At 42.7% G+C, this 461,373-nt stretch carries 373 protein-coding genes and 4 tRNA genes (2 of these 377 only partly in view); 150 read left to right on the top strand and 227 right to left on the bottom strand.

All coding sequences use genetic code 11. The features are described 5' to 3' along the window. A protein-coding gene (locus tag J4N22_RS05705; protein ID WP_207492731.1) for a TraB/GumN family protein crosses the window boundary here: on the bottom strand, positions 1-324 show its start. It extends 3,393 nt beyond the left edge of the window; the window shows 324 of its 3,717 coding nt (coding positions 1-324); the start codon lies at positions 322-324; its stop codon lies beyond the left edge, outside the window. Between the two features lie 398 nt (positions 325-722). On the opposite strand from J4N22_RS05705, the gene queA reads away from it, so the two are divergent. Further along, complete coding sequence (gene queA / locus J4N22_RS05700; protein WP_207492730.1) at positions 723-1,772, top strand: tRNA preQ1(34) S-adenosylmethionine ribosyltransferase-isomerase QueA; 1,050 nt, start codon at positions 723-725, stop codon at positions 1,770-1,772. A 71-nt stretch (positions 1,773-1,843) separates the two neighbouring features. On the opposite strand, the gene J4N22_RS05695 is transcribed toward queA, so the two are convergent. Both J4N22_RS05695 and J4N22_RS05690 read right to left on the bottom strand, forming a co-directional pair. Continuing rightward, complete coding sequence (locus tag J4N22_RS05695) at positions 1,844-3,160, bottom strand: amidohydrolase (protein ID WP_207492729.1); 1,317 nt, start codon at positions 3,158-3,160, stop codon at positions 1,844-1,846. Positions 3,161-3,292: 132 nt separating this feature from the next. Further along, complete coding sequence (locus J4N22_RS05690) at positions 3,293-5,683, bottom strand: alpha-ketoacid dehydrogenase subunit alpha/beta (RefSeq protein ID WP_207492728.1); 2,391 nt, start codon at positions 5,681-5,683, stop codon at positions 3,293-3,295. 219 nt (positions 5,684-5,902) lie between these two features. Here J4N22_RS05690 and J4N22_RS05685 point away from each other — a divergent pair, with 219 nt between their 5' ends. The 7 genes from J4N22_RS05685 (at position 5,903) to sucC (ending at position 13,387) form a co-directional block, all read left to right on the top strand. After that, positions 5,903-6,361, top strand: coding sequence for a DUF1573 domain-containing protein (locus J4N22_RS05685; RefSeq protein ID WP_207492727.1), 459 nt, complete (start codon positions 5,903-5,905; stop codon positions 6,359-6,361). A gap of 62 nt (positions 6,362-6,423) precedes the next feature. Beyond that, positions 6,424-6,846 carry a DUF1573 domain-containing protein gene (locus J4N22_RS05680; protein WP_207492726.1) on the top strand — a complete coding sequence of 141 codons (423 nt, stop codon included), beginning with the start codon at positions 6,424-6,426 and terminating at the stop codon, positions 6,844-6,846. Between the two features lie 164 nt (positions 6,847-7,010). After that, the gene (locus tag J4N22_RS05675) at positions 7,011-8,204 is read left to right on the top strand and encodes a pyridoxal phosphate-dependent aminotransferase (protein WP_207492725.1); all 1,194 of its coding nucleotides are present in this window, start codon (positions 7,011-7,013) and stop codon (positions 8,202-8,204) included. Between the two features lie 88 nt (positions 8,205-8,292). Next, the gene (locus tag J4N22_RS05670; RefSeq protein ID WP_207492724.1) at positions 8,293-9,393 is read left to right on the top strand and encodes a Nif3-like dinuclear metal center hexameric protein; all 1,101 of its coding nucleotides are present in this window, start codon (positions 8,293-8,295) and stop codon (positions 9,391-9,393) included. A 174-nt stretch (positions 9,394-9,567) separates the two neighbouring features. Then, positions 9,568-10,323 (top strand): zinc ribbon domain-containing protein, encoded by a 756-nt coding sequence (locus J4N22_RS05665; RefSeq protein ID WP_207492723.1) that lies wholly within the window; start codon positions 9,568-9,570, stop codon positions 10,321-10,323. Between the two features lie 173 nt (positions 10,324-10,496). Further along, positions 10,497-11,984: a tetratricopeptide repeat protein gene (locus J4N22_RS05660; protein WP_207492722.1), complete on the top strand. Its 1,488-nt coding sequence runs from the start codon at positions 10,497-10,499 to the stop codon at positions 11,982-11,984. 191 nt (positions 11,985-12,175) lie between these two features. After that, positions 12,176-13,387: an ADP-forming succinate--CoA ligase subunit beta gene (sucC, locus tag J4N22_RS05655; RefSeq protein ID WP_207492721.1), complete on the top strand. Its 1,212-nt coding sequence runs from the start codon at positions 12,176-12,178 to the stop codon at positions 13,385-13,387. Positions 13,388-13,538: 151 nt separating this feature from the next. Here the strand turns inward: sucC and J4N22_RS05650 are convergent, their stop codons facing one another. Genes J4N22_RS05650 through J4N22_RS05640 form a run of 3 tightly spaced genes read right to left on the bottom strand, consistent with a single transcriptional unit; the run spans position 13,539 to position 16,657 of the window. Then, positions 13,539-14,066 (bottom strand): hypothetical protein, encoded by a 528-nt coding sequence (locus J4N22_RS05650; protein WP_207492720.1) that lies wholly within the window; start codon positions 14,064-14,066, stop codon positions 13,539-13,541. Positions 14,067-14,119: 53 nt separating this feature from the next. Then, complete coding sequence (locus J4N22_RS05645) at positions 14,120-14,803, bottom strand: potassium channel family protein (RefSeq protein WP_207492719.1); 684 nt, start codon at positions 14,801-14,803, stop codon at positions 14,120-14,122. A 12-nt stretch (positions 14,804-14,815) separates the two neighbouring features. Then, positions 14,816-16,657, bottom strand: a complete 1,842-nt coding sequence (locus J4N22_RS05640) for a TrkH family potassium uptake protein (RefSeq protein WP_207492718.1) — start codon at positions 16,655-16,657, stop codon at positions 14,816-14,818. Between the two features lie 109 nt (positions 16,658-16,766). Between J4N22_RS05640 and J4N22_RS05635 the strand changes: the two genes are divergently transcribed. Beyond that, the gene (locus J4N22_RS05635; RefSeq protein WP_242692067.1) at positions 16,767-17,267 is read left to right on the top strand and encodes a GNAT family N-acetyltransferase; all 501 of its coding nucleotides are present in this window, start codon (positions 16,767-16,769) and stop codon (positions 17,265-17,267) included. A gap of 23 nt (positions 17,268-17,290) precedes the next feature. Here the strand turns inward: J4N22_RS05635 and J4N22_RS05630 are convergent, their stop codons facing one another. The 5 genes from J4N22_RS05630 to J4N22_RS05610 are packed head-to-tail and all read right to left on the bottom strand — an operon-like array spanning position 17,291 to position 19,323. Beyond that, complete coding sequence (locus J4N22_RS05630; protein ID WP_207492717.1) at positions 17,291-17,914, bottom strand: SprT-like domain-containing protein; 624 nt, start codon at positions 17,912-17,914, stop codon at positions 17,291-17,293. Next, positions 17,901-18,299, bottom strand: a complete 399-nt coding sequence (locus J4N22_RS05625) for a hypothetical protein (RefSeq protein WP_207492716.1) — start codon at positions 18,297-18,299, stop codon at positions 17,901-17,903. Before J4N22_RS05625 ends, J4N22_RS05630 begins: the two co-directional genes overlap by 14 nt. Continuing rightward, the gene (locus J4N22_RS05620) at positions 18,299-18,478 is read right to left on the bottom strand and encodes an AtpZ/AtpI family protein (protein ID WP_207492715.1); all 180 of its coding nucleotides are present in this window, start codon (positions 18,476-18,478) and stop codon (positions 18,299-18,301) included. The genes J4N22_RS05625 and J4N22_RS05620 overlap by 1 nt, the downstream gene beginning before the upstream one ends. Positions 18,479-18,491: 13 nt before the next feature. Then, positions 18,492-18,911 carry a bactofilin family protein gene (locus tag J4N22_RS05615; protein ID WP_207492714.1) on the bottom strand — a complete coding sequence of 140 codons (420 nt, stop codon included), beginning with the start codon at positions 18,909-18,911 and terminating at the stop codon, positions 18,492-18,494. A gap of 16 nt (positions 18,912-18,927) precedes the next feature. Then, a complete protein-coding gene (locus tag J4N22_RS05610) occupies positions 18,928-19,323 on the bottom strand; it encodes a hypothetical protein (protein WP_207492713.1) in 396 nt (131 codons plus the stop codon). Between the two features lie 86 nt (positions 19,324-19,409). Here J4N22_RS05610 and porW point away from each other — a divergent pair, with 86 nt between their 5' ends. The 3 genes from porW (at position 19,410) to J4N22_RS05595 (ending at position 26,236) form a co-directional block, all read left to right on the top strand. Next, on the top strand, positions 19,410-22,787 hold the full coding sequence (gene porW, locus J4N22_RS05605) for a type IX secretion system periplasmic lipoprotein PorW/SprE (RefSeq protein ID WP_207492712.1): 3,378 nt from the start codon (positions 19,410-19,412) through the stop codon (positions 22,785-22,787). Positions 22,788-22,890: 103 nt separating this feature from the next. Continuing rightward, entirely contained in the window at positions 22,891-25,398 is a 2,508-nt protein-coding gene (locus J4N22_RS05600) for a transglycosylase domain-containing protein (RefSeq protein ID WP_207492711.1), read from the top strand. Positions 25,399-25,477: 79 nt separating this feature from the next. Next, positions 25,478-26,236, top strand: coding sequence for a DUF72 domain-containing protein (locus J4N22_RS05595; RefSeq protein ID WP_207492710.1), 759 nt, complete (start codon positions 25,478-25,480; stop codon positions 26,234-26,236). A gap of 25 nt (positions 26,237-26,261) precedes the next feature. Here the strand turns inward: J4N22_RS05595 and J4N22_RS20145 are convergent, their stop codons facing one another. Beyond that, on the bottom strand, positions 26,262-27,608 hold the full coding sequence (locus J4N22_RS20145) for an OmpA family protein (RefSeq protein ID WP_207492709.1): 1,347 nt from the start codon (positions 27,606-27,608) through the stop codon (positions 26,262-26,264). 66 nt (positions 27,609-27,674) lie between these two features. Beyond that, positions 27,675-28,058, bottom strand: coding sequence for a septal ring lytic transglycosylase RlpA family protein (locus J4N22_RS05585; protein WP_207492708.1), 384 nt, complete (start codon positions 28,056-28,058; stop codon positions 27,675-27,677). A gap of 178 nt (positions 28,059-28,236) precedes the next feature. Between J4N22_RS05585 and J4N22_RS05580 the strand changes: the two genes are divergently transcribed. Together J4N22_RS05580 and J4N22_RS05575 are read left to right on the top strand one after the other, a co-directional pair. Beyond that, on the top strand, positions 28,237-28,839 hold the full coding sequence (locus tag J4N22_RS05580; RefSeq protein WP_207492707.1) for a M15 family metallopeptidase: 603 nt from the start codon (positions 28,237-28,239) through the stop codon (positions 28,837-28,839). Between the two features lie 6 nt (positions 28,840-28,845). Further along, positions 28,846-29,583 (top strand): EcsC family protein, encoded by a 738-nt coding sequence (locus J4N22_RS05575; protein ID WP_207492706.1) that lies wholly within the window; start codon positions 28,846-28,848, stop codon positions 29,581-29,583. 45 nt (positions 29,584-29,628) lie between these two features. Here the strand turns inward: J4N22_RS05575 and J4N22_RS05570 are convergent, their stop codons facing one another. The 8 genes from J4N22_RS05570 to J4N22_RS05535 form a co-directional block, all read right to left on the bottom strand. Next, entirely contained in the window at positions 29,629-31,488 is a 1,860-nt protein-coding gene (locus J4N22_RS05570) for a M1 family metallopeptidase (protein ID WP_242692066.1), read from the bottom strand. 133 nt (positions 31,489-31,621) lie between these two features. Beyond that, positions 31,622-32,047 carry a PepSY-like domain-containing protein gene (locus tag J4N22_RS05565; RefSeq protein ID WP_207492705.1) on the bottom strand — a complete coding sequence of 142 codons (426 nt, stop codon included), beginning with the start codon at positions 32,045-32,047 and terminating at the stop codon, positions 31,622-31,624. A 48-nt stretch (positions 32,048-32,095) separates the two neighbouring features. Beyond that, the gene (rsmI, locus tag J4N22_RS05560; RefSeq protein WP_207492704.1) at positions 32,096-32,812 is read right to left on the bottom strand and encodes a 16S rRNA (cytidine(1402)-2'-O)-methyltransferase; all 717 of its coding nucleotides are present in this window, start codon (positions 32,810-32,812) and stop codon (positions 32,096-32,098) included. A 94-nt stretch (positions 32,813-32,906) separates the two neighbouring features. Next, positions 32,907-33,155, bottom strand: coding sequence for a phosphoribosylformylglycinamidine synthase subunit PurS (gene purS / locus J4N22_RS05555; protein ID WP_207492703.1), 249 nt, complete (start codon positions 33,153-33,155; stop codon positions 32,907-32,909). A 102-nt stretch (positions 33,156-33,257) separates the two neighbouring features. After that, positions 33,258-34,052, bottom strand: coding sequence for a CDP-diacylglycerol--serine O-phosphatidyltransferase (gene pssA / locus J4N22_RS05550; protein WP_207492702.1), 795 nt, complete (start codon positions 34,050-34,052; stop codon positions 33,258-33,260). Between the two features lie 63 nt (positions 34,053-34,115). Further along, positions 34,116-35,405, bottom strand: coding sequence for an aminopeptidase P N-terminal domain-containing protein (locus J4N22_RS05545; protein ID WP_207492701.1), 1,290 nt, complete (start codon positions 35,403-35,405; stop codon positions 34,116-34,118). A gap of 95 nt (positions 35,406-35,500) precedes the next feature. Beyond that, positions 35,501-36,124, bottom strand: coding sequence for an outer membrane lipoprotein periplasmic chaperone LolA1 (lolA1, locus tag J4N22_RS05540; protein WP_207492700.1), 624 nt, complete (start codon positions 36,122-36,124; stop codon positions 35,501-35,503). 255 nt (positions 36,125-36,379) lie between these two features. Further along, positions 36,380-39,109, bottom strand: a complete 2,730-nt coding sequence (locus tag J4N22_RS05535; protein ID WP_207492699.1) for a DNA translocase FtsK — start codon at positions 39,107-39,109, stop codon at positions 36,380-36,382. 327 nt (positions 39,110-39,436) lie between these two features. Here J4N22_RS05535 and J4N22_RS05530 point away from each other — a divergent pair, with 327 nt between their 5' ends. From J4N22_RS05530 to J4N22_RS05520, 3 genes are all read left to right on the top strand, one after another. Beyond that, positions 39,437-40,525 carry a tetratricopeptide repeat protein gene (locus tag J4N22_RS05530; protein ID WP_207492698.1) on the top strand — a complete coding sequence of 363 codons (1,089 nt, stop codon included), beginning with the start codon at positions 39,437-39,439 and terminating at the stop codon, positions 40,523-40,525. Between the two features lie 111 nt (positions 40,526-40,636). Continuing rightward, entirely contained in the window at positions 40,637-41,026 is a 390-nt protein-coding gene (locus J4N22_RS05525) for a BlaI/MecI/CopY family transcriptional regulator (RefSeq protein WP_207492697.1), read from the top strand. A gap of 2 nt (positions 41,027-41,028) precedes the next feature. Beyond that, positions 41,029-42,462 carry a M56 family metallopeptidase gene (locus J4N22_RS05520; protein WP_207492696.1) on the top strand — a complete coding sequence of 478 codons (1,434 nt, stop codon included), beginning with the start codon at positions 41,029-41,031 and terminating at the stop codon, positions 42,460-42,462. A gap of 50 nt (positions 42,463-42,512) precedes the next feature. Here the strand turns inward: J4N22_RS05520 and J4N22_RS05515 are convergent, their stop codons facing one another. From J4N22_RS05515 to J4N22_RS05485, 7 genes are all read right to left on the bottom strand, one after another. Further along, positions 42,513-42,707, bottom strand: a complete 195-nt coding sequence (locus J4N22_RS05515) for a hypothetical protein (protein ID WP_207492695.1) — start codon at positions 42,705-42,707, stop codon at positions 42,513-42,515. Positions 42,708-42,902: 195 nt separating this feature from the next. Next, on the bottom strand, positions 42,903-43,784 hold the full coding sequence (locus J4N22_RS05510; RefSeq protein ID WP_207492694.1) for an NAD(P)-dependent oxidoreductase: 882 nt from the start codon (positions 43,782-43,784) through the stop codon (positions 42,903-42,905). A 317-nt stretch (positions 43,785-44,101) separates the two neighbouring features. Next, positions 44,102-44,509 (bottom strand): L,D-transpeptidase, encoded by a 408-nt coding sequence (locus J4N22_RS05505; protein ID WP_207492693.1) that lies wholly within the window; start codon positions 44,507-44,509, stop codon positions 44,102-44,104. Between the two features lie 92 nt (positions 44,510-44,601). Continuing rightward, positions 44,602-44,988 (bottom strand): DUF423 domain-containing protein, encoded by a 387-nt coding sequence (locus tag J4N22_RS05500; RefSeq protein WP_207492692.1) that lies wholly within the window; start codon positions 44,986-44,988, stop codon positions 44,602-44,604. Further along, the gene (locus J4N22_RS05495; RefSeq protein WP_207492691.1) at positions 44,981-45,487 is read right to left on the bottom strand and encodes a shikimate kinase; all 507 of its coding nucleotides are present in this window, start codon (positions 45,485-45,487) and stop codon (positions 44,981-44,983) included. The genes J4N22_RS05500 and J4N22_RS05495 overlap by 8 nt, the downstream gene beginning before the upstream one ends. Before the next feature lie 57 nt (positions 45,488-45,544). Continuing rightward, positions 45,545-45,958: a GxxExxY protein gene (locus J4N22_RS05490; RefSeq protein ID WP_207492690.1), complete on the bottom strand. Its 414-nt coding sequence runs from the start codon at positions 45,956-45,958 to the stop codon at positions 45,545-45,547. Between the two features lie 701 nt (positions 45,959-46,659). After that, the gene (locus J4N22_RS05485) at positions 46,660-47,844 is read right to left on the bottom strand and encodes an acyl-CoA dehydrogenase family protein (protein WP_207492689.1); all 1,185 of its coding nucleotides are present in this window, start codon (positions 47,842-47,844) and stop codon (positions 46,660-46,662) included. A gap of 269 nt (positions 47,845-48,113) precedes the next feature. Between J4N22_RS05485 and J4N22_RS05480 the strand changes: the two genes are divergently transcribed. Continuing rightward, entirely contained in the window at positions 48,114-48,536 is a 423-nt protein-coding gene (locus tag J4N22_RS05480; RefSeq protein ID WP_207492688.1) for a YciI family protein, read from the top strand. 144 nt (positions 48,537-48,680) lie between these two features. On the opposite strand, the gene J4N22_RS05475 is transcribed toward J4N22_RS05480, so the two are convergent. The 7 genes from J4N22_RS05475 to J4N22_RS05445 all read right to left on the bottom strand — a co-directional run bounded on the left by J4N22_RS05475 (position 48,681) and on the right by J4N22_RS05445 (position 55,994). After that, positions 48,681-49,307, bottom strand: a complete 627-nt coding sequence (locus J4N22_RS05475) for an SGNH/GDSL hydrolase family protein (RefSeq protein WP_207492687.1) — start codon at positions 49,305-49,307, stop codon at positions 48,681-48,683. Between the two features lie 152 nt (positions 49,308-49,459). Beyond that, positions 49,460-50,323, bottom strand: coding sequence for an orotidine-5'-phosphate decarboxylase (pyrF, locus tag J4N22_RS05470; protein WP_207492686.1), 864 nt, complete (start codon positions 50,321-50,323; stop codon positions 49,460-49,462). Positions 50,324-50,375: 52 nt separating this feature from the next. After that, the gene (locus J4N22_RS05465; protein WP_207492685.1) at positions 50,376-51,719 is read right to left on the bottom strand and encodes an FAD-dependent oxidoreductase; all 1,344 of its coding nucleotides are present in this window, start codon (positions 51,717-51,719) and stop codon (positions 50,376-50,378) included. 55 nt (positions 51,720-51,774) lie between these two features. Continuing rightward, on the bottom strand, positions 51,775-53,043 hold the full coding sequence (gene kynU, locus J4N22_RS05460; RefSeq protein ID WP_207492684.1) for a kynureninase: 1,269 nt from the start codon (positions 53,041-53,043) through the stop codon (positions 51,775-51,777). A 46-nt stretch (positions 53,044-53,089) separates the two neighbouring features. Further along, positions 53,090-53,503: a RidA family protein gene (locus tag J4N22_RS05455; protein WP_207492683.1), complete on the bottom strand. Its 414-nt coding sequence runs from the start codon at positions 53,501-53,503 to the stop codon at positions 53,090-53,092. A gap of 103 nt (positions 53,504-53,606) precedes the next feature. After that, a complete protein-coding gene (locus J4N22_RS05450; protein WP_207492682.1) occupies positions 53,607-55,064 on the bottom strand; it encodes an aldehyde dehydrogenase in 1,458 nt (485 codons plus the stop codon). Between the two features lie 144 nt (positions 55,065-55,208). Next, positions 55,209-55,994, bottom strand: a complete 786-nt coding sequence (locus J4N22_RS05445; RefSeq protein ID WP_207492681.1) for an SDR family oxidoreductase — start codon at positions 55,992-55,994, stop codon at positions 55,209-55,211. 78 nt (positions 55,995-56,072) lie between these two features. Between J4N22_RS05445 and J4N22_RS05440 the strand changes: the two genes are divergently transcribed. The 4 genes from J4N22_RS05440 to J4N22_RS05425 all read left to right on the top strand — a co-directional run bounded on the left by J4N22_RS05440 (position 56,073) and on the right by J4N22_RS05425 (position 58,967). Then, entirely contained in the window at positions 56,073-56,603 is a 531-nt protein-coding gene (locus J4N22_RS05440) for a 3-hydroxyanthranilate 3,4-dioxygenase (protein WP_207492680.1), read from the top strand. A gap of 176 nt (positions 56,604-56,779) precedes the next feature. After that, the gene (locus J4N22_RS05435; protein ID WP_207492679.1) at positions 56,780-57,190 is read left to right on the top strand and encodes a GxxExxY protein; all 411 of its coding nucleotides are present in this window, start codon (positions 56,780-56,782) and stop codon (positions 57,188-57,190) included. Between the two features lie 172 nt (positions 57,191-57,362). Continuing rightward, entirely contained in the window at positions 57,363-58,352 is a 990-nt protein-coding gene (locus J4N22_RS05430; protein ID WP_207492678.1) for an amidohydrolase family protein, read from the top strand. A gap of 39 nt (positions 58,353-58,391) precedes the next feature. Beyond that, positions 58,392-58,967, top strand: a complete 576-nt coding sequence (locus tag J4N22_RS05425; RefSeq protein ID WP_207492677.1) for a hypothetical protein — start codon at positions 58,392-58,394, stop codon at positions 58,965-58,967. A gap of 12 nt (positions 58,968-58,979) precedes the next feature. Here J4N22_RS05425 and pepT read toward each other — a convergent pair whose 3' ends face one another. After that, the gene (pepT, locus tag J4N22_RS05420) at positions 58,980-60,227 is read right to left on the bottom strand and encodes a peptidase T (protein WP_207492676.1); all 1,248 of its coding nucleotides are present in this window, start codon (positions 60,225-60,227) and stop codon (positions 58,980-58,982) included. Between the two features lie 56 nt (positions 60,228-60,283). On the opposite strand from pepT, the gene J4N22_RS05415 reads away from it, so the two are divergent. Together J4N22_RS05415 and J4N22_RS05410 are read left to right on the top strand one after the other, a co-directional pair. Then, complete coding sequence (locus J4N22_RS05415) at positions 60,284-61,129, top strand: CPBP family intramembrane glutamic endopeptidase (protein ID WP_207492675.1); 846 nt, start codon at positions 60,284-60,286, stop codon at positions 61,127-61,129. Between the two features lie 64 nt (positions 61,130-61,193). Further along, complete coding sequence (locus J4N22_RS05410) at positions 61,194-61,757, top strand: hypothetical protein (RefSeq protein WP_207492674.1); 564 nt, start codon at positions 61,194-61,196, stop codon at positions 61,755-61,757. A 71-nt stretch (positions 61,758-61,828) separates the two neighbouring features. Here J4N22_RS05410 and J4N22_RS05405 read toward each other — a convergent pair whose 3' ends face one another. Then, positions 61,829-62,284 (bottom strand): FKBP-type peptidyl-prolyl cis-trans isomerase, encoded by a 456-nt coding sequence (locus J4N22_RS05405; RefSeq protein ID WP_207492673.1) that lies wholly within the window; start codon positions 62,282-62,284, stop codon positions 61,829-61,831. Between the two features lie 419 nt (positions 62,285-62,703). Here J4N22_RS05405 and J4N22_RS05400 point away from each other — a divergent pair, with 419 nt between their 5' ends. Both J4N22_RS05400 and fmt read left to right on the top strand, forming a co-directional pair. Beyond that, the gene (locus J4N22_RS05400) at positions 62,704-64,035 is read left to right on the top strand and encodes an exo-beta-N-acetylmuramidase NamZ family protein (RefSeq protein WP_242692065.1); all 1,332 of its coding nucleotides are present in this window, start codon (positions 62,704-62,706) and stop codon (positions 64,033-64,035) included. Positions 64,036-64,195: 160 nt separating this feature from the next. Then, on the top strand, positions 64,196-65,131 hold the full coding sequence (gene fmt, locus J4N22_RS05395; protein ID WP_242692064.1) for a methionyl-tRNA formyltransferase: 936 nt from the start codon (positions 64,196-64,198) through the stop codon (positions 65,129-65,131). A 67-nt stretch (positions 65,132-65,198) separates the two neighbouring features. On the opposite strand, the gene J4N22_RS05390 is transcribed toward fmt, so the two are convergent. The 5 genes from J4N22_RS05390 to J4N22_RS05370 all read right to left on the bottom strand — a co-directional run bounded on the left by J4N22_RS05390 (position 65,199) and on the right by J4N22_RS05370 (position 70,252). Continuing rightward, positions 65,199-66,428: a LysM peptidoglycan-binding domain-containing protein gene (locus J4N22_RS05390; protein WP_207492672.1), complete on the bottom strand. Its 1,230-nt coding sequence runs from the start codon at positions 66,426-66,428 to the stop codon at positions 65,199-65,201. Positions 66,429-66,472: 44 nt separating this feature from the next. Further along, the gene (locus J4N22_RS05385) at positions 66,473-67,834 is read right to left on the bottom strand and encodes a methyltransferase RsmF C-terminal domain-like protein (protein ID WP_207492671.1); all 1,362 of its coding nucleotides are present in this window, start codon (positions 67,832-67,834) and stop codon (positions 66,473-66,475) included. A 218-nt stretch (positions 67,835-68,052) separates the two neighbouring features. Continuing rightward, positions 68,053-68,520, bottom strand: coding sequence for a 30S ribosomal protein S7 (rpsG, locus tag J4N22_RS05380; protein WP_207492670.1), 468 nt, complete (start codon positions 68,518-68,520; stop codon positions 68,053-68,055). A 117-nt stretch (positions 68,521-68,637) separates the two neighbouring features. Continuing rightward, the gene (gene rpsL, locus J4N22_RS05375) at positions 68,638-69,018 is read right to left on the bottom strand and encodes a 30S ribosomal protein S12 (RefSeq protein WP_207492669.1); all 381 of its coding nucleotides are present in this window, start codon (positions 69,016-69,018) and stop codon (positions 68,638-68,640) included. A gap of 166 nt (positions 69,019-69,184) precedes the next feature. Next, on the bottom strand, positions 69,185-70,252 hold the full coding sequence (locus J4N22_RS05370; RefSeq protein WP_207492668.1) for a branched-chain amino acid aminotransferase: 1,068 nt from the start codon (positions 70,250-70,252) through the stop codon (positions 69,185-69,187). Between the two features lie 66 nt (positions 70,253-70,318). Here J4N22_RS05370 and J4N22_RS05365 point away from each other — a divergent pair, with 66 nt between their 5' ends. From J4N22_RS05365 to J4N22_RS05350, 4 genes are all read left to right on the top strand, one after another. Beyond that, positions 70,319-70,879 (top strand): hypothetical protein, encoded by a 561-nt coding sequence (locus J4N22_RS05365; protein ID WP_207492667.1) that lies wholly within the window; start codon positions 70,319-70,321, stop codon positions 70,877-70,879. 37 nt (positions 70,880-70,916) lie between these two features. Further along, positions 70,917-71,501 (top strand): RdgB/HAM1 family non-canonical purine NTP pyrophosphatase, encoded by a 585-nt coding sequence (gene rdgB, locus J4N22_RS05360; protein WP_207492666.1) that lies wholly within the window; start codon positions 70,917-70,919, stop codon positions 71,499-71,501. A 155-nt stretch (positions 71,502-71,656) separates the two neighbouring features. Beyond that, positions 71,657-71,980: a hypothetical protein gene (locus J4N22_RS05355; protein ID WP_207492665.1), complete on the top strand. Its 324-nt coding sequence runs from the start codon at positions 71,657-71,659 to the stop codon at positions 71,978-71,980. Positions 71,981-71,986: 6 nt separating this feature from the next. Continuing rightward, complete coding sequence (locus tag J4N22_RS05350) at positions 71,987-72,418, top strand: acyl-CoA thioesterase (protein ID WP_207492664.1); 432 nt, start codon at positions 71,987-71,989, stop codon at positions 72,416-72,418. Positions 72,419-72,467: 49 nt separating this feature from the next. Here the strand turns inward: J4N22_RS05350 and aroE are convergent, their stop codons facing one another. After that, the gene (gene aroE, locus J4N22_RS05345; RefSeq protein ID WP_207492663.1) at positions 72,468-73,214 is read right to left on the bottom strand and encodes a shikimate dehydrogenase; all 747 of its coding nucleotides are present in this window, start codon (positions 73,212-73,214) and stop codon (positions 72,468-72,470) included. Then, positions 73,214-73,984, bottom strand: coding sequence for a phosphosulfolactate synthase (locus J4N22_RS05340; RefSeq protein ID WP_207492662.1), 771 nt, complete (start codon positions 73,982-73,984; stop codon positions 73,214-73,216). The genes aroE and J4N22_RS05340 overlap by 1 nt, the downstream gene beginning before the upstream one ends. Positions 73,985-74,123: 139 nt before the next feature. Between J4N22_RS05340 and J4N22_RS05335 the strand changes: the two genes are divergently transcribed. From J4N22_RS05335 to hisS, 5 genes are all read left to right on the top strand, one after another. Continuing rightward, the gene (locus J4N22_RS05335; RefSeq protein WP_207492661.1) at positions 74,124-74,648 is read left to right on the top strand and encodes a peroxiredoxin family protein; all 525 of its coding nucleotides are present in this window, start codon (positions 74,124-74,126) and stop codon (positions 74,646-74,648) included. Between the two features lie 176 nt (positions 74,649-74,824). After that, positions 74,825-75,754 (top strand): malate dehydrogenase, encoded by a 930-nt coding sequence (gene mdh / locus J4N22_RS05330; protein WP_207492660.1) that lies wholly within the window; start codon positions 74,825-74,827, stop codon positions 75,752-75,754. A gap of 117 nt (positions 75,755-75,871) precedes the next feature. Next, positions 75,872-76,297, top strand: coding sequence for an SRPBCC family protein (locus J4N22_RS05325; RefSeq protein WP_207492659.1), 426 nt, complete (start codon positions 75,872-75,874; stop codon positions 76,295-76,297). A 103-nt stretch (positions 76,298-76,400) separates the two neighbouring features. Next, positions 76,401-76,934 (top strand): low molecular weight protein-tyrosine-phosphatase, encoded by a 534-nt coding sequence (locus J4N22_RS05320; RefSeq protein WP_242692063.1) that lies wholly within the window; start codon positions 76,401-76,403, stop codon positions 76,932-76,934. Positions 76,935-76,942: 8 nt separating this feature from the next. Continuing rightward, a complete protein-coding gene (gene hisS, locus J4N22_RS05315) occupies positions 76,943-78,304 on the top strand; it encodes a histidine--tRNA ligase (protein ID WP_242692062.1) in 1,362 nt (453 codons plus the stop codon). A gap of 11 nt (positions 78,305-78,315) precedes the next feature. On the opposite strand, the gene J4N22_RS05310 is transcribed toward hisS, so the two are convergent. From J4N22_RS05310 to accB, 3 genes are all read right to left on the bottom strand, one after another. Further along, positions 78,316-79,725 (bottom strand): DUF418 domain-containing protein, encoded by a 1,410-nt coding sequence (locus J4N22_RS05310; protein ID WP_207492657.1) that lies wholly within the window; start codon positions 79,723-79,725, stop codon positions 78,316-78,318. 192 nt (positions 79,726-79,917) lie between these two features. Next, positions 79,918-81,255 carry an acetyl-CoA carboxylase biotin carboxylase subunit gene (gene accC / locus J4N22_RS05305; RefSeq protein ID WP_207492656.1) on the bottom strand — a complete coding sequence of 446 codons (1,338 nt, stop codon included), beginning with the start codon at positions 81,253-81,255 and terminating at the stop codon, positions 79,918-79,920. Positions 81,256-81,396: 141 nt separating this feature from the next. Further along, complete coding sequence (gene accB, locus J4N22_RS05300; RefSeq protein WP_207492655.1) at positions 81,397-81,882, bottom strand: acetyl-CoA carboxylase biotin carboxyl carrier protein; 486 nt, start codon at positions 81,880-81,882, stop codon at positions 81,397-81,399. A 670-nt stretch (positions 81,883-82,552) separates the two neighbouring features. Between accB and J4N22_RS20070 the strand changes: the two genes are divergently transcribed. After that, positions 82,553-82,684, top strand: coding sequence for a hypothetical protein (locus J4N22_RS20070; RefSeq protein ID WP_255551660.1), 132 nt, complete (start codon positions 82,553-82,555; stop codon positions 82,682-82,684). Between the two features lie 194 nt (positions 82,685-82,878). Here the strand turns inward: J4N22_RS20070 and efp are convergent, their stop codons facing one another. After that, positions 82,879-83,445 carry an elongation factor P gene (gene efp, locus J4N22_RS05295; protein ID WP_207492654.1) on the bottom strand — a complete coding sequence of 189 codons (567 nt, stop codon included), beginning with the start codon at positions 83,443-83,445 and terminating at the stop codon, positions 82,879-82,881. A 101-nt stretch (positions 83,446-83,546) separates the two neighbouring features. Beyond that, the gene (locus J4N22_RS05290; RefSeq protein WP_207492653.1) at positions 83,547-84,968 is read right to left on the bottom strand and encodes a tetratricopeptide repeat protein; all 1,422 of its coding nucleotides are present in this window, start codon (positions 84,966-84,968) and stop codon (positions 83,547-83,549) included. A 138-nt stretch (positions 84,969-85,106) separates the two neighbouring features. Here J4N22_RS05290 and J4N22_RS05285 point away from each other — a divergent pair, with 138 nt between their 5' ends. Next, entirely contained in the window at positions 85,107-85,460 is a 354-nt protein-coding gene (locus tag J4N22_RS05285) for a hypothetical protein (RefSeq protein ID WP_207492652.1), read from the top strand. Positions 85,461-85,611: 151 nt separating this feature from the next. Here J4N22_RS05285 and J4N22_RS05280 read toward each other — a convergent pair whose 3' ends face one another. Together J4N22_RS05280 and yidC are read right to left on the bottom strand one after the other, a co-directional pair. Continuing rightward, entirely contained in the window at positions 85,612-86,262 is a 651-nt protein-coding gene (locus J4N22_RS05280) for a hypothetical protein (protein ID WP_207492651.1), read from the bottom strand. A 77-nt stretch (positions 86,263-86,339) separates the two neighbouring features. Further along, positions 86,340-88,199 carry a membrane protein insertase YidC gene (gene yidC / locus J4N22_RS05275; RefSeq protein WP_207492650.1) on the bottom strand — a complete coding sequence of 620 codons (1,860 nt, stop codon included), beginning with the start codon at positions 88,197-88,199 and terminating at the stop codon, positions 86,340-86,342. Positions 88,200-88,410: 211 nt separating this feature from the next. On the opposite strand from yidC, the gene J4N22_RS05270 reads away from it, so the two are divergent. Then, entirely contained in the window at positions 88,411-89,607 is a 1,197-nt protein-coding gene (locus tag J4N22_RS05270; RefSeq protein WP_207492649.1) for a DUF4407 domain-containing protein, read from the top strand. Positions 89,608-89,684: 77 nt separating this feature from the next. Here J4N22_RS05270 and J4N22_RS05265 read toward each other — a convergent pair whose 3' ends face one another. Next, entirely contained in the window at positions 89,685-91,334 is a 1,650-nt protein-coding gene (locus J4N22_RS05265; RefSeq protein ID WP_207492648.1) for a CTP synthase, read from the bottom strand. 299 nt (positions 91,335-91,633) lie between these two features. Between J4N22_RS05265 and J4N22_RS05260 the strand changes: the two genes are divergently transcribed. Further along, positions 91,634-92,512, top strand: a complete 879-nt coding sequence (locus tag J4N22_RS05260; protein ID WP_207492647.1) for a dienelactone hydrolase family protein — start codon at positions 91,634-91,636, stop codon at positions 92,510-92,512. Positions 92,513-92,651: 139 nt separating this feature from the next. Here the strand turns inward: J4N22_RS05260 and J4N22_RS05255 are convergent, their stop codons facing one another. Continuing rightward, on the bottom strand, positions 92,652-93,389 hold the full coding sequence (locus tag J4N22_RS05255; RefSeq protein WP_207492646.1) for a PAS domain-containing protein: 738 nt from the start codon (positions 93,387-93,389) through the stop codon (positions 92,652-92,654). Between the two features lie 101 nt (positions 93,390-93,490). On the opposite strand from J4N22_RS05255, the gene J4N22_RS05250 reads away from it, so the two are divergent. After that, positions 93,491-94,210: a hypothetical protein gene (locus J4N22_RS05250; RefSeq protein WP_207492645.1), complete on the top strand. Its 720-nt coding sequence runs from the start codon at positions 93,491-93,493 to the stop codon at positions 94,208-94,210. 19 nt (positions 94,211-94,229) lie between these two features. Beyond that, positions 94,230-94,997 carry a DUF481 domain-containing protein gene (locus tag J4N22_RS05245; protein ID WP_207492644.1) on the top strand — a complete coding sequence of 256 codons (768 nt, stop codon included), beginning with the start codon at positions 94,230-94,232 and terminating at the stop codon, positions 94,995-94,997. A gap of 89 nt (positions 94,998-95,086) precedes the next feature. Here J4N22_RS05245 and J4N22_RS05240 read toward each other — a convergent pair whose 3' ends face one another. The 5 genes from J4N22_RS05240 to J4N22_RS05220 form a co-directional block, all read right to left on the bottom strand. After that, the gene (locus J4N22_RS05240) at positions 95,087-96,577 is read right to left on the bottom strand and encodes a baeRF7 domain-containing protein (protein WP_207492643.1); all 1,491 of its coding nucleotides are present in this window, start codon (positions 96,575-96,577) and stop codon (positions 95,087-95,089) included. 288 nt (positions 96,578-96,865) lie between these two features. Further along, positions 96,866-97,780, bottom strand: coding sequence for a bestrophin family protein (locus J4N22_RS05235; RefSeq protein WP_207492642.1), 915 nt, complete (start codon positions 97,778-97,780; stop codon positions 96,866-96,868). 14 nt (positions 97,781-97,794) lie between these two features. Beyond that, a complete protein-coding gene (locus J4N22_RS05230) occupies positions 97,795-98,319 on the bottom strand; it encodes a hypothetical protein (protein ID WP_207492641.1) in 525 nt (174 codons plus the stop codon). Between the two features lie 103 nt (positions 98,320-98,422). Beyond that, positions 98,423-99,790, bottom strand: coding sequence for a sensor histidine kinase (locus J4N22_RS05225; RefSeq protein ID WP_207492640.1), 1,368 nt, complete (start codon positions 99,788-99,790; stop codon positions 98,423-98,425). Further along, positions 99,774-100,493, bottom strand: coding sequence for a response regulator transcription factor (locus J4N22_RS05220; RefSeq protein ID WP_242692061.1), 720 nt, complete (start codon positions 100,491-100,493; stop codon positions 99,774-99,776). Before J4N22_RS05220 ends, J4N22_RS05225 begins: the two co-directional genes overlap by 17 nt. Before the next feature lie 159 nt (positions 100,494-100,652). Between J4N22_RS05220 and J4N22_RS05215 the strand changes: the two genes are divergently transcribed. Further along, positions 100,653-101,114, top strand: coding sequence for a nuclear transport factor 2 family protein (locus J4N22_RS05215; RefSeq protein WP_207492639.1), 462 nt, complete (start codon positions 100,653-100,655; stop codon positions 101,112-101,114). Positions 101,115-101,130: 16 nt separating this feature from the next. Here the strand turns inward: J4N22_RS05215 and J4N22_RS05210 are convergent, their stop codons facing one another. Continuing rightward, positions 101,131-101,895, bottom strand: a complete 765-nt coding sequence (locus J4N22_RS05210; protein ID WP_207492638.1) for a hypothetical protein — start codon at positions 101,893-101,895, stop codon at positions 101,131-101,133. A gap of 197 nt (positions 101,896-102,092) precedes the next feature. On the opposite strand from J4N22_RS05210, the gene J4N22_RS05205 reads away from it, so the two are divergent. After that, a complete protein-coding gene (locus tag J4N22_RS05205; RefSeq protein ID WP_207492637.1) occupies positions 102,093-108,794 on the top strand; it encodes a PKD domain-containing protein in 6,702 nt (2,233 codons plus the stop codon). 156 nt (positions 108,795-108,950) lie between these two features. On the opposite strand, the gene J4N22_RS05200 is transcribed toward J4N22_RS05205, so the two are convergent. After that, the gene (locus J4N22_RS05200) at positions 108,951-110,063 is read right to left on the bottom strand and encodes a sensor histidine kinase (protein WP_207492636.1); all 1,113 of its coding nucleotides are present in this window, start codon (positions 110,061-110,063) and stop codon (positions 108,951-108,953) included. A gap of 374 nt (positions 110,064-110,437) precedes the next feature. Continuing rightward, the gene (locus tag J4N22_RS05195) at positions 110,438-112,036 is read right to left on the bottom strand and encodes a SulP family inorganic anion transporter (protein WP_207492635.1); all 1,599 of its coding nucleotides are present in this window, start codon (positions 112,034-112,036) and stop codon (positions 110,438-110,440) included. Positions 112,037-112,577: 541 nt separating this feature from the next. Between J4N22_RS05195 and J4N22_RS05190 the strand changes: the two genes are divergently transcribed. Continuing rightward, positions 112,578-113,804, top strand: coding sequence for a geranylgeranyl reductase family protein (locus tag J4N22_RS05190; protein WP_207492634.1), 1,227 nt, complete (start codon positions 112,578-112,580; stop codon positions 113,802-113,804). Here the strand turns inward: J4N22_RS05190 and J4N22_RS05185 are convergent. From J4N22_RS05185 to uvsE, 13 genes are all read right to left on the bottom strand, one after another. Beyond that, positions 113,797-115,311 carry an alpha-amylase gene (locus J4N22_RS05185; protein ID WP_255551659.1) on the bottom strand — a complete coding sequence of 505 codons (1,515 nt, stop codon included), beginning with the start codon at positions 115,309-115,311 and terminating at the stop codon, positions 113,797-113,799. The two genes, J4N22_RS05190 and J4N22_RS05185, sit on opposite strands and share 8 nt — an antisense overlap. Positions 115,312-115,559: 248 nt before the next feature. Continuing rightward, entirely contained in the window at positions 115,560-116,453 is an 894-nt protein-coding gene (gene ygiD, locus J4N22_RS05180; RefSeq protein WP_342450921.1) for a 4,5-DOPA-extradiol-dioxygenase, read from the bottom strand. Positions 116,454-116,472: 19 nt separating this feature from the next. Continuing rightward, positions 116,473-117,000 carry a YceI family protein gene (locus J4N22_RS05175; RefSeq protein ID WP_207492632.1) on the bottom strand — a complete coding sequence of 176 codons (528 nt, stop codon included), beginning with the start codon at positions 116,998-117,000 and terminating at the stop codon, positions 116,473-116,475. Positions 117,001-117,053: 53 nt separating this feature from the next. Continuing rightward, positions 117,054-117,626, bottom strand: coding sequence for a YceI family protein (locus tag J4N22_RS05170; RefSeq protein ID WP_207492631.1), 573 nt, complete (start codon positions 117,624-117,626; stop codon positions 117,054-117,056). 50 nt (positions 117,627-117,676) lie between these two features. Further along, on the bottom strand, positions 117,677-118,195 hold the full coding sequence (locus tag J4N22_RS05165) for an NAD(P)-binding domain-containing protein (protein WP_207492630.1): 519 nt from the start codon (positions 118,193-118,195) through the stop codon (positions 117,677-117,679). A gap of 111 nt (positions 118,196-118,306) precedes the next feature. Beyond that, positions 118,307-118,885 (bottom strand): Crp/Fnr family transcriptional regulator, encoded by a 579-nt coding sequence (locus J4N22_RS05160; RefSeq protein ID WP_207492629.1) that lies wholly within the window; start codon positions 118,883-118,885, stop codon positions 118,307-118,309. A 51-nt stretch (positions 118,886-118,936) separates the two neighbouring features. Beyond that, on the bottom strand, positions 118,937-119,518 hold the full coding sequence (locus tag J4N22_RS05155) for a chemotaxis protein CheB (protein WP_207492628.1): 582 nt from the start codon (positions 119,516-119,518) through the stop codon (positions 118,937-118,939). Next, positions 119,500-120,309, bottom strand: coding sequence for a CheR family methyltransferase (locus J4N22_RS05150; protein WP_207492627.1), 810 nt, complete (start codon positions 120,307-120,309; stop codon positions 119,500-119,502). Before J4N22_RS05150 ends, J4N22_RS05155 begins: the two co-directional genes overlap by 19 nt. 13 nt (positions 120,310-120,322) lie before the next feature. Beyond that, a complete protein-coding gene (locus J4N22_RS05145; protein ID WP_207492626.1) occupies positions 120,323-120,682 on the bottom strand; it encodes a response regulator in 360 nt (119 codons plus the stop codon). Position 120,683: 1 nt separating this feature from the next. Beyond that, complete coding sequence (locus tag J4N22_RS05140; RefSeq protein WP_207492625.1) at positions 120,684-124,697, bottom strand: response regulator; 4,014 nt, start codon at positions 124,695-124,697, stop codon at positions 120,684-120,686. Between the two features lie 13 nt (positions 124,698-124,710). Then, a complete protein-coding gene (locus J4N22_RS05135) occupies positions 124,711-126,282 on the bottom strand; it encodes a sensor histidine kinase (protein ID WP_207492624.1) in 1,572 nt (523 codons plus the stop codon). Positions 126,283-126,528: 246 nt separating this feature from the next. Beyond that, a complete protein-coding gene (gene polA / locus J4N22_RS05130; RefSeq protein ID WP_207492623.1) occupies positions 126,529-129,138 on the bottom strand; it encodes a DNA polymerase I in 2,610 nt (869 codons plus the stop codon). Continuing rightward, positions 129,128-130,045 (bottom strand): UV DNA damage repair endonuclease UvsE, encoded by a 918-nt coding sequence (gene uvsE / locus J4N22_RS05125; protein WP_207492622.1) that lies wholly within the window; start codon positions 130,043-130,045, stop codon positions 129,128-129,130. Before uvsE ends, polA begins: the two co-directional genes overlap by 11 nt. 92 nt (positions 130,046-130,137) lie before the next feature. On the opposite strand from uvsE, the gene J4N22_RS05120 reads away from it, so the two are divergent. Then, on the top strand, positions 130,138-130,905 hold the full coding sequence (locus J4N22_RS05120) for a hypothetical protein (protein ID WP_207492621.1): 768 nt from the start codon (positions 130,138-130,140) through the stop codon (positions 130,903-130,905). Positions 130,906-130,919: 14 nt separating this feature from the next. On the opposite strand, the gene J4N22_RS05115 is transcribed toward J4N22_RS05120, so the two are convergent. After that, a complete protein-coding gene (locus J4N22_RS05115) occupies positions 130,920-131,801 on the bottom strand; it encodes an MOSC domain-containing protein (RefSeq protein WP_242692060.1) in 882 nt (293 codons plus the stop codon). A 30-nt stretch (positions 131,802-131,831) separates the two neighbouring features. Here J4N22_RS05115 and J4N22_RS05110 point away from each other — a divergent pair, with 30 nt between their 5' ends. Both J4N22_RS05110 and J4N22_RS05105 read left to right on the top strand, forming a co-directional pair. Next, a complete protein-coding gene (locus tag J4N22_RS05110; RefSeq protein ID WP_207492620.1) occupies positions 131,832-132,269 on the top strand; it encodes a cupin domain-containing protein in 438 nt (145 codons plus the stop codon). Between the two features lie 162 nt (positions 132,270-132,431). Beyond that, complete coding sequence (locus J4N22_RS05105; RefSeq protein ID WP_242692059.1) at positions 132,432-133,106, top strand: hypothetical protein; 675 nt, start codon at positions 132,432-132,434, stop codon at positions 133,104-133,106. Between the two features lie 161 nt (positions 133,107-133,267). On the opposite strand, the gene J4N22_RS05100 is transcribed toward J4N22_RS05105, so the two are convergent. From J4N22_RS05100 to J4N22_RS05080, 5 genes are all read right to left on the bottom strand, one after another. Next, positions 133,268-134,800 (bottom strand): GH3 family acyl-acid amido synthetase, encoded by a 1,533-nt coding sequence (locus tag J4N22_RS05100; RefSeq protein ID WP_207492619.1) that lies wholly within the window; start codon positions 134,798-134,800, stop codon positions 133,268-133,270. A 678-nt stretch (positions 134,801-135,478) separates the two neighbouring features. Continuing rightward, a complete protein-coding gene (locus J4N22_RS05095; RefSeq protein WP_207492618.1) occupies positions 135,479-137,383 on the bottom strand; it encodes an AAA domain-containing protein in 1,905 nt (634 codons plus the stop codon). A gap of 82 nt (positions 137,384-137,465) precedes the next feature. Further along, entirely contained in the window at positions 137,466-137,849 is a 384-nt protein-coding gene (locus J4N22_RS05090; protein WP_207492617.1) for a hypothetical protein, read from the bottom strand. A gap of 209 nt (positions 137,850-138,058) precedes the next feature. After that, a complete protein-coding gene (locus J4N22_RS05085) occupies positions 138,059-138,412 on the bottom strand; it encodes a cupin domain-containing protein (RefSeq protein ID WP_207492616.1) in 354 nt (117 codons plus the stop codon). A 170-nt stretch (positions 138,413-138,582) separates the two neighbouring features. Further along, positions 138,583-138,666, bottom strand: a tRNA-Leu gene (locus tag J4N22_RS05080). A 344-nt stretch (positions 138,667-139,010) separates the two neighbouring features. On the opposite strand from J4N22_RS05080, the gene J4N22_RS05075 reads away from it, so the two are divergent. Both J4N22_RS05075 and J4N22_RS05070 read left to right on the top strand, forming a co-directional pair. Further along, positions 139,011-139,568, top strand: coding sequence for an RNA polymerase sigma factor (locus J4N22_RS05075; RefSeq protein WP_207492615.1), 558 nt, complete (start codon positions 139,011-139,013; stop codon positions 139,566-139,568). A 6-nt stretch (positions 139,569-139,574) separates the two neighbouring features. After that, a complete protein-coding gene (locus tag J4N22_RS05070; RefSeq protein WP_207492614.1) occupies positions 139,575-140,291 on the top strand; it encodes a hypothetical protein in 717 nt (238 codons plus the stop codon). Here J4N22_RS05070 and J4N22_RS05065 read toward each other — a convergent pair. Next, on the bottom strand, positions 140,281-142,668 hold the full coding sequence (locus J4N22_RS05065; RefSeq protein ID WP_207492613.1) for a CHAT domain-containing protein: 2,388 nt from the start codon (positions 142,666-142,668) through the stop codon (positions 140,281-140,283). The two genes, J4N22_RS05070 and J4N22_RS05065, sit on opposite strands and share 11 nt — an antisense overlap. Positions 142,669-142,788: 120 nt before the next feature. Continuing rightward, positions 142,789-143,940, bottom strand: coding sequence for a sensor histidine kinase (locus tag J4N22_RS05060; protein WP_207492612.1), 1,152 nt, complete (start codon positions 143,938-143,940; stop codon positions 142,789-142,791). Positions 143,941-143,989: 49 nt separating this feature from the next. On the opposite strand from J4N22_RS05060, the gene J4N22_RS05055 reads away from it, so the two are divergent. From J4N22_RS05055 to J4N22_RS05040, 4 genes are all read left to right on the top strand, one after another. Continuing rightward, entirely contained in the window at positions 143,990-145,015 is a 1,026-nt protein-coding gene (locus J4N22_RS05055) for a glycosyltransferase (protein ID WP_207492611.1), read from the top strand. Between the two features lie 46 nt (positions 145,016-145,061). Further along, positions 145,062-145,265, top strand: coding sequence for a hypothetical protein (locus J4N22_RS05050; RefSeq protein ID WP_207492610.1), 204 nt, complete (start codon positions 145,062-145,064; stop codon positions 145,263-145,265). A gap of 83 nt (positions 145,266-145,348) precedes the next feature. Beyond that, positions 145,349-145,421 (top strand) — tRNA-Gly (locus J4N22_RS05045). A 39-nt stretch (positions 145,422-145,460) separates the two neighbouring features. Beyond that, positions 145,461-145,546 (top strand) — tRNA-Leu (locus tag J4N22_RS05040). Between the two features lie 130 nt (positions 145,547-145,676). Here the strand turns inward: J4N22_RS05040 and J4N22_RS05035 are convergent. From J4N22_RS05035 to J4N22_RS05025, 3 genes are all read right to left on the bottom strand, one after another. Further along, the gene (locus tag J4N22_RS05035; RefSeq protein WP_207492609.1) at positions 145,677-146,579 is read right to left on the bottom strand and encodes a carbohydrate kinase family protein; all 903 of its coding nucleotides are present in this window, start codon (positions 146,577-146,579) and stop codon (positions 145,677-145,679) included. Positions 146,580-146,671: 92 nt separating this feature from the next. Further along, positions 146,672-147,136, bottom strand: a complete 465-nt coding sequence (yiaA, locus tag J4N22_RS05030) for an inner membrane protein YiaA (RefSeq protein WP_207492608.1) — start codon at positions 147,134-147,136, stop codon at positions 146,672-146,674. 83 nt (positions 147,137-147,219) lie between these two features. Beyond that, positions 147,220-147,720 carry a Crp/Fnr family transcriptional regulator gene (locus tag J4N22_RS05025; RefSeq protein WP_207492607.1) on the bottom strand — a complete coding sequence of 167 codons (501 nt, stop codon included), beginning with the start codon at positions 147,718-147,720 and terminating at the stop codon, positions 147,220-147,222. 215 nt (positions 147,721-147,935) lie between these two features. On the opposite strand from J4N22_RS05025, the gene J4N22_RS05020 reads away from it, so the two are divergent. The 5 genes from J4N22_RS05020 (at position 147,936) to J4N22_RS05000 (ending at position 153,284) form a co-directional block, all read left to right on the top strand. After that, positions 147,936-148,970, top strand: a complete 1,035-nt coding sequence (locus tag J4N22_RS05020; protein WP_207492606.1) for a synaptic vesicle VAT-1 family membrane protein — start codon at positions 147,936-147,938, stop codon at positions 148,968-148,970. Positions 148,971-149,153: 183 nt separating this feature from the next. Next, entirely contained in the window at positions 149,154-150,032 is an 879-nt protein-coding gene (locus tag J4N22_RS05015) for an SRPBCC family protein (protein WP_207492605.1), read from the top strand. A gap of 17 nt (positions 150,033-150,049) precedes the next feature. Further along, positions 150,050-150,490, top strand: coding sequence for a VOC family protein (locus J4N22_RS05010; protein WP_207492604.1), 441 nt, complete (start codon positions 150,050-150,052; stop codon positions 150,488-150,490). A 201-nt stretch (positions 150,491-150,691) separates the two neighbouring features. Further along, positions 150,692-152,710, top strand: a complete 2,019-nt coding sequence (locus tag J4N22_RS05005) for a PAS domain-containing sensor histidine kinase (RefSeq protein ID WP_207492603.1) — start codon at positions 150,692-150,694, stop codon at positions 152,708-152,710. 70 nt (positions 152,711-152,780) lie between these two features. Continuing rightward, positions 152,781-153,284, top strand: coding sequence for a DUF1572 family protein (locus tag J4N22_RS05000; RefSeq protein WP_207492602.1), 504 nt, complete (start codon positions 152,781-152,783; stop codon positions 153,282-153,284). 230 nt (positions 153,285-153,514) lie between these two features. Here the strand turns inward: J4N22_RS05000 and J4N22_RS04995 are convergent, their stop codons facing one another. From J4N22_RS04995 to J4N22_RS04975, 5 genes are all read right to left on the bottom strand, one after another. After that, positions 153,515-154,861 (bottom strand): GH1 family beta-glucosidase, encoded by a 1,347-nt coding sequence (locus tag J4N22_RS04995; protein ID WP_207492601.1) that lies wholly within the window; start codon positions 154,859-154,861, stop codon positions 153,515-153,517. After that, the gene (locus J4N22_RS04990; RefSeq protein WP_207492600.1) at positions 154,862-155,953 is read right to left on the bottom strand and encodes a glycosyltransferase family protein; all 1,092 of its coding nucleotides are present in this window, start codon (positions 155,951-155,953) and stop codon (positions 154,862-154,864) included. Continuing rightward, complete coding sequence (locus J4N22_RS04985) at positions 155,950-156,804, bottom strand: UDP-2,3-diacylglucosamine diphosphatase (RefSeq protein ID WP_207492599.1); 855 nt, start codon at positions 156,802-156,804, stop codon at positions 155,950-155,952. Before J4N22_RS04985 ends, J4N22_RS04990 begins: the two co-directional genes overlap by 4 nt. Next, a complete protein-coding gene (locus tag J4N22_RS04980; RefSeq protein ID WP_207492598.1) occupies positions 156,791-156,979 on the bottom strand; it encodes a hypothetical protein in 189 nt (62 codons plus the stop codon). Before J4N22_RS04980 ends, J4N22_RS04985 begins: the two co-directional genes overlap by 14 nt. Positions 156,980-157,175: 196 nt before the next feature. After that, positions 157,176-158,228 carry an isoaspartyl peptidase/L-asparaginase family protein gene (locus J4N22_RS04975; protein ID WP_207492597.1) on the bottom strand — a complete coding sequence of 351 codons (1,053 nt, stop codon included), beginning with the start codon at positions 158,226-158,228 and terminating at the stop codon, positions 157,176-157,178. Between the two features lie 44 nt (positions 158,229-158,272). Between J4N22_RS04975 and J4N22_RS04970 the strand changes: the two genes are divergently transcribed. Continuing rightward, the gene (locus J4N22_RS04970; RefSeq protein ID WP_207492596.1) at positions 158,273-163,129 is read left to right on the top strand and encodes a translocation/assembly module TamB domain-containing protein; all 4,857 of its coding nucleotides are present in this window, start codon (positions 158,273-158,275) and stop codon (positions 163,127-163,129) included. A 168-nt stretch (positions 163,130-163,297) separates the two neighbouring features. Here J4N22_RS04970 and J4N22_RS04965 read toward each other — a convergent pair whose 3' ends face one another. Next, a complete protein-coding gene (locus J4N22_RS04965; protein ID WP_207492595.1) occupies positions 163,298-164,506 on the bottom strand; it encodes a bifunctional 3,4-dihydroxy-2-butanone-4-phosphate synthase/GTP cyclohydrolase II in 1,209 nt (402 codons plus the stop codon). A gap of 204 nt (positions 164,507-164,710) precedes the next feature. Here J4N22_RS04965 and J4N22_RS04960 point away from each other — a divergent pair, with 204 nt between their 5' ends. Next, complete coding sequence (locus J4N22_RS04960; protein ID WP_207492594.1) at positions 164,711-168,103, top strand: TonB-dependent receptor; 3,393 nt, start codon at positions 164,711-164,713, stop codon at positions 168,101-168,103. 202 nt (positions 168,104-168,305) lie between these two features. On the opposite strand, the gene J4N22_RS04955 is transcribed toward J4N22_RS04960, so the two are convergent. Then, positions 168,306-169,133: an alpha/beta hydrolase gene (locus J4N22_RS04955; RefSeq protein ID WP_207492593.1), complete on the bottom strand. Its 828-nt coding sequence runs from the start codon at positions 169,131-169,133 to the stop codon at positions 168,306-168,308. A gap of 186 nt (positions 169,134-169,319) precedes the next feature. Between J4N22_RS04955 and J4N22_RS04950 the strand changes: the two genes are divergently transcribed. The 8 genes from J4N22_RS04950 (at position 169,320) to J4N22_RS04915 (ending at position 177,800) form a co-directional block, all read left to right on the top strand. Then, on the top strand, positions 169,320-170,273 hold the full coding sequence (locus tag J4N22_RS04950) for an ATP-grasp domain-containing protein (RefSeq protein ID WP_207492592.1): 954 nt from the start codon (positions 169,320-169,322) through the stop codon (positions 170,271-170,273). A 112-nt stretch (positions 170,274-170,385) separates the two neighbouring features. Then, the gene (locus J4N22_RS04945; protein ID WP_207492591.1) at positions 170,386-171,501 is read left to right on the top strand and encodes a carboxylate-amine ligase; all 1,116 of its coding nucleotides are present in this window, start codon (positions 170,386-170,388) and stop codon (positions 171,499-171,501) included. Between the two features lie 200 nt (positions 171,502-171,701). Beyond that, on the top strand, positions 171,702-172,238 hold the full coding sequence (locus J4N22_RS04940; RefSeq protein WP_207492590.1) for an RNA polymerase sigma factor: 537 nt from the start codon (positions 171,702-171,704) through the stop codon (positions 172,236-172,238). Between the two features lie 2 nt (positions 172,239-172,240). Next, entirely contained in the window at positions 172,241-173,782 is a 1,542-nt protein-coding gene (locus tag J4N22_RS04935) for a hypothetical protein (RefSeq protein ID WP_207492589.1), read from the top strand. Between the two features lie 22 nt (positions 173,783-173,804). Continuing rightward, on the top strand, positions 173,805-174,797 hold the full coding sequence (locus J4N22_RS04930) for a hypothetical protein (protein WP_207492588.1): 993 nt from the start codon (positions 173,805-173,807) through the stop codon (positions 174,795-174,797). 43 nt (positions 174,798-174,840) lie between these two features. After that, on the top strand, positions 174,841-175,560 hold the full coding sequence (locus J4N22_RS04925) for an FkbM family methyltransferase (protein ID WP_207492587.1): 720 nt from the start codon (positions 174,841-174,843) through the stop codon (positions 175,558-175,560). 125 nt (positions 175,561-175,685) lie between these two features. Further along, a complete protein-coding gene (locus tag J4N22_RS04920) occupies positions 175,686-176,519 on the top strand; it encodes a type 1 glutamine amidotransferase (RefSeq protein WP_207492586.1) in 834 nt (277 codons plus the stop codon). Positions 176,520-176,603: 84 nt separating this feature from the next. Then, entirely contained in the window at positions 176,604-177,800 is a 1,197-nt protein-coding gene (locus J4N22_RS04915) for an ATP-grasp domain-containing protein (RefSeq protein ID WP_207492585.1), read from the top strand. 37 nt (positions 177,801-177,837) lie between these two features. Here the strand turns inward: J4N22_RS04915 and J4N22_RS04910 are convergent, their stop codons facing one another. From J4N22_RS04910 to J4N22_RS04890, 5 genes are all read right to left on the bottom strand, one after another. Continuing rightward, positions 177,838-178,317: a TlpA family protein disulfide reductase gene (locus tag J4N22_RS04910; protein ID WP_207492584.1), complete on the bottom strand. Its 480-nt coding sequence runs from the start codon at positions 178,315-178,317 to the stop codon at positions 177,838-177,840. 115 nt (positions 178,318-178,432) lie between these two features. Next, the gene (locus tag J4N22_RS04905) at positions 178,433-178,789 is read right to left on the bottom strand and encodes a heavy-metal-associated domain-containing protein (RefSeq protein ID WP_207492583.1); all 357 of its coding nucleotides are present in this window, start codon (positions 178,787-178,789) and stop codon (positions 178,433-178,435) included. A gap of 154 nt (positions 178,790-178,943) precedes the next feature. Next, positions 178,944-181,049, bottom strand: a complete 2,106-nt coding sequence (locus tag J4N22_RS04900) for a putative porin (protein ID WP_207492582.1) — start codon at positions 181,047-181,049, stop codon at positions 178,944-178,946. An 82-nt stretch (positions 181,050-181,131) separates the two neighbouring features. Next, positions 181,132-181,950 carry a purine-nucleoside phosphorylase gene (locus tag J4N22_RS04895; protein ID WP_207492581.1) on the bottom strand — a complete coding sequence of 273 codons (819 nt, stop codon included), beginning with the start codon at positions 181,948-181,950 and terminating at the stop codon, positions 181,132-181,134. Positions 181,951-182,117: 167 nt separating this feature from the next. Further along, positions 182,118-182,801 carry a porin family protein gene (locus J4N22_RS04890; protein ID WP_207492580.1) on the bottom strand — a complete coding sequence of 228 codons (684 nt, stop codon included), beginning with the start codon at positions 182,799-182,801 and terminating at the stop codon, positions 182,118-182,120. Positions 182,802-182,974: 173 nt separating this feature from the next. Between J4N22_RS04890 and J4N22_RS04885 the strand changes: the two genes are divergently transcribed. Both J4N22_RS04885 and J4N22_RS04880 read left to right on the top strand, forming a co-directional pair. After that, positions 182,975-183,460, top strand: a complete 486-nt coding sequence (locus J4N22_RS04885) for a lysozyme inhibitor LprI family protein (RefSeq protein ID WP_207492579.1) — start codon at positions 182,975-182,977, stop codon at positions 183,458-183,460. A gap of 60 nt (positions 183,461-183,520) precedes the next feature. Further along, positions 183,521-183,730, top strand: a complete 210-nt coding sequence (locus tag J4N22_RS04880) for a VF530 family protein (RefSeq protein ID WP_207492578.1) — start codon at positions 183,521-183,523, stop codon at positions 183,728-183,730. A 79-nt stretch (positions 183,731-183,809) separates the two neighbouring features. Here J4N22_RS04880 and J4N22_RS04875 read toward each other — a convergent pair whose 3' ends face one another. Then, positions 183,810-185,141, bottom strand: coding sequence for a DEAD/DEAH box helicase (locus J4N22_RS04875; protein WP_207492577.1), 1,332 nt, complete (start codon positions 185,139-185,141; stop codon positions 183,810-183,812). Between the two features lie 232 nt (positions 185,142-185,373). Here J4N22_RS04875 and J4N22_RS04870 point away from each other — a divergent pair, with 232 nt between their 5' ends. Continuing rightward, positions 185,374-185,814 carry a hypothetical protein gene (locus J4N22_RS04870; RefSeq protein ID WP_207492576.1) on the top strand — a complete coding sequence of 147 codons (441 nt, stop codon included), beginning with the start codon at positions 185,374-185,376 and terminating at the stop codon, positions 185,812-185,814. Between the two features lie 250 nt (positions 185,815-186,064). After that, positions 186,065-189,535 (top strand): S8 family peptidase, encoded by a 3,471-nt coding sequence (locus tag J4N22_RS04865; protein WP_207492575.1) that lies wholly within the window; start codon positions 186,065-186,067, stop codon positions 189,533-189,535. A 95-nt stretch (positions 189,536-189,630) separates the two neighbouring features. Here J4N22_RS04865 and J4N22_RS04860 read toward each other — a convergent pair whose 3' ends face one another. Further along, complete coding sequence (locus J4N22_RS04860; RefSeq protein WP_207492574.1) at positions 189,631-190,209, bottom strand: YceI family protein; 579 nt, start codon at positions 190,207-190,209, stop codon at positions 189,631-189,633. A 305-nt stretch (positions 190,210-190,514) separates the two neighbouring features. On the opposite strand from J4N22_RS04860, the gene recN reads away from it, so the two are divergent. The 4 genes from recN (at position 190,515) to J4N22_RS04840 (ending at position 193,807) form a co-directional block, all read left to right on the top strand. Beyond that, positions 190,515-192,170 carry a DNA repair protein RecN gene (recN, locus tag J4N22_RS04855; protein WP_207492573.1) on the top strand — a complete coding sequence of 552 codons (1,656 nt, stop codon included), beginning with the start codon at positions 190,515-190,517 and terminating at the stop codon, positions 192,168-192,170. 82 nt (positions 192,171-192,252) lie between these two features. Then, the gene (locus J4N22_RS04850) at positions 192,253-192,468 is read left to right on the top strand and encodes a hypothetical protein (RefSeq protein ID WP_207492572.1); all 216 of its coding nucleotides are present in this window, start codon (positions 192,253-192,255) and stop codon (positions 192,466-192,468) included. Between the two features lie 54 nt (positions 192,469-192,522). Further along, positions 192,523-193,338 carry an enoyl-ACP reductase FabI gene (locus J4N22_RS04845; protein ID WP_207492571.1) on the top strand — a complete coding sequence of 272 codons (816 nt, stop codon included), beginning with the start codon at positions 192,523-192,525 and terminating at the stop codon, positions 193,336-193,338. A 211-nt stretch (positions 193,339-193,549) separates the two neighbouring features. After that, entirely contained in the window at positions 193,550-193,807 is a 258-nt protein-coding gene (locus J4N22_RS04840) for a SemiSWEET family sugar transporter (RefSeq protein WP_207492570.1), read from the top strand. A gap of 73 nt (positions 193,808-193,880) precedes the next feature. Here J4N22_RS04840 and J4N22_RS04835 read toward each other — a convergent pair whose 3' ends face one another. Continuing rightward, the gene (locus tag J4N22_RS04835) at positions 193,881-194,102 is read right to left on the bottom strand and encodes a DUF2795 domain-containing protein (protein ID WP_018611350.1); all 222 of its coding nucleotides are present in this window, start codon (positions 194,100-194,102) and stop codon (positions 193,881-193,883) included. 163 nt (positions 194,103-194,265) lie between these two features. Between J4N22_RS04835 and J4N22_RS04830 the strand changes: the two genes are divergently transcribed. Then, positions 194,266-194,922, top strand: coding sequence for an ABC transporter ATP-binding protein (locus tag J4N22_RS04830; RefSeq protein ID WP_207492569.1), 657 nt, complete (start codon positions 194,266-194,268; stop codon positions 194,920-194,922). 134 nt (positions 194,923-195,056) lie between these two features. Here J4N22_RS04830 and J4N22_RS04825 read toward each other — a convergent pair whose 3' ends face one another. Genes J4N22_RS04825 through J4N22_RS04810 form a run of 4 tightly spaced genes read right to left on the bottom strand, consistent with a single transcriptional unit; the run spans position 195,057 to position 197,962 of the window. After that, entirely contained in the window at positions 195,057-195,620 is a 564-nt protein-coding gene (locus tag J4N22_RS04825) for a cob(I)yrinic acid a,c-diamide adenosyltransferase (RefSeq protein WP_207492568.1), read from the bottom strand. Between the two features lie 52 nt (positions 195,621-195,672). Beyond that, positions 195,673-196,392: an ABC transporter ATP-binding protein gene (locus J4N22_RS04820; protein WP_207492567.1), complete on the bottom strand. Its 720-nt coding sequence runs from the start codon at positions 196,390-196,392 to the stop codon at positions 195,673-195,675. 32 nt (positions 196,393-196,424) lie between these two features. Beyond that, on the bottom strand, positions 196,425-196,715 hold the full coding sequence (gene gatC, locus J4N22_RS04815) for an Asp-tRNA(Asn)/Glu-tRNA(Gln) amidotransferase subunit GatC (protein ID WP_207492566.1): 291 nt from the start codon (positions 196,713-196,715) through the stop codon (positions 196,425-196,427). A 50-nt stretch (positions 196,716-196,765) separates the two neighbouring features. After that, positions 196,766-197,962, bottom strand: a complete 1,197-nt coding sequence (locus J4N22_RS04810) for a glycosyltransferase family 2 protein (RefSeq protein WP_207492565.1) — start codon at positions 197,960-197,962, stop codon at positions 196,766-196,768. Between the two features lie 193 nt (positions 197,963-198,155). Between J4N22_RS04810 and J4N22_RS04805 the strand changes: the two genes are divergently transcribed. The 5 genes from J4N22_RS04805 to J4N22_RS04785 all read left to right on the top strand — a co-directional run bounded on the left by J4N22_RS04805 (position 198,156) and on the right by J4N22_RS04785 (position 201,984). Next, the gene (locus J4N22_RS04805; protein ID WP_207492564.1) at positions 198,156-199,550 is read left to right on the top strand and encodes a sigma-54-dependent transcriptional regulator; all 1,395 of its coding nucleotides are present in this window, start codon (positions 198,156-198,158) and stop codon (positions 199,548-199,550) included. 15 nt (positions 199,551-199,565) lie between these two features. Further along, entirely contained in the window at positions 199,566-199,988 is a 423-nt protein-coding gene (locus J4N22_RS04800; protein ID WP_207492563.1) for an Hpt domain-containing protein, read from the top strand. Between the two features lie 102 nt (positions 199,989-200,090). Then, a complete protein-coding gene (locus J4N22_RS04795; protein ID WP_207492562.1) occupies positions 200,091-200,312 on the top strand; it encodes a hypothetical protein in 222 nt (73 codons plus the stop codon). A gap of 86 nt (positions 200,313-200,398) precedes the next feature. Further along, positions 200,399-201,259, top strand: coding sequence for an SDR family oxidoreductase (locus J4N22_RS04790; RefSeq protein WP_207492561.1), 861 nt, complete (start codon positions 200,399-200,401; stop codon positions 201,257-201,259). A gap of 20 nt (positions 201,260-201,279) precedes the next feature. Beyond that, positions 201,280-201,984: an SRPBCC family protein gene (locus J4N22_RS04785; protein WP_207492560.1), complete on the top strand. Its 705-nt coding sequence runs from the start codon at positions 201,280-201,282 to the stop codon at positions 201,982-201,984. Between the two features lie 117 nt (positions 201,985-202,101). Here J4N22_RS04785 and J4N22_RS04780 read toward each other — a convergent pair whose 3' ends face one another. The 4 genes from J4N22_RS04780 to treA form a co-directional block, all read right to left on the bottom strand. Continuing rightward, a complete protein-coding gene (locus J4N22_RS04780; protein ID WP_207492559.1) occupies positions 202,102-202,710 on the bottom strand; it encodes a hypothetical protein in 609 nt (202 codons plus the stop codon). Further along, the gene (locus J4N22_RS04775) at positions 202,688-203,887 is read right to left on the bottom strand and encodes a DNA adenine methylase (protein ID WP_207492558.1); all 1,200 of its coding nucleotides are present in this window, start codon (positions 203,885-203,887) and stop codon (positions 202,688-202,690) included. Before J4N22_RS04775 ends, J4N22_RS04780 begins: the two co-directional genes overlap by 23 nt. 66 nt (positions 203,888-203,953) lie before the next feature. Then, positions 203,954-204,787, bottom strand: a complete 834-nt coding sequence (locus J4N22_RS04770; protein WP_207492557.1) for a CvfB family protein — start codon at positions 204,785-204,787, stop codon at positions 203,954-203,956. A 120-nt stretch (positions 204,788-204,907) separates the two neighbouring features. After that, a complete protein-coding gene (gene treA / locus J4N22_RS04765; RefSeq protein WP_207492556.1) occupies positions 204,908-206,467 on the bottom strand; it encodes an alpha,alpha-trehalase TreA in 1,560 nt (519 codons plus the stop codon). 235 nt (positions 206,468-206,702) lie between these two features. Between treA and J4N22_RS04760 the strand changes: the two genes are divergently transcribed. Both J4N22_RS04760 and rsmG read left to right on the top strand, forming a co-directional pair. Next, complete coding sequence (locus J4N22_RS04760) at positions 206,703-207,827, top strand: glycosyltransferase (RefSeq protein WP_207492555.1); 1,125 nt, start codon at positions 206,703-206,705, stop codon at positions 207,825-207,827. Between the two features lie 73 nt (positions 207,828-207,900). Beyond that, the gene (rsmG, locus tag J4N22_RS04755; protein WP_207492554.1) at positions 207,901-208,524 is read left to right on the top strand and encodes a 16S rRNA (guanine(527)-N(7))-methyltransferase RsmG; all 624 of its coding nucleotides are present in this window, start codon (positions 207,901-207,903) and stop codon (positions 208,522-208,524) included. A 39-nt stretch (positions 208,525-208,563) separates the two neighbouring features. Here rsmG and J4N22_RS04750 read toward each other — a convergent pair whose 3' ends face one another. Then, positions 208,564-209,067, bottom strand: coding sequence for a YdeI/OmpD-associated family protein (locus J4N22_RS04750; protein ID WP_207492553.1), 504 nt, complete (start codon positions 209,065-209,067; stop codon positions 208,564-208,566). 121 nt (positions 209,068-209,188) lie between these two features. Between J4N22_RS04750 and J4N22_RS04745 the strand changes: the two genes are divergently transcribed. The 9 genes from J4N22_RS04745 to J4N22_RS04705 all read left to right on the top strand — a co-directional run bounded on the left by J4N22_RS04745 (position 209,189) and on the right by J4N22_RS04705 (position 215,961). Continuing rightward, on the top strand, positions 209,189-209,389 hold the full coding sequence (locus tag J4N22_RS04745) for a hypothetical protein (RefSeq protein ID WP_207492552.1): 201 nt from the start codon (positions 209,189-209,191) through the stop codon (positions 209,387-209,389). A gap of 27 nt (positions 209,390-209,416) precedes the next feature. After that, on the top strand, positions 209,417-209,611 hold the full coding sequence (locus J4N22_RS04740; protein WP_207492551.1) for a hypothetical protein: 195 nt from the start codon (positions 209,417-209,419) through the stop codon (positions 209,609-209,611). Positions 209,612-209,766: 155 nt separating this feature from the next. After that, positions 209,767-211,395 carry an acyl-CoA carboxylase subunit beta gene (locus tag J4N22_RS04735; RefSeq protein ID WP_207492550.1) on the top strand — a complete coding sequence of 543 codons (1,629 nt, stop codon included), beginning with the start codon at positions 209,767-209,769 and terminating at the stop codon, positions 211,393-211,395. A gap of 203 nt (positions 211,396-211,598) precedes the next feature. Beyond that, a complete protein-coding gene (locus J4N22_RS04730) occupies positions 211,599-212,333 on the top strand; it encodes a choice-of-anchor J domain-containing protein (RefSeq protein ID WP_207492549.1) in 735 nt (244 codons plus the stop codon). Between the two features lie 11 nt (positions 212,334-212,344). Continuing rightward, positions 212,345-213,166 (top strand): choice-of-anchor J domain-containing protein, encoded by an 822-nt coding sequence (locus tag J4N22_RS04725; protein ID WP_207492548.1) that lies wholly within the window; start codon positions 212,345-212,347, stop codon positions 213,164-213,166. Between the two features lie 74 nt (positions 213,167-213,240). After that, positions 213,241-213,966: a YiiX/YebB-like N1pC/P60 family cysteine hydrolase gene (locus J4N22_RS04720; RefSeq protein ID WP_207492547.1), complete on the top strand. Its 726-nt coding sequence runs from the start codon at positions 213,241-213,243 to the stop codon at positions 213,964-213,966. Between the two features lie 70 nt (positions 213,967-214,036). After that, on the top strand, positions 214,037-214,816 hold the full coding sequence (locus J4N22_RS04715; protein WP_207492546.1) for a PhzF family phenazine biosynthesis protein: 780 nt from the start codon (positions 214,037-214,039) through the stop codon (positions 214,814-214,816). A 1-nt stretch (position 214,817) separates the two neighbouring features. After that, the gene (gene rnhA, locus J4N22_RS04710) at positions 214,818-215,303 is read left to right on the top strand and encodes a ribonuclease HI (protein ID WP_207492545.1); all 486 of its coding nucleotides are present in this window, start codon (positions 214,818-214,820) and stop codon (positions 215,301-215,303) included. A gap of 10 nt (positions 215,304-215,313) precedes the next feature. Beyond that, positions 215,314-215,961 (top strand): Dph6-related ATP pyrophosphatase, encoded by a 648-nt coding sequence (locus J4N22_RS04705; protein ID WP_207492544.1) that lies wholly within the window; start codon positions 215,314-215,316, stop codon positions 215,959-215,961. A gap of 47 nt (positions 215,962-216,008) precedes the next feature. Here J4N22_RS04705 and J4N22_RS04700 read toward each other — a convergent pair whose 3' ends face one another. Continuing rightward, on the bottom strand, positions 216,009-216,587 hold the full coding sequence (locus J4N22_RS04700) for a DUF6580 family putative transport protein (RefSeq protein WP_207492543.1): 579 nt from the start codon (positions 216,585-216,587) through the stop codon (positions 216,009-216,011). Positions 216,588-216,659: 72 nt separating this feature from the next. Next, positions 216,660-217,853 (bottom strand): mannose-6-phosphate isomerase, class I, encoded by a 1,194-nt coding sequence (gene manA / locus J4N22_RS04695; RefSeq protein WP_207492542.1) that lies wholly within the window; start codon positions 217,851-217,853, stop codon positions 216,660-216,662. Positions 217,854-217,935: 82 nt separating this feature from the next. Between manA and J4N22_RS04690 the strand changes: the two genes are divergently transcribed. Beyond that, positions 217,936-218,289, top strand: coding sequence for a YraN family protein (locus J4N22_RS04690; RefSeq protein ID WP_207492541.1), 354 nt, complete (start codon positions 217,936-217,938; stop codon positions 218,287-218,289). On the opposite strand, the gene J4N22_RS04685 is transcribed toward J4N22_RS04690, so the two are convergent. Then, complete coding sequence (locus tag J4N22_RS04685; RefSeq protein ID WP_207492540.1) at positions 218,290-218,793, bottom strand: YkgJ family cysteine cluster protein; 504 nt, start codon at positions 218,791-218,793, stop codon at positions 218,290-218,292. It lies immediately after the preceding gene. An 84-nt stretch (positions 218,794-218,877) separates the two neighbouring features. Here J4N22_RS04685 and xerD point away from each other — a divergent pair, with 84 nt between their 5' ends. Further along, positions 218,878-219,777, top strand: a complete 900-nt coding sequence (xerD, locus tag J4N22_RS04680) for a site-specific tyrosine recombinase XerD (protein ID WP_207492539.1) — start codon at positions 218,878-218,880, stop codon at positions 219,775-219,777. 94 nt (positions 219,778-219,871) lie between these two features. After that, positions 219,872-220,552 (top strand): tRNA pseudouridine(55) synthase TruB, encoded by a 681-nt coding sequence (gene truB, locus J4N22_RS04675; protein WP_207492538.1) that lies wholly within the window; start codon positions 219,872-219,874, stop codon positions 220,550-220,552. 7 nt (positions 220,553-220,559) lie between these two features. Here the strand turns inward: truB and J4N22_RS04670 are convergent, their stop codons facing one another. Further along, positions 220,560-222,941: a BamA/TamA family outer membrane protein gene (locus tag J4N22_RS04670; RefSeq protein WP_207492537.1), complete on the bottom strand. Its 2,382-nt coding sequence runs from the start codon at positions 222,939-222,941 to the stop codon at positions 220,560-220,562. 8 nt (positions 222,942-222,949) lie between these two features. Between J4N22_RS04670 and J4N22_RS04665 the strand changes: the two genes are divergently transcribed. Further along, positions 222,950-223,681 (top strand): TrmH family RNA methyltransferase, encoded by a 732-nt coding sequence (locus J4N22_RS04665; protein WP_207492536.1) that lies wholly within the window; start codon positions 222,950-222,952, stop codon positions 223,679-223,681. A gap of 159 nt (positions 223,682-223,840) precedes the next feature. Here J4N22_RS04665 and J4N22_RS04660 read toward each other — a convergent pair whose 3' ends face one another. Further along, positions 223,841-229,447, bottom strand: coding sequence for an SdrD B-like domain-containing protein (locus J4N22_RS04660; RefSeq protein ID WP_207492535.1), 5,607 nt, complete (start codon positions 229,445-229,447; stop codon positions 223,841-223,843). Between the two features lie 915 nt (positions 229,448-230,362). Between J4N22_RS04660 and J4N22_RS04655 the strand changes: the two genes are divergently transcribed. Next, a complete protein-coding gene (locus tag J4N22_RS04655; protein WP_207492534.1) occupies positions 230,363-230,887 on the top strand; it encodes a hypothetical protein in 525 nt (174 codons plus the stop codon). A 375-nt stretch (positions 230,888-231,262) separates the two neighbouring features. Here J4N22_RS04655 and J4N22_RS04650 read toward each other — a convergent pair whose 3' ends face one another. From J4N22_RS04650 to J4N22_RS04590, 13 genes are all read right to left on the bottom strand, one after another. After that, positions 231,263-232,195, bottom strand: coding sequence for a phosphatase PAP2 family protein (locus J4N22_RS04650; protein WP_207492533.1), 933 nt, complete (start codon positions 232,193-232,195; stop codon positions 231,263-231,265). A 106-nt stretch (positions 232,196-232,301) separates the two neighbouring features. Beyond that, entirely contained in the window at positions 232,302-254,048 is a 21,747-nt protein-coding gene (locus J4N22_RS04645; RefSeq protein ID WP_207492532.1) for an Ig-like domain-containing protein, read from the bottom strand. Beyond that, positions 254,045-254,254 (bottom strand): hypothetical protein, encoded by a 210-nt coding sequence (locus tag J4N22_RS04640; protein ID WP_207492531.1) that lies wholly within the window; start codon positions 254,252-254,254, stop codon positions 254,045-254,047. Before J4N22_RS04640 ends, J4N22_RS04645 begins: the two co-directional genes overlap by 4 nt. A gap of 242 nt (positions 254,255-254,496) precedes the next feature. Next, on the bottom strand, positions 254,497-254,685 hold the full coding sequence (locus J4N22_RS04635) for a hypothetical protein (RefSeq protein WP_207492530.1): 189 nt from the start codon (positions 254,683-254,685) through the stop codon (positions 254,497-254,499). 17 nt (positions 254,686-254,702) lie between these two features. Continuing rightward, a complete protein-coding gene (locus tag J4N22_RS04630) occupies positions 254,703-257,948 on the bottom strand; it encodes a S41 family peptidase (RefSeq protein WP_207492529.1) in 3,246 nt (1,081 codons plus the stop codon). A 105-nt stretch (positions 257,949-258,053) separates the two neighbouring features. Next, positions 258,054-258,599 carry a dihydrofolate reductase family protein gene (locus J4N22_RS04625; protein ID WP_207492528.1) on the bottom strand — a complete coding sequence of 182 codons (546 nt, stop codon included), beginning with the start codon at positions 258,597-258,599 and terminating at the stop codon, positions 258,054-258,056. 83 nt (positions 258,600-258,682) lie between these two features. Continuing rightward, positions 258,683-259,180 (bottom strand): hypothetical protein, encoded by a 498-nt coding sequence (locus J4N22_RS04620; protein ID WP_207492527.1) that lies wholly within the window; start codon positions 259,178-259,180, stop codon positions 258,683-258,685. Positions 259,181-259,317: 137 nt separating this feature from the next. Then, the gene (locus tag J4N22_RS04615; protein WP_207492526.1) at positions 259,318-260,088 is read right to left on the bottom strand and encodes an ABC transporter permease; all 771 of its coding nucleotides are present in this window, start codon (positions 260,086-260,088) and stop codon (positions 259,318-259,320) included. Beyond that, positions 260,085-260,999: an ABC transporter ATP-binding protein gene (locus J4N22_RS04610; RefSeq protein ID WP_207492525.1), complete on the bottom strand. Its 915-nt coding sequence runs from the start codon at positions 260,997-260,999 to the stop codon at positions 260,085-260,087. The genes J4N22_RS04615 and J4N22_RS04610 overlap by 4 nt, the downstream gene beginning before the upstream one ends. A gap of 171 nt (positions 261,000-261,170) precedes the next feature. Continuing rightward, a complete protein-coding gene (locus tag J4N22_RS04605) occupies positions 261,171-262,526 on the bottom strand; it encodes an amidohydrolase family protein (RefSeq protein ID WP_207492524.1) in 1,356 nt (451 codons plus the stop codon). Between the two features lie 124 nt (positions 262,527-262,650). Further along, complete coding sequence (locus J4N22_RS04600) at positions 262,651-263,400, bottom strand: CPBP family intramembrane glutamic endopeptidase (RefSeq protein ID WP_207492523.1); 750 nt, start codon at positions 263,398-263,400, stop codon at positions 262,651-262,653. Positions 263,401-263,618: 218 nt separating this feature from the next. Further along, positions 263,619-264,092, bottom strand: coding sequence for a cupin domain-containing protein (locus tag J4N22_RS04595; RefSeq protein ID WP_207492522.1), 474 nt, complete (start codon positions 264,090-264,092; stop codon positions 263,619-263,621). 159 nt (positions 264,093-264,251) lie between these two features. Further along, positions 264,252-264,740 carry a hypothetical protein gene (locus J4N22_RS04590; RefSeq protein ID WP_207492521.1) on the bottom strand — a complete coding sequence of 163 codons (489 nt, stop codon included), beginning with the start codon at positions 264,738-264,740 and terminating at the stop codon, positions 264,252-264,254. A gap of 416 nt (positions 264,741-265,156) precedes the next feature. Here J4N22_RS04590 and J4N22_RS04585 point away from each other — a divergent pair, with 416 nt between their 5' ends. Then, a complete protein-coding gene (locus J4N22_RS04585) occupies positions 265,157-265,630 on the top strand; it encodes an outer membrane beta-barrel protein (RefSeq protein WP_207492520.1) in 474 nt (157 codons plus the stop codon). 10 nt (positions 265,631-265,640) lie between these two features. On the opposite strand, the gene J4N22_RS04580 is transcribed toward J4N22_RS04585, so the two are convergent. From J4N22_RS04580 to J4N22_RS04555, 6 genes are all read right to left on the bottom strand, one after another. Continuing rightward, entirely contained in the window at positions 265,641-265,793 is a 153-nt protein-coding gene (locus tag J4N22_RS04580; protein WP_207492519.1) for a hypothetical protein, read from the bottom strand. Positions 265,794-265,831: 38 nt separating this feature from the next. After that, positions 265,832-266,611 (bottom strand): NADase-type glycan-binding domain-containing protein, encoded by a 780-nt coding sequence (locus J4N22_RS04575; protein WP_207492518.1) that lies wholly within the window; start codon positions 266,609-266,611, stop codon positions 265,832-265,834. Then, positions 266,589-267,314 (bottom strand): superoxide dismutase, encoded by a 726-nt coding sequence (locus tag J4N22_RS04570; protein WP_207492517.1) that lies wholly within the window; start codon positions 267,312-267,314, stop codon positions 266,589-266,591. The genes J4N22_RS04575 and J4N22_RS04570 overlap by 23 nt, the downstream gene beginning before the upstream one ends. Before the next feature lie 157 nt (positions 267,315-267,471). Further along, positions 267,472-267,924, bottom strand: a complete 453-nt coding sequence (locus J4N22_RS04565; RefSeq protein WP_207492516.1) for a hypothetical protein — start codon at positions 267,922-267,924, stop codon at positions 267,472-267,474. A gap of 97 nt (positions 267,925-268,021) precedes the next feature. Then, a complete protein-coding gene (locus J4N22_RS04560) occupies positions 268,022-268,372 on the bottom strand; it encodes a PH domain-containing protein (protein WP_207492515.1) in 351 nt (116 codons plus the stop codon). Between the two features lie 238 nt (positions 268,373-268,610). Then, positions 268,611-268,772 carry a hypothetical protein gene (locus tag J4N22_RS04555; protein WP_207492514.1) on the bottom strand — a complete coding sequence of 54 codons (162 nt, stop codon included), beginning with the start codon at positions 268,770-268,772 and terminating at the stop codon, positions 268,611-268,613. Positions 268,773-269,129: 357 nt separating this feature from the next. Here J4N22_RS04555 and J4N22_RS04550 point away from each other — a divergent pair, with 357 nt between their 5' ends. Beyond that, positions 269,130-270,371, top strand: a complete 1,242-nt coding sequence (locus J4N22_RS04550; protein ID WP_207492513.1) for a serine hydrolase domain-containing protein — start codon at positions 269,130-269,132, stop codon at positions 270,369-270,371. A gap of 216 nt (positions 270,372-270,587) precedes the next feature. Here J4N22_RS04550 and tyrS read toward each other — a convergent pair whose 3' ends face one another. The 12 genes from tyrS to J4N22_RS04490 form a co-directional block, all read right to left on the bottom strand. Next, a complete protein-coding gene (gene tyrS / locus J4N22_RS04545) occupies positions 270,588-271,793 on the bottom strand; it encodes a tyrosine--tRNA ligase (RefSeq protein WP_207492512.1) in 1,206 nt (401 codons plus the stop codon). A 73-nt stretch (positions 271,794-271,866) separates the two neighbouring features. Beyond that, positions 271,867-272,016: a hypothetical protein gene (locus J4N22_RS04540; RefSeq protein ID WP_207492511.1), complete on the bottom strand. Its 150-nt coding sequence runs from the start codon at positions 272,014-272,016 to the stop codon at positions 271,867-271,869. Positions 272,017-272,067: 51 nt separating this feature from the next. Beyond that, entirely contained in the window at positions 272,068-272,550 is a 483-nt protein-coding gene (locus J4N22_RS04535) for a hypothetical protein (protein WP_207492510.1), read from the bottom strand. Positions 272,551-273,571: 1,021 nt separating this feature from the next. Further along, positions 273,572-274,006, bottom strand: coding sequence for a 4-fold beta flower protein (locus J4N22_RS04530; protein ID WP_207492509.1), 435 nt, complete (start codon positions 274,004-274,006; stop codon positions 273,572-273,574). A 292-nt stretch (positions 274,007-274,298) separates the two neighbouring features. Continuing rightward, a complete protein-coding gene (locus J4N22_RS04525) occupies positions 274,299-274,817 on the bottom strand; it encodes a hypothetical protein (protein ID WP_207492508.1) in 519 nt (172 codons plus the stop codon). 757 nt (positions 274,818-275,574) lie between these two features. Next, complete coding sequence (locus J4N22_RS04520) at positions 275,575-276,261, bottom strand: hypothetical protein (RefSeq protein WP_207492507.1); 687 nt, start codon at positions 276,259-276,261, stop codon at positions 275,575-275,577. A 174-nt stretch (positions 276,262-276,435) separates the two neighbouring features. Beyond that, on the bottom strand, positions 276,436-276,912 hold the full coding sequence (locus J4N22_RS04515) for a hypothetical protein (protein ID WP_207492506.1): 477 nt from the start codon (positions 276,910-276,912) through the stop codon (positions 276,436-276,438). A gap of 264 nt (positions 276,913-277,176) precedes the next feature. After that, positions 277,177-277,773: a hypothetical protein gene (locus J4N22_RS04510; RefSeq protein WP_207492505.1), complete on the bottom strand. Its 597-nt coding sequence runs from the start codon at positions 277,771-277,773 to the stop codon at positions 277,177-277,179. 300 nt (positions 277,774-278,073) lie between these two features. Further along, positions 278,074-278,508, bottom strand: coding sequence for a hypothetical protein (locus J4N22_RS04505; RefSeq protein ID WP_207492504.1), 435 nt, complete (start codon positions 278,506-278,508; stop codon positions 278,074-278,076). A 242-nt stretch (positions 278,509-278,750) separates the two neighbouring features. Then, on the bottom strand, positions 278,751-280,139 hold the full coding sequence (locus J4N22_RS04500; RefSeq protein ID WP_207492503.1) for an SNIPE associated domain-containing protein: 1,389 nt from the start codon (positions 280,137-280,139) through the stop codon (positions 278,751-278,753). A 124-nt stretch (positions 280,140-280,263) separates the two neighbouring features. Then, positions 280,264-280,764, bottom strand: coding sequence for a hypothetical protein (locus J4N22_RS04495; protein WP_207492502.1), 501 nt, complete (start codon positions 280,762-280,764; stop codon positions 280,264-280,266). Between the two features lie 330 nt (positions 280,765-281,094). Next, positions 281,095-281,661 (bottom strand): hypothetical protein, encoded by a 567-nt coding sequence (locus J4N22_RS04490; protein ID WP_207492501.1) that lies wholly within the window; start codon positions 281,659-281,661, stop codon positions 281,095-281,097. 1,262 nt (positions 281,662-282,923) lie between these two features. Between J4N22_RS04490 and J4N22_RS04485 the strand changes: the two genes are divergently transcribed. Next, positions 282,924-291,644, top strand: coding sequence for a T9SS type B sorting domain-containing protein (locus J4N22_RS04485; RefSeq protein WP_207492500.1), 8,721 nt, complete (start codon positions 282,924-282,926; stop codon positions 291,642-291,644). A 376-nt stretch (positions 291,645-292,020) separates the two neighbouring features. Here J4N22_RS04485 and J4N22_RS04480 read toward each other — a convergent pair whose 3' ends face one another. Then, on the bottom strand, positions 292,021-292,461 hold the full coding sequence (locus J4N22_RS04480) for a DUF1801 domain-containing protein (RefSeq protein WP_207492499.1): 441 nt from the start codon (positions 292,459-292,461) through the stop codon (positions 292,021-292,023). A gap of 369 nt (positions 292,462-292,830) precedes the next feature. On the opposite strand from J4N22_RS04480, the gene J4N22_RS04475 reads away from it, so the two are divergent. Continuing rightward, the gene (locus tag J4N22_RS04475) at positions 292,831-293,391 is read left to right on the top strand and encodes a helix-turn-helix domain-containing protein (protein WP_242692058.1); all 561 of its coding nucleotides are present in this window, start codon (positions 292,831-292,833) and stop codon (positions 293,389-293,391) included. Positions 293,392-293,489: 98 nt separating this feature from the next. Further along, on the top strand, positions 293,490-295,385 hold the full coding sequence (locus J4N22_RS04470; RefSeq protein ID WP_207492498.1) for an ice-binding family protein: 1,896 nt from the start codon (positions 293,490-293,492) through the stop codon (positions 295,383-295,385). Between the two features lie 86 nt (positions 295,386-295,471). On the opposite strand, the gene J4N22_RS04465 is transcribed toward J4N22_RS04470, so the two are convergent. Further along, positions 295,472-297,898 (bottom strand): DUF4982 domain-containing protein, encoded by a 2,427-nt coding sequence (locus J4N22_RS04465; RefSeq protein ID WP_207492497.1) that lies wholly within the window; start codon positions 297,896-297,898, stop codon positions 295,472-295,474. A gap of 153 nt (positions 297,899-298,051) precedes the next feature. Next, complete coding sequence (locus J4N22_RS04460; protein ID WP_207492496.1) at positions 298,052-298,867, bottom strand: sterol desaturase family protein; 816 nt, start codon at positions 298,865-298,867, stop codon at positions 298,052-298,054. Positions 298,868-299,289: 422 nt separating this feature from the next. On the opposite strand from J4N22_RS04460, the gene J4N22_RS04455 reads away from it, so the two are divergent. Continuing rightward, entirely contained in the window at positions 299,290-300,795 is a 1,506-nt protein-coding gene (locus J4N22_RS04455; protein ID WP_207492495.1) for a S8 family peptidase, read from the top strand. Between the two features lie 131 nt (positions 300,796-300,926). Here J4N22_RS04455 and J4N22_RS04450 read toward each other — a convergent pair whose 3' ends face one another. The 3 genes from J4N22_RS04450 to J4N22_RS04440 are packed head-to-tail and all read right to left on the bottom strand — an operon-like array spanning position 300,927 to position 305,210. After that, the gene (locus J4N22_RS04450) at positions 300,927-302,087 is read right to left on the bottom strand and encodes a glycoside hydrolase family 26 protein (RefSeq protein WP_207492494.1); all 1,161 of its coding nucleotides are present in this window, start codon (positions 302,085-302,087) and stop codon (positions 300,927-300,929) included. After that, positions 302,084-303,727 carry a glycosyltransferase family 2 protein gene (locus J4N22_RS04445; RefSeq protein ID WP_207492493.1) on the bottom strand — a complete coding sequence of 548 codons (1,644 nt, stop codon included), beginning with the start codon at positions 303,725-303,727 and terminating at the stop codon, positions 302,084-302,086. The genes J4N22_RS04450 and J4N22_RS04445 overlap by 4 nt, the downstream gene beginning before the upstream one ends. After that, positions 303,711-305,210 (bottom strand): tetratricopeptide repeat protein, encoded by a 1,500-nt coding sequence (locus tag J4N22_RS04440; protein ID WP_207492492.1) that lies wholly within the window; start codon positions 305,208-305,210, stop codon positions 303,711-303,713. The genes J4N22_RS04445 and J4N22_RS04440 overlap by 17 nt, the downstream gene beginning before the upstream one ends. Before the next feature lie 383 nt (positions 305,211-305,593). Here J4N22_RS04440 and J4N22_RS04435 point away from each other — a divergent pair, with 383 nt between their 5' ends. Then, positions 305,594-306,601 (top strand): bile acid:sodium symporter family protein, encoded by a 1,008-nt coding sequence (locus tag J4N22_RS04435; protein ID WP_207492491.1) that lies wholly within the window; start codon positions 305,594-305,596, stop codon positions 306,599-306,601. A 169-nt stretch (positions 306,602-306,770) separates the two neighbouring features. On the opposite strand, the gene J4N22_RS04430 is transcribed toward J4N22_RS04435, so the two are convergent. The 15 genes from J4N22_RS04430 to J4N22_RS04360 all read right to left on the bottom strand — a co-directional run bounded on the left by J4N22_RS04430 (position 306,771) and on the right by J4N22_RS04360 (position 345,915). After that, positions 306,771-309,878: an efflux RND transporter permease subunit gene (locus J4N22_RS04430; protein WP_207492490.1), complete on the bottom strand. Its 3,108-nt coding sequence runs from the start codon at positions 309,876-309,878 to the stop codon at positions 306,771-306,773. Between the two features lie 4 nt (positions 309,879-309,882). Beyond that, positions 309,883-310,980 (bottom strand): efflux RND transporter periplasmic adaptor subunit, encoded by a 1,098-nt coding sequence (locus J4N22_RS04425; RefSeq protein WP_207492489.1) that lies wholly within the window; start codon positions 310,978-310,980, stop codon positions 309,883-309,885. Positions 310,981-310,987: 7 nt separating this feature from the next. After that, positions 310,988-312,295 carry a TolC family protein gene (locus tag J4N22_RS04420; RefSeq protein WP_207492488.1) on the bottom strand — a complete coding sequence of 436 codons (1,308 nt, stop codon included), beginning with the start codon at positions 312,293-312,295 and terminating at the stop codon, positions 310,988-310,990. Positions 312,296-312,365: 70 nt separating this feature from the next. Further along, positions 312,366-313,733 (bottom strand): sensor histidine kinase, encoded by a 1,368-nt coding sequence (locus tag J4N22_RS04415; protein ID WP_207492487.1) that lies wholly within the window; start codon positions 313,731-313,733, stop codon positions 312,366-312,368. Next, positions 313,730-314,416 (bottom strand): response regulator transcription factor, encoded by a 687-nt coding sequence (locus J4N22_RS04410; protein ID WP_207492486.1) that lies wholly within the window; start codon positions 314,414-314,416, stop codon positions 313,730-313,732. Before J4N22_RS04410 ends, J4N22_RS04415 begins: the two co-directional genes overlap by 4 nt. Before the next feature lie 235 nt (positions 314,417-314,651). Next, positions 314,652-323,360, bottom strand: a complete 8,709-nt coding sequence (locus tag J4N22_RS04405) for an Ig-like domain-containing protein (protein ID WP_207492485.1) — start codon at positions 323,358-323,360, stop codon at positions 314,652-314,654. A gap of 39 nt (positions 323,361-323,399) precedes the next feature. Then, positions 323,400-325,964, bottom strand: a complete 2,565-nt coding sequence (locus J4N22_RS04400) for a SprB repeat-containing protein (protein ID WP_207492484.1) — start codon at positions 325,962-325,964, stop codon at positions 323,400-323,402. A 446-nt stretch (positions 325,965-326,410) separates the two neighbouring features. Next, positions 326,411-332,902 (bottom strand): Ig-like domain-containing protein, encoded by a 6,492-nt coding sequence (locus tag J4N22_RS04395; RefSeq protein ID WP_207492483.1) that lies wholly within the window; start codon positions 332,900-332,902, stop codon positions 326,411-326,413. A 549-nt stretch (positions 332,903-333,451) separates the two neighbouring features. After that, entirely contained in the window at positions 333,452-335,371 is a 1,920-nt protein-coding gene (locus J4N22_RS04390; protein ID WP_207492482.1) for a T9SS type B sorting domain-containing protein, read from the bottom strand. A 102-nt stretch (positions 335,372-335,473) separates the two neighbouring features. Next, positions 335,474-337,633 carry a glycoside hydrolase family 3 C-terminal domain-containing protein gene (locus J4N22_RS04385; protein ID WP_207492481.1) on the bottom strand — a complete coding sequence of 720 codons (2,160 nt, stop codon included), beginning with the start codon at positions 337,631-337,633 and terminating at the stop codon, positions 335,474-335,476. Between the two features lie 17 nt (positions 337,634-337,650). After that, the gene (locus J4N22_RS04380; RefSeq protein WP_207492480.1) at positions 337,651-339,402 is read right to left on the bottom strand and encodes a cellulase family glycosylhydrolase; all 1,752 of its coding nucleotides are present in this window, start codon (positions 339,400-339,402) and stop codon (positions 337,651-337,653) included. A gap of 97 nt (positions 339,403-339,499) precedes the next feature. Continuing rightward, positions 339,500-340,345: a glycoside hydrolase family 16 protein gene (locus J4N22_RS04375; protein ID WP_207492479.1), complete on the bottom strand. Its 846-nt coding sequence runs from the start codon at positions 340,343-340,345 to the stop codon at positions 339,500-339,502. A gap of 24 nt (positions 340,346-340,369) precedes the next feature. Further along, entirely contained in the window at positions 340,370-341,248 is an 879-nt protein-coding gene (locus tag J4N22_RS04370) for a hypothetical protein (RefSeq protein WP_207492478.1), read from the bottom strand. Between the two features lie 23 nt (positions 341,249-341,271). Beyond that, positions 341,272-342,783: a RagB/SusD family nutrient uptake outer membrane protein gene (locus tag J4N22_RS04365; protein WP_207492477.1), complete on the bottom strand. Its 1,512-nt coding sequence runs from the start codon at positions 342,781-342,783 to the stop codon at positions 341,272-341,274. Positions 342,784-342,810: 27 nt separating this feature from the next. Further along, positions 342,811-345,915 carry a SusC/RagA family TonB-linked outer membrane protein gene (locus J4N22_RS04360; protein ID WP_207492476.1) on the bottom strand — a complete coding sequence of 1,035 codons (3,105 nt, stop codon included), beginning with the start codon at positions 345,913-345,915 and terminating at the stop codon, positions 342,811-342,813. 200 nt (positions 345,916-346,115) lie between these two features. Between J4N22_RS04360 and J4N22_RS04355 the strand changes: the two genes are divergently transcribed. Further along, on the top strand, positions 346,116-349,016 hold the full coding sequence (locus J4N22_RS04355; protein ID WP_207492475.1) for a triple tyrosine motif-containing protein: 2,901 nt from the start codon (positions 346,116-346,118) through the stop codon (positions 349,014-349,016). A gap of 35 nt (positions 349,017-349,051) precedes the next feature. Further along, the gene (locus tag J4N22_RS04350; RefSeq protein ID WP_207492474.1) at positions 349,052-349,522 is read left to right on the top strand and encodes an NUDIX hydrolase; all 471 of its coding nucleotides are present in this window, start codon (positions 349,052-349,054) and stop codon (positions 349,520-349,522) included. Here J4N22_RS04350 and J4N22_RS04345 read toward each other — a convergent pair. Continuing rightward, positions 349,494-349,985 carry a DinB family protein gene (locus J4N22_RS04345; RefSeq protein WP_207492473.1) on the bottom strand — a complete coding sequence of 164 codons (492 nt, stop codon included), beginning with the start codon at positions 349,983-349,985 and terminating at the stop codon, positions 349,494-349,496. The genes J4N22_RS04350 and J4N22_RS04345 overlap by 29 nt on opposite strands. Positions 349,986-350,059: 74 nt before the next feature. Between J4N22_RS04345 and J4N22_RS04340 the strand changes: the two genes are divergently transcribed. Then, positions 350,060-351,289 (top strand): trans-sulfuration enzyme family protein, encoded by a 1,230-nt coding sequence (locus J4N22_RS04340; protein WP_207492472.1) that lies wholly within the window; start codon positions 350,060-350,062, stop codon positions 351,287-351,289. A 158-nt stretch (positions 351,290-351,447) separates the two neighbouring features. Continuing rightward, complete coding sequence (locus J4N22_RS04335; protein WP_207492471.1) at positions 351,448-351,912, top strand: GNAT family N-acetyltransferase; 465 nt, start codon at positions 351,448-351,450, stop codon at positions 351,910-351,912. A gap of 202 nt (positions 351,913-352,114) precedes the next feature. Here the strand turns inward: J4N22_RS04335 and fabD are convergent, their stop codons facing one another. The 4 genes from fabD to J4N22_RS04315 form a co-directional block, all read right to left on the bottom strand. Beyond that, entirely contained in the window at positions 352,115-353,005 is an 891-nt protein-coding gene (fabD, locus tag J4N22_RS04330; RefSeq protein WP_207492470.1) for an ACP S-malonyltransferase, read from the bottom strand. Positions 353,006-353,274: 269 nt separating this feature from the next. Further along, entirely contained in the window at positions 353,275-353,871 is a 597-nt protein-coding gene (gene folE, locus J4N22_RS04325; RefSeq protein ID WP_207492469.1) for a GTP cyclohydrolase I FolE, read from the bottom strand. Between the two features lie 17 nt (positions 353,872-353,888). Further along, positions 353,889-354,305: a 6-pyruvoyl trahydropterin synthase family protein gene (locus tag J4N22_RS04320; protein WP_207492468.1), complete on the bottom strand. Its 417-nt coding sequence runs from the start codon at positions 354,303-354,305 to the stop codon at positions 353,889-353,891. A 49-nt stretch (positions 354,306-354,354) separates the two neighbouring features. Further along, the gene (locus J4N22_RS04315; protein WP_207492467.1) at positions 354,355-354,765 is read right to left on the bottom strand and encodes a 6-pyruvoyl trahydropterin synthase family protein; all 411 of its coding nucleotides are present in this window, start codon (positions 354,763-354,765) and stop codon (positions 354,355-354,357) included. 80 nt (positions 354,766-354,845) lie between these two features. Between J4N22_RS04315 and mqnB the strand changes: the two genes are divergently transcribed. Next, the gene (gene mqnB, locus J4N22_RS04310) at positions 354,846-355,508 is read left to right on the top strand and encodes a futalosine hydrolase (RefSeq protein WP_207492466.1); all 663 of its coding nucleotides are present in this window, start codon (positions 354,846-354,848) and stop codon (positions 355,506-355,508) included. A 16-nt stretch (positions 355,509-355,524) separates the two neighbouring features. After that, the gene (locus tag J4N22_RS04305) at positions 355,525-356,364 is read left to right on the top strand and encodes a 1,4-dihydroxy-6-naphtoate synthase (protein ID WP_207492465.1); all 840 of its coding nucleotides are present in this window, start codon (positions 355,525-355,527) and stop codon (positions 356,362-356,364) included. Here the strand turns inward: J4N22_RS04305 and J4N22_RS04300 are convergent. The 4 genes from J4N22_RS04300 to J4N22_RS04285 all read right to left on the bottom strand — a co-directional run bounded on the left by J4N22_RS04300 (position 356,359) and on the right by J4N22_RS04285 (position 360,492). After that, positions 356,359-357,669, bottom strand: coding sequence for a cryptochrome/photolyase family protein (locus tag J4N22_RS04300; RefSeq protein WP_207492464.1), 1,311 nt, complete (start codon positions 357,667-357,669; stop codon positions 356,359-356,361). The genes J4N22_RS04305 and J4N22_RS04300 overlap by 6 nt on opposite strands. Positions 357,670-357,700: 31 nt before the next feature. Next, complete coding sequence (gene pabC, locus J4N22_RS04295) at positions 357,701-358,546, bottom strand: aminodeoxychorismate lyase (RefSeq protein WP_207492463.1); 846 nt, start codon at positions 358,544-358,546, stop codon at positions 357,701-357,703. Positions 358,547-358,759: 213 nt separating this feature from the next. Further along, positions 358,760-359,428: a response regulator transcription factor gene (locus J4N22_RS04290; protein WP_207492462.1), complete on the bottom strand. Its 669-nt coding sequence runs from the start codon at positions 359,426-359,428 to the stop codon at positions 358,760-358,762. Between the two features lie 404 nt (positions 359,429-359,832). Further along, a complete protein-coding gene (locus J4N22_RS04285) occupies positions 359,833-360,492 on the bottom strand; it encodes a response regulator transcription factor (protein ID WP_207492461.1) in 660 nt (219 codons plus the stop codon). Positions 360,493-360,827: 335 nt separating this feature from the next. Here J4N22_RS04285 and J4N22_RS04280 point away from each other — a divergent pair, with 335 nt between their 5' ends. From J4N22_RS04280 to J4N22_RS04250, 7 genes are all read left to right on the top strand, one after another. Next, entirely contained in the window at positions 360,828-361,256 is a 429-nt protein-coding gene (locus J4N22_RS04280; RefSeq protein WP_207492460.1) for a hypothetical protein, read from the top strand. 163 nt (positions 361,257-361,419) lie between these two features. Continuing rightward, positions 361,420-361,965: a hypothetical protein gene (locus J4N22_RS04275; RefSeq protein ID WP_207492459.1), complete on the top strand. Its 546-nt coding sequence runs from the start codon at positions 361,420-361,422 to the stop codon at positions 361,963-361,965. Positions 361,966-361,984: 19 nt separating this feature from the next. Next, positions 361,985-362,803: a sensor histidine kinase gene (locus J4N22_RS04270; protein ID WP_207492458.1), complete on the top strand. Its 819-nt coding sequence runs from the start codon at positions 361,985-361,987 to the stop codon at positions 362,801-362,803. 53 nt (positions 362,804-362,856) lie between these two features. Next, positions 362,857-363,507 carry a response regulator transcription factor gene (locus J4N22_RS04265; protein WP_207492457.1) on the top strand — a complete coding sequence of 217 codons (651 nt, stop codon included), beginning with the start codon at positions 362,857-362,859 and terminating at the stop codon, positions 363,505-363,507. A 248-nt stretch (positions 363,508-363,755) separates the two neighbouring features. After that, positions 363,756-364,760: a hypothetical protein gene (locus tag J4N22_RS04260; protein ID WP_207492456.1), complete on the top strand. Its 1,005-nt coding sequence runs from the start codon at positions 363,756-363,758 to the stop codon at positions 364,758-364,760. Positions 364,761-364,936: 176 nt separating this feature from the next. Next, complete coding sequence (locus tag J4N22_RS04255) at positions 364,937-367,129, top strand: glutamine synthetase III family protein (protein ID WP_207492455.1); 2,193 nt, start codon at positions 364,937-364,939, stop codon at positions 367,127-367,129. A 206-nt stretch (positions 367,130-367,335) separates the two neighbouring features. Further along, a complete protein-coding gene (locus J4N22_RS04250) occupies positions 367,336-367,749 on the top strand; it encodes a hypothetical protein (RefSeq protein WP_207492454.1) in 414 nt (137 codons plus the stop codon). A 59-nt stretch (positions 367,750-367,808) separates the two neighbouring features. Here the strand turns inward: J4N22_RS04250 and J4N22_RS04245 are convergent, their stop codons facing one another. Both J4N22_RS04245 and J4N22_RS04240 read right to left on the bottom strand, forming a co-directional pair. Continuing rightward, positions 367,809-368,213 carry a hypothetical protein gene (locus tag J4N22_RS04245; protein WP_207492453.1) on the bottom strand — a complete coding sequence of 135 codons (405 nt, stop codon included), beginning with the start codon at positions 368,211-368,213 and terminating at the stop codon, positions 367,809-367,811. A gap of 10 nt (positions 368,214-368,223) precedes the next feature. Continuing rightward, entirely contained in the window at positions 368,224-369,507 is a 1,284-nt protein-coding gene (locus J4N22_RS04240) for a type IX secretion system plug protein (RefSeq protein ID WP_207492452.1), read from the bottom strand. Positions 369,508-369,653: 146 nt separating this feature from the next. Between J4N22_RS04240 and J4N22_RS04235 the strand changes: the two genes are divergently transcribed. Continuing rightward, positions 369,654-370,892, top strand: a complete 1,239-nt coding sequence (locus tag J4N22_RS04235; RefSeq protein ID WP_207492451.1) for an ABC transporter permease — start codon at positions 369,654-369,656, stop codon at positions 370,890-370,892. 14 nt (positions 370,893-370,906) lie between these two features. Here J4N22_RS04235 and hxpB read toward each other — a convergent pair whose 3' ends face one another. Both hxpB and J4N22_RS04225 read right to left on the bottom strand, forming a co-directional pair. Beyond that, entirely contained in the window at positions 370,907-371,563 is a 657-nt protein-coding gene (hxpB, locus tag J4N22_RS04230) for a hexitol phosphatase HxpB (RefSeq protein WP_207492450.1), read from the bottom strand. 123 nt (positions 371,564-371,686) lie between these two features. After that, complete coding sequence (locus J4N22_RS04225; RefSeq protein ID WP_207492449.1) at positions 371,687-372,415, bottom strand: SIMPL domain-containing protein; 729 nt, start codon at positions 372,413-372,415, stop codon at positions 371,687-371,689. Positions 372,416-372,544: 129 nt separating this feature from the next. Between J4N22_RS04225 and J4N22_RS04220 the strand changes: the two genes are divergently transcribed. Then, entirely contained in the window at positions 372,545-373,315 is a 771-nt protein-coding gene (locus J4N22_RS04220) for a lysophospholipid acyltransferase family protein (RefSeq protein ID WP_207492448.1), read from the top strand. A gap of 186 nt (positions 373,316-373,501) precedes the next feature. On the opposite strand, the gene J4N22_RS04215 is transcribed toward J4N22_RS04220, so the two are convergent. Next, positions 373,502-374,053 (bottom strand): acyl-CoA thioesterase, encoded by a 552-nt coding sequence (locus J4N22_RS04215; protein WP_242692057.1) that lies wholly within the window; start codon positions 374,051-374,053, stop codon positions 373,502-373,504. A gap of 133 nt (positions 374,054-374,186) precedes the next feature. Here J4N22_RS04215 and J4N22_RS04210 point away from each other — a divergent pair, with 133 nt between their 5' ends. From J4N22_RS04210 to J4N22_RS04180, 7 genes are all read left to right on the top strand, one after another. Next, the gene (locus J4N22_RS04210) at positions 374,187-375,371 is read left to right on the top strand and encodes a proline dehydrogenase family protein (RefSeq protein ID WP_207492447.1); all 1,185 of its coding nucleotides are present in this window, start codon (positions 374,187-374,189) and stop codon (positions 375,369-375,371) included. 136 nt (positions 375,372-375,507) lie between these two features. Then, a complete protein-coding gene (locus J4N22_RS04205) occupies positions 375,508-376,302 on the top strand; it encodes a thymidylate synthase (RefSeq protein WP_207492446.1) in 795 nt (264 codons plus the stop codon). Between the two features lie 187 nt (positions 376,303-376,489). Further along, positions 376,490-377,002, top strand: coding sequence for a dihydrofolate reductase (locus tag J4N22_RS04200; RefSeq protein ID WP_207492445.1), 513 nt, complete (start codon positions 376,490-376,492; stop codon positions 377,000-377,002). 12 nt (positions 377,003-377,014) lie between these two features. Continuing rightward, complete coding sequence (locus J4N22_RS04195) at positions 377,015-377,812, top strand: O-methyltransferase (RefSeq protein ID WP_207492444.1); 798 nt, start codon at positions 377,015-377,017, stop codon at positions 377,810-377,812. 163 nt (positions 377,813-377,975) lie between these two features. Further along, positions 377,976-379,097 (top strand): Re/Si-specific NAD(P)(+) transhydrogenase subunit alpha, encoded by a 1,122-nt coding sequence (locus J4N22_RS04190; protein WP_207492443.1) that lies wholly within the window; start codon positions 377,976-377,978, stop codon positions 379,095-379,097. A 9-nt stretch (positions 379,098-379,106) separates the two neighbouring features. Continuing rightward, positions 379,107-379,427, top strand: a complete 321-nt coding sequence (locus J4N22_RS04185) for an NAD(P) transhydrogenase subunit alpha part 2 (protein WP_207492442.1) — start codon at positions 379,107-379,109, stop codon at positions 379,425-379,427. Between the two features lie 21 nt (positions 379,428-379,448). Beyond that, complete coding sequence (locus tag J4N22_RS04180; RefSeq protein WP_207492441.1) at positions 379,449-380,918, top strand: NAD(P)(+) transhydrogenase (Re/Si-specific) subunit beta; 1,470 nt, start codon at positions 379,449-379,451, stop codon at positions 380,916-380,918. A 58-nt stretch (positions 380,919-380,976) separates the two neighbouring features. Here J4N22_RS04180 and J4N22_RS04175 read toward each other — a convergent pair whose 3' ends face one another. The 23 genes from J4N22_RS04175 to J4N22_RS04065 all read right to left on the bottom strand — a co-directional run bounded on the left by J4N22_RS04175 (position 380,977) and on the right by J4N22_RS04065 (position 403,048). Continuing rightward, entirely contained in the window at positions 380,977-381,924 is a 948-nt protein-coding gene (locus tag J4N22_RS04175) for a M48 family metalloprotease (RefSeq protein WP_207492440.1), read from the bottom strand. Between the two features lie 127 nt (positions 381,925-382,051). Beyond that, entirely contained in the window at positions 382,052-383,326 is a 1,275-nt protein-coding gene (locus J4N22_RS04170) for an ABC transporter permease (RefSeq protein WP_207492439.1), read from the bottom strand. A 158-nt stretch (positions 383,327-383,484) separates the two neighbouring features. Next, positions 383,485-384,852 (bottom strand): NADH-quinone oxidoreductase subunit N, encoded by a 1,368-nt coding sequence (locus J4N22_RS04165; protein ID WP_207492438.1) that lies wholly within the window; start codon positions 384,850-384,852, stop codon positions 383,485-383,487. Positions 384,853-384,870: 18 nt separating this feature from the next. Next, positions 384,871-386,307, bottom strand: a complete 1,437-nt coding sequence (locus J4N22_RS04160) for a complex I subunit 4 family protein (protein ID WP_207492437.1) — start codon at positions 386,305-386,307, stop codon at positions 384,871-384,873. A gap of 38 nt (positions 386,308-386,345) precedes the next feature. Further along, positions 386,346-388,286: an NADH-quinone oxidoreductase subunit L gene (nuoL, locus tag J4N22_RS04155; RefSeq protein ID WP_207492436.1), complete on the bottom strand. Its 1,941-nt coding sequence runs from the start codon at positions 388,284-388,286 to the stop codon at positions 386,346-386,348. A 70-nt stretch (positions 388,287-388,356) separates the two neighbouring features. Further along, positions 388,357-388,692, bottom strand: a complete 336-nt coding sequence (nuoK, locus tag J4N22_RS04150; RefSeq protein WP_207492435.1) for an NADH-quinone oxidoreductase subunit NuoK — start codon at positions 388,690-388,692, stop codon at positions 388,357-388,359. Positions 388,693-388,890: 198 nt separating this feature from the next. Continuing rightward, entirely contained in the window at positions 388,891-389,415 is a 525-nt protein-coding gene (locus tag J4N22_RS04145; RefSeq protein ID WP_207492434.1) for an NADH-quinone oxidoreductase subunit J family protein, read from the bottom strand. Positions 389,416-389,493: 78 nt separating this feature from the next. Further along, a complete protein-coding gene (locus J4N22_RS04140; protein WP_242692056.1) occupies positions 389,494-390,039 on the bottom strand; it encodes a NuoI/complex I 23 kDa subunit family protein in 546 nt (181 codons plus the stop codon). A gap of 303 nt (positions 390,040-390,342) precedes the next feature. Then, positions 390,343-391,395 (bottom strand): NADH-quinone oxidoreductase subunit NuoH, encoded by a 1,053-nt coding sequence (gene nuoH / locus J4N22_RS04135; protein WP_207492433.1) that lies wholly within the window; start codon positions 391,393-391,395, stop codon positions 390,343-390,345. Between the two features lie 122 nt (positions 391,396-391,517). Next, positions 391,518-392,621, bottom strand: coding sequence for an NADH-quinone oxidoreductase subunit G (locus J4N22_RS04130; protein WP_207492432.1), 1,104 nt, complete (start codon positions 392,619-392,621; stop codon positions 391,518-391,520). Positions 392,622-392,655: 34 nt separating this feature from the next. Then, positions 392,656-393,024, bottom strand: a complete 369-nt coding sequence (locus J4N22_RS04125) for a four helix bundle protein (protein WP_207492431.1) — start codon at positions 393,022-393,024, stop codon at positions 392,656-392,658. Positions 393,025-393,053: 29 nt separating this feature from the next. Continuing rightward, positions 393,054-394,400, bottom strand: a complete 1,347-nt coding sequence (gene nuoF, locus J4N22_RS04120) for an NADH-quinone oxidoreductase subunit NuoF (protein ID WP_207492430.1) — start codon at positions 394,398-394,400, stop codon at positions 393,054-393,056. Positions 394,401-394,488: 88 nt separating this feature from the next. Then, a complete protein-coding gene (locus J4N22_RS04115) occupies positions 394,489-394,899 on the bottom strand; it encodes a VOC family protein (protein ID WP_207492429.1) in 411 nt (136 codons plus the stop codon). 16 nt (positions 394,900-394,915) lie between these two features. After that, complete coding sequence (locus tag J4N22_RS04110; protein ID WP_207492428.1) at positions 394,916-395,353, bottom strand: nuclear transport factor 2 family protein; 438 nt, start codon at positions 395,351-395,353, stop codon at positions 394,916-394,918. 6 nt (positions 395,354-395,359) lie between these two features. After that, complete coding sequence (locus tag J4N22_RS04105; RefSeq protein WP_207492427.1) at positions 395,360-395,860, bottom strand: NADH-quinone oxidoreductase subunit NuoE family protein; 501 nt, start codon at positions 395,858-395,860, stop codon at positions 395,360-395,362. An 80-nt stretch (positions 395,861-395,940) separates the two neighbouring features. After that, on the bottom strand, positions 395,941-397,179 hold the full coding sequence (locus J4N22_RS04100; protein ID WP_207492426.1) for an NADH-quinone oxidoreductase subunit D: 1,239 nt from the start codon (positions 397,177-397,179) through the stop codon (positions 395,941-395,943). An 89-nt stretch (positions 397,180-397,268) separates the two neighbouring features. Next, entirely contained in the window at positions 397,269-397,859 is a 591-nt protein-coding gene (locus J4N22_RS04095) for an NADH-quinone oxidoreductase subunit C (protein WP_207492425.1), read from the bottom strand. A gap of 75 nt (positions 397,860-397,934) precedes the next feature. Continuing rightward, complete coding sequence (locus tag J4N22_RS04090; protein ID WP_207492424.1) at positions 397,935-398,498, bottom strand: NADH-quinone oxidoreductase subunit B; 564 nt, start codon at positions 398,496-398,498, stop codon at positions 397,935-397,937. 254 nt (positions 398,499-398,752) lie between these two features. Then, entirely contained in the window at positions 398,753-399,154 is a 402-nt protein-coding gene (locus tag J4N22_RS04085) for an NADH-quinone oxidoreductase subunit A (protein ID WP_207492423.1), read from the bottom strand. A gap of 98 nt (positions 399,155-399,252) precedes the next feature. Next, positions 399,253-400,923 carry a tetratricopeptide repeat protein gene (locus tag J4N22_RS04080; protein WP_207492422.1) on the bottom strand — a complete coding sequence of 557 codons (1,671 nt, stop codon included), beginning with the start codon at positions 400,921-400,923 and terminating at the stop codon, positions 399,253-399,255. Between the two features lie 49 nt (positions 400,924-400,972). Then, a complete protein-coding gene (locus tag J4N22_RS04075; protein WP_207492421.1) occupies positions 400,973-401,893 on the bottom strand; it encodes a PstS family phosphate ABC transporter substrate-binding protein in 921 nt (306 codons plus the stop codon). Positions 401,894-401,895: 2 nt separating this feature from the next. Further along, positions 401,896-402,126 carry a hypothetical protein gene (locus J4N22_RS04070; protein ID WP_207492420.1) on the bottom strand — a complete coding sequence of 77 codons (231 nt, stop codon included), beginning with the start codon at positions 402,124-402,126 and terminating at the stop codon, positions 401,896-401,898. Positions 402,127-402,226: 100 nt separating this feature from the next. After that, entirely contained in the window at positions 402,227-403,048 is an 822-nt protein-coding gene (locus J4N22_RS04065) for an energy transducer TonB (protein ID WP_207492419.1), read from the bottom strand. 189 nt (positions 403,049-403,237) lie between these two features. Between J4N22_RS04065 and J4N22_RS04060 the strand changes: the two genes are divergently transcribed. After that, on the top strand, positions 403,238-403,735 hold the full coding sequence (locus tag J4N22_RS04060; RefSeq protein ID WP_207492418.1) for a hypothetical protein: 498 nt from the start codon (positions 403,238-403,240) through the stop codon (positions 403,733-403,735). 77 nt (positions 403,736-403,812) lie between these two features. Here J4N22_RS04060 and J4N22_RS04055 read toward each other — a convergent pair whose 3' ends face one another. Genes J4N22_RS04055 through J4N22_RS04040 form a run of 4 tightly spaced genes read right to left on the bottom strand, consistent with a single transcriptional unit; the run spans position 403,813 to position 408,224 of the window. Continuing rightward, on the bottom strand, positions 403,813-404,844 hold the full coding sequence (locus tag J4N22_RS04055) for a glycosyltransferase family 9 protein (RefSeq protein ID WP_242692055.1): 1,032 nt from the start codon (positions 404,842-404,844) through the stop codon (positions 403,813-403,815). Between the two features lie 24 nt (positions 404,845-404,868). Further along, the gene (locus tag J4N22_RS04050; protein WP_207492417.1) at positions 404,869-406,089 is read right to left on the bottom strand and encodes an MFS transporter; all 1,221 of its coding nucleotides are present in this window, start codon (positions 406,087-406,089) and stop codon (positions 404,869-404,871) included. Positions 406,090-406,098: 9 nt separating this feature from the next. Beyond that, a complete protein-coding gene (locus J4N22_RS04045) occupies positions 406,099-406,788 on the bottom strand; it encodes a DedA family protein (RefSeq protein WP_207492416.1) in 690 nt (229 codons plus the stop codon). A gap of 17 nt (positions 406,789-406,805) precedes the next feature. Beyond that, positions 406,806-408,224 (bottom strand): dicarboxylate/amino acid:cation symporter, encoded by a 1,419-nt coding sequence (locus J4N22_RS04040; protein WP_207492415.1) that lies wholly within the window; start codon positions 408,222-408,224, stop codon positions 406,806-406,808. A 144-nt stretch (positions 408,225-408,368) separates the two neighbouring features. Here J4N22_RS04040 and J4N22_RS04035 point away from each other — a divergent pair, with 144 nt between their 5' ends. From J4N22_RS04035 to J4N22_RS04025, 3 genes are all read left to right on the top strand, one after another. Further along, a complete protein-coding gene (locus J4N22_RS04035) occupies positions 408,369-409,904 on the top strand; it encodes an amino acid permease (RefSeq protein ID WP_242692054.1) in 1,536 nt (511 codons plus the stop codon). 209 nt (positions 409,905-410,113) lie between these two features. After that, positions 410,114-410,824 carry a YebC/PmpR family DNA-binding transcriptional regulator gene (locus J4N22_RS04030; protein ID WP_207492414.1) on the top strand — a complete coding sequence of 237 codons (711 nt, stop codon included), beginning with the start codon at positions 410,114-410,116 and terminating at the stop codon, positions 410,822-410,824. Between the two features lie 63 nt (positions 410,825-410,887). Further along, entirely contained in the window at positions 410,888-411,520 is a 633-nt protein-coding gene (locus J4N22_RS04025; protein WP_242692053.1) for a class I SAM-dependent methyltransferase, read from the top strand. A gap of 126 nt (positions 411,521-411,646) precedes the next feature. On the opposite strand, the gene J4N22_RS04020 is transcribed toward J4N22_RS04025, so the two are convergent. The 6 genes from J4N22_RS04020 to J4N22_RS03995 form a co-directional block, all read right to left on the bottom strand. Continuing rightward, positions 411,647-411,988: a T9SS type A sorting domain-containing protein gene (locus J4N22_RS04020; RefSeq protein WP_207492413.1), complete on the bottom strand. Its 342-nt coding sequence runs from the start codon at positions 411,986-411,988 to the stop codon at positions 411,647-411,649. Between the two features lie 106 nt (positions 411,989-412,094). Further along, positions 412,095-412,559, bottom strand: coding sequence for a redoxin domain-containing protein (locus tag J4N22_RS04015; protein ID WP_207492412.1), 465 nt, complete (start codon positions 412,557-412,559; stop codon positions 412,095-412,097). A gap of 112 nt (positions 412,560-412,671) precedes the next feature. Beyond that, positions 412,672-413,706 (bottom strand): PorP/SprF family type IX secretion system membrane protein, encoded by a 1,035-nt coding sequence (locus J4N22_RS04010; protein ID WP_242692052.1) that lies wholly within the window; start codon positions 413,704-413,706, stop codon positions 412,672-412,674. 272 nt (positions 413,707-413,978) lie between these two features. Beyond that, positions 413,979-418,796, bottom strand: a complete 4,818-nt coding sequence (locus tag J4N22_RS04005) for a PKD domain-containing protein (RefSeq protein ID WP_207492411.1) — start codon at positions 418,794-418,796, stop codon at positions 413,979-413,981. A gap of 160 nt (positions 418,797-418,956) precedes the next feature. Further along, positions 418,957-419,379, bottom strand: a complete 423-nt coding sequence (locus tag J4N22_RS04000; RefSeq protein ID WP_207492410.1) for a hypothetical protein — start codon at positions 419,377-419,379, stop codon at positions 418,957-418,959. A 9-nt stretch (positions 419,380-419,388) separates the two neighbouring features. Beyond that, positions 419,389-420,885: a carboxypeptidase M32 gene (locus J4N22_RS03995; protein ID WP_207492409.1), complete on the bottom strand. Its 1,497-nt coding sequence runs from the start codon at positions 420,883-420,885 to the stop codon at positions 419,389-419,391. A gap of 178 nt (positions 420,886-421,063) precedes the next feature. Between J4N22_RS03995 and J4N22_RS03990 the strand changes: the two genes are divergently transcribed. Then, the gene (locus J4N22_RS03990) at positions 421,064-422,377 is read left to right on the top strand and encodes a PAS domain-containing sensor histidine kinase (protein ID WP_207492408.1); all 1,314 of its coding nucleotides are present in this window, start codon (positions 421,064-421,066) and stop codon (positions 422,375-422,377) included. Continuing rightward, entirely contained in the window at positions 422,355-423,410 is a 1,056-nt protein-coding gene (locus J4N22_RS03985; RefSeq protein WP_207492407.1) for a response regulator, read from the top strand. Before J4N22_RS03990 ends, J4N22_RS03985 begins: the two co-directional genes overlap by 23 nt. A gap of 45 nt (positions 423,411-423,455) precedes the next feature. On the opposite strand, the gene J4N22_RS03980 is transcribed toward J4N22_RS03985, so the two are convergent. Then, positions 423,456-423,839, bottom strand: a complete 384-nt coding sequence (locus J4N22_RS03980; RefSeq protein ID WP_207492406.1) for a hypothetical protein — start codon at positions 423,837-423,839, stop codon at positions 423,456-423,458. Positions 423,840-424,014: 175 nt separating this feature from the next. On the opposite strand from J4N22_RS03980, the gene J4N22_RS03975 reads away from it, so the two are divergent. After that, positions 424,015-424,311, top strand: a complete 297-nt coding sequence (locus tag J4N22_RS03975) for a metal-sulfur cluster assembly factor (RefSeq protein WP_207492405.1) — start codon at positions 424,015-424,017, stop codon at positions 424,309-424,311. Here J4N22_RS03975 and J4N22_RS03970 read toward each other — a convergent pair. The 5 genes from J4N22_RS03970 to J4N22_RS03950 form a co-directional block, all read right to left on the bottom strand. After that, positions 424,308-425,363 carry a hypothetical protein gene (locus tag J4N22_RS03970; protein WP_207492404.1) on the bottom strand — a complete coding sequence of 352 codons (1,056 nt, stop codon included), beginning with the start codon at positions 425,361-425,363 and terminating at the stop codon, positions 424,308-424,310. The genes J4N22_RS03975 and J4N22_RS03970 overlap by 4 nt on opposite strands. A gap of 1 nt (position 425,364) precedes the next feature. Beyond that, positions 425,365-425,850, bottom strand: a complete 486-nt coding sequence (locus J4N22_RS03965) for a hemerythrin domain-containing protein (RefSeq protein WP_207492403.1) — start codon at positions 425,848-425,850, stop codon at positions 425,365-425,367. After that, positions 425,850-426,857, bottom strand: coding sequence for an iron-sulfur cluster repair di-iron protein (gene ric, locus J4N22_RS03960; RefSeq protein ID WP_207492402.1), 1,008 nt, complete (start codon positions 426,855-426,857; stop codon positions 425,850-425,852). Before ric ends, J4N22_RS03965 begins: the two co-directional genes overlap by 1 nt. 10 nt (positions 426,858-426,867) lie before the next feature. Next, the gene (locus J4N22_RS03955) at positions 426,868-428,085 is read right to left on the bottom strand and encodes a hypothetical protein (RefSeq protein ID WP_207492401.1); all 1,218 of its coding nucleotides are present in this window, start codon (positions 428,083-428,085) and stop codon (positions 426,868-426,870) included. 61 nt (positions 428,086-428,146) lie between these two features. Beyond that, complete coding sequence (locus J4N22_RS03950) at positions 428,147-428,758, bottom strand: Crp/Fnr family transcriptional regulator (RefSeq protein WP_207492400.1); 612 nt, start codon at positions 428,756-428,758, stop codon at positions 428,147-428,149. A 165-nt stretch (positions 428,759-428,923) separates the two neighbouring features. Here J4N22_RS03950 and J4N22_RS03945 point away from each other — a divergent pair, with 165 nt between their 5' ends. From J4N22_RS03945 to J4N22_RS03915, 7 genes are read left to right on the top strand one after another with little or no spacing between them, the layout of a single operon-like run. Continuing rightward, positions 428,924-429,403, top strand: coding sequence for a c-type cytochrome (locus tag J4N22_RS03945; protein ID WP_207492399.1), 480 nt, complete (start codon positions 428,924-428,926; stop codon positions 429,401-429,403). Positions 429,404-429,426: 23 nt separating this feature from the next. Then, positions 429,427-431,445, top strand: coding sequence for a Sec-dependent nitrous-oxide reductase (gene nosZ, locus J4N22_RS03940; protein ID WP_207492398.1), 2,019 nt, complete (start codon positions 429,427-429,429; stop codon positions 431,443-431,445). A gap of 60 nt (positions 431,446-431,505) precedes the next feature. Further along, positions 431,506-432,504 carry a nitrous oxide reductase accessory protein NosL gene (locus J4N22_RS03935; RefSeq protein WP_207492397.1) on the top strand — a complete coding sequence of 333 codons (999 nt, stop codon included), beginning with the start codon at positions 431,506-431,508 and terminating at the stop codon, positions 432,502-432,504. Between the two features lie 2 nt (positions 432,505-432,506). Beyond that, positions 432,507-433,736 (top strand): nitrous oxide reductase family maturation protein NosD, encoded by a 1,230-nt coding sequence (locus J4N22_RS03930; protein WP_207492396.1) that lies wholly within the window; start codon positions 432,507-432,509, stop codon positions 433,734-433,736. Positions 433,737-433,785: 49 nt separating this feature from the next. After that, positions 433,786-434,490: an ABC transporter ATP-binding protein gene (locus tag J4N22_RS03925; RefSeq protein ID WP_207492395.1), complete on the top strand. Its 705-nt coding sequence runs from the start codon at positions 433,786-433,788 to the stop codon at positions 434,488-434,490. A gap of 1 nt (position 434,491) precedes the next feature. Continuing rightward, positions 434,492-435,259, top strand: a complete 768-nt coding sequence (locus tag J4N22_RS03920; RefSeq protein WP_207492394.1) for an ABC transporter permease — start codon at positions 434,492-434,494, stop codon at positions 435,257-435,259. Between the two features lies 1 nt (position 435,260). Then, the gene (locus J4N22_RS03915) at positions 435,261-435,659 is read left to right on the top strand and encodes a group III truncated hemoglobin (RefSeq protein WP_207492393.1); all 399 of its coding nucleotides are present in this window, start codon (positions 435,261-435,263) and stop codon (positions 435,657-435,659) included. Between the two features lie 68 nt (positions 435,660-435,727). Here the strand turns inward: J4N22_RS03915 and J4N22_RS03910 are convergent, their stop codons facing one another. Next, positions 435,728-436,282 (bottom strand): fasciclin domain-containing protein, encoded by a 555-nt coding sequence (locus J4N22_RS03910; RefSeq protein ID WP_207492392.1) that lies wholly within the window; start codon positions 436,280-436,282, stop codon positions 435,728-435,730. 217 nt (positions 436,283-436,499) lie between these two features. Between J4N22_RS03910 and J4N22_RS03905 the strand changes: the two genes are divergently transcribed. Next, the gene (locus tag J4N22_RS03905; RefSeq protein ID WP_207492391.1) at positions 436,500-437,708 is read left to right on the top strand and encodes an acetyl-CoA hydrolase/transferase family protein; all 1,209 of its coding nucleotides are present in this window, start codon (positions 436,500-436,502) and stop codon (positions 437,706-437,708) included. 104 nt (positions 437,709-437,812) lie between these two features. On the opposite strand, the gene J4N22_RS03900 is transcribed toward J4N22_RS03905, so the two are convergent. Next, positions 437,813-438,148, bottom strand: a complete 336-nt coding sequence (locus J4N22_RS03900) for a hypothetical protein (protein ID WP_207492390.1) — start codon at positions 438,146-438,148, stop codon at positions 437,813-437,815. A 134-nt stretch (positions 438,149-438,282) separates the two neighbouring features. On the opposite strand from J4N22_RS03900, the gene J4N22_RS03895 reads away from it, so the two are divergent. Next, positions 438,283-440,934 carry an ATP-binding protein gene (locus tag J4N22_RS03895; protein WP_207492389.1) on the top strand — a complete coding sequence of 884 codons (2,652 nt, stop codon included), beginning with the start codon at positions 438,283-438,285 and terminating at the stop codon, positions 440,932-440,934. On the opposite strand, the gene J4N22_RS03890 is transcribed toward J4N22_RS03895, so the two are convergent. The 4 genes from J4N22_RS03890 to J4N22_RS03875 form a co-directional block, all read right to left on the bottom strand. Then, positions 440,935-444,465 (bottom strand): two-component regulator propeller domain-containing protein, encoded by a 3,531-nt coding sequence (locus J4N22_RS03890; protein ID WP_207492388.1) that lies wholly within the window; start codon positions 444,463-444,465, stop codon positions 440,935-440,937. A gap of 271 nt (positions 444,466-444,736) precedes the next feature. Further along, positions 444,737-444,810, bottom strand: a tRNA-Met gene (locus J4N22_RS03885). Between the two features lie 119 nt (positions 444,811-444,929). After that, positions 444,930-447,329, bottom strand: a complete 2,400-nt coding sequence (locus J4N22_RS03880; protein WP_207492387.1) for a PAS domain S-box protein — start codon at positions 447,327-447,329, stop codon at positions 444,930-444,932. A 338-nt stretch (positions 447,330-447,667) separates the two neighbouring features. After that, positions 447,668-448,063 (bottom strand): response regulator, encoded by a 396-nt coding sequence (locus J4N22_RS03875; protein WP_207492386.1) that lies wholly within the window; start codon positions 448,061-448,063, stop codon positions 447,668-447,670. A gap of 72 nt (positions 448,064-448,135) precedes the next feature. Between J4N22_RS03875 and J4N22_RS03870 the strand changes: the two genes are divergently transcribed. Continuing rightward, positions 448,136-451,843, top strand: a complete 3,708-nt coding sequence (locus J4N22_RS03870) for a chemotaxis protein CheB (RefSeq protein ID WP_207492385.1) — start codon at positions 448,136-448,138, stop codon at positions 451,841-451,843. A gap of 133 nt (positions 451,844-451,976) precedes the next feature. Here J4N22_RS03870 and namA read toward each other — a convergent pair whose 3' ends face one another. After that, on the bottom strand, positions 451,977-453,047 hold the full coding sequence (namA, locus tag J4N22_RS03865) for an NADPH dehydrogenase NamA (RefSeq protein WP_207492384.1): 1,071 nt from the start codon (positions 453,045-453,047) through the stop codon (positions 451,977-451,979). 153 nt (positions 453,048-453,200) lie between these two features. Here namA and J4N22_RS03860 point away from each other — a divergent pair, with 153 nt between their 5' ends. From J4N22_RS03860 to J4N22_RS03835, 6 genes are all read left to right on the top strand, one after another. Continuing rightward, the gene (locus J4N22_RS03860) at positions 453,201-453,797 is read left to right on the top strand and encodes a TetR/AcrR family transcriptional regulator (RefSeq protein ID WP_207492383.1); all 597 of its coding nucleotides are present in this window, start codon (positions 453,201-453,203) and stop codon (positions 453,795-453,797) included. Positions 453,798-453,967: 170 nt separating this feature from the next. Then, positions 453,968-454,567: a TetR/AcrR family transcriptional regulator gene (locus tag J4N22_RS03855; RefSeq protein WP_207492382.1), complete on the top strand. Its 600-nt coding sequence runs from the start codon at positions 453,968-453,970 to the stop codon at positions 454,565-454,567. 2 nt (positions 454,568-454,569) lie between these two features. After that, positions 454,570-455,190, top strand: a complete 621-nt coding sequence (locus J4N22_RS03850) for a TetR/AcrR family transcriptional regulator (protein WP_207492381.1) — start codon at positions 454,570-454,572, stop codon at positions 455,188-455,190. Then, on the top strand, positions 455,168-456,574 hold the full coding sequence (locus tag J4N22_RS03845; RefSeq protein WP_207492380.1) for a TolC family protein: 1,407 nt from the start codon (positions 455,168-455,170) through the stop codon (positions 456,572-456,574). Before J4N22_RS03850 ends, J4N22_RS03845 begins: the two co-directional genes overlap by 23 nt. 19 nt (positions 456,575-456,593) lie before the next feature. Then, positions 456,594-457,667: an efflux RND transporter periplasmic adaptor subunit gene (locus J4N22_RS03840; RefSeq protein ID WP_207492379.1), complete on the top strand. Its 1,074-nt coding sequence runs from the start codon at positions 456,594-456,596 to the stop codon at positions 457,665-457,667. A gap of 177 nt (positions 457,668-457,844) precedes the next feature. Further along, complete coding sequence (locus J4N22_RS03835; protein WP_207492378.1) at positions 457,845-461,030, top strand: efflux RND transporter permease subunit; 3,186 nt, start codon at positions 457,845-457,847, stop codon at positions 461,028-461,030. A gap of 150 nt (positions 461,031-461,180) precedes the next feature. On the opposite strand, the gene J4N22_RS03830 is transcribed toward J4N22_RS03835, so the two are convergent. Further along, a protein-coding gene (locus tag J4N22_RS03830; protein ID WP_207492377.1) for a class I SAM-dependent methyltransferase crosses the window boundary here: on the bottom strand, positions 461,181-461,373 show its end. It continues 449 nt past the right edge of the window; only the last 193 of its 642 coding nucleotides appear in the window; its start codon lies off the right edge, out of view; it ends in the stop codon at positions 461,181-461,183.

Here is a 461,373-nt window from a genome sequence, read left to right as displayed (position 1 = left end):
AAAATCGTTGGTGGCAGGGCGGCTAAAGCGGGTTAGATTAAGCTGAGACTTTTGAAGACGGAACATTTGTTCCTGCCATTGCTCAGGATTTAGTTCAAGCGCAACTGCGTCAGTACTTTTAATGGCGTGATAAAATGAGTCACTGAGGTTAAAAACCATTTTGCTGCTTACGTGCATGGTCCCAAACAGGTAAGATGGTTTTTTGAGTCCATTACCCGTTATTTCCCAAAACAGACTTGGGTATTTTTTAGTGCTGTTTTGACCTTGTGAAAAAAGAATGAGAGGTGCTCCTGCTACCACCATTATCAGAATTAAACGCCTCAAACTCATAGGTTAATTTATTAAAAATGATTTCCGGTAAGATATACGACTTCTGCATAGGAAAATTTTTTTGCCTAATTACCAATGAGTTGGGAAACGAGGTATGAAAATTTAAACCCTATCACCAAATAATGTATAAAAAACAATACCCGCCTAAAAAAGTGTGAGTCCTGTAAAAAAATGTGGAGAACGCAAAGCTTTTTCTAAAGAAACATCTACAATAAAATGATAAATGTGCCTCACGAACCAGCCACAGGTAAGGTTTTTTTACGAGGATGCAGCAGTGGTAACAGTAATTATACTAATTTTGCCGCCTTAAAATCATGCCGTAACATGACACAAACTCCGGTGAAAAGGAGTAACCTGCGTGTGACGATTCATTAAATTCTACCAAATCACACATGAAATTATCTCAATTCAAGTTTGATCTTCCGCTTAACCTGATTGCTCAGAACCCTGCAAAAAAACGTGAAGACAGCCGGATGATGGTTGTTCATCGCAAGACAGGCCAGATCGAAAACAGGAACTTCCGCGACATCCTGGAATATTTTGATGACAAAGACGTATTTGTAGTGAACAACACCAAAGTTTTTCCTGCACGTATGTATGGTCGCAAAGAAAAAACAGGTGCTAAGATTGAAGTTTTCCTGCTGCGCGAACTGAACAAACCAAACCGCCTTTGGGACGTAATTGTTGATCCCGCAAGAAAGATAAGGGTTGGTAACAAATTGTACTTTGGCGAATCAGATGAACTGGTAGCTGAAGTAATTGACAACACCACCAGCCGTGGTCGTACCATTCGTTTTTTATGGGAAGGTTCAGAAGAAGAGTTCAAAGCGCAACTGGAAGCATTGGGTGAAACACCATTGCCTAAGTACATCAAGCGCAAGCCAGATGATGAGGACCGCGAAAGATATCAAACAGTTTATGCTAAGCACGAAGGTGCTGTAGCTGCCCCTACTGCAGGTCTGCACTTCAGTAAAGAGCTCATCAAGCGTTGCGAGATCAAAGGGATCCGTTTTGCAGAGGTTACACTTCATACAGGCCTTGGTACATTCCGCCCAATTGAAGTAGAAGACCTGAGCAAACATAAAATGGATGCTGAATATTACAAGATAGACGAGTTCGCTTGCCGCATTGTTAACAAGGCAAAGGAAACCGGCCACCGCATTTGCTCTATTGGTACTACTACCATGCGTGCAATGGAAACCAGCTTCACTGCACAAAAATTGTTGAAGCCAAATGAAGGCTGGACGAACACTTTCATCCACCCGCCATACGATTTCAATGTTGCTGACTCTTTAGTTACAAACTTCCACCTGCCTAAGACCAGCCTGTTGATCATGACATGTGCATTTGCCGGTTACGATCTTACCATGGAAGCTTACAAAAAAGCTATTAAAGACAAGTATCGCTTCTTCAGTTATGGCGATGCGTTATTGATCTTATAAGAAGATAATAGGCCAAAAGAAAAACGGTAGTCATATCCAGGCTACCGTTTATTTTTTATACAAAACTGCAATTACTTCCTGCCTTTTGGCACGCCTTCCATATAGTCTACTGTTAGATTAAGTAATGCTTTTACACCCAGTGTAAAACCACTTTCATCTATATAAAAATCAGGTGTGTGATGCGCTGGTGTTTTAAAAGGATCTCCACCCTTAGCCATTCCACCAAGGAAGAAGAAAAGCCCGGGCACTTTCTCCTGGAAAAATGAAAAATCTTCAGCGCCTGTAACAGCTGTCTTCAGAAGCACATTATCTGCGCCAGCTGTTTTTTGCAATGTTGGCAACATACGAAGTGTAAGTGCGGAATCATTATAAGTAACAGGATAACGAACACTAAATGGAATTTTTACTTCTGCAGTTGCGCCTGCGGCTTCTGCTGTCTTTGTAGCTATAGTGCGTATTCTTTCTATCAGCAATCTTTCATCATCGTTGCTTAAAGCTCTTATGGTTCCAAGCATTTCCACCTGTTCAGGAATAATGTTCGACCTGTTGCCGCCATGAATAGAACCTACCGTTACCACACCGGCATTTTGCGTTACATCTAGGTTGCGGCTTACAATTGTCTGCAGGTTGTTGATGATTTGTGCAGCCACTACTATTGGATCTACTGAATACCAAGGGTAAGCACCATGCGACTGCCGGCCTTTCACGATGATCTTCATATCATTTACACCAGCCATGGTACCACCAGGTTTATACGTCAGCTTACCTACCTCAGTTTGTGCGTTGATGTGCAGTCCAAAGATCACATCCACCTTGGGATTTTCTAAAACACCTTCTTTTATCATCAGTTCGGCTCCACCTTCTTCACCGGCAGGAGGTCCTTCTTCTGCAGGCTGAAAAATGAATTTCACTGTTCCTTTCAGATCTTTTTTATTAGCTGCCAAAACCTCGGCAACACCCATTAATATAGCCATGTGCGTGTCGTGGCCGCATGCATGCATCACTCCCACTTCCTGTCCATTATAAACGGAACGTGCTTTAGAAGCAAATGGCAGATCTACACGCTCCGTTACCGGCAGTCCATCCATATCGGCGCGTAGTGCTACCACAGGACCAGTTTTTCCACCGCGAAGCACACCTACTACTCCGGTCTTGGCAACACCGGTTTTTACTTCTATACCTAACGACTGTAAATGAGCTGCAATGATACCAGCAGTGCGCACTTCATTATTACCTAACTCCGGGTGTTGATGAAAGTCGCGTCTCCATTCTACCACCTTCTTTTGTAGCTGGTCTGCCTGTTGCGAAAGCTTTGCTTTATAAGCATCTTGTTGTGAAAAAGCTGCTACCTGTACCAGGAGCGCCGCAAATAAAAATCTTCTTCTCATGTATATGTATTCGTAAAATGGAAAATAGAACATCTACCTGAAACAGCTGCAGAAAGGCAATATCATCTTACACTTTTGGACAAAAAAAATGCGGTCGAATATGACCGCACTAAAAGTTTTATTCTACAATTTTTATTCAGCCATCATTTCCTGTATCACCTCGATTATCTCTTCCACGTTTGGCTTACTGAAGTAGTCGCCATCGCTGCCATAAGAAGGGCGGTGTGCTTTAGCAGTGATCGTTCTTGCTGCCACATCCAGCCAGCGATAACCTCCCTGCTCTTCCATCACCTTATTGAACATATAAGCAGTGGCACCTCCCGGAACATCTTCATCTACAAAAACGATACGGCTTGTCTTTTTCAAAGACTCCAGGATCATATGATTAATGTCGAATGGAAGAAGCGTTCGTACATCTATCACTTCGCAGCTTATTCCTGTAGCATCTAAAGTAGCTGCGGCTTCCTGCACTACGCGCAAAGTAGAGCCATACGATACAATGGTAATATCATCACCTTGTTTCACTACTTCAGGTATACCAAGTGGAACTGAATACTCCAGCAGGTTGGTCGGAACTTTTTCTTTTAGTCGGTAACTATTCAGGCATTCTACTACTATAGCAGGATCGTTTGCACGCATTAACGTATTGTACATACCTACTGCCTGCACCATATTTCGCGGCACACAAACATGCATTCCACGCAGCGCATTGATGATCATACCCATTGGTGATCCGCTATGCCAGATGCCTTCTAGCCTGTGGCCGCGTGTCCTAATTATAAGCGGGCAGCTTTGCTGGCCTTTGGTCCTGAAATGTGTAGTAGCTACATCGTCGCTCAGTGGCTGCAGGCCGTACAGCAGGTAATCTAGGTACTGGATTTCAGTGATAGGTCTCAAACCTCTTAGTGCCATACCTATACCCTGTCCTACTATTGTCAACTCGCGGATACCTGTATCAAAAATCCTGTTATCGCCATGTTTCTCTTGCAGCCCACTGAAGCCCTGGTTCACATCACCTATATAGCCCACATCCTCACCAAAAGCAAACACTTTAGGATTGGAAGCAAATAGCTGATCAAAGAATTTATTCAGGATCTCGTAGCCATTCAGGGTAGCAGCGCTTTGATCGAATTTAGCAGGAACAGCATCTACAGTAAGTGCAGATCCTGCACCGTTGTTATACAGGAAGGTATTATATAAGTCTTTGTTGTCGCCCTTCAGTTTTAGGTAAAACTCTTTTACCTCTTTCACTGCATCACCCTTCACTATTCTTGTGGCTGTACCTAAAGCCTTCATGATATCGCGTCGCATAGGTTCGCGATTACCTTGCAATCCAACAGATAGTTGCTTCAGCTTGTTGTAAGTGTCTACATCGTTTACATTAACTGCATCTAATAAAGAAACAGCCTGTGCTACCTGCTCTTTGATAGGATTTATGTATTTGCTCCACGCACTATTTTTTGCTTCCCTTACATGCTCCCTTGCCTCATTCTCTATGTCTACCAATTCTTCATCAGAACCCAGGCCATTGCCTATGATCCACTCCCTGAATTTCTTATTACAATCCCATTCACGCTCCCACTCCAGCCTATCCAAAGTTTTATAGCGCTCGTGGCTACCACTGGTGCTATGCCCTTGTGGCTGCGTTATTTCTTCTACATGAAATAAAGCCGGAACATGTGTTTCACGCATTTCTTCCAGTGCCAGTTCAAATACCTCGCACATACCTGCGTAATCCCAACCTTTTACTTTGTAAATGTTTATCCCGTTACTGTCATGGGTTTTCTGCATGCCTGATAGGGATTCGGAGACAGATCCTTTTGTTGTTTGAAAACGCTTAGGAACTGATATGCCATAGCCATCATCCCATACAAATAAAGCAAGCGGCACCTGAAGTACACCAGCTGCGTTCATGGTTTCCCAAAAGTGTCCTTCGCTGGTGCTGGCGTCACCAATGGTACAAAAACAAATCTCGTTACCATTGTTGCTTAAATGTTGCAGCTCTTCAACCTGCGGAAGGCTTCTGAAAGCTTTGGATGCGAAAGCAAGTCCTAATGCACGTGGCATTTGCCCCGCTGTAGGCGAAATATCACTTGATACATTTTTCCTGTTTGCCAGGTCCAGCCAGTTACCTTCACCATCTACAAAAGGCGTAGAAAAGTGAGCATTCATCTGGCGGCCTGCACTAAAAGGATCATTATTTACATCTGGATCAGCATATAACTGAGCGAAGAATTGCTCTACGGTAGCAAGGCCAGCAGAGAACATGAAAGTCTGATCGCGGTAGTAGCCAGCTCTGAAATCGCCCGGCTTGAAAAACTTTGCCATCGCTATTTGCGCCAGCTCTTTTCCATCACCAAATATTCCAAACTTAGCTTTCCCGGTCAGCACTTCCCGCCTGCCAAGCAAGCTTGCTTCTCTACTAAGTACCGCCGTTCTATAATCCTGGAGTATCTCCTGCCTAAAGCGATCGTACGACATTACTTCTTCATTCACTTCCGTTTGCAGTTGGGGGTTACTCATATGAATCATGTTTAAAAAAACTGCCGTACAATTTGTTCAAATCATCTGGCAAGCAAAAATTAATCGTCTTAAAAAAAATTTCTCATCCCATTTTTCGTTCTTTACCTGCCCTCTCTTCAGAAGGTATTAAATATTATATAAAATGGAACGCTGCGAAAATAGGGACTATATTTTCTTAGCAAAACCAATAACTTTACAAATCTTAAAACAAAGCCGAAAATGAAAAGATTTACCTTGTTCATGAGCAGTTTGCTTATTGCAGCAACTATGTATGCTCAAGCACCTGCTACCCAAGATCAAAACGACATTTCTAAAGTGTTGGACATCAAAACAACCAACCACGATTTTGGTAAGATTGCTTATGGTAAGCCTGTGGAATTCGATGTTGAGATCAAAAACATCGGAAAAGATTCTGTAAAGATAGAGAACGTAAAAGTTGGCTGCGGATGTACAACTCCAAAGTACCAGGCTGGCAAATCATTCGGTCCCGGCGAAACAGTAAAAGTAACTTTAGGTTTCAATGGTTTTGCTGAAGGTCATTTTGAAAAGACTGCTGATATTTTCTTCAGCAATGGTCTAAGCAAGCAGATCCGTTTCCATGGCGAAGGGTATAAAGTACCTGAAGCTCCGGCTCCTGCTAATGGCGCAGTACAAAAGATCAAAGGCGGAACTAAATAATACGTTTCTTACATTTTTTCACGGGTTGTTGTAGCAATACAACAACCTTTTATTTACCTACTATGAAAAAAATCCTTTCTCTTCTTATTGCCCTTGTGGCTGTCTCCACTGTTTTTGCTCAAGGTCCATTGGAATTCAAAGTAGCAAAACACAACTTCGGAAAAATCAAACAAGGAGTACCTGTTACTTACAACTTCCAGTTCACCAACAATTCAAATGGTGTGGTAGTAATAGAAAATGCAACTGCTGAGTGTGGCTGTACTACACCTGAGTATCCTAAAAGCCCGATTGCAAAAGGTGCGACAAAAACCATCAAGGTTACTTACAACGCAGAGGCTATAGGTTCATTCACAAAAAAGGTTACTGTAAAAGTTGCCAATGTTGCTGAGCCTATATATTTACATATAGAAGGAGAAGTAGTAGATGCTAAAGCTTCGGCTGCTAAGCCTGCGGCTAAAGGAAAACCTGCAAGCAAAAAGAGCTAGTTTCTCATTTATAATATTTGTTGAAAGCCACCTACAAGGTGGCTTTTCTTTTTTACCTGTATGAAAACTAGCTAATCATGTCAGCTCCATTAAAATTTGGCGAGTTTCATGTTTATCTATAGCACCTGGATTCACCTATACCTTCACCCGCTATCTTTGCACCCATGTTAACGATCAGCAATCGCGGCAAAATGATGCCGCCCTCTCCTATCCGCAAGCTTGTACCTTATGCAGAAGCTGCAAAAAAGAAAGGCACTACAGTTTACCATCTTAATATTGGACAACCAGACATAGAAACGCCTAAAATGGTGTTGGATGCTGTGCGCAACAGCGACTTTACAGTACTGGAATACAGCCATAGCGCAGGCAACGAAAGCTATCGGAAGAAGCTGGTGAAGTACTATGCATCGGTAGGCATATTTGTAGATCATACGCAGATCATCATTACAACAGGCGGAAGCGAGGCTATCTTGTTTGGCTTCATGACCTGCCTGGATGCCGGCGACGAAGTGATCATTCCTGAACCTTTCTATGCAAACTATAATGGATTTGCAGTAGCAGCAGATGTAAAGGTTGTTCCTATTACTTCAAGAATAGAAACCGGTTTTGCACTGCCTCCCATTGAAGATTTTGAGAAGGTGATCACTCCACGCACAAAGGCTATTGTGATGTGCAATCCTAATAATCCTACCGGCTACTCGTACAGCGAAGCAGAAATGCAGCAACTAAAGGACCTGCTGGTAAAGCACAATCTTTACCTGTTTGCTGACGAAGCTTACCGTGAATTTACTTATGAGGGTAACCAGTTCAGCGCCATGCACCTAAAAGGAGTTGATGATCATGTGATCCTGATGGACACCATCAGCAAGCGCTACAGCGCATGTGGTGGAAGAATAGGTGCGTTGGTAACCAAGAATAAGCAAGTTCTGGATGCTGCTATGAAATTTGCACAGGCACGACTAAGTCCGCCAAGTTTTGCGCAAATAGCTGGTGAAGCAGCAATAGACTTGCCTGCTGATTATTTTGATACTACCAAAGCTGAATACAAAAGTCGTCGCGACCTGATTGTAAAGCGGCTCAATGCGATGAATGGCGTTTTCTGCCCAAATCCTGGTGGAGCATTCTATGCAATGGCCAAACTTCCAATTGATGACAGCGACACCTTCTGCCAGTGGCTGCTTGAGAGCTTTGAATACAAAGGAGCTACTGTGATGCTGGCCCCAGCAACAGGTTTCTACGGCACGCCTGGTTTAGGTAAGCAGGAAGTTCGCCTGGCTTATGTACTAAACCTTGCAGCCATTGATGCTGCTATGGATTGCCTTGAAGAAGCGCTTAAGGTGTACCCGGGGAGGAAGTAAGTTGATAGGTTGATTAGTTGAAAAGTATTTAGTTAATCACTCGCCTTTGGATTTTTGAATTTTGACTTTTGAATTTTGACTTTACAAAATGCCTACTATAGCCGCCGCAATAAAAGTACTTGAAGAGCTTGCTCCACCTAGCTACCAGGAAAGCTACGACAACTGCGGCCTGCTGGTAGGATACGCAGCAGCAGAATGCAAGGGCATCCTCTGCACACTGGATGCAACGGAAGATGTAATAGCTGAAGCCATTGAAAAAGGCTGCAACCTGGTGGTGGCCCACCACCCCATTATTTTTGGAGGGCTGAAAAAAATTACCGGAAGGAACTACGTTGAGCGTACGGTGATTGCAGCCATAAAAAATGATATAGCTATTTATGCCATTCATACTAACCTGGACAACCTGTTGACAGGTGTGAACGGGAAAATGGCTGATAAGCTGGGCCTAGAGAACAGGAAGGTTTTGCTGCACCGCCAAAACAACCTGCTGAAGCTGGCGGTTTTCGTTCCGGAAGCAGATGCAGACAAGGTCCGTGAAGCCATCTTCAAAGCCGGGGGTGGAAACATAGGCAAGTACAGCGAATGCAGCTTCAATATAAAAGGTACCGGCACATTTAAAGCCGGCGAAGGCACTAACCCTCACATTGGTGAAATAGGAAAACGTGAAGAAGCCAATGAAGAAAAAATCGAGGTGATACTGCCGGTTTACAAAAGAGATGTGGTGGTGGAAGCCATGTTGGAAGCGCATCCTTATGAAGAGGTGGCGTACGATGTGGTAGCGCTTACCAACTATTTCCAGGAAGTGGGAAGCGGGTTGTATGGCGAGTTGCCTGAACCAATGGTTGAAAAGGATTTTCTCAACATGGTAAAGGAGCAATTTGGCCTGCAGGCCCTGAAGCATACGCCGCTAATGGGCAAACCAGTGAAAACAGTTGCACTATGTGGAGGCGCTGGCAGCTTCTTAATCAAAAATGCATTGGGAGCAAAAGCTGATATATATATTACCAGCGACATTAAGTACCACGAGTTCTTTGATGCAGAAGGCAGAATGGTGATAGCTGATATTGGCCACTACGAAAGCGAACAATTTACCGTAGACCTTCTACATGATGTTTTAGAAGCTAATTTCCCTAACTTTGCCGTCCTTAAAAGTGGAGTAAGAACCAACCCGGTACAGTACTTCATGTAATTGGTTGATATACAATAGCTGCTGCAGCTCGTACAAGAACATTAGGCAGGTGAAAAAGGTGATGCAGTACAAGAGTGCGACGCAACGATGACCAACCGGAGATACAAAAGCCGGTAACATAACAGTAGCTATAGAGGTTCAACCTGTTAAAAACTTCAAATCTTAAAAGTAAATATGGCAAGCGTTAAAGAATTTTCTGTTCAGGAAAAATTAACCAACCTGGTAAGGCTTCAAAAAATTGATTCTAAACTGGATGAGATCGGTATCCTGAAAGGGGAACTGCCAATAGAGGTTAGCGACCTGGAAGATGAGATCCAGGGTCTGCATGCTCGTCAAACCCGCATAGAAGAAGAGATCAACGGTATTTCGGATTTTATAGAAAAGAAGAAAGAAATAATAAAAGAGAGCGAGGCGCTGCTGGCAAAATACGAGAAGCAAAGCGAGAACGTAAAGAATAACCGTGAGTTCGAGGCGATTAACAAGGAGATGGAAATGCAGCAGCTGGAAATAAAGCTGGCTGAAAAGCATATTAAAGATGCTAACGAAGAGATAGCTGATAAGATAAAATTGCTGGAAGCTGCTAAAAAGCAGATTGCTGCTAAAGAAGGTGTGCTGAATGGTAAGAAAGGCGAACTTGAAAAGATTATTGCTGATACAGAGAAAGAAGAGAATGAATTTAGAGCTATAAGCGAGAATGCTCGTGGTGCGCTGGATGAAAGACTGTTGTTTTCTTACGATCGTATCCGCAAGAACTACCGCAATGGCCTGAGCGTAGTACCTGTATTGAGAGATAGCTGTGGCGGATGTTTTAATGCTATTCCTCCTCAAAAGCAAAGCGAGATCAAGCAACACAAGAAGATCCTTGTTTGCGAGAACTGTGGTCGTATCCTGGTAGACCAGGATCTGCATGAGAATGTAGAAACCAAGTAATCTTGAAGAAGTTATATAGTAGAATATTGAAAGGCACCCAACGGTGCCTTTTTTATTTGATGGCAATTAATATCAGCAATTGACCATTAAATGAAAATCACAATATCCTAAATCTCTCCTCCACCCCCGTTCGCTTAGTTATCGCTACTGCTTATCCTTTATCTTGCAAGCCAATGAAGTACGGACTGATCACCATTTTATTTTGCCTGTTTTCTGTAATGGGCATGGCAGAGAAGGTTTATGATTTTTCGCCTGTTTGCCAGCAGGCGTATGCAGAAATAATGAAACTGCGACTAGAGCCTGGCAAGCAACTGTTGCAGCAGGCGCGCCAGCAAAATCCAGATAACTTGATACCTGAGTTGCTGGAAGGCTATATCGACTTCTTTGAGCTGTTCTTTAATGAAGATCCAAAGCAGTACCAGGCGCGTAAACAGGCTTTTGAAAAACGTATAAACGCTTTTGACGAAGGTCCAACCAATTCACCTTTTTATCGCTACTGCAAAGGATTGGCTTATATGCAACGCGCAGCGGTACGGATAAAATTCAGCGAACGCTATGGTGCCGGGTGGGATTTTAAAAAAGCCAATTCTCTTATCAAAGACAACCGCAGCAAGTATCCATCGTTTCAGCCAAACAATATGATCTACGGCCCGCTGATGGTAATTATTGGCACCGTACCTAGCGGCTATAAGTGGATCACCAGCCTGTTTGGTATGCGTGGTTCTGTATCGGGGGGAATGAAAATGATGCGCAACTTCATTAACAGCAACGACCCTTATGCAAAGCTGTTTGGTAATGAAGCGATCTTCTACTACTGTTACCTGATGTACTATGTGGAGAATAAGCCGGATGAGGTTTTTAAATTCATCCAGGCGCGCAAGCTTGATGTAGTGAACAACCACCTGTACACATTTATGGCGGCTAATCTTTACATAAACAATAAGCAAACAAATAATGCAGAGGCAATTCTGAAGAACATGAACACCAGCCCCGGCTACCTGCAGACGCCGGTGTGGGACCTGGAACTTGGACTGATAAATCTTCACCAACTACAACTGGATGCAGCGCTACAACACCTGACTGCTTTTGTAGATGATTTTAAAGGGAACTTCTACGTAAAGGACGCGTTGCTAAAAATTGGTTGGGCTCATTACCTGAAAGGAAATATGGCTGAGGCCGAACGTTACAGGCTGTTGTGTATCAAAAGAGGTAATGTAGATTCTGATGCTGATAAAAAAGCTTATAAAGATGCCAAAGCTGGAAACTGGCCAAACCCATTGTTGCTAAAGGCGCGCCTGCTAAACGATGGCGGCTACAACAAAGAGGCGTTGGCACAACTACATGGCAAAAGCGAACAGGATTTTGATAAACCAGCTGAAGCATTAGAATTCAGCTACCGCGTAGCGCGCATTTATGATGATCTTGGACGTGACGATGAAGCCATAAAATATTACCAACGAGCAATTGCATTAGGCAAAAGCCGCACTGAATACTATGCAGCCAGAGCCGCTCTGCAAATGGGTTATATCTACGAAAAACGTGGGCAGAAGTCGCAGGCCATTGCCGCTTTCGAAGAATGCATCAGCATGGATGATCATGATTATAAAGACTCTTTAGATCAAAGAGCCAAGGCTGGTATAGCCCGTGTAAAAGGAGATTAAATGTGCATCTTGTGGTGTATGTTTTTCCCACTTGATAGCAAGGAAAATATCAGCAAATACATCATTATAAACTCGTGATTATTCTTCCTCTACAAGCTCCTTATCACACCTTCTTTGAACATAAATTTTCATCAAGCATAAGTCATAGCTCATAACTCTCTAAAGCTTATCTTCGCCAAAATTTTTTACCAATGAATTTGCACGAATACCAGGCTAAAGAGCTTTTAAAAAGATACAATGTTCCTGTGCAGGAAGGCATTGCTGTTGACAACGTAATGGCTGCTGAAGAAGCATACAGGCAAATAAAGAACGATACCGGCAACAACTTCGCCGTAATAAAAGCACAGATACATGCTGGTGGTCGTGGTAAAGGAAAAATTGAAGGAAAAGACCAGAAAGGTGTGGCCGTTGCTAAAAGCCTTGAAGATGTGACCAACATCGCTAAAAACCTTCTTGGAGGAACACTGGTTACTATTCAAACCGGGCCTGCAGGAAAAAAAGTAAACAAGATCCTGGTTGCGCAGGATGTTTATTATCCTGGACCTAATGATGTAAAAGAATTTTACCTGTCTATCTTATTAGACCGTACCAGTGGTCAGAACGTGATCATGTACAGCACCGAAGGTGGTATGGACATAGAAGAGGTAGCACACAATACACCTGACAAAATTTTTAAAGAATACGTTCACCCGGGTGGTGGATTGCAAGGTTTCCAGGCACGTAAAATTGCCTTCAACCTTGGCCTTAGCGGCGACGCGTTTAAGAGCTGCGTAAAGTTTGTAACTAACCTGTATAATGCTTACGTTGGCCTTGATTGCAGCATGCTTGAGATCAACCCGCTGTTCAAAACTTCTGATGAGAAGATCATAGCTGTAGACTGTAAAATGGGATTGGACGAGAACTCGTTGATGCGTCATCCTGACCTTGCTGCTATGCGCGATGTAACTGAAGAAGATCCAACAGAAGTAGAGGCTGGCCAGTACAACCTGAACTTTGTAAAGCTGGATGGCAACGTAGGTTGTATGGTGAATGGTGCCGGTCTTGCAATGGCAACCATGGATATGATCAAACTTAGCGGTGGTGAGCCTGCCAACTTCCTTGATGTAGGTGGTACTGCAAATGCACAAACAGTAGAGGCTGGTTTCAAGATCATCATGAAAGACCCGAACGTGAAGGCTATCCTGATCAACATCTTCGGTGGTATCGTTCGTTGCGATCGTGTTGCTGCTGGTGTTATCGAAGCTTACAACAAAATGGGCAACATCAATATTCCTATCATCGTTCGTCTGCAAGGAACAAACGCTGTAGAAGCAAAGAAACTTATTGACGAAAGCGGTTTAAAAGTACAGTCAGCTATACAATTAAGTGAAGCTGCTGAACTGGTTAAGCAAGCTGTAGCATAATTAGTAAGTATGTTGTGACCAGCAGTGTGTCGTTCTTCAACTTTGGTTGCGTCGCACACTTGTACTGCATAACAATATTCTACTTTACAAATAACAAAACCCGCCAACTAAACACTGGCGGGTTTCTTTTATATAGTACTCTCTACTCGTATTACCTCCTCCTAAACAACCTTTCTCCTTTTGCAAGGAACACCTGTACGCCCAGGCTTAGTGCCAGGTTGTTACCGTTAACCATTTCGTCTGTTGCTATGCCATTGAATTGTAAGCCCAGTTCCAGAGCCAGGTTCTGATTGATGAAGCGGTTGTACCCAACGCCACCATTGTACGAGAAATAGAAATCAGCGTCGCCATGAATAATAGAAGTTACACCGGCGCCAGCCTGCACAAAAAACCGATCTGCAGCTGTAGACTTGTTATACAGGCGAGCCATTGGCTGAACTCCAGCCACCAATGCAGGACCATCAACGAAAACAACACCCAAAGTAGCACCGCCACCAATAGCCAGCCTGTCGGTCACAAACTTTGCAGCAAAGGGATTGAGCGTGGCAGAAAAAACATCTGTTTCAAAATTGTAGCTCAGGTTTCCTAAAGAGGTTCCGATAATAGTAGAACCTTTTTGCACCTGTGCTGATACACTTACAGACACAGCGAGCAGGCCGATCAAAAGCAGTTTCTTCATGTAGTTGGTTTTGGTAAATATACTTGTGGCGATTTGCAGTGTTGAAACAACTTCTAGCCTTCAATGAAATTTTCCAGATCGCGAGGTGCTCCAAACAACAGCAGCACGTCACCTGCTTCAAGTTTGGTGGTGGGCGGCACTATCCCTACTACTTTCAGGTTGCTGGTGTCGTGGCCAAAAATGCTTTTGTTCACCACTCTTTTCAGGATGGTTACCAGCACCAGGCTATACCGCTTCTCCAGTTCCAGTTCGGCAATAGTACGACCGACATAACGGCCCGGCACACCTACTTCCAGCAGGCGGTAGTTTACATTTATCTGGAAAGAATCAATTACACCCGGCAGGTCAAGTTTAAGCGCCAGCCGCTCCGCCGATGAAGCCTCCGGGTATACAAACTCCTGTATATCCATCGCCTCCAGCACTATCTTTTGCAGCGGCGAGGTCACCCTGCAGATGATCCGCTTTACACCCATTTGCTTTAGCAGCGCAGTGGTCATTATGGTAGCACCCTCATTCTCGCCTATACCTACTATAGCTGCATCCAAGTCACGGATGGGTAGTTGCTCCACGGCTTCTTTATTAGTGGCATCCAGCGCTATGGCATGCGTTATCCTATGCTTGTATTTATCCACCATCTCCAGGTTCTCATCTACACCAATTACCTCGTGACCCAGCTGTACCAGCTGTTCGCATAAATACGAACCAAAATTGCCCAGCCCAAAAACAATAAACTTCATACAGTTAATTTTTTAGAAAGCCATATCCTCCCTTGGATAACGATAATACAATTGTTTGCTCTGCCGCACCAGTATCACCAGCAAAGTGATAGCTCCCACCCTGCCTATGAACATTGATATGATCAATACCAACTTGCTGAATGCAGAAAGTTGTGGTGTAATGCCTAACGATAATCCCACCGTACTAAAAGCAGAAAATGCTTCAAAAGCAATTTTGATCAATCCCTTATCGCTGTCATAAAAGGATAAAGCAAACACCGTTATGCCAATGAGCAGCAGCGACAATACGATGATGGCAAATGCCCGCCGCACCGATTGATGAGATATCTCTGAACGGAAAAACTCCGAACGATCTTTTCCCCTGAGAACCGCAGCCATGTTTAATATAGCAACACCAGCTGTAGTCGTTTTGATACCACCACCCATTGACCCTGGTGATGCGCCGATCCACATGAGTAGCAGGTAGATCATGATCATTGGCAAGGTCATAGCCGTAAGGTCAACGCTATTAAAACCAGCTGTACGCGGGGTAACACTGCCAAAGAAGGCTGTTACCAATTTCCCCGTAATAGTAGGATGCTGCGCCAGCGTAGCTGACTGTTCGAACACGATATACGACACAAAACCAACAACCAGCAAGCAGCCGCTTACAACCAGCGCCAGCCGGGAGTTCAGCATGATAACATTTGGAAAGTATTCGCGCTTTGCACTTCCCCTAAGGAAGAAAAGAAAATTCCTCACCCGGATCCTTACCAGCCTGTACAGGTTGAACACGATTGGGAAGCCCATCCCGCCCAGGATTACTAAAAATGCAATGAACATTTGCAACGAGTAATTGTGGCGGATAACAGGCTCATACAAACCGCCACTGTAGGTAGAAAAACCAGCATTACAAAAAGCAGAAATAGAGTGAAAGATTGAGAAGAACAACTTATCCAGCTTGCGTTCAAACAAGGCATCATCCAGCGAGATGTAAATGAAAAACGCTCCTACACTTTCAAACAAGATGGTAATGAAGACCACCTGGTATACAAACTTCATAATGTTTCCAACCTTACGGCTGCTCATAATATTGCTATAAGCAATCTGTGTTTTTAGTGAGGTATTACCTGCCACAGCATATGCCAGTAATCCTGCAAAGGTCATGAAGCCCAGGCCACCTACCTGTATCAACATCATGATGATTGCCTGTCCAAACGGCGTAAAATGAGTGGCAGTGTCAACTACTATCAAACCCGTTACACATACAGCACTTGCTGATGTAAACACTGCATCAATTGTGGAAGTATAACCGTAAGCTGCATTTGGCAACTTTAGTAAAATAGCACCAATGAGAATTAGGAAACCAAAACTGCCTACGAATACCAAACCGGGATTAACTGTTCGGGAATAGATAAACTGTAAGTAAAATGATATCTCTGTTATGAATATCATTACCACGCCGGCATAAATCAATAGTTTATAAAACAAGTACCTATTGGTAGTGGCATTGAGCATGGCTGCTTTTGTGGGTAGTACATATAGTGTAAGCACAAGAATGAATAACCACACAACCACTGTAAAGAAGCGCGCCCATTTTTTCTTTGGTACCAGCAACTCCAACAACAGCCTTGCACCAACTAGTGCACAGATAATAAACAACAATACCTGCAGCCAGGAATTGATAGTGTCGTCATTGCTCCAGAAAGTTCTAAAGCCAAATTCATACACTACAATGGCTACACAAACAAAGAGTAATGCAGGCACGGCAGCACCTATCCACCGCAACAATCTTTCGTTCCAGCTTTCTTTTATGAAACGTGTATGTTTTGTTCTTCTAAGTCCCCACCTTGCCAGCAGTCGTATCTTGTTCATTACGGCTTTTAATGATCGTGCAAACTTAGGCTTATAAAAAATGCACCTCCAGATAAGTTGTTGGCTGGCGGGGGCAATTTTTTATAGATGTTTGCAAACAACTATTCTTATGGCAGATCAAATGGAGAATATCAATATCAGGAAAATACAACCCGCAGATAATAAAGATCTGGCTGTTATTATCCGTAAAGCGCTGGCAGAGTTTGGCGCTAACAAACCAGGAACAGTTTACTATGATGATACAACAGATCACCTGTACGAGCTGTTCCAGGAGCCGGGCAGCATTTACTATGTAGCAGAAAAAGATGGAGTAATAGTAGGTGGCGCAGGCATCTTTCCTTCTAATGGTTTACCCCAAGGAACATGCGAGCTGGTAAAAATGTATCTACAAAAAGAAGTTCGTGGAATGGGATTAGGCAAACTGCTGATTGATAAAGCGCTGGAATTTGCACAAGGCTTTGGCTATACAAATGTTTATATAGAAACAATGCCCGAGCTACGCAAAGCTGTTACAGTGTATGAGAAATTTGGATTTGAATACCTGGATGGGCCACTCGGCAATACAGGCCATTTTGGATGTGATGTATGGATGCTGAAGAGACTTGTTTGATCAACCACAGTTGTAGAAAAATTCTATTCCGTTACCAGCTCCACTTCAAAAACAGGGCTGAACAAATAAACTTTTCTTGTTCCTACTTCTTCGCACCTGAAGCGCTTTCGAAGCTTTTCACCTTTTTTAAAAACTCTTCCGTCCTTCATCCTGAACATAGCGTTCAGCGGTATCTCTTCTACCAGCATATGACCTTCCGTTTTTGGGTCATAGCGGCGAAGCACACGCATCAATCCATCTTCTGCACAACTACTGGCAGCAGGGTTATGAAGCGATGCCATCAGCTCTTTTTCTATATCGGCAGGGAAAACTCTGTTCTGTAAAAATTGTGCGAGCAATTGTCCAAATTCATGTTTCCATTCTTTACCATGCGACTGTACGCGGTTACCATATTTATCGAACGTAAGAAGGTGCGCCAGCTCATGTAGCAACGTGATGAGAAATGAATAAGGGTTCAGGTTACCATTAACACTTATCCGGTGCGCCCGATCCCTGAACGCATGCCTGTAATCACCCAATATACTTTTGCGTTCGCGGGTAATGGTAAGGTGCACCTTGTATTGCTGAAGAAAAGCTGCAACAGGCTCAAATGTGTGTGGAGGTAAAAAACCTGCAAGCGCCTGGAGCGGATGCTCAGTTTTTGACATTCCTCCTAGCTTTGCTTTGTTTTAATACTACTGTTAGTTCTATGGCAGTATAAACCATGTATAAACCCATGCAGGCAAATAAAGAGCGCTTGTTCAGATTATCGCCGGCTGCAAGTATATAAACAAAAGCAGCGATGGCGCAACCAAATAATTTAATCATGATCCCGCCATACGCGTTTCTAAGAAACAATGCAGTATTCTCTGCAGACAATCCCCGGTTTAGCAAGTTCATTGAGAACACGGTAACCAGGTATAAAAAGAGATTGCCGCCGCTTAATACCTGCCAGTCAAATCCGGCGTTCTCAAGTTGAGATCTGAAAAATAAAATAAGGCCACCAATGACCAGGAAAGCCAGCACCAGTGGCAAAATAGTTTTATTGAACATCATTTTTGTTTTGAAGTATCCTTGATCACCTGCCACATCATTACTACAACAATAAGCAGTGGCAGCAACCATACGAGCAATGGAGTAGAAAATTCAAACCATTCATCAAGCTTTATTCCTGCAAATACAGCAAGTGCTAAAGCCACCATTATCTGCATGGTCAGCCCGGCATACTTCAAAAGCAACCGGTTGTTATTTTGCTTTGGCTGAGATGATTGGTTTTTCATTCGTTTCTTTCACCATTTCTACCACGTTACTGCTCATAAAGCAGCGCCCATTGAAATTCACGGTAGGTTCTACCTGCAGTTTGGCGGCAAAAATATCACCTGTTATCATAGCATCGCCACGAAGACTAAGTATTTCTTTTGTTTTGATATTGCCTTTTATTTTACCCATTACATCAGCCTGGTTGCATTGAAGGTCTCCTTCTATTACTCCACCTGCACCTACTAATATTCTTGCAGAACTTACAATATTACCTTTCAATGTACCGTCTATTCTAATGTCGGCAGTACTGTTGATGTCTCCTGTAAGGGTAACACCTGTACCAATAATAGTTGTGCTGCCGTTAACTGGGCTGGCATTTTCCCTTGCTTTCTTCGAAAATAGCATATTGATTGTTTTAGGTTTAGTCAGCGATAAGCTCAGGTTTAGGAACGTCTAAAACTGTAGTATCGTATTGAATAGCCACATTTCCACTCAAAACTTTTTTCAGGTTATCAAGGTATACATCTTTATATCGTATTGCCTGCTCCAGCGAATCGGTCCGCATTTTCAGTAGTTGCAACTCTTTTCGGGCACTCTGGTTACCATAGCCAGGCACGTACTGTTTTAGCGGTGTAAATACGATTAAAGCAACCGTTAAGCCAACTAAAATAACGAAAATGCTACTTAGCATAATATATACACTCAAACGAGACAGCTTGAATGTAACAACTTCCTCATATGTATCATCATTCATTACCAGTAACCGGTACCGGTTTCGAAGGCGCTTGATAGTAGTAGTGGCCTCTAGTTTAGCCATAGTGATTTCTAAAAGGTTAAAGGTATGGCCTTGCCTGCATTCCACAGGTTGAAAATGAAAAATAACCTTACTTTTAAAAATCTTTTATGTGGAACCCTTTATTCAGTAGCAGCATAGTATCTATGAAGCAGATGGCACGCACCTTTTTCACCCTATTTACCTGTATAATATTTACTTCTGCAATGGCACAACCAGGTGCCGAAATTGAGCTTAAAAAGCCAGACAAATTTGAGAACCGTAAGCTCGGTGCAGAAAAAACGGGTGAAAAAAAATTTACGCTGCCACGAAGGATCCTATCCAATACTACTACACATTATAACTATTACTTCAATGCTAATACAAGGCTGAATGATGTAATAGAAAAAGCGAAGTCTACACATAAAGATGATTACAGCCAGCTCCTCCCCTTTTATAACTATTCATTAGACGTAACCGCGCAGGATAAATCAGAACTCGACTCTGTTATATATAAATCAACCGCAGGTATTTTGTTGCACGATCTGCGGAATGACTGGGTTGACAATATGTACCTGTTGCTTGCCAAGGCATATTTCTTTCGGAACGACCTCGACTCTGCCGGAATGACCTTGCAGTATATCAACTATGCCTTCGCACCAAAGGAAGAAGGTGGTTATGATATTCCTATAGGTAGTAATGCGAGCAATGACAAAGGCGAGTTCAGTATTGCCAGTAAAGAAAACAAAGGGCTGAAAAAGATCATTACGCACCAGCCTAGCCGCAACGAAAGTTTTTTATGGCAAGTGCGCACTTTCATTGAAAAAGAAGAATACCCAGAAGCCGCAGGTATCATAGAAATTTTACGTAACGATCCTAATTTCCCAAAGCGCCTTCAAACCAGCCTCAACGAATCGTTTGCTTATTGGTTCTACAAACAAAAGCTATACGACAGTGCAGCGCTCTATTTGAGTAAAGCATTGAGCGAAGCTGAGAACGGACAGGAAAAAGCAAGATGGGAATACCTGATTGCGCAGATGTATCATATTTCAGGTGATTATGAAAATGCTGTAAAGTTTTATGAGCGCAGCATCAAGCATACAAACGATCCTGTGATGGATGTGTATGCACGTTTAAATTCCATCAAGATAGACAGGGGTGACAATAAAGATCACCTGCAACAAAATATTGATGCGCTGGTAAAGATGGCGCGCAGAGATAAATATGAGAACTATAGGGATATCATTTATTTCGCTGCTGCTTCAATAGAATTAGAACGTAATAATTATGATAACGCACAAAACCTGTTGCTAAAAAGTGTAGCTAGGTCTACCAATAATCCTTTGCAGCGCAACCAGTCGTTCCTAATGTTAGGCGACATGAATTACAACCGTAAGAAGTATGGTAATTCGCACAGGTTTTACGATAGTGTGGATGTAAATATTTTAGTGGCTCCCGAAGAAAAGCAAAGGGTTTCAACGCGTAAACCTCCATTACAGATCCTGGCTGAAAATGATGCTATCATCTACAAAAATGACAGTCTTCAGCATCTTGCCTCTATGCCTGCAGATCAGCGTGATGCCATCTTACGCAAACAGCTAAGGCAGATCCGTAAAGAGCAGGGGCTGAAGGAAGAAGATGTACAGGTTTCCAATCCTGCCATTCGTGCACAGGCACCTGATATGTTTGGCACAGACAGCAAAAGCAATGATTTCTATTTTTATAATGCTTCGCAAAAAGCAGCAGGCTTCAATGAATTTAAGACCAAGTGGGGCGAAAGGCCAAACATAGATAACTGGCGCCGCCAGGCTGCGGTTAATCGTAAAGTCATTGCTCAGAACGCCGAAGCACAGGCATCCAAAGACCTGGTAGAATCAAAACAGCCAGCACTTTCTTTAGAAGGTCTTTTAGCTGCGCTTCCACTTACCGAAGAAGCCAAGCAGGAAAGCAACAATGCCATCATAGATGCACTTATGGGAAATGCCAAGGTTCTGGTGAATAAACTGGAAGATTATCCATCCGCTATAGAAGTGCTGGAAGAATTGCTTAGCCGTTTTCCCGGTAATGTACATGAAGCAGAAGCTATGTTCAACCTGGTATATGCTTATGATAAAACCGGCGACAAGGCAAAAGCAGCTGCCTATAGAAGCAAACTTTCGCAATTGGGCAGCGACAACAAATTTGCTGCTTTACTAAATCAGCCTAAGGTTGAAAAAGACAGTCCGCAACATTTAGCAGCTACCAAAAAGTACGAAGGCATCTATAACATGTTTATAGAAGGTCGTTTTGACGAAGCTAAAAATGAGAAGCGTATTGCAGACAGCACTTACGGCAAAACATACTGGACACCGCAGCTCTTATTCATCGAATCTATCTACTATGTAAAACAGCGAGAAGACAGTGCAGCCATTGCAGCACTTACAAACCTGCACACCCTGCATAGCGAAAGTCCTTTGGCAGAAAAGGCAAAGACAATGATTGATGTTTTGAAACGCCGCAGCCAAATTGAGGATTATTTGACAAATCTACAGGTAGAACCAGCGGACAGAGATCTTGCTGCAGGCACTTCTCTTCCATCCACCACACCTGTAGTTACACCAGCCACTCCGCCGGTTATTAAAAAAGAAGAACCTGTTGTAAAACCTGAGCCACCAATTACTAAGAAAGAAGAACCTGTTGTAAAGCCAGAGATTCCTGCGGTAAAGAAAGATACTGCAGTGGCTAAGAAAGAGGAACCAGTAGTAAAGCAGGAAACACCTCCAGCTAAGAAGGATACTGCTGTAGCTAAGAAAGAAGAGCCTGTGGTAAAACAGGAAACTCCTCCTGTTAAGAAAGATACTGCTGTGACTAAAAAAGAGGAACCTGTAGTAAAGCAGGAAACACCTCCAGCTAAGAAAGATACAGCTGTGGCTAAAAAAGAAGAGCCCGTTGTAAAACAGGAAACTCCTCCGGTGAAGAAAGATACTGCTGTGGCTAAAAAAGAGGAACCTGTAGTGAAGCAGGAAACTCCACCTGTAAAAAAAGATACTGCTGTAGCTAAAAAAGAAGAGCCGGTGGTAAAGCAGGAAACTCCACCTGTTAAAAAGGATACTGTAGCCGCACCTCGTGTACTTGCACGATCTAAGGATTTTGCCATTGTAGAATCCGACAGGCACTTTGTGGTGGTACTGCTGGATAAAGTAGACGAAGTATACGCCAGTGAAGCGCGGAACGCGTTCAACAGGTATAACAAAGAAGCCTTCTACAGCCAGCGAATAGATATATCGCCGCTAAAGCTCGACGAGCGGTATAGCATGGTATTGCAAGGTCCATTTGACAATGCAGGTGCTGCACTAAGCTATATAGACAAAGTAAAACCAGTTTCTAAAGGCAGGATCATTCCATGGCTTGCAGTAGATAAGTACAGCTTTATCGTTATCAGCCAGTCAAACCTTGATGTTCTAAAAAACAATAAAGACATGAATGCTTATCAACAATTACTGAAGCAAGCATTTCCTGACAAATTTTAACTGACATACAATCACCATTGATAGCTACTTACCTAGTTTTGTAGCTAAACAAAATCAGGCAGGAAAATTGCCTTTAAATCTCCTGCTTTGCAACTATCAACACATGCGTAGATCTGTAAAAATATTCTGGCGACTGGTGCTTATCGGTTTTGCCTCCTTTGTTCTTATCCTGCTTTTAGCCAATTGGGGTGTTTTTGGAAAAATGCCTTCTATTGAAGACCTGGAAAACCCAAGCGCTTCCATTGCCAGTGAAGTAATTGCCGACGATGGAACGGTAATGGGTAAATATTACCTGGAAGACAGGACCAATGTTGAATTCCACAACATCAGCAAGCATATTGTTTCGGCGCTTATAGCTACGGAAGACGAAAGGTTTTACTCGCACAGCGGTATTGACGGACGTTCTCTTGCACGTGCCGTTGTCAATCTTGGTAAAGAAGGTGGTGCTAGTACAATTTCTCAACAGTTAGCGCTCAATCTTTTTACCGGCAACAGGGCACGTAACCCGGTTTCTCGTGGTATGCAGAAACTAAAAGAGTGGATCATTGCCATAAAACTTGAAAGAAACTTTACAAAAGACGAGATACTTGCGCTATACCTCAACACGGTTCCTTTTGGTGATAATGTTTACGGTATCCGCAATGCCAGCCGTACCTTTTTCCAGAAAGACCCGGATGTAATCAATATAGAAGAAGCGGCTGTATTAGTGGGAATGCTGAAAGGTTCTACCCTTTATAATCCTCGTGTTAATCCTAAACTGGCACTTGACCGCCGTAACACAGTACTGGAGCAAATGGTAAGGAATAAATTTCTTACAGACCAGGAGGCTCAAAAACTGAAACTGAAGCCAATAGCACTCAATTATAAAAAGATGGATGAGAATGCTGGTCTTGCTCCCTATTTCAGGATGGTACTTGGCCAGGAAATGAAAAAGTGGTGTAAAGAGCATAAAAAGCCAAACGGCGATAATTACGATCTGTATCGCGATGGTTTGAAGATATACACTACGCTTAACCCGCGTATGCAGTTGTATGCTGAAGAAGCTGTAAGCAAGCACATCAGCTATATGCAAAAGATCCTGAACTCGCAGAGCAACATAAAGAATGGTAGTGTTTGGAAAGGCCGCGAGGATGTATTGAATAAAGCCATGAAAGACTCCGACAGGTGGAAAAACCTGAAGAAAGATGGTCTTTCAGATGAAGAGATAAAGAAGACATTCTCGAAGAAAGTTCCTATGAAGATTTTCGCCTGGAACAACAAAAGAGAAACGGATACTACCATGACGCCAATGGATTCTATCAAATACCACCGCCAGATGCTGCAGGCTGGTTTCATGGTAATGGATCCAATAAGTGGAGAAATCAAAGCATGGGTAGGTGGAATAGATTTCAAGAATTTCAAGTTCGACCACGTAAACCCAAATACGCGCAGGCAAGTAGGTAGTACTATAAAACCGCTTCTTTATGGTTTAGCTGTAGAAGAGGCAGGTTTTACACCCAATACTACCGTGGTAGACGTACAACAATCTTTTGGAAGCTATGGGCAAGTACCGGCTACCGGCGCCAGCTGTACCGGCAGATCAATGCCTATGTCTTCAGCATTGGCGCAATCACGCAACTGTGCATCTGCATACATCATGAAGCAGTTAGGCAATAATAGCAATGATGGACCGCGTCGATTTGTAGAGTTTTTGCAAAAAACGAATATGCAGGCTAAAGTTGATGCTTACCCGTCAATAGCACTTGGTTCATGCGAGATCAGCCTTTACGAAATGATGCAGGCCTACAGCATGTTCCCTGGTCGTGGTTTCAACAGCAAGCCATTGATGATTGCGCGTATTGAAGATAAAAATGGCAATGTGCTGGAGAACTTTTTACCTGCACAGCGCAAAGAGATCATCAGTGAAGTAACAGCTTACACCATTGCCTTAATGATGCAAGGCGTTATAAAAAATGGAACAGGACGCCGTATGGCCAGTTATGGTATCAATGGTGAAGTTGCCGGTAAAACAGGTACCACAAACGATAACAGCGATGCCTGGTTCATGGGCTACACACCACAGTTACTGGCAGGTGCATGGGTAGGTTGTGATGACCGTTTTATCCGTTTTAACTCTACTAATGTGGGGCAGGGTTCATCTGCAGCGCTTCCTATTTGGGCGTACTTCTTCAGCAAAGCGTATGATGACAAGACTTTAGGTATAGACAGGGAAGCTAAATTCTCTAAGCCTGAAGTAATGAGCAACGATATCATTTTCGACTACCTGAACAATATCCGCGGCTACCAGCCTGGTGCTGAGGGAGAAGATATGGGTAATGGCAGCTCAGAGGATTACCTCATTCCGCAGGAAGGGGCAATGGAAATCGGTGCAGAAAGCGAAATACCTGTAGAAAAAGCCAAACCTGGTGGTAAACCAGCCGATAATCCACTTGTTCCTAAAGTAGATGCTCAAAAACCACCTTCCGCCACCCAGGCACCTGCTGAGGAAGAAGATAACCTGAGCCGGCGGGAAAAGCGCAGGCTACGCAGGGAGCAGGAAAGGAAAGAAAAGGAGAATAACAACCAGCAGAACCAGCAACCACCCAAAGCGGTGATGCCGAGAAGAGACTAATATTGAAGCGCCCACTTTATGTGGGCGTTTTCTTTTGCTGCTGGTGTGCAAATTGTACCTGTGTGGCAAATAAAGATGTATGGCCAATTGGCATATTGGTTGCTCAGGATTTCACTACAAGAACTGGAAAGGTCCTTTTTACCCGGCTGACCTGCCACAAAAACGGTGGTTTGAATTCTATAGCGAAAGATTCAAGACTTTAGAACTAAACGTAACCTTTTACAAGTTTCCCCAATTACCAATGGTGCAGGCATGGTATGAAAAGAGCCCTGCTGATTTCAATTTTTCTGTAAAAGCTCCAAAAGGAATTACGCATTACAAGCAGTTCATCAACTGCGGGCAATTACTGAGCGACTTCTACGGCGTTATCCAGGAAGGGCTAAAAGAGAAATTGGGATGTGTGCTTTTCCAGATGCCGCCAAGGATGGCTTATAAAGAAGAGAAACTAGATCGCATCATTGAAGCACTGGATCTGTCGCAAAAGAATGTGTTAGAGTTCAGGCACGAAACGTGGTGGAACGCGGAGGTCTTTGCTAAGCTTTCCATGCACAACATCACGTTTTGCGGCCAAAGCCATCCCTTACTGCCCGATGATGTTATTCAAAATAACCAGGTGCTTTACTACCGCTTTCATGGTGTACCAGATCTTTATAGGTCTCCATACAGCACTCAATCTTTACAAGCTTTCGCAGATACTGTAGACGCAGACAAAAGAATTAAAGAGGCCTTTGTTTACTTCAACAACGATATAGAAGTATGGGCTGTCCACAATGCGCTGGAACTTGGATTATTAGCAGCAGGCACAAAAAAAGCGCCTTCTAAAAAGAAGACGCTTTGAAAGATGTATAATTATAGTTTGGCACTTATTCAAGTGTCATTACTACTCTTCTATTTTTAGCACGACCCGCAGCTGTAGTGTTTGGTGCTACTGGTTTGTCAAAACCGTAACCTACTGAAGTTATCCTGCTTTCGCTGATACCTTTATCTACAAGATATTTCTTAACTGACGCTGCACGATCTTCAGACAGCTTTTGGTTCAACTGAGCAGAACCTGTATTGTCTGTATGACCTTCAATGGTGATAGTAGCATCATTGTTATCAGTCATTATCTTCACTACGCGCTGCAATGCAGGTGTAGATGCTGCTTTCAATTTTGCACTTCCTGTTTCGAAGTAAACAAACTTAGCTGCTTCCTGCACTTTAGTTACTTCTTCTTTTGTAGGAGCTTTTCTTTCAGGGCAACCATTGTTGCTAGCAGGACCGGCTTCGTTCGGACAACGATCAAGATCATCCATTACACCATCACCGTCTGTATCCTTTTCAGGACATCCTTGCAAACGAGCCACACCAGCTACATCAGGGCAACGATCTTCTTCATCATTGATCTTGTCACCATCACGATCAGGAATAGGACAACCATCGTATTTAGCTAAACCTGGAACTGTAGGACATTTGTCTTTATCATCGGCAATGCCATCATTATCGCTATCAGGAACCGGGCAACCATTGTATTGAGCTACACCTTTTACATCAGGACACTGATCTTTAGAATCAGGTATACCATCACCATCTCTATCAGCATCTACTGGTGCCGGAGGTGTAGGCTTAAGCACTGGAGCTGCAGGAGTCCACATCTGGCCAAAACCTAAAGTGAAATTCAAACGATTAGCAGTATTCTCGGTAATACCAAAACGATACTGCGCCTGTAGTCTTACGATCTCTTCACCACCCAATCTAAACTGGAAACCAGCACCTACAGGTACATATGCTCCAAAGTACACATCATAGTAAGATCCGCCTACACCTGCAGTCAGGTAAGGGTTTATAGCAAAACGATCTTGCAACAAACGAAGGTTCACGTTTGCATCACCTTCTATGTGCAGGCGCTCATCACGTGAAGCCGCCCTGTCCTTAAATGGATAATTAGAAAAAGAAAAACCTAGTGACGAGGTGAAATCAACATTAGAGGCCATTGTTTCAAGGTAAGTGAAACTAAAACCGGCATCCATGTCCTTCAGCTTAGGAAGCTGCTTGTTGTTGATTACAGAACCAATTGAACTTGACTGAAGCAGTGACGGGGTTCTGAAGTCGTTGAACATAATGCCAAACATCAAACCGCGCTTTTTGGTAAATGGAACAGCCGCAGGTTGTTGGGCAAAAAGAATTGATGAAGCCATTGAAAGGCACACCAATAGTGAAATTTTCCTCATGAAGGTTAGTTTATAAGCAGTAAATATAGGATGCTGTTTTAGAACAGGAAAAAAACTTAGCAGCAATTAATCAACACTGCCAAAGTAAGGCTCTACTTTCACTTTAAGCAAGCCATTGATGCCTACACCAAGAACTTTAGCGGCAGCACTGGTAAGGTCTACCACACGACCTTTCTTAGCCATTCTTTCATGCATACGGTCGTTGATCCTAACAATAACAGATTTGTTATTTAGTAGGTTGGTAACTCTGACAAGTGTGTTGATCTTGAAATTATTGCTTGCAGCGGTAAGATTAGAGTGCTTGAAAATTTCACCAGTAGCGGTACGCAGGCCATTGAAGTGAGGAGCATAAAAACTTGCTACGCCTTGTATCGGATCTTTCTTTTCTTTAGGAGCCTGGGCTAAAGTGATAAACGGCAGCACCAGGAACATAAATAGGAGTTTCTTCAAAACTGGTAGATTTGAGGGTTAATAATTAATACCTTTTCAACCAATGAGGTGCAAAAGTAAGCCTTATATGTGGTTTTTCCTCATTATAATAGCCTTAAGTTCCCCAGTTGTGGGGAAAAGTCAACAAATTGTGGTTCCTGCTAATGCGTATGGGCTGCAGGTAGTTAGCGTGCCAAAAATGTATAAAAAGCTCGTAAAGGCTGATACATCAATAAGAATGGTAGCATTAAAAAATTTTATACATCCGCTATATACCAGCCTTGTTTATGCTACGCCAGCCAATTTCACAAAAACGGTTTTATACCATGATCCGGAGGTTTTTGTACGCGTAGAAGTGGCACGTGCGCTGGCAAAAGTGCAGGAAGAACTAAAAAAGAAGGATCTATCGCTCCTGTTTTTTGACGCCTACCGCCCCTATTCTACTACTGTAAAGATGTGGCAGGTGGTTCCTGATGAACGTTATGCTGCTAACCCCAGGAAAGGGAGTGGCCACAACAGGGGAGCAGCGGTAGATGTCACATTAGCCGATCTCTCCAATGGTAAAGCAGTACCCATGCCTACAGCGTTTGATGATTTTTCGGAGAAGGCGCACCACAACTATATGAAGCTGGGCAAAAAAGTACTTGAGAACAGGAAGCTACTGAGGACAATAATGGAGAAACATGGCTTTCGTGCTCTTGAGACGGAATGGTGGCATTATTCCTTTCCTAATGCAGCCAGTAAATATCACTTGATGGATCTCTCCTTCCAACAGCTGGAAGAGTTGACACGCTGTAATTAAATAACTATGACTTCGTACGAATACCAGGCATTGGATGAACTAAAAAAATGGCAGCAGGAAATGCTGAAAGGTCCTTCGTTCACCAATAAACTGGCAAAACGGGTGCAGGATAAGATCAATGGCTACATACCTGAAAAGGTTCACAATGCCATCACTGCAGCTATTAAACAGCTGTTTAAGGGAGTGCTCTTTGGTGCTGAACTCTTAAACCAACGAACAAGGCACGAAGGAACATTAGAACAACGTGAAGGAGCAGTGCAGGCTAAAATTGACTTCTACAGGAAAACCGCTGCTGCAGAAGGTGGTATAACCGGTGCCGGAGGTATCCTGCTGGGTTTGGTAGATTTTCCTGTACTAATGGGGCTGAAAGTGAAGCTGCTGTTTGAACTAGCTGCAGTGTATGGCTACGAGGTGAAGGATTATAAAGAAAGGTTGTACATTCTTCACATTTTCCAACTTGCTTTCTGCAGCCAGGAAACGCGGAAACAAGTTTACCTGCAAATGGAAAATTGGGACGAAAAAGCTGCTTTGCTACCCGATGATATAAATGAACTTGATTGGCGGAAGTTCCAGCAGGAGTACCGTGACTATCTTGACCTGGCTAAGATGGCGCAGCTGATACCGGTAATTGGAGCACCCATTGGCGCAGTGGTTAATTACCGATTGATCATTAAGCTGGGTAAAACGGCCATGAATGCTTACCGCATGCGCCTGCTACCAAAGCGATTGAATACAAATACCTGACATAAAAAAAGCACTGAGGTCATCAGTGCTTTTTCAGTGCTATAACTACCATTGAATTTTTAGAACATTATTCTTTCGGTCCACATCCGCCAGCCGCTGCGAAGGATCTATGTGAAGCTCTGATAGATCGAAAAGCTTACGGTTGGTTTCAAAAACATAGGTTGGATGCGTCCACTTCCATGGTGTATGAACTTTTGTTGGAATAGATTTATCTTCTACAGGCTTTGCACCATACATCAGGTTGAGCGGAATGTTGTGCATCTCTTTGCTGCCATCTTTAAAAGTTAGCTGTACATCAATCGGCATTGGCATCTCCTTTACCCGGCGTATCCTGATCTTTGTTTTGCCTTCTTCTTCCCACAAACTATCCAGGGCATAGTCAATTGTTTTTGTGCTGTTGATCCAGTATTCTTTGTACCAGTCCAGTTCAATCCCACTTGCTTTTTCAGCCACCCGGATAAAATCATTCGGATTTGGATGCTTGAAACGCCACTGCCAGTAGTAATCGAGTAAAATTTTATCACGAACACTATCTCCTACTATATATCCAAGTTGGGTGATAAATACCGCTCCTTTAGAATAGCTGGCATTTGAATAAGCGTAATTGGTGTTGAAATGATCTGCATGTGTGCTGGCTGGTTCTTCCAGTCCGCTGCGTACCAAACGGAAGTAGCCATTGTAGCTACCTTCCTGCACAAAGCCGGTTTTGCCTCTTAATTCACCCAATACTCTTTCAGACGCATAAGTTGTAAATCCTTCATCCATCCAGTGGTGCAGGCTTTCGTTAGTGCCCAGCATCATCTGGAACCAGCTATGCATCCATTCGTGAATGGCTGTTCCAATACCAGGTCCTTTTACAAAAGTGGCTAACGGATATTCCATTCCACCATCACCTGCCTGTATGAAAGCGTATGTCTTGTATGGGTAAGGACCAAACGTTTTCATCATCACCGGAAAGGCTAATTCAACAGTATCAGCAAGCAATTTCCAGCGATGATCCTGTGCTTGATCTTTTTTATGTACGATGTAAAGCATAGGGCCATTTTTTACCTGGCGCTTTATCATAGTATATGTAGGATCGGCAGCCCAGGCAAAATCATGAACATTCTGTGCTACAAAATTCCAAGTGAGTGTTTTCGCATTAGAAGCAGGCCTAACAGCGGCATCAGTGTATCCAAATCCTATTTGATCGGCATTGGCCAAAGTACCGGTAGCTGCTACCATATAAGATTTATCCAATGTCAGTTTCACATTGTAGTCGCCCCACACGCCATAAAATTCGCGGGCTATGTAAGGGTTCGCATGCCATCCCTGGTAATCATACTCCACCATTTTTGGATACCACTGCGACATGCTGTAGCGAACACCTTCTTCGTTGTCGCGGCCTGCACGACGTATCTGAAGCGGCACCTGTGCAACAAAACTCACTTCAAAGCTGGTTTTAGACTTCGGCAGAATTGGCCTATCTAATACTACTTCCAATATTGTTTCGTGCTCTTTCAGTTGCTGGTTCTTACCATTTACTTTTACAAACACTGCTTTTTGAAAACCCACCTCATCAGGCTTCAGGTTATAGATCCTGTCGCGCACCCTACGATCCCAATCCCGTACGTCCTTACCTTCCCTATCCTTTCCAAGCACGATGTTCCCGTATTCGCGGCTGCGCACGTCCATGCTGCTGTTTGGCTGAAACGCATTCCAATACATGTGAAAGAACACACGATTGAGTGTGTCTGGTGAATTATTATAATAATCGATCTTTTCAGTGCCTGTTAATTGGTTGGTTTGTACATCCAATGAGGCTTCAATGTTGTAGGAAATCCGTTGCTGCCACCTGTCTGGCTGCGCTTGTGCATTAGTAAAAAATAAGACTGCAAAAAGCGCTACTGTTAATCTTTGGATCATTATAAGATATCGTCTTTTTATTTTGATGAACATACCTGCGGGAAGAGCAGGTATGCTTTTATGTTAGGTGCTAATGTAGGGCAAATAATGAGCATCAACTGTTATAGCAATACTATATCTGCAAGAGAAAAAGCTACAGTGTGAGTGAGTCATCAAGTAGTTGGCCGGCTACAGAAAATCGGAGGTATCGTTTAGAAAAATCACCTTTTCGAACAGTGATCCTGTACTCCTGGCCATCTTTTTTATCGTGCGTTTCAACTACTTCTTTTATCAGCCATTCAGCATATTTACTTTTCTTGAAACCATCTTTTACGGCTGCCGGCAGCAGTTCATAATTGTATCTTTTTTCAGTCTTAAGCCATTCACCATTAGAAGCGAAGTTTGCTTTAACCGGCTGACCTTGTTCTTTGAATTCAGCTTGAAAAGAATTTAACCTGTCTCTCCATGAAACCTGGGTAGCAGTTGGAAATTTTACTTTGAATGAATCTGTCACCTCTGCCGGAAGCTTCCTGAACTGCGCACTTGCCATGTATACGGAAGCCAACATCAGCAATGTCATTAACCATCTTTTGTTCATAATCATATTGAATTACATTTTCACCCGTATTCAATCTTCTGCTTCATCATTCTCCTCCCCACGCTTAGCTTTTCCTTTAAGCACAGCAGCCCCTTCTACCACTAACACAATTTCACCTTTAACCGCTTTTTGTTCGAAGTAGTCTCTTACCTGGCGCAGCGTTCCGCGCTTATTCTCTTCAAACATCTTGGTCAGTTCCCTGCTCACACAGCACTGTCTTTCTTCACCAAAGTACTCCATCATTTCGGTTAACGTCTTTACCAGGCGCATGGGACTTTCATAAAAAACCATTGTTCTTTCTTCGGTAGACAGGCGGGTAAGAAAGGTATGTCTTCCCTTTTTTAGTGGCAAGAAACCTTCGAAAGTAAACCGGTTCATTGGCAGCCCACTATTTACCAGTGCAGGCACAAAGGCTGTAGCACCGGGCAAACACTCTACCCTGATATCACGCTGAACACATTCCCTTACCAGCAGGAAAGCAGGATCAGAAACGCCGGGTGTACCTGCATCGGTAAGTAAGGCAAAGGTTTTTCCTGCCGCCAGTTGATCTGCAATATGCGCAGCAACTTTATGCTCGTTATGCTGGTGGTAAGGCGAAATGGGTTTGGAAATATTATAATGCTGCAAAAGCTTAGAAGAAGTCCTTGTATCCTCCGCCAATATTACATCCACCGACTTCAACACCTCCACTGCGCGGAAAGTGAAATCAGCAAGATTGCCTATAGGTGTGGGAACGAGGTAGAGCATTCGAGGAATTTTAGATTTAAGATTTTTAGATTTAAGATTTAGAAATTTTCTTTCTACTCTCCGAAATCTTCAATCTGAAATATCTAATCTGAAATCAATTGATCATTTCAATTTCATAAAACTCCATCACAGGATTGGCGAGTAGTTTTTTGCTGGCTTCGTCAGCTATCTGCTTTGCGGCTTCTTCTGTTTCAGCATCTATACGTAGGGTAATATGTTTACCTACACGTACATCTTCTACACCAGATAAACCGAGATTTTGTAAGCCAGACATTACAGCTTTTCCCTGCGGGTCAAGCAGGTCTTTTAGAGGCATTACCTTTATTTGAACATTATAAGTCATAGTAAGTTGTTTTAGCGCGGCAAAGGTAGGTGGTTGGTTATAATTGTCAGTTGGAAGTTGTTTTCTAACATCACCCAACAACATCATCATTTGCTGTTGAATTTACTTTGTTACATCATGCGGCACTACCACATCACGTGGTGGCGCTTTGGTAGCAAGTGAAAGAATAACATAGATGGCAAATACTAGCGGTACCGCCATCCATTGCAGGAAAATTGCACATGCAATGGCTGCAAGTATCAACAGGTACTTCGACATGTTGTTTATAAATGAGTAGTCTTTGAACTTCAGCGCCATCATTGGCAGCGTAGATACCATCAGCCACGATACAATAGCTATGTAAGCAAACCAGAACCATTGGTTGAGCAGAACAGTGATGGCTGTTTCGCTTCCTGAATACCAATAGATCAAAGGGAAGGATGCAGTTAATAAACCTACCGCCGGGATGGGTACACCTTTAAATCTTTCAGACTGTTCAGTATCAATATTGAAACGCGCCAACCTGTAAGCACCCGCACAAGGAATGATGAATGCAGGTAGTAACCATGCAGCCGATATTTCCAGTCCATCAGGCTGCTGCGCAAACGACAGGCGCAGGAACTGGTAGACGATCATTGCAGGCGCTACACCAAAGCTTACCACGTCTGCGAGGCTATCCAGCTGTTTTCCCATTTCGCTGCTGGCTTTTAAAAGCCTTGCAACAAAGCCATCCAGGAAATCTATAACAGCTGCTATACCAATGAAGGCAGAAGCCCAGTAGATCCTTTCAGGTAACATAAGTATCAAATCACCGCCTTCGTTACTTGTAGCTACCATCCCATTTTGCAGAATGAATACAATAGCAAGGCAGCCAAAAAACAAATTAAGCAGCGTGAATATGTTGGGTATTTGCTTCATAAATTAAGGACGACTGACCACTGACCTCAGACAACAGTAGCCATTTTTTTAGTTAGTGTTTTTTCACCTCTTCATCAGTTGCTCTATATCATCCGCTTCAATAGGAATATTCTTCATCAGGTCAATATTTCCATTGTCCGTGATCCAGAAGTTATTTTCTATCCTGATCCCCATCTCCTCTTCTTCTATATAGATACCTGGCTCCACTGTAAATAACATTCCGGCCTGGATGGGTTCTGTCCTCGTTCCAAGATCGTGTACATCTATACCAAGATGATGAGAAATTCCATGATATAAATACTTGCGATAAGCCCTGTTCTCTGCATCTTCATTCTTAACATCGGCCTCAGAAAGAAGACCAATCTTTACAAATTGCTTAGTAGCCTCATCGCCTACTCTTTCTGTATAATCTATGATGCTGATGCCCGGCTTAAGAATACTTGCCGCATACTTGTGCAGGTGAAGACAAGCATTATAAACTTCTTTCTGACGCTTTGTGAACTTTCCATTCACAGGTACTGTACGCGTAAGATCAGCAGCATAAGAAGCATAGTTAGCACCAAAATCCATCAGTACAAGTTCACCATCTTTACATTCCTGATTGTTACTCACGTAGTGCAATGTTCTTGCCCTGTCGCCACTGGCAATGATGCTGCCATATGCTTCGCCTTTGCTACGGTTGCGTAAAAATTCATGAACTATTTCTGCCTCTATTTCATACTCCATTACACCAGGCTGTATGAAGCCGAGAACACGCCTGAAAGCTTTTTCAGTAATATCAATGGCGGTCTTCATTACCTCCACCTCTTCTGCTGTTTTAATGGCACGCAGCTTCTTGGTTATTCTCGCAGAGCGTTCGTAGTTGTGCAGCGGGTACCGCTCTCTCATTTGCTTTGCAAAACGATAATCACGCGTTTCCAGCAAAACAGATTTCCGATCATTCTCATTTGTATTTAAGTAAATCGTATCTGCAAGGTGGATCCATGGCTGAAGCAAGGCTTCAAGACTATCCAGCCATACAATTTTCTCAATACCTGATATTGCTGTTGCTTCATTTGCACGAAGTCTTTTTCCATCCCACTTTTCTTTCATTTCGTTAGGTCTTACCAGTACCAGCACCTCCCTGTATTTAGGATCAGGATTATTTGGAAAAAGTATCAGCATTGTGTCTTCCTGTTCTATGCCAGTAAGCCAGTACAGGTCGCTGTTTTGTACAAAACGATAAATAGCATCACCATTAGAAGAAACTTCATCATTGCTATTAAAGATGGCTATACTGTTGGGCTTCAGTTCCTTTATGAATCGTTGGCGGTTGTTGATGAACAACTGTGGGTTAAGAGGCAGGTGCTTCATAATTACGCATTGATAGTGCGCAAGATACAGGAATGATGTAAACAAAAGCGCCACCCTTCTATGGGTGGCGCTTTGTAGAGGAGATGATTTTTCACCTATTCAATTACTTCAATATTCTTTTTGTATTTGTTCTTGTCGAACACGAATGTGTTATCAGTTATAGATGCATTTGTGTTGATGTTGTTAAGACTAAACTCGATCGTGTTGTTACTCTTATCAAGGATAGTAGCACGTGTGATCATCAGCTTACTTTTATCTACAAACACATTAACACGCTGAAAGTTCTTACGCTTATCTACCGGCACCATTTCTATCTGGTGTGCATTGCCTGCAGATGAAACCAACTTGTATGTAAAGTCTTTATCGTAAAAGTTAGTAAGTAGCTTTTGTGGAGTAAGTGTCTGACCATCTGCATCAACGGTGTTAACAGTTACTTCGTTAGAACCATTGTAGTTCCAGATCTTGTTACCATCGCTGAATATTTCGGTTGGACCTTGCTTGATGTAATACTTATTGCCTTTGATAGCCACTTTACCGGCTACATTATTGTTCACTTTACCTGAACGGCTCTTAGATGAATAATTAAAATTAGCTGTGATGCCTTTGAAAGTTTTCAGTTTAGCACTCACCTGATCAAGAACTTTTTTTGCATTTGCATCTTGTGCAGATGCTGATGCGGAGATAAGAAATGCTGCAAATAGGTATAATAATCTTTTCATTCTATGATTTTTACGGGTGCGAAATTAATGGTTTAAGACCAGCAGGTAGGGTAATTGTTTAAACAATGAATGTTAAAGAAGTGGGAAGAAGGCAGGTACGAGGTAAGAAATACGAGGTACGAGAACAAGTTCGAAAGACGAAGTACGAAGCAGGAATTTTAACCACTAAAATCCAACTTCTAACCTCCAACTCAAACTTCCAACCTCCAACATCAAACCTTAAACCTTAAACTTCAGACCTTAAACTCCAAACCTCTAAAACTGCCCCAATATCTCCTCCAGTTCCATTTCGCTTTTTACCTGCACTTCACGTGCTTTGCTACCCATATTCGGACCTACTATTCCTGCGGCTTCTAATTGATCCATTAAACGGCCGGCACGATTGTACCCGAGCTTCATTCGTCGCTGTATGAGTGATGTACTTCCAATCTGGCTGCTCACCACCAATCGTGCTGCATCTTCAAACAATGGATCGCGGCTACTGCTGTCGAAGTCTTTTGTCTCCAGTTCCTTCTCATCTACATATTCAGGCAGCAGGAATGCCTGCGGGTACCCCCGTTGATCTCCGATGAAATCAGTGATAGCATCTACTTCAGGTGTATCTACAAAAGCACATTGTAAACGGGTAAGCTCTCCATTGTAGTTGATCAACATATCCCCTTTACCGATCAACTGCTCTGCGCCACCAGCATCCAAAATGGTACGGCTATCAATTTTACTCGAAACTTTAAAAGCAATACGAGCAGGGAAGTTTGCCTTAATGGTACCAGTAATAATATTAACCGAAGGACGCTGCGTAGCAATGATGAGATGTATACCAATAGCTCGAGCCAACTGCGCCAAACGGGCAATGGGCATCTCTACTTCTTTACCTGCGGTCATGATAAGATCAGCAAACTCATCCACTACCAATACAATGAAAGGCAGGAACTGGTGGCCCTTCTCTGGATTCAACCTGCGGGCAATGAACTTCTCGTTGTATTCTTTTATGTTCCTGCAACCGGCTTCCTTCAACAGGTCGTAGCGGTTGTCCATTTCAATACAAAGCGCATTCAGCGTATGAACCACCTTCTTTGTATCGGTGATGATACTTTCTTCTTCACCAGGTAGTTTAGCAAGAAAATGTTTTTCGATGCTGCGGTAAATGCTCAGCTCCACCTTCTTTGGATCCACCAATACAAACTTCAATTGCGATGGGTGCTTCTTGTACAGCAGTGAAACGAGGATGGCATTCAAACCTACTGATTTACCCTGCCCGGTAGCTCCTGCCATTAGCAGGTGCGGCATAGTTGCAAGATCTACAATGAATAGTTCATTGTCTATTCGTTTACCAATGGCTATGGGCAGTGAGTGCACGCTGTTCTGGAACTTTTCGCTGGCCAGCAAAGTCTTCATACTTACCACCGTCTTACGCACGTTTGGCACCTCTATACCAATGGTACCTTTACCTGGTATAGGCGCAATGATACGTATACCAAGAGCAGCAAGGTTGAGCGCTATATCATCTTCCAGGTTTTTAATACGACTGATACGTACACCCGGCGCAGGTACTATTTCATAAAGCGTAACGGTAGGTCCTACGGTTGCGGCAATACGCTGTATAGTGATGTCGTAATTCTTGAGCGTGTTGATGATCTGGTTTTTGTTATTCTCCAGCTCTACTGGGTCGTGCACGATCTTCTCACTACCGTGTGTTTCTAATAGTTCAAGTGACGGATATTTATAATCGCGCAGGTCAAGCTTTGGCTCGTAAGGATCCATCTTGGTTGGCTTCGCCAGCACTATTTCCTCTTCCTCCTCTTCTATGGCTACCTCGGTCGTGTCTTTTATTTCCAGTTCCATTTCCTCTACCACCGGGTCAGGATGTTTTACATGCACGCGTTTCGATACTGGCGGTGGCGGAGCATCAGCTGTTACCATTTCAACCAGCTCTACAATATTAGCTGGCTCAACCTCCAGCTGAATCTGGTTAGTAGGCATTTCTTCCTCTTCGGCTACCACTTCCTCTCCTAATTCAATCTCCTCCTCTTCTTCAACAAACGGTTCTTCCTCCGGTTCATCCTTTTCAATTATCTCCAGCTGCACATTCTGAACAGGTGAAGGTTCATCAGGCATCATTACTACCACACCCTTGCCATTGTTCTTAAGCTTGTTGTTGCTATGGGCTACATCTTTTTCTATATAAAGTTTAGCCGATTCATCTGCTTCCTCTTTCTCCTCCAGGTAAAGTTCGTGTACCGTTTTTACTCCTGCTTCATGCAGCGGCGTCTCAGTTATTTCACCATTCCCATCTACATGCATTTCACCTACTGAAGCGGCAGTGCTGGTAGCAGCAGGTTTTATAGTGGGTTTATTGAAGAGGTAATCAGGCCATGTAAACTTCGGGTTGAAGCGCCATACGAAATAACTGAAGCCGGTAACCAGCAAGAGTAAACCTGTTCCAACATTGCCTATCCATTTTACCAGCCATTCGCTTACCAGTTGGCCAACAGCTCCACCAAAACTGAACGCACTACTGCGAAAAATGAAGGCCATCAGAACGCTAATTACCAGCAGCCCGCTCAGCACATATTTTACATTTCGCTGCAGGCTAAAAACCTTGCGTCCAAAAAGAAGATTAACGCCTAGTACAAAGAAGAATGTACAGAAGAGAAAAGAGGCAATGCCAAATGCTTTGTAAATAAAGAAATGTGCAACATAAGCACCTAGCACGCCCAGTAGGTTATTCACCCTTACATCGTCTACGCTAAATATTTCTACACCAAACTGGTGCACCTTATCCTGGTCATCCTGCCAGGTAAAAGCATATGATGCAAGCGCCACAAATAAAAACAGTGATACCAACAGGCTCACCGTTCCGGCAATCTTGTAAGTACGTTCATCCTTCACAATCTCCTTTACCGTTACCTCTTCCTCTTTATCTGCAACCAGTTTCTCAGGATCTGGAGGTGGCGGAGTTTTCTTCTTTCTTAAAGTATTTGCCATAGCTACACAAACTGTAAAACAAATATACCCTAAAGCCCCAGCCTATGCCTGTGGATAACTGCAGCTACACAACACGATTTAATAACATCTTTAATATGGCTGTAGACAATATGTATAACATTACGAAAAGCAGGCTGTCAGCGGGATGCTTCAAAAAAATTGCTTCAGTAAAAGAAAGCCTGTTCTAAGAATGAAGAAGGATTTACTTGATCTCATCTACTACTGTTTCTTTTTCTGCAAGGGCAGCATATCCCTTCTTCGCGTACAAGTATAAGCCTACGCACATAAGATTATTTTATACATTAGGTACTTTAAAACCAAAACAACATGACCCTCCTGCAAAAATTACTGTTTAGCATCACCTTTTATTGCTTGTTCCTTTCGTGTAATGTTATAGATCCCCCGGTAACTGATGAGGAAGCAAAAGCATTTGCCAAAGAAATAGAAACAAGCTTCGCTAAAAAGAACCCATCTGTTTTCAATGATCTTATAGATCCTTCCACTTTTAGAGAAAGAGTGAAAGACGCAGGAAAAGGCAAAGTAGAAAATTCTGTATTGAACGAGATAACGAAGGGCCTGGAGAAAAGAAAATTGGGAAACGAGATATTGCAACTACTTGGTGAGGAAGGAACGTACGAACTGGTGAAACACTATAAAGAAGACAATGAGCAACACCTGTTGTTCAGGATGTATGGCAGTTCAGGCCTTAACTACCATGATATGGAACTGGTGAGGAGGGGCGACAAGTTGAAAGTTGCAGACTTGTATGTTTATATCACAGGTGAGAACATGAGCAAGACACTAGCGGATGTAAGTATTGGAATGCAGTCGTACTACAAGGACAACATGAGAACTGCGGATGCAAATAATAAGGAGATACTGGAATTGCGTAAAATGATAACTACCAAAAGATTTGAAGAAGCTAAAGAAAAATTTGATGGCCTTCCTAATGAATTGAAGAAGCAGAAGAACTTCCAGTTGATGAATATTATGATACTTTCGGAAGTAGACCATGATGCATATAAAGAAGCCATCAACACTTTCGCCAAACGCTTCCCTAACGAGCCCAACCTTTACCTGGTGATGATCGATCATCACTTTCTACAGGAAGATTACAAAGCTGCGTTAAACGATGTAGATCAATTAGACGCTCTGATCAATAAAGACCCTTTCCTTGACTTGTACCGTGGTAACATTTATAATGCTATGGATGACTCAGAAATGGCAATCAAACATTTTGAACGACTGGAAAAGAATATGCCTGCTTTCGGTGATGGCATCATTGAACTAGCTGCATTATACCTGAAGACAGACCAGCAGGCAAAAGCTAAAGATCTTATGGCTAAACACAAACAACACCTGCCCGAGGCAAAGTTGAACATCATCAGCATCCTTTATCCTGATTTCAAAATGTAATATCCTGCTCGACATTTATAGAAAATATTTAATAACTAATAAAATAGTTTACAAACTAATTTTTTAGTTACATTTGTTTTGTCATTCCGGGATGACATTAAGAGGTACCAAATGAAAAAGAGTAACAAGAAGAACCCAGTGATTGAGCGGGGACTTACAAAGGCAGAAGAGCAGGTAATGCAAGCTGTATGGCAACGCGATCATTCTTACCTGAAAGATGTGGTAGAAGCCATGCCTGCACCTCAACCGCATAGTAATACCGTGGCAACCATCCTGAAAATCTTGATCGATAAAGGGTTTGTACAAGCAGAAGCTGTTGGACGCAACAACCTGTACAGTGCACTGGTAAGCAAGGAAGAATATAGCCGCGCAACAATGGGCAATCTTGTTTCTAATTATTTCAACGGGTCGTTTAGTAACGCCGTTTCATTTTTAGTAGACCAAAAACAACTGAGCGTCGCTGATCTTGAAATGCTATTGCAAGAACTAAAAAAGAAGTAGCTATGGAAGCATACCTCATCAAAATGATCTGCTGTTCGGGCTTGTTATTTGGCTACTACAGGTTAGCCCTGTACAACGAACGCTTCCACCAGTGGAACCGCTTTTACCTGCTGGCTGCTATTGCCATCTCTATTGCTGCACCATTGGTAAACATACCTGTAGTAGCAAATGAGGGAAACGCGAACCTTGCTTATTACATGGATAATATGCCATGGAACTATTCAGCTCCTGTAGCAGAAGAAACTATATCTTTTTGGCAAATAGCAGCTATGATAGGATCAGCAATTTCATTGTTCTTTATTGCAAGGCTACTATTTGGTATAGGCAAAATCATTGGTATCTACAGAAAGCATGCTGCTACGCCTTTGGTTAATAATGTTCAGTTGATCGTTACTAAATTATCTGAAGCACCTTTCTCTTTTTTCAACTGGCTATTCTGGCGGCACGATGTAGATCCTGCTTCTGAAAATGGCCAACGCATGCTGAACCACGAGTTGACTCACATCCGCGAACAACATAGCATCGACAAGATGTTCTCATCTATTGTGCTATGCCTGTTTTGGATGAACCCATTCTTTTGGCTGATGCGGCGTGAGTTGAATACCATCCATGAATTTCTTGCCGATCGAAAAGCCATTCGCTCACAAGACGGAGCTGCATTTGCACAAATGATCTTGCAGGCGGTACCAACAAAAAGCAACGGTTTCGATGGCTTGATAAATCCATTTTTTTCATCACAAATCAAAAGACGTTTATTTATGATCACCACTTCAAATAACGCGAAATACAGTTACCTGCGCCGCATCAGCGGGCTGGCTATTATGATCTGCATGGGCATATCATTAACCCTTTCTGTTCAGCATGCTGAAGCACAAAAAACCGAGACTAAAATCATTATCAAAGAAAAAATGGCCACTACAGACGAAGGTAAATCGAGTAATAAATCTGAAAGTAGTTCAGCCACTTCTCCTAAGCCAGCAGATGCTAGGAATAAGGCAGAAAAGAAGAGCCCTCTTGGAGAAAGGAAAGAGCAAATAGTTACAAAGAACCCACCACTGTATATTGTTGATGGCAAAGAAACACACGCTTCTGTGATGCGGGATATGGCACCTGAAAGTATCAATAGTATAGATGTACTAAAAGGTGAACATGCTACAGAAAAGTATGGTGAGAAAGGTAAGAATGGTGTTATCATCATCAGCACGAAATCTGGAGGTAACCAAAATTTTGATGGCTTGGCAACGGTGATCAGTTCAGCAGGTGATCAACCTCTATACTTCATCAATGGTAAAGCTGCTACTAAAGAAGCTATAGACAAACTTGATAAAGATGCGATCAAGACAGTGAATGTTCTGAAGGGTGAAAGTGCGACTAAAAAACATGGAGATAAAGCAAAAGGTGGTGTAGTAGAAATCACATTGAAAGAGGCCCTGTAAATACTTTTAAAATAAAACAAAAGCCGGGTGATTACCCGGCTTTTGTTGTTTTAGATGCTATTTGGTTGTTTCTTTTCTACGTATTCTTTAGCCCCATGTGATTCATCTTTAGTCCTTTTACCTGTATCTTTTTTGCTTACACCCATTGCACCTTTTTGTGGATTCTGCTGGCTCTCGCCTTTGTTATTTGTTACTGTTCCGTCTAGTCCTACATTTCCTGAATGTTTCTCATTCTTATTGCTCATGATCTTCTTTTTTGGTGAAAAATAAGTTCCTCCATGTAAGTTTTACAAGTATTGGGCCGCAACATCCAGCTGTACTTCTTCCGCGCAACCTGGTCCTCTTGTTCATTGATTTACTACAGTTTGTGATAAACAGCCAGGCGAGGATGATCACGAACAGCCTGTTGAACCAGATGGAAACTTCTTCCCCATCCAGGTTTACAAACTACTACTCTCCTCTTCTATCACCTTTGCGATAGAGGTCCAGTCGTAGCCATTTCTCCCACGGTTGTGGTTAATGATAAAATGATTTTTCACAACATCAGCAATGGGTACAGTAGCACCAACTTCTTCCGCTAAGGCCAGCGCCAGCTTTGTATCTTTTAACCCTAACTGCGAAGTGAAACCAGGTGTATCGTATGTTTTGTCAACAATTATCTTTCCATAGATCTTATAGATAGGCGCGCTGAACAAAGTTTCTGTTATCATCTGGAAAAAAGCTGCTGTATCGGCTCCTGATTTAGCCACCAGGTTAAAGGCTTCGCCCATTGCTTCCAATGCAGCCAATATTAAAAAGTTGTTGCAGAGTTTTATTACTGCAGCACTTCTTACATCTTCACCAAAATCGTAAAAGTTCTTTCCACCAAGATCTTTTAAGACTTCTACTACCGCTTCTTTATGCTGTGTGATGCCAGACATACAAACAGTTGTATTACGTGCTTTTGCTACTTCAGGTCTGCCTATAACGGTAGCAGAAAAATATTCTAGACCCTTCTGCTGATGCGCCTCATGAAGGCTTGCCGATGTAGCCGGAGCTATAGTACTCAAGCAAACATGCACAGCTCCTTTTTTCATGTTATTCACCAGTCCATCATCACCCAGTGATATTGCCTCTACAGCTTTATCATCCGATACGATGCTGATAATTATATCGCACGCTTCAGCAAGCGATGCAATGGATTCATGAATGGTGGCTTTGCCTTCATATGCTTTCAATTTCTGCTTACTCCTGTTGTAAAGATGCAAATGCCTTCCCCGCTCCAGCAGATTGTCAACCATCACTGTTCCAAGGTTTCCTAATCCTATAAATCCTATTTCCATAGTGGTAATTTTTTATTGATACTAAAGTATAAAAGTCGCACGCAGGTTAACGCAGAAAGAGATAAAACAACCAGCATTTAGTAAATAAAAACGGCTGCCTTGCAAGGACAGCCGCTCAATATTGATGCTTTTTTATTTTCTATTTATCAACGGGATAGAGTCCCTGAGCTTGATGGTTTCCATTTTTGTTGAATCACGCAGTACTCTGTCATACCATTCAGCAGGTCTACTCTCTCCTGTTTCATCCATTATCAATCTTCCCAATTCAATGATATCATTATTAGCCATCCGTACCGAACCATGTGATTCTGCTTCGTCTAATGAATTGATGTCTTTAGTACCATGCAAGGAATAAGGCGACTGGTAAATGATGCGCACACGTCCCTTGGATTATCCTTGTGACCCGGCGGTGTATAATCTTCATCCTTGCTCCAGTCACTATCTGGTGGTGTCCAGTCAGGGTTCCAGTCAATCTGGTGGATCTTAAATTCTCCTGTTGGTGTAGGATGTGTTGATTTACCAACTGCTATAGGATAACTACGAAGCGTATCTGAACCGCGTAATACATGCACTTTTCTCTCGCTGATGAACAACTCAAGCCTTATATCCGGTACTTTCCTGGCTGCTGTATCTGGTGCACCTTCTGCTGTAGTTGTCTCACTAGTGGTTTGTTGTTGGCAGGCAATGGCAAATACCAAAGCTCCTAATGTGATCAATCTTTTCATTCAACTATTTTGCTGGCAGTAGTTATAATACTATGCCAACACATGTTGTTAATGTTTCAAATTAACCAGGAAGAAACTACTTAAACAGGCAATTATTTTGTTCCCACACCAATCAACAAACATATCCATCCAGCTATAAAAGCCACTCCACCTAATGGTGTTATAGCTCCTATCCAATTAAGCGAGGGCTTGTCGATTATCTTGATATACGTGAGCAAGTACAGGCTTCCGCTAAACAACAACATGCCTATCACGAATAGCCATCCTGAATACATCATCCACTTGTTGCCAAACTCTCTAAACAAAATACCGGCAGCCAGCAACGCGATCACATGATAGAACTGGTAACGTACACCTGTTTCAAAAATGTCCAATGCATATTCAGATGCACGCTGTTTTAAAGCATGGGCACCAAAAGCACCTAAGGCAACAGCAAGTGCACCTAGTATAGCTGCCAGTTTAATGAACGTGCTATGCATATTCAGCTACTAATTTTTTATAACCAGATCCTTCCAATTCTTTAGATGATACTTTTTGCGAAGCTTGCTCGTAGTACGGCTTTCTATCTTCCAGTGTTTGCTCAAGATAGTTACGTAGTTCAGTTTCATTCTTGCCCTTCAGCAACGGGCGCTGATCCAACTCTTTTGAAAGTCTTTCTGCCAAAACCTCTACTGGTTCATCTATCCAAACGGTCTGGCCTTCTTTGTTCATCCAGTCTATGTTGCTATGAAAACAAGGAGTTCCTCCACCAGTGCTTAGAATGAATTTCTTCTTCTCTTTGAATAAGCGCAACATTTTAGCTTCCACTTTTCTGAAGGCCTCTTCTCCACCTTCTTCAAATATTTCAGTGATGGTTTTTTCTTCCATCATCTCCACCAGGCTATCCAGGTCGTAAGCAGGTATCTTCAGTTTTTTCTTCAATATTTCAGCAGCGTAAGTCTTGCCAGAACCAGGCATGCCTATTAAAAAAAGCTTCATGTTGTTTTGATTTTAGCCACATAGATACACAGATATTTTCAAGAAAACATAGGATAATTATTTATCAGGTAAAGCAGCATAATAATCATTTACAAATGTTTTTTGGCCATGATTAAAAATGTTTGTTGAGCAGAAATTCAGCAGGATTCCTTTCGGCTTTTTCAGCAACTTCATATAAGTCAAAACCTGTGCTTCGTGAATGTTCAGTAGGTTTTCTACAGCCTTTATTTCCACCACAAGCAGATCCTCCACAAGCAGATCAAGGCGTAGCTGAGCATCGAGATCAATGCCCTTGTACTTTATAGGCACCCACACTTCGGAACGGAAGTGTAGTCCTTTCAAAGTAAGTTCATGTCTTAGGCAAGTAGTGTAAACGGATTCTAACAATCCTGCACCAAGTGATTTCTGTACCTCAATAGCACAACCAATCACCTTGTAGCTTAAGTCATCAATGATCTTCTGTGTAAGCAAGAGAAATATTTATGAATCAAGATAAAAATCAAACTTCTGATTTCATAATGATGCAGCTTCTTTGTTGAACAACTTTGTGAACACATAGAGACATAGAGACAATAGAACATATAGAAATCATGGTAGAAACACTTTCCAAATCCACCATAAATAATCAATTGAAACAGGTCATTGAAGACCTACTGTTCCCTATCCTCCTATGTCTCTATGTATTGAACAAGAATTGGAACACATAGGATCATAGAAACAGTAGAACGCATACAGATTGATTTGCCTATTGTTCCCTAACCTCCTATGTCACTATGTATTGAACGAAAAGTTGAACACATAGGATAATAGAAACAGTAGAACACATACAAATTGTTTTGCCTATTGTTCCCTATCCTCCTATGTCTCTATGTGTTGAACAAGAATTGGAACACATAGGATCATAGAAACAGTAGAACGCATACAGATTGATTTGCCTATTGTTCCCTAACCTCCTATGTCACTATGTATTGAACGAAAAGTTGAACACATAGGATAATAGAAACAGTAGAACACATACAAATTGTTTTGCCTATTGTTCCCTATCCTCCTATGTCTCTATGTGTTGAACAAGAATTGGAACACATAGGATTATAGAAACAGTAGAACGCATAGCAAATGATTTCCCTACTGTTCCCTAACCTCCTATGTCACTATGTGTTGAAAAATAAACCTTATTTGAACGCATTTAATCCTGTTACATCCATGCCTGTAATAAGCAGGTGTACATCGTGCGTTCCTTCATAAGTTATCACGCTTTCCAGGTTCATCATATGGCGCATGATGCTGTACTCGCCTGTGATGCCCATGCCGCCCAGCATCTGCCTTGCATCGCGGGCTATGTTAGTAGCTATTTCGCAGCTGTTGCGCTTCGCCATCGAGATCTGCTGCGGTGTAGCTCTTCCTTCGTTCATCAATGTACCAAGTCTCCATACCATCAGCTGCGCTTTGGTTATCTCAGTTATCATTTCTGCCAGCTTCTTTTGCTGCAATTGAAACCCGCCTATCGGTCGATCAAACTGCACACGCTCTTTACTATAACGTAGCGCAGTATCATAGCAGTCCATTGCTGCACCCAATGCGCCCCACGATATACCATAGCGTGCTTTACTCAGGCAACCAAGCGGCCCTTTCAGTCCCTTTACATTTGGGAACACATTCTCCTTAGGCACCTTCACATTATCAAACACCAACTCGCCTGTAGCGCTGGCACGAAGGCTCCATTTACCATGCGTAGTGGGTGTGCTGAAACCTTCCCATCCACGCTCCAGTATCATTCCACGAATATCACCCGCTTCATCCTTTGCCCACACTACAGCCACCTGCGCATAAGGCGCATTGCTGATCCACATCTTAGCTCCGTTCAATATATAATGATCACCTGCATCTTTAATGTTGCTCAACATGCCGGCAGGATTACTCCCATGATCAGGCTCGGTCAGTCCGAAGCATCCCAACCATTCGCCACTTCCCAGTTTTGGCAGGTACTTCATCTTTTGCTCTTCGCTGCCATACGCATATATCGGGTACATCACCAGCGATCCCTGTACAGATGCAGTGCTACGTACACCACTATCACCACGCTCCAGCTCCTGCATCATCAGGCCATAGCTAATGTAATCCATACCACCGCCGCCATACTCCACAGGTATGGTCGGTCCAAACACACCAATCTCTCCCATCTGCTTTACTATCTGCTCAGGGAACTCCGCCCTTTGCGCATAGTCTTCAATGATTGGTGAGATCTCCTTCTTCACGTAGTTGCGCACACTTTCACGCACCATGCGTTGCTCTTCAGTAAGCAGTTCATCTAGTAGATAATAATCAGGAGATTGAAATTGATCAGTTCTGGCAGCCATATCGTTTGTTTTATTTTTAGAAGAGTTACTTGACAAGGTAGAAATATGGTAGTCGACAGCAGTGCTTGCTTCAGCATCGTTGCGTCGCACACTTGTACTTGTACCACTTCATTCAGCTATTTCCACCCACAATTGTTTTTGAACGTAATAACACCTCCGGTTTACTTTTCTACCCTGTGTCAATGACATTCAAAAGATCCGGGCAAAAATAACCCAGCACTACATCACACCAACTAAATGTTGTACTTTTCTTACACAACCTTCTAACAATGAAAAAACTTGTAATCCTGTTTCTACTTCTTGCTCCTGCATTTGTTTTTTCTCAAGCTAAACAAGATACAGCCAAGGCAAAACCAGTTAAAGAATTTAAAGCAGGTGAGTACACCATGAAGCAATACTATTTTGTAATGCTAGTGAAAGGTGCACGCCGCAGCGAGATAACAGATACAGCAGTTATCAATCAACTGCAACGCGGCCATATGGCTAATATGGACAGCATGGCCAAAGCAGGAAAACTATTGGTGGCAGGACCATTCGGAGACGATGGTAACTGGCGCGGTATCTTCATCATAGATGCAGATACAAAAGAGGAAGTAGAACAACTTTTGAAGAAAGATCCTGCTATCGCCGCAGGTAGGTTAGACTACGAAATACATCCATGGTGGACCGCCAAGAACAGCGTGTTCAAGTAGGATGAGGTTTAAGGTTTGATGTTTAAAGGTTAAGGTTATGGAACAGCTGGATGCTGATGAATAACTTGACATCATTCTTATCAACTAATCAACCATTCAACGTATCAACCTTTCAACTTATCAACCATTCACCCATTCAACCTATCAACTAATCAACTTATAAACCAACCTTCCCTCCACCACCTCTGCCACCTGCGCTGCCCACCGTTCATATTCTTTTGCAGAAGGATGTAGTTTATCAGCAGCTACCAATGATGCATCATTTGCTGCTTCGCGTGTACCTGGAGTAATGTTGATATATTGGCAGCTATACAACTTTGATATGCGCTCATTGATGCTGTTGAATGCATCAATCTCAGAAGCTATTTTTTCTTTATCTCGACCTTCTGCAAAAGGAGTTGCTCCCCAATCAGGAATAGATAACACAATTACATGATCTGCTTTATCACCAGCTAAGTGTACAGCCTTTTTTAGCAGGAACTCAAAATCTGCTTCATAATCTTTCGCTGATAAGCCCCTGTACTGGTTGTTGACTCCAATTAACAGCGTTACAAAATCGTATTGCTGGTTTAGCTGCGTGTGTATCAGGTGCTCTGCCAACTCAAAAGTTGTCCATCCGGTTTTTGCAACAATTTCCGCAGCATGAAAAAGCATGTTTTTCTTTCGAAGCATCTGCACCACCTGGTACGGGAACGACTCGAAAATAGGAAGGCTTTCACCTATTGTATAAGAGTCTCCTAAAGCCAGGTAAGAGTGGATGTGATTTGACATAAGCGGGAAAAATAGTTTATGGTTTATTGTTTTTAGTTTCTGATTGCTGCTAGCAAACAATGATTATTTGCGGCTTAGTTATTTAGGTAATAGAACCGAAATTTCTGAACCAGGAACCACAAACCAGAAACACATCGTTATAAGCCCTTAACTCACAACCTCACTTCTAGTTGCTGTTTCATCTCCACTGAATATTCCTTTGCTACCCGCTGTGCTGCTTCTGCAAAATCTTCTCCCCCTGAAGCATATATAACAGCGCGGCTTGCATTTACCAGTAGGCCTGCATCTTTATTCAAACCAACCTTAGATACTTCCTCCAGGCTTCCACCCTGTGCACCCACGCCAGGCACCAGGAAGAAATGCTCGGGCAGCATATTGCGTATGTGCTCCAGCTGATCAACTTTGGTAGCGCCCACTACAAACATCAAATTATCTACTGAACCCCATGATGCTACTGTTTTCAAAACCCTTTCATACAAGAATTCATGTGCCGGTCCCTGCACAAGATGTGAGGCATCGAACAATGGATCATGCTCCTTATGAATAAGCAGTTGCTCAAAATCTTCACTGCCTTTGTTAGAAGTAAGACCTAGCACAATCGTCACCTTGTCTTCATACTCCAGGAAAGGACGGATACTATCTTCACCCATATAAGGCGCAACGGTCACTGCGTCGAAGCCATACACCTCGAAGAAGGTTTTTGCATATTGTGCAGATGTATTACCTATATCACCGCGCTTGGCATCGGCAATGGTGAAATGTGTAGCAGGAATATATTCAACCGTACGCTGCAGCACCTCCCAGCCTTTCACTCCCATTGCTTCAAAAAATGCAGTATTGATCTTATAACTTACGCAATGATCTTTGGTAGCATCAATGATCTGTTTGTTGAATTCAAATACTCCATGAGGATGCGACTGCAGATGTAAAGGAAGTTTGGTAACATCTGTATCCAGCCCTACGCAGAGGTAGGAACCTTTAGAATAAATTTCTTGAATGAGTTGTTGGCGGTTCATAAGCGCGAAGATAAACGGTTGATGAAATGATTAAAAAGCTTAGTTCTTATCCTTAAAGCTTCTCCAAAATCATCCACTCAACTTCATCGCTGTCCCATTTTTCAGCAAGGTTATCCAGTTGCATTACCTCTTGCATAATAGCCTCTTGTTTCATTCCTCTTGAAAGTGCTTCTGAATAACGAATGTGCGGTGAGAACGTGACCTGTGAATAAGCTGGTATCCATTTATCAGGATGCCTGTCGTGTAAGCGTGCTTCTATTTTCTTTTGCAACAGGAACTTTGGATCAGCGGTCTTCTCCCGCATTTCAATAAAATTATTTACAGCCATATCGGCTATTGCATCAGCATCAGGCTTACGTTGTGTTTGAAATTCTTGCAGTAATGAAACCCAGTCATCACCGTGCTTGTCCATCAGTTGATTCAGTACAACACAATCTTCGAAACCAGCATTCATGCCTTGTCCAAAGAATGGAACAATAGCATGTGCCGCATCTCCTATTAAAGCAAACTTATCGTCGCGCACCCAAGGGAAACATTTTACTGTAACCAATGAAGATGTTGGGTTTTTGAAGAACTGTTCTGCCAGGTCTGGTATCAGTTCCACCACATCCGGAAAATCCTGTTTAAAAAATTCATTCACCTTTTCCTCTGTGTCAAGCTTTTCAAAAGATGTGTCTCCTTTAAATGGAAAGAACAGCGTGCCTGTAAAACTGCCATCAAGGTTTGGCAAGGCTATCAACATATAATCTTTCCGTGGCCAAATATGCAACGCCTCTTTATCTAACAGGTATTCACCGTTAAGACCAGCAGGAATAGCCAGTTCTTTATAACCACAATCAATGTAATACTGGTGATACTCAAACATAGGATGCGACAACATATGCTGCAACCTTGCCGCTGAATAAGCACCATCCGCACCTATGATAAGATTTGGATATTCAAAATCCTGATTGAGCGTGGTTGTGTCATCAAATACTACCTCATTCTTCTCCCAGTTGATAGTTGAACATTTCTTTCGGAAGATGATCTCAACATTATTCTGCTCTGCTATGTCCATCAGCTTTTTATTCAGCTCGCTGCGCGACACCGAATTGATAGCTTGTCCTTCTTTACCATAAGGCTGAAAGACTTTATTTCCATCAGCATGATGAATCATTCTTCCGCGCATAGGTATTGCTATCTGCATAACCTCTTCTGCTATGCCTACTGCTTCCAATGCTTTTATCCCCCTGTCGCTTAGCGCAAGATTGATGGATCGTCCTGCCTCTACAACTTGTGATCGCATGTCTTCCCTGCGCTCATAGATCTTTACCTCGTGGCCGCGTTTAGCTAAAAAAATGCTGAGTAATGAGCCCACAAGTCCGGCTCCAACAATAACTACTTTTTTGTCTGACATGCAATACGCTTATTAAGTTTTTTACTTCAGTGAAAGAATGAAAAGCTAGTCCCTCCTAACTCAATATCTTTTTAATGATATCTCCAAATTGCCATACATCTTCAAATGAATTGTACAAAGGAACCGGCGCTATCCTGATGACATTTGGCTCTCGCCAGTCAGCTATCACTCCTTGATTTATCAGTTCATCGAATATCTCTCTTCCTCTTTCCAGCATCAACATACTAACCTGGCAACCTTTCTCCGCCTCTCCTCGTGGTGTGATCACCTGTGTCACCTGTTGTGTTTGCGTTGCATTTATTTCATCTAAAACAAACAACAGGTAGCTGCTCAGTTGCCTGCTCTTTGTAACTAGATTTTCAAAGCCTGCTTCTTCAAAAACATCCAACGATGCTTTGTGCGCAGCCATGGTAAGAACAGGCACATTGCTCAATTGCCATCCTTCTGCAGTAGGTATCGGTTCAAATGATGAGCCCATTTTAAAACGGCTTTCTTTATTGTGCCCCCACCAACCAGCAAAGCGTGGCAGTGACTTGTCTTTGTGATGCTTGTTATGTATAAAAACACCTGCCACGCCACCAGGGCTACTGTTCAGGTATTTGTAGGAACACCAGCAAGCAAAATCCACCTCCCAATCGTGCAGTTGCATGGGAATGTTACCTGCTGCATGTGCTAGATCAAAACCGGCAACTGCACCAGCATCGTGTGCCGCAGCTGTTATTGCCTTCATGTCAAACGCTTGACCAGTGTAATAATTTACGCCACCAAATAACACCAATGCCAGCTCATTCTTATGCTGCTCAATGGCAGACAAAATATCTTCATGACGTATGGTGTATTCACCTTCACGAGGAGACACTTCCACTATGGCGTCTGCAGGCTCGTAACCATGAAATGCTACCTGTGACTGCAAGGCATATTGATCAGAAGGAAATGCCTTTGCTTCGCAAATGATCTTGTAACGATGTTTTGTCGGTCTGTAAAAACTCACCATCAGCAGGTGAAGATTTACACTAAGCTGGTTCATAGCCACCACTTCTGTTGGTAAACAACCAACGATCTTGCTTAGTTGCTGCGGGAACAATTCGTGGTAAGATACCCATGGGTTCTTTCCATGCACATGTCCCTCTACACCAAGCTGTGCCCAATCATCCAGTTCTTGTTGTATATAACCTTTTGTCGCTTTCGGTTGAAGTCCAAGAGAATTACCAGTTAGGTAAACAGCATCCTGTCCGTTACGTTGTGGAATATGGAACCTATTCCTGTATTCTTTCAAAGGATCTTGTTGGTCGAGCTGCTGAGCGTATTGTAATGTATTTTCCATTTTTGTATTGCCGCTAAGGCGCTAAGGCACGAAGATGCGCCAAGTGTTAATCAATAGTAGCAATTACTTTCAATTCTATTGCTATAGGTGTTGGAAGGCTAATTACTTCTACCGTTGTCCTGCATGCCTGCACATTGCTGAAGTACTCACCATAGATCTTGTTATAGATCGGGAAGTCTTTTTTCATGTTGGTAAGAAAAACCGTTACATCCACCATCTTATCCCAACTACTTCCACTTGCTTCCAGCACTGCTTTTACATTAGCAAATACCGAATGACATTCTGCTGCTATATCGTATGCTATAATGTTTCCTTCTGCATCTTGCTCTAAGCCAGGAATAGAATTATCTACTGCAGAACGAGGTCCTATTCCTGATAGAAACAACAGGTTGCCCACTCTCCGCGCATGTGGATAAGCACCGAGGGGTTTAGCTGCATTCTCAGTGTTGATCATCTCCATTTTGAACGCTGATTTTTATGATAATTAAGATCGGTTGGATCTAAATAAACTAAACTGATGTACTTAGCGCAGATCAGCAAAATCTTAATGATCTGCGTTCTATTTATATTTCCACGCACACATTTTTTGCCTCTGTAAAAAATCGTAAAGCTTCCCATCCGCCTTCTCGTCCTACGCCACTATTTTTCATTCCGCCGAATGGGGTGCGAAGGTCGCGTACCAGCCAGCAGTTTACCCAAATGATGCCTGCTTCTACTTTGGCGGCTACACGATTGGCTTTGGATATATCCTGTGTCCAGATAGTGGCTGCAAGGCCGTAGTTACATTCATTGGCTAACTGCAGCGCTTCTTCTTCATTCCTGAACGATTGAAGCGTAACAACAGGTCCGAAGATCTCTTCCACATTAGTATTGCATGCAGGACCTAATCCTTCTATGATTGTTGGTTCAATAAAATATCCATTTGCACAGCGTCCCTCTGGCCGTACGGCATTACCGCCACACAATATCGTACCGCCCTCTTCCTTAGCGGTCTCTATACATTTCATCACTTTTTCAAAATGAACCTTGCTCACAATAGCGCCTTGTTTAGAGGACGGATCCATTGGATCACCTACTGTAAGTTGTTGCGTCCGTTCTACAAACTCAGCTTTGAATTTTTCATAGATAAACTCTTCCACTAGTATGCGGCTGCCGCACAAGCAGATCTGTCCCTGGTTTGCAAATGATGAACGCAGTGTGGTGTCCATCATCTTTTTCCAGTCACAATCAGCAAAAATGATGTTGGGGTTTTTGCCGCCGAGCTCTAGCGAAAGCTTCTTAAATTTCGGTGCAGCAAGTGATGCTATTCTTTCACCAGCGCGTGTACTACCTGTAAATGAAATGGCCTTGATTGCTGGATGTTTTACTATTGCTTCGCCGGCACCTGGACCAGTACCATGCACAATATTCAACACTCCGGCAGGAAGTCCTGCTTCTATGCAAATTTTACTGAGCAAATATGCTGTAACAGGTGTAACCTCTGAAGGCTTTGCTATCACACAATTACCTGCTGCAATTGCAGGTGCTATTTTCCATGTAAATAAATAAAGCGGCAGGTTCCATGGGCTTATGCATCCAACTATACCAACAGGCTGCCGCAGGGTATAGTTGATCACCTTGTCCTCCATATTATGGCTTTCGGTGCTAAAGTGCAAAATGCCTGTTGCAAAGAAGCGGAAATTTGAAGATGCTCTTGGAATATCCACACGCTTACTCAACCAAAGCGGTTTACCATTGTCTGTTGTTTCTGCTAGTGCCAGTGTCTCAAGATTAGCATCTATCAATTCTGCTATTTTATTAAGCACTTTAAATCGCTCTTCTACTGGCGTAACAGACCAAGATGCAAATGCTTTCTTTGCTGCACTCACGGCCAGTTCTATATCTGTATCATCACTATCAGGTGTATGAGAAAAAACTTCAGCTGTAGCTGGATTAATGTTCTCAATGAACTTACCATTAGACGGTGGAGCTAAAGCTCCGTCGATGTAATTCTCAAGATGATATGGTATGGCAAGATCCATTTTTGATTTATGATTTTTGATTGCGGAATTTAGATTGAGGTGATCAAACTTTGATAAATGATTCTGTTGAAAAATCCTGATACAGGTTGCGTAGAGGTAATCCAGCATCTAGTATTCTTTTTCCAGCATCAAGCATCCTGCTCCTCAAATTGCTCCTGTCCTACCGCCATCTACAGGTATGCTGGTTCCGTTGACATAAGCAGCAGCAGGCGTTGCTAAAAATGCAGCCACGGCAGCTATCTCTCCGGGTTCTCCAAAACGTTTAGCCGGAATTTCTTTTTGCATTTCCAGCTCTACCTGTTCTATCTCCTTTTGCTGCTTGTTTGCGTTATTGTTGATGATACTACTCAGCCTTTGCGTCTTAGTAGCACCAGGAAGAACATTGTTCACAGTGATACCAAATTCTGCAAGTTCATTACTCATTGTCTTGGCCCATGAAGCCACAGCGCCTCGGATGGTATTTGAAACACCAAGATTTTTCAAAGGAACTTTTACGGATGTTGATATGATGTTAATGATACGTCCATAACCAGCAGCTTTCATAGATGATACAACAGCTTGCGTGAGGATATGATTGCAAATAAGATGTTGATTAAAAGCGGCAAGAAATTGTTCTTCACCTGCATCAACTATGGGACCTGCTGCCGGCCCCCCCGTATTATTGATGAGAATATGAACAGGCTTATCTTTTACATACTGCTCAATTACCTGCTTCACTTCATCTGGTTTTGAAAAATCAGCAACCAATGTATCATGCTCCTGTTGAAGCGTATTATCAAGATGTAGTACAGCTTCTTGCAGGCTTGTAGTATTGCGGGCAAATAAAGTACAGTTAGCACCCATCAATGCTAACTCCGTTGCTATCGCTAATCCAATGCCCTGGCTGCTGCCACAGATAAGCGCGTTCTTTCCTTCAAGAGATAGATTCATATGCTGTCAAACTTAGTCAGTTTTACTGTATTTTGTTTCTGTTTTTGTAACCACATCACTTCACAAAAATTATTGCTTATGCCAGTTGCATCTCCTTTCAATCTTAAAAAATGGATCGATGAACATCGTGACCTTCTGAAGCCCCCGGTAGGTAATCAATGCATATATAAAGAAGCAGAGAACTTCATTGTTATGGTAGTTGGCGGCCCCAATGCAAGAAAGGATTACCACTATAATAAAAGCGAGGAGCTGTACTACCAGGTGGAAGGAAACATAGAACTGAAAATCATAGATGATGGTAAGCCACGTACCATCCCCATCAATGAAGGTGATATGTTCCTGCTTCCACCTAAGACGCCGCATTCACCACAGCGCCCGGCTAATACGGTTGGATTGGTGATAGAAAAGATCCGCGAAGACCAAGAAAATGAGAAAGATGCTTTTATGTGGTTCTGCGAAAACTGCGGCAACAAACTATACGAAGAGCATGTGTTTGTAAGTGATATTGTAAAACAGCTTCCACCTATCATGGAGCGTTTTTATTCATCAGAAGAAAACAGGACATGCAATAACTGCGGAAGTGTGATGGAGCCCCCGGTGAAGAAGTAGTTTTTTGGGGGAACGCAGATTATTATGATGATTAAGGTTAAGTATGATTTTGGGTATGGTGGGAGAAGGTACTTGAAGGCAGATTGTTATGATGTTTGGGTTTATATATGATTAGGTACAATAGCAGAAGTAAAAGTCTTCCTGAACGCTGATCTATTAAGATGATTAAGATGCTTATGAACGATAACTACTTACATAGTGAAATCACGAGCAACATCATTGCGGCATTCTATGCTGTTTATAACAAACTCGGGTACGGCTTCCTTGAGAAGGTGTACGAGAGGTGCCTCTTGATAGAATTAGGAAAGCTAGGGCATCATCCAATTGCTCAACATCCTATCAATGTGCACTATGAGAATCATGTTGTAGGACATTATATTGCAGATATATTAGTTGATGACAAGGTCATTGTAGAGGTTAAGGCCGCTGATGCACTTTCTAAAGAACATGAAGCACAATTGACCAACTATCTTAAAGCAACAGATATTGAAGTTGGTCTCCTGGTAAACTTTGGTAAGAAAGCAGAATTCAAAAGAAAGGTTTTTTCTGCCCAGTATAAGTATCACAACTTACCACCAAGAACATAGAAGAGTATTGTGTCTGTGCAAACAACAGGAACATCAGCGAAACATCTAATTAAAAACACAACGCCATTGAAAAACCATGATTAATCATCACCACCATAACAATCTGCGTTCACTCACTCTTCTGTAACATAACTCATCATCACCATAATAAAAATCAGCGTTCCCATTCCCTATGAAAATCGACATTCACACCCACATTATGCCGGAGCATATGCCTAACTGGACAAAGAAGTTTGGCTATGGCGAGTTTATTCACCTGGAGCACCGCAACTGCGAGGCATGTATGATGAAGGGAGAAAAACAGTTTCGTGTTGTAGAACAGAATTGTTTCAAAGTAGAAGAAAGAGTAAAGGATATGGATGCCACGGGTGTGTCCATGCAAGTACTTTCTACTATTCCTGTTCTGTTTAACTACTGGGCTAGTGCAAAAGATGGACATGAAACATCGAGGTTTCTCAATGATCATATTGCAGAAGAAGTAGACCGGCAGCCGGATCGTTTTATAGGCATCGGCACTGTGCCTTTGCAGGATATTGATCTTGCCATCAAAGAAATGGAGCGGTGTGTGAAGGAGCTACGGATGCCGGGTCTTGAGATCGGTTCCAACATAAACGGCAAGAACCTGAGTGATCCATCATTCTTTCCTTTCTATGAAGCTGCAGAAAAACTAGGCTGTGCGCTGTTTGTTCACCCATGGGAAATGATAGGCGAAGAGCAGATGCAAAAGTACTGGCTGCCATGGCTGGTTGGTATGCCAGCCGAAACTACAAGAGCTATATGTTCTATGATCTTTGGTGGTGTGTTTGAGAAGTTTCCAAAACTGCGCGTTGCCTTTGCACATGGCGGCGGTTCATTCCCCTATACGCTAGGCAGAATAGAACATGGCTTCGATGTAAGACCAGATCTTGTTGCTGTTGACAACCCTGTTTCTCCACGCAACTATCTTGATCACTTTTGGGTTGATAGCCTGGTGCACGATCCTAAAACAATGCATTACCTGCTGGATGTAATGGGCAATAACAAAATATGCCTTGGCAGCGACTATCCTTTTCCTCTTGGTGAACATCACCCTGGAAAGTTGATAGAAGAAATGACTTTGGAACCGGGGGTAAAAGAGATGCTGCTCTTTAAGAATGCGAAGGATTGGCTGGCCATTCAATAAGAGGATAGCAGCTTTACCAATGCTTATAAACAACAACCAATGCACATCAAACTGCTTAAGCTTCTCCTGTTGATCGTTATTACTTGTATAGCGCTTACAAGTTTTGGTAATGACACTGCAGTACAAAAACTAGATGTTTACGACACTACTCAACTTGCATTGGATGCAGGTGGCTATAAGCCAGATGACGAATTCAATATCTTCCTGCTATTGTTCGGGACTGCAGCTATTTGTTTTATGGCTGGTTTCTTTCTGTTAGGACTGCTCGTTTTTATTGTACTCGTTGCTTTGATAATTGGCTTTGTAAGTATTGGTGTGATCTCTACTTCTGCCTTGGTTGGTTTGTACAACAAGTCGTTTACCAGTGGCTTCAAAACCTTGTTCCTTACGGGCGGAACTATATTCGGTTCTATAGCAGGCATCTTCCTGTTTGGCCTCTTTACATTAATGCTCGATCTGCAAGTATCAAGTTCAACCATCACTGTAGCAGGCGGTATTATAGGAGCAGTTACTGGTTGCCTGGTCGGCTATACAAGTTTTATGTTGGTACGCAGAACTCTAAAGTACATACACAGCAAGTACCTTCAGTCACCTCCTGATCAAAACAACCAGTAACTACATTTTACTTTAAGACCTTTCCTCCCATACCTGCACCAGGTTTACCAGTACCTCTACTGCCTTCTGCATATCCTTTACACCTATCCATTCTTTCTTGCTGTGAATGCCTTGCATACCTGTAAACAAGTTCGGACAAGGAAGCCCCATAAAGCTCAACTTACTACCATCGGTGCCACCGCGTATACTTTGCTTGCGCACCGTTAGCCCTGTTCTTCTATATGCTTCTTCTGCATGTGCCACCACTTGTGGATGTTGGTCAAGTACCTCTTTCATATTTCGGTACTGCTCTGTTACTTTAAACTCCATCCTTGCTTTTGGATGACGCTGCAACACCTGCTCAGCAATTGTTTGCAATCGCTCTGCATTTGCCTTCAACCCTTCTCTTGTAAAATCTCTTACTATAAATTCTATGGTTGCCTTTTCTGCAAGACCTTCCATGCGAACAGGGTGCACAAAACCTTCACGACCTTCTGTTGTTTCAGGGCTGAATTCTTTTGCAGGTAAGGATGCTAAAATTTCTCCTGCTATCTTCAAAGCATTAACCAGGTAACCTTTTGCATAACCCGGGTGTGCACTTACACCATGTACAGTGATGACAGCACCATCAGCACTAAAAGTTTCATCTTCCAGTGTACCCTCTTCTCCACCATCTAGAGTATATCCGAAATCTGCACCCAGCTTTTGCATATCCAGCTTTACTGTTCCACGTCCTACTTCTTCATCAGGTGTAAATAATATCTTGATGGTGCCATGCTTTACTTCAGGATGTGTAACCAGATAATTGGCCATGTCCATGATCTCGGCAACTCCTGCTTTATCATCAGCACCCAATAAAGTATCGCCACTTGCAGTTATAATATCATGTCCTATATGCCCCTTCAGGTAAGTAAATTCATTGGCAGACAAAACCTGTGTTGTATCAGCAGGCAGTACTATATCTTCTCCATTATAATTATTATGAAGAATAGGTTTGACACCTGTTCCGCTACAATCGGGTGCTGTATCTACATGGCTACAAAAACAAATCACAGGAACATCTTTATCAGTGTTAGAAGGAATGGTAGCATATACATAACCATATTCATCAGTATGCGCATCGGCTATACCCATGGCCTGCAATTCTTCGGCTAACAGTTTCGAAAGATCCTTTTGCTTTTCAGAAGAAGGAGTATCCATGTTCTGCGGATCGCTTTGCGTATCTACCTGTACATAGCGCATGAACCTTTCGGAACATGTAAAATTGTACGACTGTAACATATCATTTATTTTGGGGCAAATTAATCTATAACACCTACACTTATTCATCTACCATTATGCAGGCTCCACTTATAAAACAAGGATGGTTACGCGTTATAATCTACTTCATCTTGTTGATGCTGGTAGCTTTTTCCGTAAGCTTTCTTGCATCTGAATATATAAGCACGCTAATAGAAGATAACGATACCAAGTTCTTTATCTCCTATATTTTAGTTGCCGCTTCTTTCATAGGTCTTACCGTTTTGGCTAAAAAACATATAGACCGTCAGCCTCTATCTACTTTGGGATTAGAATGGAAAAAACATAAAGAAGATGGTGCAATGGGATTATTCACATCCACCACGCTATTGGCCATAGGCACCATCGTTTTACTTGTAACACATCAATTGGTTTATACCGGTGTGGGTACAGACTTCACTGGTTTATTCATCCAGTTGGGACTAATGTTGATGGTTTCCTTTAGCGAAGAAATTGTGTTCAGGGGTTATATTCTTTACAACCTGATGGAAAGTGCAAATAAATACACTGCACTGATTATATCTGCTGTGTTATTTGCAGTTGTGCATGCTTCCAATCCCAATGCAGGTATATTACCTATTGTAAATGTTTTTCTCGCAGGTGTACTACTTGGTATCAACTTCATTTTTACGCGAAACTTAGCCTTTGCTATCATGTTGCACCTCGGGTGGAATTTTATGCAAGGCGCTATACTTGGATACGAAGTAAGTGGCATTGATACGCCTAATCTTTTGCAGCAATACATTTCAGGGAATGACTTATGGACAGGAGGTGAATTTGGCTTTGAAGGATCTTTACTGTGTACTGTTCTGCTGGTAATGGCAGTAGCTATATGGTGGTACTTATTCTCATTGAAGTATAAAACAGTGAAAAAGGCTGCATAGATTTTCACACCTGTTGTATGGAGTTTTGTTAGTGGTTATATTTCCTATACTAAAACCCCATTAAATGAAAAGATTACTCATTGGCGCTCTTGTTGGCGCTATCCTCATCTTTGGCTGGCAAGGTGCTGCCCGTATGGTTTTTAAATACCATTACGAGGGACTAAAACCGGCACCTAATAGTGATGCCATTCTTGCTACGCTTTCCAGCAATTTACCAGCAGACGGACAGTACTACCTGCCAGACCTGAACCCCGATGCTACACCTGAAGACATGGAAAATTTTGAAAAGCAACATCATGGCAAGCCATGGGCGATCATCAACTTCCACCGCTCGTACGACAGCCGCCAGATGGGCATGCTGATGACAAGACAATTCACTACCATGTTTCTTTCTGTGCTTTTGTTTATTTGGATCGTAGGCAAAAACCCGGGAAGCTTCTCCAGCGTATTCTTCAAAAGTATAGCTGCAGGCATATTTGTTTTTGTTACCGCATGGTACCCGCAAAATATTTGGTGGGAACTGCCGTGGCCTGTACTCCGTGGCGAATTGATTGACCTGCTGGTGGGATGGGCTCTTGCAGGATTGTGGCTTGGCTGGTGGCTCAACAGGAGAACGAGTAGAAGATAGTATATATATCAAAAGTCAAAAGGGAAACCAGAGCTTCCCTTTTGACTTTTGATTTTTGACTTTTGAATTATCTACGGAGTAATGATCAAAGGCTTTTTACCTACGATCTCAACCAGTTCAAGGTCGAATACCAGGTCTTCGCCGGCAAGTGGATGATTTGCATCAAGCAAAACTGTTGCTTCCTGTACTTCGCGAATAACAACTGGAAAATTTTGTCCTGCGCCATTGCTCATGTTCAGTTGCATACCTACTTCCGGTACCATATCAGCCGGGAAACGATCTCTTGGAAACTCCATTACCAGTTCGTCCTGCTTAGGTCCATAAGCCTCATCCACCGGGATGTTGATGGTCTTTTTTTCGCCAACACTCATACCAGTAACGCCACTGTCGAAACCTGGTATAACCTGCCCGCTTCCCACTTCAAACTCCAGCGGCTCGCGGCCTTCACTGCTATCGAATGTAGAACCGTCAGTTAATTTGCCGTGATAATGCACTTTTACTTTATCACCACTTTGTACTTGTTGCATGTGTTTAGTTGTTTGTTCAATTTAGAAAATACTTCATGTTTTTCTATGCTGGTTATTGCAGCCTGTATAGAACAGCGGCACAACAATCTTGCCATTAGAAATTCATAAAGGCGGCAGATGCCTGTATTGTTGTATCTAAGATTATTTGAAAAATCTACAGGTTTTCATAGTTGCAAAGGCATGTCACTCCTGGATCATTGAATGAAAATGCGCTTCATAAACAAGTGTTTGCACAACCTCCTATTTTACCTAAGAGTGGCGATACAGCTTGCATTTTAAAATAAAGATCGGCCGCCAATATTATCTACACGAACAAAGAAGACGGAACAATACTGAATGTTAAACCGGCAAATTAAAACTATTATTCCCCAACTACGGTATGTTTTTTACTTTACTTGCACTACAATAAATGTTGTAGAATGAAACAGATGTTACTATATGCCAGCATGTTATTATTTGTGGCAGCAAATGGCCAGGCGAATAAAAAGCAAAAATCCGCACCTGCGACCAAGGCTAAAACAAGTAGCACCGTTCGACTGGCAGCTGTTACTTCTCAAAAAGCTATTTTACCCGGTGCTACCAATACTGCAGAATATTTTCCTTTATTAAAAGGCAAACGAGTAGGTGTATTTGCCAACCACACTTCCACCATTGGCAATGTTCACCTGGTAGATTCCTTGAAGCGTGCTGGCATCAGCATCACAATGATATTTGGCCCTGAACATGGCTTTAGAGGCACTGCCGATGCCGGTGAAAAAGTAGCCAATTACACTGATAAGCAAACAGGCATCCAGGTGGTTTCATTATATGGAAAAAAGAGGAAGCCAACGGCAGAAGATCTCGCTAATGTTGACATCCTGCTGTTTGACATACAGGATGTAGGTGTGCGGTTTTATACTTACATCTCTTCGCTGCAAGACTTTATGGAAGCTGCCATTGAACATAAGAAACCTTTGATCATTTTGGACCGTCCAAATCCTAATGGACATTATGTAGATGGGCCCGTACTAGATACCACCTTCAGAAGTTTTGTAGGTATGCAAGCTGTTCCTGTAGTGTATGGAATGACCATTGGCGAGTATGCTAACTTCCTGGTGGGCGAAGGATTGTTTGATAAGAATATCATGGCAAAAATGATGATGGACATGGTGAATAACGCATTGAACAAAGACATTGAAGATGGTGCTCCGCCAAAAATCACCGTTATCAAAAACAGGAACTATACCCATAGCAGCAGGTACGAACTGCCGGTGAAGCCTTCACCTAATTTACCTGATGCTGGCAGCGTGGCATGGTATCCATCCACTTGCTTTTTTGAAGGAACAGTATTGAGTGAAGGTCGCGGTACAGACCACCCTTTCCAGGTTTTCGGTCATCCATCCTTACCAAAAAATTTGTATGCTTTTACGCCTACCAGTCGTGAGGGTGCAAAAAATCCAAAGCTTGAAAATAAGCTATGTTATGGATGGAATGTGACCAATGAACCATTACCTGCTAAAAAACTACAACTGAAATATTTGCTGGAGGCTTATAAGCTTTACCCAAACAAGGAAGAGTTTTTCCTTTCGCCAAAGAAAAATAATTTGCAGCCCAATGACTTTTTCTTCAACAAACTAGCAGGAAATGCTGAGCTGATGCAGCAAATAAAAGATGGTAAAAGCGAGGAAGAAATAAGAGCAAGCTGGCAACCACAACTGGAAGCTTTCAAGAAGAAAAGAAAGAAGTATTTGATGTATCCTGATTTTGAATGAGGTTAATAAGTTGACTAGTTGATAAGTTGATATGTATAGCCAGGTGAACGCACTAATGGCTTTCCTTATCAACCTATCAACTTATCAACTCATGAACTTCTCAATTTATTAACCATCAACAACCTATCAACCTATCAACCTACGTGTCAACCACCAACACATGAACCACACCTCTCTCCGCATAATTTTCATGGGCACACCTGAATTTGCTGTTGCATCACTAGATGCTTTGGTGAATGCAGGATGCAATATTGTAGCTGTAGTAACCGCACCTGATAAACCTGCTGGTCGCGGCATGAAGCTTACCCAAAGTGCAGTAAAAACATATGCAGTAGAAAAAGGTCTTAACGTACTGCAGCCGGAGAAGCTGAAAAATCCTGCTTTCATTGAAGAGCTTCAAGCGCTGAAGGCCGACCTGCAGGTGGTGGTTGCTTTTCGCATGCTACCCGAAGTTGTTTGGAACATGCCGCCATTGGGCACTATCAATGTGCATGGATCGCTACTGCCACAGTACCGCGGTGCTGCTCCTATTAATTGGGCAATAATCAATGGAGAGAAAGAAACAGGCGTAACAACTTTTAAACTAAAGCATGAAATAGATACAGGCGATATCCTGCTGCAGGAGAAGATAGCTATAGGAGAAGATGAAACAGCTGGTGAAATACATGACCGGATGAAAGAAGTAGGCGCTCAACTTTTAGTTACTACAGTTAAAGGACTTGCAGAAGGAAGCCTACAGGAAGTGCCACAAGTTTCATTTGCAACGGCTGAACTAAAGCATGCACCTAAGATATTCACCGAAACCTGCACCATCAACTGGAATAGCAGCTGCAATCACATCCACAACCTAATTCGCGGCCTATCCCCTTTTCCCGGGGCACTTTCCCGACTGCAGGAAAAGGTGCTAAAGATCTACAAAAGCAAAAAAGAAATTACCAATCCTTCCATTGCTCCTGGAGAATGGACCACCGACAGCAAAACCTACCTAAAGTTTGCTTGTACAGACGGTTATGTTCATGTAACGGAGCTACAGCTTGAGGGAAAGAAACGGATGTTGGTTGAAGATTTCCTGAGAGGATTTAGAAGCGGTGCATGATGTTATACAGAATATAAAAAAAGCGGCTCTTGTTCTGCAAGAGCCGCTTGTCTTTTAGCTACACCAACTACTGGTAATACGTTACCTGCACCGGGAATTTTGGATCAATAATACCCAGGTAATTGGCAGCTGCATTGTTCATACGCAGCAGCATGTTGTTACTTTCTTTTGTTTCAGGTAAAGCACCCAGCACTTTAGCATAAATCACCTTATCCTGCGTTGAACTGATCTTCACAATAGTACCAGCAGGTATATCATTCATCAGTACATAGTACTTCTTATCCTGCCAGCCACTTGTTGACTTAAATGTGCCTGCATCACCTGCTTTATTCACCAAAGATTTATCAGCCGCATCTGCATTGTAAAAGGGGCTAAATGCGCCTTCATCGCTAGCCACGCCACCTGCTGTAGCCATAGAAGATGTACTTACTGATGTAGAAGGAGCTTGTACAGGCGCATCTTTAGGTTGAACCTTTTCCACTACAGGCTCTTCTTGTTTCTTTTCTGTTACAACCGCTACAGGTTCTGTTTTTTCTGCAACAGCTGGTTTTTCTGTAACAGCTGCTTTTTCTGCAATAATCTCCACCTGCTTTATTGTATCATTAGCCGCAGTATTAGCTACAGTTTCACTTGCTGGAGGGACTACTACGTCTGCTGCCTTTGCTACCGGCTGTTCTGAAACTGGTTTCACTGTTTCCTTTTGCTCCTGTGCTTCATCTGCAGGTTTGGCCGCTACAGTTTCCTGTGTTACTACACCCGCAACAGGAGCTGTGGTAGCTGCTGTAGTAGCGACTATATCAAACTTTACATCAGAAGCTGGTATAGCGCGGAAAGCTGTTTCGTGCTCCTTCTTTACCCGAAGATTACCTACCACCAGTGGCGCCCCTACTTCAATTACATCAGAAGAAAGCTTATTCCACTGCCTTAGGTTTTCAAGAGGCGTAGCATGGTTGTTACCTATCCTGAAAAGCGTTTCATTCTTAGTTACCACATGGTACACAGGCACCAGGGTTTCATCGGGAGTTGGTGCACCTGTTACATCAAAATTGGCTGGTGTAAGCGGTATTTTCAATGTCTGCCCAATAGCCAGTCCTTTTTCTAATGTAGTGTGATTGAAAGAAGCAATAGCTTTTGGATGTTGATTATAGATCCTCCCAATGCTGTAGAAGTTTTCTTTAGGTGACACAATGTGCGTCAGGTAAAGGTTTGGCGTGATGCCTTCTACCAGCACATTTGCTTTTTGTGCAAAAAGGGATGTTGTATAAAAAAACAGAAGGGTGAATAACAACTTTTTCATGGCTGCAAATAGGTTACATGTAAGTTTTAAAAAACGGGGCGAAGTTAAGGTATTAAAATCCTCCAGTTGGTGGGGTAATAGTTATTAACCCGTGTGGGTAAAACCTTTGCCCAGCCTAGGTTTATTCCCTGGTGACGCATTAACGACCAACCTTTTTGGGCAGTAGATAAAACAAGGTCCTGGCGCTTTAGATAACGTAAGGCTTCTTCCTTGTCCAGGTCTGCAACAACAATGTGTTGGTGAAGCAAAGACGACAAGGCAAATTCATGATGAGGAATAAGATCTTTTCCTTTGAAGTTGCCGATGGCCACACCAGATTTTCGTACAGATAAATTTTTCTGAACGATTGCAAACGACTCAGCCCACCTAGCAGGAATGGCTACTATATTTTCTTTTTGTACAAAAAGGGTTGATGCTTCCGGCTCCTGCAGCCAGGAATTTACCTGCTCCTGTTCATTTCTGGTTAGTAGTTGCAATTTATTTGCAGGTGCATAGTATTCTTCTACAGGATTCTCTTGCCTGAAACAAGCGATAAAAAGACCTTCTCCTTTTACTTTATCAGGGTAAAAACGATAGCCGCTGGCACCATGAACTGGTGAAATAGTTTCTGTGACACCCCATCCTGGTTCTGTAGCTACGGCTACAGGTGTTAGTCTGAACGTGTCAACGATCCAGTCGCAGATGTCTTCGTTTTCTTGTTTGCTATAACTGCACGTGCTGTAAATCAGGTAACCATCACGACGTAGCGAAGGAATGGCATCGGTAAGTATGCGTTGTTGGCGCAGGCTGCACATTTGTACATTGTTCTCGCTCCATTCTTCTATAGCTGCAGGATCTTTTCTAAAAAGCCCGCTGCCACTGCAGGGCGCATCCACTACCATCAGGTCAAAGAAAGCAGGGAGACGAGTAAAATCTTTGGGATCGTTGTTCGTAACAACTACATGTTCGCTGCCCCACTTGCTGATGTTTTCTGCCAGCACGCTTACACGCGTCTTTATTACCTCGTTGGAAACAATGAAGCTATTGGGTAAAGCTGCGGCTACAAGTGTACTCTTACCACCTGGTGCCCCGCAAAGATCCAATACATGCCTCGGCTGCTCATCTGTATAAACCTGCCTGATAACATGATGCAGAAACATGGAGCTTGCTTCCTGCACATAATAAGCTCCTCCATGAAAAACAGGATCGAGCGTGAAGGATGGACGTGCAGGTAAATACCTGCCATATTCGCACCATGGCACTTGCTCTGAACCAGCGAAATGATCAGCTGTAATGGGCTTGGCCGGGTTTAGCCGCACCGATGTTACCTGTTCCTTGCTAGTATGCACATCAATGAATGACTGTTCATCAAAACCGGGTAAGCCTTCTAGGTCGTGCAATAGCTGCTGTGGTAGGTGATGTTGCAAAGGGTAATTGATTAGTGGCGCAAAAGTATCTTATTCTGCAGAGTAAACAGGTGATGCGGATTGGCTGAATAGCGAACAAACCGTACAAGTGTGCGACGCAAGAAAAGCTGAAAAATGTGCCAATGCTGGCTACATCATCTTACTTAACTTCTTGCTTAGATGAAAAACAAAAACCCCGGCAAAAGCCAGGGTTGGGTGGTATACAAATGCTATTGTAATTAAACTTTGAAGTGAGAGAACGCTTTGTTCGCTTCAGCCATACGGTGTGTATCTTCTTTCTTTTTGAAAGCGCCACCTTCACCTTTGCTAGCTGCAACGATCTCGTTAGCAAGTTTCTCAGCCATGCTGCGACCATTTCTTTCGCGGCTAAAGCGGATCAACCATTTGATGCTTAGAGAAACCTTACGATCAGGACGAACCTCAGAAGGAATTTGGAAAGTAGCACCACCGATACGACGGCTACGTACTTCTACTCCAGGTGTTACATTCTGCAATGCTCTTTTCCAGATCTCGTATCCATCTTCACCTGTTTGCTTTGCTACTTTATCAAGTGCATCGTAGAAAATAGTAAGTGCGATGCTCTTCTTTCCTTCCCACATCAGGTTGTTTACAAAACGGGTAACCAGTTTGTCGTTAAACTTTGGATCTGGCGCCAGGGGGATCTTTTTCGGTTGCGTTTTACGCATGGTTTCTTATTTATTGCAGCTTCTGCTGCTTAAGTGTTATAAAAATCTGAGTATAGAGTAAGCGATAGTGTTTCTAACCTTTTTTACCAGGTCGGTAACTTAGATCTTACTACTGTACTACTTCTTTGCTTTTTCTTTCTTAGTTCCGTATTTAGAACGAGACTGCTTACGGTCTTTTACACCGGCAGTATCAAGGCTACCACGAACGATGTGGTAACGAACACCTGGTAAATCTTTCACACGACCACCACGGATCAATACGATAGAGTGCTCTTGCAGGTTGTGACCTTCACCTGGGATGTAGGCAATAACCTCTACTTTATTTGTCAAACGAACTTTAGCTACTTTACGAAGAGCTGAGTTTGGCTTCTTTGGAGTTGTTGTATATACCCTAGTACACACACCACGACGTTGAGGACAAGCATCAAGAGCTCTTGATTTGCTCTTTGCTTTGATGATTTCTCTACCTTTTCTAACTAATTGCTGTATTGTAGGCATTTGTAACCTTTTATATTTTTTCGGACGGCAAAGGTAAGGGTGAAGTTGGTAATAACAAAAATGTTTTCAATCAATTTTTCACACCCTAACAAAAATTTACCGCGTATGGTAAAAAAACAACTGGCTTCACTGGTAAAGTGAAGCCAGTACTATTATTCTATTATTTCTAGATCTTGTACATCCAGCCGTGATTATCGGCAGTTTTTCCGTAGCGGATGTCGTTCAATCGCTTTTTCAATTCTGGTGCTATCCTCCATTTATTTGTATCAAACTCCATTACATAATCCTTGTAACGCAATTCTTGTATAAGTGTAATGGTGGCGGCAGTACCTGTACCAAATACTTCAAACAGTGCACCTGCTTTGTGAGCCTCAATCAGGTTGTCGATGTGAACACGTTCTGTATCGATAACCTCGAAGCCCATTTCGCGCAGGATGGTGATAGAACTATCGCGGGTTACACCTCCTAGTATGGTTCCCAAAGTAAGCTCAGGCGTGTATGCTTTATCTCCAATGATGAAGAATACATTCATGGTTCCAATCTCCTGGACATATTTATGCTCGAAAGCATCCGTCCAAAGCACCTGGTCGTAACCTTTGTTTTTTGCTTCGGTTGTTGCCAGCATACTTGCGCCGTAGTTACCTGCGGCTTTAGCATAACCTATACCGCCAGGAGCAGCACGTGTATATTTTTCTTCTACATAAATCCGCATTGGCTTATTGTAGTAAGGACCAGTTGGACTTAGGATGATCATGAATTTGTATTTCTCTGAAGGCTTCACTCCTATCACCGGGTCGGTGCTGAACATGAACGGGCGGATATATAAAGAGTGGTCTTCCTGTGAAGGGATCCAGTTCTTATCAATATCTACCAGCATACGCATGCCTTCCATAAAAATGTCTTCAGGCACTGCAGGCATTTGCATTCTCTCTGCTGAAAGATTGAAACGCTTGTAATTGTCGTGTGGTCTGAAGATAAAAGCATTACCTGCGGGATCTTTGTACGCTTTTATACCTTCAAAAATAGCCTGGCCATAATGTATAGCGGCAGTAGAGGGTTCCAACAATAGTGGTTGGTAAGGTTTGATCTCAATGTTCTTCCATTCTCCATCCTCATAATCAGCTTCTAACATATGGTCGGTGTAGTACTTTCCGAAAGGAAGATTCTCCAACGACATAGTGTTTAGCTTACTTGTACTCACCTTCTGAACATTAATATCCATGGCTGCAATCATAATAACTAAATTTGCTGCAAAGTAAATCAAAATTGCCCGGTCAGGTCAACTAAAAGTCATCCCCCAATGAGTTTTGAGAATATTCAATTGCCAGAATTCTTACTTGCAGATTTATACAAAGATTGTTTGGTAGAGTTAGAAAATATCGAAGTTTCACCGGCTACTACAGTAACGGCGGCTCCCGTAGAAGTGGCTAAACAAGAAGCAGTTGCAGAAAAAACCGCATTGAAGTACCTGGGAGAAAACAAACGTAATGTGGCTATCCTCGTTAAATCTTCTGACGCTGCATTTGTAACGGAAAGTGACCTTCAATTTTTAACGAATGTTTTGAAGGCATGCCAGCTTAACCTTGCGGATATAGCCATTGTAAATACAGACCAACAGCCGGTGCAATACAATGCTCTCCTATCAGAATTGAAGCCAAAGCATGTAATACTTTTTGATGTAGAACCGGCTGCCATCAAACTTCCTTTTGCCTTCCCGGATTTCCAACCGCAATCGCATGGCGACATTCAATTCTTGAAGGCTCCAGCTCTTAATAATATTAACCTACCTAGTCAAGATGCAAAGGTGCTGAAGACAAAATTGTGGATCAGCCTGCAAAAAATATTCGGTCTAACCAGCTAATGGAATAATTGTTGTTCTCGGGAACCAAACCTTGCACATGAGGACAATCATCTTTGCGACCAATAACAGTAATAAGATATACGAGGTAGAGAACCTGGTGGGCGACCTATATAATGTGCTATCGCTAAAAGCAGCAGGTATTGATATAGATATTCCAGAACCACATGCTACTCTTGAAGCAAATGCCCGTGAAAAGTCGGAGACGATCTACCGCCTTACAGGAAAAGATTGTTTTAGTGAAGACACAGGACTAGAGGTAGCAGCATTAAGAGGAGAACCTGGCGTACGTAGTGCACGGTATGCAGGCGAGAACAAATCATCAGCAGATAATATTGAAAAGGTTCTCCGTTTACTTAATGGCCAGGCAAATCGTAAAGCACGTTTTCGTACCATTGTTTCGCTCATCATGGATGGAAAGGAACACCAGTTTGAAGGCATCTGCGAAGGCAAGATCATAGAGCAGCCACGTGGCGATGCCGGATTTGGATACGATCCCATTTTTGTACCTGATGGTGCTGAAATGACATTTGCGGAAATGTCGCTACAAGAAAAGAATACATACAGCCACAGGAAGAAGGCGATCGCACAATTACTGGCATATCTTTCCCTGCATGGGAATTAACTATCCCTTTTATAGAACCTTGGCAACAAAACTGCAACCTTATTAAAAACACTGGCGTCTGTACAATAAATGCGGTTAATTCTGCATTATTAATTAACCTTCTGAAGAAAGACATTTACAGGGGTGTGAACCTTTCTTCAATAAAGGCTTTGACCATGAAAAGGAAAAATACCACCAACACTGTTAAGCCTGTAGTAACCGGCGAGCAGGTTTTTCATCCCTCCAATTTGAAAGACAACGATTCTAAAAACCATTTTTTAAAGTCTTCCATTCCTAATCCGACCATGACTGAACAATTTGCTGTACCTCCTCCGCATATCTGGAGAAATATTGAAAAGATATTGGATGAACAGGATCAGGCTAAGGCAGCGAATGTTGCCGTTGGTTATGCTCCTGCCAAGCCTGCAAAAAAGCAAGGGCTGTTTATTACTACTTTTGGCCTCTCTGTTGTTTTGTGCTTATTCTTCTATTTTTCTTAATGCAGGATGGAAAGAGTAAAGGTTCAACTGCCGGGAGAATTTCCATTCAGCACTAACATACGTATACGAATAACTGACCTCAATTATGGTGGTCATGTAGGCAACGACTCATTTTTGTCGCTGGTACATGAAGCAAGGCAGCAATTCCTGCATCACTTTGGCTATAGCGAAATGAATGTTGGCGGAGTAAGCCTGATAATGGCTGACGTAGCCATTGAATACAAGGCCGAATTGAATTACGGGAACGAAGTAAAAATATCTGTAGCAGCCGGCGGCTTCGACAGGTTAGGATTTGATATCTACTACCTCCTGGAGATAATTACACCTGATAAAATGATAACAGCAGGCAAAGTAAAAACAGGTATGCTGTGCTTCGATTACCAGCAGAAGAAAAAAGTAGCTGTTCCTGCTGAAGCTATTGAAAGAATGACCAAATAAAAAAGCATGTAGTTATTCACTACATGCTTTATATATCTTCTTTAGTTACTTATTTCGTTTCATCATTCCATATTTTCCAACTTTCCTCTGCCTGTAAGTGCAGCATCTCTTCTCCATTTTTTACAATAGCTCCTTGTTGCCTTGCCTGCTTTAGAAACAAAGTTTCTGCAGGATTATACAACAGATCGTAAAAGTAATGTTGGTTGGTGATGTACTTATAAGGCAAAGGCGGACACTCACCAATATTGGGAAACTGTCCCGCTGGTGTAGTATTGATGACCAGTTTGTAAATGCTCATCCAACTTTCATTTACATCAGAATAGTTTATGCAGTTTGCCTTGCCCACTTTGTTGCGGCTTACAAATACATAGCTGATGTTTAGTTGCTTTAGTACATACTCCACAGCCTGCGCCGCTCCACCTGTACCTAGTATCAATGCTTTATTGTGGTGAGGCTGCAGATGCGGGATCAAACTTTTCTGAAACCCGATGATGTCTGTATTGTAGCCAAACAACTTACCATCTTTTATCTTGATGCAATTACATGCTACCGTTTGCTTTACTGCATCATTACCTTCCGTTAAAAAACGAATGACCTTTTTCTTGTATGGTATGGTAACATTTAAACCAACAATGCCGGGATTATCTGCCAGAAGTTGTTTTAGATCTTCAATATTGGCTAGTGGAAATGCTTCGTACACGGCATCAGTAATTCCTTCACGCTGAAATTTATCTGCAAAAAAAGCAGGTGAAAAACTATGTGATAATGGAAATCCTATGAGGCCGAATCTTCGCACTATGCATTTTCTTTTGTAAGGTATAAATGGAAGGTGTCGCCACGTAAGCCAATACGCATTGCCTCTAAAGGAATAACTTCTGAAGGTGCAATATTTCCAAGATTTACGTTGCAGCCAATCAATTCAAGGAAGTATAGCTGCTGTGCTTTTTGTGGCGCTTCCCAAATGATCTTTTCTTCCGGTATCTGTGTCAGTATTTCCTGTACCAGTCCCTCACGCACCTCACCCGATCCGCGATATATACCCACATTACCTGCTTCACGTGCTTCAGCAATCACATACGATGATCCTGCCTCCAGTTCAGCACGCATAAGTTCTATCCACTTATACGGAGGAATGATATGAGCAGCATCTTTACTACCAACTTCACTTAGTACAGTTCCGTGTTTGGTAAGTTTTTCAATATAGCCACACTTTTCTGCATGCGGTATAGTGATAGAACCATCACTTACTTCCATATGGTGAATGTTGTAATCCTTCACCATTGCTATGTATTCTTCAAACTGGTTGCGAATAAGAAAAGCTTCAAATAAAGTTCCGCCAAAATAAACCGGAAGCCCTGCCTGCTGGTATACTTCAATCTTCTCTCTTAAATTAGGTGTAACGAAAGCAGTACCAAATCCAAGTTTTACAATATCGATATGTGGTCCACCAACGCTTATCAGGTTCTTAGCTTCGTTTATGCTCAACCCTTTATCCATCACCATGGTTAATCCACGATCTCTTGGCTTAGCTTCTCTTTGCGGTATTTGGGTTAGATTGAAATTCATCAAAATAATAGTTTTAGTATAAGTGGCGCAAAAGTAGTGATACGCCGCGAAACTACTTTTTTCTTATCGGCAAACACTGATAACAATCAGGCCGGCTTACTTTTACATGCATATGCATCACATCATAAAATGTAGCCGAATGAGGATAACGATGATTTTACTTTTACTTGCTTGCAGTTTCATAGGATATGGACAATCTGATTCTTTGCATAATCATCGTGCAAAAGCCAATACTGATACTATTCCTCCTTACCTCCGCATACCTTACCTGCCTACTTTCAGCATTCAAACACCCGACAGCAGTTGGTTTAGCAAAAGCCAGTTGCAAGAAAACAAACCTGTATTGCTGTTATACTTCAGCCCCGACTGCGGCCATTGCATGATAGAGACAGAAGAGATGATCGGAAAAATGAACAGCCTGAAAAACCTGCAGATCGTAATGGCTACCAGCAGGGAGTTTGATGAAATGAAAAAGTTTGCTGACCATTATAAACTGGAACGTTTTAGAAATGTAAGGATCGGCCGCGATGCACAACGCACCATAACACGTTTCTATAGGGTAAAGTTCACACCCTTTTCTGCGCTGTACGATAAGAAAGGAAACTTTTTGAAAGCTTACGAAAAAGGTATTGATTGGGAGGAGTTGCTTCGATTGGTAAAGTGAGCAAGGAGTTGATAAGTTGAAAGGTTGATAGGTTAATAGGTATTACTTATCAACTTATCACTTATCAACTTGTCGACTAATCAACTAAACCCTGCTCAACTTCCCATCCTATTTAAAAATGCCTTCCCCTACATTTGCACAAATTTATTTTCTTCAATTATAAACCTTTCATTACAATGAAAATTACAGTAGTAGGTGCTGGCGCAGTAGGCGCAACCTGTGCGGATAACATTGCGCGCAAAGAACTGGCTGAAGAATTAGTGATACTTGACATCAAAGAAGGTCTGGCAGAAGGTAAAGCGCTTGATCTTACTCAAACCGCTGCGCTGCTTGGTTTTGACACCCGCATCACCGGTAGTACCAACGACTATTCTAAAACTGCAGGAAGTGATGTAGTAGTTATCACTTCGGGTATTCCTCGTAAACCAGGTATGACCCGCGAAGAGCTGATTGGTACCAATGCTTCTATTGTGAAAGGTGTGACTGAAAATATTTTGAAGCATTCCCCGGAGGCTATCATCATTGTTATTTCTAACCCAATGGATACTATGACCATGCTTGCATTGCAAAGCAGTGGTTTGCCTAAGCACCGCATCATCGGTATGGGTGGTATTCTTGATAGTGCTCGTTTTAAATGCTACCTGAGCCAGGCGCTTAACTGCAGCCCTAACGATCTGAATGCTGTGGTTATTGGCGGACATGGTGATACAACTATGATCCCTCTTATCCGCTATGCTACATGGAACAGCGTTCCGGTAAGCCAGTTCCTGAGCGAGGAGCAACAACAAAAAGTAGTAAGCGATACTATGGTTGGTGGCGCTACTCTTACTAAACTTATTGGAACAAGTGCATGGTATGCACCAGGTGCTGCCGGAGCTGCATTGGTAGAAAGCATTGTTCGCGATGAGAAACGTTTGTTTGCCTGCTGCGTAAGCCTGGAAGGTGAATATGGTCAGAATGATATTTGCCTGGGCGTGCCGGTTGTAATTGGCCGCAACGGATGGGAAAAGATCGTGGATTACAAACTGAATGAACAAGAGCAGGAAGCATTCAATAAAAGTGCAGATGCAGTAAGAAGCATGAACGATGTGTTGAAGACACTTTAATTCATTTCGTATAGTTAACAAGCCCCAATTGATTTTCATTTGGGGCTTTTTTAATGCAATGAGATTTATATCTTTTAACAGCGTATCATATCAATTGATCCTTCAAACAAAAACTACATGCTTCCACCATTCGTAATAGAACAAGTTGTTGATGCACCTGCTTCCCGTATATGGCAAGCCCTTACTGATAAAGCACAAATGAAGCAGTGGTATTTTGAAGTAGATGAATTTAAACCGGAAGCAGGTTTTCATTTCACCTTTACCGGTGGAGACGAACAACAAACATTTCTTCATTTATGCACCATAATTGAAGTGGTGGATAAGCAGAAGCTGCGTCATAGCTGGCAGTACGAAGGACAAGAGGAGCAGACATATGTAACATGGGAACTTTATGAAGAAGGTGATAAAACACGTGTGAAGCTAACACATGAAGGACTGGAGCTGATTGCTCATCATGGGCCAGCGTTTGCCACCAATAACTTCCACGAAGGCTGGAAATATATATTGGGTACAGCATTAAAAAACCATGTAGAGAATAAGTAAACGCTGCTACATCCTCAACCGGGTTAATATAGCATCTACAGCACAAGTGTGCGACGCAACTAATGCTGATCATAGATCAAATGCTGGTTACCTAAAACTTCTAATGCACATCAGCAGGCTCGCCATCACCAGCGGCTACTCTATCCTCCTTATCTTTGCGCCCATGAAAATTTTGATGGTTTGCCTTGGCAATATTTGCCGCAGTCCTTTGGCAGAGGGTGTTTTGAGGCACAAGGTTTTGCAGGCAGGTTTGCAATGGACGATCGATAGCGCAGGCACTTCAGGACATCAGCCCGGCTGCCCTCCACACAAGCTTTCGCAGAAGATAGCGAAGATCAACGGTTTTGATATCTGCGACCAGGTATGCAGGCAACTGGAGCCAAATGACATTGACCGCTTCGAAAAAATATACGTGATGGACCGCGAAAATCTTCGTGAGGCTAAACGCATCTTTGGCAGCAAATGGGATCCATCAAAAGTGGATATGCTGATGAATGAAGTTTACCAGGGAAAGAACATGGAAGTTCCCGACCCGTGGTATGGCGGCGAAGAAGGCTACCACGAGGTTTACGCCATGATCAACAAAGCATGCGATGCCATCATTTCCAAGTACACAATCTTATCTCACATCTCATAACTCATAATTTGAAACCGGGATTACCACAAGGAACGAGGGATTTTTCTGCTGACGTAGTACGCAAGCGTAAATATATTTTCGACACCATCAGGAATGTGTTTGAGCTCTATGGCTTCCAACCTCTTGAAACACCAGCGATGGAAAACCTGGACACGCTGATGGGAAAGTATGGCGAAGAGGGCGACAAGCTGATCTTTAAAATACTGAACAACGGCTTGGACAATGCAGCCAAACACGAACAGGTGAAGGCTGATTTTGAAAAAGTGTTGCAGGGCAAAAGCATCAAAGGCATTACAGAAAGAGCGCTGCGTTATGATCTTACTATTCCTTTTGCACGTTATGTAGCGATGAACCACGGGCAGCTTACACTGCCGTTTAAGCGATACCAGATACAACCGGTATGGCGCGCTGATAGGCCTCAAAAAGGGCGCTACCGCGAATTTTACCAATGCGATGCAGATGTGGTAGGCAGTAATAGCCTGGTGAACGAGGTGGAACTTACCAGTATTTACAGCCAGGTGTTTTCCCAGCTGGGTATTGATGTGGAAATACGCATCAACAACCGGAAGATACTGGCAGCACTTGCCGAGGTATGTGGTGGTGCTGAAAAGATGATGGACATTACCATAGCCATTGACAAGCTTGATAAAATAGGTATTGAAAAAGTAAAGGAAGAACTAGTTCAGCGGGGTCTGAATGAAGAACAGGTGAAGGTGATAGAACAATACCTGCTGATAGAAGGAAACGACAATGCAGAGCGCCTGGCGAAACTGCAAGCACTCATTGGTGGAACACAGCTTGGGCAGAAAGGAATAGAAGAATTACAGTTCCTGCTGGGTTGGCTGCCAAACAATACACAGCTGGTTACCGACTTTACGTTGGCTCGTGGGCTGAATTACTATACTGGTACAATCTTCGAAATACAGGCCAAAGGCGTGCAGATGGGTAGCATTGGTGGCGGCGGCCGATATGATGATCTTACAGGCTTGTTTGGTGTACCTAATGTACCCGGTGTAGGAATCAGCTTTGGCGTAGACAGGATCTATGATGTGATGGAGGAGCTGCAGCTGTTCCCGGCAGCTGTTCAGTCAGGCACGCAGGTGTTGTTTTTTAACCTGGGTCGAAACGAAAGCAGGAAAGCCTTTGAACTGATGCAGCAACTTCGCGGCAAAGGCATACGTTGCGAGCTCTACCACGAGCAGTCGAAGTTTGATAAGCAATTTAAATATGCCGATAAAAAAGGCATAACCTACGCTGTAATGATTGGCAGCAAGGAATTAGAAGACGGAACGGCTGTTGTGAAAAACCTGGCAAAAGGAGAACAGCAAACCGTACCGCTTAATGAATTAGTAGAAATGAGCTGGCAATAAGAAAGAGCACCCTACACCGGGTGCTCTTCTGTTTTAGCTTTGTTTACAATGATTGATGGAGCTTCTGTGATAGCCGGCAGATCTTTTCGCATAGGCTGCCTTCTCCAGTAGGTCAGGCTCCTCCAGGCCCACTCAAAAGGGCCGAACCTAAAGTAGTTCAACCAAATATTGCTGAAAGCTATTTGGAAAACCCACACACCTGCTACAACCAGGTAAAGTTGATAACGCTCAAACTCGCCAAACCAGCGTAAGCCATGACCGTAGAAAATGAATGTGCAAATGAGGCTTTGCATCAGGTAATTTGAAAAAGCCATTTGTCCCACTTTTGAAAGTACCCTTAGCAACCAGCTTGCTACCTGCTTCTTATACAACAGCATCACCGTTCCAATGTGACCAAAGCAGAGAAATATCCTTTTGAACTGGTAAAGATCAACTGGAAGTTTCTCGAATATCAGCACCTGGTTGAAACGCAGGTCTACTGCTGTACGGTTGAGATAATATGCCAGTGATAGACCGCAGCCATATCCGATCAACAGCATCAAAGCGTAAGCACGTGTAGAACGCTTACCAGTTAATACGCCCATTTTATATAAAGCCATTCCCAGGAACAAGAATATCATGATGTCGTAGAAGATCATGTTATAAAACTTACTGCTCTCAAACTTCATATTCAGTGGCTTGAGGTGCGACATGATGCTGAAGTAGCCTTTTTGCATTTCCGCCTTTTCCTTTTCCACTTCCTTCCGTAGGTTATCAATGTTCATCTTTTCCTGCCTTTGCTCCCATTCTCCTTTGGCCGCGGCCAGCTCTTCACTTACCTTTTTGTTTTGTTTTTCAAATTGAATTGCTTGTTCAGCCTGCTGCTTCGTCTCTAGTAGCGCTACCCTCTCAAGCGTTCTCCTGGTGGTAGCTATGGTTAAGAAAAGCAAACTATATAACAGGAGATGTTTAGCACGCAGGTTTCTGAAGGGAAACAGGAACAAGCCGCAGAGCGCATAGCCATAGAGAATATCGCCGGGCCACAAGAAAATAAATGCATTGACTACGCCAAAAAGCATCAGCCATATCAGCCTCCTGTAGTAAAAATCAGCGGGATTAAGTCCATCCTTCTTTTGCTCAAGCCGTGAAATCATTAATATAGCACCGGCTCCAAACAAGATAGAGAACAAACCACGCATGGTACCTTCAAAACCAGTGGTAACGATCCACCATGTATGGTAATTAGGACCTGAATATTCGCCACGTATATCCAGGTTTTCCGCCAGCTGGTGGGGCATACCAAAATATGGGATATTCATTAGCAGGATGCCTAATAAAGCGATACCTCTTAATGTATCTATAATAGTGATACGTGATTTTTGTTCTATAGGAGCAGCCAAATCTGCAACCCCTGGTGCATCGGCAGCGAAGTCTTTGGTCATAACCGGACGTTTTGGTGAAGAAGAAACAAAGGCAACAACTAAAGATAAAATACATATTAAAAAAAGAAGAATATCTACTCTCAAACTTTTGCTTTCATCTAAAAAGATCATGAATGTTTCTTCAAATGCTTCCAGGACAAATATAAAACCCACGCCTTTTGGGCATGGGTTACTTCTATTATAAAAGCTTTGTTACTGAAGCTTAAAGGTGTCAAGGAACTTGGTAGTGAAATTACCTTTCCTGAAATCTTCGTTTTGCATAAGCTGAAGATGGAATGGTATAGTGGTTTTGATACCTTCTATAACATACTCGCTAAGTGCACGGTACATGGTATTGATAGCTTCTTCACGAGTTTGTGCAACCGCAATCAATTTACCAATCATACTATCGTAAAAAGGAGGAATAACATAGCCTGCGTAAACATGGCTATCAACACGCACTCCGTGTCCGCCTGGTTGGTTCAATACAGTAATTCTGCCAGGACTAGGACGAAAGTCATTGTATGGATCTTCGGCATTTATTCTACATTCGATAGCATGCATTTGCGGTTCATAATTTCTACCTGTCAAACGCTCACCACCCGCTATTTTGATTTGTTCCTTGATTAGGTCATAGTTGATCACCTCTTCGGTTACGCAATGCTCCACCTGTATACGTGTGTTCATTTCCATGAAGTAGAAATTGCGGTGCTTGTCCACCAGGAACTCAATTGTACCAACACTCTCGTAGTTGATAGCTGAAGCAGCTTTGATGGCAGCTTCACCCATTGCATGACGCAGTTCTGGTGTCATAAAAGGTGAAGGACTTTCTTCAACCAGTTTCTGATGACGACGCTGAATGGAACAATCACGTTCGCTAAGGTGACACACGTTTCCATACTGGTCGCCTGCTACCTGTATCTCTATATGCCTTGGCTCTTCCACGAATTTCTCCATGTAGATGCCATCATTCTTAAATGATGCACCAGCTTCGGTACGGGCAGTAGTGTAAGCTTTCTCTAATTCACTCTCTTCATTTACCACACGCATACCTTTACCACCACCACCGGCAGTAGCTTTCAGTATCACCGGGTATCCTATTTCTTTGGCTAATGCCTTAGCCTCTTCTACTGTCTCAAGCAAACCTTCTCCACCAGGTACCACAGGTACTCCGGCTTTTATCATGGTTTCTTTGGCAGTTATCTTGTCTCCCATCTTGCTGATCATATCAGGAGTAGGTCCTATAAACTTGATCCCGTGGTCGGCACATATCTGAGAGAACTTTGCATTTTCTGCAAGGAAACCATAACCTGGGTGAATGGCATCTGCGTTAGTAATCTCCGCCGCAGCCATTATATGAGGAATGTTTAAATAAGACTCGCTGCTTTGAGGTTTGCCAATGCAAACAGCTTCATCGGCAAATTTTACATGAAGACTATCCTTATCTGCTGTTGAATAAACAGCAACTGTTTTTATACCCATTTCGCGACAGGTGCGAATAACACGCAGTGCTATTTCACCCCTGTTTGCTATCAATATTTTTTTGAACATATGACAATTATTGGCTGATGGTTTAAGGGATAAAAGAACCACCAGTACTTATTCATGAAATTATTCTTGCCCGCTATTGTTACTACACATTGATAATTGTTGTAGGCAAAAGCTCCACTGGAACTTTTGAACTACCACTTCTTATGCAGGTTCAACCAGGAACAAAGGCTGGTCGTACTCTACAGGGCTTGCATCATCTACAAGCACCTTTACAATAGTTCCTTTCACTTCACTTTCGATTTCATTGAAAAGTTTCATTGCTTCAATGATGCATACAGTTTTACCTGGAGCTACTTCGTCACCTACGTTTACAAACGAAGGTTTATCTGGTGATGCACTACGGTAAAAAGTCCCGATCATCGGGCTGCGGATGGCAATTAAATTGTCAGAAGATTTTGAAGCAGCAGGTTGTTCTTGTGCAGTATTAGAAACCTGTGCTGGTGCAGCTGCCTGTTGTGCAACTGGATACTGAGCCATTGCTGGTGCGGGAACAGAAGCACTATACACTGGCACTGCATCTTCTTTTTGCCTGATAGTGATTTTGAAATCTTTTTCTTCTATTGTTAACTCGCCAATGTTGCTCTTGTTAATGATCTTGATTAACTCCTGGATTTGTTTGAAGTCCATACAATCGGATTTTGGTTTGATTGATTGTAAATGAGGTTTTTATAAAGAAACGGGCGGCAAAATAGCCAAAAATCCCATAAAAGATAGGAAATCTGAAAAACTTGTGCCAGTTGAACGTACAGGAAGGACTTATAAATCAACATATGAGGCATGAATGACCTGGCAGCTATGTAAAGAGGAGTATCTAAGAGAAAGGAAGACGCAGAAAATCTATGGATGAACTAGCTTTTCAGCATCCCTAAAATGATTACGAACAGGAAAATGATTACAAGCTTCAAGAAATCGGTTATAGCACTTTTTAGTTTACCATAACGGTTTGTTTTCCTGTAGGAGTAGCCTTGGGTGGAGATGTAGTTCATGATGGGATGTTTATAAATAGGTAAATAATTGAAACAACCTTAACTAGTACTTTTTTATAATAAGTAAGGATAACGGCGCAGGTTCGGCATTATTGTATAGTTGAAAATTTATTTTACTTCAATAACTGTCTCTACTACTTCCAGTTCTTTATCATCGCCTATATCTACAGCCGCCACTACTTGGTATACTCCTTTGGGTAAACTTGCCATTGAGGTTGTATGGAACTATCCGTTTAGCCCCTGGGAAGATTGGTAATTGCACATCACCAGGCTTGTAAACTAACCCTGGTTGTACATTGGTGAAGCTGACCATGGCTTTGCACGTCAGCATTGCTTCACCAGAATTTCCAACCACAAATTGGTACGACCCGGCCTTATTAGGTATGGGCGAAAATGATATAGCCTTTGCAGAAGCCTTCGTAGCGGATGAAGGATTGAAGTAGATATGTTGCTACTCTTGAAAATGTTTCTTCTTGCTTTGTGCCTGCTTGGTGTTATGGAATTCCATTTCATTTACAGGTTCAAGAAATAGCATCGTCCATCGTGGTTTATCCCCAAGAGAAGATGAAGTTTTTATGTATGGGCACAAATAAAGGCAGCCGGAAGACTACCTCATATATAAATCTATTTAAAAAGATTATTCTTTCACACGCTCTACGTATTCACCAGATTTAGTGTTGATCCTGATCAGTTCACCTTCATTTACAAACAAAGGCACCATTACAGTAGCACCACTTTCTACAGTAGCTGGTTTTAAAGTCCTTGTAGCTGTATCACCTTTCACGCCTGGCTCGCTGTAAGTAACCTGCATAACGATCTTATCAGGTAGTTCTACGCTCATAGGCTGCTCAGATTCTGTATTAATTGCTACTGAAACCTCCTGGCCATCTTTCAAAAACTGCGGAGCATCGATCATACTTTCAGGAAGAGAAAGTTGCTCAAAAGTTTCATTATCCATGAAGTTGTAGCCACTTTCATCTTTGTATAAAAACTGGAAAGGTTTCTTTTCAACACGAACAGGATAAATATTATCTCCACTGTTCCAGGTGTGTTCAATTGTGCGGTTATTATCTACACCTTTAAGTTTAGCCCAAACTTTAGCAGCAGCACGTGCTGTTTTATTTTGTCCAAATTCTATTACTGAATACAAGCTGTTATCCAGCTTTAAGATCATACCACGGCTGATATCTGCAGTTGTTGCCATAAAAGATTATATTTTAAAATCAAATTTTGAGAGGCGCAAAAGTAGTTATTGCAGTTTAATATACCATACGAAGTTGTAATAGCTGGTATTTGGCACTAAAACTAGATCTTCTTACCCTTTTTATAACGCGCAATTACATCTACCACCTGCGGGTTCTGAAGTATTGCCGGCTGAAGATCTATAAACCTTTTCAGTTGCCTTGGAGAAACCTGCATCGCCTTTTCAAGTTGTAATAATCCTTCCTTTGATCTGCGAAGTGCAAACAAGCACCCACTGAGATAGTATATGAATAAGGTCTTTCCTTCTGTTACTTTCAAGGCAGCTTCGCTTTGTTCTAAAGCTTCTTCATAAAATTCTGCTTTAAACAAACAACGAATCAATGCCTCCCAACCGGCCACACTTTTAGGCCTTGACCTTACCACATTCCCGAAATATTGAATAGCATCTTTGTACTGCTCCAACTGCATCTGGCACTCGCCCATTGCAAGATTATATTCAGGTAGCATTCTGTGGATGCGCATTGCACTTTCCAACTGTTTGATGGCGCTCTCCCACTGCTCTTCATTTATGTAAGTAAGAGCCATTTTATAGTAAAGCTTGCTATCATCGGGATTAAGATGCGAAGCTTTCCTATAATTGAACCTGGCTTGGGCAAAGTTTCCAATTTTATGATAGCAATGTCCAATGGCTTCATAGATCACATCCTCAGGTCTGCTTAGCTCAAGCACTTTCTCCAGTGCTTCTATGGCGTCTTTGAACTTGCGCAGACGCAGGTAAGCATCGCCCATGTTACGATAGGCGTAATCAAACTTTTCATCAATGGTTACAGCGTACAGGTATGCATCAATGGCTTTTTCATAAAGCTTCAGCCCTTGGTAAGCTGCTCCGAGATTAAACCACGCCAACTCGTTGTATGGAAAATCCTGGATGATATTCAGGTGGAGCCGGATGCTTTCTTCATTTCTTCCGGTGAAATCAGTCCAAAAGCAGATTTTATATAAAGCCTCTTCATTGGTGGGTTCTTCTTCTAAAATCAGTTTAAGACAATCAAAAACTTTATCAAATTCCTCGTAATCATCGTAAACGTCAGCCAGTTCAAAAAGCAGCTCGATTCTTTCGTCTCCTTCAAACTGCAGAAGTGCTGCTTCCAATAGTTCTACCGCATTTTGCTGCTGATCAAGAGCGAGGTAAGCATCTGTTTTTAAGATAAAAAGATTGATGTCGCTGCTGTCGAATAGTTCGGCGCGTTCCAGTATTTCTAAAGCATCCCAGTATTTGCGCCCTGCTAGCAAGAGGTCAGCTTTTTTGATCATTAAAACAGATGAGTATGGAAACTGCTCTATCCCAAGATCTGCGGCTTCCATAGCTTTGGCGAGTTCGTCTTTGTCATCATAGTAATCTATTATTCGTTCAAAAGCATCTTCTTCTAAAAATGAATGCTGGCGACCAGTCTTCAAATTCTCAAACTGCATCAGCAGTTCACGCAACTCTTCCCTGTCTTCTCTGTATGAATTTTCGCTCATGTTACATCTGTATTAATGAAAGTTAAGCTTGTACCAAAATAAAACCAACTTCTGATGTAACTTTTTAATTAAATCTGCGTTATGTACTTAGTAAAAAAAGTTGTTAAATATAATTTTATCACTTAATTTTGTATTGAGATGAATAAGAGAACTACTTTAAAAGCAATAACATTCACCGTAGCACTGGCACTTGTAAGTGTTACTCACATTGCTTTGGGTTCTTTTACCGGTTCTTCTGAAGGCAGGGCTAAACAATTTTCTTTAAAAGACTTCAATAAGAGCTTTTACAAAACAAATGCTGTTCAGTTTTCTCTTCGCAGCTTCGAGTTCAAAGGTTCCCAGGTTCTTAACAAGAAGAAAGAAAATGATGGTTCCACTACCGTTTCTTCTATTATGAGGTTTGAAAAAGGTAACACTACTTATATCTACCCTTATAAGCACAAGATTTCGGTACCTAAGTTTGCTACACCAACTCCTCCTACTATCAGGTAATAATATCTTGATCAAAATATAAATCATCTTCCAATCGGAAGATTTTTTTTTGCCTATACCTTTCCATCACTAGCTAGCTTTCCACGTATTCTGTACTAAAAAAGGCAACCTGAATTTCAGATTGCCTTCAACATCTATTGTTTATTGATGATTATAGTATTCTATACCCGCTCCTCGGAATATCAAAAAGTGCAACCGGAACAGGTGTTAATGTTATTCTTGTAGCAGTATACTTCACCCTTGTCTTTCCATCTTCAGATTGAGCCTCATATTCTAAAGCAAAACCTGGGAGGTCCTGGAACTGGTACTCGAAAGAACGATTAGATGGAATGATAGATGGTGCATAGAACACATTGTACTGTGATCCATCTTTCAACCGTGCCACAATTTTCTTGCACTCATACCCAAGGATAGTTTTTGTTTCCTCTGTATTAATAAAGGTGATCCCTTCATATTTCCTATTTTGCTCAGTCCGCTTACGCGCATCGATATAGGTAAGGTATTTTGTATTCCCTAATTCCCTTAATACCACTGTTGTATCAGATTTGCTATCATGCAGGAATACTTGTTTGAAAGAAGGTGTAACAAGATCTGTTCTAACTTTTGAACCTTTAATAAAGAGGTTTTTGACTGCCCCATTCATTGCCTTCACAGTATTCGCGTCAGCATTGGCATCTTCTATAGAAAGTTCGTAAACTACAGAAACCTCAGAGATAACTTTTGGTGATTGAGCCTGAGCGAAAACAGAGAATCCAGGCACTAAAAGCGTCACAAATAAGTTTTTCAAAATTGCCTTATACATCAGGAATAATTTGGTTCAATAATAACGAAAAAGCCTGTGCTATTGACACAGGCTTCGTTAAAGTAATTGATCTACAACTATTTTTTATCTGAAGATCGTTGTTTCAGTTCCTGGAGTTTCTTTTGCGACTCTACCATCCCCTCGTACTTCTGCTGCCATTTAGACTTCACCTTCGGCTTTTTACGTGTCTCTTCGATCTTAGCCAATATCTTATCATGATTGATGATATAGTTCTGGATAATGAACTGAAGGATCAAGGTAATAACGTTTGATACGGTATAGTACCAGGTAAGTGCCGATGGCAGCCTGTTGAATACAAACAACAGGATGAAAGGGAAAATATATGGCATGTACTTCATCACCGGGTTGTTTTGGTCCGGTGTCATGCTCATATTGTAAAACGAGATAAGGAAACTGGTAATAACAGCCGTAAGCGTAAATAAGCTTACGTGATCGCCGTAACCCCAGATATAAATAGGCAACTTTAGTATTACATCATAAGATGAAAGATCATCTGCCCACAAGAAGTTTGCACCTCTCAATGATATTTCGGCATTGAAGAAGCTATACAAGGCAAAGAAGATAGGTATCTGGAGCAAAGCAGGTATACAACCACCAAGCGGGTTAACACCGGCTTCTCTAAACAACTTCATTTGCTCCATTGCAAAGCCTTGCTGATCTTCACCAAACTTCTTCTTCAGAACATCCAGCTCCGGACGTAGCACCTTCATTTTAGCACCACTTAGGTAACTGCTATAGGTTAATGGAGATGTAACCAAGCGAATAAAAATGGTCAACAGGGCAATCACCCAACCATAGTTGGTAATGAAGCTTGCAAAGAAGTTGAACACCGGCATAATGATGTACCTGTTGATGTATTTCACAAAAGAGAAAACACCAGAGCCAAGGTCCACAATACTTTCCATTTCCATTCCATATTGCTTAAGAACCTGGTAATCATTAGGACCATAATATATCTGAAAAGGGATATTGGCAGAGGCTGAAGCAGGAAGTTGGATGCGCATATTCGCAATGGCCTTACCTACAACATCTGTTGAGTCTTCATCTCCAGGAACAGTAATGCTTACTTCACCTGAATTGAAATTTCCTTTTGCTACAAGAGTAGTATTGAAGAACTGCTGCTTTATAGACAGCCATTTCACCGGTTTATTAAAAGTTTCACTGGCACCAGTAGCTGCATTTGTAAAATCATAATCATCATCGGTAAAGTAGCAAAGGCGGGATTGCGTTCTCTCGTAACGAACATCGCGCTGGTGCTGCGCAGTAAGCACTTGCCAATTCAGGTTAAGTGTGTTTTGCGTTAGTAACCTGTCAGATCCCTGCAACTGTACGTTCCAGTCAATCATGTAGTTATTAGGACGAACTACATACTGATGTGCAATAGACTGGCCTTCAGCCGAAGGCAGCAGGAATGTTACAACCGTACTTCCATCAGGTGATTTAGATATAGTACCCGGGTTGAAGAAAAGATTGGTTGTAGAAGAAGATTGGTTAGCAGTAGTATTTATATTATAAGAGATATGGTCGAAATCTGTTCCTGCCAGTATAACATTGGTACTATCAGCTGATTGAAATTTCTTTAGCTCTACACTTTTAGGTTGTCCGCCCTTATTGGTAAAAACTATCTTGATCAGTTCATTTTCTACAGTCAACAGTTGCTCTGTTCCATTTGCTGCAGAATGAAAAGAACCAGCGGCAGCCACATTCTGCATTGAATCTCTTCTAGTAGAATCCACACGTGCGGTAGCCGGGTCAACAACAGGAAGCTGCTTAGCTTTTACCTGTGCAATTGAGTCTTCAACACGTCTTTGTTCCTTTAAAAGCTCTTGTTGCTGTTGGCTGGAAAACCAGAAGTACCCGAAAAAGAGAATTCCTAATAACACGAATCCAATGACCGTATTCTTATCAGTCTGCATATCAGTTTCAAAAATTAGTCGGCAAAGGTAGGGATTTGAGGGTTAGCATACCCGCATCAAGGTTTTCTTAACGCCAGCAGCGGCAGGTGCAGCCGTTAAATAAGTGGTAAAGGCAAATCAGCAGTGTCTTTCACCTGATAATGTTGTTACTTTAGTTACTGTACAGTAGATCTCCCCGCTTCAACCACCATTTTCAATTCAATCTTTTTGTATGCGTGAAAGTATCACTTCACTTTCGCAGAGGGAGCATTATGCTCCATCGGCGTGGGATAAATTCCTGTGGTGGCTAAGTACAGCCGAGAAAGAACTGTTGACAGATTGCGTGGTAGACAGGAACCGTTACCGGATAATAGGTACCACAGTATTGGCTACATGGGCTTTTGCTACCCTTGCATGGACCTACTTCTGGTCCACGATCACAACTAATCTTGTTGCAGTTATTGCTTTAGGCCTGTTCATGGGGTTTATTATTTTAACCATTGACAGGGCGCTGATCAAAGGCATCAACAAGTTCAACAAAACAAAAGCGGCTCCACTTATTCTTCGATCCATTCTTGCCATTACACTTGGAACATTCATGGCGCAACCTGCTGTTTTGTACATGTTTGATAAAGAGATACAACTGCAGGCTTCATTGGACAATGAAAAACGAAAACGTACTAAACAATCAGAACTCGATTCTCTTTACAAACCACAACAAGCTGTTTTGCAGGCCAACAAAGATGTTTACACGCAACAACTTGATAAGAAGTATAATGAAGTGACCACGGCACGCCAGGCATTTGTACAAGAAATTGATGGAACCGGCGGCAGTGGAAAAGTAGGCATTCACAACATAGCCAGGGCTAAAAAAATGGAGTATGAGAAGCTGGATGAGGAATACAGGAAGCTGGTAACTGAAACTCAACCAAAGATCAATGAACTTGATAGTTCACTTGCTTCTATTGATGCCATTGTAAAAAAGGAAAATGACACATTTACAAGCTTGCTAAATAATGGTTTTCTTACCCGAATAGAAGCTTTGAACAATCTTGTAAAAAGTAATACTGCCTTACAGTGGCGCTACATCCTGATTGTGGTTATACTGATGCTGATAGAACTGATGCCAGTACTGGCAAAGACGCTTCTTCCTTCAGGTACATATGATGAGAAGGTGCGACTACGCGAAGAGATGGAAAAAGAGATTGCCACTACCAACCAACTGAAAGAAAAAGACCTGAAAGAACTGTATAACCAACTGGCAAAAGAAAATGATGAGAACTTCCTTCGTCACTTTTTTGAAACATCAAGGCCTGAAAGGGAAGAACAGTTGAAAGAAAGACTGAAGAATTGGACGTCAACTACACAAAGTTTTGATGGTTTTTGGGAAAGCATGAAGAAAGACATCATGACAAAGCAGGAATCATAGAAATAGATTCATCCTATAAAACAACAGCGGCTGTTTCTAAATTGAAACAGCCGCTGCTTTATTAGGTAACAATACAACTAGATCATCTCGCTATGCAAAAGCGGGTTCCTGATTGAAGTACGTTTTTCATTATACCTTTTGGTTGCGGCTACAAAATGCACAAACAAAGGAGCCGGGCTTTCTACAGAACTTTTTAGTTCAGGATGGTATTGCGCGCCAATGAAAAATGGATGCGATGGAATCTCCATGATCTCCACCAAACCTGTATCTGGATTGGTTCCACTGGCTATCATCCCCTCCTGCTGGTATTGCTGCAGGTAATCATTATTAAACTCAAAACGATGACGATGTCTTTCGCTGATCTCGGTGGTTCCATAGATCTTATGAGCAAGTGAACCTTCTTTTAACACACAAGGATATGCACCTAAACGCATAGTGCCGCCTTTCAACGTAATCTTCTTTTGCTCCTCCATCATGTTGATTACAGGATGCGGTGTATGCTCATCCATTTCTGTGCTATGGGCATTTTCAAGCCCCAGTACATTTCGTCCGAATTCTATTACAGCCATTTGCATTCCCAAACATATACCGAAGAAAGGCAAGCCGTTTTCACGCGCATATTTCACAGCTGTTATCTTTCCTTCTATACCACGATGTCCAAAGCCTGGTGCCACTAAAAGACCATCTAAACCATCCAGTTTTTCTGAAACATTTTCATCAGTAATGAACTCACTGTGCACGTTTACCACCTGCACCTTGCATTCATTAATTGCCCCTGCATGAATGAAACTTTCAAGTATTGACTTGTATGCATCCTGCAGCTCAATGTATTTACCAATAAGACCAATAGTAACCTTGCTCTTAGGGTACTTCAGCTTATCCAGGAAGCCTTTCCATTTCTCCAGGTCTGGCTCGTTGAAGTTGGTAATATTTAAACGCTTCAAGCAAATAAGATCCAGCTTTTCGCGCATCATCATTAAAGGCACTTCGTATATGGTAGAAGCATCGGCAGCTTCAATAACAGCTTCTTGTTTTACATTACAAAACAGTGCGAGTTTCCGCTTGATATCATTGGTAAGTGGCTCTTCAGCACGACACACCAATATATCAGGATGAACACCATTTTCACTCATCAGCTTTACGCTGTGCTGTGTTGGTTTTGTCTTCAGTTCTTTTGCTGCTTTCAAATAAGGTATCAGCGTAAGATGTACTACCAGGCAATCTTCTTCGGGCAGTTCCCACTGTAGCTGGCGTACTGCCTCTATGAATGGAAGACTTTCAATATCTCCCACTGTACCACCAATTTCAGTAAGCACTACATCGTATTTATCATCCTTACCCAACAGTAGCATCCTTCTTTTTATTTCATCGGTAATGTGCGGTATCACCTGCACTGTCTTACCGAGATATGCTCCTTCACGTTCTTTATTAATAACTGTTTGGTATATGCGACCGGTAGTTACGTTATTTGCCTGTGTGGTGTGAATATTCAGGAACCTTTCATAATGCCCCAGGTCAAGATCTGTTTCAGCTCCATCTTCCGTTACATAACACTCGCCATGTTCATATGGATTTAGCGTACCCGGATCTACATTTATATAAGGATCAAACTTTTGAATAGTTGCCCGTAAACCACGCGCCTGCAGGAGTTTTGCCAGAGACGCTGCTATGATACCTTTTCCTAAACTACTTGTAACACCACCTGTAACAAAAATGAACTTTGCCATTGTTTCAATATAAGAATTTATCAATAAGTGTAAAAGCCAACAATGGAACTGCTCCACCAGTTGGTAGCTATGCCATCCATGGCATAGAAATTCTCCAATGCAAGAAGCAGCAGAGTTCGAAAATCCAGTAAAATAATAGATGAGTTTCCGCTCATCACCCTAAACTGAATGACCTGCGGAGAAGAAAAAAATCTCAGAGGTCGTACAAACCTACAGCAATTTTAGGTGGCAAAAAAAATTGGATTTAAATATTAACCATGTGGACATGGTATGTGTTAATTTCAAACAAACTATACATAATGAGAAATTTTTTAATCCTTGTATTTTCTTCATTTGTTATGGCAGCCATCATGAGTGCTGCTTTCACAAAACAATCTGCCGAGCCACTCACACCCGAATGTTATACCAGTTGTTTCATTAGCGATGTAAGAGAGTATTCAAAAATGGAAGCACGCACTATGGATTTTGCTATGCTGCATGACGAGCCTTTGCCATTTGAGTTGGAAGACAAGAAAGGCAAGATGATAGATTTTAAAACCCCTGATGGCAACAAGGCAATGGCTTACGAGATAAAAGGGAAAAAGAAAAGCAAGAACTACCTATTAGTAATACAGGAATGGTGGGGATTGAATGATTATATAAAGCAGGAAAGTGATAAGCTGGCAGGTGACCTGGATGATGTGACCATACTGGCTTTGGACATGTACGATGGCAAGGTAGCTACAACCAGGGACAGTGCTATGAAGTACATGTCGGGCGTGAACAACGAGCGATTAGAAAATATAATAAAGGGAGCCATAGCCTATGCAGGAAAAGATGCAAAGATATTCACCATAGGCTGGTGCTTTGGTGGCATGTGGAGTTTACAAGCTGGCATAATTGCTGGCAACCAGGGTGCAGGAACTATTATGTACTATGGCCGTCCAGAAACCAATCTTGAGAAACTACAAAAACTACAAACTGATGTGATCGGTTTCTTTGGCAACAAAGACAGGAGCCCATCACCTGAAATGGTGGATGCATTTATAGAAAATATGAAGAAGGTGGATAAGAAGCTGACGGTTCATCGCTATGATGCGGGCCATGGTTTTGCTAATCCATCTAATCCAAATTTTGATAAAGAAGCCACGAAAGATTCTTATGAGAAAACACTGGCTTTCATAAAAGCAAGACTTTGATCTGAAACATTGTTACAAAAAGGAGTGGCATCTTACCACTCCTTTTTTATTTATATTCTTAAACCATCCTTGGTATCAAGCAGGTTATTGAGATAATATTTCAGTTCACAAGCTTCCCTGTTTTATCAGCTATAGATGATCAGGTTAATTCTTTTACAACCAATAACAATCTCGTAGATGGATCGTCTTCGCCTTGCATGATCTTGGTAACAATTCGCAGACGGATGAACTCATCCTTGCCTTTGGCCATGATGTATTCTTTTTTCAGTCGCTTCTGCTCTATCAGTACATTTCGCAGGTCTTTTTTTATCTCCTCTTTTTGCCAAAACGGGTGAGCGATCTCTTGAACCTTACTACCTTCCGGCAAGTTTTCCTGTAGTCCAAAGATCCTGCGGAAAGCACCATTGCACTTAATGATACGAACACGAGAATCCAATATGAGAAGTCCACTCTGGACCGATTCAAATAAAGTATCCAGCACATCACTGCTAGCAAGCAGGTAACGCTCCAGTTGCTTTTGCGCATGATTATTCTGAATGATCTTTACAATACAACTCCCCTCTTCTGTTTCAACCAATACTGCTTCACCAGTAACCCAAATAGGAGTTCCATCTTTATGAACAAGATAGTTTTCATCGCTGTGTGAACCAGACCTGTTAGTGATGTTTACTTCTATCTCCGGCCGCAGAAGTTTCTGGTCTTTCTCTATATACAAAATGCGAAAATGTTTTGATTGAAGATCTTCTGTTGTATAACCGTAGGCTTTGGTAAATGCCTCATTCACCTGCTCAATTATTCCATCTTTGGTCATCACCATCATACCGTTTTGTGCTGCGTTTTTAAAGATGCTGTCAAAAAAGCTGTTGGTATTGAACATGTTTTTCCTACATAGTTTACAATTTTCATTCCTGTCTAACAAGCTTAGTTCCAATTGAAGGCATACCGTTTGAATAGACTTACGTTTGCAAAAAACCATGCATGCATTCAAAGAATATCACCATTTCCACCATTAGCTGGGCACGAAACGAAGCCGAAGAAGAATTATTGACAAAAGCTTTGTATCAACTTTCTACTTTGGATATTCCTTTCGTTGTTACCGATGGTGGTTCTCCAAGATCTTTTGTGGATGATATAAGTCAATTGCCCAATGCTACAGTTCTAAGTGCTAAAGAAAAAGGGCTTTGGGCACAAGTGACAGAAAGCCTGCAACAGGCAGCGCAAAAACAACCGGATTTTGTATTGTATACAGAACCAGACAAACTTGACTTCTTTAAGCAACTTCCTCATATACTTCCAACATTAACCACTACAGAAAATACTGGTGTAGTAGTATTTGCAAGAACAGCTAAAGGCTTCTCTACTTTTCCTGCATTTCAACAAATGACGGAAACAACGATCAACAATTGTTGCGCTGAAGTAACCGGTAGAATTTGCGATCACACCTATGGACCTTTCCTTGTTCATCGAAGTGTACTGCCGCACTTGCTACAATCAAAAGAGGACCTTGGCTGGGGCTGGCGACCTTATTGTTTTGGTATAGCTGCAAGAATGGGTTTGGATATCCAGGTGCATGAAAATGATTTTGCCTGCCCGGAAGATCAAAGAGAAGATGACGCAACAGAAAGAATCTACCGCATGAAACAACTGGAACAGAATATACGTGGCATTGTACACTCTACAGTAGCTAAGCTTGATTGACATCAATTGCAAAAAGATCATGAAGCTGTTTTTTACCCTTTGCTTTAGCATGTTTCTTCTGCAGCAATCACATGCGCAGTTCTCTGACTCCGTCCACTACTTTACCAGCTTCGCATCTACAGGTATCAATAATAGAACAAATGATGGAACTTCATACGTGCTCACAAATGCAGCTAGCTTCAAGATCAATAAACAGAACTTTATTTTTAATAGCAATGCTAATTGGATATATGGCCTACAACAGCAAACGCTTACCAATAACGATGTAACGGCCGCTGTAGATTTCAATTGGTACAAGGGAGGGAACAAAAGATTTTATTACTGGGGTCTTGCAAATTATGACGCGAGTTATTCGCTCAATATCAACCACAGATCGCAAACGGGAGCAGGTGTAGCGTATAGTGTATTAGATGAAGACAATGCTTACCTGAACCTGAGTAACGGGATCTTGTTTGAATATGTAGACCTGGTGCTTCCGGATAGTATACGAGATGTATACAGCACATTCAGAAACTCGTTCAGGCTGCAGTTCAGGTTTAAGATAGGTGAACTGGTAACCTTCGATGGCGGCTCATTCTTGCAGAATTCATTGCAGTATAAAAATGATTTCATTGTCAGGTCAAATACCAACTTATCCTTTAAGCTAAAGAAGTGGCTCAGTCTTACAGCTGCCACCACCTATAATCATATCAGCCGCACCAGGCGAGAAAACCTGCTTTTTACTTTTGGCTTCAGGATCGAAAACTATTTTAGAAGCGTTAGATCTTTGGTGGATTTAGGTGATTAATAAGAACATGCAGCTACTCAACAAATCATAAATTAAAAGAGCGTAGTATCATAATAACACTACGCTCTTGTTTCATATGAACAAATAAACTAGTAACGTAATAAAGCGGCAACCATGCTATCCGCAGGCATATGCTCCTTATCCAGTACGTATACTTCACCACCTGTGGCCAGCGTTTTCATTACTGCATGATCCAGCAATTCTTCGCTATCTGCCTGCTGCGTTTCGTGCAGGGTGAGTTTATTATCCATTTCATCAAATGAACCCCAAACCTGGCAGCCTTTGCATACAAACAAGTGAGACACACGGCCATAATAAGTTGCAGGTATCACATCATCAATGATAGATGAAGTAAGCTCTGTAGCTGATTTATTTCCAAACATCTCCAGTGCCTTGTTTTGCTTCTGCATGAAGTAAGGCTCCATCAGTTCTTTTGCTTCCTGGTAAAGGGTTGCAGTGTCTTGCCTTTCCCTGTTTCCTGTAAGCCACTTATCCCAAACGTTGTGGTAATCGCACACGCTCTTGTATATAGGCAGCAGGTATTCTACACCAGCCAACACAAGTGGCGCATTTTCCTTATTGAATACTGATTTGAATAAGATATCATCTACATACTCAAAGTAAGTAGCAAGTATCTCTTTCTCATCAGGATTGCCACCACCATGACCATGGTACGATGCAGTTTCGGCTACTGGTGTAGCACGTTTACCAGCACTTCCCGTACGGTAAGTAGTAGCATCCAGGTCAGAAAGCCTTTTTACTTCACCTGCTTCACCTGGCACATCTACCGGCACAGGCTGTATACCAAATGCATCCGCCTTGAACAATTTCAACTGCGACTTAGTAACTACCAGTACGTAGAAGTACTCACTACGAGTAAGCACAGGCACTAACGGCGTTACGTAAAATGTTGGCTCAATCACAACTTGCTGTTCTGCAGCCACTGGCATCTTGATGTACTTAAAGAAACAATCTGCAATGAATAAAGCGAGGCCTGCAGTAAGGTTTCTCAGGAAGTTCTGGTCGTTGATTAGCTCGTAACCAGGCTTCAGTAAATTTTCAATTTTAGCACTGGTATGACCACGCTCCTTTAGCTGCTGCTCTACCGTATTTAGCAGGCTTTTAAAGTCTATCTTACTCATTTGTTCATTTCCTTCCACACCTGTACCATTGGTAGGTATGTAAATGGAAATGGTACAATCTGCTTTATAATTTGCAAGCTCAGCGAAGCGCTCCTTAGTCAATACTCCCGGAAGTTGCTCAATTACAACATCACTTCCCTCATCGGTAGCAGCGTTACCATTGTTGTTGGCATTGCCTCCGTTCCTTTCTCTTCCATTGTCGTCCGCTTTAGATGGATGCCTGTTAGGATGCCTCAGCGGCACATTACTAGCCAGAACATCTTCACCCTCAGTATACTTATCGGTCATGGCCAGGTATTCTTCCAATTTTTCAGGATCTGTAGGATGTAAACCTAATCCCTCTTCCTTATTTGCTCCTGATGGTTTACCCTTACCTGGATGAAATGTACCGTTGGTATCTTTTCCTTTTAAAGTTCTATCAGTTCTATCTTTCCCCATAACGATTGTTTTTGGAATGTGGGCAATACATATGCCACCCCCAAGTTGTGGCGCAGGTAAATAAGGCTGGCTTATTCTGTTGATGTTTCTCACAGATTCATCTGCCAATTGCTATCTACAGCAATAACTTCTTCATCTTGAAGCCAACGCGTTATTTCTTATAAAATAAAATCATTTACAACCAAAACAGGTTGCCCTAAATAGGCGGAGGCCACCCAAATAGGTAGCCTCCTGTGTGGATAGAAGAAAGGATTTATAGTCAGTGGTGTTCCAAAAAAATTAGTGTAATTAAAGCAGGTAAAATTGTTTTTCTGCCTTGGCTGCTTCTGCTGCATAGCTTTCATTTACCATTTGTACAAGATCACGCTCAATGGTGCTACAGATAGCGGTCATTGGCGTATCGGTTGGTTTATTTTCAAATGGATCCTGCAGGTGAATAGCCATTTTTTCGATGAGGAAGAATATAGCAGCTATAGCTACCAATGCTGGTATTATGAAATAAACACCAAACACTTCTATCAATGAAAAAGGTAACAGCATAAAAAACACAATGAGCGAGAAGTGAATGTACAAGCCGTAAGTAGCAGGAAATACGGTATTTTTTATACGTTCACATTTACCCATAGAATCGCATAGGCGTGTCAGTGTTTTATCTATCTCAATTTGCTGGTACGAGTTGATCCAACCGTTCTCCAATGCCTGCTGAATATCGTGTCCATGAAGCTCTAACAATGCATTAGGTATGTGTGTATAATTATCCATGTGCTGCATATCGCGTTTTACCAAAAACTTGTGCATACCTATTAGTGGATCTTGCGTACGCAATGTTCTGCTAAGCGTATAGCACCATGCAATTTGCCGCTTAATAAACCGCTGTTTGAAGAAGAAAAATTCTTCACCCTGGTAGGCTTCTTTACTCAAAGTTTTTATTTGCCTTGCAAGTGTGCGGCTATCATTTACTATAGCTCCCCAAACAGTACGGGCTTCCCACCATCGGTCATATGCCTGGTTCGATCTAAAGGCAAGTAGCAAGGATATTACTGTACCCATTACCATTGGTACACCTATCGGCAATGAAAAGCTAGACAGATCTACTACATGGTATAGAATAGCAACGCCTGCAGCGTATAATGTCACTATCAGCAACTCAAACTTGATCTTACCTAAAATATATTTAAGTGGAATATTTTTTCTTAAAAGCATAATTGTTTTTCCTTTTACGGATAGGTAACACTAGCCTGTGCGGGTTGCTGCACGGCTGGTTCTTTTTCCTCGTTGTTATTCAGAAGTGCAGAAAGAATTTGATAGTCAGAGAATGCTTCTCTATGAAGTGGAAGTTGCACTACAGGAACATTCACTTTAGTAAACAATTCTATTGAATTAGCAGACTGCTTGAGCGGCTGATTGTACTGATAATTCTGCAGCAAATACACCTTTTCTATATTGGCTCCCTGCAGGAAAAGATTGAGGTAACGACGTGTAGTACAATAGATAAACTTGAACTTGATAGTTTCAACCTCAGCTGCATATTTTTTACGCAACATTTGCAATGCTTCAGTAAAATGAGCAGGCACTGCATCATACGGCTCTTCCAGGTAAAGCAGGTCGCTGATAGAGGTAGGCAAATGAATGGTGTGAACTACAATTATAGTTGGTTTTTCATCTTTCGAATCTTTTACAATATTGTGGATTGGCCACAACGACTGAACCGACAAATCTGTAGGCAATAGCACTTTCTTCATAGTTGGTGATTTTGATGTAAAACTGTATCACCAACGTTAAGATGAGGTAAGCAGCAGGTAAGACCTGTATAAAAATGTGGTAAGAAAACGGTAAGAAAATATTCTAATTCTTTTTGCTAAGTGGGATCTTTACTACCACTTCAGTCCCCTCCAGCTCTTTAGATGCAATATGAATAGTGCCATTGTGCAGGTTGATTATGTTTCGTGCAAGTGGCAAGCCTATACCATAACCTTTGGAAGTACTTACATTAGAAGCTCTGAAAAAAGGATCGAATATATGCGGCATATCCTGCGTCGGTATACCTATCCCTTTATCCTTAATAATGAATACAAGATGCTCATCTGTAGAAGCTATAGCCACTGTAACCGTTTTACCATTAGAATATTTACATGCATTCAGCAGTATGTTTGAAAGGCATAATTCCAGCAAGCGAAAGTTGCCCCGCACCATTAGTGAATGCAGGTTGGCAGGATGAAGACTATTATCTATTTCAAGATTACAGGTAGGATAAATACCCAGCGCCACATGCTGTACATTCTCCATTAATTCTGCCACTTCCACATCTTCAGATGATAGATTGCCGGTGAAGCCGGACTGTGCAAGTTCCAATAAGCTTTTTGTGATGTTGCGCAGCTTTTCTGCTTGCTTCAAAATCACATCCATTGCCTGTCGATATTCCTGTGTATCACGAGGCTTAGCCAGGGCTAGTTCAGCTTCACCAATAATAGCTGTTAGCGGCGTATTCAGCTCGTGCGATGCATTGCTTACAAAATTATTTTGTGTTTCAAACGAGGTTTCTAACCTGCTGAGCAAGCTATTAAAAGTATTGGCCAATTCAGTGATCTCATCTTTGCCTTCTTTTATTTCAAGGCGCTTATGTAACGACGTAGCATTGATGTTGTTTACATCTTCCATTATTCGCCTTATGGGTTCTAAAATTTTACGACCAAATATGTAGCCTACCGTAAAAATTACCAGCGTAGAAATGAGATTAACTGTGATGAGTATATTCCGGAGATTGAGCAAGAAATTTCTTGCATAAGTATGTTCTGCAGAAATAATTACTGCATAAATCCTGTTGGCGTAGTTATAACGCACCCCCCTAAAGAAATGGTAGCGATCCCTATGAGAAGCTGACCCTTTATCGATGAGGTCGTGGTAAAAAGAAGTCGGCACGGTCAAGGCAAATGTATCTGATACCTGTAACAACGAGTCCATTGGCACAATGTATTCCAACTCTTCTGGAAGCCTTTCAAGGTGCTCGTTCCTTACCTGCTCGTAAGCCTGTGTAGTAGCCTGGCTACCTTCAAAATTTGCTTTGGCTGCAATGGTAGCACGCAGTTCAAGCCTTGTATAAAAATCCTGGAAAGCTCTTTCGTTAGCAAAAAAGTAAATGGCACAACTTAAACCAATGATAATACCAGTACATAAAAGTGTAAATAACAAAGCAATTTTAAACTGGATCTTCATGCGCCACTTCTTTTAAAACATATCCCATTCCCACTACAGTGTGAATGATCTTTGAATGATGATTATTCTCTAATTTTTTTCTCAGGTAATTGATATAAACATCCACCACTTTTGTATTCATGTTGAAGTCATAACCCCAAACATGTTCCAGCAGTTGCATCCTGTTAAGCACTCTCCTCGGGTTTCTCATCATATACTCGAGCAGCCTGAATTCAGTAGCTGTAAGGTCTATCGGCTCATTGTTCCGCACCACTGTTTTTTCATCAGTGTTCAGTTCTATATCGGCAAACTTAACCACATTAGCAGGAACAGGGCTGCCGGCTGTGGTACTTGCCGGAGATAAACTTCTTCTTAATAATGATCGTATACGCGCTTGCAGTTCTGCCAACTTAAAAGGCTTTGTCAGGTAGTCATCAGCACCGCTATCCAAACCCATCACTATGTTGTCAGTTGTGCCCAATGCGGTAAGCATCAGGATAGGCGTATTCAAACCACTGTTCCTGCAATGTTTACAGAGTTCGGTGCCGCTAAGCCCGGGCAGCATCATATCAAATATGAACAGGTCGTACGAGAACTTATCGATGTAATCCACAGCTATGCTGCCGCTCATAACCACTGTCACTTCATAATCCTCTTCTTCCAGTGCACGCTTTGTAAATGATGCAACATCAGGTTCATCTTCCACCAATAGAAATTTCATCATTCTCAAAAAATAATCGGGTAAAAATAAAGTAATAGAATTTGTTGTCTAAAATGATCAACCCGCAGCAGTAGCCTTACTATAAAATATTATTCTTCCACTTATCAGAAAGTGCTCTATCCTGCAGTTGTTTCTATCTTAGTTTCAGCCAAAATCTACAACATGTTTAAAATATTTGTCACACTGTTTGTCATCATTGCTTTTCATACAAATGCGCAGGAAAAAAAGGTTGCACCTACATCTCCTGAGCTTTATAATAAAATAGCTGAAATGGACAGTGTGTTGTTCGATGCCTTTAACAAACAAAACATGCCAAAGTTCAAATCGATGTTCACCACTGATCTTGAATGGTTCCAGGATAATGGCGGACTACTATCTTACAAGACCGTCTTCGACAACTTTGAAAACATGTTTAAAAGGGAAAGCAAGTTGACACGTGAGCTGGTACCCGGAACGCTGGAAGTACACCCAATAAAAGATTATGGTGCTATACAAATTGGCAAGCACCTGTTCAGGCATATGGAAAATGGCAAAGAAGAAACAGGAACATTTAAGTTTCTAATGATCTGGCAAAAGAAGGATGAACAGTGGAGAATATCCAGGGTTATCAGCTACGATCATTAACAGCAGAACTTATTTGTTACTTATTGATATAGTACCAGGGAATGTGAAACAACCCTTCCTGCCGGTCTATCTCCACAAGTTCACCCGGCTGCAAAGCATTGTACTGGCTGTAGGAAACGCTGATCTTTTCAATATCATGATGATGCCCCCAGGGCGCGACCTTTACATAGTAACTGGTACTTCGTCTACCTCGTGATATATGTTTGTCCAGCACTTCAGTGTAATATACTTCTGGCTCCGAGTCATCAAAAACACAGTTGACACCATAGGTAGCAGCAAAGCTAAACAAGCATACATTAAAGAAAAAGGAACAGTATATCCACAACTTATCCGCGGCAGATTGGATCTGTATTTTATGCGTAATAAGTACCAGTACCAGCATCATCAGGGATGCCAGTACACCAGGAATGATCAAACTGTAAAAGCTTTCAAATTCATAATTCCTTAGCACATGAATGAACAGTACAATGGCAGGAAAATCTATAAAATCAGCTACATCATATTTATTCGATCCGTCCTTGTCTTTTGTTATTTCTACCAAACTTGCAATACTTGGTCTACCGGCAAGGCCATTAAGAAACAACCCGAATATGGGCAGGCCTAACATTATTACGAACAACGGCTTATAAGGGTAAGGAAATACAAAGAACCATATAGACACGCCTATAGCTATCCATTCCAGCCAATCCAGTTTATGAAATGTTAGCTTACGACCACCCTTTCCATTGGTATGCGAGGTTGACCGGGTTCTTGGTTTCCGGATTCTTTTCTTCGATTTCAAGCAGTTGTAAGATTGGTACCAAAAATACCTGTTGAAATGATATAAAAGCTCTTGCTGTTTCAAACGCCTGCAACTACCGATTTGCATCGTTAGGAGGTAAAAAATCGTCCATTGTTGAAAGATTTAAATATACCTATACCAAGGTATTGTTTAAATTGGCTTAATAAATCAATTTACGCCCAAACCTCTAACTGCTAATGGGAAGTCTGACAGGTAGTATAAAAAGCTATCGAAAGGGAGCGTGCACCTCATTGTACCAACCTGCCATATATTTTTTTCTAGTTCTTATTTTACAAGCATCTTTTCAAGCAAATGCACAGGTAGCTCCTGGCATCCGCGCCAATGGCAGGGTAATGAACAATGGCGATACGCTCAACATTTGTATCGGCAGCACAGTCAACTACCAGAGCACCGCAGTAAATCCAATTACAGAATGGAAATTGAAATTGGGTACACCGGCCACCTATGCCGGAGCAAACCCGGGTATTGTCACTTACAATACTGCGGGCATTGACAGTACCATTCAAAAGGTGATCAATGGGTTGGACACTGCTACTATGTTTTTCTTCATTAAGGTAAATGACCAGAAGCCTGTTCCTGATTTTACTTTTGCACCCAATAATGAATGTGGTAATATACCTGTGATGTTCAATAGTTCAGGTACGGTAAGTAACGGCGATCCGCTCAAATACCTCTGGACGTTCGAACCAACTAAAACAAGCACTGCTGCCAACCCTACCTACCAATTCTTAAATGCAATAGGCGCTTCGGGAACTTCTACATACAATGTAAAACTGGAAGTAACCAATAGGTTCAACTGTACACAGTCTGTTACCAAACCAGTAGTCATCAAAAATGTACCTGATGCATCGCTGGGCAATCCTGACAACCAGGTAACATTTGGAAACTTCAATGGCGTCCCAACTTTCAGGCGCTGCGCAAATATGGGATCGTACGTGTTTCAATTCATGAATGCCTCTACTACAAGAACCATCAACACAAAATATACAATCAACTGGGGCGATGGCTCTCCTGATTCAGTGTTCAACACATGGGACCCAATCAATATAATAACCCATCCTTATACGCTTGGACAACATACGCTCACATTAACGGTAGAAGGTAGTACGGGTTGTATAGGCATCAAGAAGTATATCATCTTTTTAGGAACAACACCAGCTGGTGGTTTCAATAGTCCAGGTAATGCGAGTATCTGCGCACCCAGTGCCCTCACATTCGGCATCTCTGGCTACGCCAACAATACACCAGGAACAACCTACTCAATAGCCATCAACGATGGAAGCCAGGGCATTGTTTACCAGCATCCGCCACCCGATAGCGTAACGCATGTTTTTGGCAACGGCTCGTGCGGTTTCTCCAGCGGTGTTTACGGAAATGCATTCAGTGCTACGCTCAACATAGAAAATCCTTGTGGCCTCACCAGTGTGAACGTTATTCCTATTTATGTTTCTACACGGCCACGTCCAAATTTTGCCATATCGCCTTCGCAAAATGTATGTACCAATACAACGGTCACCTTCACCAATACCAGCACATCTGGAAGTACGATAACACAAACCGGCGGAGGAAATTCAAATTGTAATTATGTAAATAAGCAGGTATGGTCCATTTCTCCGGCAACAGGTTTCACCATTGCATCCGGTTCCATGGGAAGTATCAATGGCTCTCCCACAAACAATCTTTTATGGACATTAGGCACCTCGCAATTGGGTATCCGTTTTACTGCTGCAGGAGTTTATACCATCAAGATGTATGTGGGTAATGATCTATGCGGGCAGGATAGTATTGTAAAAACGATCTGCGTAAGAAACCCTCCGGTTGCAGCTTTTACCTTACCAAAGAAAAGCAGTTGTACCAGTGATACGATCAACATCACCAATACATCACCTACCGGTGGCTGCCTCGGCGACTCTTATTTTTGGGATGTTGCTTACTCCGATGCTTCTGGATGTAATACGCTTACAGGCCCTTCGCATGTGTTTGTAAATAACACAAGCAGCTCCACTAAAAATCCTTCCATTCGTTTCATTAAACCAGGGCGCTACATTATATCCCTTACAGTATCTGCAATAGGCACAGGCTTTACCTGTACACCGGCTACCATACGAGATACGTTTTATTTAAAAGCCAAACCAAAGGTGAAGATCAATCCTATAAATGCAGTATGTATAGGGAACGATATTTTGCCGACGGCGGTTGTTACAAATTGTTATGCAGACTCTGCTGCTGCATATACGTGGACGTTTAGCAATGGTACTCCTTCCACATCAAACCTGGCTGTTCCCGGCGCTGTTAGTTACAGCCAGGTCGGCTCCTATCCTATTATACTTGATGTAAGCAATGAATGTGGACTAACGTCTGATACAGTAACTGCACTTATCACTTCTACTCCTGCAGCAAATGCTGGACCCGACACAAGTATTTGTAGTGGTGTACCAGTAAAATTTGGAACAACCGGTACCGCCGGCTTAACCTATTCATGGTTACCTGCTACGGGATTGAGCAGTGCCACTGTTGCATCGCCAACAGCTACACTTTCTTACACAGGACCAAGTGCTGATACTACTTTTACCTATATACTTACGGTAGCTGCAGGTGCTAATTGCAGCAGCAAAGACACAGTAGAAATATTGGTGAAGAAAAGGCCTATAGTTGCTACCTCTCCTAGCGCAGCAACCATTTGCGCTGGCGATAGTACTACTATTGCTTCTAGTGGTGCCAGCAGCTATTCATGGGCACCAATTACTGGTATACAGGTAATAACCACAGACACTATAAAAGCTTCACCTGCTACCACCACCACATATACAGTTACCGGTACTGCCGCCAATGGTTGTACAAATACAGCTACAGCTACAATTACGGTTGTTCCTTATCTCAATGTTAACGCAGGAGCAGATACTACCGTTTGTAACATCAGTACCGCAATACAACTAACAGGCTCGCCGGCAGGTGGTACATGGAGTGGACATAGTTCCATTTCAGCTACAGGTATTTTCAATGCCGCTACAGCAGGAAATGGAAGCTATACGTTATACTATACAGCAGGAAATAACAACTGTAACAAAACCGATAGCATGGTAGTTACAGTTATTGATCCGCCTGTAGCTAATGCAGGTGTTGATACCACTGTTTGTCAAGCTACCACAGCTATTCAGTTGACCGGTGTACCTGCCGGCGGAAGATGGAGTGGCAGCCCATTGGTTACAACTACCGGATCATTCACGCCTTCTACTCCCGGCATATACACGCTTATTTACACGATAGGTGGAGGCTCTTGTATAGGAAGAGATACAGTGCTGGTAACAGTAATAGGTGGCATCATCAATAACAACATCAATGCTGACCAACAGATCTGTACTGGTGCACAACCTGCAACCATTGTAGGTTCGACAGCTAGCGGTGGAAATGGTGCACCTGCATACCAATGGCAAAGCAGCACCGACAACATTAACTGGACTAACATAGCAGGTGCAACAAATACAAACTATACACCTGGCACTCTTACCACTACCACATGGTATAGAAGAATAAGTACCACCCAACTTTGTGCAGGACCGCAAGCCAATACCAGTAACGTGGTGAAAATAACAGTGAACCCTGATGCCAGGGCTGAATTCAATCCTACTGCTACAGTTGGTTGTGCACCCTTTTTCATCAACAGCACTGTGATAGGATTAGTTCCTTACAACGATAGGGTGATCACCTACAACTGGTATGTGAATGGCAACTATATTGGCAATGGCCAAACCTTCCCTGGCTACACCATGAATACCCCTGGTGACAGTGTAACAATCAAGTTGGTAGCCATCAGCTTGCATGGCTGTAAGAACGATAGCATGCAACATGGTTTTGTTACAGTAGAAACACCAGCACCAACTTTTACTCAGAGCAACAACATCGGATGTGGACCGCTTACAATTGACTTTACAAATACAACTGCAAATGGACCACGTTATACCTACATCTGGAACTTTGGACAAGGCCAAACAAGCACTTTACTTCAACCATCTTCTATTGTATTCCCTACTAATCCGCTTAATGGCGATACAACCTACACCGTAACATTAAAAGCTATATCAGCTTGTGATACCATTACAACTACTAGTTCTGTAACAGTAAGAGCAAAACCACGTGTTCTGTTTACACCAGATAAAACTGTTGGTTGCAGCCCTATGCGTGTTACGTTTAGCAATACCAGCAGGGGCAGCAATGTTACCTATACCTGGCATTTTGATGATGGCACTGCTCCCCTTACCACTAACAACCCTAGTGTACAACATACATTTACCACAGGGGTAAGAGATACTTTTTATGTAAAGCTGGTAGGCACTAATGATTGCGGTTCCGACTCGTTAGTATATGCCATCATTGCTAATCCTAATTCTATACAACTGGATTTTGCTGTAAATGGAAACCAGCGGTATGGCTGTGCACCTCATACAGTTGAATTTGTAAACAACACCACCGGCGCCAACAGCTTTGTCTGGAATTTTGGTGACGGCGGCACTACCACAACCAGCAATGGAATTGATACCATCCGCTACACTTATACTACTGCCGGAAACTTCAATGTATCGTTGTATGCTTCTAACAGTTGTAATGATACTACTGATTTTGAACCCATCACTGTAGAGCTGAAACCAAACGTTAATTTCATTGCAAATCCATTGGTAGCATGCGTTAGTGATACCATCCGTTTTACCAATACCAGCGACAACAACATTGGTTATGCATGGAAGTTTGGTGATGGTAAAACATCTGTAGCGCGCAATCCTACTACTACATACGATGCAGCAGGCACTTATAGGGTTTGGCTGGTTGGAAGCAAGATTTTCCCGCAAGGGTTCGGCTGCTCCGACAGTGCGTTTGCTGATATCCTTATTCGTGATACGCTGGCAGGATCATTTACAGCAAGCGATGTTGCAGGCGGTTGTATTCCTTTCACTGTAACTTTTAAAAACGATAACAGGCCCTCTACCTTCACCACATGGAATTTTGGCGATGGCAACACAGCTACCGGCGACAATGTTACGCATACCTTCACTACGCAAGGTTCTTATACAGTAACCATGATAAGCAAAGGACCCGGCGGTTGTATTAACAAAGCTGCCAAGCTTGTTACTGTTACGTCGCCTGCAGGCACCATGAACTACAGGAGCGGCTATGTATGTCCTGGCAATGCTGTCCGCTTCGAAGTTACTGCTACCAATACTGCACAGATCAGGTATGTGTTTGGAGATGGTACTATTGTGACAACGCCAAACAATGTTGTTTTCCATCAATACACACAGCCGGGCGTATATGTACCGCATGCATATTTAATAGCCGGCAATTGTGAGAAACGAATAGCAACAGGTGACACGATTCGTGTGGATGCCATCAAAGCAGGGTTCACCGCACAGATGCAGCAATCATGCGGCAGGACAACGGTTCAATTCAACGATACCTCACGTGCCTATTTTGGTATAACAAACTACCAATGGCTATTTGGCGATGGCAATAGCTCAACTCTTCAAAATCCTACGCATACCTACACGCAGAATGGCATCTATCACATCAGGCTGGCCATTACCGGGCGAAGCGGTTGTGTAGATACAGTTACTGTTCCTCTATCTGTCATCGTTCATAATTACCCGGCAGCAGTAATTGGAGGTGATACGATGGCTTGTACTGGCCAGCAAGTGAATTTTGTTGCACTGGTTCAATCGCAGGATTCGGTCATCAATTACAACTGGAGCTTTGGCAACAATGTAAATGGCGCAGGTAAAAATGTAACTACCTTATACAATGCGCCAGGCACTTATACAGTTCGTCTTATCACCACCACTATCAATGGATGTGCAGACACATCACTGGTACAGGTAAGGGCGAATGTTTCGCCAGTGGTAGCCGCTGGTGCGGATGTTCGCATCTGCCGTGGGCAAACAGCACAGCTGAATGCTATAGGTGCATCTACATGGTTGTGGAACCCGCTGCAGGACCTTAGCTGTTCTACGTGTCCAAACCCGGTTGCCAATCCGCAATTCACTACGCAATACGTTGTTACCGGAACAAACATCTTCCAATGTAGTGCAACAGATACTGTATTGGTAGAAGTTGTACAACCTTTTGTACTAACACTTTCACCTAACGATACTATTTGCACAGGACAGCAAACGCAGCTGTTTGCAAGTGGCGCTTCACGGTACCAGTGGAACCCGATTGCCGGCCTTAGCAGTGGCATAGTAGCCAATCCTATTGCCAATCCTATGGTCACAACTGAGTATACAGTTACAGCACGTGATCCATTCAATTGCTTCCAATCTACAGCTAGTGTGATTGTAGCTGTGGGTGAATATCCTACCGTGAATATTGGAACAGGAACTACTGTAGTAGCAGGTACGCAATTACAATTTGATCCTGTTATCACTAATGGTCCTATCCGCCGCTATACGTGGACACCTACCACAGATCTAAGCTGCACCAATTGTCCAAAACCAATAGCCACAATCAACAACAACATTACCTACAAGTTGGAAGTTGAAAACATCTATGGCTGCAAAGGCAGTGACACGATTGAGTACAAGATCCGCTGTGAAGAAGAGGCGCAGGTATATATACCAAACGCATTTAGCCCCGATGGTGATGGCGTAAATGACATTTTTATGGTAAGAGGCAAAGGCCTTGCACTGGTGAAATACTTCAGGGTATTCAATCGCTGGGGGCAACTGGTATTTGAGCGCAGCAACTTCAAAGCAAATGATCCATTAAGTGGTTGGGATGGCAGGGTGAATGGAATTGCAGCAAATGCAGATGTTTATGTGTACACTGCTGAAATGGCTTGTACCGGTGGTGATGTATATGTGAAGAAAGGAAATGTAACGCTGGTGAGGTGAGAGAAGTAAAAAGTCAAAATGCAAAATGCAAAACTTGATCAGTCACTCAACTTGAGTCTGCACAGGAATACTCTAGAGCAAACACTAACCAAAAACCAGGAACTAGAAACCAGAAACCACATTCCGGAACCAGGAACCAGGAACCACAAAGTCTCTCTACACACTCCTGCTTTCCACCACTATCTCTTTTATTACCTCGTCCAGCTGTTCGGTTACTTTGCGAAGCGAAGCAATGTATTCTTCTCTAAATACATGGTTCTCTTCCTGTATAAGATTGGTAATACCAAGTATAGATGAAACAGGTTGACGTAGTTTATGAGATTGCCATTGAGCAATCTTTGATAGGCTATTGTACTGCTCCTGTATCTTTTCTTCCTGCAATTTTTGAGTATTGATATCACTGCCAACCAAAGCAAGACCTATAAGTTGATTTGCCTTATCAAATGCAGGTGAAATGCCCACCTTTAACCAAAGCTCTTCGCCAGTACCATTCATCAACAATCTTTCTACACTCACAGCCTCACCTTTTAAAATGGAAGGCGCTACACGCTGCAAGTCTATTACGGATTGTTCAGAAAGACAATCAATGAAAGACTCTCCTTGTACCGGCTCCTTCTTTCTATATTGCTTAAACAGTTCTTTGGCAGCCTTATTAATAGCAACTACTTTCAAATCTTCATCCAGTAACACCTGGTATTCATCAGCTGAATCAAAAAATGCCCTCAACATATTGTCTGAACGGTCTAAATCCTCTTTCTGCTTTTGAAGCTTCTCCAGGTTGTTTTCCAGTTGCTGCATCGATGCGCCCAGTTCAAGTCGCTGAATAGCCTGGCGTGCTAATATCTCTAAGCATTTTTCCTGGAAGGATGTTAGAGAACGTGGCTGGTTATCTATTACACAAAGGCTGCCTACGTTTGATCCTAGCGGCGACTGCAGCGGGAAGCCAGCATAAAATTGAATATTAGGATAGCCTGTTACAAGCGGATTTTTTGAAAACCGATCATCAGTGGTAGCATCATTTACTGTAAATAATTCGTTGCCTTCCACTGTATGGTTACAGAAGGCAACATGCCTTTCCGTTTCAGTTATATCAATACCTTTTCTTACTTTAAAATATTGCTTATCCTTATCGAGAAGAGTGATCAGGGCAACGGGCGTACCACAAATTTCTGATGCAAGAAGCAATATATCCTGCAGATCCTGGTCATGTGATTCCTTAAGTTCTAAGTACCTCTTGCTAATCTTTTCCCTATATTCTTCTTTTTCCAATATCCGCAGTTTTCAGCCGGCAAGTTAGCCAAATACCCCTGCAGGGCAGGTAGTTTCCAATTAATAAAACTTTTAAAAACAGCAGGATTTTAAATAAAAAATAATAACCAATTTGAATTGGGTAATATACTTATTGACAAATCATCTAAATCGGGAGAAATGGTATGTAATACACCTTTGGAGCAAGCAATCAATTAGCAGGTAATACGATTGTGGTTTTGCTCCATTTGCTTCTTCACTTTTAGTTGATACTTTCCTCCATAATTCTGCACCAGTTTTCAAAAACTCAATTGTATAAAGCTTGGCGCCTTACATGACACAGCCAGGCAGTTGATGATTGCCTGGCTGTTTTATTCTTTTACAAAATGAGGCTCTTATACTGCTAATTTCATTTTCCGCTTTTGTAAATGTTTATCCAGGTCTATAGTGGTGATCGTAATGTTTTTGTACTGTGCTGTACTTCTAAACTCTTGTATTATCTCCAGCACGTCATCATCAATATTTACACAACGACTGGCGTCAATGATAACTTCAGAGTTAGGTGACACGTGATCGAGTGTAAGCATGATACTTGCCTTGTTCAGGAAGGTCACTTCTTCAGACAATACAAGATTGATCTTCTCCCCTTCGTGATGATCTTTCCTGTCGAGGAAAAATGGTGTCTTATAATTGTCACGCAGTATCAGGAAGATAGCCACTGCACCACCTATCATGATACCTGTTATCAGGTTGGTAAGCATAACTGCAATGATAGTAGCAACAAATGGTATAAAATGACGCTTGCCAAGCCTGTACATCTCTTTAAAAAGCTTTACCGATGTCAGGCGATAACCAACTACAAAAAGTACCGCTGAGAGTGCAGGAAGCGGTATCATATTCAGCACACGTGGAATGCTGATAACACAAACCAACATGATAAGGCCATGCATAATGGTTGATAATTTAGTACGACCGCCTGCAGTTACATTGGCTGATGTTCTTACTATAACAGCTGTTACAGGAAGTCCACCAATCATTGATGAAATGATATTACCAATTCCCTGCGCTTTTAGTTCGCGGTTGGTTGATGTTTTACGCTTGTATGGATCAAGCTTGTCGCCTGCCTCTGTACTTAGCAGCGACTCAAGGCTGGCAATGAAAGTAATACTAAGTGCTACCTGGTAAACTTGCAGGTTAGACAACACACTAAAGTCTGGAAAGGTGAAGAAGGAAAAGAATTCATCAACACTGCCAGCCACTGGTAACTGCACTAAACTATTACCAGCAAGTGCTAATTCAGGATAAGATGATTTGAAGAATTGGTTGATGAATATGCTTACTGTAACAGCAACAAGCGCCGCCGGTACCAGTTTAAAAAATGCATGTTTTTTTAGTGATGGCTGATCCCAGATAAAAATGATGATCAGTGAGATAACCGTGATGATGGTAGCGCCAATGCTGATGTAGTTGGTGATGTTGGACACAGCACTTACAATATTCTCATATAAGCCACCTTCCATGCTACCAAACAAACGTTCGCCGGTATAGCCGAATGCATGCGGCAATTGATTGATGATAAGGATAAGACCAATAGAAGCAAGGATGCCTTTGATCATGCTGGACGGAAAGAAATAGGCAATGGTTCCTGCACGTAAATAACCAAGGATGATCTGGAAGATGCCTGCAATAACAGCTGCCGTAAGCACTGCTTCATATGAGCCCAACGTGGTAATAGCTGTTAAGAATACAAGAGCCACGCTGGCCGCAGGTCCACTCACATTAATATTGGCACCACTGAGCGAGCCAACTACTATACCACCTATGATACCAGCAATGATACCGGCAAACAACGGTGCTCCCGAAGCAAGTGAAATTCCGAGGCATAATGGAAGTGCTATGAGGAATACAACTACGCCGGCAGAGATATCAGACTTGGCGTGTGAGAAAAAACCTTTCTTATACGAATGAGGCGACATAGAATCATTTGTATTCATAACTACAATTTTTGAAAAAACAATGAATGGAATTATTTAGAACACGCTATTGAGCACTTGAATAAGTCAAGCAAAGAGAAGTTGTTGATCAGTCCATCAAGGTGGAGTAACTGCGGAATTTGTTCTAATTCTCATGGTGCGCAAAAGTAGCCCCACCTGCTGAAGTTTCCAAATCAGCAGGAAAGGCTGCGCAAATGTGGTTCATTGATCAGTGTGGTAAAGAAGCTACTGGTGGGCTTTCGATCATAAAGTTCCTTGGTGAAGTGGGTTATATAGCTATTAAAGAGTGGAGATGCTGACTTGCATAGTACAGCTGAGAAGCCGCTGCTATGGAATACTGCCGATGAACCGAGCGTGGCAACGATGTATCATATAAGAACTGCAGCTGGTAGCATAACTATTCATTGCGTAATGAACAAGCACATGATAGTACACCATCTCATTTTCTTCTTTGTACCAGTTGTGTGGCAAATGCTGTAGCAAAGGAGGTTGTACTTATCTTGCTGACTGATCAACAGCATTCACTTTTTAAAACCACTGCATGTCTCACAAAGTTTTTGATGTAATTATAGTAGGCGGCGGACCTTCAGGAGCTTCTTGCGCCATCAAACTGGCCGACGCGAACCTGAAAGTGGCCTTGTTAGAAAAAGCTCTTTTCCCTAGAGATAAAACTTGTGGAGATGCCTTGAGTGTTGATGTGGTGAACCAGGTAAAGATTCTATCGCCTGTGCTGGAGCAGCAGTTTGCAGAGATGAGCAACAAGATCGCGTCGTATGGCGTGAAGATCGTGGCGCCTAATCAAAAACATGTAGATATCCCTTTCATTCATAAAGGCAATAAAAGCTTTGGCTACATATCGCCAAGGCTCGATTTCGACAACCTGCTTTTTCAACACGCCAAGGCTTTACCTACCATTGATACTTTTGAAAATTGTACAGTAACTAAGGTTGCAACAAACTCAAGCGGCGTTACGGTTGACACCAATCTCGGCAGCTTTTCAGCAAAGCTTGTAATTGGTGCTGATGGCGCACATTCGGTTGTTCAAAAACACCTGGGAGATATACAGGTAGAAAAGGATCATTACTGTGCGGGGCTGCGGGTGTATTATGAAAATGTTGCGTCGTTTCATGAAGAGAATTTTATTGAGCTGCATTACTTTAATGAGATATTGCCTGGCTACCTGTGGGTGTTTCCATTAGCAGGCAATAAAGCCAATGTTGGTATTGGTGTGCTATCGTCGGTGGTATCAAAACACAAGCTGAACCTGAAAGATGTTTTGCAAAAGCTCATCAACAATCATCCGCATTTGAAAGAACGTTTCAAAGATGCGCGACCATTGGAAACAGTAAAAGGTTATGGACTGCCATTGGGTTCTAAAAAAAGAAATATTTCTGGCGAACGTTTTTTGCTTACTGGTGATGCTGCTGCATTAATTGATCCTTTTACAGGTGAAGGGATAGCCAATGCTATAAGAAGCGGAAGAGTGGCAGCTGATCATGCCATCAGATGTTTTGAGCAACAGCAATTTTCTGCTGCATTTAATAAAGCATACGATAAAGAGATCTACCGCCGCATGTGGGGCGAGCTTAAGATCAGTCGACTGCTGCAACAACTGGTGAGGTATCCTTGGGCTTTCAACTTCGCAGTGAAGAGAGCGCAGGAAAGCAAGTACATCCAGCAGTTTTTGATAGATGCGCTTTCCAATATTGAAAAGAAAAAGAAGATACTCTTTAAGCCAGGCTTTTACCTGAGCATGCTGTTCAGGTAACGATCTCGAGCATTGGCAACAATTCTTTTTGTACCCATACAGATACAGAACCACCTGCACAAGTAAATGTAGCTTCTCCTGATTCGTCTACAGTTATAGCTTCATGTACCTGTTCAAGCGCATCCACAAATTGCTTACCTGTATGGCGATGGCCAATGAACATTTTCTTACTGCCAGCCTCACCATTAGATAGTACTACAGCACAACCACTGTGTGCTACATCGTCCTCGCCTTCGCGTGTCCAGCCTATACAATTTGGATGATCGAAGTAACTGTGTTCGTTGCCATACGAAGCCTCTTTGCGCAGCTTACACAGCAGTGGCAGCGCATTGATCTTTGGCATTACAATGTGGTGTTCATTTCCATCCTGCCCTTTATCAGTATACTCAGCGCCATACAGGTCAGGGAAGAAAACACATGGATAACCTTTTTCGCGAAGCAGGATAAGTGCATAGGCTATAGGTGCAAACCATGGATCAACCGGTGCCTCCAATGCCTGCAGTGGTTGCGTATCGTGGTTGGCAACTAATGTAACAGCAAGGTGCGGGTGTGTAGCTACGAGTGTGTCATCAAAGATGGTTGAAAGATCATAATCGCTTCCGCTGCGCGATGCAGTGTGCAGCCTATGATGCAGCGCCGAGTCAAACAACGAGATCTTTCCTTCTGTAGCTTCTATATATGTTTCTAAAAGTTCGCGGTTTCCGGGTGCCCAATACTCTCCTACTGTGAACTTTTCTTTACCGGTTAACTCACGCATATACGCCAGCCATTCATTGTAAAACTTAGGCGAAATATGCTTTACCGCATCCAGCCGCATACCATCAAACTTTGTTGTTTCATAATACCACTTACCCCAGTGCTTCAGCTCTTCCATTACTGCAGGATTGCGAAATTCTATGTCGCAAAACATGAGGTAGTCAAAGTTTCCTTTCTCGTCTGTTATCAGTTCATCCCAATCGTGGCCATGGTCATTTAAGATGTTGTATATGCCTGTTTCACCAGTGCGATGATCATAATCTACACCTGAGAAACAGGTATGATCCCATTTGAAACTAGAGTACTTGTCTTTGCGCGATGGATAGGTAAACTTTGTAAAGGCTTCTATATCATAAGGCTCACTGATGGCTACCGTCCTGTTTTCAGGGTCTACCTTAAGCACTTTTATTACTTCTGTTTCATCGCCACCACCTAAGTGATTTAAAACGACATCAACATACACCTGTATATGATGCTCATGTAATGTTTCTATGGCAGCAAGGTATTCTTCGCGTGTGCCATATTTTGTTCTTACTGATTCTTTGCTGTCGAACTCACCCAGGTCGTACAAATCGTATACATCATATCCTATGGAATATTCACCTTCTGTACCCTTATAGGCTGGTGGCAGCCAAACGGAATTGATACCTATTGATGCCAGGTATGGAGCATCCTGTTTTACTTTCTTCCATAAACTTCCATCCTTTGGGTAATACCAATGGAAGTACTGCATCATCGTGCCGTTTTGCATAGTGTTGATTGTAAGCAGCTATATATAAAAATCATGCAAGGGGGAAGAAGGTGTCAGGCTTGAGGTATTAGGTATGAGAACAGGTGCGAGGTACGAGGTGGGAAGTACGGGAGGTCCGTGGTTAGAGGTCAGTGGTCAGTGATCAGTGGTTAGAGATTAGAAAATCAGACATCATCACATCAGACATCCGACATCACATCAGGCATCTCAAAATCCCCAAATCCAGAAATCCAGAAATCCCCAATCCCCTATCCCTCCACCATCTTCACCGAGGTCATAGTAATTGATCCGGCAACAGCTTTATCATTGAAAAAGGAAGGTTGATCTTTTTTATCCTGCAGTCCCAGAGTGTATAGCAATGGATAATAATGATCGGGAGTGGGTATGGCAAGTTCAGCTGCTTTGTGCAGGCTCTTATAATTTACCAGCGCCTGGTGATCACCTGCCATGATCTTTTGTTTGAAGATATCATTCATCTCAAGCGCCCAATCGAAGCCGAATTCTTTGTTGATATCATCAAAGCTTTTGATGCGCATGATACGCAGGTTGTGCACCATGTTGCCACTCGCAAGTATTAGCACACCTTTTTTGCGTAGTGCACGTAGTTCTTTAGCCAGCTCATAATGATACGATGCAGGCTTATGATAATCGATGCTGAACTGCAACGTAGGTATATTGGCTCCCGGATACATTTGGTGCACAATACTCCATGCGCCATGGTCCAGCCCCCAATCATGATCCATTCCTACATTGGTAGAAGTAACCAATGAAGCAATATCTTTTGCCAGCGCAGGATCGCCTGGAGCAGGATACTGCACTTCGAATAATTCTTTGCTAAAGCCCCCAAAGTCATGTATGGTCTTTGGCTGTGGCATAGCAGTTACATGTGTGCCTTTAGTAAGCCAGTGTGCAGAAATGATCAACACCGCCTGGGGTTGCGGTATCTCTTTAGCTATTGCCTTCCACCGCTGTGTAAACTCATTATCTTCTATTGCATTGGTAGGTGAGCCATGCCCAACGAAAAGGATGGGCATCGGCTTTTCCTGCAATTGCAATTCATCCGTAAATCGTTTTAAACTGCTTAGTGTAGACATCCCTGCAACTCCTGTTATGATAGTTTGAATAAACTGCTTACGTTTCACAAGCCACCTTTATCGAAAGTTATTTCACTACAGGCACAGACACATTCACTTTTACATCTTCGCCAACCATACCACCAGGTTTGCCGATCTTAAAATCAATGCGATTGATGGTAAACTCACCTTCAAATACACCACCAGTTGCTGTAGGTGAATATTTAAATGGCAGCGTAACCTCTTTGGTAATGCCATGAACATTCAGGTCGCCAATAGCCTGGAATGATGCGCCATTTTTTACTACCCTTTTTGATACAAAGCGCATGTAAGGAAACTTATCTGCTTCAAACCAATCTTCACCTTTTGCATGTTTATCCTGCAGTTCAAAGCTGGTCTTAATGCTGTTCACATCTATAGCTACATCAAATCTAGAAGCTTCCAGGTCCTGTGCATCAAAAGCAATATTTGCTTTAGATATTTTGAAGATACCGCTAACACCAAAGGTTGAGAACTTAATGCTGTGCTTGGTAGACACGCGCAAAGCCGGTGCAGTAAATGCAAAAGCAGTAGCAATCACCAGCAATACAGTTACATTTTTTATCATCTTTTTCATCATGGTATATTTTAAAAGAGAAAGGCTGGCTAAGCACCAGCCTTTCTACAAGATTATTTTACAAATTCACCATCTGCTTTAATGGTTACTTCGTCACTAAGAACAGCTGTAGGGAAACCAGTAGCAAGGTTGAAATCAGAACGCTTGATTTTACCTGTAACCTGGAAACCACTTGTAGCAGCCTGGCTCATTGGGTTGGTAGTTGTACCGCGATATAGAAGATCCAATGTTACCGGCTTAGTTACACCATGCAGTGTAAGATTACCTGTAACCTTGTACTTGTTCTTACCTGCAGGCTTGATACCGTTGCTTACAAAATTGAAAGTTGGATATTTAGCGGCATCAAAAAAGTCTTCTCCTTGCAGGTGCTTATCCCTCATTTCAATATCAGTATTGATAGAGGCAACATCACCAGTTAACTCAACCTGCGCATCGCTGAAGTCAGGCTTTGATGACTTGATAGTAGCATCAAAATTTTTGAAACTACCATTGATGTCGGAGATACCAAGGTGAGTGATAGAGAAACCAAGACGAGCGTGTCCTTTGTCTACTTTCCAGTTCTCTATTGCTTTAAAAGAAGAGAAAGTAACTACTGCTGCTGCTAAAAAAATGCTGATCTTTTTCATGTTGATCTTGTACGTGTTTATTGTTTGTATTAAAAGAAATAAGAGAAATATTATGAAGCGATATGTGCTGTTATCTTACATCCAACTTCGGTAAAAAGCGATGCTACCATTTCCACGGCTTCATCATCAGCGCCATCAATAGTGAGCGAAACACTTTGGTTGGAGGAAGCTCCAAAGTCAGTTGCAGGATATAGCTGTACAATCTTGCTAAAAGGGAATAAAGCATGAAGTTTACCTGCTACTTTACTATTATCCAATCCTTCTATGGATGTGCTAACAACTATCTTTTGGTTAGCATAAGCTTTTATATAATTAGCTACGGTTTCCAGTTCTTCAGAAGCAACAGCAGGTATGATGACATCAGCCTCCCAGCAAGCATTGGCAGAACAAGTGATAGCTTCTACTTCATAAGCTGGATGTTCCTGCAATAATTGCACAGCCAGTGCTTCTGAAGCAGCGATATCCTTATCAGACAACAGCACCCGGTGCCTGCCTGAAGCAAATAATTTTGCCAGTGCACTGCCGGTATTACCCAGGCCTACTATGGCTATTGTTTGCTGTGTTTGCATGTGCTGTTACTGCTTGTTTACAATGCAAACTTACCAGCACCTGCCGCCACCACCATTGATAATCGATAAGAAAAAGCATTGACAAATGTCAATGCAAGCATGAGGAAAAAATTACTTGCGTGTCATCTGCTTACGAGCCCTGCTAAGGGTTTCAGGGGTAAGACCGAGGTAGGATGCGATCATGTGCTGCGGAACACGTTGTACTATATCGGGGTAAGTAGATACCAGCTTTGTATACTTTTCTTCCGTAGTTAAACTGGCCATATAATTTATTCGCCGCTGTGCAGCTATGTATGCATTTTGCAGCAGCAGCCTGTTGTAACGTTCGTATTTAGGAATGCGCTCCATCAGTTCTTCCTGTGCATTGCGGCTAATGATGACCAATTCAGAATCTTCAATAGCATCTATATTTTGATTGGATGGTTCGCCGGTAAGCATGCTATACATATCGCTTATCCACCAGCCTTCTAAAGCAAATTGAATGATGTGTTCTGTGCCTTTATTGTCTATAGTATAAGAGCGGAGTGCACCTTTTTCTACAAATGCTACCGATTTACAAACGTCACCTTCCTGCAGCAGGTATTGCTTTCGGCGCAACTTCTTAGGAGTAAGATAAGTTATGAATAAAGCCTTCTCCTCTTCCGTCAGTTCTATCTTTTCCGCTATCCTGCTAAAAAACAATTCATACATACGCAGCAAAAATAACAAGATGTGGTGAGGATGGTGGAGGAATAGAACATCTTATTGTCCTATCCTATTGATGATATCTATGATCATAGTGGTAGTGGCTATATAATCTACCGTTACCTGCTGTATGGCCTGCTCGGGCATATAAGGCACCGCAGCCTCTGATGGATCTTGCACAATGGTAAGACCACCTGCTTTTTTTACCAGGCCAAGACCACTGGCACCATCGGCATTAGCGCCTGATAACAGCACACCTATCACTGCACCTCCATAGGCCTCTGAAGCAGTTTCAAAAGTGGCATCAATGGCAGGCCTGCTGAAATGGATCTTTTCAGAAAAATCAAGTGAGAACGTTCTATCCTTTTCCAACAGCAAGTGATAATCAGCAGGAGCTATATAAATATGACCTTGTTGTATTGCTTCTTTTTCCTCGGCTTCTTTTACAGGCCAGCTGGTTTTTGATGCAATGATATCTGTAAGAAAAGATTCACCCGGCTTCCTGTGCATGACAACTACTATTGCCAAAGCAAGATCGTTACGCAGGTGTGGCAGCACATTTATCAGCACCTCTAAGCTACCGGCTGATCCACCGATCACCAGCAATTGGTAGTTGTTTCTTATGCTGCTTTGCGCCATATTTTTTCTTTGTACAACTGGGTGTAACGCTTGGCTATAGTTGCGAAACGTAAAGTCTCTTTTGATCCTAAAGCAAGGAAACCCAACGGCTCCAGGCTTTGATCAAAAAGATGCAGTACCCTTTCCTGTAGCTCTTTATCAAAATAGATCATCACGTTGCGGCACATGATCAGTTGGAACTCATTGAATGAACGATCGGAAACGAGGTTGTGCGTAGAGAAGATCATTCTTTCAGAAAGCTCTTTAGAGAATTTTGCTCTTTCATATCGCGAAGAATAGTACGAGGAGAATTCTTTAGTGCCTCCTGCTGCTATATAATTTTCTGAATACTGCTTCATTTGGCTTAGCGGAAAGATGCCTTGTTTTGCCCTCTCCAGCACATCAGGATTTAGATCGGTAGCATATAACAATGAGCGCTGCAGCAGGTTTGCCTCCTGCAGCAGGATGGCCATAGAATACACTTCTTCGCCGGTGGAGCAGCCTGCATGCCATATACGAATGAATGGATAAGTAGCAAGGACAGGTAATACTTCTGTACGGAGAATACGATAGAAGGAAGGATCGCGAAACATTTCTGTTACATTCACCGTTACCTCCTCTACAAAACGGCGCAGGTATGCCTCATCTTTCAGTACACGATAGCGCAACTCAGCAAAACTTGGAAAGCCATCCAATGCAAACAAACGGTTGATCCGTCGCTTCAGCGAGGCCTGCGAATACTCGGTAAAATCGTAGCCATATTTATTAAGCAAGTCATTTAATAAAATTCCTACCTCCTCATCCTTGATCATCGTTTTACTTTTTCTATTGCACCAGGTTCAACAATACATCTACATCTATCGGTTTGGAAACATAACCATCGGCTCCTGCTGCCAAACATTTTTCGCGGTCACCCACCATGGCCTGCGCTGTTACAGCTATAATCTTGATAACACTTGAATGCTCCAGCTTTTTTATTTCACCAATGGCTTCGTAACCATCCATCTCAGGCATCATCATGTCTAACAGAACAACTTTGAACCCGGATTGTTCCTGTAAAATTTTAATGCCTTCCATTGCTGATGATGCTGACACCACAGGAAAACCTCGTGCCTTCAGTACCGCCTGCAGCGCAAAAATGTTCCGAGGATCATCATCTATGATGAGTAGTTTATCACCTTCCATGTCAAATACTTTTATCGTATAACCATACACGTAACAACGATGTCAGCTGGTCAATATCTACGGGTTTAGAAATGTAATCGGAAGCGCCGGCCTGTATGCATTTTTCCCTGTCGCCGGTCATTGCTTTAGCAGTTACAGCTATTATGGGTAAATGTTGAAATGCTTTCTGGGCACGTATCTTCCTCATGGCCTCGTAGCCATCCATTTCAGGCATCATTATATCCATCAGCACTACATTCATATCAGGATGTTCTTCCAGTCGTTTCAGCGCCTCGCGACCATCTACCGCAGTATACACTTCCATGTTGTGGATCTCCAATGCTTTTGTAAGGGAGAAGATATTCCTCACATCGTCATCTGTCACAAGTATCTTTTTACCTGCCAGCACCTCGTTCAATGCACCTAAGCGTTTGTATTTACCTGCGCCGCTATCATTCTTTGACTCTTCTACCAGGTGCAGGAACAGCGACACTTCATCAATGATACGCTGGTACGACTGCGCCGTCTTAAGCACTATAGAATCTGCATATTGCTTGATGCGCATTTCCTCTGGCTTTGATACGTTCCTGCCTGTGAAAATGATGATAGGCAAATTCTCAAGTCCAGGCGTCTTCTTCACCTGCTCCAGTGTTTGGTACGAAGCATGATCAGGCACACCCATATCAAGAATTACGCAATCCACTCCTTCGCGCTGCAGTACATCTACACCTTCATCTATACTGGCCGATATTTCAGTATTCACATTAAATGTTTCAAGGAAATATGCCAGTGCTTTTGCATGCTTTTTATTCTCCTCCAGTATCAGCACTTTCTTAGGATCCTTGGTCAGCACATGCTCAATTTTCTTGAACACATCCTGCATCTGCTCAAACGCAACAGGCTTGTTGATGAAATCAACTGCACCTTTCACCAGGCTCTCTTTTTTAGCCTCGAGCGAAGACATCATGTGCACCGGGATATGACGCGTGATTGGATTTGATTTCAATTCTTCCATCACTTCCCAACCATCTTTCACAGGCAATTGTATATCGAGCAAGATGCCCATTGGCTTGTACTTTTGCGCCAGCTCTATTCCTTCATCGCCCCTTACAGCTACCAGGGCTTTATAACCTTTCTGCCGCGTATATTCTACCAGCGCTTTCGCAAAAGCTGTATCATCTTCTATTATCAACAGCGTCTTCTCGCTTGGTGAAACATGCGCACGATCATCGGGTAAAGCCTCTGGAATTCTTTCCACCCTGAAGCCTTTCCTGAACACAGGTGCCTGTACTGAAGCTTGCTTCTCATCATCCTCAGACTCTGTTTCACCGAGTGCTGCCGCTGCCACTTTTTCTATTGGAATATAAATGGTGAATTCAGTTCCCTTACCCGGCTCACTTGCCAACTTAATTTCTCCGCCTAAGAGCCTTGTTAGTTCGCGGCTAATGGAAAGTCCAAGGCCGGTACCACCAAATTTTCTGCGTGTAGATCCATCGGCTTGCTGAAACGCTTCAAAGATGAGCGCATGCTTTTCTTTAGGAATACCAATCCCTGTGTCTTTTACCGAAAAGCAGATAAATGCATGGTTGTCTTTGAGGGTAGAAACAGAAAAGCTAACAGAGCCTTGGGTGGTAAACTTAAGCGCGTTTGATAACAGGTTTTTCAGCACCTGCTCCAGGCGCTGCTTGTCTGTTTCTATGGTAGAAGGTAGTTGTGGCTCTACATGGACATTGAAATCAAGCCCTTTTTCTTTGGCTAGCGGTGCAAACAAAGAACGTATATCCTGCACGATTTCCTGCACCAATACCGGCTGGTATTCCAGCTCCATTTTGCCGGCTTCTATTTTAGATAGATCAAGTATCTCATCTATCAGCGACAGCAATCCATTTCCGCTAGACTGTATCACCCTTGCATACTCTACCTGTTCTGCAGAAAGATTATGATCATTGTTCTCAGCCAGCAGGCGCGATAACAACAGCACCGAGTTTAGTGGCGTACGAAGCTCATGCGACATATTTGCCAGGAACTCCGATTTGTATTTTGAACTCAGCTCCAGCTCTTCTGCCTTCTGCTGTATCTCAATGTTTTTCTCAACGATTAATTGATTGCGTTCTTCCAATAGCCTTGATCTTTCCTCCAGCTCCTGGTTGGCCTGCAACAATTCCTCCTGCTGTACTTTTAGTTCCTCTTCCGATGCCTGCAGGCGCTCTGTATGCGTTTCCAATTCAGCATTGATGTTCTCCAGGTCCCTGTGCTGAGCCTGCAGCTCTTCAGCCTGCGACTGTACCTGCTCGAACAATTCCTGCAACCTGGCGCGGCTCTTTGCACCTTGTATGGCTAATGCTATGGCTGGTATTACTTGCTCTAGGAAAGCAATGGTTTTATCAGCTGTTTCTTGCAGGCAACCTATCTCAACAACAGCTTCCAATACATCGTTGTGCACCAGTGGTACCAGCAAAATATTGGTAGGCATAGCTTCACCTGTACCCGTTCTTATTTTGATAAAGTCAGTTGGAATATTCTTCAACTGCATCAGCTGCTTGTTTTGCGCAACCTGGCCAATGAGTGTTTCTCCATAACCAATTTGCGACGGGATAAAAGTGGTATCGGACACTGCATAAGCTGCTGCAAACTGCAGGTGCTTTTCATAGGCAGTATACATTAGCCCTACTTCTGCGCCTATAAAAGAAACCAGCGCATTCAGCACATCTGCAGAGAGTACCTGCACAGTCTTCTGCCCACGTATGGCATCATTGACCGCAGCAATACCTTCATGTACCCAAAGCTTTTGTTCATTCTCTTTGTGATACATCTGCAGGTCGTTCTTCATGTGCAATACAGCATTGCCGAGAATATCTTCGCTGCTGCGGGCAACCACCTCTACATCAAAATTGCCACTGCCTATAGCGTCGGCTGCCACTGCAAGCTTTTGATTATTCTTATCTATGTATACAATTGAATCAGCAAGGCTGGCAATAACATCACGCGACGCAACATCCAGTTGAATACCTGTAGCCCCGGTTGCTATTTTCTTTGCAGCGACATTCAGTTCATTCAATGTTTTAGTGATGGTAGTGATTGTATAAGACACAATACCTAAAACAGCAGCTATACTTAAAATAAGGAACAGGACGCTCCTGTCACGATTTGTCTTTTCAGTTTCATAAATATGCAGGATGCCATTGCTTACATTGTTCAACAGCTCACGTTGTAAATGTTTTAATTGGTCTACTGCCTTTGCTGATGTTGTCCACCATTTTTCTGCATCCCACGTCGTATCGAGCCGCTGGTTCTGGATACCGTTTTCTATATAAGCACTAATAGCAGCAGGCTCTCCTGTAGATAACAATTTTGTTAGTGCAGCATTGGCTGCCGGTGATCCTTTATCCTGTATCTCGCGGATGTAACTATTATAGATCAGGTAAATAGATCTCACCTGGTCAATAATAGCAGGATCCTGGTATTTTGTATACAATGAATAATAAATAGAAGCCCGAACGATACCCAGGTAAGTGATCATTTCCATCATCAACTTCTGGCTCATCAGGTCTGCATTCACCGGATTTAGATAGGTGATGTTTCCGCCGGTAATTATGTTGAGTGTGTTGACCCTGAAAATGGTGTTGGTATAGTAGGTCATAACACCATTGGGGGTAATGGAGGTGTCATCTATAGCTGCGCGTATTTGCTGAAGGCTATCAAGAAAAGTATACTTAGGTGATGACGACACCCATTCGAACTGTACCATTTTCTGAATAGCCTCATCCGTTTTCTTGCGTTCCATCAACATTTCCGTACGCCATGAACGAGAGATGGAATAGCCAAAGCTAAGGCGACGTTCAACCTGCAGTACATCTACCACATTACTTATGGCTGCTGATTGTTCTATACGTTCAATATAGTTGTTGAGGATCTCGAGCCGCTCCGATTTTTCCTTGTAGATCTGGATGGCGAAAAATACCAATAGCAGTATCGGGAATATAGCTATCAGCATCAATTTTCCTGTCAGGGAAATTCGTTTGAACATCTTATTCATCTGGATATGGGGGTTACAGTGAAGCAGCAGTATACTGCCTTTCTTCAAGTGTTTTATGAAGCTGGTCTTGTTTTACAGGAACGATAATATAGAAGGTAGAACCTTCACCAGGTTGACTGGTGGCTGCTATAAATCCATTGTGCCTGTCTACAATTTTTTTAGCTATTGCCAAGCCTATGCCTGTGCCTTCGTAATCGGTACGGGTGTGAAGGCGCTGGAAAATATGGAAGATCTTGGCGACATATTTTTCCTGGAAGCCAATGCCATTGTCGGAGATAGAGAGCCTGCAATAATTTCCATTGGCTACTGCCGGGCTGTCTATTGACGGATGATTTACCAACTCTGCGCGTATATCAACCTGCGGCGGCACATCGGCACGAGAGAACTTAAGCGCATTGCTGATAATGTTCTGGAACAACTGGCGCATCAGTGCAGGAACGACCTCTAATATTGGCAACTTACTTACGTGTATGGTTGCCTGCTTTTCCTCTATCACCAGTTCCAGGTCATCAAGTATTCCATCGATTATTTCATTGAGATCGGCATCGCGAAAAATATCAGGTGCTGATAGCCGTGCGAAAGAAAGAAGATCAGTGATCACTGTGTTCATACGCTCCGACGACAGCAATACTTTTTCAAGATAATTAGCTATTGCACCTTCAGGCTTGCCTTTGTCTTTTATAAAATTAGCGAACACCTGTATCTTCCTCAGTGGCTCTTTAAGATCGTGTGATGCTACAGAAGCAAACTGTTGCAGGTCGTGGTTGCTGATCTCCAATTCGCGGTTGATCTCCAGTAGTTCTTTGGTACGTTCGGCTACTTTCTTTTCGAGTGTTTCGTTCAGCATTTTCTGGTCATGAATGCTGCTGATGGTTCCTACCCAACGCGCAATGACACCATCAATGACCACGGGTGTTGCTTTCAGCAAATGATGATAAAATTTTTCATCATCCAGCCTCCGGATGCATACCTCAGTTTCTACCGGCTCACCATTTTCAATTGCTTGCAGCCATTGCTCTTGTAAAGGAGCAGACTGCGGATGACCTTCAGGAAAAGCATTTGTTGCATTTGAGTATTGCAGCCACTGTTTATTTACAGATGTTATCTTACCTGACCTGTCTGCTGTAAAAGCCATATTGGGCAAAGCTTCCAGCGTTTGGTGCAACTCTTTTACATTGGCGGTAAGGGCTTTTTCTGCTTCTTTCAGTGCATTCGTCTTCTCGTACAGGCGGTAGAAATTACGCACCTTCAAAATGAGGATCTCAGGATCAACAGGCTTTGTCAGGTATTCCAGTGCTCCTGATTCAAAACCTTTGGTGATGAATTTTTTATCCTTATTTACTGCGGATAAAAAGATGATCGGGATGTCTTTCGTCTTATTGAAACCAGTGATCGCTTCAGCCACTTCATATCCATCCATCACAGGCATTTGCACGTCAAGAATGATGAGTGCGTACTCGTTCTTCAGTACCTTCTTCAGCGCATCTTCACCTGACAACGCGGTATCGGTACTGAACCCATGTTGCTCAAGCACCGTTCGCAGCGAAAACACATTCTCTTGCTTGTCGTCTACAATTAAGATCATTCTTGAGATATATTTTTCAGAAGGTTTAGATACAGGTTTAAGGGCTGATTAAAAATCGAAAATAAGGATTAAAAAGTTTTAAGCATAGCAGAGGCTAATGGGGCGCAGTTAAGGAAGGTTGAAACTAATGCTGGCTGTAAGCGAATTGAAAACTGTGGAGGTGACATAGAAAATTTTACCATGTAAAACAACATGGCTAGCCTTTTGTTGAGGCAAAAGAAACAGAAGCCTGCTAAAATATTCAAGCTATATCTTATAGGATACCTGGTCCAACCAGTTCTTGCCTACCGTTACATTTACTTTTAGTGGTACAGCAAAAGGAGCTTTGGTTTCCATCAGTCGTACTACTTCTGGCACCAGTTCAGCCAGTTCATCATCAGCAGCATCAAAAACCAACTCGTCGTGTACTTGCAAAATGAGTTTCGTCTTAAACTTTTTCTTACAGATGTATCGCTCTACGTTTACCATTGCCTCTTTGATAATATCAGCGGCAAGACCTTGTAGCGGGGCATTGACCGCCATACGCTCAGCCATACGGCGGGTAGTACCGTTGCGGCTATCAATACCTTCTATATACCGTATGCGGCCGTATTTTGTTTTCGTAAAACCACGCTCCCTGCTTTCTTCTATAGATCGCTCCAGGTATTCTTTTACCGAGCTGAATTCTTCAAAATATGCATCAATGATCTCCTTTGCTTCTTTTTGAGAGAACTTCAAACGGGTAGCCAAACCCCATGGTGTTATACCATAAGCAATCCCGAAATTTACGCCTTTGGCTTTTGCACGCATCTCTTTGGTAATAGCATTTTCTTCTACATTGAAAACCTTACACGCGGTGGTTGCATGTATATCTTTTCCTTGTTTAAATGTGTCCACCATCACTTTATCGCCGCTTAATGCAGCCAGCAGCCGAAGCTCTACCTGGTTGTAATCAATGCTTAGTATGCTAAAGCCTTCTTGTGATGGAATGATTGCCTTACGCACCTCGCGGCCAGCCTCGCTGCGTATTGGAAGATTTTGCAGGTTAGGTTCTGTGCAGCTAAGCCTGCCGGTACCAGCTACCACCTGTTGAAAAGTAGGATGAATTTTATTGGTCTCCGGGTTTACATATTTAGGCAATGAGTACACATACGTACTAATGATCTTGTTGAGCTTGCGGTAATTGAGCAGGTCGGCAACAAAAGGATATTTAGGAGCTATGTCAATAAGAAAAGGTTCTGCTGTAGATATCTGACCTGTCTTGGTTTTCTTCAGTTCCGATGGCTCGCATACCTGCTGCAGTATGTCAGCTGTTTGCGATGGTGAGCCTATATTGAATTTTCGGCCTGCTGCTTCGTACAGCTTTTTTTCAAGTTCATCTAATTGTTTAGATAAAACATTATCGATCTCATCTAAAGCATCCAAGTCAATGCGTAAGCCATGCAGTTCCATTTTTGCAAGAACCGTTTGTAACGGAAGCTCAATTTTATAGAACAGGTCAGCCAGCTCCATTTCTTCTATCTTCTGCATGATCTTTTCGTGTGCAACAGGCAACGAAGGCAAAAAGTTTATTCCTTCATAAGCTCTTTCAATAGTGTACGACTCCAACTGGTATTTGTCTTTTATATACTGCCATTCAATCTTAGCATCTGATTCCAGCAAATAAGCAGCTAGAGATATATCTTCCCAACTAGATTTCACCTGGCATCCTGAACGAATGATCTTTTTAAGCAAAGGCTTCAATTGCCAACCTGCTTTCACTACTTCTTTTTTATCTATGGCACTAAGTAGCTTTTTGAAATCTATTTCATTAGAAATATCTATTGCATAAATGCCTTTCTCATCATTTGATTGAATAAATAATTGATCCGGTAATTCTTCATTATAAGCAATAGAAATTTTCTTACCGTTCACTTTTTCGATAGCTTCTGCAGCTGAAACATTTTGAATAGAAATTTTCGTTCTTTCAGCAGACTCTTCAATATTCTTCTGAGGTTTTATGAAACGAAGTTTTGTAAGCCTTTCTTTAATTTTTACAAATTGGAGTTCATCTAACAAAGGAATTAGTTTTTCTATATCCGGCTTCTTTACCTTTATTTCATCCCATTTGAAATCGACATCTATTTCACCCGTTAATAAAGCCAACTGTTTATTTTCAACTAATTGTTCTTTATAAGCAGCAATTGATTCCCGCACTTTAGGTTGTTTAATTGTCTCCACTTCTTCCAGCAGTTCTTCCACTGAATTGTATTGTGCTAATAATTGAGCTGCTGTCTTATCTCCTATTCCACGTACACCAATTATATTGTCTACACTATCGCCACGTAGTGCTAAATAATCCGCTATCTGCGATGGCAACACACCATATTTATTTTTTACTCCTTCTATATCCAAAGTCTCCATTACAGCACCTTTATAAGCAGGGCGGAAAAGGAATATTTTTTCTGAAACCAATTGTGCAAAATCCTTATCAGGACTAACAATAAAAACAGAATAACCTTTCTTGGCTCCTCTTACAGCCATGGTAGCAATCACATCATCCGCTTCATATCCTTCTTCTTTTAGTACAGGTATTTGCAACGCCTCCAGCAATTGCATAGCATAGGGAAATGCTTCTGAAATTTCAGAAGGCATTTTTTCTCGATTGGATTTATAGGTACTTGAAACAGCAACTCTTCCTTTGGGAACAGAGTCAAGTGCAGCAGCAATAGCATCTGGTTTCTCTTCTGTTATTACCTGGAATATATAATTGAAGAACACCAACGTAGTGCGTGTATCTATTCCTGTTGTCGTGCCAAAACGTTTTCCCATAGTTGCAAAATGTGCCCTGTACAACAGCGGCATCACATCCAGCAGGAAAAGCTTCTTATTCTTCATGAGTTATATATTTTAGGTATTGCCTGTATTCCATTACTGCTGCCTCCTTGGCTTTTGCTTCAAACATGATATCTACATCCTTGCCATAAGTTTCCACTTCATCGTATAGATAATCTGCATGCGCAGTAGGTGGTGCCGTGGGGTCTTCATGTAGTTTTTTAGAACTGGAGAAATGAACAACAGGCGTGATATCGGAAGGCCATGTATCATAAGCAGCCAGGAAAGCTTCCTCTTCACTTAAGCCACCCGTACAAAACTTGTGATGAAAGTAATCAAACACAACAGGTGTTTTGACCTGCTCGTGCAGCCACAATAGATCCGTAATAGAAAACATATTTGCTTTATCATCATTCTCTACAGTAAGCCTTCGTTGCACATTTGCAGGCAGTTGAACATAACTTTCAGCAAACCTTGCAAGCGCAGAAATTTTATCTCCAAACGCGCCTCCCACATGTATATTAATTTTTGCAAACGGTGACAATGGAAGATGTAACAGGTCCATTATTTCTGCATGTTGCCGCAGTTCTTTAATTGTTTTTGTAAGAACTGATTGAGTGTTTGTTGCCAAAACATTGAACGGACCAGGATGAAATGAAAGCCTGAAACCGGACGAAGCTACTCTTTCGCCACAGCGTGCCAGTACCTCGCGTATCTTTTCATAATCCGGCAGATCATGTATTTCATATTCGCTCATCCAGGGCACCATATCGGAGCTCATCCGGTAAAACATGATGTTATGTTCTATATTCCACTCGATCACTTTTTCCAGGTCGATAAAATTAGCAAGAGCCAGTGCTGACGCATATTCTACTCCCTTCTCCATAAACGTGCTTTTGATCATGGAGCGGTTCACCTGGATCTTTTGAGCGCCCAGTGTAAGATTGATGGATGCATAGCCAAAACGCATATTGGGATGCTGATAAAAATTGTACCGCCACGCATATCTAAAGCTTATATTTAATGTATCAGCAACTGAACCTCAAAACCAAAAACTACAACATGCTTAGATGCCTATCCTATCCAGTAGTGATTGTGAGTTATTTTCTTCTTGTAACTGCCTGTTCATCAACACAACCTACCACTGTACCGCAAAGCAGGCAGGAAAGAAATCTATTTCATGCTTTCACCACGGCAAGTCCTACTATGCTACAAAACAAGAACGACCTGCACATTCAAACATCTGCTGTTGTATGGCAGTATGCATGGCCTGAAGTACAAGTAGCCTATGCGCCTCTAAAAAATATTGGTGTGTCTACTGTTATTGCAGGCAGTTTGACTAAAGATGATTTTATGTTCAATGCCTATAACTTTTCTGCAGGTTATTTTAATAAAGTAGCGCCTAATGTGCATTTGGAAAGCTATGTAGGAACAGAAAGAGGAACTATCAATAATACACATGCAACTGGCTCATCCAAACTGAAACTGACGAAATATTTCATTCAACCTGCCATTGCTTTCAGTAATGAAAATAACTCTTTGCATTTCATCCTAATGACCCGCTTCTCTACCAACAACAGGCAGGTAGTTCATGCTACATATCATCAGACCAATGAGCCGTTTACGCATGAGCAATTTGTTCTCCTAAACCGTAAGCCGAACTTCTTAATGTTAGAACCAGGTTTTCAATTCAGGTACGGAAGGAAGCGCATGATGTTCACAACAGGTTATACCGGATCGCTCAATTTCAGTAATTCCTTTCACCGATCTATCGGCAATTTCAATATTGGTTTTTTAGTGCGATTAGGATTGGCAAGGAATGAAAATTAGCATTAGCAAGTGAATTATTTAGGAAGTGTAAACCTGGCTTTTTTTCGCTCTTGTAATTGGACCTGGTCACCAACCTGAACCAAACCTTCACCATCATGAACAAGATTTTGTCCAAAATATATCTTCTTCTGAAACTGGCGGTAAGAAGCAAGTGTTGTCAAAGGCTCCTTGCCCTGGATGGCCTCCTGCTGGTTGATAGTAGTAACAACGCACCGGGCACATAGTTTCACCCCAAAAAAGCTGATGTTGTTAATTGTGAAATGTTTCCATTCATCTTCTTCAAAAGGAGCTCCACCAGTGATAACAAGATTGGGACGAAAACGATCAATGGAAACAGGTTCTTTTAACCTGCTGTTCAAGTGATCTAATGATGATTGTCCAACTACGTTGAACGGGTAAGCATCGGAAAAACTTGTGATCTCTTTATTGGTGGCGTAGCGGCTGTCAACTCTTCTTCGTGAGGCATCGGGCATATAAACAAGCCGGCATTTCCTGGACAACATTATTGAAAACCATTCGCTTACTTCAGTGCTTACTTCCATGGCCTTACACTTATCACTCCACACCTCCACCCTAAGTTGTGAACCTGTAGGTTCATAAGGAATGAATATAGATTCTTCAGTTTTCTTATGAAAGACCTGCAGGCCATCATCTTTTAGTTGCACTTGTAAAAGCGCCATTGTGGAGAAAGATCGCTGCGACATAAATACATTCTCTTCATCTACAAGCATCCACCGCCTGTCGTGCATAAAGCCACGATCCGTTACTTGCGCAGAAGTGACAGAAACGCCACCTAAAGATTTGATAGGGTAAATGAAAATTTCCGAAACAGTAAGCATCTGGTAAAGGTAAAGACGATGCAAATAAAGCAGCCAGATGTAGTGAAGTAAAAACATCCGCTTAGTTTTATTGCCTAAATTTTATTGATGACAGCTGCGCAATACATACAACATCTTGAAATGCATCCTCATCCTGAAGGCGGATATTATAAAGAAACGTATAGGAGCGACTTGCAAGTAATGATCGATGGTTTTGATGGTGAACGATCCATCTGCACCAGCATCTACTTCCTATTGCAGGAAGGACAAAAATCGGCCATGCACCGCATCAAAAGCGACGAGATATGGTATCATCATGATGGTAATGCATTGGAGATAGTTGAGATAGATGAAACAGGAAAAGAGATTGTAACGTTGCTTGGTAAACAACTTGACCAGGGGCAGGTATTACAGCATGTAGTAAAAGCACATCGCTGGTTTGGTGCAAGGCTGGTAGAAGGCGGCAAATTTTGCCTGGTAGGATGCCAGGTTAGCCCCGGCTTTGACTTCCGTGATTTTGAACTGAGGCAACAGGAACCTGCTTAACAACGTTGATCACTGATGTCACCAGCTTTTACTGTCTGGCGTTTTATTTGCAACGCTCATTCACTAAGGGCAGCAAATTGAGTTTTATTAGAAAATGTGCTTGTTTGTCTGCATCGAAATTTGCACAATAACACCAGGAATAAATTAGAACGAACCACCTAAATGAAGTTGCTCATAGCACTTATGATATCATTACAAACAATGGATACCAATGGACAAGTTGCAGGCTATCTCAAGCAATTTGCTACCAATAAAACAATACCCCCCGCGGTAGAAAAAAATGTGCTTACAGCATTATCATTCTTTCCAGAGTTGAAGCAAACCAACATCAGCTTTATTATGAAGCCGAAGCTTACTTCTTCTGTTATGCAGGCGCAGCCAGTGTTCAGGACGCTTTTGCAACGAAGAAAGAACCGCCGCTACCGTATTAATATCAGCACAGAGTTCAGGTTGATCTCTTCCATTTTACCGATACTGGAAATACCGGACAATGTAATGATAGGCTGGATTGGTCATGAACTAGGTCACATACTTGATTATGAAGGAATGAGCAATGTGAAAATGATCACCTTTGGCTACAGGTATTATACTTCATCTAAGTTTGTGAAGCATGCAGAAATGATGGCCGACTCATTAGCTGTAGAAAGAGGAATGGGAAATTATATCGTTACCACCAAACGTTTCATACTCGATCATGCTGACCTGCCAAAAGCTTATAAAGACAAGATATCACGCCTTTACCTTTCACCTGACGTGATAGTAGAACAAGTAAAACTTTGGGAAGAAAAAATGCTTGAGCAAAAAAATGAGGAGATGAAGAAAGAGGAGGAGCTGTAATTATGAATGATGAACTATAAATGATGAACTATGAATTGTAATAAAGTATACCATGACTTCAGAATTATTTATAACAAAACTTCCTGCCGGTTTCCACTTTTTTATTTTTGCTTTTTAAGTTTTGCTTTCTTCTTTTTGCCTTTTGACTTACCACTTCTACCCTATTGCCCAACCGGCTGTTTTTCCAGTACATAGTTCCTGAAGTCCCAAAACTCTTCCTCCTTCATTACACGAGGGATTTTTGCTTGTCCTCCTAACTTTTTAAACTCTTCGCTCCAACTGTAAAAACGCTCTACTGGTACAGCTTCTACTTCTAATTTTTTAAGTGCTTTGGTCCGTGCTACCTGGTAGTTCTTATTGTTGTTGCACAATTCAGTATCAACTACTTCAGCTGCCCTTGCAGTATCTATTTCCTTATCAGTACCAACAATGAATTTCATTACAAACTGTTCATCCTTAAAAACTGTTGAAGCTGTAAATTCATTAATCTCCAGGTCAAATGCCTCTTCCAGTTTTTCAATGGCCATATTCATTTTTTGAACAGATAATTGTTCGCCTACTACATTTAGGTAATGCTTGGTGCGACCGCTGATGCGTATTTCAGATCTTTCTTTATCAGTAATGATCACTGTATCGCCTATCATATATCGCCATGCGCCCGAAACTGTAGAGATCAACAGTACATATTCTTTATTCTCTTCCGCCTGCTCTAGCGTAAGCACTTTTACGCCTTGCTTTACTCTTCCGTCATCATCTATATTTTCTTCTTCAAAAGGTACAAATTCGAAAAAGATACCATTGTTTACAATGAGCGCCATTGAGTTGGTATCTGGCCGTTTTTGCGTAGCCAGGTAACCTTCCGAAGCCAGGTAGGTATCGATGTAGATCAATGGCCTGGCCAGCAACTTCTCCATACTTTTTCTATATGGCTCAAAGGCTACACCGCCAGATGTATATACGTGCAGGTTGGGCCAGATGTCATGGATCGTCTCCAGGTTGTTATGAGCAATTATCTCTTTCAGCATCAGCTCTACCCAGGAAGGGATACCGGAGATACTGCCTACATCCCACTTTGGTGCTTCCTCCGCGATCCGCCGCACCTTTTCATCCCAGTTTTCTATGGATGCTATCTCTATGCCTGGTTTATAAAATTTATGAAACCATCCGGGAATATTTGCAGCACTTATCCCACTTATTTCTCCTTCATAATGATCTTCCAATTCTATCAGGTGTGTGCTGCTGCCCAACATCAAAATATCCTTGTCGAAAAAATCATTTGAAAGATCGAAGTTCTTCAGGCTTAGCACTTGCTGCATCCCCGCTTTTTTGATAGAAGCGATCATGTCTTTGGTAACAGGGATATATTTTTTATTGCTGGTAGTACCACTGCTAAGGGCGAAATAATCCTGCCCACCAGGCCATGTAATATTCTGATGTCCCTTTAGCAGATAATGCCACCATTGTTCATACAAAGTATCGTAATCAAACACCGGCACATTCTGCTGGAATGCAGCCACCGGGTTATCGCTTTTAAGAATACTTCCAAACTTGTGATGCATGCCGAAAGCAGTCAGCCGCGCCTTTTTCAACAATTGCATTAGTACCTTCTTCTGCGCCTTATATGGATTAGGTTCACTTGATATGAACCCATTAAAATCGATAGCCTTCTTAATTACTCCACCCAGCAGTGACATATGAGAGATGTTTTTCAACCAGAAGCAATATTTATACCCTAGTGGGTGCAGTAGATCCCTCCTTCGTCGGGATGACATTCTATGCCTGTCATGCCGAGGCACGAGGCATCTAATAAATATTGAGGTTGTAGCATGTAGTATGACAGGGAACCCTCCTACGTCGGGATGACACATCATAGGCTTGTCATGCCGAGGCACGAGGCATCTCATAAAATCTTCAGATGCTAGTAAAGATGTTAAAGACTGAGGATCCCTCCTTCGTCGGGATGACATTCTAAGCCTGTCATGCCGAGGCACGAGGCATCTCATCACATTTCAGTTGCTACATTAAACATTATGCGGCTGGGGATCCCTCCTTCGTCGGGATGACATTCTAAGCCTGTCATGCCGAGGGACGAGGCATCTCATCAACATTATAGTTGCTACATGAAACATCATGTGGCGGGGGATCCCTCCTTCGTCGGGATGACACATCATTGGCTTGTCATGCAGAGACACGAGGAATCTCATAAAATCTTCAGATGCTAGTAAAAATGTTAAAGACTGGGGATCCCTCCTTCGTCGGGATGACACTTGTAGCCTGTCATGCCGAGGCACGAGGCATCTCATAAAACCTTCAGATGCTAGCACAGATGTTTCAAGGCTGGAGACCCCTCCTGCGTCGGGGTGACAGAAGACTTACTCCATAAACTCCCAGGCACTGACATATCCACCAGCCTCTTCGGCATAGGCAATAAAATCAGCATAAAAAGGGAACTGGGATATGGTGGCGCTGTCACCAATTATTACCAGCTTATTACGTGCCCTGGTCATCGCCACATTCATTCGTCTTATCTCAGACAAAAAGCCAATGCTGGACTCGCTGTTGCTGCGGGCAAGGCTTATATAGATCACATCCCGCTCCTGCCCCTGGAAACTGTCTATTGTATTCACTGTAATGGCAGCTGCATGAGCCTTCAAAACAGGATGAGCCGCCACCAATTCTTTCAGCACTTCCACCTGGTGGCGATATGGAGAAATAACACCAACACTTATCGTCTCATTAACTGGAGCAGTTGGTGGTAATTCAGAAATATACTGAGCCAGGTGCCTTGTAAGCAGCGCCGCCTCCTCAGGATTTGATATCCCGCTTCCTTCTATTTTTTCTTCATAACCTGTACCCGCTGTATCTACAAAAACCAAAGGCTGATCATCCTGCAACAGCCGCTTTTCTGCCACTGTGTGATGTGCCTGTAGCTGGTCATTATAAAATTCACGGCTGCTAAACTGCATAATGGTTTTGTGCATCCGGTATTGCTCCTGCAAAAGCGTCACGCATCCAGGATGCAGCTGGACCAGCTTTTCCATCAGCGTTATGGCAAGTCCACCTTTGGCTGCTTCATTACTCTTTATAGTGGGTGGCAACTGGCAATGATCACCCGCCATCACAAGTTTATCAGACTTTAATATCGGTATCCAACAAGCAGGCTCTAATGCCTGGCCAGCTTCATCAATTACCACCGTTTTGTAATGGCGCTGCCGCACAGTATAATGATTAGCACCTACAAGTGTAGCTGTTATTACCTGCGCACGATCCAGTACATCTTTACCTATATATTGTTCTGTACGCTCTACTTCTATACTCAGGTTACGCGCCTCATTGAACAATGCCTTTCGCTGCTCTCTTTCAGCGGGACCAAAACTGCGCTTGTATTTATGCGCCATATCCCTGTACTCCCGTGCCTGCTTTTTTAGCCGCTTTATTTCCTTGTGTTGCGGGTGAGCAGCCATCTTGCTATCAAGCGTAAGAGACAACTGCTTTTCATTTACCCTTGCAGGGTTTCCAACACGCACTACGTTAAGACCTGTATCATTAAGTTTTTCCGTTAGCAGGTCAACAGCAGCGTTGCTGGGTGCCACCACCAATATTTGCTGTTTATCTTTTTCTACCAGCGCTTTGATCGCTTGTACAAGTGTGGTTGTTTTACCCGTTCCCGGAGGTCCATGCACAATGGCAAGTTCATTAGCAGATAATATTTTTTGCACCGCTAAATTTTGAACTGCATTTAAGCTTCTATTGTCGTAAGTAAATGCTTCATCATTGTAAGAAGGTTGCCGCTCACCTACCAATATCTCTACCAGTTTATTAGCATCTTTCTGTTGTGCTTTTACAGGCGCATATATAAGAGCCTGTTCCATCTCTTCGTAGCTGTTGTCGTCAAACAGGGCATCAATCCCCAACTTACCATTGCGGCTCCAATCCGGTAATTCATCAGTGCGCAGGCTTAGCTTCAGCCGGTTGCCGCTGATATGGGTAATGGTTCCTTCTAGCCTGTCGCGCTTAGGATCGTGATTACTAAACATTGCGGCGCTCATTCCAAAGCGCAATTGATGAATGATGTCAGTGTGTGTAGTTCGCTCTACTTCTACAGTAAGATAATCTCCTCTTCCTACCTCAGTATCGCGTATGGCAATAGGATACCAGGCAAGACCATTCTCCCTTCGTGCCTGTATTGGAAGCGACTCGGTTTGTTGCTGAAAAGCTTTCCTGTCTTCGGCCTTCTCTATTTGAAGTAGTTCCTGTAACCTCTTGAAATAATCCATGGCGGCAAAGGTAACTGGTACGAGTAGAACACATACCGCAAGAGGAAGCAATAACAGCGAAAATCAATAGATGCTTTAAAGATTATCTACTGAAATACCTGAAGAAAAGATAGGGTGCAATGGCAACCCAAAGCGGGATCAAAATCCATAGCCTTCCGGCCAACAAGTTGTACTCCATCAGTAAACTATCCCATGAATTTCCGCGCCAGCGACCAAAGCCAAACTCGAAGATGAGGGTTAGTAGTAACCATAGCAGCCCCACCATGATTGCCTGCAACTGCGAAGCAGGTGGATTTTGCTTGATCACGAAAGAGATATAAAAAGCAAACAGAATTATGAGAGTGAGAGTGGAAAGCTGGTGAGCATGAATTGGTTCCGTAAAGCGGCAGATAAAACCTTCACGCAAAATACCATTGGCAATAGCGATGATAAGCATAGGAAACCACAGCAACAGATACTTTATCATAAAACATCTTTTATCTGCAGAATGGAAACGAGCCATTCTACATGTAAAAATGCTGAGGCAAATACTAATATAAAATGATTGAGATCAACCCATCACTTGACATAAAACAGCTGGAAAAACCTACGACCAACATGTCTTTTGCAGGACAAAGTTCAGCTGCATAGCAGTTTATGTAGACTGCATCTAATACGACTTGTTGTGTAGCTGATCTAAGAAGCAAGGAAATCTTCCCTGTGCGGGCTGAAAACATCTACCAGCATACCAGGTTCTAAGCATACACATCCATGCACTGCATGTGGCGGCACATAAAAACCATCTCCAGCTTTTAGTATCTTGTTCTCATCACCAATAGTTACTTCAAATACCCCCGCTTCTACATACGTCACTTGTGAATGATGATGCTCGTGAAGCGACCCCACTGCGTCTTTATCAAATTTCACTTTCACCAACATGATCTTATCATCATATCCAAAGATTTGCCTGCTAATGCCCGGCGACAGGTTTTCCCAGGCCGTTTCATTGCCCACTTGGAAAATGCTGCTTTGCAATGTTGTTGTACTCATGGATGATATTTTAGAATATGATAATAAATAGAATTACCTGAATGTGTGGTTGTAGCAATATTTAGATCGCTTCAAATTTCATTTTGATAGAAATAAATCCATTGCTAATAAAAAAAACGATTTGAAAAATATGCCATAAAAAAACCTTCTCATATAAAGAGAAGGCTAAGTGCGGAAGAGGAGATTCGAACTCCCACGCCAGTTACGGCGCTACCACCTCAAGGTAGTGCGTCTACCAATTTCGCCACCTCCGCAAGTGGGTGCAAATGTAGAAAAATGATTCACCTGGCAAATATTTTTTTGGAGTGTGAGAGCTTGCATAGAACAGGGCTTCAGCGAGATTATGAGAGCTTTAAAGAACTTCACCTACATCCAAAAACAAGAAAGGGCAGAGCGTTAAGCCCCAACCCTTTTATTGATATTCCCCCAAATATCAAAATTGCATATGTTTATTTCTTTATCTATACCTGTTATTCATCACCTGCTTCAATGCTATTGTTGAGCACCATTTTCCACTATTGCCCTACTTCTATTAGTATCGTCTTTTACAGAAGGTAAACAGCTGTTTACTTTTTTATTTTTATGGCACTAATTACATATGTACGAAGAGGTTATTCAACAGATTAAGAAAGGCGACCTGGAACCATTAGATAAAATTTACCTGGAACACAAGAGTGATTTTATTGGTTTTGCTCATGCGCAGTTTCCACAAATAGGAACTGAGAGTATTGAAGATGCTTACCAGGACACGATCATTGATGTGTACAAAAACATAGCTGCGGACAGGCTCACATCTATCGAGTACAGTTTCAGGACCTATATTTTTCACATTGGTAAGACCAAGCTCATCAAGCTTGCAGACAGGCAGAAAAAGTTTGAACATACTGAACTTACGGTGGTAGAAGAGCACGTTGCTTATGAAGCCACTTCCGATCACAATTGGCAGGAAGTACAGAAGGCACTATCGTTTGTAATGGCAAATGCAAGCGATTCATGTAAGCAAATTTTAAAGCTGTTTTACTTCCAAAAGAAATCGATGAGCGAGATCGCACTCGCTTTGGGTTATAGCAACGCAGATACGGTAAAAGCAAAGAAGAACCGCTGCATCAACCAACTTTCTGACAAGGCTGCAGGTATGTTCAACAACCAATTCTAAATAAACATGTACATAGAGAACGAACTAGATCTATTTGACAACTACCTCAGTGGCTCTTTAGAAGCCTCCGATAAGCTTCTGTTTGAACACCAGCTTTCCGAAAATCGTGCGCTTAAAAACAGGTTCCAAGTATTTAAAGGACTTGTAGAACAGGTGCAAAACGAAGCAGCTATTGAGCATTCTCTCAAAGCACGTTTCAGGCAATTAGACAAAAAGAAGAGCCGCAAAAAATGGTTCTTCTATTCAGGTATTGCAGCTTCTGCATTGATGGTGCTTGCATCAGTCTCAATATTTTCTACCAGGCAGCAGAAGGTTGATATCAGCCGTTACCAGGTAAATGAACCTGGCCTTCCCATTACCATGTCTGTAGATAATGAAGCAAACTGGCAGGACATCATGCAGTTGTTTAAAGCTGAACAATATGATAAAGCCTATGCTCTTGTAGCGGCAAAACAGCAGACTGATACGGCATTATATTTTTCAGGCCTTTTTCTTGAACTGCAGGGCAACCGCGCTGGCGCAATGAAAAAATATAAGGAGCTCCAGCAGTTTCAGCATTCATCCATTTTTATACAAAAAGGTACATACCGGCAGGCATTGCTGCTATGGCAGGCGGAACAACAGGAAGCAGCAATGGAACTTTTAAAGAATATAGCTGCTGATAAAGGCCATTTTTATCAACAACAGGCTTCTGATGCGGTTGAAGCTTTGTCTACAAAATAACAGGCTCCCTATTTCCCGTGAGTACATAAGCCGACCAATAATAAGGGTTTACCCAATCAGGGTATTTAGGCTGATTCAGGAACTGCTTTTTAACTTTCGCAAGTGCTTCATCTTTGGACAAACCAACCGCAAGATGTTGATAATACAATGCAAAAAAAGTGGCACTGGCCGCTTCATCCACCACCCACAAAGAACTGATGACCGCTCCTGTTCCGTTTGCTATAAAAACCTTTGGCAGGTTGTAAAAACCTTCACCTTGTACCAGGCGTCCTTTATGTGTTTCACAAGCATTCAGAACTACCAGGTCTGCCTTTAGATTGCCCAGGCTACCGTAGGCATCAATCTCATCTTTTTGATCCAGTTGCAGTTTGACATCTTTTCCTTTGGTACTGGTATGCGTAGCAAAGTGTACGATGGCTGCGTTTGTGGTCGCTACCTTAGTCTTGCTCACCTCACCTTCATTAATTGAGGCAGCATACATCGCCTTTAATTGCTTCATTAGCTTCTGGGTTTCCGGCAGGCGTTGGCGCCCATCAAACTGCGGTAAAAAACCAACGATACCTTTACGTCGTTCAGCTTCTTGTTGTGTTACCTGTGAAAGTGAAATGCACTGCGATAGTTGCGATTCTTTACTTATGTATTTTACTCCCGCCCAATTGCTACCTGACACAGGCTTCGTAACAAAAGCATCCCAAGGAAGCAACGACAGGTTTTGATGCGGCACTACCAGTATATTATTACCGGTAACACCAGCTTCGTCTAACAACATCTTAAAGCAGTGATTGCTTAGATATTGAAAAGAATCAACCTCATTTTTGAGCATCATTGTGTACAGCCTGCCAGGTAGTTCTTCATTTAAAATGTTATCATCCACGATTCGCACAACAAGCGCAGCACCTGCAGGTGAAAAACGGTGAATGAACATTTTGTCTGCTACGATGAGGTAATCGACCACTGTTGTGTTGTTCTTCCTGCAATACGCTAACAATGCTGATGTATCAACCGCCTGGTATTCGAATACAGGCGTAGCCATTCTTGTAACCGCTTGGTCAACAAAATTCAATACCCTTTGCTTTAGCAACGTATCCTCGACTTGCGCAGCCACAATGTAAAGCTCATTGAGCATTCTTAGCACCTGGTCCTTCTCACCATCACTGTTATTGTTCTGTTGGCGCTGCAGGTAGCTTTTTATGGTGCCTGCATACTTGCTTTCATTCGACAACTCGATTAGTGCAGGGTTCAGAGGGTAGCTGCCATCGCTATAACTTTCACCCACCAGCGAAGCCACTCTTTCAAACGATCTTTGGTTGAAATACTTCAGCAGGTTTTCGCGGCCGGCATTTGTGGAATAAGTTACCAGTTCATGTCTCAGAAACTGGTTGTTATATTGAAAGAACTTGCCAGCCTCTTCCAGGTCACTATCATTGCCTGCTACCTGGTAGCGCTTCAGGTAAGTCTCCGCAAGTTGGGTAATTGCTAAAGAAGTATAAACAGGCTGAACCGGGTGCTTATCCACTACCAGGTGCTGGAACGCCTTTAAGTACATGCTTTCTGCTTTATCTAACTCAATGTTGGAACGCTCCGTGAGCCCCAGGTTTATGTAAGAGATTGCAAGTCGCGGGTGCACTTTTGGAAGTATTTCCTGGTTTATCTCAATTGCTTTATTGTAGTAAAAACGTGCACTGTCGTAAGCTATTTGCCGCGGAAAAATATGTGTGTGTTTATCTCTCAGTATATCATTAAATGAGTTAGCCAATTTGTGATACGTGCTTGCCAACCATGTACTATCATCTCGTGTAAGTCGTGCATTACCTGCAGCTGCCTGGTGGTAATGGTTGATAGCATCGTTATACATTTTCCTATTGTGAAAATGATAGCCGAGGTTGATCTTGTATTGCAACTGTACCGGGTAAGATGAAAATTTGTCGAGTTCAGTATCTATAGTTTCCAGTAAATCCACAGACCGCGCCGTATCCATTGAATTAAGATAACACTGCCATTCAGCGAGCAACACGGCTGCATTGTCTTCCGGAAGCACTACCATCTCTTTCGCCTTTAATGCATATTCATAGGCCTGGTCGTACCAGCCACTTTGCCACGCAATGTTGCTCATAAAAAGCATGTCATGCACAGTAGCCTGTTCATTATCAACAGCGGCTTTTGCCAGGTGAAAACTCGCATTGTTATATAGAAAATCGTTGTAAGAGGCGGAACTGTACTCACCACTTTGATGTACATCCCTTGCAAACTGCAAAACAGAATCCTTTAGTGCCACCAAGTTGCTGGCTGTAGCTGCGTCACTGTTAGATCGTGTGCATGATGGCAGCACGCAGCAGAACAACAACAAATTATACAGGAGGAGATCCAGGGATTTCAACAACACAGGGTTTAGTGTTGGCAAAATAACAGAAAGGACAGAGACAGTTATATTAAAACATCTTAATTAGACTGAACAAACAGTGTAGAAACTGCAGAAGAAATGTTAAGCCATCCAGTATTATTTTTTTAGCACAATTCGAAAGGTGGTGCCTTTACCCGGCTCTGTATGCTTTACAAAAATCTGCCCCCTGTGATACTGCTCTACAATTCGCTTGGTAAGTGTAAGCCCTAGCCCCCACCCTCTTTTCTTAGTGGTAAAGCCGGGTTTGAAAACATTATCGATATTCTTTTTACTTATTCCCTTTCCTGTATCCTTTACATCAATCAAAACCTGGGATGCTTCATCTGCAATGGTTACATGTATCTCACCTTTTCCATCCATTGCGTCCAATGCATTCTTCAGCAAGTTCTCTATAACCCAATCAAACAGTGGCGGCGAGATCATGCCCGGCACATTGCTTTCATTTTTTGTATCTACATGAAAATGCACTTTACCACTTGCACGTTTCTTTATGTAATCCACCATCTGTTGCACCTGTTCTACCAGGTTTCGTTCTTCCAGTTTGGGTATACTACCGATTTTACCAAACCTGTCCGAAATAAGTTTCAGCCTGTTAACATCCTTTTCTATTTCTACTACAATGGTTTCATTACCTGGAACATCACGTAATACTTCCAGCCAACCTTCGAGGCTGGTAACCGGTGTGCCTAGTTGATGTGCAGTCTCTTTAGCCAATCCTGCCCACACCTGGTTCTGTGTGTTTTGGTTTCTGCTTTGTATGGCTATAAATGTGATGATGATGAATAAGCCAACGATCACCAACTGGATTATAGGATAGTATCGAACTTCTTTTTGCAAGTCACTTTCACCATAGTAGTAGCGGTTTGCCTGGTAAGGCTTTTCATTCAGTACAAGTACTATGGGTGGATGCAATTGTTGAAACTCCTGTAATTTTTCTTTCAGGTAGTTTTTGTTTGTCTTCAGGTGATTTGAGTCAAGATTCAAATAGGTAGTTATGCTGTCTCGTTCGTTGGTTTCTATGATAGGAATGTCATCGTTTTCTATTACTATCCGTGTGGCAAGGTTGAGATTAGCATTCTCACCTGCACTCATAATGCTACGTTGTGCCTCCACCCAGGTCTCTACCTTCTGCCTTTCCTCTTCAGCTATTTTCTTTGCTAAATAATTTGAATAGAAGATTGTTCCCGTCACAATAACAATAGCAACCAAAGCCAATGCTGTTCGCCAGTTCACCCAGTGTTGAATCATTTAACTAAAATAGAAAAGCTTTCTGTTATTTTGGCTTTTACAACACCCAGTGCAATACCCAACCGTAGCAATTGTCATCCTGAATTATAATGGTCTTCATTATTTGCAACAGTTTTTAGGACTGGTTGTCAACTCCTCCTATCCTAATAAACGTGTTATTGTAGCAGACAATGCTTCTACCGACAATTCCGTACAATGGCTGCAGCAAAATCATCCGCATGTTGAAAGGATCATTCTCCCCACCAACTATGGTTTTGCCCGTGGATACAACGAAGCGCTGAAGCAGGTAAATGCAGACTATTATATTTTATTGAATAGTGATGTAGAAGTCCCTGCAGGATGGATTGAACCGGTGATAGAATTGATGCAGGCTGATGAGAACATCGCAGCTTGCCAGCCTAAGATATTATCGTATCACCACAAACATTTATTTGAATATGCAGGCGCTGCCGGTGGCTGGATAGACTCACTAGGCTATCCTTTTAGCCGCGGTCGTGTGTTTGATGATTGCGAAGAAGATAAAGGTCAATATGATTCCATCGCTCCCATATTCTGGGCATCTGGAGCAGCTTTCTTTGTACGCTCAGAAGTGTACAATACATTAAAAGGTTTTGATGCTTTTTTCTTTGCGCACCAGGAAGAAATTGATCTATGCTGGCGAATGCAATTGGCGGGTTACAAGATCATGGCCTGCCCACAATCTGTAGTTTACCATGTAGGCGGCGGCACATTACCAAAGGGTGAACGAAAGGCTTTTCTGAACTTCCGCAACAACCTGGTGATGGTGTATAAGAATTGGACGTTGGCTGAAAAGATATGGAAACTGCCACTGCGCATGTTACTCGATATAGTTTCGGCTTTGCAAGCTGCAATGAAAGGTGATATGCCTTTTTGTAAAGGTGTTTGCAAAGCAGAAATCACATTTATGCGTTGGCTTGTATTACATAAAAAAGACAGGCAGACATCGGCAACTAAAAGCCATCAACTTACCGGGGTATACCATGGAAGTGTGGTATGGGAATACTTTATTAAGAAGAAAAAAACTTTTACTGAAATTGTTTTGAGAAGCAGGTGAAAGTTTTGATGCTACTCCCTTATTTTTGCAACGCAATTTTTAACGTATGGAAAACGAAATACAAGAGCACAAAGAGAAAGATTTTAACTACAACTGGGTTAAGTCTTCAAGGTTCCTATTTTATATACAAGTATTTTGTCTTGTAGCTTTCATTCTTGGTGGATGCTACAAACTGTACAACAAGCGTTATACTGGTAAGCCAGATGTAGCGATTCCAGAAAGCACTATGTACACTCCGAAGTACAAATAAAAAAAGTTGAAAAGAAATTTGGTAGTTAGCATTCAGATACTATTTTTGCACTCCCAACAACGAAACAAGTTCTTACAAATAATGCGGAAGTAGCTCATTTGGTAGAGCACGACCTTGCCAAGGTCGGGGTGGCCGGTTCGAGCCCGGTCTTCCGCTCTAAAAAAGCCCGCTCGATGCGGGTTTTTTTTTGGGTACACCCGGGTGGTGGAACTGGTAGACACGCAGGACTTAAAATCCTGTTCCGCTTAAACGGAGTGACGGTTCGATTCCGTTCCCGGGTACAAGAAAAAAAGCAACGTAAGTTGCTTTTTTTATTTCTGCACGTTGGTAACCTTACATATATCCTCTCCCCTATTTTTAGAGAAGAAATATTTATACCAGTTGCTATTCAAGAATGTTTTTCTGGCAACACTAATTCTTATATGACTGGAGAAGCTGGTATACCTGCGACACCGCGTAACCTGGACAGGCACCTTTTTGCGTAGCTATAAATGCTCCTATGCCACATGCAAATGCTAATGCATTTTCTACAGTAGCGCCTTTATCCATCTCCGAAAGAAAACCGGCCAGAAAAGCATCGCCACTTCCTATTGTATCTGTTACTTCTACTTTGTAACCGCTATGCCTGTATGTAGCACCATTATTAGTTACAAATGCACCATCGCCACCAAGTGTTACAATAAGCGTTTCTATTGTAAACTTTTCTTGCAAGACTGCCGCCTGGTCTTCAATTGTATTGTAACTACCAAACCAACCGGACACGAATTCAAGCTCTGCCAGGTTCATCTTAAGTATATCTGCTTTTTCAAGTAAGCCCTCTAGTGTAGGTTGATTGTAGTGTGGCGGTCGCAGGTTGACGTCAAGCACTTTCACATTAGCTACTTCCAGCAATTGATGCAATGTATTTGCTGATACACTACTCCGCGAGGAAAGGCTGCCATAAATAAAATACTTCGCTTGTTTTACCAATTCAACCAACGCTTCATGCAAATCAATAAAGTCCCAGGCAGAAGGCATAACAATATTGTAAGCCACCTCGTGCTTATCGTTTACATCAGCATATACTAGTCCTGTATGATAGGTAGGATCTTGCTGTAGGTAATCCAGTACAAGGCCACTGCCTGATAGTACTTCCTTTAGTTGATCACCATATTCATCCACGCCTACTTTGGTTACAAGTGCCGGCTCATGTCCTAATTTCCGAAGATGATAAGCTACATTCATTGGTGCGCCACCAGGTTGTGGCCCTGAAGGAAGTACATCCCATAGTACTTCTCCAAAACAGGCAAACCTGGAAGATGTTGGTGATAGCATAGTACGTGTTTGTGAAAAAGTAACACTTTAATGATTAGCTGACACATGCATGACCAACATATTATTGCTTTATATAAATGGCAAAGCATATTCTACTCATGCCTGGAACCATCGTGGTGATGATGCACGAAAGGCTGGCTTTTGAAACTATCATCAAGTTCAGCTATGCGCATGTCGCGGGTATTTTTCTGCACAGCAATAGATGCAAATAAACTCAGCACAAAAGACATAGCATAGAACCCTTTCTCGCTGCGCAACAGGTCAGCGTTCCATAATCCTACAGTAAGTAAAACAACGGATAAGATGGTGGTAAACCATGAAATGCCATAGTACAGGTTGGTTACGGGTATACCTTCCATTTGGTCGCGGATAGATTTCTGAACGGATATGGCTGAGAACAATCCGAACATTAAAACAGTGAAGTAGTAACCTTTCTCATTTAATTCCATTTCGGCGTTCCATAACCCTATGAGATAAGCTGTAACGCCAATAAGTAATGCTGCCCATGAGGCGCCAATAAATGCTGCAGAAGGTTTGAAGTTGTGCTTTTGTTCCATAGTAGTTTTTGTTTTGTAGAACAAACCTATGGCTCGCCTTGCCTGCAATTTTTGACAAATATCAAAAACAAGATTTCCAATTGTTAAAGCCTGCTGCGTATACGGCTAAGCGTTTCCTGGCTGATACCTAGATAGGAAGCTATGTGCCCAAGCGGTACACGCTCCACTATATGAGGAGTGGCTAAAAGCATCTCCTGGTATCTTTCAGTTGCTGTTTTGAATTGTGCATTTACAAATCGCTCTTCCAGCCGCAGGTAATACTTTTCATAAACGATCCTCACCAATCTTTCTATCTCATGGTATTGCTCAAGGAGCTTTGTAAGGTTGTCTTTTGATATTGCCCAAAGCACACTTCCTTCCAGCAGCTGGATATTTTCTATTGCAGGCTGCTGCGTAGTAAAGCTGTGAAATGAAGTAGCAAAATCATTTTCAAATGCAAACCAATAAGTAGTGTCTTTACCATCAATGTTGTAGTAGCCCCGCAATGCTCCATGCTGTAGAAAATAAAGATGCCTGCACGTCTTCCCTTCCTTTACAAGGTGTTCATGTTTAGATAAAACAACTTGTTCAAGATTATGGTACAATGCCTGTTCAGCAGCTTCGCTGAGCTGGTAGTAGGTCTTAATGTGCTTTGATAACTGGTCGATGATGATAGTATTGTTGATGAAAGTTAACAGCTAATCTGGTAATGCGCATTACAAAATAAAACCTGCCAAAAGTAGAAGAGCTGCATTAAATACAAGTTGTAAAACATCTTTTACCTTGCTGCTTATTAGGTACAGGATAACTTCAACCAACTATGCAACAACGAAAGGTGTACAGGATGCCCAAGGCAGGATCAATTAAAAACCTGCAACTGGTAACAGAGGCATTGGAGCAACCAAAAGCAGGTGAAGTATGCGTGCAGGTAAAAGCCATCGGGTTGAACTTTGCTGACATCTTTGCCATGCAAGGTTTGTATAGTGCCACACCTCCAGGTTCTTTTATACCCGGGTTAGAATTTGCTGGTGAAATCATTTCCATAGGCAATGGCGTGCACAATTTGAAAGTAGGTGACCGTGTGATGGGTGCTACCAAGTTTGGAGGCTATGTTTCTCACATCAATATCAATCAACGATATGTGATACCCTTACCGGGAGATTGGAGCTTTGAAGAAGGTGCAGGATTTCTTGTGCAAGGACTAACTGCATATTATGCTCTCACCAAACTCGGCAACCTGCAGCCGGGCATGAACGTGCTTATTCATAGCGCTGCCGGCGGTGTAGGCATCATGGCCAATCGCATTTGTAAAAAAATAGGTGCGTACACTATAGGCACTGTCGGTTCAGCACGTAAAGTTGATTTTTTACTGAATGAAGAAGGCTATGATGATGTGATCGTGCGGGATAAAAATTTCGCAGCCAAATTACAGGATGCACTCAACAACCGGCCGCTTCAGCTGGTTATGGAATGTATAGGTGGCGACATACTACGCGCAAGCTGGGATGCTATGGCTCCTATGGGCAGAATGGTAGCATACGGCAGTGCAAGTTTTACCAGCCATACGGCTTCTCCTAACTACCCAAAGCTTATCTGGAAGTTTTTGCGACGGCCTAAAATTGATCCCCTGCGTTTGCCTTCGCAGAATAAATCGCTCATGGGTTTCAACCTGATCTTCCTGTACGAGCAAACAGACCTGATGCTGGATATGCTGGCTGAACTACAGGCGCTTCAACTAAGGCCACAGCATGTGGGTCATATTTTCTCTTTCAATGAAATGCATGATGCGATCAGGCTTTTCCAAAAAGGTGAAACAATGGGTAAGGTGGTGGTGAAAGTGGATGAGCATATATAATCTTATCGTGTAAAGCAAAAGATTTTACCATTGTACCTTCTACTACTTGCTCTTATAAAGATGATTGTGGCAGTGTAATGAAACTTTTCAAACTTGTCGCAAATGGCCTCAAAAACTGTCGCTTTTGCACATTGATATTCTGTATCAACTGCTCTAAGTTTGTAGGAGAAAAAACTACAAACTATGATTGCTACAGAAAACGCTACAATTACCGTAGAGGTTAGTGTCAATGCTCCAATAGAAAAAGCCTGGCTATACTTTACAGATGCCAAACACATAGTCAATTGGTATTTTGCCACAGACGAATGGCATAGTCCGCGAGCCGAAAACGACCTGCAGCCCGGAGGTAAATTCACTACCCGCATGGAGGCTAAAGATGGAAGTTTTGGTTTTGACTTTGCCGGATCATACACCAAAGTAGAAGAACATTCTACTATAGAAATGCGATTAGATGATGGCAGGATGGTGAACATAACTTTCACCCAGGAAGGCGACACCACTCATGTAGTAGAAACTTTTGAGCCAGAACCCACTCACCCTATAGATATTCAAAGTGCAGGTTGGCAAGCTATACTCAACAATTTTAAGAAGTATATAGAGGCGCCACCTAAGGGTGAAAAACTAACTTTTGAAGCCACCATTGATGCACCTGTAGAGAAAGTTTATGCTACCATGCTCGATGAACAACACTACCAGACGTGGACAGCTGCATTCAATCCTTCTTCATGCTTTCAAGGGTCGTGGGAGAAAGGTTCTAAGATCCTCTTTATAGGAACAGACGAGCAAGGAAATAAGGGCGGCATGGTTAGTCGCATAAAAGAAAATATACCTAATTCATTTGTATCAATAGAACACCTGGGAATACTGCAGGGCGAACAGGAAATAATCAGTGGACCAGAAGTAGAGTCATGGGCAGGCGCATTAGAGAATTATTCCTTTACCGAGCAGGACGGCAAAACTTTACTCTCTATAGAAATGGATTCTAATGAAGAATTCAAGCAGTATTTTCAAGATACCTGGCCAAAGGCATTAAACATTTTGAAAACCATTTGTGAAGGATAAAACCTAAAACAATTGCTATGGCAAGCGTTAGTACCTATCTCAATTTTGCAAACAAAACAGAGGAAGCTTTCACTTTCTACAAGTCGGTTTTTGGTGGCGAATATTCCGGCACCGGCATTTACCGCTTTCGTGATATTCCTCCATCAGACGAATTACCTCCACTACCGGAGGCTGAACTGGACCTGGTAATGCATGTAGAGCTGCCGATACTTGACGGACATAAATTGATGGGAACCGATGCACCTGCATCTATGGGGTTTACACTGGCGGCAGGAAATAATGTTCACATAAATCTTCAACCAGATACGAGGGAAGAAACCAAACGTTTGTTTGATAAGCTTTCCGAAGGAGGAAAAGTGACGCAGGAATTGCAGGATATGTTCTGGGGAGATTACTATGGAAGTTGTACCGATAAGTTTGGCATTAACTGGATGTTCAATTGCAGTGAAAAGCCGTAAGTTCTACATCACAAAATTTTAATAAGCAGCCTGTAGCAAGGCTGCTTTTTTTATATCGGATGGATCTATAGCTATCCTGGGCCAATCTATCTATCCCTGCGAAAAAGATAAATTACAAAGCATACAATTGCTATAGCTGAAGAAGTGCAATTGCAGGAAGTTGTTGAATAAAAAAACATACTATCTTCATCATCCATCTTTATGAACGATATGTATTCTGCAACTGCAGGTAACGAATTAGTGTATGCGAGGTTGTTCAATGCAATGCCGGGCAGTAGCATCTTAATAAAAACCTCGGCGTTTCAATTTACCATTATTGCCTCCAGCGATGAATATTCTCAACAAACAGGCATCTCAAAAGAAGCATTGGTAGGCAATTCTCTTTTTGAAGTATTCCCTTCTAATCCAGTAAATGGTGAGGATAAACTACAGGCCTCTTTCAAACAAGTAATGGCTACCGGCTCTGCTCACGATATACCTGTACAGCGTTATGATATACCCGGTCTTAATGGAACTAAAGAACAGTATTGGAAGATCAGGAACTCTCCTGTGACTGGCGATACTGGAGAGGTTGAATATATCATACATACCACAGTAGACATAACGGAACAAATAGTAGCAGAGCAAAAAGTAGAAGCCGGCAAAGGCATAGAAAAAGCCTATCATTTCTTCATGACGGCGCCTGTGATCATTGGCTATGTAAGTGGCCACGACTATATCATTGAATTAGCAAATGATAGTCTACTGGAGGTTTGGGGAAAAACATCTGATGTAATAGGCAAACCTTTGACAACCGCTCTTCCTGAACTTGCTGAACAAGGTTTTACGCAATTGCTGGATGAAGTAGTTGTTACTGGTAATCCTTTCTATGCACATGAATATCCTATAAAGCTTATCAGGAATGGCGTAGAAGAGGTTTTGTATTTTGATTTCGTTTACAAACCGTATTATGAAAACGGTGGAACAGGAAGGGCTAGCGGAGTTATAAGTGTTGGTCACGATGTAACGCAGCAGGTAAAAGCCCGGCAGACTGTGGCTGAAACCAGTGAAGAATTACAATTAGCCATTGACATCGCGGATCTCGGAACTTTTCGCCTGGACCTGGTGAATAATCTAGCTACCAGTTCGCAAAAAGTAAATGAATGGTTTGGGCACGATAAACAAGGCTACAGCAGAGAAGAAGGCTTTAATGCTATTCACCCTGAAGATCGGCCAAGAGTGGACAAGGTCATTGCTTCCACTTTACAATCAGAAGCTGCCAGCCGGCACGATGTAACGTACAGGATTGTACATCCTACCACTGGCATTATTCGCCACATGCGTTCTTTTGGAAAAACCATGTTCAACGAAGAAGGGAAACCCTACCTGATACTTGGGATTATTCAAGATGTAACTGCACAGATGCTTCACCAGAAACAACTGGAAGAAAACGAAGCAAGGCTGCAGGAAAAAGTGCTGGAAAGAACACTGGAACTGGAACACCTGAATAATGAACTAAAGCGATCAAATGCTGACCTGGAAGAGTTTGCATATGCAGCAAGCCACGACATGAAAGAGCCTATCCGAAAGATCCGCTTTTTTACAGACCGGCTAGAGAACCAGTTAAAAGAGACACTAACAAAAGATCAATCTCATTTACTCGAACGTATACAACAGGCTGCACGGCGCATGAATACATTGATTGAGGACCTGCTTACCTACTCGCACATCAGTCGAGGTGTTTCAGCAGTTGAACTGGTAGATCTGAACGAGAATGTACAGAACGTACTGGAGGACCTTGAGCTCGAGATAGAAGAAAAAGGCGCTATCATCAAAATAGATCAGCTGCCTTCTATAAAAGGACACAAAAGGCAGATACAGCAACTGTTTGAAAACCTGCTGGGCAATGCGCTTAAATATTCTAAACCTGCTACCAAACCTGAACTTCATATTTCAGCAATGCCTGCGCAGGTAATGAATTTACCCATCATCAGGAAAGAGGACAGCAGCAAGCAGTTCTACCAGGTTATTGTGAAGGATAATGGTATTGGCTTTGAGCAGGAGAATGCTGAAAAGATCTTCAACGTTTTTACACGCCTTCATGGCAATGCTGAATACAAAGGCACTGGTGTAGGATTATCTATAGCTAAAAAAGTAGCAGAGAATCATGGCGGCTATATATGGGCAGAAAGTGCGCCTGGCGAAGGTGCTACTTTCAAAATTTTATTACCAGCTGAATAATCACCAAACTGCAGGCAAGGGTCCTTTATTTTCAATGAAGATCATGTAAGTATTACCTTAAAATCCAAACATGGAAGCAATTCAACTACTGCCTACACTTACCAAATATTTTGAAACATATAAGACACTTGCAGAAAAAGCTTTTCAGCAATTGGATGAAGAACATTTCTTTTTCAGGCCAGTTGGTCAGAGCAATAGCATTGCCATCATCATTCAGCATATGTATGGCAATGCCATGAGCCGGTTTACCAATATTCTTACCGGAGATGGCGAAAAGGAATGGCGCAAACGTGATGCAGAATTTGAAGCAATGGATGTATCCAAACAAGACTTAATGGACTTTTGGAAAACAGGCTGGCAGACCGTCTTCAATGCACTTGGCGCATTAACAGAAGATGATCTTGGTAAAACTGTTTATATACGTTCAGAACCACATACTGTGTTGGAAGCGTTGCATCGCCAGCTTACGCATTACAGCTATCATGTTGGGCAGATTGTTCTGCTTGCAAAAATGCAGAAGGAAGATTTTACCAGCTTGAGTATTCCTAAAGCTAAGGCACCGGGTAACGGTTAAATTTTATTTATACGCTCAACTAGCTTCAATAAAAAACCCCTCGTAGAAACAAGGGGCGCACATGAGAATCTATAAACGTTATACCTTAACAATGCGAAGATGCCGCTGCAACATGAACTTAATGTAACGGGATTAACATCATTGGGTTAAGACTTATTATCAATCCTTTTGTTACAGATAAATAAATGCAGTACACTAAACAATTTATTAGTTATAACACCTGCAGTTTATTATGCTGTTCTACTTAACTGAAGCGCGCTTTCACCATGGCTCTGCAGAAAGTTGGCGTACCAATGTCCTGAATATTTTATCACGCGCTTTTGTGTTTTAAAATCAACATGCACAAGCCCGAAACGCGGACGATATCCTTCGGCCCATTCAAAATTGTCTAGCAGTGTCCAAACAAAGTAGCCACGCACATCTACCCCTTCCTGTTTTGCTTTTAGCACTTGCTCTATATGCATTTGCAAATATTGCTGCCGCTGGTGATCGTGAACGGCATTATTCAAAATGATGTCATTGAAGGCAGCACCATTCTCAGTTACTATTAAAGGCTTTCCATAACTACTGAATTGATGCAGCATTGAATGTATGGCGGGTGGATAGACTTCCCAATCCATCAGTGTATGATCTACGCTTCTTTTGCTCGCTTTCACCACCTTGGCCCACAGCAATGGTACCATGTAAGAATGAGTGACTTTTTCGCGTGTGTAATTCTGTATTCCTATGAAATCTACATTGGCCGCAAGCTTTGCTTCATCTCCATCTTTTACAAAATTCTCCAGCCTGTTTAGCAGCTTGAAATCCTTTACCGGGTAGCTTTTACCTACCAGCGGCTCTACAAACATGCGATTGGCTAAAGCATCTAGTTTGGTAGCTGCATATTGATCATTATCAGAAGACGTATAGGGTTCTATCAAAGAACAGGAGAAAGTAGTGCCGATGGTAGCATCACTGCGTATAGCTCTTGCAGCACGTGTTCCTTCTGCCTGGCACAAGGCTGCATGGTGCGCTGCAGCCAAAAAAGAAGTGAGGCCTTTACGCCCCGGTGCATGAATGCCCATGAAATAACCTGCGCCGGTAAAAACCATTGGTTCATTCAAGATCATCCAGTGCTTTACTCTGTCACCAAATAGTTTTAGGCATAGCTGTACATAAACCGTAAACCAGTTAATGATCTCACGATTTGTCCAGCCGCCTTTTAATTCTAAAGAATAAGGCAGATCCCAATGGTAAAGCGTTACCCACGGCTCAATGCCAAGGTCAAGGCAGAAGTCGATGACCTTATTGTAAAAATCTATACCATCCGGATTCACTGCGCCGGTACCACCAGGAATGATCCTGCTCCAGGAAAGCGAAAACCTGAAGTTGGAAATATTCATCTGCGCCATCAGTGCTATGTCCTGCGCATAATGATGATAGAAATCGCAGGAAACATTTGCATGTTGATTGCCATGCGTTTTACCAGGTGTATTGGCAAATACATCCCATATAGAAGCACCTTTGCCATGGATGTTATGTGCACCTTCTATTTGATAGGCTGCTGTAGACACTCCCCACGAAAATTTATCTTCCATCTATCGCATTTGAAGTTGTTTCATTAACCGCTTTACTGCAAGCTTCCTAAAGTCGCGGAAGTATGCTAGCCTGCTGTCTTTACCAAGCTTTTTTGCTACCGCATCATTAGCATGTTTCTGCAGGATTATGTTGAGAATTTCTTTGGTATTATCAGCATAGTTCACCAGCACTACGCTACCGTTTTCTATCCAATCCATGATTGCCGGCAGGTGTTTGTCTTTCAGGCTTTTTATTACAGGCACACCCATTTTCTCGAGTGCTGCTGCATTACATTGTTGCTCGTACTGGTTCTTCATAGGTATCACCATCAGCTTTTTTTGCAGGTACAAGGCTTCGGCTGGTGTTTCGAAACCAGCTCCGCAAAGCACACCTTCACTGCTGGCCATACTTTGTAAAAAAGATCCGTTCTCTATAGGCTTGATGATTACATTTCCATCTTCTACTGGTTTCTTATTGTGCTTGCTGAATACCTGCCATTGCACATGCTTTACCTTCTTTAAAACTTTAAGTATTCGCTTATCATCGTAAGCAGGGAGGTAAACGGTATAATGCCCCTGATTTTCTACAGGCAACTGCCGTACATCATTGCGTACTACGGGTGTAAAAATGTGACGATCATACGGGGTGAAATGAAAACCATATTGAGCCGTAGAAGGCGCATAACTTTTTAAGATCGCCTTACCTACAGGGTCAAAAGCCTTTGGTTGCGGTGCCGCAGGATGCAATACTGCAGCCTGGTGACTAAGTGCTATGCAAGGCTTCCGCTTGATGTAAGCTGCCCATGCAGATACAGGTTCAAAATCATTTAGTATAAGATCATATTCTTCTACAGGCAGTTCATTGATCTCTTTAAAAAGCTTTCGCAGCCTGCTTTTCTTGTAAGTATCCAGCAGGTCAACACCGCCTTTTTTACCAAAGATGAAGCTAAGTCCATTGAAGCTATACTTCACATCATGCCCCAGGTGCACATCGGCCTGCGTACCACTTACCAGCACGTCTACATCGTGGTTGAGTTGTAACAGCGGTATGATCTCTTTGGCCCTGCATATATGTCCATTTCCGGTGCCTTGTATAGCGTACAATATCTTCATCGCATCAGGTTGAATTCTTTCATCATCTTATGAAATAGCTGGTTGTAATTGGGCTCCTCATCTTCCTTTTCCTGCTGCATGATCATATCAATATGCTGAGCCTCATCAAAGCGATAGATATCCCACTGACCATTGGTGTATTCAAGTGCAGATAAGTTCTCGATCCAATCACCGGAGTTGAGGTAGGTAATGCTACCGTTGGCATTGCTAATGGTGCGCATCTCTGCGTGGTGAATATGACCGCATACTACATAGTCGTAGCCATTGCTGATGCCGATGTCTGCAGCAGTTTGTTCAAAATCGTTGATGAATTTTACAGCAGACTTTACGCTGTTCTTAATTTTCTTGGAGAGAGACAGTTTGCCTTTTCTGAAAACTTTTTCAGAAATGAAATTGGCTATACTGTTGATGATGATTAGCGTGTCGTAGCCTACTGCGCCAAGTTTCGCAAGCCACTTGCTATGCTGCATGGTTACATCAAATACATCGCCGTGAAAGATCCATGCGTGCTTATCACCGGGCAGTGGCAGCACCACCTTATTAACTATCCTGAAGGACCCGAATTTCATTCCGACAAAGCGGCGTAACATCTCATCGTGATTGCCAGTAACATAGTAGGTCTTCACCCCTTTACTTACCCACCCCATGATGTGCTTCACCACTTTCATGTGGCTCTTTGGCCAATAGCTTTTGCTGAACTGCCAAATGTCGATGATGTCCCCATTGAGCACTACCGTCTTCGGCTTAATGCTTTTCAGGTAATGCAACAATTCTTTGGCGCGACAGCCATAGGTACCAAGATGTACATCAGAGATCACCAATACATCCACATGCCGCTTATGCTTTGTCATGTGGTGCAGTTTTTAGGATGGAAGAGAACGAAGAACTAACAGAAATCACAACAATAGATACCGCATTGCTCACAAACAATTGCAGGCGTTTCTGCAATTGGGCAAAGGGCTTAAAAGGTGGCTGTTGAACAGGGAAAGAAAGTGTTGGTTCAGCACGATTAATTTGGATCAGCATATACTTTCGTTTATGCAAATTATCCATATAAAATAACCACAATGTTATGCCAAGGTTATCCCTGCGTTAACAGATACAGTGGTATCCGCAAATGGTGAACACCATCAATAGAAAGATCAGCTAGAAGGACGCTAAACCTTAAACATCAAACCTTAAACTTTAAACCTTAAACCACTTCAAACCTTAAACTTCAAACCTACTTGTAGATCTCCACCACCATCTTACCATTCTTGTCTACATAGCCGCGGTACATTCCCGCTGTATTAAAAGGCATGGCAATATTGCCATCTTTATCTACTGCTACCAATCCACCATCGCCACCTAGTTCTGGTAATTTTTTCATCACCATTTCATTGCTGGCTTGCTTGAGTGTTTGTTTACCGAAAGCCATTCTATCGCTTATAGATTTAGCCATCACCAGGCGGATAAAATATTCACCCCAACCTGTACAGCTGATAGCGCAGGTAGCATTATCAGCGTAAGTACCTGCACCAATGATTGGAGCATCACCTATGCGACCGAACTTCTTATTGGTCATTCCACCGGTACTGGTGGCCGCAGCAAGGTTGCCTTTGCTGTCCAGTGCTACGGCACCAACGGTACCATACTTATAGTCATTGTTGCTGGCTTGCTTAAGGGAAGCCTCTTGTTTAGGTACTAATTCATTTATTGATTTAAGAGAATCATTGCGTCGTGCATTTTGTAGTCCTCTAAATCTTGCTTCGGTAAAGAAGTATGACGGATCTACAGACTCACATCCTGCGCTTTTTGCAAAATCATCAGCGCCTTTACCCATTAGCATCACATGTTCCGTTTTTTCCATTACCGCCCTGGCAGCAGTAATAGGATTTTTGATAGTGGTGATACCGGCAACAGAACCGGCTTTCAGGTCTGCTCCATTCATAATGGCTGCATCCAATTCGTTTGTTCCAGCAGCTGTAAACACGGCGCCTTTACCGGCATTGAACAGAGGATTATCTTCCAGTACTTTCACCGTTGCTTCCACCGCATCTAAAGAGGTTCCGCCATTCTTTAAGATGTTATAGCCTACACCCAGGGCTTCCATCATTCCTGCCTTGTAAGCTGCTTCACGCTCTGGTGTCATCTGTGATTTCAGGATAGTACCAGCACCACCATGTATTACAAGCACAGGCTTTTTGTTTGTTGGAACTTGTTTTGCTGTAACTGCCGGTTGTGCACATAAACCAAGTGAAAGAGATATAGAAATGATGAAGCAAATAAATTTCATATGTTATGATTTTGTAGAATTTACCAGGGTGATAGAACAGTTATTTGTCCTCCGTTTGTGTTTCGCTATTTTTACCAAAAGTAAATGAAAGGTATCTGAAGAAGATTCTTAAAATAACAGCACGGGTAGTAGTAAGATTATTAGTGATTGTAGTAGCCTTAGCGCTGCTTATATGGCTACTTATACAAACAGAACCTGTTCAAAACTTCATCGTAAAAAAAGTTACCACACGTCTTTCTAAAGATCTGAATACCGAAGTAGGAATAAAGCACGTAAGCTTTGCGCTTTTCAACCGGATGAATTTGGAAGGCACACTTGTCCGTGATCAGAATAAAGACACACTCTTATATGCCGACCAGCTAAAAGTTAGAATCACCGATTGGTTTTTCCTGCGCGATGAGTTGGTGCTGAAATATGTAGGACTGGATGATGCTTACATAAACCTGTACAGGAAAGATTCAGTTTGGAATTACCAGTTCCTTGTTGACTACTTTACTCCCACATCGCCTCAGCCAAAGAAGAAAAGCAACCTAAAGCTCGACCTGAAAAAACTCGACTTTAAGAATGTGCGCTTTGTTCAGAACGACCTTTGGGTAGGAAGCCGCATGGAATTTAAAGTAGGCGCGCTACAAATGGATGCTGAAAGATTTGATCTTGCTAACAATGCTATCGCCATAAGCCAGCTAGACCTGGACCGCCCTTATGTAGCTATGTACGATTTTGATGGCATCCGCCCACCACGCATAAAAAAGAAGCGGGTGCATAACGACACCAGCATGTATTTCAACCAGGGCGACATGCGCTTTACGGTAAACAACATCAACATCAAGAACGGCACTTTCATTTCTGTAAATTCGGACAATCCACCGCTTGCTCATTTTGATGGATCGCATATAGATTTTCAAAAGATTACCGGCAGCCTGCAAAACTTCAGTTTTGTAAAAGACACCATCAGGGCAAACATAGAACTGGCCACCAAAGAAAGAAGTGGCTTCGAGATAAGGCGACTTAAGTCTGACTTCAGGCTTACACCAGAGATCATGGAGTTTAAAAACCTTGACCTGGTAACACCGCTTAGCCGGCTGCAGAATTACTATGCTATGAAGTTCACTGACTTCAATGAAGACTTTAAGCATTACATAGCAGAGGTGACCATGGAAGCCAAATTTGTAAATGCCAACCTGCACAGCGATGACATTGCTTTTTTTGCTCCTGAGATCCGCAACTGGAACAGGCGCATTACCATGTGGGGCGATGCAAAAGGAACGGTAGAAAACCTTTCTGCTAAAAATATGTTTCTGCGCACCGAGTCAGGCACATCGGTAAGTGGCGATCTTTCTATTGTAGGTCTGCCGGATATAGATAGAACTGTATTTACACTTAATTCAGGCGACCTTCGTACAAACTACCGGGACGCGGTTTCTTTTGTACCGGCTATCCGCACAGTTGATGTACCGTCTTTATCCAGTTTGGGTAATCTGCAGTTTCGTGGCAACTTCCATGGTACTTTACGTGATTTCAAAACAGCCGGAAATTTCAGCACCGGGCTCGGGGCTTTTTCAGCTGATATCGCTATGCGCATTCCTACTTATGGTCCACCTGTTTACTCTGGTAAAGTGCTTACCCGCCAGTTCGATGTAGGAAGATTCCTGGTGGTAAGAGACATGGGCAATGTTGCTTTCAATGGAAATATCAATGGTGTAGGTTTGGATTTGGAAAACCTAAGGACCAGCGTTAATGGAAATATCCAGCACTTGTCTTACGCGGGTTACCAGTACAAAAACATTGGAGTAGAAGGAACTTTCCAGCGGAAGCAATTTGAAGGAACAGTGAAAGTGGATGATCCTAACCTGAACCTTTTCACTACGTTAAAAATGGATTTCAGGCAAAACCAGCCACGCTTCAATGTGCTGGGCGATCTTGCCAACAGCGACTTTCAAAGTATTGGTCTTAGCAACAAACAGCTTGAGATCAGTGGCCTGTTTGACTTAAACTTTAGTGGTAAGAATATTGACCAGTTCCTGGGGTCAATCAAAATATTCAATGCAAACCTGCTGCACGATAGCACACGCTTAAACTTCGACTCACTAAGTTTGCAATCAAGATTTGAAGATGGCAGAAGATTACTCAATCTTGCCAGCAACGAGTTTGATGCGCAGATAGAAGGCGTATACAACATCTTTGATCTTCCGGGCAACTTCCAGGTTTTCCTGCACAAATATTATCCTTCTTATATAGCCGAACCGCGCAAAACGCCCCGCGACCAGCAGTTTACTTTTGAGCTGAACACCAAAAACATTGACGGCTACACGCAGCTCTTCGATAAGAACCTGACCGGCTTCAGCAATAGCCGAATTGCTGGTCTTATAAATACGCCTGATACGCTATTTGAAGTAGATGCAGACATTCCTTCTTTTGGGTACAAGCAATATAGGTTCAACAGCATCGCATTGAAAGGCAGGGGCAACCTCGATGAGCTACAGATAGACGGTGATGTTGGGAACATCAACATCAGCGATAGTACCAACTTCCCTACTACCAAGATCCAGATCGTTTCACAGAAAGATGTGTCGCAAGTGCAAATTCAAACGAAAGCATCTACTACGCTTAATGAGCTGAACCTGGATGCAGCGGTGTATACTTTTTCTGATGGTGTGCGCATACACTTCAATCCTTCTGATTTCGTGATCAATGATAAGCGCTGGGCACTGGAAAAAGAAGGAGAACTGGTAATCAGGCGCAACTTCGTATCTGCCGAAAATATCAGGTTTACGCAGGGCGACCAGGTGATAGAAGCTGAAACAGTATTCGATACAGAATTTGACCAGAGCAACCTGGCGGTGCGACTGAAAAACCTGAACATCGGTGATTTTGCTCCATTGGTAGTTACCGATCCACGTTTAGAAGGTTCACTTTCCGGCGACCTTGAGCTAAAAGACTTCTTTGGAAATTTTAGAGTGGAAGCTAGTTTGAGCGCAGAACAATTCAGGCTGGATAATGATTCTATTGGTATTGTAAACATCAATGGCCTGTACAATAGCCGCACTGGGATGATTAGGTATAATGTAGAGTCACCTAATGAACTTTATAACTTCCTGGCTAGCGGCACCTACAATCTGTCAGATTCTATTGGTCAACCTCTGGCTATAGATATGAACCTGCGTAACACCAGGATCACGTTTTTAAATAAGTTCCTTAATACGGTATTTACAGATGTCGATGGACTGGCTACCGGTAATCTTCGGCTGAGTGGTAATCCAACAAAACCTGACCTGCTTGGGAGGGTTAAACTGAGAAATGGTTCGCTGCTGGTAAACTTTACGCAGGTGCGATATACTATTGACAGTGCCACATTTGTGTTTACCGAAAACATGATAAACTTTGGCAGGTTTACCATCAAAGACAAATTTGGAAACGCTGGCACTGTAGAAGGCAGAATGTATCAACGCGGTTTTGAGAACATCCGCTACGACTTCGATATTTCCTCGCAACGTTTATTACTTATTGATACCAGAGCCAGCGACAACAGTAATTTTTACGGAAATGCCATTGGCCGTGCCAACCTAAGTCTTACCGGTCCTGAGGAAAACCTGCGTATGTACATATCTGCTGAACCTGTTGACAGTTCACACATTTACATACCTACCACCAACACACGCGAAAGTGCTGATGCAGATTTCATTGTTTTTAAACAATATGGTGTGGAGATGGAGGATATGAATGCGCGTGGTGAAACCAATATTGTGGTTGATCTTGACCTGACAGCTAATCCGCTGGCTAAAATAGATGTGATACTGGATGAGATGACTGGTGACATCATCAGGGCCAATGGTAATGGCAGGTTGAGGATACATGCCGGAACCAGTGAAGCACTCACCATAAATGGTCGTTACGATATTCAGCGCGGTAGCTATGATTTCAATTTCCAGTCGCTTATTCCAAAACCATTTGAACTTCGTGAGGGCGCGGGTAGTTTTATTGAATGGAATGGAGATCCTTTCAACGCAAGGCTGCGTGTAGAAGCAACCTATACGGCTGACAATGTTCGGCTAGGAGACCTGATAGCAAACCAAAACCTGGGTGGCTCTGCCAGGAGTTATAACGATAAGGTTTATGTGGTGGCGCTTATTACAGGTTACCTGGAGCAACCAACCATAAAGTTCAGGTTTGAGTTTCCGCAGGCAGGGCAGCAGATTGTGAATGATCCAACTTTCGCGCAATTCCTGGCTAAGCTGGAGCAAGACGAGAACGAGATGCTGAAGCAGGTGACCTACCTGTTGGTGTTTAACTCGTTTGCACCTTATGGTGAAGGGAGAAACTTGCTGACCAATTTTACCACGCTTGGCTACAATACAATTTCTGAAATGGTGTCGAAGCAGGTGAATAAACTGGTTTCCAACCTGCTATTTGACATTTTTAAAGACAGGAGCTTGCAATTTGAAGTAAGCACCTCTTTCTATAATAGTAGCTCCCTCTTTAGCGGAAATGTAACGGCTACTAATAATATTGACCGCCAGCAGGTGAATTTTAAGTTCAGCAAAAACCTGTTCAATAATAATATTATAGTATCTGTGGGTGGCGATCTTGATTTTCGTTTTGGTAGTACCACTGCTTCCAGTCAACAGCTGGGTGCACTGCAGTGGCTGCCTGATATAGCTATAGAATTTATCCTGAGCCAGGATCGCAGGGTGAGAGCCATCATCTTCAGCCGGAATAATATTGACATATCAACCGAACAGGCTGTAGGCCGCCGCAGTCGCCAGGGCGTATCACTCTCCTACCGCCGCGATTTTGAACACGTACTAAAGTCAAAACAAAAACAGCAAAAGGAAAGGGAACAAAGAGAAGCAGCCAACCTTCCTGCAGAGCCAGCAGATACTTTCAGGAGAAGAGACGATTAAGTTGGTAGATGGTAGTTGTTGGAGGTTGGATGTTAGAAGTTGGATGTTAGATGTTGGATGATTTTGGGAAAAGCGTAGGCGTTAATTATTAGGTTGTCAATAACACCGTCACAACCTCAAACTTCAAACTTTAAACCTTAAACATTCAACCTTAAACCTTGACCTCTCCTACAGCGGATCATTAAAAATCTCGTGTCCCAGCTTATCCCGCTTTGTCTGTAAATATTTCTCGTTGTGCTGGTTTGGCTTTATCTGGATTGGTATAATATCAACGATCTCTAATCCATAACCTTTCAGGCCTGCACGTTTTTTCGGATTGTTGCTCATCAGCTTTAGGTGAGTAATTCCCAGGTGGCGCAGTATCTGTGCCCCGATGCCATAGTCTCTTTCATCCATTCCAAAACCCAGGTGCAGGTTAGCCTCTACGGTGTCCATGCCTTCTTCCTGCAGTTTGTAAGCCTTCAGCTTGTTTATCAGTCCTATGCCGCGGCCTTCCTGGTTCATATATAATATTACACCTTTGCCTTCTTCCTCTACCATGGTCATAGCCTTGTGCAATTGTTCGCCGCAGTCGCATCTAAAGCTTCCAAGAATATCGCCGGTAAAACAGCTGCTATGTACACGGGTAAGTACAGGTTCATCTTTTTCCCACTCTCCCTTCATTAGCGCCAGGTGTTCGCGGCCGGTAAGCTTTTCTTTAAAAGCCACCAGCTTAAAGTTGCCCCATTTAGTTGGCATTTCCACCCGCACCAACTCTTCTATCAGCGAGTCCATCTTCAGACGGTACTCTATCAGGTCTTTTATGGATATTATTTTCAGGTCAAACTTTTTGGCGATTTCCATTAGCTGGGGAAGCCGCGCCATGGTGCCGTCCTCGTTCATGATCTCCACCAGCACCCCTGCAGGTTCAAATCCGGCAAGGCGGGCAAGGTCAATAGTCGCCTCGGTATGGCCGGTACGACGAAGAACTCCACCCTTTTTTGCTCGTAAAGGAAAAATATGTCCCGGCTTTCCCAGGTCCGAAGGTTTTGTAGCCGGATCTATCAATGCCTGAACTGTTTTTGCACGATCATGAGCAGAAATGCCTGTTGTACAGCCATGACCCAGAAGATCAACAGAAACAGTGAAAGGAGTAGCATGTAAAGAGGTATTGCTGTTCACCATGAGCTCAAGCCCTAGTTCGTCGCAGCGGTCCTCAACCAGCGAGGCGCAAATAAGGCCACGCCCTTCTTTACTCATAAAATTGATCACTTCGGGGGTAACGTTGCGTGCTGCTGTTATAAAGTCACCTTCATTCTCACGGTCTTCATCATCCACCACTATCACCATCTTTCCTTGCCTAACTGCTTCAATGGCACTCTCTATAGTATCGAGCATATTCTATAATTAAGGTATCAAAATTACAAGCATTGAAAGTAAAAGGTTGTAAAACTATTGCTGCTAACACTGCTTTTGTGAAAAAACCAGCAGATGCAGCATTATCCGCCGGACGATTGCCTTACCGCTGATAATATTTTGTTAACATCTCTAGATACATCTTCATCCTTTTATCACTTTCTTTGCACCTGAAATTTTACACCTATGCAATTGAAAAAACTATTCAAGCTGTTTATTGTGCTGCTTTTGCCGTTCGGTTTGGCTGCCCAGGTAACTACCAGTAATATTACTGGAACTGTGGTTAACGCTGCCGGCGACGGATTAGAAGGAGCTACTGTAACTGCTACACACCAGCCTTCTGGAACTGTGTACAACACTGTAACCAAGAAAGGCGGTACTTTCTCGCTACTAAACCTACGGGTAGGTGGTCCATACCAACTGACCATTAACTATGTAGGTATGCGTACTGAAACCATTTCAGATTTTAGCCTGTCGCTGGGCGAACCGTTCATTGTAAAATCTACACTTACTCCTGAATCTCAAGTCCTTACAGGCGTATCGGTAACTACTACACGCAGAACTGTAGTAGACCGAAGTGCAGCTTCTACCAACGTTTCTAACAGGCAGATCACTGCACTTCCTACCATATCTAGAAGTTTAACTGACTTTACCCGTTTAACCCCACAGGCTAACGGTAATAATATAGGTGGTAGAGATGCACGTTATAACAACGTAACTGTAGACGGAGCGAACCTGAACAACAACTTTGGACTGAGCACTGATCCACTTCCTGGTGGTGGTAACCAACCAATTTCTCTGGACGCTATCGACCAGGTAACTGTAAGTATTGCTCCTTACGATGTAAGACAAGCAAACTTCACAGGTGCTAACATTGCTGCTGTTACTAAAAGCGGTACTAACACTTTCAGAGGTTCGGCTTACACCTACTACCGCGACCAAAGCTTCATCGGAAGAAACGTTGCTGGTTTCCAATTACCAGAACAAGCTACTTCTACAGCTAAGATCTTTGGTGGTACTCTAGGGGGGCCAATCATCAAGAACAAATTGTTCTTCTTCGTAAACGGAGAATACGAGAACAGGATTTCTCCTCCGGGAACCAGCTGGACTCCAAGAGGTGGTTCTGGAAGAGGTAATATTTCTAACACTCCTGTAGACTCTTTAATAAAGTTTTCAAGGCATTTGAGAGAGACTTATGGTTATGAAACAGGTGCGTATGACAATTTTCCAAATTTCACCAGCTTCAACCACAAGTTCCTTGGTAAGATCGACTGGAACATTGTAAGGGGTCATAAACTTACTGCAAAGTATAACGAACTGGTAAGTGAGAATGATGTTCAACTGAATGCTACCAGTGTACCAAATGGTGCTACTGGCGGTACAAACGTTTGGACATCTACTGCACGTAATGGCCAAAATGCAATGTCTTTTGCTAATTCTAACTACCGTTTCAAAGATGCTGTTAGATCAGGCGCTTTAGAATTGAACAGTACGTTTGGTGGCAGGTTCTCAAACCAGTTGCTGGCTACTTTTACTAAAATCAGAACTACACGTGTACCTAACAGTACCTTGTTCCCATTCATCGACATCATTGGTGATGGAACCAGAACTGGTGCAGCTGCTACTTATGCAGGTGGTGCTCGTAACAACTATATGAGTGCAGGTATGGAGCCTTACTCAAACAACAACGATGTTAAGAACGACATCTTCAACATTACTGACAACTTTACTTACCAGTTAAACAGGCACTCAATAACTGTTGGTGGTACTTATGAGCAGCAGTATGTAGGAAATATGTTCATGGCAGCTTCTCAGAGCTATTATACCTATGGATCACTGCAGGAGTTCATTAGCGGAGCAAATCCAATTGCTTATGCACTTACTTACAGCAGGGTTCCTGGAAAAGAGGCTGTTTATTCAGCTGAAATGAAAATTGGTCAGCTTGGATTGTATGCACAGGACGAGTTCACCATCAACTCCCGTTTGAAAGTGAACTATGGTGTGCGTATAGACAGGCCAACTTACCTTGATCAACCTTTGGAAAATCCTTCTATCACTGCACTTGCTTTCCCTAATAAAGATGGTAACGGCACAAGGAACTACTCTACAGGAATGTGGCCTAAGTCAAGCTGGTACTGGTCTCCAAGAGCTAGCTTCCGTTGGGATGTATCTCCAGAAGTAGAAAGAGTAACTGTAAGAGGTGGTACAGGTATCTTCACCGGAAGAATTCCATTTGTATACCTGACCAATATGCCAACTAACAGTGGTATGTACCAGGTACAAGCGTTGGCTAACGCATCTCAACTTTCACAGATCACTTTCGATCCAAACCCAACAAGATGGCAGAGCCTGTTTACAGCACCAGCTCCAACACCTAACTCTGCTGGTTTTGTATTGATCGATCCTGAATATAAATTCCCTCAGGTTTGGAGATCAAACCTTGGTTTTGACAAGAAGTTAGGTCAAACATGGACATTGTCTGTAGACGCGTTGTACACCAAAGACCTGAACGCAACGGTAATGCGTAATGCTAACCAAAGAACACCAACTGGTGTGGTTAACTTAGGTGGTGGAAATACAAGACCAAGTTTCACCAACACTTCTACTGCAACACGTCGTGTACACAATAGTTATGCTAATGCAATTGTATTAGAAAACGCTAAAGGCGGTGGAGCATTCCAGTTTACTACTCAGATCAACAAAAGTTTCGCAAGAGGATTTTTTGGTTCACTTGCTTATACTTTCACAGATGCATCTGACCTGACAGCTAATCCAGGTTCTCAGGCAAGTTCTACCTGGCAGAATAACCCAACCAGTGGTACACAAAACGATCTGCAACTGGCGCCTTCTGCTTTTGCCGTTCCACATCGTATAGTAGGTTCACTATCTTATAGAAAAGAATACTTTAAGAAGTTGGGAACTACTGTATCATTATTTTATGATGGTGCTGCGCAAGGAAGATTTAGCTATGTATATGGTGCTGCAGCAGGTACTGCTCCTGCAGGCTTTAGCAATACAGCCGACATCAACTACGATGGTAATAGCCAAGACCTGATCTACGTTCCTCGCAACGCGTCTGAGATCACTTTCATTCCTCAAACTATCACTATCACTCCTGCATCTGGTGGTAACCCTGCAGTAACAAGAACATATACTGCACAGGAGCAGAGCGATGCATTCTTTGCTTTTGTAGAGCAAGACAAATACCTGAGAAACAGGAAAGGACAAGTAGCTGAAAGAAATGGAGTGGTTCAGCCGTTCTACCACAGGGTTGACTTCAAATTCCTGCAAGACATCTTCACTGATATTGGTACAAGAAGACACACGCTACAGTTCAGTGTTGACTGTACTAACTTCCTGAACCTGTTGAACCCTAATTGGGGTGTAAGAAACTTCTTTGTAGTGAACAACCCATTGAGAGCTACTAAGAACCCAACTACAGGAGAAGTTAGATATCAAATGGCTACTTATACGCCAAGTGGTAGCACAACTCCACAATTAGTTGACAGAACTTATATCAACAACAACAACACAGCGAGCACCTGGGCGCTGATGGTTGGTCTGCGTTATATATTCTAGTAGATCAATGATCTAAAAAAAGAAGCCGCTCTTGAAAAAGAGCGGCTTTTCTTTCTATTAATTCCGGGAAAAAGGTTGAACATTAACTAGAACCAACAATACAAAAACAAATCAATCAAACAACAAAACCAAAACAACTAACAAAATCTAAATCAACTTATCACTCATCTACAAAGTAATCCAAAAATCACAGCTCAACTACTTACTTACCCCAACCCCACTTCAGAAACTTTGGCAGAGCCTTAGCCCATGTTTCTACATCATGACGGCCATCCGGCAGTTCAAGATAATTGATATGATCATCGGTATACCCTTTCGACTTTAGCGACAATATCATATCTAACGCATCATCTACCGAATCTATTATGCCATTATTATTTCTATCTGCAGTTTCATCTAATAATCCGGTTTGAAAAAAGAATTGTAACCACGGATGAAACCTGCCTTTCTGTACCTGCAGGTGCATAATGCGATCCTTTTCATCGTTATAGCCGTCATCGTAGCCTTTTCTCCGCCACCAAAGCGAGCCACTGAAAACACCTACTTTGCTAAACTCGCTGGCATTGTTCCATACCAGGTCAAGTGCACTTAATCCTCCTAAAGAAAAACCCGCAAAAGCTTTTTCTTTGAAGGAAGCTATATGGTACTTCTTGCGGATAAATGGCAACAATTCATCGAAAACGAACTTAGAGTATAAACCAGCCTTAGCTCCACGTCCTTCGTAGTCGGCAGTACACACGGTACCATATTCCATTTTTCTTTCTGGCCCACAATGAATGCCCAGGCACATGATCTTCTGTATCTTACCTGTAGACATCAGTTCATCAATCATCTCATCAAAGGGCATCTTTACAAGGTCTTGCCCATCGTTAATGATCAGCAAGCTTACATCTTCAGGAATGACAATATCGGTAGGTAAATAAGCATCTACTTCTACATCTCTTTCTAAAAACTCAGAGTAAATCGTGAGCGTCTCTACAAGAACTGATGATAAGGATTTTGGAGAGGGTGCGGTTTTTTCTTCAGCCATACTGTTCAAAAATAGGTGTTTAAAAAACAATGTTTTGATGACAAAGTTTTTCTATGTAATACATGCTGGGTTTAAAATAGTAAGTATATTGGTGAACGTTCTAATCCCTTAAAAATTTTAGTATTGTTCACTTTTTAAGAATTCAATTACTATACCTATTCCAATACTATCATCTAAAAACAGATTATGAAAAAGATCGGCATTTTGTTCGGTAAGGAAAGAAGCTTCCCGGAAGCCTTCATTGAAAAGATCAACAGCCAAAAGCTAGACGGAATTATAGCGGAACCGGTTCGTATTGATAAAGTAGTACAGGGTGAACCATCAGGTTATGCTGTTATTATTGATAGGATTAGCCAGGATGTTCCTTTCTATCGCGCTTATCTGAAGAATGCTGCGCTTACCGGCACTGCTGTTATCAACAATCCCTTTTGGTGGAGCGCCGACGAGAAGTTCTTCAATAATTGCCTTGCAACCAAGATCAATGTTCCGGTGCCTAAAACGGTTATTCTTCCATCAAGGGAACTACCGAGCGATACATCAGATGAGTCTTTCAGCAACCTTGCATACCCGCTCGATTGGGAAGGAATTTTTTCTTATACCGGCTTCCCAACTTATATGAAGCCTTTTGCCGGTGGCGGTTGGAAGAATGTTTACCGCCTGGATAGCATTGATGATTTCTTCAACGCGCATGCAGAAACAGGCCAACTGGTGATGCTACTGCAGGAAGAGATAAAATTCGAAGAATACTATCGCTGCTATTGTATAGGTGGTAAATATGTACGCATAATGCCATACGAACCACGCAATCCATTTCACCTGCGTTATGTAGCTGACTTTGCTCCTACAGCAGAAAAGCTGGCGGAGATGGAAGACATTGTCCTTCGATTAAATAAATACCTGGGTTATGATTTCAATACAGTGGAACTAGCCGTAAGAGATGGAATTCCTTATGCTATTGATTTTTGTAACCCCGCTCCTGATGCTGAAGTAACCAGCGTAGGCCAGGAGAACTTTGAATGGGTGGTAGAAACCGCCGCTAAATTTGCCATAGAAAAAGCCCAGAGTTTTGAACCAGGAAAAGATAACCTGACATGGGGAGAATATGTTGTACGCAGCAGCGGCAAACAAGCTTTGTATTAATTCATGTAAGCAACAACTCTTCAAAAGTTGTTGCTTCTTTTTCTAAAAGTAGTTCTGTAGATAGTGTAACAGTAATCACCTACGAACAAAAGCAAGAACCAAAAACGACACAATGGCAAGCATCAGCTACAAACACTTTACACTTGGAGTAGAAGAAGAATACATGGTAATAGATCCTCAGACCAGGGAGTTGAAAAGCCATGAACAAAAGATAGTTTCAGAAGGACAAAAGGTGATCAAGGATAAGGTAAAAGCTGAGATGCACCAGGCAGTGGTAGAAGTAGGAACTGATATATGCGAAAATATTGATGAAGCCTATAGAGATGTTGCTGCTTTAAGAACAACCATTTCACAGATTGCCGGCGACCTTGGATTGTGGGTAGGCGCTGCAGGCACGCATCCATTTAGTCATTGGGAGCGGCAGTTGATTACAGATCACATCCGCTATAGCGAAATAGTAAATGAACTGCAGGAAGCAGCCAGGAGTAACCTGATCTTTGGCCTGCACGTGCACGTTGGAATGGAGACACGCGAAATGGCCATACATATAGCCAATTCTGCACGTTATTTTTTACCACACGTCTATGCCCTTAGCACCAACTCCCCTTTCTGGGAAGGAAGGCTTACAGGATACAAATCATTCCGCACCAAAGTTTTCGACAAGTTCCCACGTACCGGCATACCAGATTTTTTTGAAAGCATAGAGTCATACGATAACTACATCAAGCTGCTGGTAAAAACCAACTGTATAGATAACGCCAAGAAGATTTGGTGGGACCTGCGGGTTCATCCATTTTTCAATACGGTAGAGTTCCGCATTTGCGATGTGCCCATGAATATAGATGAGACCATTGCAATTGCAGCTCTTTTCCAGGCTATATGTGCTAAGCTTTACAAGCTAAGAAGCCAGAACCTGAATTTCATTATGTATCACCGTACGCTTATAAATGAAAACAAATGGCGTGCAGGCAGGTATGGTATCGACGGAACTATGATTGATTTTGGAAAGGAAGCAGAAGTGAATACCCGTGTACTTATTTACGAGCTACTTGATTTTGTAGATGATGTGGTAGACCACTTAGGCAGCCGCAATGCCATCAATTATGTGCATCGTATGCTCGACCGCGGAACCGGAGCCGACCGCCAGTTAAAAGTATTTAATGAAACAAAAGATATGAGTGCGGTAGTAGATTATATCCACGACCAGTTTCTAAAAGTGGACCAGTAAGATCTCGCCGAACAAACTCTTCTAAGCAACAACTCGCCGCAGTTGTTGCTTTTTTATTCCCGCTTATATAGGTTTAAGCTCGTATAACTTGTATAGCTATCATGCTGTGCAAGAAAATTTTAGGTTTGTTAGATCTCCGGGCAGCGGTATGCTTTATAAACATATCTAGCCACCGGTCACCGGCCATATATTCAATAACATTGACTGAACACGATCTCATTAGAGGCTGTATTAGGGAGGACATTACCTGCCAGCGTAAGCTATTTGAGCAATACGCTGGCAAGATGATGACCGTATGCCTGCGTTATGCCATTGATACCATGGAAGCAGAAGATATACTGCAGGATTCCATGGTGCGTGTGTTCCGGTATATTCACCAATTCAAATTCGAGGGTTCTTTTGAGGGATGGATCAGGCGTATAGTAGTAAATACTGCCCTGAAGTATGTTCAAAAGCGAAAATTAGCTTTCTCTGAGATCAATGATCATTCTGAACATTCTCCGCGCATTGATGCTTATGCATATTCTAGCCTGGGAGAAGAGGAGATAATGAAACTGATACAACAACTTCCTGAAGGCTACCGGCTGGTCTTCAACCTGAGTATCATAGAAGGATTTAGCCACGAAGAAATTGCTAAGATGCTGGATATACAGCCAGGCACCAGCCGCAGTCAATTAGTAAAAGCACGGAAAATGTTGCAAAACCAAATCGTTAACCTGCAAAAAATCGCCATCTAAAAATGAGTGATCAGCATTTTGATAATTTCATCAGGAACAAGCTACAAGATCATGCATCACCCGTACCGGGCGATATGTGGCAGCGTATACTTGCTGAAAAAGAAAAGGATCGGAAGCCCGCTTTGTGGTGGAATAACTATAAAAACTGGATGCTGATTCTAACTGCACTGTTGGTAACCAGTTCATTTATTTACTTCTATTCAAAGCAAGATGATAAAGGCATAACTCACAGTTCATCTTCAATAGCTCCTGCTAACATACCTGCCCAACAAACAGCTGAACCAACAATAAATTCTATTCCGGGTGGAAATAGTAGTAACGAACCGCTGGATCTTGCTGCCACTTCAACAGCACCTTCAACCGAAACAGGAATAGCAAACAGTACAACAAGTGACGAGGCTAAAACAGCCACTAGCACTGCCGCAAAAGTGGCAACAACCAATTCTTCAATACTTACTACAGACAAAGAAGTAGAACAAGTAGCTACAACACGTGATAGATCTGCTACATCATCAGGCAATGAAAAAAGATCTGCACGAGCATTTGCTAAGTTCAAAAAAGAGGTAACTGCACCGGCCTTTGGTCAACAAGTAAATGAAAAGAAACCATTACCTGCAGGTCTGCCAGCCATTGATGTTTCATTTAATAAAAAAGCGGCAGCGGAGGAAGGTGTTACTGTTTATAACAGAACAGATGCAATACCAATGCTTGCGAAAAGAAGCGGATCTGCATTCTCCAGCTCTCATAACGGCACATTAAACAAACTAAATTTTTTACCTGTAGTAGAATGCCCTCCAGCAGATGGCGAACGCAGGAGCAACTGGTTCTTAGAAGTGTTCGCTTCGCCTGATTACGCAATTAAAAACACAACCAGTTCTAATGATGAATACCTGCGTCGTAAAGACAGCACCGAGAATTTCAGAAGTGCATTCACAGCCGGTTTTCGCATCAGCAAAACCATCGGCCAGAATATGATGCTAAAGTCTGGGCTACAGTTTTCGCAGATCAACGAGAAGTTCAACTTCAGAAGTGAAAACGAACGTAAAACGGTAACGGTGGTAACCATACGTACCATTGTTCGTTCACCCGGCGATACCATAAGAGTAACCGACACCAGCACCATGGAACAGATTGGCTATAGGGTGAAGACCACGTTCAACCGCTACCGCAGCATAGATGTGCCGGTAATATTGGGCTATGAATGGGGTAATGAAAACTTCAGAACAAGCATCAACGGCGGGTTGATCTTTAACCTGCAGTCGTGGCAGCAAGGCGATATGCTGGATACTTCGTACAACCCGGTAATGTTCACCAAAGGCAATTCCATGTTTAAAAGAAATATTGGATTGGGTGTATTTGCCAGTGTGGCTTTTTATAAATCAATTGGAGCCAGCAGCGAAATATTTGCTGAACCTTATTTCCGTTACCACATTAGCAATATGACCAATAGCTCCTTGCCTTTCCAACAGAAGTTTCATGCAGCTGGTCTGAACATCGGACTTAGGTTTAAATTAAATGGCAGGCAGCAATCGTACAGCCGATAATATCTACAAGCAAATGGCACTAATGAAGAACTTGTTTTACCTACTCATATTTACTTTGGTATTTTCTTCGTGTTCAAAAGAAAATTCCGATAGCTTTTTCCCCTATCCTAACAACCCGGTAAATGATACTGCATGGGTACAACATGTACCTGCAAACAACCAGGCCGCACAACTGATGGAAAGCTTGAGAACCGCTCCTGCTACCTCATCTTTCACTGGTAATAATGGTGCGGTGCTTTCTTTTGCTGACCTGCAAGTAAGAATTGCACCAAATTCTTTACGAACTTCTGCAGGTGCTGCGCCTACCGGACCTATCAATATTGAGCTTATTGACCTGAGGAAGAAAGGAGACATGATCCGCTGGTCGAGGCCTACTACCAGCTATGGTAAATTATTGGAAACAGGAGGCGCTTTTCATATTCGCGCTACAAGTAATGGCCAAGAACTAAGGCTTGCACAAAACACATTTTTCCGGATTAAGTACAATACGACTTCACCTAATCAAAGGATGAGCATTTTTTATGGCATTGAAAATCCTACAGGTAATCTTCCTGCAGGTACCAATCCTACTTTTACATGGACACCGGCAACAGACTCTTCTTTTGTAAGTGTTTTTCAACAGCAGGACTCTACAGGCGGCATAGTTCGGGGATACGAGCTTTGGTCGCAGCGGCTCAATTGGGTAAATGCTGATTATTTCATCGACACTACCCAAACCCGCACACAGCTAAACGTACTCTTCCCTATCAATTACACCAACACAAATACCAATGTGTTTGCTGTTTTTAAGAATGAGAACATAGTGGTTCAGCTGAATGCTGATTATGCCACACGCTCTTTCTTCACGGTAAATATGCCTGTTGGCAGGCAGGTTACCATTGTTTCGCTTTCTAAGTTTGGAAACACAATTTTTTTAGGCACAAAAGAAATAACTACCGCAGCTAATATGCCTGTTTCTATGCAGCCTGTGGAGCGCACCATGCAACAGGTAGAGCAATACCTTCAAAATCTGTAGCACAAGCTTATCTTAGCAAGCAGGACACTGTCCTGCTTTTTTTATGTCGGTAAGAAATTTTCTTAAAAAGATTGCGGCACTTCTCCCATTTCCTCTTACAAAAAATGAGTACTACGACAGGTTGACTGAAAGAGTGATCCGGCGTGTATGCAAAGCTGATTCTACATGTGTTGATGTGGGCGCAAACGAAGGAAAGATACTGGCGCTATTCATTCGCCATTGCCCGGCCAGTATGCATTATGCATTTGAACCTATTCCTTTTTTATACCACAAACTAAAACGGAGGTATAGCAGTGCGGCGCATATTCATCCATTAGCAATCAGCAACAAAAGCGGAACTAGCAGTTTCAATTATGTGATAACCGACCCTGCTTATAGCGGGCTTCTAAAGCGTCCTTACGATAAGCCTGAAAAAGATGAGATCATAGAAGTTGCAACCGCTACTTTGGATGAAGTAATACCTGCATCGGAAAAGATAGACCTGGTAAAACTGGATATAGAAGGAGGAGAATACCATGCACTGCAAGGAGCTTCAAACCTGCTGCAGGCACATCATCCACACATTTTATTCGAATTTGGAAAAGGCGGATCTGATGCCTACGGAATAACTCCGGCCATGATGTATGCCTTTTTAAAAAGCAAAAATTACCGGCTAAACACATTGCCACGATTCCTGTCGAACAAGCCACCACTCACCCATCCACAGTTCGAGCAGCACTTCCACAAACGGTCTACATTTTTTTTCATTGCTTTTCACGGGTAAAACACCTGCTAAAAGATAAAAAACAGGAATTACATCTTCTTCATTTACAAGCTGGTACACCTGCATCTGCGGCTATAACAGCGTTTAAACAGTGATGGCGGCAGAAAATTAGTAGTTTTGCCGGCATGAATTGGAATGAAAACCGACAGGTACGCATAGCTCTCCTTGACCTGTACGAGGGCAAGGAGAACCAGGGTATGCGCTGTATCCGGGAGATTGTTCATCAATGGGGCCAGGCAAACCAACTGGAATATGTGCTGGATGAATTTGATGTAAGGCAGAATTTAGCCGTGCCGGGACTTAATTATGACATTTATATATCCAGCGGTGGCCCGGGTTCACCATTGGAAAGCATAGGAAGCGATTGGGAGAATAAATACTACGAGTGGTTGCAAAATGTAGAAGCATGGAACAATGATGTTTCTAAAGAAAACAAGAAGTATGTCTTCTTTATCTGCCACAGTTTCCAGATGGCTTGCAGGTATTACAATGCAGGCAATGTGTGCAAACGAAAATCAACGGCTTTTGGCATTTTCCCTATTCACATGATGCAGGGTGCTAAAGGTGAACCTGTTTTTGAAGGACTGAAAGATCCTTTTTATGCAGTGGATAGCCGCGACTTCCAGGTGATAGAACCAAACCATGCACAGCTGAAAAAACTGGGAGCTAAAATCCTGGCTATAGAAAAAGAACGTCCACATGTGCCTTACGAACGTGCTGTAATGGCCATTCGTTTCAGCGACTATTTTATCGGCACTCAGTTCCATCCTGAGGCCGACCCAACAGGTATGAGTATGTACCTGAACAGGGAAGACAAAATGCAGACGGTGATAGAAAACTATGGTCGTGAGAAATGGCAGAACATGATCGATAACCTGAACGACCCGCGCAAGATCACCCTTACTTACCAAAATATTTTACCCAACTTCCTTAACCAGGCAGTGGCAGTGCTAGCATAGTGGTTATAGCATGGTAGCAGAATAATCCTTGCCGTTTATTGGCAGGGATTATTTATTTTACGAAGTATCAATAAATTATCTGCAATGGTAAAGGCTATAAGGAAAGAGTTCAACGAAGGATTTACAGAAGAAAAATACCAAAGCTACCTGGACGAGCTGCATGGGCTTCACCCGGGCCAGCTGGATTTCCGTGTAGCTGAGACAGGAATCTTCTGCGACAAAGACTTCACCAACAAAATGCTTTCTGCCTGCGAGGCTATTGTAGATGTTATTTTGGAGCCTTCATTCAAGGAACAATCTACACGCGCCATACCTGCCAATGTTCATGTTCCCGGACAAGAAGGTATTCCAAATTTCATAGCTTTCGATTTTGGGATTTGTGAAAATGAACAAGGTGGACTAGAGCCACAGCTGATAGAAATGCAAGGCTTCCCTACACTTTTTGCATACCAGGCATGGCATAGCAAGACCATGAAGAAACACTTTCCATTGCCGCCAAATTATGACAGCTACCTGAACGGGTTCAACGAAGAGAGCTACTATAAACTCTTAAAGGAGATCATAATTGGAGATCATGCACCGGAGCAGGTTATCCTGCTGGAAATATTCCCACGCAACCAAAAAACAAGGATAGACTTTTTTGTAACAGAAGACGCCTTAGGAATCAAGATGGTCTGCCTTACGGAGCTGATAAGGAAAGGCAACAAATTGTTTTACCTGCTGGATGGAAAAGAGACGGAGATAAAGCGCATTTACAACCGGGTGATTTTTGATGACCTGCAGCAACAAACAGCCGAAGTACAGGAAAAAGGGAAACTTCTACTGGATGAACTGGATGTTGAATGGGTGCCGCATCCTAATTGGTTTTATCGCATTAGTAAATACACGCTGCCTTTTATAGAACATCCTTATGTTCCGCCAACCAGGTTTCTGAATGATGTAAAGGAACTGCCTGAAGACCTGGATCAATATGTATTGAAGCCGCTATTTTCCTTTGCAGGGCAGGGAGTTGTGATTGATGTTACTAAAGAAGATATTGAAAACGTAAAAGACCCGGAAAATTGGATACTGCAGAAAAAAGTAAAATATGCTGATATTATAGAAACACCAGGTGAACCAGCTAAAGCTGAGATACGCATTTTTTATTTCTGGAAAGATGGAGAACCACGCCCCGTGGCAACACACAATCTTGCACGATTAAGTAAAGGAAAGATGATTGGTGTACGATACAACAAAGACAAGACCTGGGTGGGCGGATCTATCGCATTTTTTGAGCAATAGCAATAAGTGATTGAAGTTAATTGGCTGTTGTAAACTACTACAGTAGTTTCTTCAGCCAACCTTCCAGTTCTTCTCTGCCAGGATTTACCGCCACTACTACACCATGCTTATCAAGCAAAAAAGTAGAAGGAATAAACTGCACATTGTAAACCTGCATTAGCCTACTACCCCTGCTCGCTTCTGGATCAAGCACCTGCAGCCATTTTATTTTATCTTGTTTTACAGCGTTGATCCATGCACCCTTGCGCTCATCCACTGATACGCCCAAAACCTCGAAGCCTCGTGAACGAAATTTTTCATAAACAGGTAACAGCTCTTTATTGCTTTGCCTGCACGGACGACACCATGAAGCCCAAAAGTCAACCATCACCACCTTGCCTTTTAGCGAGGCAAGGCTTATGTTTTTCCCATTAGCATCAGCTAGTGTAAACTCTGGTGCCTTGGCTCCTACAGGAGGTTGTGCAATAACTGTAAAATGAATTGTTGCAGTAAGTAGAAGCAGGATCAGCTTTCTCATGTAAGGGGTTTGAAGAAACAATAATAAAGAAACAACGGCAGCAGCAGGTGCAGCGGGTAGAATTTAACAACTACCAACTGGCCGTTAGGAAAAGCTATTTCCAGGTAAAACTTTATTATTCTTTACTGCCTGCCGCTTTTCTATCGTATTTGCAGCAGCCATGTAGTTTCTTGTATGCTTCTTCCGGTGCAGTAAAATTCTTGGTATCGTGACCAACAGCAGCTACAGCCTTTTCTATTTGCTCCATAGAAGTCTTTTCATCAGCAATAGTCACTGCTAACACTTTCGTATCATAATTATAAGTGGCAGTAGAAGCGCCAGCAGCAACAGCAGCTTTTTCTATACGGCTTTTACACATGCCACAGTTGCCATACACTTTTACGGTTTCTTTTTTACCAGCGTTTGTTTGTGCATTCGCTGAAAAAGCAACTACAGAAAATATAAAGGCAATAAATACTTGAAGAGTTTTCATACCAAAAATTAAATTGATGTAAACAGGATGACAAATGTAAGGCAGCAGGAGAAACTATAGCGTGACTGGTAACAGGTAGGTATGTTAAAGATGTTTATAAGTCAAAAGGCAAAAGTCAAAATTCAAAATTCAAAAACTATAAAAACAAGTCTTCCTAGTTAATAAACCTCCAGAAGATCCCGATCCTTACCCACAGCGACGGGTAGTAATAGTGCGGCACAAACTGGCTTTCTTTACTGTAGTTGCCTCCGCCACCAGGAATGAGTGACTGCAGGTTCTCCAGGCGTGTAAATGCATTAAAGGTCTTGATCCGGAAATTGAAGAACACATTTACCTCTGGCCTGTTGCGAAGCATCATGGTGTCCTGGTAAAAGAACTGCCCGACAAAAGGAGAATATCCATCGCCTCTGAAAGGTGTATGATACCGCAGCTCAACACCTGTTGCCAGCAGCATATTTTTGGCATAAATTCCCTGGTAGAAGAAACGATGGTTGGTAAAGATCAACGGCAGGTTGACTGGCGGGTTGCCTGCGGTCTGTTGCAAATGAATGGCAGAAACCAGGTTCAAACCTTTACCCCAGCGAAATCTTTTCTCAGCAGTCAGGTGAAGTACATTGAACAGGGGCGAGTATTGCTGCGCAGATAAAAATCCATTAAAGTAGCTATAGTTACTTACCAGGTAAAGATTTCCTGAAAGGTTAAAGCCATAGCGGTCGTTGTTCAGTTGCGCGCTGATGCGGGTGATGTTTTCCTTATCAAAATTCTGTGTAGTGGTAACCGGGAAACTGCTCGCCTCGTTAAAAACAAATGAAGGTGTCCGGTTCACATTCATGAAACCGAGTTGAATAAAACCTAGCCGTGCATTTAGTACACGCTTAAGCCGCACTTCAGCCAGGTAGTCGCCTGCATTCAACCCATTGATGTAGAAATTACCCTTTGCTTCCAGGTCCCATTTCTGGTTGCGAGTGCGGTTGCGGTATTCTCCATGAACAAATAAGTTGTGAAACCTGTCACCCGTACTATCAAAAGTAGCACGCAGGTTCTGCAGGGTAATACCAGCTTTCAAAAACTGGTTTAGGTTATTCTTCTCAGGAAAAGAAACCAAGCTGAAATCATTTCTTATTTCGCGCCACCTGTCGTTGAACTTCAAAGAATCATTCATCCCTACCGTTAAACCGAATATGTTCTGGTAGTCTACATCACGTGTTGGATTTGGCTGGTTGGGAACATCTTTAAAAAGATAATCGAAGCTGCCATAGCGAAGGGTATGTTCTAACCTTAGCCTCGGGTAAAATAACTTGATGGTGGTGCTATCATTTACAACCAGCGAGTCTCTCTGCCCAAGATCGTACTGGTGGCGGTACAGGAAAACATCTTCTTTATAAATATTTCCCAGGCTGATATTGGTGCTTAAGAAATCGCGCCTGAACTGCACATCACCACCTAAACGGGTTGGTAGCAGGAACCTGTCGTCGTAGCGGCTATCACCTAACAGGCTGTCGTATTTCACGCCACCATTTTCCGAAGCTTTAAAACGGTTGCTGATGAATATTCCATAAGCAGTATATCGCTTGTTGTTACTCTGGTAGTGCCCGTTTATTCTAAAACTATTGTGGCTGGTGTTCTGGCTTTTGAAAAAACCCGGTGAATTAATGAACCGGTACTGGAAAGCCATGTTGAACGTAGGCTTGATGTTTTGCGTATGAAGGATATTGATCATCTGCTCGGTCTTACTTCCAAGCAGGTAGCCCATTTCGGTAAAAGGCCTGGTGGTTTGGTAAAAACGTGTATCCTCTACTTTCAGCCTGTAAATATCATAAGCATGAAAACCAGCATCCCAACCGGGGCGTGTGTTGGGATTGAAAAGTAAAGAACGGGCAGCAGTACCATGATTTCCAAGATGGACATAATGCGGTGGCACTGGCACCCGGTTATAAAAATTATTTACTGTGGAGTCAAGAAAATGGATGCGAGTAGAATCAAAGATGCGGAAGTAGATGGTGATTGAATCTACATTGCTGTCGCGCCTTTGCAAAGTATCTGTACGTGCATTGGTAGCGGTAGGAATAGGTCTTCCGGTAGCATCAAATCGGCGCACGGGTGTGGTCGTTTGTTCGTTTATTACTTCTCTTCCTCGCTGCGCCTCAGCACCGGTAGCAATAAATAATAAGAGAATAATTAAGATGCTATAGTGAATACTTCCTTTCTTCATGTATAGAAACAACAAATGCTGCACAAAGTAAAGGTAAAGGTGCAGCATCTGTTTCTTTCAACTGATTTTAACAATAGCAGGAGCAATAAGTAGTACTCCATTTATAGAACAATATGGAGAACATTCTTCTTTAAATAGCTCCTACCAGTTCAGTAAATATTGCCGTAAGTTTTGGCTCAGCACTACGTGCTGCTTCCAATACTTCATCGTGGGTGATGGTGTTCTCTTCTTCGCGAATGCCAATGTCGGTAATCACGCTCATGGCAAAAACTTTCATTCCCATATGTGCTGCAACAATTACTTCCTGCACAGTGCTCATGCCCACAGCATCGCCACCTAATGTTTTAATGAGCAGGTACTCGCTACGCGTTTCAAAGGTGGGACCGGTAACACCAAGGTAAACTCCAGTATGAACAGGTATTTCCAACCGTTCAGCAATTGTTTTTGCTTTAGCAATTAGTTCCTTGCTATAAGGCTCGCTCATATCAGGAAAACGTGGCCCCAGTTCAGCTTCATTTTTTCCAATTAATGGGTTGATGGCAAAAAAGCTGATGTGATCGCGAATGATCATAAGGTCACCAACTTTAAAATTATCACCAGTTCCGCCAGCTGCATTCGATACCAAAACAGTTTCTACACCCAGCATTTTCATTACACGTATTGGGTAAATTACCTGCTGCGGTGTATATCCTTCATAAAAGTGAAAACGACCAGCCATTGCAACAACTGTCTTGCCATTCATCTGGCCAAAGATCAATTTACCGCTGTGGCCTTCTACCGTACTATGCGGAAAATGTGGAATGTCTTCATAAGGTATCTCCTGCTCCACCGTCATACCACTGGTGAAGTTACCTAGGCCACTTCCCAGTACAATGCCTACAGTAGGCGTGGCTGTATAAAGAGAATGTATATAATCAACCGTTTCTTTTAGTTGCGCTAAAACTGCCATAAATAAAATTTGAAGTCGGCAAAGATAGCCGTAAAATGAGTAGTGACAGGAGTAAACTATCAGCTGCAACTCTAGAATAACTTGACGCTCATCATAAAGTATTACCTACAAAAAAGGACTGCCGCATGGGCAATCCTTTTGATTGATTGATTGTTAACGATGAGAGATTACTTCTTATTGTTCAGCAGGAAACCTACAGTAAGTTGTGCTCCAATGTTCCTGTACTTGCTGTCTTCTGAGCCAATGTTTGAAAGACCAAACAAACCTCCGGCATTTACAAAGAAGCCACTGTTGAATTGCATACCAGCAATAACATTTGCACTGAAGTCAAAGCGCTTAAATCCAGCACCCTCATCTTCTTCTTTTTTGAAAGTCTTTGCATCTTCTGAATGATGTTGCGCTGGCATGCCTGGTATAGATGGGAATGAAACTGTCATATCAACTTTAGTTTTTCCACCGATACCATAACCCAAAGAAGGACCAGCACCGAAGAATACTTTACCATTTGCAGTGTTGATGTTGTAAGCAAGCACTACAGGAAGTTCCAGGTAGTTCATGTTTACCTTCATTTCACCACTGTAGGTACCAACATCAGTGTTTCCGCTGCCTTTCATCTTTACACCTTTCTGCAAATAATTAAGAGACGGGCGAAGTGTAAGTGCATCAGTAAGTCCGATTTCTGCTACCACGCCTATTCCAAAACCTGGTTTCATAGACTTTTTCATACCTTCCATTTCCTCACCCACTGATGCTGAACTTACAACACCTAACGCCTGGCCACCGAAACGAACCTGGCTAAAACCTGCTGTAGCAAGTAAAGACGCTGCTGCTAATAAAAATACCTTTTTCATAATTGTAGTTTTTGTTTTGATGTGTTTTGATTTCGGTTGCAAAAATGCTGTGCAGTTGGTAGCAGGCCAATAGCATACTTATGTGGTTGGGATGAACGGTCGGTAAAGAAGATGAACTGCAGGTAGATAAATTCTAATGTTATTGCTGAATAATAAGTAATAAAAAATCTAGTATGCTAATAATACAGAAGCGAATACCTAACAGTAGATTTTACATTCAAATTATTAGGAGGAAAGCATATGTTTTATTTTATCTGCAGGTACTATTTTATTTCCCAGCACAGGCACAAAATAAAAATGACCTACAGCATCTTGAAAACCTTTACCAGTCTTGTCTTGATAAAGGAGAAGACATGAATGGATGTGCACGCACTTATTACTTGCAGATGGATAGCATGCTAAACGTTACCTATAAAAAACTACGCTCTACTTTAAATGCTGAAGAGCAAAAACAGCTGAAAACAGAACAACTGCAATGGCTGCAAAAAAGAGATAAATATTTTGCAGAAAATAAAAAGAAAATAAACTATTCTACAGGTAGTAATTCTCCTATTCCCTCTGATGAACTAATGCTGATGTATGATCAGCATGCATTATTTGTACAACAAAGGATTTATTATATGGTAAATAAATTGCAGAAAAAAGAAAATGCACAGTAAATAAAAAAACAGAATAAATAGGAGAATTATTTCTTTCCAAACTTTTTAAAAAAATAATATATGACAAATAATGATCCGCTACATGGCAAAACGCTGGAAATGATCCTCACATACCTGGTTGATCGTTTTGGCTGGGAAAAGCTTTCAACCTACATCAACATCAATTGCTTCAAAAACAATCCAAGCATAAAATCAAGCCTAACTTTTTTACGCAAAACTCCGTGGGCACGCAAGAAAATTGAAGACCTCTACATCAGCACCCTGAAGTAGTTTACGTAATTAACCAACCAACTTCTCAACCTATTAACTTATTAATTTATCAACTTCCCAACCTATCTATCAACAACCACTACCGCCTCTTCCCTCTCTTGGTTATTGGTTTACCATACTTCTTTTTCATTTGGTCGCGGCGGGTAACTTTTTTATTGGTCTTGCTGTTCTTAGCCGACTTTTCATGAAACGATGCACCGCGCTCCTCCCGCTTTGGCAGTTTCACCTGTATCTCCTTCATGTGCACCTTAGGTATCTCATCTTCGGTAAGCACTGAAGAAATCTCAAGGTGCGGCGGCAACGGTAATACAGGAATTTCTACACCCATCAATTCTTCTATTGCCTTACGGGCTTCCTGTTCTTTTTCAGCTATAAAACTAATAGCTATACCCTGCTTATCAGCACGACCTGTACGGCCAATGCGATGTATGTAATTTTCAGGCACAGGTGGTACATCAAAATTGATTACGTGCGTTACTTCGGCTACATCTATACCACGCGCTACAATATCAGTAGCTATAATAAAACGATACGATCCATCCTTGAACTGCCTCACCGTGTTGAAACGATGGTTCTGTTCCTTATTAGAATGTATAACACCAGCCTGTTCAGGAAATGTACTTTCCAACTGCTCAAACAGGTCATCGGCCTGCTTGCGCGATGCAGCAAATACCAGCACCTTTGTCATCGTCTCATCTTCCTGCAACAATAACTTCAGCAGGTTTACTTTGGTATTGAAGTTAGGCACCTCGTATGCCTGCTGAACTATGTTCTCTACAGGCGTACCTGCGGGTGCAGCTTCTATGCGTGTAGGTGTATCAAAATATTCATTCATCAATTCCTCCACTTCTTCTATAAGTGTGGCAGAAAATAAAAGGTTCTGCCTGTTATCCGGAAGCAGTTCCAGGATGTTTTTCAGCTGTGAGCGAAAGCCAAGGTTCAGCATCTCGTCCACTTCGTCTATAACCAGTTTTTTGATGCTCTTCACTTTGAATGCACCGGCCATTGCCAGGTCAAACAACCTACCGGGTGTTGCCACCAGCACATCCACGCCATTTTGCAGCTCCAGCTTTTGAGTATTTATATTGGTGCCACCGTATACACCTATTGCCTCTACTGACATATAGGTTGCCAGCTTTTTCACCGTTTCTACCACTTGTGCTACCAGTTCTCTGGTAGGCACCAGTACCAGCACCTGCGGGTTCTTTTCTTTAGAAAATTTCCACTGGTTTAGCAGCGGAAGCAAATAAGCCAATGTTTTACCTGTACCCGTTTGCGCAATACCACAAACGTCTGCGCCACTCATCACCACCGAAAAAACCTTTTGCTGAATAGTGGTAGGTGTTGTGTATCCAAGGTCGTCAAGGGCGTTTACCAGTTGCTTATTTATCTTAAAATCTTTGAAGGTCATATCTGTAAATGATTGGCAAAGGTAGCACCGTTCTACTTGAGTGAAATCAAAATAACAGGAGGTAATTGAGCTACAGGCTCAACTGAATCCAATTCATGATTTTCCTATCCTACTGAGGCTTAACAACATCGGGCTTTCTATTATATAAACCAGCTGCACTAAAGTCTCCTTCTTTCCTTCTCCACATATTTTTCCCTAATTTCATGATCTTCTTTCACATCAATCCATTGATATGCAAACGACGATGCTACCGGCTCTGTGGAAATGGAAAAAAGCCCCTGCCTTTGCTATATTCAAACGATCATTGGTTATTGTAGCAGCATTATTTTTTATACAACTGCGAGCTACGGCCCAGGACATACAAATGGAAAAACTAGCACCTTATTTTAGGACTTTAATTACTGAACAGCAGCCAAAAGACGAAAAAAAGAAGTGCGGCAAAAGGCGGGCAAAGAAGCAAAAGAAAATGGCAAGCACCAGTAAAGAAGAAACGAAATATGATGTGATCGTTTATACCAAAAATCCTGCTGCCATACGTGCAAAAGGAATTACAGTGAATTCTGTACTTCCAACCTTTGTAACCGCAGTAGCAACTCTTGACCAGGTAAAGCTGATGGCTGCCATGCCTGATGTAACTTATGTAGATGCACCGGGAACTGATCAATTACACTAGAAAAATTTATTCACTAACCAACCAACATGGCATGAATTAAAAACTTTACACTACTTCACTTTATCATCCAATTGACTTCCGATCTTCCATTCCTCTTGATCAACCTCAGGCCCTTTCTTAAGAAACATATTTGTAACACTCAAAAGAAACGCTCATGAGAAAATTTACACTTTGGCCCACAATGTCTTTAAGAGGTTTATTAGAAAATCAACACAAGACGCGTCTGCGAGTTTTTAAAAGCAGGTGCTTGATGCTGTTGATTACGTTATTCATCTTCTCCGGCAGCTATGCGCAGAACCTGCTTCCCGGGCAGAAGATCGATCCTATTTTGAAGCAGCGTTTCAGCGAGGTAAAAGCAGATCCTTCAAAAGCAGAACAGAAATTCTCCGGCATCTATGTTTTGGAACCAACAGAAGGATTTACAGAAACAGGCCGGCTGGAGAAAAGGTACGAGGTTATTGTTTATACCAAGGATGCAGCTGCTTTGAGAGAAACTGGTATTGTCATTAATTCGGTACTACCAAAATTTGTTACTGCATGGGCTACTATAGACCAGGTAGAACAGCTGGCACAAATGAAAGAAGTTGATTTTGTAGCAGCGCCACAAGTTGAATTCCTGGCCAATGATGTTTCTGTAGGACAGGCAGGAGCATCTTTGCTGCACAATGGCAGGCTAAACAACACCACGTACAAAGGCCGCAATGTGCTGGTGGCCATTTACGATACTGGCGTAGATTGGAAGCACCTTGACTTCAGGCATGCTGATGATACCACCAAGAGCAGGATCTTGCGCATCTGGGATCAAACGCTCACTGCACAAACTGGTGAGGCGCCACCTACAGGATTTAGCTATGGCGTAGAGTACACTCAAACGCAGATAAATGATGAAATAGATGGGACGCCTACTGGCGTTGTTCGCCAGAAAGATACTAACGGCCACGGCACTCACGTAGCAGGTACAGCTGCTGGCAATGGCGCTGCACTGCCATCAAGAAAATATGCTGGTATGGCACCAGAGTCTGACATCATTGTTATAAAGGGTGGTGAGAGTTCTTTTAACGAAAGCAGGATGATAGACGGGCTGACCTATGCGCAAAATCTATCCAATACTTTAGGAAGACCTATTGTGGTAAACTGGAGTATAGGTGGACAAACAGGTGCTCATGATGGTACCCGCGCATATGAAGTTGCTGTAGATAATTTTACCACAGCAGCACCTGGTCGTGTTGTAGTTATTTCTGCAGGAAATGATAATGGAAGTAATATCCACCGCCGGCTAAACCTGGAGCCAGGCGCTTCGGGCACCATTGTGATAAATGTACCAAGTGGCACAGCCGGAACAGATGTTTTCCAGTTCTCTCTCTTTTCTAATACTACAGGTGATCTTGTTGCTACAGGCACTGCACCATCTGGTGAAACGACGGTTGCAAATCCCGGAGATGCCAAAGTAGAACCTGTATTAGGTGGTTCTTTTAATATGCGTGTTACCAACCAGATATACAGTCTCAATGGACTTCGCTATGTCAATTTCTACATCACACGTACTGGTTCAAACACTACCAATCCACAAGGCACGTGGACATTAGAAGTAACCAATACCTCTGCCACTGCAGTAGTGCTGGATGGCTGGTTAAATTACAGAAGTTCATCCTTTAGCGGCACTACCCTTCAGAACGGTGACAACGAATTGCTGGTAGGTTCTCCCGGTAATGCAGCAACCGCTATAACAGTTGCTTCTTATATCGGCAGAAACTCATGGTACTCACAACCGAACAACAGCGGCCAATTTCTATCAACAGTAAGAATGGACAGTATATCACCATTTAGTGCACGTGGCCCCAGGAGAGATGGAGTACTAAAACCTGAAATTGCAGCTGTAGGACAAATGGTGGTTTCAGCACTATCATCTGATATGTCAGCAAGTGCATCCAGCACCGCTGTTACCGGATTGTACCGTAGTATAAATGGTACGAGTATGGCGGCACCGGGTGTAGCTGGTTCGGCCGCTCTTCTGCTTCAAGCAAATCCTAATGCAACAGCTGCGCAGATCAAAACACTGCTCACTTCTACGGCAACAAAAGATGCAATGACAGAATTGGTAGGTCCAACACCAAATCCTACATGGGGTCATGGGAAACTGGATGTTTATAAGGCAGCATCTGCTATGTTCAATTGTTTACCTGCACAACGAAAGATGTTGCAATACGATGCATCTACACGCAATAGCGAAGAATCAGGCATGACCCTTAGCAATCACCGTGTAGCTGTTCGTTTTACACCTGATATGACAGGCAAACTGGGCGGTGTGCTGTTCCATACCTCTCTTACCTCCACCAGTTTATTATTAGAAATAAGAGACAACAATGCTGGTGTACCAGGCGCCGTATTAGGTTCTATGATCATAGACTCTGTTTTGGCAGCACGCTATACGTATAACTATATTGATGTTAGCCATCTTGATGTTTCTGTAACCAATGGTGTTGATTACTTCGTGGTGCTGTCGCGCAGCCCAAGCAGTACTGCAGCGTGGAGTTTGCGCAGAGAAAGCATTGCGTTGGACAACAGGAGCCTTACCTCTACCGACAACACTACATGGACCAATCCAGGTGTAGATTACAAGATCCGGTCAGTGGTCTATCACAATGTACAGGTGTCAGGACCTATTGCACAAAACAATTCAACAGACATCAGGAATATCAATACCAGCAACCTGTTCCTGAATAATGTTTGTGAAGCTATTGTGCAAATTGAACCAAACGGGTTGAACCCTGTAAGCGGCGTGGTAACCAGTAAAGTATGGAAACAACCAACTGTACAACTGTACAACAATGAACCATATGTGCAGCGCCATTACGAGATCACTCCTGTAACGAATACATCTACAGCTACCGGAAGAGTGACTTTGTTTTTTACCCAGGCAGAGTTTGATGCTTTCAACAATCACCCGGGCAGCGACCTGAACCTGCCTACTGGTCCGACAGACGATGCAGGAAAAGCGAACCTGCGTGTAATGCAGTTCCCGGGCACCAGCAACGACGGAAGCGGCACACCTCACTCCTACACCGGCACACCAACAATGATAGATCCTGCAGATGGCAACATCATCTGGAATACACAGGCAAATCGTTGGGAAGTGACTTTTGATGTAGTTGGCTTCAGTGGCTTTATAGTAATGACTGATGAGACCACGCTTCCAATAGTTATAGAGCATTTCAGGGGCATAAGCAATGGCAGTGTGAACGAATTGAACTGGAAGGTTAATTGTGCCAACACTGCTGCCACTTTCGAAGTTGAAAGAAGTGGTAACGGAACGGTTTTCCATTCTATTGGAACAATCCGTGCATCGCAGGCTCGTTGCTCACAGCCTTTCGATCACATAGACGCTACTCCACTTGCTGGTAAGAATTTCTATCGTATAAAAATGACAGATGCAACAGGTAAGATCCATTACACACATGTCATTTTACTGCAAATAGGAAAAGCTATCACCAGCACCCTGTACCCTACCATTATTCATCCGGGACAGAATGTACAGGTAAACTTTGCTGGTGCAACAGGAACTCTTTATATAACTGATGCAGCAGGAAGACGTTTGCACCAGGCTATACTGACTACTGGTGCGCAAAGTATACAACTACCTATCAATACTCCAGGTATGTACTTCTACAATATTGTAGATGAGCAAAACCAGGTAACCACAGGGAAGATCGTAATCAGGTAACAAAACACCTACAAAAGCAAAAGCCACTTCTTTTCAGGAGTGGCTTTTGCTTTTGTAGGAAAAGATGAAGAAGTGTTAGAAACTTCTATAGAGATTTATTTAGCTGCTTCAGCTGGCACTGCAAAAAGATAAACACCAATGTTTACATCTTTGCTGGCGCGGTTGGTGTCGTACATTACATTCCACAAAGTGCGATCGAATGTAAAGTGTGCAAAACCGAAGAAACGCTTTTCATCTGCATTGTTGATAGTAGCAGGAAATGACAGAGGTAGAGAAACGTTCTTCATGGTGAAAGTTCCGTTCAGCACCACGTTTTTCTCGTCTTTGTAATCAACTTTAGTTATCTCGAAAGTTGCCTCAGGGTATGTTTCTGTTTCAAGAAAATCTTTGCTCTTCAGGTGCTTTACAAAGTTGTTCTCAACAGGGTTTTCAAAATCAGTAGCATTAATAGAAGTAACATCAATAACGAATTTACCTCCTACCAGTTTACCACCTTCTACCTGTACATTACCACTTTTTACTTTCATAATTCCCTGGTGGTAACCGGTCTTTTTAGTGGCTGCCCATTCTACTTTACTTGCATTTGTTTCTACATTCATTTGCACAGCTGTAGATGAATACTTGAATGCCAACCCGGCAAAAGATACTGCGACTAGCGCTAAAGCTATTTTCATGTGTTTTAGGTTTGGGCAGCAATATACTGGTTATTAATGTTTGAACAGCAGGCGCACAACCAGCTAGTGCAGCTTCTGAAAAGAAACCTTCTTTTAAGCATGATAACCGGGTGTAACTCATGCAGCTACCGGTGAAATATTAATTCCTTAAAATCTGTTCTTCTTTTATAGATAGGTTGTTCTGCAGAAGCAGGAATATGAAAATCAACATGCATTGCTTCCCGCTATCTTTCCAAAGCAGCACGTGAAAGAGCCTGTGCATATAATTCTACTTACAGTTTCTTCGCCACAATTATCTTTACGCCATGCTACGCAAGCTGGATATACACAACTACGCAATAATCGATTCGCTGGAGATCTTCTTTCCCGGCAGCCTGAGCATTATAACCGGTGAAACAGGCGCTGGAAAGAGTATTTTGATGGGCGCACTGAGCCTTATACTGGGTGAAAGAGCTGACAGTTCTGTGCTGCAGAACCGGGAAAAGAAATGCGTGGTCGAAGGATTTTTTACTGTAGACGGCAAGTCGGCAGTGAAGCAATTCATAGAGGAGAACGAGCTGGATAATGAAGCTGAACTGGTGATCAGGAGAGAGATAGCAGTGAATGGAAAATCGAGAGCATTTATAAACGATACACCTGCCACTTTGCAGCAACTAAAAGAGCTGGCATCGCTGCTGGTAGACCTGCACCAGCAGTTCGACACGTTAGAAATAGGCGACAGTGATTTTCAACGCGAGGTGTTAGATGCTCTTGCCGCTAATAACGACCTGCTAGGTGAGTACCAGCATGCATATCGCAAGTGGCAGCAACAACTAGCCGAGCTGAGGAAATTGCAGGCAGAAAAGGATAGCTTTCAAAAGGAAGCAGATTATCACCAATTCATCTTCAATGAGCTGGACCAACTACAGCTGGCAGACAATGAGCTGGAAGACCTGGAAAACGAATTGAAGCTGCTGGAAAATGCAGAAGGCATCAAGACTTCGCTCACCAAGGTTTTCTTCGAGCTAAAGGAAAGCGAACAACCTATTATACCACAACTAAAACAACTGGCAAACCAGCTGGTTGGTTATGCTGACTATCATCCTGCTTTACCTGCTATTGTAGAAAGATTGTACAGCGCCCAGCTAGAACTGCAGGATATAGCCGATGAATTAGATGGTGTAAATGACCACATCAACTTTGACCAGGAGCGGGTAGACCAGGTGAATGATCGTTTGTCTGCAGGTTATAAACTGCTGAAGAAGCATGGTGTACAAACCACAAAGCAACTCATTGAGATAAGAGACGAGATAAGCAGCAAACTCCAGGCTGTCCTTAATATTGATGACACCATACTGGAAAAACAACAACAGGTAGAGACACTGCACCAGTCATGTACAACGCTGGCAGAAAACCTTTCGCAGCGCAGGCAGGAGCAAACTCCGTCTTTTGAAGAAAATGTTAATCGCTTACTGGCGCAGGTAGGTATGCCCAATGCTAGACTAAAGGTGCAAATAGCACCTTCAGCACTGCATGCCTTTGGTGCCGATGCTATAGAATTCCTGTTTGATGCCAACAAGAGCAATCGTTTTGAACCGATACGCAAAGTGGCCAGCGGTGGAGAACTTAGCCGCCTGATGCTATGCATCAAATCACTGGTTGCAGAGTCAATGGATCTTCCTACGCTCATTTTCGATGAAATAGACACAGGTATATCCGGGGAAGCAGCAAAACAGGTAGGAGTAATTATGAAAGAACTTGCCACTGCCCGCCAGGTAATTTGCATCACACACCAGCCGCAGATAGCCGGCAAGGCCAATGCGCACTTCTTTGTTTACAAGCAAATAAAGAACGACAGCATCACTACCAACATAAAACAGCTAACGCAGGATGAGCGCATCACAGCTATAGCCCAAATGCTAAGCGGTGAAAAACCAACCGCAGCAGCATTGGAAAATGCACGCGAAATGGTGATGAATTAACTTGGACGCTGCAGGTTATAAATTTCACTAAGATGATAACAGGCTACGCTTCTACCTTCTGCCAACTCTCAAGTTGCTACCAATGAAAAACGTTCCGCATTGGCAATGGCTGGTATTGATTTATTTGATACTGGTGGCAGTACCGGTGTATTTTGTTCACAACAAACTAAAGGCAAGAGCATATGCCAACAGGACATTTGGCAACCTGCTGTTGTACTTCTTTGGCGTGATAGCTACGGCTTACCTCATGCATGCATTATCCATGTGGCTGTACTTCAGTTTCTTTTTTCGGGGTTAGCTTCCTAATTTCTATTTTTACCGCCATTCTTACCAAAAAACAAAACCAATTGTTATGGCTTACAATCTATTGAAGGGAAAGAAAGGGATCATATTTGGTGCATTGAACGATCAGTCTATTGCCTGGAAAACCGCTCAACAATGTTATGCTGAAGGAGCACAGATAGTACTTACAAACGCACCCATCGCATTGCGCATGGGCGAAATAAATAAACTGGCTGAAGAATGTGGTAACGCTCCTGTTATTGGCGCCGATGTTACCAACATGGACGACCTGAAGAACCTGTTTGAAAAATCAATGGAGCACTTTAGTGGAAAGGTTGATTTTATTCTTCACAGCGTGGGCATGAGCCTCAACATTCGCAAAGGATTTCATTATACCAAGCTCAACCACGACTTCCAGCACAAGACGCTTGATATTTCTGCATTGAGCCTGCACCGTGTGTTGCAGACAGCTTACGAACTGGATGCTATCAGCGAATGGGGAAGTGTAGTTGCGCTTACTTATATAGCTGCACAGCGTGTGTTTCCTGATTACAACGAAATGGCCGATGCCAAAGCTTTGCTTGAAAGCATCACCCGCAGTTTTGGGTACCACTATGGTGTAAAAAACAAAGTGCGCATCAATACTGTTAGCCAGTCGCCAACCCGCACTACTGCCGGCAGCGGCGTTAAAGGCTTCGATGGCTTTATATCGTTCGCAGAAAAGATGAGCCCGCTGGGCAATGCCGATGCATTGGATTGCGCCAACTATTGTGTGGCATTATTCAGCGATCTTACACGTTTTGTCACCATGCAGAACCTCTTCCACGATGGCGGCTTTAGCTTCACAGGTGTAACCGCTGAAGTGATAGAGCAGATGGAGAAATAGTTCTAATGCAAAATGAAAAATGTAAAATGTTCAATTGAGCAGGTTTACATTTTTCATTTTTTTATAGTTCTGGAAGTGGTTATGCTACCAGCAGGTTGAATAAAGATTTAGCTCCTGTTGCGTCGCACACTTGTGCTGTATCACATCAAGCAGCAACACTGGCGGCTTTCGTTTTACATTTTACATTTTACATTTTTCATTCGGCTTACCTATGATTTGGTACGACTACTTTGGATACATCGGCTCCTTTCTCACATCCATCACCTTTATTCCGCAGGTATACAAAGCATGGAAGACCAAAAGCGTTGGCGACCTTAGCATGTGGATGATGCTCATCGTCATTACCAGTGCTACACTCTGGCTTATCTATGGCATTGGTATCAACAGCGGACCGGTAATGGTGGCCAATAGTATGGTGTTGCTCATGGCGTTGATACTGGTTTATTTCAAATTCAGCTTCAAGCAATAGCCTCAACTTTGCTCATAAACAAAACAGCCATCTTGCTTACACAAGATGGCTGTTCATTTATAGCTTATTACTTTTAGTACTCGTCCTCGTTGAACATAAAGTCGTCCTGGCTAGGATAGTCAGGCCAGATGTCTTCTATGCTTTCATACACTTCACCTTCGTCATCAAGTTCCTGCAGGTTTTCAACCACTTCAATTGGCGCCCCTGATCTGATAGAGTAATCGATCAGCTCGTCTTTTGTTGCTGGCCAAGGGGCCTCTTCTAGATAACTGGCTAATTCAAGTGTCCAAAACATCTTCGCTGTTTTTTAATTTTTGCAAATGTAGGGGTATAAACGATATAACCAAATCATCGTTTTTGGAACGGCTAGTTATATAATTTTTTATAAAAATCGCAGGCTTACATAGCAGTGATGTAGGTTTGCAACTCATTATTGTACAATCATTAATTGCAACTGAATGCTTACCTGCCGCAATATTCATAAAAGTTATGGAGACCTACAGGTATTGAAAGGTGTAGACCTGGAAATAACCAAAGGCGAGATCGTAAGTATAGCCGGTTCTTCAGGTGCAGGTAAGAGTACGCTACTTCATATTTTGGGTACATTGGATACCGCCGATGGCGGAGAGATCTCACTTAACAACAAAAGAATTGATACACTACGAGGCAGGCAACTTGCCAAGTTTCGCAACACGCATATTGGTTTCGTCTTCCAGTTTCACCACCTACTTCCCGAGTTTAATGCACTGGAAAATGTTTGCATCCCTGGCTGGATAGCAGGCCGCAAAAAGAAAGAAGTTTCGGATCGCGCCGTGCAACTGCTCAAAACGCTTAATCTTGGCCACAGGCTGGATAACAAGCCACAACAACTAAGTGGAGGAGAACAACAACGGGTAGCGGTAGCCCGTGCACTCATCAATAATCCTGAAATTGTTTTTGCAGATGAACCAACCGGTAACCTCGACAGTACCAATGCCCGCGAACTACACGAACTGTTCCTTCACCTGCGCACCCAGTTCAACCAAACTTTTCTGATAGTTACACACAACGAAGAGCTCGCTCAAATCAGCGATCGTGTGATACATATGAAGGATGGGAAGATTGTGGGGGAATGAGGTAATTTGAAAATGAGGCAATTTGAAGATTTGAAAATGGGGAGAAGCGCACCAGTTATTTTCGATTCGTCCAGTGATCAATCAAATAGCCAAAAAAGGAAATTTGCACACTTTCAAATTCCCAAATTTTCAAATTAAGCTGTTCTTGGTTTCCACGCCACTTCCTCCACTCCTAGCTTGTGGCCGATGTAACGCGCCAGCACAAACAGGTGGTCGCTCAGGCGGTTCAGGTATTTAATTACAAGCGGCTCTACAAATATTTCATGTTCTTGCATACTCACGCATATTCTTTCAGCGCGCCTGCATACACAGCGGCATATATGCGCAGTGGATACAGCAGCATGACCACCAGGAAGTATAAAATTCTTCATCACCGGCAGCTCTTCATTCATAGCATCAATAGCTGCTTCCAGCACCTTTATATCTTCTTCCTTCAGGTCTGGTATTTTCATCAGCGGCTCTTTATCAGGATCGCAAGCCAGTGACGAACCAATGGTAAACAACCTGTCCTGCACCTCTTTCAGGAAAACTTTTATCTCCTCATCCTGCAGTTGATCGCGCAGCAAACCAATGAACGAATTCAGTTCATCAATTGTGCCGTAGCTTTCTATGCGTATATGACTCTTTGCTACTTTCGTTCCTCCTATCAGTGAGGTCTTTCCTTTATCGCCTGTCTTTGTATATATCTTGAATGCCATTGTAAGAAGGTGTTGATGTTTTTTCTTCGCTGCTGGCGCAGATTATGAAGGTTTAGCTGAATTCAGCTACTCTTCCCGCTGTTATTGTATCACTTTCTATTATACCATCGCGAAGCCTTACTACTCGCTTAGCATAAGCTGCTATGTCTTCTTCGTGTGTTACCAGCACTACCGTATTTCCTGCTGCCTGTATTTTTCCAAATATGTCCATCACCTCTGCAGATGTTTTGGAATCAAGGTTACCTGTAGGTTCATCAGCCAGTATAATAGAAGGATTATTTACCAATGCACGGGCAATGGCTACACGTTGTATTTGTCCGCCACTTAGTTCATTCGGCTTATGATGACTTCTTTCTGCCAGTCCAACCTTAGCCAGTACCTCTCTTGCTCTTTCCAATCTTTCTTTTTTACCTACACCAGCATAAACCAGTGGAAGCGCTACATTCTCTGCTGCAGTTAGCCGCGGCAGCAGGTTGAATTGCTGGAAAATAAATCCGATCTCTTTGTTCCTGATAGCAGCAAGATCATTATCAGCCATCTTGCTTACATCTTTGCTGTTGAGTATATAGCTGCCACTGGTAGGGCTATCAAGGCATCCCAGTATATTCATCAGCGTACTCTTACCCGAACCAGAAGGCCCCATCAAAGCCACGTATTCATTGCGAAAAATATCAAGGTCTATACCCTTAAGAACAGGTATAGCCTGGTTGCCCATGAAGTAACTTTTTTGAATTTTTTCCAGGTGAATAACAGAATTGGCAGGAATGGTCATAGCTAGGGTAGGTTTTGGAGGATTTTTGTCGTCTACTTCTTTATCACTTTAGGAACCTTGAAGAAAACGCCATCAGTAGTAGGCGCATTAAGCATGGCAACTTCCCTGGGTACGGAACCTTTCACCTCATCATCGCGCAGCACATTTACCTCATCGCTCATAAACATCAGCGGTTCTACACCAGTGGTATCCACCTCCTGCAGCTTTTCTATGAACGAGATCATTTTTTCAAGGTCTGTTCTCACAGCTTCCTTTTCATGTGGTTGAATGGTAAGCCTGGAAAGATGTGCCAGGTGATCTACCAGTTCGTTTGTTACTTCCATACTTTTTTACTTAAAACAAAAATAACGGATGAAGGTTACTAACAGTTGATTTATTGCTGACCGGCATGTAGGGGTATAACCTTCCGTTTACTTTTCTCCCACAGCACGGTCTGTTTACCCGCTACATATTTCCAAAATCCTTCTACCAGTAAACTATTCATAAAGAGAAAATAAAATGGGATGTAAAAAGCATTAAGCGTTACGCCTGTTCTATAAGAAAAACTTCCAATGATAGCTACCAGGTAAAACAGGTTTTGCAAGGCAAAGAATACGGTAAAGAAACTAGCAGAGTCGGCGTTGGAAAAAATGATGCCGTTGGAAACATACAACAGAAGCAAACACACCGGGCATGCCACCCAGCGCAGTATCCTCCGGGAAAAATATTGGAAGTAAAGTACCGGTTTATTGATAAGAAGAAAATGCTTCCACAGCAGCGGTATGGTTTGGAATGCACCGGCAGCTATGCGCACACGTCGCTTCTTCTCCTCGCCTATGGTTACAGAAGGCGCTTCTATAGCAAAAGCCTTCGGCTCGTACACCACTTTGTATCCATCCACGCACAGCTTCATCGAAAGCATAAAGTCGTCCAGGATGATATTTTCAGGCTGCGGCGTAAAAAGGCTGGTACGCATGCTAAACAATTCACCGGCAGCGCCTACTACTGTATTGAAATCAGAATCCAATTGCTTGAGCATAGACTCATACTTCCAGTACAGGCCTTCGCTGTAGCCTATCCTCGACTTCAGGTTTTCTGTATAGATCTTCTTTTCCCCTGCCACCCCTCCTACTGCTTCATGGGTGTAGTGCTTAACTATGTGAAGCAGGCATTCTCTATTGAGCAAGGTATTGGCATCCGAGAAAACCACGATAGGGTTTGAAACATACTGCATGCTGCGGTTGATGGCAGCCATTTTACCCTTGCGCACCGATTGATACAGCAGGTCAATATCTTCATAACCTGCTACTATTTTATTGGTCTCATCTGTAGAACCATCTGTTATGAATATGAGCTGTAACAGATGCCGTGGATACTGCAGTTCCAGGCAGTTGCGGATCTTCTGGTGCATCCACTCAGCCTCATTGTAAGCAGGAATGATTAGCGTAACCGGCGGAAGCTCCGCATTATCTTTTTGTTCTTTTTTTCTTGTTTTCAGCTTGTTGATAAGCAGCAGGAAAAGGCCATAACCTATGTACGTATAAAACAGCAAAAACAAGCTGATCCAGAACAATACGTACGCGAATGACATCTTACAAAGAAAAGGAAAAGAAAGAGCAGCTTTTGCTATTTTGCAGGAAATACGGATTATTAATAACAAGTTAAGTGGTAATTGTACTAAGTATAGTCGCTTTACCCTTTCTTTGTTCTCATATTTGGAAGATATTTTCCCAATATGACAACCCGAAACAATACTGAGACTTGTTTTTCGTTTTACCAATAATATGAAAGACCAAAAGACCTTCAGGGTTTTTATAGTAGAGGATGACCTGTGGTATAGCTCTATGCTGGAGTATTACCTATCACTTAATCCCGACTACGTAATCCAAAAGTTTGACACTGCTAAGTCATTCCTGGCTCGTATACACGAAAAGCCGGAGGTGATAACGCTTGACTATTCGTTGCCCGACATGAATGGCGACCAATTGCTCATGCAGATAAAGGAGATCAGCCCGGATAGCAAAGTCATCATAATCAGTGGACAGGAAGATGTAAAGATTGCGCTCGACCTTTTGAAGAAAGGCGCTTACGATTATATAGTAAAAGACGAAGATGCTAAAGATCGTCTGTGGAATACCATCCAAAACCTTCGCGAGAACGTTCAGCTAAAACAAGAGATTGAAACACTGAAAGAAGAAGTACACCGCAAGTACGACTTCAGCAAAGCTATCATTGGCAATAGCCCGGTGATACAGCGCGTGTTTAGCATGATGGAAAAAGCAGCCCGCACCAACATCACTGTATCCATTGCTGGCGAAACAGGTACTGGTAAAGAACTGGTAGCAAAATCTATCCACTATAACTCTCCGCGTAAAAATCAACCTTTTGTTGCCGTAAACCTTGCAGCCATTCCAAAAGACCTTTTGGAAAGCGAAATGTTTGGCCATGAAAAAGGTGCTTTTACAGGTGCTATAGCCCGCCGTATAGGTAAATTTGAAGAAGCTTCAAAAGGGACACTTTTCCTGGATGAGATTGGTGAAATGGACATAAACATGCAGGCAAAACTGCTGCGTGCACTACAGGAAAAAGAGATCATGCGCGTAGGTAGCAACGACCTGGTGAAGATAGATGTGCGCATCATAGTAGCTACGCACCGCAACCTGCTCGACATGGTGAAAGAAGGAACCTTTAGAGAAGACTTGTATTACCGCTTGCTGGGTTTGCCTATAAACCTGCCGCCACTGCGCGAAAGAGAGAATGATGTTCTGATCATTGCAAAACACTTCATGGAAGTATTTTGTAAAGAGAACAACTTGCAGGTAAAGAATTTTTCTACTGAGGCAAAGAAGAAACTGCTGGGTCATGCATTTCCTGGTAATGTGCGCGAATTGAAATCGGTAGTGGAACTGGCATGTGTGATGGCCGAAGGAAATGATATTGAACCAGATCACCTGAACGTAACTTCTCAAAACATCATCAGCGACTTTATGATGAAGGAAGTAACGCTGAAAGAATTTACGACGAAGTTTATTCAGTACTATCTTGATAAGTACAACTACGATGTGCTAAAAGTAGCACGCAAGCTGGATGTAGGTAAGTCAACCATTTACCGCATGATCCAGAACAAAGAGGTTTTTGTACACAAGAAATATGCGTATGAGAACAGCTTTATGAATTAGTAAATCCAAACCTATATGATATCCTCTTTACCCCTACCTAATACTGACCAAAAACGCCCTATAGCCGGCACAGCCGTTAAGAAAGCTGGTGAAACTATCGATCTGTACGACCTCGGGGCACTTCATGACATGTCGGGAGGCAACAAAGAATTCATTCTTTCACTAGTAAAAATTTACCTGGATACCATACCTGCAAACAGCGCTGAAATGGTACATGCATGCATGGGCGGAAACTGGGATATGGTAAGTAAACTGGCGCATAAGCTGAAGTCTACTATTGACATGATGCGTATGACCACCATTACACAGGATATACGTACCATAGAACTGGATGCGAAAAACCAGGTAAACAAAGAAATACTACCAAACCTTGTAAATAAAGTAGACGAGGTTCTTAATGCAGTAGCAGCAGATCTGAAGCAGGTTTTCAGTCTGTAATACAGTACTTTCCAACATCATTTAATGAGGCATAGAAATATGCCTCTTTTTTTATGCCCTCTTCTATGGAATGGTTTTTTTCTTCATGCAAAAAACAATCATATGAAGATTCTAAAAACCTTACTTGGCATTGCTTCATTCAGTTTGGCTGTAGCGTGCAATGGACCAGATGGCTCTAATAATACAAGTACACCGGAAAATAGTGGCGGCGAAGGTGCTACCGATATAACCCGTGTACCGGGAATGGACAGCAGTGTATTTAGAAATGACAGTGCAGGCGCTGGCTTAGATACCAACAACAAGCAGACTCCAATGCAGAAATAGATGTTCAAATTCATCTACAACTGGTAGGGTATCGACATACTTTCAGTGACCAACCAGTTTTACAGTTACACCTAAAACAGGACAACATGTCAAACAAAGAAGATCAGAATTACCACGATAAAATAGACGAGGCAGCCAATAGTGAAAAGGATATGACTCCCCGCCCTGTATATGAGCGGGAGTACGACCTGCAGCCAAAGAAACTGCAAGATAAAGTGGCAATCATTACAGGTGGCGACAGTGGTATTGGAAGAGCTGTTGCCATTCATTTTGCCCGTGAAGGCGCAGATGTCGTAATTGTTTATTACAAGGAAAAACAAGACGCTGACGAGACACAAAAGCTTGTAGAGGAAAAAGGCAGAAAAGCATTAGTGATACAGGCTGATGTAAGTGTAGAAGAAAACTGTAGGAATATAGTGCAGCAGACCATTGACACCTTTGGCAAGCTGGATATACTGGTGAACAATGCTGCTATCCAATTTCCAAAAGAAGACCTGCAAGAGATAACAGAGCAGCAGTGGGATGAAACTTTTCGCACCAATATCTACTCTTACTTTTTCATGAGTAAGGCTGCGCTTCCACATTTAAAAGCTGGTGCTGCTATTGTAAACAATGCATCGGTAAATGCTTATCGTGGCAACAAAGAGCTGGTCGATTATTCTTCAACCAAAGGAGCCATTGTTGCATTTACGCGTTCGCTTTCTACGCAACTAGCAGAAAAGAATATCAGGGTGAATGGTGTGGCACCCGGCCCTATATGGACACCACTCATACCTTCTACATTTCCAGGACAGGAACTGGAAGATTTTGGAAGTGATACGCCAATGAAACGTGCAGGACAACCTGCAGAAGTAGCCAGTTGTTTTGTCTTCCTGGCATCGGACGATGCTAGCTATATAACCGGGCAGTTCCTGCACCCTAATGGTGGCACGGTATTAAATACATAACTGTTCTAAATGAGAATTATATGAACACGAATTCATCAACCGGGGCCAAGCTTTCTACCAATGTTGGCAAACTGGAAAGAATAGCCTCTATACTTGCAGGAACGGCTTTGGTATACCAGGGCCTGCGCAATAACAAGAAAGAGCAAGGAAAGAAATTTAAAATACCTATTGCTGTAGCAGGTGGATACTTGTTGTACAGGGGCACTACCGGACACTGCGATATATACAGCGCTGCCGGCAAAGGCAAACTTCCTGACACGGTTAAGAACATTAATATTCTTACGGTAATTCATGTAAACCAGCCACGGATGGAAGTGTACAACTACTGGCGTACACTAAGTAACCTGCCAAAGTTCATGAGCCATCTGGAAACAGTAGATGTACTGGATGATAAGACATCGCATTGGAAGGCAAAAGCAATGGGCGTATTAGGCAGTATAGAATGGGATGCTGAAATAGTAAAAGAAATAGAAGGCGAACTGCTGGGATGGAACTCATTACCTGGCGCTACCATTCACAATGCTGGTAAGGTGGAATTTAAAGATTCTCCTTCCGGTGGTACTGAGCTAAAAGTCCTGATAACTTACCGTCCACCATTTGGTGACATAGGCGAAGGCATTGCTTCTATGTTCAACCCGATGTTTGAAAAAATGATCGTGGAAGATGTAAAGAACTTTAAGCGTCACATGGAAACAGGTGACAACCCGTTGAATGACGATAAATAGGCACTGCCTGTAAAAATCAATAATCATAAAAAAGTTCGCCGTTTCTGTAGTTAATATTCCAAGAAGAATTTAACTGCCGGAACGTGCGAACTTTCTTTTTTTAATGATCTTACTTAGCTAGAAGTTCCAGCCTTTTAATTCCTTTAAGCTAAAGTGGTAGTTTACGGTAACACCTTTGTGAACACCTTCCACTACATCACCTTCACCTGATTTTCTCCTGAACCGGCGCGTATCGCCGTATTTTTTATAGATCTCCTCCAGGCGTCTTACATCCTGGAAGTATAAGCGGAAATAATGCTCCGGCACTATGCATAGTCTATTTAGCAATACCCATACTACCACAACAGGAATGTGCACAGAATGATATATATCAAAATACCTGACAAGGTCGCTTTCGTTTAGTGCGACCGTCTCAGAAGGACAGAGATCACTGGCCGGCAGGTATTTCTTTACCTGCATAAATGTTCGCTTTTGCACCTTTACTTCCAGGTAACGCTGCACCTGGCCATCTATGCTCGAAATCTCTACATCAGGATAACCCGGCGCTAAAGATTTTGCAGCATGATACTTCCCGGATCTATTGATCCTTTCAATGATCATTTGCTCAAAGCCTTCAGAAAATGAAACGTCGTGTTGAAAGTTGTAGACGCCTTTGCTTATACCATCGCAGCGTGTGTGGCACTGTTGGCAGTCGTATACAAAATCACTTAGGCAGATGTAATGCATGTTCACCTATATCATAGTTAATGATGATCAGGTGTTTTGTATCACGGTTATTTCTTCCACGAACATTGTAAGTATAGGTTTTGTCAAACTCTATCAACCTGCAATGACCGCTGTATAAGTTACGGATAAATGGCGTTTCTTTTATTACCATCATCATTTTTGCCGGCATTTTTACCAGCACATCGCGCAGTCGTTCCTGGTCTTCTTTGGTAAATGCGTTCTGGTCGTATTCCGAAAATTCGCTGTCGTACGGCGGATCTACAAAAATGAAATCGCCTTTGTGAGGTTTTGTTTTTCGCAAGAATTCTTCAAAATCATGATTATAAAAAGAGGCGTTCTTAAATAGCTCTTTTATAGTAGGTGAAAAGATATTATTCACCTTTTGGCGAAAGTCTTTTTTATTATAGGCAATGCCACCATAGGGTATATTGAATTCGCCTTTAGCATTGAAGCGAAACATAGAAGCATAACAAAACTCCCTGACGAAATACCAATTGGCTACAGCCTTTTCTTTAGGTAAAGAAAGAGCTCCTGTAGCATGTTGATTCGTGATCTTGCGCAGGTATAAATACAGGCCACTCTTGATACCTGTTTCTATGTGTTCAGAAAGTTCAGATTTGGTAAAGTGGCGTTGTTCTTTTATGCTGATAGCAGCTATACGTTTTATCTTATCAGCTATAGAATGAGCAAGTTTTGTTTTGAAAGCATTGCTGTCAATTATAAAACTCTCATCCAACAAGCTATAGTGCTTGTTGCTGATTTCATCTTCCACTATAAACTTTACTTGCGACTGCAGTTGTTCCAGCTGGTAAGCCCCTTTAATGAACTTCACAAAAATCGGGAGCAGTTTACTAGTACATGCCATTGTCAGCACTTTCGCTTCATCCCATGCATCAGCATATTTCAGTAAATGCTTTTTTAAAAGCGAAGAATGGATAAGCGAGTAGAAAGCAAACAGGTCCTTGCTTTTATCGTTTAAAAATGCTTTCCCTTGTGGCCTTGCAGCAAAGAAAACACCCCCACCACCAAAGAAGGGTTCATAGTAATTTTTGAACGATGGAATAAAGCGGGAGAACTCTGCATATTCATCATACTTGCCACCTGTCCACTTAATAATGGGCCTTGTTTTTTTAAGAGCCACTACAGTTGCAGGCAGCTGTTCTGAGGAATAGATCATAGCATGAATAATGGTGCAATATATACAGACTAAGGAAACGGGAGGAGCGCAATCAACAGCCAGCCTTTATTCCTCTAATAATTTGATACCAGTTTTGGTGAACTCGATCTTCTTCTGCTTGTATAAACTCCCTGTTGCCATTTTAAAAGACTTCTTACTCATGCCAAAGAAATCGTAAATTTCTTCCGGTGCAGATTTATCGTGGTAAGGCAGGTAGCCATCGTTCTCCTTCAACAAGCGAAGAATTTTTTCTGCTTCACCTTCTACCCTTCCATACCCTGCTTTACCCACCACTACGTCTATCTTATTTTCTTCACGAATTGTTTTTATAAATCCCTTCATCCTGTCGCCCACAGTAATGTTCCTGTAAATTTCATTTTCGTGCAGTACGCCTGTATGCTTGTTATTGATGATAACCACGTAACCAATATCTGTACGACGGTATACTACCAGGTCCACTTCATCCATCTCCTTTACGGTAAGCTCATCATTACTCAATTCGTAGTCAAATTTTTCAGTAGCAGCTACGCGTCCTGTTTGTTCATCCAGGTAAATCTTTACCAGGTATTCAGCTCCTTCACGCATGTAGTTTTGCTGCTTACTCTTGGGTACAAAAATATCCTTCATCAAGCCCCAGTCAAGGAAAGCTCCTTCTTTTGTAACAGTCACTGCCCGAAGTTTTACAATATCACCTACCACACCTTTAGGTTCTTCTGTTGTGGCAATCAACCTGCTTTCGCTGTCGTGGTAAATGAAAACACGCAGTTCATCATCCACTTGCAATCCATCAGGTACAAAACGTTTAGGTAAAAGAATACCTTCAGCACCATCATCCAGGTAAACTCCAAAATCAACCGTGCGTAGCACCTTAAGCGTATTGTATTGCCCTACATTAACCATTTTCAATTATTTGTGTGTTTGCAAAAGTACTGGTAGTTGATGATTAGCCTTTACATAATAACCATTAGCAGCTATCAGGCTATTCCTATTCCAGCTATTATATATCAGATCCTCCATTTCTTACTTGAACATCCGCCTGAACTCCAGGTATACACCATTGGTCCATCCAAAGCCATCTTGCGTAGGATATTCACCTCCGCCTCCTTCTAATCCTATCACCTCTACATCATATTTCTCCATCATTTTGCCGGTACGCTGGTATACATCTTCATTTATCTTCATCCACCTGCGGGCAATGGTATCCGCCAGGCTATTGTGCTTGTAATTCGTCAAGCCTTTCACAGTAACGTACTGCAACGGCGGCCAGCCATTAGGTGCATCCCATTGCTCGCCGGTTTTATAAGTAGTTGTTACAACGCCTCCGGGCTTCAAAAACCTGCTGCGCACATGATCAGTAACTGCGGCTGCTTGCTGTTGAGTGGCTGCCTGTACAAAAAGAGGCATCACCCCTGCCAGGGACCAACGATCAGTATGGGTGCCGCTGCCGGTGTGGTAGTCAAAGTAGTACTGCTTTTCCTCGCTCCAGAACAGCCGGTTGATGGCTTCTTTCCTTTTCTGCGCCCGCTGGCTGTACTGCCTGCTTTTGCTGTTTTGCCTTTGCGAAGCATAAGCGGTAGCGAGAATTTGCTCATATGTATATAGCAGGCAGTTGAGGTCAACAGGAAGAATATTGGTGGTTTCAATGGAAGTAAGATTGAACGTATCTGCAAACCAACGGCTGCTAAAATCCCAGCCGCTTTCGGCAGCTGCCCGCAGGTGCCGGTATACAGCGCCATCTTTATGTTTGTATGCCAGTCCTGTCTGCACATCCTCGTAATAAGATTCCTGGCGAGGAATGGTACTGTCGTCGAAGTAGCGGTTGAGAACCGTCCCGTCCTGCATCTTCATGATCCTTTTATATAGCTCTCCCGGCTTTATAATATCTTCTCCTTCCATCCAATAGTCATACTCTTTTTGTAGTGCAGGCAAATAACGTCTGTAGATGCTGCTGCCTTTCTTCTGAGCCAGCAGTTGCACCATCAGCGCAAAGTATGGTGGCTGCGACCGGCTGAGATAGTAGTTGCGATTGCCATTGGGAATGTGGCCATAGGTCTTCACCAAGTAGGAGAAATTGTTAAGCATGTGCTCCACCAGGTCGTAACGGTTTGAAGCGGCCAGCCCCAACATAGTGAAGTAGCTGTCCCAGTAGTATATTTCTCTGAAACGACCACCCGGCACCACGTAGGGGTAAGGCAGCGGAAGCAGCGAATTGTAGTGCTGCTTTTTGTCTGCCTGGCGTACCAGGTTGTTCCAATGTTTTTGTAAATGATCTTTCAGATCTGTAGCCTGTTTGGGTGTAGCCACTTCAGCATGTTCAGGTAAAATGAAATACGCATGCACAAAATCTGACAAGCTACTACTGTCCTTCACTGGCAGGCGGTTATACAGGTTCAGTATACTATCCGGAGAAAGTTTAGGTACTGCATCAACAAATGTTTTGTTGTCGTGCAGTACGCGTTTCAATTGAACATCAGTGAAAAGTTTACCCCACAGTTGGTCAGGTGTGGGCGATTGTGTCAGCTGTGCATTTACCTGCACGGTTAGCAACAGCCAAAGCGGAAGGAAGATTTTTTTCATCATACAAGCGTTAGAAGGACAACAAAATCACGCCATTGAAAAGGAAATAGTCATTAAACTTTAGGCTTCAGTTATTTGAAATCAAGAATAACTTCCTGCATCAAAACATTCACCATCTACCAATTTACAACTACAGCCTATCAGCTAAAGCCTAACCACCTACAATAAACCTCCTCCTACTTTTCCACAAACACACATCTACTATTCCTTTCATCCAACCAACACCTATTTTTGTCGGATGGACTTATTGAACTATTGGGAGGAAGCGGTCTTTATCCTCTTTTGTATTACCACCCTCATCCAGATCTGTTACTTTACCGGCATCTTTAGCCGTCTTGCTTTCTATACATCAAAACCTAAACTTCAAAACCAGCAACAACCTGTTTCGGTTGTTATTTGTGCCCGTGATGAAGCAGGAAATATTATTAAAAACCTGCCGGGGGTGCTGGTACAGCAATACCGTACTACACACGAGGTGATACTGGTAAACCACAACTCGCAGGATGATACCAAATACCTGATAGACGAACTGAAGAAGACCTTTAAACATCTGAACCCTGTAGAACTGACCCAGGAAGCTAAAATGATAGCAGGAAAAAAGTTCCCGCTGAGCATGGGCATTAAAAGCGCGAAGTATGAGACTTTGTTGCTTACCGATGCTGACTGTGTTCCTGCAAGTGAATATTGGATCGAAAAAATGCAGGATGGATATGATGAAGGCATAGAGATCGTTTTAGGTTATGGGGCATACCACAAGGCGAAAGGTCTGCTTAACAAGATCATCCGGTTTGAAACATTTCATTCTGCGCTTCAATATTTCAGCTATGCCCTTGCCGGCATGCCCTATATGGGTGTTGGTCGCAACCTGAGCTACAAGCGCGATGTTTTCCTTCGCAACAAAGGCTTTAGCAGCATCAACAAAATTCCAGGTGGAGATGATGATTTGTTCATCAACCAGGTGGCAAATAAAAATAATACTGCTATTGTTTTAGACCCGGAAGCACACACATTAAGCCAACCAAAAAAAACATGGGGCGACTGGCTGAACCAGAAGTACAGGCATTATACTACAGCAAAGTATTACCGCGGTAAGCACAAATTCTTGCTTTTGATCTATAGCGCCACACAGTTCCTGGTACTGCCGCTGGCTATTGTGGCAGCTATATTCTTCAACTGGTGGATTGTGTTGTCGATCGTTGTTGTAAAATGGATCGTGCAAGCCTTCGTGTATTACAAAAGCATGAAAAAACTGAACGAAGCTGACCTGTTCCCTTTGTTCCTGTTCTTCGATTTCTGGATGTGCCTCCACTACCTGCTGTTCCTGCCGGCATTATTCAAAAAACCGAAGAAGAGTTGGAATTAGTTTTTTACTCACTCTTTTTCATTAGCAGAATAAATTAGGTGTCGGTAATTTTAGTCAACTGGTAATTTTATAAATGGAAGTTTTACTTAAATATTTCTCAGATTTTACTGAAAAGCAGTTGCAACAATTTGCAGCGCTGGAAGAATTGTACAAAGACTGGAATGAGAAGATCAACGTGATCTCGCGGAAAGACATTGACAGTTTGTACCTGAAGCACGTATTACATTCACTTACTATAGCGACTGTTGTAAGTTTTAATCCCGGCACCCAGGTTATTGATATTGGTACTGGTGGTGGGTTTCCAGGTGTGCCTTTAGCCATTTTCTTTCCTGAAGTAGAGTTTCATTTGGTAGATAGCGTTGGGAAAAAACTTAAGGTTATTGAAGGCGTAAAAGAAGCCATTGATCTACCAAACATTACTACCCAACATACCCGCGCTGAAGAGATTAAGAACCGCCAGTTCCAGTTTGTTGTTTCCCGTGCAGTAGCACCTCTAAAAGATCTTTGGTATTGGGGCAAGCCTCTTATAAAAAAAGGCTTTGATCATGAGCTGGCCAATGGACTGATCTGCTTAAAAGGTGGAGAGCTTGGGCAGGAGATTTCAGAAAGCGGGCTGCGTCCAAACATGGTTTCTATCCAGGAAGTTTTCCAGGAAGAATATTTCGCTGAAAAATATTTATTGCATGTAACTAAGTAGCAGATGAGAACGCTTTGCGCCGTTTACTTTTCATACCGCTTACTTGGAACCAGCCTCTTTCAACATCTCTCCATAGCCAATGCTTTTTGCCAGTGCATTTACTGCTTGCGCAATACGTTTGGCTTTTGTAGGTTCAGTTCTGGCGCTTTCAATCCATTTGCTATAATACTTGCGGTGCGATGGCGGCAGCTTATTGAAGTTTTCCAAGGCCGCTGGTTCATCCTGCAGGCACAACAGCAGGTCCGGGCACAATTGGTATTCCTTCTCGTCCAACTGCAGTTGCAGTTGTAAAATGGCTCCTTTCGTTTTACCTATTGCCTTGCGCATTTCGCCATTCAACGGAATAATGAAATCTCCTCCACCCATTGGCAGCAGCGCCACCCCTTCTATAGGATGGTGGTCTAGTTTTCCTTTTACGCGAAATGATTTTTTATTTCCTGGCTTTAGCTGTTCAGCTAGCTCTGCCGGCACATCTACATATGTCCATCCTGTCTTCTCGCCTTGCTTGTCAAACTTCTTTATTTCAGTACTGTATTTGATCATAAGCATTTGTTGCTTCAAATGTAGAAGATACACCGATAGTTTCTGCTTTACCAGCAGCTTAATATGCTGGGTTACTTATACGCTGGCACAAGATTTTACCCTTCTATAGAAATAAATAAGCATGAGTACGGATAGCAATAAACAGGATTCTCAAAACATCTCCGATACAGACAGCAAAGGAGATCTTGCCAATGAAGTGATTGAGCAAGAAGCTGGAGAATTCACACATAGTGATGCTTCAAAGTTAAGTGGCGCAAGCCCGGGCGATATGGAGGAGAATACAACTCCCGGCACACCAAAAAGCATCTCCAACGACCGGTAATTGATAATAAACTTTAAAACGAAAAACATGCAAGACAATACACCCAAAGAAGAGCAACAACAGCAGAACCAGGAACCTACAAATAAAGACGTGATAGAGCAGGCACATGAACAGGCAGATAAAGACATGGAAGAAGATGCAGAATTCACAGCATCTAGTCCCAACGATGATCTGGATGAAGAAGAAAGTGCAAGACTAGGCGAAGACACGGCTTTGATATAATCAGCAACTTTTTGCAACACCTTACTTAGGCAACAGTTCTACCTGTTGCTTTTTTGTTTCTTCTCCCGAACCACGCGTGCCTCCAGCACACCTTCTACATTATTGATTGAGCACACTTGCACTCCCCTATCTTTGTTTCCTAACGAAACAGCACTATGAATTTGGAATTCAATAAGAACGAAGACGCCATGAAAATGAGCGTGAGCCAACTCCGCCAGCAGTTTGAAAAAATAAAACTGGGTGGCGGCAAAAAAGCCATAGAGAAGCAAAAAGAAAAGAACAAACTAACAGCCCGCCAACGCATAGAATACCTACTCGACAAAGGGACCACGTTCACTGAAATAGGTGGTTTTGCAGGGCACGAAATGTATGAAGAACAAGGAGGCTGTCCTGCCGGCGGAACAGTGGCAGGTATAGGCTATATCAGCAACCGCCAATGCGTGGTGGTGGCGAACGATCAAACGGTAAAGGCAGGCGCCTGGTTTCCAATTACCGGCAAAAAGAACCTGCGCATGCAGGAGATCGCAATGGAGAACAACCTGCCTATCATTTACCTGGTAGACAGTGCCGGCGTTTTTCTTCCCATGCAGGATGAGATATTTCCCGACAAAGAACATTTTGGTAGAATTTTTCGCAACAATGCACGCATCAGCGCAATGGGCATTACACAAATAGCTGCTGTAATGGGCGCATGTGTAGCCGGTGGTGCCTACCTGCCCATCATGAGCGATGAAACGCTGATGGTAGAAGGCAATGGCAGCATTTTTCTTGCCGGACCTTACCTGGTAAAAGCAGCTGTAGGCGAAGACATAGATGTAGAGACATTAGGAGGTGCTGCCACACATACAGAGATAAGCGGTATAGCTGACTATAAATTTCAAACAGAGGAAGAATGCCTTGACCAGGTAAAGAGGATCGTAAGCAAAATCGGACATAATCCTACTGCAGGTTTTGATCGTGCTACACCTGCTCCACCTAAGAAAAACCCGGAAGAGATCTATGGCATTTTACCGGTAGGTAATCTAAAGCCCTACGACATGCTGGAGGTGATAGAGCGGATAGTAGACAACAGCGAGTTTGACCAGTTTAAAGAAGATTATGGAAAGACCATACTGTGTGGTTATGCACGCATCGATGGATGGGCAGTAGGCATAGTAGCCAATCAAAGGCTGGTAACAAAAAATAAAAAAGGCGAACTGCAAATGGGTGGCGTTATCTACAACGATAGTGCAGACAAAGCAGCCCGTTTCATTATGAATTGCAACCAGAAAAAGATACCGCTGGTGTTCCTGCAGGATGTGACTGGTTTCATGGTAGGTAGCCGCAGCGAACATGCAGGTATAATAAAAGACGGAGCTAAACTGGTGAATGCAGTTGCGAATTCTGTCGTTCCAAAGATCACCATCATTGTAGGTAATAGCTATGGCGCCGGCAACTATGCTATGTGTGGCAAAGCCTACGATCCTAGATTTATCTATGCATGGCCTTCGGCTAAAATAGCGGTGATGGGTGGTGAGCAAGCAGCTAAAACTATGTTGCAAATACAGGTTGCAGGTATGAAAGCAAAGGGCGAAGTAGTTTCTCCGGAGGATGAACAAAAATTACTTAATGAACTAAAAAGCCGCTACGAAAAACAAACCAATGCATTGTATGCTGCAGCACGTTTGTGGGTAGATGCTATTATTGATCCTGCAGAAACAAGAAAAGTGATTTCTGTGGGCATTGAAGCCGCTAATCATAATCCTGTTATTCCTGAGCTGAAAGTGGGTGTTTTCCAGGTATAGTAAGAAATTATTCAAGTATACGAAAGAGGTTATTCTGTTTGAATAACCTCTTTTTTCTTTTATAGGAAAGGAGCAAAAACAAAAAATCAACAGGGCAATGAAGCTGTTATGCAGGCACGTTTTAGGAAATTTTTGTATTTGGCAAAAAGAAGTAATTTCACCCCGGTTTCATCACCTGCAAAGCCTAACTAGAATATAACTGTATGAGAAAAAGACTTTTACCTAACATCTTATTGTTGGTTGGTATTCCTTCACTATTATTTACCAGTTGCGTAGACGACCGGTATCTAACCGTCCCGCCTCCCGTTGCTGATCAATCGCATATCGAAGAATTTGATACAGTTGCCGCTTCACTTTCACGCGGGTGGATGATTACCAATGCCAGCACCCCTAAAGGATCTAACATCTGGCAGCAAGGTGGTGAAGTGATGCCTTGGTTTTCTCCTTTTTCTTCTAACGGCACTTACGCAGGTTTTATAGGCGCAGATTATACTTCTACATCGGCTGCTGCAGGTATCATCAGCAATTGGTTGATATCTCCTCCAGTTACTTTTCAAAACGGCGATAAGATCATTTTTTACACCCGTGCCCTTCAATACGATGATGGTGCCGGCGACTCTACAGATTATGGCAACAGGCTGCAGGTAAGGCTCAACCTTCACAACGAAGGATTGAATGTAGGTAGTGGTTCGGATGCAGGTGATTTTGATACTCCCTTGCTTGACATCAACCCGACATACGAGTTCAGTAGTATAGTTACTCCATCCACCAAGGCTTATCCAGCTAATTGGACACGCTTTGAAGCCACTGTGTATGGTTTGAGTAAGCCTGTTCGCGGTCGCTATGCCTTCAGGTACTTTATTGAAGGTGGTGGCTGGAACGGATTAGGTTCAGGTGTAGGCATTGATTATGTAACTTATCAAAGTGTAGGACGCTAAAAAACGAAAGAATGAAAACTTCAAAACCACTTATATACGCTATTGCTTCTTTGGTGTCCATAACCATGGTAGTTGCTTCTTGCAAAAAAGAAACAGCACCCACCACGCGCAATCTTACGCCCGTATTTCCACCTGCTACTTCTGCATCTTTTGTAGAGGAATTTGATACAGTGGGAAATCTTGCTGCCAAAGGATGGATTTTTAGAAACAACAGCAGCCCTATTGGACAGACAGGTTGGAGACAAGGACGCTACGAAGCTGCTACAGGTGTTCAATTCAAGTTCCTTGCACCCGTACCTTATATTGGTTTTCCAGCTTATTCAGCAAGCAAAACGCCTAACGACTTTGTAAGTTGCGATGCTTCTGCTGCAAACGATATTTCAGGTAATGCCAACATCAGTGCGTGGTTGATCTCACCAGTACTTCCTATGAAGAATGGCGACCAAATCATTTTTTATACCCGTGCAGTAAACGACCAGGACTATAGCGTATACACAAGAGACCGCATGCAGGTACGTGCCAACTTCACTGACGGATCAGCAAATGTGGGCAATACCCACACCTCTACCGGCAGCTTTAGCGTAAACCTGCTCGACATCAACAGCAACTATTTAAACAATGATGCAACAGGCAATACACCTGCTGTGCCTGGTTACCCGCAGCAGTGGACCAAGTATACCATCACTTTAGCTGGTGTGCCTGGTGGAGCTGTTACCAACGGCCGTTTTGCTTTCCGCTACATGAGTACAGATGCAGGTTTGTTTGGTGGAACCAGTGGCGACAACTATCCTAGTGTGGTTGGTGTAGATAGCCTGGCTTTCGTTCGTCAATAAGTAAAATAAAATAGTTTAGAGAGGCTGCCGTAACTACCGGCAGCCTTTTTATTTTTACCCGCCACACATAGAGTATGAAGATAACAGCAATAGTAGCCGCGGTATGGATGATAGGGTTCACTGCCTGCCAGTCAGCAAGCACTACGCAGCCTGCATTGGAGCAAAGTGCAGAGCAGCGGGTACAGCAAAACATTCAACAACTGAAGGCAGCTGCGCAACCTGGCGACCTGTTGGTGAGGCTAAATGACGACCTGATAAGTGACAGGGTACGGTACATCAACGAAAAAGATCACTCTTACTCGCATACAGGCATTGTGGTAACGAAGGAGAACAAAATCTATGTAGCCCATATAGCTCCTGAACAAAAGGGCGCAGATACCATTCAATACATTCCGATTGATTCATTCATCAACGCGGCAAAGCATATAAAATGTGCTTTATACCGGTACAATTTATCAGCGGCAGAAAAAGCAGCATTGGCTACTACGATTGATAAATATAAGAATGCTGATGTTCGTTTTGATGCCGTTTACGATATCACTGATGATGATAAGATGTATTGCTCTGAAATGATATCTAAAGCTTTGGAAACAGCTACCGGCAAAAGGCTGCAGTTCAGGCAGGCAAACATCCCGAAGCAAATGCAAAAGATGGTGGTTCATTTTTTTGCCAAAGTGAATGCTACGGATAAACAAATTGCTGAAAGAAAGATCATGACGATAGACAACCTGTACCTTCACCCCGACTGCAACCTGGTGATGGAGTTCCCTCTAAAATACTTTCCTGACCAGGTACACTAAGAAGCCCCGGCTTTAACGTTGGATCACATTTAATTTTGACTTTTGATTTTTGACTTTAGAATTAATAAATATGCCAAACGAGATTTACCAGGTAGATGCTTTTACATCATCCATCTTTGGTGGCAACCCTGCTGCGGTTTGCCCACTGGAGAACTGGCTACCTGACCATGTAATGCAGCGTCTTGCTGCTGAGAACAACCTGAGTGAAACAGCATTTTTTTTAAAGACTGGTCACGAATATCATATCAGGTGGTTTACGCCTGAGATGGAAATAGACCTCTGTGGACATGCTACGCTAGCCACTGCACATGTCATTTTTCATCATACACCACATACATCAGATGTTATTCGCTTCAGCAGCCAGAGCGGCATTTTAGAAGTCCATAAAATGGACGATGTTATACAATTAAACTTTCCATCAAGAATGCCTAAACCTGCAGAAGCACCTTCAGCGTTGTTAGATGGTTTTGATATTGCCCCAACGAAAGTGCTGAAGTCACGCGATTACTTTTTGGTGTACGATGATGAAAAATATGTGCGTAACCTGGTTCCAAATTTTTCGCACCTGAATAAGTTGGATGTGGTAGGCATTATTGTAACAGCACCGGGACGCGAAGCTGATTTTGTTTCGCGGTTCTTTGTTCCAAATTCTGTTATTGGTGAAGATCCTGTTACAGGCTCTGCTCATTGCTCCCTCATCCCTTATTGGGCGCAGGAGTTTGGTAAAGACAAGATGATGGCAAGGCAACTTTCCGCAAGGGAAGGTCAGCTGTTTTGTGAAGACAGGGGCGACAGGGTGATCATTGGTGGACACACCGTTTTGTACATGAAGGGAGAATATTATTTATAACATGAGTAACGGACATCAACTGATCATATATACAGATGGATCGAGCCGCGGCAACCCCGGGCCTGGTGGCTATGGCGCCATCTTAATGTGGGGAGATAAGAGAAAAGAATTATCTGCAGGTTACCGCCTTACCACCAACAATCGCATGGAGCTAATGGCGGTGATCGTAGCACTTGAATCACTGAATAAAAAGAACATCCCGCTAACGATTTTCACCGACAGCCAGTACGTGGTAAAGGCAGTATCAGAAGGCTGGCTGAACAACTGGATTCGTACAGATTTCAAAGGTGGCAAGAAGAACAAAGACCTTTGGACACGGTTCTACAAACTGTCTAAAGATTACAATATCCAATTCAAGTGGGTAAAGGGTCACGCAAATAATCCATATAACAACCGCTGTGATGAGTTGGCTACACAAGCCGCGGATGGAGGTAACCATCTTATAGATACAGGCTACGAACAGGAATTAAAATCTCAAAGAAGCTAGGATCATTTACATGCACAATCGCTTTGTAGTTAGTTGGAGTGGTGGTAAAGACAGTTGCTTTGCCACCATTCTTGCTATTGAACAAGGACTGCAGCCCGCGGTGCTTGTAAATGTGCTGAACGAGGAAGGGCAAATTTCCCGCAGCCATGGCATACCTATAGCCATTCTAAAAAAACAGGCTGAAGCCATTGGCCTGCCGCTTCACCTGGTAAGCAGTAGCTGGAGCGACTACCAGCCCAACTTCATCAATGCACTTACTTACCTGAAGAACGAGTACAAATTGGATCATGCTGTATTTGGAGATATTGACCTGCAAGCGCACCGCGATTGGGAGGAAATGGTATGCCAGCAAGCTGGATTATCTGCACGGTTACCACTTTGGAAAATGGAGCGAAAGGCGTTGGTTTTGCAGATGCTAGAAGGCGGCTTAGAAACCATGATCGTTAGCTGTAACAAGACTATGGGCGAAGCATATTTAGGTAAAATCCTTACACCTCAACTGGTGCAGGAACTGGAAGAAAAAGGAATAGATCCATGCGGTGAAAATGGCGAGTTTCACACGCTGGTCACCAATTGTAGTTTATTCAAATCTCCCATACAAGTAATAGTAACAGGTACGCAGCAGCACAATGATTACTGGTTCGCTTCTCTCCAATAAAAAACCTGTGCTTTCACACAGGTTCTAAAATTTTATATAGAAATAGCTTAAGCTACGGCAGTTGCCGATTTCCTTGATCTCTGAACCAGGAAGTAGGCGCCAAATAATAATGCACTAAAGAACATATTGCCATAGATGCCATTCAGCAAAAAGTTTCCAAAGAATTCGTTCTTGTAAAAAGGTAGTGCAGCAGCAAAACAAGCAGCTAAACCAGACATTGTTTTAGGATAAATGATACCATCGCTCATGATCCACACACCCACGTTGGAGATAATGAAGAATATAAGTCCTGACCAAACTGCAGCTAAAGTGATGTTTGCAAAACCAGGCTTGCGGATGAAAGTAGCAAGCGCAGTGATAAGTACAAATGCAGCATACACAAACAACTGCCCGCTATAGAAGCCTTGTGTAATACCAAACAACTGCAGGCAAACATCAGACAAGAACAATGCACCAAGAGGAAGTAAAAAAGCTAGTTTTTTATCTTTTATAACAGCTCCTCCAAAGATAGCCATAGCACCAATAGCTGTAAAGTTTGGATAGTGTGGAAACAACCTGGTAGCGGCTGCAAATAGTATTAGAACCGCTATAGAAAGTATGGAAGTCTTGCTCTGATTGTTCATCATTTATTTAGTTGAGCGGCAAAAATAGCTGAAAAATTATTATAGATAATGCTTCTGCACCTTTTACTTAACCTGCTAAGCCAGTTTTGGCACAAACGCCTTATAAGCTTCTGTGTCCTCGTTTGCTACTATGGTATACTCCGTTTCAGCTGCAACAAGAAAGGCCTCTCCTGCAGAAAATTGCTGCTCACCTACGCTCACACTTCCTTGAGTTATCAAAAATATCTCAGCTGAAAATGCAGTAGCAGTATATGCTTTACCATTTTCTAAAGAAAACATGCTGATGCCAAAATCTTCCACCGGACAATCAAATATTCTTTCTCCACCTTCTTTTACTACGCCTCCCTGCACATAAGGATGTATGGGTTCAAAAGTGGTTTGCTTTAGCAACTCGGGCACATCCACATGTTTAGGTGTCAGTCCTCCGCGTAGCACGTTGTCGCTATTGGCCATCAGCTCCACGTTCTGCCCCTCCAGGTAGGCATGTGGCACACCTGCCTGCTGAAAAATTGCCTGCCCTTTATGCAGCTGTACAATATTGAAAAAGTAGATGGAAAATATGCCTCTGTCGAAACCGTCAACTGGTGCATTTCCATTGTACAATTTAGCTACCCAATAAGCAGGATCATTTTTAGGCGGTGTGCCGGCTAAGGCTTCTTTTACTACAGGACCAAGCATAGCATCTGCGGCATCTTGCGGCATTTCCATTACATGCTTGTACAGTCCGAAATAGCCTTCCTTCTCAAACACTGCCACAAGCTCTTTGAATGAAGGCACTTGTTGTAAGGTAGCCACCAGTTCATCAGCAGGTTTGAAGCCGTGTAACAACCAAAAATCACTTAGCGCAATCATCACCTCCGGCTTGTGATTTCTATCCTTATAATTACGATGTGGCGCATCAATAGGTATTCCTGCAGCTTCTTCTTTTTCAAAACCTTTAATTGCTTCCTCTCTTGTAGGATGCACCTGTATGGAAAGCATTTCGCGCACATCCAGCACCTTTAGCAGGTAAGGCAGTTCACCAAAGCGTTCGTACACTTTCTCACCTATATATTTGAAAGGAAGTTGTTTGATAGCAGCATTCAAGAAAATGCTGGTTCCATCTGGCAATTCTACATCTGAAGGCGCAGAAGGATGAGCGCCCAGCCAGTATTCTGCATATGGTTTTTGTTCTTTCCTTGCCATGCGTAGCAACGACGGAATAAAGTCAAATCCTCCCCACGCATAGTGCTGAACAGCACCATTGATCTTAAAAATTTGGTCTTTCAAAAGCAGTTTGTTTTTTAATATTCAAACATACAAAGAGGCAGCCATAAAAAGCCGCCGTAGCTGCATGTAAAAGTTGAACAACATGGCCGATCATAACGATACTGGTATAGAAGGTGAAAAACTGGCTGCAGAATGGCTGACTGCAAAAGGTTTCCTGATCCGCGAAACAAACTGGCGTTTCCGTCACTGGGAGGTTGACCTGATAGCGGAGAAAGGAGATACACTTCATTTCATTGAAGTAAAAACCCGCCGCAGCACCCGTTATGGCAATCCTGAGGATAGCATCACCAGGCAAAAATTTAAAAACCTGAAAGACGCAGCCGAACAATACCAATTTTTAAACCCCGGGTGGAAATGGATACAATTTGATGTGCTGGCCATCCTTGTAAAGGGTGAACAAATTGATTATTGGTTCAACCAGGATGTTTACCTGTAATTACAGCGCCACCCTTACCATCAGCTTTTCTACCATCATATAAGTGGCAGGGCAATAGGTAATATTTTGCTGGTGAACATGGATGTATTCCACCATTTTCTTTTTGGTGAGGTGCGGAAAACCTGCACAATCAGCAGGACGCACTTCATAGATGCTGCACAAATTCGTACGCACATCCAGGAACTGGCAAGGCTGATTGCGGTTCAACCAATCCTTATCATCCGGTGGCACCCACAGCCATTTAGCTTTAAATTCCTTTGGCGTCATACCTACATAAGCCGCTATCCTTTTTATATCCTTCGCTGTGAATGTCGGGCTCATCCTTTTGCAGCAGTTAGCACAGGTAAGGCAGTCGGTAGCTTTCCATACAGCAGGAGCTATTTCCTCAGCTAGTTTATCAAGGTTTTTTGGCGGCTGCTGTTCCAGCTTCTGCAGGAAGTTGATCATAGCTTGTTTGTGGTGGCGAACTTTGGTGCGAAAGGAACGGAGGTTGACAGGCAGCATGTAGAAGATTGTATAGCCGAATGTAGCAAATACGTGCTATGTTGCACGTAGCAGCCAAAGAAAATTTAGAAGGAGCAGAAGCCCATGTGGACGTCATACAAAAATGGATATAAAGCCTACCTGCAACTGGAAAAATCGCTGAGCGATCATTCAGTTGAGGCATACCTGCGCGATGTGGATAAGTTAACTTCTTTCTTGCTACTTACAGGTGACAAAGCTTCTCCTGCGGATATTGATCTTAAGACGCTACAACAATTTGTAAAATGGGTAGCCGAACTTGGTATGACACCAGCATCGCAGGCACGTATCATCTCTGGCATCAAAGGGTTTTTTAAATATTGCCTAACAGAAAATATCGTCACCAATGACCCAACAACACTGTTGGAAGGACCAAAGCTGCAGCGCAAGCTTCCTGACACACTTTCTTTCGAAGAGATAGAAAGCATCATAGGCCAGTTGGATCTTAGTAAACCTGAAGGCACACGCAATAAAGCCATTTTAGAAACTTTGTATAGCTGTGGCCTGCGGGTAACTGAGTTGGTAAACCTGCAGTTGAGCTGCCTGTATCTTGATGTTGGTTTTATAAGAGTAATTGGCAAAGGCAATAAAGAACGTTTGGTTCCTATAGGCAGTGAAGCCATTAAGTGTATAAAGCTTTACAAGGATACGGTGCGGGTGCATCAACCCAGAGCTAAGGGTTGCGATGATGTTCTCTTCCTGAACAAACGCGGTGGAAAGATCTCTCGTGTCATGATCTTTTACATCATTAAAGAGCTGGCGCAAAAGGCCAAGATCAACAAGACCATTTCGCCCCACACGTTTCGCCATTCCTTTGCTACACATTTAGTAGAAGGTGGCGCCGACCTGCGTGCGGTGCAGGAAATGCTGGGCCACGAAAGCATTACCACCACTGAAATCTACACGCACCTCGACAGGGATTTTCTACGAAGTACCCTCCAGCAGTTTCATCCTGCTTTCCAGTAGTACGCCATCAGCAATACACTCCTGTAATGCAAATGTCTACCTGCAGTCACCACTGCTAATCGACAATCAAAAGCCAATCCCCTACTTTTGCCCGATGGAAAAGGTGCTGAACAAGTATGAGCTAGGGCAGGTAATGCTGGTAGATAAACCCCTGGAATGGACATCATTTGATGTGGTGCGGAAGATCAGGAATACCATCAGGATTAAAAAAGTAGGGCATGCAGGTACACTTGATCCACTTGCTACCGGCCTGCTAATTGTTTGCACCGGCAAATACACCAAGAAGATAAACGAGTACATGGGTATGGAAAAGGAATATACCGGCACCTTTACCCTTGGCGCCTCCACTCCTACTTACGACCTGGAAAGTGACCCTATAGAACATCGTAGCCTTGATGGCATCACCAATGATGTTATTCATACTGCCACAGAAAATTTTATGGGGCAGATACAGCAGGTACCGCCCATTCATTCTGCAATAAAAAAAGAAGGAAAGCCTGTATACCTGCTGGCGCGAAAAGGTATTGAAGTAGAATTGGATCCACGTACAATCACCATACATCATTTCAGTATCGACATGATCGAGCTTCCCATCGTGCACTTTAAAGTGGTTTGCAGTACCGGCACTTATATCCGCAGTTTAGCACATGATTTTGGTAAACAATTGGGATGTGGTGCTTACTTAAGCAGCCTACGCCGCACACGCATTGGAGAATTCCATGTAAACGATGCACCTCAAATGGAAAAGCTGGTAGAGGAGCTGAAAGCTGAATAGTAATTCCTTAGAATGGAAGGCCAATACCTAACTGGAAAGCATAATTGTTTCGCCTGATCCTTCTGCCATTCGCATCTACAATGTTGTATTCATCATTCGTCCAGGAGAAATCTTTGATGCTCATCCATCCATTGTTTTTTTCGCGTGCCGGATCTTTCACTTTATAAGCAAAATCAAGCCTGATCATTATTGAGCTGATATCGAATCGTAATCCTGTTCCTACACCAATAGCAAGGTCTCTGAAAAAGCGATCGAAGCGTAAAACGCTGGCTGAGTCTGGATTGTTCCGAGGGTTCTTCAGGTTCCAAAGATTACCTATATCTGCAAAAACAGCACTGTTGACATTTATAGATCCGATGGTAAAAAATGGGTAACGATATTCTATATTCGTCTCCAGCTGCACATCTCCAAACCTGTCCCTGAAAACAGAAGAAGTATCACTCAACAAAGAAGAGCCCAGTCCCAGTTGCCTGATATTCCATGCCCGCATGCTGTTTGGCCCGCCAGCTATATATTGTTTAAAAAACGGCAGCGATCGTCCCAGCACCGGGTCGTTGCTATAGTTGTAGCCAACACCACCAAAAAACCTGAATGCAAGGCCAGTTCTGCGGTAGCTGATCAACTTCCTGAATTCCGCCTCGCCTTTAATGTATTGATAGATCTTGTCGCGCAAACCCGGAAACCTGCCAGAAATAGCACCGGCCTCCTCGCCTGAAATACGAAGGAAGTTGGTAACACCCGCCCTGTTTCCCGGGTAGGTATAGCTGTACGATAACGTTTGGCTGATAACATAACCGGTGTTGAATGCATTACGCAAAAACGGGTTGTTGACAAATGCCGAACGCAATCCAGCCAATGTATCCAGGCTATACAATTCCACATTTAATGGCCGGTAGATCCATGCATGATTTTTTCTTTTCCATTCATAACCAAAAGAAAGTACAGCAGAACTTAGTTTGAAGAAATTACGCCTGTCGGTATAAGAGGCATTTAAACTTAATAGCGTTCTATAGTCATCTAGTGACTTTTCACCGCGAATTCTAAATGGAGTAATGAAGCGTGGAAAACTGAAGGTTTGTGTAATGCTTGACTGGAAAGTTTGTAAAACCGAAACAGAGTCATTCAAGCCAAGTTCTATACCATTTCGAAGCGTGGTGCTGGCTTGTATTGCCTGCTTTGCTACATTCCTTCGCCTGAAGGTGATGACATTGGCAACACCCAGCAAGTTCCCTGTAATAATACTATTGGTGTTCCGACTTACTTCCAGGTCGGTACCAAAAGAGTATTTAGGCGCAGGTGTCAGAAAAAAATGAAAATCCACTATTGGCACTGTATCCACACGTATCACCGGCCGCACATCTACCTGGTTCCATGGCCCCAGGCTCGAATATGCATTGATGGTTTTAAAGTACATGCTCTGGTCATACAGCGTTCCTTCGCGCAGGTAGGTATGCTCACGCAATGGCCTTAGCTTTACCAGCCCTACATGTTGCTTTAGGGTATACTGTCTTGCATTTATTTCCTGGGGAAAGGTTTTTCCAATAAGAGAATCTACGATCTCAGTTTTTTCTGTTTCAGGATACAGGTAGATGCGACCAACATAGAACTGCGTAAAAGCATTGGTATCGTTGGAAGGACGAGATCGTATAGCTACATCAATGGTAGGATCGGCCAAACGTCTCTGTGTTGCCTCGGCTATTCTTCTTGCTTGTTCAAATGGATCCAGGGTGATGTCGAGTAAACCAACCTCAGTTGTATCCACTTCAGCATATAGATTTTCCCTGTTCATACGCAGGTAACCATTGTTCCTGTACAAGTTCACAAGCCTGTCCAGTTCGCCGGATATCAGTTGTTTATTGAACGGCTTTCTCTCTCTCAGCAGGGTTTTAGAAGAATCTTGTTTCGCCAGCACCCGCAGGTCATCATGCTGAATACTATCGAAAGTAAAGGACGAAATACGAAGGTTTTTTTCGAGGTTAACAGCCATACGCACTGTTGCACGCAATTGGTCGCCTACAGTATCTATTTCGTGTGGCAGTATAGGTTCTACTATCGAATTATAAAATCCCTGCGACTGCAGGTAAGAACGCATAAAGGTGATGCTCGGGTTGATATAGGAAGTATCAAACCGCGGTGGGTTGCGAACAATGGTACGAACTCCGAACTGCCCAACGCGGCGTGGCTTCAGGCTATCATCCCAATAGTTATACAACTCAGCCTGTATCCTTCTCATTTCATCTTTGGATACATCACCTTCAAGCTTAATTTCGTTGTCGAAAACAAAAGGAGTATTAGGCGGATAATTTTTTACAACTGTACAGGAGGCAAAGGCTAATACCACAGATAAAAAGAAAATATAAAGGTTTGCCTTCCGGTACGTCTGAAACATGATCTACAATGCTGAGTAAAAATGAGCTCAAATATATTCAATCTTTAGGCCACAAAAAACAGCGTGACGAGGCGCAAGCCTTTATAGCAGAAGGCCCGAAGCTAGCCGAGGAGATACTGAACAGTGACTTTGAGGTGTTAAAGATCTTCGCTACCAATAAGTACCTGCAAAAGCATGAATCATTTTCTTTTCCTGTAACCGAGGTATCTGAAGATGAATTGCAGAAGCTATCTAACCTGAGCAAGGCAAACCAGGTATTGTTGCTGGTAAAACAGAAAGCAGCGGATCAATCTCCGAATGCTGATGGGAAGATGTCCATCGTGCTAGATGCCATCCAGGATCCGGGAAATATGGGCACTATCATCAGGATCGCTGATTGGTTTGGTATTAACCAAATTGTCTGCACCATAGATTGTGTAGAACTGTATAATCCAAAAGTAGTACAGGCAACCATGGGTAGCCTTTGCAGGGTAAATGTTTGGTACGGAAACACGAGCCAGTGGCTTTCGGAAGCTACTGTCCCTGTGTATGGAGCACTACTTGAAGGAGAAAATATTTATAGCTCCAGAAAAGTAGAAGAAGGAATCCTGGTAATAGGAAATGAAGGCAAAGGCATCAGCGAAGAGTTGAAGTCATTCATTACACACCCTGTAACTATACCAAGAATAGGTGGCGCCGAATCATTGAATGCTGCTGTAGCCACAGCTATTATTGTGGGTTGTATGAAAAACAATAGTTGATGGCGTAAGGGAAAACTTTATTCCACCAGGAAAGAAACCAGATGATATTTTAGAACTAATACTGGAGTTCGTTCTACCAATTGGCCAACTTACTTCTCCTAAATAAAAAACAGCTCCCCAACAATGGGGAGCTGTCAGTTTATACACTTAAGTAAAGTGTTATTTAATGATTACCTTCTCTTTGAACTTTCCGGTAGAAGAAACAACATCTACGAAATAGATTCCTCTTGGTAATCCTACCAGATTGAATGGAACAGTTTGCATGTCGCCGGTAATGTTTACCTGCTGGTTTGCTACTTCTTTACCATTTGCATCCAGTATTCTTATTTCTGCTTTACCGGTAGCCAGGCCATTCAACACAAGATTGAAGATGCCTTTGGTAGGATTAGGAGAAACCTTGATACCTTCTACAGTAATGGTTGGTGTAACAACCGGCTTAGCTGCCAACACCTCATTCACCACTTTTACTGCTACGTTAGCTGTTGCTGTACATCCTGCGCCGTCTTTAACTGTTACAGTATAATCTGTAGTAGCTGTAGGATTAACAGTTGCTTTGTTTTTACCAACAGTTTTCAACGTTTCGCTGGTGCTCCAGGTGTAGGTATAATCTCCTGTTCCACCGTTAGCTTCTGCTTTCAGAATATTAGAAGTGATACCAGAACCTGCTACCAGCGTGTTCCTGTCAGCATTCACCTGCAGTTGCAGTTGGTTATTTTTCACCTGGATGGTTTTAGATACTTCACATCCTACTGCATCTTTCACAGTTACAGTATAATTGCCCGCTGCTACTTTATCAAGATTCTGAGAAGTAGCACCGTTGCTCCAGGTATAAGTATAAGGAGCTGCACCGCCAGTTACACGCAAAGCAACTGAACCTGATGGATTGTTACAATCAACTGCTTTTACAGTTGGCTCTACCAATAAGCCATTCTTAGGCTCTTTTAGTACAATGGAAGCTTGTGCAGGACACTGTGATTCATCTTTTACAACCACTGTGTATTTACCAGCCACCACGTTGGTTAAATTGGCTGTAGTAGCACCGTTGTTCCAGGTGTAGCTATAAGCGCCTTTTCCACCAGTTACTTTAAGCTCTATACTACCGTTGTTACCATTGGTGCAAAGAACATTGTATCCATTTACTTCAGGGCTGGAAAGTGTTACCACCATTTTACTTGCATCAGTAAGTTCCACTGCATCAGAAGTAACCTCGCAGCCGGTTTCCTTATCCTTAACCTTCACATAATAGCTACCTGCTCCCACATTCACCAGGTTAGCACCTGTAGAGCCATTGCTCCAGGTATAGGTAAGAGCACCAGTGTTGCCAGTAACGGTTGTTTTGATTTTACCAGTTACATGACCCTTACATAGTGGATCGGTTGGTGCTAGTGTAACTTTTAAATTACAGTTCTCAGTAAGTTCTTCACCAAAACCAGTATTGGCAGGTGTAGTAGGATTGGCTGTACGACTAACCGTATTATCCGGGCCTATGCAAATACCATCTAATCCCAGGAAGTGGCTTGGTCCAGTGTGTGCATCTAGGTCTCTGATTTCGAAGGTTACATTACCGGTTTTTGTAGCAGTATAGGTACCACATACCTGTGACCAATTGTATACTGCCACGCCGTTTTCTATTGATGTACCGTCAACAATCAGGTCTATTCTGAACCCTTGTGTAGGTTCTGCTTTAGCATTAGCAATCCATGCACAGAAAGAATACTTTTGACCTTCTACCACATATACATCTTTATACCAGATCTTATTATTGCTTGAAGTCCTGGTATGGCTTAGCATGAAATACGATCCTGACTGTGGGCCCAGGCTCCGGTAACCGCCTCCGCCGGCATCACTTGCTTTCTTCACAATCTCGTAAGCACCATTTCTTGGCATACCTCTAGAATATTGTGTCTGCGCTTTACCCGCTCCGAAACTATTGTAGCCAAGTTCAAAGCCACCATAATTACCTTCGGCATTTGTTGTTTCAGGACATGGGTTGGATGGAGGTGGCGGTGGTGTGCCATTTGAATAACCGGCATCCACATCATGATCACTCTTATCTACAAGTACAACTGTTACTTCACCAGTTGCTTGTGAAGGATCACTGTCTACTTTATCATCACTGCCAGAATTTGGCGTAGTAAGATTCATCCCGTTTACAGAAGTTGGGAATATAATTACGAACGTTCCTGGGCCAAGATTTTTAAAATCATAATAACCGTCATTATCCACAGAAGGATTACGCGGATCATGGTATGTATGAGTTGTCGTCTTACCCGTTGTTCCATCTGAGAAGCGTATTTCAACTGTTACACCATTGATCCCCTTTTCACCTGGTTCTTGTATACCATTGCCATTTAAGTCATTCCATACAAAGTTGCCTATCCAGTACAACCCACACACAGCCATATCTAGAGTATTATTCACATAACCACCCCCTTCTGGTTCCTGACCTGGTTCCAATGTGATAGCATTACTAAATAACTCACCTCCTTCAGCATTATCACCAATGACATTTACTGCATTATTATCATTGTCTAAATTATTATTAGGATCAAAGCTGGTTGAACGAGTTCCACTTTTTATATACCCTTTTAATATTGGAATATTAACTATGTAATCACCAGCACTCAGATAATTGAACTGGTAGAAACCTTGTGCATCTGTAATGGTTTCAGCAACTGGTTCTCCATCTGGCAGGTTATCTCCATTCGTGTCCCTGTACAAACGAACAGGATAATTTGGAATACCATATTCATTGTCGTCTTTTTGACCATCACCATCGTAATCGTTCCACACAAGATTTCCTAATGTGAATGTTTGCGCTGGTTGGGTGGTAGATATAAATCCAGCATCTATGGTGAAATCACTCTGGTCAGCAACAACAGTCACCTGTACAGACCCATTAATTGGATCACTGTCTTTTGCATCATTACCCCCTTGATTAGCAGGGCTAGGCGTGTAGCCGGCAGGTGTTTCAAATGTTATTGTATAGGTACCTGGTCCAAGGCTAGGGAAATCATAGTATCCATTATATTGGGGAGCGTTTTGATTGTTAGTCTGATGGTACCTGTGGGTGTATCTTTCATCAATGGTCCCATCCTGAAAGGTTAAAATTACCTTCACCCCATTTATTCCTGGCTCTCCTGGATCCTGTATACCATTTCCATTTTGATCATTCCAAACAAAATCTCCTAAATATGCATTACCACACTGTGCCAAATCCAGTGTAAGATTACCATTGGCATCATCACCATCATTGGTTGGTTCGCCACCTTGACTTAGGGTAATTGCTTTGGTGTATAAAACACCTCCCGGCCCGTTTGATCCAACCAGCCTTACCAGGTTATTATCATTGTCCTCATCAGCATCAGGATCTAAACTGCAGCAGCCAGGTTTTGGAGTATCTACAGTACCACCAGTGGTATTGTTGGGACTCCGGGAATACCCAGGAAGGATAGGCATTGAAGCTATATACCTACCTGGGTGTAAACCTGTAAATACATAATTACCATTTTCATCTGTTGTGGTAGTTCTGATAGCTGCCCCGTCAGGTAAGTCGTCACCATCGTTATCAGTATAAAGGCTAATAGTAGCTCCGGCTATTCCTGGCTCATTAGAATCTCTTTTACCATCGCCATCACGGTCGTTCCATACCAGATTACCTAATGTTAGATTACCTGCAGGTGTAGATGGCGAGAAGCATATATCATCAATCGCCACAAAGAACAAACCCTTCTTTGGATCGCGAATAGAAAGTTCAAGTGATGTTTGACCAGGACCAGTTTTATAAGTACCGCATATCTGTGTCCAGTCGAACGTTACCCTGCCCTGTCCTATTGATTGACCATTTACATAAAGACCCAGTTGGTAGTTTGCTCCACCTCCCAAGTTTTTAAGCAAAGTAGCTGCAAAGCAGAAGGTATATTCTGTATTCGGTGCAACATTCACTGTTTGATACCACACCTTGTCATTCACATCATTGCTGGTATGTGCAGCAAGGAAAAAATTACCGTTTCTTGGTGTAATATTTAGGTAACCACCGCCACCAAGTTGGTTGACGTTTTGTACCACCTGGTAAGAGCCATTCCTTGGAAGCCCATGATGAAGATCTGATGCACCACCAGAAAATGATCCGTTTTCAAATCCTTCTCCAACTACTGAATTTGGAGGACAAACACCATTAGAAGTAGATGTAGTATAAAATCCAGCATCGATTGAATTATCTATTTGACCATTGGCCAGGTTAACTGTAACTGAACCATTGGTTGGGTCGCTATCCACTTCATCATTACTACCTGCATTAGACACAGTAGGCGTAAAACCATTAGGGGTAGTGAAAGTAATTGTATAATTGCCGCTGTTTAAGCCAACAAACTGGTAGTATCCATTTGCATTTGTAGTGGTAGTCGTAGGCGCTCCACTTGCTGAAGTAAGTGTAACTGTAACGTTCGAAATACCTTGTTCTCCAGCATCCTGGATACCGTTCTTATTTAAATCATTCCATACAAAGTTTCCAATCTTACCTGAGCCTGGTGTGCTTGCATCATAGAAGCCAGCATCAATATTATTATTGGTTTGACCAGCAGCAAGGTTTATAATTACACTTCCACCAGAAGGGTCGCTATCCTTAGCATCATTTCCTCCTTGTTTAGCAGGAGAAGGAGTTAAGCCGGAAGGAGTAGTAAATGTAATAGTATACTGCCCGGCAGGAAGGTTATTGAATTGATATTTACCGTTACCATCAGTAGTGGTGGTAAGCGTAAGGCCATTTCCTGTTAAGGTAACAGTTACCCCGCTTATTCCAGGCTCACCATTGTCCTGGATACCATCTTTATCCAGGTCATTCCAAACAAAATCACCAATCTTGCCTGTGCCTGTTGGCGTGCTTTGATAAAAACCAGCGTCTATAGTATTGTTAACTTGGTTGTTACTATTTAGTGTTACAGATACACTGCCATTTACCGGATCGCTATCTTTTGTATCATCGCCTACGTTAGAAGGTGAAGGTGTGAAACCAGCAGGAGTGCTAAAGGTAACGCGGTATGTTCCGGAACTTAGTCCAGTAAACTGATAGAAGCCATCATTGTTGGTTGTCGTATTCCTTGTTAATCCGCCGGGAAGTGTAAGCGTTACCGTAGCATTAGCTATGCCAGGCTCACCTGCATCCTGTTTCCCGTTTTTATTTAGATCGTTCCAAACAAAGTCGCCAATGCTTGAGTTATTAACAGGAGGCGGAGTTGAACAAATAGGACCGCATATATCGACGTATTCTACGTTTTGTCCTGCTTTAACTGCGAATTTTATAGTACCAACACTATAATATCCTTTAAGTTTGAAAGTAACAGTTTTGCTGCTTCCTCCATTAATACCATTATCGAATTTTATTCCACAAAGCTTGGTATGGGGATCAGTTCCATATGATGGAGTTCCACCTGTTGTTCCGGCAAAATCGGAAGCATCATCAAAACAGTTAGTACAACCTTCTGTACCAAATTTGAAATGACTAATGCTAGGTGAATAACCTGAAGTTATTGTATAAGAGAATTGTGAAGTGGTATTTGAACCACTGCCGGCATAAGTAACGCCGTTAAACACAACCTTATGTCCACCAGTAGTAGTACCTGAAGTAGGACAATTATAGGTTTGCGCCTGCACTCCCAAAGACATCAACTGAAACAGGGCGAACAGCAACAGGCCCCAACCTCCCGTTTTTCGCCAGGAAGCAACTGATGATAGTCGCAATAAATTTTTACATGTAGAATTACTCATAAGATCAAATTGAAATGTAATTATAACAAGCCCTTGTGGCCAATGTCCAGAAAATTTGGAGGGTGGTTCTTCTAGTGGCTCCTAAAAAGCACCAGATATACTCCTGCTTTTCAAGGGTTGAGGTTGGTTAACATGTAGAGATGTGGCAAATTTCGATTTAGTTGCAACAAAGTTAAAATCAGCTACTTGTTGAGGGCTAAGATAAGCTCCTATCGGACTAAATAAAAGGAGAATTGGAAATTATATAATAAAAAAGCCTCCTGGAAAAACAGGAGGCTCGTCTTATTCAACATTCGATCAGGGTCTATTTCGTTGGTTCTTCATAGATATACCTGGATCAAATAATTGAATGGTCTTGCAAATATTGGATTGAAGTAAGGTTTAAAAACCTCCCCACTAAAACGAAGCATTGAAAAAAATATTGTGTAACCCTCTAAATAATATGTCGTGCTGTATAAATAAAATACTCCCGGGTGATCCGGGAGCATTAATCATTTCCTGATCATGTTCATTCGGGGTTCATAAATGATCCTAATCAAGCAATGAATCCATTGCAGGGGTTTCAATGGAATTTGCAACAAAAACTGCTTGTATAACGGATATGGTTTCAACTTATTGCTATTGATGGTATGATCTTTTAAACAAAAAAGCACGTGGTGTTGAAATATTTCAACATTATCACGGGTAACTGGTTTGGCTTCAATCATTTAGAGCCAGGAAGAGATTTATCAAATATTACAGGCACATCAAGATTTTTACCTTAGAATACCTGCTACCGCACTATCAGAGGGGAAATCATGTAGATAAACATACCGCTCCAGAAAAAAAATAGTCTATTCCCAAATCTATATCCATCTCCTATGGAATGATGTTTTTATACATGAACATGAAGTTCTATCATCAAAAGAAAGCGTTATGTTTCAAAAAATCAAACTATCAACCGTACTGCTATTTTCACTGCTATGCGCCGTAGGCTTTGCCATCCCTATGACCTACTTCATATACAGCGCAAATTACCAGGATACATGGTGGCTATTCGTGGGCAATTTCCTGTTCATGATAGGTATTATCATATACATGTTGTTATTCACCAGTCGTAAGAATGAAAATCCCAATACTAACTTGCTGCTTACTGCAGGACACATAGTTACTGTAGGTGGTGTTATACTTTCCTGCATTATTGCATTTATTGTATTGATGATGTTTCCTACAGGTATTGTAAGTGCTGGCCCCGCAGAACAAGTAATGGAGAATACGCCAGCTCATGCCGACGATGGAAAAACCGATGGATTGGTACTGTTTGTATACCTGACAGCCATTATTGGTAATGTAAGCGCAGGATCGGCAGTAGCAATATTCATGGCATATACTACCAAGAAAAATCAAACGAAAGAGAAAGTGATATCGCAGGTAAAAGTGGATACCAACTTAAGGAGCTAAGAAGTTTCTTCTCAATATAAATAAAGAGCTATAGCCAATGCTGTAGCTCTTTTTTATTGTAACACTCTTTTTTCCTATCCTTCTCTTGTTTAGAATATTGAAGCCTCACCAACTATAAAAACTGCAGGCAGTTTAGATAGCATGGTCAAATTGCAAGCCTCACTTTCTATAGCAACCTGCTTATTCGGCAACTTGCCTTCTTGCCTCCTATCCAACTAGGAAAGTAAGATTACATATGTTGAGAAAAATTGTTCTACTTGGACGGTCATACAGGCGAACCTTTATCCCTAACATAATCCTGCTGCAAGTTTATATGATCGCATAAAAAAAGCCGGGCATTGTGGCCCGGCGGTACTTATCATTTGAACCGTATCCTTACAACTTATACCTTACCAGCAGCCCGTTGTACCTCCCTCCTGCTTGCGGTGTCACTGACAAGTTCTTCACTTTTACTTTATGGAAATGCGGAACAAGAATACCTGTGGCAGCGCCAACTGCATAACCTATAATATTATCACTTAAGAAATGCATGCCTGCTTTGTGCCTCATATAACCAACAAAAGCAGGTACAGCAGCAGCCCCTATCCAAACATACACACGAGCCTTTGAATTTGGATTCAGATCGCTGAAGGTTTTTGCAGTGAAGAACGTTGCAGCAGCAGTTGCAGCAGTATGTCCTGCATAAAATGAGCGCTGGTTATTTCCACTTCTTCTATAAGCTTCGTCTACCTCGGGAGCTGCATTACCATTTTTATCGGTATATACAAATGGCCTGGCACGTCCTGCTATGGAAGCTGTATTGGTAAACAATGCGCCGGTAATGGCCATCGTTTCCAGGTACATTACCATCAACTTGCCATAGTCCTGCCTCATGTTTTTATTTAATACCCCTACTAAAAGCGGCATCGCAAATGAAGCCTGGAACGGCGGATAGCTGATATCATCAGCACGCTTATCAAACCACCCGGCACTATGCCGATCGAACCAGGGAACATTATCGGCGGTTTTCTGGGCAAGTTCTGCAGGTGTCAGGTCTCTTCGGTCCGCTATTCTTTTTACACCCAAAGCAGTCAAGCCTATACCACCTGCTATTATGGGTACATCAGCTTTCCAATTTAGCTTGTAAGGTGATGATGTAGTTTCTTTAAATTTTAGATTTTTTACCCTTACCACCTGGGTAGGCAACATAGTATCTACGACTACATTGGAATTTACCGTAGTACCTGTAAGGCTACTATCTGGTTGTTGAGCATTGGCCTGTATACAAAATACAGTAGCCACAATAAGTGTTTTAATTGAATTTTTCATTGGAAATATATTGTTCATGTTGTACTAAAGTTGTGCCGCAGCAGCATCCGGTAAAGAAAAAAGCCGGGGACGAACCCCAGCCTTTTTATAGGAAATCAAACAAATCCTACTGCTTTACTACCTTGATGTTCGAACTGATCTCTGCTGTTCGTACCTGCACCAGGTAAACGCCTTTCGAAAGTCTTTCCACCCCTTCCATCAATATCCTATTTTCGCCTTTTTCCAGTTCCACCTTTTTCATCATTACTGTTTTACCTGAAGCATCTGCTATCACTATAGTGCCTTGCTGAGGTGACAATGATGGAATAGTAACTGTTAGCTTATCTATTACCGGGTTTGGATATACTGTAGCAACCAAAGCAATGTCTTTGCTAAAGCTGAACATGATTGTTTTCGTATGGAAATACTGGCCATCCTTATTAACCTGGCGAATGCGGTAGTACACTACGTTGTGTACGTATAGTGACAGGTCATCGGCAAAGGTGTAGGTAGCTGTATTGCTATTGTTGGACAAGCGAATACCTTCTGCACCAAAGTTCACTCCATCGCTGCTACGCTCCACTATATACTTATCTACTTCCTGCTCGTTTTCTACTTTCCAAACCAGGTTAGCCACATTACTTACCAGCTTACCATTGAAACTAATGATGTTTAACGGTAACGTAGTAGAGTTCCTCCAATCACGGTCCGCTGCAGTACTTACTGATTTTACCAGCTGAATGGTAGAACCGCCAGGCGAAGGTCCATCGTAGTTACCTGTAGGACCCATATTACTCATACCCACATTCATAAATGTAGTGCCGCACCTGGCTGCTCGCAGGTCGTGGATATCGAAACAATCCATCAGTCCATCACCATCCAGGTCAGTGTCTGAGTTAATGGTGGTTTGAGCAAATGTCAAGAAACGCATGTCGCCTTCATTCCTATCAGGTGCTCCATCATTATCCGTATCTGTATCACGGTAATCAGGCACACCATCAGCATCATGATCATACGGTGTCAATCCGTTTCCACCAATGCCGTTGAAGAAGTCGTATACATTCACCAGCCCATCACCATCCGTGTCCACATCTGTAGGAACTATATAACTGCTGGTTGGTTGTGCTTCCACATTATCGGTTATACCGTCATTGTCTGAGTCTATATCATACACATCTGGTCTGCCATGTGTGTCGGTGTTCCTGAGCAATAAAAAATTTAATGCACGTACTGAAGAACACCATCCATTCGCCAGCGTACAGCCGGTAACCATTCCACGGTTGTAGCTGGTTGCGGTAATGCCACTTTCTGTTGCATCTGTTATGCCATCTCCATCACTATCCAAGTCTATGAAGTTTGGATATCCATGATTATCTGCATTTCCTCTAAGTGTATAACAGGTAGCTCTTCCATTCAGCGGTAGCATGCAGTCTCCTCCATAGTCTTGCGGTGCTGTAAGAATAAGTACACCTTGCAGGTTTTCTACAATAAAGTCTCCGTTGGCATCGCCGTCATACTGGTTACTCCAACCGTCTCCATCATTATCTACAAAATTGTCTACCCTGCCATCATTGTTGGCATCAATAGCGTAAGCTTCTACAATGTCTGGAATACCATCATTATCACTATCCAAATCTTTAGAGTTAGGTATACCATCGTTATCAAAATCAGGTGCTCCTAATCCCTGGCCACTGTTGGCTGCGCCAGAAAGATTGGCATCTACATTATCTGATAAACCATCGCCATCCCTATCGCAGAAGTTGTCAATGATACCATCACCATTTGCATCTACACCCAACGCCTCTATAACATCTGGTATACCATCATTGTCACTATCCTTATCCAGGTAATCTGGTACACCATCTCCATCAGTATCCAGGAAGGCACATGTGCCTGCTGAATTCAGTACACACCACTTGGCGTCTTTGTAATTGATGACACCATCTCCATCATCATCCGCAGAAGGATCTGAGCCATTTGGCGTACACGAGAAGCCGGTAGCACCTGCCCCGCAAACCTCTACATAATCCGGTATACCGTCATTGTCATCATCTATATCTATCTCGTCAGGCACGCCATCGCTATCAGAGTCTGCACCTACCCATATATATACTATCGCGGTGTCACAGGTATTCTTGTTATCGCATATCAGGTAAATGAGTGAATCCAACCCAGAGAAACCGTTTTGAGGTGTATAACGTATTGTATTTCCAGCCTGGGTAGATGATCCGTTGTTGAGCACTTCACTTGCACCCCTTGATGGTGACATTGCTATTGCAATCCTTCCTGTTCTTGGACCGTGTGCGCCAAAAATATCATTGTCCAATACATTGATAATAACTGGTACTCCCCTGCCAGTAGCCACTCGTTCCCAGGTAGCAATCGGTGCATCCTGTACAATGATGATAGCCCATTCAGTAGCACTTAATGATGCTGGTGGCGGACAGCCATTCAGCGTTATGATACTGTCTGTGATCCGGTACTGGAAACTATCGATACCGTAGTAAGTAGGGTTTGGTGTGTACAACATCAAACCATTTTCCATTGGCACTACTGTACCATGTACCGGCTGTGTTACCACATCTACCGGCAGTTTAAATTCATGGCCATCAGGATCTGAGTCATTTGTCAGTACATCCGCGTACAGCAGCGCACCCATATCCGTTCTGAACGTATCTCTTACCGTAACCGGTGCATTGTTCACGGTTGGCATAGGTCGAATGGTAAGAGAGACTGTGACCGTGTTACCACAAAGCGATGGATTTTGATTATCACAAGCTCTATAGGTAAATGAGGTAACTGCGTTATTAACTCCTGCCGGTGGTATATAAAGTATCTGCGAATTATTGTTCGTCAATTCCGCCACACCTGTTGATGGTTGTGTAACAATCTCTATACGCAGCACACCAAATTCAGGATCCATATCATTTAGCAGCGGGCTGATCTCTGTAGCCTCACATGCATTAATGGTATAGCTATCTGCTGTAGAAACCGGTGGCCTGTTGTTCACAATCATGATCACCATTGCAGTATCCTTCAGCAACGAACAACTGGTAGCTGTGTTCTCTGTAATCGAATACCACACTGTGTCGCGGCCAATGAAGTTCACGTTTGGTGTATAAGACAAAGTACCGGTTGCCGAAATGGTAGCTACACCATTCTTCGGTGTCTTCACAATCACAGGTAGTGATAGTGTAGAAGCTTCCGGATCGCTATCATTTACACGTATGTTTCCACCAGAGAAAGATGAAGGTGTAGAAACGGTGTTTGACAGGATTGCAAAACTATCTGCTACCGCACGTGGCTTCGCATTCAGCACATTGATGAATACTCTTGATGTATCCCACAGGTTACCACTGCTTACCCTGTAGCAGAAAGTATCTACTCCGTTGAAAGCAGGATTGGTTGCCGGCGGCGTATAGATTACCGAGTTGCCCGACTTTGTTAAGGTACCACCATGGCTAGTTGTGGTTGTCATTAGTTCTACCGAAAGACCTGTATTGTTATAGTCATAGTCATTCTGAGTAACACGTATGGTAACTGGTGTAACAGAATTGGTGGTGGTTGTATCAGGCATAGCCAGCGGTGCATAAGCAGGTATAGCTGTACATGCCAGCGGCACCCTGTAACTGATCAGTAGCATCGGCCTGTTAGAACCTGCCTCTCTTGAGTTAAAGATGAATTCTTTAGTACCCGAACCTTCAGGGTTCCTTGTAAGCATTACACCATAATTAGCGAAGTTACCAGTAACCCAATCCTGCACCACCGACCTGATGTTGAAATTCTTGTAAGCAGGGTTATTACCATACAAGTAGTTCGATGCCACAATGGTACTGTTGAAGTCACCACCCGCAGTAGTCCAGTTGGTGGTTGCTGTAGCAGCACTCCACGTGGCCGATGTTTCATTCCACTGTCTGGTAACGCGGTGTATTTTTACCGCCTCACTGGTTGGTCCTGCTGTTTGGTAGAGCCTGAGCACCGCCTGGTCAACAATTGCATTGGCTGGTATGCCCGCCATATTGAACTGCAACAAGCCCCTGTGGATTGATCCGTTTCTTCCTTTAACTATGATAGAGTTAGAGGTTCCCCTGTTACCATCATTGTTCAGGTAAGTATCCATTACGGGGTTTAGCGCAATGGTATAAGTAGAATACGTAACAGGTTTGTATGCACCAGGTCCGCAACCATCGGCAGCTATTCTCACTACCACGGTAGCATTAGCACATAGTCCTGCACTATTACAAATCCGGTATGTAAATGAGTCAACACCGCTACCAATCTGGTCTTTCAGGTTCAGGTAGGTTATGGTATTATCAAGGTTAATGGAAACCTTGCCTACAAGTGGTTGTTCAACTATACTGGTAACATAAAGCTCCTTACCCTGCGGGTCATAATCGTTCGCATCCACCTCTATAGTTACAGGTACATCTTCCAATGTAGCTACTTCATCGTGATCCGCTACAGGGTTTGCACTCACACAACTACGTAGATTGTATTGCATCGCATCTATCTGAACCGTTGTGGCAGGAATTGTTACTTTGACCCACCTTACACCCGCAGTTACTATATAAGCCTTCGCTCTTGCTTCAAGAAAATCATCAGCAGCATTAACCGTATAAGTCACAGGGTTTGTCCAGTTAATACTGTCTGTACTACGACTTACAGTAAACTGTCCACCTGTAGTTCCATCTACATAAAACCATAAGGTATCTGTAGCAGGAATAACCTGCGACAATGTATAATTGACCACATTGTTTCTATTGCCAAAGGTTGTATAGGTTGTTCCATCACCTGGTATACCATCCGGGTCGCCGAGCGATGCCGGCATGTTAACTGCCAGGTTGTTTCCTACTGGTGTTGCACGCATGGCGTTAATGGTTCCTACTACTGTATAGAACTCATGCGGGCGACATCCATAAGCATCTATATTATTCATTGTAACGGTGATGGTGCTGGTACAGCTCAAACCGTTAGGATTTGTTACTCTATAAGATATCTGGTCAGAACCAGTGAAAGCTCCATGTGGTGTATACGTTACCGTACCATCACCATTGTTCACAAAGGTTCCCTGGCTGCCATTTCCTATCAACATCACCGACAGTGCACCACCATCAGGATCAGAATCATTTGCCAGTACATTCAGCGTGGTGCTTCCGTCGCAATTCGGAAGAACTGCTACATCCGGCGCACACACTGGTGGACGTGGATTTGGATACAAAGTGATACCTCTTGTATCAAATGCTTTCCTGCCACAGTTATCAGTAATGATACAAGTGATCAGGCACCTTGTTTCTGTTGTTACACTTGGTGCATTGAAGGTTGTAGTAGACCCGGTTGGATCAGAGAAACTACCTCCGCACGATGATACCCATTGGTAGGTAAAGGTTGGATTGATATCCTGCGATGAGGCGAATGCTGTTAACGACATTACCTGCCCTGAGAACACACTTGACTGTATACCACCTGCCATTACCGAAGGTTTCTTTTCGCGTAAGCTAAAGAAGCTAAAGTTCAGGAACGACCTTGTTGCCGCTACTTCCTCTGGTGTGGTACCATTGGCTATATGGTGACCTGAAGTATACATTACCCAACCACGCTGGTCATCGCCAAATGCACGACCAAAGGCAATTGCTGCAGCTTCACCATTACTTATCTGTGGTATGTTCTTCTGCGTAGGGTCGTATACACCTATAAATGTAGATGGTCTCCACCCGCCCTGCTTGTGAGGCAGGTAGATGGTCTGCGGACCATTCATATGCGCATTATCTGTTTTACCCATGAACTGCATGATAGGGAAACCAGAATAGTTGTACTGGAATGGCGGAGACGCATTCTGATGTCTGGTAAATGGTACAGCTACTTGTCCAAGCGCCGGGCCATCCTTCATCAGGAAGTTCATCTTGATGGTCTTGGTAGGATCGTTCCTGTCAGGTCCGTACAAGTTCTCCAGCCCTGAAGCTGCATAACAACCTACCCAGATGTTTCCTTTGTAGGTCTCGTTCCAGTAATACATGTTCTGGTGTCTCTCCCACGATGCATCAGCATGTGGCAGCACAAAAATGTCATGACAGTTATTAAGATTAGCCGGAGCTATTCCTGTCCAGGCTGAGTTTGGAATGCCCGAGAATTCGAAATATTTTCTGCCAATGATAGTTTGAGATTCATCTATCATCCATGTTGGCGCTGTCTTCAGTGTGTGAATTACTTCTACATTGAAATCGCTTACCGCAGTATTGATGATAACACCCTGGCTCGCCCAGTTGTTGATGATGGCCATGATATTTGGCGCCAGGAATTCTTCATTGATGATGAAAACACCTGCCCTGTACACCACGTTATTGTGCACCAGGTCAACCCCATCTTTGATCTTCGACTGGTTGTATACCCACTCTACCGGGATGTTATTTCGCAGCAGTTCGTGCACAAGACCATAAGGCTTCAATGCATTGGCACCTGTTTGCGGTACAATACCTGTATTTACAAGAATAGATCCTTTAGGAATTGTTTTCACCGTAGTGTTCGCAATCATCGTTACCGCACACGTGTTTGGTGTAGTAGTTACTGTGTGTGTGGCAGTGCGGTTACCAGGACATCCCATTGCTGTTACCGTTATCACTGAAGTACCACTCCAGCCTAAAACAAAGCTAACAGCACCAGTAGCACTATTAATGCTATTACCAGCCGCAAGGCTTGCTGCGTCCAGGCTATACACCAGGCCAAAGTTATTAGGTGCAGAAGCAATATATGCTACCGTACCAACTCCACGACACCTGGTAGATGTAGGTCCGAAGGAGAATGAAGGATTGCCCAATATACCATACGTAGTTACAGTATGTGTACCAACTGAAGGTCCATTACATCCTGATGCAATGGCAGTAACAATAGAAGTACCAAACCATTCAGCAGGATAAGTTACCACACCTGTTGCCGGATTGATTGTCACTCCGCCAGCCAAACTTTCGTTATCTAATGCGTATGAAATGCCATTAGAACTACTTGCTGTAGCTGCATAGCTTACCGTACCTGCGCCAGGGCAACGTGTTGATGTAGGACCTTGGTTGAAAGTAACCAGACCTACTGTAGCAATGGTAGTAAGGTCATGTGTAGCTGAAACCGGTCCGCTACATCCACTGGCTGTAACAGTAATGGTAGAAGTACCACTCCATTGAGGAACAAAGGAGATGGAACCAGTAGCAGCATTGATCGTATTTCCAGCGGTTAAGCTAATTGCATCTAATGAGAAAGAAAGCCCGGTACTATAAGGTGCATTCACTGTATAGTTAAATACACCTCCTCCCTGGCAACGTGTAGAACTAGTACCCATTGAAAATACAGGTGTACCTACTGCACCACGAGTAGTAGCCGTGTGCGATGATAGCGCAGGTCCGTTACAACCAGCAGCAGAAGCTGTAATGATGATGTCACCAATCCATCCTGCAGCATAGGTCAATACACCAGTAGTTGGATCTATGGTATTACCCGCTGATGTGGCAGCTGCGTTTATGCTATATGTGATTCCTGTAGAATGATTAGCGGATGCAGTATAGGTTACTGTACCTGCACCCTGGCATCTTTCAGAAGTAGCACCAAGAGCAAAGATGGGCGCAGTAACGGTTTGTAATGTAATAACGGTATGAGTAGAAGTTGTAGGTCCTCCACATCCGGAAGCTGTAGCCGTGATTACAGAAGTACCAGTCCAGCCAGCTGAAAAAGTTACTACACCAGTTGCTGAATTGATAGAGTTTCCTCCTGCAATACTTGTATTATCCAACGAATAACTGATGCCTGTAGAAGAAGTGGCAGTTGCTGAATAACTAACTGTACCACCTGCCTGGCAACGCGTAGAACTTGTACCTCTTGCAAATACCGGCACACCCACATTGGCTGTTACTGTTACAGTATGTGTAGCTGTTCTCGGGCCTTCGCAACCAGCGGCACTTGCAGTGATAATTGTTGTTCCGTTCCATCCTGCAGCATAGGTAACTGCACCTGTAGAAGCGACAATGGTATTGCCTGCTGCTAAGCTTGCACCATCAAGACTATAAGTAATACCTGAAGTATTGGTGGCAGTAGCAGTATAAGTAACAGTACCGGCTGCCTGGCAACGAGTAGAAGTAGCGCCAGCTGAAAAAACAGGAGTAGAAACAGGACCGGTTGTCATCACAATATGCGTTGCTGATCTTGGTCCAGAACATCCTGCAGCACTTGCGGTAATGGTTGAAGTACCCGTCCAGCCAGCAACCCATGTTACTGTACCTGTAGTTGAATTAATTGTGTTTCCTGCTACCAGGCTGGTTCCATCAAGACTGTATGATATACCTGACATAGCTGTAGCCGATGCAGAATATGTTATGGTAGCTGCTCCCCTGCATCGACCAGAATTACTACCCATAGCAAACACAGGTGTTCCTACTGGCGGATTGGTAACCAATATATGGTCTGCAGTTGCTGGTCCATTACAACCTTGCGCAGTTGCAGTCACTATAGTATTGCCTGTCCAGGTAGAAACGAATGTTATTTCACCGGTAGATGCATTGATGGTATTTCCAGCTGATACACTTGCTGCATCCAAGCTATAGCTTACGCTGGTACTGTTGTTAGCTGTGGCAGTTATTGTCACTGTTCCTGCACCCTGGCAGCGGCTGGATGTTGGTCCTGCAACAAATACAGGATTAGAAACCGAAGGAGTTGTATTGAGTGTATGAGTAGAGCTTCTTGGTCCATTACATCCTGTAGCAGTTGCTGTAACAGTAGAAGTACCTGTCCATGATGCAATGAAAGTTATTTGTCCTGTTGCTGCATCAATGGTATTACCTGCAGCGGTACTTGTAGCATCCAGGCTATAGGTCATTCCAGTAGCATCGGTAGCTGTTGCAGAATAAGTTGCCACACCTGCTCCCTGGCACCTTGTAGACGATGTACCCAATGCAAACACAGGGAAACCAACAGTAGGTGTAACAGTAACTGAATGCGCAGCCGTAGAAGGACCATTACATCCTGAAGCACTTGCCGTTACTACCGAAGTACCAGCCCAGCCAGCTACAAAAGTTACCCTACCTGTACCTGAGTTAATGGTGTTACCCGCTGTTATACTGGTAGGATCAAGCGTATAAGTGATACCTGTGCTGTTGGTAGCTGTTGCAGTATATTGAATAGTAGCTGCACCCTGGCAACGTATAGATGTTTCTCCATTAGCAAACACTGGTGTACCAACGGTAGGTGTTATAGATATTGTATGCGTAGCAGTAGCAGGACCATTACATCCTGCAGCCGATGCTGTCACAATGGTTGTTCCATTCCATGAAGGATCGTAAGTCAAGGCACCTGTAGTGGCATTGATGGTATTACCCGCAGCCGCACTTGCAGCATCAATCGAATAGGTTATACCACCCCATGCATTGGTAGCAGAAGCAGCATAAGATATTATTTCTGCACCCTGGCATCTTACGCTAGAAGCACCACTTGAGAAAACAGGCGTTCCTACCGGTCCGTACACGGTTACATTATGGTTGGCACTGGCAGGACCATTACAACCATTGGCAGTAGCTGTTATAGTTGATGTTCCTACATAACTGGCTATGAAAGTAACTGCTCCTGTAGAGCTATTGATAGTTAATCCTGCTGCAAGACTCGCTGCGTCCAAACTGTAAGTAATGCTGGTAGAATTGGTGGCAGTTGCACTATAAGTTACTACTTGGTTTGCCTGGCAACGAATAGAAGATGCGCCCAATGCGAATACAGGTGTTCCAACAGTAGGATTAATGATTACGGTATGGGTGCTGGTACGTGGGCCACTACAACCTGCAGCACTTGCTGTGATTACAGTTGTACCACTCCAGGCTGCTGTATAAGTAACAGCTCCTGTAGCACTATTAATAGTATTACCACCAGCTATACTTGCAGCATCCAGGCTGTAAGTGATACTGGTAGTATTGGTAGCAGAGGCAGTATAAGTAACTGTACCTGCTCCCTGGCAACGATTAGAAGTAGCGCCTGCTGCAAAAACAGGTGTTCCTACATAAGGAGTAGTTGTTACAGTGTGATTGGTTGTCCTGGTAGTACCACATCCTGTAACAGTAACCGTAACAACTGCATTGCCTGTCCATGTTGCAGGGAAAGTTACTTCACCTGTTGCAGCATTGATGGTAACTCCATTATTCAAAGGACCATTGTTCAAGGAATATGAAATAGTAGCAGCATAAGGAGCGGTTGCTGTATAAGTAATACTGTTAGCTCCCTGGCAGCGTGTAGATGATGCACCCATTGCAAAGACAGGTGTACCTACAGGAGGATTGATGGTCACTGTATGTGTTGCAGTAACAGGTCCGTTACAACCGGCAGCACTTGCAGTGATTGTAGATGTTCCTGTCCAGCTTCCTACATAAGTTACTGCACCTGTAACAGCATTGATACTGTTGCCGCCTGAGATGCTCGCTGCATCAAGGCTATACGTAATGCCGGTAGTGTTGGTAGCGGTAGCGGCATAGGTTACTGTTGCTGTGCCCTGGCAGCGCGTAGATGATGCACCCATTGTAAACACAGGTGTGCCAACAGTAGGCGTTGTGGTAACAGTATGTGTTGAGGTTCTTGGACCTGAACAACCGGCAGCACTTGCTGTAATGGTACTTGTTCCTGTCCAGCCTGTAGCAAAAGTCACTGCTCCTGTTGCTGTATTAATGGTATTGCCGCCGCTGATGCTTGCAGCATCCAAAGAATAAGTTATTCCGGTAGTGTTGAGAGCATTAGCAGTATAAGTAACTGTTGTAGCACCCTGGCACCGCGTAGATGAAGCTCCTGAAGTGAATACAGGCGTAGTAACTGAACCATTAACAGTAACTGTATGTGTAGCTGTGCGTGGACCATTACATCCCGCAGCACTTGCTGTGATGGTTGTAGTACCACTCCATCCCGCTGCATAGGTTACTTGTCCTGTAGAAGCATCTATGGTATTACCCGCAGCACTACTTGCAACATCAAGCGAGTATGTAATACCTGTGCTATTGGTTGCAGTTGCAGAATATACTACTGTGCCCGCTCCATTACACCTGCTAGAAATAGCGCCTGCTGTAAACACAGGCACACCCACTGTTGGTGTTACCGTTACTACATGGCTAGCTGTACGGGGACCATTACAACCAGCTGCACTTGCAGTGATTGTTGTAGTACCACTCCACCCTGCTGCATATGTTACAGCACCTGTAGTAGTATTGATTGTATTGCCGCCTGAAATGCTTGCTGCGTCTAATGCGTATGTAATTCCTGTAGTATTAGTAGCTGTGGCTGTATAAGTTACTGTACCAGTGCCCTGGCACCGTGTAGAAGAAGCACCTGAAGCAAATACAGGTGTACCCACTGTAGGAGTAGTTACCACAGTATGTGCAGAAGATGCAGTAGCACCACAACCAGAGGCTGTTGCAGTGATGGTACTATTACCCGCCCATCCTGCAGCAAAGGTTACAGCACCTGTAGCTGAGTTGATGGTGTTTCCACCTGCAAGGCTAGCTGCATCTAATGCGTAGGTAATGCTGGTACTGTTAGCAGCAGTTGCGGAATAAGTAACTGTTCCCGCGCCCTGGCATCGTGTAGAGGATGCTCCAGAGGCAAACACAGGAGCACTAACCATTGGTGTGATGGTTACAGTATGAGAAGATGAAAGTGTAGCATTACTACAACTTGTAGCGGTTGCAGTTATTACTGTAGTTCCTATCCAACCGGCTACATAAGTAACTTCACCTGTAGATGAATTGATGGTGTTACCTGCAGTAAGAGCCGCAGCATTTAAGCTATAAGATATAGAAACAGATTGTGCTGCTGTTGCTGTATAAGTAACCGTACCTGCACCAGAGCAACGGGTGGAACTAGTTCCCATAGCAAATACAGGAGCAGTCATGGTACCATAAGTGATGATGGTATGCACTGCTGATACGGGTCCGTTACATCCTGTTGCTGTTGCGGTCAGGTAAGAAGTTCCTATCCAGGATGCAGGAAAACTTATCCTTCCGTTAGATGTATTTAAGGTTACACCACCTGCAAGACTTGTAGCATCTAAACTATAACTCATACCGGTAGAGCTGGTAGATGTTGCCGAAAAGTTCTGGTTGTTTTGCGCAGCAGCACAACGATGTGTAACATCTCCATTAGTCCATGTAGGAGTACCTACAGTAGGTGTTACGGTCACAGTATGAGTGGCTGTTCTTGGACCATTACAACCGGCAGCACTTGCTGTAATGGTAGTAGTACCGCTCCAATTAGCTGAATAAGTTACTTCACCCGTAGCAGCATTAATAGTATTACCGCCTGACAAGCTTGCACCATCCAATGAATAGGTAATACCTGTAGTAGTGGTTGCTGTTGCAGAATAAGTAACACTGTTTCCACCCTGGCAGCGGGTAGAGCTTGCACCCATCGAAAATATCGGCGTACCTACAGTAGCAATGGTAGTAACTACATGCGTTGCTGAACGTGTACCACCACATCCTGATGCAGTTGCAGTAATGGTTGAATTACCACTCCACCCTGCTATAAATGTTACTACACCTGTAGAAGTATTAATGGTATTACCTGCAGCCGCACTTGTACCATCCAGGCTATAAGTTATACCAGTAGCATTGGTAGCCGTAGCAGTAAATGTAGCTGTACCGGCTCCCTGGCAACGATCTGATGTAGCACCCAATGCAAAAACAGGTGTACCTACTAATGGTGTAGTGGTAACGGTATGGCTAGAGGCAGAAGGGCCGTTACAACCAGTAGCTGTAGCCGTAATGGTTGACGCTCCTGTCCATGCTGCAGTAAATGTTACCGCACCTGTATTGTTATTGATTGTATTACCCGCTGCTAAACTGGCTGCATCCAGGCTGTAAGAAATGCCTGTATTGCTGGTAGCAGTAGCAGTATAAGTTACAGTACCTGCAGCCTGGCATCGTGTAGATGTAGTGCCTGCAGCAAATACCGGTGTACCTACAGTTGGTGTAATTGTAACCGTATGTGTAGCAGTACGTGGGCCGTTACAACCAGCAGCACTTGCTGTTATTATTAAAGTACCGCTGTAAGTAGAAACATAGGTAACTGCACCTGTGCTCGAATTGATAGTATTACCTGCAGCCGCACTTGTACCATCTATTGAATAAGTGATACCAGTAGAATTGGTAGCAGAAGCAGAATAAGTAATTGTACCTGCACCCTGGCACCTGGTAGAAATGCTACCCGATGCAAATACAGGTGTACCTACAGTAGGTGTGATAGTTACCGTATGTGAAGCGGTGGTAGGTCCGGCACAACCAGCAGCACTTGCTGTGATCACGCTAGTTCCTGACCAGCCTGCAGTGAAGGTTACAGCACCGGTTGATGAATTAATAGTATTACCTCCGGCTAAACTTGCACCATCAAGACTGTATGTAACACCTGTAGTACTGGTAGCTGTAGCTGTATAGGTAACAGTACCTGCGCCCTGGCAGCGTGTAGATGTTTCGCCGGCTAAGAAAATCGGGCTACCTACATAAGCTGAAACAGTAACAGTATGGGTAGATGATCTTGGGCCATTACATCCTGTAGCTGTAGCTGTAATGGTAGAAGTACCATTCCACAATGCAGTATACGTTACTGCACCCGTTGCAGAATTAATAGTATTTCCTGCGAGCAAACTCATATTATCCAGGCTATAGCTGATACCGGTAGAGGTAGTAGCTGTAGCTGTATATGTCACTGTTTCTGCACCCTGGCACTTATTAGATGATGTGCCCATTGCAAATACAGGAGCACCTACAGTAGCAGTTACTGTCACGGTATGAGTAGCAGTAGCAGGACCATTACATCCCGCCGCACTGGCTGTGATGATGGTAGTTCCACTCCAGCCTGCTGCATAGGTTACTGCACCGGTTGTTGTGTTGATGGTGTTGCCGCCCGTTATACTTGCTGCATCCAGCGAGTAAGTGATACCGGTTGTATTGTTGGCAGAAGCAGCATAAGTTACCGTTGCCGCACCCTGGCATCTTGTAGAGGATGCGCCGCTGGCAAATACAGGTGTGGTAACAGAAAGTGTACTTGTTACTGTGTGTGAAGCCGTGGTTGGACCATTACAACCATTAGCTGTAGCTGTAATGATGGATGTACCGGTATAAGCAGCTACATAAGTAACTGCACCGGTAGCTGAATTGATGGTATTTCCGGCTGCGATGCTGGCAGCATCGAGGCTGTAGACAATGCTGGTACTGTTAGCAGCTGTGGCAGCATAAGTAACTGTATTTGCACCCTGGCAGCGGGTAGATGTTGCACCCATAGCAAATACAGGAGTAGCTACTGAAGCAGTAGTAGTAATTGTATGCGTTGCTGTACGTGGGCCATTACAACCAGCTGCACTGGCAGTAACAGTAGATGTTCCTACCCAACCAGCTACAAAGGTGATAGCACCTGTAGAACTGTTGATAGTATTGCCTGCAGTGGTGCTGGCAGCATCCAGGCTGTAGGTAATGCCGGTACTGTTAGTTGCAGTGGCAGTATAAGTAGCAGTATTTGCTCCCTGGCAACGCGTAGACGAAGCACCTGCAGCAAATACAGGTGTACCAACAGTCGGTGTTACTGTTACTACGTGGTCAGCAGTTACAGGACCAAAACATCCTGCTGCACTAGCTGTGATCGTGGTAGTGCCACTCCATCCAGCTGCATAAGTAACTGCACCGGTAGATGAAACAATTGTATTTCCACCGGCTATACTTGCTGCATCCAGGCTGTAGGTAATTCCGGTAGTGTTAGTAGCAGTAGCTGAATAAGTAATACTACCTGCGCCCTGGCAACGTGTGCTGGTGGCACCCATTGCAAAAACGGGTGAGGTAACTGCACCATTAGTAGTAATGGTATGAGTAGAGGTACGTGGTCCATTACAACCTGTAGCACTTGCGGTAACAGTTGTAGTACCCATCCATCCTGCTGTAAAAGTTACAGCACCGGTATTTGCGTCTATTGTTAGACCGCCACTGATACTTCCTGCATCAAGGCTATAGGTAATTCCTGTACTATTTGTAGCAGTAGCAGCATAAGTAGTAGTGCCCGCACCACGACAACGAGTTGAACTTGCTCCTGCTGTAAACACAGGTGCACCAACTGTTGGTGTAACGGTTACTGTATGAATGGCCGTGCGTGGACCGCTACAACCTGCGGCACTTGCAGTGATCGTTGTTGTACCACTCCAACCTGCTGCGTAGGTAACAGCTCCTGTTGAAGCAACTATTGTATTACCTGCAGATACACTGGCAGCATCTAAGCTATAGGTGATGCCGGTTGTATTGTTTGCTGTTGCAGTATATGTAACCGTACCTGCACCCTGGCAACGTGTAGACGTACCGCCCATAGCAAATACAGGTGTAGTAACTACAGGTGTTATGGTAACAGTATGTGTTGATGTAGCAGGTCCGTTACAACCTGCAGCACTTGCAGTTATGGTTGTTGTTCCACTCCATCCTGCTGCATAAGTAACTGCACCTGTTGAGGCTACTATTGTATTACCTGCAGAAATACTTGCCGCATCAAGCGTATAGGTGATACCAGTGGTATTGGTAGCAGAAGCAGTATAAGTAACGGTTCCTGCAGCCTGGCATCGGGTGCTGGTAGCACCTAATGTAAAGACAGGCGTACCTACCGTAGGTGTGATGGTAACTGTATGATTGGCTGTAGTAGTTGTACCACTACATCCTGTTGCTGTAGCAGTGATCACTGTACTTCCTGTCCAGCCTGCTACATATGTTACAGCACCAGTAGCGCTATTAATTGAATTACCTGCGGTAACAGCAGCAGCGTTCAGACTATAGCTGATGGAAACAGCTTCAGCTGCATTGGCTGTGTACGTTACAGTTCCTGCACCCTGGCAGCGCGTAGAAGTTCCACCCATAGCAAAAGACGTTGCGCCAAGTGTACCATACGTTGTAGCCCTGTGAACAGCTGTTGTAGGACCACTACAACCTTCAGCCGTTGCAGTTATCAAAACGGTGCCGGTAAATGTTGAAGGATAACTTATTCTACCATTTCCCTGGTTGATGGATAAACCTGCTGCTATACTTGCAGCATCCAGCGAATAGGTAACGCTGGTGGAGTTGACTGCATTGGCACGGTAGAAAACGTTGGCAGCGGCAGCACAACGAATGGAACTTTCGCCTGATTCAAATACTGGCTGGCCAACGAGACCATTAGTGGTAACGGTATGTGAAGCAGTAGCAGGACCATTACAACCTGCAGCACTTGCAGTGATAACTGATACACCATTCCAACCAGCGGTGAATGTAACCGCACCTGTAGCTGCATTAATAGTATTACCAGCAGCTAAGCTTGTAGCATCTAAGCTATAAGTAATACCAGTGGTAGTGGTAGCTGTAGCCGTATAAGTAATTGTTGCTGCAGCCTGGCAACGTGCCGAGGCTGCACCCATAGCAAATACAGGTGTTCCAACAGTTGGCGTTACCGTTACTGTATGCTGCGCCGTTAGCGGACCAGCACAACCAGCAGCACTTGCAGTAATTATAGTAGTGCCACTCCAGGTAGCTGAATAACTGACTGCACCGGTAGATGCATTAATCGCATTACCACCACTGATGCTTGCAGCATCCAATGAGTAGGTAATTCCTGTAGTATGATTGGCTGAAGCAGTATAGGTAACAACACCTGCACCCTGGCATCGTTCTGTGGTTGCGCCACTGGCGAACACAGGAACAGTAACAGGTTGATTAGTGGTAACTGTATGGCTGGCGCTGGAAGGTCCATTACAACCCGCAGCAGTAGCTGTAATTACTGATGTACCGTACCAGCTCGAAATATAAGTAACTGCACCAGTAGCCGCATCGATGGTATTTCCACCTGCAAGGCTGGTAGCATCGAGGCTGTAGGTAATTCCGGTGGTATTGGTAGCAGTAGCTGTGTAAGTAACTGTTGTAGCAGCCTGGCAGCGGCTTGAGGTTGCGCCTATTGAAAAAACAGGTGTACCTACTGTAGGTGTAATGGTAACCGTATGAGTAGCTGTTACCGGCCCGTTACAACCTGCTGCACTGGCAGTGATGATAGTGCTGCCGGTCCATGCTGCTGCATAAGTAACCACACCAGTAGTTGCATTAATGGTGCAACCACCAGTAACTGCAGCAGCATTCAAACTATAGGTAATACCGGTAGTGTTGGTAGCAGAAGCAGTGTAAGTAACCGTACCTGCGCCCTGGCATCTTGTAGAGGTAGCACCCATTGCAAATACAGGTGTACCCACTGTAGGTGTAATGGTAACTGTATGTTGAGCAACCTGTGGTCCATAACATCCTGCAGCACTTGCCGTGATAGTGGAAGCACCACTCCAACCTGCCACATAAGTTACTGCACCCGTAGTGCTGTTAATTGCATTTCCGGCTGAAATGCTGGCTGCATCTAATGTATAGGTGATACCTGTAGTAGCGGTAGCTGTAGCAGTATAAGTTACTGTTCCTGCACCCTGGCAGCGCGTAGAAGAAGCGCCACTGCTAAATACAGGCGTAGAAACAGGTGCATTGGTGGTAACCGTATGTGTAGCAGTACCAGGGCCATTACATCCTGCAGCACTGGCAGTGATGGTTGTGGTTCCTGTCCAACCTGCTGTATAAGTAACTTCCCCTGTTGAAGGGTTGATGGTAATTCCTGCACTTGTGCTGGTTGCATCAAGAGAATAAGTTGTACCTGTTGTACTGGTAGCAGATGCAGCATAAGTAACACTTCCTGCAGCCTGGCAGCGATTGGAAGAAGCGCCCATTGTAAACACAGGCGTACCAACTGTTGGTGTTACAGTAACTATATGGCTTGCCACTCTTGGACCACTACATCCTGCAGCACTAGCTGTTATAGTAGAGGTTCCGCTCCATCCTACCACAAAAGTAACTGTACCGGTAGATGAATTGATGATGTTACCAGCAGACACACTTGCTGCATCCAGGCTGTAGGTAATACCAGTAGTGTTTGCAGCAGATGCTGTATAAGTTACAGTACCAGCGCCCTGGCATCTTTCGCTGGTGGTACCATTAGCAAAAACAGGTGTACCAACCACAGCAGTTATTGTTACAGTGTGAGTGGCAGTTGCCGGTCCATTACATCCTGCGGCAGTTGCTGTTACTATACTTGTACCACTCCAGGTACTAACATAGGTAACTGCACCCGTTGATGCATCAATTGAATTTCCTGCAGCTACACTGGCAGCATCCAAAGCATAGGTAATGCCCGTGGTATTGGAAGCAGTGGCAGTATAAGTTACTGTTCCTGCAGCCTGGCAACGTGTAGAAGTAGCACCCATACTGAAAACAGGAGTTCCAACAGTAGGAGTAACTGTTACTGTATGTGTGGCGGTACGGGGGCCGTTACAGCCATCTGCACTTGCAGTAATGGTACTAGTTCCAGTCCATCCTGCGGCGTATGTTACTACACCAGTTGAAGCATCAATAGTATTTCCACCGGCGATACTTGAAGCATCTAAACTGTAAGTGATACCGGTTGTATGATCGGCACTAGCAGTGTATGTTACTGTTCCTGCTCCCTGGCAGCGTGTAGATGAAGCGCCAGAAGCAAATACAGGCGTTGTAACAGAAGGTATAACTGTGATTGTAATATCAGTTATCTGCGGTCCATAACAACCGGCTGCGCTGGCTGTTAATGTTGTTGTACCTGTATATGTTGAAGCAAAAGTTACAACACCGGTAGTAGCATTGATTGTGTTACCACCTGCGAGGCTCGCTGCGTCCAAAGAATAGGTGATACCAGTAGTTGCTGTAGCAGTAGCCGTATATGTATCAGATGCCAATCCCTGGCAGTGAGAATATTCATTTCCTAAAGCAAAAACGGGAGCAGATACAGGAGGATTTGTAGTAGCAGTGTGGCTAGCATTTACTGGTCCGTTACAACCTGCGGCCGATGCTGTTATTACTGTATTTCCCGCCCATCCTGCTGGGTAAGTAACCGCGCCTGTAGCAGCATCAATGGTTACACCTGATGAAATGCTGGCTGCATCCAATGAATATGTTATTCCTGTTGTGGTAGTAGCAGTGGCAGTATATGTTACTGTTCCTGCAGCCTGGCATCGGCTAGATGTAGGGCCTTGCGCAAATACAGGCGTACCTACGGTGGGTGTTGTAGTTACTGTAGTAGTAGCAGTTCTCGGACCACTACATCCTGCAGCACTTGCAGTAATGGTAGTTGTACCACTCCATCCTGCAACAAAAGTTACAATGCCTGTAGAGCTATTGATGGTGTTGCCACCAGCTATGCTTGCTGCATCTATGCTATAGGTAATACCAGTTGTATTAGAGGCGGTTGCAGTATAAGTAGCAGTTCCGGCACCCTGGCATCTTGTACCAACACCACCTGCATCAAAAACGGGCGTAGTTACATAATCAGTAATGGTGATAGTATGGTTAGCCGTGCTTGGACCATTACAACCAGCTGCTGTTGCCGTAACTACTGACGTTCCAAACCAGGCTTCTGCAAAAGAAACAGCGCCTGTAGATGCATCAATTGTATTACCGGCAGACAAGCTGGCTCCATCCAATGCGTAAGTTATTCCTGTAGTATTGGTAGCGCTGGCAGTATAAGTTACTGTTGCTGCCCCACGACACCTTGTAGAAGCGGCTCCTGCAGCAAATACAGGTGTGCCTACATTAGGAATTACAGTAACACTATGGGTGCCGTATTTTGGTCCACCGCAACCTTCGGCCCTTGCAGTCACAAGGGTAGTTCCACTCCAACCATCTGCATAATCCACCTCACCCGTATTTGGGTTGATGGTATTACCAGCTGATAAACTTGCAGCATCTAAACTATACTGCAGAATAGCAGCATAATCAGATGTAGCTGTAAAGGTGTTATTAGGAGAAGCCTGGCACGTAGAAGAATTAGCACCTAATGCAAATACTGGTGTGGTGATCTCTGGAGTTGTAGCAAATACACCTACTGTATAGGTTTCAGTAGCACTACTGTTACAGCCATAAGCCACAGCTGTTATAGTTACATTACCCGTCCATGATGCTACATAGGTAACTGTACCTGTAGCAGCATCTATGGTATTACCACCCGCACTGCTGGCAGCATCAAGGCTGTAAACAATATTGGTACTATTGGTGGCTGTTGCTGTGTAAGTAACAGATCCGGCACCCTGGCATCTTTGAGCCGAAGCATTAGGATCAAATACAGGCGTACCTACAAATGCAGCAACCTGTACAGTATGGGTGGCAGTTACCGGGCCATTACATCCTGCAGCACTCGCTGTGATGATGGCAGTACCACTCCACCCTGCTACATAAGTAACCGCTCCTGTTGCTAAATTGATGGTATTGCCACCAGACAAAGCAGCAGCATTCAGGCTATAAGTGATACCGGTTGTATTGGTAGACGTAGCAGTATAGGTAATTGTTTCTGCTCCCTCGCAACGGTTGCTGCCAACTCCCATTGCGAACACAGGTTGCCCTACTGTAGGCGTGGTGGTTATGGTATGTTGAGCAGTTCTTGGGCCGGCACATCCTGTGGCAGTTGCTGTCACGGTGCTTGTACCAGTCCATCCGGCAACAAAACTTACCGCACCTGTTGTGGTATTAATAGTGTTACCTGCAGATACACTTGAAGCATCAAGAGAATAACTGATGCCTGTACTGTTTGCGGCAGTAGCTGCATAGGTAACTGTTCCTGCTCCCTGGCACCTGGTAGAATTGGCGCCGCTAGTGAATACAGGCACAGCCACCAGTGGATTGGTAGTAACTGTATGGGTTGCTGTAGCCGGACCATTACATCCTGCAGCACTTGCAGTAATAACAGATGAACCTGACCATGTAGATACAAAAGTGACAGCACCGGTAGCACTGTTGAGAGTGTTGCCTGCTGATAAACTTGCAGCATCCAGGCTGTAGGTAATACCAGTTGTGTTGGTAGCAGTAGCCGGGTAATTAACAGTACCAGCTGCCTGGCATCGGCTTGAAGAAGCGCCTGCCGTAAACACAGGAACACCCACATTGGGTGTTATTGTTACAGTTGAACTTCCTGCACCACTACTCCATTGAAGTGTAGAGTTATTCCTTGCTCTTAAGTAATAGGTACCACTGGCACTAGCAACATAAGTAGATGCAGAACTGGTAGTGGAAGTTCCTGTTGCAGCGGTTTGCCAAAACCAGGAAACTCCTGCAGGCGGTGTTCCATTAAATGACAAAGTCACGCCAGGTGGCGCGCATTGCGGAGAATTAGAAAGAGGATTAGGCGGCGTAGCAGGTGGTGGTATCACAGTACCAAAAACTGTTACATCTTCATTTATCCACTCTGTACTATTTGCTTCCGGGTTATAAAAGTATAAACGAAAAGTAACTGCACCGATGTTGGTGAAGCTGGCTGCAGGAAGGGTTACCGCCACATTCTGCAGCGTATTGTTGACAGATCCTGAAGATAGGTTAGTTGTAAAATTGTCTAAGCTTGAACGAATTGCCCATGACTGTGCATTGATCACTTTATCAGACATTGCATGGCTAAACGTAATGGAAGAAAGCGTCAGCAGGTGATCAACATCTGGTGTAATAGAAAACTGGTGGTAGCGATTTACATCCAGTCCTGGAATGACATTCCATTTACTCGAAATATAATAGGAAAGCGAACCCGAACAAGTAACACCCGAACTGGTAAAGGGACTAAAATTAGCATTAGCCGGCTGCGTTGTAACCGTGTTCGCAGTGTTTGGACACTTTGATGTGACACTGTTAAACTGGTACTGGCCTAACTGCGCAAAGCCGTTGACGCTAAGAAGCACCAGTGCCATGATCATTATGAGCACGTCCCTCTTGCTATTGCGATTAGATGGCGCTATACCACCAGCAGCAAGAGTAACGTGATTAAAACAAGCTAAAGTTTTTCTCATACCAGTTTCCATTTTAGGGGTGTAACTACACACGCTGGCGTACCAGTGGGTTGCTGGCGGAGCGCGGCACTTAGACGGTTACAGGAAATCAACAACAGGAAAATGATGAGGAAACCTGCAAGAACGGCAGGTATGTAAACGGGAAATACAGGTGACAACGCACCTGTATAAAGCAGTAGTAAAGCCACTTCTTTTGGTTTCTTCATGATATTTGGATGCTTTAAGTACACAGCATTTGTCCCCAATAAGTGTTGGAAAACAACCTGGTGCACAGAAAGTATTACCAATTAACGGCAGATTTGCCCCTTAAATTGCCCTAAAAGAAAAAAGTTTCAGACTGGGAAGGAAATTCAAAAAAGGAACGTCTGTTTCTGCTTTTGGGAGCAGAATTTTTTTTTGGGAAAATGCATTTGTGAGGTAGCAGCGGTGGCTAAGATATAGGCAAAAGTCAGAAAATGGCATTTTCTTCCTGCTCCTGTTTAAAAAGAATTGGTGACCAGGCATGCGCACTACACATGTACAACCACCACCTGTTGCCACTGCATCCCAACTTATATTCTTCCGTTACCGCGGTTGTATAAATTTTTAGAAACAACAAAATCCGCCGTAAGCGGATTTCATTGTAGTTATCGTTCATTTTAAAACAGAAATATTTTACTGCCTTACCCTTACCGGAAATTTTGGTGAAGGCGCTTTCTTAGGCGGGTTCTTTTTTAGCTCCTCCATTACAATTTGAATAGCTTTTTCTAATTGTGGATCTTGTCCTTTTATCACCTGCGATGGCCACTGCTCTACTTCTACATCTGGTGGTGTACCTACATTCTCTATTCCAAAACCATTCTCATCAAAAAAGGCAAGGTTAGGTGCTGTTACCTCACCTCCATCTATAAATTCAGGATAACCTAATATACCTACCAATCCACCCCAGGTAGTTTTACCTACCAGCGTTCCCAGCTTTGCCTGCCTGAAAAGGTAAGGAAGGTAATCGCCTCCCGACCCTGCTGTTTCATCTATGATCATCACTTTAGGACCTTGTATAGATGCATTGGGCGCTTTCTGGTCTTTGCCATGGCGGTATTTCCAATAAGACTGTGCAGGGCGCTTTAACAGGTCTATGTAGTAATCTGCTAATTGGCCACCACCATTAAATCTTTCGTCCACTATGATCCCTGCCCTATTGGCCTGCGGAAAGAAATAGCGTTTAAAATATTCATGACCTTCTGCAGTGGTATTAGGCACGTACACATATGCTACCTGCCCATTGGTTGCCTCCGTTACTTTACGCATATTTCCTTCTACCCAATCACGATTACGCAGCGCAACCTCGTTGGCTACCGGTACCACTTTTACCGTACGTTTATTAGCTCCTTCAGGCGTAGATGCTATGGTAAGTGTAACAATCTTTTCAGCTGTATTTTCAAAGTAGCTATAGAAGTTCTTATCAGCAGTTACTTCGGCTCCATTCACTGCCATGATATAATCTCCTACCTGCACATTTACGCCTGGCTCTGTAAGCGGCGAACGCAGGTTCGGCGTCCAGTTGAGACCGCCATAGATTTTTGTAATTCTATATCGATTGTTCTTTACTTCATAATCTGCACCCAATAAACCACCGGGAACAATGTCTGGATTAGAACGCCTGTCGCCTGTAGCAGCAAACCTGTGGTGACCAACAGAGAGCTCGCTAAACATCCATTGCATAATGCGATACAGGTCGTTGGTGCTGGCTACATCAGGTAACAGCGCCTCGTACTTTTTCTTCATGGCTGCCCAATTAGCACCATGCATATTTGGGTCGTAAAAATAATCGCGGTTAACGCGCCATGCTTCATTGAATATGTTAGGCCATTCTTCTTTAGGCGAGATCTTAACTTGTATAGCCGCTGTATTGATCATTGCATCCGGCCCTGGTTTTTGACCGGTAGATGCAATGCCCCATTTACCCTTAGTAACATAAACTGTTTTTTCGCCTTTGGCTGCAATGATGTATCCATCTGCAGGCATCAGTGGTTCTTCTTTTCTCTTCTTAAAACTATACATGTGCAACATAGTAGGTGTAGCACCATGCGGCGCTTCAGAAAGATAGAATAGCTCACCTTCTTTCACCACTGACAGCGACTTATAGCGACCCTTAGACAATGGCAGTGGGATGATCCTGTTTTGAATGCCGTCCCAGTCAATCTTCAGCTTCGTGCTATTGGAGTCTGCTTTGTATGGTGCTTTACTACTTGCTGTATCTTTTATTTCTTCCACTTCATTCTCTTTGGCAAAAGGAGATTTTACCTGCTTTTGAAGTGTAATGAGATAAATGGAATTGGTAGCTTCCATATCCTGCGCCGACTGGTCGAACCAGTTTACCACCGGACCTGCATCGGTACTGGCCAGCACATATAAATATTTACCCGAAGGATCAAACGTGGGCTCAGTTACATTAGACATAGCATCTGTAACTGCATACGATTTATTTTCTGAAATAGAATACACCCATGCCCTTTCAAAATTGGTTTCGGCAATGGTGGTGTAGGAAATAAAATTGCCATCGTGCGACCAGCTGCCAAACAGGTTTCTAAATGGCCCCGGGATGTAATTTGCATCTTCCGCTATTTTGGTGGATTTACCCGAAGCAATATCAGCTACATATAACCTACGCGCATTATCTACATAAGCTATCCTTTTGCTATCAGGAGACCAGCTGAGATGCGCATAAAAACCTGAGCCATTCAATTTGATCATTTGCGGCTGCCCACTGCCATCCTGGTTGTGTATATACAAATTGTATTCGCCTGTAGCATCACTCAGGTAAGCTATGTACCTGCCATTAGGCGACCAGACAGGTTCTTTTTCATGCACACCTGGTGTATTTGTCAGGTTAAGTACATCACCTTTTTGTGCAGGCAGCGTAATGATATCACCACGATAATCCATCACCACTCTTGCACCTGATGGAGATATATGTCCACCTCTTATGTATTGGTCGCCTTTTACAAAACGTGGTCTATGATCTAGCAGATCTGCTGCAATACCTACTTTAATCTTAGCAGTATTGTTAGTGGCTGTATTGAATACATGCAGGTATCCAGCCTGCGAAAAAATTATCTTACCAGCAGTACCTTCTAAACTTGATACCGGGAAGTCGTTGAACTTAGTATGCGATTGCACAGCCTTGGTTGCAGGATCATAACTATAGAGGTTAAACTCACCATCGCGGTCGCTGCGGAAATACACCTTGTTACCTTTCCAAACCGGTTTAGAATCATTGCTGCCAGTTTTAGGTTTTGGTATTTCTGTTACGTTGTGACTTTTAGTATCGTATAGCCAGATGCGGCTCATGGTTCCTCCCCTATAGTTCTTCCACTGCTCAAACCTATCGGCTATGGTAGTGTACGCTATACTATTTCCATCAGGGCTATAAGAGGCCCAAAAGGCATTTGGTATTGGCAGTTGTTGTTCAGCACCGGTAGCTATGTCTACAGTAAATAATTGGTGGTAGCGGTTGGTAAAACTATTACGCTGCGAAGCAAACAATATCTTTTTACCATCAGGAGAAAAGTCTCTGACAAGGTCTGCACCCGGGTGCCACGTAAGCCTTTTAGGAACACCCCCAGCGGCAGGTACCACGAACACATCTGTATTTCCATCGTACTGGCCAGTGAAGGCAATGATGCTTCCATCGGGAGAAAAAACAGGATTAGACTCCGCTCCTTCACTCACCGTTATGCGTCGTGGATAAGAACCGTCTAAATTGGCAACCCAAAGGTCTTCGGCATAAATAAAAGCGATATGATCTTTACTGATGGTTGGCTGCCATAACAATCGGGTGTCACTTGTATTTTGTGCTGGTAATGTTGTAGCTAATAAAAACAATGAACAGGTAAAAAAGCAATAGCGAAAAATATTCATGAAGATGATGATTAGGGTTTGAATATAATGAAGAAAGTGAATGATATGAGTCAAATTAAATGAACGGCTGTGACAGTGGAATTACGAGATACAGGCATCGCAGGATTAAGATTTAGCAGGCTCGCTCTTCACCACATCATACCAAAGCTGCACAAGTCCTGATGGATAGCTTATGCTTCTTTTAAAATGCAGTTTCTGTTCTTTATTATCTTCTTTGAATAACCGGATACCATCTCCAAGAAAATGAGGAATGATACTAACGATCAGCCTGTCGAACAATTGATGGTTCATTAGTTCGTAAACAATTTCAGCACCGCCATCACAGTAGATATCTTTGCCAGGTTGCTCTTTCAAAGCCTGCACTAACGCTACTACATTGTTGGCAAATTCTGCATGTTCTACCTTGCCTGTCTTCGTTCTTGAAATAACATAAACCTTCTTGTCCTGGTGCGGAACACCATTGCCAAACGTAAGCACTTTGTCAAATGTCTTCCTGCCCCATATTACGGTGTCTATGTTCTGCATGAAGTCGGCATAACCAAAATCTTCGTTGGGTGTTTCTACCATAGATAGAAAATCAATGTTGTCGTCCTTTTTAGCTATGAAACCATCCAGGCTCATGGCTATGTACAGAACCAATTTCCTGCTCATTTGATATTGTATTTTGTGATTGAAACTTTTTTTGGCCAAAGTATTTGCCGCTCGATCTTCATATATCCATGCACGATGCGTAGCTAAGGCAAAATAATTCTCACGCTGTCAATCTGCAAATTGTTTGGCGGCATGTTAAACTTGATCTGCTTGCCTTCAAATGAAAGTTGGGGGTCAAAGTTGAAGCCTTTTATGTCATCCTGAAAAGGAGAAAATTTTCCACCAGTTTCGCTTTGAAATAGATGCCCGGCAATCAGGTCATAGTCTCTACTAGACATTGCAGCGGGTCTGCCGATCCATTTTTCATCCAGGTTAATATTCATAAACTCCAACTTCCCCGCATTGTCATATTCAGCCAGGCTTACTAAATAACTTTTGGCCTCGTCCGTATAAAATACTTTGATGTGGTCATTCACTTTGCCATTTGTATAAACAGTTGCTGACATGGGTGCACCGTGGTGTTTAGCAGAACCTGTTAGCCATTTTAATATGATGGGATGATTGATGGAAGTTAATCCAACTGCGAGTGCTAAAATAACAAGCAGTGCCAAAACAATTTTTACGGTTTTACGGAGTGTCATTTACAAAGGCGCCCTAAGTTGAGCATGTTTATGAAGCATTGGTTTTACAAGAGGAATCACCAGCATGACAATACTTTCTTCTTAAAGTAAATAGAACTGTAGAGTAGTTGTTTCTGGTTCATTTACAGAGCTATAAGTTAAATCCCACTCATCCTCCTTCTTCTAAAATCAAGGAAACCCAACACCAGGAAGATAATGGCATACATAAATGAATTCCACTCTACCTGGTTAAGCAGGTGTACATGTTTGGGCGAAATGGAAAACACATTGAAGCTATACGGAAAGTAGGTTGCAAAACTTGACTTGTACTCAAGCACCATCAGCATTCCCGCCAGCCAACATGCAAGACCAATAGCAATTGGGATAATAAAATTTTTAAGTCGTAAACCTAACCAAAACTGTATACCAAAAATTGCCAGTGCAGTAACATAAGTATTCAACGCCCGTACGAGTACAACGTACCCGTTAAATGATTGATTTACCAGGTTTAAATCGGGTTTGATAAAAGTAGATGCAATGAGTACAACTGAGGTAAAAACGTGTGTAGCCACCAGGAATAACACTACCAGCAATTGTACATTCAACAGCTTTGCCATGAATACGTTTGCTTTGGTTTGTGGCGATGTCAGCACCTGTTTCCAGGTGTTGTTTCTAAACTCTATCTGCGGCAACAGCGTACATATCAATACCACAAACATAGGGAAGATGACCAGCGCGTTCATTTCAGCAACCAGCTTGAAAATTCCATTGAGTGGATCATTACGGGTTGCGTCCATTGCGTCATCATCAAATGTAATATTTAATAAAAGGATGAAGGGAACGACACCAGCGCCGAAAAGTGTAAAATAAAATGCTGCGGTTCTTTTTGTCTTAAGCATTTCGGAGCGAAGAGATACGAGGAGGTTCATGATTGCACAGTTGTAAGGTCAATAAATAGTTGTTCAAGGTTATTCTCTTTGGGAGACAGGAGGTACACATCCAGCTGGTTGCTGGTAAGCGTTCTGTTGATAGCGGCAACCTGCGCAGGGCTGGTGTATAACACTGACACGGCTTCATCCAGCAGCTCCGGTTCATGCTCCTGCAGCAACCCACAGGCAACGGCATTGTCGGAGGTCTTTACCAAGAGTCTTGATCCCCGTTGCTGAAACGAATGAAGTTCGGCAAGCGAACCCTGGAACAGCATTCTACCTTTCAGGATAATGCCTACATGTGTTACCATTTTTTCTACCTCTGCCAACAGGTGGCTCGAAACAAGGATGGTCATCCCGTAGGTCTTGTTTAGTTCCTTTATCAGTTCCCGCAGCTCAATAATACCGGCAGGATCAAGCCCGTTAGAGGGTTCATCCAATACCAATAGCTCGGGGCTGGGCAGCAACGCAAGGGCAATGGACAAACGCTGTTTCATACCTAGCGAAAACTTCTTAGCAAGCTTTTTACCGGTGTCTGTAAGACCTACAATTTTTAAAACCTCATCTACTTTAGACTTGGACGCTCCATATACTTGCCGGTATACTTCCAGGTTCTCCCGTGCGGTAAGGTGACCATACAGCGACGGCGCTTCTATCAGCGAGCCTATCTTCTGCAGGATATCTGTGCGATTGGCATGCAGGTGCTGACCAAATATTTCAATGTCTCCTTGCTGATTATTCAGTAAGCCAAGCAGCAGGCTCAGTGTAGTTGTTTTACCCGAACCGTTGGGGCCGAGAAAGCCATAGATACTCCCCCGCTCTACCTGCAGGTTTATATCAAAAAGCGTTTTTACTTCTTTGGAATACTGGTACGATAGCCCGGTAGTTTTAATAACGAGTGGTGCATTCATAAACTGAAGGTTTAGTTAAGTAAACAGGTAAGCTACCAGTGCACTTACTAGGCATTGCAGCTCCTGTGACACCATCAAGTTATGCTACTATGCATCACATAGTACATTGCATAGTAACAATGGGAGAAATAGAAGGATAAGCGGAAAAATGAACGGGTAGATATCCCTCCCTCAATGCCTGCCAACCAGCCCTCTTACCTGGTCACGCAGCGCCTTTGAGTTGTAGCCAATTCCATTTCTAAAAACAGTCTCAACATTTTTTATGTCTTCAATTACCTGGTCAGGCTTCCCGGAGATGATGAAAAGATCTGCTGCTTTACCCACCGCAATACTGCCTAATTCTTTATCCACCCTTAGAAATCTTGCACCATCAATAGTTGCCATTTTAAAAACGTTTATTGGGCTCCAACCACTCTTGACCATACTGATCAGCACGTTGTGATTTTGAAATCCTGGAATGACACCAAAATCGGCCGCATCGGCACCAAGAACAATTTGGCCGCCTTTTGCTGCAAAGCTTTTCTCCAGCGGTCGCAATTGCCGCTCATTTACTTCTTTAGGAACGAACGGAGGTTTATCTTTTATGAAACTCCTGATACGCTCCTTCTCATCCAGGCTTAGAAATGCCATTGTTGCTGTATCACTGAAGTCACTGTCAGAAAAAGGCGTCACCGTTAGTACAACTTTTTTCTTGACAAAAAGATCAACAAGGTCGTGTACCTTTTTATCATTGGGGTTAATCGTCCAGATGGAATCAAATGCAAATTGAAGTTCTGATGAGCAGGATACAAACCCATGCTCAATATTGTCAATGCCAAAGTTAGCGGCTTCGGTACAAGACATTTTACCTAAGTGCCCGGTAACCATCAGCCCTCGTGCATGAGCTTCATCAATAACGCCTCTCAGTGCGTCACGACTTATATCTGAATAAACCTTAAAAGAAGTACAACCCATATCAGCCCAAAAGGCTGTTGCTTTACGGGCTTGCTCATAAGTAGTGATGACGAAGTCGCCTAAAAATCCTCCTGAACTATCATTAAACATCGGTCCGGTAACAAACATTCGTGGACCAACAGCCAGGCCATTATCAATACGCCTTTTCAGGTTCAGATCATACATCGGGTTTTCGGCACCTGCGGTACGTATGGTAGTGACGCCAGCAGCAAGATAAAGTTTTGGGAAACTTACAGGGTGATGATCCCATACAGCCTGCCCAGAAAAATAGTTCATGTGCTCGTGAAGCATTACCAATCCCGGCAGGATCGTTTTACCTGTCATGTCCACTACAGTAACACCATTAGGAACTTTCAGATTTCCTGCTTTATCAATACGGGTAATTTTGCCATTTGCTAACAGGATGGAGTATCCTTCCAAAACAGTTTCTTTTTCAACATCAATAATGCGCGCATTTTGAAGCAGTATCTCTTTCTGAGCATACGTAACAAAACCATTATTTGCCTGAGCGCAAATAAAAAGATTAATACCTATGAATAGAATGAGAAAAAGGCTTGATTTTAAATATTGCATATGAATATATTTACCACTTTAAATAACGGCTAAATCTTCCGTTCCTGCAACCAGATAATAATTACAGCAATTCAAATATTATCCTGCAGTACGTTGATTGAGTACAGAAATTCTTGCAATGAGACTATAGCGTATCGGCTGCACCGCCAAAACCCGGTGTCGCATGCTGACCTTTAGGAAATGGAAAATCAACCTGTCTCTTTTGCTTTACCAAGATTGTATTTATAAGGAGTGTGCTTAGCATAGGGAACAAAAACACCACAATAAATACTAAATAAGAACCAGTTCTAAATCCTTCTGCAACTGTAGGTATCAATATTCCTGCACCGAGAGGTCCATCGGAGAATATAAGTCCCTGTGTAAGGTTCCAGCCAAGATGAATGGCAACAGGTATATACAGTGACAGTGTTTTCAAGTAACCGTAACCAAAAAGCAAACCCATGGTTCCGGTAAGCAAAAAAACAAAGACCATCTGAGAAACGTTGCCTATGATGCCAAAAGAAAACCAATGATAAATACCGAAAGCCACTGAGGAACAAACCAAGGCTTTTGTACCACCTATCTTTTTGATCAAAATGTAAAAAAGAACCCCTCTGAAAATTAATTCCTCAAAAAGAACAGACCTTACATTCCACCAAAGACTTTGCGCAATCAACCCAAGACTTACATTAGGATTTAATTCGTACCGGAGATCCGAGAAAGCCATCTTTAAGAAGAAACCACTTGAGCAGCAAACGGAGGTTATAAGAAAGAAAACCAGAAAATCTTTTATTCTTGCTTTGGTTGGATAAAAGCCTAACACCCTCAAATCATTTTTTTCATACAACCAGGCGATCAACCAGGAGATGGCAAGTTGAACTAGTATTCCAATCATCTATTGAAGTTTGTAAGGGTGTTGTTCAGGCCGCAGGAAATTTCCAACCTACAAAACCTATATAACAGAAACCCATCTTATAAGCGCAAATTGTGCCTTTGAAGTAGTGGAGCTAACTGATCCCAGAAGAACTCTATGTCATGTTTTTTAGCAAGCGCATTCACTTCTCCGGGTTTAGGCGTTCTTCCATTAATAAACAGATCGGTGAGTTCCTGCATCTATTCTTCATGTCCGCCAGGCAGGTATAATTCAATGAATTTCGCCGGCACCTTTCCACTGTTCCAAAAGCTATGTACCATACCTCGTGGACGCAGATGCCAGCCACCAGCTTCTACTGTAAAAATTTCTTCACCTACCATTATTGTCAATGTTCCTTCCAGCACACGGCATACTTCATCGAAGCCTTGATGCATATGTGGCACTGCTCCCAGGTAGCCGGGAAATAATGTTGTTTCGACAGAGCCCAGGTTTCCTGCTGTTTGTTCTTTACCTAGTTTGAAGGTGATCTCATTAACAGCAATCTTTCCTTTCTTTCCTTTACCAGGTGGAATGTACACAGGCTTAAGGTTACCAGTTTGCTCTTCCTCTTTTACAAATTGAGAAAAAGAATTAAGTGGAACGGCGGCACTGCCTACCATTGTAGCAGCTAATAACTGCATTACCCTTCTCCTGCTTAATTGGTTGTTAACCATGATGTCTTTTTTAAATGTGCAGATTGTAATAAAGCCATATGAGGACAAGCCAATAGGTTACTCTAAGCATAGTACAATTGCAATTGACGAGAAATCTTTGACACAAAACCCTTTGCGAAGTCATTACAATAACTGTTTTGGAATAAACAAGCACCAAGCTCATAGCACACTCTCTAAAGAACCGTTCTTATTCGCCTCAGATAGCTTTCGCAGCTCCCTACTCATCTTCATATTATTTGTTTCATTTTCACAATAAGCTATCAAGGTTCTTATGGCGGCGAGTTTCATCTTTTTGGCATCACCAGCCTCGTCCCTGTTCTTCAAAGCAAACTTCGACATAGCAGTCATATAAAGTGCCAGTAACTCATCATTACCCCTGGCAAGCTTAACTGCACTCTCATCAATTGAAAATTTGAAATCAGGACTTCCAGACATCCACTTGATCACGAATTGCAATGACTTCAACCTGTTGATATCATTTTTAGCACACGGATTGGATAATATAAAATTGGCTGCGGTAAGAGCAACTTTATCTGCTTCGGCATAATCTGCCTTCTTCTCCATCTTTACATTTTCATAATCAGGCAGCTGTTGCGAGAAACAATAATTAGCAGTAAAAAGGCAAATGATCAACATGATCTTTTTCATGATTGTAGTTTTGGTTCAGGATTTAATATACAACCTGATCCGCAATCAGAACCAATATATTTCAGCGACTTCTTTTTTTGACTTTTAATCATAGATACAAACTAAGGCTCGCTACTAAACCAGTATGCAAGGAAATAATTAGGAATTTATAAATGATCTTCTTCTATAACAGCAGTGGCAAGGTATCTATGCATTTATGATGCTATCATCAAGTAGATCAATTCATTATGAAGCTCTTAACATTAAGGGAAAGCTGGGGAATAGTCACTACAATTTTTAAATACAAAAAATTTTATAATAAGTGGTAAAATTGAAGAAATAACTGCTGAATTTCAATTCCTTATACTGCTTTCGTTGAGTTCGGGGCACTTGTTTTGTATAACAAGAAGAAAATTTATAAACGAAAATTAATCAGTATGAAGAAGGTATTATTAGTAGCTGCTTTAGTTTATTCAGCAGTAGCCGTACAGGCACAATCAACAGGCGGTACAACATTCGGCATTGGTGCTAACGTTGGTACAGGAACAAAAGCTAACCTGTCAACATCTTATGGAGTAGATGGACAAGTGGAAATACCGGTTGGCATGCCTGTGAAATTAACAGCAAGCGCAGGCTACCAGAATTTTGGAGTTAAGGTTGGCGAAGATGTAAGTTTTGTTCCATTATTAGCCGGGGGTAAATTCAATTTAGCGAAAGGCATTTACCTACACCCGCAACTTGGTTATTCATTTCTTACAAACAAAGTGGCAGGCAGTAACCAGAACAATGGCGAATTCACCTATGCTGCAAGTGTAGGTTATGGATTCGGTAAACACTTTGATGCAGGAATTAAATATTTATCCGTAGACGCTGCTAATGCAGTACTACTTCGTATTGGATATAATTTCTAGTTGTAGTTAATTAAAACGCACAACAAGCTAAAAGATCTAAAAACAATAAGCAATTTATTTTAACGCCGTGGCGGGTTACAGCACCTGCCACGGCGTTTGTTTTTTTGCAAAAGATGAAAATATTTATTTCTATTATTCCTGCTGCTATTTTACCAGTTTTCATAAGCGAAAGTTAATTATGAATTTTTAAGAAGCCCTTCTTTAATGCACATCTATACCATCAAAATATATCTCTGTTATAGCTGTGTCATTATATTTATCGCCTTTATAAACTTCAAGTATTTCAAACCGTAAAGCCAGGTCAGTTTGGTTTTTATTATGTCCTAAAGTGCCCACTTCAAAAACCTGGTCTGTCTTACTGTCCTGCAAATTCAAAATGCCATGCATTTTGCCATTCACAAATAACTTCAACTTTTTCACCCTGTTATTGTTCTTCCATGCAGCTTCTGATTTCATGTAGCCATTCGATATAATTATTTGCGTTATGCGTGGGCTATTGTTCTTGAAATAATACTCAATATATTCCCCTATGCCTGCGTCACCTTTATTAGCAACCCACGCTGTTTTATAACTTAAATCATTTGCACTATTTGCAGCATAGCTAATTCCAAGGGTGTCAGGCAAAGAAGAAGATGCAACAACTTTATAATTGCCTCCGCCACAATACCAACTACAGCCGCCTTCAATTACGTCCCAAACACTTTCAACAGGCTCTCCATATTTCTCAAGAAGAAGGTCAAGCTCTTTTTGCTCTTTGCCAGTTAATTTCTCTTTTGCCAGAAGCTGGTGTTGTCTTTCAACCTCCTTTTGTGCTTTCAAACTTACATCAACGGCTATGATCTGTTTAGGCGAGTAGCTCTTTACAGCAGTCTGTCCCGCTGCATACAGGAACAGGTTCAAGAATAGAAAGAGGGTTATAAGTTTAGTCATCATTTTGCGGGTCTTAGCTGCATTGCTTTTACCTGGTAAGTTTAATTGCATTCTCAAGACGTTGAGCAGCATTATCCCAATTGATGATGTTGAATAATGCATCCACAAAGTCACCGCGTTTGTTTTTATACTTTAAGTAATACGAATGCTCCCAAACGTCAATCACTAGTAAAGGTATCACTCCCCATTGTGTCAACTTCTCATGGTTTTCGCATTGCATGATTGTTAGTTTATCTGTGTAAGGCTGGTAGCCTAAAATGCCCCAACCGTTACCGTCCACGCTTTTTGAAATGTGAGCTAAATAGGATTTCAGTTTATCATAGCTACCAAAATCCTTCTCAATCCGTTTAAGCAATTCCCCCTTAGGTGCTGTCTTTTTATTGGTAAGATTGGTCCAAAATATTGAATGCAATATGTGTGAAGAGAGGTGATGAGAGAGCTTCTTTGTCCAGTAATCAACCGTTTCAAGATTGTTGGAGTCCATTGCCTCTTTTATCTTTTGCAGGTCGGTATTCGCAGCCTTTGTCGCTCCACCATGATGATATGTATAATGAAGATGCAATGTCTCGCTATCCATATACGGCTCTAGAAAATTCTCGGTATAAGGCAGTGGTTGCTGCACAAACTTTCCATTACCATCTACCAACTTATCAATGTTATTGCTAGCCAGGTTCTGGGCAAATGCTGTGTTTCCTCCAACTATAGTGGCGGCACTTGTTAACACACCAACCTTTAAGAAGTCTTTCCTGTCCATAAGTTATACTTTTGAGATTGAGGATTAAACACAGCAGCCAAGGTTGAACATTTTTAGATACCACTGATTCTTCACCTGTTGCTGAAGATTAAAGATAAAGAGATTGGTTTGATGTGCTTCCGCCAGTGTTACATAAACATGGTGTCATATGGCGCTTTCAAACTTGCACTTCAGTTGGAGTGTCATTTTTGATGGCTTTGGCGAAAAAGTAAATTGTGTTCAATGTTCCTTCAACCAGCTTCAATTTATCTTGTAAAGCAGATAGCTTTATATAAGTATTGAAGCCAACCAATACACCCACTGGCAAAAGCACATAAAGAAGAAAAACTGGTATTCCCCAGGTATTATATTCGAAATCGTCATGGTTCAACGTAGGCAAATCGTGGGACTTACTTTTCAGCATTTTGAATTCACCTATATCAGGAAGTTGAAAAATATACCTCTTGATGGAAGCATAGTGTGAGCAATAAGTATTGAAGTCAATGTCAGCGTCATGGTTGCTGGGATATAAAACGAGATGCCAGAATCTATCATCTATATATCCTGATATCTTTCCCGTTTCATGAATGAGTGAATTTGTACTTGATCTAAAACTATCTATAGAAGACATCAATTAGAATTTTCTTCTTTGAAGCTTGTTATCTTTTTTGGTTAGCTTAAAGTACACCTGCATATTTTGAAGAAAAGTTTTGCAAGCCCTTATTTTACTAAACCTCTTGCTGCTGGCTCACTTTTGTCTCCAGGCTTTGAATAAACTCATCTTCCTGGTCTGGGGTTAAAATGATTCTTGTTTTGTCCTTCCTTGTCAGCATTACAAGCCTGTCTCTGCGGGTGGCATAAAATCTTATCCTTCCCAAGTCGGTGTCGAAAACACCAAAATATCCAAATGCTCCACCCTTAGTAGAATCTTTAAGAAGGTCATGATGAATCCTGTCTACCCTTTCTATGTCCTGTATAGCGATTTGAACGCTTCCAATAGGACGGCAAATAATAACCTTGTTGTTGTCAACCTGGTACTGTGTTGGTCTTTGTAAATATGCATACATTAATATCAACATAAAAAACAGGCAAAAACCCAAATACCAAATCCATTTGTCGCTACTAACCAAATTGAAAAAAGGAAATACTGTAAGGCATAAGAATACTCCTGCAGTCCTTTTTCGTACAAATTTATCTGATGACGTAGTGAAAGTCATTCTGGGTGTTTATGGTTAGAAACTGAGTCTTATTTCCTTTCCCACGGAACTCGTGACAAGCGCAGCTGATCGACATAAGATACCCCGAAGGAATAGTAATTTACCACTTATCGCCAATCTTAGCAGAAATAACAATAACAAATAAAGTAGCTGCAAATACGTACCAGTTGAATGGATAATTCAATACATAATAAATACCTATGCTGGCAAGACCGTAAGTGAGGACCATGGCTATCCTTGCGCTGATACTTCCTTTTTCCATATTTCTTTGGTTGATGCGTCTACTTCCATTTCCTAATGAGTTTGTCCATAAGTATCTTCAAACCATTACAAGTGCCTTCATAAAATTTACACATAGTAGCAATTTTTATTGTTGGCAGCATTTTTACCCAATAAAGTTACCTTATTCGTCTATACGAAGTAACACCGCCGTCTAACAGGCAGCAGGATGTGCTCAGCATCAATTTATAAAAATTCGCAAAAATAAATCGTGATTAGCTGAACCACCTTGTCAACAGGGCCTATTGCATTTGGCAAGAGAAGTTTGTACTATTACATCCACCAGCTACACCTATAAAAACACTTTCAAGATTATTTTTTAACACTCAAAAGTAAAAACATGAAAGTTGCTGCACCAGTCAATGTCTTCAAGAAATTGAACATTTCTGAACAAGAAGTACAAACGCATAGCTTAAGGGTTCCTATTGCTTCTAACATTCGTTCTAATACTATGGCTGATCTGAAAGTAGAAGATCTGAATGAGACGAAGAAAGTGATCTATGCTAAATTTAAAAAGCCTGCACCACTTCTTACTCCTGCTTTCGATGCCAATTATTTTGGACCCATTGTACATGAATTGCTAAAAGACAAAGTTGTTGGTTATATGTTCCAGGTATATAAAGGGGGCAATGCCATTTATACTGGTCAGTGGAATTGGGCTAGAATTCTGAATGATGGCAGCAAAGGCTGGACGGCTGATACCCGTATGCATGTAGCCAGTGTAAGCAAAATGATGACGGCTATTGGACTGGTTAAATTATTGGATCAAAAGAAAATATCGCTGGATGATCCCATTGCCGAGTATTTGCCCACCTACTGGAAAAGGGGAAATGGTGTAGCAAGCATTAGCTTCCGCCAATTACTCAATCATACTTCAGGATTTTCTGGTGAGAAATCCCGCTGCGATTATCCATTTATGAAAGAGCAAGTTGAAAAAGGACCTAATGTAGATGCAGGCACCTATGCCAATGTCAACTTCAGTATCATGCGGGTGCTTATAACCATAATCAATGGACGAATGGCTGCTAATTTCAATATACCTAACGTTGATTCCAGTATTGTGGATACTATGTGGGATGTTGTTGCCACTAAATATTTCCAGGAGTATTTGAACAAGGAAGTATTTTCTGTAGCAGGACTGCCAACCATTGGTTTTAAGCCGGAAGCAGGTGGGCCAACTGCAAAGGCATATTCATCCATGACGGATAAACAAGGCAGAGAGGGAAACTGGTCAACTGTTTCTGGTGGAGCGGGAATGTATATGTCTGTTGCGCAGATTTTAAAAACACTACATGCTTTTAGAAACGGGAAAATTGTTGCTACTTCCCGTGCACAATATATGCTTGATCATAAACTAGGTATCAACAGCGCCAACGATACACCTGCAGGAAAGGTGTATACCAGGTTGGGCATGTGGAGCATTGATGATGGAGAAGAGCAAACAGCGGTTTATTGTTTACCTAATAATGTGAATATTGCTGTATGCATCAATTCGCCTGTTAAAGACTTTAAAAACAACAAGGGAGAAAACCGTCATGTTCATGGTTTACTTTACCCTGCTATTGAAGCTAGTATCCACTAAATATAATTTTTAAAAGCCGCTGTTGGTGTTCTTCACTAACAGCGGCTTTTTTATTCTATAGAAGGTTAAGAACACTGCAAAAGAGCAAGAACTTAATACATAGTTTATCTGCTTGTATGCCTCACTCCCTTGCTCCTCGCTAAGCTATCCTAACAACATCAGCAAGACGTAAATGTAACAGTGCCAGGTTCTACATTAAGAAAAAAGCAACACGTACTATACTAATTCAAAAAACGACCGCTTACCAATCTTTATCTTCGTACCAATGGTTAGTTCTATTACTTGATTAGGGTCAACCAACTTCTCGTTATTAACCTGTACAGCACCACTTACAATTAGTCGTCTTATACCAGTTTTAGTTTCATCTTTCTTCAATTGGTGACAGAGTTCAATGAGTTGTAATTTATTATTACTCCTACCTAAAGATTGAATAGGAAATGCTTCAAAAGTTTTTTCTTCAAATACTTTATTCTGAAACTGGTTCACAAAATATTGTTCAGCAGCTTCTGCACTCTCCAGGTTATGGTACTGGCAAATGATGTTCTTAGCTATTGCTTTTTTGATGTTCATTGGGTTTTCGCCAGAATGAAGTTTCTCTTTCAAAACAACTTTTTCATCTTCTGAAAAATCTGTAGCCAGGTTAATAAACTCTGTTATCAATGCGTCAGGGATTGACATTGTTTTTCCAAACATGTCGTTAGGTTCATCAGTCAATCCTATAATATTATTCAAGGACTTACTCATTTTTTCTTTACCGTCCAATCCTCTAAGCAGTGGCATACACATTACTACCTGTGCATCCAAACCATGCGCTTCTTGTAGCTGCCTACCCATTGTACAATTGAACAGTTGGTCAGTGCCTCCCATCTCTATGTCGGCTTTTACCTGCACACTATCGAAGGCCTGAAGTATCGGGTACATCAATTCATGCATAGCAATAGGAGTATTCTCCGTAAAGCGTTTGTTGAAGTCGTTACGATGCAGGAGTTGCGCAACTGTCACCTTTGAAAGTAGTTGCACGATCTCTGTAAAACCTAAAGCATCAAGCCAATCAGAGTTGAAAAGCACCTCGCTCTTATCTACATCAATAACTTTTGAAAGCTGCTTAATGTAGGTATCAGCGTTTACAAGTACCTCTTCCTTGCTCAACGGTTTTCTACTTTTGTTCTTACCGCTTGGGTCGCCAATCTGAGCAGTGAAACTACCCACAATAATCACAATGGTATGTCCCAGATCCTGGAAATGCTTTAGCTTTTTAAGTACTACTGCATGACCTAAATGCAGGTCTGGCGCAGTAGGGTCAAAACCAAGTTTGATGACCAATTTTCGATTTTCAGTCTCACATTGTTTCAGCTTCTGCTCTAGTCCATTTTGCGGCAGAATATGTTCAACGTTTGCTTGTAATAATTCCAATGTTTTCATGATAGATAAAATAAAAAAAGCCCCAAACTGGTTTGTTCGGGGCTTTTAGTTAGATGTGATGTTTATACAAAAGTTAATCAGTATAGTACAAAGCATACCTATCCCCGGCTACTACAGGATAGTAATACGTACTGAAGAAAGGAAGGCGCAATATGTTGTTTAAAAACTTCATTGAGGCGGCAAATATAGAGAAATCAATAATGGTATGAATTACTGCTTTCATAAAATGTATAGCATCAGCCAACTTTTGAAAACTGTGGACGCCAGAAGCTAGTTAGTGAGTGGGAGTTTTTTCATGGACTTTGTCCATGATATTCTGGATTTGTTTCCAGCTTTTCTTTTCAATCTTTACAAGAGAATCTAACCGCTTGCTTCTATACAGCTCGGTACAATGGTTCATAACTCTTTTGCCTTCCAGAACACTGCTAAGATCAGCTGGATAACGTCCAATGGAGTTGATAGAGTCTAATTGTATTTTCCTCACTTCGCTTTTCAGCAGCTCATTAATTGTTGAATCAAAAACTGCTAAAGCCAAAGGGTTGTAAAATGATTTGTCGTACTTCACAATGCTATCCTGGATGCCTTTGTTGTTTAAACCCTGTAACACACAAAGGCAGAGCGCACGGTCTTTAAAATCTTGCTCCCAGCCTGAAAAATTCCAGCTTTTCCGTTCTTCCCGCAACTCTTTACTTACACCACACCGGGTTAATGTTAGAAGAGCAAATGTCAAAATAAAGGTCAAGGCAATTGGACGCATGTTTAATCTAGGTTTTTGTAAGCTCAGCGGTTTGTCATTGTAGCAGCATTTATTAATTCGTGGATTGGCGACTTTCCAGCCAGCAGAGAGGCTAAAAATTTTAAGAGTCAAAGTACAAAATATATCCTGATGCTTAATAAGATTTCGGCTGACTGTATATGGCTGATAAGCGATTCGTTGCTGATGTTTTTCAAAGATGTCATGAAATTGCTTGCAACGTTTTTTAGCTTTATGAAGTAGTGGTATTCATTGTTCCGATATGTGTTATTGTGCTAAAGCTCATTAAAGATATTTGTTTCAAGTTATTCCTAAGCCACTATTGTATAAAGCTGTTGTTGGAAGCCGTATTCTTTCTTAGCAACAGTCTATATTCATGCAAGTAGAGACGAACTTTGAGATAACGTCTTTGTTGGTTGTTGTCCAAGTAATTTATCTGATACACATCAAACTTTCCGCCTTTAATTGAAGAGGGCGATGAAAGCAAGGACGTAAAATCTTCAGTTTCCCAGCCTGTATCACTATCGCCAGCATTTGTACCGATTGAATAGATATCAATGATGCTGTTTAGTTGAATTATTTGTCGCCGTTTAAGTATTCCACCAAGTAGAAGATGTTCCACCTTCAACAAGTTTAGTTTAACCGATACTGTGTCGCATCTAAACACCCAGTCTCTTAGCAAGTATAGAATAATTAAAAATGGCAGATATTCAAAGGAAGATTTTAGAATTATCCAAACCAGAATAATGACTAAAGTAATAATAGACGCTTGATACAACAACAATCTGTTCTTAAAACATCTCGTGTATTCCATATTGCTTACAACGTTGAACGGCTTGCTGCTGTGCTGGCATTTTATAATTGTCAGCCTGGCAACTGTAGCCGATTGAAAAAGCAAAGTACAAAATATATGCTGCTCCTCAATAGCGTAATGTCGGCTGGAACTACTGCTGATAAGCGAACCAAAAGTTGATGCTGCGTTACGTCAGCCAGCATAGCAGCAAATTGATCGTTGTAAGCCGTTTTACTTTTTACCGATGTATAGAAATTCGGTTAATGAAGTTGAACTCCAACTACTTTTAAAAATTGATTGAATTGGAGTGATAGGAGTTATTGGTTTGATTGGTGTTATCCTCTGTATCCCTTTAATTCGTTCAATTTTAGTGATCATGCTTGTTGCGCCCTTTCTTGCACCGACAGCGTAACCTTTCTTATCATAAATAATTCCATCTTCATACCAACCTAAAAATTTACCATTATAACCGAAAACGCAAACATCGCTTCCATCTTTTTCTAAAAAAGCGACAGGCGTTCCGTCCCACATAAAAATCGTTGCTTCTTCATCATAGTCTATATAAGCCCTTGCTTCTCCGTCACTGTCAAAAAGTGAAATTTGTTGTGCATTAAGACTTACTGCCGTTGTAAAAAAGGCAACACAGAGAATGATTAACTGCTTCATTTGTTAGGATTGGTTTAATTGGGAAAATTAATGATTTATTTTTTTTGTATGGACTTCTGCGCTCCTGATTTGAAATTGAGAGTAGCGTCAAAAAATGGCTTACAACGTTGGACGTATTGTGCAGGGGTGGTATTCAGGGAACAGCAAGCCCGAACAAATGCCTGGCTAAAGATACTGCTGTTGATGATAAACTAAAAAAGCTTAATAGTAAACATTCAGCCGAAACAGCAGCAGAATAATGAACTACAGCCTAAGCTGTCAACATTCTGCCACACTTGCACAAATACGCATGTTATGTGCCGTTAGGTTCGAGTTTAGACACTCTCATTCCTCCCTTTCCAAGTTCCACTTCATATCCCTCGTTTAAACGCTTATTTATGCCCTCTGAAATATAGAAGGGCTTAAGTCGCTTACTTGTGATAAGCTTCTTCTTAAAACTTCTTACAATCTTAGTTGTCAACTTTCCATGCAGCTCACGTAGTTCGTCATCTGCTATCCATCCAATTTTATAGTACAGTCTACTGGGCGATACTAATTTATCAATTGTACGTCCTATGTCAAATTGAATTATTGGGTCTTTGGAGGTATTGAATAAATACTTACCTGTCATTTCACCTGTGGTCTTCGACAAACATCTCGGTTCAGATTGCCTATTCCTTAACCAAATTATGAGCTTATCTACTTGTTCAATGCTCCTAAAGTCACTGACGGCTTTAGGAACTTCGTCATCAAAAAAAGCTCTGTCAAATATGATGAAATCGTGAGAAGCAAGTAATTCGTTCACTTCATTCAATATTTCATTTTCTGTCATGAAGAAGTTTAGCTGCCCCATAAGGTATCTATGAAAGTTGGTTTTAATGGCACATAACGTTGAACATGTTTATGTAGTACTGGTATTCAAAGCTCCACAGCCTAATAAACTTGTTGATGATGATTAAAGATAGAAAGATTGGTTTATGTTCTTCCGCCAGTATTACATAAACATGAATGTTATGCGCAGCCTATGATGTTATTTCCTGCAAATAGAGTAACATAGTTATTGCAATAGAGCTTCCACCTATTAATGAGTTGACTATAAGACTACATATTTTCTTTATGTTGTTAGGCTCTCTAATTCCTTTAATATTGAAGGCAAAACCAATCAAGGACAAGATGCTCGACATAATCAATAGTATTATACAAATAACTACACCTAAAATGTTTGCCGGATTTAAAAAAAATATTGACATTGATATCCAGACTAAAACAATAACAACTACAGCGAACCTAAATGCCATGCCTGAATATGTATCTTTATAAGTCATAGGCTTTTCAACTTAAACCTTCTTCTAAGCCATTGTGAAAAGTGAATGGCTGCTGTTGCGCATAACGTTGGACGTATTTGTGCAGGTGTTGTATTCAGGGAACTTCAGCCCGAACAAATGCCTGGCTAAAGATACTGCTGTTAATGATTACCTGCTACAGGTTAATTGAATTTCTTCAGCCGAAACAGCAGCAGAATAATGAGCTACAGCCGAAGCTGTCAACTTTCAGCCACACTTGCACAAATACGATTGTTGGCTGCAGCTTTATCTTCCGATTTCACTTTTTATTTTGTTCAAGATAATTTCAAGATGTCCTGTCTTGTAAAGCATTTGCATTGGCTTTGGGTGATAGGTGCGATAGGTATGTTTCGGCAGGTTCTCGTTTTTTAGAATTGCTAATTCGCGAAGTGGAATTTCGTTGTCAACTTGTTCAAATGAAATGTCTGTGTCAAACTGTAACTTTATTTTATCGTCGTAAAACGGTCCCGAAAAAAATAAAACCACGTCTGGCTTCAAAATCCTAATCTCTTCTTTCAAACAGTCAAAGTGTTTAACTGTAGTTTGATGCGTTGTCCAATCAAGAGGCTTGCCGTCCCACATGCAAAATTTTGAAACGTTAGTCCAAAGAAAGTTATTGCCCTCGGCATTGTTGGGATTTAATATTGAATTTACATAATAAACATATTGCCAAAAGACAGTTCGGTCTCCCTTTTTGGATAGTCCAAAGTCAATATATTTATTGTTTAGCTCTTCAAATTTGTCTACAGTCCATCCAATCCATCCGTCACACTCTTGTCCAATAAATAAAATTCTTACTTGTGAATTTATATATTCATCTTCCCAAGCATTCATGATAAGAGGTCCGTCAATCTCATGGTCAAATTCAAAGAGGGGCTCAATGTTATGCAATTTATCACGATAAAGCGTTTCAAGTTGTTGATTGATTGTCATTATCAGCAGTTACGAATTTTTTGAAAAGGATGCAGCCAACGTTACTCATGTTTATGTAGTACTGGTATTTGAAATACCGATGCTTCATTAACTTGTTGATGATGATTAAAGATAGAAAAGAATGATTTATGTTCTTCCGCCAGTATTACATAAACATGCATGTTGTATGCAGTGCTAATTGCAATTGGGGATATAAGCGTCCAAATACTTCCTTAGGTAATTCAGTAGGTTCTCGACATGATCATATTGCGCTTTGTCAGTCAAAATACTACCTCTACAATAACATTTCAAAAACTTGTATTTGTCCTTAGTAGCGACTTCAAAAACCAGATTAGAAGTACCTGTACTTGGGGCATAGGTTTCACTTAAGTTCAAGTCATAAGGCAAACGGTCCAGATAACGATTTAAGGTATCGATGAATTCAGGTAAAGGCAATTTTGGCTTTAAACTATAAGTCTTTGCACTGTCAACCACAGATTGTAATAAATAATTTGTTGTGTCACGCCTTTGGTATTCATATTCTGGGAATGTTTCCCAAACAGAAGTCTTTGTAAAGTACCATTGAGAACGTGCACTTCTGATAGAAATAATATTTGCTATACCAGATGGTACTAAAATCCTAAGTTCAAAACTGTCAGTTCCTCTTGTCAAATCATTAAAATTCAACTTGTATGTAAAGTCTAGGTGGCGCATTGCATACAACGCTGACGGCTTTGTGCAGGTGTGATATTCAAGGAACATCAGCCCTAACAAACCTGGCTAAAGAAACTGCTGTTGATGGTTACTTACTACAGCTTCATAAATATTCTTCTGCTGGAACAGAAGCCGAATGACGAACTACAGCCGAAGCTGTCAGCATTCAGCCGCACTTGCACAAATACGCATGTTGTGTGCCGTTGTGAATACATGAAGTATTTAATTTTTATGTCCCATTAGGGAATAGCAAGCAGATATAAGGGGCAATTTCAATAATAGCATAGAGTTAAAAAAAATATTAACCAAGTCTCCTTCTAAATGTTGTTCAGTAAAAAGAATATGAACTGGAAATTGTGCCAAACCAAATCCAACAAAAACCAATGCATAATTTATGTTAACCTCTCTATGACTTATTCCCAAGAAAACAAGGCAAACTAATGCTACTACCTGTGAAACTAATACTGTCCCTCCCATGAAACAATATAACAACCACAAAGAAAAACCTACTATAATAGAACAAATTAGGCTCTGCCTATGTTTTATGCCGCTTTTACTAAGAGCAATATATAGAGTTGCACCTGTCGGCAGTTCATTTAGCAAATCAATTACATAGTAGAAGGGAAGATTAAATAAATTTGTCGTTAGAATAAATAAATAATTCAGAGCCCCTGGTCCCCATGACAATAAAAGGGCTGTCTTAATTTTGGTTTCCTCTGTTCGATAAAGTAAAACGAATAAAAACCCAATCAAGGACACAATGGCATGTAATAGAACAATTAAGTTTACATTGGTGACCTTATTGAAATATTCTGGCATATTAGCAATTAGTATTTTTGGTGTCTTCCAATGGCACACAACGTTAAACGGCTTGGCGTTGTGGCGGTATTCTGTGTTCCGTCTGACGACAACTTAAGCCGAATAATGAACTAATGTACAAGTTTTTTTCTACTGCAAAATAGCGTTCCGTCAAGCTGGATATGCAGCACAACAGCGAACCGAAAGTTGATGTTTACTTCTTCAAGCCGCCATAACGCCAAACCGCTTGTTGTGCGGTCGTGCTTTGATTTTTAAACTTTGTCTACAAGCATTAGATTGTGTTTCACGAAATACTATTCGTTAATAAAGTAGCTCAATCAGGTTCTCGTCATAGGCGAAAGTAGTAACTGTCCACCTGTCGCCATTGTTGTAAAGAGTGAATTCAAACTTCAGATAGTAGTTGTCAAACTTGAGAAGATAAAAACGTTTGGCAACTGTGTTCTTTACTTTGCGTTCTAATACAAACTCATAACCGCGGATTTTACCATACGCAGGAAACGCATTTGCGGCATAATTAGCAGTTGTCACCTTTAATGTGTCAATTGCTGAAAGTGACATGACTGTATTTTGTTTCAAAATGTCGAATGCTTCTGAATAGCCACCGTTGGTAAACGTCTGCATTACACTGTCACAGACATTGTCAATCCGTTCTTTGCCTTTGTCAGCTTGCTGTTTATTTTCTCCACAGGCAATAATTGTCAGCGAAAGAAGGAAGGCGTAAATAGTTTTGGTCATAATACGATTGAATTGAGAGCTGTGTCACCGCATGCCGCACAACGTTTTAGGGCTTGCTGCAGTGCCGATATTCTGTGGTTCGTCAGCCTGGCAACTGAAGCCGATTGAAAAACTAAAGTAAAAAATAAATTCTTCTGTTCATCTGCGTTCCGTCTGCCGAAACTGGTGCTGATAAGCGAACAAAGAGTTCAGAGTGCGTTTCGTCAGCCGGCATAGCAGCAAGCCGATGTTGGCGGTTCGTGCTATATCAAGCTTTTAGGAAAATGCGATACTTCTTCAACCTCGTTTATTATTTTGTTTACCTGCTCTAACATTGATAAAGTCTCTCTATATTCCCGTGCTTCAGCAAGCTTTGTAAACTCAATTTCTGCGTTGGCATGTTGCTTTACAAAAGCTTCTATTTCTTCCAATGAAACCTTGAAAAACTCTTTCTTAAGATTTACCCGGTTTAGTCGCCTGTCAGCAAACTTCTTATGAAGTTCATACTCAAGCTGAGGCGCATTTTCTGAGTAGATGATTGCATGAATGTCAAATTGAAATGGAACAGAGGCGTCTCCTAACTCCCGAACCCTGTCCAATGGGTCAAGGCGCCGTGTCATGCCTATTTTATAGACGTCTTCTCCAAAGGAGCCAACATTTGAAATAACATAAATGTGTCCAACTTTAGTTAATTGTGCTTGAGCAATAGCTCTTTCTTTTCTTTCATGGGCTGCCTGTAATTTATGCTCCAACTCCTTAATTTGCTCTTGCAAAACAGAAGCGTTTACCGTGTTTGCACCTTGCAACTCTTGCTTTGCTTTTTCTAATGCCTTTTGAAAACGTCGTTCTTCGTCTTCCGCTTCCTTTTGAGCTTTCTCTAATTCTCTTTGTGCTTTTTCTTCTTCTCGCATTTGCTCTCGGATTAGACGTTGCTCTTCCTTTTCTTCATATTTCTTTTGCTCGTATTCATAAGTCAAAGCAAGTTCATCCAATTTCAGCTGTAGGAAATCTTGGGTGATAAATACGTTCTGTGTAACACCCAGTTTGTTTATTGCGTCAAAAGCTTTTATAATTCTTTCCCTTGTCTTTGAAGCATTATTCCATCTCACTTTTGCTATCAATCCATCACACTCGCCATTGAAGGCAAACAGCATTAATTTCTTATACTGATTTGTCATTCTACGACCTTCAACTTTACTGCCTCCTACAGTCCATTCTGTGTTACAAACAACTGCTTTATCATCCTTTATTAAACGTTTCTGCTTCTCATAGGTGAATTCAAGTTGATGTTTAAGCTTTTCAGAAGTGTCAAATGAGAATTGAGGTTTATGCAAACCATAGGAGCTAATTTCCAAACCATCCTGATATAGTGAAATTTCCTGTTCAAGTGTTTGATGCAGAGCCAAACCCTTTTGGTAAGTTTCGTTAAGCTCTTCAAGTTTCTTTTCCGTCTTGTGAATTAATAAAGATTTTTGAGCAAGCAAAGCATTTTTGTCAATTACATCTTTAAACTCTTGCTCATAAGCGGCAAGTTTAGTCAAGGCTTGTTCAAGCTCTTGTTCTTTTTCTTTTAAAAGCTTTTTGGATTTGTTGAAGAACATAAGTTTTGGTTTAGAGAGTGTCAGCCCAGCATGACCGCCAACGTTTAACATGTTTATGTAGTACTGGTATTTGAAATACTAATGCTTCATAAACTTGTTGATGATGATTAAAGATAAAAAAGATTGGTTTATGTTCTTCCGCCAGTATTACATAAACATGCATGTTGTGCGTTCGTTATTCGCTCTTTCCCCAATTCTCAAATTGATATTTCTTATCGGGTATGAGTTCGTCAATGTAAGTAAAAAGCTTTTCCGTAGTCGGTGTTGAGACATTATCAAATGAACTCTTATGAGTTGAGAAGAATCCTTTGGCGAATTTAATTTCGGTGTACAGTCCGTCAAAAATCAATCCTTCAGGTTCATATTTTCTTTTGAGTGTGTCAAGTCGCAAAGAGTTTAGAACATTGTATATTTTCTCACTTTCGAGTTTTGAGAAACTACGCTTGTAAACCGTTGCTTCTTTACAGTCAGCCAAGTCACAATTGGTGTCAACCTGCAAACCGTTGACGTCAATAGAGTAGATTATTGTTATTCCTGCTCCACCACCGTAATGCTTAACAATCAGGGAAAAGTCTTTGCTTCGGTCAGAACCGCAACTCATAAATATCATAACCCAAAAAAAAATAGATGCCTTTAGTCGTGTCATGATTTTGGGTGTATCTTCTCGCTGTTTCACATGAAGGAAGCTTGTGTTAATGACGCACAACGTGTGTATTGTCGATTATCCGCAATGTATGAAAAATATATTGACAACTTAAGTATCAAAGCGTTATGCCCATTTAGGTAAGACTTTTCTTATTGCGACAATACATCTTTAGGTTTCGGCTATACTTGTTTAAAGATGCGCTTACTCTCCCTCCAATCGCTCCCCTCCCACTATTCCGCAAGGAATAAAATGTTTGTTTGTTGCCACCTGTGCCTCGCCTTTCTTCACCGTAGTATACGTTAATGCAACTGCCACTAACACCAGACACGGTGAAGAAGCCTGCACGGGTAAGCTTATGCCTTACGATGGATACAAGTGGCTGTTGTAGGGGATATTGATCTCTGTAGCAGAACTGCCAATAGCTGATCCATCCATCAGGCTGGCTGAGGCCACTGCAATCTTCATAGTCACTTCCCTGGTATAAGCAGGAGCGCCAATACTTTCTTTGGGAACAAATGCCGGCAGGTTAACCGTGATCAATTCTCCAGGCTTTAGAGCAAGTGAAACAGGAACGTGCAACCGGTCGTGCAGGTTGCTATCAATGTGAAACTGGAAGGAGGTGATATATCGGGTATCACTATTATCAGCCAGTTGTGCATTAGCCCTGGAGTGCATCCATCGTTGAAGAGCACCTGTCCAGGCAAGCTGCATCTGCCTGTCTTTACCAAACAAGATCAGCGGAGCAAACAACTCGCGGAAACTCTTAGCCATCCGCGCTGTCACACTGAATGAGGCGGAACACTCTTTTGTTGCTTTGGTTTGCCGGGTGTTTTTCCTGTTCTCCCTTGCACAATCAATCTCCTTCCATGAGTAAAAAGAGATATTTCCCCTGCGCCCTTTGAAGCGCATTCTTTTTTGACGTGCCATAGTAATTGGTTTTTATGATGAATAAAAAAGCAAATGATATGGTTGGTTTTACCGTATGCGGTTCATGATCTATCCCTGCCTGGCAGCTATCATCCTATGCAGCTTTTCTTCGTCTCTTGTTTTGGTTTTGGTTTGGTTTGGTCCGGTAATTACCGCACTAAATACGAAGAAAGAGTGGAGAAGTCAAGACTAGAAGAGCGACGAGATACAATTTCTGATTTCTGATTTTGGGATTTCGGATTTGTTGACGGGCGGTGGGTTCTTTTTTGACTTTTGATTTTTGAGTTTTTTGAACCACAACGACACGACGACACAACGATGCACAACGGTTTCGATTTTACATTTTTCATTTCCTCTCCTTTTGACTTTTGACTTTTCAGCCACTAAGGCGCAACGACACGAAGAGGCGCGAAGAAAGAGTGCTGATTTCTGATTTTGAGATGTCGGATTTGGTGACGGGCGGTGGGTTCTTTTTTACTTTTGAATTTGAATTATTTGAACCACAACGACACGACGACACAACGATGCACAACGGTTTCCATTTTGCCTTTTACATTTTTCATTACCTCCCCTTTTGACTTTTGAATTTTGACCTTTTGATTTATTAGCCACTAAGGCGCAACGGCACCAAGAGGCACGAAGGGAGATTGCTGATTTCGGATTTTGGGATGTCGGATTTGTTGACGGGCGGTGGGTTCTTTTTTGACTGTGAATTTTGAACTTTTTGAACCACAACGAAACGACGACACAACGATGCACAACGGTTTCCATTTTACATTTTCATTTCCTCCCCTTTTTGAATTGACTTATCAGCCACTGAGGCGCAACGGCACGAAGAGGCACGAAGGAAGATTGCTAATTTGGGATTTTGAGATTTCGGATTTGTTGACGGGCGGATGGTTCTTCTTTTGACTTTTGAATTTTGACTTTTGAATTATAATTTCTTAGCCACTAAGGCGCAACGACACGAAGAGGCGCGAAGAAAGAGTGCTGATTTCTGATTTTGAGATGTCGGATTTGGTGACGGGCGGTGGGTTCTTTTTTACTTTTGAATTTTGACTTTTTGAACCACAACGACACGACGACACAACGATGCACAACGGTTTTCATTTTTCATTTTACATTTTTCATTTTTCATTTTTCATTTCCTCCCCTCTACCCCCTAAGCGGTATTTAGAACAAAATGTACTTGCCGCCACCTCACATGCGTTTTTACCATCTATATTCGTAAGCTGCAACTGCACCAAAACCAGGACTAACACATGAGAAAGCCATTTACCCAATCGCTGAGGATCAACCTATGCCTTTTCCTGTTCTTTATTTCCTGCAGTTTGTCAGCCCTGGCACAACCCACCAATGATCATTGCGCTGGTGCTTCGCCACTGGTGATTGGTAATGGTGGATATAGCTTAGGTACTGTTACCAGTGCACAGACGGATCTTACTCAGGTGAGCCTGCAACCAGGTGAAACTTTCGCATCTTCTATCACTTCCGCAGGTCTTGATAAAAAAAGTGCGTGGTATAAATTCACACTACCTACTACCCGTGCTGCACGTATTAGCCTGGCGCAACCCGGTGGCGGTATACAGGCAGGCAATGTGGGTTTTGCCGTATATAAAACCAATAGCTGCCTTCCCAACCAAACACAGCTTAGCACAAAGTTTACACCCATAGAGATCTTTGGCAGTAGCTATCACCCCTGCGTAGAAGCGGGAGAATACCTGGTGCAGGTTTCTGGCAACAGCAATGCGAACGGGCCCATATTCATCACGCTCGACCTGAGCGATACAACTGGCGGAGCATACGATAAGCCTGTAGATGCTTTTCCTTTTCCCTCGTTTGCCACCAACAAGATGAATGTGCATGATTTCCTGGTGCAGTGCCAAACGATAGACAATGCAGCAGAGAACTGCCTGCCCAATGGCTCCTTCAAAGACTTTACAAAAAGTACCTGGCACACCTTCACCACACCTGCCTATTTTGATTGGTTCAGCGTTTTGCTTTCAGGTTTGGATGGACAACCCTATAGCCCTGACTACGTGATAGGCTACCGCATTTACCAGGGCGATTCACGTACTACGCCTTTATCATCATTGGTACTTATGGGCGGATGCGACAGCTTGAAAACAAATGGCTACTACCCCGACAGGAAGATCTATCGATGTGGTGAGCTGCAACCTAATACTACTTATACGGTTCAGCTGCTGTACCATACCGACTTTGTGAAGACGTTGCGATTGGCCGTAGCATGGAATGGATCAGCCGCTACAACCGGATCGAACCCTACAACCAGTTTACCCGCGCCTAACAATATCGGGATACTTCCCACCAATAGCACCCAGGGCGGCCAGCTTACGATGGTATCCGATCATGTAGGCTGCAACAGCCGGCACAGTGTGCACAATTGCCCTAAGTCGATGCCGGTTGGCGGCGTGGTGAGAAATGGATTGCGCTACACCTTGAGTACTTTCTTTTCTTTTACACTTGCCGGTACCAGTACGCTCAGGTTTACCGTAAACCCACATTGCGGGCCGGAGCCAATGGTGCGGCTATACAAACAAACGCTAACAGCCAATTGTGCCGACCTGGATACCAGTAATATCATTTCTGTTTTTGGTTACAACAGTGGGTCATTAAGCTGTTTGGAGCCCGGCAATTATGTGTTGCAGGTGATGGGGGTAGACTCTTCCATGGGTATGAATTCCCTCCACTGGAGCTCGCTTCATAACAGCACAACAACGCCTTGCCTGCAGATGAGCCTGGGTAGTAAAATGGATGTATCAATCTATTCAAAATCTGAAGTAGCTATCAACCATTTTGCACTAAATGCGCCGGGGAAATTTGAAAAGATAAATGCCAATGCCGCAGGTGTTATGCAGCCACTTGTGCCAGGTACAACCTATGTTGGGCAGCCGGATACGCTGGGTTGCGCCAATACAGTATTGCCTGATGATGAGATCTGCCAAACAGGGAGCAACGAGATCTATACCAAGGCTGTTTACAGGCAGTTCGTGGTAGTGGATAGCGTAATGCTGTACGTGCCGGATTATTTAAGTTCAGCAAAGGCCACTAAAATTTTCAAAGGAGATGCCAATGCATTGGCTACTGCACAATCAGCCTATAATCATCCACAAAAGATAACAGGGCTGCAGCCATACTCTGGTTGTTTCTCCGGCTATTCCAGTAATGCGCAAAATGCTTGCTTGACGCCCGGAACATATACCATAGCCAACTTTGACAACAGGCTGGGTTACGAGGTCACTTCTAAATTTACCATAGCCAAGCCTGTTCCTAAATTTAATGCTCCTGCCAAAGCAGAAGATATGGGCAACGTGTGGCAAAACATTGACCCGATCTATAACCTGGTTAGAAGTGCCATAGATACTTTTTCGTGTTACGACAACCCGCTGGTGATCGATGGTGTTAATCCTTGTTTGGGTCCATGGTCGGTTCCAACTACCAAACAGATCTACCGCCAGTTCTACCTCGATAAGCCTACCATTGTTTCCATTTACAGCAGTTACTCCTATACGCATTTTGCTGGTCTACATACTTTGTTCTCAGGCAAAGCAACCGACGGTGTAGCTCAATTGAGAAAGGTAGGAGCAAGATATACCTGCTTCACTAGTGTTAGCGGCAGCCAGTGTGATGCGCTGCCTGCGGGATGGTATACAGTGGTTTCATATGGTACCGGACCCAGTTATAGTAATCCCATACCTAACAACCCGTACAACATACAATCTTCAGATGTTGGACGTGCAAATGCCATCTTTATCCAGCTTACTGTTGGTTGTCCAAAGCCTAAGTTCAACCGGCCGCACAAGGCATCTGTTGATACATTGACAGGCCAGCCTTACAAGATAGAATGGGGGCCGCAACCGGGGCATACTGCAGCCTACCCGATCACTGCAAAAAAGTACACGCTAAATGCGGAGAATTTTGATTGCAGCCAGGATACCAGTTTTATCAACCATCACATGCAGGCCTGCTCTGCTGACAATGTAAAAGTTTCCTTTTATGTTTTCCAGCTTACACAAGAATCGTATGTGCAGGTAGGGCAAATGCCTTACGATTTTGTAGTGTCGATGTACAACTTTGATGTAAGAGGAAATGACAGCATACGGTTGAGAACAGATGCGCCGCTTCAATCCTGCCTTACCAACGGTAAGTACAGCGAGTTTTGTAAGCTCCAGCCAGGCATCTATACCCTTGTCATCTATGGCTCGTCTGCTTACTCCACATCCTGCATCGCGGTTACTCCTACCATCTATGTAGACCAGGTAGGAACCAGCCGTTTCGACCATGCAGCTAAAGCATACGATTTTGGCGTAGTACTTCCTGACAGCACATGGCGCAATGGTAAGCCCGGAGATGTGAACCCTTTAGAAGCGAGCCGTGCACCAAGCAATGATTTCTTTTATTGTACCACAGGTGCGCAAAACACCGATCCTGCTGAGGCAGCTTGCATGTCTCAATACAATCCTAACATCTACAATGCAGGCACCAATGTGGTTCTACACCCTGATAATACTACCGCACCACATCCATCCCTTATTGACAGGAGAAACCTTTGGTACACCTTCAATATTGAGCACCCGGGAAAAGTGCGGATACGGGTAAGCAATAAAACCACTGGCAAAATGCACCAGTATCCTTTTGCTATTTATAAAAGTGATGTAGATGGCGCACTGCCTTTTACGCAGGTAGTAAATAGCGGCCAGGTAGATTCGACATTTGCACAAGGACTTACGTTTATAGCGCGCAATCACAATGGCGGCCAACCATATGCATATTGCAGCGGACCGGATGAGATAGAGTTTCTTGTTCCGCCTTGCACTTTTAAAGCGTCACGTTTTTATATTGTTGTAGAAAACAGGAATACAACTGGCTTTGCTTCCAATGATGTAATGAACCCCAACAGCCAGGTAGAAGTATCGGTGCTGTTTGATTCGGTAGGCGCCAAGCCGGCGAAGTTTGATCATTATGCCAATGCTTACGATATGGGTACGATCAATACCGGTATCGTAAGAGGTGAAACAGATAATTTCACTTGTGCCACAAGGGCTTTATCTGACCCGATCAACTATACTTATGTTACCAATTGCAACAAGACGCTTTGGTACAAGTTTACTACCGCTACCACGGGACAAATTCGCTACGCTGCATTTTTTAAGAACAGGAATGAAAGCTACTACGATCATGTGCAACTGTTCAAGCAGGTACTGCCTGGTGATTCTACTTCAAGAGGTTTAAAACACCTGCTGTACACTTCTACGCATAGCAACAATGGCAACTGGGCGCAGCGGTGTATCGAACCCGGTACTTACTATCTTTTATTACCTGGCTGCAATGCCCTGGATGAAGATGTATACCCGCAGGTAGAGATCATACCACAAGCCGGTGATTTTTGCAGCGCACCAATGATAACAAATCTGAATGGCCCCGGCACAAGAGTAGTACCTGTACTGGTAGATTGTCATACCATTGGTACAGATTATGGAGAATTCAATCCTACACTTACTTGTCCTGCCAATGCCACCACCAGCAGTTATAAAACCAGCTGGTACCGACTGGATATTACCGGCACCGATACATTGGATGTCACTGTTTTCATCAATGAAAATACCAATGCCTCCAGCACCGATATAAAGTACAGGATGATGACGGGCAGTTGTGGTGCTATGCAGGAACAAAGCTGCGTGCAGGACGCGCTTACCCGCAATACCTACAAATGCCTTGCTCCTGGCAACAGCTATTATATACAGGTCTTCACGCCCATTATGCTTCCTAATACTGCGCAGGTCACTGGTACTATTGATCTGAATATTTCTGCAGTGATACATGCCGATAGTTGTTTGCCCGCCAACAATTGTATAGGCGTTGCCAACTTCACTCCTAAGTTTGACTGTACCAAAGACAAGAACGTCCAGTTCACCAACTTTTCTACTTATGGATCGGCCATCACTTACGAATGGAATTTTGGACACAACAACCAAACAAGCAATGCAGTTTCCCCAAGTTACTTTTATCCTGCACTTACTACCGATGCTACCTATACGGTAAAGCTGGTAATAACAAATACTACTGCGGGTTGTAACAAGAAGGATTCATCTATACAGACCATCACCATACCTGCACGGCCATCTGTCAATCTTGGCAATGACACCATCATTTGCACCAGCGGCAGTGCGGTTGCTTTAGATGCTACATCGCATCCTGGATCTACTTACTATTGGTACCATGGTAGCGTACAACCCACGGCCACATTTAATGGTACAGCCAGCCCATGGGTAGAAGTAACCTATAACGGATGTAAGGCAAGAGATACGATCAATATCTGGATCAATCCGATCAGCAAGCGGCCATTGCAAACAAGAGCTCTGTGCAATGTGACCACGGTAGCATTGGATGCTTACAGGGGACAGGGCGAACAATATGCATGGAGTACAGGTGCAAGTACCAGTAGCATTACAGTTGCACAGCCAGGCTATTACTGGGTTGACCTGTACCTGAATGGTTGTACGATACGAGATTCATTCATGGTGGTAAGTGCCAATCTTAAGCTACTGGGAAATGATACCACCATCTGCCAACGCAACATGCCTTATACAGCCAATGCTACAGTGAATGGAGCCAGTTCTTACAAGTGGCAAGACAATTCAACATCGCCTACATTCACTGTTACACAGCCGGGGCAGTACTGGGTAGAAATACTCCTGGGCGGCTGTACATTCCGCGATACAATAGAAGTGAGTGTAGATTCATTCAGAACAGTTAGCAGAACGGAAAAAATATGCGAGGGGCAAACCTATACCCTGCCTTCGGGTGTGCAGGTAAGTACAGCAGGCTTGTACAGGGACACGCTGCGCAACGGTAATGGCTGCGATACATTGATCAGCAATATCACCCTGCAGGTAGACGATGTAGTGCGCATTAATACAGGAGCAAATATTTGTGCAGGACAAACTTATACATTACCGTCGGGCGTAGTTGTGAATATGACTGGTACGTATGCAGATACCGTTCGCTATGCTTCTGGCTGCGACAGCCTTATTACTACCATTAACCTTACGGTAAAACCTTTGTTCAGACTTACTAATGCTGCCGCTATATGCGAAGGACAAACCTACACCTTACCATCAGGCGTAGTGGCAACTACAACAGGTGCATACAGTGATACGGTACGTTATATTACGGGGTGCGATAGTTTGATCTCAACAACCAATCTTACTGTTACACCAGTTATACGACGAAATACGAATGCTTCTATTTGCGAAGGACAAACGTATACACTTCCTTCAGGTATGGTAGTAACAGCAGCGGGATTTTATGCAGATACTGTAAAATATATAGCAGGTTGCGACAGCCTTATCAGCTCTGTTACACTGGCGGTAAATATGGTTACACGAACAGCAGTATCAGCCTCTGTTTGCGAAGGGCAGTCGTATACACTTCCATCTGGTTCCGTAGTAAGTACAAGCGGAACTTTTGTTGATACCTTACACTATACCTCCGGTTGTGATAGTTTGATCACTACTACTTCACTTACTGTAAAACCACTTCTGCGACAAACCAATGCTGCCGCAATATGCGAAGGACAAACGTACACCCTACCATCAGGCGTAGTGGTAACTACAACAGGTGCTTACAGCGATACGGTACGTTATATCAGCGGCTGCGACAGTTTGATCACAACAACCAATCTTACTGTTACACCGATTATACGACGAAATACGAATGCTTCTATTTGCGAAGGACAAACGTATACACTTCCATCAGGAACAGTAGTAACAGCAGCGGGATTTTATGCAGATACTGTAAAATATATAGCAGGTTGCGACAGCCTCATTAGCTCTGTTACATTGGCGGTAAATATGGTTACACGAACAACAGTAACAGCCTCTGTGTGCGAAGGGCAGTCGTATACTCTTCCATCTGGTTCCGTAGTAAGTACAAGTGGAACTTTTGTTGATACCTTACACTATACCTCCGGTTGCGATAGTGTTATCACTACAACATCACTTACAGTAAAACCATTACTACGGCAAATCAATGCTGCCGCAATATGCGAAGGACAAACCTATACCTTACCATCAGGCGTAGTGGTTAATACAACAGGTGCTTATAGTGATACAGTTCGTTATATCAGCGGCTGCGATAGTTTGATAACAACAACCAATCTTACTGTTACACCAGTTATACGACGAAATACGAATGCTTCTATTTGCGAAGGACAATCGTATACACTTCTATCAGGTATGGTAGTAACAGCAGCGGGATTTTATGCAGATACGGTAAGATATGTAACAGGCTGCGACAGCCTTATCAGCTCTGTTACACTGGCAGTAAATGCCGTTACACGAACAGCAGTAACAGCCTCTGTTTGCGAAGGGCAGGCGTATACACTTCCATCAGGTTCCGTAGTAAGTACAAGCGGAACATTTGTTGACACTTTGTACTATACCTCCGGTTGCGATAGTGTTATCACTACAACATCACTTACTGTAAAACCATTGCTACGACAAACCAATGCTGCCGCAATATGCGAAGGCCAAACCTTCACTCTACCATCAGGCGTGGTGGTAAATACAACAGGTACTTATAGTGATACCGTTCGCTATACTACCGGCTGCGATAGTTTGATAACAACCATAAACTTGCTGGTGAAGCCAGTAAGCAGGCAAAGAAGTAATGCTGTGGTGTGCGCAGGACAGGCGTATACACTACCATCAGGTGCAGTTGTGAATACAGCCGGCATCTATAACGATACGCTTCGTTATAGCACCGGCTGCGATAGCGTTATCAATACCATCCACCTTACTGTGCAGCAGGTAGTACGGCAGACGTTCAGCGTTGCCGTTTGTGCCGGGCAAGGATATACACTGCCATCTGGTACGGTTGTCAATTCTACGGGTACTTTCATCGACACAGCCGCATACAGTACAGGCTGCGATAGCCTGATCAGCACCATCACCATCACCTTGAGAACCGTAGAACGTGTATCAGCGGCTGGTACTATTTGCCAGGGACAGGTATACACTTTACCGTCTGGTAACACAGTCAATGCTACAGGTGTGTACAGCGACACTTTGCGGTATACCACAGGTTGCGATAGTATCATCACAACCTTAAACCTGGTAGTAAGAACAGTAACAAGATTGAATACAAGTGCTGCTGTTTGTTCGGGCGCTACGTATACTTTACCATCCGGTACAATGGTCAATGCTTCTGGCTTATACAGCGATACCATCCGGTACAATACAGGCTGCGATAGCTTGATCACTATACTAACCCTGCTTGTAAAACAACCTGTGACAAATATTATCACTCCAGCTATATGCACTGGTGAAACATATACCTTGCCTTCGGGTATGGTGGTGAATACTGCCGGCACCTATACTGATGTGGTGAAAGATGTTACCGGCTGTGATAGCATTGTTACCAACATCAGGCTCAGCATCAATCCAAATCCTATTATTAGCATCAGCAAGACGAACGACATCAATTGTATTGTGGGTTCAGCTACACTCACCGCATCGGGTGGAAGAACTTACCTGTGGACTCCATCAACCAGTTTATCAAATGCAGTTACAGCAAGCACAGTGGCCTCGCCTGCGGCTACCACTAACTACAAGGTTACCGTTACAACCAACAGGGGTTGTACGGCAAGTGATAGTATTACTTTAGTTGTAGACAAAGGCGATGCAGATGGAGGCTACCTGCTTCCTTCGGCCTTTACGCCTAATGGTGATGGAAAGAATGACTGCTTTGGAGTGAAATCATGGGGTTGGGTAAGTGACCTTGAGATGCAGGTGTTTGACAGGTGGGGCAGCGTACTCTTTGCCACTTCGGATCCATCCAAGTGCTGGGATGGAACCAGCAAGGGCCACCAGGTTGGTACAGGTACCTATGTCTACTACATCAAAGCCATTACCACATGCGGGCCAGTGATACGAAAAGGAACGATTGTATTGATAAGATGATGTGCAATTGATGATTTTAAATTTCAGATTGTCGCCGTGCGGTGGGTTCTTTTTTTGACATTTGAATTTTGACTTTTCCGACACTAAGGCGCAACGACACGAAGAGGCACGAAGAGAGATTGCTGATTTCTGATTTTGGGATCGGATTTGTGGGCCAACCGACGGTTCTTTTTTACTTTTGAATTTGAATTATTTGAACCATAAAGACACGACGAGACGAAGAGGCACGAAGAGAGATTGTTGATTTCTAATTTTGAGATGTCGGATTTGGTGACGGGCGGTGGGTTCTTTTTTGACTTTTGAATTTTGAACTTTTGATTTCTTTCATCCACAACAAAGCTTATCGGTTTTCATTTTACATTTTTCATTTCCTCCCTTACTTAATCCTACAGCCACATTCATAGTGTTCATTTGTATAGGCAATGGAGATCCTGGCAAGTTTCTCTAAGATGTCAATATTGATGTCGGATAATTTCTTAACATATATGCAGGCCTTACCCATTTTGAACTTGCCGAAGTCTTTTACTAATTCCTGGCTTTCTTCTGTAGGTGAATATACATACAGGGAGAACTCGGGCTTGCGCGGTGAAAAACCTAGTATAGGTGCATCTCCTTCGTGCCCGCTTGCATACTTATAATGATAGCTGCCAAACCCAATGATCGTAGGCCCCCACATCCTTGGCTCAAAGCCTGACCATTCTTGCATTAACTCCACCAGCCGGTAAGTATCCGCTTTCTTTTGCTCATTTTCAACGTAGGATTCTATAAAATCAGTTACACTTACTTCAGTTTCGTTTGTTTTGTTTTTAGTAGCCATATTAGAAAAGGTTGATTTTGATAAAGACGCATAGCACTGCAAGTTGTGCTTGCAGGTGGAAAATTATCCATTCTCCTACAAACTTTCAATTTCTTCTATAGGTACCATCAAGTAATGGATATGTAGCCTTTATCCTTTTGCTACACCACATACACTGTTCCTGCCGGTTGGCAGGTTAAGAGCTGGTTCTTCTACATACATAACACCTGCTTTGTATGTGCATGTAAGTAACAAACAGCACAAAGCTTGTTCATAGAGAACATTCGCTTGTAGATAATAAAATAAACATGGTACCTGGTAATTAAAAGACGATATTCACCAAACACCTTCATGTGAGGTTGATACAACTAAGTTCTTTTCCAACAATTAATGAATTTGCATATTAAAAACATGGTTTGCCTGCGCTGTAAACTACTGGTTGAGGAAGAGCTTTTAAGAATAGGCATTTCATTTACCTCGGTTGAAATGGGTAACGTAGCATTACTTCATGTGCCATCGCACGATCAAAGAGAAACACTCAAAGCAAACCTTATCAAGTCAGGTCTTGAATTGCTCGATGATAAAAAACAGATCCTGGTTGAAAAGATCAAAAACCTAATAACAGAATTAATAAATAATCCTGAAGCATTACCTGTTTTGAATTATTCTGAATTTATTAGCCATAAACTTAGTTATGATTATACTTACCTGGCAAATACATTCTCAAAAGTGGAAGGTGTAAATATCCAGCAATTTATTATTCAACAGAAAATACAGAAGGTGAAACAACTGCTGATAGCAGATGAATATAATCTTACACAAATAGCTTATAAATTGCACTACAGCAGTGTTGCACACCTCTCCAACCAGTTTAAAAAGACCACAGGACTTACTCCTTCCGCATTCAAGAAGAGCGGGATAAAGCATGAGATCATGTTGCAAAATGTGTGATTTCCGTAACAAATAGATGTAAGTATGTAACAATGGACAAGGTTAACTACTTGATATTTGCCTGGAGCGAAAATTAATTCGCATCATCCAATATTTACATGAAAAACAAATTTCTACTCCCCGTAGTGGCTGTTATTACGCTACTATCTATTTCCTCTAAAACTTTTGCACAGGTAATCAATTTAGGCACATCAGCAAACTTTGTCATCTTCACTACAATAGGCGCTATAGGCAATACCAACAAATCTCAATTAACAGGCAATGTAGGTACCAATAATGGTGGTACTACCGGCTTTGGCAATGTGAATGGTGTAATGCATAGCGGCGATGGTGCAACTGCAAGCGCAACCAATAATCTGAACAGCGCTTACAACCAACTTAACAGTGCTGTACCTACAGCAACGCATGCTCCGTTGCTAGGCAATGGCACTACCCTTACAGCAGGTGTATACGACATTTCGGGGGTAACCACACTTAGTGGTATACTTCAACTGGATGCGCAGGGAAATCAAAATGCAGTATTCATCTTTAAGATATCTGCTGCGTTCAGTTCTACTACTGGTTCCGAAGTAAAATTGATCAACGGCGCTTTGGCTTGTAATATCTTCTGGAAGATAGAAGGTGCGGCATCACTTGGTTCCTTGTCAGTGATGAAAGGAAATGTGATTGCACATAACGATTTTATTAGTGTAGGATCGGGTGCAAACATTGAAGGCAGGTTGCTATCTATCAACGGAGCAGTTACCATTAATAATACAACAGCAAAAATCCCATCAGGTTGTGGAAGCGTTGTACTGAACGGACCTACAGCACCTGATCTTGGTTCTGCAATCTGTTATGCGCTGCTTTCAGGAAACGAAGATGTTCATAACACGGGTACTACAACAGTAAAAGGCGATATAGGAACTAATGTAGGCTTGACCACAGGCTACGATGCATTGAGGGTAGAGGGGACGATACATCCGATACCTGATAATTCAACCAATGCAGCTGCTGCCGCCCTGATAAATGCTCGAACTTACCTCAATGCTTTAACTGCTGATATTGAATTATTATTTCCTGCACAATTTGGGCAGGGACTTGTTCTTACGCCACATACGTATGTTTTGAATGGTGCCACTTCGTTTGTAGATACCTTGTTCCTGGATGCTGAAGGAAACGCTAATGCGGTATTTGTAATTAAGATCTATGGTGCACTTTCTTCGGGTTCTTTTGCTGCAGTAAGTTTAATTAATGGAACCCAGGCAAGGAATGTGTACTGGATCGTTAATGGCGCAATCACTATTGGAACCAATGCAGATCTGAAAGGAACATTTATCAGCAACAACGGTGCAGTTAATCTTCCTACAGGTGTAAGGCTGGAAGGCAGGGCAATGACTACAAATGGTGCATTGACCACAACATCTGTTACAGTAAATATGACGGAAGGCTGTACATCCCTCCCATTATCGCTGGTTTCTTTTAGTGGCAAATTGCAAAACAGCTTTGCACTGCTTGATTGGAAAACAGAAAATGAACAGAACACACTGCAATTCGATGTAGAAGCAAGCACTGACGGAAGAAACTTCATTAAGACCGGCACTGTAGATGCCGCTGGTAATTCAACGGGTAGCAGGAGTTATTCTTTTGTAGCTAACACAAAATCTATTGCAGCACCTGTGGCTTTTTATAGGCTTAAGATGATGGATATAGATGGCCGCTTCAGTTATTCTGCTATTGTAGCCATACAGCTTAAAGCAAAAGCAACAGTTGCATCACTTTATCCAAACCCGGTTAAATCAACTACCACACTCGTGCTGGTACTTGAAAAGAATGAATGTATCACTTACACCATATCTGATCAATCGGGAAGAATAGTAACAACCAGGCAGGTAGCGTTACAGGCAGGCCATAACAGTGTACAGATAGATGCTAATGCACTTGCTGTGGGTATGTATACCCTTAGCATATCAGGAACATCGATCAAGAACTACATACAGTTTATAAAGCAGTAAATACTGCACGTGAAAAAAGCTCCTGGAATGATCTCATTGCAGGAGCTTTTTTATTATAAAGTTCTCTTTACACCAAAACGTCACAACTACCTCTTCGTTCTCACCTGAAGCTTCGCTGCCTGCAGTCCTTTTCCTGTAACAGTTAACGTCATTTCCCCGGGCTCTTTGGTTGATTGCAACAGGACTACCAACTTGCCGCTAAAGGTTTTCATGGTCGGCAAATGAAACAGCTCCAATGAAGCGGCATCACCATTACATGCTGCACGATAGGTGCCTTTGCCTGTTACAGAGAATTGCAATTGCTCGGCAGCCGTTGGACATAAATTACCTTTCTTATCCACCACAGAAACTGTAACGAACGATATGTCATTTCCATCCGCATCAATGGTGGTTCGGTCCGCCTCCACCACCAGCTTGTGAGGTTTATCGGCAGTCGTTATGCTCTTTTCAGCAGCAGGCTTACCATCTTTACCAAAGGCTACTACCTTCACTGTTCCCGGCTCGTATTTTACATCCATCCACATCAGGCGGTACCTTGTTTGCGGCGTCGCATTATGCTTTTTCTGCACACCCATGCTCCGTCCATTGATGAACAATTCGGCACTGTCGTAATTAGTATAAACAAATACCGGCGTGATTTCTCCTTCCCTTCCCTGCCAGTTCCAATGCGGCAAAATGTGCAAGGTTTCATCTTTGGTATTCCAGCGGCTCCTATACAGGTAGTAACGGTCTTTAGGCAAACCTGCCAGGTCGTTGATACCAAAGTAAGAACTGCGGGAAGGCCATTTATTATCGTACGGTGTTGGCTCGCCCAGGTAATCAAAACCTGTCCATACAAACTCTCCTATCACCCATGGTTTATCATCCTGCAGAATGAAATCATCTTCGGGTAGATTACTCCAGCTACAGTACTCCAGGTCGTACGATGAGCACTGGTGATCATCGTATTGCTTTTCCCTTGCCTTTACTACAGGAAACTTATAAACGCCGCGGGAACTAACTGTTGATGCAGTTTCGGAACCCAGCAACAAACCCTGCGGGAATGCCTTGTAGGCTTCTTCATATAGATGTGTTCTATAGTTCAATCCCGGAATGTCAAGCACGGCACCAAAGCCTGAGGCCATGGTTGCCTTTACCTGGTCCATACCTACCGTAACAGGGCGTGTAGGATCTTCCCGGTGAAAGATATCCTGCAACCATTTTGCGCGTTTAACACCTTCTGCACCATATTGATCCGGCACTTCATTGCCTGAGCTCCACATTACAATAGAAGGATGATTGCGCGTAGCATGTACCAGGTTCACAACATCCTTTTCTGCATCAGTGGCAAAGAAACGAGCGTAACCATTTTTCACTTTAGGCTTTGCCCATTCATCAAAGCTCTCTGCTAAAAACATAAAGCCCATCTCGTCGCATAGATCCAATTGCTCCTGCGATGGCATGTTGTGCGAACTGCGGATAGCATCGCAGCCCATGTCTTTCAGGATGCGTAGTTGCCTGCGTAAAGCAGCAATATTAATAGCCGCACCAAGCGGTCCAAGATCGTGGTGAAGGCATACGCCTTTGAACTTACGTACCTGCCCATTTAAACTGAAGCCGGTACCCGGCAAGTAGCTTATGTGGCGAATACCAAAGCGGGTAGTAACTTCATCCTGCAATGCATTGCCTGAATATAGCTTGGTAACAGCCTTGTACAGGTAGGGTGTTTCAGGGCTCCATAAATGCGGCGTAGCTACAGCAATATTCTGCTCAAATTCATTAGCGAATAGAGTGCGTGCTGTATCGGAGGCAACCTTCTTTCCATCAGCATCCAGTATATCTGTTACAAGTCTTACATCTTTACCTGTTACTTTAGTTTTGATGTTCACCTTTGCAACATCTTTGGTGATGAGCGGTGTAGTAACAAATGTTCCCCACTGGTTGATGTGTGTTGCATTTTTTACTATCAAACTCACCTTCCGGTAAAGACCTGCACCAGGATACCACCGCGATGATTGACCTACATTTTGCAGGTGAACAGCCAGTAGATTTTTACCACTAGCAAAAAGTTGGTCTGTTATGTCGAAATAGAAATAGTTGTATCCATAGTTCCACTCTCCTACTTTATGACCGTTCAGGTATACTTTCGGTTCACTCATGGCTCCTTCAAATAAGATGATGGCACGTTGCCCTGGTTTTACATGCGACAGGTCTAATTCCTTCCTGTACCAGCCTTCACCTATGTAAGGCAGGGCACCGGTACGGCCTGTCTTCTCAGAAGCTACCTTCTCGTTGTTTTGCGTAATGGCAACTACCTGCTTATCTATCTCCTTATCAAAAGGGCCATAGATAGCCCAGTCGTGCGGCACGCTTACTGTCTGCCAGTTCTTGTCGTCAAAAGCCACCTGGAAAGCTGCGTCCTGCTTCCCCTTGCTGAACTTCCAGCCGTCAGTCAGTTCTGTTACAACCCGCCCCTGGGCAGATGCTATTTGAAAAGAAAATACCAGGAAAAGAAAAATGAACAGATGCCTCATATGCAAACCCTTATTGTGTTGAGGCTTGAAAGATATCACAATTAGCTATTGCAAAAGGAGGACAGGCAGCATGAAATGCTGAACTGAAGGTGGCGGTAATACCCAGCTATTGGTGATAGCTTTGAGGAAGAGCTGATGTATGCCAGGAGAAGTTTAAGCACGTAAAGAAGCAGGTGCTGGCTGTGTTTCCTTCTCTTCTTTTTTACGAGCAAAACGCTGCGCCTGTACACGGTCGTATTCTTTTACATAATCAGGATGCTCGGTGCCGCGGAGCCTGTCCCAATGCCTAAAGTAAAGCCCATAGTTTCCTTTGAATTTGCTATGGTGCAGGTTGTGATGTACAGAAGTATTGATGACCTGGAACAGGAAGCTATGCCTTACCCAACGCGGCATGATCTCGTAGCCAAGGTGGCCATAAACATTGATGATAAACCCGATAACAATGAACAGCATAATTGCTAAGGGGTGCATTGGCAGGACCATCGGTAGCAACACTAATATGCCTCCTTCAGCAATAGATTCGATGAAATGAAAAGAGTAAGATGCAAACGGCGACGGATTGGTAGACTTATGATGCACCAGGTGCGCCAGCCTGAAGATCTTTCGGTGGTGTAGCAGGCGATGCATCCAGTAGAAATAAGTATCGTGAATGACGAGGCTTAACACAACGCTCACCGGCAGGTACCACCAAGGAAAAGCATCCAGCTGGTCGTACACCAGTGTATACTGTTTAAATGGCGTATAAAGAACAAGAAAACCAATGACAGCAAAGATTAAGGAAGTAGTGACCGAATAACCGACTTCGCGTATGAAATCAGCTTTACCTGCAGACCTGCCCTGGATCTTATTTTTCTTCATCCTGCGTGGAAACAGTTTGTAAAAAATAAGGAAGGCAACACCTGCAATAAAGAGGTATCGAAATAACGTGATGCTGAATAAGAGGGCTAGCTGTTCTACAATTACTTCCATTGAACCTGCGTATAAAGGTGTTTAACATCCGCCTGCTACCATAGTAGTAACTACCGCAGTGACACGCGAATAATTTGCAAATATCATTTTGCTATACAAACAGAACGATTATCGTTTTGCAAAATTATAAAGCCGCGGCCAAGCATAGATTCTTTAGTTCTTGCTGCCTTACTTCTTACATAACCTGCTAAAAAAACCCTGAGTATACTGATCATTTCGCCTCTGTACATATATAATTATTTTACAAATAAACATCGGCGAAAGTTTGCAGAATTTATTTAACTACATCAGCAGCAGCTACTTGTATTTTTTCGTCTAGAAAGTAAATACCTGCACGCGCTGCAGGACAAAAAAACCTAATATAAGAAGTAGTTATTATCCTTAATTTACCGCTCCTTTATAATCAAACACCCTAACACAACATGAAGAAACAGACCTTTGCATGTGCAATTCTGGCCTTGTCGATGATGACAGGTTGCGTAAAGCAAATAGAGCAGCAAGCTGAGATTGAACAGAGTGCACTGATGGCAAGAGAACAAGCTCCTCCTTTTGGTGCTACTGATGAATTTGTTGCAGACGAGATCCTGGTTAAGTTTATTCCAAATGCTACAGCTACCGGCAGAGCCAATGCGCTGAATAGAATTGGCGGCAAGATCAAGAAACACCTTGTGACAGAGGCTATGATCAACGCTGGTGACACTGAAGGTATTTATGTTCTTACTGTGCCGCATGGAGTAATGGTAGCGCTGGAAAGACTGCAAAACCTGGCTGAGATAGAATTTGCAGAACCAAATTACATTTTACGTCATATACCGCTTGCTACTGGTGAGCCTGATGCAAGTGATCCAATTTATACCAACACGAGTGAGAATACCTGGGGTTTGATGGGTGAATACACTACCCCTAACAAGAACAAATATGGTTCACGTGCCGGAGAAGCATGGACTGGTGCCAAAGGGGTGAATGCTGATGGTACAATCAATTATTCTTTGACTCCTCAAAAAGGATCTGCAACTGTATATGTAGCCGTTATTGATGAAGGTGTTCAATTTGACCACGAAGACCTTGCAGGCCAGGTAAAACTTGAATTAGAAATTCCTGGCAATGGAATTGATGATGATGGCAATGGAAAAATAGATGATGCCTATGGCTGGAACTTCGTCAACAATACTAAGAATGTGTACGAAGGTGCTGCTGATGATCATGGTACGCATGTAGCCGGGACAATAGGTGCTAAAGGCGGAAACAATATTGGAGTGGTTGGTGTCAACTGGAATATCAGGATGCTGTCTGCAAAATTCCTTGGCGACAATGGAGGCACCACAGATGCAGCCATAGCTGCCATAGATTATGTTACTAATCTAAAATATTATGCAAACGGCCAGTTGCGTTACAACATAGTTGCTACAAATAATTCATGGGGTGGAGGATCAAAGTCGACAGCGTTGCAAAGCGCCATCATCCGCTCTGAAGCAAAGGGAATTTTATTTGTTGCTGCAGCTGGAAACAATAACAGGAATATTGATAAGCAACTTAGCTATCCGGCCTGTTACCCGGTTGATAATATTATTTCTGTAGGCTCTATTTGGCTTGATGGAAAGAAATCAAGCTTCTCTAATTATGGTGCAAAAAATGTTGACCTGTTTGCACCAGGAAGTAATGTTTGGTCTACTACACCAGGTAGTACCTATAGCAAATATAGCGGCACCTCTATGGCCACTCCACACGTTACAGGTGCTGTTGCACTATATGCCGCAGCTAAGGGATTAACTCCAGGTAATAAAACTGATGCTATTGCAATTAAGAATGCTATTCTAAGAAGTGCAAGGCCTACTACCGGAGTGCGTAATTTATGTGTTACTAATGGTCGATTGGATGTTCATGCAGCCTGGCAGGATATAACCAACTCTGGCTTGGCGGCTGATTAATTTCAAGATTAGAAAAAGAAAAAGGAGGCTTCGTGAGCCTCCTTTTTTTATGCTGAAATATGTAAAGCAGATGCTATACCTGTTGCCAACGAACCATCTTGCTCATGCTTACTTGTTTTTCCTGGCGCTCGTTACTGTGTTGCAACTTTTCTCTTTTTAGGCCAGCTCGCTACAGCTTTCCTGATCACGCTTACTACTTCTTTGTCCTGGTCAAAGCTCCAGTCAAGAGCTTTATATGTGGTGGTAAGATCGTTTGCTGCATGAAAGAATACAACAGATTTCACTGCCGGGTATTTAGCAGGTAGCGATCGCAGTGCATCGTCAAACCATTTGGCCCTGTCGCCACCAACAGCCAAAGAACCAAATTCAGTTAGCATGATGGGTTTGGCATACAGCGACAAGCTATCATATGCCTTGCCTACAATATCATCAAAAGACCACCACTGGCTCCAGGTAGCTACAGTGCCATAATTGAGTGCTGTAATACCTATCCAATCAACATATGCATGACCTGGATAAAATGGTGCAGCATCATAAGCCGGATGCGGCGACCAGATCCAGATTGCATTGGTAGCACCTAATGCATTGAAACGCTTTACCACGTGCTGCCATGCGGCTATATAATCTTCCGGTTGGTTGTTCTGCTGTCCCCAAGGATAACGGTAAGGATCATTCATTTCGTGACCCCAACGCAGGTAAAATGGCAAACCATATTTTTTTGCATCCTGTGCCCAGCGGTCAATATACTGATCATATTTTCCATCTGCTACGGCTCTCATTCCACCTTTGTTTTTATTAGCAGCTGCAGCATTGAAAGGATATACCGCCGGATCAAAATCATTGAGCCACGGCTCCCAGGTGATCATGGGTATAGAGCCAAGATCGTAAATAGCTTGTGCCCGCAGCAAAGGAAACACCTGGTCTTTTTTACTACCCCATGCCGTGTAGATCGAAATAATAGGCAAACGATTATGTAACGAATCTTCAAGCCTGATTATCTTTTCGTACGACTCGTGGGTAGCATCATCATAGGCTCCAACCAATATGGTATTAACACTATTCAACGCCCTCTTGTTGTTTCGTATACCATTGAACCATTGCATATGCTGTGCACGGCGCTCCCTCTTTTCCATTAACTTACTTTCTACATCGGCAACTTTTACCTGCACTATGTTTAACAGGTCTTGCAGGGGCCCTTTACTATTGCTGCCTGCCATCAGTAGCAAAGCAAACAGCGAGATACTAATAAGCAGCACCAAAATTATTGATGCAAATCGTTTGGCAACTATCATACAGTTTCCTCCTTCTTTATAGTTTGTTGTTGATGATGTTTAGCAGGCAAGGCTTTTATTTGATCAAGGTCTATATGTCCCCATGGCTCATCTGCTTTGATGGTTCTTGATTTAATGGCCGCATAAGTGCCCCCTAGTGTCATGAAGAATGCTATGGAAGCAAAGGCTACCATTCCCCATAATTCACCACTGGTCAATGCACGTCGTGCTTCAGGTGTAAAATAAATTCGTTGCACTACTACCAGCAGTATAGTTGCAATGAAGATGAATTGGTGTAAAAACAAAGGCCGGGCAAAACGACTTAATTTTTTTACTGCTTTTTTTGCTGTAGGAATGTAAGGAATGTCGTGATTGATGAGTGACAACAGGAATCCCCGGAGAAATACATACCAGCAGGCAAATTTCATAAACATGCCCCGCCAGTGTAGCCCCTTTTCTGCTGCAGGATGACAAAGCCATTGCTGCACGTATAGATAAATGCCTACTCCTACCACGGCTATAGGAAACCAGTGCACAGCAAAGTCAATGAAATCCATATTGGCAGGCAAAAGGCCAAACCACAAAAACAGGTATGGAAAGCACAGGAACAGGAAGGTTATCAAACCAGACATGTAATAGGTTCCTATTGTAAAATAGCTAAGCCGCTGCCAGTACGACAAGTATTTCCACAACCGCGGAAGTTCGGCAAACAACACTTCGTGTACACCCCTCGACCATTTCAACTGTTGCTTGCAGAAGGAACCAAGATCTTCGGGCACCAGTCCACGACTTACTATTACAGGTGCATAAACCGACTTCCAGCCTTTTGCATGAATGCGGATAGATGTTACCAGGTCTTCGGCTAGTCCTATGCCGTGGCCACCTATGCTTTCCAAAGCTGTGCGCCTGAAGGTACAGTTGGCACCTATAGCTACCGAACAGTTGCTTCCGTTCATACCAATCTGCGTAGGGCCATAAAACCCATAGGTTTGTTCAGCAGCAGCCCTGGCAGTAAAAGATCTGTACTGGTTGTAGTAAGCTTGGGCTACCTGTACAAAACCCACCTTTTCATCTTCAAAATAACCAAGCACTTCGTCAAAGAAATTTGGGAATGGTATATGATCAGGATCAAGCACCAGTATAAAATCTTCCGTCGTCAGCTTGAGGGCTTCATTTATCTTACCTGCTTTTGCACCAGGATAGCCTACCAGTTCAAGCCACACCGCACCATGCTTTTCTGCAAGCGCTCTAAAGGCCGGATCTTGTGTATCATCAAGCAGGTAAGTAGTATGAGGATAGGTGATGCGGGCACATGCCTCCAATGTTTTATCGAACATACTTGCTGGTTCACCCGGCGAGCTGGTAGTAAAGATGGCAACCCGCATATCATGCCGGTGAAGTGGCTTCTTTGCCGGCACTTTCATCTTTAGGTATGCTACCCACAGAACCATCATTCTAATTATACCCCACCAGAAAATGAGTGTGAGCAGGAGAAACAATGGAAGGATTGCTACGTGCTCATGCCTGAACCACCAATCAAAAAAATGGACGATGGTAAAGAAGCCGGTAAGTATAAGCACTGCAAGAAAAGCTTTATGAACAGGTTGTACCGGCGCCGCTTTTCTAAATACCAAATGGGCGGGATCAATTCTTTCTTGCATGTATAAATCGATAGTTTAATTGGAGGTTCATGCTGTTGCGTGTATAGAAGAATAAACTACTGTACTGGTAGTTGGCTTGTAGGGAAAGTGCAGGCGCAACTTGCGCTTGCAGCGATGCTGAAACTTCTACAGGCGTATATGGCTGGCGGTAGAAATATTTATTGATCACGAATGCGTTGCTGTTATTCTTCTCCAGTATCAATACCGGGTTATCTGCTGATGCTTTTGCAGCTACGCTTCCGTTCACCAACAAGTGCCACCCTTTGGCAAGGGCTACATTTGAATTAAGAAGCACTGCATGCACCTGCTGGTTCTTTGGCGTAAACACCGGCTGGTATCTACCTGCTATGGTAGTATAAAGAGCCTGTGTAGCTATTACCTGGTCGTGCGAAGCAGCAGGACGGTAAGTGTTTGCTGTTGCATTGGCATAGCTAAAACTATAGCCTGTTTTCAGCGAGAAGTTCTCTTTATGCACAACAGGTAGTAGCAACCAACCATACCCGGTAAAAACCTGGCTTCCGTCATCAAATCCTTGAACCTCCACAGCTGCTTTTCCTAACCATTTCTCCTTCTTATTGTACTGGATAGCACCTGAGAATTGACTATAGGTGAAAGGCTGCAACAAACTGGCTACTGTAAACTGGTAAGGCAACAGCGCACCCTCTACCTGTACACTTACTGATGAACTGATTTTTTGTGTGAGCCCGGCACTGCCAATGAAGAATATTTTGCCGTGAGGCATATAAATGCCTGCATCCGTTCGGAATAGCGTTTTGTAACCAAACCGGAAAGTGTTGCCAGCTTTTACAATGCCACCCTTCAATACACTGCTGCTTGTATTGTAGTTGAAAAACGTAGCAGCAATATGCGGATGAAGACTAGCCGACCGTGGCATAGCTGCTTCTATATTATAAAGAGTTGCTGTAACAGGCTGATCATCGGATAGGTATTGATATCCTCCTTTTACAAAGGACGAATATTGAAGATCAAGGTATGACTGCAGAGCAAGTATATCATTATTGTTTGGGTATGACTGAAGCAATCGATGACAGATCTTTTTTGATTTGTTCACGTTACCCTTCCAAACCAGCAAGTAAGCGAGCATGATATTACCTTCTACACTGGTTGTATCTATTGCCAGGTATTGCTGCAGCTGTTGTTCGGCTGCATGCAGGTTACCTGTTTGAAACAACATCCTGCCATAGTGCAAGTGCAGGTAATATGCACCAGGAAATAGCTCAATGCCTTCTGCATATTTGCTTGCTGCCTCCGCTGTACGTTTTTGGGTATAAAGAACCTGTGCATGAAGCTGTGTGATGTGCGGGTGCGGATGGCGCTGACCGTACGTTGCCAGCAGTATATCTGCTTTTGCAAATTGTTCCGCATCAATAAATGATTTTGCTTTCTGTAATATTTCGTCAAGTGGCTGAGCGTAGGAGCTAACATAGGTAGCCAGGCAAAGCAGGAGCATTAATTTTCTCAAGGCAATAAGGGTTGTAAGGGTTCAGATGTTAAAAGAACCTAAACGTTTAAAAGAACCTAGACATATTCAGATTAAAAAATCTTAAGCAGAGGCGCAGCGTAGAATCGAAAAAGCTTCGACCCCCATCGAAGCTTTTTCACCTTAAACCCTTAGTTGTGTGAGATATATTAGAAGAGCTTTATCTAGTACAACTACTGTTCCAATTCGTATTTATACTGAAACTGTCTGACCTGGTTGTAACGAACATCACCGACTGTACCATCCATTACACAACATCATGAAAAAGCATTATATCTCTGTCTAAAAACTTCTACAATTTTTTACCGGCTGGCAGGCCTGTAATACGATTGCTTCCAGCGTTACCTTCGCCGGCAAAACATAGTATGAGTGAAAGGCAGACATATGGGCAGCGGGCACTGAAGGTATTAGCCAGGTTTGGGATGGATACCTTTATCCTGTTGCTGCTGGCGATGATCGTGCTGGCCTGGCTGTTCCCGCAAGGTGGCTTAGGCGAAGGACCTTGGTCACTCTCCAGGCTTTCAGGATATGGCGTTTCATTCATCTTCTTTTTCTATGGACTAAAGCTGAATTTTGGTGACCTGCGTGCAGGGCTGCGCAACTGGCGCCTGCACCTGGTAGTCCATGCCAGTTCTTTCATATTGTTCCCGTTGCTCATACTAAGCTGCAAAGGCTTGTTTACTGGAGAGACCTATCCATTATGGTTGGGTACTTTCTTTTTGGCAAGCTTGCCATCCACGGTTTCTTCATCGGTAGTGATGGTATCAATAGCAGAAGGCAATATACCTGCAGCCATCTTCAACGCCAGTATCTCCAGCATCATAGGTGTGTTCATTACACCGCTTTGGATGAGCCTGGTGGATGTTGGATCTGGTGATAGCATGGATACTTCTGACATGATCACAAAGCTTGCCTTGCAAGTCTTGTTGCCGGTGTTCCTGGGCATTCTGCTAAACAGGAAGTGGGGCCAGTGGGCGGTAAGATTTAAGAAACAGCTAAAGTATTTCGACCAGGCTGTTATCCTGTCGATCGTTTATACTTCGTTCTGCGAGTCGTTTGCAGAGAACCTGTTCAGCAATATCGGGATGCTGGAACTGGTGTTATTGGGAATAAGCCTGGTGCTGCTTTTCTTCATTGCCTACGGCCTGATCATGCTGGTCTCCAAGGCGCTTTCTTTCAATCGTGAAGATAAGATTACAGCCGTCTTTTGCGGCTCTAAAAAGTCGCTGGTACACGGTACTGTTATGTCAAAAGTTTTATTTGCTAATAGTACCATCACCGGCATATTGTTGTTGCCGTTGATGCTGTACCATGCACTGCAACTGGTAATCGTAAGCATGATAGCACAGAGGATGGCGAGGGGGAGGAAGTAGGTGTTAGTTGTTAGTTGTTAGTTGTTAGTTGTTAGTGATTAGTGGCTGGAAGTGAGGAGTATTGGGAGTTGTAAGACCATTTAAACCAAATAAGAAAAGGAAGAGGAGAACCTCTTCCTTGCATGCTTCCCAGGCATGATAGCATAACCCCCTAAACTATGGCTGTGTTCTACTTGTTATCCTTATTGATGTGCGTTTTACGGTAAGCCAGGTAAAACACTTGCGGCAACACCGTTAGTGACAGTATCATACAAACGATCAATCCTCCTACGATCATGATGGCTAACGGCTTCTGTATCTCAGAACCCATACCACTGGAAAGCGCAGCAGGTAATAGCCCCACTGAACCCATCAGTGCTATCATTAAAATTGGACGAATACGTGAGAATACTGCATTTGAAATAGCGGCCTTTAGTGGCTGCCGACTGTTCAGGTTTTGGCGTATGTTGCCTATCAACACAATACCATCAATGGTAGCTACACCAAATAAGATGATGAAGCCGATACCTGCAGATATACCGAAGATCGTTCCTGTTAGCCATAGCGACAGGTAACCACCGATGAAAGCAAACGGTATAACCAGGCAAGAAATCAGCGTGTCTTTCAGGTTGCGGTCGAAGTTGATCCACAGCAGGAAGATGATCAGTAACAATGATGCTGGAACGATGGCTGCCAGCTGGCGTGTTGCCCGCTCTTTCGATTCAAATTCTCCTGCCCACTCCATCTTTACCGATGGCGGTAGCTTTACATTTTTGGTCACCATTGCCTGTGCTTCTTCTATGGTGCTACCCAAATCACGTCCTTCTATACTGAAGCCTACAGCTATATAACGGCTGCTTCCTTCGCGGTAGATAAATGTAGGACCTGTGATAAAGTTGATGTCAGCAATTTCGCGCAGCGGCACCTTTTTACCGCTCATCGTTGGTATCAGTATCTCTCCTATCTTCTGCTGGTCGTTTCTATATTCTTTTTGAAAACGCAGCCGCACGTCGAACATGCGTTCATTCTCGTAGAAGCTGGTTGCAGCACGTCCACCTATGGCCATCTCTATCACCGCCTGTGCATCCGCCATTGAGACGCTGTACCTGCCCATCCTTCTTTCATCCAGCTTTATACGTAGCTCAGGCAAGCCGATGTTGCGGTAAACATTCAAATCTTGAATTCCCTTTACATCCTTAATAGCACCTGCTACCTGGTCAGCATATTCCTCCAGCTTAAACAGGTCGTTGCCAAATATCTTCACCACCAGCGAGCTCTTTACGCCTGCCACGTATTCCTCCACGTTGTCTTGTATGGGCTGGCTAAAGCCAAACACAATGCCCGGGTAAACCTGCAGTGTAGACCGCATCTCTTCTATCAGTTCATCTTTGTTGATGTTGCGCTTCCACTCTTTGGCAGGATAAAGCTGTATGTGAAATTCTATATTGAAAAAGCCTGTAGGATCGGTGCCATCGTTTGGTCGTCCCACCTGGTTCAGTACAAATTGTACTTCGTTGAACGTGCGCAATTTTGCTTTCATCTCTTTAGCCAACCGCTTTGATTCTTCCAGGTTGATGCTGTTAGGTAAAGTAGCTCGTACATAAACAGCTCCCTCGTTTAGCTTCGGCAAAAACTCGGTACCATGGTTCAGGAAACCAATGATACAAATGACCAGCAATGCCACGAATGTGATTAGGGTTCCTTTTTTATACTTGGCTGTAAAGAGGTACATTTTAAACAGCCCCTGCCGCGATGAGCGGGTAACCAGGTTTTCCTTTTCCACGATGTTTTTTGTGAGCAGCACCTTACACATAGCCGGCACATAGGTAAGGCTCAGTATCAACGAGCCAAACAAGGCGAAGCCAAGTGTGTAAGCAAGTGGAGAGAACATTTTCCCTTCTACTTTTTGAAATGCGAATATGGGCAGCAGCGCAATGATGAGGATGAAAAGCGCGAAAAAGATATAAGAAGCCACACTGCCGGCACTCTTCTTAATGATGCCGCTTTTGGAGATCTTATTGAAACGTTCCATGCCCAGTTGGTGGGCCCGTTTCTCCAATCCTACAAATACCACTTCAGATATCACCAGTGCTCCTTCCAGTAGTAAACCAAAATCTAATGAACCCATTGATATCAGGTTGGCCGGCATTCCCATTATGCGCAGCATGGTAATGGCGAACAGGAAAGACAGCGGAATGACAGACGCTACAATTACTGTCAGCCTCCAGTTGTTCAGGAAAATAAACACGATCAGCGACACGAGTATGATACCTTCTATCAGGTTCTTGCTTACCGTGCTCACTGTTGTTTTTACCAAATCTGTGCGATCAATGAAAGGTTCTATGGAAACATCCTTTGGCAGAATACGCTCATTCAGTTCAGCAATTTTTTCTTTCAATCTTGCTATAACGTCTCCCGGGTTTTCGCCACGCAGCATCACCACTATTCCCTGTACCAGGTCTTCAGAATCCTGCAGCCCTACAACACCCAGTCTTGGCTTTGCTGACACCGTTACTTCCGCTACATGCTTCACTAAAATGGGCGTTGAGCCACGTACTTCTATCAGTATGTTCTCTATTTCTTCTAAACTTTCAAGCAAGCCAACACCGCGGACTACATAAGCCTGGCTACCGCGCTCTATCACATCACCACCTACATTGATGTTGCTCTTGGACACAGCATCATATACCTCCAGCGGCGACAGGTCGTAGTTCGCCATTTCAGTAGGGTTGATCTTTATCTCGTAGATCTTTTCTTCACCACCAAAGCTTACCACATCGGCTACACCCGGCACAGAAACGAGTTCCCTTTCTATTACCCAATCATGCAGGGCAGTAAGCTCTTTAATAGGCTTATTGCTTTTCAGCACATAACGAAATATCTCTCCTGTAGCACCATAAGGAGGCTCTATACCGGCATCGGCACCTTCCGGAAGATCAACACCCTGTAGCCTGTTGGCAGCGTATTGCTGGGCGTAAAAATCATCTACGTTATCATCAAAAATTACCGTTACTACAGACAATCCAAACAATGAAATAGAACGCACCTGCGACTTGCGCGGTACCGTATTCATCTGCTTCATAATGGGAAGCGTTACAAACTTCTCCACCTCCTCGGCGCTACGGCCTGGCCATTGGGTAATGATGCGAGCACGTGTGTTGGTAACATCGGGAAACGCTTCAATGGGTGTATTGATATAGCTGATGATTCCAACTACCAATAACAAGGCAGTAAGAAAAAAGACGACGATATAATTCTTGAGCGAGAACGCTACAATATTCTGAACAAACTTTTGCATGCAGTTACTTTTGGAAATTCTTCAACTGCTCGTAGATCAGCAGGTGGTTCTTGGATATGATCTTATCGGATTCTGATAAAGTGGAATGAAGGAAGGTGGTACCGTTATGATTTGCCAGCACCTCTACCTGCCGTGCTTCTATATTGCAACGATCTTTTTGCACCACTACATAATGCTGGTTGTTGTCGAAAACAAGTGCAGCCGTAGGTACGGTAATGGCCTCTACCAATTGCTGCTTGAGTGCCATTACATCTACCAGCATTCCCGGCTTCAGGCGGAAACCAGGATTGGGCAGCACCACCCTTGCCTTTAGTACCCTTGCCTCTTCATCCAGCGCTTGTGAAATGGCTGCTATTTTGCCAGTAAATGTTTCGCCGGGATACGATAGTGTTTTAATCTCCACCGGCATTCCCTGCTGTATGTTACGAATGTTTGAAGCATATACATTCACCGTTACCCATACTTCATTCAAATTAGAAATGGTGAACAGGGGCTCACCTTCTGAAGTGATCTGTGTGCCTGCTGATACTGTCTTTGCTGTTACTATACCCGATGCAGGTGCTTTTATCTGGAACACACCTTTACCTGCACTTGCGCTGTACAGTGAAAGATCAGCTGTTACCTTTTGGCGCTGTGATCGCAGTATGTCCAGCTCGCTTTGCGCCTCCGACAGTTCCTTTTGCGAAGCAATACCATCGTCGAACATGGACTGAACAGATTTCTTTTTTTGCTCCGCCACCTGTATCTGCGACGACAGTGAAGAGAGCTCAGACTGCAACGAGCTTAACTCGGTACTGCGCAATTCAGCAAGTACCTGTCCTTTGGTTACTTTATCTCCCAGTGAAAAATAAGTAGCCGATACAATGCCATTTACAAGGCTGGTAAAATGCACCACCTTATCGGGGTTAGCCTCTACAGCACCTGTTAGCGAAATGGGTTCTTCTATTGTCTTCTTACCCGGCTGCACAATATTGAGGTCCTTTTGCAGTTGGTCATCAAGGCAGAAGTCAGATGGTTGTGACGCAAGCGCCTGCTTTTCATTTTGCTTGCAACTGCTTATGAGCAGCGTGAGGAGCATCAAAGAAAAAATGGAGTTTTTCATGTTGTGGTTATTTCAAAATGTCTTGTCCGATGGTATAATTCAGTTCTTCTACTCTTTCGTTCACTTCCCTGGTAGCATCAAGAATGATCTTCTTGTTGCCCAGGTAAGCTTCCATGAAATCGAGGTATTCGAGCAGACTGATATTGCGCGATGTGAAGGCGCGGGTATAGCCTGAAAGCAGGTCATCAAGGTTGGCCTCATAATCCTGTTCAATGCTTCGTAAGAAGGCTACGGAAGAAGCCACATTCTGCCATGCCAGCACTGCCTCCTGCTCCACCGTTTGCACCATTAGCTGCTGGCGCAGGTTTGCCTGCTGTAGCCCTATTTGCGCAGCTTTTATATTGCCCTGGTTGCGGTTGGTAAATGGAAGATCGAGCGACACACCAAAGCCAATAAAATTGTACATAAAGTTGCCTCCACGATCGTAGCCACCCTTTAGCGTCAGGTCGGGAACGCGCATGGCTCTTTCATAATCATACAAGCGGCTGGAGTAATCTTTATCCAGTTGAGCCAGTTTAAGATCGGGACGATGATCTTTGGTAGCGAGTACCAGCTGGTGCAGCGACAGTTGATCAAACCCTTTGAGATCCCGCTCAAAACCGGCAGGCAGGATCTCAAGTGTGGTAGTAGGATCTAAGTGAAGAAGCAGTTTCAACTCCTTCTGTGCAGCATAAATTTGCTGCGACAGGTCGTTTGCATTCTTCGCCAATTCCAGTTCCAGCGCCTTAAGCCTGGTATGTTCTCCACGTGGTATGTTACCGCGCTGCACCTGCCGCTGGTAAGCTGCAGTCAGTTGTTTCACCGACTGCAATTGGTTCTCATAGATACCTCGGTTTAACTGCAAGTATTGCATTGTAGTAAGTTGTTGCCGCAGCTCGAGCTTTAGGTTACGCAGTAGCTCTTCAAAATATTGTTTGGACTGCTCCACCCCAACCTGTTCCAGCGCCACCAGTTTTTTTCGTTTGCCGGCAGTGAACACCAGTTGTTCTACCGATACACTTATTTGTTGATTTCTTCCAAAGTTGCTGTTGCCCAAACCTTTCAGCCCTTCACCAAATACCTGTACCTGCTTTTGTGTAGCCCACAGGTTCACTTCATCAATTGATACATTTGGATTTGGCCACAGCCCCGCCTGCAGCACCATTGCCTCAGCGTGCGGGATAGATAGCCTGTCCGCCATTAACTGCAGGTTTTGTTTTAAAAAGATAGCTTCGCATTGGACACGGGTAAGCCGCAACGTGTCTTGCTGTGCCGTAGCTACAGAGAAAAAGAGAGGAGAAAGAAGAAATAAAAAGCTGTAAAAAATGCGCCTCATGATTGTCACCAATGATTGAGGTGCAATGGTCTTAAAAGAGGACTTAAAATGAGCTTAAGGTCAATAAAGATCAACTTAAGGGCAGCTGAACCCTGAAGATATTTTCGTTAGCAGCAGGATTGTGATACTCGATTTTTCCTGCATAATGATCTACTATCTTTTTACTCAAGATCAATCCAAGACCAAACCCCATTTTGCCTTTGCTGTTTTTGCCACGAAAGAAGCGCCCAAACAGAAAAGGCTCTTCATCCTTACTTACCGGCTGGCCTGTATTCATTATTGAGATAGTAACGGTGCTGGATGAGGAGCAGTTGATTACCAACTGCGCATTGTTGTTATCAGAATAGTTGATGCTATTGGTTAGCAGGTTGAGGAAGACCTGGCGGATCAGCATTTCGTTGCCCGTTATGGTCAATCGTTCAAAATCAAATTCCTCTGGTTGGTATTGCACATCAAAATTGAAATGCGGGTATACACTCACCAGTTCGTCTATCACATCAAATATCAGTTCATCTACGCGTATGCTCTGTGATGGGATTGTCTGTCCTGATTCCATTTTCGCAATCTCCAGCAGTACGTTTATCATACTGCCCAGCGACTTGGCTTTTGCTACCTGGTTTTCAAGTTGCTGCCGCACCAGTTCGATGTCTGTTACATTCTTTAGTTTTTCTAACTCCGAAACAAGAACAGCCAGCGGTGTCTTTAGCTCGTGCGAGATATGGTGGATGCTATGCTTCTGAAACAAGAAAGCTTCATTGGTTCGCAGCATCAGCTCATTGAATTTCTGGTTCAGGTAATGGATCTCGTACGTGTTGGTTTGCGTTCCCATTTCCACCTGTTCTTCTCCAGGTTTAAAGTCACTCAGCCGCTTTGTAAGATCAGCCAGTGGTTGAGATATCTTTCGCGCAAGAAGAAATGAGACAGCCAGCACTACCAGTACCGTCACCACGAAAATGATGAGCATGGTATTGCGAAGGAAGTTGAGCTTGGCAAAGCCATACGCATCGTATGCCTTGCTGATAGCATAAAAGCTCCTGCTGCCACTCTGGATATAAATGGCTACTACATCATATTTACCTTCCCTTGTTTCTACCCAATGATTAGCAGGCGAAAGCTTACTCAGTAGCTGCGTATAGTTGTTAATAGGAAGATCATCAACACTGGCATAAATCAGCGTTTTGTTTTGGTCGAATACCAGCATCTTCTCATCGTAAAAGTCGTTGATGGTAAGCTGGTCCATTATGCCGGTAAGGCTTTCACTCATGTCCTTGTATTGCCGCAGCAGGCTGATGGTTATTTCAATTTTTTCTTTCTGCCGCTGCTGAAATTCTTCTTCGCGGTTGGCTGCATACAAGAAATAGATCAGGCACAAAGAGAGTGCTGTAATGGCTAAAACAGTGATAGAAAAGTTGACGAGGATCTTGCTGCGTATCTTCATTCTGTATCGAGGTAGTAGCCGTACCCGACCTTGGTTTTGATGGTGTTTTTGCCGAATGGCTTATCTACCTTATTGCGCAAAAAGTTGATGTAAACTTCAATGGTGTTGGTGTTCACATCTACTGAAGTGCCCCATATTTCCCGTATCAGTTCTTGCTTTGGCACCACCTCTCCATGATTTTCGCAAAGGCGCTCCAGTATCTGGTATTCGCGTGGCGTCAGGCTTATCTCTGTTCCTTGGCGGTACACTTGCTTCTTTGCAGGATCAATGGATATATCAGCAGCATAGATCTTGTTATCGCCGTTACCTCCACTGCTCTTAAACCTTGCACGCTTCAGCAGGGCGTGTACGCGCAGCAGCAGTTCGCGCATGAAAAAAGGCTTGGTAAGATAGTCGTCGGCACCGCAGCCAAAACCCCTCACCTTATCATCCAGTTCACTGAAGGCTGTTATCATCAGCACGGGTGTGTGTCCATTGATGGTGCGAAAGTCGCGGCACAGGTCGAAGCCAGTCTTGCCGGGAAGGTTTACATCCATTATCACGCAGTCGTAATTATTCTTGCGCAACATCCTGTCAGCAAGCTGACCGTCAAATACCAGTTCTGCCTGCAGGTCTTCCGCCTCCAGTGCTTCTTTTATGTTGTTGCCCAATGTAGGATCATCCTCAATTATCAGTATTGTCATGCACCACTGCTCCTTTTCATAAAGTAAAGATAGGCTGATAGAAGTTTTGGCTTGCCAGCGGCGTCACAACAAAACCTTAACCCTTGGCTCAAAGAAATAGCATTCGCTCCTGATAGTTACTTGTAAAATTCACAGGAACATCAATGATGTATTATTAGAAGCAGCATTCCAAATAAAATATCACCATTCATTCTTCACTTATGCAAAATGAAAAAGGGCCTTTCGGCCCTTTTCGCTATTGTTTAGAAACTTTTTCTACAAAGACTTTTTGCTGGATGATCAGCTTGACAAAATAGGTTCCACCTGCCATAGATCCAAAGTCATACAACGTAATGTTGTTATTGCCTTTCTCTATGTTGATGCGGCGCGTAACTATTGCCTTACCTAATACATCTGTTATCATCAGAGTAGCTGCATCTTTCACTTCTGATGTAACAGAAAGTGTAGCAACACTCGCTATTGGATTAGGATAGATGCTCATTGACGCTGCTGCTTTCTGCAACTTCAAGCGGATGATATGTGTGCTGTACTTGTTGCCATCGGTGTTCACCTGCGTTATGCGGTAGAAGACATACTCACCATTCACACTGCTAACATCATCTGCGTACGTATAGCTGGCAACGCTTTGATTCAGTGCATTCACTTTACCAACCATATTGAATACAACACCATCCACACTTCTCTCCACCTGGTACCATGTAACACTGCTCTCCTGCAGTACATTCCACTTAAGAGTGGCAGTTGTGTTGTGCAGGCTTCCGGTAAATTGTACAACCTGCAATGGCAGTACTGTACTATTCCTCCAGTCGCGGTTGCTTGCAGCAGCAAATGATTGTACCAGTTGTACACGTGAGCCACCCGGTGTAGGACCATGGTAATTGCCATTAGGTCCCATGTTGTTCATCACTACGTTCATCAGCGGCGTACCACATGGTGTAGAATGGCTAAAGATGTCAAAGATGTCCATTAAGCCATCGCCATCTGTATCGCCTGATGTATTGATAGCTGCCTGTGTTAATGTTTCAAAACGTTTATCACCTTCATTGCGATCAGGTGCACCATCGTTGTCTGTATCCAGGTCGCGGTAATCAGGCGTACCATCAGCATCGTGATCATATGGCGTAATACCATTGCCACCAATACCATTGAAGATGTCATATACATCTACTAGTCCATCACCATCAGTATCCGCATCAGTAGGAACTACATAGCTGCCGGTTGGTTGTGCTTCAATGTTGTCTGTTATACCATCGTTATCACTGTCTATATCATAAATATCCGGGCGACCAATACCATCGGTATTGCGAAGAGATAATTCACTAAGCGCACTTAGGTCGTTGCTCCAGCCATTGGTCAAAGAACCAGTAACCATACTACGTGTATACGTAACAGCAGTTATACCACTCTCTACTGCATCGGTTAAACCATCGCCATCACTATCCAGGTCAAGGAAGTTTGGCAGGCCATGACCATCTAAGTTTCCACGCAGAGCATAACAGGTAGCGCGGCCATTACCAGGATTAGCACAGTTTACATAACCCGCATCAGGCATTGAAAGTACCAGTACGCCCGACAGGTTCTCAACCACACCATCACCATCAGCATCGCCATCATACCTGTCAGTCCAGCCATCGCCATCAGCATCAGTGAAGTTGTCTACACGACCATCATTGTTTGTATCTGCACCATAGCTTTCTACTATATCAGGTATACCATCATTATCACTATCAAGATCTTTGTAGTTAGGTACACCATCACCATCAAAATCAGGTGAGCCCAATCCTACACCACTACCTGCAGCGCCTGTGTTGTTGGCATCTACATTCTGTGAAAGACCATCACCATCTGTATCGCAATAATTATCTATAATGCCATCGCCATCTGCGTCCACACCACCAGCTTCTATTACATCAGGTATACCATCATTGTCGCTGTCGCGGTCAAGGTAGTCAGGTATGCCATCGCCGTCGGCATCTAAGAAAGAACAAGCACCTGCTGCATTCAATGTACACCAGTCAGCATCCTGCCAGTTTGGTATACCATCATCGTCATCATCACCAGATGGATCGCTGCCGTTTGGTGTGCAGCTAAAGGTAGTAGCACCTGGGCCACACACTTCTACAAAGTCAGTGATACCATCATTATCGTCATCTATATCTATCTCATCTGGTACTCCATCCCCATCACGATCCCATGTATACAAGATGAAGTTAACAGGCGTAGGTACGTCATCATTATTAGGATCGCCATCAAGGTCAGCATCCGGATTTAATCCATCAGTAGATACATCCGTCACCTGCACACCCATTATGGTAACGCCACTTGCCGATGCAAGGTTGTCGCGGCGCGTAGTGGTACGTGGCACCACAATGAAGCTTACGAATACAGTACCTGAATCTCCTACTGCCAGTCGTTGCTCATCGGCAAGTATATTAGATGATGCAGTTCCATTCCATGCTGAATTAGCAAACAAGGTTCCTTCAGTAGCAGAGAATGATGTAGGGAATACACCTGCAAACTGCGTAACGATATCATCCGTAATGCGGATGTTGCGAAGCTCCACATCACCAAAGTTTCTCACCTTCAATTCAAAGGTCACACGGTTAACACCAGGTGTAGTTTGCACCACGCTTACCAGTCGCTTCGATAGGCCGATCTTCGGATTTTCGAAGAAGGTTATTGGCGTTGGATCGTTATTGTTTGTAGGATCGTTGTCATTATCAGGATCTACTTCTGGTCCATCCTGCGAGTTGTCAACAGCAAACCTTCCACCCGGACTTACTCCAAATGCATTTGCTGAATTATAGAACGGTCCACCAAGACCTGCAGGATTAACCGTAAGCGTAAGACGAAGTATTCCAACTTGTCCTACTGCCAGAGAACTGGTTCCAGTAAGCAGGAAGCTATTGGTAATACCATTGTACGAGCCATTGGTAACAAAGGTGCTGCTTGCCGGTTGCTGGTGAACTACCAGGCTATTTACTGCCACTGTTGCCGGCGCAGGAAACACTTCAGCCAATGCATCCGCTACCTGTACATTGTGCAGTGGCACATCGCCCATGTTCTGCACTTTTATTTCGTAGGTAAATGTATACGTGCCGTTACCGTTATTGGTTACTGCTCCCAATACACGCTTAGCTACACCCAGTTTTGGTGCTTCGCTAAATTGTACAGGCGTAGGCTCTTGATTATTCCGTGGATTACCATCGCCATCAGGATCTACCAATGAGCCATTGGTTGAACTGTCACTTACAGGATTCCCACCTGCAGAAAGTGCTGTTGCAAAGGCGATGTTATCATACACACCCAATTTGTTGCCCGGCGTTACGGTAAGGTTTATTGTTATCTCAGCTGATGCACCCCTTGCCAATGTGCTTGGTGCAGTTAGCAGGTTCCTATTGCTATTTCCATTGAATGCATTGTTAGCAGTTAGTGTACCTGTAGTTGTTACACCATTTACTACAAATGCTGTTGCACCTGTAAATGTGCTTACCAGATCATCCTGTACCTGTATGGTGTTCACAGGACCGTCACCAGTATTCTCTACTCGTATTATATAAGAAAGTGAGTAGGTACCATTGCCGTTATTCACTGGTGTAGTTACTCTTTTTGCTACACCTATTTGTGGCGCTTCAGTAAATGTCAGCGGTGTAGGAATACTGTTGTTGCCCGGGCCATCATTCTCGGTATCTACATCAGTACCATTGTTACTTATGTCTGTTGTAGGTGTACCTAAAGGACCAGTAGCATTGGCTGTAGCTGTATTATTGTACACACCTAAGTTGTTGCCTGGTGTCACCTTCAGGTAAATGTTGATAGTAGCTGTAGCGCCTATTGCAAGAGAGTCATTACCTGCAAGCAGGTTAAGATTGCTTGTACCATTGTAAATATTGTTAGCAACGAATGCACTGCTGGTTCTAACACTATCAACCGTTACAGGTCTTCCACCAAAAGTAGTAGCAAGATTATCCACCACCTGTATGTTCTTCAGCGGAACGTTGCCTACGTTTTTTACCAGCAACTGGTACTGTACACTGTAGCTGCCATCGCCATTGTTGATAGGCGTGCCTACTACCCTTTTTGCCAAACCTATTACAGGTGCTTCCGTAAAAGTAACCGGTGTAGGAATGGAGTTGTTATTTGGATTATCATCATTATCCGGGTCAGGATTGGTGCCATTGGTAGAGTTATCAGTAGTAACTGTATTACCTGGTCCCTGTGCTGAAGCCACGGCAATATTGTTGTACGTAGCAAGGCTTGCCGGCCATACACGCACCGTTACCACCACTGTCTTTATCTCATTTACCGCCAGTATATCTGTACCGGCCAGCAGGTTGTTGTTACCAATACCATTGAAAGTATTGTTCACGCTCAATTGTCCACTGGTTACACTTACTACAGACACTGGTGCACCACCAAATGTAGTAGCGAAGTTGTCGCTCACCTGTACATTCCTTAGCTGCACATCACCAAAGTTCTTTAGTGTGATGGTATAGGTAACATTGTAAGAACCATCTAAGTTATTAACGGGTCCTGCAGTCACACTTTTAGCTACACCTATAAGAGGGTTTTCAATAAAAGTGAGTGGTGTAGGAATGTTGTTGTTGGTTGGATTACCATCGTTATCAGGATCTGTATCCGTACCGTTCTGCGATGCATCTGAAACAGCTACACCATTAGCATCCTGTGCGTTGGCAATGGCTGTATTATCGTACACGCCAAGCTTAGTACCCGGAACTACTGTTACTGTTAGTGCTACAAATTTAGATTCACCTACAGCCAGTGTACCCAGTGGAGCAGCCAGCAGGTTGTTGTTGCCGGTTCCATTGAAGCCGCTGTTTACAGTAAATGAACCGCTGGTGATGCTGGATACTGCAAAGGATGTAGCACCAACAAAAGTATTAGCTAGGTTCTCAGTTACCTGCACGTTATTCAGTGCAACGGTTCCTTTGTTTTCTACTTTAATGCTATAGGTAAGGGTGTAGCTGCCATTGCCGTTGTTGATTGGTGTAGAAGCAATTGCCTTTGCCACGCCTATACATGCATTACCAACATTGAAAGAACGGCCTGAACTACATCCCAATGCATCTGTGATAACAACAGAATAGTAACCCGGTGCCAGTCCACTCAAGTCTTTGGTTGTAGCACCATTACTCCACAAGTAGGTGTAGGGAGCAGTACCACCTGAAGGTGTTAATACTATTGCACCAGTATTACCCGCAGCACAGTTACTATTGGTTATAACTGCAGTACCCGTTACCGGCGATGTAGGTTGCGTAATGGTTTGCGTAGCAGTAGTGGTACAGCCATTAGCATCTGTTACAATCACAGAATAATTTCCTGCTGCTAATCCTGTTAAGTCTTTTGTAGTTGCACCATTGCTCCACAAATAAGAATAAGGTGCTGTGCCGCCTGCTGGTGTTAAAGTGATGCTTCCATTTGCACCACCATTACAACTAACATTGGTAGGTGTGGTAGAAGCAGATAAAGCAGCCGCAGGTTGATTGATAGTTATCGAATTTGTGACAGTGTTAGAACCATCATTTACTACTACAGTATAAGTACCAGCAGCAAGGTTGGTGATATCTTGCGTGGCAGCAGTATATCCTGAAGGACCTGACCATGTATACGTATAAGTACCGCTGCCGCCAATTACTTCCAGTTCTATAGAACCAGTAGCTGCGCCGGTACACCTGATATCCACTTTTGTTAAAGATGATATAGACAGCGGTGCTCCTATGGCCTGTACGGTGAAGATCCTGCTAACGGTACAACCATTTGCATCGCGAACTGTAACAGTATAAGTACCGCCAGCCAGGTTGCTGATATCCTCACTCACTGAGCCATTGCTCCATGAATAACTATAAGGAGCTGTTCCTCCTGCAGGTGTTATATCAATAGCACCATTCATAGAACCGAAAGGATTTTCATTGGTCACTGTACCATTTACACTTAAGCTGGTAGCTGGTTGTGTAATGGTAGCGGTGGCAGTAGCAGTACATCCATAGCGATCAGTAGCAGTAACAGTATATGTACCCGCAAGAAGTCCTGTAGGATTTTGTGCTGTGGAAGTATAACCTGATGGTCCTGTCCATGAATAAGTGATAGGCGCTCTTCCTCCAGTAACGGTAAGCGCAATAGCACCTGTATTGGAAGAACGACAAAGCACATTGGTAACTGCAGTAGCAAGGTCCATACGATTTACAAATACATCTGTACACTGGCTGGTGCCATCGCCACACTCGTTGGTAGGACGAGCACAAAGCGTTTGCGCACCTGGTGCTACACCATTAAAGTTGATGGTGATGCTGGTACCTGTAGTTATTGGATTTGGTAATGTACCGGTGTAAGCACTGCTAACAGTAGCGCCTGCAGGCACTGTCCATGTATAACTGGTGGCACCGGGTACTGCTGCTACTGTGAATGTATGGCTGCTCTGCTGGCACACTACAATAGCATTTACCACAGCTACGGTTACGGTAGCATTGGTGCATTGTGCAGGTAATGGAAAACCATCATCGCAAATGCGGTAGGTAAATACATCGGTGCCGGTGAAGCCATTGAAAGGTGTATAAGTGATGGTTCTGTCTGCATTCACCACTACTGTTCCATTGGCAGGTGCAGCGGTGATAGTAGGCGTTTGCAGTACTCCATCTATATCTGAATCATTACCCAATACATTGATGCGTACTGCTTCATTGACCAAAGTAGAAGCTACATCTGACAGTGCGGCAGGTGGATTATTCACACCTGAAAAGCGAACAAAAACTGTAGCTGTATCCCAAAGGCCTGTAGCTATTTCAGTTACCCTGTAGCGGAAGGTGGATAATGCATCCTCAGACATACCGGTTGGATTGAACTGGATGGTTCTATCTCCATTTACAGTAGCCGAACCCATACCTGGGGCAGCGTCAATGGTTACATTATACGAACCTGTATGCGCAGATAAGAAACCTGCTACATCAGCATCGGTATCATTTGCTAATAAATTAAGAGCAATAGCACCAGAAATGTAAAAACGATCTATAACTGCATCAGGAACATTGGCTACTGTTACGCTTACTGTATTACTTGCAGTTGGAGCTAAATAATTCAGGTTATCTCTTGCACCTTCTACACGTGCTGTATTGTTCAGCGGGTTGTTGTTGGATAAGATGGTAAACGTAACGCTGACGTTGGTGGTAGCACCAGCAGCAAGAGAAGACGAAGCCAGGTTGTTCCAGGTTACTAAACCTGCTGATACACTACTTGGTGCAGGTGTAGCCGAAACATATTGCAATGCTGAACTGCTGAAGATATCCTGCAATGGCAGCAAGCTGATAGGCGACTGACCTGTATTGGTAATAGCAATATTATAGGTGATGTTACTACCTACTGTACTTGCACCTGCAGGTGCTGTTTTTGTTTTTACTACAGAAACAGATGGACGTACCACCGTAAAATTGGTAGTAGCCGAATGTGTTACTGTTCCTTCCGTTCCTTCTCTTGCAGTTGCCTGAATGGTAAAGGCACCAGAAGTGGTAGGTGTCCACATGTATTCATAGGTGCGCGTACAACCTGCTGTAGCAACAGATGTAGCTGCTAAAGGAGCACCACCATTGATGCTGATGTTAAGTCCAGTTATATCATCAAAACCAAAAGGATCACTTACTACTGCACGGATGTAATTGGCAACACCAATAGCCTGTTGTGTTACTACTGCACCACCACCCGCTGGGGCGTTGCGCACATTCAGCGAATTGACGTTGATGTATGTAGTAGTAGGCAGTTGTACATAAGATACTTTGTTAGTCGCATCGAAATCTATTCGTATATCTGCAGCAGAGTAGTCATTCGATAAAGTAAGTACTACCGGCTGTCCTGCAGCTACGATGATGTTCGAAGGTATAGTCCCTGTCCAGGTGAGCGTACCTGTTGTTCCGGTGGCACCGAGGCCGCTATTGGCAGCATTCAAAGAAGAGAAAATAACGGTACCACCAACCGTTAATTCGGCAGAAACCGGTACGGTGGCCACACTAACTGTATTGGCAGCAACGGCAGCATGCGCAACAATGGTAATAGGCTGTCCCCCGCTGATAACAAAAGGCGAACACATAGCAGGGTTCTGTGTAAATGAGGCATCATTAGAGTTTCCTTTGATGGCCACACCCTGGTGAACCCATGCACTGTTCATGCCGGTCCAATTCATAGTTGTGCTGGTAGCATTTCCTGTAGCAGCGTTAATCCAGCTTGAACGTACTTTCACACTGTTTGTTCCTGCTGCAAAAAGCTGTGTTTGCCCTGTACCAACAGTGAAGTTATTACTGTTGGTAGCAATAGCATCTACAACTATATCACCCGCTGCCGATGGTACACTAAGAGCTGAAGCACCTGTACCAGCAGCGTTAGCAGGAACACCAAACGTGTTGATAAGATCCACGTTGTTCATTACGGTGTAACCAACAGCACATTCTAAAATATTTCCTGTAGGCCAGTTTATCTGGATAGTACCCGATGTGGTAGCCGGGCTTTTGAGGAACCAATATTCTACTTTGAAACCAGCACTTTGCGTTTCGGTAAGTTTAGTCATAGCCACACCGCCAAACGTTGCACTGGATACTGCATTATTAGCTCCTACAACTGACCCAATGCTGATTAGCAATAAGCGGTTAGTACCTGAAGGTGTAAAAGCCGTACTCGCCAAAGAACCGGTGTTCGAACCACTGTTACTGGTTGCAAAACTTCCATTAAGCACCATGGTAGCTGTTTGCTTGATTAATGGTGCTGTTGATGAAATAGTAGTGGACGTTGGCATTACCCTGCTAAGACCGTTGCCGCTCTTTAAGTAAAGGCGTTTATTTACAACCTGTGCATTTGCCGTGATGGTCAATGATAGCATCAGCAGCCAAAGCAGCATGCTTTTCATTGATGAACCAAGGGACGATTTAAAAGAAATATTATTCATGATGTTTCTCACTGTCTGTTAGTACTCCGGTTTTGGTAATTAGCTCCTGATGATGGCTGACGGAGCCGGAGGTACATTTTTAGGATTTACGGTATAGCATCTCTGCTCACTAAAGCAGGCACCATTGGTAGCACGTACGCATATCACTCCAGGTGTTGTTGTTGTCCACCTGATCGTAACATTGTTGGTGCCTTGCCCGCTCATGATGGTAGCATTACCCGGTACAGTCCACTGGTAGCTAAGACCTGCTACTGCTGGTACTGAGTAAATGATATTTTGATTGATACAAGGTGCATTCTCACCGGTGATAACACCAGGCGTAGCAGGTGTACAATCTGTATCATCACAATCTGTTTGACCATCGCCATCGTTGTCTATACCGTCGGTACAGCTTTCAGGTTCATACACTACTTGTGAAAGAGAAGCGGTACAACCCAATGCATCAGTAATAACTACCGTATAAGTTCCTGCACGCAGGTTGCTGATGCTATTGCTGGTGCTGGTAAATCCACCGGGGCCAGTCCATGCATAAGTATAAGGTGCAGTACCACCACTAGCAGTAAGCGTGATAGAGCCATTGCCTACAGCAGGGTTTGGATCTGTATCATCTACTTTAACTGCTGAACCAGAAACAGCAGCAGGTTGAGTAATGGTATAGTTATAAGTAGTAGGACAATTAGTAGCATCGGTAACGGTAAGGGTATAATCACCGGCTGCTACGTTCAGCAGGTTTTGTGTGGTTTGTCCATTGCTCCACTGGTAAGTAAAAGGCATATTACCTGATACAGGAGTAATGTTGATAGCACCTGTCCGTTGGCCATTACAATTTACATGAGTGATAGCAGGCGTAATACTGATAGGTGTAGCAGCAAGTACAACGGCAGATGTGCTTGTACGTGTACACCCATTCACATCGTTGATGTTGGCTACGTATGTACCCGGCGCTAAACCTGTAAGTGTTTGTGTAGAGGTTCCGAAAGGAACGCCGTCTCTTGTCCATGCAATAGTGTACGGAGGAACCCCTCCGGAAATAGACAGGTTGACTGTACCATTGCTGCCATTGCAGCTAACGGTGCTGGTAGTGGTAGCGGCTGTTATTTGTGGTTGTGCAGGATCGGTGGTTACTGTAATAGGTGCACTTTCTACCGGGCAACCTGTAGGCAGCATCATGGTTACGCGGTAAGTTCCGGCCTTGTCCACTTGTATAGAAGGGCCTGTGCTTGAACCAACAATATTACCATTAGAAGTAGTCCAGGTATATGTTACATCATCACGCAGCGGTGTGGCAGAAAGCGTAACCCGCGGATTGTAACAGGAGATGGTGCCGTTGCCGGTAACAATGCCGGTAGAAGGCTGAGCCCATGCATAAGGTCCGGCAAAATCTTTAAGCTGTGCAGTAAAAGAGTTAGAAGCTCTTGTCTTTACAATGAATGTGCGCCATGGAAACGTACAGCTATCAAGAGCCGCATTGGTAACAAGATAATTGTCAAGTCCTATAGAAGTAAGATTAAGTGCTACTTCAGCAACAGAATATGGCGTGGAGTAAGTAGTGCTGTAAACATTAGATTTTGTATTACGCGTACCCCATGGTGGTGCCAATGGCAGCTGTCCGTCTGCATTTACAAAACCACACATAGTAGATGCTGCCTTTGGAATGATAGAAGCATAACCATAAGGCGCACCGTTGAAGGCACCGTCAAACTCAGGTCCCCAATTAAAAGCCACAGGAGTTGTATTAAGGTAATCCTGGCGGCTCACCCACACACGCACTTCAAGTTGAGGAATGGTTCCTCCATTGGTAAGTGCAAGGTTGAAGATCATATCTCCCAAGTTGACAAGATTACCTGCACCATCAAATGTAAACGCAGTATGGCCCAGTTGTGGACCACCTGAGTTGAATTTGCTAGTAGCTGCGTTGAAACGCACCGGTGCAATAAAAAATTCAAAATCCATATACGCATCACCACCAGGTTCGGCACGATTAATAAGTCCTGTAAACCACAGGTCGTTGATGCCAGCATCTAAATCTACATTGCGCACCATGTGCCCCGCCACATCTATCAGGTCATTTTTACCTAATACATTGGCGGCACCCGGATCCCATATTGCAGGATCTTCACCATTTTTACTGGCTGTATTAAAAGAAGTCTGGTCTATTCCACCCGTTCCACCAAAATGATCGCGTGCCCAAACGGCGTCTACCAACCGCTTGAAACGACGACGAGAAGGACCAGCTGCAGGCCATTCATCAGCATAAGCACCAATGCCACCATTCTGGCGGCGCTCGTAAATCGGGTTGGCATTGTTCTGCAGCAGGGATTGAATTACCGATACATTCGTCTGGTCGATGATGTTTCTACCGGTAGAATTTCTAAACCAATCTACATTACCTGCCGGAGGTATAACTGTACCTGATGTAAAGGTGCTGTTAGCATACAGCGTGGCATTGATGCCCACATCTGCAGCTACACATCCATTGCTGTTAATTTGAGAGATTGCTGTAGATACAGATACAAACAAAAAACACAATACAAGAAAAATGCAACGCTTTAGCCGCACCTGGTTCACAGGCAGCTGAAGGTTGTACTTTGAAAGCATCTTCATTTTATTAAGGGGTATTTGACCTAGGAAAATTTCATCATTAAACCACGAAAACTTCTGCTACTAGTATAGAGGGCTATAAAAATGAAGAATACAAAACGACATAGCCGTTTCTTGCAACATCAAATCAAAGCTTTCTATAATCACAGTTAGTGGCGGCATTTGATTACCGTCACTCCCAGCTATTTTCACTGCTTTACAACGAATCTTTTCTGATTTTGGTGTGCAAACATAGGTTCAGCCCCCTGTAACTATCAATAAGAGGCTGATTTTAATTAGCTTTTAAACTGATCAGTAGCAGTAAGGCCTTTTATGTATAAGATTTTAATTAAAAATTATATACTACACTTAACGTCGTTGAAGATTAACTCTATACACATGAATGTGGATGTGCTATAAAAGCAAGTGTCCCTGCACTTGCAGGGACACTAAACTGAAAAATTGAACTTTTATTGCTTTGATACTTTGTGTACAAAAGTCTGTTGCTGCATGATCACCCGTACCATGTACATACCTGGCGGCAATGCACCAAAATCATTAATGGTAAACTGGTTGCTGCCTTTCTCAATGTTCACCCGGCGAGTGCTAAGGGTTTTGCCAAGCATATCAGTTACCAGTATAGTTCCTGCATCTTTTACATCAGATGTAATAGCAACTGTGGCAACATCCTTTACCGGGTTAGGGTAAACTGACATAACCATCTTCACCATCTTGTTCAGGTTGAACAATATTGTTTTGGTGGTAAATACCTGTCCATCTATATTTACCTGCTTTACCCTATAGTATACTATATGATTGGCATATGAACTAAGGTCATCGGCATAAGTATAATTGGCTGAGCCGTTACCAGCAGGAAAACGAATAGCCTGCGGTTCAAAGTTGTTACCATCGCTGCTTCTTTCAAGGATGTATTTATCTACACCTTCTTCATTGGAAACTTTCCACGCAAGGTTAGCAACAGAGGCTGTAAGCGTACCGCTAAAGTTGGTTATGCTCAATGGTAAGATCACGTTGTTTCTCCAGTCGCGGTTTCCTGCCGATGAAGATGACTGCACCAACTGTACTGTAGAACCTCCTGGTGTAGGGCCATCCCAGTTACCATTATTGCCTAACTGGTTCATACATACATTCATTACCACTTCGCCACATGGATGAGCACGCAGATCAAATATGTCGAAGAAGTCCATCAAGCCATCACCGTCCACATCTCCTGATGTGTCAATGGTCTCTTGTGTAAGCGTTTCATATCTTTTATCTCCTTCGTTGCGGTCCGGAGCTCCATCATTGTCTGAGTCTGTATCTCTATAGTCAGGTATGCCATCTGCATCATGATCGTAAGGTGTGATGCCATTACCACCAATACCATTATAGAAATCATACACGTTCACCAATCCATCACCATCCGTATCTAATTCTGTAGCTACTACAAAGCTAGAAGTAGGTTGCCCTTCGGCATTGTCTGTTATTCCATCATTGTCACTATCTATATCATAAACATCAGGTCTGCCGACATTGTCGGTATTGCGCAGGTTAAGGGCAGGCAGTGCTCTTACAATATCACTCCAACCATGTGAGAAAGTGCCGCCGCTTATCATGCTGCGCACGTAGGTAACGCCTACTATCCCACCTTCAGTAGCGTCAGTTATACCATCTCCATCACTATCCAGGTCAATGAAGTTTGGCAAACCATGGCCATCGGTATTACCCCTTAGCTGGTAACACGCCGGACGTCCTGTTCCAGGATTGCTGCTACGCGCTACATAACCAGGATCGCCATAACTTAATATTAATACACCAGCCAGGTTCTCCACTATTCCATCACCATTGGCATCTCCATCGTACTGGTTGCTCCAGCCATCACCATCAGCATCAGCAAAACCATCTACCCTACCATCATTATTTGCATCTATGCCATAGCTTTCTACGATATCCGGTATACCATCATTGTCACTATCAAGGTCTTTATGATTTGGAAATCCATCACTATCAAAATCAGGCATTCCTAATCCCAGACCACTGCCAGCAGCTCCTGTATTATTGGCGTCCACATTCTGAGAGAGACCATCACCATCGGTATCAATGAAATTATCAATGATACCATCACCATTCTCATCTACACCACCAGCTTCTATTACATCAGGTATACCATCGTTGTCACTATCTCTATCTAAATAATCTGGTACTCCATCGCTGTCTGCATCTAAATAAGCACAAGTACCTGCTGCATTAAGGGTGCACCAATCAGCATCTTTATAATTTACGATTCCATCGTTGTCATCATCAGCCGATGGATCGCTGCTATTAGTAGTACAACCAAATGAAGTAGCACCTGCACCACATACTTCTAAATAATCCGGTATACCATCATTGTCATCATCTATATCTATATCATCGGCTACACCGTCTCCATCTGTATCAGGCACTACCTGCACATATACAACTGCCGTATCGCAGTTCCCTTGTACATCGCATACCTGGTAAATAAGAGAATCAGTTCCTCTGAAATTATTATTCGGCGTATAGCGCAAGCTGTTATTTACTTGAGTAGCAGAACCATTATTAAGTACCTGCACTGCACCGTTTTTAGGCGCAGATACAACAGTGATAGCACCCGAAGCAGGTCCGAAATAACCAAAGAAATCATTCACCGTTACATTCAGTTCCTTTTGAGTATTTACCATAGTGGTGTACTTATCAGCAAAAGCCAGCGGTGTCTTTTGCACTATAATAAACACCCACGCCTCAGCACACAATGAAGGTGGAGGAGTACATCCAGGCACAGCTATGATCTTGTCGCACACCCTGTAGCTAAAGCTATCAACACCCATAAAACCAGGTGCAGGTGTATATCCAACTAATCCATTTGCATAAGTAGTAACGGTACCATTTACCGGTGCTGAAACTACGGTAACAGGAGTGGTAAGATCATTGTCATCAGGATCAGTATCATTAGATAAAACATCAGCATACAACGTACTATTCCTGTTTACATCAAACGTATCACGACGTGCTACAGGCGCATTGTTGACTGGTGTAGGTCGTATATTAATGGTAGCTGTAACAGTGTTGCTGCACAATGATGGCATTCCATTATCGCATACCCGGTAGGTGAAAGTTGCCACTGTATTGGTAACACCTGCAGGAGGTGTATATTCTACCATACTGCCACTGTTCACCAAAACAGCTGTACCTATAGTTGGTGCACTTACAATTTCTACGGTCAGTACGCCATCTTCCGGGTCCACATCATTCGATGTAACTTTTATAGTAGTAGCTACACATGGATTGGTACTTACTTCATCTGCTACTGCCACTGGTGCACGATTGCTAACAGTAAATACTACCAATGCTGTATCAAATAATGAAAGACAGCCGCCTGCTATTTCATAGGTGCGATAAATGAGCGTATCGTTTCCTATAAAATTGAGTGATGGAATATATACAATATCATTTCCACTCACTGTTGCTGAGCCATTTTTAGGTCCTGAAACAATAGATGGAGCTGTGAGTGTGGCACCTTCCGGATCAGTATCATTTAGCAGAACACTGGCTGTTACAGAACTTGGAGTTGTAGCTGTATTACTTTGTAAAATATAACTATCAGCATTGGCGTTTGGTGGCGAATTGGTAACACGCACATATACCATAGCAGTATCGCATAATCCTGAGCTACAAATTCTGTAGCGGAATGTATCTATACCATTGAATACAGGTGATACACGAGGAGTGTAAATAATATTACTGCCTGACATTGCTAATGAGCCACCCATGCTGGATGTAGTGCCCAAAAGTGAAACAGTTAAGCCAGTAGCATTATAGTCATAATCGTTTCGGGAAACATTTATAGTAACAGGCTTGGTAGAAATAGTGGTAGCCGTATCAGGCATTGAAAAAGGTGCATACGCTGGAATGGCTATACACTGACCTGGGTTTCTATACCTGATATAAAGTAAAGGCCTGTTAGTTGAAGCTTCTTTGGAATTAAAGATGATGTCCTTAGTACCGGCACCTTCAAGATTGCGGGTAAGCATCATACCAGCATTGATATAAGAATTGCCAACCCATCCCTGCACAAGCGACTTTACATTAAAACTTCTGTATACAAAATTCAGGGCTCCTACGTTAGCAGTTGCATAAAGTGTACTACTATAATCACCACCGGCAGTTGTCCAGCTATTTGTATTGTCGTACCGGTTCCAGCTAACACCTCCTTCTGTATAAGCACGTGTTAACCTGTAAAGAGCAACACCTTCTCCAGGACCAGCAGTTTTATAAATACTAAAACTGGCGGAGTCAATGATAGCATTTGCCGGGATAGAAGAAAGGTTGAAATAAAGCATTGACCGCTTCTTATCATTACTCTTTCCTTTTACATACAACGATGATAATGCACCATAGTTTGAAGTAGTGTTCCTGCTGCGTATATGACTATCAGTCGTAGGATTAAGCGTAACTACTCTTTCATTAAAATCAAAAGCTTTATATAAACCAGGCCCGCAACCATCTGGTACTATGGTAACAGAAACAGTAGCCGTACTACAAAATCCAATTGTATTACATACGCGGTAAGAAAATGCATCACTTCCCGGTCCTGGCTGATCTTTCAGGTTGATGTAGGTAATAGTTCCATTAGGATTGATAGAAACCTTACCACGCACCGGCTGCATTGTGATGGCTGAGATAGTGAGTGGCAGATCTTGAGGATCTGAGTCATTATCTAAAACATCGATCACTACAGGCATGTCTTCAAGTGTGGTTGCCTCATCAGGTTCCACTGAAGGAATTGAGCTCACACAACCCATGATCCGATGTTCAATAGCATCAATGAATAACAAACTGCCTGTAGTAGAAAGATTGATTATTCTAATATTAGTAGCAGTGGCATTAAGTATATAAAATTTGGCTGCACCTTCTGAAAAATCATCTGTTGTATTAACGGTGAAAACAACACCATTTGTCCATGAATTATTTCCGTTAGGACTTTGTTCTACTCTAAAACTTGCACCATTCACCGATGCATCTGCAAAGATCTGGATAACAGAACCTGCAGGCAGTGAGCCATCTAACGTATAGTTGAGTATGTTACCATTTGTGTTGAAAGTAGTATAAGTAGTATTATCACCAGGCACACCATCAGGGTCACCTAGAGAATTGTCTTTACCTGCTACAGTTGTTGCAGTTCCGGTAGAAATGATATTTGATAACGCTGTTACATTACCTACTTGTCCGTAAAATTGTGTAGATGAACAGCCGTTAGTGCCAGCAATACCCGTAACTGTAACAGTAATGGTACTGCTGCAAGTACGGCCAGTGCCATCATTCACTACATAAGTTGCCTGGTCAGTGCCATAGAAATTGGCATTAGGCGTATACGTTATGGTACCATCTCCATTGTTCACAAAACTTCCATTGGCACCTGCCGTTACTGATGAAACAGTTAACTGATCGCCATCTGGATCCGAATCGTTTTCCAACACATTTATAGTTATACTGCCTGCACCACAGTTAGTAGATAAAGTTGCTACATCACTGGCACATACCGGCGGCCGTTGAGAAGGAATTATTGTTATGATGCTGTTCTCAAAACTTTTCCTGCCACAATCGTCAGTTATCTCGCAGGTGATAATGCAGGTAGTATTAGTAGCTACAGTAGGCGCTGTAAATACAGTAGTGGCTGCAGCATCATTACTAAAAGTTCCACCAACAGAAGATGCCCATTTATAAGTAAATGAAGAAGATGCAGTAGCAGTAACGGATGCAATAAGATTAGTAGTTGTACCAGACACCATTCGTGCAGGTACAGGCGAAGAGAAATTCACAACTGGCGCTTTATCAAGCGATGCAAGAAAGCTGAAGTTGAGAAAAGCACGCTGCGCAGCTACGTTGTGTTCATCAGTACTTACAGCCAGGTCATGACCACCTTCGTACATCACCCATCCCCTGTTATTATCGCCAAAGCCACGGCCGAAGGCAATGGCAGCAACAGGTCCCCAGGTAGAAGATGGTATATCTGAATGGTTGGCATCGTATGCACCTATCAAGGTAGAAGAGCGCCATCCACTTCCTTGCTTGATTGGCATGTACACGTTCTCATACCCAAACTTATGTGCATTGTCTGTTCTGCCTTTGAACTGCATTACAGGATGGCCAGGATGATTTAATGTATAAGGAGGTGTACCTGCAGTATGGTCTAGAAAAGAAACCGCATTTTGAGTAGCAGAAGGACCATCTGTCATCAGGAAATTCATCCTGCGAGTAATAGCAGGATTGGTAATATCAGGCCCTGCCGAATTTTCCAGGAGACTTACGCCATGACATCCTGCCCATATCGCTCCTTTAGCAGATAGGTTCCAGTAATACAGGTTCTTGTGAGTGTTCCAGGTAGGTTCACCATGTGGCATCACGAAAATGTCATCGCAATTATTTAGCTGAGCCACATTTTTAAAACTATAAGCAGAAGAAGGAATGCCAGCATTAGCCAGGTATTTTGCTGCTATTGTTCCGTTAGAAGCATCCAACACCCAGCGCGGAGCAGATTTAAAAGTGTAAGTAACATCAACTGAAAAAGCAGCACTGGTTTGTGCTGTTACCACACCTTGCGCTTTCCAACTATTTATAGTTGATTGAACATCTGCAGTAATATATTGCGCAGGAATGATGAATGTACCGCCAGCGTATACCACTCCATTAATTAAAAAGTCGGCTCCGTCTTTTGGTTTAGAAGAATTAATAACCCAACGAACAGGCACATTGTGCTTGCGCAACAGCTCGTGCACCAGGCCATAAGGCTTCAGTGAATTATTGATGGTTTGCGGATCAACACCCATGTTGATGATAACGGAACCAACAGGCATTGTTTCAACAGCTGCATAAACAGGTACAGAAAAAATACAAAATAGCATTACCAGTTTTACCAGTAAAGCGGATCTAAATTTTCTCATAAGAATGTTCTTTGGCTATACGCAGCAATGAGAACTGCGCACAGCGGGTTCAGGGTACGGATGACATAGGAAACAAGCAGGCGTTAGAAGCCTTATACTGTTAGGGCAAAACGGTATAAATTTGGTGCAGGTCGCAATAGAGAAATATTCAAATTTTATTCCTTAAATAAGTTCCTGCTACCCATAAGACGCCGCAATACTATAAAAAGTTTCATTGTCAACCTATGCTATTCATCATATCAAGCTCCACTAAATGCATCACTACACCCACAACAACATTCCAATAATGAGAAATTAATTTTCTTGATTTCTTTATGTTCTTTTTCTCCAATGAAAACAGTAAAATATCCTGTTCCCAGTTTTGGAAAGCTTATCATATTCCGCAATAATTCATTCTTTAAAAAATTTCATTAAAAAATAAAATATTACTGAATTGTCTAATCAACCAGCACGTGCGCTTAATAAACGTCTGATACGGTTATTTTATTGCCCGATAAAACAATACATGCAAAAAAGAGATTGCAGAAAAAAATAATTAAATAAAAAAAATCATTTAATTAATAATAATGATCCTTTTATCACCGGGAGATTGTGTTTTAAATCAATTAAATAATAATACGTTCCTACAGGAAGTATTTTCCCATTGTTACTGCCATCCCAGGAAAAAGAGGAAGAAGAAGAATAAACTAGCCTACCATACCTATCAAAAACTGATATGTCAAATCCAGGGTATGCCTGGAGTGCAGGAATGATCCATTTATCATTGATACCATCACCATTTGGAGAAAATGCATTCGGCACTACCACTTGCTTAAACACCTGTACCCTTACACTGTCAGCAGACAAGCCACAGCCGGCACGCGAGGTAGCTTGAAGTACATATACAATATCTGCAGGCGGGTTAACAACAGGCTGTAAGGATGCAGGGTTATTTATGTACAATGGCGGCATCCAAATAAAATCTGCATCACCTTGTATACTTCCATTTAATTGAATAGCCTGTCCTTCTGCAATCACTACATCTGCTCCTGCATTTACTGTTGGTTTATCATGCACAGCTACTGTAACTATTGCGCTGTCAGTGCATCCCTGCTGATCCTGAACTATAACCTGGTAACGAATACTGCTGTTAGGTGATGCATTAGGAGATGAAACAGCAGCGGAGGATAAACCCGTAGCAGGCTTCCAGGTATAAGCCACTCCACCTGATGCCTGTAGCTGTATACTATCGCCTTTGCAAATGTTTACTGAATCCTGTAGCACCGATGCCTGTGGCCTCTCTTGCACTGCCAGATCTGAAGAGTCTAATGCAGTGCAGCCGGCATCATTTGTTACAACCACGTAGTATTTACCTGCCCTGGCCATGGTAATTCCTGGAATGTTAACCGTGGCCGAAGAAGCTGAAAAACCTGCAGGGCCGTTCCAGGCATACATGGTTCCACCGGTAGCTGTTATACTAGCATTTGCACCTTCGCATACAGGACCATTATTAGTTGTGGTTGTAGATGGGTTGGCATTCACCCGCACCACTATATTACCCGATGCTACCCTGCATTGCGGGATAGCTACATTCTGCATTTCTGCAACTGCCGCCCTGAACAGGTACGTTCCTACTGGTTCAGTACCTGAAAAACTTCTTTGATATGATGTACTGTTTGCCCCTGCTATATCTACCCAGCTTGCACCATTATTGGTGCTTTGTTGCCATTGTATAAAAGGTGAACTATATGCACTTGCATCTACAGTGAATGTAAGTTGTGAAGCTGTTCCGTAACACAGATCTTTGCTGGCGCCTCCGGCTATTGAGGCATTTAAAAAAGGTCCGCAAGGCCTGAAGGTTATATCATCCAACGCCACATCATTACCACAACCACCTGGTGCATTATTAATCAGCCGCAAAATAATCCTGCTGACAGAGGATGGTGTTGTAAAAAAGAAACCATACTGCCGCCATTGCGCCGACGACTGCGGAGGTATATTACCTGTATTATATGTTTGAATGATGGTACCATCCAGGCGCTCAATTCTAAAAGTAATATTCGGCTGGATAGGGTTGCCATTACAACCTGTTGGCCTGCTCATGTTCAGCATCCAGGCAGCAAACTCGTAGGTAGTATTGCTGCACAAAAGATCTACGGTATCTACATAAAAAGCATTTGGCTGAAACGAGGAGTTCACCAGCATAAAGTAACCATTAGGATTGCCTGTATGATCTGAACTGAGCGAATGCCAGCTGCTGTTGAAACAATTGACGGAGTTGTTTCTTACAGAATAAAATCCATCATCCGGGCAATCTGGCGCATAGTATTGGTAATTAGTTGTAGCTCCTGCTAATGGCGGTCCGGGGTTTGGACCTGCACCAAAAGTAATGTTCACAATAGGATCACCAAGGCTTCCCTGGCATAGCTGGGCATGAGCCATAGAAATGGCAACACAAAAGACAAGCGCTAGAAGTATTCTCAGAAGCATTACAACAAGTTTAATCTAATGAGACCAAACAACAATAAAAGAAAAATTGCCGGATAGAGATCCGGCAAACTAAAACACCTATATCAATACAAATAATTGCATTTATAATCTTACTTCACCCTTTAGTTTTATATCTCTTGATGAACCTCCTACTCCTATTCTAAAAATGCCAGGCTCCATAACCCACGCATTCTTCACATCATTAAAATATTTGAATGCATCCTCATCAAGAGAGATTGATATTGTTTTATGCTCGCCTGGTCTTAAAAATACTTTTTCGAAACCTTTCAATTCTTTTTCGGGGCGTGGTAAAGCAGATGATGCTTGCGATACATATACCTGTGCCACTTCAGCACCTGCTACTTTACCATTGTTACGTATTGTAAAAGATACCGTAGCTTTTCCTTTAGAGCCTGTGACTTTTAGATTGCTATATTGAAAGATGGTGTATGATAAGCCATGACCAAAAGCAAATTGTGGCTCTACCTTATATGTATCGTAATAGCGGTAGCCTACATAGATATCATCCATGTAATGAACGTTGGCAGTATCCTTATCACCTGGATATTCGCCTAGCTTATGCGAGCCATGATCTTCCAGTTGCTTAGGGAAAGTCATAGGCAACTTGCCTGATGGGTTGATATCACCAAAAATGATCTTCGCTAATGCATTACCTCCTTCTAAACCAGGATACCATGCCTGGAGTATTGCGGGGGCCTGGTTTATCCACTGTTGCATATCTACAGCTCCACCTCCCATCAAAACCACCACAGTTTTAGGATTTGCTTTTAGCACTGCCTGCAGCAATTCATCCTGGCCAAAAGGCAACAACATGTTTGGCTTGTCTGTGTCTTCTGCATCGTAGGCATTGTCTTTCCAAACACTATAGTTGTAGCCATGCGTGGTGCCACCTACATACACTACCACATCTGCTTTAGAAGCTGCATCTACAGCCTGGCGAATCAAGCTAGCATCAGCTTTGGCATCCCTGGCTATATTATATCCTTGCGCATAGTTGATGCGAATGTTACCACCATTCCGTTGCAGACCTTCCAATGGCGTCACCTCATAAAATGCACGCACCTGTGAACTACCACCACCCATTGATTGCTTACGCTGTGCGTTTAAACCAATGACAGCGATGGTACGTGTCTTCTCCTTATTCAATGGAAGCAGGTTATTCTGATTTTTCAAGAGTACTATTCCTTCTTCTGCTACCTTATGTGCAGTTTGCTGGTGTGCCTTTGTATTGTAAGCACCTTTCTTTCGAGTGCCATCAATCATCTTTGTTTTATACATCACGTATAAGATCCTGCGCACTTTATCATCCAGTAGATATTCAGGAAATCTTCCTGCATTCACTAAACTTACTACCGTGTCGCCTAAAAAGAACTTGGTGTAATCAGGGTTTGGCAACATATGCAGGTCCGTGCCCATTTCCAGGTCCATTCCATTCCATAAAGCCTGCATGGTGCTGTGCACTGCATCCCAATCGCTCATCACAAGCCCTTTAAAACCCCACTCCTTCTTCAATATTTGGTTGAGGAGGTAGTTATTTTGTGAAGCCCATTGGCCGCGAAATTTATTATAGCTGGACATTAGTGTATTTGCTCCGCCTATTTGTACTGCCGCTTTAAATCCAGGTAAATAAATTTCACGCAATGCTCGTTCACTCATCTCTACATTTACCGTAAAACGTTTGGCCTCCTGGTTGTTAGCTGCATAATGTTTAACGCAAGCTGAAATGCCCTGATCCTGTACACCACGTATATAACCCACCACCATTTTAGAAACTAAGTATGGATCTTCACTCTGGTACTCAAAGTTGCGACCATTGAGTGGCGTACGAATGATGTTGATGCCCGGTCCCAGGATCACATCTTTACCACGATAATTTGCTTCACTGCCCAGCACTTTGCCATACTCATAGCCAAGCCTTGGATTCCACGTGGCGGCAAGACAAACGCCTACTGGTAAATATGTACCAGAATCGAGCGAGTTATTATCCAGTTCCCAATCACGTCCATGCTCTGGGCGTACGCCATGCGGGCCATCTGATGTCACCATTTCTGGTATACCCAAACGCGGAACACCGCCAGATGTAAACGATGATGAAGAATGTATCATGTTTACTTTCTCCTGCAACGTCATTTTTTTGATGAGAGCATCTATACGTGCCGATGTGTCTATTTTATTTTGTGCATGCACTTGTGCAAATGCAGCTAATAAAATCAATAATAGTAAGCGGGGTTTCTTTGCCATAATTTGAAGTTTCAATGTTATTTAGCCTTAGCAGAATTTCTGTTTCGTATCAACTTTATGTAGTTAAGATCGTAGCCTCCTTGTGTAGCCAGCAGTCTTAATTGAATTGTTCCTTTAGGCAGATTGATGTTGCTAATGGATGAAGTATGCCAGCCAGTTTTGCCAGTAATAGCTATACTACCTGCCGCCAATCCATTCACCAATATTTGCATCTGCCCTGCTTTGTTTTTAGCAGCCGCTCTTACCTGAAGTGTATAAACACCTGCGTGTACATTTTTCAATGTGTATTGCATCCACTCCCCATCTTCTATCCAGCTTACGCAGTATCCATTGGTAAGGGTATCGCTGCAGGTTGTAATGTCTACACCATCATTTCTATACAAGCCACCGTGGTTCCAACTGGTGCGTTCGTTTGTAGAAACCCAGTAGTTACCTGTGTCTTTATCAGAATAAGCAAAACCATTACGACCAAGATCAAAATCAGTAGCATAAACTACAAGTGAACCATTAAGAACATGCGATTTGAACGGACTGTTTTCTTTGGTTCTTACCTGTCTTAACATAGCATCAATTACATCTTTGTTAATCTTATTGTTCCTGATCTTGATGTCTTCTGCAAGTTGTTCCAACGCTGCTGTAGCTTCTTCTTTAGTAGGCTTACTGCCCTTACTTCTCCAGTAGTCAATTATTTCCTGGTAGCCTTTATTTGGCATTACCTGCACCGGGTTATTCATGCCAAATTTTTTCAATGGCCACATGTTCCAGCCAATGTTATGACGCTCAAAAAGCGCAACTGCATTAGTAAACCATGTATTAGAATTCTCACCCGTTTCACCCATCCAAACAGGTACGTTGTACTGCTTGCGTATGTCAAGGAAATCTTTAATAGACTCATCTGTTGTATAATTCCAGTATTTATGGAAACTAACAACCGTCTGATCGTCCCATAGAGGAAGGATGCCTTTGTAGTTATTGCCCCAGCAGTTGCCTTCAATAAAGATGATATGGTTCTTATCTACAGCACGAATGGCTTTGGTAATATCAAGGTATAGTTCACGCAGTGGTGCATTGGTTTGTTCTGCACAGCCATTTTTATCTGTAGCATTTTCAAATCCCCAATTAGGTTCGTTGATGAGGTCGTAGCCGCCAATCCATTCTTCATGTGCATAGCGGGCCGCTAGCTTTTTCCATAGCGCAACAGTTTTTTGCTTGTTCAGATCGCTTTGCCAAAGGGATGGCTTTAGCGTATCTCTATCTGAAATGGCAATGTCATTTCCCTGGCCACCAGGTGCTGCATGCAGGTCTAATATGAGGTACATACGGTTGGCCTTGCACCAGGCTAGCAGGCTATCAGTCATCTGAAACCCTTGTTCTAGCCATGTATTTTCCCCAGCTACCGGTTCCTCTTCTACTGGCAAGGTATACAGGTTGTAATGCATAGGAAGCCGTACTGAATTAAAACCCCAGGCAGCCATTGAATCAATGTCTGCTTTGGTACAATGATTTTGCAACCATGCATTATAAAAAGTCTTAGTTGCCGTTTCTCCTGCTACTGCTTCTATCCTATTCCTTATCTGCTGCTGGTTGGCAGCTATACCTCCCAGTTGAAGCATATAAGGTTCCTGCAGCATCCATCCTCCGAGACCCATGCCACGCAATACCACAGGCTGCCCGCTGGCATTAACTATGGCCGTGTCTTTTACACGCAATGATTGCCCGTTCAGCTGTACTGCTATTACAGTAGCTGTTATCAATAATGCTATTCGCATGAGGTGGAAGATTGTGAAGGTCGTTAGGGTGAAAGCAGGTACAAGACCTGCTATTCACCACTATTAACGACTGCTTGCATCTTGAAAACCGAGGTACTTATTTATCGATCATTTTGTAAAAACGTACATAATCAACTTCAAACACTGCAGGAAAAATGGTAGTATCTACCCCTTGCGCACCACCCCAGTTTCCACCTACTGCTAAATTTAAAAGCAGGTGAAAACGCTTGTCGAAAGGCCAGGTGGCAAATCCCTTTCCATCATTGATGAAAGTGAATACCAGTTCATCATCAAAATAACCGCGAACAGCATAAGGTGTCCAGTCTACGCGGTAGTTATGGAAGTCACTCATGGCAGTAGGAATGGTTTTGCTGCCACCCCTTTGGGTATTTATGCTATGATTGTAAGCTTGTGTATGAATACTAAAATGAACTTTATTAGGATCGTAACCTACATGCTCCATAATGTCTATTTCTCCTGAACGTGGCCAGTTGCCATATTCCCAATCTGTTGGCAACATCCAGATAGCTGGCCATGTACCTCTACCGGCAGGAAGTTTTGCCCGTACATCAATTCTGCCATACAAGAAATCTCCTTTACCTTTTGTAACAAGCCTGGCAGACGTATATTCTTTACCGCCTACATTTTCCTTGCGTGCAGTAATGATAAGTTTACCATTTTCTACTCTGGCATTATTCGGTGAAGCTTCTGTATAATACTGAAGTTCATTGTTGCCCCAGCCACTACCACCTACATCGTAGCTCCATTTGCTGGCGGCTGGTAAACCGGTATAATCAAATTCTTCCACCCACGCAGGTGTTGTTTCAAAAGTCCAGTTTTTATCCTGTGGTGGCTGAACTACCAGCGTAGAGCCCGACGTTGATTTTTTAGAACAACCAGCAAAAAATAAGAAGCTGATTACTACAAGTTGAAAACATTTCATTACTTGATAATTTGGTTAAAGCAACTATTGAGCAGTGTAGGTAAAGCGCCATGCACCCCAGCCATAATCAAGTTTCAATACTAAGCGGTTAGCAGTAATAGAAACTATATCGTAGGTAACGGATGATGCTGGTGCAGCCAGGGCAGCATCTGGTGGATTGCCTGCTTTATATACTCCCATGTGTGCACCTGTGCCATTCAGCTTTAGCTTGTTGTTGTTGATTATTTCAAATGTAAATGTGGCGCTATTGGCCCAAGCCTGGTACTGAGCAGGAATGGCACTGTTAGGATAACATCCGGCAGCAGGCATACCTGCAGGCCATGCTGCACCATTTTCCTCGTCTACGTAGAAATCACCTTTGCTATCGTACACCAGTTCACGACCGGCTAACTTGAATGTATACTCATCATTCCATTGGCATGATCTACCAGTGATGTCGCCAACACCATTTCCCCACCAGGTAGCGCTAAAATCACTTGGGCCAATCCACAGTGCATTGGCTTCACTTGCCAGCTTCCAGGTACGACTGCTGTTATTGGTTAGAAGCTTCAATGGCGTAATAGCAGCAGGATCGTCGGCAGCCACATTAATTACCTGGGAAGTGCTATCCATGCCGCCTTGCCCGTACACCAGCAGTTTTACCAGGTATGTTCCCTTATCAGGAAAGTATACTGTATCGGTAGCATTTCCTTGTACATAATTACCTGTAGCCTTATCCCAATCGTACCGGAAACCATTGGTAGAATTACTGGTAAGAACATACCTGTTCACCTGGTTGCTGATTGGTGTAACAGTAAAACTTGCAGATGGCCGAGCCATCAGGTCTTGTACCTTGTACCTGCACGATGCAAAAGCCGAAAGTATAAGAATGAATAGCGTTGTGTGTGCTAATATTTTTTTCATAAAGCAAAGTTTGGAGTGTAGAATTAATAACCAGCGTTCTGGGAAAGGCCGCCAGTATTTACATCATAAATAGGAATAGGTAACAGCTCGTGCTTTCCTGATCTGAAACCAAGCGCACCCAGTTCCTGTACTGCCAGCCCCCAGCGAACAAGATCTGTATAGCGAACTCCTTCAAATGCTAGCTCAAGTTGCCTTTCTGTTACTATAGCCTGGAAAAGATTGTTACCTGTAGCTGAGATAATACCCAAACCAGAACGCTGCCTTACCAGGTTTATATATTCTCTTGCTTTGCCTTCATTGCCTGCCCTGAAATGAGCTTCGGCAGCCATGAGTAAAACGTCGGCATAGCGAAGGTGGCGCCAGTTAGTGCCATAGTTCAACTCGCTGATTGGAGCACCGGTTTGTGAAGCAAATGATCCGTATTTACGCTGGAAATAACCTTCGTAATCATAAGCTGTCGGGTTGCTCCAGTTACCACCTGCAGCTATTAATTCTACAGCAGACATCACTGTTTGCCTACGCCTGTTTACATCGCCTGCAGCCACGTATGCATCCCATAGTTTTTGTTTTGGAAGAACAAAACCCCAACCACCTATTAAAGAGTCTGATGGCGCCTTGGTATAGAAATCACCACGAGGCCCCATCAATTGTATGTGAATATTACTTTCAGGCGCACCACCCCAGGGGAAGTTGCCCCAATCGTAACTACGTTCTGCGGTATAAGAAATTTCAAATAATGACTCGCTACCAAATTCACCTGCTTTCGAAAATGCTTTACCTATAGATGGCTCAAGGCTGAATTGATTTGATGAGATCACTGCTTCGAATTGAGTGACTGCCTCACCCCATTTTTGCTGGTAAAGCAAAGCCTTGCCTAGCATTGCCTGTGCAGATCCTTTAGATACTCTAAACCTGTCAGCTACACTATAAGTAGATTTTGTAGGAAGAACAGGAATAGCCTCAGCAAGGTCTTTTTCTACCTGTGCATATACATTAGCTCTTGTAGTTCTGCCTGTAGATGTATAAGATGATGGCGACACATCGTTCAATATCATCGGAACATCGCCCCAGAGAGAAGCAAGCTCAAAGTAATTGTAAGCTCTCAGGAATTTTGCTTCAGCTATCAGCCTCCTGCGCATTTCAGTGGTAGGCTCTGTGCGGTTGATCACTTTGTTAGCACGGTAAATTGTGAAGTAGCACATTCTCCACGCATCGCGGATCTTATCGTTGGTAGCATCAAAATTGTAATCATCAATGGTTTGATAGCCCGGCTGGTCGCCGGCATCATTTCCACCAGCATTACTTTCGTCAGACAGCAGCGTTTTTATCATATACAGGCTTGCCCAGTTGTTGTTATAGTGTGCCTGCATCATATCATACACCCCGTTCACAGCCTGTGTAGCATCATTATCTGTCTTGTAGAAATCCTGTTCAGGAAACGCTCCTGGCACTTCTTGATCAAGGAATTTTTTACAGCCGCCAAACATAAACAGTGGCAGGCAAAGCAGGGATATCCTTATAATAAACTTTTTCATTTCTGGTAATTTGAGTTAGTGAATGGTTTAGAACGTGATGGAAATTCCAGCCATAGCCCTGCGAGGAATAGGATAACCTCCCCTGTCTATGCCTATACTGTTTCCTCCATTGCTTCCACCCTCAGGGTCTACACCTGGGTAGCGTGTAAAAGTGAACCAATCATCAAGTGTTACATACAATCTTGCATTTTTCGTACGGATGCGATTGAGCACATTGCGCGGCAAAGTGTAGCCTAACTGCAACTGGCGTATGCGTGCAAACGAGCCATCAAAGATCATCAGGTCGCTATTATAGATGTAAGGGTTTGAAGTATTGGCAGCAAACCATGTATTGGTGCTTCCCGGACCGGTCCAGCGATTAGCATAAAAGAAATAAGGCTTGTTGGCTGTAGAACGGTCAGTACGATTGAAGCCCATTAAGATCTCATTACCTACCTGGCCCTGTACAAAAACAAGCAGGTCAAATCCTTTATACGATAGATTAACGCGACCGCCAAACAGGAAGTCCGGATGAGGGCTACCTATATTGGTCATATCAGCAGGTGAAATTTGTTTATCACCATTTACATCTACTACTATTGGTTCACCTGGCTTTGGATTGTAGCCCGTGATTCCTGTTTTGTTCAGGTAGTTGTTCACCTCTGCCTGCGTTTGGAAGATGCCTTGTGTTTTGTATCCATTAAAGTACCATATTGGCTCTCCCACCTGCATAGCTGTTGCAGACCAACCAGTGCCTATACCTGCACCAAATAAGATTGGCGAGTTAGGATCAAGGTATGTAACCCGGTTTTTCAGTGTAGAGAAATTCAATCCTACTTCATAGTTAAACAGGTTACCATTGGGCCTGTTGTTATAAGCCAGTTCAAATTCGAAACCTGTGTTTTCTACTGTACCAGCATTTACTGTTCTAAGGAAATTGCCGGCGAACATTGGTGCATTACCTGCTGTCAGAAGGTCTTTTGTTGTCTTCTTGTAATAGTCCATGGTCAGGGTCAGCCTGTTGTTAAAGAAGGCAAAATCAGCACCTATATCCACCTGCTCACTTGTTTCCCATGTAAGCTGCGGATACGCCAGGCTTGTTGGAGCTGCACCCACCAATAAATTTCCCCCGTTGTCAGGGTAGATCAATCCTGCACCTATAGAGTTCATCCATTCGCCCAAGCCTACGCTTGATAAGCTACCATTCTGTCCCCAGCTGGCTCTCAGCTTACCATAGTTCATAGTGCGGGAAAATGAAGCAGGGAAGAAGTTTTCATTTGAGAACACCCAACCTGCAGATACAGAAGGGAAAGTTCCCCACTGGTAGCCTGGTGCAAACAACGAAGATCCATCGCGACGAAGTGTAGCAGCAAACAAGTACTTGTTGTTGTAGTCGTAATTTACACGACCATAGAAGGAAGCGAGTGTGCGGTTGAAACCAATACTACCTATCCTGTCATTCAGATCTGGAACAAAGTCAGCATAAGAGAATTTATCTTCTTCTTTAAATAAGCCAGAATAGCTTCCTCCAATATGGTATTCTCTTGTTTTTTGTGCAGAAACACCAGCTAGCAGGTTAACATTGTGCGATCCAAATTTTCTTTGGTAGTTGGCAAAGTTCTCCAGCTGCCATGTAAACCAGTTGTTGCTATAATCATATCCGTTAGCAATGGTATTTTGGCTTTCATCGCTAAACCAGAAAGTTGGTGTCCAGCCATGGCCGGTTTGAAATGCAGCATCAATACTGAAGCGGGAAGTAAACTTGAAACCACTGAATGGTTCAATATCCACAAAAGCATTACCTACAATTTTGTTCTGTACATTTTCACCCCTTGCCATATCAATACGAGCCAGCGGGTTTCCATACTCGCCACGCAAGTAATTTGATATACCGTATATATTACCATTAGCATCTACACGTAGCGGTTTACCAGCTGCAATAGCATTTTGAACATGCATAGGAAGCGTAGCACCCTGCTGGTATATTACAGGGGTGGTTGGATCCATCACCAGCGCGCTGGATAGTATAGAACCAAATTCATTATTGTCAGAAATAGCGCGGCGCCTGTGGTGGGAGTAAACAAAGCGGTTACCAACATTCAACCAAGACTTGATCTTGTTATCAGTATTTACCCTGAAGGTATAACGCTGGAAACGGCTTTTATCACCACCTACAATACCCTCCTGCGAAAACAGGTTACCATTAATTAAATAAGTAGATCTTTCTGATCCTCCACTGAAGGTAAGTGAATGGTGATGTTGCGGAGCAGTCTGCAGCACTTCCCGCAGCCAGTTTGTTCCTTCTCCTACGCGTGCTGCTTCAGCTGGTGTTGGCCTTCCAGCAACATTAGCTTCAGCCAGGTACTGCTGGTATTGTTGTGCATTCATCATCTTAATGAAATCATCTTTTACCGACTGTACACCCACCTGCGATTGGTAGCTGATTTCAGATGAATTTCTTTTACCTGTTTTAGTGGTTATGATCACAACACCATTTGCACCTTCCGCACCATAAATAGCTGCAGAAGCCGCATCTTTCAATATTTCTATAGAAGCTACTTCGGAAGGATCCAGCGACTCTATACCGCCGGCACGTACACCATCTATAATAAATAGAGGTGAGGAATTACGATTAGATCCTGTACCGCGTATGCGAATGTTCAAACCTGCACCTGGCTGACCAGAAGTAGGAACAATCTGCACACCGGCTACACGTCCTTGCATTGCCTGCTCAATACGTGTATTTGTTACAGAAGAAATCTGTTCACTTTTAATGGAAGAAATAGCACCTGTAACCAGGCTCTTCCGCTGAACGCCATATCCAACCACTACTACCTCTCCAAGGTTGCTGGTGGCTTCGTTCATGTTAAAGTCCTGCACTGGCTGGTTGTTTACCGGCCGCTCTTCTACCTGCATGCCCAGGTAAGTAACTACTAATACAGAATTGGGTGAGGGTACCAGGAGCGTGTACTGCCCGTTGTTATCTGTGGCAGTGGCTATGTTAGTACCTTTTACGCCTACAGTGGCTCCAACCAAAGGTTGGGTGTTGTTTTTGGAAGTGATCCTTCCTGAGACTTGTAACGATTGAGAGTAGATTGCTGTGAGCTGCAGAAAAAGTAGCGCAAACAGCAAGAGGACATTTTTGACTTTCATACACAAGCATTTGTTAGTGAGGTAAAATGGGTCGTTTATATGACAGGTTAAAAGTAGGCTGGGCAGCTTCATTTCCTGCATTTACTACTACATCACTACTACATCATCTATCACAAAACCTTGATTTTCTATAGAAATCCACTACATCATTACTACATCATGATAAAAAACTTACTTTCACATTAACGAAACTGCTGCCAGTGAAAAAAGTATTACTACTGTTTTTGCTTTCTATTTATGCACTTACCGCTGCTAGCCAGAATACTATAGGCTTACCCGATATAATCAATCATTCAAAAGAGAAATATAAAGCTGGCGCTCAAAACAGGCAGATTATCCAGGACAGGAAAGGCAGGTTATACATAGCCAATAATGATGGCTTACTCACCTTCGACGGTATCAACTGGAAAAACTACCCCCTACCAAACAAAACTATTATTCGATCACTTGCCTTTGGCCCAGATGACCGGCTGTACGTTGGTGGACAGGATGAATTTGGATACTTTACCTCAACCAATAATGGTCAACTGGCATACCATTCCTTAAAGCACCTCGTTCCGGCTAATGAAAACTGGTTTACAGATGTTTGGGAGATATATTTTTATCGTGATCTGATTTTCTTCCAAACCAGCAATAAGATTTTCCAGCTAAGTGGTAATAACTGTACGGTCTACAAAAGCAACCATTGGCGTTTTATAGGTGTTAGCCAGGATCGGCTGATGGCGCAAGACCAGCAAAAGGGACTCCTGGAATTTAAGAACGGCCTGTGGAGCCCTTTTTTACAAGAATCAGAATTACCCGTAGACTATTTTGCCACTTCGCTAACTCCTATAGGCTGCGACAGTTCATTATTGACAACATTGAAAAATGGGCTGTTTATCATTTCAGGAAATAAGGCCACTAAATTTTCTTCTGGTTTTTTACAAACCATTTCAGATAAAAATATCTCGTGTGCAACCATGGTCAATAAAGACCATATAGCAATTGCTACCAATCTTGCCGGCTGTTTCATCATTGATAAAAAAGGGAATCTTATCCAAAGTTTTACGCGAAAGGAAGGACTGCAGAATAACAACATTCTCGACATTTTTCTTGACAAAGAAAAGAACCTATGGTTAGGGTTGGATAACGGCATTGACTTCATATCGTACAACAATGCCATCAAGCATATTTACTCCGACTACCTGAATGAAGGCTCTGGTTATGCTGCACATATTTACAACAATGAATTGTTTATCGGCACCTCGAATGGCCTGTATAAAGTAAAATTGGAAGATGCGCCGGACCTGAGTTTTGTAAAAGGTAATTTTCAACACCTGGCGAACAGCGATGGCCAGGTATGGAACCTGTCTGAAGTAAACAATCAATTGCTGATGGGCCACCATGATGGAGCCTTTTTGGTTAAAGAAAACACTGTACTACCAATAGATAAGTCGTCGGGATACTGGGGGTTCCTGCCATACAATAATATACTACCCTCTTCTCTCATGGTAAGTGGCACTTACAACGGGATCAACTTTTACAATTACAACAATGGGCAGTTTGGAAAATCAAAACTAGTAGCACATTTTGAGTCTGCCCGCTTTGTGGTAATTGACAATGGCAACATCTGGATAGCACATCCATATAAGGGCATTTTCAAAGTAACTGTAAGTGGCGATAAGGTCACCACAAAAAGATATGCTTCAAAAGAAGGTGTTTTTTCTAATAATGGAAACTTCATTTTTAAGATTAAGAACGGCCTTGTACTCACCAGCGAAAATGGCGTATATGAGTACAACAGCGCCAAGGATGTTTTTGAACCTTCACCTTATTACAACCAGTTTTTTGCCGGCAAAAACATACGCTACCTGAAGGAAGATCAACAAGGAAATATCTGGTTTGTGTTTGATAAAATACTTGGGGTACTTGATCTTTCAAATGATAAGCCGCAGATGCTATACTTGCCTGAACTTACAAATCAGTTTGTAAGCGGTTTCGAGTTCATTTACCCTATAGATGAACGAAATGTGTTGGTTGGCGGCGAAAAAGGTTTTTACCATATTAATTACCATCAATACAAACAACTTGAGTATCCTTTGCAAGTGCAGGTAGTACTGGTAAAAGCCTTCAACGAAAAAGATAGTGTGCTGTATGGTGGCTACAGCGGTGAAGTAAATGAAACAATAAAAGGCTCATCTAAAAAAGTGAACATCAGCCACTCGTGGAATTCTTTTCATTTTGCTTATGCTGCGCCTGTTTATGCCCAGCAATCCAACATAGAATACAGCTACTTCCTGGAAGGTTTTGATGAGAAATGGTCGGAATATACTACACGTGCAGAAAAAGAATACACGAACCTACCTGCCGGCAACTACACCTTCAAAGTAAAAGCAAGAAACAACCTGGGTGACGAATCGGCCACCAGCAACTACAGCTTTACCGTATTGCCCCCGTGGTACCAGACATATTGGGCGTATTTCCTGTATACATGCATGGTGTTCTTCGCTGGCTACTGGTATTATATTCTGCAAAAGAAGAAATTTAAGGCGCAACAACTGATGTATGAAGAAGAACAAAAGCGCCTACAATACCTGCACCAATTGGAACTGGAAAAGAATGAAAAGGAACTGGTAAAGCTACGCAATGAGAAGCTGGAAGCAGAGATACAACACAAGAATACAGAACTTGCCTCTACTGCTATGCACTTGGTGCAAAAAGGCGAACTGCTAGGAAAAGTGAAAGACCAGATGCTGAAGCTGAAAACTTCGGTAGTAGATGAAAAAGATGAGCTTAAAAAAATACTTAGAACAATAAGCGATGAAGAACGGATGGATGAACAGTGGGAACATTTTTCCATTCACTTTGATAAAGTTCATAGCGACTTCCTGGTAACATTAAAGAAGCGTTACCCATTGCTAAGCAACAACGAGATGAAGTTGTGTGCTTACCTGCGTATGAACCTAAGTACAAAAGAGATAGCGCAAATGATGAATATTTCTGTAAGAGGTGTAGAAATAAGCAGGTACAGGCTCAGAAAAAAATTAGAGATAGCCAAAGATGTAAGCTTATTCGACTTTTTGATACAAGCCACTGCACAACCCACCATTGAAGCAAACTAATAGGCAGCTGGCACCTTCTTAGTATAGCTACCGCCATGCTATACCTCATCATCGTAATAGTTATAATATTGATTGCCCTCCGCCTCTTAAACCGCACTTCCAAAACAACGCATGCAGGAGGCGTGGTGTACAGGATCAAAAATGAAAAACCAGAAGTACTGCTGGTAACTGCAAAGTCGAACCCGATGCGGTGGGTACTACCAAAAGGGCATGTGGAAGCAGGTGAAAAAGAAGAAGAAACTGCTTTGCGTGAAGTGGCTGAAGAAGCGGGAGTAACGGGTATTGCAAAGCAAAAGATCGGCCATGCCAATGGTCATAAGAAGTTCATCATTCCTACACGAACAGCTTTTTACCTGGTACAATTTTCCGGAACAACTAAGCCACAGGATGATCGGCAAAAGGTTTGGCTACCGCTTGATGCTGCCATCAGTAAAGCCTCCAAGCCCGAACAGCAAAAGATCTTGCGGCAGGCACAAGCTATTTTTTCCTCCGCGAAAATTCTATGAAATCAGTAGAAGGAATCTTCTCAACACCCAGGTTACGAAGCATGGTTACCAGCTGACCACGATGATAGGTAGCATGATTGAACATGTGCAACAACACCTGTGATACTGGCTGCTTAAACTGCTCCTTCTTGCTGTTGCGGTAAACGAATTCATGTGCTAATGCAGCTTCGGTACTTTTATTTACCCATTCCTCCCATTGCCGCGACTGCTTCAGTAGACCGTTACAGGTTGCTTCCACTTCCAATACATCAACTGCAATTTTCTGTGGGTTTTCTACAAGCTTCAGCCGCTGCCACCATATACTTTCTGCATACCACATATGACTAAGCGTAAGATGCAGACTATTGAAGCTACTAAACACCTCTTGTACTTGTAATTCAGGTGGTAACGAAAGAATAACATCTACCAGCCGCTGGTTAGCCCATACATTGTATGCAGCATATTGATTAAAAATTTCCTTCACCTTATGTGGTTTAGCAGGATGTAAAAATGCTACTTTCCGTTTTATTTACAACACCTACAGGAAAAGTTTGCGCTATGGCCGATAAAACATTTACAACGAAAGGATTTAGTTCAGCAGCATTACATGCCCACAATAATCTACATCCTAATTCAGCGCATACCACGCCTATTTATGCAAGCTCCACCTTTGTGTTTGATACAGCGCAGCAAGGCATGGAACGCTTTTCCGGGCAGCAGGAAGGCTATGTTTACAGCCGCTGGGGCAATCCCACTTTTGCTGATGCCGAAAGAGTGATTGAAGCACTGGAAACGTACGAAGTAAAAGATGACAATGGACAACCACTACAGGTAAAAGCTATACTGCATGCAAGCGGCCAGGCAGCAATGACTACATTGTTCATGAGTAACTTGTCCGCAGGTGATAAAATGCTTAGCCATTATAGCTTGTATGGCGGCACACATGAACTGGTAACAAAGGTGCTGAAGGAATGTGGTATAGAAGCCATCATCAGCGATATGCGAAATGCTGACGAAGTGGAAGCGCTGCTTAAGCAAGACCCTGCAATAAAGCTTGTGCATATAGAAACACCAGCCAATCCTACCATTCAATGTATAGACATAGCAGCCATAAGTGCAATAGCTAAAAAATACAACTGCATTGTTTCGGTTGATAACACTTTTGCTACGCCTTACCTGCAGCGGCCATTTGCACTGGGCGCTGATTTCGTTTTTCATTCAACCACTAAATTTCTGAATGGACACGGCACTGCTATAGGTGGCGTGCTGCTGGGAAAGGACCTGGATTTCATGAAAACAAAAGCTACCAAGTGGCACCGGCTAATAGGTGGCAGCAGCAATCCTTTCGATGCATTCCTGTTGCTACAGGGCTTGAAAACATTAGAGATACGTATGGACCGACACTGCGCCAATGCTAAACAGGTAGCGCAGTACCTGCAACAGCATCCTTCAGTTGCGCATGTTAATTATAATGGTCTGCCTACGCATCCAGGATTTGCTATTACACAAAAGCAAATGAGCCAACCAGGCGCTATGGTAAGCTTTGAATTAGAAGGCGGGTTGGATGCAGGCATTAAGTTCATCAACAAGCTGCAGATGTGTATTCGTGCTGTATCTCTAGGCAGTGTAGACACCCTGATCTCGCATCCTGCATCTATGACACATTATGGTGTTGGCGCACAGGAAAGGCTTCAGTATGGCATAACCGATGGATTGATAAGAATGAGCGTAGGCATTGAAAGTGTAGAGGATATTATTGCAGACCTGGAGCAGGCGCTTGAAGGATAGAAGGTATAGGGTTGTCAATATTGAATTGTCAATAGTCAATGGACCAAAAGTCAATGGTCAATAGCCAAGGTAATAGTCAGAAATCAAAAGCCCCTTCACTTTTCACCATTCACAATTCACCATTCACCAGAAACAGAGACAACAAACCATTTTTACCAATGACCGACATAACTATAAGAAGAGCAAAGAAAGAAGACTGCGCACGCATAATGGAGCTGGTGCAGGAACTGGCAGATTATGAAAAAGCACCCAACGAAGTCACTGTTTCGTTAGATCATTTCATTGAAAGTGGCTTTGGACAGCAACCGGTGTGGTGGGCTTTTGTAGCCACATCTGTAGAAGAAGGCGTAGAACAGATCCATGCATTTGCCCTTTACTACATCAGGTACAGTACATGGAAAGGGCAGCGGATGTACCTGGAAGATATCGTGGTAACAGAAAAAATGCGCTGCCAGGGCATTGGCAAAATGCTTTTCGACCAGTTGATAGTTGAAGCAAAAGAAAGAAACCTGCACGGCATAGTATGGCAAGTGCTGGAATGGAACGAACCTGCCATACAATTCTATAAGAAGTACAACGCCAGCTTCGACGGTGAGTGGATCAACTGCTCAATAGTGCCATAAAACAAAAGGACCCCGCTTTTGCAGGGTCCACACTTCTCATGTGCGAATAGTATCCTTAGAAATCTTTTTAACCAGCGGGTATGGCAGGCCGCTTTGCGAGGTCGAATATAAGCCATTAGGTTTTCTTTAACAGCCTCTTCATCTACTTTTTTTGCAAAAAAGATGATTTACATCAGCTAAAAAAGATTTTTTCGAATGAAGATCAGCTTATACCAGAAGTAACAGCAGCCTTATCTATTTTACCAACCAGCCCTTGCAGTACCTTACCAGGCCCTACCTCAATGAATTGTGTAGCACCATCTGCTACCATTGCTTGTACGCTCTGCGTCCATCTCACAGCACCTGTTAATTGGTTCACCAGGTTCTGCTTTATCTGATCAGCATCAGTAACTGCCGCTGCAACCACGTTCTGGTACACCGGGCAGCTTGGCTGGTGGATGGTAACCGCTTGAATTGCCGCCGCCAGTTCTTCCTTCGCTGGCTCCATCAGCGGGCTGTGAAATGCTCCGCCTACAGGCAGTACCAAAGCGCGTTTAGCACCCGCAGCCTTCATTCTTTCGCAGGCTACTTCTATTCCTTTTATCGATCCGCTTATTACCAATTGACCCGGGCAGTTGAAATTGGCTGCCACCACTACTTCTCCTGTTTCTTTGGCTACTTCCGCGCATATTTCCACCACCTTCTCGTCATCCAAAGCCAGTACAGCAGCCATGGTAGAAGGATTTAGTTCGCAGGCACGCTGCATCGCCTTTGCCCTTATGCTCACCAGCTTTAGTGCGTCGGCAAACGACAAGGCGCCATTAGCCACCAGCGCCGAAAACTCACCCAGTGAATGACCTGCAACCATATCAGGCGTGGCACCTGCAATAGTTTTATAAGCCACCACAGAATGTATAAAAACCGCCGGCTGCGTCACATCCGTACGGCGCAGCTCCTCGTCGGTACCACCAAACATAATATCCGAAATCCTGAAACCAAGTATCTCATTGGCCTGTTCAAACATTTCCTTAGCCTGTTCATTGCTTTCGTAAAGGTTCTTGCCCATTCCAGCAAACTGGCTACCCTGGCCAGGAAAAATGTATGCGTGCTTCATGAAAAATAATTTGCGTAAAAATAAGTGTTGATGCGGCTTCAGCACCTGTGGTGCATAATTCAATGCTGTTTCTAAACTTGCCTACACCCCAATGTTCCAGGTATCAATAATTTTTGGTTGCCAACATCAGAATCTTTTCTGAACTCCGGTTGCGCCTGCCCCGTTACATTTTCGGGGTCGCACACTTGTACGGTGACCAAGCTTTTCAGCTTGGCGTAAAAGTTCCACCAGTTATATAAACAAAAAACCCGCTTTTCAGCGGGCTCTTATTAATGTAGTTTAGAAGATATCAACTTCAGAAATTCGCTTCGGGTAACATCATTTTCAAATTGACCAGAAAAAGCTGATGTGGTGGTGAAAGAATTCTGCTTTTGCACGCCGCGCATCATCATGCACAGGTGAGCCGCTTCTATCACAACTGCTACTCCTAATGGATTCAGTGTTTGCTGTATAGCTTGAAGAATTTGTGTTGTCATTCGCTCCTGCACCTGCAGCCTGCGTGCATATACGTCTACCACGCGTGCTATTTTGCTCAAGCCGGTGATCCAGCCGTTAGGAATATAAGCCACGTGCGCTTTGCCATAAAAAGGCACCAGGTGATGCTCACACAGACTATAGATCTCTATATCCTTTACAATGATCATCTCGCTCACTTCTTCATGAAATTTAGCTGAGTTCAGTATCTCATGTGCATCCTGCTGGTAACCCTGCGTAGAAAACTGCATAGCCTTCGCCAGCCTTTCAGGCGTTTTTTGCAGCCCTTCCCTATCCGGGTCCTCACCCAAAAGGGCTATTGATTCGCGGTAGTTTTTAGCCAGCGCTGCGGTTATATCTTCATCGTATGCTTCAGATTTTTTATATGCCATGTTGGTATAATTAAAAGTTATGCGGGGTATTCCACGAAGTTTCGCTCTGTTTCGTACAGCCTCACCTGCAGGTCGTGCTGCTGGTCTATGTGCGGACGGAGCGTGTTATATATTACAATTGCAATATTCTCAGCGGTAGGATTCATGGTAGCAAATTCTGCTACCTCTACATTCAGGTTCTTATGATCAAAACGGTTGAGCACATGCTCCTGCACCAGGTCACTCAAAAATTTCAGGTCTATCACAAAACCGGTAACAGGGTCGGGTACACCTACCACCTTTACCACCAGTTCATAATTGTGACCATGAAAATTTGGATTGCTGCATTTGCCAAACACCTTGCTGTTCTGCTCGTCCTGCCATGCCGGGTTGAAAAGCCTGTGCGCTGCATTAAAATGTTCCTTTCTAAAAACCGCTACCTTGTTTGCTGTCATAAGCTGCCTGGAATAACACCGGTTAAATAATATGGTTCACAGCAGTTGGTTACTTACCGAAATATTCCACATAAATGCGTGGCGTTTCGTAAAGCTTTATGCAATGCAACTGAACATTTGCCGGCAGGTGTGGTTGCAGTTGCTCCCATATACCAATGGCAAGGTTTTCAGTACTGCACATTTTACCTTGTAAAAAATCAACATCCATATTCAGGTTCTTATGGTCTACTTTCCTGATCACGTTCTCCCTGATGATGGTGCTCAACTTCTTTACGTCAAACAAAAAACCTGTATCCGGATCTACCTTTCCTTTAATGGTGACATATAGATCAAAATTGTGGCCATGCCAGTTCTCGTTAGCACATACACCAAATACCTCTTCGTTCCTTTCTTTGCTCCAGTTAGGGTTGTAAAGTTTATGAGCCGCGTTGAAATGTTCTAATCGGGTGAGATACACCATTCTGCACAAAAATTTCGGCAAAGGTAATATTTGAAGCCTAAAAGCATTGGCAGCTTTGGTTTTAGCCCGACCTTTAACATATGAAAGTGGTTATTTCGGCTGCTACGCAAATGGAGTGGCAGCGGATCAAGGATAATTTACAGCAGCAAGGAGATGCTTTTACACGCCATGAAATTAGCTTTCACACCAGCGGCATTGGCATCTTACACACCACTTACGCCCTTTCTACGCTTATTCAACAGCAACAGCCTGACCTTATAATACAAGTAGGGATAGCCGGGGCTTTAAGTAATAATCTACAACTGGCGGAGGTAGTATATGTGGCAAACGACTGTAGCGGCGATCTTTTGGTGGAAGAAAATGGCGCACTTTCCGACCTATTTGACCTCGGGCTGCAGCAGCAGGATATTTTTCCATATACGAAAAAAGCACTCGTAAATCCATGGCTGGATAAGCTTCCTCTAAAAAGTATCAAAGCAGTAACTGCCGTTACCATTAATGAAATAACCACCCGACCTAGGCGAATACAACAACTACAGCAGAAATACGATGCAGCCATCGAAACCATGGAAGGCGTTGCCTTGCATTATGTAGGTTTGCAAACGCAAACGCCTTTCGTGCAGCTAAAGGCCATCAGCAACTACGTTGGAGAAAGAGACAAGAGCAAGTGGCAAATCCGCCAGGCACTTGACAATCTTTCGGCGGAAGTTGTACGCTTACTGGCTGCGCTACCGCTAAGCTGATCTAAAAAAACAATAGATGAAACTGACCTTAGGTTTTAGCCCCTGCCCCAACGACACATTCATTTTTGATGCACTTGTAAACGGCAAGATTGATACGCAAGGCTATGAGTTCGAGGTGGTGCTGGAGGATGTGCAGACACTCAACCAGTGGGCGCTGCAGGAAAAGCTTGATATCAGCAAGATCAGTTATGGGGTGCTGCCGTTGTTGCTGCAAAAATACCAGGTGCTGAATAGTGGAGGTGCATTGGGCAAAGGTGTAGGACCGCTGCTTGTGAGCACCAACGAGATCCAGGATATTCAGAAACCGGTCTCAGATTTCACCATAGCTATTCCCGGCGAAAACACTACAGCACACCTCCTTTTCTCTTATGCCTTTCCGTCTGCCAAAAAAAAGGTTTTCAAGGTGTTTCATGAAATAGAAAATGCAGTGATCAAAGGTGAAGTAGATGCTGGTGTAATCATTCATGAAAATCGTTTTACCTACCAGCAAAAGGGACTAAAGAAGTTGCTGGACCTTGGCGAATACTGGGAACAGCAGACGAATATTCCTATTCCTTTAGGCGGCATCGTCGGAAAGAGAATTTTACCAAAAGAGGTGTTGCTGCAGGTAGACCGGCTAATTCAGCAAAGCCTTCAATATGCATTTGATCATGTGGGTGAACTGCCGCCGTATGTGCAGGAGCACGCACAGGAAATGGACCAGCAGGTGATGCAGCAGCATATTGATCTATATGTAAATAATTACTCGCTACGCCTGGGAGACGAGGGCAAAGCAGCGGTGGGCAAACTACTGGAAGTTTATAAAACCATTCATCCTGCAGCCAACATAGCCCAGGAAGATATTTTCATTTCATGACGGCTTAAGCGCCTCGCCATATACTTGCAGCGCACGTTTGCGCGCCACTTCATGTTCTACCATAGGTTTGGGATAAGAAAAATCTTCAAACTCCGGCACCCACTTACGCACATACACAAGGTCTTTATCAAACTTTTTTGTTTGCAGGTAAGGATTGAATATCCTGAAATAAGGCGCAGCATCGCAACCACTGCCTGCTGCCCACTGCCAGCCTCCATTGTTTGAAGCAAACTCATAATCGAGCAGTTTTTGCGCAAAATAAGCTTCACCCCACCGCCAATCGATCAGTAGGTGCTTAGTGAGAAAAGAGGCTGTGACCATGCGAATCCTGTTGTGCATAAAACCTGTTTCATTCAGTTCGCGCATACCGGCATCTACTATGGGATAGCCAGTGGTCCCGTTGCACCACCGTTCAAAATCAGCTTCATTATGTCGCCATGGTATTTTATCGTATGCAGGTTTAAAAGCCAGCCCCTGCCCCACGTGCGGAAAATGCCATAAGATCGCCTGGTAGAACTCACGCCAGATAAGCTCACTTAAATAAGTAGCGTTTGTTTCATTGGCAACCTTTGCCAGATGGCGGATGCTGATTGTTCCAAACCGCAGGTGCACACCCATCTGTGATGTTCCAGCTACAGCAGGCAAATCCCTGGTAGCATGATAATCTTTTATAATCTCCCGTTTCCACTGCTTTGGAGGAGTCACTCCTTCTGCCTTTTCAAAACCCATTTGCTGCAGTGTAGGAATAACCAGAGACGGCTGCTGGTACAAGCGGTGCAGGTATTTATCTACAGGGTAAGAAGAAAGGTAAAATTCATCCAGCTTTTTTAGCCAAACGCGGCTATAAGGTGTAAATACTGTATATGCGCCACCTGCAGGTTTCATCACCTCATCCTTCTCAAAGATCACATGGTCTTTATAAGAGAAGAAAGAGCAACCATGCTGTTGTAGCAACTCCTTGATTGCGGCATCTCGCTGCAGCGCATAAGGCTCATAATCATGATTGGTAAAAACAGCCTGCACATTATACTCCTGCGACAATTGCTTGAAGACATCTAGTGGCTCTGCGTAATGAACATGGAGCGAACTCTGGTGCTTTTCCAGCTCTGTTTGCAGCTCAAGCACCGCCTGGTAGATGAACGAAACCCTCTTGTCGTGTTTATCCTCCAGCTGATCAAGTATATGCTTATCAAAGATGAAAATAGGAAGCACCGGCATCCCAGCTTTCAAGGCATGGTATAAACCGGCATTGTCGTTCAGCCGCAGGTCGCGCCTGAACCAGAAGATGTTGATAGAGGGTTTCATGGTTGTAGAAACACGAAACTAGCTGCAATGTTTAGCCAGCGAACAATGGCTGCACGAAGCTTTTGTGAAAATACCTGGCGAGGTCATTTGTGTAGTTGGAAACTTCAACCTGTCGCACCCACTGTATGCCGCGGATTGCATTTGTGACAAATACTTCCGAAGCATTTAGCAGTTCCTCAACTGTTACTTGTGTTTCTTGTACTGGAATATCCTGTTTCCGCATTTCGTTCAACAAATGACTGCGCATAACTCCCGCTACACATCCTTCAGTCAAGGCTGGTGTACGCACTACACCATTGGTTACAATAAAAATATTGGCTATGGTGGTGTCAGCTACTCTACCATCCTGGTTTAATAATATGGCATCATTCAATCCCTGCTGCTGCGCCCAAATAGCAGCCATTGAATACGGCAAAAAGTTATTAGACTTAATACCTGAATAGTTATCCGCAGCTTTTATTGCTTGTCGGAAAATGCCAAGATCCAAACCTGCTTCATTGATAGCATCATATTGATTTGGTAGCGGAAACAACTGGATCAGGTACTGTGGCTGCTGGTTTATTAAGTTTTCCAGTCCACCGTCTCCCCTGTATATGGTTAGCCTCACCCGTGCATGATGCAGATTGTTAGCTTCTGCCAGTTCCGCAATAACCTGCTGAATAAAATGGGGTGTAAATTCCGGAGGTACAAGAAAATGTAGTTGGTGGAGTGACTGGAAGAGGCGGTTCATGTGCAGGTCAATTAACACGATTTGCTTGTTCAGCATCTTCATCGTTTCAAAGCATCCATCCCCAAACCTGAACGAACGATTGGCTGGAGAAAGATGAACGTCTTCCTCTTTTACTATGGTGCCATTCCAGTTTAGCCAGTTACTCATAGCCTACAGTCTCTGCAATTTAAACACATAGTGACATAGGAGGATAGAGCACATAAGGCTAATGTATTGAACACTCTAAGATTTAGAGAAAGTAGATGAAGCTATGTACCTACTGTATCTATGCTTCTATGTGTTAATTATATCAAATGAATTAGAGATGTATTGCAATAAGACAACCTATTAATGGTGCTTGTTTTCAATTTGAACTGCAAACTACCCTTCAACGATTCCATGTTTCACTGCATATAAAATAAGACCTGCAGTTGTTTTGGCCCCCGTTTTCATTTTTAGCCTGTCGCGTATTGCCTCTACTGTGCGTGGGCTTATTTCTACTATATCGGCTATCTCTTTGGTGCTTTTTTCATCGCACATAAGCTTAAGTACCTGTAGTTCCTTTTCGCTCAGCTCCGCATCTTCCGGCACGGAAGTATCCACCATTCTTTTGCTACGCAGGCCGGTTAAAAGAGCTTTGTTGGTATATTCATTAAAGTAGTACTCTTTCTCGTACACGGTCTTGATGGCTTCGTAAATTGTTTCGCTATCGCTGTTTTTAGTGAGGTAGCTGTTAGCGCCAATTTCCATCAATTTGCTGATCATGCTCACGTCATCGTTCATTGTCAGCATTACGATCTTGGCATTAGGCAGTATTTTCTTCACCTCGGGCAACGTAGCAATACCATCCATAATTGGCATCTGGATATCAAGTAATATAACATCCGGTTGAAGAAACTTCACCAGGTTAAGCAGTTGCATTCCATTCTCTGCTTCACCTATCATTTCTATATCAGTATAGTGTGAAAGTGAGGCTTTTACACCTGTTCTAAAAAGAGCATGATCATCTGTTATTATCACTTTGATCTTGCCAATGTTGTCAGAGTTCATCACGAATGTTTATTTATAGAATTGGGATCTTTCCTGGAACCGGTGAAAGGTATTTATTTATAACGATAAAAAGCAGGTGGTTATTTTGCTGAAACAGCACTAGAAAAACTACGCGTTCTACATCAAGGGGTTTTACTATCTAACTGCCTGATCGTGAGGATAAAGTTTGCGTATAAGTGCGTAAGGATAATATATTGGCTTATGATAAATTTGCCGTGAAAGTAACCCCGTTTTTGTAGATCCTTTTCCAATCAAGAACCAACACATCAAAACAAGACAAGCTTTACATTATCCTATATAAAGATCACCTGCAGCACCAGTAATGAGTGTTGCAGAGTTTTACTCCCTTGCATGTAGCTACGGCTACTGGTATTTTTTTAAAGCTGGCAGAAATGTCAGCTTTTTTATTCAACCAACTTATTGCGCATAGCGTACATCACCAATCCTGCTATTGTTTTTGCGCCCACTTTTGATTTCATATTCTGCCTGATGGTCTCAACTGTTCGGGGGCTAAGAAAAACGTTCTCTGAAATCTCTTCCGTGGTTTTGTCCTCAGTGATAAGCTTCAGGATCTTGAGCTCCTTGTCATTGAAATTAACCGAGGAAGGATAGAACCGGCGCACCTTTCGGCGATGTTGAAGTTTTAGTAGGACTGCCGCATTTACCAGGTCGTTAAAGTAAAAATCTTCATTCATGCAGGAGATGATAGCCTTATAAATTTCCTCAGCATCACTTGTTTTAGACAGGTAAGCATTGGCACCATACTCCATCATCTTGGTTATGGTTTCCTTGTCATCGTACATACTCACGATGATTATCTTGATGTCTTCATACTCCTTCCTGATCAGCTGCAGGGCGTGTAGCCCATTGATCTCAGGCATTTGTATATCCATCAACAATATGTCAGGAGTTTTGATCTTGAGTTTGTGAAGCATATGCTTACCATCATCAGCCTCCCATAAGATTTTGATGTAATCGCGATACTTCAAAGACATACGGATGCCATCCCGGAAGATTTTGTGATCATCTGCAATAGCCACATTTATTAATCTGTCACCTGCCATTTGTCTTAAGGATTAGGTTCTGAATAAAGGATCATCAAAAATTTTCTTTTCCACATTCAGGAAAATTCGTGGTAATACCATGTACAATTTCTATGTAAAAAAGGTTTGTAATAGAAAAACCACCATATTTGCCATAGTAAATTTACGGTCTAACCATCGCGCTTTTACTCTTTTTTAGATATTTTCATTGACAATAATTTCCGGTGAAACCCTTTACTATCAACAATTCCAGTCAAAGTAATGATTGTTTACCAGTTACTTCACCTGTTGTGGAAAAAATTGTTCGTGGAGACATTTAACAGGTATTCCTACTAATAACCCCAAAAACTACCACTATGATGGACACTGAACTTTACGTTGTAAAAGGCAAAGTTTACGAACAGAAAAAAGGATTTTCCGCAGAAGTTGGCGAAGACATTGGCTACGAGAAAGGCGCCAAGATGATCAAAGCTTATCACGATCAAAATCCTGACGACATTCTAGCCCACTTCATGGGTCGCAACATGATTGAAGCAATCTTGGCTCAACCAGGTGTTGTAGGAATCAGGATGTTTTATGCACTGAACGAATTAGGATTGAAACAACTGGTGCTGGTTGGTGTAGATGCCAACGGCAAAAACGTTTTGAATTATACAACTGTTGGCGACAATGGTGAACTGATTCACAGGAAAGGTATTGTAGCTGATAAAGTTAGAAGCTGCCCTCCATACTGCGGAACAGAAGAACCAACATCAGAAGGCTGGTATACTTCAACAGAGAAGTAAGAAGTTTAGTCGGTTCGATATAATCTATATATTTGGGCCAAACCACTTCCCGATAAACCTGGCTGAAACGATAACACATTTTGTTGTTTATACAGAGATTTTACCTGTATTGTTTTACCTGATCTCAAAGCAAAGGATCAATGATAAAGCAATACAGGTAATTTTGTTTTTAGTTGTTGTTGGTTTTGCAACTGATGTTTTGGGGCTTTATCTTATTTCACAAGGACGGGCCAATCTTATTTTCTACAATCTGTTTTTATTAGTTGAAACCTCCTGTGTTCTCTACTTTTTCCGAAAGATTTTAAAGGTCAAAAATATTGACAGATATATTTTGGCTGGCTTCATTTTATTTGCTGGCTATTGGTCATTTCTATTTGCCACTAAGGGTACAAAAAGCTTCATTGACGAGGCGATTAAAGTCGGCTACTTCATTCTGTTGGCTTTTTGCATAGTTTTTTATTACCGTCAGCTCAAAACTTTAGATGCGGCCCCTTATACTAACCGTTACTTCTGGATAGTTACTGGGTACTTAGTATACATTGCTGGCACCTTCTTCCTTTTCTCATTACTTAATAATCTTACTAAAGAAGAGCAGGCAGAATATTACGTTCTTAATTTCGTTTTTCTTTTCATAAAAACAGTGATGTTTTCTATTGCTATGTCAATGAAAAGCAACCCACAGCCTCGTAAAAAATTCCATCTAACCTAAAGAACACCCGGCTGCTTTTATGATCCCCCTCCAATCATCCGTCTTTACTTCAACGCTCCTATTTGGCACATTGGGAATGTTGTTGTTAACTATTGCCCTGATCGTTTTTATCATTTTTCACCAGCGCCGTGTCATCCGCTTCCAGCTTAAGATGCAACAAATGGAAGCTGAACAGCAAAAGGTATTATTACGTGCCTCTATTAAACTGCAGGAAGAAGAAAGGCAACGCATTGCGGCTGATCTTCACGACGACGCAGGTCCACTACTGGCCACCGCCCGCCTATACCTGACCGAAAACCTGGTGAACCAGGACAAGTCGCAACAGCTACAATCTATTTTCAGCGCCAAGCAGATCATTGATGAAACCATTCAGCTGATCAGGAATATCTCTCACAGCCTGATGCCACCCACGCTTAAGAATTTTGGACTGGAGAGTGCTGTCAACGACTTTTTTCAAAAGATCAATGGCTCTGGCTCACTTAATGTAAACTGCCGTTTCCATGATTATAAGATCAGGTTACGTCCCGAAAAAGAACTTATTGTTTTTCGCATCATCCAGGAGTTGATCAATAATATCCTGAAGCATAGCAACTCTAGTTTTATTCACCTCACCCAGCATAAAGGCGAAGAGAACATGCTGATCAGGTTACACCACGATGGCCGGGGACTGACACAGGATGATTTTGAAAGGTTATCAAAAAGTAATGTTGGTCTTGGACTGAAGAACATACAGAGCCGACTGAAAGTGATACATGGTGATATATTATATGAAGAAGACACCTCTCAATCTTTCTTTAAAGTTACCATTGACATTCCACGCGATATTGATGAACGCTAGCCACTTTTTATCCACCGATATATAAAGATGATAATATTATCTTTGGCCGGCTTATGGGAGATATCAAAGTAGCAATAGCAGACGATCACAAGATCTTTCGAAAAGGTGTGATACTATCATTGCGTCATTATAATAATATAAAGTTTGTACTGGAGGCGGAAAACGGCCAGCAACTGCTGGAACAATTAGATGAAGCCAAGCCTGATGTAATATTGATGGACCTGCGTATGCCCATAAAAGATGGAATAGAAACTACGAGGCATATCAGCAAACACTACCCCGACATTTTCATTTTGGTGCTGACCATGCACGAAGATGAACACTTTGTGATACACCTGATGGAAAATGGTGCAAACGGCTACCTGCTAAAAAGCACAGATCCTGTAGAAATAAAAAAAGCCATTACAGAAGTTGTTGCAAAAGGCTATTACCTCAACAACTTTGTGAACAGGATACTGATTAAAAAATCGCACAACAAGGCAAAGGCAGCTTTTTCATTAAATAATGAACATGGCGTATCTGATAAAGAAAGAGATGTAATGCGCTATATCTGTATGGAGTTTACCAGCCAGGAGATTGGCCAAAAAATGAACATCAGTCCGCGGACCGTAGAAAGTATCAAAGAACGATTGATCAAAAGATTTGGATTGAAGAATACCGCCGGTCTTGTTTTCTATGCTGTGAAGCACAACCTGATTGACTAAACAACGGAAACAACTGCTGATTGGAAATAGCCATTTTTATATTCTACTTACTCCTCTGCCTATATAGTATCCACATAATTCCGTTCTTCAAAAAGGTTTCTCTTCCTCGTTGGGTTGTCCCATCTCTTTTTCTTATAAAAGTATTGGCCGGTATAGCTTATGCTCTTTTTTACCGGCTACCACGTTACCACGCAGGTTCTGATACCTGGCGATTTTATCGGCTTAGCTTAGAAGAAAAAAAATGGTTGTTGGCAGACCCCATTGCTTTTACTAAAGATCTTTTTGTTCATGGATACACTCATACAGGCGGCATCTTTAGTGGAAAGGACAGCTACTGGAATGACCTGAAGAGTAATATTTCGGTGAAGCTTATGGCGGTGATGAACGTGATAACCAATGACAGTTATTTCACCAACATCATCCTCTTCAACTTTTTGTACTTTTTTGGCCTGGTGGCGCTTTACCGGTTAATGGAAAAAATTTACCAGGTTAACAAGTGGGTGTTACTTATCCCGTTATTCCTGCTGCCGTCCACGCTGTTTTGGTGCAGCGGCATCCACAAAGATGGTTTGATACTTTCTGCTGTAGGCATGCTGCTCTATACCTTTTACAACAGGCTGCAATTACACTTCAGGCTTGTGGATTGGCTTTGCATGCTTTTCTACCTACTATTAATCTTCGTCCTTAGAAATTATGTAGCCCTCGCACTTATTCCAGCACTACTGGCAGGATGGTTATCTACGTGCTATCCAGGTAAAAAAGTGGTGTTATTTGCTGCCATCTATTTACTAGGTCTTGCTATATTTTTTATTGCGCCACATATTCATCCCGCCGCTGATTTCCCGGCGTTTATTGTTTCAAAACAGCATGAATTCAGCAACCTGCAGGGAGGGTCAGAATTAGCAGTTCAGCCATTACGGCCAGACATAGGAAGTTTTATATCCTACCTGCCTACGGCAATTGATATAGCCTTTTTTCGCCCACACCTAACAGAGTTTAGAAACTTTAGCTACATACCTGCGATACTTGAAATAGTTGCTGTGAGCCTGCTCATACTCTTTGTTTTAATTAGGTGGAAGCGCATCAACTTCTCCCCTTTCTCATTAAGTCTCATCTTCTTTGCTATCTCTCTTTTACTGGTTGCAGGATATACGATTACATTTTCTGGTGCTGTGGTCAGGTATAGAAGCCTCGCTTTACCTTTCTTGTTAGCCCCACTACTTGCAGCAGCAATGCAGGCAAATAAGAAATAATATTACCTTTATTTATATACATACTTTATTTCACCGTTCCATTGATTATTGCTCAATATTTAGCGAGGAACACATTCTTTGAAGTCCTTTTCACCTGCAGATTTTGCTCCTAAAGCAAAAAAAAGTTGTTGATTAGCTTTTTGTCATGTTCTTTTGCTCTACAAAAAAATCATTTCATGTCGCTTCGATTTCAAGCAATCAACAACTACCACAAGAGATCAGGTGGTGTAGAAGTTGGGCCAAGTACTAAGGTTACCGCAATTTTTGGAGAGAACGTTTTTACGCAAAAAGTAGCACGCGAATTTCTGAGCGATGAGGCTTACAAAAGTCTGAACGCAAGTATCAGGGGTGGTAAAAAGATTGATCGTGCTGTAGCAAACCAGATTGCTGCAGGACTTAGATCTTGGGCAGAAAGCAAAGGTGTAACGCACTACACGCACTGGTTTCAGCCACTTACAGGAACAACAGCTGAAAAGCATGATAGCTTTTTTACAATAAAAAGTGATGGCACCGCCATTGAAGAATTTGACGGAGCAGCACTGATACAGCAGGAACCAGATGCATCATCATTTCCAAGCGGAGGATTGAGAGCAACTTTTGAAGCCCGTGGCTACACTGCCTGGGATCCTTCTTCTCCTGCATTCATCATGGAAATCGGCCATGGCAGAACTCTTTGTATTCCTACCATTTTTGTTGCCTATACAGGTGAAAGTCTTGATTACAAAGCTCCATTGCTGAAGGCACTTGCTGCTTTAGATAAAGCCGCAGTAGAAGTTTGTAACTATTTCGATAAAAATGTAACTAAAGTAACCGCTACCCTTGGTTGGGAGCAGGAGTACTTTGTAATAGATGAGGCTTTGGCTAATGCCCGTCCTGACCTGCTGCTTACTGAGCGTACAGTTTATGGTGCTGCACCCGCTAAAGGCCAGCAGTTAGACGACCATTATTTTGGTTCTATTCCTGAGCGTGTTTACGCCTTCATGCGCGATTTTGAAGCTGAAAGTTATAAGCTAGGCATTCCATTACGTACCCGTCACAACGAGGTTGCGCCAGCGCAATTTGAGTGTGCTCCTATATTCGAAGAAGTGAACCTGGCAGTAGACCACAACACCCTGCTGATGGATGTAATGAGCCGTGTTGCGAAGCGTCATAAGCTTAGGGTACTGCTGCATGAAAAGCCTTTTGCAGGCATCAATGGTAGTGGTAAGCACAACAACTGGAGTATGGCTACTGATACCGGTGTCAACCTTTTGGCTCCTGGTAAAACGCCAAAGACCAACCTGATGTTCCTGACTTTCTTCGTAAACACGATCAAAGCGGTGCATGATTATTCTGGACTTTTAAGATCTGCAATAGCCAGTGCAGGTAACGATTTCAGGCTTGGTGCCAACGAAGCGCCTCCGGCTATCATTTCAGTTTTTGTGGGTGAATACCTGAGCCGTGTACTGGGTGAAATTGAAGGACGTGTAGGTGAGAAATTTGACGAGCAGGATGAAGCTATCCTGAAGCTGGACCTTCATCGCAGCATTCCTGAACTTCTTTTAGACAATACCGATCGTAACCGTACTTCTCCGTTTGCTTTCACCGGTAATAAATTTGAATTCCGCGCTGTTGGTTCTTCTGCTAACTGTGGTAACCCAATGACGGTTCTGAACACCATCATGGCTGATACCCTTCGCACCTTCAAGAAAGATGTAGATGCTTTGATAGAGAAAGGTGATAAAAAGGAAGTGGCTATCATGCACATCATCCAGAAGTATATAGTAGAAAGTAAAGCTGTACTTTTTGAAGGAGATGGTTATAGCGATGATTGGGAAGTAGAAGCAGAAAAGCGTGGCCTACCTAATATCAAGACTACTCCACTGGCACTAGATGCTATGATTTCTGAAAAAGCAAAACACTTGTTTACTACCAATGGTGTGTATAGCGAATCAGAAATGGAAGCGCGCCACGAGATAGAACTTGAAAAGTATATTAAGAAAGTACAGATAGAAGCGCGTGTAATGGGTGATTTGGCAACCAATCATATCCTTCCTGCAGCTATCCGTTACCAGAACCAACTGATCACTAACGTACGTGGGTTAAAAGATCTTGGAATTGACCATGCATTGTACAGTACGCAGCTAACCATGCTTGAAAAGATATCTGAACATATATCTGTGATCAGGTATAATGTAGAGCAAATGGTAGAAGCGCGCAAGGTGAGCAACAACATAGCTGATACACGTGAGAAAGCTATTTCCTACCAAACAGAAGTAAAGGATAAATATTTTGACCTGATCAGGTACCATGTAGATAAACTTGAACTATTGGTAGCTGATGAAGAATGGACACTTCCTAAATACAGGGAGCTGCTGTTCCTTAGATAGTTTTTATTTCCTTCCTATACACATGAGAACCCCGGTTTCAAATAAGAAGCCGGGGTTATTTATTTACATGATATTTAAACCAATAAAGAAGTTGGTTATCTATAATGCCTTTGTTTCTACCGATAATATTTGAAGTAGCTACACCTGCTTATAAAATCTACATATATTAGAATTAGTAAAAACGATAACAACTAAAACAACCTGAAATGAAAAAGATGTTTTTTGCGATCTGCATTTTGGCATTAACTGCCGGATCGGTGATGGCACAAACTGGCGAGCGTGGCGGAAGAGCTCGTGGCGGCCAGATGAATGAAATGATGAAAGAGAGGCTGAAATCTGAACTGAAACTAACTGATGCACAGACTGATTCTGTAGTGGCTATCCAACAAGAATTCCAAAGCAAGGCAAGGGAAGTAAGAATGAGCCAGGACCTGTCAGAAGATGATAAGAAGAAAAAGATGGAAGCACTGGAAGCTGAGCGCCAGGCAAAATACAAGACCATATTGAATGAAGAACAGCAAATAAAGCTGAATGCATTTTACGAGAACATGCGTAAAATGAGAGAACAAAGAGGCCAGGGTGGACAAGGTGGCCAAGGTCAATGGCAAAACCGGAACTAAAACATTGATCCCTATTGAAAACGTAAAGAGGCATCCCAGGATGCCTCTTTTATTATGCTTTATTCTTTGCTCTTTTTTCTTGATCCTCTTCGCCAACCTTCCATCAATTCTTGCTCCGACTTAAGGATGAACTCAGGCTCTACTTTCTTAATGAAGATGGTAATATGCTTCTTTACCTCAGGCCTATCTTTTAACACAGCGGTTATCACTACAGAATCACCTTTGTAAGCGCTATCAATTATAAGGCTGTTACCATCCCACTTGCCATAAGAACTACTTAAACTGATCTCACTGCTGGTAAGTGGAAAGAAACTGCCATTGCTCAATTTGCCGTCTACATTTATATAATTGTGCACGCCTTTTTTCAGGCTATCGGTATACAGGTTGAAGAATATACTATCAACTTTTTGCGCCTTTGTACCCAAGCTGCACAATACCAATAGTATTATAAATAGCTGCTTCATAATTTAAAGTTTAGAACCCGATCCGGCGGCTGTTAAGAGAGTTTACTGTGGTTATGCCTATCAGCTCATCGTGCCTGCCAGCTAACGAACGGTAATAAATAAGTACCGTATAATCATTTTCTGTTTCCCAATAATTGCCATCCGTAGTTTCCGATTCTATACGACCTCTCCTATTACCTGCATCTTTGGTTACGTAGGTGTACGAATAATATCCTTGCTTCAGGAACAACGTCTTCTCGTAAACTCCTTTATCAGCATTATAAATCATAGCGGCTGTATCATGAACATTGTATTGGTTCATTTCACCAACTACAAATACTTTCTTATTTGGATATGGCTGGTTTTCATTTGGCACAAAAGTGAAATGCACCGATGCGTAATCTCCCTGCCACCATGGGTTAGGTACATCTGTAGTTTCAGTAAAATAGAAACCATTGAAATCTCTGAAATTGATATAACGCTGGTTATTCCTTTCCGGGTCAGGCTGCATGAAAATATTGGTAGCTGTTTTACCATAATCAGCAGTTTTTACACGGTCACTTTGCAATCGGAAACTGCGGAGGTCTGCCCAGCGGAATTCTTTACCGGCAGGAAAAACGGCATCATTCTCTGCATTAAATTCCACCGTTGTTTGCCTTACAAAAGTTGGTGTAATATTCATCTTAGCATTGTCCCACCTGTAATTCTGCAGCACAACTGCCTTTATCTGCTGAACAGGACTTACCACGTTCAGTCGTCCTTTGTTTACAACAAACTGTACTTTTTGGTGCGTACGAAACAGGTCGGTATTGAAAGGCTGTAACACCTGTGCTCCTACTTCTGCAATTTTTTCTACTACCAATACTCTTTTGGTAAATGCAAGCTTGCTTGTGTCGCCGTCAAGAAACACCTTAAGCAAATAATTTCCACTGCGGGTAGGTACGCAATTTCTATCGGGCAGTGTAGCCTGGTAATGTATATAACGTGTAAGCGCAAGTGCGGAAGCCCTATATTGATTAAGCCTTACCTGGCTGAAGCCACGCAGGTAGTCAAAAGTGCTGAGGTTTACCGGTGTCCAATCTGCATTACACAACTGAAAAGTATAGAAGTAATTTTTTACCCGTGCATCCAAATCATCAAAATGAAGTTCAAGCTGCTCGCCACTATTAAGCGTTATGATAGGATATCCAAGCTGGTTGCCTACCTGGAAAACCTTTACCCCCGTAATGTTTGGCATCAACACTTGGTCTGGTTGATTAGCCATTACGGACGTGAAAGTAAATAACACTATAAAGGGAAGTAGCAATCGCTTCATGTAAAAATTGTTAATGGGTGTACAACGACTAACTTACGACTAATGAATAATATTGGTGGCAAACACCATAACAAACTTAGTGCAGGCAATTCATTTTGCCGGGTGGTTGCCGGAATGTAGCTTTGATTTAACTAAATTATGCCCGATTGGATATAGCGCTGTTTATAGCCCGCCGCATTGCTTTCAATTCTCAAAAATCGTTTTCAAGATTTATCATACGACTTGCTACGGTAGCCACTGCTGTTAGTGTGGCTGCAATGATCATTACGCTGGCATTTGTGAATGGTTTCCAGGAAACGGTGAGCCAGAAAGTTTTCAGCTTTTGGGGGCATGTTCGCCTGCAACAATACGAGCCAAATAAAGCGCTGGTAGCTGAAGAAAGTCCGTTAGAAACAAATAATGAAGCCATAGCAATTGTAAAAGGAATGCCTGGTGTAGAAACCGTTCAGACCTTTGCAACGAAAAGCGCAGTACTGCAACATGAAAGCAATATTGAAGGATTGCTTTTCAAAGGTGTAGAAGCAGGTTATAATTTTCAGCACCTGCAAGATTTTTTACGCGAAGGCGAATGGCCATCTTTTACCGACAGCCTGTATAGCCGCGACATTGTACTTTCTGCTCCTATAGCTGAACAAATGGAACTTAAAGTGAATGACAGTATCCGCATTTACTTCATTGACCCGGGAGGCGGACGCAGCAATTTCAGGAGGATGCGTATTAGCGGCATTTACAAAACAGGCATTGAAGAATACGATAAACTATTTGCTATCGGTGATCTTAGGTTGATACAAAGACTAAATAACTGGCAGAACAACCAAGTAGGTGGATATGAAGTTTTTTTATCTGATTACAGGCAAATGGACAGTGTGAGTTTTCTTATCAACGAGCATGAAACGCTGCCTACCAGCTGGATCAGCCGTACGGTAAAAGAAGTTTATCCAAACATATTTGACTGGCTGGGCATACAGGATGTGAACAGGGATGTGATATTTATTGTGATGGCAATTGTAGCGATCATCAACCTGGTGACATGCCTGCTGATACTGGTATTGGAAAGAACAAAAATGGTGGGCATTTTAAAAGCCATTGGTGCACCTGATGGCACCATTCAAACACTGTTTCTTTTTCACGCTACTTATATAACGCTCATTGGCGTTGGCTTTGGATTATTGGCTGGTGTTGGATTGGCCCTCTTACAGCAGTACACAGGATTTATTAGCCTGGATGAAACAGCATATTATGTAGCCACTGCACCAGTAAAAGTTATATGGTGGGAGGTTCTGCTGGTGTGTATAGGTACTGTCGTGGTATGTTTCCTCTCACTTATATTTCCTACCCTTTTGGTAAGAAATATTCAACCGGTTAAAGCCATACAGTTCAGGTAGTTTTTGTACCAAACCTACAACAGGTTTATGTGCAGCTCGCTGAAGTTTTGAAGCGATGATATTTTAAGATCTGCCAAACTCCATCGTTCATCTTTTGACATAGAGGCTACAGGTACCACTACACATTTCATACGCGCTGCTTTGGCGGCTATCATTCCATTTACAGAATCTTCAAAGCAAACACATTCCAATGGTGATGAACCAAGTGAGGCTGCACAATCTAAATACACTTGCGGGTGAGGCTTACCATAATTTAAATGCTCTGCTGATGCTATTGCTTTTACATAACGACTAACCTGCAGCATATCAGCAACCGTCTTCACCAGCTCCAATGGTGAAGAGGAAGCTATACCAATCTTATAACCACGTTTAGAAAAGAAATCAAATATGTATTTGATACCGGGCATAGGCTGCCCCTTTTGTATGATCTTTTGTGTTACCACCTGTATTATCTGCTCAGCTGCGTTCTTTAGTTCTTTATCATCAAATTTATAATCGCGGAGCCACCAGCTTACGAACTCGCTGGTGCGAAGCCCGGTAGTTTGGGCATATTCGGCTTTAGTAAGTTTCTTACCATAATATCCCAGTACCTCATCCGCTGCCTCACTCCACAATGGCTCGCTGTCTATCAACAGTCCATCCATATCAAATATTACTGTATTCAACTCCATGCCCTCTTATTTGTGGCGGCAAAGATAGGCGGAGGTTTCACTTTAGACGGACGATGATGTATTTAAATTCTTTACATAAAAAAGCCGCTGTACCAGTACAGCGGCCAAGTGTTAGGTTGTAAATTATTTTAAAGAGAAAGTAACATGAACATCAAATTTCAACTTCATTTTTTTGAAATCTATTTCAGGCGATGAAGGTGCACGAAAATCAGCGGCCATGGTTGCTTCCTGCGCCATCATCCTGTTAGCATATACTGGCTGTGGATGAAACTGCACTTCGTTTGGTTCATTGATGCTGATAGCATCTCCTACTTTTTCGCCAATGGCTTCAGAAAGATAAATGGCCTTTTCTTTAGCGGCTTTTACAGCCTGTATCTTCAACTGCTTTTTCAGATCTTGGATTTTACTGTGAGATACACGAGCTATAAAAAAATTGTGAGTGGCTTCATCATCTAGTTTTTGCACCAGCTCATCCATCTTTCTTGTACTTGCTAGCTTCACCTGGTAAGTAATGCTTGCCTTCATGTCAGGGTTCTTTTTCTTATTCTTTTTATACCACCACTGGTTGCCATCCCAGCCCTGGTATCCTTGCACAGAAAGATCCGTTTCAGGAATGCCAACAGCCAAGGCCGCCTTTAGAAAATCATTCTTGATCTTATCAATGTCCACTTTGCTTCCACCTTTTTTATCATATTCACGCAGCTCTACATGTACATATATCTCATCCGGAACAATTTCCATTTCGGCGGTACCGCTTACGTTCACTGTTTTCTGCCTGTTGGCATCCTGGCTGTTAGCACGCAACGTTATCAATTGTGAACAAACCAGTAATAAGAGGAAAATCTTTTTCATACTAAGTAATTTGATAGATGGATTCATTTAAGAAGACAATTACATACAAAGAATTAATTGAAAACGGTTCTTAACAATGTATTTACATTCCTTATTTTGCACCGCTTAAAGATTGCTAAAATAAATTAGATGAGTTCGTTCTCCGACAGATTAAAGCACGTAAAGATCATTCGCAAAATAGTTTATGCTGTTGTAGGCATCATTACTTACCCGGGTTTAGCTATCATCAATAAGCTGAAGATAGAAGGCACTGAACATTTAGAAAAGCTTCCTAAGAATAATGTTCTGTTCGTTAGCAATCACCAGACCTACTTTGCGGATGTCATTACTTTCCTACATATTTTTTGTGCAGTAAAGTGGCGCAAACGAAACAGGTTGGGTGTTCCTTATTACCTGCTTAATCCATTCACCAACTTATATTATGTAGCTGCCGAAGAAACAATGAATGGCAGCTGGATCAGCAAACTTTTCAAACTGGCAGGCGCACTTACAGTAAAACGTACATGGCGTTCGGAAGGTAAAGAAGTAAGAAGAGGATTGGATCCATCTGATACGCGTAAAATAACTGATGCGCTTTCTACCAGTTGGATAATTACTTTTCCGCAAGGCACTACCAAACCATTTGCACCTGGAAGAAAAGGTACCGCTTACATTATTCAAAAACACAATCCCATCGTAGTTCCGATTGTCATCAATGGCTTTTGGAGAGCATTCACTAAGAAAGGCCTCACCTTCAAGAAAAGGGGATCTACCATATCTGTTCGTTTTAAAGAACCAATGCGTTTCGATGCCAACCAACCGGTGGATGAAATACTGGAACAGGTCATGGATGCGATAGAGCAAAGCAAACGCTTCATGCTAAAAGGCAAGCATCATAAAATAAACGAACAGGATAAGTAGGAGGAGTTTGAGGTTTAAGGTTGAATGTCTAAGGTTTAAGGTTGTGGCTTCAAGTCATTATGAATATTGTTATAATCAATTGAGTGATTAGTGATCACTTGAAAGTCATCACTAATCACTCAGTACTAGTCATTCGTTACTTATCAACCCAATCAACCTATCAACTTATCAACCCACCACCCCCAACTACGGCTTAATAAAAAGCGCCTTCAACTCATTCGCATCATCGGGTTTCATCTTTCCGCCTAGTATAAGTCGTACTTGCCTTCTCCTGAGGGCGCCTTCGTAAATACGTTTTTCATCTTCAGTCTCAGGTATCAGTTGCGGTACAGGACGAGGTTTATTGTATGGGTCAAGAGCCACAAATGTGAAAAAGGCTTCATTGCTCTCGTACTTATATTGGTGCAAAAGGTCCTCTCCCCAAACCATCAGGTGAATTTCCATAGAGGTAGTAAAAGCGCGTGATACTTTGGCTTCTATATGTACTACGTTGCCCAACTTGATCGGGTTCTTGAAAGACAGGTTATCTACGCTGGCAGTCATACTTGGAAAATTGCAATGTTTGCCCGCAGCTATGCCGGCTGCAATATCCATCCAGTACATCAATCGTCCTCCCATCAGGTTTCCAAAAGTATTAGTGTCGTTGGGAAGCACTATTTCGTTCATGATAGTAAAACTATCACTAGCTTTCTTCGCTTGCATTTGGTCGTTTTCGGGCAAAGGTATTGGTTTGCTCATCAAGCCGTGAATGCATTGAAAATACAAATGATCTTTTCCTGATAACGTAACCTTTCCGGGTGACATCTATCATCTACATATGATTTTTTAGTTAAACCCGCCTTTCCGATATTCGCGTGCAATTTATCTTGCCATGAATATTTCTTTCGATAATACTGAGAATGCGTTTGCCTATAAATCAACAAGTGAACTGAAGCAAGCGCATTTGTTGTTTAAAAGTATGGACTATCCCTGGCTGGTGTCGCTTGGCACCAAGCTTACCCCGTGGGCACTTGATGCAGGTTTACCTATAAATGGGATTATCAGGAATACTATTTTCAAACAATTTGTAGGCGGCGAAACATTGGAAGAAACCAGTAAGGTGACCAATACTTTGGATAAGTATAACGTAGAGGTGATACTGGATTATGGCGTAGAAGGAAAAGAAGGTGAAGAAAATTTTGACAAAGCTACTCAACAGTTCATCAAGGTGGTGAATTATGCCGCAACGCAACCACACATTCCCTATATCAGCATAAAAGTTACCGGGCTCTCCAGGTTTGGATTATTAGAAGCACTGAATGAAGCACCTCGTTTACGGTCAGGTGTGCACGACAATGAAGCAGAGAATGAAGAATGGGATAGGGTAAGAGAAAGGATGTACCAGATATGCAGTGTGGCAGCAGAGAAAAAAGTAGGTGTACTAATAGATGCTGAAGAAAGCTGGATACAAGATCCAATAGATAAACTTACCATGGAGATGATGGAGGAGTTTAACCAGGAGGAAGCTATTGTTTATAACACTATTCAACTATACCGCCACGACCGGCTGCATTTCCTGGATGTTTCATACCGCATCGCCCAGGAACGAGGTTTTGTACTTGGAATAAAACTGGTTCGTGGAGCGTACATGGAGAAAGAAAGAGATAGGGCATTAACCTATAGCTATCCTTCGCCTATACAGCCAGATAAAGCCAGCACCGACAGGGACTATGATGCTGCAGTAAAGTATTGCATTGACCGTCTTGATAAAGTAGCATGCATTGTAGCTACGCATAACGAGAATAGTAACCTGCTTGCAGTAAAGCTGATGGAAGAAAAAGGTCATTCTCTTAAACATCCTCACCTGCACTTCTCGCAGTTGTTGGGCATGAGCGACCATATTACTTTTAACTTGGCAAAGGCTGGTTGTTCTGTAAGTAAATATGTTCCTTTTGGACCTATAAAAGATGTGATTCCTTACCTGATGCGCCGTGCGCAGGAGAATACCAGCGTTGCCGGCCAAACCAGCAGGGAACTTAGCCTGATAAAGAAGGAATTGAAAAGGCGGAAAGGGTAATATTAATATATTAAAACTACGGTAGTCTTCAAGACTACCGTAGTTTCTCTCTCCTATTCTCCCCGGCTTTTCCACCTTCTGCACACACTCTCCTGCTGTAGCTACATCTTAAACCTGCACGTTGTAATTTGCAGCCATGCAACAATACCTACAGCTACTTCAGCATATAATAGATAATGGCACTTCTAAAACAGACCGTACAGGTACGGGTACTACCAGTGTGTTTGGATACCAGATGCGGTTTAACCTGCAGGAAGGCTTTCCGCTGGTGACTACCAAGAAGCTACACCTGAAAAGTATTATTCATGAGTTGCTGTGGTTTCTGAAAGGTGAAACCAATACGCGATACCTTACCGAAAATGGTGTGAGCATATGGAATGAATGGGCTGATGAGAATGGTGAACTGGGGCCGGTATATGGCAAGCAGTGGCGCAGCTGGCAAGGTGCCGATGGTAAAGTAATAGACCAGATTGCTGAGGCAGTACAACAGATAAAGAACAACCCCGACAGCCGGCGCATCATTGTAAGTGCCTGGAATGTGGGAGAGTTGTCGCAGATGGCGTTGATGCCTTGCCATGCATTGTTCCAGTTTTATGTAGCCGATGGAAAGCTGAGTTGCCAGTTGTACCAGCGCAGCGCAGATGTATTTCTTGGCGTACCGTTTAATATAGCATCGTATGCATTGCTGACTGTGATGATGGCGCAGGTGTGCGACCTGCAGCCAGGAGATTTTGTACATACGTTTGGCGATGTGCACTTGTACAACAATCATATTGAGCAGGCGCAACTGCAACTTACACGTACTCCTTTCCCGCTTCCGCAAGTGAGGCTTAATCCTGACGTGAAAGACATCTTCAGTTTCACTTTTGAAGATATAACTGTAGAAAACTATCAATCGCATCCTGCTATAAAAGCACCGGTAGCAGTTTAATTTCAGATTGCCGGCTGCAGCAGTTAGTTTTGCCGCGCATTCATCACAATGTACAGGTGAGTTATGATGCCTGTTTGCTGATAAAAGATATACCAGTACAAGTGAGTGACACAACCGGGGATGAATAACGATATACTGCCGGCTACCAAAAAATACCTTTCAATTTCTACCAGTAAAACAACTGTCATTGACTGTATCACTAATTGTTGCGGCTTCTACTAATCATGCTATTGGCATAGGCAACCAGTTGCCATGGCACCTGCCTACCGATATGAAGTTTTTTAAAAACACTACCTGGGGACTGCCGGTGATAATGGGTCGCAAGACTTATGAATCGATGAATAGTAAGCCGCTGCCAGGCAGGGTGAATATTATCATTACCCGGCAAGAAGACTGGAGCAGCGAAGGTGTACAAGTAGCCGCTTCGGTGGAAGATGCGTTGACACTAGCAAGAAAAACAGATTGTAAAGAGGCGTTTGTTATTGGTGGCGGTGAAATATTTTCTCTTGTGATGGACCATGCATCGAAGATTTACATGACGCGGGTGCATACAGAATTAGTTGGCGATGTTTTCTTCCCGGCTATTGATGAAAAACAATGGAAACTGGTGGAGCAAAGAGATGTAGCCAAAGACGAGAAACATGCTTATGATTTCACCATTGAAAAATGGGAACGCATCATTCCTTTTAGTGTTGAATAGAACCTACCAGCCATGTATTCAGCACTTACTCTATTAAAAAAATACCTGCATTACTATGCCACTGCTTCTAACAGCAAAGGGCACGGCATGCACTCCCCTTTTGTCTTCCAGTTTATAACGCAGTTGCTGAACGATAAGAACAAACCTGTAGCTTTTGAAAAAATAGAGCAGCTACGCAGGCAGCTAAAGCAAGATGACCGTGTGCTTCAGATAGAAGATTTTGGTGCCGGATCTACCGTTACAAAATCCAATACAAGAAAAGTAGGAAGTATAGCACGCACTGCACTGAAGCCAGCAAAGTATGGCCAGCTTATGCACCGTATGGTGAAATATTATTCTTCTGCTACTGTGGTTGAGTTAGGAACATCACTGGGCCTTACATCCAGCTACCTGGCATCGGCAAACCCTGCAACTAAAGTTTTTACAATGGAAGGCTCTGGCAAAGTAGCCAAAGTAGCATTGGAAAATTTCAAGAAGCTGGGCCTGCAAAATATAGAACTGGTTCAAGGCAATTTTGATGAGACACTCGAGCCGCTGCTGCAAAGGCTTCCTGTTATTGATCTTGGTTTTGTAGATGGCAACCATAGAAAAGAACCAACCATACGTTATTTTGAAATGTTGCTTACCAAAGCAAATGAATATTCCATCTTCATTTTCGACGATATTCATTGGAGTAAAGAGATGGAAGAAGCATGGCATTATATTCAACATCATTCTTCTGTTACGCTTACCATCGATCTTTTTTTTATCGGCATTGTTTTCTTTAGAAAAGAACAATTGATACCGCAGCACTTCGCCATCCGCTACTAATTATCTGCCGCAGTTTCTATTTGCTGCATCCGTAATCGTTTGCGTAGTTTTATTCAAATTGGTGTTAGGTCGTTTTGTGATAAACATCAGCTTTTAACCCATTGCTGCTTCGCATTTTGCAGTTTCTTTAAAAGAGGATAATTTCATTCGCAACGTTTATAATATGACGATAGGAATACTAAAAGAACCACCTGGCGAAACAAGAGTATCGTTGTTACCAGAGCAGGTACAGGCACTTGTAAAGAAACAGGTAAATGTATTGATCGAAACAACTGCGGGTGATAATGCATTCAGTGATGATACTACTTACTCAACTGTTGGTGCTTCTGTGGTAACCCGGCAGCAAGTACTGCAGCAAAGTGATGTATTGTTGTCCATCCACTTGCTGCAGGATGCAGATCTTCAACAGCTGAATAATGGTAAAGTGGCATTGGGTGTATACCAGCCTTTGTACAATGCTTCTGTAATTCAGCAATGGGCATCTAAAGGTCTAACAACGTTTAGTATGGATATGATACCACGCACCACCCGTGCACAAAGCATGGATGTGCTGAGTAGCCAGGCCAATATAGCTGGCTATCGTGCTGTGTTGGTAGCTGCTAATACCTATCCTAAATATTTTCCTATGCTGATGACAGCGGCAGGAAGTATATCACCTGCTAAGGTGCTGATACTAGGAGCCGGTGTTGCGGGCCTGCAAGCTATTGCTACTGCCAAGCGTTTAGGAGCAGTAGTGGAAGTATTTGATACACGCCCTGCCGTGAAGGAAGAAGTAATGAGCCTTGGGGCAAAGTTCGTAGAAGTGGAAGGCGCTGCCGATGCCTCTTCAGCGGGTGGATATGCTGTAGAGCAAACAGAAGAGTACAAACAAAAACAACAACAGCGTATAGCCGAAGCAATAGCCAAAGCTGACATTGTTATTACTACTGCCCAGATACCAGGTAAAAGAGCACCTATCCTTATCACTGAACCGATGCTTGCAAGTATGAAAGCAGGATCAGTTATCATAGACATTGCTGCAGCTACAGGTGGCAATACTCCTTTTACAAAAAATAATGAGACCATACGTCATGGTTCAGTAACCATCATTGGTAATAGCAATCTTCCAGCAAGCATGCCTTCGGATGCCAGCAAATTGTATGGTAAAAACATCATGAACTTCCTGGCGCTTATGATCGATAAAGAAGGAAAGTGGAACCTGAACTGGGATGATGACCTGGTAAAAGGAACCTGCATAACCTTTGACGGAAACATTGTGAACGACCGTGTAAAAGCATCATTATAATAAACAAGTATGGAAACAATCATAAGTTGGATTGCTGATAATATTGAGATGGTATACATCGTCATTCTCTCCATCTTTTTAGGTGTAGAAGTGATTGGCCGTGTACCAAGCGTACTGCACACGCCATTGATGAGTGGAGCCAATGCCATTCATGGTGTGGTGATAATAGGTGCTATCATAGTAATGGGCAGAGTGGATGAAACAAACTACCTGGCACTTATCATAGGTTTCCTGGCAGTAGTACTAGGTACACTGAATGTGGTAGGAGGATTCGTGGTGACAGACAGGATGCTCAGTATGTTCAACAAAAAGAAAGGAAAAAGAAGTTAACAGATAAACTCCCCACCGCACATGACTTTATTAGCAATAATATATTTAATAGGTTCTATCACCTTTATCCTTGGTTTGAAGATGCTTTCGCATCCTGATACGGCTAAGCGTGGTAACCTGATTGCCGCTGCAGGTATGACCATTGCCATTTTTGGTACCATCTTTCTTTATGAAGAAGATGGGGTGAAGCTGCAGAACTACGGCTGGATCTTTGGCGCATTGATACTTGGTACTGTAGTAGGAACCATAGCTGCCAGGCGTGTGAAAATGACAGCTATGCCTGAAATGGTGAGCTTGTTCAATGGTATGGGTGGCGCATGTGCTATGCTTATATCGGTTTTAGAATTTAAGCACCTGGTAGATCATGCACCGGTAACAGAAAGTGGATTTTATTCGCTAACTGCCGATGTCAGCCATCTCCATGTATTGATCATTATAGCAGGTTTGGTGATCGGCAGTATTTCCTTTTCAGGAAGTATGGTAGCATGGGGTAAACTGAACGGTTCAGTAAAAGACTTTGTTTATAAAGGTCAGCAGTACATTAACCTGCTGTTACTCGGATTACTCGTTGTAGGTTCTGCATATTTTATTGCCACCACTCCTACCACAGATGTTGCCTCCGGAGCTACAGGAATATCATCTGTACATGTTTACTTCTTTTATGCTATTGCAGCATTATCTCTCTTGTACGGGGTGATGTTTGTCTTCCCGATAGGTGGTGCAGATATGCCGGTAGTGATCTCCCTGCTTAATTCATTCACGGGTGTAGCAGCGGCATGTGGTGGTTTCTTGTACAACAACCAGGTGATGCTAACTGGTGGTATACTGGTAGGTGCTGCGGGTACTTTGCTTACCATTCTTATGTGTAAGGCTATGAACCGAAGCTTGCTGAATGTATTGCTTGGAGCATTCGGAGGAAACACTGCGGCTTCAGGCGCTACTGCTTCAGTTGGTGGTGGTACTACAAAAGAGATCACGCTAAATGATACAGCAGTTGTTATGGCTTATGCATCTAAAGTGATGATTGTACCTGGTTATGGATTGGCTGTAGCACAGGCGCAGCACGTATGCCATGAACTGGAAAAGATGCTGGAAGAGCGTGGTGTAGAAGTGAAATACGCTATACATCCAGTGGCGGGTCGTATGCCAGGGCATATGAATGTATTGCTTGCAGAGGCTGATGTTAGCTATGAGAAGTTACTGGAAATGGAGCAGGCAAACGATGAGTTTACCAGCACCGATGTGGTGCTTATTCTTGGAGCCAATGACGTGGTTAACCCTGCGGCTAAAACAGATCCTGCCTCTCCTATTTATGGTATGCCCATCCTGGAAGTAGAGCAATCAAAACATGTAATAGTAAACAAGCGAAGCATGAAGCCTGGTTATGCAGGAATTGAGAATATGCTATTCTTTCAACCTAAAACCTCAATGCTATTTGGAGATGCTAAGGCTGTGTTGCAAAAGCTGGTAGCAGAGCTGAAGGAGATGTAAACAAATCAAGCTTATCATTTAATAAAAAAGGTGTACCGACAAGTACACCTTTATGTTTTTAGCGTATGTCTGTTAGTTGTCCTACTCTCCGGCCATCGGTATTAACGATGCTTCCGGAGCGACTTATAAGCAGGTGGTTCTGGTTTTCGTCATAGATCACGTGCGGGTATAACTGGCTGTTGGATTGAGCAACTTTCCCTATAACCTGCAGGTTGTTCCCGTTCACCTTCACCAGGTTGTTTCGTACAGTTACAAAATAGGTAGATGAAGGGTCAGCAGCGAAATATGCTTTTTTAGCTATGTAACGTTTATCAATAGCCATGGTTGTGGTAGCAACATCACGTTGTTGGGTAGATGTTCTTTCTTGTGTAGTTGCAGGCATGCTTGGTGCAGGTGTTTTGTAAACCCGTGCTACATCACTTCCACTAGCTGTTTCCATTTTGTTGGCGTTGTTCCAACCTTTCGCAATAGCGTATAAGCGATCAGCCTGCGCAGGATGTGTATGAGAAGCACGTTGACCGGCTGCTACTTTCATTGCTACCTGCGCCTCTGCCAGCGTAGCACCCATCTTGCGTAAAACAAATCCTGAGAACTCATCTGCCTCTAATTCTATGGGAGGTCTACTACCACCAGCCTCAAGTGTATGACCGTTCAAGTGATGTCCTATTTCGTGCGCCAGTATGCTTACACTCGCCCACTGGTTACCTGCCGCTTTATTAAGTGCAGCAACAAATTTTGGATTGTATAAAATATAGCGTTTGCTACCATAGATAACAGCGGCCGCATTGGGAATATTTGCTTCTTTGATCTCGAACTTAGGCTGCAGCCCTATTACAGCAATAATGCTTTCAATGATATGCCGTGCATCCTCGGCAGAAGTAAAGGAGGTAACAGTTGTATTGATATAACTACCCTGGTGGTAGTCGTACAGCTTCCATTTTTCCTGGCTGTACGATGAAGAACTACATGCTATAAACAGGCCTATACCAACAATTATCTTTTTCATGCTCAGCAAGTCTTTAAAAGTACTTGCTGTAATATGGATCTTTTGATGTTACAGAAGCATTAAAGCATATTCAATAACTAACAATTAACGGCAGGTGGTGGTGCAAAAAGAAAATCTACGACAGGCTCTACTCGTACCGCAACGCAACAATGGGATCTAGCTTAGATGCTTTGAATGCAGGCCATAACCCTGCACCTAATCCAACAATGGTACAGATGATGATACCCGTAATTACCCAACCCCACGGAATTACGAAGCCGGTACCCAGCATCATCGAAAATAGATTTCCTACCAGTACACCCAGGATGATACCGAACACTGCTCCCAGCAAGCTGATGATAATGGACTCGTAAAGGAACTGGTTGCGAATGCTTTTGCGTGTACCGCCCAATGCTTTTATCAATCCTACTTCTTTGGTTCGTTCGGTTACTGCTACCAGCATAATGTTCATGAGACCAATAGCTGCACCAATAAGCGTTATCAAACCAATGGCGCCTGCAGAGCCGGAGATGCTGGCCAGCAAGCCGATCATAATGGCTGCAACGCTATCACTTTTATCTATAAAGAAGTTATCTGCATCTGCAACATTCAACCGGCGAACACCACGTAGTGTACCCGTAGCCTCACCTATAGCAGGATCCATACGTGTCATATCATCTACCATTACATTGATGCTGTAAGTAGCTGATGGATTAGGCAGTTTGCGGATGTTGGTATGCGTCGTCACAAATACTTTATCCATCTTTAAAAATGCACTGGAACCTTTTGGTTTGAGCACGCCAATCACACGATAAGGCACATTAGCAACCCGAATTATTTTATCAACAGCGTTATCAGGGTTCCGCGGAAAAAGCAAACTCGCAACATCATACCCAATCATTCCTACATTCCTGGCGGACTCTACATCTAAGGAATTGAAATTTCTTCCGGAAGAAACCTGGTAGCCATTGATGACAAGGAAATTTTCATCACCGCCAATAGCTCTTATATCTGGGTTGCTTTCTTTGCTTTCATACTTTACAACGACACTGCTTGTGCTTTGCAATTGTAATCCTACCAAAGCAGGAAAATGGAAATTCTCTTTGAAGGATTTTGCCTGTTCGTATGTAATGTATTGCCCAAGGTTAGAGGTCTTTTCACGTGGCTGTCCTTTTTTGCGCTGCGACACCTGGCTGCGGTTTCCGCCAATATTTACCTGCCGTGCTTTGTACCTTATACTAAAAGCATTGGCTCCAAGAATGGTAAAATTCTCTGAGATGCTCTGGTTCATTGCCTGGATGGCGGTAATTATACCTATCAATGCCATGATACCAAAAGCAATAATAGCTACAGTTATACCTGTTCGTAGTTTATTGCTGGAAACGGTACGGTAAGAGAGTGCAAGAATATCGCGGAACTTCATGAAGGGTTTTTGCGTGCTCTAAGATAGTGAATGGTGTGGAAGACTTCTGTTAGCCATTGATGAATGGCACGAAGCGTCTATTTGACACCAGTAAAATTAGCTGGTATAAAAAAAGCATCCCTATATGGAGATGCTTTTCAAAATATTTGGCCAATCATTTAGAAGTAGAAGAAATGCAATAATGCATCAGGATAAACACCTAGCAGAACAATAATAGCTGCTATTGCTACCATAATGTATTTAAACCCGGCTGTTGTTTTTAAAGCCAATGCAGAATCTCCTTCTTTGAAGTACATAGCCTGAATAACCCTGAAATAATAGTAAACACTTACTGCAGCAAACAAAACCCCAAGTACAACAAGTGTTAAGTTGCCACCAGCTTTTACTACTGATGCAAGCATAAAATATTTTGCAAAGAAACCTGCAGTTAATGGAATTCCTGCCAATGACAATAAGAATACAACCAATACCCCTGCAATCACCGGGTGATTTTTGCTCAAGCCATTGAACCCTTCATAGGTTTGATCATCCATTTTAGCTAACACTGCAAAGATGCCAATAGTAGCAAGTGTGTATGCAGCAGCGTAAAGTAGCAGACCTTCTTTTGCAGCATCATTTACTGCATATAAAGCAAACAACATAAAACCTGCCTGCGCAATACTGGAGTAAGCAAGCATTCTTTTTACACTCTGCTGGAATACAGCGGTCAGGTTTCCAAATGCAAGCGTAAGTACGATAACAATAGAAATCAGTCTTTCAGTCTGGCTTCCCATTCCATGGTACTTTGCTTCCATCAGCTTTATGAATGCAGCAAAAATGGCAACCTTGGCTACAGTAGCCATGAACGAAGTAAATACAGTGGGAGCTCCATCATATACATCAGGTGTCCAGAAGTGAAATGGTGCACCAGATGCTTTAAACAGCAAAGAAACAAATAGCATGAGCAAACCCATAGCTTCCAGGTAAGATAAACCAACACGTGGGATGTTGATCATAAAAGAACCTGTAGCACCATATAACAGGGCAATTCCCATTACCATGATACCCGTTGAGAACGCACCCATCAAAAAGTACTTCAATGAAGCTTCATTGCTCTTAAGATTGCGTTTGTCAAAGCCGGTAAGAATGTAAAGTGGAATTGAAACAATTTCTATTCCTATGAACAGCATCAGCAGGTTGGTGTAAGAAGTAATGATACCAATACCTACCATAATGAAGAATAACAGCGCATAAGCTTCAGCTGTATACCTGCCCAACTTCTCAATGTCTCTTCCGCTTACCAGCACATAAACCATTGTACTAAAAATACAGATGGAATTGAACAGCAGGCCAAACCTTTCGAAGCTAAGGAAGAAGCGGGTATTGATGTTGAACAATGAATAACCATATGTTTCAGCAATATTGAAACCCAGCAACACAGCCATGCCGGCAGCAGCTATTAATCTAAATGCCGACTTGTTCTTAATAAAGATGCCGCTGTACATCATCAGCACACCTAATATCGCAGAAAGTACTATTATATTCATAATTACCTATACAGGTGGCTACTTTAGTTGAGCCAATATTTTTGTTACAGTATCGTTTGTCAGGTCGAACATTGGCTGCGGGTATACGCCAAATACAAGCACCACCGCTACCAGTATTATAAGCATCAAAGCTGTGCCTGAATGCAATTTGATCTCCGGCATTTCAGATGTTCTTACTTCACCGTAGAATACCTTTTGAACCATCCATAGTGTGTATACAGCAGCAAGTATGATGCTGATACATGCAACAGCGGCAAGAATGATATTGTGCTTAAACAAGCTGTTGAACATCAGGAATTCACCAACAAAGGCATTGGTTAGCGGTAAGGCTACATTGGCCAAAGCCATGATTACGAAAAGTATAGCAAGTGTAGGTGCTTTTTGAGCAAGTCCACCCAGTTCAGTGAATTTGCGTGTGCCTAACTGTTGCTCTATTACATCTACCACTATCCACAATCCCAATACATTTATGCCGTGTGCAAACATCTGGAACATTACACCTTGCATACCTATAGCTTCGCCAGTAAACATAGATGCGCCCATTAGGCCAATGTGTGCAATAGAAGAATACGCAACAAGACGTTTCATATCATCTTGCTTTATGGCTATAAGGCTTGCGTAGATCATACCAATCACAGCCAGTATCATCACTACATTAGCATAGTTAACAGATGCCGCAGGTGCTAAAGGAAGTAACCAGCGAATAACTGCAAAAACACCCATTTTCACCATAACGGCACTAAGCACCATGGTAACTGCAGTAGGTGCCTGCTCGTAAGTATCAGGCTGCCATGTGTGGAAAGGAAAGATCGGCATCTTGATAGCAAAAGCTATAAAGAACATCCAGAACACTACGTTCTCCTGTGATGGTGTAAGTACAGCCGCACGTAGCACATCTATATTAAATGAATTACCGCCTGCTTTGTAGTATACAAACAGTATAGCTACCAACATTAGCAATGAACCGAGGAACGTGTAGATGAAGAATTTGAAGGTTACAGGTATTCTTCTTTCTCCTCCCCATTTAGAACAAAGAAAATAAACAGGAATAAGAGCAAGTTCCCAGAAGAAGTAGAATAATAACAGATCGCCTGCAGCAAATACGCCCATCAAACCAGCCTGCGACAATAACATGAAACCATAAAAGGCATTGCTGCTTTTGTAATGATTTTTATATGTAGCCGCAAAAATGATTGGGAAAGAAACCGCTGTTAAAAGTTCAAGCATTTTACCCATTCCATCGAGCGAAAGCGTAAACCTGCTTCCAAGAACAGGTAACCATTTAGCATCAAAATTCAATGGTGCTGCTGCTTTGGTGAAAACCGCAAGTAAGGCAACTGCCAATGTAGCCACCGCACTCAACAAAGCCCAGGCTTTCACAGAGCGTTCTTCTTTTATGAAGAAAGCAACTACACCAGTCAGCAATGGGATCAATATCAATAAAACAGGAATCATATTTATATGTTGTGTGCCTGCTAAGGCTACTACTTTAGCTAGTTAAAAATCCAATCAATCACCGGGTTCATATTATGACCATAGAACAACAATAATATCATCAGTACCATGCTTAGTACCATTAATAGTATGTAGTTGCCTACCTGGCCACTTTGAATATGTCTGATCTGCCGGCCACTATATTGAATGAACCTTCCGGTGCCGTTTACAATACCGTCTATTATTCCTTTTTCAATGAAGTTTTTAGAGAAGGCAGCTACAGCCAGTAAAGGCCTTGAAATAACAGCTTCATACACTTCATCTATATACCATTTGTTGGCAAGCACTTTTCCTGCACCTGTTTGTTCTTCCAGCTCAGGGCGCTTGCTAAACCTGTTCCATGCATAGATGATAGCTATAAGTGCAAGCCCCACAGAAATTCCCATCAGCATGTACTCAGTAGCATGATCGAGGTGATGCATTTCTGCACTTCCTTTGATTATGATCGGATCAAGAAAATGTTCTAGTGAATGTGCATTGGCAGCGAATACTTCAGGTATACCGAAGAAACCACCAACTATGCTAAGTACTGCAAGTACAATCAATGGTATAGTGATAGCCAAAGGACTTTCATGAAGGTGATGCTCCTGCTCGTGTGTGCCCCTGAACTTACCAAGGAAGGTCATGGCATACAAACGGAACATGTAGAAAGCTGTAAGTATAGCACCAATTACACCCAAACCCCACAGGATCTGGTTGTCGGAACCGTAAGCCGCAGCCAATACTTCATCTTTACTAAAGAAACCGGCAAAAGGAGGCATACCAGCAATAGCCAAACAACCTATTAAAAAGGTGATGTGCGTAACAGGCATGTGCTTCTTTAAGCCACCCATGAAGCGGATGTCCTGCTCGTGGTGCATAGCGTGAATAACACTACCCGCACCAAGGAACAATAGCGCCTTGAAGAATGCATGTGTCATTACATGAAATACAGCTCCTGTATATGAACCAACACCCAAAGCAAGGAACATATAACCAAGCTGGCTAACGGTTGAATATGCCAGTACTTTCTTAATATCATTTTGCTTGATAGCAATAGTAGCCGCAAGTAAAAGTGTAGCTGTACCTACAACAGCAATAATACCTTGTGTAGTAGGAGCTAAAGAATACAAGCCATTCGCCCTAACAATCATGTAAATACCTGCGGTAACCATGGTAGCCGCGTGTATCAACGCAGATACCGGCGTAGGACCTGCCATCGCATCGGGTAACCATGTATAAAGTGGTATCTGGGCACTTTTACCAGTAGCACCTACAAATAGTAAAAGCGTGATGGCGGTAACATCTGTAGGAGTAAATCGTGCTAAAGCTTCGGCAGTAAATACTTCGGTATAACTAACAGTGCCCAGTACACCTAGTATCCAGAAGATGGCTAACAGGAAACCGAGGTCACCAATACGGTTCATTACAAAAGCCTTGCGTGCAGCGTAGTTATAGTTATTGTTTTTAAACCAATAGCCGATGAGCAAGTAAGAACAAAGACCTACACCTTCCCACCCGATGAACATGATAACGAAATTGGAACCTAATACTAGTAACAGCATGGAGAACACGAACAGGTTCAGGTAGGCAAAATAGCGGCCGTAATGCTGTGTCTCTTCTTCATTCATATATGCACTGGAGTACACGTGAATTAAAAAACCAACACCTGTAATGATCAATAGAAACAGTGATGACAACTGGTCAACCTGGAAAGAGAATGGAATACTTAAACCAGCTGTTTGTATAAAAGGAAACAGGTTAACTATAACCGGGTTTGCACCAAAATGACGCGCTTCAAAAAATATCCCAACACTAATAGCGAAAGAAGCAAGGATAACACCACTTCCTATTATTGCAATTAGAGATTTGGATAAAGACTTCCGCCCCAATCCATTGATCAAAAAGCCGATCAGTGGCAACAGCGGAACGAGATATACCAGGTTTGAGAATGTATTCATTTTATAAGGCAAAATTCAAAATTCAAAAGTCAAAAACATGCGAGTCCTTTTGACTTTAAATTTTGACATTTTAATTTTTAAGTCTGTTCAAAAAGTTCACATCTACCGAGTGTGTATTCCTATATAACATTACAATGATAGCAAGGCCTACACTTACTTCAGCTGCAGCTACCACCATGGTAAAGAACACAAACAATTGTGCTTCTACCCCGGCAAGTGAGTCTGGGTTGGTTGCCAGCGCGTTGCCATGATGCATTTTAGAAAATGCGACCATCAACAGGTTGACTGCATTGAGCATTAACTCCACGCACATAAATATGATGATGGCATTGCGACGGGTAAGTACACCCACCACTCCTATGCAAAAAAGAACGACTGAAAGTGTTATATAATATTGTATCGGCATTGTGTCTATTTGAAAATGTGTTCTATTAAAAAACCTGACTTATCAATCAATTCAAACACATCTCTGAAAATCTATTTAGCTGTTGCGCTCACCGTTCAAACAAAGATCAATAGCTGAAGTGTGCGACGCAACGATGTCAAATATTCTATCTAAAGCTGGTTACCAAAAATTCTTTATCCTACTTCACACTGCTAATAACTATTGCGCAGCCGGCTCATCTCTTTCACGCTTACCTATCACAACAGCACCAATCATTGCACTTAAGAACAGTATACTTGCTATCTCAAAGGGCACTACATAATCACGAAAGAGTACGCGTCCCAGGTTCTTTATTAGTCCGATGTTTCCTTCTTTTACCAATGCAGTTTTGCCTTGCATATCGGCAGCGCTGCGAACTACGTCCACCATTATCAGCATAAGGCTACCACCACTTATGGCACCCGCTACTTTTAGCCATGTATTCTTTTGTGGTTCGGTTTGGCTGTTCAGGTTCATAAGCATTACCACGAAAAGGAACAATACCATGATGGCACCTGCATATACTATGAGGTTAACTATGGCAATGAATTGCGCGTTCAATAAAATATAATGACCGGAAATAGCAAAGAATACAACAATAAGCCAGATGATACTATAGATAGGATTTTTGCTGATCACCACCATAGTGGCACCCATAAGGGCAAGTGCAGAAAGAAACCAGAATAATATTTCAGTTATACTCATATTGAAGGCAAAATTCAAAAGTCAAAAATTCAAAAAAGCAAGTGGTGATATTTTGACTTTTGACTTTTGATTTTTTAATTAATTAGTCTTAGGTGCTCTTTCACCCTTTGCCTTTTCGTATCCTTCCGGATTGGTAACAGGGTTAGGGATCAACAGGTCTTCTTTACCATATATAAATCCTTTGCGGCCGTAATTGGCAGGCGCAAAAGTTTCACTTAAATAGACTGCATCTTTAGGACAAGCCTCTTCACATAATCCACAGAAAATACAGCGAAGCATATTCACTTCATATTTGGCTGCATATTTCTCTTCACGATATAGGTTCTCTTCACCTGGTGCACGTTCTGCAGCTTCCATAGTGATGGCTTCTGCCGGGCAAGCTACGGCACACAATCCGCATGCTGTACACTTTTCGCGTCCCTGCTCATCCCTGTTCAGTACATGCAGTCCGCGAAACGTTTGTGCAAACGGGCGCTTCTGCTCAGGATAGCTGATGGTGGGAGTTTTTTTGAATATATGACTAAAGGTGATCATCATACCCTTGAGGATGCCTGGCAGGTACAACCTTTCCAGGAACGACATCGGCTTGCGATCTACACTTTTTACTCTGTTTGTTAACTGCATAATTTTAAAGCTTTAGCTCATAAGCGCCAGCTTTTTTAAGGCTGCAAAAATATTTTCCAAATGCTATCCTTCCAACTTTAATTCAAAAGGCAAAATTCAAAAAGCAAAACCTGCATTTCAAATGCTGCTAATAAACGTGTCGCACGTTATAAGCTCACATATCTTTATGTAGCCAGCAGCGAATCCTTCCTCATCATCGTTGCGTCGCACACTTCAACTTTCTTCTCACAACTCAACGGTTCAGTTTTTTGACTTTTGAATTTTGACTTCGAACATCAAACTTCAAACCTCAAACTTTATCTCCTATCCTCTCCAAAGTATCACTGCTCCGGTAATAAACATGTTCAGCAGTGCCAGTGGTATCAGGCTCTTCCAGCCAAGGTTCATCAGCTGGTCGTACCTGAAGCGAGGCAATGTCCATCTTACCCACATAAACAGGAAGATGAAGAAAAGCACCTTTATCAATAGGGCTATAATACCAACCAATGCCGCCATATTGATAGAAAGATTTCTTTCGTCTACAAACGGCATATCGTATCCTCCGAAATATAAAGTAGCCAACAGCACGCTGCTGATGAACAGGTTGATGTATTCGGCAAACAAGTAGAAACCTAGTTTCATACTTGAGTACTCCTGGTGGTATCCAAAGTTCAGCTCATTCTCTGCTTCAGGAAGATCGAAAGGTGCGCGGTTACACTCGGCAAATGCACAGACAAGGAAGATGAAAAAGCCAAGCGGCTGGTATAGTATGTTCCAGTAGCCATCCATCTGTTGCTGAACAATGCCTTTCAAGCTCAGCGTGCCACTCAACATCAAGAGAGCGATCAACGAAATACCCATTGCCAGTTCGTAACTGATAACCTGTGAGGCTCCACGCATAGCAGCCATCAAAGAAAACTTGTTGTTACTCGCCCAGCCACCGATCATGATACCATAAACACCCATACTAACTACACCAAAAATGAAGAGTATGCCTATGTTGATGTCAGCAATCTGGAGACTTACAACGCGATCGATACCCAGCATGTTGATATGCAACTTGTCGCCCCAAGGTATTACAGCACTGGTCATCATAGCAGTAAGCATAGCCAGTGAAGGCCCCAGCACAAACAACAACTTGTTAGATGTATTTGGTATGATCTCCTCTTTAGAAAAAAGCTTTAAACCATCCGCCAGCGGCTGCAGCAATCCTAGTGGGCCTGCGCGGTTAGGACCTTTACGGTCTTGCAGTATGGCAGCTACTTTACGTTCGCCATAGGTGGTATACATGGCTATCACCAATGAACCGGTGATGATAGCTCCAATAAGAACCAACTTTTCTATTACTATGCCCCAATCAACTTGTAAAAGCACCATTAGTATCTCAGTTTCTTGTTTTGTTTTTTGTTCTTGTGCGTTCCTCTTGCCGAGTATTGTACAACTGTACAAGTGGGCGACCTGCCTGCGGCAGGCAGGCCCAACGGCAGCAGAATTATTTTCTACTGCTGGTTACCACCTTCGTATACATCTTTTTTAGGCGGCCCGGGCAACTCGCTCAGGTGTACACCCGGCTTGTTTACCTCGCTTACCTGGTGAATATCCATCAACAGTCTTGGCTTCTGTCCCATCAACTGCTCCATCACCTCGGTTGGCTTCTTTATTTTCTCGTAGTGGCCTGCAGAAATCACAGAGTGACGGCTGATTTTACGTGGACCTTCAATCACCCAATCGCTTGAACGCTTCTTGTCGAAGCGGCAGGTATTACAGATCCATCCTGTTTTGCCATCTACATCCTCTACTTCACCCCATTCATCTTTGCGTGCTGTAACACGGAAAACTTCATCTCCACGGTTCCACAGCGTCACCTTGCCGCAGCATTTGTCGCAGTCGCGGTGTGCGTTCATCGGCTTCAGGAACCACACACGCTGCTTGAAGCGGAAGGTGCGATCGGTCAATGCTCCAACCGGGCATACGTCAATCATGTTTCCGCTAAAGTCGTTGTCGATGGCTTTAGATATATAAGTTGATATCTCAGCGTGTTCGCCGCGATCCAGAATGCCGTGCACACGCTTATCCGTAAGCTGGTCTGCTACATAAGTACAGCGGTAGCAAAGGATACAACGTGTCATGTGCAGCTGGATGTAAGGCCCGATGTCCTCACGCTCGAATAGCCTGCGCTGAAACTCGTAGCGTGTGCCTTCGCTGCCATGCTCGTAGCTCAGATCCTGCAGGTGACATTCGCCGGCCTGGTCGCATATAGGGCAATCCAGAGGGTGGTTAAGCAGTAAGAATTCAACCACACCTTTACGTGCATCCAATACTTTTTCGCTGGTGATGCTTTTTACAACCATTCCGTCCATTACATTGGTACGGCAGCTAGCCACCAACTTAGGCATTGGACGTGGGTCGGCCGCAGAACCTGCAGCTACCTCCACCAAACATGTACGACATTTACCGCCACTACCCTTCAGCTTGCTGTAAAAACACATCGCCGGCGGCGTTACATCACCACCAATCTTCCGCGCAGCCAGCAAGATCGTCGTCCCCGGCTCCACTTCTACGGTGATGTTGTCTATGGTTACTTTAAATAATTGTTCACTCATTTAAATGCAAAATGAAAAATGTAAAATGTAAAACCTACCTCTTTGCGTTGATAATGATCTGAGCAATAATTTTCGATAGTTCATTTGCTTCCTTGATCAAATCATTTACAACCTTTTCATTTACTACTAATGTCTCCCTAATCAAACACAGCCAATATTTTGTTTCATTAGTCGACTTCAAGCTGATATGCATGAAGTTGATGAAATCTTTGTTTGTACTGCCAGCCCCTCCTTCTACCATATTAGCTCCTATCGAAGTTGCACTTCTCAAAAGCTGGTCAAACATGGAGACATATATTTTCTCGTATGTGCAATTCTTTACAAAATGAATAACGCTCTTTGAAAAATGAAAACAACGATGTCGAATGTTATAAGGCTTTTCACCTTCTTCGACTGTTGTCATTTTTTCATTTTGCATTTTTCATTTTGCATTTACACAGCTTGCAATTCATCCGCATAATGCGCCAATCCAAAATTCCTGGTCTGTGCTTCTTCTGCATGTGTTACGTGCCATTCAAATTCATCTCTGAAGTGGCGGATGGCTGCTGCTACTGGCCATGCGGCGGCATCGCCTAATGGACAGATGGTGTTTCCTTCAATCCTTCTCTGGATATCCCACAGCAGGTCTATGTCACTCAGCTTTCCTTTACCAAATTCCAGGTTGTACAATACACGCTTCATCCAGCCTGTACCTTCACGGCATGGGCTACATTGGCCACAGCTTTCGTGGTGGTAGAAGCGGGCTAAAGTCAATGTATGTTTTACAATACACTGGTCTTCGTCTAATACTTCAAAACCGCCAGAACCCATCATACTTCCGGTAGCGAAACCACCGTCGGCAAGACTCTCGTAGTTCATGTATCTTGTTTCGCCTTTTGCTGTTTTTAGCAGCAGGTTAGCAGGAAGAATAGGTACGGAAGAACCTCCCGGGATACAAGCTTTCAGTCTTTTGCCGTTAGGTATACCTCCGCAGTATTCGTCGCTGTAGATGAACTCTTCAACACTAACAGTCATGTCTATTTCATAGACACCTGGCTTGTTGATGTTGCCACACGCACTGATCAATTTTGTACCTGTTGATTTACCTACACCAATCTTTGCATACTCTTCGCCACCCATGTTCATGATTGGAACAATAGCGGCTAAGGTCTCAACATTGTTAACCACTGTAGGGCAATCCCACAATCCTTTAATAGCCGGGAACGGAGGTTTGATACGTGGATTACCACGCTTCCCTTCCAGGCTTTCAATCAATGCAGTTTCTTCACCACAGATATAAGCACCTGCTCCTCGCTGCACATAGATCTGGCAGTCGAAGCCGGTTCCTAGAATATTTTTACCGAGCCATCCGTTTTGGTTGGCTTCAGCAATAGCTTGTTCGAGTATGTCTACAATCCATGCATATTCACCGCGGATGTAGATGTAGGTCCTGTTACTGCCAAGTGCAAAGGATGATACAATCAATCCTTCGATGAGCAGGTGAGGAATGAACTCCATCAGGTACCTGTCCTTAAATGTTCCAGGCTCACTCTCATCTGCATTGCACACCAGGTAACGAGGCACACCTTCCGGCTTAGCCAAAAAGCTCCACTTCAATCCTGTTGGGAAACCCGCACCACCACGGCCACGAAGACCGCTCTTCTTCACCTCCTCAACTATATCATTCGGTGACATTTTGAACGCTTTTTCTACCGCTGCATATCCGCCATTTTTGCGGTACGCATCGTAAAAGCGAATGCCTTCAATGTGATCGTTTGCTAATAATAATTTTTGCGCCATTTTTATAAAAAGAATGAAAAATGCAAAATGTAAAATGCAAAACGGCTTGCTTCTACTTTTTACTTTTTCATTTTTAATTTTTCATTTATCACCCTTGCTTATCGTAATTAAACATCCAGTTGATACCAAACTTGTCGGTGAGCATTCCGAAGCGTGCTCCCCAGAAAGTATCATTCAGTGGCATGGTTTCCCTGCCTCCTTCTTTCAAAGCATTGAACACTTTTTCCTGCTCTTCTGCAGTACCAAAGTTGATGCTCAAGTGAACCTTGCCACCATCAACTTCTGTTGGTGCGCCCTGGCCACTGTCGCTTGCCATGATCATAATTCCTTTCGCAACAAAAATGGCATGCATCACCTGCTGCTTGTCTACAGCCATATCTGCTGCCGGTGAACCTTCAAATCGCATCAGCTCTTTTATTTCACCATCCAAACATTTCGCATAAAAGTTCAGCGCTTCTTCGCAGTTGCCGTTGAATATGATGTAAGGCGTCAGGTTCATAACTTCTAAAATTTTACTATTTAGGATTTATTCTTACCGCCTGCCGAGCAAGCAACATCCATCTTCCTTTTTCTTTTCCCCAAACTTGCAGGATGTGCAGGTTCAAAGGAGTTTCTGTTCCTTTATCTACCGTAGTGGCACGTAAGACATGCCTTACTACAGCTGTTCTGCTTCTATGTATCTGAACACTTATGCGTTCTAAAGAAATAGCTTTATAACTAGCCGTATTCGCAACCGCATCCTTAACCATCAGTTGCTTGTCTTCTATATTTCCACCAGAATGACCGTAGCTGGCTTTGTCACTTATGAGGCTAACAATGACAGCACTATCCTTGGTTTCAAAAATTGCTCTATTCAGTTGTTCAACCCGCTGCCAAACCTGCTCTTCTTTAGCTTGTGAAAATGCAAGTAAACTCAACATGCAGAGTACAACAAGAAGGGAAAGTTTCTGCATAGTTTATTAATTATTTGAAGCAGCAAAATTCCTGCATTCAGAAATGATCTGGTCCACCTTTTCTGGTGTCAGGTGTTCTTTATAAATCTTCCCTAGTTGCATCATGGGAGCATAACCACAAGCACCCAGGCATTCAACAACTTTAAGTGTAAACATTCCATCTTCTGTTGTTTCACCTACTCCTATGTTCAACTTCTCTTTTATGTAGTTGATTATATTGTCAGCGCCTCTTACCATACAAGGACCTGTCTGGCAAACTTCAAATACATAACGCCCTACAGGTTTAAGATTGTACATGCTATAAAAGGTAGCCACTTCATACACCTCTATCGGAGTGATGTTGAGTAACTCAGCCACGTAATCCATTACCGGTACATCCAGCCAGCCACCAAATTCTTCCTGCGCAAGGTGAAGCACAGGAAGCAAAGCGCTCTTCTGCTTTCCTTCAGGATAACGTTCTATTATCTCTTTTACTTTATCAAGCTTGTACTGAGAAAATTGTATCATTTATAATGCAAAATGTAAAATGTAAAATGAAAAAGCCTGAGGCTGCCGTTTTACATTTTTAATTTTAAATTTTTCATTTTTTAAGCGTCCATCTCTCCAGCAATCAAATTCAGCGAGCTCATAACAATGATAGCATCGCTTAGCATGCTGCCTTTTGTTAGTTCGCTGAAAGCCTGGTAGTAGATAAAACAAGGCCTGCGGAAGTGCAGCCTGAATGGTGCACGTCCTCCATCACTTATCAGGTAAAATCCTAGTTCGCCATTACCGCCTTCTACTGCATGGTACACTTCCCCGGCAGGCATATCAATCTCACCCATGATGATCTTGAAGTGATAAATCAATGCTTCCATTTTAGTGTACACATCTTTTTTGGCCGGTAGGTAATACTCAGGCACATCAGCATGGTAAACATCAGCTGCTGTTCCTTTCATATCCTGCACCTTGCGGTAAGCTGCTTCTATCAGTTTCAGGCTCTCCCACATCTCCTGGTTGCGCACCAGGAACCTGTCATATACATCACCAGTTTTACCAACCGGTATATTGAAATCAAAGTCTTCGTAGCTGGAGTAAGGCGTATGCACACGTACATCGTAATCCACACCTGCAGCACGCAGGTTAGGACCTGTAAATCCATAATTCAAAGCCCTTTCTGCACTTATAGGACCCGCACCCATTGTACGCTCCATGAAGATGCGGTTACGTGCAAACAGGTTTTCAAATTCCTTTAGAACTGCTGGATATTCTTTCAGGAATTTCTCCAGTTTTCTAAAAGCTATATCATTGAAATCTCTTTCAAAACCACCTATACGACCAATATTGGTTGTAAGCCTTGATCCGCAAACTTCTTCGTATATCTCATAGATCAACTCGCGGTACTGCATTACATACAAGAAGCCGGTAAAGGCACCAGTATCCACACCAATCACCGAGTTACAAATCAAGTGATCAGAGATACGTGCCAGTTCCATAATAATAATACGCAGGTAATCAACACGCTTAGGAGTTTGCACACCTAATAACTTTTCGCAGGTAAGGTGCCAGCCCATATTATTGATCGGGCTGCTGCAATAGTTAAGGCGGTCCGTTAGCGGCGTTATCTGGTACAGCGGACGGCGCTCAGCAATCTTTTCAAAAGCACGATGGATATACCCTACCGTCTGCTCTGCAGAAACGATACGCTCACCATCCAGCTCTAGTATATTTTGAAACACACCATGCGTGGCTGGGTGCGTTGGCCCCAAATTAAGAGTAGTTGTAGTCTTCTCTATACTTCCATCCGGAAGCCGCACATGATGTTTCTGTTGTTCTGCTAAATTCATATCATTAAAAATGTAAAACGTAAAATGTAAAACCAGCACTCCCGGAAATTCACATCACGTTTCTAATTTTTACTTGTACATTTTTTCTTTTACACAGGATAAGTATCCTTTCCCTGTTCACTCTCTGGTATCGTATTCCCTTGGTCGTCGTTTATGTTGCCATAGTCGTAGTGACCACCTCTTCCAAACATCTCATCGTCTTTATCTATCCTGGTCTGGTCTTCCATTGGATACTCCTTCCGCATAGGGAAGTAATCCATCTCATCCACATTCAATATTCTGCGCAGATCCGGATGACCAACGAAGTTCACTCCAAAGAAATCATACGTTTCTCTTTCCATCCAATTAGCACTTGCATATAATGCAGTTGCACTATATACATCAGGTGTTTCTATATTGGTGAAAACCTTGAAACGCAAACGTATGTTGTCGACCAGGTTATGAAGATGATAAACAACAGCTAACTCTTCGCCTTTCCTGTCAGGATAATGAACAGCAGTGATATCTGTCAGGAATTGAAACCGCAGCTCCTGGTCGTCGTATAAAAACTGAAGCACCTTAAGGTTTAATTCTTTAGGTGCTATGAAAGTCAGGAAACCATAAGGTTCTTCAAATCCTGAAAGACTGTCGCCAAAATTCTCCTGCAGGCGTTGTATTACATGTTGATTAGTCAAACTCATTTTTTCACTTTAAAACGAAGAAGCTGGCAATTTTATCAGGCCTAAAGCCTATTCTAAAAATGCCAGGCTTTCAGTTTATTCTATTCCGTAGCTGCTCATCAGCTCTTTGTATCTTTCGCTACCACGCCTTCTCAATTCTTCTTTACCTACCAGGTCCTGGATGCGCAGTACGCCATCAATAATAGCTTCAGGACGCGGAGGACAACCAGGAACGTATACATCCACAGGGATCACCTGGTCTATACCTTGTAATACACTGTAGCTATCGAATATTCCACCTGAACAAGCACAAGCACCTACTGCCATCACCCAACGAGGTTCAGCCATTTGCAGGTATACTTGTTTTACAACAGGGGCCATCTTCTTTGCAATAGTTCCCATTACCATCAACAGGTCGCACTGGCGTGGCGAGAAGCCCAATCTTTCGCTACCAAAGCGCGACAGATCGTAATGACTACCCATTGTAGCCATGAACTCAATACCACAACAACTGGTTGCAAAAGGAAGCGGCCAGATAGAATTTTTACGAGCTAAACCCACTACTTCTTCTAAACGGGTTGCCGAAAATCCTTCTCCCATGTAGCTGGCAGGTGATTCTAGTGCCTTTTCATTTATATTAAATCTTACCGGACGAGCCATATCTTTTTCATTTTATCTCTAAACAACCACAAAAACCATTCTTTGTTTCTTCAGGAAGTTGTAAATGAAATTCTGTGAACCAAAATGGGCACAAAAATAGTATAAGCAGCTGAATTAGAGGTAAAATGATTTAGTTAATAAAACGTTTCACTGCTTAACAAACTTCCAGAATTCTATAACCAACTGATATTTTTTGCAGATCCAAAAGTCTATAAAAACAAAAAGCAGGAATTCCTGCTTTTATATATAATGTTTTAATCTTCCCATTGCAAAGCACCCTTCTTAATGACGTAGTAGAAGCCTGCCAGAAAGAAACTAACAAACATAGCCACTGCACCAAATCCTTCCCAGCCTAATTCTCTAAAATTTACAGCATAAGGATAGAAGAAGATGATCTCTACATCAAACAAAACAAAGAGGATAGCTACCAGGAAATACTTTACAGCCATTGGCTGCCTTGCATTACCCACTGCTTCAATTCCACTTTCAAAGTTTGCCAGTTTATCGCTGGTATTCCTTTTGGGCCCCAAAAGGTGCGTCATCAGCATCATTAAGGCAACAAATCCTATAGCAAAAAACAATTGAATACCTATAGGTAAATAATTAACAGCCGAGTTGGCTTCATCACCAGTGATAGCAGCTTGTAAAAAATACATGCACTTGATTTAGGTGGCAAAAATAAGGTGATGCAGGTACATCCTAAAATAAAAACTCCCCGCAAAAACTTGCGGGGAGCTATATAGGAACTTAAAATTTATCCTTTCTTCTTAGGAGCTGCCTTTGGAGCCGCTTTAGGTCCTGCAACTGCTCTTTCTAATGGAGCTTTAGCTTGAGAAGCAAAAGCATCGTTAGGATCGATAGCCAGGATGCGGTTCACAATTTCAAGCGCAGTTCCGTAGTTCTTCAACCTGTCTGAAGCTACAGTAGCCATGTAGTAGTATTCTCTTTTAATCTTATCTACATTTTTAGCTGCATCTTGCTTGGTTAGGAAATCAATATACATTTCTACCTCATCAAAAGCATTGTTAGATACTGTATCAGCTGCTTTAGCTGTACGTACCAACAGTGAGTAACCATATTCCTGGTCAGGATACTTAGCTATGTAAGCACGGCTCATGCTATCTGCTGCAGTGTATTGACGTGCCCTGATTGCTGCATCAGCAAAAATATACATGTCCCTGTTGGTAAGCGGCTGCTTTACAGTAGCCAATCTTCTCATCCAGTTAAGTTGCTCACCATATTGTCCAGCCTTACCCAATGCATCGCTGATAGTAGTGATGTAAGATATCTTTCCAGAAGTGGTTGTATCTGCTGCCATAGCTTTTTCTAAAAAAGAAGTAGCCTTTGTTTCTTCACCAGGAAACTTCAACATCAGCATACCAGCCAGTTCGTAGTCAGCAGGCTGTATTTTTTCAGCCGCTGCTGTAGAAAGATAGCTTTCAATGCTTCTCCTAGCCTGCAAGCTGTCACCCAGCCTGTCGTAGTTATAAGCATACAATACTTTCATACGAGGATAGTCTTTACAAATACCTGCCTCCAGCTCTTTTGCTTTATTCAGTGACTCCTGGTATTTACCAGCACGGAACAAGTAGTCAGCGTAGAAGAACTCAGTTTCGCAATTCCTGTCAGAATTAGCAATATATTTCTCCAGGTATTCTCTTGCTTTATTTACATCGCGGTTAGCGTAGTAGTTGTACAGCTCCAGGTAACCAGGACCATAATTAGGATCGCTGGTAACAGCCTGGTTGTAGTACTCAAGGAACCTTTCGGTATTACCCTGGCTCTGGAAGATCTTACCTAAGCGAAATCTTGCCCTTGCATTGTTTGCTTGTACGCGAATAGCATTTGTGAAAGCCTCGTAAGCATCACCGCCGCGGTCGCTACCTATTTTCAGGTAGTTGATACCAAGGTTGATAAATGCATCTACATTATTAGGATCCAGTTGGACTGCTCTTTTCAGCTTTTCAACAGCATAAATAGGATCTCCTATTGTACTTGGGCCATCAGCATTAGCACGACCAATAGCTGTAAGAATGTTTACATCTTCAACATTCTCCCTTTTTACCTTACGCATGCTGTTTGTGATAGCTGATTCAAACCTTTGACGGGCTGCATCTTTCTGACCTTGCAACATTTCCACATGGCCCATACCAACCCAAATGATCGGGTCGTTCACGCCAGCGTTCAATGCATTCTGGTAAACCGTTCTTGCTCCTGCTACATCATCATTTGCCAGGTGGGTTTGACCCAGCCAATATATAGCTTCGGCATTTTTAGGATTTGCTGAAATTAATTTATCTAAAGTGGCTCTGGCACTGGTTGTACGTCCATAGTACAATGATTGCTTTGCCTCATCTATCGTTTGTGCAACAAGTGTTTGTGCTGCCATTACTAGCGATAGGATGAAAAATGAGAGTCTCTTCATGTTCGTAGTGTTACTTGTTTTTGTAGTTGTTGTTTTTCTTTGATGGTTATTATTCGGTAAGGTTTGTTCTCCTTCTGTTAAATTGCATTTGCATTGGTACAAGTAAAGCTCTTCTAAATATTAACTGCCCTCTTTCCAGCGTCATAAAATTTACTAATCCAGAACCTAAACCTGAGAAGTTTTCCTTAAGCACATAGTGCAAGCCACGTACCAAAGGGTATTGCCGAAACATAATTGTTTGTTGTGATGGGCGGGCAAATTCATCACTTTCACAATAGTTTTTACATTCCAGCAGCGCCATCTTTACTTTTTGCAGCGCCTGCTCTTGTTGTTGCGATTGAGGGTTTGTTACCCAGCTTACGCCCACAAAACCAATAGCACCAGGTGTGGTTGCAATATAATTGATTAGGTCTTCACTACTTTTTGCTCCGGTTACATTTTTACCAAGTGGTTTACCTTGTAGCACCGAGTCTATCAAATACCTGACGGTGCTTGTTGCAGAGTTACCATCTACTGCCACATTTAGATTCTTTTTGCTGGTACCAAGCAGTAGCGCACGTATTTCATCAAGTGTAAAAACACTGTCGGCTTGGGAAGTGTTCACTACCACTGCCACGGCGTCTTCGGCCACTTCATCGTATACCGGCCGGTACTTAAGTTTTTCCTGGTAAAATTTGTCTTCTCCAGCAGTAAGTCCCCTGGATATTACTATCATCCTGGTGCTATCATTTTGCAGATCACGCAGGCATTCCGCCTCGGGCTTGTATTCGGCAATAACGGTAGCATTAGGATAAGCTGAATGAAAAACTTTCAACTGCTCTTGCATTACCGGTTGAAAGCTTTCGTCAACACTTATTCGTATTCTACCCTTTGATGTTGTCTCTCGTATTTCTTCGTTTTTGTTGCTGGTGTTATTACAACTAACTGTAAGAAATGAAACGAGTATGATAAATGATAAGATTTTTTTCATTCCTAGTAGTCTTTCCTGAATCCACGGTACAATCTCCATGCGCCATACACCATGCACAATCCTCCAAAAATTCGCCTGATGGTTTCGTCAAATCCTTCCATATCCAATCCGAGCTTTTCGGGGAAAAACATTAGTAAGCCTACACCTATATACAAGATGCCCATAGCAAAATCAAGCGTGGAGCGCATCATTGTATATCCTTTCGATCTGTTTTGCCTGTTTTCGTTTTCCATTATTAAAAGGTGTTGCGCAATATAAATTATTTTGTTAGAAGCTTTAGTGGAAACAGTCAAGCAACTGCAAGTAAAATGTTATAACGTTAGAAGTTTTCTATCAATTCTGGCCTACGAACGTAACAGGCAGTTGAAAATATACCGGAACATATCTACCGTTCTGCCTGCCTGGTTTCCACCTTGGCATTTTCTTCACTACACGTAAAACTTCTGTTTCCAAACCTGCTCCTGTTTCTAATACCTGCAATTGGTTGATAGCACCTTCTGCATCCACTACAAATTTTATTCTTACTACAACTTTCTGACCATCCTCCAGGTCCTCAGGGTGCCTAAGGTGACGCAGTAAAAACTTGTGTAGTGCAGCCACTCCACCCGGAAACTCAGGCATCTCTTCAGCGATCGTTAATGGCTGCATTTCTTTAGGTGCTTCTTCCTCTATAATCTTGGCAATTGTTCCTCCTTCTACGCCATCAGATGGTGGCAATAACGGAGGACCATCTCTACCATCTACACCATCTACATCCACCACTCCAATCACCCTCTCCTCTAGTTCGCGCTGGGTTTTTACATCTTTATCAGCCATGTGATCCGGAACTATCTTGATAGAAGGATTAGCTACTTGTGCTATTTGTTTTGGTGCTACCGGCTTTACATGCTTCACAATTTTCTTTTCAGGCAACTCAACGTCCTGGATCTTTACATCTACCACAGGTATGGTCACTGCTTTCTGATGATCTGGATCTTGTTTTCCATTTACAGATTTCAAGAACACTAATAGTAAAACAAAGGCCAATGTAAAAAGCATTGCTTTAGCCATGCGGCTGTTGTACTCTTTGCGGAGCTTATACGCACCATATTCCTGGTTGCGGTTGTAAAAAATAATATCTAAAAGATCGCTTTGAAGAATCACTTCGGGTTTCATAACAACTGGTTTTTAGTTTGATTAATGTTGTGTAGAACCCGGCGCCGTGGTTTGATCTTTAGATGCTGCTGCTGTAAATTTTCCATAAACTTTAAACAGGTGCAGCTTTACTGGCTGCTTCTATAGTTCCGATTATGATCATTTGTATTGGCACTATATTTTAGTATTTACAGAAAATAATTCCTGAATATGAGAATATTATCATCTATCGCTGGTGGGTTTGCAGGAGCCTGCGCAGTTACACTTTTAAATGAACTCGTAAAAAGATATGATAAAGAGGCTCCACGGATAGATCTGCTGGGGCAGGAAGTTGTAGCTGAAGCGCACGAGGCTTTTGACTCCGAGGTGCCTCCACAAAACCAACTGTACAAAGAGGCATTAAGTGCAGACCTGCTTAGCAATACCATCTACTTTAGTATTGCGGGTGCCAACGATAAACAACCTGAAGTGCAAGGTGGCATGCAAGGAATACTTGCAGGACTTAGTGCTGTTTATGCGCCTGGACTATCCAATGCACTAAATGCAAAACATACCGGTGAAACTGATAAAAAGAAGATTCTCACCACTGCTTACTATTTTATTGGTGGTGTGGTAGCAGGAAAAGTAATGCATTGGATCAATGACCTTTTGGATGAACAGAATGAAGGTGGGAATAAATTACTGAAGAAGTTGAACGCCGACATCTAAAATACCTGTAGCTACTGCTGCTACTTATACAAATCTTTTTGCTGAAGGTGAAATGGTAACTGCTCTTGATGCTGTTATTATTTCACTTTTGCTATTGCACGCATAACCATCTCTTGTATATCGTGTTTCTCCATGCATTTAAAATGTCCTAAAGGGCAACGACTGTAGCCAATTTTACTGCACGGCCTGCACCACAAGTTTTTCACCTCCATCCTATCTTCGGTTTGAGAAGCGAAACCATAAAAAGGTGTCATACCAAACGAAGGAACCGTATTGCCCCACACGCTGATGATGGGTTTTTTAAAAGCAGCAGCAATATGCATCAATCCTGTGTCATGCGTTACCACCAGCTTTGCCCGCCGCACCAGGTCGGCACTTTCATTCAAAGTAAACTTGCCGCATGAGTTGTAAACCTTCACATCATCTACAGCCGCTATAGCATCACCATCTTTTCTATCTTCAGGTCCGCCTAGTAGAATAATTGGATAGTCTATGCTTTTGCAAAACTCCTGCAGCTTGTGAATGGGCAGCTTTTTGGTGTTATGCGCTGCGCCTATCACTACGGCTATGTAGCCAAAATAATGAGAGTGTGGTATGTGATCATCCGGCACATGATCGTGCTTTCCAAGAAAATAATCCAATCCTTGACCATCATTTTTTACCCCAAGCGGTTTAACTGTATCTAAATATCGATCTACAATATGAACCTTGGGAAGCAGGTTTATTTTCAATGCTGTCAGCAGCCACTTGTGTAGGTTCAGTTTATTGAAAGAATATGACTTAGCCTTTAGAGCCCGCTTCACCTTTAGAGTACGCAGGTTGTGGTGCAGATCAATAATGAAGTCAAAATTTTGCTGCTGCAGTTCTTTTATCAAATTCGGCAGGTCGTCCTGTAGAAGGTGCAGTTTATCAATGTATGGGTTGTGCTCCAATATGTGGCGGTAAGCGTACTTGGTTACATAATGCACTTCGGCATTTTGCACCTGTTGTTTTACACATCGTATAATCGGTGTGGTAAGCACAATGTCGCCGATAGAACTAAAGCGAATGATGAGGATCTTCACCGGCTTTTGCGCCACCTTTTCATCTATAGTTTCCTTTTCCTGCATCAGCTATTTTTCTAATTGATACTGCTATTTCTCTACGAAGTTCAGGTCTTTTCCAAAAGTTTCTTTTGTAAAATAAGCTGCTGTAATAGTAATAACCATTATGATTGCTCCAGTGATTATTCCACCGGTTATATAATCAGTTGCCTCTCTTAGCCATTTAAACAGAATGATGATCAGAGGCAGCGATCCCCGAACCATATTAGGAACAGTGGTAGCTGCAGTAGCTCTGATGTTGGTGCCAAATTGTTCGGCAGCCATGGTTACAAAAATTGCCCAGAAGCCGGTACCAAAACCCAGACCTGCGCAGATAAAGTACATCTGCGATGCAGAACCATCGCGCTGGATAAAGAAAAGTCCCATGAACAGGATGGTCAGACCGTAGAAAATGTACAAGGCTTTTTTCCTGCTGCGAAGCCACTGGCTCACCAGTCCTATCAATATATCCCCAATAGAAATTCCAACATAAGCAAACATGATGGCGCGTCCCGGATCGACTGGTTCTGTAATACCAAATTCTACAGCAAAATTGTTAGAGAAGGTAACCAGCACCCCAATTACAAACCACGTTGGCAGGCCAATAAGGATACATTTTATATAAGTATAAAAGCGGCTACGTTTGTTGAAGAACATAAGAATGTTTCCGCGCTGCACGTTCATCTCTTTGATGCTTTTGAACATGCCACTTTCAAACACGCTAACACGCAGTATGAGCAGCAGCAGTCCCATGCCGCCACCAATGTAGTAGCAGGTTCGCCAATCAAATTCGCGTGAAGTATAATAAGCCACCACTGCGCCGGTCAAGCCTATACCCGCCACCATAGATGTTCCTATTCCACGCTTTTCTTTTGACAGTAATTCAGAAACCAATGTGATACCTGCACCTAACTCACCCGCTAAACCAATACCTGCAATAAAACGAAGCAGCGCATACTGGTTTACCGTTTGCACCATACCATTAGCTATGTTAGCAAGAGAATAAAGAAGAATAGAACCAAACAACACGCTAAGCCTTCCTTTGCGGTCGCCCATGATGCCCCACAATATGCCTCCTATCATCAGCCCGGCCATTTGCATGCTGATGATGAACTCACCAACGGTACGTATAGCTTCTTCGCTCAGTCCTAAAGAGCGCAAACTGGGAATGCGGACAATGCCGAACAGCAGCAGATCGTAGATATCTACAAAATAACCTAAGGCACCTACAATTACAGGAATAGAGAAGATACCATAAGCAGGCTTATTCATGGAAGCAAGTTATTTAGGCAGATCGTCAACAGTGGTCTTTGTTTTACCAAACACAAGCTTGATAATAACAGGAACCGTAGTTACAGCAACAATACAAAGCACAATGATCTCGAGGTGCGACTTCAGGTCGAAGTTGAATTGTTTAAGGAAAAATGTATATAAAAAGTGACCGGCAACAATCATACTCACCACCCATGCTATACATCCCACTACATTGAAAAAAGCAAACTTCTTTTTGTCCATGCCTACTATACCTGCTACTATAGGAGCAAATGTGCGGATGATAGGCAGGAACCTTGCAAATATGATAGCTCCGCCACCATGCTTATCGTAGAAGTCCTTTGCCTGGAACAGGTACTTCTTCTTGTAGAAAAAGGTATCTTTTCTTCTAAAGAGGTAAGGGCCACTTTTACTACCAAACCAGTAGCCAACTGTATTACCAATCACACCGGCTACGGTTATTAAAGCCATTAGAACCAGCAGGGCCATGTATTCATTATTGGTAGTAATGATCTCGTTGGCAAGTTCAAAACTATAAATGCCTGCAACAAACAGCAGGCTGTCGCCAGGCAGGAAGAAACCCGCAAATAAACCAGTCTCGGCAAATACAATAAAGAGCAGTAACCACAAGCCACCATTCTGTATATAAAACTCCGGGTTCAGAAGGTCACGAAACGTGACCAGGAATATATCAAACATATTTATTCAGTAAAATCTTAATCAATATCTATTATAGGGTCTACATTTCCTTCCAGTGAATTTTCCCACTTGCTTACTACAGCGGTAGCAATACTATTACCAATTACATTGGTAGCACTTCTGCCCATATCAAGCAATGGATCTATGCCTAATAATAAGGCCAATCCTGCTTCTGGTATATTGAATGTTGCCAAAGTACCAGCAATAACTACCAGCGAAGCACGTGGCACACCAGCTATACCTTTACTTGTAAGCATTAGTACCAGCAGCATACTTACCTGTGTACCAAAATCAAGTTGGATGCCGTAGGACTGCGCAATGAATAACGAAGCAAATGTCATGTACATCATACTGCCATCCAAATTGAATGAATAACCCAGCGGCAATACAAAACTCACAATCTTATCCTTACATCCAAATCGCTCCAGTTCCATCATCGTTTTAGGAAATGCAGCCTCACTACTTGATGTACTAAATGCAAGTATGGCAGGCTCACGAACACGCTTTACCAGAGTAATTACTCTTTTACCTATAAACAGACCACCTGCCAGCATGAGCACCAGCCACAATATGAGTAGCCCCAGGTAAAATTCACCAATGAATATGGAATAAGTGGTAAGAATGCCTATACCTTGTTTTGCAATGATAGCTGTCATAGCTCCAAAAACAGCCAGCGGCGCAAGGTTCATCACGTAGCCTGTTACTTTTAAAATAACATGCGCAATAGCATCAAAGGCTTTTATAACCAATTGGCCTGGTTCGCCTATAGCTGCTGTAGCCACACCAAAAAACAATGAAAACACTACAATCTGCAGTATCTCATTTTTGGCCATAGCTTCAAATACACTGGCAGGGAAGATATGATACAGGAAATCCTTTAGGCTAAATACAGCTCTTTTGATCCCAGTTTCCTCGCCTAACTCAGGCACAGGCAAGTTCATAGCAATACCGGGTTGAAATATATTTACCAGCACCATACCCAGCGCCAGGCTAAGTAATGATGCAGACACGAACCATAACAAAGTCTTTCCACCAATTCTACCTACAGCTTTTATATCGCCAACTTTAGCTACACCTACCACCAACGTACTAAATACAAGTGGCGCTACAATCATTTTTATAAGGCGAAGGAAGATGTCGGCAAGTATAGAAAAAGGTTCTACTTTTTTATCGCGGGCAGCAAGCACTTCATTTTTTATAGAAGCTTGCTCGGCCTTTTGTGCCAGCAGCGAACGAAATGCTGCCGAAGTAGTATCCGTTGCATTCCTGATAGAGGAATTCAGCTCTTTCAGTTTTGCTTCTGAAGTGGCGAGTGTGGTGTTCTCTTCAGCTACGTAGTTTAGGTTGAGAAAAAATCCTAATCCAATTCCAAGTACTAAAGCTATTATTATATACAGTGTAAGCCTGTTCTTTTTTGACGGCTGCGAATCGTGCATGTATCTACTTTGTTTGGCGTGCAATATAGTATTTAAAATGAAAGCCTTGCAGCCTTGTAAAGACAGCTGAAATGGCAAAAGAAAAATAGGCTGTTTTGAATAAATCCTTATTTTGGCAGCTAATAAAAAAACCTATACACCTTTATGAGTTTATTTGCAAGGAAACCCCTGGACCAGATAATGGCGCAGGCTGCTGATAGCGAAAAGGGATTGAAAAGAACCCTTGGCGCCGGCAACCTGGTAGCACTTGGTATTGGTGCCATTATTGGTGCTGGTCTTTTTGTCCGTACAGCCGCAGCTGCAGGGCAGGCTGCAGGACCTGCTGTTACAATATCGTTTATTATAGCTGCTGTTGGTTGTGCATTTGCCGGTTTATGTTATGCCGAATTTGCTTCTATGATCCCTATTGCCGGTAGTGCGTATGCCTACTCGTACGTAACCATGGGTGAGTTGGTAGCATGGATCATCGGCTGGGCCTTGATTATGGAATATGCACTGGGTGCCGCTACTGTTTCTATTGCATGGAGTGAATATTTAAACAAGCTGTTAGGAGGCGGCATTCCCTATGAATGGTCCCACTCCCCTTTTGAGAGTTTTACTGATACTGCCGGAATAACACACCAGGGTATCATTAATGCTCCAGCCTTAGTTATATTGTTTTTGCTCACACTTCTTCTAATCAGGGGGACACAAGAGAGTGCTTTGGTAAATGCTATCATTGTATTTATCAAAGTTGCCATTGTTGTATTATTCATTGCTATCGGCTGGCAATTCATAAAGCCTGAACACCACACACCATACCTGATACCAGAAGGTACACCACCTGTACTAGATAATGCAGGCAAAGAAATCGTGAATTACAATGGTTTCTTCAAACACGGATGGGGTGGTATACTTGGAGGAGCAGCCATAGTATTCTTTGCGTTTATTGGTTTTGATGCCGTAAGTACTGCTGCGCAGGAAGCTAAAAATCCTAAACGTGATATGCCTATTGGTATCCTAGGATCATTATTGGTTTGTACTATTCTTTATCTCCTTTTTGGACACGTACTTACAGGTGTAGCACCATGGACAGATTTTGTAGATCCTGAAAAAGGTCGTGAAGCATCTGTAGCCTATGCTATTTCAAAATATATGATTGGCTATGAGTGGCTTTCCACAGCTGTTACAATAGCTATTCTTGCTGGTTTCTCTTCTGTTATCCTTGTGATGCTGATGGGACAAAGCCGTATCTTTTATACCATGAGCAATGACGGGCTTATTCCTAAAGCTTTTGGAGAAATACATCCTAAGTACAAAACACCTTACAAAGCCAACTGGATACTGTTTGTATTCGTAGGATTATTTGCTGCTTTTGTACCAGGTCACGTAGCTGGTGATCTTACCAGCTTTGGAACCTTGTTTGCATTTGTACTGGTAAGTATTGGTGTTTGGATATTACGCGTTAAAGCACCAGAAATCAAAAGACCTTTCAGAACACCAGCTGCACCGGTTGTATCATTCTTAGGTGCCATCATTTGTGCTGGTATGATCATAGCCATCGATAGCCGCACGTTACAGGTAGCTTTTGGTTGGATGATCTTAGGGTTGTTGGTCTATTTCTTATATAGCAGAAAAAACAGCAAACTGAGAGTGCCGGGAGATATTCTTCCTCACGCATCCGATTTCGAAAAGAAATAAATACTAACCGCCTTCGGGCGGTTTTTTATTTTCAGCCATAAATGTATTTTCGCAGCGCTTAAAACCGGTTAGATATAGTTGGGAACAAGCTTTTGTAACCTCACCTGGCATCGTTGTGTCACTCACTTGTACTGCACCGCGTTGTGCAGCACTTCCGGCAGCAACCAGGTTCTAATCAACCATTATTTCATCTAAATAATAAACCCTGTATGGGAAGGATATTCGAAGTACGTAAATCAACCATGTTTGCCCGTTGGGACCGCATGGCCAAACAATTTACCCGCATTGGAAAAGAAATAGCTATCGCTGTAAAAGCTGGCGGACCCGATCCTGATGTTAACCCTGCACTTCGCCGTTGTATGATCAACGCCAAGGGCGTAAACATGCCTAAGGACCGTGTAGAAGCAGCCATCAAAAGAGCGCTGGGCAAGGACATCACCAACTACGAGGAAGTAGTGTATGAAGGTTATGGCCCTCATGGTGTAGCCATCATGGTAGAAACAGCTACTGATAATCCTACCCGTACCGTTGCCAATGTACGCATGCATTTCAGGAAGAGCGATGGCAGCCTTGGCACCAGTGGCTCTGTAGCTTTTACCTTCAATCGCATGGGCGAATTCAAGATAAAGAATGAAGGGCTGGACATGGAAGAACTGGAGCTGGAGCTGATTGATCATGGACTAGAAGAGATAGGAGAAGATGAAGAAGGCAACATCATCCTGCGCACGCCCTACGAAGAATTTGGCACAATGAGTAAAGCCTTGGATGAAAAAGGAATTACAGCATTGAGTGCAGAGCTTACACGTATTCCTACCACTACTGTAGAACTACCCGAAGACCAGGCAAAAGAAGTATTAGAATTGGTAGACCGCCTGGAGCAGGACGAAGATGTTCAGAAGGTATACCACAACCTGAAATAAAAACATTGGGAAGTGCAGCGAAAGCTGCACTTTGAATATCTGCTTAAAAACTTTTTCAATAACATGATGAACGTTAAAGAAGCATACAACATCTGGGCAGATCAGTACGATACCAATGAAAATAAAACAAGGGACCTGGAGGCGATATCGCTAAGAACAACCTTAAGCAAGATCGACTTCAGTAGTTGTTTGGAGGTTGGCTGTGGAACTGGTAAGAATACTGAATGGCTGGTTACAAAAGCTGATCATGTAACAGCTATTGACCTTTCTGAAGAAATGCTTTCAAAAGCAAAAAGTAAGGCTATACCAGGTAAAGTAAATTTTATACAAGCTGACATAACCCGCGACTGGAGTTTTGCAAGTGAGCAGGAGTTTGACCTGGTAACCTTCAGCCTTGTACTGGAGCATATAGAAAACCTGGACGAGGTTTTTGAAAAGGTAAATCGGGTGACCAAAGCCAATGCCTTTGTTTATGTAAGTGAATTACATCCTTTCAAACAATATAGCGGCTCCAAAGCCCGCTTCGAAACCGAAGAAGGATTGAATGTGGTTACTTGCTTCAACCACCATATATCCGACTTTACGTCAGCAGCCCGAAACAATGGCTTCAGCATAGTAGAAGTAGAAGAATACTTCGATGACAACAACAGGAATGGATTACCCAGAATCCTGACGCTGGTTTTTAAGAAGAATTAGTTCGAACCAGATAAAATAAAAAGACCCGACCTGGCAAACTAATCAAAAAGTTGCTGGATCGGGTCTTCCCTTTTAATGGGAACTATAATTACCTGGAAGCTATGTTTTAAGAAAATACCTGCGCTATTACTTCACCTGGAATTTGCCTGACTCAACTACTTTACCCGTACGGTCGCGTAACTGGTAGATGTACACGCCACGGAAGTAATCATTTAGAGGAATAGTCGTTTTATGGGCAATTTCAACTGCTTCAAATACTTTTTTACCTACAAAATTGTAGATCTGCAAAGTATAGCCCCTTTCAGAGCGGTCAAGAAGTTCGAAATGAATGACTGTAGTTGCAGGATTTGGGTAAAACTTTACAGCTTTTACCGACATAAGCTCCGGGTGCGCATCTATACCTTTGCCAGCTTGCGCATTGGCAAAAAGTGAAAAGCTCAATAATAAGATTAAGTAGATATATTTCATACGCTCACCCTCAATAAAATAAAATTAGGTATTTACTGCACACCATGCAAAAGTTTAGCCAGAAATCACCCACATATGTGATAGATGGCTTAAGTATAACGTGCCCTTATCCCTTTAATTGCTCAAGCAACTGATTAATTTTTGCGAAATCAGGCAGGTCGCCGGCGTTGGCACAAACCTCCGCATATTGCACCACTCCTTCTTTATCAATCACAAATGCAGCTCTTTTGCTTACACCTTGCATGCCGAATGCAAACGTATCGTATAGTACATCAAAGGCACGTGACGCCTCCTTGTTAAAGTCGCTGAGTAAAGGAAAATTTAAGCCCTGCTCTTCTTTGAATTTGGCAAGTGTGTAGAGCGAGTCTACAGATATGCCATAAACTGTTGCATTGAGGTTCTTGTACCGCATTATGTCATCCCTGATTCCACACAGCTCAGCTGTACAAACGCTGGTAAACGCCAGGGGGAAAAACAACAACAACGCATTTGTGCCTAATTGATTGAGCGAAACCTCCTGCTTTTCGGTATTGAATAAAGTGATTGCCGGTACTTTTTGTCCTACTTCCATTGCTTTTGTTGTTAAGTGAGCAAAATAGTCTTAAATGATCAACAGGAAAAAAATCATCCAATAAGAAAAGGTTTCTCTTTTGGAGAAACCTTAAAGCTTGTAATATTTAATCTTAGAACCTTGGGCAAACTACCGCATTCCTGGTGCTGTTATCCCTGTCGAAAAAACCAGAATAGGTTACTGACAATTCCATCCCGCCCCTGCTCTGGCTGGCAGTTTTTAGAGCACTTACATTCACATCATAACTAAGGGCTATAGAAAATGGATTGTAATCAAGTTTTACTACCGGAATGATTGCATCTTTCCACCTTAGGAAAGCGCCAAAATGCACGGTATACAATGGGCTATCATAATCTTCTCCGCCTAATTTATAGGAATACAATGCTCCACCTATTGTTTCAGAATAAGAACCTTGAACCGTATGATCTGCCTGCAAGGTGAAATAAGAAGTTTCGTTAAGTGCATACCGAACACCCGCAGAGGCTACCCACTTCGCGTTCATTTCAATTTCAGGATTCTTGTAAAAGGAGTTCTTGGGATTATTGAAATGGTGATAAGCCACACCCAGGTAGTAATTATCTTCTTCATTGGCACCCATCGAGCTATTGAACGACAATCCTACGCTTCCATCCACATAGGTATAATTCGGATTTAGGAAAGTCTCTCCATCTGCCAAGGATGGATTGTATCCACGACCATCAAAATGATTGTTCGTTGTCATTTTACTACGATCGATCCTGCGCTGCACTAGTCCACCCATGAAACCAAGCGATAAATATTTGGTCCTGTCTGAGCTTAAAGATTTATGGTAGTTAACAGCAGGCAAAACGCTCGATGTAGTAAAGTTGGTTGTTCCAGCTTTATCGTAAACCACCTGGAGACCTGTGGTGATAAAATCGTCGCCACGGCCAATTGGTTTTTTGTATTCAAAATTGAATGAACCCGTATTGTACGGAACTGTAACACTGCCCCACTGGCTGCGGTACACCCCCTGGAAGCGTATGTCTCCTGAAAAGATACCAGCAAGAGAAGGATTACGTAATAGTGGCGCCTCGAAGAACTGTGAAAAGTGCACGTCCTGTGCACCGGCCGCAGTAGCTATAACTATAGCAACAGCAACCATGAAAAGCCTGGTTAAAGTGGTCATATTGACGGATATTGGATAAGTGTATAACGCACCATTTGCTCTTTTATTGGAAAACAACAGAGATTTCCTTCAACATGTAGAGCTGTACTACAAGGGCAATAAATAGTTAGGAACCAAGAGCTATTGCAGAAGATATTCCTCCTGATTATACACATGCTCTAAAGGAGCAGGCTATGCAAAAAAGCCACTTCCCATCCATGTAATATGATCGGGAAGTGGCTTGCACTTCTTCTTTTAAATAAAGCATTTCCTTCAGTTCCTGGCTGCAATTACTATCTCAGTAGTGTTACGTTGCCTTTGATAGGAACAATGGTATTGTTATCGCAGATTGCTTCAATTACATATACGTATACATCCGTCTGTACCTGCTGCCCATTGAACTTTCCATCCCAACCCTGCGATGCATTATTCGCTGATATATTCACTTTTTCAAATAGCATTTGACCCCAGCGGTTGAAGATCCGCATACTCTTGATTGTATACAATCCTGTGCCTCTTGGATAGAACACATCGTTCATGCCATCGCCATTAGGCGAGAATGTATTAGGAACATAGATGTTGGCATTATCGCAAATCAGCTTCACCACCACCTGGTCGCGGGCTATACACCTACCATCATTGGAAGCCAGTACAGAATAAGTTATCTCCTGGTTAGGTGTAGTAACTGGTTGAGGACATGTAGCGCAACTTAAAAACTGGCTTGGCATCCACCTCCAGCTGGTTACATCAGGAGAGCTACGCGTGTTAATCGTTTGACTGGATCCTACCATCATCGTTATCACATCGCCATTCAATATTTCAATTCTAGGAATTGGGAATACAGTAAGTGTAACAAATGCACTATCCGTGAAGCAATCATGATCATCTGATCCCACTACTGTATAAGTAATGGTACTGTCAGGTCTTGCACGTGGTGAGGCACTTGTTGGATTATCCAACCATCTTGCTGGTGTCCAGTTGTAAAATTCTGCACCCCTTGCATGCAGCAATCTTGTCTCTCCCACACACAGGGTGTCATTCCTGCTGACAGAAACAGTGAAAGGCTGTTTTACATTGATCGTGACAGAGTCTGAATTTACACAACCAAATGCTGAAGTGCCGGTAACATAGTATGTATCCCTTCCGGTTGGTGTTATTACAGGAGATGCACAGTCGGTACAGCTTAAAGATGAATTTGCTGCCCATGTATACGAACTGGCACCCGTTGCATTAAGCGTATAACTATCGAAGCGGCAGATGGTGGTATCTATACCTGCATTCACCACCGGACGTGGATGAACAACAGCAGTTGTAGCTACCGTAGCTGTACACCCATCACTATTTACAACTGACAGTTGAACAGGATAATTACCCGGTGCAGCAAACGATTGTGCTGTCGGATTTTGACCCAGGATAACGTTTCCATTTCCAAAGTTCCATGACCATGAAATGGAAGATGTATCAGGAGCAACCAAACCTCCCTGGAAGGTGAATACTGCAGGCTCACAAGCGGCAGTATCGCCTAAAATGGTAACGCGTGGAGATGAAGCAATTTTAATGAAGTTGTTGTACACAGCAGTGTCAGCGCAACCAAATTGCGTGGTAGTGATCAGCGATACATTGAACCAGCCAGTGGTGTTATAGTTATGCGTAGGGTTACTACCGGTAGCTGTAGCACCGTCACCAAAATTCCACTGGTAGCTTGCCACCGGGTCATTTGTTATGGTACTGTCGCTAAAGGCAACTATGCCACTATCACAGATCAACCGCGGCTGTGCCAGTATATGCGTTTGTACCTCTAAAACTCTTATTGTATCCAGTCCTACCAAAGGCACTTTACAACCCGCTGCATCTTCTAGGATCAGCTTTGGAAAATAGGTGCCTCCATTGCTGTACATGTGTGTGGTGGTAGGCTGCGTTCCAAATTCTATATTTCCATCATTGAAATCCCAGATGTAGTTTACAGCATTATCTGCAACAGCAGTAAAGCTCACCTCACCCTGCGAACATATAGTTAGCGGCGAATAGCTAAATACACCTGTAGGACCTTGAATGGTAATTGTATTGCTGATGGTATCAGTACAACCTCCTGTGTTAGTAACCGTAAGCCTTACATTATAAATTCCAGGATAAGTGTACATGCGCGATGGGTTCTCCAATTGAGAATTACCACCATCACCAAAATCCCAGTTTACAGCCACGTAATTAGCCGACTGGTTGGTAAAGTTTACCAGCAATGGCGGACAACTTGAAAATGAATCGCTCATCAAAAAATTGGCTGTAGGATTATATATCCTGATGGTTCTTTCTGTTGAATCTGAACAGCCATACCTATCTGTCATTACAAGCTTCACTGTATAAGTTCCTTGTGCTGGATATGCATATATCGGATTAACGTCAGTAGATGAGTTGCCATCGCCAAAGCTCCACAGGTAGGCAACATCGAATCCACCAGTAGAATTGTTTGTAAAAGCCACTTCAGCAGAAGGACACTTCAGACTATCTGAAATGCTGAAGTCAGCTACCGGCCTCGATATAGTAACTACACTATTCCGTACGATACTGTCTTTACAGCCATAGCTATCTTCTACAACAAGCTTACTATCGTAGACGCCATTGTTAGTGTATGTATGTGTAAATGGTGGCGCTGTATAATTGGTAACTGTACCATCGCCATAGTGCCAGGTCCAACTAACTACAGGGTGAGTACCATCGGTTTGAGTAGCGTCATGAAATGTAACCACTGTATTGAAACAGGTACCACTAGGTGTTGCTGTAAAATCTGCTCTAGGTCCAAAAATAACCACAGGTACACGAGTGAATAAAGTATCTCTACAGCCTAGCAAGTCTGTCATTTCTACTGCAGCGGGGTAATTACCAGCTTCAGTATAAACCCTTGACATACTAATTGCTCCACCTGCTACACCCGGGCCTGTAATGCTATCAAAGAACCAGGTATAGTTTGCAATATTTCCACCATTGATATTCGCGACATGGAAATTGAAGTTGGTATTGCGGCAGCCAATAGAATCCGACACCTGCAATTGTCCACCTTCATTTATCACCATCACATCTCTTTCACGTGAGTGACTACAGTTGCCATTGGTCACCGTTAGCCTTACGCGGTATACGCCGGGCGCAGCATAAGTATGTGTAGGGCTAGCAACAGTAGAAGTGTTACCGTCGCCAAATTCCCATGACCATGCTGTTGCTCCAATTGACCTGTCGGTAAACCTGCGGGTAAGCGGATCATTACAATTAAAAGCAGTATCGAAATTGGCTATAGGAGGTCTTATGTAAACATAATCTCTTAGTTCAAGTGTATCGGAACAACCATAGTTGAAAACCACGAGCCTGATGGTGAAGTGACCTGTATCATCATAATAATGGTTAGGGTGCTGCAAAGTAGATGTAGCGCCATCACCAAAATCCCAGAGCCATTCGTGAATAGGTCCATTGGTAGAGCTATCACCAAAGTAAACAGGGACATAGGCACATACATCAAGTGGTGCTGCAGCAAAGTTTGCAGTTGGCTTACTACCCACCATAGCTGCTGATTGCACTACCATTGAGTCGCGGCAGCCATTGCTGGTAGTAACTACGAGTTTCACTGTATAAATTCCCGGAACCGTATAAGTATGTGAAGGATTGATGTCAGTAGAGGTTCCGCCATCTCCAAAATCCCAGTTGTACGAAGCGATAGGATATGCACTTTGAACATTTGCTACGGGTGTAACAGTATAAGGAATACAACCGCGCACATTCAGGTTGTTGATAGCAGTTACTCTAGGCGGACTAACTGTTATCATACTCACCACCTGCATTGTATCGGCACAGCCAGATGCATTGCGCGCAATCAGTGTGATGGTATAATTGCCTGGTTGGGAAAAAGTAGTTGTTGGATTTTGTGCTGTAGAAGAAAAGCCGTTGCTAAAGGTCCACCTATAGCTTGTAGCACCGGTTGACGCATTGGTAAACGTTACCGTAAAAGGTGTTTGGCACGAGTTGGTAGCAGAAGCTGTAAATGATGCTGTTGGTTTCGCTACCACTACTATTGACCTGGTAATAGAGTCTCTACATGCACCAAAATCATTTACCAGTTTTACCTGGTATACACCTGGAGTTGTATAAACCTTTTGTGGGTTGTTTTCAGAAGAGTTGGTTCCATCGCCGAACGTCCAATATGAGCTCACAATAGTAGGCGTAGAAGTATTTGTAAATCTTGCTCCTGCACCCACACATACTGTATCAGGACGAGTAAAATTAGCCTGCACTGCACCAACGGTTATTAAATTAGGTTTTACAATAGTATCTGTACAACCATTAGGACTTACAGCGATCAATCGAACTGTATATACACCCACTGCAGTGTAATTATGCACCGGGTTTGCCTGGGTTGAAGTATTTCCATCACCAAAATGCCATATATAACTCATGACACCTGTACCTGTAGAAGTGTTGGTAAAGCTAACGGGTGTAGGAGGCTGGCAACTGGCAGGGTTACTATGTGTGAAATCTGCTCTTACACCACCTGTAGTTCTGATGTATAAAGGTTTTGTAAGTACCCTTGCGCAGCCAAAGCTGTTAACGGTATTTAGTATAACAGTAAAATTACCTGCAGAATTGTAGGTATGTAATGGATTACGCTGGTTAGAAATATTTCCATCACCAAAATCCCACTGCCATGAACTTATGGTGCCAGCACCTGCAGTACTATTATCTGTAAACTGAACTCGTAACGGAAAACAACCTATTGTATCCGAAGCTGTAAAAGCCGGCTGCGGAAGCGCATGCACGGTAATATATTGTGTACGAACAATAGAGTCAGCATTGTTGCTGACATTGCGAACCACCAGCTTTACTGTATATGTGCCGGGGTCAAAGTATGTGCCTATAGGGTTGGCTACCACTGATTGTGTACCATTTCCCAGGTCCCACCGCCATGATGTAGGATTGCCTGTAGACTGATCCTGGAAATTCACGATCAGCGGAGGACAACCACTGGTAGTTGTAGCCGAAAAGTTAGCTGTTAACTGTGCCGAAGCAGTGGATGCAAAAGAAACAATAAGCAATAACTGCAACAACTGCAGCCATCTTTTTCTGGCTTTCATAGAATTACTGGAATTCGGTTAATACAAAATCGGGAATAGGATACCCTTCTATAACTTATAATCGACCTATTTATTTTACCGCCCAGCTACTTTTTGACTCATAGGGGCATAAAAAAATCCCCGCTCACAGAGCAGGGACTTCTTCATTTTAGCTTTTATATTACTTTTTTTGAATGCTTAACTTATACACTACACCGTTCAACTCGCGGCTAAATTCACCTACTGTGTAGTTGCTCCTGATGATCTTCCACGTTCCGTTCAGCTTATTGATGGGGGGATGATTATTGAAATTTCCTGTCATCGTTTGGGTTGCATAACTGCCTTCCCATGTACCCGGCACTTCCACGTTGGTTACTATGTTTTTTGCTTTACATGTCCTGTTTTCAAAAAACTGCGATTCCCAATCGGTAAAAAGTGCTGTCTGATCATCGGTTCCTTCTTCGTACTTGGTCACTTTCCATACACCGTCAATCATTACCTGCACCACTAGGTCTTCTACTTTCTGCTGCATCTTGTCTTTTGAACATGAAGGAGCTATCATCATAAAAAATGCACCGGCAACGACAAGGAGAAATTGCTTCATAACAACAGGTTAAGGTTGCAAACTATTAATTTTTTCCTGCAAGTAATTCAGAAATATCTGGCTGTTCAGCTTTTCATCAGTAACCAACTCACAGAGTTCGCCACTGGTGTAGCGCCTGCCATGAAGGTGTACCTTCTGCCTCAGCCACTCCAAAAGCCGCTGGCAATTACCGGTATTGCTTATCTCATCTTCCAGGCCATCCAGTTCTTTCAGCGCCTGCTTCCATAGCTGCGCAGCATAAAAACTGCCAAGGCTATAGGTCGGAAAATAGCCAAAGCTGCCATGGCCCCAATGTACATCCTGCAGGCAACCTTGCTTATCACCAGGAACAGTAACACCCAGCAGTTGCTGGTACTGCTCATTCCAATAAGACGGAATATCTTTTACCTGCAGCGAACCCTCTATCAGCCGCTTTTCCAGCTCATACCTTACAATCACGTGGAAATGATACGTCAGTTCGTCCGCTTCGGTTCGTATGAAAGAAGGTTTGATTTTGTTGATGGCCCTCACAAAAGCATCCAGCTCCACCTCCTGTAACTGCTCCGGGAAATATTGTTTCAGTACAGGAAGATAATATTTCCAAAAGGTCTTGCTCCTGCCAACACAGTTCTCCCATAGCCTTGACTGCGACTCATGAATACCAAGTGATGCATATTCACCCAGCGGCAGCCCATACATCTCCTCCGGCAGTCCTTGCTCGTACAGCGCGTGTCCCACCTCGTGAATGGTACTCCATGTCATATTGGTGAAGTCCTTTTCATCAATGCGCGTTGTAATGCGGACATCGCGGCTGCCAAAGTTGATGGTGAACGGATGCTCAGAAATATCTTGTCGTCCGGCTTCAAAATCGAAACCTAGTTGTTTAGCCAGGTACATGCCCCACTCCCACTGCTGTTGCTTTGGAAAATGCTGGTGCAGAAAATCATCTGCGGGTTCAGGCTGTTGCTGCACCTGCTGTAGCAACTGGCGCAAAGGCTCTTTTACACCATTGAAAATTGCATCCAGTTGTTGCACGGTCATACCTTTCTCAAATTCATTGAGCAATGCATCATACGGATGTTCTTTATAACCCAGCAGTTCTGCTTCCTGCCGCTTTAGTGCCACCAGTTCTGTAAGTGCTGGTTCAAAAACAGAAAAATCATTCTGCTTTCTTGCCTCTACCCATGCATGAAAGGCTGCCGACACAGCTTCACTCATCTTTCTTACAAATGCAGGTGTGAACTTTGTTTGCTTTTCATAATCCTCCTGCGACAGGTCTACATTACGCCGCTCGTCCGGCTGCAGGTCAGCTGTTTTCAATTGGTTGAGGAGGTTGCCTAATTCAGCATCAGTGAACATTGTATGTGCCAGCTCCGACAGTGTGGCCACCTGCCGCGAACGGTGTGTGGCACCTTGTGCAGGAAGATACGTTTCCTGGTCCCACTGCAAAACTGCGGTAGCATAGCGCACATCTGCAATTTTCTGCATCTTCTCCTTATATATATTATAGTCAGCCATCGATGTCATTCTTGAAAATTTTGCTGAAGGTATCTTTTCTGCTGTAAACTCTTTTGCTACTACCCTTTGCTTCTGCCGGCACGGTAATGACTTTTTCACTTGTAAAAAACATGACAACTGTTTCCTTTACCAGCTTTATTTCCTACTATTTTTACATAATAAGCACGCAAAACTATAGGGAGAAAAAATGCCGTTTAGAAAAGAGAACAATTTTGAGCCGGAGAACCTGAAGATGGTTCAGCAATTTGAAGCCTTATTTAACCACGCCACAATTGGCATAATCATTACCGGCACCGATGGCAGGATCATTAACTTCAACAGGTATGCCGAGCAGCAGTTTGGTTATACTAAAGAAGAGCTAACAGGGCAACTGGTAGAAGTGCTTATTCCTAGAAAGTACCACCACAAGCATGTTCACTACCGCGATTCCTTTAATGCGCACCCGGAGCCACGCGCTATGGGTGCAGGCCGCGACCTGCATGGACTAAACAAAGATGGAAAGGAATTTCCTGTAGAAGTCAGCCTTAGCCACTACTCTATTGACGGCGACAATTACACCATAGCTTTCATTGTTGACATTACCGTAAGAAAGGAACACGAATCCGTGGTAATGGATCAGAAAGCTGAACTGGAACAAACAGCAGATAAAATAATAAAGCTGAACAGCCAGCTGGAAGAAAAGGTAGAAGACAGAACTAAGATGCTGCGGGAGATACTGGCAGAGCTGGAAAAATCGAAAGATGAGCTGAGCGAGGCGCTGGAAAATGAAAAGGAATTGAGTGAATTGAAATCGAGGTTCGTAACCATGGCTTCGCATGAATTTCGCACACCCCTTAGTACCATCTTATCATCGGCATACCTGCTGCAGAAGTACATAGAGGCCGACGGAAATAAAAAAGCTGAGAAGCATATTCAGCGTATAAAAAATGCTGTAGCAGGGATGAAGAGCATCTTAGAAGATTTTCTTTCGCTTGGCAAACTGGAGGAAGGGCTTATACAAACCCACCTGGAATTAATGCCTTACGATGCATTCTTAGATGAAATACAAAATGTAATACAGGAGATGCAGGCACTGCTAAAAGTTGGGCAGAAGATAGCACTGCATCATAACGGGGAGAAAGATGTTTATATCGACAAAAATTTCCTGCGAAACATATTGCTGAACCTTATTTCTAATGCAATAAAATTTTCACCTGACGACGCAGTAGTAGATGTTAGTTTTGAACTGAACGACGAGGAACTCATTATTAAAGTTTCAGATAAAGGCATTGGCATTTCAGAAGAAGACCAGGAGCATTTATTTGAAAGATTTTTTAGGGCTAAAAATGCCAGCAATATCCAGGGTACCGGCCTTGGATTGCACATTGTATCTAAATACCTGGAACTAATGCAGGGAAGGATAGAACTGCAGAGCAAATTGAATGAAGGCACTACGTTCATAGTACATATTCCTAATAACACAACCATACAACCACCAAATGAAAAAAGTACTGATAATTGAAGACAACGATGAAGTAAGGGAGAATACGGCGGAGATACTGGAGTTAAGTAATTACGAAGTAGTAACTGCCGAGAATGGAAAAATAGGAGTAGAAAAAGCGCTGCAGGAAAAGCCAGACCTGATCATCTGCGACATCATGATGCCTGTACTGGATGGCTATGGTGTCTTCCACCTATTGAGCAAACACAAGGAAACATCTTCCATTCCATTTATTTTCCTTACTGCCAAGTCAGAAAAATCTGATTTCAGGAAAGGGATGGAAATGGGTGCAGACGATTACATCACCAAACCTTTTGATGGAATAGAACTGCTGAATGCAATAGAGGTACGGCTAAAGAAAAGCGAGATGCTGCAGCAGCATTTCAAAGATGGGCTGGAAGGCTTTACCGATTTTCTTAATAGTGCAAAAGAAACAGGTAAGGTACAGCTGACATCAGAGGAGAGAGACATTCGCAGTTTTAAAAAGAAGTTCTACATATATAAAGAAGGCGAACGCCCTAAAGCTTTGTACTATGTTGTTTCCGGTAAAGTAAAAATTTCGCGGACCAACAACGATGGCAAAGAACTCATAACCGGCATTGTAGGCGAAGGCGACTTCTTTGGTTACATTCCTATTTTAGAAGAGACCAACTATAAAGAAGATGCGCAGGTGCTGGAAGACACACAGGTAATGGTGATTCCTAAAGATGATTTTGTACAACTGGTAACAAACGATATGACCATTGCACGCCAGTTCATCAAGATCATTACGCATAACATTCTTGATAAAGAAGAAGACCTGCTAAACCTTGCTTATAATTCTGTAAGGCAGAAAGTAGCTTACGGGCTTATACAGCTGCACGAGAAGTATAAAGAGAATGAAAATGACAACCCGATCTTGAAGATGTCGCGTGAGAATATGGCACAGGCTATAGGCATAGCAACAGAGTCATTGATCAGGACATTGGGCGATTTTAAAGATGAGAAGCTGATAGATATTCAAACTGGAAAGATCCAGGTACTGAATGAGAAGAAGCTGCGAAATATGCTGTAGAGAACATTACATAAAAAAAGCGGTCCTTGTGGCCGCCTTTTTTATTTACCCGGTACTTTTTTGAAGATGATAAAAACTCAACACCTCGCCGGCGTCGTTTTGCCGGCCCAGCGTCCAATCATCTGTCAGTGAAGTCTCAATCCACACATTACCCGACTTGCGGTAAAGCTGGATAGACAACCCGGTATTTTCCTTAAAATCATGTTCAACCTCCGCCACAGTCCGGTTACGATTTACATCAATGGCAACCTCTTTATCCAATGTATACAGAGCCCTGAAGGTAGCGGATGCCGGTACCTTCTCCGCCCGTGAGTACCCATTCTGCCGTTTAGGGGCAGCAAGGAACTCTATCTTCAAATATGGATACAGGTTGTTGAACTGTGCCTGGAGGTTCTTAACCACTGTATCATTATTTATGTTCAGCTCCATATTATTAATTAATAAATGTTCAGTTATCGTATTCTTCTAAAAAGTCAAAAGTAGCTTTAGAGCGGGGGCAAAAACAGGACGATTGTCAGCAAAAAAAATGAAATCTGTCAGCTGCAGAAGAAGCTACAAGACCGTATTTCGTATCCTCGGTTAACCATTCCCTTACCTGTTGAATATGAAAGCTGAAATAATAGAAAAGATTAAAACAATTTACGATCCTGAGATACCTGTAGACATTTACAACCTGGGACTGATTTACGAAGTAGAAGTACGGCCAAATGCTGAAGTATTCATCATTATGACGCTTACCACTGCCACCTGCCCGGCCGCTGCATATTTACCACAGGAAGTAGAAACAGCAGTACGCGAAGTGCCCGGCGTAAAAGATGTACACGTTCATGTAGTTTACCAACCCAAATGGAATAACAGCATGATGAGTGCGGAAGCAAGGGAAGCACTGGCATTTAGCTAATGTTTACGTTTTGCCAGCTCTATTTTCAGTATCACCATCATCGATATAAAAAAGAAGAGGATCACCAAGCCGTTAATCATGCCTGCAATACGACGCAGCTCCACCATTACCGCTGCATCAGCCACCATACGTAGCACCAGCGACACCTGCAGCAAAACAAACCATACGTACAAAAACGGCCTGTAGGGCTTTACCGGCAATCGCAGCACTGCAGGTAAAATGATGGGAGAATGAGAAAAAATCATTGAGAAGACAAAACCAATGAAAAACGCATGCAAGGTCGCATCGTATAAAAAAGGATTTTCAGATCCAGCAAACAAGAACATAGCAGCAAATAACAACCATGCATAGCCCGTGATGAGCAACAGTGCCGAGTAGCGGTGCTGACCCGCCTTCTTCATCGATTTGAAAGCCATATCGTACCGAAGCAGCCAACAAGCAGTAAGCACCAGTCCTGAAGCAAAGATCCAATCGCCATGCATGTGAAAAGGAATAACAAGCCCTGCAATTACAATAGCCAGTGCTGCATAAAGCATTAGGTGGCTACCGCGGGGCAACTGCAGGAAGCGTGTTAATTCTAACCGTTCAGCAACTATTGTAAATAGAAGGAATCCCATCCACCACGGTGCAGCCTGTGGGTAAAAGTTTGATTGTAGCAGCATTACATTCCCAATCAATAGGCAGGACGCACCAATGAAAAACAAATAGTAATACGCGTCTTTGTATGTATAGATAAAGTACAGGCACATAGCAGCAAAACCTGCACTGCCAGCAATTAAAAGATACAATGCAATGGCAATGTCTCCTCGCAGGAAAAAGATAATGCTGATAGCATTCAACAGTGGCAACAGCAGTATCCATTTATTCTTAAAAGTAACAGCACGCTCCAGCATAATGAGCGACGATAAAAAACTGCCGATCATGATGGCACCATGATGACCGGCAGTATGAGAAACAGGTAAGCTCCAGCCTATGCGCACAAGCCCGCTAAGAAGTGCAACAATCAATGAAGCAAGTATGAAAGGCAATATAAAGAGCGGGTTCATCTTCATACTACTTCTTTTCGCGCAGCCAAAATTGATTGTTCCATGTACAAGGTTTTTTCACTGCATGAGAAGCGTCCAATTGCGCTTCTATCTCCTTCAGCTGCTCTGCAGGAAAAATACTTTCATAATGTGCAAACAGTTGCCGCTCTTCAAACCTTATGTGCTGTTCCAGCAAGTTGATGAAACCTTCTATATTTTCCAGTGAAGGTTCCTGTAGCAGCTTGTTTACCAACTGCCGAAGACTAAAATGTTGTTGCACAGCTTCAGCCGTTAAAGCATCATCAGCAGGTGCATTGGCAAACAGCAGGCTTTCTTCATCCAAAAAATGAGGCGCCAGGTGTTCAGCAAATTCATGCTGAAGAAATTGAGCAAGCACCTGTGGTGCAACCTGCTTGTTTATACCTTGTCTTACTTTCCATACCACCAGCAAACCATCATGATGGTCTCGTGACAGGTGTACCAATTGCTTAGATCGCTTTATAGGCTTTTGCATTATTGTTTATTTAGCAGCTGCTTTTCCAATTCTACAGCTTTAGGAAAAAGAATATTATTCTCAAGGTGAATATGCTGGTGCAGATCAGCTTCCAAAGCACCCAATTTAAAGTACAATAATCCAAAGCTGCTGCAAGCATTAGCTGGCGGTGTAAAATCATTCGTTATCTGCCTCATCTGCTTCAGTATCTCTCCTGCTCCTTCATGATCAGCTTCCATCATTTGCACAGGCGTTTCTACCTGTTGAAGTTCAACCGGCAACTCGCCACCAGTATTGCGCACATGTACCATATGCTTTATCATTGGAAACAGCACTCGTTCTTCTTTGGTGAAATGAGCGGCTAGTTCATGCTCTAGTGTTTGATACAACTCGGCAAGCAAAAGCAGCTCAGGATGGTGATTGCCATGTCGTGTAGCCACTTTATGTAACAGGTCAGAAATAACCGGACCTTCCTTGTAATAGTAAGTGTGGTGCTGGTTGTAGATGTAATCAACCAGGAAATCAGCATCCCAACGGCTGAAGTCGAAAACTGGTTGGTTCTGCTGCGAAGCAACTACTTGTAGTTCACGTTCTACTATTTCGGTATCCAGGTTTTTTTCGGCACATGCCTGCTTCAGCGACTTTTTGCCACCACAGCAAAAATCAATTCCATACTTTTTAAATACTTCTGCTTTACGCATATCAGATGCAGCAATAGCACCTACTGTTGGGCCTTGGTCTGCATCATTCTTTTTTATTTGAACTTCCCACCATACAGGCCCTTTCTGCAGGTACTGCCAACCAAATACATTACCACGCTCAGCAATCATCTGGTAGTATAGCGGCTTAGGATCATGATCATTTAGAATACAGAATGCCTCACCCGGCTGCAGTTCATCAAACCAGTTGAAAATAGTAGAATGTTTTAGCCTTGGCTCAAGAAGTGTCACATTTAGCAACCTGGCTCCATGTGATTTATTTAATTCTTCTGTAGAAACAGGTGCTGTTTCTATTGTTGTTGTTTGCATATTGATTTATTTAAAATTGTTGTAAACGAGATTTTGATGTAGCTGATAAAAAAATGAACGTAGCAGCGATGGTGATAAAGATTGTATTGATGAAAAGCGCAGTATTGGATGACGGAAAATAATTTCCCATAAGAGAACCTACTCCCTGCACTCCGAGCAGCACTTCATTTACCAAAACCGTAAGAGTGAACAGCAACAAACCACCCCGTGCCATTACTTTATTTACAGGTATAATGGCTGCCTCTGCCAACATACCTAGAAGGTAAAACGATACAAAAACAAGGAAAACAAGATGCAGGTAGCCAACTATAATAGGCCGATAAGTAAATGCTATATGACCTACCTGCGGATGCGCACTCACACACTGCAGTATAGCTTTTAATAAAAATGCTGTGATAGAAAGCCAATACAACATTCTGGACAATGCAGGCAATCCCCTGAATATATTTTTTAAACTTTTCTTTATCAATAAAACAAACAACCCAATTGCAATAAGCTGAAATACAGCTGCTACTACATTATTTACTACCACCCATTGCGGCATCTTATGCCATAGCGTGGTAAGAAAATAAGCCGGAACAATAGAAAAAACCATTGTATAAAAAAACCCTTTTCCAAAGGATAATTTATAACCTTTAATATTTTCTACTTTTTTAAAAAGAAAACCTAATACTGCAAATGTGAACCAGCCATTATATTGGAAGTGCAGGAAGAAATACAAAGCATTATGATAATGATAGGGATCTAAATTCTTAGTAGCTATCATATAAGCCAGCGCATAAGGACCAAGAGATGACAATGCCAAAAAGAACAATGCAGTCATAATAAACCTGGAGCTAACATCCATGATATTATCTTTTACTTCACCGTATATTTTGTAAATAAAATAGTAAGAAAGCAGCAGGCTGACAGTTGATAATACGATAGATAAAGGTGAATACCCTTGCAACGCAAAGCTGAATATCATTGCATAATTAACCCCAGTAGAAACCAGAAAGAACTTATTCCAACCTGCAGATGAAGGAGCTGATCTTTTACTAAAACTACTGATGATCAATAGCTGCAACAAAAAGCTGATCCAACCACCGAAAGCAAAATGTGAATGAGCATGCAATAGTTTTTTTTGCTCAATAAAATCTAGTGGAAAATTAATTTTATATCGAAGTACAAAGCCTAAAAAAGCAAGTACTACCAAATTAAACAACGCTACCTTATACCACTTATTCATTCTGCCGTATTGATAAGCAAAATGAAACCATTCAAAGAATAGCTTTTATGATTTGAATCATCTAGTAATAAACTTTCCCTTTTTCGATAACGAGAATATTATCATCGTGAAGGTGCCGCATCGTTCTGATAACTGTTTCCACGCGCAGGCCGCTCATATCTGCTATTTCCTGTCGTGTAAAATCAATTCTAATTCTTTGGTTGGTAGCTGCATCAGCACGATCCTTTTTATAAGTTTTTAGAATAGAAAGAATGCGATGCGCAGGATTATTACAGGATATTTCTTTTAAATTATTTGCTTTATTCAAAATGCGCTGCGCCATCATGCAGGTCACTTTATAATGTATATCAAAATTATCTTTCAATAATTGTTTGAAGCTATCAACATGCAACCGTATGACAATAGATGGCTCTACTGCAATGGCTGAAGCAGGATATACACCAGGTGTAAATAAAGGCGGCTCGCCAAAACTTTGACCGGGAGAAAAAAAACCTTGAATGAATTCTTTTCCTTCTTCGGTAGTACTATACATCTTTATTTTGCCCTCCACTACCTGGTGGTAAAAACGTGGATGCTGGTCCTCTAAAAAAATAAGTGCATCCTTTTCATAATGCTTAAGATTACCACCCCACGCTAATAAAAGGTCAGAATTGATCACTTCTTCAAACTGCATGACAGGTGTTTCATTTGGCATACATCAAAAGTCACTGATCTAAAAAAGATTTTAGATGATTGTTATCAGCTTTTTGCTTGAAAATGATTTGAGTCATAAAGCGCGGCTGAAGTTGAAATTACTCTTGCACTTACAAGTCAACACTAACAATAAAAAGTACAAGCAATGAAAAAGTTAATCACTTCAACTTTTGTAGCAATTGCAGCCATAGCCATATATGCTTGTGGCGGCGGCGAACACAAACCCATACCCGGCACTGAACCAAAAGGCGAGCCAACTGCAGCCAGCACTGTAGCCGCAGCCAATCCTAAAGGCATTGGCAAATTTCAAAATGTAGAAGTGCCTGCAGCACTTGATCACTCCATGGCCGATAAAGGTGAAGCGGTATCTAAAACAAAATGCCTGTCGTGCCATAAGCTAAGCGACGAAAAGCTTGTAGGGCCAGGCTGGAAAGATGTAACAAAAAGAAGAACACCTGAATGGATCATGAACTTTATAACCAACACCGAAGAGATGTTGGAAAAAGATCCTGAAGCTATTAAATCACTTGAAATATGCCTGGTGCGCATGCCCAACCAAAACCTAACTGATGAAGAAGCAAGGCAGGTGTACGAGTACATGCGCAAAGTAGATGGCGTTAAATAATACCCTCACCTCAAATAACAAATATGAAATTTAGAACAACGATTGCATTGGCTTCCGTAGCCCTGGCAACAGCCTTACCTTTTGGTTCTTGTAAACCAAAATCTAATGCAAGCGCAGTAGGCGGCGACGCTGCTCAAAAAGCTTATGTAGCCCCCGGTAAACACGATGAATTTTACAACTTCGTTTCTGGTGGCTTTAGCGGCCAGATGTCTGTATACGGTCTTCCTAGCGGAAGATTGTTAAGAGTTATTCCTGTATTCTCTGTAGACCCTGAAAAAGGCTATGGCTACAGCGAAGAAACAAAAGGCATGCTTACCACTTCGCATGGCTTCACACCATGGGACGATCTCCATCATACCCAGATATCACAAACAAATGGCGAAACAGATGGAAGATGGGTGTTTGCAAATGGTAACAACACACCACGTGTAGCACGTATTGATCTTAAAACTTTCCGCACAGCAGAGATCATTGAACTGCCGAATAGTGCAGGCAATCACTCTTCTCCTTACCTGACAGAGAATACCGAATATGTAGTAGCAGGTACTCGTTTTAGTGTGCCTACAGATAATCCTGATGTTCCAATTAACACTTACAAAGAAAACTTTAAAGGCACCATCAGCTTTATTGGCATTGATAAGAACAGCGGCAATATGGACATTGCTTTCCAACTACAAACACCAGGTGTAAACTTCGATCTTGCTTCTGCAGGTAAAGGTCCTAGCCATGGATGGTTTTTCTTCAGCTGCTATAATTCCGAAAAAGCAAACACATTGCTGGAGGTTAATGCATCACAACGGGATAAAGACTTCGTGATGGCAGTGAACTGGAAGAAAGCAGAAGAATATATAAAAGCAGGTAAGGGTGTAAAGAAGCAGGTGAAGTATGCGCATAATATCTATGATGAGAAAACACACTCTACCAAATCTGAAATACGTACAGAGGTGCTCTCACTGGATCCTACAGTTCTGAAAGATATCTGCTACATGATCCCTTGTCCTAAATCTCCTCACGGCATTGATGTGGATCCTACAGGAGAATACATGGTAGGCAGTGGTAAACTGGCGGCTCTTATTCCTGTTTTCTCTTATCAGAAAATGATAAAAGCTATAGAAGGCAAACAATATGATGGAGAATACGATGGTATTCCAATCATCAAGTACGAAGCTGCTTTGTATGGCGAGGTACCTAAGCCGGGTCTTGGACCTTTACACACACAATTCGATGGTAAAGGAAATGCTTACACTTCTTTCTTTGTTTCTTCAGAAGTAGTGAAATGGAACATCAAAGATCTGAAAGTTCTAGATCGCGTTCCTACTTACTATTCTATTGGTCACCTGATGATACCTGGTGGCGACTCAAGAAAACCAAATGCCAAATACCTGGTAGCGTATAACAAGATCACCAAAGATCGTTACCTGCCTACAGGACCAGAGCTTTCGCAGAGTGCGCAGATATTCGACATCAGTGGCGAGAAAATGCAATTGATCTTAGACTTTCCGACCATTGGTGAACCGCATTACGCACAAGCTATTGCCGCAGAAAAAGTGTCTAAGAACTCTACTAAAATATATAAGATAGAAGAGAACGAGCATCCACGTGTAGCGAAAGGTGAAGGTGAAACCAAGGTAGTACGTGAAGGAAACAAAGTGCATGTATACGCTACTGCTATACGCTCACATTTTTCGCCCGATAACATAGAAGGTATCAGGCTTGGAGATGAAGTGTATTTCCATGTTACGAACCTTGAGCAAGATTGGGATGTACCGCATGGCTTTGCTGTAAAAGGTGCAGCCAATGCAGAGCTTCTGATTATGCCTGGTGAAACATCGACACTTAAATGGGTTCCAGATCGTGTGGGCATCTTCCCTATCTACTGTACTGACTTCTGTAGCGCACTACACCAGGAGATGCAGGGATATGTAAGAGTTTCCCCGGCAAATTCTAATGTACCATTAGCATGGAGCATGGGCACCAACAACGGTAGCAATACAGCTTCTAAAGCACCTGCAGGCGGCAGCACAGGTAAGGCTAAGAAATAAATACAACCATGATAAGGGGGGGGCAAGCACCCCCTTATCCTTTTTTTAAAAACTGTGTGTATGAAGAACAATAGTAACAGGTGGGCAAGAATACTAGTAGCATCAGCTGCTATCATACTGGCGGGTGCTATATTTCTACCTATATGGCGTATAGAACTGGATGCACCACAGTATCCTGAAGGCTTAACCATGCTTATTTATGCTAATGGTCTTGCCGGAGATATAGACATCATCAATACATTAAACCACTACATCGGTATGCAGCACCTGGACACCTCCAACTTCATTGAATTCACTTTGCTTCCATACATTATTTCAGGACTCGTATTGCTTGCATTTGTAGCAGCCTTAATCAACAACAAAAAGTTCTACTACATGTATATCGCATTGTTTATGTTAGTAGCTATAGTCTCCATGGCAGACTTCTACCGTTGGGAATATAATTACGGGCATAATCTTGATCCCAATGCTGCTATACAAGTTCCGGGCATGGCTTACCAGCCACCGCTCATAGGTTTTAAAGAGTTGTTGAATTTTGGCGCTTACTCAATTCCCGACATTGGCGGATGGTTATTTATAGGTGCTGGTTTATTGCTGGCAGCAGCCTTCTTTCTACTGGTTCAGCCTAAGTGGCTGCCTGCTAAAATGCAAGTTGTACCTGCGTTTGTTTTGCTTGTGATGTTACAAAGTTGTTCAACCCAACCACAGGCTATAAAATATGGAAGCGATGCATGTGAACACTGCAAAATGACCATCATGGATAAACGCTTTGGCAGCGAGTGGGTAACTACAAAAGGAAAAGTATTCAGGTTTGATGACCTGCTTTGCTTGCAGGCTTATTTAAATAAATCAACGGCAAAAGGAACAGTATACATCCAGGATTTTAGCGGCAAAAAAGAACTGGTGAAAGCAGAAGAATTACTGTTTGTTCATGGTGAAGAATTGCGCAGTCCGATGGGTGGCAATACCGCTGCATTTACTGATAAAGCAGATGCAGAAAAAGCTGCTGCATCAAACAGCAGTACTATTCTATCGTGGCAAGAAATAGAAAAGCGATAATCATGAAGCAGCTATTGACCATACTGTTCTTGTTTGTATTTGCAGCAACTGATGGTGCTACACTTGAAGTAGGAAAAGGTAAAAAATATCCTGCTATTGAGCAGGCTATAGCTGCTGCTAGTGCAGGTGATATCATTCATGTATATCCAGGCATCTATAAAGGCAATTCTTTTCTTGTAAACAAGCCACTGCACTTAAGAGGAATTAATTGGCCTGTACTGGATGGAGAAAACAAAAGAGAGATACTACAGGTAGAGGCAAACAATGTAATTATAGAAGGCTTTGAAATCAACAACAGCGGATACTCTAGTTCATATGATTGGGCAGCGGTGAAGGTGATCAATAGCAGCTATGTTACTATACGCAAAAACAAACTGCACAACAATTCATTTGGCATTTACCTGCAGAATGCCAGCTGGACAACAATTGAAGAGAACATAGTGAAGGGAAATCCTGTAAATGAAATTCAATCAGGCAATGCTATACACTGCTGGAAGAGCGACAACATAAGAATTAGAAACAACACGCTCAGCGGTCACCGCGATGGGATCTACTTTGAGTTTGTTACCAACTCTGTTATACAAGGCAACAACAGCTTTGAAAACATTCGGTATGGCTTACACTTCATGTTTAGCAACAACGACATCTACATGAATAATTCTTTTAAAAATAATGGAGCAGGTGTAGCTGTTATGTTCTCAAAACAAGTGATGATGATAGCCAATCATTTTGAAGACAATTGGGGCAGTGCAGCATATGGTATTCTCTTGAAAGAAATTTCAGATGGTGTTATTAAGTACAACAGATTTATCAACAACACCGTTGGCGTGTATATGGAGGGCACCAACAGGATCAACATTTTTCAAAACCTTTTTAAAAGCAATGGTTGGGCGCTGCGTGTACAATCGAGCTGTGCAAATAACACTGTTACAAAAAACAACTTTATAGCCAACACTTTTGATGTAGGCACAAATGGCAGCGTGCAATTAAATTCTTTTAGCACTAACTACTGGGATAAATATGAAGGCTACGATAGAAACAAAGACAACTATGGCGACATACCTTATCAACCGGTAAGCCTGTATAGTATGGTAGTAGAAAAAATACCTGCTGCTTCTATCCTGCTTCGCAGTTTTATGGTAAAGGTGATGGATAAAGCAGAACGCGTGGTGCCTGCTATTACTCCAATTGATCTGAAAGATGAGACACCACTGATGAAACCACTGAAGTAGCAGTAAAGCAGCTTTGGTGCCATGATGAAAATTCAAAACAAATGTCTGTATGATACTAGCAACAAATGTTACGAAGAAGTTTGGAAAGCTTACAGCACTTGATTCAATCAACGTGTCGTGCAATAAGGGAGAGAGCATAGCCTTGATAGGACCGAATGGTTCAGGTAAAACTACTTTTATCAAGTGTCTCCTTGGAATGGTGGTACCAGATAGTGGCTTCATCACATTCAACAACCACAACATAAAGCACGACTGGCAGTACAGGAGCCGGATAGGTTATATGCCGCAGATCGGCAGGTTTCCTGACAACATGAAGATCAGCCAGGTGATAGATATGATGAAAGACCTGCGCAAATCTGACCAGCCTTTGGATGAAGAACTGGTAGAGGAATTTGACCTACCTAAACTGATGGATAAAAGAATGAGTACTTTATCGGGCGGTACCAGGCAAAAGGTAGGCGCCTGTCTTGCGTTCATGTTCAGGCCAGATGTACTGATACTGGATGAGCCTACAGCAGGCTTAGATCCTGTATCTACAGAGATACTTAAAAGCAAGATCAGGAAGGAAAAGAAGAATGGAAAACTTATACTTATTACATCGCATGTCCTAAGTGACCTGGATGATATTATCACGCAGATCATTTACATGCAGGATGGCAGGCTGAAGTTTCATAAATCTTTTGACCAGCTACAGGAAGACACAGGCCAAAAACAACTTTCAAAGGCTATTGCTTTTGTAATGCAAAACAATTGATATGAAGAAGCTAATCAAATATGTTATCATCGATATAGTGCGCAACAAGATTGTTATCGGCTATACGATCTTCCTTTTGCTATTGTCGTTTGGCATGTTCAGCCTCGAAGACAATTCAGCAAAAGGTTTACTGAGCTTAATGAATGTTTCATTGCTCATAGTTCCTTTGCTTAGCATTATCTTTTCTACCATCTATGTTTATAATTCTGCAGAATTCATAGAGCTATTGGTATCGCAACCGGTCAAGCGCACAAGCCTTATCAGTAGTTTATATACAGGATTAACCTTATCGTTGATCATGGCAGTATTGGTAGGTATTGGCTTACCTGTGCTGATCTACGACCAGAGTATCACAGGCCTGGTACTGGTTATTTCAGCTATACTGTTGACGGCCATCTTTGTTGCATTGGCATTATTGGCTAGTGTTATAACCCGCGATAAAGCAAAAGGAATAGGTGTTTCTATTTTATTATGGTTTTACTTTAGTATCATATTTGATGCATTGCTGCTGTTCATTATTTACCAGTTCAGCGATTATCCTTTAGAGCAGGCATCCATTGCACTTACAGCGCTTAATCCAATTGATCTTAGCCGCATATTGGTACTGCTGCAAATGGATATGTCTGCAATGATGGGTTATACAGGTGCAGTATTCGCCGACTTCTTTACGGGCTGGTATGGCTATGTATTCATAAGCGTGGTCATACTGCTGTGGATCATTTCGCCAACATGGCTGGCAATAAATCGTTTCAATAAAAAAGACCTTTAGTATGAAAACAACAATTAATGGAGAGGAAGAGGTAAAGCTATTGGTACGCCAGTTTTATGGCAAGGTGCTGCAGGATGAAATGCTGGCGCCACTATTTGAATATGCATTGGAAAACAAATGGGATCAGCACCTGCAACTGCTGGATAAGTTTTGGATGAATGTTTTGTTTTATACCGGCGGTTATACTGGCAACCCTATGCAGGTACATAGCCAGTTGCATTTTTTCAGGAAGCTTACGAAGGAACATTTTGCAGTTTGGCTGCGCCTCTTTGTACAAACTGTAGATGAGTTATTTGAGGGAGAGAAAGCAGAACTGGCCAAGCAAAGAGCGCATTCTATTTCTACTGTTATGCAATTAAAGATCTTACACCAGGCCGAAGCCAGTTCTAGTATTTACTGATCATTTGGGTTTAAAGAAAAAGAAAAAGGCCGCAATTGCGGCCTTCCCTATTTGAGCCATACATGCTGTTATTGTGGCGGTAACAATACAGCATCTATCACATGAATAATACCATTAGAAGCAGGAATGGAAGCAATAATATTTGCAGTACCATTCACCACTATCTTACCATCTTTTTTGCTGATCGTAATATTTTTTCCATTTACCTGTCCCAGGCTTTGCCCATCTACAAGCAGATCAGTTTTAAGAACACCAACGCCTACATGGTATTCCAATACATTCTGCAGGTCTGCTTTTTTACTTGGTTCCAGCAAGCCTTCTACGGTACCTGCAGGCAGTTTATCGAAGGCCGCATTTACTGGTGCAAATACGGTAAAAGGACCAGCATTGGATAATGAGTTAACAAGATCTGCAGCCTGTACGGCTTTCACCAATGTTGTATGTTCTTTGCTCCCCACAGCGATTTTTACAATATCCTTTTGTGAATCATCATCCTGTACAGATGCCTGGCCGGCACCGGCTGATGCAATAGATGTAGGACTTTCAACTGTTTCAGTTCCCTGGTTGCAGGCTACCAAAATGGACAATGCAACTGCAGGCAAAAAGTAAATCTTAAGGTTCATAAAATTCAGGTTTTAGAGGTTTGGTATCATATAAAACTAGTTGGGCTAATAGAATTTTTTTATGCGTGTAATCATATGGCAGGTAATAATTGCAAACAGCTTTCACCAATCATTAAAAAGATTTAGATAACAATAAACGTGTAGAACAATCAGTGAAAATATTTCGCATTGTTGACGTTTATCAGTTTTTGCCTGTCCTGCAGCTTGCATTTTTGCCATGGAAATGAGATACAGTACAGCACAAGAAGCAGTAGAGGAGATCAGGAGTGGCAACAGGGTCTTTCTTCATGGAGGACCCGCAACGCCGGTAGTTCTTATAAAAGCAATGCAGGCCAGGTATCATGAATTGAGTGATGTAGAATTAGTGAGCATCACTAACATGGGCGACCTGGATTTCAGCAACCCACAGTACAGCTCCAGCTTTTTTGTAAATGCCTTATTTGTTTCGGCTAATACAAGAGAAGTTGTGAACAGCATCGATGGCGATTATGTGCCGGTGTTTCTTAGCCAGATACCACAATTGTTCCGCAACGGTATAATGCCGCTTGATGTAGCGCTGATACAGGTGTCTGTTCCCGATGAACATGGATACTGCTCGCTGGGCACTTCGGTTGATGTGGCAAAAGCAGCGGTAGAAGTAGCCACAATAGTGATTGCACAAGTAAATCCATTGATGCCTCGTACACATGGGCAGGGATTTATCCATACCAGCAAGATCCACCATTTTGTTTATCATGAGAGTGCACTTCCTGAAGTTGACTATGCGCACAAGTTAAGCGCATGTGTAGAAGCAATAGGAAGAAATATAGCATCATTGATAGAAGATGGAGCAACCTTGCAAATGGGAATAGGTGTGATTCCTGACCAGGTTTTAAAAAATTTAGATGGTCATAAAAACCTCGGCCTACATACTGAGATGATGTCGGACGGCGTTATAGACCTGTTGAATAAAGGCATAATTGATAACAGTCGGAAAGCCATCAACCGCGGAAAATCTGTAACAGGATTTGTAGCCGGCACACGAAGATTATATGATTATGTAGATGATAACCCTGCAATAAGGGTGATGGATATAGCTTATGTAAATGATACAGCTGTTATTAGGCGAAACCCAAAGGTTACAGCTATCAACAGCGCTATCGAATTAGATCTTACAGGACAGGTTTGTGCAGATTCAATTGGCACGTACCAATTCTCTGGAATTGGCGGACAAATGGATTTCATTCGTGGAGCCTCATTGTCAGAAGGCGGAAAGCCCATCATTGCATTACCCTCCACTACTTCTAAAGGACATTCACGCATTGTTCCTTTTCTGAAAGAAGGAGCGGGTGTGGTAACTACAAGAGGCCATGTGCATTGGGTGGTGACAGAATATGGAAGGTTCAGATCAATACGCAGTACAAGCGCACCTATGGTGCCAGCCTAAGTATTGCAACCGGAACAGATGTTCCCACTAACAAGAAGTTTTTTCTCATGTGTATAGTTTACAACCCCCTGGCTCTCCAGGGGGTTTAGTTTTTACAACGGTTATCAATCCCAACACCCGCAAGACTGGAAAATAAGCTTCTCTTCTTTACACCTGGGGCAGTGATATGATTGGCCATCTTCAAACTCATCGCATGCTGGCAGGTGAGGCATTGAATCCTCATCTATTGAAGCTCCTTTCTTTTTGTAAACCTGCAGCTGGTTTTTACACTTACCGCACACCTTCTTCTTTTTTCCATCAACTGTTTTCACCACACTACATTGATCGCAATACGCCAGCTCCCAATATGAACCTGTTTCAAAATATGCAAAGCCAATCCCATACATCAAACTACCTGAAGTGTAGCCGCAAGAACATGCAGCTTGCAACATTGTTCCCATACTTTATCTTTTAAAGATTTAGAGTGACTATCAGCATCAATATTGCACAAAATTCATTGAATATGTAGCCGTATTCCTGGTTTTAATTTGGCAGAATATGCTTATTTGAATAGCCTTAAATTGCGTTATAATTTATGGCAACACGAATCGCTAACAATAGCTTTCATGCTCCTATATTAGACATGATAGCAGATCCCATAATATGGGTACTTCCGGTTTATAACGATCAAAATGAAGTTGTTGACTTCAAAGTAGAATATGCTAACAGGCCAGCTGTTAATGGATTGCAACATCCTAAAGGAGAACTGGTGGGCTTACAGATCTTAAAAGATGGTGTTCCTTCGCATGAAAGTGCACCGGCAAATTTCCAGCACTTTTTATCAGTATTTGTAACTGGCGAGGTAAAAGAATATTCATTCATTGCACATCATTCCAATAGGCAATATGAAACGGTGCGCCGCATGTACGAAGGCGGTGTTTTGAGCACTACACGCGATCGCAATGAACAACGCGAAGCAGAAAGAAAGGAAAAAGAAAAATCACAACTACTGAACGCCATTGTGGATCATGCTCCTACTGGCATAGTGGTATACGAAGCTATAAGAGATGATGATGGCATCATCGATGATTTCAGGATCAAGCTTTACAACGATGTTCTGCACGAGCTTACCGGCATACCAGAAAAGGATCGAAAAGAAAAGACCTTCAAGGAAATACTGAAGCAAGTTTCTGCCCTAGAGTTGTTTGAAAAATACGTACATATAGTAGAGTCAGGTGAACCTTTTTCGCTGGAATACTTCTCGCCTAATACCAATGCATGGCTGCAGCTATCAGTGGTAAAATTGGGTGATGGTTTTCTTATCCTGCTTTCAGACATCAATGAAGAAAAGAAATCGCACCAGGCGCTAAAGGCGCAAACCCAAAGACTTTCTACCATACTCAACAGTTCTTTCAACTGTGTATTTACATGCGATGCTGTACGTAACGAAGCGGGGAAGATCATTGACCTTAGGTATACACAGATAAATACGATGTATACCAACATGATCGGTAAAAGTGCAGAGGAAGTTATAGGCAAAACAATGATGGAACTTTTTCCTACTGCCAAGCCAACGGGTGCTTTTGAAAAACATTGTGAAGTTATAGAAACAGGTATCTCGCAACGCTTTGAAGTGAGATACCAGGGTGAGGGTCTTGATGCATGGTACGACACTTCGTCTGTAAAACTGGGTGATGGCGTGGTAGTAACCTTCGCCGATATATCGAAAGATAAGCAAGCAGCCATAGAAGTAGAGCGCCAAAAAAACCTGCTCAATAGCATTCTTATGCATTCTTCGAATGGTATATCTGTAACGGAAGTAATACGCGACAAGGATGAACAGGTGATAGATGCCAGGACTATCTTAGCCAATGATGCAGCTGTACAATACATAGGTCTGCCTAAAGAAGTTTTGTTCTCAAAAACGGCCACTGAACTGGACCCGGAAATAATGAACTCAACGTATTCACAGCTGTATAATAAAACGCTTGAAACAGGTGAACCATCATTGCTGCAGTACTTCCTGGAGCTAACGGGCAGGTGGCTGGAACTTACCATTTCGAGGATGGACAAAGACAGGGTCATTCACATTTTCACAGATGTTACATCTATAAAGCAGGCGCAACTGGAACTGGAAAGAGCAGCGGCAGAAATGAAAACAGTTTTTAATGCTGCGCAAACTGGTATGTTCACGCTTTTGCCTGTATACGACGAGAACGAAGAACTAATAGACTTCAAATTCCTGATGGCCAACCCAACTATTTCATCGTATGTAGGCGAATTACCAGAAACACTACAAGGTGAATTGGGAAGTAAATGGTTTCCGCAGTACAAGGAGAATGGTGTTTTTGAAATGTACAAACAGTCGTACCTGTCTGGGGAGACAATGCGCCAGGAAATTTATGTTGATGTACAGGGCACAGAGCGGTACCTTGACCTGCAGTGTGTAAAGGTTGGTGAGCACCTGCTGGTATCATTTACTGACCATACAGAACTACGGACCGTACAGCACCAGTTAGAACAAACCATTGAAGAGCTGCGCCGCTCCAATGCAAGTCTTGAAGAGTTTGCCTATGCTGCATCACACGACCTCCAGGAGCCGCTAAGGAAGATCCACACGTTTGCAGAGAAACTGAAGATGGATATGTATGATGGGCTTGCACCTAATCAACAGCGCATGTTCGACAGGATAGAGAGCGCCACCGAAAGAATGCGTACGCTTATAAACGACCTGCTGACGTATAGCCGCGTTAGCGTAGAGCCACTGAAATTTGAACAGGTGGACCTGAACAACGTGGTACAACAAGTAATTAGCGACCTGGAAACAAGTATTGCAGACACCAAAGCAGTAATACATGTGGGCGATCTTCCAGAGGTAAATGGTGATGAAAGACAGCTAAGGCAGATGTTTCAAAACCTGCTGGGCAACGCTTTGAAATACCGCAAACAGGAAGTGGCGCCAATCATTCATATTTCTGCCAAACAAGTAAAAGATGTATTGCTGCGGCCTGATGAAAAGAAGACGTTTGAACAGGTAGATGTAACAGATAATGGTATAGGCTTTTCGCAGGAATATGCTGAAAAGATCTTCCAGGTGTTTCAGCGATTGCATGGTCGTGCAGAATACGAAGGCACTGGCGTAGGACTGGCTATAGTAGAGAAAGTGGTAAAGAACCACCATGGCTACATTTCAGCCAAAGGCGAACCAGGTGTCGGAGCCACATTCTCTGTAGGATTGCCTTCATGATCAGGCGGTTTCAATTTCTACAGGTAAGCCCCTTTCCACATTTACATTTTCTACCAGCGGTTCCTGTGTACAGTTGTGGTGAAAGGTGATGATGAACGTGGTACCCTTGGCCACTTCGCTTTGTACCTCTACCTTACCTCCTAGTGCATTCACCTGCGACTTTATGATGAACAGACCGAGGCCCTTACCTTCTTTCTCTTCATGGAATCGCTGGTGAAAACCAAACAACCTGTCTTTGTACTGTTCTACATTTAAACCTATACCATTGTCAGAAAATGTAAGCACTACTTTGCCATCATCAGAACAATAGGTTGAGATGTTTATCACCAGGCTTCTTGCACCCGACCGGAACTTTATTGCATTTGAAATAAGATTTAGGAAAATGCTTTCCAGGTAACTCCTGTTATAGTACAAGTGATCCACCTGCAGGTCTTTATGAATTACTGCAGAAATATCGCTAAGCGGGCTAATGAAAGTGGAGGTTACTTTATCCAGCACCTCTTGCACAGGTATCCATGATAAATGTGTATCAGGATTGTTCTTAATTACCAGTATCCTCGTTACATCATCAATTGTCTGCTGCAGGCCCTGCGTAGAAGCTTCTATCATTTGTAACAGTGGGACATTATCTTCTCCTAGCTGGCTATGATCCAACAGGCGCAACAAACCAGTAATGTTAGAGAGTGGCGCCCGCAGGTTATGAGAAGCTATAAAAGAGAACTGCTTCAGGTCGTTGTTGCTTTGGGTCAGTTCCTGGATGATCATTTCTCGCTCCAGCTCCGTTTGCTTCCTGGTAGTGATGTCTTGCATCGCGCCGATCATTCTTACAGGCTTTCCATCTTCATTGCGTACTATAAATCCTTTGTCCTCTACAAACGCATATGAACCATCTGCTTTTAAATACCTGAATTCATCCTGCCATAGTGTTTCTGTACCCTCAAGCTGATCTTTTATACCTTTTAGTACCCTTTCTACATCCTGTGGATGTATGGATTTCTGCATCGAAAACAAGGGATCATTTGAGCTGGTAAATGGATAACCAAATAAGCGCATAAAGCCATCGCCCCACGATATAGAATTCTGCTGCAGATCCCACTCCCAGATAGCATCAGAACTGGCCTGTGCTGCGTATTTAAAGCGCTCGTTACTTTTCTTTAGTTCGTATGTTTGCTCATCTACCAACGCCTTTAGTCTTCCTCCTTCTCTCCTGTTTGTCTGTATTTGTTTAAAGAGGAAACCGGCAGCAAACAAAAGCAAAACCATCAAAACTCTGAACCACGCGGTTTGGTAAAAAAATGGCTGCACCTGGAAAGTAAAACTCGCCGGCTTGGAGAAATGGTTAAACTGCTCCGCCTTTACTTCAAAAGTATATGTACCTGGATCAAGTTTACTGAAAAAGGCCTCACGCCTGTTTCCTGCAGCTATCCATTTATCATCCATTCCCACCAACCGGTAATGATACTGGATACTGTTTGGGTTTAAGAAGTCTATGCTGGTATATTTCACCTGGATATTGTAAACACCAGGCGGAATGCGTACATCCTTTAGCGTAGCATCTACCTTGTCGCCATAGCTTATTCTAAGAATATCTGTTTCTAAATCCACCGCTGGTTCTGCCACTCTTGCAGGATCCACTATGGCTACACCATCCACAGTAGGAAACCAGATAGTTCCATCGTGCAGCTTGTAACCGGCAGGGAAAATACCTCCATTAACTTCTCCATTCAACATGCCGTCCTGGCTATTGAACAAGCGTACAGGCACCTGGTTTACCTGCTGCTTTTCCAGCATTTCCAGGTCGTGAAGTTTCATGCGCTGCAAACCATGGTTTCCACTAAGCCATATAGATCCTTTACCATCATCAATAATTCTGAAGATGCTATTGTAGCGCAAACCTTTTGAACTGTTCACCAACAAAAACTTAGATCCATTGTACACCAACAGGCCTTTTTCCGTAGCCATTAGCATACGGCCATTGCTGCTCTCACAAAAGTCATCAATCAACTCGCACCCAAGTATTGTCTTTGGTAAAAAAGATAGCATGCGGCCGTTTGGTTCAATTTTGATCATGCCGCTACCTCTCGATCCAATCCACATATTATGTTTTGAATCTTCATAAGCACTGGTAATATCGGTAAGTAAGAATGCTTCTGGTAACTTGATCTTAATAATCTTATTGTTGGATAAAAGATGCAAACCTCCGTTCCTTGTTCCGATCCATGTCCGGTTATCACTACCGATAAAAACCATCTGAACAATATTGCTTACCAGCCCATCTTGCTGTGCAAAGTGCTTGTCCACTCTGCCTGTTTTGTTGTTGTACCTGTCAAGCCCTTTTGGTGTACCGATATAAGTAAAATCCTTATTACCGTAGATGGTTAATATAAGATTGTGCGACAACCCATTTTTCTTATTGATATACCGGGTGCCGGCACGGTTAATAATACTTATTCCCTCTCCTGCTGTACCAACCCATATATCTCCATTATCATGCTGAAAGACTGGTACCACCAGGTTGGAGGATAGCTTAAACTTTGGAGAAAGCATTTGGACTTCTGCAGGTTTCAGCTGCACCAATCCTGAAGCTGAGGTACCCAACCAGGTGAGACTATTTGCACCAAAGAATATGCTGCGGACACCATCAGCGGTATAAAGATCTTCATCTTTGAAATTGGCTTTTGCTTGCAACACCTGCACGCCCGAACTGCTGGTGCCTATCCATAGATCACCAGCCGGCGAAATGGCAAGGCAAGTGATGAAGGATTCTTTCAGTCCATCTTTTTCTGTTACGTGAAGTCGTTGATTATGGCCCAGGTTGAATAAGCCATTGTCTTTTGTTCCTATCCAAATAGAACCATCTTTATCAATGGCCAGTGCGCGAACATATTCCTTTTCGGTTCCTGCCACCAGTTCTGCCTTACTGCCTGTATGTAGAAGTTTATAAAGTCCTTTATCGGTTCCAATTAGCAGGTCATTCCCCAGTGCCTGAAGCACCTGTATGCTCTTTTTGTCATCAGTTTTCCATACATCCACCTCCTTCACCAGGTGATCCTGTATGTAAAACAATTGGCCGGTGCTGGTGCCGATCCACAGCCGCCCGTTTGCACCTTCTGAGATATTGTTGATACGGGCGCCACCTACTTTAGCACTTAGATCATATGTATGTTTAACCCGTTTGTTCACCAGCAGAACCGAAGACTCTGAAGCGGCCCATACTGCATTTTTTTTAAATGAAGGTTCCAGGTCGTAAAATGTATTGGAGGAAAGACCAGCAATGTTCTGGTCGTCAAAAACCTTCATCTCAGTACCATCAAAACGGGCCAATCCTTCTTCAGTGGCTATCCATACGAAACCTTCTCCGTCTTTAGCTATATCAAATACAGTATTCTGCGGCAACCCGTTTTGATTATTCCACAACCGCTGGGTATGCTTTTGCTCGTACCATTGGTGTTGTGCAGATGTATCTACTTTAGCTAAAAAAATATATACAAGTAGTATCGCATATACTTTCCAACATCTCCTACTACTCATCTAAAGAATCGTGTTTAAATAATCTAATTACATCAACAGTTTAATCTCTACAATTTAAAGTAACGCATTAATTCTCTGTGAAGTATGCAGCAGTAGAAAGAAAGGAAATTTGCAATTGTAAGAAAATGAAACACAAAGGCTGAAGCCGGTTTTGCAGAAGGAATCTCGAATGATGAGAGGGCTTTAGGGGGAAGCTTATTACTGTCTACTACCTGTAGATAGCTAAAAAAGAAAAAGCCCAAATTCTTATAAAGTAAGAATTTGGGCTATGTAGCGAGGAGCAGACTTGAACTGCCGACCTTCGGGTTATGAATCCGATGCTCTAACCAGCTGAGCTACCTCGCCAAACCTCAAGCGGCTGCTTTTCGGGCTGCAAATATAAGCGGCAGCAGCTTTCTTTAAAGTTTTTTTTTTCGCCTTCTAAAAAACATTCGTTGATCACCAGGATGACGTACAAATAAATTTTAGTTCTCAGGAAGATAAATCTTGAAAGTTGCGCCCTCTCCATAAGTACTTTCTGCAGTTATAAAACCATGATGGTTCTCTATAACCTTTTGTACAATAGCTAATCCTACACCTGTGCCTTCATATTCTGATTTTCCGTGCAAGCGCTGGAACAGTCCGAATATCCGCTTGTGGTGCTCCTGCTGGAAACCGATACCATTATCACTTACTTCTAGTTCGTAAAAGCTCTTTACGCGGTCACTGGTGTGCAGCAGGTCTGGCATCAATTCACTTTGTACTACCTGGCAGCCTATAACAACACGTGGCGGTGTATCTTTTTTATGGTACTTCAGCGCGTTGCTCACCAGGTTTTGGAACAGTTGCTTCATCTGCCGGTAATCCCCTTTTACCTGTGGCAGTTTCCCCACCTCTACTGTTGCATTCTTTTCAATTATTGTGGCTTCCATATCATCCAGCACCTCGTGCACCACCGTATTCAGATCCACATCTGAAAAGCCAACAGAACCAAGAGAAGCATTGGAGTAGTTAAGCAGGTCGTCAATAAGCGTGCGCATTCTTTTGCTGGTAGCCCTGATGCGGTCAGCTATCTGTACATTTTCTTCACTTATATCCGGCCCTATTTTGCTAAGCAGTCTGTCGGTAAAGAAGCTGATCTTGCGCAGTGGCTCCTGCAGATCATGAGAAGCGGCATAAGTAAACTGCTTCAGTTGTTCATTCGCCTGTCTGAGCTCGTTGGTTCGTTCTTCAATCTTTTGCTCCAGCAGTTCTGCGTTTCTTTTTTCTTCAGTTATGTCCAGCACAGTTCCTATCAAAACGGGTTCAGTTTCCTGGTTGATGAGGGCACCATTCAGGCGCACCCACCTTACATCTCCAGCGGGCTGTATGATACGCGCTTCGTAAAAAAGCTCGCCTGAGTGCCTTGCATTTTCATGTGCCCTTGTTCGTATAGGTACATCTTCCGGGTGTAAAGTTTCTACAAAGGCTTTATAGGGCATATTCTGCATGTCGGAAAAACCAAAGATCTCGGCCAGCCGCGGAGAGTACATGATGGTTTGCCTGAACATATTTACATGAAAAGTTCCTAGCCGGGCCGACTCTACAGCCAGCCTGTAACGGGCCTCACTTTCGCGAGTGGCATCTTCCAGTTTTTTTCGTTCAGTAATATCGCGGGCAATGGCAAAAAGATAAGGATTACCACCAAGCACCAGAGATCCCATATTAACCTCTACCGGGTATATATAGCCGTCTTTTCGCTTGTGCAGGGTTTCCTGTTGATGTAGTTTTTCATGCAGTCCTTTTTCAAAAAGCTCGCTGAAACCTTCATCATCCATGTCGGGAAAAACATCGGGTACGGTTAAAGAATTTGCTTCATCCTCAGAATATCCCCATGCTTCCAATGCTTTTCTATTCAGGTAAGCAAATGAACCATCTTCGCGCATTAGTAAGAAAGGATCCTGTGCATTATCAGCCATGAATTTAAACCGCTTCATGGCTTGTTCGCTTTCTTCTACTTTCAGCCTTGCTACTACCTGTTCTGTTACATCTATGGCTACGGCAATGATGCCAATAATGCTGCCATCCGAATCCCTGAAAGGCTCGTAAACAAAATTCACATATAACATTTCCAACTTGCCACCGCGAGGCAGTTCTATTGGTCTTTCGCTTGCAGAAAACGTTTCGCCGGTATTATAAACATGCGCCAGGATTTCTTCCAATCCCTGGTTTCGTACCTCATGTAATCCCTCAAAAATTGGTTTATGCAACAGCTCATCGGCGCCTTTTCCCCACAGCTCAAACATTCGTGTATTGGCGATCTCCAGCACCAGCGATGGGCCTTTCAAAATACACATAGCTACGGGCGATTGAAGGATAGTAGCCCGCAGGTTTCGTTCACTTTCTTCTATTTTCCGCGTAGCAAAAACTTTTTCAGAAGTTTCAATACAGGCGCAGAAGAGTCCTTCTACCTGGCCATTGTCATTCATCAATGGGCTGTACGAAAAGGTGAAATAGGTTTCTTCGTTGTAACCGCGGCGGTTGATATACAGCACCTGGTCTTCGCTCCAGGTTGAATGCCCCTGGAAAACCCTTTCCACCAGCGGCGAAAGGTCATCCCATGCCTCTGCCCAGGCTTTAGAACCACTGTTTCCTAAAAGCGTAGGGTGCTTTTTGCCGGCTATGGGTATGTATGCATCGTTATAGATTGTTGTCAGCTCAGGCCCCCACCACACGAACATTGGGAACTGCGAGTTGAGGATTATTCCTACAATACTGCGTAAGCTCTGGGGCCAGGTGTCGGGAGTGCCGATGGCGGTTGTACTCCAATCGTTGTTGCGAACCAGTTTTCCCATCTCTCCGCCACTGCTCAAGAAACCAAGTGACTGGGGTGCTGTTACTGTCATTCTTAAATTTAAAAGAGATAATCAAGTTACAGAATTGGAGTGAGGTATGAGGCGTGAGGTATCAGGTATCAGCGTTCAGCAATCTAAAGTCCGAAATCTAAAATCTAAAATCTCTCATCAGATATCATCACATCAATAGTGGCTTCTGTAATTATCAAGATCATTTATAGGTGAATTGATTTTGGGTCCTCACATAAAATATATTGGAATGATGAACCTGTAAACCCACTGCGTTTGTAGACCTTTTAAAGGTGCAAAATGGTGCCGCCATGAAAGATAAAGACGAACGGAGCGTCGCAACAAAAGCTTCATCAAAGCTCTACTGCAAGTCTCCACGTTTAAGCACCAGCTACATCTAAAATCTTGCTGATGGTCTCGTTCCACCCTTCAATGGTAGCAGGCTTGGTGATAAATTTATTCACGCCCATTTTGTAACAGTAATCTATATCTTCTTTGGACGATGAAGTAGTAAGAACAATTACAGGCACATCTGAAAAAGGACCATTAGATTTTAACACTTGCAGTACCTCTTTGCCATCAGCTTTTGGAAGATTTAGATCCATTACAATAATTCCGGGCAGGTGTGTACTATCCTGTATATGATTGGACACTTTATCCCCTTCCATTATCACCTCTATCTGGTAATCAATGGAATTTTCGTCAAGTGCTTCCTTAAGCAGATCTACATCATCTACATCATCTTCTATCAATAGGATATCGAGAGGCTTCTTCATATAGGCAAAGATGCATTATCTTGAAAATTCAAGCAATTAATTTGATACATTTACGACCTCAGTGAAGGTATCATGGCAGACAATAAAGTAGGTTTAGAACTAGAAAATATAAACAGTAATTATATAGTTGGAATAGGTGCATCGGCTGGAGGGCTAGAAGCAATCCACGAGCTTTTTGATAACATGCCCGCTGACACCAATTTTTCTTTTGTTGTTATACAGCATCTTTCTCCGGACTATAAAAGCCTGATGCCTGAACTGCTGGCCAAGCATACTTCTATGAAAATTATAGAAGCTGCTGACGGCATGAAGCTCCTTCCTAACCACATTTACTTAATTCCGAGCAAGAAGCTGATGAGCGTGACGAAGGACACGATAGTGCTGACGGAAAAAGTAGATAACCGTGCGCCCAATACAGCTATTGACACTTTTTTTACTGCGCTTGCAAAGGAAAAAGGTAACAAGGCAATTGGGATCATATTGTCTGGCACAGGCACCGACGGCACACGTGGTATAGAAGCCATAAAAAATAATGGTGGTATAGTGATAGTGCAGGATGCAGTTTCAGCACGCTTTGATGGCATGCCTAATAGCGCTATAGCCACCGGCTATGCCGACCTGATATTACCACCTGAATTGATACCCGGAGAGCTTACTGAATTCATAGTAGAAGCACCTTTCCTGAAAGCTTTTAATGAACTGAACAGGAAGGATGAAACCATAGTGAAAGAGATACTGGAAATAGTAAAGATGGAAACCGGCTATGACTTCAGCAGTTATAAGCGGCCTACCATCAACCGGCGCCTGGTAAAGCGGATGACGCAGAACAACTTCATCAACCTGGTAGACTACCGCAACTTCTTAAATAAGAACAATGAAGAGGTAAAAAAGCTGAGTAAAGATTTTCTGATCGGTGTCACCAAATTCTTCCGCGATGGAGAGGCCTTTGATACGCTACGGCAGCAGGTGATGCCTGCCATACTTAATAAACAAGGAGGTGAAGGCTCGGTAAAAATTTGGGTAGTAGCATGCAGTACAGGTGAGGAGGCTTATTCAATGGCCATACTGGTACAAGACCACCTGGAGAAAAATGAAGCAGCCGATGTTACGGTAAAAATATTTGCTTCTGATATAGACCCTGCTGCACTTGAAGTTGCATCCAGGGGTATTTATCCTAAAACAATAGCCAACGATATTCCGGGTGAATGGCTGGAGAAATATTTTAAGCCAGAAGGTGATTATTACAGGATATCACCCATTATAAGAAAGATGGTGGTGTTTGCGCCACACGATGTTCTTAAAGATCCACCGTTCTGCAAAGTTGACCTTGTGTCGTGCCGCAATATGCTCATTTATATGAATGCAGAATTGCAGCATAAGATCCTGAAGAAGTTTCACTTTGCGCTAAACAGCGGAGGCTTTTTGATGTTGGGACCTTCAGAGAACATCAGCATTTTGAAAGAGCAGGTAACAGAGGTAAATAAAAAGTGGAAGATCTTTAAAACAGTAGAGCGCGCCAAGCTGTTGGATGATGGAATGTTACCAATGCTGATGGATAACCGGTACCTTGGAAAAACAAAATCCTTTAAGCAGAAGAACGCGCTGAACTTTCTTCCTGAACTATTTTCAGAAACGGTAACAGAGGCGTTCAATTTTGCAGGCATCCTTGTAGACAAAGACATGGAAGTAAAACAGGCAACTGGTAACTTCAAAAACTTCTTAAGCTTTCCTGATACCAATTTCAATTTCAGCCTGCAAAAGCTTGTGGCGCCGGAGCTGGCGCTTGCTATCACCTCCGCAGTTCGTCGGGCTACTACGGATGGCGAGAAGGTAGTAGTGAAGAATATTAAGATCCGGGACCAGAATAATAGTTTACGTGTAATAACCATTATTGTTCGTCCTTTTCTGCAGCAAGATGAATTTGTGCAGCCGTTTATTTACATAGTACTCTGCGAAGAAGAAAAACAGCAAAAGGTAAAGAAGGATTATCCTGTTGAGCAAGGTTCCAATGATTTGCAGGAACGTTTACATGAACTGGAACAAGAGCTAAAGGAGACAAAAGAAAATCTTCAGTCGGTAGTAGAAGAACTGGAAACAAGCAACGAGGAATTGCAGTCGAGCAACGAGGAGATGATTTCAGCGAATGAAGAATTACAAAGCACCAACGAAGAACTGCAATCGCTGAATGAAGAACTGCATACTGTAAATACAGAACACCAGCTGAAGATAAAGGAGCTGATAGAACTGAACGACGACCTGAACAATTACTTCTTAAACACAAACATTGGCCAACTTCTGGTTGATAAGAACCTTATCATACGCAGGTTTTCTCCTTCGGCAAAATTACTTGTAAACCTGAGGGAGAGTGATATAGGCAGGAAGATCAGTGACATATCGTACAACGTGCAGGATATTGACCTGATAGCTGATATAAAACAAGTGATTAGTACAGATGAACAAATAGAAAAAGAGGTTACCACAGGAGATGGTGCTATATACCGGATGCTGATCAATCCTTTCTTGCGACAGGATTCTACTTCAGATGGTACTGTAATAACTTTTGTAGATATCACTGAACTGAAGCAATTGAATAGCCTGATACAAAGCGTGTTCAACAGTTCGCTTAATGGTATCATGGCCTTTAAAGCTATTCGCAATGAAGAAAATCAAATAGCCGACCTTGAATGGCTGGCGGCAAATAAATTCTCTGAAAACTTTCTTGACCTACCACCGGGCCACCTTGTTGGAAGAAGCTTTAGAACCCAATTCCCTGACGAAAGCAAAGACATCTTTGAAAAGCTGGTGCATGTGATCCATTCAGGTGAGACACTTTTCATGGAACATTTTTACGAGAAAAAGGAGCGCTGGCTTCAACTGATAGGTGTAAAAATGGACGATGGATTGGTGCTTACATTTATAGATATCACCACGCAGAAGCAGGCACTTGAACTGCTGGCAAAGGGTTACGAGGATCTGCGCCTGAAATCGAACCAACTAAAAACAAGCAACAATGAGTTGGAGCGGTCGAACTACGACCTGATGCAATTTGCGTCTGTAGCATCGCACGATCTGAAAGAGCCATTGAGAAAAATACAGACTTATGGCAACTTGCTTTATTCTAAGATAAACAGCCAGCTTCAAGACAATGAACTTGGATATCTTGATAAAATGATCCGGTCATCGCAGCGTATGCAAACACTAATAGATGATGTGCTGACTTTCTCAAAGCTGAGCAATACAAACCTTCATTTCACACAAACAGATCTCAACAATGTCCTCAGCAGGATATTGGAGGATCTTGAGATCATCATTAAAGAGAAGAAGGTTGCTTTTCATATTCCGAAGCTTCCGGTTATTGAAGCCATTCCTGGCCAGATGCACCAGCTGTTTCAAAACCTGATAAGCAACGGACTGAAGTTTAACAACAGCGAGGAACCAATGCTTGCTATTGAAGAATGTGAGATCTCTTTAGACGAGGCTAATGAACTAGGTATACAGGCAGATGATTTTGTATGTATTTCGGTAAAAGATAACGGCATCGGTTTCGATGAGAAGTATGTCGATAAGATCTTCAAAATCTTCCAGCGCTTACACAGCCATAGCGAGTACCAGGGAACAGGTATTGGACTAGCCATTTGCAAAAAAATTATAGAGAACCACAACGGGCATATAAAAGTGGAAAGCAAGCCAGGTAAAGGAACCAGCTTTCACATCATTCTTCCTAAAAAACAAGTGATGGTAAGCGTTGAGCTAACAAAGGAAGAGATAATGAGCAACTAGTTGATGATTTTATATGGTGGTTAGAGTTACAATCAATGCCGTTACCTTTTTCAATATGAAGGTTTGGTAGTAAAGTAGGCATCGATCATATAGCATCTAGCATCCGTTATCCACTATCTAGCATCCAGACCCACTACCCTCTCTTCGCCCTTTCATATTGCACAGGCCATGCAATATCTTGCTGAAGTTCTCTTGCAGCATGTAGTGGAAAATGCGGATCACGCAGAAATTCACGCGCCAGTAGCACTACATCTGCCTGTCCCTGTTCCAGTATACCTTCTGCTTGTTGTGCCGAGGTAATGATACCTACAGCGCCGGTAGCCATCCCTGTTTGCTTCTTGATAGCTTCAGCAAAAGGCACCTGGTACGATGGACCGGCAGTTATCTGTTGCAAAGGAGAAACGCCTCCTGAAGAACAATCTATAAGATCCACAGACTTTGTTTGAAGCACATTAGCCAGGGCTACTGCATCATCAATTGTAAAACCTCCTTCTACCCAGTCTGTTGCTGATATGCGTACAAACAGCGGCCGGCTTTCATCCCAAATTTCCCTGACTGCGTCTATCACCTCCAGCAAAAACCTGTTCCTGTTTTCAAATGAGCCACCATACTCATCGGTCCTATGATTGGTGAGCGGGCTCAAAAACTCGTTGATCAGGTATCCGTGTGCAGCATGTATTTCAATCACTTTAAAACCTGCCTGTATACTTCGCAATGCTGCGGTTTTAAAATCGTGCACACATTGCATGATGTCAGCTTTGGTCATTTCTTTTGGCGCAGGATCACCTTCATTAAAAGGTATGGGAGATGGTGCCAGCGTTTGCCATCCTCCTTCTTCTGGCAGAAGAGTTTTATGACCTTTCCACGGGCTGGTAGTGCTGGCTTTTCTACCGGCATGTGCCAGTTGTATGCCCGCCACCGAACCATGTTCATGTATAAAAGAGGTGATGCGCTGCAACATGGGAATGTGGTCATCTTTCCATATTCCCAAATCATCAGGCGTAATTCTTCCCTCTGGTGTAACTGCAGAGGCCTCACATATTATTAAACCAGCACCACCCACAGCACGACTACCTAAATGCACTAAGTGCCAGTCGTTAGCATAACCATCCGCACTTGAATATTGACACATAGGCGAAACAACGATCCTGTTCTTAAGCGTGATATTTCTGAACGTTATCGGCTGGAATAATTTAGCTGTCATAGTACTGTTTGGGGGAAGTGATAAAAAGATGTGCCAGTTTTCGTAAGTGAAGAGACGACGATTTTGTTTCGTACAAAAATAAGTAGCAAGATTAGCTTAACCTATTGAGATAGTAGCGCAGTCTCCTTACGCATTTACCACTATTTTTGAGCTATGGCCAATGATAATAAGAGAGATGCAATTATAGATGCAGCACAAAAAAGATTTTCGCATTTTGGTGTTGCCAAAACAACCATGAACGAAATAGCTGATGATCTTTCTCTATCCAAAGCTTCTCTTTATTATTACTTTCCTGATAAGCTAAACCTGTTTGCAGCAGTTCTTAAAAAGATCGTAGAAGCCCAACGCGCTGTTGAGCCTCTTTCTTTAAAAGAAAAGAACCTGCAAAAAGCTATCGCAAAATTCCTGGAAGCACGAACAGAATTCATCATTAGCAATTACTTTATCATAGAGTATTTGAGAACAATGAATGGTTCGTACCCGCCTGAGCTTGAGCAGATCTTTTCTTCCGCCAGGAGTTGGGAAATAAACCTGATAGCCTCTATACTTACCAATGCAAAACAGTCACAAGGTCTTAAACTAAAAGATCCAACCAGCACTGCTGAGCTTCTAATGGATGCTTTGGAAGGACTTCGCTTCGTCAACCTGCACAAGAACAAAAGTTTTATCCCACAGAGAGAGCAGTTTCTGAACCTGCTGAAACGTGAAAAGGAACTCGCTACTATTTTCATGAATGGCTTAAGTGCATAGTTAGCGCTCCTACATTTACCTGCCTCGCTGCTTTTTACACCTGCTCCTACCGCTGCATTTAATAAACTGTTAACATACAAAAAGAAAATTCTGTGTGCAGCAATAGGATTTGCCTTACCTTTGACTTTTAAAACAAAAAAGTCAGATAGTAAACTAGTCAAACAGTCAGTATGAGAGCAGAGTCATCAGTGAAGCAAGAACATATAGTAGAGGCTGCTATCAAACGGTTTACACATTTTGGCATCAACAAAACAACCATGGCTGAGATAGCCAGTGACCTGGGAATAAGCAAGCCTACATTGTTTTACTATTTCAACGATAAGAACAGCCTCCAGGAAGCAGTTGGGAAAAAGATAGTGAATGAGTTTCTGCTTGCTCTGCAGGAAGTACTGAACAAAGCAAACACCATAGAGGATGGTCTTATAGATTTTATAGAGGTTAAGAGAGACTATATAAAGAAGTATTCGCTCCTGGCCTTGCAGGTACAGCACTTTGATACTAATAAACCTATAGCCATGCTGGAACTGGCACAAGAAGCTCATAAAAGAGCTGGTTTGTTGTTAGCCAATTTTTTACAGAAAGGAATAGATAAAGGATCCGTCAAACCACATGATACTGCATCTACCAGTCATCTCATTCTAGAAACACTGGCAGCTTTTGATCTGTGTTTCAGCCGTCGATCCTCAATGGTAGAGAATAATGATGTAGATGAATTATTCAATAAGCAAAGGGAAGTAGTAAAAATGCTGGTAAATGGACTAAAGAACTGATGATGGAAGAATTGATAATTACCAAAGCAAGAACTCTCTTCTTCTCCTATGGCTTGAAGAGCGTATCAATGGATGACATTTCCAGGGCGGCAGCAATATCAAAAAAGACGATCTACAAATCTTTCAATGATAAAACTGAGATCATTGAAAGACTTGTAACTGATCTTCTTGATTGCTTCAACAAGATGATAAAAGAATGCACTGAACAGGCAGGAAATGCAGTGGAAGAAGTAATCCTGTTTACCCAAAAGCCGGTGGATATTATAGCAGGCATCAGCCCTTCTTTCTTCTTTGAGTTGAAGAAGTCATTCCCTTCTTTATGGGACAAGTTGGAGGAACATAACAAGCACGCACTGTTACCATTCATTGTGCAAAACCTACAAGCCGGTATAAGAGAAGGTTTATATAGAGAGGATGTAGATGTAGCATTTACTGCAGATATACGATTACAACAAATACAATCAATAGTAGATGCAAAGTCATACACTGACAAGCCTGTTCAATCGCACACGCTAATCACGCAGTTGACACTTTTCTACTTACATGCCATAGCTACAACAAAAGGAAAAAAATTAATACACAAATACATAACCACAGATAATGAAAAGCAATTTTCAAGATGACACACCTGGCCTGGTACACAAAGGCAGCACCAGGCTGTATAAGATGCTACTGGTACTGGTAGCGTTTTTAACCATCCAAAACAGCTATGCGCAAGAAGCGAAAACCTTGCATTTGAAAGATGCACTGAACTATGCAGTGAAGGCTAGTCAGAATGCAAGAAAGGCAAGACTGGATGTAGAGAACAGCCAATACCAGATAGATGAAGTAAGGTCAAGAGCATTGCCGCAGATCAATGGATCAGGTGGATTAACCTATAATCCAATCTTGCAACAGAGCGCGCTGCCGGGAGATTTTTTTGGCAGACCCGGAACCACCATGCTGGTAGCATTTGGTCAGAAATGGAATGCTAGTGCCGCCGTTTCTCTTAACCAAACCATCTTTGATAATTCAGTATTTACAGGATTGAAAGCAGCACGAACAACTGCAGAGTTTTATATGCTGAATGCAAAGCTGACAGAGGAACAGATCATTGAACAGGTAGCCACCAACTATTACCAGGTACTGGTGCAGCGCCAGCAACTTAAAGTACTTGATACTACTATCAAGAATACGCAAAAGGTGCAGGGCGTTCTTCAAAGTCTTTATGATAATGGCCTTGCTAAAAAGATAGATGTAGACAGGATTGCTGTCAATGTCTCTAACCTCAGAAGCCGCAGGCAACAACTCCTGAACGGGTTAGAGTTACTTCAAAATCAATTGAAGTTTTATATAGGTCTGCCTATAGAAACTCCTATCACTATTCCTGATGTAGAACTGGCAACGGTAAAACCACAGGCTGTTCCACAAGGAGACTCAATAGACCTGGCAAGTAGAACAGAAATAGCTGTGTTGGAAACACAGAGTGATCTGCTACAATTCCAGAAGAAATCAGTGCAGAATGAATACTTGCCAAGCTTATCATTATCCAGTTCATATTCTTACCAGGGCTTAAGCAATAGCTTCCCAATATTTAAAGGACAAAACAGGGGCGCTAACTGGTTCGATGTTGCATCGGTAGGTCTTAACCTTCGCGTACCCATTTTTAATGGTCATGCTACACGGGCAAGGCTAAGGCAGGCCGATGTAAAGATCCGCAAGCTTGATGAAGATATTGCACAAACAAGACTGGCCCTAAACCTTGCCTACGAGAATGCTAAAACCCAAATCAATAACAGCATTATTACTCTGCAAAACCAGGATGAAAACGTAAAGCTGGCAGAGCAGGTATACTTCAACACGCAGAACAATTACAACAATGGGCTTGCTTCCTTAACCGACCTACTGAATGCAGAGACTTCGTTGACCGAAGCACAAACAAATTATTCTTCCGCCTTACTTAATTACAAAGTATCCGAGATACAACTGGTAAAATCACAAGGCTCACTTAAATCACTACTTAACTAAAACGAATAAAAATACAACCATGAAAAAAAGGTCTATAGTAAGATTATTTACCACCATCTTGATAATAGCAGGTTCAGTTGGATTAATAGGTTGGATACTTACTAATAACAAAAAGAAGAACGAAGCCAAAACAGCAGTAGTGGCTCAATCAGGCAGTGATGTAGCGGTAAGAGTGGAAGAAGTAAAAACACAAAATATTGATCTTGATTTTGCTGTGAATGGAAACTTTGCTCCTGCCCAGCAAATGGATTATGCAGCTGAAAGTTCAGGACGCGTGGTGAGAGTTTTAGTAGATGAAGGAAGCAATGTACGTCGTGGACAAACACTTGCCATCATTGATGCAGGCACACTGAACGTGGACCTGGAAAGTGCACAGGCAACACTACAAAGTGCACAGCGTGACCTGCAGCGTTATGAGAATGCATACAAAACAGGTGGCGTTACACAGCAGCAGTTAGACCAGGCTCGCCTTGCTGTTCAAAACGCACAGGCGCGTGTATCACAATCAAAAATCCGTGTTGGTGATGCCAATGTAAGATCATCCATTAATGGCTTTGTAAACAAGCGTTACATAGAGCCAGGTGCTTTTGTTTCGCCTGGTGCAAAGCTGTTTGAACTGGTAGATGTTTCTAAACTAAAGCTGGCCGTTATTGTGAACGAAAACCAGGTAGCCCAGCTAAAAGTTGGCGACCCGGTACAAGTGAAAGCAAGCGTTTTTCCTGATAAGAATTTTACTGGTCGTGTAAGTTTTATTGCAGCCAAGGCTGATGCAGCGTTAAGCTTCCCGGTAGAGGTGGAAATAGCCAACACAGGTAGCAAGATAAAGGCAGGTATGTATGGCACGGCTATGTTCGATTTTCCCGGACAGGCACCAGTAGTAGTGGTACCACGCAGCGCCTTTGTTGGTGGTGTAAACAACAATCAACTGTTTGTTTTAGATGCAGGCAATATAGCTCGTACAAGGAAGGTAATTGCAGGCAGAATAATGGGCGACCAGGTAGAAGTACTGCAAGGCTTAAGCACAGGCGATAAAGTGATCACCAGTGGACAGATAAACATTGTTGATGGAACCAAAGTGGAACCTATACAATAACTGCATCTGTGCATAGCACCAGATAACACCTCTTGTACATTATTGTGCCTGTCCACTTAATGCGCGGTTCAGTATCTAATGTAAAAAGGAAGCAGGCAGCTATACATGCACAACCGGGCTAACTAAATCCTGTACCACAAGTACAGAACAAATACAGCGTATACATAACTATCGAAAATGAAAATTGCAGAAATATCTATCAAACGGCCTACACTGGTCATCGTACTTTTCACAGTACTGATACTGGGCGGGCTGCTTAGTTATACTTCGCTTAACTACGAGTTACTGCCGAAGTTTAGTCCATCGGTTGTTTCTATTACAACTATATACCCCGGTGCATCGCCGAGTGAAGTGGAGAACACGGTATCAAAGAAGATTGAAGATGCGGTGTCATCCATGGAGAACATCAAGAAGCTGGATACAAAATCATTTGAAAGTGTATCAACAGTTATTATCACCCTTAAAAGCGGCACAGATGTGGACTATGCATTGAATGATGCACAGCGTAAGGTGAATGCCATACTGAAAGACCTTCCGGATGATGTGGACCCGCCATCTCTCAATAAATTCTCATTAGATGATCTACCTATCATGACTTTATCTGGTAGTGGAAATCTTGATGAGGCAGCTTTCTTCGATTTGGTGGATAAACGTGTTGCACCCGTTTTATCAAGGGTGGAAGGTGTGGCAAGAGTGAACCTGATTGGTGGCCAGGAACGTGAGATACAGGTGAGCATTGATGCCGACAGGCTTGAAGCAAATCGCCTTTCATTGTTACAAGTACAAAACGCAGTCTTGCAAAGCAATCTTGACTTTCCTACCGGTAGTGTACAAACAAGAGAAAGAGATATCCTTATCAGGCTTACCGGCAAGTTTAGAAGTGTAGATGAACTAAGAAATCTTGTGATTGCCACCTCTCCTACTGGTGCGCAGGTAAGGCTAATGGATGTAGCAGATGTTCAGGATGCACAAAAGGATATTGAAAAGCTGGCGCGTGTAAATCAAACAAGTGCTATTGCTGTTCAGATCATCAAGCAGTCTGATGCAAATGCTGTAGAAGTAAGCAACCAGATCACTGCAAGCATTAATAAGCTACAGCAAGATTATGCTTCATCAGGCCTGAAGCTAGATATCGTAAACGACAGCTCGATATATACATTACAATCTGCAGATGCGGTTATTCATGACTTGTTTCTAGCCATCGTTCTTGTTGCATTCGTGATGCTGTTCTTTTTGCATAGTATAAGAAATGCTTTGATCGTTATGGTTGCAATTCCAGCTTCATTGATCGCTACATTCATTTTCATGTCGCTGCTTGGCTACTCGCTCAACCTGATGTCGCTGCTTGGTCTGTCGCTGGTGGTAGGTATATTGGTGGATGATGCGATCGTGGTATTGGAAAATATTTACCGCCACATGGAGATGGGTAAGAACCGCGTTCGTGCAGCTTATGACGCTACAAAAGAGATAGGCTTTACCGTTACATCAATCACATTAGTTATTGTAGTGGTATTCGTACCTATTGCAATGAGTTCAGGTTTGGCTGCAGATATATTGAAGCAGTTTTGTGTAACCGTATCAATAGCTACTTTACTATCATTGGTGTCATCCTTTACTATTGTTCCATGGCTTTCTTCAAGGTTTGGTAAGCTGGAGCGCATCACCGGCAAATCCTTATTTGGTAAAGTCATCGTATCATTTGAAAGAGGGTTGCACAAGTTTACTAACTGGGTAACCAATATTCTTAAATGGTCATTGGCGCACAAAAAGACCACGCTTGCCTTAGTATTTGGCTTGTTGATTGTTTCGTTTTCGCTAGTTGGTGCGGGCTTCATTGGTGCTGAATTTTTTGCAAAAAGTGACAGAGGTGAATTCCTGGTCCAGATAGAACTTCCAAAAGATGCGTCTATTGAGCAGACTAATGCTGCAACACAAAAAGCAGAAGCCTATCTACAAACAAAACCTGAAGTAACAAGACTTATCTCCACCGTTGGTCAATCAAGTGATGGTATGGGAGCGTCGCAGTCTACACCATATAAATCGGAAATTGCGGTACAGTTGGTACCGAAGAATGAAAGAGCTGACGAGGCAAACATTTATGCCGCTAAAATAAAGCGTGAGCTTGAACCTTTACTGGTTGGTGCTAAGGTGAAGACAGTACCAGTAAGTATTCTTGGCTCTGCTGAACAAGCACCACTTGCACTGGTTGTAACTGGTCCAACATTAGACAGTGTAATGCCTTTTGCCAATGCAGCATTAGCTGAACTAAGAAACATCAAGGGAGCTACCGAAATGCGTTTATCTGTTGAAGCAGGTAACCCTGAGATCAATGTGCAGGTTGATAGGGATAAGATGGCTTCTCTTGGATTGAATCTTGCCACTGTTGGTCAAACTATGCGTACAGCATTTAGTGGAAACACTAATGGTAAGTTCAGGCAAGGTGAGTACGAGTATGATATCAACATTCGCTATGGAAGCTTCAACAGGCAAAGCATACAGGATGTAAGCAATCTATTATTCACCAATGCTCAAGGTCAGCAGATACGTCTATCACAATTTGCAACAGTAGCAGAAGGCTCAGGACCAAGTATGCTGGAGAGAAGAGATAAGAGTACATCAGTTACTGTACAGGCACAAACTGTAGGACGACCTACTGGTACCGTAGCACAGGAATGGCAAGCCGCTATAGATAAATTAAGGAAGCCTACGGGTGTTACAACCGTGTGGAGTGGTGATATGGAAAACCAGAGCGAAGGTTTTGGTTCACTGGGTATAGCATTGCTAGCAGCTATTGTCTTAGTATACCTGATCATGGTGTCGCTTTACAACAGTTTTATTTACCCATTCGTTGTATTGTTCTCTATACCACTATCCATCATAGGAGCGTTACTTGCGTTAGCATTAACCAACAACTCTCTTAACCTGTTCACCATCCTTGGTTTGATCATGCTTATTGGTTTGGTGGCAAAGAACGCCATCATCCTGGTAGACTTTACCAACCAACGTAAAGCTGAAGGAGCATCAACTTTCCAGGCGCTAATTGATGCAAACCAGGCCAGGTTACGTCCAATCCTGATGACGACAATCGCGATGGTGATTGGTATGCTACCTATTGCACTGGCTAGCGGTGCAGGCGCTGAGTGGAAGAATGGATTGGCATGGGTGATCATTGGTGGTTTGCTCAGCTCTTTATTCCTTACGCTTGTAGTAGTACCTGTTATGTATTCCATCTTCGACAGGCTGATCGAGCGGTTTAGCAAAAAGAAGAAGCAGTCAATTGATGACCTGATGGTTGAAGAGTACGAGCTGCAAGAGTTTCATGAAACATATGAAGAAGGTGTTTTCAATCCTTCGCATATATAAAGTAGGTTTGGTTGTAAAGGTTTAGTACACAAGGGAAGGTTTTACCTTCCCTTTTTTTGTTCGCTAATATCTGCTTTAACTTATCAGCATCATATTCCTGGAGTGCCTGTTGTTTTAAATGGTATTTACACGCAAAAGCTTCTTCTAAATTTAAGCGCTGACTTTCTTTCTACAAATGAGAATAGTATGAACTTCTTCTGATGCATCACTTCTTTTAAAGGTTTTATCAAAAGACCTAACTATTTCAAAATTGTTGATTGTGATCTCTTCACTTAATCTGCTGATTGAATGAAAATAAAAATAGGTTCTGTCTCCCGTACTTCCTATTTGGAAACCTGACATG

This window comes from Aridibaculum aurantiacum (genome assembly GCF_017355875.1).
GTDB lineage: Bacteria > Bacteroidota > Bacteroidia > Chitinophagales > Chitinophagaceae > Segetibacter > Segetibacter aurantiacus.
The sequence above is the reverse complement of the archived record's forward strand: the minus strand, read 5'-3'. Positions and strand labels throughout refer to the sequence as shown.

Coding starts and splice junctions, on each gene's coding strand:
- J4N22_RS04160 (WP_207492437.1), bottom strand. CDS start 386,307: ATGATTCCTGTTTTATTGATATTGATCCCATTGCTGACTGGTGTAGTT.
- fabD (WP_207492470.1), bottom strand. CDS start 353,005: ATGAAGCACGCATACATTTTTCCTGGCCAGGGTAGCCAGTTTGCTGGA.
- J4N22_RS04530 (WP_207492509.1), bottom strand. CDS start 274,006: ATGAAGCAGTTAATCATTCTCTGTGTTGCCTTTTTTACAACGGCAGTA.
- J4N22_RS04270 (WP_207492458.1), top strand. CDS start 361,985: ATGATCCCCCTCCAATCATCCGTCTTTACTTCAACGCTCCTATTTGGC.
- J4N22_RS05110 (WP_207492620.1), top strand. CDS start 131,832: ATGACAGCTGCGCAATACATACAACATCTTGAAATGCATCCTCATCCT.
- J4N22_RS05495 (WP_207492691.1), bottom strand. CDS start 45,487: ATGAAGCTTTTTTTAATAGGCATGCCTGGTTCTGGCAAGACTTACGCT.
- J4N22_RS05500 (WP_207492692.1), bottom strand. CDS start 44,988: ATGCATAGCACGTTCATTAAACTGGCAGCTATACTAGGTGCACTTGCT.
- J4N22_RS04580 (WP_207492519.1), bottom strand. CDS start 265,793: ATGAAAACTGGTAAAATAGCAGCAGGAATAATAGAAATAAATATTTTC.
- J4N22_RS04535 (WP_207492510.1), bottom strand. CDS start 272,550: ATGCGTCCAATTGCCTTGACCTTTATTTTGACATTTGCTCTTCTAACA.
- rdgB (WP_207492666.1), top strand. CDS start 70,917: ATGAGGACAATCATCTTTGCGACCAATAACAGTAATAAGATATACGAG.
- J4N22_RS04340 (WP_207492472.1), top strand. CDS start 350,060: ATGGCCGATAAAACATTTACAACGAAAGGATTTAGTTCAGCAGCATTA.
- efp (WP_207492654.1), bottom strand. CDS start 83,445: ATGGCAACAACTGCAGATATCAGCCGTGGTATGATCTTAAAGCTGGAT.
- J4N22_RS05005 (WP_207492603.1), top strand. CDS start 150,692: ATGAACGATATGTATTCTGCAACTGCAGGTAACGAATTAGTGTATGCG.
- J4N22_RS03910 (WP_207492392.1), bottom strand. CDS start 436,282: ATGAACCTTAAGATTTACTTTTTGCCTGCAGTTGCATTGTCCATTTTG.
- J4N22_RS04510 (WP_207492505.1), bottom strand. CDS start 277,773: ATGCCAGAATATTTCAATAAGGTCACCAATGTAAACTTAATTGTTCTA.
- J4N22_RS05435 (WP_207492679.1), top strand. CDS start 56,780: ATGAACGATAACTACTTACATAGTGAAATCACGAGCAACATCATTGCG.
- J4N22_RS05285 (WP_207492652.1), top strand. CDS start 85,107: ATGAATAAGAGAACTACTTTAAAAGCAATAACATTCACCGTAGCACTG.
- J4N22_RS04745 (WP_207492552.1), top strand. CDS start 209,189: ATGAGTACGGATAGCAATAAACAGGATTCTCAAAACATCTCCGATACA.
- J4N22_RS04895 (WP_207492581.1), bottom strand. CDS start 181,950: ATGGCAGTTTTAGCGCAACTAAAAGAAACGGTTGATTATATACATTCT.
- J4N22_RS04605 (WP_207492524.1), bottom strand. CDS start 262,526: ATGCAATATTTAAAATCAAGCCTTTTTCTCATTCTATTCATAGGTATT.
- J4N22_RS05115 (WP_242692060.1), bottom strand. CDS start 131,801: ATGTTTTTACTTCACTACATCTGGCTGCTTTATTTGCATCGTCTTTAC.
- J4N22_RS04615 (WP_207492526.1), bottom strand. CDS start 260,088: ATGAACCTCCTCGTATCTCTTCGCTCCGAAATGCTTAAGACAAAAAGA.
- xerD (WP_207492539.1), top strand. CDS start 218,878: ATGTGGACGTCATACAAAAATGGATATAAAGCCTACCTGCAACTGGAA.
- J4N22_RS04320 (WP_207492468.1), bottom strand. CDS start 354,305: ATGACAGCAAACAAGGTAGCGGTTTTTAGAAAGGAACATTTTAATGCA.
- J4N22_RS05100 (WP_207492619.1), bottom strand. CDS start 134,800: ATGTCACTGCTGGGTGGAGTAATTAAGAAGGCTATCGATTTTAATGGG.
- J4N22_RS04180 (WP_207492441.1), top strand. CDS start 379,449: ATGACTTTATTAGCAATAATATATTTAATAGGTTCTATCACCTTTATC.
- J4N22_RS04875 (WP_207492577.1), bottom strand. CDS start 185,141: ATGACCTTCAAAGATTTTAAGATAAATAAGCAACTGGTAAACGCCCTT.
- J4N22_RS05430 (WP_207492678.1), top strand. CDS start 57,363: ATGAAAATCGACATTCACACCCACATTATGCCGGAGCATATGCCTAAC.
- J4N22_RS04145 (WP_207492434.1), bottom strand. CDS start 389,415: ATGAGTATAACTGAAATATTATTCTGGTTTCTTTCTGCACTTGCCCTT.
- J4N22_RS04460 (WP_207492496.1), bottom strand. CDS start 298,867: ATGGAAGTAATTGTAGAACAGCTAGCCCTCTTATTCAGCATCACGTTA.
- J4N22_RS04010 (WP_242692052.1), bottom strand. CDS start 413,706: ATGACCACTTTAACCAGGCTTTTCATGGTTGCTGTTGCTATAGTTATA.
- J4N22_RS04900 (WP_207492582.1), bottom strand. CDS start 181,049: ATGCTGCACCTTTACCTTTACTTTGTGCAGCATTTGTTGTTTCTATAC.
- yiaA (WP_207492608.1), bottom strand. CDS start 147,136: ATGGAACAAAAGCACAACTTCAAACCTTCTGCAGCATTTATTGGCGCC.
- J4N22_RS04255 (WP_207492455.1), top strand. CDS start 364,937: ATGTCGCTTCGATTTCAAGCAATCAACAACTACCACAAGAGATCAGGT.
- gatC (WP_207492566.1), bottom strand. CDS start 196,715: ATGGAAGTAACAAACGAACTGGTAGATCACCTGGCACATCTTTCCAGG.
- J4N22_RS05400 (WP_242692065.1), top strand. CDS start 62,704: ATGAAACAGATGTTACTATATGCCAGCATGTTATTATTTGTGGCAGCA.
- J4N22_RS04435 (WP_207492491.1), top strand. CDS start 305,594: ATGAGTGAAAGGCAGACATATGGGCAGCGGGCACTGAAGGTATTAGCC.
- J4N22_RS04585 (WP_207492520.1), top strand. CDS start 265,157: ATGAAGAAGGTATTATTAGTAGCTGCTTTAGTTTATTCAGCAGTAGCC.
- J4N22_RS04750 (WP_207492553.1), bottom strand. CDS start 209,067: ATGATCAAATACAGTACTGAAATAAAGAAGTTTGACAAGCAAGGCGAG.
- J4N22_RS05685 (WP_207492727.1), top strand. CDS start 5,903: ATGAAAAGATTTACCTTGTTCATGAGCAGTTTGCTTATTGCAGCAACT.
- J4N22_RS04735 (WP_207492550.1), top strand. CDS start 209,767: ATGAATTTGGAATTCAATAAGAACGAAGACGCCATGAAAATGAGCGTG.
- J4N22_RS04560 (WP_207492515.1), bottom strand. CDS start 268,372: ATGTTGATATTAATGTATGCATATTTACAAAGACCAACACAGTACCAG.
- truB (WP_207492538.1), top strand. CDS start 219,872: ATGGAAAAGGTGCTGAACAAGTATGAGCTAGGGCAGGTAATGCTGGTA.
- J4N22_RS04095 (WP_207492425.1), bottom strand. CDS start 397,859: ATGAGTTTGACTAATCAACATGTAATACAACGCCTGCAGGAGAATTTT.
- J4N22_RS05530 (WP_207492698.1), top strand. CDS start 39,437: ATGACCCTCCTGCAAAAATTACTGTTTAGCATCACCTTTTATTGCTTG.
- J4N22_RS05515 (WP_207492695.1), bottom strand. CDS start 42,707: ATGAGCAATAAGAATGAGAAACATTCAGGAAATGTAGGACTAGACGGA.
- J4N22_RS04455 (WP_207492495.1), top strand. CDS start 299,290: ATGAAGAAACAGACCTTTGCATGTGCAATTCTGGCCTTGTCGATGATG.
- J4N22_RS04205 (WP_207492446.1), top strand. CDS start 375,508: ATGCAACAATACCTACAGCTACTTCAGCATATAATAGATAATGGCACT.
- J4N22_RS05245 (WP_207492644.1), top strand. CDS start 94,230: ATGAAGCTGTTTTTTACCCTTTGCTTTAGCATGTTTCTTCTGCAGCAA.
- J4N22_RS03860 (WP_207492383.1), top strand. CDS start 453,201: ATGGCCAATGATAATAAGAGAGATGCAATTATAGATGCAGCACAAAAA.
- J4N22_RS04450 (WP_207492494.1), bottom strand. CDS start 302,087: ATGATAGTTGCCAAACGATTTGCATCAATAATTTTGGTGCTGCTTATT.
- J4N22_RS05645 (WP_207492719.1), bottom strand. CDS start 14,803: ATGAAGTTTATTGTTTTTGGGCTGGGCAATTTTGGTTCGTATTTATGC.
- J4N22_RS05475 (WP_207492687.1), bottom strand. CDS start 49,307: ATGTCAAATCACATCCACTCTTACCTGGCTTTAGGAGACTCTTATACA.
- J4N22_RS04130 (WP_207492432.1), bottom strand. CDS start 392,621: ATGAGTGAACAATTATTTAAAGTAACCATAGACAACATCACCGTAGAA.
- J4N22_RS04690 (WP_207492541.1), top strand. CDS start 217,936: ATGGCCGATCATAACGATACTGGTATAGAAGGTGAAAAACTGGCTGCA.
- J4N22_RS05155 (WP_207492628.1), bottom strand. CDS start 119,518: ATGGCGCAAAGCAGCATAAGAAACAACTACCAATTGCTGGTGATCGGT.
- J4N22_RS04945 (WP_207492591.1), top strand. CDS start 170,386: ATGGCAAGCATCAGCTACAAACACTTTACACTTGGAGTAGAAGAAGAA.
- J4N22_RS05640 (WP_207492718.1), bottom strand. CDS start 16,657: ATGAACAAGATACGACTGCTGGCAAGGTGGGGACTTAGAAGAACAAAA.
- J4N22_RS04375 (WP_207492479.1), bottom strand. CDS start 340,345: ATGAAATGTTTTCAACTTGTAGTAATCAGCTTCTTATTTTTTGCTGGT.
- J4N22_RS04850 (WP_207492572.1), top strand. CDS start 192,253: ATGAAAAACGTTCCGCATTGGCAATGGCTGGTATTGATTTATTTGATA.
- J4N22_RS04090 (WP_207492424.1), bottom strand. CDS start 398,498: ATGGCTCGTCCGGTAAGATTTAATATAAATGAAAAGGCACTAGAATCA.
- J4N22_RS04210 (WP_207492447.1), top strand. CDS start 374,187: ATGAATATTTCTTTCGATAATACTGAGAATGCGTTTGCCTATAAATCA.
- J4N22_RS05545 (WP_207492701.1), bottom strand. CDS start 35,405: ATGAAGCACCTGCCTCTTAACCCACAGTTGTTCATCAACAACCGCCAA.
- J4N22_RS03930 (WP_207492396.1), top strand. CDS start 432,507: ATGAAGCAGCTATTGACCATACTGTTCTTGTTTGTATTTGCAGCAACT.
- J4N22_RS04955 (WP_207492593.1), bottom strand. CDS start 169,133: ATGGCTGAAGAAAAAACCGCACCCTCTCCAAAATCCTTATCATCAGTT.
- J4N22_RS04415 (WP_207492487.1), bottom strand. CDS start 313,733: ATGAAGATACGCAGCAAGATCCTCGTCAACTTTTCTATCACTGTTTTA.
- J4N22_RS03840 (WP_207492379.1), top strand. CDS start 456,594: ATGAAAAAAAGGTCTATAGTAAGATTATTTACCACCATCTTGATAATA.
- queA (WP_207492730.1), top strand. CDS start 723: ATGAAATTATCTCAATTCAAGTTTGATCTTCCGCTTAACCTGATTGCT.
- J4N22_RS04845 (WP_207492571.1), top strand. CDS start 192,523: ATGGCTTACAATCTATTGAAGGGAAAGAAAGGGATCATATTTGGTGCA.
- J4N22_RS03845 (WP_207492380.1), top strand. CDS start 455,168: ATGAAAAGCAATTTTCAAGATGACACACCTGGCCTGGTACACAAAGGC.
- J4N22_RS04860 (WP_207492574.1), bottom strand. CDS start 190,209: ATGAAAATAGCTTTAGCGCTAGTCGCAGTATCTTTTGCCGGGTTGGCA.
- J4N22_RS04060 (WP_207492418.1), top strand. CDS start 403,238: ATGAGAATATTATCATCTATCGCTGGTGGGTTTGCAGGAGCCTGCGCA.
- J4N22_RS05075 (WP_207492615.1), top strand. CDS start 139,011: ATGTACGAAGAGGTTATTCAACAGATTAAGAAAGGCGACCTGGAACCA.
- J4N22_RS04935 (WP_207492589.1), top strand. CDS start 172,241: ATGAGTGATCAGCATTTTGATAATTTCATCAGGAACAAGCTACAAGAT.
- J4N22_RS04640 (WP_207492531.1), bottom strand. CDS start 254,254: ATGAAGAAACCAAAAGAAGTGGCTTTACTACTGCTTTATACAGGTGCG.
- J4N22_RS04280 (WP_207492460.1), top strand. CDS start 360,828: ATGATGGACACTGAACTTTACGTTGTAAAAGGCAAAGTTTACGAACAG.
- J4N22_RS03920 (WP_207492394.1), top strand. CDS start 434,492: ATGAAGAAGCTAATCAAATATGTTATCATCGATATAGTGCGCAACAAG.
- J4N22_RS04085 (WP_207492423.1), bottom strand. CDS start 399,154: ATGTATTTTTTACAAGCTGCTATCACTGGTGATGAAGCCAACTCGGCT.
- J4N22_RS04785 (WP_207492560.1), top strand. CDS start 201,280: ATGAACACGAATTCATCAACCGGGGCCAAGCTTTCTACCAATGTTGGC.
- J4N22_RS05650 (WP_207492720.1), bottom strand. CDS start 14,066: ATGAAGAAACTGCTTTTGATCGGCCTGCTCGCTGTGTCTGTAAGTGTA.
- J4N22_RS05350 (WP_207492664.1), top strand. CDS start 71,987: ATGGAAAGAGTAAAGGTTCAACTGCCGGGAGAATTTCCATTCAGCACT.
- J4N22_RS05485 (WP_207492689.1), bottom strand. CDS start 47,844: ATGGCTGCCAGAACTGATCAATTTCAATCTCCTGATTATTATCTACTA.
- porW (WP_207492712.1), top strand. CDS start 19,410: ATGTGGAACCCTTTATTCAGTAGCAGCATAGTATCTATGAAGCAGATG.
- J4N22_RS05265 (WP_207492648.1), bottom strand. CDS start 91,334: ATGGCAAAGTTCATTTTTGTTACAGGTGGTGTTACAAGTAGTTTAGGA.
- J4N22_RS03905 (WP_207492391.1), top strand. CDS start 436,500: ATGGAAATGAGATACAGTACAGCACAAGAAGCAGTAGAGGAGATCAGG.
- J4N22_RS05675 (WP_207492725.1), top strand. CDS start 7,011: ATGTTAACGATCAGCAATCGCGGCAAAATGATGCCGCCCTCTCCTATC.
- J4N22_RS04385 (WP_207492481.1), bottom strand. CDS start 337,633: ATGGCAAAGAAACCCCGCTTACTATTATTGATTTTATTAGCTGCATTT.
- J4N22_RS04810 (WP_207492565.1), bottom strand. CDS start 197,962: ATGTCATTCGCGTACGTATTGTTCTGGATCAGCTTGTTTTTGCTGTTT.
- J4N22_RS05120 (WP_207492621.1), top strand. CDS start 130,138: ATGCTTAGATGCCTATCCTATCCAGTAGTGATTGTGAGTTATTTTCTT.
- J4N22_RS04590 (WP_207492521.1), bottom strand. CDS start 264,740: ATGAAAAAGATCATGTTGATCATTTGCCTTTTTACTGCTAATTATTGT.
- J4N22_RS04265 (WP_207492457.1), top strand. CDS start 362,857: ATGGGAGATATCAAAGTAGCAATAGCAGACGATCACAAGATCTTTCGA.
- rsmG (WP_207492554.1), top strand. CDS start 207,901: ATGGAAGTTTTACTTAAATATTTCTCAGATTTTACTGAAAAGCAGTTG.
- J4N22_RS04600 (WP_207492523.1), bottom strand. CDS start 263,400: ATGATTGGAATACTAGTTCAACTTGCCATCTCCTGGTTGATCGCCTGG.
- J4N22_RS05190 (WP_207492634.1), top strand. CDS start 112,578: ATGTCTCACAAAGTTTTTGATGTAATTATAGTAGGCGGCGGACCTTCA.
- J4N22_RS05020 (WP_207492606.1), top strand. CDS start 147,936: ATGCAACAACGAAAGGTGTACAGGATGCCCAAGGCAGGATCAATTAAA.
- treA (WP_207492556.1), bottom strand. CDS start 206,467: ATGATGAAAAAAATCTTCCTTCCGCTTTGGCTGTTGCTAACCGTGCAG.
- J4N22_RS04315 (WP_207492467.1), bottom strand. CDS start 354,765: ATGGTGTATCTCACCCGATTAGAACATTTCAACGCGGCTCATAAACTT.
- fmt (WP_242692064.1), top strand. CDS start 64,196: ATGAACCACACCTCTCTCCGCATAATTTTCATGGGCACACCTGAATTT.
- J4N22_RS04635 (WP_207492530.1), bottom strand. CDS start 254,685: ATGAACGATAACTACAATGAAATCCGCTTACGGCGGATTTTGTTGTTT.
- J4N22_RS03965 (WP_207492403.1), bottom strand. CDS start 425,850: ATGCAAAAGCCTATAAAGCGATCTAAGCAATTGGTACACCTGTCACGA.
- J4N22_RS05390 (WP_207492672.1), bottom strand. CDS start 66,428: ATGAAAAAGTTGTTATTCACCCTTCTGTTTTTTTATACAACATCCCTT.
- J4N22_RS04500 (WP_207492503.1), bottom strand. CDS start 280,139: ATGTTAAACGTTGGCGGTCATGCTGGGCTGACACTCTCTAAACCAAAA.
- J4N22_RS05310 (WP_207492657.1), bottom strand. CDS start 79,725: ATGACCAAAGACTTCGCTGCCGATGCACCAGGGGTTGCAGATTTGGCT.
- J4N22_RS04780 (WP_207492559.1), bottom strand. CDS start 202,710: ATGCATTACATCTGCCTAAGTGATTTTGTATACGACTGCCAACAGTGC.
- J4N22_RS05575 (WP_207492706.1), top strand. CDS start 28,846: ATGACTTCGTACGAATACCAGGCATTGGATGAACTAAAAAAATGGCAG.
- J4N22_RS04865 (WP_207492575.1), top strand. CDS start 186,065: ATGCTGTTGATTACGTTATTCATCTTCTCCGGCAGCTATGCGCAGAAC.
- J4N22_RS05140 (WP_207492625.1), bottom strand. CDS start 124,697: ATGAATAAGATGTTCAAACGAATTTCCCTGACAGGAAAATTGATGCTG.
- rnhA (WP_207492545.1), top strand. CDS start 214,818: ATGAGTAACGGACATCAACTGATCATATATACAGATGGATCGAGCCGC.
- J4N22_RS04035 (WP_242692054.1), top strand. CDS start 408,369: ATGAGTTTATTTGCAAGGAAACCCCTGGACCAGATAATGGCGCAGGCT.
- J4N22_RS03875 (WP_207492386.1), bottom strand. CDS start 448,063: ATGAAGAAGCCTCTCGATATCCTATTGATAGAAGATGATGTAGATGAT.
- J4N22_RS04725 (WP_207492548.1), top strand. CDS start 212,345: ATGAAAACTTCAAAACCACTTATATACGCTATTGCTTCTTTGGTGTCC.
- J4N22_RS05365 (WP_207492667.1), top strand. CDS start 70,319: ATGAGTTTTGAGAATATTCAATTGCCAGAATTCTTACTTGCAGATTTA.
- J4N22_RS04760 (WP_207492555.1), top strand. CDS start 206,703: ATGGACTTATTGAACTATTGGGAGGAAGCGGTCTTTATCCTCTTTTGT.
- J4N22_RS04800 (WP_207492563.1), top strand. CDS start 199,566: ATGATATCCTCTTTACCCCTACCTAATACTGACCAAAAACGCCCTATA.
- J4N22_RS04405 (WP_207492485.1), bottom strand. CDS start 323,360: ATGAATAATATTTCTTTTAAATCGTCCCTTGGTTCATCAATGAAAAGC.
- J4N22_RS05145 (WP_207492626.1), bottom strand. CDS start 120,682: ATGGAAGGTGATAAACTACTCATCATAGATGATGATCCTCGGAACATT.
- J4N22_RS05340 (WP_207492662.1), bottom strand. CDS start 73,984: ATGAATTTCAATCTAACCCAAATACCGCAAAGAGAAGCTAAGCCAAGA.
- J4N22_RS04185 (WP_207492442.1), top strand. CDS start 379,107: ATGGAAACAATCATAAGTTGGATTGCTGATAATATTGAGATGGTATAC.
- J4N22_RS04075 (WP_207492421.1), bottom strand. CDS start 401,893: ATGAAAAAAATCTTATCATTTATCATACTCGTTTCATTTCTTACAGTT.
- J4N22_RS04050 (WP_207492417.1), bottom strand. CDS start 406,089: ATGAATAAGCCTGCTTATGGTATCTTCTCTATTCCTGTAATTGTAGGT.
- J4N22_RS04805 (WP_207492564.1), top strand. CDS start 198,156: ATGAAAGACCAAAAGACCTTCAGGGTTTTTATAGTAGAGGATGACCTG.
- J4N22_RS05095 (WP_207492618.1), bottom strand. CDS start 137,383: ATGGATTATTTCAAGAGGTTACAGGAACTACTTCAAATAGAGAAGGCC.
- J4N22_RS05150 (WP_207492627.1), bottom strand. CDS start 120,309: ATGATCAAGGATGAGGAGGTAGGAATTTTATTAAATGACTTGCTTAAT.
- J4N22_RS05450 (WP_207492682.1), bottom strand. CDS start 55,064: ATGGATCTTGCCATACCATATCATCTTGAGAATTACATCGACGGAGCT.
- J4N22_RS05215 (WP_207492639.1), top strand. CDS start 100,653: ATGTTTAAAATATTTGTCACACTGTTTGTCATCATTGCTTTTCATACA.
- J4N22_RS04720 (WP_207492547.1), top strand. CDS start 213,241: ATGAAGATAACAGCAATAGTAGCCGCGGTATGGATGATAGGGTTCACT.
- J4N22_RS05010 (WP_207492604.1), top strand. CDS start 150,050: ATGGCAAGCGTTAGTACCTATCTCAATTTTGCAAACAAAACAGAGGAA.
- J4N22_RS05410 (WP_207492674.1), top strand. CDS start 61,194: ATGAAAAGATTACTCATTGGCGCTCTTGTTGGCGCTATCCTCATCTTT.
- J4N22_RS05090 (WP_207492617.1), bottom strand. CDS start 137,849: ATGATAAAGTATCTGTTGCTGTGGTTTCCTATGCTTATCATCGCTATT.
- J4N22_RS04220 (WP_207492448.1), top strand. CDS start 372,545: ATGAGTTCGTTCTCCGACAGATTAAAGCACGTAAAGATCATTCGCAAA.
- J4N22_RS04360 (WP_207492476.1), bottom strand. CDS start 345,915: ATGAAAGTCAAAAATGTCCTCTTGCTGTTTGCGCTACTTTTTCTGCAG.
- J4N22_RS04480 (WP_207492499.1), bottom strand. CDS start 292,461: ATGGCTACTAAAAACAAAACAAACGAAACTGAAGTAAGTGTAACTGAT.
- J4N22_RS05660 (WP_207492722.1), top strand. CDS start 10,497: ATGAAGTACGGACTGATCACCATTTTATTTTGCCTGTTTTCTGTAATG.
- lolA1 (WP_207492700.1), bottom strand. CDS start 36,124: ATGAAAAGATTATTATACCTATTTGCAGCATTTCTTATCTCCGCATCA.
- J4N22_RS04685 (WP_207492540.1), bottom strand. CDS start 218,793: ATGCTGCCTGTCAACCTCCGTTCCTTTCGCACCAAAGTTCGCCACCAC.
- J4N22_RS05600 (WP_207492711.1), top strand. CDS start 22,891: ATGCGTAGATCTGTAAAAATATTCTGGCGACTGGTGCTTATCGGTTTT.
- J4N22_RS04920 (WP_207492586.1), top strand. CDS start 175,686: ATGAATTGGAATGAAAACCGACAGGTACGCATAGCTCTCCTTGACCTG.
- J4N22_RS05050 (WP_207492610.1), top strand. CDS start 145,062: ATGGAAAACGAAATACAAGAGCACAAAGAGAAAGATTTTAACTACAAC.
- J4N22_RS04080 (WP_207492422.1), bottom strand. CDS start 400,923: ATGAAGAGACTCTCATTTTTCATCCTATCGCTAGTAATGGCAGCACAA.
- J4N22_RS05280 (WP_207492651.1), bottom strand. CDS start 86,262: ATGTATAAGGCAATTTTGAAAAACTTATTTGTGACGCTTTTAGTGCCT.
- J4N22_RS03945 (WP_207492399.1), top strand. CDS start 428,924: ATGAAAAAGTTAATCACTTCAACTTTTGTAGCAATTGCAGCCATAGCC.
- J4N22_RS05615 (WP_207492714.1), bottom strand. CDS start 18,911: ATGCTATTTTCGAAGAAAGCAAGGGAAAATGCCAGCCCAGTTAACGGC.
- J4N22_RS04655 (WP_207492534.1), top strand. CDS start 230,363: ATGTTTCAAAAAATCAAACTATCAACCGTACTGCTATTTTCACTGCTA.
- J4N22_RS05105 (WP_242692059.1), top strand. CDS start 132,432: ATGAAGTTGCTCATAGCACTTATGATATCATTACAAACAATGGATACC.
- J4N22_RS04110 (WP_207492428.1), bottom strand. CDS start 395,353: ATGCAGAAACTTTCCCTTCTTGTTGTACTCTGCATGTTGAGTTTACTT.
- J4N22_RS04430 (WP_207492490.1), bottom strand. CDS start 309,878: ATGCAAAAGTTTGTTCAGAATATTGTAGCGTTCTCGCTCAAGAATTAT.
- J4N22_RS05455 (WP_207492683.1), bottom strand. CDS start 53,503: ATGGAGATGATCAACACTGAGAATGCAGCTAAACCCCTCGGTGCTTAT.
- J4N22_RS05370 (WP_207492668.1), bottom strand. CDS start 70,252: ATGATTGCAGCCATGGATATTAATGTTCAGAAGGTGAGTACAAGTAAG.
- pepT (WP_207492676.1), bottom strand. CDS start 60,227: ATGTTACAGTCGTACAATTTTACATGTTCCGAAAGGTTCATGCGCTAT.
- J4N22_RS05270 (WP_207492649.1), top strand. CDS start 88,411: ATGCGTGAAAGTATCACTTCACTTTCGCAGAGGGAGCATTATGCTCCA.
- J4N22_RS05680 (WP_207492726.1), top strand. CDS start 6,424: ATGAAAAAAATCCTTTCTCTTCTTATTGCCCTTGTGGCTGTCTCCACT.
- J4N22_RS04245 (WP_207492453.1), bottom strand. CDS start 368,213: ATGAAGCAGCTATTTATAATACTATTGGTATTGTGCAGCTTGGGTACA.
- J4N22_RS05160 (WP_207492629.1), bottom strand. CDS start 118,885: ATGTATGAATTGTTTTTTAGCAGGATAGCGGAAAAGATAGAACTGACG.
- nosZ (WP_207492398.1), top strand. CDS start 429,427: ATGAAATTTAGAACAACGATTGCATTGGCTTCCGTAGCCCTGGCAACA.
- J4N22_RS04915 (WP_207492585.1), top strand. CDS start 176,604: ATGGTAAAGGCTATAAGGAAAGAGTTCAACGAAGGATTTACAGAAGAA.
- J4N22_RS05595 (WP_207492710.1), top strand. CDS start 25,478: ATGGCCAATTGGCATATTGGTTGCTCAGGATTTCACTACAAGAACTGG.
- J4N22_RS05465 (WP_207492685.1), bottom strand. CDS start 51,719: ATGTCAGACAAAAAAGTAGTTATTGTTGGAGCCGGACTTGTGGGCTCA.
- J4N22_RS04995 (WP_207492601.1), bottom strand. CDS start 154,861: ATGGAAGATAAATTTTCGTGGGGAGTGTCTACAGCAGCCTATCAAATA.
- J4N22_RS05695 (WP_207492729.1), bottom strand. CDS start 3,160: ATGAGAAGAAGATTTTTATTTGCGGCGCTCCTGGTACAGGTAGCAGCT.
- J4N22_RS04395 (WP_207492483.1), bottom strand. CDS start 332,902: ATGAGAAAATTTAGATCCGCTTTACTGGTAAAACTGGTAATGCTATTT.
- J4N22_RS04410 (WP_207492486.1), bottom strand. CDS start 314,416: ATGACAATACTGATAATTGAGGATGATCCTACATTGGGCAACAACATA.
- mdh (WP_207492660.1), top strand. CDS start 74,825: ATGAAAATTACAGTAGTAGGTGCTGGCGCAGTAGGCGCAACCTGTGCG.
- J4N22_RS04975 (WP_207492597.1), bottom strand. CDS start 158,228: ATGAAATTTATTTGCTTCATCATTTCTATATCTCTTTCACTTGGTTTA.
- J4N22_RS04000 (WP_207492410.1), bottom strand. CDS start 419,379: ATGAAGCAATTTCTCCTTGTCGTTGCCGGTGCATTTTTTATGATGATA.
- J4N22_RS03880 (WP_207492387.1), bottom strand. CDS start 447,329: ATGACAGTAACAGCACCCCAGTCACTTGGTTTCTTGAGCAGTGGCGGA.
- J4N22_RS04055 (WP_242692055.1), bottom strand. CDS start 404,844: ATGCAGGAAAAGGAAACTATAGATGAAAAGGTGGCGCAAAAGCCGGTG.
- J4N22_RS04950 (WP_207492592.1), top strand. CDS start 169,320: ATGAAAAAGATCGGCATTTTGTTCGGTAAGGAAAGAAGCTTCCCGGAA.
- J4N22_RS04595 (WP_207492522.1), bottom strand. CDS start 264,092: ATGGTTAACAACCAATTAAGCAGGAGAAGGGTAATGCAGTTATTAGCT.
- J4N22_RS04380 (WP_207492480.1), bottom strand. CDS start 339,402: ATGCGAATAGCATTATTGATAACAGCTACTGTAATAGCAGTACAGCTG.
- polA (WP_207492623.1), bottom strand. CDS start 129,138: ATGAAGAATAAGAAGCTTTTCCTGCTGGATGTGATGCCGCTGTTGTAC.
- sucC (WP_207492721.1), top strand. CDS start 12,176: ATGAATTTGCACGAATACCAGGCTAAAGAGCTTTTAAAAAGATACAAT.
- J4N22_RS04555 (WP_207492514.1), bottom strand. CDS start 268,772: ATGGAAAAAGGAAGTATCAGCGCAAGGATAGCCATGGTCCTCACTTAC.
- J4N22_RS04005 (WP_207492411.1), bottom strand. CDS start 418,796: ATGAAAGCCAGAAAAAGATGGCTGCAGTTGTTGCAGTTATTGCTTATT.
- J4N22_RS04300 (WP_207492464.1), bottom strand. CDS start 357,669: ATGAAACCCTCTATCAACATCTTCTGGTTCAGGCGCGACCTGCGGCTG.
- J4N22_RS04840 (WP_207492570.1), top strand. CDS start 193,550: ATGATTTGGTACGACTACTTTGGATACATCGGCTCCTTTCTCACATCC.
- J4N22_RS04065 (WP_207492419.1), bottom strand. CDS start 403,048: ATGAAACCCGAAGTGATTCTTCAAAGCGATCTTTTAGATATTATTTTT.
- J4N22_RS03995 (WP_207492409.1), bottom strand. CDS start 420,885: ATGACATCGATGGCTGACTATAATATATATAAGGAGAAGATGCAGAAA.
- J4N22_RS04465 (WP_207492497.1), bottom strand. CDS start 297,898: ATGAGGCATCTGTTCATTTTTCTTTTCCTGGTATTTTCTTTTCAAATA.
- J4N22_RS05290 (WP_207492653.1), bottom strand. CDS start 84,968: ATGAGCGAAAATTCATACAGAGAAGACAGGGAAGAGTTGCGTGAACTG.
- J4N22_RS04990 (WP_207492600.1), bottom strand. CDS start 155,953: ATGAAGATATTGTACGCTATACAAGGCACCGGAAATGGACATATATGC.
- J4N22_RS04115 (WP_207492429.1), bottom strand. CDS start 394,899: ATGAACCTGACGCCTTACATCATATTCAACGGCAACTGCGAAGAAGCG.
- J4N22_RS03990 (WP_207492408.1), top strand. CDS start 421,064: ATGCCGTTTAGAAAAGAGAACAATTTTGAGCCGGAGAACCTGAAGATG.
- nuoK (WP_207492435.1), bottom strand. CDS start 388,692: ATGCCGATACAATATTATATAACACTTTCAGTCGTTCTTTTTTGCATA.
- J4N22_RS04525 (WP_207492508.1), bottom strand. CDS start 274,817: ATGACAGAAAATGAAATATTGAATGAAGTGAACGAATTACTTGCTTCT.
- J4N22_RS04175 (WP_207492440.1), bottom strand. CDS start 381,924: ATGAAAAAGATAATTGTTGGTATAGGCCTGTTTATAGCATGTAGTTCT.
- J4N22_RS05230 (WP_207492641.1), bottom strand. CDS start 98,319: ATGAAGAAAGTGCTATTGCCTACAGATTTGTCGGTTCAGTCGTTGTGG.
- J4N22_RS04775 (WP_207492558.1), bottom strand. CDS start 203,887: ATGATCTATTCCTCAGAACAGCTGCCTGCAACTGTAGTGGCTCTTAAA.
- J4N22_RS05355 (WP_207492665.1), top strand. CDS start 71,657: ATGAAAAGGAAAAATACCACCAACACTGTTAAGCCTGTAGTAACCGGC.
- J4N22_RS04660 (WP_207492535.1), bottom strand. CDS start 229,447: ATGAGTAATTCTACATGTAAAAATTTATTGCGACTATCATCAGTTGCT.
- ric (WP_207492402.1), bottom strand. CDS start 426,857: ATGCAAACAACAACAATAGAAACAGCACCTGTTTCTACAGAAGAATTA.
- J4N22_RS05535 (WP_207492699.1), bottom strand. CDS start 39,109: ATGGCAAATACTTTAAGAAAGAAGAAAACTCCGCCACCTCCAGATCCT.
- J4N22_RS04190 (WP_207492443.1), top strand. CDS start 377,976: ATGACGATAGGAATACTAAAAGAACCACCTGGCGAAACAAGAGTATCG.
- purS (WP_207492703.1), bottom strand. CDS start 33,155: ATGACTTATAATGTTCAAATAAAGGTAATGCCTCTAAAAGACCTGCTT.
- J4N22_RS04885 (WP_207492579.1), top strand. CDS start 182,975: ATGCTAATAATACAGAAGCGAATACCTAACAGTAGATTTTACATTCAA.
- J4N22_RS05175 (WP_207492632.1), bottom strand. CDS start 117,000: ATGAAAAAGATGATAAAAAATGTAACTGTATTGCTGGTGATTGCTACT.
- J4N22_RS05000 (WP_207492602.1), top strand. CDS start 152,781: ATGGAAGCAATTCAACTACTGCCTACACTTACCAAATATTTTGAAACA.
- J4N22_RS03900 (WP_207492390.1), bottom strand. CDS start 438,148: ATGGGAACAATGTTGCAAGCTGCATGTTCTTGCGGCTACACTTCAGGT.
- J4N22_RS05195 (WP_207492635.1), bottom strand. CDS start 112,036: ATGAATACAAATGATTCTATGTCGCCTCATTCGTATAAGAAAGGTTTT.
- pyrF (WP_207492686.1), bottom strand. CDS start 50,323: ATGAACCGCCAACAACTCATTCAAGAAATTTATTCTAAAGGTTCCTAC.
- J4N22_RS04140 (WP_242692056.1), bottom strand. CDS start 390,039: ATGCAGTTAACAAACAGAGTAAAAAGTGTAGATCGCAAGCCGATGTCG.
- J4N22_RS05510 (WP_207492694.1), bottom strand. CDS start 43,784: ATGGAAATAGGATTTATAGGATTAGGAAACCTTGGAACAGTGATGGTT.
- J4N22_RS05665 (WP_207492723.1), top strand. CDS start 9,568: ATGGCAAGCGTTAAAGAATTTTCTGTTCAGGAAAAATTAACCAACCTG.
- J4N22_RS04550 (WP_207492513.1), top strand. CDS start 269,130: ATGAAAGTTGCTGCACCAGTCAATGTCTTCAAGAAATTGAACATTTCT.
- J4N22_RS04170 (WP_207492439.1), bottom strand. CDS start 383,326: ATGAAGTTCCGCGATATTCTTGCACTCTCTTACCGTACCGTTTCCAGC.
- J4N22_RS05185 (WP_255551659.1), bottom strand. CDS start 115,311: ATGCAAAACGGCACGATGATGCAGTACTTCCATTGGTATTACCCAAAG.
- folE (WP_207492469.1), bottom strand. CDS start 353,871: ATGGCATATAAAAAATCTGAAGCATACGATGAAGATATAACCGCAGCG.
- J4N22_RS04890 (WP_207492580.1), bottom strand. CDS start 182,801: ATGAAAAAGGTATTTTTATTAGCAGCAGCGTCTTTACTTGCTACAGCA.
- rpsG (WP_207492670.1), bottom strand. CDS start 68,520: ATGCGTAAAACGCAACCGAAAAAGATCCCCCTGGCGCCAGATCCAAAG.
- J4N22_RS04390 (WP_207492482.1), bottom strand. CDS start 335,371: ATGCTTCTGAGAATACTTCTAGCGCTTGTCTTTTGTGTTGCCATTTCT.
- J4N22_RS04625 (WP_207492528.1), bottom strand. CDS start 258,599: ATGAGCAGGAAATTGGTTCTGTACATAGCCATGAGCCTGGATGGTTTC.
- J4N22_RS04930 (WP_207492588.1), top strand. CDS start 173,805: ATGAAGAACTTGTTTTACCTACTCATATTTACTTTGGTATTTTCTTCG.
- J4N22_RS04645 (WP_207492532.1), bottom strand. CDS start 254,048: ATGAGAAAAACTTTAGCTTGTTTTAATCACGTTACTCTTGCTGCTGGT.
- J4N22_RS05405 (WP_207492673.1), bottom strand. CDS start 62,284: ATGCAACAAGTACAAAGTGGTGATAAAGTAAAAGTGCATTATCACGGC.
- pabC (WP_207492463.1), bottom strand. CDS start 358,546: ATGAGTAACTGGCTAAACTGGAATGGCACCATAGTAAAAGAGGAAGAC.
- J4N22_RS04715 (WP_207492546.1), top strand. CDS start 214,037: ATGCCAAACGAGATTTACCAGGTAGATGCTTTTACATCATCCATCTTT.
- J4N22_RS04910 (WP_207492584.1), bottom strand. CDS start 178,317: ATGAGAAAGCTGATCCTGCTTCTACTTACTGCAACAATTCATTTTACA.
- J4N22_RS04490 (WP_207492501.1), bottom strand. CDS start 281,661: ATGGCACGTCAAAAAAGAATGCGCTTCAAAGGGCGCAGGGGAAATATC.
- J4N22_RS04365 (WP_207492477.1), bottom strand. CDS start 342,783: ATGAAAAAGTTTATTATAAGGATATCCCTGCTTTGCCTGCCACTGTTT.
- J4N22_RS04025 (WP_242692053.1), top strand. CDS start 410,888: ATGATGAACGTTAAAGAAGCATACAACATCTGGGCAGATCAGTACGAT.
- J4N22_RS05525 (WP_207492697.1), top strand. CDS start 40,637: ATGAAAAAGAGTAACAAGAAGAACCCAGTGATTGAGCGGGGACTTACA.
- accC (WP_207492656.1), bottom strand. CDS start 81,255: ATGTTCAAAAAAATATTGATAGCAAACAGGGGTGAAATAGCACTGCGT.
- nuoF (WP_207492430.1), bottom strand. CDS start 394,400: ATGGCGCAAAAATTATTATTAGCAAACGATCACATTGAAGGCATTCGC.
- J4N22_RS05260 (WP_207492647.1), top strand. CDS start 91,634: ATGAGAAATTTTTTAATCCTTGTATTTTCTTCATTTGTTATGGCAGCC.
- kynU (WP_207492684.1), bottom strand. CDS start 53,043: ATGGAAAATACATTACAATACGCTCAGCAGCTCGACCAACAAGATCCT.
- J4N22_RS05610 (WP_207492713.1), bottom strand. CDS start 19,323: ATGGCTAAACTAGAGGCCACTACTACTATCAAGCGCCTTCGAAACCGG.
- J4N22_RS05570 (WP_242692066.1), bottom strand. CDS start 31,488: ATGATCCAAAGATTAACAGTAGCGCTTTTTGCAGTCTTATTTTTTACT.
- J4N22_RS05205 (WP_207492637.1), top strand. CDS start 102,093: ATGGGAAGTCTGACAGGTAGTATAAAAAGCTATCGAAAGGGAGCGTGC.
- J4N22_RS03895 (WP_207492389.1), top strand. CDS start 438,283: ATGGCAACACGAATCGCTAACAATAGCTTTCATGCTCCTATATTAGAC.
- J4N22_RS03975 (WP_207492405.1), top strand. CDS start 424,015: ATGAAAGCTGAAATAATAGAAAAGATTAAAACAATTTACGATCCTGAG.
- J4N22_RS05625 (WP_207492716.1), bottom strand. CDS start 18,299: ATGTTCAATAAAACTATTTTGCCACTGGTGCTGGCTTTCCTGGTCATT.
- J4N22_RS04305 (WP_207492465.1), top strand. CDS start 355,525: ATGAAACTGACCTTAGGTTTTAGCCCCTGCCCCAACGACACATTCATT.
- J4N22_RS05520 (WP_207492696.1), top strand. CDS start 41,029: ATGGAAGCATACCTCATCAAAATGATCTGCTGTTCGGGCTTGTTATTT.
- yidC (WP_207492650.1), bottom strand. CDS start 88,199: ATGCAGACTGATAAGAATACGGTCATTGGATTCGTGTTATTAGGAATT.
- J4N22_RS04350 (WP_207492474.1), top strand. CDS start 349,052: ATGCTATACCTCATCATCGTAATAGTTATAATATTGATTGCCCTCCGC.
- J4N22_RS03985 (WP_207492407.1), top strand. CDS start 422,355: ATGAAAAAAGTACTGATAATTGAAGACAACGATGAAGTAAGGGAGAAT.
- J4N22_RS04475 (WP_242692058.1), top strand. CDS start 292,831: ATGAATTTGCATATTAAAAACATGGTTTGCCTGCGCTGTAAACTACTG.
- J4N22_RS04070 (WP_207492420.1), bottom strand. CDS start 402,126: ATGGAAAACGAAAACAGGCAAAACAGATCGAAAGGATATACAATGATG.
- J4N22_RS04290 (WP_207492462.1), bottom strand. CDS start 359,428: ATGAACTCTGACAACATTGGCAAGATCAAAGTGATAATAACAGATGAT.
- J4N22_RS05630 (WP_207492717.1), bottom strand. CDS start 17,914: ATGTCAAAAACTGAGCATCCGCTCCAGGCGCTTGCAGGTTTTTTACCT.
- J4N22_RS04045 (WP_207492416.1), bottom strand. CDS start 406,788: ATGTTTGATATATTCCTGGTCACGTTTCGTGACCTTCTGAACCCGGAG.
- J4N22_RS03850 (WP_207492381.1), top strand. CDS start 454,570: ATGGAAGAATTGATAATTACCAAAGCAAGAACTCTCTTCTTCTCCTAT.
- J4N22_RS05015 (WP_207492605.1), top strand. CDS start 149,154: ATGATTGCTACAGAAAACGCTACAATTACCGTAGAGGTTAGTGTCAAT.
- J4N22_RS05425 (WP_207492677.1), top strand. CDS start 58,392: ATGCACATCAAACTGCTTAAGCTTCTCCTGTTGATCGTTATTACTTGT.
- J4N22_RS04335 (WP_207492471.1), top strand. CDS start 351,448: ATGACCGACATAACTATAAGAAGAGCAAAGAAAGAAGACTGCGCACGC.
- J4N22_RS04485 (WP_207492500.1), top strand. CDS start 282,924: ATGAGAAAGCCATTTACCCAATCGCTGAGGATCAACCTATGCCTTTTC.
- J4N22_RS04030 (WP_207492414.1), top strand. CDS start 410,114: ATGGGAAGGATATTCGAAGTACGTAAATCAACCATGTTTGCCCGTTGG.
- rsmI (WP_207492704.1), bottom strand. CDS start 32,812: ATGCTCTACCTCGTTCCCACACCTATAGGCAATCTTGCTGATTTCACT.
- J4N22_RS05220 (WP_242692061.1), bottom strand. CDS start 100,493: ATGATGAAATTTCTATTGGTGGAAGATGAACCTGATGTTGCATCATTT.
- J4N22_RS05415 (WP_207492675.1), top strand. CDS start 60,284: ATGCAGGCTCCACTTATAAAACAAGGATGGTTACGCGTTATAATCTAC.
- nuoH (WP_207492433.1), bottom strand. CDS start 391,395: ATGGTGCTTTTACAAGTTGATTGGGGCATAGTAATAGAAAAGTTGGTT.
- J4N22_RS04470 (WP_207492498.1), top strand. CDS start 293,490: ATGAAAAACAAATTTCTACTCCCCGTAGTGGCTGTTATTACGCTACTA.
- J4N22_RS05505 (WP_207492693.1), bottom strand. CDS start 44,509: ATGAAAAGATTGATCACATTAGGAGCTTTGGTATTTGCCATTGCCTGC.
- J4N22_RS04620 (WP_207492527.1), bottom strand. CDS start 259,180: ATGACACTCCGTAAAACCGTAAAAATTGTTTTGGCACTGCTTGTTATT.
- J4N22_RS05325 (WP_207492659.1), top strand. CDS start 75,872: ATGCTTCCACCATTCGTAATAGAACAAGTTGTTGATGCACCTGCTTCC.
- J4N22_RS04250 (WP_207492454.1), top strand. CDS start 367,336: ATGAAAAAGATGTTTTTTGCGATCTGCATTTTGGCATTAACTGCCGGA.
- J4N22_RS04630 (WP_207492529.1), bottom strand. CDS start 257,948: ATGAATATTTTTCGCTATTGCTTTTTTACCTGTTCATTGTTTTTATTA.
- J4N22_RS04705 (WP_207492544.1), top strand. CDS start 215,314: ATGCACAATCGCTTTGTAGTTAGTTGGAGTGGTGGTAAAGACAGTTGC.
- uvsE (WP_207492622.1), bottom strand. CDS start 130,045: ATGCGTTTTGGCTATGCATCCATCAATCTTACACTGGGCGCTCAAAAG.
- J4N22_RS04960 (WP_207492594.1), top strand. CDS start 164,711: ATGCAATTGAAAAAACTATTCAAGCTGTTTATTGTGCTGCTTTTGCCG.
- J4N22_RS04400 (WP_207492484.1), bottom strand. CDS start 325,964: ATGAAGATGCTTTCAAAGTACAACCTTCAGCTGCCTGTGAACCAGGTG.
- J4N22_RS04925 (WP_207492587.1), top strand. CDS start 174,841: ATGTCGGTAAGAAATTTTCTTAAAAAGATTGCGGCACTTCTCCCATTT.
- J4N22_RS04825 (WP_207492568.1), bottom strand. CDS start 195,620: ATGGCATTCAAGATATATACAAAGACAGGCGATAAAGGAAAGACCTCA.
- J4N22_RS05320 (WP_242692063.1), top strand. CDS start 76,401: ATGCACATCAGCAGGCTCGCCATCACCAGCGGCTACTCTATCCTCCTT.
- J4N22_RS04165 (WP_207492438.1), bottom strand. CDS start 384,852: ATGAATATAATAGTACTTTCTGCGATATTAGGTGTGCTGATGATGTAC.
- J4N22_RS05085 (WP_207492616.1), bottom strand. CDS start 138,412: ATGAGTACAACAACATTGCAAAGCAGCATTTTCCAAGTGGGCAATGAA.
- recN (WP_207492573.1), top strand. CDS start 190,515: ATGCTACGCAAGCTGGATATACACAACTACGCAATAATCGATTCGCTG.
- J4N22_RS05445 (WP_207492681.1), bottom strand. CDS start 55,994: ATGAATCTATCTCTTGAAGGAAAGAACGCGCTTATCTGTGGCAGCAGC.
- J4N22_RS05440 (WP_207492680.1), top strand. CDS start 56,073: ATGCCAGTTGCATCTCCTTTCAATCTTAAAAAATGGATCGATGAACAT.
- accB (WP_207492655.1), bottom strand. CDS start 81,882: ATGGACTTCAAACAAATCCAGGAGTTAATCAAGATCATTAACAAGAGC.
- tyrS (WP_207492512.1), bottom strand. CDS start 271,793: ATGAAAACATTGGAATTATTACAAGCAAACGTTGAACATATTCTGCCG.
- J4N22_RS05335 (WP_207492661.1), top strand. CDS start 74,124: ATGAGGATAACGATGATTTTACTTTTACTTGCTTGCAGTTTCATAGGA.
- rpsL (WP_207492669.1), bottom strand. CDS start 69,018: ATGCCTACAATACAGCAATTAGTTAGAAAAGGTAGAGAAATCATCAAA.
- J4N22_RS04820 (WP_207492567.1), bottom strand. CDS start 196,392: ATGACCATTCCTGCCAATTCTGTTATTCACCTGGAAAAAATTCAAAAA.
- J4N22_RS05690 (WP_207492728.1), bottom strand. CDS start 5,683: ATGAGTAACCCCCAACTGCAAACGGAAGTGAATGAAGAAGTAATGTCG.
- namA (WP_207492384.1), bottom strand. CDS start 453,047: ATGACAGCTAAATTATTCCAGCCGATAACGTTCAGAAATATCACGCTT.
- J4N22_RS03950 (WP_207492400.1), bottom strand. CDS start 428,758: ATGCAGTTTGAAGAAGTGATCAATTCTGACCTTTTATTAGCGTGGGGT.
- J4N22_RS05670 (WP_207492724.1), top strand. CDS start 8,293: ATGCCTACTATAGCCGCCGCAATAAAAGTACTTGAAGAGCTTGCTCCA.
- J4N22_RS04240 (WP_207492452.1), bottom strand. CDS start 369,507: ATGAAGCGATTGCTACTTCCCTTTATAGTGTTATTTACTTTCACGTCC.
- J4N22_RS04570 (WP_207492517.1), bottom strand. CDS start 267,314: ATGGACAGGAAAGACTTCTTAAAGGTTGGTGTGTTAACAAGTGCCGCC.
- J4N22_RS03835 (WP_207492378.1), top strand. CDS start 457,845: ATGAAAATTGCAGAAATATCTATCAAACGGCCTACACTGGTCATCGTA.
- J4N22_RS05250 (WP_207492645.1), top strand. CDS start 93,491: ATGCATTCAAAGAATATCACCATTTCCACCATTAGCTGGGCACGAAAC.
- hxpB (WP_207492450.1), bottom strand. CDS start 371,563: ATGGAGTTGAATACAGTAATATTTGATATGGATGGACTGTTGATAGAC.
- J4N22_RS03925 (WP_207492395.1), top strand. CDS start 433,786: ATGATACTAGCAACAAATGTTACGAAGAAGTTTGGAAAGCTTACAGCA.
- J4N22_RS05170 (WP_207492631.1), bottom strand. CDS start 117,626: ATGAAAAAGATCAGCATTTTTTTAGCAGCAGCAGTAGTTACTTTCTCT.
- J4N22_RS03915 (WP_207492393.1), top strand. CDS start 435,261: ATGAAAACAACAATTAATGGAGAGGAAGAGGTAAAGCTATTGGTACGC.
- J4N22_RS04740 (WP_207492551.1), top strand. CDS start 209,417: ATGCAAGACAATACACCCAAAGAAGAGCAACAACAGCAGAACCAGGAA.
- J4N22_RS04610 (WP_207492525.1), bottom strand. CDS start 260,999: ATGAATGCACCACTCGTTATTAAAACTACCGGGCTATCGTACCAGTAT.
- J4N22_RS04670 (WP_207492537.1), bottom strand. CDS start 222,941: ATGTTTCAGACGTACCGGAAGGCAAACCTTTATATTTTCTTTTTATCT.
- J4N22_RS20070 (WP_255551660.1), top strand. CDS start 82,553: ATGGCTTTGCACGTCAGCATTGCTTCACCAGAATTTCCAACCACAAAT.
- J4N22_RS04965 (WP_207492595.1), bottom strand. CDS start 164,506: ATGCTCGATACTATAGAGAGTGCCATTGAAGCAGTTAGGCAAGGAAAG.
- J4N22_RS04040 (WP_207492415.1), bottom strand. CDS start 408,224: ATGCACGATTCGCAGCCGTCAAAAAAGAACAGGCTTACACTGTATATA.
- J4N22_RS04905 (WP_207492583.1), bottom strand. CDS start 178,789: ATGAAAACTCTTCAAGTATTTATTGCCTTTATATTTTCTGTAGTTGCT.
- J4N22_RS03855 (WP_207492382.1), top strand. CDS start 453,968: ATGAGAGCAGAGTCATCAGTGAAGCAAGAACATATAGTAGAGGCTGCT.
- J4N22_RS04700 (WP_207492543.1), bottom strand. CDS start 216,587: ATGATGAACAATCAGAGCAAGACTTCCATACTTTCTATAGCGGTTCTA.
- J4N22_RS05235 (WP_207492642.1), bottom strand. CDS start 97,780: ATGCTTTTAAGAAAAAATATTCCACTTAAATATATTTTAGGTAAGATC.
- J4N22_RS04425 (WP_207492489.1), bottom strand. CDS start 310,980: ATGAAAAACTCCATTTTTTCTTTGATGCTCCTCACGCTGCTCATAAGC.
- J4N22_RS04650 (WP_207492533.1), bottom strand. CDS start 232,195: ATGAAAAATTCAATTAAAACACTTATTGTGGCTACTGTATTTTGTATA.
- J4N22_RS03955 (WP_207492401.1), bottom strand. CDS start 428,085: ATGAATAAGTGGTATAAGGTAGCGTTGTTTAATTTGGTAGTACTTGCT.
- J4N22_RS04830 (WP_207492569.1), top strand. CDS start 194,266: ATGCTTACCTGCCGCAATATTCATAAAAGTTATGGAGACCTACAGGTA.
- J4N22_RS04100 (WP_207492426.1), bottom strand. CDS start 397,179: ATGAATTTAGCAGAACAACAGAAACATCATGTGCGGCTTCCGGATGGA.
- J4N22_RS04575 (WP_207492518.1), bottom strand. CDS start 266,611: ATGCAATTAAACTTACCAGGTAAAAGCAATGCAGCTAAGACCCGCAAA.
- J4N22_RS04370 (WP_207492478.1), bottom strand. CDS start 341,248: ATGAAAAAAATATTAGCACACACAACGCTATTCATTCTTATACTTTCG.
- J4N22_RS04985 (WP_207492599.1), bottom strand. CDS start 156,804: ATGACAAAGCATAAGCGGCATGTGGATGTATTGGTGATCTCTGATGTA.
- J4N22_RS20145 (WP_207492709.1), bottom strand. CDS start 27,608: ATGAGGAAAATTTCACTATTGGTGTGCCTTTCAATGGCTTCATCAATT.
- J4N22_RS03935 (WP_207492397.1), top strand. CDS start 431,506: ATGAAGAACAATAGTAACAGGTGGGCAAGAATACTAGTAGCATCAGCT.
- J4N22_RS05240 (WP_207492643.1), bottom strand. CDS start 96,577: ATGGGGAAAGATAGAACTGATAGAACTTTAAAAGGAAAAGATACCAAC.
- J4N22_RS05035 (WP_207492609.1), bottom strand. CDS start 146,579: ATGCTATCACCAACATCTTCCAGGTTTGCCTGTTTTGGAGAAGTACTA.
- J4N22_RS05060 (WP_207492612.1), bottom strand. CDS start 143,940: ATGATTCAACACTGGGTGAACTGGCGAACAGCATTGGCTTTGGTTGCT.
- J4N22_RS03890 (WP_207492388.1), bottom strand. CDS start 444,465: ATGAGTAGTAGGAGATGTTGGAAAGTATATGCGATACTACTTGTATAT.
- J4N22_RS05255 (WP_207492646.1), bottom strand. CDS start 93,389: ATGTTCAATACCAACAGCTTTTTTGACAGCATCTTTAAAAACGCAGCA.
- J4N22_RS04730 (WP_207492549.1), top strand. CDS start 211,599: ATGAGAAAAAGACTTTTACCTAACATCTTATTGTTGGTTGGTATTCCT.
- J4N22_RS04125 (WP_207492431.1), bottom strand. CDS start 393,024: ATGACAACAGTCGAAGAAGGTGAAAAGCCTTATAACATTCGACATCGT.
- J4N22_RS04835 (WP_018611350.1), bottom strand. CDS start 194,102: ATGTTTTGGACACTTGAATTAGCCAGTTATCTAGAAGAGGCCCCTTGG.
- J4N22_RS04880 (WP_207492578.1), top strand. CDS start 183,521: ATGACAAATAATGATCCGCTACATGGCAAAACGCTGGAAATGATCCTC.
- J4N22_RS04225 (WP_207492449.1), bottom strand. CDS start 372,415: ATGAAAAAGATTTTCCTCTTATTACTGGTTTGTTCACAATTGATAACG.
- J4N22_RS04980 (WP_207492598.1), bottom strand. CDS start 156,979: ATGCTGATCCAAATTAATCGTGCTGAACCAACACTTTCTTTCCCTGTT.
- J4N22_RS05480 (WP_207492688.1), top strand. CDS start 48,114: ATGAAAAAACTTGTAATCCTGTTTCTACTTCTTGCTCCTGCATTTGTT.
- J4N22_RS04565 (WP_207492516.1), bottom strand. CDS start 267,924: ATGTCTTCTATAGATAGTTTTAGATCAAGTACAAATTCACTCATTCAT.
- J4N22_RS04445 (WP_207492493.1), bottom strand. CDS start 303,727: ATGCAAGAAAGAATTGATCCCGCCCATTTGGTATTTAGAAAAGCGGCG.
- J4N22_RS05135 (WP_207492624.1), bottom strand. CDS start 126,282: ATGATCTTAATTGTAGACGACAAGCAAGAGAATGTGTTTTCGCTGCGA.
- J4N22_RS04015 (WP_207492412.1), bottom strand. CDS start 412,559: ATGGAAGTAGGACAAAAAGTACCGGCAATCACTTTATTCAATACCGAA.
- J4N22_RS04285 (WP_207492461.1), bottom strand. CDS start 360,492: ATGGCAGGTGACAGATTAATAAATGTGGCTATTGCAGATGATCACAAA.
- J4N22_RS05165 (WP_207492630.1), bottom strand. CDS start 118,195: ATGCAAACACAGCAAACAATAGCCATAGTAGGCCTGGGTAATACCGGC.
- nuoL (WP_207492436.1), bottom strand. CDS start 388,286: ATGAATACATTCTCAAACCTGGTATATCTCGTTCCGCTGTTGCCACTG.
- J4N22_RS03870 (WP_207492385.1), top strand. CDS start 448,136: ATGGCAGACAATAAAGTAGGTTTAGAACTAGAAAATATAAACAGTAAT.
- J4N22_RS05070 (WP_207492614.1), top strand. CDS start 139,575: ATGTACATAGAGAACGAACTAGATCTATTTGACAACTACCTCAGTGGC.
- J4N22_RS04870 (WP_207492576.1), top strand. CDS start 185,374: ATGCAAACGACGATGCTACCGGCTCTGTGGAAATGGAAAAAAGCCCCT.
- J4N22_RS05225 (WP_207492640.1), bottom strand. CDS start 99,790: ATGAAGATCCAGTTTAAAATTGCTTTGTTATTTACACTTTTATGTACT.
- pssA (WP_207492702.1), bottom strand. CDS start 34,052: ATGAAGCAAATACCCAACATATTCACGCTGCTTAATTTGTTTTTTGGC.
- J4N22_RS04420 (WP_207492488.1), bottom strand. CDS start 312,295: ATGAGGCGCATTTTTTACAGCTTTTTATTTCTTCTTTCTCCTCTCTTT.
- J4N22_RS04215 (WP_242692057.1), bottom strand. CDS start 374,053: ATGAGCAAACCAATACCTTTGCCCGAAAACGACCAAATGCAAGCGAAG.
- J4N22_RS04770 (WP_207492557.1), bottom strand. CDS start 204,787: ATGGTTAATGTAGGGCAATACAATACGCTTAAGGTGCTACGCACGGTT.
- J4N22_RS04795 (WP_207492562.1), top strand. CDS start 200,091: ATGAAGATTCTAAAAACCTTACTTGGCATTGCTTCATTCAGTTTGGCT.
- J4N22_RS04665 (WP_207492536.1), top strand. CDS start 222,950: ATGCTGAGTAAAAATGAGCTCAAATATATTCAATCTTTAGGCCACAAA.
- J4N22_RS04020 (WP_207492413.1), bottom strand. CDS start 411,988: ATGAAATATATCTACTTAATCTTATTATTGAGCTTTTCACTTTTTGCC.
- J4N22_RS04105 (WP_207492427.1), bottom strand. CDS start 395,860: ATGATACAATTTTCTCAGTACAAGCTTGATAAAGTAAAAGAGATAATA.
- J4N22_RS04195 (WP_207492444.1), top strand. CDS start 377,015: ATGTATTCAGCACTTACTCTATTAAAAAAATACCTGCATTACTATGCC.
- J4N22_RS04505 (WP_207492504.1), bottom strand. CDS start 278,508: ATGACCAAAACTATTTACGCCTTCCTTCTTTCGCTGACAATTATTGCC.
- J4N22_RS05565 (WP_207492705.1), bottom strand. CDS start 32,047: ATGACATTGCTGATGTTGGCTTCCGTATACATGGCAAGTGCGCAGTTC.
- J4N22_RS04540 (WP_207492511.1), bottom strand. CDS start 272,016: ATGAAAGCAGTAATTCATACCATTATTGATTTCTCTATATTTGCCGCC.
- mqnB (WP_207492466.1), top strand. CDS start 354,846: ATGAAAGTGGTTATTTCGGCTGCTACGCAAATGGAGTGGCAGCGGATC.
- J4N22_RS03970 (WP_207492404.1), bottom strand. CDS start 425,363: ATGAAGATGAACCCGCTCTTTATATTGCCTTTCATACTTGCTTCATTG.
- J4N22_RS05635 (WP_242692067.1), top strand. CDS start 16,767: ATGGCAGATCAAATGGAGAATATCAATATCAGGAAAATACAACCCGCA.
- J4N22_RS04790 (WP_207492561.1), top strand. CDS start 200,399: ATGTCAAACAAAGAAGATCAGAATTACCACGATAAAATAGACGAGGCA.
- J4N22_RS05580 (WP_207492707.1), top strand. CDS start 28,237: ATGTATAAAAAGCTCGTAAAGGCTGATACATCAATAAGAATGGTAGCA.
- J4N22_RS03980 (WP_207492406.1), bottom strand. CDS start 423,839: ATGGAGCTGAACATAAATAATGATACAGTGGTTAAGAACCTCCAGGCA.
- J4N22_RS04520 (WP_207492507.1), bottom strand. CDS start 276,261: ATGACAATCAATCAACAACTTGAAACGCTTTATCGTGATAAATTGCAT.